We start from the raw sequence: 461,373 nt of genomic DNA on the forward strand, positions 1-461,373 counted from the left end.
TACACTCAACATTGGACTATAAAACAATAGAGGAATTTGAAAACGAAATGTATGACCAAAAAACAGCGGCTTGAATCTTATCTAATTGTCCATTTTTTTGTTGCAAGTCCAAATGGCTATATAGTCATATAGTCGGATATGATACCTTCTTCTGGAAGAACCACACCATTAAAAACGGGCACTAAATGAAAAATGGGCGCTCTTTGTCATTATTTAAAATAATATAGGCACAAGTTATATTAAATATTAGTGCGGTACAATAAAAATAAGCGCAAACATAATGATTGGGTAAAGAGTGGGCCCAGGGACAAAGATGTTTGAACCTAGGTCATTTGTTTATGAGTTGAATAGCAGGGACCACGGAAATGGAAAATTTGAACCATCTAGCATTTGGATGTAATAATTGGAAAGTCAGATAGTTGTCCTGTGTTGAGGAATGTTTTATATAAGCAGACCATTGCGTTAAAATTGGAATGATTATCCGTATTTTACATAACGTAGATATTGTTTTTAAAATATTTGGTACTTTTTACAGAGTTTTGATTATTTTTATTTTCTGGGGACATTTACTAATTCTCAATCTGTACAGAAACGTGCAATAAGGTGTGCAGGATTTAAAATATCAGTGTTAGTTATTGATTTTCAGTAACATACAATCATATGGATGGTTCAGTCATCCCGACTTACCTTATTTAAGTAAAATCAAAACACTGTTAATCTTATGATTTTCAGTGTTTTGTGTTTTTAGGCATATCTTCAATAACTGAAGTGTTGTTTTCTATTGATTTTCACATGCCACGATTAATAATAGTTGGTTGTTAAGATAAGTCTCGCTGCAGATCATTCAGGGACAAGGATTCTCCTCGTAGAATTCGAAAATAACCCCTAGATGACTTTAAAATGTTATTGGTGGCAGGTAATTTTATTCAAATTGCTATCTTTAAAAACAACTTTAACACAACAATTAGGTACTTAAATGCAGAACAAAAACCCCATAAAATATTTACTTCTTTTATTTTTTTTACCCATACTTCTTTTAGGGCAAAATTTAGCTGTGACTAAAAAAATAAAGCCAGCTTTTAAGGAATACTTTGGACAGCCAAGAGCGTCTATTTTCTTACATACAAATAAAAGTGCATACGTAAATGGGGAGCATATTTGGTTTAAAGGATATCTATACAATAGACTTAAGGGAGTTCCTCTGAAAGAACCTGTGAACTTGTATGTTGGGGTATACGACAACAATGGAGATCAGCTTGCAAAACATCTCTTCATTTGTAAAGAAGGTTATGCAGAAGGGCAAATAGAAATAGATTCTACTTTTAAGCATGGCCAATACTACATGAAGGCCACTACCAGTTGGATGCGGAATTTTGAGGAAGATGATTCTTTTGTACAGCAATTCGCTGTAGTGGGGGAAGAGATTTTGTCTTCTAAAAAAAATGAAAGAATAGGATTTGATGTTCAATTTTTTCCCGAGGGAGGCCATTGGGTAAGCGATGTTCAGAGTGTATTAGGAATAAAGGCATTGGATGAACAAGGAAAATCTGTCGCTGGCCTCAAGGGGGTTATTAGGAATCAAAAGGGCGAAGAAATAACCAGCTTTAGAACTAATCGATTTGGCTTATCTAAGGTTACCATGGTTCCATCTGCTGGAGAAAAATATTCGGCCTTTATTAATTTGAAAAATGGAGAAGTCAAGAGGTTTTCTTTACCGTTGGCCGATAAGTTAGGTTTCACACTTTCCGTAAGAAGTTTAAAAAGTGGCAGGGCAATGATTTTAATAGGCACCAATGCCGAAACAAAAAAACAGATTGGAAGTAAACCCTATAGTATTCTAATCCATAGAGATGGTCTATTGAAGAGTTTGAATGTGGTTTTCGAAAAGGAGGAATTATATGTGTCGCACATACTCGACAAAAGTGAATTTCATGATGGAATGAACATAGTGACTTTAATAGATGATCAGGGAGAACCCATTGCCGAACGACTTCATTTTAATGAAAATGGAACTAAGAAAGTGGAATTGACCGCTTTTGTCGAAAAAGTAGAAAAGGATTCCTTGGTAATTTCAATTTCTGGGTTTGAGAAAGAAAAATCATCCTCTATAAGTGTATCTGTTTTACCAAAAGAAACCAAAGCATATAAGCAAAACGCCAATATTCAAAGCTCTTTTCTACTTAGGCCTTATGTTCGAGGTTTTGTGGAGAATTCGCGTTACTACTTCGACGATGCTATTAAGACACGAAAAACGGATTTGGATTTGTTATTATTAACACAAGGCTGGTCAAAGTACAGTTGGGAAAATATATTCAAGAAACCGCCCCAAAAAAAATATGATTTTAGGACAGGAGTTGATTTATTCGGACAGATAAATTCGGAAATCCCAAAAAATACTGATTTACTTTTCTATGCTGGCAAAAATACTGATCCTACCCTCATCTATCTAAATGAAGAATCTACGAGTTTTAAACTCAAAAATTACTTAATTAATAAGGGAGAAGAACTTAAACTTACTTTATTGAACAAGCGTGGTATTTTGTCTAGACCAAATCTTTTTATAAGGGTAAATACGGGAGAAACCGAGGACAAGGTATATAATCTTGAACCATTTAACATTGTTGAAGAATTAACCAATTTAGGACCAATCCAAGAAAATGATCTACGGGATTTTGTGTTTCCCGAAAATATTGTAAACCTGGATGAAGTGGTGGTAAGTGAAAATCGAAGCGGTAAAAGAATTACTACCCCATTTGTATCTGAAGGTAATCTAAGGGTTGTGACTGAGGAGACAGAGGGACTCTATCCAAGACTGCTAGATATCATCCGCTCCAACGGTTACAATGTTTGGGAGATGCCAAATACGGGTTATGATAGGATACGGATCACAACGAAAAGGGTTGTGTCATTTTCTGCCGTACAACCCTCTCCGATTCTATATATTGATGATGTCCGTTATGCAGATTTCAATGTTTTGATAGATTTCCCCACAACCCGGGTGAAAAGTTATTATATAGATCGCTCTGGGTTCATGGAAGCTGGGGGAGCCGGCGGTGTCATCAGGGTTTATACCAGAAAAGAAGGGGATGTTGGAGCTGCAAGTCCAAACATGAGTAAACCTGACGATAAGTTCTTTACTCATGTCTTGAAAAGAGGATTTACTCCAAAAAAGCAGTATTATACACCCAAATATAAAAGTATGATGAATGATTCTTTTCGTCATTTTGGGACTATACATTGGTCGCCTAATCTATCAATAAATAAAAATGGTGTAGGTAAATTGAAAATATTGGATACTGGACTCAAGGAAATTTCATTGTTCATCGAGGGTATATCTGAAAATGGTTATTTATACTCCGCGAAAACGACTGTTCAGGTATCGGCCAACCAATAAAATTGATCAAGTCTTTGATGCTTTGAGTGAAAGATTCAATATAAAAACATCATTAATTTTTATTCTTAAATGTACTGATTTGTAAGAGGTGTAGAAATTAGAAAATCAGTTCGAAAAACATTATAAAATACTGATATATAATATATTTAGGTGGTTTCTTTCATTCAGTTGTCATAATAAATCATGCTTTTTATTCCCACTTTTGAGCGCACAATTAGGTCTTTCGATAAGTGTCTCATAACAAGGAGGCTTAGATGTGTAATTTATGTTTTACACTAGGGCTTCCTCATAGTAGTTGTTCTATTGTTAATTCTTTCGAATTATTGCTGCTAAAATCTTGGCGTAAATAACAAAACGTGTTTTCCATGTCAGGAATTCCTCAAAATCAATACTAAGGGTATAGGGTAAAAAATTATACCCAATAAAATACCAAGAATGAAAAAGCAGAAAGACATTTTCACCTCTGACATTGCCTTCACTTCCACTATTAAAGCCTTGCAAGAACATTATGATTCAAGAAAGGCATATGCTCGAATGGAAAGTAAAAGAGGGTGGGCAAACGAGCTTTCGCCTCCCATAATCGATTTTGTAGAAAAGCGGGATTCCCTTTATATGGGTACCTCAAATCAAGAGGGACAGCCCTACATCCAACATCGGGGTGGGGCACCGGGCTTTTTGAAGGTCATGGACCCAAAAACATTGGCTTTTGCGGATTTTTCCGGAAACCAACAATATATAAGTGTCGGTAACCTTTCCGAAAACCCACGGTCATTTATGTTCTTGATGGACTACCCCTCAAGGACCCGGGTAAAGATATGGGGCGAGGCCCATGTAGAATTCAAGGATAAAGCACTGATGGAATCCTTGGCAGTGGACGGCTACTCCGCCAATGTAGAGCGTGCCATCATATTCAAAATCAAGGCCGTTGATGTAAACTGCCCACAGCATATCGTCCAGCGATACACCTCGGAGGAGATAGACCAAATGATGACCCCCTTGAAAGAACGTATAACAGAATTGGAAAACGAATTAAATAAATTAAAATGAAAAGAATAGCAATAAACGGGATGGGACGAATTGGTCGGGCATCCCTTAAAGTAATCCTAGAATCCGAGGAATTGTCCCTTGTGGCCATTAATGATATTTTACCCATTGAAAACTTGGCCTACCTCCTTAAGTACGATAGCACTTATGGACCATACCATCGTAATGTCTCGGTCTCAGGGGACACTTTATTGGTGGACGGTATGGAGATTCCCTATTTTCAACAAAGGAACCCTGAGGACCTTCCATGGAAAGATCTTGATGTTGACGTCGTCATTGAAAGTACAGGTATATTTACCCAAAGTGAAGATGCCGCCAAGCATTTGAATGCTGGGGCAAAGACGGTCGTAATTTCCGCCCCGACCAAAAGTCAGGACGTCCCAACCGTGGTTCATGGTGTGAGTTCTTCGTTAGGTGAAACCTCGATTTTTTCATGTGCCAGTTGCACTACGAACAACATTAGCCCCATTGTTGAAATCCTCAGTCGTAGGGTTGGAATCCATAAAGCAATCATGACCACCGTTCATGCCTATACGGCATCCCAAAGTTTAATGGATGGAGCTTCTCCAAAAAACTACCGAATGGGTAGAGCTGCAGCAGACAACTTAGTTCCCACCAGTACTGGGGCGGCAATTGCCACTACCAAGGCATTACCGGAATTTGTGGATAAATTCGATGGTGTGGCCATACGTGTTCCTGCAAAAGTAGGTTCCATATCGGATATGACCTTTGTTACAAAGCGCAAAGTAACTCCAGAGGAAATCAATGAAATTTTAGAAACTGAAGCTTCCACAGAGCGATATCGCGAAGTGCTATCCACGACCCGGGAGCAGTTGGTTTCTTCAGATATTGTCGGAAGTCCCTATGCGTCCATAGCAGACCTGAGTATGACCAGGGTTGTTGATGGCGACCTATTAAAAGTAATGGCCTGGTACGATAATGAATGGGGATTTACCCATCAAATGGTCCGCCTTATCCAAAATTTATAATGTAAAGAGGTCATCGCATTAACCATGAAGTGTACTTACTAATAATTTATACAAGGTAAAATGAAAGTTTTTGAAGCAACAACATTAGCGGAACTTGAATTAAAGAACAGAATCGTAATGGCCCCCATGACAAGGAGCAGGGCCATTGACAACGTCCCCAACAATCTGATGAAGGAATACTATGCACAGCGTTCGGGAGCAGGGCTTATTTTGTCCGAGGCAACCGCTATATCGCCAAATGGTACAGGATATCCTCGAATTCCAGGTGCCTACACGGATGAACAGCTAGAAGGATGGAAAAATATTGTGGAAGGTATACATGCAAAGGGGGGTAAATTTTTCGTCCAGCTTTTCCATACGGGCCGAGTTTCCGCATTATTGAATCTTCCCAAGGGTGCTGAAACCATAGCTCCATCGGTTGTGCCCTTGAGGGAAATGGAGATGTATACAGATGAAGAGGGAATGCAGCCTCATGATATCCCTAGGGAAATGACCACCGATGACATTAAACAAGTACAACAGGAGTATGTTACGGCTTCCATTAAACTAATAGAAGCTGGGATTGACGGGATTGAGGTGCACGGCGCCAATGGCTATCTATTGGAACAATTTTTGGATCCAAAAACAAATCTAAGAAGTGATCAATATGGTGGTGACTATAAAAACAGGGCCCGATTTGTTCTGGAAACCACACAAAAAGTGGTCCAGGCCATAGGTTCGAACAAAGTGGGCATACGTTTCTCCCCTTACGGCGTAGTCAATGGTATGACTGGTGATTACGAGGATATTGTTGAGCTATTTACTTATTTGGCCCAAGAGTTGTCCAAACTTAACATCGCCTATATCCATATTGCCGATCAGCGCACTGCAATGGCAGCTCCGGAATTTGCCACTCAAATTTGGAAGACCATAGGTGAAAATTTTAATGGTTTAATGTTGGGGGGAGGTGATGTAAACACTGCAGAAAAAGCTGAAGAACTTTTGAATGACGGGTATGATCTGGTTTATATTGGAAGACCGTTCATTGCCAATCCAAACTTGATCGAAAAATTAAAGAATAAGGAAGAACTTACTCAGTTGGATCCAGATTTACTTTATTCGCCTGGACCCAAGGGATATACTGACTGGGAATTTTAACAGGAAAGAGAGAATTTCTGTAATCCCCAAAAGCGTTGTGGGATATAAGTATAGATTCCAACAAACCATAAATTATTACTAGCATCTAAGGACAAACCTGTGGACACCCAACTGTGCTCCGCAGGTTATCCATTTCCAAAAATCGCAAATATCATGGCATTAGCACAATCCAACATGATGGAATTAGGGACCAAAGCTCCCGATTTCACACTTTTTGATACCATATCACAAAAACCATTATCGCTATCACAACTGAAGTCAAACGTAGCTACTGTGGTTGTTTTTATATGCAACCACTGTCCTTTTGTTCACCATATCAACCATAAATTAGTAGAAGTAGCCAATGAGTATCAGGTCCAGGGAATCCAGTTTATTGCCATTAGTAGCAACGATGTGGAGTACTTTCCAGAAGATGGGCCAGAACTAATGACTCGTGTCGCCAAGAGCTTGAGCTATTCGTTCCCTTATCTATACGATGAAACCCAAACAGTAGCGAAGGCCTATAAAGCAGAATGTACCCCTGATTTCTTTGTATTTGATAAAGATTTGAAACTGGCCTATAGAGGTCGTTTTGATGAATCGAGGCCAAATATGGGAGTTGCTTCCGGAAGAGAACTAACCAATGCATTGGATGCACTGTTGGACAACAAAGAGGTTGCCAAGGTTCAATATCCAAGTGTTGGATGCAGTATTAAATGGAAGTAAATACAAGGTTTCTTGATTTATACGGTCTGGGTCGACTAGTAAATACTTTAAAGGGTTTATCTTATATAGGTAGGTGTTGTATTCCCCAATCTGAAGTTCTTGCAAGGTCAAAACAAGGCTATTGGTCTTTTTGGCTTATAATGAAAACTAGGAATCATACATAAAAACCGCTATAGCCGACCTGTGGTAGAGGAGTATGGAATGTCGGTATAGCGGTTTTCTTAGTAAATCAAACTAAAATGAGAATCATTAGGGGGTGAAGGTCATGAACTTTTTCATAGTTTGCCAGTTCTTGTTGGCCTGGGCAATATGCTTACTCTTGCCCTCTTTTTCCCATACTTTAACAAAATCACCCTCGGGGTTTACCGTAAACAGATAAAGTTTTCCATCAACAATCCGAAAACTTTCGGGATTCGGACGATATTTACCTCCTAGGGAAACAGCGAAGGCACACCACCCACCATATTGCGGTTGGTACTTCTTGGGATTGTTTTGGAACAGTTTCAACTGTTTTTGATTTACAAAATAATAGCTCAACCCATCATAACTTGCTTTATAAGCCTTTTTACCCGGTTCAGCTTTTCCTTTATCAACATAGGACACGGCACTATACCCCTCCAGGGCAATCATACTATCGTCCGTACTGTAACTATGTGATTGCGCCAACATTGTGCCCATTCCAAATAATAGGACACAGATGGAACCTAATAGACATTTTCGAACTTTGATTGAAATCGTTGTTTTCATAATAAATAGTTTTAATATATTTTAATTTTTGATCAAATTAAGATTCCCGCAAGAGGCAAACTGTGGTAAGTTTGTGGTACTATCTGAAAATTGCTTTTAATTAAAAAAACAAATTGCAGATAAGGGAATTCTGTTTTACATATTGCTATTACTATAAATAGCGTTCGTGTTCGTTAATTTTATAATCATTGATACTCGCATATCTTTTTTGCATAAGCCCGTGTTCGTTAAACTCCCAATTCTCGTTTCCATAGGCTCTATACCACTGCCCCGATCTATTGCGATACTCATACTCGAACCTAACGGCAATTCTGTTATCAGAGTGGGCCCAATATTCTTTCTTAAGTTTATAATCCAGTTCGTTTTCCCATTTGTTTTTGAGGAACTTTTGGATTTCTTCACGTCCATTGATAAAAGTGGAACGATTGCGCCATTCGCTATTCAATGAATATGCCATGGAAATTTTTTGTGGATCTTGGCTGTTCCAAGCATCCTCGGCAAGTTGTATTTTCTCTTTTGCGGTCTCCTCGGTAAAAGGAGGCAACGGTGTTTTTTTTTCAGTCATCATATTAAGATTTATGTTCCTTTTGTTTAGGATATCTGTATTTATAGTATATGGTTAAGCACGCTATACCAAAGCGGCAGAGAACCAATTGTAGATTGAACCAAAAGTTTTGCATTATACATCGTTGTTTAATTCAACCAATGATCATTCAAATAGTGTTTTATCTTTTTGCGTGCTCGGCTCAATGCCACCCAGGTATTCACTTCGTTAATTTCCAGCGTGTCACAGATAGCTTCGGTACTATATCCCTTAATCTTTAGACGCAACACCTGCTCTTCTCTATGACCCAATAGTTCAAGGCCGGAGTTCAATACCTTGTATAGGTCATCAGCATTCTGGAATTCTGTTATTTCGGCATTATCAGGCTTGTTGTTTAGGTTTTCCCAATCATGCCAAGTTGGATAATCGGAGACGCGGAGTGCATTGTGCATCACCTTGCCTTGTCGAGAATAGGCCTTGCGATAATAATCCATGATTTTATGGTTCAAGATCGAAGTAAGCCAAGAGCGTTCGGTGGAATCACCACGGAATCGGGGTGCCGAACGCAAAGCGGCCAAATAGGTCTCTTGTAAAATATCTTCTACCACATCTTCCGGAAGTTTTTTTATGGCCATTGCAAAAAGATAGCTCTTGTAGCGATCGGACCATAATTCGGGATGGAGTTGCACTTTATTTTTAATTGTAGTTTTCATAGTATCAGTTATTGGTTTAATTATGATTTTTTGATATGTGTATTAGACTTTATGACCTTTAATCGATTCAATTTCTGAGGCAATCAATTTTTGGTACTCAGGTCGTTTTTTAAGAAACTTTATTATCTGCGGGTTAGCTGGGATGATTTTAAAATCCCCTCGAAGAGAATATTCCATCACTCGCTCTATCAGCGCATTTCCAACCTCTATCCGGTTAAGGTATTTGCTTATCTCCAGACGCTTTAGGTTTATACAGTGGTCCTTAACCATATCATACTCCAGAGATGCCAATTGGCCATTGATATGGAATTGGAAATAGTTTTTGCCCTCATTGCTTTTAAAGACCAATGGCAATCGATTTATATTGGTATTGTAAAACATAATATTGTTGGTATTTAACTCGTGGTAGAAAATCTAAGATTGGTATTCACCTTAATATCAATTGGTTTAAGGATAGGAGATACGAGATGTACCTCCTATCCATTTCAACTAAACAAACACTAACCAGAACTTATCTTAAAGTTTATATGTCCTTTTTAATTCCAATGGCAGCCCACTATTCTTCTGCAAGAATCTTTCGCGATTCCAGCACTTCTTCCAATTGGCTTGTAGTGTAGACCACACTTGCCATCATTACATAATTTGTTTGCGCTGCCTGATCCCCGTCAAGATGGGGTAGTTTGGCCGAAGCCGTTGCATCTCCTATTACGGCAATCTCAAAACCACATTCCAACAGCTCCCTCATATGTGACTCTACACATAGATTACCGGACATTCCACCGAGGATGACTTTATCAATTTTTTGTTTCCTAAGCTGGAGTACTAAATCGTTGTTCTCCGGACCAAACACCTTATGTGGGCCACAAATGGTTACTTTTTCCTCATCCATGATATATGGCTTATAAGCGGGTAGCCAATCGGCACCAGATCCTTCAAAACCATCAACATTCAGTTGATCACCTCTATCGAACATATTTATGTTGTGCATCAATTTTTCCAAGGTCCCCTCAAACTGCCATCCATGATCATGTTTGTAATAGTAGTGAGGTGAAATAAAGACATGAATACCATTTTCGGCCCCAAGACGAAATAGCGATTCTATATTGTCTACAGTATTATTTTCCATAACACTTTGCCCCACTGCTCCCCAAGCTACTCCATCTGGACTCAAAAAATCATTTTGGGGATCTACGATAACAATTGCTGTGTGTCGATCTATTTCAAAACCGGATATGGGGAGTTGCGCCTCTTTTTTACCTTGATTGGCTTTTTCGGTAGAATTCATAGTTTCCATGTTACTTTTGTTTAAATGTTGATTTACTGCTTAATAACATTGTAAAACTCACAATAAGCACGGACCCATTTTATCTGAAATTTGCCAAAATGTTTTCATTTTGCTGTTTTCTGCCACGACCAAATTGAAAGATTGTAGATTATCCTAAATCAATTTGGTCAACTGAAAACAATTCATGGGGTAGTGTGTAGAAAACTTGGTAAGATTTATTTCGGGAGATTCACTCCAATGAACCAGTTAAATGTGATGGAAAAGATACTGATGTTAAGAGTAGCTGGATATACTAAATAGGTATACCGTTAAAATTGTTGAATATCGATTGATAGCTGTTTTTGGGGGTATCCAAGAATAATTATAAAGACCAATTAATACGTTCTATTTTTTCGTGGTTGGGTCACTTGAAAATTGAAGATATGGCGCGCCTTGCACCTTTCGATTTGGAAAACGAGCTTGAACTTCATCTTGTGGCATCTTTGGATCTACAATAATATCGTCTTTAGGTTTCCAGTTTGCCGGTGTGAGTACTTGATGATCTGCATGCATTTGAAGTGCATCTATTGCCCTTAATATTTCATCAAAATTACGTCCTATGGACATGGGATAGGTAAGATGCAGTTGTATGTATTTATTAGGATCGATTATAAATACTGAACGAACCGTTTTTTTGTCGGAAGCTCCCTTTTGGATCATACCGTATTGTTGAGCTATCGCACCTGTCTCATCTGCGATAATCGGGAAGCGTACGGTCACATTCATGGATTTTTCAATATCTGATTTCCAATCCATATGGGACTCCAAACTATCTATGCTCAACGCAATGGCTTTCATGTTGCGTTCTATAAATTCCTTTTCCAATTGGGCTACCATGCCCAGTTCGGTGGTACAAACTGGAGTGTAATCCTCTGGGTGGGAAAAAAGTAAGCCCCATGAGTCTCCGAGCCAATCATGAAATCCGATTTTACCCTCAGTTGTAGCGGCCTTAAAATCGGGAGCCAAACTTCCAATCCCTAAAATCATTTGCAAACACTTGATTATAAAGGCAAAATAGAAATAATTATTCAAATTACTCTATATTTAAAGGGTTAATTCTAACATTGCCCATCATGACCCGCCAGATCCGTTCGATAATTGTGGATGACGAACAGCGACATCACGATATTCTTGGAAAAATGCTTGAAACATTTTGTCCCAATATTGAGCTTGTTGGGGATGCTTTCTCCGTGGATGAAGCCGTTGCCCTGATTCAATCTGAGCAACCAGAACTGGTGTTTTTGGATATTGAAATGCCTGAGGGTAATGGGTTTACACTCTTTGACCATTTTGAGGAACCTGCTTTTGAAGTGATTTTTACTACAGCACATGACCTTTATGCAATCAATGCCATAAAATATGCTGCTTTGGATTATCTGTTAAAACCCATCAACATTCAAGAACTTAAAAATGCCGTAGCACGTGCCGGAAAAATATTGGCGAAGTTGGCACCGTCAAGAGAGGAAGAATATCAAGTTTTACGAGAGAACACCAAATTACAAGATCGAAATTATACCAAAATTGCATTAAGGTCTTCGGAAGGAATCGATTTTGTGGAAGCCAATCGTCTGCTCCGGGTAGAAGCCAATCATGTGTATTCCAACTTTTACCTTGATAATGGCAAAATGATTATGGTATCAAAACCTTTGGGCGACTTTGAACCCTTATTGGAATCGTTCAATTTTTTCCGGGTACACAAATCACACATGGTGAACCTCGATCATGTTGAAAAATATGTCAAGGGCAAAGGTGGATATCTAGTACTTAAGGATGGATCGCATGTGGATGTATCCGTCAGAAAAAAAGAAGCGCTATTAAAAAAGTTAGTGTAAATCGTTGGGAAAGCAAAGAGTTACCTGCGTGCCAGCAGGTTCATTTTCTTCCTCCAAATCCTCAATGGCAACACTGAACACATCCACTCCGAACTCCATGTTCAATAACTCAAGTCGTGCTTCAATATTTGACATAGCGATAGAATGGTGGTGATTCTCAGAAATAGCAGATGCAAGTGCCCTTCCAATACCATTGTCCTTTATAGAACAAAAAATGGATTTCTCTGTTTCCCAGACCTTTAATACAAGTCGACCCGGCCTAGTAGACTTTCGAAGACCATGAATAATGGCGTTTTCCAAATATGGCTGCATGAGCATCGGCGGAATCATTATATTTTCAGGAGTATCTATATCGACGTCAACTTCATAGTCGAACACATTGTTAAAACGTGTTCTTTCAAGTTTTAAATAGGTATCCAAAAACTGGAGTTCTTTGGATAGGGTAATATGGGGAAGCATTGAATTCTCTAAATTCTGTCTCATAAGGCCGGCAAATTCCGAAAGGTAATTCAGTACTTTTTCTGTTTCGTTTGCCAAAACAAATTCCTGTATGGATGAAAGGGAATTGAAAATAAAGTGAGGGTTCATTTGTGAAGACAACATTTTCATCCGAGCTCTTAGGGCTTCTTGTTTTTGCTGATGTATTTCATTTTGGTGAAATCGAGAAGCGGATATCACTGACTGGACCCTGGCCTTTAAGATTTCATGATGTATCGGTTTTTTAATATAATCGCTCGCACCAAGATCAAAACATTTCGCTAGGGTTTCATCCTCTTCCTCTGCACTAATTATAATCACTGGAAGAGCTTTATAAGTAGGGTCGGATTTTATTTGTTTGAGCAATTCAAAGCCGCTTATTCCGGGAAGGTTGATATCCAATAGGACTAAATCAAATTTTTGACTTGACAATCGTCGGAACAGAAACTGACCTTTTGGAATAAATGAAATATGATAACCGACTTGGGCCAAAACATGGTTGACCAGTTCCAGGACCTGTCGATTGTCATCTACGACGAGGATAGACGTGTCTTTATACATTCAATGTGTCCGTTAAAAATTCTTGCAAAGCCACTTCATCACCTGTATAAATGGCATCCTCCAATTTATTTAAAGCAGCAGAAGGTAATATTTCACTCAGCGTTGCTGCAACCTCGGCCAATTTCTCTGTTTCAAAAATTGGTAGTTTTTGAATGGCCTCAAGAGCACGTGCTCTTTGATGTAATTGCTGATCATCAAGAGTGTTTCCTGTTTTTATCATTTGTACGGATGCATCGGGAAGGAACTGTTTCAATAGCCCAACTAGCCTTGGTACATGGACCGGTTTTGTGAGATATGCTGAAAACCCTGCTTTTATTGCGGCTTCTTGGTGCTCCTTGAAGGCATCTGCCGATAACCCTATAACCGGTACTTCTAAATTAAACTTTTGAATCAATTTAAGTGTTTCGAAACCATCTATCTCTGGCATATGAATGTCCATAAAGATGATGTCGGGGTTGTAACGCTTAGCTAAAGAAACACCTTCCCTACCATTACTTGCCAATAGGATTTCGGCGCCCAATTCTGAAAATAAGGCCCTAATCATTTCTTGGTTCATTGGATGGTCTTCAACCACCAAGATTTTACTGTTCTTAGGTATTCGATAGTTGGCCAACAAAGCTTCTGGATTGTCCGATTGCAAAGGAGCGGCCGATTCGTAAGGTATTTGTATGGTAAAACATGTTCCTTTACCTTCCTTGCTTTCAACTGTTAGCTTTCCTTTTAGGATATCCACCAAACTTTTGGTAATTGCCAATCCAAGACCAGTTCCTCCATATTTTCTGTCCATTCCTGCATCTGACTGTGTAAAGGGCTCAAAAATTCGTTCTAAATCAGCAGTTGGGATTCCGATTCCTTCATCTGTAACCTTAAAAATCAAAAAGCCATCTTTTGCACTTAAATCCAATAGTACATTATGTGATGCGGGTGTAAATTTTACAGCATTTCCAACAATATTCATTAGAATCTGTTTGATTTTACCTCTGTCCGAACGAACATATCTTGGTGTGCCCTGGGATAGGCCATATATTACTTTTACTTCTTTGGATTTTGCAAGGCTATTCTGAATCCGGTAAACTGAAAAGAACAATTGTCTCAGATCCATATCTTCGACCACAAGCGCCGTTTTTCCGGCTTCTATCTTGGACAAGTCTAAAATATCCCTGATAATTTCAGAAAGGGATTCCGCACTTTGATAGATGTTGTTCAAATATCTACGGAAGGAGTTTGTGAGATTCAGCGCTTTACTTTGGTTGGTAAGAATCTGTGAAAAACCAACTATAGCATTTAGAGGGGTACGAATTTCATGACTCATATTTGCCAAAAATTGGGATTTTGCCTTATTGGCGTTATCCGCATCATTTTTGGCAAAGATCAGGTCTCTTTCCGCTTCTTTTCTCATCTCAATTTCATGTCGCAGGTGTTGTGTTCGGTTCTTGATTTTTTCTTCCAGCGCTTGGTTAAGTTTTGCAAGTTCTTTTTGAGAGGTGGCCAGCTCATTGTTCAAAGTGATTGCTTGTTCGTAAAGCGTTGAATTTGCAATGGAAATGGCTGCTTGGGAAGCAATTATACGAAACACCTCCAATCCACCTTCTGTGAACATTCCTGTCATTTGGCTGTTGGCAACATATAAAACTCCAACAAGATCGCGCTGTTTGATAAGAGGAAGTAACAGTAATGAACCTGAAGTATCGGATAATGAATCTTCTACATTGGCGAAATATTCCGTTAAATTATCGATGCATAATTCCTTTTTACTTACGGCCACATGTTCAATAAGGTTTATAGGCAATGTGGAGCATTCATCCAACTTACACTCTGTAAATTGCTCTTTAGAAGGATTGGTCAAATCAATTAACGCTGTCACGTTCAACTCCGAATCATTCAATAAAATAAGTGCCCCTTTATCAGCTCCAGCATTCTCCATTACAATCTGCAACAAGTTTTCGACGAGACGGTCCCGATTAACTTCGGCAGATATGGTTTGTGTTGCCTTTATCAGGCTTTGGAAGTCAAAACCTTTAAACTTGTTGGCATAGCTTCCGGAGGCATCTTCAAATTTCACATTCGAGACTTTACCATCGCTATTCACGCCCCATGTTGCATAGGTTTTGTTAGCTTCATGTTTAAGTGCCTGTTTTAAAAATCCAAAACTTTCTTGTGGCAAAGTTTTTTGCAGTAAATCAGCAACCATAGCCCTAACGGCTACTAGCTTTCCTTTTTCTGTCCATCCAAGAATTTTTTCAACCTTATCCGCAACATTTTCAAAATTTTGTGATTTACAAGCCAGTAATAATTCCACCATTTCATATTCTGCCCTGAAATTTTGAGGTGCAGTTTCTGCCCAATCCTTCAAATATTCCTGTCTGGCGATTACGCGTTCGAAAACCTCATTTTGAGGATTCTCCTGAACCATGAGATCACAAACGGACTGTATGATTTGATACCTAAAATATTGTGGTTCTGAATTTGAATATTGCAGATCACTTTGATGTTGTTTGAAGTATTTCAATGCCTTTGCATAATTTCCTTGAATACAATAGACCCACCCTGAAAATATGTGATAGCTTGCTTTCGAAGCTTTACAATTATTTTCCTCCAATAGCTGCAAAGCCAGTTGGTCATTCTGATTTATTTCTTCAGCATTGTCACCGGACAATCTGCGGGCAATAGATCTCATTAAATTCAATTGAGCTTCAAATACGCTATTATTATGGATATTGCCTGACTCCAAGGTTTCATTACAAAATCTAAGAAGGCCCAACAACTCCTCTCCTGAAAGTAATTGATTTCTAATCTTGGCATATAATAAATTACTGGTTCCCAAGGCGTCACCTCTGTCGATACAATATTCAATTCCTTGCTCCAATTGGTTTTCCAGTGTTTCATAGGTTTCCTTGAATGGGCCCATTGAAATGTGGTAAACGGACAATGTTTTGGAGTAATATTTGTCCGATTCATTGGATTCCAACAATTCCAATCCCAAAGAGGCCAATTCGATCCCTGTTCCAAAGGCATTAAATCTATTGCATAAAACTGAACCTAAATGGACAAGGACAAATGGAGATGATTCGGTAAAGCCCGATTGAAACATTAGACGCCCCAATCTTAGAAGTATATAGGTATACAGGTTCTGATTTGTGCGATGAGCAGAGGTGCACATGTTTACCATAACGTCCATCGTATACTCGTTTGTTTCCGAAGGAGCAGTTTTCTTTGTTGTAACTTTTTCTAAGTTAGCCGGTAAGGATTTACAGAACTTCTCATATTTCCGGTCGATTTTCTCCGTGGTCGATGAAAATTCCAAAGGGACTCCCAATTCGGTCAGAGCCCTCATCCCTTCATTGGTGTTTTCTTCATAAAGCGAATACGCCTCAAAGAATTTTAGGTTCAGAAGGTAAACTTCACAACGTTCCTTTAGGTTGGAGGCGTTTTTTAAAGCCTTTTCAGCAAATGACTTACCTTCATCTATGTTTCTCAAAAGGTAAGCCGCCTTGGCCAAATCAAAAAGCACTTCGTATTTAAAGGTTTTCAAATTAAACCTTTCCTGTAATTTCATTGCGAAACTTAAGTACTGATGAGCTGTGGAGGGGGAGTTTGAATTGTTTGCCAGTTGACCTGCTTGTAAGACATGAACAAGGGCTTTGGCGACCGTTTTCCCATCAATGAGTTCATAAGAACTAATTAGATGGGCTACAAATTGATTTAACTCTATAGAGCTATGGATCTTGCCGCTTTTCAAATGAAACTGTGCTATTTTATAATGTAGCATTTCAGGAGAGACTTCAAACCCTGGAATATTAAGTTTCAAAGCGGCCTGTTTTATTTGGTTGTGATTAAATACATAGGAAGCAAGGGTTGAATCTAATTTGGATATTTGACCAGCTTCGCTCAATAACTCCAAAAGAAGAACTACAATTTTTTCCGGAAACCCACAGACAGAGGCCAATAGTGGTATATTGAAATTGCCATTATCATAGGCCGCTACCTTAAGCAGCACTTGTGCTTGATAGGATTGTAGCAAGAGTTTTCTTTCGTAAATGGCCAGTACATTTTCTGCCACTTCCTGTCGTTTTACCCGTTCAAGGCTAAATTGCCACTTGTGGGCACTACTATCATAGGTAAGTACCTTATCTTCTTGCATAGCATGAAGAAAATGCCCAATATAATAAGGGTTACCATTTGTTTTTTTGTGGACCAGACCAGCCAAATCACGAATTTTATTTCTTTCTTCGGACAAGGCATCTGACACCATCTGTTCTGTGGCACCTTCGCTCAAGGGTTGTAGACGTATAATCGGAGCATTCTTTTTGGCCTTCCGCAAGGAGCGTTGGAACTGACGTAGGGGATGTTCTTCCGACATACCATCTGGATTATAGGACAAAACAAACATCACTCTTGATATGGGCGCATGAACCAAATGTTCAATTACTTTCAAGGACGAAATATCGCACCATTGCACATCGTCGATAAACAAAACCCTTTTCAATCCAATACTATCAAGCGTACGACAGTATCGGGCAAAAAGGTTTACAAAACGATCTCCTGTCTCCAAAGGATCCAAAGTCTCAGGTTCGGGAAGATTTCCAGTGAGTTCCTTTAAATCCGGGACTACCTTAAAAAGTGCTGAGAAATCAGCCCCTAACCCAGATTCGAAAATATTCCTGATTTCTGCATGACTTTTACCAGATTTCAGTAAAATCCGCTGAGCTATATTTTTAAAGGCTTTTTGGAACGCCCTGTAGGGAGTAGGTTGCGATTTCTCAAAAGCCCCTGTGGAGAAAAGAACATCCGGTTCAGAAATACCAGACTCAAAGGTCTTGCCCAAGGAGGTTTTGCCTATGCCACCTGTTCCTTCTACAAATGCAACTACAAATGCTCCTTCACGTATGTCGTGGTAAATATCCATTAATTTTTTTAGGGCCTCCTCCCTTTCAAGTAGGGCATCGGGTATATTGATTACACCAGGAGTATAATCAACGCTCTTTAAAGAAAACTCGCTAAAATTTCCAAGGCTGAACTGTGATTTCAAATCCTTTAAATCTTTCAAAACACCATGTATGGATTGGTATCGATTTTCTGGCTTTTTCTCGAGAAGGGCGTTGATTATTTGGTGAATGCCTGTATGTTTCCAAAGGGAGTTTATGGTATCTTCATTATACGGCTCTGTTAAATGTTTATGGAGCACTTCTTGTTTGTCTGTTGCTTTTATGAAATGTTCTCCGTAGAGCCAATAGTGTAATAACGCTCCAAGACCGTAAATATCTGCACGTTGATCGGGTTTTTGGTTACTTCGCTTACTAAATTCGGGTGCAATAAAATAGAAATCGTTGTCCTGGTAATGGGCCAAGTCGCTTTTAGCATACTCTTTTTGAAATAAACCAAGCCCCGTAATAATCAAACGTCCATCGGCATCCACCATGAAACGTTTGCTTTGCAACACACCAAAACAATGATTGGCTTCGTGTACCTCCAAAATAGCTTTGGTCAATACAATGGAACGGTTCAAAAAACCAATAAATTCGGTTTCTGTCTTTGGTGTTACTGGAAAACTTTTGCTTGGAACAGGTATTTGATATACGACTCGCTTTGTATTTAAGGATTGTATTTCCTTAATAGAAATGTTTTTATAAAAGTTTGTCTTGGACAGCCTCTGCAACAATGAAGCCTTTACTTCGGTGGAGTTGCTCTCTTCAATGAGACGACCCATATCTGGGTGTAAACTCAACTCAATGTCTACATCTTTAATTCTTATCCGATTCATTGGGTACGTATTGGACTACAATTTACTCATTTCTATGAGATTAACTGAAACGATAAGAAGGTGAACTGTCACGTTAAGAAGAATAACTCTATTGGAGGAAGTGATAATAGGAACTTATATCCATAAAAATGGCCAAAACGGGTGCACTGGTAAGAAAACTGTCACCACTTAGAAACTCTCACTAGCAATGTGAAAAGTCCGTCATTACTTTTGGCTTGTAACTGATGGACGATCCTGCAGGTCTTTAAATCATCAAAAACGAACCTAGTAATTCAAATTAGAGGTTTATCCAAGCGTTTTGCACAATCGCCTTGAAAAAAACCTGATAACAAACCCTTAAAAAAAAAGCCATGAGATATATACACCAGATTAACCAATCCCATTTAGATAGAGAACATGTTAAAGAAGCCGGACGCAAATCTCAAATCATTTTATTTCTGATAAGAGATAAGGATAGTTTAATGGAAAAAACAACATCGGAAGATAAGTATGAGTTTATTTATTCCCTTAACCCGACTCCCGACTTTAATCCTTCAACGCCTTTGGTAATAGGTATGTACAATGGAGCTTTTGGCACCATGGATTTGAACATGCAAACTGATGGGTTTGTTCAAAAATCCATCCTCGAAACACCACTTAGCAATCAACTTGCACTTTATCTTATTCAAGAACTGTTGATCAGCCAAAAGGGAGAACAGTATCATTTGGAAAATATGATCATCACCTTGGGGGACTATTTAGTGAAGCGCGAAAATATGCAATCGGAATTGAACTGTAAATTGAAAATGGGCTTGACCCCCTTTCAAATCCATAAAATACATCGTTATGTAAAAAAACATATCGATCGTCCAGTCCTCACCTCCGAACTGGCCAAAGTAGTTGAATTGAGCATACACTACTTTATCAGAGTATTTAAAAGAACTATGGGTGAAACACCTCATCAATTTGTAATGAGACTGAAATTGGAGGAAGCTAAAAAACTGCTTATTTCCACCGATGAAAGTGTTATTCAGGTTGGTTTGGGCGTAGGGTGTGAAAACCCCAGTCACTTTTCCCAACTTTTCAAATCCAATTTTGGTATTCCCCCCTTAAAATTTCGAAAGACATTTCAGAACGGTATGATCAGCCTTAATTAAAACTGGGGCAACCAACCATCACAATGAAAAGTCCAATAAGAGTAACCGAAATCTTAAAACTGATTGCTTTCGTCCCGCAAAAAGCCAGTAAAGAAGCTAAACTAGGTTTTGTCAAAAAGAAAGTCAATTCTGATAAAGTACCTGAGCATTTGGATTTTAGCAGCGATGATAGGGGCCTGTTTATTTAGTAAAGACTAAAACCTTTTTTATAAAAGGTCATTGTTACCAATCAAATTAATTCTAAAGACTCACAATTCAATAGTATTCTAATCACTTAATTTTTTAAATCATGAAATCAATTTTATTCAATTCAACCATCTTAATGGTATTGCTTACTGCATGTTCACCAAGTTTATATGCTCAAATACCGGATCCCGGTTTTACCGTGGATAATTCGACCGCAATAGTCATTACAGATCCACAAAACGATTTTTTAAGTCCCGATGGTGTCACCTGGGGAGTTATTGGCGAAAGTGTCATCAAGAACAAAACCGTCGAAAACCTTGAAACATTATTTAAATTAGCAGAGGCCAAAGGCATAAAGGTGTTTATTTCTCCTCACTACTATTATGAGCACGATCATAAATGGAAGTTTGAGGGTGCCTTGGAAAAACTGATGCATAATATCGGAATGTTTGACCGTGGGGATCAATTGAACAAAGAAGGATTCGAGGGGTCAGGAGCCGATTGGTTACCTAGGTACAAAAAGTACATCGAAAAGGATTTTGTAACCGTGGTAGGGCCCCACAAGATTTATGGTCCGGAACAGAACGATCTGAGTCTTCAATTGCGAAAACAAAAGATTGACAAGATTGTTTTGGCCGGAATGTCCGGAAACCTCTGTGTGGAGTCTCACCTCAGGGAACTTCTTGAAGATGGTTTCGAGGTCGCCGTAGTGGTCGATGCCACAGCTTCGGCAGTAGCACCGGGATACGATGGCAACGTGGCCGCAGAAATCAATTATCGTTTTGTGGCAAGCCATGTGTATACCACAGAGGAGTTTAAACAATCCTTGAAATAATACATCACATTAAAGCAATCATAATGTGATCTATCTGATGAATAGCAGAGTATTGTACTCTGCTATTTTTTTTGGCTTTAAACCACTTCTTTGCTTTTGATATGGAGTCTCACTAAAACATGCGCCGAAATGCTGGGTTTCCTTTATTCTCAAGGGCTCAAAACAATGGTAGGTTTATATTTGGATAGGTTTAAACAAGATCTTTGATATTTTTTCTGCTTTTGTGATTGCCAATATGTTGATAAAAAGATGTTATCTTAATGCACTACAATCTTATTGATACTATGTTTTTAAGATACTCACTTTATTTCTTCCTTTTACTATCACAATGGATTATCTGCCAGGAGCTGCCACCAATCCAAAATTATACTCCGACCGATTACCAAGCCGAAAATCAGAATTGGGCTATTTCCCAAGATGATGATAAGGTGGTTTATGTGGCTAACAACAAAGGCTTACTAAGGTTCAATGGTGCAAACTGGAGGCTGTTTCCTTCCCCAAACGAATCTATTATGCGATCTGCAAAGGTCGTTGGTAATAGAATTTATACTGGCTGTTACATGGAATTTGGTTATTGGGTCGAGGATGGATATGGGGAGCTGCGCTACACTTCTTTGTCTTCGAATATGGAAGAATCATTGTTGGAGGATGAGGAGTTTTGGGGAATATCAAATCTTGATGATTGGATGGTGTTCCAATCCTTGAAGCGCATCTATATTTATAATATAAAAACAGGCGCAATTAATATCATTGATGCCGAGAATACCCTGTTTAGAATGTTCCAAGTAGACAAGGAAATCTATTTTCAGGAAAGCGGTAAGGGAATATTTAAAATTGACAACGGGGAGGCGGAGATTGTTTATGAAGATGAAGTTGTCTTAAATGATGAGGTCATAAATATATTTCAGCAAGGAGGCATAATTGTTCTGGTTACCAAGCACAATGGTTTTTTTAGGGCCAATGATGGATTCCTTACCAAATTTAGCACTGGTTTAGACTTATTGGTTAACAAGATAAGTGTTTACAGCGCCATTAAGTTAAAGGATGGTAAATATGCATTGGGTACTATTTCGAATGGGTTAGTACTTTTGGACCAGAATGGAGTATTACTGGACCATATAGATCAAATCAAGGGCCTACGAAACAACACAATCCTTTCCTTGATGGAGGATATTGACAGCAATATATGGCTAGGACTCGATAATGGGATAAGTTATTTGAATGTAAAGTCTCCCGTAAAGGTTTACCACGACAATAAGGGTGTTGTGGGAAGCACATACGCTGCAGCCATCAAAGATAATATCTTGTATTTGGGCACTAATCAAGGTTTGTTTTACAAAAACATGGAAGGTGATTCCGACTTTAAATTGGTCAAGGGAACCCAAGGTCAGGTATGGTCCCTTCAAGAAATTGGAGGAACCCTTTTTTGCTGTCACCACTCAGGAACGTTCATAGTAGAGGGAGATAGTGCAAAACAAATAACGAGCTTGGAAGGGGCTTGGAAAATAAATCCTTTATCCGGTAATCCAGACCTTTTGTTACAGGGTAATTATGATGGTCTTTATGTTCTTGAAAAAGAGAGGGACAATTGGAAGCTTAGAAACAAGATAGAAGGTTTTGAACACTCATCACGCTATTTTGAGATACTCGGAAACAAGGTTTTTGTAAACCATGAGTACAAAGGCATTTTTAAATTGGATGTAGATAGTTCGTTTCATCATGTCCAAAGCATAGCAATGGATACTTTGATAAAAGGATCGGAATCGGGTATTGTGAAATATCGTGATCAATTGTTTTATGCATACAAAGAGGGTGTGTTCAAGTACCAACCGGATTCAGATTCCTTTGTGCAGGATACTTTGTTGAGCAGTATATATAACCAAGATGATTATGTGTCCGGAAAAATGGTTTTAGATCAAAATGAAGACAATCTCTGGATATTTACAAACTCCAATATTAGTCTTTTATCGGATGGTTCATTGGCCGATACCTTGCTCGTAAAACCCATTCCATTGGCGGAAAATGTTAGAAATGGCATTGTAGGATATGAAAATATTGTCAATTTAGGGGAGGAAGGGAAGTATCTTTTGGGTACCACTTCGGGTTATATAACACTGGATGTCAATGCTTTTCAAGAGCCGGATTTAGTTGTTAAGATTGGAAGGGTTCAAAAGTCCAGTAAAGACAGTCAGAGTTGGACATTGATAGAGAAGGATTTAGAAGTAAATCTAAAAAGTAGCGAAAACCATCTTCGTTTTTCCTTTTTTACAGCTGAGTACAACAAATACTTCCAGCCAAAATATCAGTTTCAATTACAAGGTATTTATGACAATTGGAGCGATTGGTCGGAAAACTATTCCACAACCTTTGAAAACTTGCCTTATGGTGATTATACTTTTCGGGTAAGGGCCAAGATCGGGGATAAGGTTTCGAGTAACATTGCTACCTATTCTTTTAGAATAGAAAGGCCATGGTATATTTCCAACTTGATGCTGGTCATTTACATTTTGACCTTTGCCATTGGCTCATTTCTTATTCATCAGGCTTATAAACGCTATTACCATAAACGACAACAAAAACTTATAGAAAAGAATAAGAGGGAAATGGAGCTGGCCAAAGCACAGAACGAAAAAGAAATAATAAAGATCAAGAACGAACAGCTTCAGGAAGAGTTTCGCAGTAAGAGCAACGAACTCGCAGCTTCCACTCTTAGTATTATTCGAAAGAACGAACTTTTATCAAAAGTAAAGGATCAGCTATTGTCCAGTGTAGAGGACAAGGGCTCCATTAAGCCCATTATCAATGTAATCGATAAAAACATAACTCAAAATGATGATTGGGAACTATTCAAGGAAGCTTTCAACAATGCCGATAGAAAGTTTCTGAAAAAATTGAAAAAAGCACACCCGAATCTTTCTCCAAACGATGTTCGTCTGTGCGCTTATCTTCGCTTAAACTTATCATCAAAAGAAATAGCCCCCTTATTCAATATTTCTGTAAGAAGCGTTGAAATTAAACGCTATCGACTTCGTAAAAAGATGGATTTGTCCCATGATGACAATCTTGTTGACTACATTTTGAAACTCTAATACTATACGAGTTATCACATTTACCTCAACAATACCTCAACAAATGTTTATTTAGGGTTTTTTGGGTAGCTCAATGTTTTCCGTCTAAGCCCACATTTTCATTGCTTGTTATGTATATATGTCAAAAAAACTCAACCTTTTTTGAATTGTATATTTTTTGTTGAGGTCTTTTTTGTGGAATTCATATTCTGTTAAGTTAAGTTTAACCTTCTGCAAATTGAATGTATTGTTTTCGTGCGATAAAGGTGTACCTAAACGAAAATGATATCGTGTGATGTAGTCGCATTTATTCAATGCAGAACTCAACTAAAACTAAACATAACTATGAAAAACTATCTGCACGTACTGTTCCTTTTGTGTTTTGTTGTGGGTTCTTATGCTCAAACAGATAATGTAACCGTCGAAAGCACTGAGGCGGGTATGAAATTGGTCGTGAACGGAGAAGACTTCATGATTAATGGTATGAACTGGGATTACATACCAATTGGGACCAATACAGTAAATGCGAGATTCTGGGAAAAATCCGATGATATTATCAAGGCAGGTCTCGACACTGAGATGTCTTTGTTAAAAAACATGGGGGTCAATGTTATTCGCCAATACACAGGAGTTCCGGCAAAATGGATTCGATATATCTATGAAAACTACGGTATATATACCATGTTGAACCATTCATTTGGACGTTATGGCTTAACTCTCGATGGGGTTTGGACGCCAGTGACCATATATGATGATCCCAAAACACAACAATTTTTAATGTCCGAGGTAGAAAGTTTGGTTGATGAATATAAAGATACTCCAGGACTACTACTTTATTTATTGGGTAACGAAAACAACTATGGATTGTTTTGGGCAGGTGCAGAAACGGAAGACTTTCCTGATGACGAGGAACGTATAAATTTTATTGGTGAAAGTAGGGGAAGACCCATGTACCGTTTAATGAACGAGGCGGCTAAAAAAATGAAAGCTATGGATGCATCGCATCCGGTGGCCATTTGTAACGGGGATGTGCTTTTCATCGATATAGTTGCCGAAGAGTGCACCGATGTTGATATCTACGGAACCAATACATACCGTGGAGTTTCTTTCGGAGACATGTTTCAGGTAGTAGAGGACAAACTTAACAAACCCGTAATGTTTACAGAGTTTGGTGCAGACGCATTCAACGCTATGGAAAATAAGGAAGATCAGTATTCCCAAGCCTATTACATGGTCGGCAATTGGAAGGAAATTTATGAAAATGCAGCAGGTTTGGGGAAAACAGGAAATTCAATCGGGGGATTTACCTTTCAATTCAGTGATGGCTGGTGGAAGTATGGTTTTGATGACCGGGAAAACGCCGATGTACATGATACTAATGCCTCCTGGTCCAACGGAGGATATTCAAGAGATTTGGCATCACCTGGTGCAAACAATATGAACGAGGAATGGTTTGGTATTTGCGCCAAAGGAGCCACAAATCCTAGAGGTCTTTATGAGCTTTATCCTAGAGCCGCCTATTACGCTTTGCAGGAAGCACACCAACTGGACCCCTATGCCGATGGTGTGGACTTAAGCTTTGTGCAAAATCATTTCAATAATATACGGTTAATGGATGCCGTCCTCAAGGCAAGGGGAGATAAGGCTGCTTTACAGGGCGAACAGAGCAATTTGTTGCGCATAAGCAATTTAAGGGCAAAGTTTTCCACATTCAGCACCGGAGGTAGTTTAATTACAACACCCGAGAATGCTGACCCGGATGACCCTAATACCTTTCCGAACCAATTAGGGTTTGATCATATGCAGTCCTATTTTGTTGGAGTAGAAGGTAATCCCGCTTCCAACATGCGCGCAGAGGTTAACTTTAATGTAGTGGGAAATGTGGCACAAAACCCTATAAACGAGATTTTTTATGAGAATAATTCCCGTCCTATCGAGGTCAACACCGATCAAGGCAATGTGTTGGTTCAAGATGTCAATAGGATACGCGTTTATCAAGCTGAGTTCGAATGGAAAGCAAAAGAGTTCGATTTGAGGGGATTCTATAGGACAGGACATTACCATTGGGGTTATGAAGGTGATTTCTTCGGTTTTTATCCCGAAGCCAATTATGGTCCTAACCTAGATATCTATAACGGAGAAATATTAGGGGCCGAACTTGATGGTAAGGGAATATTAAAAGGTTTAAAAGTTGCAGTAGGGCCTCAACTTTGGTGGGGAGCAAACCCTACAATGCTTTTTAAGTATAGAAGGAATATAGGCAAGTTTGATGTTACCGGAATTTACCATCGAGATTTTGAAACAGACATAGTTCTAGATGAAAACGGGCGTCGAATTTTGGATATCAACCAAGTACGAAGTGGTGTAATTCCGCCATGGCCTACAGAAAGAGCTGCCATTGCCGTAGAAAGGGAATTTGGGAAATTTGGCTTTGAATTGGGCGGTGTCTGGTCAGGAAGCCCATTGAATGGAATCTCCTTTCAAGATGTAAGGGGAACTCCCAGCAATTATGTGGTTTATGAAGATAGAATCCAAGACAGTGATAACTGGGGAGGAAAATTTAAAGTCACCTACGAAGGAGGAAAATTCAATTGGTATGGTCAAACCGCTGCAATGGGTCTAATTGCCAATGGCGGCGCCGATCAAACACTCACCTTCACCGGCTGGAAATTAAAAGATACTGGCAGTGGTAATCAGGTAAATGTATTGTCCGGGTTTACTTATGCTCTCGGTAATTTTCAGATTGCCCCCAATTTTATGTGGCAAGAGCCTTTGATAGGCGCCATGCCTAATGATGTGCAAGGCCCTGGACGTTTACGAAATATTATTGACGACCCATTTGCTGTGAGGGCAAACAGGAAGACTACCGCAGGTGAAATTCTATTTACTTATGACCCTACACCTGGCACATGGATGTATGAATGGGATAATGATAGGGCAGAAGACGCCAAATTCGCAATGAATTTAGGATTTGTTTACCGCCATCTTCCCACACGGATGGATGCACACATCGGTTTCAATGCCAATAGGGAATTCTTCGCATTTCCTAACTCGGCACCAGCAGAAGATTTATGGGAAGTACATTCCAGAATGGTTTCCAAACTTGGACCAGATTTGGGCATTATCGGTAATTTCTACTATGGAAATGGACAAGGTAATGGTGATTCCGACCGTTTGATCAAACGTTTTGGTGGTGATGTACGGATGCTTTACAAGAATTTTAAGGTACAATACACGCAAAAAATCAATGATTGGGGTCCATACGACTATCATAGGGATTTCAACTTAACGTACCCTGTTCAATTGATGTTGGATATTTCCACCACCCTTGGCAAACCAGATTGGTTTATTCTACCAAGTACCCAGGTAGGAATTAGGGGCATATGGAGATCCCTGAACGAATTTTCACCTCGATACTCGCCTAATCTAGCCGAGGAATTTGCTACGCAGCCCATTATTAGTCCAGTAGGCTTTGATAATGGTAATGAGTGGGAAATTATGACATATGTGCACATTAATATCGGGAAATAAAAAAACTGAAAAATGAAAAATATTAAATATATCAACTTCCGTTTTATACTTCTTTTTAGCTTGGGATCAATAGTTGTTACAAGTTGTGAAAGAGAACTCTCTGATGATGTTGAATTTGCTACATTCCCGCCTGACGGAGATGTTTTTATCGATGCTTTTTCCTCGGGTTTGGATTATTTCCCTTTTGTTGATGCCGGAGCTGATCCTGAAGCATTTAGCGTAGATACCGAGGAAGTATATGCGGGAGATGCTTCCATGAGGTTCGATGTGCCCGCATTCGGAAATGGATTTGTGGGAGCAACATTCAATACTACAGCGAATCGAGATCTTTCTGGTTTTGATGCCCTTACTTTTTATGCCAAGGCTTCCAAAGCAGCAAGTATTAATGCAATCGGATACGGTATTTCTGGGGAAACCAATAATAAATTTCAGGTTACAGCCAATAATTTGGCAGTGAGTACCCGTTGGGAAAAGTATGTTATACCCATTCCAGATGCCTCAAAGCTTATTAGTGAAACGGGACTGTTCTGGCTAGCTGAAGGTGCCTCTTTTGAAGGAGATGAGGGTGGTTACGTTCTGTGGTTCGATGAGATAAAGTTTGAAAAACTGGGCACTGTTGCACAGCCTAAGCCTGCCATATTTGCGGGAGAAGATCTTACCGTACAGGCATTTACAGGTTCCACACTTAACGTAGTTGGACTTACACAAACTTTTAACTTGGCAGATGGTACAAACCAGGCCATAAGTGTTGCACCTTCCTATTTTAATTTTCAGTCATCGGACACCGGAGTGGCAACCGTAAATGAGCTTGGCCAAATAACTGTGCTGGGAACAGGTTCGGTTGATGTCACCGCTATTTTGGCAGGTGTTAGGGCAGATGGATCTTTGGAAATAACCTCAAACGGTGCTTTACCAGCCGCACCAACTCCAATGCGGGCACAAGCCAACGTAAACTCAATATTTAGTGATGCTTACCAAAATAGCACAGAAAGTAATTTTTTACCTGGTTTTGGCGGATCTACAACAGAAACAGCAATTATAAACACTAGCGACGGCGTAGTCCTATCCTATGCCAATAATAATTTCACTGGAATTATTTTTAATAATACTGTTGATGCATCTGGTTTAACCTTTATGCATATCGATGTGTATGTACAGGAAGCTGGTACCGAGGTTGGACTTCAAATTAGGGATGTTGGAGCCAACCAAACCATAGATACCGATGTAAATACAGGGTTACCTATTGGAGATGATAAGGATCTTAGAGTAGACCTCACTGGTCTAACTGTTGGGCAATGGACATCATTTGATATACCACTGGATGGTGATTTGACCACACAAAGGAACAATTTGGGAGCTCTAATATTAGTAGGTGGCCCCAACTTTATATTGGACAATATTTACTTCTATACAGAGTAATGCCGTCCAATCGTACCAACTTAAAAAAAGAAAATGAATATGAAATATAATCACCTTAAACCAATCAGCATGGTGTTTTTTAAATACGCATTAATGCTTTCGATTATCGCTTTATTGAGCTGCGAAACCGACGACCAGCAAACCGTGGCCCGGTTCACCGAGTTAACGCTTTCCGAAGAGTTTGATACAAATGGACAACCCAATGCTTCCATTTGGGGATATGACATTGGTACAGGAGAAAATGGTTGGGGAAATCAAGAATTACAATACTACACCGATAGACCAGAAAATGTGAATGTACAGAATGGAGTATTGCTGATAACGGCTAGGGAAGAATCGTTTGAAGGCTCTTCATACACCTCCGCCAGGTTAGTGACCAAGGATAAGTTTGAGCAGCGTTACGGTCGTTTTGAAGCACGTATTCGATTGCCTTATGGACAGGGGATATGGCCTGCATTTTGGATGCTGGGAGCTGATATTGATGAAAATCCATGGCCAGGTGCAGGAGAAATCGATATCATGGAATATCGAGGACAAAATCCAACTTTACTTATAGGAAGTGTGCATGGACCGGGATATTCTGGTGGCGAAGCCATTTCCAAAGAATATAGCCTCGTTAATGATCGCTTCGATACCGGTTTCCACATTTTTGGAATCGAGTGGGGTCCGGAATATGTGAATTTCTATGTGGACGATGTGCTATATAATCAAATTACTCCGGAAGATGTGACGGGCACGTGGGTGTTCAACAAGCCATTTTACATTTTGATGAACTTGGCGGTGGGAGGAACCTTTGTAGGCTCACCTAATGAAGAAACTGAATTTCCTCAAACTATGTTGGTGGATTATGTCAGAGTGTATAAAGAATTAAAAATAAACTAAACTAACTATTAATTATGAAGCAGTTAATAACCAAATTCAAGCTGGCATCGGTATTTATACTGGTCCTGTTACTCGGTTGCGAAACAGATGACAATGTACTCTTGCCACAGATATTATCAAGCTTTACGTATACGCTTGATGAGGATACCGGAACGGTGGAGTTTATAAATATCTCCGAAAAGGCGACCTCCTATCAATGGGATTTTGGTGATGGGGAAAAATCAACCGAAATCAATCCAATAAAGACCTATATGGCCAGTGGCACGTATACCATTACGTTGACTGCGGCCAATACTTCGGGTGCAACTTCAACTTTTGAGGATGAGATTACAATAGTGATTAAAGACCCTATTACATTGCCTATCACTTTCGATGAAACCAATGTAAACTATGCTTTGGGCGTAAGCACATTCAGTGGAGCTACTTTTGAAATTATAGATAACCCCGATGAATCTGGTACAAAAACAAATAACAGTTCAAAAGTTGGTGCTATAACGAATAGTGGAGCAGCGTTTGAAGGTATTTACTTTGATTTGGGAACGCCGATTGATTTGTCTGAGGGTCAAACAATAAAAGCACATTTTTGGTCCGAAGAGCCAATTGATATATTAATGAAATTAGAGCTCGGAACAGGAAGTGATACCGAAGTAACGGCAAGTCACGGTGGAACAGGTTGGGAAATAGTTTCTTTCGATTTTGCTTCTACAGATAGCTTCTCAAGGATAACATTGTTCGTCGATGGGCCTGGAACTACTTCAGGAGATTTCTTTATTGATGATGTGGAACAAGCTGAAACTGTTACAACGCCTACAGGTTGTGCGGATACACCAGTGGCCGCTGCATCTGTTCCTGTAGATTTTGAAGGTTGTGAAACGTTCCTATCTTCAGAAAATTTTGGTGACGGCATTACTTCAGGCCTCGCCCAAAACCCAGATAAAACAGGTATCAATACCTCGGATTTTGTTTTGCAAGTGGACAAACCTTCCGGTTCCAGTTTCTTTGCAGGAATTCAAAATACATTTGAAAATAATTTTGATCTTACCACTACAAATGTCTTTAGGCTAAAAGTATATTCTACCAAGGCAAATGTTGTGTTCCGATTTGAACTTGCTTTGAATCCGCAAACCGACCCAGTTACAGGAAATCCTGCACCGGTCTTTGTGACAATACCCAATGCCAACGAATGGACCGAAGTAGAGGTTAATTTCACTGGTTTGCCCGGTGGGCCAACAGCATATAATCAATTGGTGATAAAACCGGACAACGATATGACGGATAGTCCAATCGATGAAGACGGGACATACTATATTGATGACATTACTTTGAGTGACTCAGGTGGTGGAAGTAGTGGTTTCGATGATGGATTGTTGACCAATGGAGATTTTGAAAATGGTGGTGATTCTTGGATTGGTAATGCACTTGATGTGAGGACCGAAGGAGATAATAGTTATAATTTCGCAAACGTAACCACGGCACTCCCCTCAGAGCCATTTCAAGTAAACTTAAGTCAAGTTGTGGAACTGACCCAAGATGAGAATTATATTTTGACTTTTGATGCATCATCCGATCGAAACCGAACAATTATCGCCGGAATTGGATTAAATGTGGCTCCTTTTACCAATACAACCCAAACGATTAATTTGACAGCGGATACCCAAACATTTACATTAAATCTTACAGCTACAGGTTTTGGTGGAGCGGACAGTAGAGTGTTGTTTGATATGGCTGCTGAAGTTGGTGTTGTAGTTTTAGATAATGTTTCATTAGTAGTAGATGAATCGGGAGGGGGAGATACAACTCCACCTGTAATTACTTTGAACGGAGATGCCACGGTAGATTTAAATGTAGGGGATACTTATACGGATGCGGGCGCCACTGCTAGCGATGACACAGATGGTGATATCTCAGGAAATATTGTGGTAGGCGGTGATACTGTGGATACCAATACCGCAGGAACCTATGTGATTACTTACAATGTAAGTGATGCTGCCGGAAACGCTGCTACCGAAGTGACCAGAACTGTGAATGTTCAAGAACCTTTTGATAGCGGACTGTTGATCAATGGCGACTTTGAAAATGGCAGTGACCCATGGATTTTGGGTGTTGATGATGGTGCAGCAGCGCCAGTTACCACCGAGAATGGTAATTCCTTCTATTCCGTAAATGTTACAACACCAGACCCAGGTCAACCTTTCTTGGTCAACTTGAGTCAGAAATTGGAGATTATACAGGATGAAACTTATACACTGACATTTGACGCCTGGTCAGATACTGACCGCCCAATTATTGCCGGAATCGGATTGAGTGGTGGGAGTTTTGCAAACACTACTGAAACTGTGAATATCAATACAACAAGACAAACATATTCGGTGGTGCTTACCGCAGCAGGTTTTGGAGCTACCGATGCAAGAGTGCTTTTTGATCTTAACGGAGCAGCAGGTTTGGTAAATATTGATGATGTTTCTCTGGTTGTAGGGGGAACTGGTGGAGGAGATACAACTCCACCTGTCATTACCTTGAATGGAGATGCCACGGTAGATTTGAATGTTGGTGACCCTTATACAGATGCTGGGGCTACAGCCAATGATGATACGGATGGAGATATATCCGGAAATATTGTGGTTGGCGGTGATACCGTTGATACCAGCGTGGCAGGCACCTATGTTATCACCTATGATGTAAGTGATGCTGCAGGAAACGCCGCAACTCAGGTTACACGGACAGTAAATGTGACCCCCTTTGATGATGGATTGTTGACCAATGGAGATTTTGAGAATGGCAGTAACCCATGGATTTTGGGTGTGGATGACGCGGCTGCGGCTCCAGTTACCACAGAGAATGGTAATTCCTTTTACTCTGTTAATATAACCACCCCAGACCCTGGTCAACCATTTTTGGTGAATTTGAGCCAGAAACTGGAGATAGTCCAAGATGCTTCTTATACCTTAACTTTCGATGCTTGGTCAGACACCGATCGCCCAATCATTGCCGGAATCGGTTTAAGTGGAGGAAGTTTTGCAAACACTACCGAAACTGTTAATATCAATACCACAAGGACGACTTACACAGTTTCATTGACGGCTACAGGATTTGGAGCCGTTGATGCGCGTGTACTATTCGATTTGAATGGAGCGGCCGGTTTGGTTAATATTGATAATGTTTCCTTAGTTCAAGACAGTGGTGGCTCTGGCGGTGGTAGCGGACCAACTGCATTATCTTCTCTACCGGCAGATTTTGAAAGTGGGGAAGAATTCAGTGCTGTTTTTGAACCCGCTAGCGTTGATGGCTCCATTACTGCCAATACAGTATCTGGAGGAATCAACACTTCTGCAAATATTTATACATTCAACAAGCCTGCTGGAACCGAATTTTATGGAGGTATGGAAAATGTTTTTGCCACCCCATTGGATTTGACTACGACCAGAATATTTAAGGTAAAAGTTTATTCTACGAAGCCAAACGCTGTATTTCAATTTGAACTGCAGTCTAGACCTAATGATGGTAGTATCCCAAATTATAGCATTCAACAAACGGTCACAAACGCAAACGAATGGGTGGAATTGACTTTTGATTTTGGAGCAATAGTACCTGGAGATTTTAATCCAAGTATCTATAATGCTATTGTTATAATCCCGGATTTTGATCCAGGGAACAATCCAACTGCTACATCAGAGACCTATTATATTGATGATTTGATCTTGGAATAGAAAGCTGATATTATAATAAAAACGGGCGGGTACGGAAATCTTATTCTTATTCGCCCTTTCAATCAAACCAATAAAAAGCATAAATTGGTATATGGCTCAAAAAGAGATTTATCTAGCAGCATCAAAATTGAATCAGGTTCCAAAGGAGGTAAAGGGAGAATCAGTGGTATTCGAAAATGATTCGTACTACAAGATTTCCAACAGTGATGGAATGAGGCCTTTTTTTATGAGTATCGTAAGCCACTCAGACCATTGGATGTTTATTTCTAGCAATGGAGCGCTAACAGCAGGAAGAAAAAACTCCGAGTCTGCCCTATTTCCCTATTACACAGATGATAAGATAACGGAATCTGCCAATATTACAGGAAGTAAAACAATTATACAGGCCAATGTTGGTTCAAAAAGATATTTGTGGGAACCTTTTTTAAATTGCTATACAGGGGTATACGATATCCAAAGAAATATCTATAAAAGCAATCATGGGAACAAAATTGTTTTTGAAGAAATCAACCAAGATTTAGGGCTTACCTTTAGGTATCAATGGAATTTTAGTGAAGCCTATGGTTTTGTGAAGAAGTCCGATCTAATCAACCATGGTGACCAAATGGTCGAATGTACTTTGCTGGATGGCATCCAGAATGTTTTGCCTTACGGAGTCCCCTCTGCCACCCAAAATAGTAGCAGCAACTTGGTAGATGCCTATAAACGAAATCAATTGGAGTCAGATGTTGGTTTGGGAATCTTCGCATTAAGTGCCATTATTGTCGACAAGGCCGAACCTAGTGAAGCCTTAAAGGCCACTACGGTATGGTCTCATGGACTAAAAAAACCAAAATACTTGGTGTCATCCCTTCAACTTGACGCATTTAGAAAAGGCATTTCTCTGGAACAGGAAACCGATGTAAAAGCTGAAAAAGGAGCGTACTTCGTAAACGCGGAAATTCAGTTGGAGCCAAAGGATGAAAAAAAATGGATGTTGATTGCAGAGGTCAACCAATCCAGAGTAGATGTTAGTACCATCAAACACAAAATAAAACAAGGAGAAAATCTGTTCGAATCAATCGATACGGATATTGAAAAAGGGACAAAGCAACTGGTGCAATTGGCTGGAGCCTCGGATGCCATACAGTGTACTTCTGATAGCATGCGGGATGCCAGACACTTTTCCAACACCTTGTTCAATATTATGCGTGGCGGTATCTTTGATAATGGATACCAAATTGAAAGTGAAGACTTTTCGTCATATATAAAAAAGGCGAACAAACCACTTTTCAACCATAAAAGGACTTTGCTGGATGAACTTCCCGATAAATTTTCATTGGAATTTTTACGCAATAAAATCAATGAAGATGATAATCAGGATTTTAAACGATTGGCCTTGGAATACCTCCCCCTTAAATTTAGTAGACGACACGGGGACCCAAGCAGACCATGGAACAAATTTTCCATAAATACCCGTACGGACGATGGTCGAAAAGTGCTGGATTATGAAGGGAACTGGAGGGATATTTTCCAAAATTGGGAGGCCTTATCTCTTTCCTATCCTGGTTTTCTGGAAAGTATGATTTATAAGTTTCTCAACGCCTCCACTTTTGATGGCTATAATCCCTATCGGGTCACCAAGGATGGATTTGATTGGGAGGTCATAGAACCGGATGACCCTTGGTCTTACATTGGCTACTGGGGCGATCACCAGATTATTTACCTCCTTAAACTATTGGAGTTGATGGAAAGCCATTATCCAAATGAACTGGGTAAATCGTTCTTTGAAAAAATCTTTGTTTACGCCAATGTACCCTATAAAATAAAGCCCTATGAAAAGATTCTTGAAAATCCAAAGGATACTATTCTTTTTGATGAGGATTTAGACCGGAACATCAACAACCAGCGAGAAAAAATAGGAGCAGATGCGGCTTTACTAGCAGCAAACGATTCCTCGATTTATCATGTTACCTTATTGGAAAAATTATTGGCTACGGTTCTTTCCAAAATGTCAAATTTTATCCCAGAAGGCGGTATTTGGATGAACACCCAACGCCCAGAATGGAACGATGCCAATAATGCATTGGTGGGTAACGGTGTTTCTATGGTCACCTTATATTATTTGAGACGTTTCTTGAGCTTTTTCCAAGATTTGACCAAAAATATGGAGCAAGAGGAATTTACCATTTCTAAAGAAATGGCAACATTTTTCAATGCCATACTACAAACCTTAGAGGAAAACCAAGGAAAGCTTTCCGGTAGGATTTCGGATTCGGACAGAAAAACAATCATGGATGAGCTCGGCATGGCGGGTAGCGAATTCCGGAATAAAATATATGACCAAGGATTTCAAAATAAGGTCCAAAGCATTAGCAAAAAGAATCTACAACAGTTTATTATTGTGTCTTTGGATTATCTGGAACATAGCATAGATGCCAATCAGCGCAAGGATAAATTGTACCACGCCTATAATTTAATGACAGTTGAAAGCGATACAGAAGTTTCCATTTCTTACTTGTCCGAAATGTTGGAAGGACAGGTGGCCGTATTAAGTTCCGGGTATCTTGGTGGTAAAGAGTCACTGCAAGTACTTGATGCTCTCAAGTCCAGCGCATTGTTTAGGGAAGATCAATACAGCTACTTACTCTATCCGAACAAGGAACTTACTCGTTTTTGTGAAAAGAATGTAATTCCTCCCAACAGGGTAAAGGAATCCGAGTTGCTTCAAAAAATGTTGCAGGAAGGTGATACCTCAATAGTTGAAAAAAGTGTCGAAGGCACGTATCACTTTAATGGTTCTTTCAATAATGCAGATAGTCTTAAAGCCGCATTTTTATTGCTTCCAGAGGAAACTTATGGGAAGTTGGTGGAAAAGGACAAGAAATTATTATTGAACATTTTCGAGGAGATATTCGATCATAAATCCTTTACAGGAAGATCGGGAACATTTTATGGATATGAAGGTTTGGGTTCCATTTATTGGCATATGGTCTCCAAATTGCTGTTAAGTGTTGAGGAAACCTGTTTGTCGGCAATTGAGAATAATGAAAACGATGTTGTCATTGGGAGATTGCTGGAACATTATTATGAAATCAATGAAGGAATAGGCGTTCACAAGCCTCCAAAACTTTATGGAGCATTTCCAACCGACCCTTATTCGCATACTCCGGCAGGTAAAGGTGCACAACAACCCGGAATGACCGGTCAGGTAAAAGAGGATATTTTAAGCCGTTTTGGTGAACTTGGAGTTTTTGTGTCCGACGGAAAACTATTTTTCAATCCCTGCATGCTAAGAAAGGGAGAGTTCTTGAAGAAATCCACAGCATTCAACTACGTGGATTTGGATGGGGAGACCAAAAACATGAATCTCGAAAAAGATTCATTGGGCTTTACCTATTGTCAGGTACCCATTCAATATTTCTTAGCTCAAAAGGAACATATAGAAGTGTTGTTCAAAGATGGCTCTCAAAAAGATTTTGATGGCTTGGATTTGGATGAAACCATCAGTGCTATGTTATTTGGGAGAACGGACAAAATAGAGACTATCAAGGTATGGATAGATGAAAAACGATTGAAGTAAAAATTACATATTCCATCAAAAATTAATTAGTAAATACATGAGAGGACAATTGAAAACAATCAGTATTTTTTTGGTGGTTTTTTTGTGCTTCGCATGTAAAAACCAAACCAAACCAGAAGACAAAATCAACACAGTGAATCAAGAGTTGAATATTACTGCTAAGGATATTTTGGGGAATCCAGACTATTTGGCCATTTCTTACGGAGGATACCGGAAAAAAACAAGGGAACAACAACCTACGCTGGCAGAGTTAAAAGAGGATATGAGGATTCTATCCGCAATGGGTGTTAGAATTCTTCGCACCTATAATGTACAGCTTCCACATGCCTCCAATGTCCTAAAAGCTATTCGGGAACTTAAAAAAGAAGATCTCAATTTTCAAATGTTTGTAATGTTGGGAGCTTGGATAGACTGTAAAAATGCTTGGACCGGTCATGAACCTGATCATAATGTGGAAAGTGAGGCCAATGCAGCCGAAATTGAGCGTGCTGTGAATTTGGCAAATGAATACCCCGATATTGTAAAGGTTGTCGCCGTGGGCAACGAAGCTATGGTAAAATGGGCCGCTAGCTATTATGTGCAACCCAATGTGATTTTAAAATGGGTAAATCACTTGCAGAATTTAAAAGTAGAAGGGAAACTTCCTAAAGAACTTTGGATTACCAGTTCGGATGATTTCGCATCCTGGGGAGGTGGTGATGCCGAATATCATACACCAGATTTGGAGGCATTGATCAAGGCGGTCGATTATATTTCCATGCATACCTATCCCTACCATAACACACATTATAATCCAGAATTTTGGACACAGCCTGATCAGGAAGTAGACCTTTCAGACAAGGAAAAGGTAGATAAAGCGATGCAGCGGGCACTTCTTTTTGCCCAAAAACAATACGACAGCGTAACCAACTACATGAAGAGTTTAGGTGTAAACAAGCCCATACACATTGGGGAAACTGGGTGGGCAAGTGTATCCAATGGATTCTATGGACCCGATGGTTCTAAGGCGACCGATGAGTATAAACAATCCATGTATTACAAATTAATCCGGGATTGGACCGAAGCAGCCGGGATTTCCTGTTTTTACTTTGAGGCGTTTAACGAGCCTTGGAAAGATTCTCATAATCCAAAAGGTTCAGAAAACCATTTCGGACTTTTTACCGTTGATGGAAAAGCAAAATATGCCCTTTGGGAGATGGTAAACCAAGGAGTTTTTAAGGGATTGACCAGAAATGGAAATACAATTACCAAAACATACAATGGAGACTTGAATGCATTGATGGATAAGGTTTTTGTTCCGCCGACCCATGAAGAAATGAAACCTCATTAAACCGATGTCATGAAATTAAGAAAACACTATTTATGGACAGTTATGGTATTACTAATGATAAGTTGCGGAGAGGAAAAATTGCCATTAGAGGTCGAAGTTTTTGAAACCGCCGCCAATGGTAATAAGGTAAAACCCATTGCCTTGGTCAATTCTAACGAAGCAAGTAGTGAAATAAGGATACTGCCTGAAGAAAAATACCAAACTATTACAGGTTTTGGAGGGTCTTTTACAGAGGCCTCGGCCCATTTGCTGAACCAGATGGGGAAGGAAAACAGAAAGAAAATTTTAGAAGCTTATTTCGGTGAAAACGGAGCGCAATATTCGTTGACCCGAACGCACATCAACTCATGCGATTTTTCACTTGGAAATTACTCCTACGCTAATATTGCAAACGATGTAAACCTAGAGCATTTTTCTATCGAAGAGGATAAGGATGACCTTATTCCTATGATCAAGGAGGCGATGGCCATCTCCAAAGATGGATTTAAGATTATTGCTTCCCCTTGGACGGCCCCACCATGGATGAAAGACAACAATGATTGGCGCGGTGGAAAATTACGCCCAGAGTTTCGAAATACTTGGGCTCTATTTTTTTCAAAATATGTGGAAGCCTACTCTATGGAAGGCATCCCAATTTGGGGTATTACCGTGGAGAATGAGCCTTTGGGAAATGACAACAATTGGGAAAGTATGCACTTTAGTCCCGATGAGATGACAGATTTTGTGCAGAACTATCTAGGTCCGCAGTTGGAAAATGATGGACATCAGGTGAAAATATTAGGTTATGATCAAAACAGGGAACATTTGGATGAATGGGTGGATAGCATGTTCAAAAATGAGTCTACTTCCAAATACTTTGACGGTACTGCAATACATTGGTATGCGAGCACTTACGAAGTATTTCCCGATGCCCTACAATATGCCCATCAAAAAGCACCAAATAAATATCTGATTCAAACCGAGGCTTGTGTTGATGCCGAGGTGCCAAAATGGAAAGATGACCAATGGTACTGGAGCAAGGAAGCAACCGATTGGGGTTGGGATTGGGCCCCGGAAAGTGATAAGCATTTGCACCCTAAATATGTCCCAGTGTTTCGATATGCAAGGGATATTATAGGGTGTCTCAACAATTGGGTCGATGGTTGGGTTGATTGGAATATGGTGTTGGATAGGCAAGGAGGCCCGAACTGGTTCAAAAATTGGTGTGTAGCCCCAGTTATTGTTGACCCAGATAAAGATGAGGTATACTTCACCCCATTATATTACACATTAAAACACTTTAGCAAGTTTATAAGACCAGGTGCGTTTCGCATAGGTTTCAATAATACCGATGATTCCCTATTGGTAACTGCAGCCCAAAATCCTGATGGATCTATCGTGGTTGTGGTTTTAAACCAAAATCTGGAAGAAAAGAATGTAACATTGTCTTTGGGTGAGGCATCCAATAACATGCAAATTGCCCCCCATGCTTTGCAAACTATGGTTATCACCAATCCAACCCAGATAGTCACTAACGCCAACTAAACAAAAAACTATGAGTAACGCCAAACTTTTAAAAGATAAAGTCCCCGTAGGGCAAAAAGCTGCATTTGGAGCCGGTCATTTTATCCTAAATATTTTACCAGGAACATTAGGAGTCTTCATACAGTTTTTCTTATTGACCGCATGGGGTGTAGACCCCTTATGGGCCGGACTTTTGGGTGGACTTCCGAGGATTTTTGATGCCATTACCGATCCTATAATGGGGTTCATTTCGGATAACACAAAATCCAAGTATGGACGAAGAAGGCCTTATATCTTTTGGGGAGCCATTATCAGTGGGGTTCTGTTCTTTTTGATGTGGCAACTAGATGACAATGCCTCCCAAACTTATATCATTTGGCATGTGATGGTGCTTCAAATATTGTTTTTGGTCGGAAATACGATGTTTGCCACTCCTTTGGTTGGGCTCGGTTATGAAATGACTTCCGATTATAACGAGCGTACAAGACTAATGAGTTTTGCCAATAGTATGGGGCAAATCGCTTGGATGATCGTACCATGGCTTTATGTAATAATTCCAGACTCAAACACTTTTAATACCCAAACAGAAGGTGTCCGAACCATGGCATTGATTGTCGGGGCAATGTGTGTGGTTTTTGGAATACTGCCAGCCTTATTCTGTAAGGGAATAGATTCGGCCCATATGGGAAATCGAAAGGAAATCACTTGGAAAACACTATGGTCCAATTTGAAAGATTTGTTTGTTGGAATAAAACAAGTGTCCAAAAACAAACCATTTATGAAATTATGCGGCGCTACCTTTTTGGTTTTTAATGGATTCCAGCTTGTGGCTGCTTTTGGTGTTTTTATTATCGTTTTTTACATGTATAGCGGCAGTTATGAAATGGCAGGTACTTGGCCTGCATGGTTCAATACCATAAATGCCATGATAACTGCATTTTTGGTAATACCGATTATCTCAAAAATGTCGGACAGATGGGGAAAGAAGAAAGCATTTATTATCTCCACCGCATTATCAATAGTCGGGTATCTTCTAAAATGGTGGGGGTTTGATAAGGAATTGAACAGTAAGTTCAGCGAGACTGGTTTTGGAAAGAGTTTGAATTCTGGCGTAGGATCACTTTTCGAATATCTTAATCCGATATTAGATGATGTGGGAATGTCCTGGTTTTCCATAGACCCAGGTAGCAATATACCTTGGCTCATCTTTGTGCCAATCCCATTATTTGCCTTTGGAATGGGAGGGTTGTTCACTTTAATGATGTCCATGACAGCCGATGTTTGCGATTTGGATGAACTGGAAAATGGGATGCCCAGAAAAGAAGGAACGTTTGGCGCTATTTACTGGTGGATGGTGAAATTAGGACAGGCAATTGCTCTTGTTTTGGGTGGAGTAATTCTGAAAATCGTCGGCTTTGACCCCAATGTTACGGAACAGACTTTAGATACCATGAACAGACTAAGGATAGCAGATATAACCATCCCTTCCTTGACCGCCGCTTTGGCTATTTGGGTTATGTGGAAGTATAGCCTATCAGAGGAAAGAGCAAAAGAAATTAAAGAAAAACTTGTAGCACGTAGGGGTGAACTATAAAACAAAATAAAAATATGTCTTACAGAAAAGACCACCAATTCTCATTGTCCAAAGCTGGATATACGGAGCACTTAGGGATAGATTTTGATAAAATATCTAAAGATGAATTGAACCAACTTTGGTTGGAAACCGTTCAGAATGGCATGCACGGCCTTTGCTTCAGTATTTATGAAGATGGACAAAGTCCAGGCGATGTTATTACCAAAGAACAGGTGAAAAGAAGAATGCAAATCATCAAACCTTATACGGATTGGGTTCGTTCCTTTTCTTGTATTGAAGGTAATGAGCACGTTCCAGTAGTAGCTAAGGAGCTTGGTATTAAAACCTTGGTAGGTGCTTGGTTGGGTTCCGATATGGATTTGAATAAAAAGGAAATCGATGGGCTCATTAAATTGGCCCAAGATGGATATGTGGATATTGCCGCTGTGGGTAATGAAGTAATGTACCGAGGTGATTTGACCGAGGAACAGCTATTGGAGTACATCCATACTGTTAAAGAAGCATTACCAAATATTACCGTTGGCTATGTAGATGCGTATTATGAATTTTCGCAACGACCAAAAATAACCGAGGCTTGTGATGTGATTTTATCCAATTGTTACCCTTATTGGGAAGGTTGTCCCATAGAATATTCCTTGAACCATATGCAGCAAATGTTTGGTCAGGCAACCGACGCGGGTCAGGGAAAAAAGGTTATTATAACCGAGACAGGTTGGCCCAGTCAAGGAGCGGGGCTCAATGCGGCACAACCGTCCGCCAAAAATGCCATGAAGTATTTTATTGATACACAAGCTTGGTCTAGAAAAAATGATATCGAGGTTTTCTATTTTTCTTCATTTGATGAATCATGGAAAGTAGGCGACGAAGGGGATGTTGGAGCGTATTGGGGACTATGGGATAAAGATGAAAAATTAAAGTTTTAGACCCATCAATAAGCAAACGTTACATCAATGAGGTTTGAAATTCCATAATTAATCAACTTTTTATTCGAAAAGATTGTAATTCAGCCTAAGACCATTTCAGATTGGCTATGTATTTAGTAGATTTGGGAAGTAACCAAACTATCCAACTGACTCATGACCCTGAAACAACGCTCGTTTTATTTTCTGTTTACTTTTTTATTGACTTGTGCAACCTTTGCGCAAGATTTTGAAGCACTGCAATACCGAACCATAGGACCATCTAGAGGTGGTCGGGTAACCACAGTGACAGGAACATCCATGCTCCCGGGAACCTTTTATTTTGGCGCCTCTGGTGCTGGTGTCTGGAAAACAGATGACTACGGAACTTCTTGGAACAACGTTTCCGATGGTTTTTTTAAAACACCTTCCATAGGAGCCATTGAAATAGCAGCCAACGACCCCAACATTGTTTATGTGGGCACAGGTTCCGATGGAATCCGAAGTAACATTATAGAAGGTAAAGGGATGTACAAATCCATAGATGCCGGAAAAACTTGGGAACACATTGGATTGGAAAATGTAGGTCAAATAGGGGCAGTAGAAATTGACCCCACCAATAGTAATATCGTTTGGGTCGCTGCCATAGGAAATGCTTTCAAATCCAATGAGGAACGAGGCATATTTAAAACAACGGACGGAGGTAAAACCTGGGATAAAGTATTGTTTGTTTCGGAGGAAACCGGTTTCGCAGATTTGGAATTGTTACCTGGCAACCCAAATGTGGTATATGCTGCTGCATGGAAAGCACGTCGTACACCTTGGACCATTGATTCAGGTGGCAAAAACAGCGAAGGCGGTATTTACAAATCTGTTAATGGAGGAAAAGACTGGGAAAAATTGGAAGAAGGCCTTCCCGAAGGACTTATCGGTAAAATTGATTTGGCGGTGTCCCAAGTAGATTCTAGAATTTTGTATGCCGTTATTGAGGCTCCAACTGAAGATAGAGGATTGTATAAATCCATAGATCAAGGAAAATCATTTACTCATGTTTCTGATGACATTAGATTGGTAAACAGGCCTTTTTATTACACCAATATTGAATTGGACCCGACCAACCCCGATATTGTGTACTCCAATGCCAACCCATTGATTAAATCCACGGATGGTGGAAAAACATGGAAGCGTATGAGCGTGCCCCACGGGGACAACCATGATATTTGGTTGAACCCTAACAATCCTGATTTGTTGATACAATGTAATGATGGTGGTGCCAATATTTCCCATAATGGTGGAAAAACTTGGTCTACCCAATACAATCAACCTACAGCGGAAATCTATCAAGTTGCGGTGGACGACCAATATCCATATTGGGTATATGGAGCTCAGCAAGATAATACCACTATTGCTATTCCAAGTATGGCGCCCAAAGCATCATCTCCTGCAAATGGAAGTGTAATGATAAGTGTTGGAGGCTGCGAAACGGGACCAGTAATCCCAATGCCGGGCAACCATTATATTGTTTACAACAACTGTAAGGGACGCTTTAGCGTGTACAGTAAAAAAACAGGACAAAGCCGTGAGTATTCCATTGGCGCATCCAACATTTACGGACACAATCCAAAGGATTTAAAATATAGATTCCAGCGTGTAGCACCTATTCATGTTTCGCCATATGACCCAGAAGTGGTATATATGGGCTCTCAGTTCTTGCACAAAACCAGCAATGGTGGTAAAAACTGGGAAATTATTTCTCCAGATCTAACGGCCAATGAACCCGACAAGCAGGTCATTTCAGGTAACCCAATTACTCGCGATATAACAGGGGAAGAATATTACAGCACGCTGTATTCCATCAGGGAATCAAAAATTAGTAAAGGCTTGATATGGACGGGCTCCAATGATGGTATTATTTCTGTTACCAATGATGGTGGCAAAACTTGGAGTAATGTTACACCTAAAAAGTTGCCAAAAGGGGGTAGGGTAGAATCCATTGAACCATCACAATATGATCCAGCCAAGGCCTATATTGCCGTGGATCGTCATTTATTAGGGGATACTACCCCATATCTCTACAAAACAGATGATTATGGTAAGAGCTGGGAATTGATCAGTACGGATTCCAATGGAATCCCATCAGATTATACTACTAGGGTTTTACGAGAAGACTCTGTTCGTGAAGGCTTGTTGTATGCTGGCACCGAGTTTGGAATGTTCGTATCGTTTGATGATGGCGGTACTTGGAAAGAGTTTCAACAAAATCTTCCCGTGACTCCAATTACAGATATTACCTTATTCCGAGGTGATTTAGTATTAAGTACTATGGGGCGCGGATTCTGGATTTTGGATAAGGTGACCACGCTTCAGGATGAAAGTATTACCCAACTGGGTGATACTCCAGTTTTGTTCAAACCTGATAATACGTACAGATATCAAACGCCATGGGGTGGTGGAGATTTCCCTGAATACCCGTCAACCAGCGTGATTATTGATTATTACTTGCCATCCGATATAAAAGATGGGGTTAGTCTTCAAATTATGGATGCTCAAGGTAAAGAGGTCGCAACTATTGTCAGTGATTCCACAAAATTGAAATCCACCACCGAAAAGATAGAGGATATGAGCCTTAGCATGACCTTTGTTTACATGGACGAAAAATTGGAGACCAAAAAAGGCTTGAATCGATTTGAATGGAACCTTGAGCAAAAAGGTGCTTGGGCAAAGAACGAGAGTAGAAGGTATAAAAATGGGCCAATGGTTTTACCAGGTAAATACAACGCTAAACTAACCGTCGGGGATAAATCTTTCGAGAAATCTTTTGAAGTCCTTATGGACCCGAAACTCGAAGATGATGGTGTTTCTTTGGCTGATATGAAAGCGCAACAGGCACTTCAGTTTAAAGTAATTGATTTATTGTCCGAGGCACGAATGCTTCAGGATAAGGTTGAAGACAAAATAAAGGAGCTTGAAAAAAACAAAGCGAGCGAAGCTACCTTAAAGCAATATAAGGATGCCTTAAAACAGCTCAAAAATGATGAAGGAGCCTACCCAGAAGTGGTGATGGTAGCTCAAATATCATATCTCTATTATATTTTAAGCAGTGCCGACAAACAACCGGGACAAGAGGAAAAAGATAGCTATCAGGAGCTGTTGACCCAATTCAATCAGCTTAAGCAGGGGCTTAGCTTTTAAAAATATAAGACTGAACAAAAGTTGAACATGTCAGTTCGAGCGCAATCGAGAACCAAACTATGAGGGTTTCGACTGCGCTCAACCTGACAGACAGTTCTTTTCTTCTACATAGAGAAAGTATTTAGTGCAGCTCTTCGCAATGGAAACCTTGGTTTTTCAATAACGAAGAAATCATGGGGGCAATCAAGCTTTGAGTTTCAACACGGAGAATATTATCGCAATCCTCCAAGTCAAAATTCCAACAACCATTATTGTCGACCAACTTGTTCAAAGAGGGCTGAAGTTTTTTCACCTCGTCTTTTCGCTTCACGGATGTTTTAAATACTAGGACTGTCATCATCCTTTAGCTTCGGTCATAAAAAAATGGTGGCTCAATATCCAAAGCGCGTAAATACACATAACCTTGACCTCGATGGTGAATTTCGTTATCCACAAAATATTGAATATTGGATAGTACGGAACCTTCATATTGGCCAAAAAGTTTAACATGCTCTTGAAATCGTTCTATACTAAGTTGTTTCCATAGTTTATTGATTTGCTCCGTGTCTTGGTCCCATTTTTTCAAAAATTCGGCTTTTGTGTTGCCATAGTCTCGGTTTTCATCAAATTCACCGGTTTTACCAGATACGATTTCTGTAAGTCCGGGAACGGCAATCGCTAAAAGCTCCTTTGCCATCTCGGAAAAAGGTCGCATACCTCCAATACTGTAATTAAAGAATTCTTTTTCTGGGAATGCCTCGATAATCTTTCTGGTAAGCCTTCTGTGCCCTTGGTAATGTTCTAAAAACTGTGCTGGTGTCATCACTTGTGTTGTTGTCTGTTCATTAATGGTGTTTTCCATGAAATTGTGGTTTAAAGGTTTATTGTTTCTGGAATCAAAATTATGAGGGAGGTGTGACAGCCCTGTGTCAGTAGTGAAAATTGAAATAAAAAAAAGTTATTGACAAGCTGTTGTCATAAGGCAAGCATAGCTTTGTACATGAATAAATGATTAAACATGAGCTATAAAAGACCTCTCATCCTTGGATTGAAATCCTATCTTTGGGAGATAGCTCACGCAATTATGGGAATGGATACCGTAAAACGTTTTGATAGGATAGTTGCTATTTTAATACAGCTACAAACCAAGCGAATTGTAAAGGCACAAGAACTTGCAGACCGATTTGAGGTGAGCTTGCGAACTATTTATAGAGACATTAGAACCTTGGAAGCCTCAGGGGTGCCCATTGTGAGCGAAGCCGGTGTGGGCTATTCCATTATGGAAGGCTATCGATTGCCTCCTGTGATGTTTACCCGTGAAGAAGCCGGAAGTTTTGTCGCGGCAGAAAAACTCATGCAAAGATTCACCGATAAATCCCTTGGAGCTTATTACGAATCGGCTATGTTTAAGTTAAAATCAGTGCTACGCGGAAGCGATAAAGATTGGGTGGAAGCTTTGGAATCCCAAGTATCCATAGTACCTGGTCAAGTTTTGTTCAATGCAGAAGTGCCCAATGCCCTTGAGATAATATTTGAAAGCATCGCGGAACGTAAACAAGTATTTTTGCGATATGAATCATTACGAGAAGAGACCCCATCAGAACGACGAATAGAACCCGTTGGTCTCTTTCATGAGAACGGATTTTGGTACATTTTAGGGTATTGCCATCTAAGGGCAGATTACAGGCATTTTAGAACAGATAGAATCCACCGAATTGCAAGAACATCGCTTGATTTTTTGCTGGAACACGGCACCATTGATGAACATCGGAAGAAAAGGGAAGAAGTCAGTAAAACCAAAGTGAAGATTTTAGTAGAAAAGTCTGTGGCCAAATATATTCGCGGTCAGAGCAAGTATTACGGATTAATTTCTGAAGAAGTGAAAGGAAGGGAAGTAGAAATGACCTTTATGACAACCGATTGGAAAAATGGTTTTGCCCGATGGTATTTAATGTTTGGAGATTACGCTAAAATTATTGAACCCGACACCTTAAAAGAGCGTGTGCTGGAAATTTTGACCAAAACCCGGGAAATGTTGTCCAACTAGAATTTTGAATAGAAAATGGATTTGTTCACAAGCCAAATAGACCCAAAGCAGAATTTATTGCCCAAGGATGGGACCGTAAATTATTTGGGGCCCATTTTGGACATGTCTAGAGCAGACCATTATTTTCAACAACTTTGGAATACGATACCTTGGGAAAATGATATAATCCATATGTTTGGTAAACGCATCGAAACCAAACGCAAGGTGGCTTGGTATGGAGACAAGCCTTTTGAATACACCTATTCCCACAGTACCAAAAAGGCTTTGCCTTGGACACAAGAGCTGTTGGAGTTAAAAAAGCTCACCGAAACTCTTACTGGAGAAACCTATAATTCGTGTTTGCTCAACCTGTACCATTCTGGTGAGGAAGGGATGGGTTGGCACTGTGATGATGAAAAAGAACTCAAACCAAATGGAGCCATTGCTTCTTTGAGTTTTGGAGCGGAGCGAAAGTTTGTCTTTAAGCACAAAGAATCCAAAGAAAAAGTTGAATTGGTACTGGACCACGGCAGCCTTTTAGTGATGAAAGGTGCAACCCAATCGTTTTGGTTGCACCGTTTACCGCCTACAAAAAAGGTTGGAACGCCTAGAATTAACCTTACTTTCAGGAAAATTGTAAAGTAGGTTTTTCCTATTGGTCTGCCCCATCTGCTTTTGCCCTATCAATAGTGTATTGCGCGACTTCTCGTCCTTGGTCTGTTCCCACGGTTGCATCAAAACTCCAATGAATGCCGCCGTAAACTCTCGAAACTGCAGCTTCTTCGGCCCAAGCCCTTAGTGTAGGGGCTTTTTCTGGAAATATATAGGACAGTACCTCTGATGCTGCTGCAGAGAAGACACTGTGCCCCGAGGTGTAACTAGGGAAATTGGGTGTTCCTGCAATGGTTTCAAACCCTTCTATCAATTGAATAGGCCTAGGGTAATGGTAATAATATTTTGCATCCCAACAACTAATGCCTGAGTCCATAATGGCCATGTTCATATAGGCCAAAGTTCGTGTAGTCTGCAGTGGGTTTAATTTTTCCTCCACAATTATTTCATTGGCAATACGATTCCAATGGCCAGGTGGGGTATAGGTACCAAGGCCATCTTGCCAAAAATTGGCAATTCTTCGTTTTTCGTCCGTCATGTTACGCGCATAGTCCTTCAATAGTTCCACATCGTTCAAAAATTCTTGTGAATCCAATTGTGGAGGGGCAATTGGCCGTACACTTTCAACATCATCTATACTCCACATGTTGACTTTGCTAAAAAAAGGAGTCAAACCAACGGGACGTTCCGGAATTTCCAAATTGTCCCAAGCCCAGCCAAACCTTTCATATGCAGCTTGCTTAATCGAATCTGATACGGCTTTTGGTGTCTGTGCATTTTTCATTCCATCGTTGGAGGCTCTGGTCAATGCGGTTTCGGACACGGCATTTCCAATTTCCAGCCCTGCTGTAATGTCACTCATGACATTGCCCCCGGATAATAGTAAGCTTTCCAAATGTTCCTCTTCCACTTGTTGAAGGTATTCTTCTTCCAAAGGAAACATGGCCGTAAGAATGTTCTTGGATGCCCTGGCAATTACTGCACCATCCGAAGGGTAGGAAGGTATTTGATTTTCTTCATAGGCATAATCAATATCTTCATCTTGTTGAAAAGGAGCAGGCCGGTTATACTCATATTTGTAATGCCAAGCCGAAATAAGTCCATCAAACTGTGCAACGGACATATAGGCCAATGCTCTACATGCATAAGGAGGATGTGCGAATGGAAATGCCGGTGGACCTTCTGGGTTTGCAGGGTTAGGTAATGTATAGGATCCATCTGCGTTGGGTCCAGGTATTAGGTTATATTTTGCAATGAGTTCCAAAGCAATTTCATTCCAACGAATAGCTGGATTATTGGTCCAGTATCTAATAGCCTTCTTTTGATCAGAAGTTATGTCTGCCATGGCTTCTTTTACATCCTCGAGTTCGTTAAGATAGTCTTGGGAATTGGTTGACGAAGGGACTGGAACATCAATGGAAGATCCTGAATCTTGGAGTACAGGTACCCAATCGCCACCATTGGTATTAAGCTCGGAGTAGGTATACCCTTCATAAGGAAGGTATTGCGGTGTATCTTTTTCACAGGATATTGTGGTCATGGCCAATACGACCAAAAGCGTAAAGTATATATTATTGCGCATTTTCTTCATCAGTTTGTTTTTTGATTACGTTGAACTGGTAGGTTAATCCAAACCCGGTGTTACTCATTTTAGGTGTGTTTCTGCCATTAACCACCCGATTGTGATAGGCCACAACACCCAAACCTTTGATAGATTTGAAATAATACTGTGCCGAAAATCCTAATCGGTCAACCTCAACTTTATTGGTGGGTTGTGCGGCATTATAGGCCCTAATATCATCACCGCTAGTGGAGGTAAGGCTAGAGTAGCTCAGTTCCAGTTTTAGGGAAGTGTTAAAAAGCCATTTCCCGAGAATTGCCTCATAGGTCCATGCATTGGGGACATCCATCCAAGCTGTATAATAACTACCATTGTTATAGTAATAGTCGCGTTCCGCCTCGGTATAGCCTCTCCAAAGATGTGCCGCCGATGCACGAAAATAGAGTTGGCTGTTCAATTCATATTGACCAATGGCACGTAGAGAAAATTCTGGAGCCCCGGAACCAATACTGTAAGGTCTATAATCGGAAAGATAATTGGTGAACGGAGTTGAAAACCCAGCCGTTCCTAAAAAGGATATCCGACCTGGACCTAGTTCTGTTCGAATAGATCTATATTTTAAAGCAAAGCCAATATCTTGAAACCCTCTTGCCCCAGTAAATTTACCACCATTGGGTTCCGAGGATTCCGTGCTTATGTAGGGCAAGCTTACATAAAAATTAAGGTTGTCCAAAATACCAATTGCCGCCATGGGCAGTACCATGTTTCGGTCAACCGTGGCAATAGTTTCATTGGACCTTAGATACGAACCCTCCCAATATCTGTCAAAAGTTCCCATATCATAAGAAAACAGAACACAAATGTTCTTGGACGGCATCATAAGGGCATCCGATGGTGTTTGAGCTTTTAAGGGCTCCATGGGGTATAACAATGCCAACATCCCAAGGAGTGACATAATCCGACCAACCTTTCTTATATGGAACAGGTGCGGAGGGTAAAGAAGTTTTTTTATTGTCATAAGATAAATTTGGATGGATTGCTCAAGAAGTAATTATGGTTTTGATTTATATTAGTCTGTTTGTGAAAACTTTGCGGGCTAAAATAGAGTTATGGTGCAAGGCTTTGGATTAAGGAAACCCCAAAAAACATTATGAAAAAGGTAATAGGATTGTATAAAGGTTAATTTGGGTTAATGAATTCCAAACCCAGTTCAATTTTTATGAGAGGTGTCATGTTTTTCGCCATTTCACATCAATGGGAAGAATAGAAGATTGCAAGAATATAAAGATATCGTAACCTTGGTACCCTAAAAAATGAATAGTTTGCATAGTCATTTTTAAAACTTTAAAACCAGAGGGGACACGCAACCAATGAGAAGCTTAATACCATTTTTATTTCTAGTGGGCACAATACTAAGTGTTCATGCCCAAACTATTGATGTTATTTCTTATAATATTCGATATGACAACCCAGATGATGCTCCAAACAATTGGGACAATCGAAAGGAGTTTCTAATCTCCCAACTCAATTTTTATAATCCCGATGTATTTGGAGTTCAGGAAGGATTAATTCATCAAGTGAAAGAGATAGACCAAGGATTGGAAGACTACGCTTATTTTGGTGTGGGACGTGATTACGGTGATGAAAGAGGAGAGCATACGGCTGTGCTTTATAATAAGCAACGGTTAAAACTTCTTAATCAATCTACGTTTTGGTTGTCCCTTACCCCAGACAAACCATCCAAAGGATGGGATGCCGCCCTGCCAAGGACTTGCACATACGGTGTTTTCGAAAGCAAAAATGATGGGACCAAGTTTATGGTCTTCAATACGCACTTTGATCATGTAGGGGTAAAGGCACGGGAAGAAAGCTCCAAGCTTATTCTGGAGAAAATTAAGGAATTGAACACCGAAAACTATCCAGTGGTTTTAACGGGCGATTTCAATTTAGAAAGCAATAGCCCAGGGATGCAGGTGATTTTGGGTGATATGAAGGATACCCATATTGCTGCCGGTAAAAATGCCTTTGGCCCTAAGGGAACATTTAACGGTTTTGAATTCACTAAACCCGTGGAGCGAAGAATCGATTATATTTTTGTTTCCGATAAGTTTCAGGTGCTAAAAAGTGCTATTTTGAGTGACTCTAAAGATTGCAAATATCCTTCGGATCACCTTCCTGTTTTTGCCCGACTGAAATACTGATTAGGTTGGGTTTAAACCCTATGGATTTACTTTCTTTCAGGCCATTTATTTATACTGATTTTAAGTAGTCTCAAAAAAACTAAAAACAATGTTAATTTTATTGTGATGTTTGGAGTTACGGCGCTATATGTTGTAAGAAATCTTTAACTTCAAAGGGAATTAATCAACATTATGGCAACATTTAAACTAAACATCAACGGAAAAGAACAAGAGGTTGACGTGGATCCGTCCACTCCTGTCCTCTGGGTTCTGCGGGATCACTTAAATTTAGTAGGGACAAAATATGGATGCGGGATTGCACAATGCGGTGCCTGTACCATTCATTTGGACGGAACAGCGACAAGGGCTTGCATGCTAACTGTCTCATCCGTAGGGAACTCTGAAATTACAACGATTGAAGGATTATCTGAAGAAGGTGACCACCCAGTGCAAAAAGCTTGGTTAGAGGTGGATGTACCCCAGTGTGGGTATTGTCAAGCCGGTCAGATTATGACCGCTTCAGCACTTTTGGAAAAAAATCCAAACCCATCAGACGAAGAAATTGAAATGGCCATGAACGGCAACATCTGTCGTTGTGGGACCTATACCAGAATTAAAAAGGCCGTGAAACTAGCGGCTAAATCATAACCCATAAAACTAGTATAATGACACTTGTAAAGACAAAAATAGGACGACGTGCCTTTATTAGGAATACAGGATTGGCTAGTGGTGGACTTGTTATCGGGTTTAGCTGGTTAGCTTCTTGTAAAATGACTCCAGAGCAGGTAAATAGCCTGCCAGATGAGTGGTTTGATCTCAACGGTTTCCTTAAAGTTGGGGATAATGGCATGGTAACCATCATGTCACCAAACCCTGAAATTGGTCAAAACGTAAAAACATCCATGCCTATGATCGTAGCTGAAGAGCTTGACGTAGCATGGAAAAATGTGTTAGTGGAACAGGCTCCGTTGAACACTGATATTTTCACAAGACAATTGGCAGGAGGTAGCCAGTCCATTCGACAAGGATGGGAAAGTTTACGAATGGCAGGAGCCACCGCACGGCATATGTTGAAAGAAGCTGCGGCGCAAGCTTGGGGCGTTTCAGCAGATGAAATTACCACAAAGGATGGTGTACTCACCCATGAAGGAAGCGGAAATTCGGCAGGCTATGGAGAAATGGCCTCTGCTGCAACAGCTATTGAAGTGCCCGAAGAAGTCCAGTTGAAAGATAACGGGGACTTCTCTATTATTGGTACAGACAAGAAAAACGTGGATGGTAAAAAAATAGTTACCGGTAAGCCATTGTATGGATTAGACGTTTATAAAGAAGGGATGCTGACAGCCATGATTGTTCATCCACCAGCTTTTGGTATGAAATTCAAGAGCATGAATGCAGAATCGGTAAAGTCGATGCCCGGAATAAAAGATGTCTTCCATTTTGAGGCATACCCTGAAGATGTTGAAAAACAATGGTCCGATGGAGGTGCTATACCAGAATTGGTTGCCATTGTGGGGGATAGCACATGGGAGTGCATGCAGGCAAAAAAAGCATTGGATGTGGAATGGGAAGAAGTATCCAAATTGGAAAGTACTTCTTACCATGATGAAGCTCTTGTATCACTTTTGGATAAAGCCCAAGAAGAGCCGGCAAGAAAGGATGGAGATGTGGAAGCAGCTTTCAAAAAAGCTGCAAAAATTGTGGAAAGTACCTATTCAGCACCCTATTTGGCCCATAACACTATGGAACCAATGAACTTTTTTGCACATGTCACGCCAGAAAAAGCTGAATTACTTGGTCCAATACAAACTCCGGAATTTTTAGAGCAAACACTGGTGTCCAGATTGGGTATGCCAGTAGAAAAGATAGATATAATGATGACCCGTATGGGTGGAGGTTTTGGCCGTCGCTTGTATGGAACTTTTGCTGTAGAAGCAGCCGCAATTTCCCAAAAAATGAATGCTCCAGTTAAATTGGTGTATTCCAGGGAAGATGATATGACCCAAGGTACTTATCGTCCATCTTACAAAGTAAAATACAAAGCTGGAATAGATGAAAATGGAAATCTTATCGCTTGGCATGTGCGTGGAGCAGGTACCAACGATGATTTGATTTTCGAAAATCGTTTCCCAGCAGGGGCTGTGGACAATTATCTTGCAGAAAAGCATAGTTTACAAACCAATGTGACCACTGGAGCATGGCGGGCACCAAGGTCTAACTTTATCGCAGGTGCAGAACAAGCATTCATGGATGAGGTGGCAGAAGCTGCCGGAAAAGATCCATTGGAGTTCCGTTTGGAGCTATTTGATAGAGCTATCAACAATCCTGTAGGCGACCCGGAAAAGAACGATTACGACCCAGAACGATATGCCGGAGTATTGAAACTTGTTAAGGAAAAAGCCAATTGGGGCTCCGAAACAGGTAAAGCGCGAGGTGTTGCAGCATACTACTGCCACAATTCCTATGTGGCTCAGGTGTTGGAACTAGAAGACGGTGGCGATATGCCAAGGGTTGATAAAATAACCTGTGCGGTGGATTGCGGTATCGTAATTAATCCATTGGCCGCCAAAAACCAGATTGAAGGAGGTATGATCGATGGTATTGGCCATTCAACCTTTAGCGCCATGACCTTTGAAGATGGTAGACCAGAGCAGTCCAATTTTGATAAATATCGTCTCATGCGTCATTCCGAAGCACCCAAAAATATAGAAGTGCATTTTGTGGATAATGGTATAGATCCAACAGGTTTGGGAGAGCCTTCTTTACCGCCAGCTATTGGAGCATTATCCAATGCTTTATACAATGCAACGGGAAGACGTTATTACAAACAACCATTCATAAATGATAAGCCGCCATTGGTGGGTTAAATCATATCGTTTTAAAAATGTAAATAGTAACTGGTCAGTAGATGTTTTCTACTGGCCAGTTTTTATATGTGATAATCTTATTTTTGATTTATTGAATGTAACTGAGTGTTATTCAGTTTATTACGCTTTATGAATTTTTTCATAAAAAAAGTTGTCATATCATTTTTTTATCTATGTTTGCTCCATAAATGAGTCCATTGTTTTTGGACGCATTGCCTATAAGCTTTGAATACTTTTTTCATGTTCGGGCTTTTGGGGATAAGAAAGTCTACCCAAAAAGCCGTCTTAAGATTAAGACACCGAATACACGGGCTGACTTTCGAAGAACTACATCATTTTAACCGTGATTTTTCGCGGACGCCTTACTTTGTACCCTATACCGTATTTGAATTTCGTATCTGAGAACTACCCATTTTCAGACTGATTTTTTCCATTTTATTATTACATCATTACGAAATTTAAATGAAAACGAAATACATCGATTTAATCGAGCAAACTTATGATTTCCCACAAGAGGAATTTCAATTACAGGACAACAAATTACAGTTTCACGGAATTGACCTCTATGAGTTGGTGCAGCGTTATGGAGCACCATTAAAGTTTACCTATTTGCCCAAAATATCGGATAATATCCAAAGGGCGAAGGGTTGGTTCAACTCAGCCATTAAAAAGCATAAGTATGCCGGTAAATACAACTACTGCTATTGTACTAAAAGCTCCCATTTTGAGCATGTTTTGAATGAAGCCCTTAAAAATGATATTCATATCGAAACTTCGTCGGCCATTGATATCAATATTGTAGAGTATTTGAAGAATGCAGGTAAAATCACAAAAGACACTTATGTAATCTGTAATGGCTTTAAGCGTGATCAATACATTCAAAATATTGCTGGACTGATTAACCGGGGGCATCGTAACTGTATCCCTATAATTGATAACTACGAGGAGATAAACTTGTTGGGAGAAGCTATCGAAGGAAAATTCCAAATCGGCATCCGAATTGCATCAGAAGAAGAACCCAAGTTTGAGTTTTATACGTCTAGATTGGGTATCGGTTATAAGAACATTGTGCCTTTCTTCAATCAATCTATAAAACCCAACGATCAAGTCGAATTGAAGATGCTTCATTTCTTTATCAATACGGGTATTAGAGACACGGCCTATTATTGGAACGAACTTTTAAAGTGTTTGAAGGTATACATCGACCTGAAAAAGGTGTGCCCAACTTTGGATAGCCTTAACATCGGTGGTGGGTTCCCTATCAAAAACTCCTTGGTGTTCGATTATGATTATGCGTATATGGTGGATGAAATTATTCATCAAATAGGCCAAGCGTGTGATGAGGCAGGAGTGGAGGTACCGAATATTTTTACCGAGTTCGGAAGCTTTACCGTTGGAGAAAGTAGTGGAAACATTTATGAGGTTCTCTATCAAAAACAGCAGAACGACCGTGAAAAATGGAATATGATCAATTCATCTTTCATTACCACCATGCCCGATTCCTGGGCGATCAGTAAAAGGTTCATTATGCTGGCCATCAACCGTTGGAACGAGGAATATGAGCGTGTACTTTTAGGTGGACTTACCTGTGATAGCGACGATTACTACAACTCGGAGCAGCACATGAACGCCATTTATTTGCCCAAATACAAAAAGGATAAGCCGCTTTACATTGGATTCTTTAATACAGGGGCGTACCAAGAAACCATTGGAGGCTTTGGCGGGTTACAGCATTGTTTGATTCCCACCCCAAAACATATTCTCATTGACAAAGACGAGGAAGGGAATATAAAAACATCGGTATTTGCCGAGCAGCAAACCGCTGGCGAGTTTCTTTCGATTTTGGGATACGGAAGCAAAAAGCCTGTAGAGGTGCCGGTAGAGGCCAATGAATTGCCAGTGCCCAGCAATAATTAAAAAAGGAATTATCATAAAAGATGAAAACAGAAAAAACATATGCTGGTATTCCAAAGGAATACGGCATGTCAGAAAAGACCAAAGTAGTACTCTTGCCAGTTCCTTATGATGGCACCAGTACTTGGGGAAAAGGCGCAGACAAAGGTCCAGAAGCCTTTTTGGAAGCCTCGGAAAACATGGAGGTATACGATATTGAAACAGATAGTGAAGTATACAAGCAAGGCATTTACTTAGCAGAAGCCATTGAAGATTTTGAAACTCCGGACACCATGGTTGAAGCAGTGCGCAAAACCGTAAAGGAGTACATCAATCGCAACAAACTGGTAACGATGGTGGGAGGGGAGCATTCCATTTCCATAGGGGCGATAAGAGCTTTTAATGAATGTTTTGAAGACCTTACCGTACTTCAGATTGATGCGCATGCCGATTTGCGCAAAGAGTACGAAGGCACAAAATACAATCACGCCTGTGCATTGTACGAGGCCAACGAAACTACAAATTTGGTGCAAGTGGGCATTCGCAGCATGGATCATGCCGAAACCTTGGTAATGGATCGCGATAGAGTGTTTTTTGCCCACGAGATGGTTTCCGATGATTTTTGGATGGATTCCGCTTTAGACCTAATGACGGACAATGTCTACATCACTTTTGATTTGGATGCATTTGATCCATCCATTATGCCATCAACTGGAACGCCAGAGCCAGGCGGACTGCTGTGGTACGAAACCCTTGACTTTTTACTTCGGGTTTTTAAAGAAAAGAATGTAGTTGGTTTTGATATTGTGGAACTCTGTCCAAATGATATCGATAAATCATCGGATTTCTTGGCGGCAAAGCTCTATTATAAAATGTTGAGCTATAAATTTTCAGATAACAACGAATTCACGGAGTAAACCTTTGAAGCAAATACACATACTTCAAAAATTCCAAAAACATAATAATTACAATGAGTAATAAAGGAGAAATATCACAATTCATACAAAAATACTTTTTGCACTTTAACTCCGCCGCTTTGGTGGATGCTGCCAAAGGTTACGAAGACCAGTTGAACAAGGGGGGCAAAATGTTGGTTTCCTTGGCAGGGGCAATGAGTACTGCCGAACTCGGCAAAATATTTGCGGAAATTATCCGTACTGATAAAGTTCATATTGTATCCTGCACGGGAGCGAACCTCGAGGAGGATTTAATGAACTTGGTGGCACATTCCCACTATAAAAGAGTGCCCAACTACAGGGATTTGACTCCCCAAGAAGAGTGGGATCTTTTGGAGAAAGGCCTTAACCGAGTCACAGATACCTGCATTCCCGAAGAAGAAGCCTTTAGAAGGTTGCAGAAGCACATTTACGACATCTGGAAAGAGGCCGAAGTCAATGGAGAGCGCTACTTCCCGCATGAGTATATGTACAAACTATTGCTTTCCGGTGTATTGGAGCAATATTACGAAATAGACATTAAGGATTCCTGGATGTACGCAGCCGCTGAGAAAAACTTGCCTATTGTGGTCCCAGGTTGGGAAGACAGTACTATGGGCAACATTTTTGCCAGCTACGTGATCAAAGGAGAGCTAAAAGCGAGCACCGTGAAATCAGGTATTGAATACATGACCTTTTTGGCCGATTGGTATATGAAAAACTCGGAGAATGGCATTGGATTCTTCCAGATTGGTGGAGGTATTGCAGGGGATTTTCCTATATGCGTAGTACCAATGCTCTATCAAGATTTGGAACAAACAGAAACTCCGTTTTGGAGCTATTTCTGCCAAATCAGTGATTCCACCACAAGCTACGGGTCTTATTCCGGAGCAGTGCCCAATGAAAAAATCACTTGGGGCAAATTGGATATCGACACCCCAAAATTCATTGTAGAATCGGACGCGACCATCGTGGCGCCTTTGATTTTTGCTTACCTATTAGACATGTAACCATGAGAAAAACACAAACAACTGTTTTAAAAAGAGTAATTGTCGATTATAAAAAGTTGGACAATACCATGTTGAATCTTCTTGTGGAAAAGTTTCCTGATGGGTACGATGATGATGACATTGTTACCTATAGAAACGCTAGTAAGGAAGTAGTGGAATGCGTTGAGGTTCGCACCGAAGACACTGCTTACTTAATCAAAGTAAGTAAGCGTTTGGTAATGGCCATGGAGGATTACGAAGAGTCTGAAAACGATGATGATGAGCCATCTTTGGATGCTGAAGAACTAGAGGCTTCGGAAGAAGAATGATATCAATTTTCACATAAAATAATTTACCAAAATGGTATCAAAAGCAATGGCCCTGCACTTGGCGGCGAGTATCAATATTCCTGCATGCAGGACAGCTTTGAACAAAGAATTGGTTTATGGTGATAGGGATGAACTTTTTTATTCCGATGCATCACGTTACCTTTATGTCTTCAGATATGGTGTGGTTTCGTTTTTTGGGTATACCGAAGGAGAAATATCACAACTTTTAATGGAAATCAAACCGTTTTGCGAGGAATGGAGGCAATCCGATATCACCGAAACCATGGAAATGGAATTGGTGTCCAACCGCGAAAGGGCAGTGATAAATAATGACAAGTTGATATTGCCAAAATCCAATGTAGAAGGTATCCGTTTGGCATTGTTGCATTTGTCGCAATCCGTAGCATTGGATCATTACGCAGGGCTCTCGGAACAGGCGATGAAGGAAACCCGACAGCACACCACCTATCTGGAACAAAAGGGAAAGTTGGATATAGGCGGAAAGAAATTAAAAAGGCATATTGCCAAGGTATTGAACATTAACAACCAAATTTCTGAAAACCTCTATATTTTTGACTCCCATGAAGTAGTTTGGGAAGATTTGGAGCTCGACAGGTTGGACAAAGGTTTAAAGCAAATCTTTGATTTAAAGGAGCGGTATAGAAATATAAAAGAACAAGGTGTAGTGATCAAGGAAAACCTAAGTTTGTTCATGAACATTATGGATCATAGGGAAAGCAGTAGGCTCGAGTGGATCATAATAATTCTGATTTTGGTCGAGGTCGTGGACTTGTTCATTATGCGATTAATCAATTAAATACATATTAGTTTTGAGCGATTTTAAAATATTGGGTAGCGAAGAATGGTGCCAGTTTGATGATTTGAGAATTCCGGCCATAAAGGCCAGAGTGGATTCCGGAGCAAAAACATCATCCATACAAGCCAGTAAAATCAAAATTTTTAATAAAGGACTGGAAGAGTGGGTACGGTTCGAGGTAAGCCCCGTTCAAGACAATAGGAGTATTTCTATCTTATGTGAGGCCAAGTTGGTCGATGTACGGAATGTAAAAAGTTCACAAGGTATTGCGGAAGAGCGTCCTGTAATAAAGACTAAAGTAAATATTGATGGGGATGCTTTTGAAATTGAATTGACATTGGCCAATAGGGATACCATGGAGTATCGCATGCTATTGGGGCGTGAAGCCATTAATGGAAGGTATTTGGTAGACCCGTCCCAAAGTTTTATTCAAGGAGATATTACCGAGGAGCAATTGCAAGAGAAGTATAAACCTTTTACAACGGAGAAGAAGGGACTTCGCTTGGGACTTTTGGCAAGTAATCCAAACTTGTACAGCAATAAAAGAATTATTGAGGCAGGCGAAATGCGGGGCCACAAAGTGGTTTTTCTGAATGTGGAACACGTTTATATGAAATTAGATGCCGCAACTCCTGAAATTAGGTACCGTGGCGGAAACATTTTGGATAAGTTCGATGCCGTGATTCCAAGAATAAAACCAGCTGTTACTTTTTACGGTTGTGCTTTGCTACGACAGTTTGATACCCTGGGTGTCTATTGTTTAAACTCTGCCGATTCCATTGGTAGGTCAAGGGATAAACTTTTTGCCTCGCAATTATTTTCCAAAAACGATATTCACATACCCACTACGGGCTTTGCCAAGTCCCCGATGGATACCAAAGACCTTATCCGTATGGTGAGTGGGGCTCCATTGATTATTAAATTGCTGGAAAGTACCCAAGGAAAAGGAGTAGTACTTGCCGAAACCAATAAGGCTGCCGAGAGTGTAATCAATGCCTTTAAAAGTGTGCAGACCAATATTTTGGTACAAGAATTCATTAAAGAAGCCAACGGGCACGATATCCGTTGTTTTGTGGTGAACGGAAAAGTAGTAGCCTCCATGCAGCGTACTGCCCAAAAAGGTGAGTTTAGGGCAAATATTCATCAAGGTGGTGCCGCATCTAAAGTTAAAATAACTCCCGAGGAACGAAAGTTGGCCATTAAATCTGCAAAAGTGTTCAATTTGGATGTTGCAGGGGTAGATCTTATCCGTTCGAACAAAGGGCCTTTGTTGTTGGAAGTAAACTCTTCACCAGGACTTCAAGGAATAGAAAATACCACAGGGAAGGATATTGCCAACGTAATGATTGAGACCATCGAGAAAAAATTGAAATATAAGCAATGAGCCTATCTTAAATATTCAATGATTTGATATTCAATTGATTATTCAATTGATTATTCAATTTTAGATGTGTTTTCCTACGCAAGCCTCTCAAAATCCAAATATAAATTGAAAACGGGCATTCGTTAACGGAGAAGCCCCATTTGTTAATTACACCCTTTCCGAATCAAGGGACAATGGTATGTTTGTATCAGTTAACGCAAAGCTTTACAGCTTAAGTTAAAACCTTTAATAGGATGGGGTGATTATAGGGTACTTAGTGTTCTTTGCCTAATGTCTTATTTCTAATAAGGTTTACGTTGCTCCAAGGGGTTTTTGAGGTTGAGCCCCTTGGTTGTAACGGTTTTATTAAGATCAAATATATGTTCCCATAAATTTGACCTACTTTTTCGAAAAAGAGCCGTTTTTTACGGCTCTTTTTTATTTGGAGAAGCTTCAAATAGTACCAAAAGGTAATATCATTCACAATTGTTCACATCTTTTAAGAAAACCAAAAAAATCTTGGGTGTAAGTTTTTGGACAAAAAACCTACTTTTGTAAAGTAACATTTCAGGAAGAAGATTTATGTCAGAACAAGTGGAAAGAATCAAAACATTGATTATAGGATCAGGGCCAGCAGGTTATACTGCGGCAATTTATGCCTCCAGGGCAGATTTAAAACCAGTATTATATACCGGTATGGAACCTGGCGGTCAGTTGACCACGACTACAGAGGTGGACAACTTTCCGGGCTATCCAGAGGGAATTGATGGACCAGCCATGATGATGCAGTTGCAGCAGCAAGCCGAAAGGTTTGGTACCGAAGTAAGAATCGGTATGGTGACCGCAGTAGAATTAAGCGATGAGATAGGAGGTATTCATAAAATTACAGTAGATGACTCTACGCAATTGGAAGCAGAAACCGTTATTATCTCAACTGGAGCTTCTGCCAAATACTTGAATATACCAAGTGAGCAGCGATTGAGAGGTGGTGGTGTATCTGCCTGTGCCGTTTGTGATGGGTTTTTCTATAAAGGTCAGGATGTGGCCATTGTAGGTGCCGGAGATACCGCTGCTGAAGAAGCATCTTACTTGGCGAATATCTGTACAAAGGTTACCATGTTGGTTCGTAAAGACCATATGCGAGCATCAAAAGCTATGCAGCATAGAGTAAACAGTATGGATAATATTGAAATCCGATACAATACCGAAGTAGATGAGGTATTGGGTGATCAGGTGGTTGAAGGTATTAGGGTGGTGAACAATCAAACTGGGGACAAAGAAGAGATTCCTGTTACCGGATTGTTCATTGCTATTGGACATAAACCCAATACAGACATATTTAAAGGACAATTGGATATGGATGAAACAGGTTACATTATAACCCAGCCCAAATCCACTAAAACGAACAAGCCTGGTGTTTTTGCAAGTGGCGATGCACAGGATAAAATATACCGACAGGCAGTTACTGCTGCAGGTACAGGTTGTATGGCGGCATTGGATGCAGAAAGATACTTGGCAGCTGTTGAGAGCAAGGAAATGTTGGCATCTTAAAAGTCAATTCATTAGAAAATAAAAAAAGGCACTGAATTTTCAGTGCCTTTTTTGTTGATTGTAACTCAATCAATCCGCTTGTAATTCTCTGAAAAAGTTCTGTTGCCATCCGAGTCAACCGTAATTTGACTGAATGTATCTTCTTTTAGAATAAGTTCGAAAGTAAAGTTTCGCATGGTATCCAATGCTTTCATCATATCGTCGTCACCATATTCAATCACCTCAATTAAAGAGTTGCCCGCTACCCTGTAAGAACCATACCCAAATCTTCCATTGGGTTCATCTGGCACATATCGGGTCCACATAATTTTCTCTTTGGAATACATTTTTACTTGTCTGTATCCATCCGATTTTTTAATGGTATCTATAACGTTTTCTCCGTCATAGTTGTAAAAACTTTGTAACTCCCATGTACCTTCGATACTTGGTTTGGTTGTTTCGTGTCCTTTAAAGCTTCCCGCGATTAAGAAAATAAAAACGAGAGTAAAAAGTAAAACTGATTTTTTCATAATGCCCTACTTTTAAAAGTGTTAGAATATCTAAAAGGTAAGAATAAATATTAATAATATTAAATTTAAGAGCTGTAAAAATGAATCTAATTCATATTTCTCCCTTTATTTTTGATAAATTCATAATGTAGGATTTTTTGGTTGATTGAGAATCGTTTACCAATAGGTGATTATATCCATCTTGTTATTTTAAATGCCTTTTAAGATTGTAAATCAATCTTCGGATATCATCTTTTGTATGATATGCACTCAAAACAATACGACTGACGATTGGCCCGTTTTCATCAGGGTAATTAAAATTGGTGAAAATAAATCCATCCTTGTTTAGGGCAGATGCCACTTCGGTATTCTCAAACTCGAAGGTTGGATGGCCTTCCATATGGTTGAAAAATGATGGATTTTTTAATTGTGATTTAAAATAAAGGTAGTTGGTTTTGAGCGTTTTCAATCGTTCGGAAAACAATTCTTTGGCATTCAATAGTGTTCCCATAAATGAAGGTGAAGCCGGACTTGCGCCACCATAAAACGATGTAGATTCCAAAAATTGAATATCTTCTTTGTCTCCAAAAACGGCCCCTGCTTGCATGCCCAAAGCCTTGCCGAGTGAACAACAAACCAAAAGTTTGGCTGACTTTAGTACTTTGAGCATACTAAAACAACCATTGCCATGATCACCAACAATGCCAATACCATGGGAATCATCACCGATTAAAATCACTTTATCCAAGGGGAGCTTGGTAAGACTTTTAAAGTCGGGATATTGCTGACCTGAAAAATCAATAGTATCAAAAAGAACAACAGGCAACAGTTTGTTCTTATCAACCTCTTTCGATACAAGCTGGCCCAATTCATCAATACTTGATGTTGTCTTTATACCGTTTATTAGAAGTGCGGTATGGGCGTGTGGTGCGGCAAATACCGTGTGCCCTTTTTCCAATAGGGTCTGAACCACCAATTGTGCCGCCAAATAACCAGAGGACATCGTAAGACAATCTTCACTGCCCACCCATTCTGCCAAATAGTTTTCGGCCTTGCTATATATTTCTAGTGATACATTTGATTTTCGTGATGCGCCATAGTGCATACCATAGTTCAGTACGTTCTGAAGATATACATCTTTGAAGGGCTCATAGTTTTGAAGCCCTAAATAAGAGGTGCCGCCAAAATATAAATGGGGTTTGCCATCAATGATGATTTGTCTGTCAGGAATGCGATCTATTGAATGGGCCATTACAGCAATTCTATTCCGCTACCATTTAACTTTGGAAAAATAACTTTTCCATTTCCCAAAATTTCTACTCCTGTGGCAATGTCTCCTTTTAATAGCATAGCGCCATCCATATCCACATAATCTAGTTGTGGCAACAATTGTGCTATGGCAGAAATACCTACAGTGGATTCTGTCATGCAACCCACCATCAACTGTAGCCCTAATTCCCTGCCTCTTTTAATCATGCGCCTAGCTGGAGTTAGCCCTCCACATTTGGTCAATTTAATGTTGATGCCATGGAAATAGGGTCCGCATTGCTCCACATCACTTTCTATAATGCAGCTTTCATCAGCAATAACGGGTAGCACGGATTGTTCCTTAACCAAGGCCATACCTTCCCAATCATCAGCTTTAAGGGGTTGTTCCAAAAACTCTACGCCAAGCTCTTTTAATAAAGGGGCATTCTTGATAGTTTCCTCTGCGGTCCATGCGGTGTTGGCGTCAATTCGGAAAATACTATCTGTATGTTTTCTGAGTTCCCTTATAATGGCAACATCGTCGGGGGTCCCCAATTTAATTTTATACAGGGGCCAAGGTTTTTCTTGAAGTTTGGCCACCATTTTTTCTATAGTGTCAATACCGATGGTGTAATTCGTAATGGGATATTTATCAGTATTGGTGCCCCAGATTTCGTAGAGCGGTTTGCCTTTGAGTTTGCCATACAGGTCGTTTGCGGCCAAATCTAGGGCACAAAGGGTAAATTTATGGAGGTTCAGGGACTCTAAATGCTCATAAAAGTTTTCAGGAGTATCAAAGTCATATGCTTCAATTTGGTCTCTGACGGCTTCTATTTCTGCCATCATTCCTTCGATGGTAATTTTATAGTAGGGATTAGAGGTGGCCTCGCCATAACCTGTTTTACCATCAAGGGATAAACAAACAACCAAAGTGTCTTGCTCATCTCGGGATTCTCTAGAAATGGTAAAAGTGTGTGCTAGTTGAAGCGTATATTTCTTGAGTGCTGTCTGCATAGTTAGTTGGGAATTGAGTCCTGCTAAGATAGGGCTTCGGATAAACATAATAAAAACAAAAGCCCACTGAAAAATCAGCAGGCCTTTGCATATTTAAAGGGAATTGGATTAATATTTACGAACGCTGCCCGAAACGGATTTTTTGGTGTTTACACTGGCCTCTCCAGTATATTTAATGTCCGCTCCACTGCTGGCATCGGCCACCAAAGACTCCGAAACATTCACGGAGATGTCTGCACCGCTACTGGCATCAGCGTTACATCTTTTAACCATCAGGTCTTTCGCTTTAATGTCCGAACCACTGCTGGCATCGGCATAAAGAACGTCTGCTTGACCAGAAACCTTGATGTCTGCACCGCTGCTTGCATCGGCAGATACTTCGCCTGCTACAACTTCTACGTGCAGGTCGGCACCGCTGCTGGAATCTAGTTCAATGTTTTCTGCTTTGATTACATTTTGTGCGATAAGGTCGGCACCGCTAGAACTTTCCAATGCTGTAACCTTAGGTAGGGTCACATAGACATTTTTTGTAGCTCTGCCAATGTTCTCTATGGCATGGATTTTAAGTCTTCCATCCTTAATATCGGTTCCGATAAGATCAATGATGTTTTCATCAGCTTCTACCGAAATGTTGAAATCGGATCCTTGGGTTACGAATACATCGATACCTTCGGAAGCTGATACGACATCAAAATCCTCTTTTACATCGCGGCTTTCCTCAACGATTTCGCCGTTACCTGTTTTTCCGTTGCCGAAGTTCATATCTATCATGCATGAGGATGCAAATAACGATAGGAGCGCGGCGATTGCTAATCTTGCTAGTGTTGTCATGATTGTTGTTTTTTTATGCTCAGCTCGACTGGGCATCTATTGATTGATTTTGAAAACTGATTTGTTAACTACTGAATTAATTTCAGTGTAAATGTCTGTTTAAATGTGTGTATTTTGAATTAAGATTTACTCAATTGACGAATTAGGGGGCTCAATTGTTACTTTTTTCCCCAGCTTTAACTTTTATCCCATCTTCGTTGATTTTCATTTCAAACGAATCTTGGTTGTCTTTGATGTCGATATCGATACCATCTTCATTGATTATGATTTTGCCATTGCCTTCGGAATCATCGTCATTGTCTTCTGGACAATCCAAGCACTGCAGCTCTCCGTCGTCACCCATCAACCAGTGTTGACCTGCCATGCCACTTCTATAAAAACCTTGGTCGTTGTCGATTCCTCGACCAATATAGCGGTTGGTTGAATTATCAAAATAAACGGTCTTCCCTTCTGGAACATAAATGGTTATGGTTACTTCTTGGTTTCTCGCTTTGTTTGATGTTTCCGTGGTCAAATATTTGTCCAGCATAATTTCATTGCCATCAACCGTATAGGTATATGTAATGCTCCTAGCGCGATCTCGGGCAGCTGGGGTAGAGCTTCCATCAGCATCTTTCCTAATGTTTATACTGATGGAGTCCGTATCCGACTTTCTTATTTTGATATCCACATCGTCAGACATCAAAATGCGGTTGTCATTTTCGTCATAACCAAAGGTCATCCTTCCAAAATGAACGTCGTCTCGGTTGTAATCCCTGTGCGCATCATCCTTCATGGTGATCATCAGCGTGTCGGACGGAATTTCTAGCGAAAGTTCTGTCCTATCATTAACACTTCCTGTGTATGAGAATTCTGCAGCCTGACGGATTCCTAGCACAATTAGGGTACCCACGGATATCAACCAAAGCCCCAAAAGAGCGAACTTGGCAATGTTACCGATAGATTTTAGGTTGGTAACCAAGATCTTCAGTCCTAAATAAAGGAGGAAGAAGAACGGGATACCCACAGCAAAGAACAATAAGATGGATACAACCCATACCGGTGCCCCGGAGGTGTTCACAATCTCGTAAAAATCGATACCCGGTACATGTACCGCATCGAACATACCTACCGTAAACAGACCGAAGAACAGTCCTACCAAGGTAGATGCCCCGATGATAATCAATAGAATACCTATGAACTTACCGAACACTTTAAAAAGGAACAGAATAATGTCCCCTATGGTATCGAAAAAGGTCTTGGAGCTGCTTTTGACCTTGTCGCCTACTTTATCGTAGTCAACGCTTTTTACTTTTTCGGCAACATCATCAAACCCCTCTTTAACTTTGCGTTCTATATTGCTGATGTTGACGGGCTCCCCCCGCATATCTAACTTTTGCGAGGTGGTAGCGGCTTCGGGAACCAAAATCCAAAGCAGGATATAGGCGATTAGACCAAAACCACTGGTGAAAATGGCCAAAAGGATAAATATGAGCCTTATCCAAAGGGAATCAATGCCCAAATAATGTTCCAGACCGGCACAAACACCACCGATATATTTATGGTCTACGTCCCTATATAGCTTTTTGGCCCTACCGGTAGGTTCTGCATGGGATCTTTTGGGTTCGTCCTCAAAAATATCCTCATCCACCATGTAATCTTCGGGTTGCCCCATTACTTCGATTACTTGGTCCACCTCTTTATGGGTGATTACCTGTCGCTCGTTTTCCATTTTCTCCAAAAAGAGTTCGGCAATCCTTGCCTCGATATCGGCAATGATCTCGTCGCTTCCCTTGGTACCTGAAAATGATCGTCTTATGGACTCCAGATACCGTCTCAGCTTGTTATACGCGTCGTCGTCTATATGGAAGAGCGTATTTGCTAAATTTATATTTACTGTCTTGTTCATTTTTTGATTCTATTTTGTGTTGGTTACCAGATTGACTGCATTTCTTAGTTCATCCCAGGTACCATTGAGTTCGTTAAGGAACAACTGGCCTGTTTCTGTAAGGGCGTAATATTTGCGAGGTGGTCCCGATGTGGATTCTTCCCAACGATAGTTGAGCAATCCGGCATTCTTTAGCCTTGTGAGCAAAGGATATATGGTACCTTCCACTACTAACATCTTTGCGTCCTTTAAGGCTCCCAGAATTTCTGAGGCATACTTGTCGTCATCCCTTAGGATGGACAGGATGCAATACTCTAGAACCCCCTTGCGCATCTGTGCTTTTGTGTTTTCTATGTTCATAATTTCATGGTTCTATTAAATTAACTGTTCGTTTTTGTTCTGCCAAACTTTGTTTGGTAACGTTTCCACTCCATTCCCCTGAATTGGGCAGGGGAGTGGAAACGGTTCTTTGATTGATGATTTGATGTTTTTTCGTTTTTTGATTGATGGTTAAACTCCGTTTTACTTTGATTGATGATGATTGCTGTGGAGGTGATTAAGCTCCTTTATATATATATATATATATATATTACTTGATGAATTTAATGGTAAAGGGATATTTAAAATATTCCCCTTCGTTGGTTCTGATTGTGGCCAAAATGGTAAACACAATGTTTACGATACCGAGGGACACCTGTAAAAATCCAGATATGCCCACAGGCCAAATCAGTCGTCCTAACCTAAAATCGTCACTATCTATATGAATGTTTAGGTTGTTCAAATCGCTGAGGTCGTGAAACCCGAAAAAATTCCAATCGAACAGGTCTGGCCAAAATCCAATAAAAAAAGGAATGGTGATCAAACCTGCCACGATGGAATAAAGCAACATACTAATTTGAAAGTTTAATGCCTGTTTACCATTATAATCCACAAACTCATGCTGCTTCTTATTGGCCGTCCATAGTATCAACGGGAGTATAAAATTCCCGAAAGGAATAAAGTACTTCGAGAACATGGACGCATGGATGATTGCGGATAAATTTCGTTCGTGTTTGGTGATTGTAGTTGCCATTTTTGATTGATGTTTTTTGATTGTAAAGGGGTTAACCTATTAGCTTACCATGCAAATATATATCCAAAAGACAGTACTATGCAAAACAAAGTACTATAATTTAACATAAAATTAACAATTATAAGTATCATCTTTTTGCCTATTTTTAAGCCAAACAAACCTAAGTTATGGCATTGACACCCAGTAAAATCAACACATTCACGTTTTTAAAGCTCCCTTCGGCCTGGTGGTGCGGGGTACGGCTCAAGTATATTGATGAAAAAAAAGCAATTACCACGGTAAAGCATAAATGGATGAATCAAAATCCGTTTAAATCCATGTTTTGGGCCGTTCAGGGGATGGCCGCCGAGCTCAGTACTGGAGCTTTAGTGATGAATGAAATCCAGAAGTGCGGTAAAAAAGTATCCATGCTCGTGGCGAACAACAAAGCTACCTTTACCAAAAAAGCTACGGGGAGAATCAACTTTACTTGTGAGGATGGTGAATTGATTGCTGATGCCATTAAAAAAACCGTAGAAACAGGCGAAGGACAAACTTGCTGGATGAAATCGGTAGGGGTAAACCAAGATGGGGTAGAAGTATCCACTTTTCATTTTGAGTGGACGGTGAAGGTGAAGGGATAGTTATGGTTAAAGGCTAAGGTAAAAAGTTGGAGTACATCGGATTTCCTTAAACTGTAACAAAACAACCATTTTCCCAACATATAAACAGAAATCAAAAAAACTTAAAAACAATCAAATAATGAACGCACACGAAATCGACTACCACATTTACGGCGAAGAAATGCAATATGTGGAAATAGAACTGGACCCACAAGAAGCTGTCGTTGCCGAAGCAGGTACTTTTATGATGATGGATTCCGATATTAAAATGGATACCATCTTTGGCGACGGTTCCAACCAGGACAACAGTGTGTTGGGCAAGATGTTTTCTGCGGGTAAACGTCTCCTCACGGGCGAGAGCCTTTTTATGACGGCCTTCTTGAATATTGGACAAGGTAAAAAGCAAGTAAGCTTTGCTTCGCCTTATCCAGGTAAAATTGTTCCCATAGACCTTTCCGAAAAAGGAGGGAAGTTTATTTGTCAGAAAGATGCATTCCTATGCGCCGCTAAAGGCGTTTCCGTTGGGATTGAGTTCTCCAAACGCTTGGGACGTGGTTTTTTTGGTGGTGAGGGTTTTATTATGCAAAAATTGGAGGGTGATGGTATGGCCTTTGTTCATGCAGGTGGAACCATGGCCAAAAAAACATTGGCACCTGGAGAGACTTTAAAAGTAGATACGGGCTGTATTGTTGGTTTTTCCCAAACTGTGGATTACGATATTGAATTCATTGGAGGTATCCGAAACTCCGTATTCGGTGGAGAAGGACTTTTCTTTGCTACGCTTCGTGGTCCGGGAACCGTTTATGTCCAATCCTTGCCATTTAGTAGATTGGCCAGTCGTGTTTGGGCTGCTGCACCCCGTGGCGGCGGAAAAGATAAAGGTGAAGGAAGTATCTTGGGCGGTCTTGGCGATTTGTTGGATGGGGATAATAGATTCTAGATTTTTAGAAGTCAGAAGTCAGAAGTCAGAAGTCAGAAGTCAGAAGTCAGAAGTCAGAATCTGATATCTGAAGGCTGATGCCTTATATCTGAAAAAAATTAGTTCTTTTGTGGATATGAATTTCAACGATCTGTTCCACTTTCTGGAAGAACTTCAACAAAACAACAATAAAGAATGGATGGATGCCAATCGCAAATGGTACAAATCTCTTCGGAACGACTTTATCGCTTGGTTGGATGATTTGGATATGACCATGGCCCAGCTCCATGACGATTATTACCCAACTTCGGGTAAAAAAGGCATCAATAGAATCAATAATAATTTGATGTTCCACCCGAACAAACCCATTTACAAAGATCATTTTGGGGCGGGTTTGGACAAGGCTCCCAATTCGGCCGATTTTTATATCGAAATTGGACTAAAACATTGCTTGCTGGCAGGTGGTCGTTGGCGACCCGATTCCACAACACTACGAAGTATCCGCGATGCAATAGATTATAATGGCGAGGAGCTGCAACAGATATTGGATAAGCCATCTTTCAAAAAAATGTTTAGAGGTCTGTACGAGGACGAGAAACTTGTTTCATCACCCAAAGGATTTTCCAAAAATCATCCGCATATAGAACTCCTGCGCAACAAAACCTTTGCCGTAGAACTTGAGTTGTCCAAAGAAGAAGTCCTTGGTAATGATTTCAAAGAAAAAATAGTCCAAGTCTATAAGGAAATGCTTCCTTTTCGCCAATATTTAAACCAAGCAGTAACCGTTTAAACCTGACCATGAAATACGGAAATGTAAGAAATATCAAAAAAGAGATTTTATCCGACAATTGGTATACTTTGAACAAAGTAACTTTCGAGTATCAAAAAGAAGATGGAGAATGGGAAAAACAAATACGTGAAGCTTACGACCGTGGCAACGGGGCCGCCATACTTCTTTACAATGTTGAAAAAGGAAAGTTGGTATTGACCAAGCAGTTTAGAATGCCCACTTATTTAAATGGCAACAAAGATGGAATGATGGTAGAAGCTTGTGCTGGACTGTTGGAGAAAGGCAATGCAGAGGAGACCATTAAAATGGAAGTGGAGGAAGAGACCGGGTATGAAATCGATAAGGTGGAAAAGGTTTTTGAAGCTTACATGTCACCTGGTTCGGTGACAGAGATACTATACTTTTTTATTGGTGAATACAATGATGCCATGAAAGTAAGCGAAGGGGGTGGCGCTGAGGATGAAACAGAGAACATTGAAGTGTTGGAGCTCGATTTTAAAAAAGCACTGGAAATGATGAAAACGGGCGAGATTAAAGATGCCAAGACCATTATGCTTCTACAATATGCTCAGATTCAAGGGATTTTCGATCAGTAGTTTTCGTAGAGACCTTTTAGGGTATTGTACATCGTTTTTCTTATTTCTGAAGATGGGACCCTAAAATGATTATTCATAAAACTAAAGATGAGCAGTTGGCCCGATTTTGTCTTCACATACCCACTTAAATTATAATTGTTGCCTACAGATCCCGATTTGGCAAAAAGGAACGGTTCTGTAGTCGGGTCTTCCCATGTTTCAACCGTGCTATCTGGTCCCCACAATGGAAATATCCCAAAAAGGCGTTCCTCGGGAACTTCATTATAAAGTTTCTGAAGGATTTGTACAAAGGAACGCGGGGTAAACAAATTATATCGTGAAAGTCCTGAACCATCTACCCACCGAGGTTGATGTTCTAAATCTTTCAAATGATGCTCCAACATAAAATTAATAGCGCTTTTTGTACTCAATGTATCGGAAACATTGGCCGAAGCTGCCAATAGTAATTGTTCGGCCAAGAAGTTATCACTCTTAAAAAGCATTCTCTTGAAAATAGAATCATTCTCTATCCCATAGACCGTATGTTTAACACCCTCCGGGAAATGATGTGATAAAATAATTTTTTTGTCGAGGGCAGATTCCAATAATTGTTGGGTTAAACTGTCACTGGTCACAAAAGGTACTTCCAAAGTGTCTTTCTGAGTCGGAGAAACATAAAACCGATTGTATAACTCCTCTCGTTTCAAGGTAGTATCCTTCACTGATGTTTTATTAAAGAAAGTATTGGGAGAAACCTCCAATCCTTCAACATTGGAAATGGTTGCCACATTGCCATATAGGGGCATGGCGGATTTCTCAGGCGAAAAAGAGGTGTCATAATCTTCCCAGGCCCAACCCGGTCCGTAACGATTCTCATTATGGTTTTTGGTATAAAGTGCAATGGTTTCCTGATTTCTTAACCAATGTATCGCTGTACTGTCCTTAAAATAGGGGTGAAGCCAAGATGGGTCGCCTGTACCTTCAATAAACAAGGTATCGTTGGCCACGGCGTATTTTAGTGTAGGAATGTTTTTGGGAAGAAGTTTCAATCCCGTATAAAGGGTTACAATCTTTGTATTACTGGCAGGGGTGAAGTATTTGTCACCATTACGGTTATAAATTTCTTTTCGGGTATTGGCATCGATTATTACCACGCCATGAAATGAATTTCCCAAATGATTATTTTTCAATTGGGAGTTGACCATCTTTTTGGTAGAATTACATCCAATCGAAAGGAATAAAATAGATAATAAATTAAAAATCAATAAGTTATGTAAACTCTTGTTTAATGCGTACATATGTGCAGTTCATCGATTTTAACAACAGGTTGTTCAATTTTTAACTGGAAATTGAGCTTTATAAACAGCTTTTTTAGTAATTTTAAGGACAACCTAATACGCAATTTAATCAATTTAATATGCCTAGAGCTATGTTTGATTACACCAAAACTGTCCTTCAGAAGGTGAGTTTTGATGTTAAACTTTTCATGAGGGAGCTTCGGAAAGCTATTTCGAGACTATTGCCAAGTGAAGTAGAAGAACTTAGAATCTGGTTGCAATTTTATATTGTGGACAAACCAGAGTTACATTCAACATTAATCTTATTAAAAACATAAAAGAAGAGCCGCTAAAAAGCGGCTCTTTTAATTTTTACCCAAAGGGCTGATTATTTTTACGTCCTGAAAAGCAATGGCTCCACGTACAATGCTGGAAATGACCTCTCGTAACGCATCGGTAATCTGTATTTTTAGCTCACTTTTATGATAAATTAGACTTATTTCCCTTGCCGGGGTAGGCTTTTGGAAGGACTTAAGATTAATCTTTTTATTTTCTTCCAAATGCAAAGTGTTCAAGTAGGGCAATAAGGTCATGCCCATTCCCTCATCGGCTAAGCTTACCAAAGTTTCAAAACTTCCGCTTTCTATTTTAAAATGTTCCCCACGAAGGTTTTGTGATGCTTTACAAAGGTTGATGACGCCTTCGCGGAAACAATGTCCGTCCTGTAATAAAAGAATATCACTGACATCTAGATGATCTGTGCTCAAAAGTTCCTCCGAAGCCAATCGATGGTTCTTGGGAACGTAACCAACAAAAGGTTCATAATACAATGGACGTTCTTTTATAAATTCTATCTCCAAAGGGGTTGCTGCAATTCCCGCATCTAAATGACCATCCATAACGTTCTTGATCATTGTTTTGGTAGATTGTTCTTTTATAATCAGATTTACCTTGGGATATTTCTTTATAAAAGCATTTAGGAACATCGGAAGCAGTGTCGGCATTACTGTAGGTATGATTCCCAAGGTGTAGTCTCCTCCGATATATCCTTTGTCTTGATCTACAATATCTTTGATTCGTTCTGCTTCGGCAACAATGTTCTTTGCCTGATCAACTATTTTTTTGCCAACCTCTGTTATGGTAATAGGTTTTTTGCTCCTGTCAAAAATGAGCACATCAAGTTCATCTTCTAATTTCTGAACCTGCATGCTCAAGGTAGGTTGTGTAACAAAACTCTTTTCTGCGGCTAGGGTAAAGTTTTTGTGCTCTGCTACGGCCAATACATATTGTAGCTGGGTAATAGTCATTCAAGTATAAGTTTAGGGCATAAATGTATAAAAAACTATCAGGTAAATCTATAGAAAGAACAGAATCCTCGGAGTATAGCTCGTATAAAAATAAATAGCCTGCATTGAGCAGGCTATTTGATGATTGATGATATTTTTTGATTAAAACCTTATGGTAAATTCTAAATCTTCCTCGTTCACTTGAAATTGGGCACTGTCAAAACTAGGAGGTCCCATTGTCATGTCGTTTCCGGACATTCCATAACTCTCTTTGGGCATACCATTGGACTGATAATCCATTCGGTTGTTCTCATTGGCGTCGTGCATGGCCATAACGGCATAGTTGCCCGGTGCAACATCTGTAAATGTCAGCGTCACTTTTCCATCTTCAATGGTACTTTGAAGATTTTGAACGCCAGGTCCTTTCATAAAAGTTTCTGCGGTGTGAAGTCCTGCGAGTACTTTTCCTTCATTACTGGTTATGTTGTCGATAGTAATAGTGATGTCCACCCCCGACTTTTTTTGGGCCATTGCTATTAGACTCACAAAGAAGAAACTTAAAGCTAGTGTAACAGTTTTCATAATGTTTGTTTTTGATGTTTTGTATGACTCAAAACTGAGAAAGAAGCTTCTTCTATAAAATTCCAAGCTACTGAAATGTTGATTTTTGGGTGTGAATTGTAATAGTGAAAATGGGTTTTCAATTCATCTTTAAAAAACTACAATTGGGTATTTCCTTTTCGTTTGGCAAGGTTGCCGAGAGCAATTTTGTAGCATCAATCAAAACGAGCAGTCATGAAAATCATCATCAATCTAGTCACCTTTTTATTATGTACGGGAGCTATTTTTTCCCAGCAGACCATCACAGGAAAAGTAACGGACGCTAAAAATAATCCAATTGAAGGCGCCAACATTTATTTGGAAGGCACTTACGACGGCGCATCGTCAGATGAGAATGGAAACTTTAGTTTTGAGACTACCGAGGAGGGCTTGCAAACGCTTATCGTCTCCATGTTATCCTATGAGTCGCATTATGAAGCTGGCGATGTTTCCTATTTCAAGGATTTGCATATAAAGCTATTGGAATCGGTCAACTCGTTAACAGGGGTTACTTTAACCGCAGGAACTTTTGAGGCTGGCGATAACTCCAAAGTATCGGTGCTAAAACCTTTGGATATTGTTACCACGGCCGGTGCTGCGGGTGATTTTGTGGCGGCCCTGCAAACGTTGCCGGGAACTACAACCGTAAACGAGGATGGACGGTTATTTGTACGAGGTGGTACGGCAGGTGAAACACAGGTTTTTATTGACGGGCTACGAGTTTTTCAGCCTTTTAATGCCACTGCCAACAATACGCCGACACGTGGAAGGTTTTCACCATTTCTTTTCAAGGGTATTTCCTTTAGTACGGGAGGGTATTCGGCGGAATACGGCCAAGCGCTGTCCAGCGTACTTTTATTGAACACAACCGATGTGCCCCTACAGGAGAAAACCGATATTTCCATTATGAGTGTGGGGGGAGGTATTGGCCACACCGAGATATGGGGCGACCAATCCTTGAGTCTCAATACCAGTTACATGAACTTGGCTCCCTACGAAGCTTTGATTCCGTCGACCCAAGGAGTGCGTTGGAAAAGTCCGTACGAATCCCTTTCGGGCGAAGCTGTTTTTAGGAGTAAAGGCGAAAAGAGCATGTTTAAACTTTACACGGGTTTTAACCATGCCAATTTGGATATTGAGCAAGAGGACATCAATTTTGATGATTATGTCCGATTCCGTTTGAAAAACAATAATCTGTACTTCAACTCATCGTACAAGTACTATTTTGAAAATGATTGGAGTCTTACCTCGGGGGCTTCTATTGCTTGGGATACCAATGATATAGATATTCAAGAAAATAGGGTGGATGCCAATGAAACATCATCACATATTAAGGTAAAGGCAAGAAAAAACTTTAGTAATCGATTGGACTTAAGCTTTGGTGCCGAATATTTTAATACCAAGTATGATGAAACCTATACGGATTTGAATAATGAATTTTACAATGGATATAATGATGGTTTGTGGGCCGCTTTTGCGGAATCTGATATTTTCTTGAGCAATAAGTTTGCGATGAAGTTGGGTGTTCGGGGAACCCAAAGTAGCCTTTTGGATGAATTTAAGGTATCGCCAAGGGTGTCATTGGCCTATAAACCAGGAGAGGAAGGGCAGTTTTCATTGGCATATGGAGATTTTTTTCAGCGACCACTAACCGAAGTGGTTAAGTTCAGTCAAGACTTACAAATGGAAAAAGCATCGCACTACATTCTCAATTATCAATACATCAACAATGGGAAAACCTTTAGGACAGAGCTTTATTATAAGAATTATGACCGATTGGTAAAGTATGATACGGATATGCCACAGTTTAATTCAAACTTCACCAATTTAGGAAGCGGGTATGCAAAGGGTATCGACATATTTTGGAGAGATAGCAAAAGCATTGAGAACCTTGATTACTGGGCATCCTATTCCTATTTGGATACAGAGAGGAATTACCAAAATTTCAGCGGAAAGGCGGCCCCAAATTTTGCGCCAAAGCATAATTTGTCGGTGGTCACCAAATATTGGGTGAATAAGTTGAGGTCTCAAGTTGGTTTCTCCTATTCCTACGGTTCTGGTAGACCTTACAACAACCCCAATAGCTCCGGTTTTATGCAGGAAAGAACAAAATCTTACAACAACCTTAGTTTTAACTGGGCCTACCTTATCGACCAACAAAAAATTTTATATTTCTCTGTTAGCAATCTTCTGGGTATCAATAATGTGAGTGATTATCAATATGCAAATACTCCAAATGGAGACGGGATATATGATAGACGGGCCATTACGCCACCAGCGGATAGTTTTTTCTTTGTTGGATTTTTCTGGACGATTAGCTCTGATGGGAAAAGTAATCAATTGGATAATCTATAATCTATTGCTGCATTTTGAGATAGTAATCCACGGAGTGTTTGCCAGAGCCGTAAATAATAAAAAAGAGGCATAAAATTAAAACAACGATGGCCAAAATTAGGTTGTTGGTGTTCATGTCCCCTAAAAAATTAGTGAGTATTGCTCCAAAAAGAATGGGTAGTTGGGCAATGGCAGCCCACCTAGTAAGAAGACCTACCACTATTAAAATACCTCCAACAAAATGTGCGGGAACAATATAATGTAGAATGAGCATACCTCCAGGTATGTTTTTGAACGGACGTGCCATTTTCTCCATTTCCATGAAATTGGACATGAACTCAATTCCTTTGACAAAAAGCACGACCCCAAGCATAATTCGTATCAAATCCAAAAAAAGATAGGTATGGGCGTTGGCCCATTTATTGAGATTTTTAATCGAACCCATGGCGATGAAGTTTAAGGTTTTGTACATAAGATACTCATTTTTAGTTTCTTATAAAATAAAAGTGTTGTTAAACCTATAAAAACCGTAGGGTTGGTATAAAATTATGTATAAACGAACCTTAAGAGTCGGTGAGAGTCAACTCCATTTGAATGTCACTGCGTGCATAAGGAGAAGCAATTTTGGTTATTTCCTTAAATCCCAGGTTTTTGTACAAGGATAGGGCGGGAGCTAACTTTCTGTTACTTTCCAAAAAGATTTTCTTTGCACCCAACTGCTTTGCTTGCTCAATAATGTGTTGCCCCAACAATTTGCCAACACCTTTCCCCTGTGCTTTGGGAGATACTCCCATTTTTGAAAGTTCAAAATCAAAACCATCATACTGGCAAGGAATAAGAGCGCATACACCTACCGGATTTCTATCAAGCAGTGCAACGGCTATATAACCTCCTTTATCCAAAATGTATTCTTTAGGATGATGGAGCGTAATGCGATCCATTTCTTCCATTTTGAAATATTTGGTAATCCATTCCTCGTTCAGCGTCCTAAATGCATCTTTAAAAGCTTCAGAATAAGGGACAATGGTAAATGGTATGTTCATTCAGGGTAATTTTCAAGGTTTCATTGTTAAAAATAAATCGAATTCTGTAACATTGTATAAGCTGAAACCCAATTTCTATGGATTGTAACTACTTATCCATCAATTCGCAGAACCGTTCAACGAAAAAATTACCAGTTGGGCGATTAAATATGTAGATTTACATTATAATTAGTCATAAAATTCTTACAAGTTCCCAAATCTTGCTGATGAGACTATTAAAAACATATGAACCTGACCCAATCAGGAATATTAACCTACAAATCCCAATCGGCTATGGAGATAAAACTACCCCCGTTTTTTCAAACCACATTTCCGTCCCAATTTGAGCGTTACCTTTTTGCGCTATTGATTGTTTTATTTCTAGGTCTGCCTTTGCAGGCCCAAGAAGAAAATAATCCCTATGTAAGTTACGATGTCCCATTTCAAAATTTGTTGAAATTCAACAGGTTTTTGATCAATCCAACATTTTCTTCCATTCGAGAGGATAAATCCTATGTAAACTTTTTCCATAGAAGTCAAAGTGCTGATTTCGATAATAATCGGCAAAACTACTTTTTGAGCTATAGCGGTAGACTTAACGATAAAGTAGGACTTGGCTTTAGCTTATACAACCAACAAGCAGGAGTAATCTCCAATTTAGGGGTAATGGCCAACTATTCCCATGGCATCCAATTGGGGGAGGAGAGCAGCCTAACTTTTGGTGTAAACATTCCTTATTATGTAAGCAGCTTTGATCCAAGTAGAGCAATAACACAGAATCAAGACCCCTCTTTGGGAGAATTGGAGGAAAGTTCCGTGATTTCGTTTCAACCTGGACTTAATTTAAGTATTGGAAAGTTCGATTTTGGTGTCTTCGCTCAAAATTTGGTGGATTATAATATAAAATCAGGAAAATCCTTGACCAATCTTAACCAAAAGACTTTTTCTGGTCACATTCAGTTTGCACACGAGTTCGAAAATGGAAGAGGAATTTTTGAAGATGGTAGGTTGATGCCTTTGGCACGCGCTCGTTTTGAAGGAAATGAAGACCCTGTTTTTGGAGGAGGTATCATTTTGGATCTTCCTAAATTGGGTTGGATCCAAGGTGGCTACGACCAATTTTATGGAGCATCTGCCGGTACTGGGTTTAACTTGAACCAAAGGCTGTCCTTTGGATATAATTTTGAAAAAAGTTTGACCAATAGTATTGCCAATCTAGGGGTTACACACGAAATATCCATTGCCTATTCTTTTGTTCCCAATCTTTCCAAAAACACATTCGTTTCTAATGAAGAGGAAGAGAAAAAGAAGATTGAAAATTCAGCTGTAGCTGATGCAAGTGATGAAGCTGAGAAAACGAAGCAACAAAGTAAGTTGGATGTAGAAACCACATTGCGACCATACAACAAGGAGGATAGGGCCTATTGGGAGGAGCGTATAGCGCAATTACAGGAGCAACAAGAGGACAGTTACGCTGTAATTGATGATCTGCTTTACAAAATGGATTCCATGAAGCAAAGTAGAGAGCAGGAAATGGAAAAACGCTTTGAGATGGTTATGCGAATCGTTAAAAGGCACAACGGAAATGAGATTCCTGATATTGAGAAGAATGCCCAAAAATTGTACTTGGCGGACAATCAGGATTTGGACTCTGTTTATAATGCAATTGAGGTTTCAACCACTGCAGCTTTAGCCCAAAACACTACACCGGTCACTAAACAAACGAAAACGAAAAGTGAGGGAACGTTTAATGGTGGCGATTTCAAACCTATAGAAAAGTTTATCAATCTAGAAGGTGTTGGACAAGGACACTATATTGTGGCCAATGTGTTCAAAAATGAGATTTACCTTAAAAACTTTATGCAGGAGCTAAAAAGTCAAGGGTTGGAAGCACAATATTTCAAGAATCCGGATAATGGCCTCAACTATGTTTATTTGGCCAAATATGAAGAGAATGAAAAGGCATATGCTGCCTATAAATCTCAAATGAAGGGAAAATACCAAGATGAAATTTGGATTATGCATGTTGAAAATCCAAGGTACTCCAATTGGGCAGATGCCATTTTCCAAGATATTGAATAGTTAGGACTTTAGTTTTTCATATGCTTTGCAATACTTTGACTTCCAGAATCTTGACGTTCTTCAAGCTCTGAAATTATTTTATGGTGGTCATCCGCCCGCGTTTGAGATAATTTATAAGTAGCCTGTATATCCGATACTTGTACTTGAAATCCTACTACACCTTTTACCTGACGAAGCGTCTTTGGAGACAGATTTTTAAGGGAAATCGGATTTTTAGAGGCTTTTTCATATTTATCCACCAATCGGAGCATGGAGGCCATGGTTTCTTCTTCCGTCAATACCTTTAGGGTTCCATACACATGCACAGCAATATAGTTCCAGGTGGGCACTTCCTCCTCTTTGTACCAGGAAGAGGATACATAGGCATGAGGTCCGTTAAAAATACAGAGGACTTCAGCTTCATCAGTAAAATTTTTCCATTGCGGGTTAGCCTTGGCAATATGTCCCACTAAAATATCCTTACCATTCTCATCGGTTTCTAATTCCAAAGGTATATGGGTGCCCCATGGTTTATGGTCCACAATGTTAATCAGGATACCAAAACTGTTTTGCCTTAAAAAGTCCCTGACTTCGTCAATATCTGGGTTGTTATAATGCGGTGGAATGTACATGATAATGAAAATGGTTGTCCTTAAGAATAGAAAAAGCCTAAAAATAATAAATATGATTCCATATAACCTTAATAGTTATCGAGCAAAAACACCTCGAACATAAAAAAGGCCCAGATTAGGGCCCATTTTAGTGATTGAAAGTTTTATAAGGATAAACTCATTCCATTGGTTTCATTTCTTCTTCGGCCATTTTGGCTTCCGCTTCAATTTTTTGAAGCTCCATTACAATTTCCGATGGGTCCCAATAACCGTGTTCCCTAACGATTTTCCCATCTACAAATTGATAGGTCAGATGCACAGGAATATCCACTGCTTTATTGTTGGCCGCCAAAGTGCCTTTCCAATCCAGCCAACAGTTAACCCAAGTTTCGCCATCATCGGTAACTACCATTTCAAATTCTTGGTTTTCATTTTGAAAACCTCTGGAGGCATAGTTTGCATCTGTTTGTTTGTGATATTCCATTGTTTCGCTAGCAGATAAAGCATTTTTGTTAGTGTTGTAATAAATTTTAGAAGTATCGGCATACATACTTGTATCGAATGATTTACTGTTGTAATTCGAAATCAATTTTTTAACCGTATCGATTTCTGGTGAGTCCTGCGTATACCTTACAGGACTTTGTTGGCAAGCACTTAATGCAAGTACAGCCATGGTACATAGGAGAATGATGTTTTTCATTGTTTCTTGGATTATGGTTAATTATTTATAATGAAAACCTCGATCAATGAATGACCGGAATTTATCCGCAGGGATACTTAAATTCAAGGCAATAGGTACCTAGAATGATGATTACGATAGTTGGCTTAAAAAAATGTCGGGTAATTTGGGAATACAACTTGCTCTATTTGGTCCTCAAATACAAAATTCAGTTGCAAGTAAAGGTCTATTTTATATGGGATACAGTCTGTAATATATGAGTGATTATATTTTATAACATCATTTATATAAATATAATAAAAATCTGTAAATGAGTGACTTAAAAATAGATGTTATTTGTGGAAAGAGCACGAATCTAGATGATTTTCTTACAGAATCATGTCTTGTACTTCCATTGTTGTAATAGTAAGATTGCGGTAATGAGATTTACATAAATCTTCTGGTTGATATTTGCTGGGAAATATATATTCATAGCAATCTTCAATCAAGTTTTCTTCTTACCTATTTTAAGGGTGTTCTGGATGCGAACTACAATCCATCCCCAAATATTTACAGTTGGGTAATCCTTCTTTTTAAAAACACGGTTCCCTATTCACCTTTGTGGCATCAATAATCATAAAACGACAGTCATGAATAAACTGATTTTATCGATCGTACTATTGGGAACTACATTTGTCAATGCTCAAGACCGTTACTCAAAAGGAATGGAAAAGGCTTTTGAGTTATGGCAGAACCAAAAAACGACGGAGGCATCCAATATGTTTGAACGTATAGCTACAGCGGAACCCGATAAATGGTTGCCCTATTATTATGTTTCTCAAATAAACACGGTGATTTCTTTCGGGGAAAAAGATGAGGATAAACTGAGCAAACAACTGGAAAGGGCCAAAGAATTTTTGGATGTGGCCAAGGCTATCTCTCCGGACAACCCTGAGCTCCTAATTCAAGAGGCGCTCATCAACACGGCTTGGATTGCCTTCGATGGGGCTACCTACGGAATGACATTATCCCAAAAAAATGCCCAGCTTTACCAAAAGGCAATGGAGTTGGCGCCAAACAATCCTCGTGTAGTATTCTCAAAGGCAGAATGGGATATGGGGTCAGCGCGTTACTTTGGCAAGGATACCACGCCATATTGTAAGGATGTGGAAAGAGCCTTGGAACTTTTTGCTACCTTTAAATCTGAAACTCCTTTTTACCCTTCTTGGGGCAAGGAAAGAGCAGAACAAGTTTTGGCAAACTGTGGGAAATAGAAAAAGATGAAACTTTTAATAAAAGAAATTCTAAAGGCATTGTTGATTGGGGTGGCTATTTTTATTGTGTCACTTATTATCTACTTTGTTAATGGTTGGGAATTCACCTTTAAGGAATTGTCCAAAGATTTTTGGGAGACCATAGTATTTTCCATAATCATCTACCTCTGCAATGCTGCTTCTTTTATTATGCTTATGCGGAAGTATGACAAAGAGCTGTTTACCCGTAAATACATTGGTTATGGAATCATAGGCAATATTGTTGCATCCATTATCGGTATTTTTTTGGCCCGTTTGGTTTTAAAGGTCTTGATCTATAAGGTTAGCCTTGGTGTTTTTCTTTCAGAGGAAACTCCACGGGAGTATTACATCTCTTTTTTAATTGCGATGGTTGTGGCTCTTGTTTTTTATGCCGCTTATTATTACAAGTACAACAAGGAAAAGCAAGTCAAGGAACAAAAGATAATTGCAGGTTCGGCATCGGCCAGGTTCGATGCGCTAAAAAACCAGTTAGACCCCCACTTTTTGTTCAATAGCCTTAATGTATTAACTAGTTTGATAGATGAGGACCCACATCAGGCCCAAAACTTTACGACATCCTTGTCCAAAGTATATCGTTATGTACTGGAGCAGAAAAATAAGGATTTGGTTACGGTGGATGAAGAGTTGAAGTTCGCTAGAACCTATGTGAGACTTCTAAAAATGCGTTTCGAGGATAGTATCATTTTCGATATTCCGGATAACTGCTCTCAACCTGAAGCCAAAATAGTACCGCTGTCCCTTCAACTATTATTGGAAAATGCGGTAAAACATAATGTGGTCACTTCATCACGACCATTGCATATTAAGGTTTTCGAAGAAGGCTCCAATTTAGTGGTGAGCAACAATCTACAAGAAAAGCAAGTGGTTAAAAAGAGTAGTGGCGTAGGGCTGCAGAACATAAAACAGCGGTATAATATTTTAACGGACCGTGAAATGATTATCGAAAAGACCGAAAAGAATTTTAGTGTCTTCCTCCCTATGCTTACCCAAAAATATACCGTTTTGGAAACTCAAGAGAGTTATATCGAGGAGAAACGATATGCAAATGCTAAAGAGCGGGTAAAAAACATTAAAGATTTTTATAGTAACCTAATGGCCTATTGCATTGTAATACCTTTTCTGTGGTGGCTTAACTTCCGCACCACGGATTTTTTATGGGCTTTCTTCCCAACCCTTGGCTGGGGATTTGGTTTAACCGCTCACGGAATGGCTGCTTTTGGTTACAATCCATTATGGGGCAAAAGTTGGGAAGAACGCAAGATTAGGGAACTTATGGAAAAGGACGACTTTTAGATATAAGATGCCAGATATCAGAAGTCAGATGTGGGAAGTAAGATGTCAGAGGTCTTCAATTGTTAATTGGTCATTGTAAATCGATAATTAAACTTTCCTCTTCACCCTTAATCCTTTCACCTCTATCAACCACAATTCATCCTTCTAAAATTACAGTTCAGGAAATCACTTTTCTTTTTGTAGTTAGGTATGCCGAATTTTACCCTGTAATCAAAAAATAAAACCGAACAATCATGGAAAATTCAAACGAACATCGCTACGCCAGAGCAAAAGAAAGAGTAGAGAATATTAAATCGTTCTACCATAATCTAATCGCTTATTGTATAGTAATACCTCTTCTGGTATACCTCAATTTTAGAACAACCGAGTTCCCGTGGGCCATATTTCCAGCCATTGGATGGGGGCTTGGTTTGGTGGGCCACTGGATGACGGCCTACGGACAAAACCCATTTTTTGGAAAAGAGTGGGAAGAACGTAAGATTCAGGAATTTATGAACGACAAAGAATTTTAAGAATGAGTATTTTTAGCTATAACATCACATCAAATAACAATACAATGGAAACTTCAGATAAAGAAAATAAATATATACGGGCAAGGGAACGCGTGGAAGAACTCAAAAAGTTTTATGGTAACCTGACTTCTTATGTCCTGGTAATTTCAGGATTGGCCCTGATCAACTACTTTACAAATCACTTTGCTTACGCTTGGTTTTTGTGGGCCGCTTTTGGTTGGGGTATTGGAATTGTTTTTCATGCTATTAAAACATTTGACCTGAACCCGTTTTTTGGTAAGCAATGGGAAAAACGCAAATTGGAGGAGTTTATGAGGGATGATGAACAAAACAATAAATGGAAATAATCATGGAAAATTTTAATAAAGAAAAGTATAACAGGGCCAAAAAAAGGGTGGACGAGCTCAAGGGTTTTTATATTCACTTGGCCATTTATGTAGTCATAAACACCTTTATTTTGATTAATATCTACCTTAGGTCAGAGAGTTTTTGGCAGTGGGAGCATTTTATCACATTAGTAGCCTGGGGAATCGGATTGTTTTTCCATGCTTCCAAAACCTTTGGGTTTAACCCGCTATTGGGAAAAGGCTGGGAAGAACGCCAAATCCAGAAATATATGGACGAGGACAAAGAGGAAATGAACAAGTACAAATAAGATGATGATAGATAAAAATATTGCCAAGGAAACCGCTAAAAAGCGAGTTAAAGAACTCAAAGGGTACTACAGTCATATTACCATTTTTGTCATCGTAAACGGCATCCTGTATCTTCTAAAGACAGGTGTTTTGACTTCCTTGTTGCCCGAAGCATTCCCAAAAGAATCTTATTACTACGATTGGATAAACGCTAATGTCATAATTTGGGGGCTTATTTTAGGGGTACACACACTGATCTTATTCCGAGATAAATTTACTTTTATTAAAAAGTGGGAGCAACGCCAAATCCAAAAATACATGGATGAGGATGGAGGCGAAACACATAAATAAGCATCGATACCATAACCAAAACACCAAACCATAATAACATGAATGTCCTAATTATTGAAGATGAAAAACCGGCAGCAAGACGGTTGTCCAGATTGCTCTCAGAATTGGAAATTGAGGTATCCACCATGTTGCATTCCGTAGAAGAAGCCATTATATGGTTTCAAGAAAATTCACACCCAGATTTAATCTTTTTGGACATCCAATTATCGGACGGTCTTTCCTTCGAAATTTTTGATGTTATTGAAGTGAAAAGCGCCATCATTTTCACCACTGCTTACGATGAATATGCACTCCAAGCTTTCAAGTTAAATAGCATTGATTATTTATTAAAACCAATAGATGAAGAAGAGTTGGAAAGTGCCGTAAAAAAGTACCGGAATTTTAAGCCGGAAAATCAAAAAATACCCATTGATTTTGAGGACATAAAAAAGCTTTTGGTAAACCCCTTGGAAAGGGAATTTAAAAAACGATTTACAGCTAGGGTAGGGCAACATTTAAAAATTATAAATGCCGACGAGGTGGAATGTTTTTATAGTGAAAACAAAGGGACCTATGCTGCAACTTCGGACGGAAGAAATTATTTGTTGGACACTACTTTGGAGCAGTTGGAGGAGGAGTTGGAACCACAAGCTTTTTTTAGGGTAAGCCGAAAATTCTACGTGAACATCAATCATATAAAAGACATCATTTCATACACAAATTCAAGGCTTAATATCAAATTAAATCATTTTGATGAGCACGAAGTGATAGTAAGTAGAGAACGTGTAAGAGACTTCAAGTTGTGGTTGGAGTAAATAATTTTAAAAATCTGAATATCAAAATATAATAATATTAAAAAACTAATTATAAGTTTTTCTTATAGTGGGTTTTATGCATTAAAATCACTGGTTTTCCTCAATACGATTATCATCAAAAGCAGAGGGTAGTAATTTAGGTATCAATTTAATGAAAATTGGGAGAAGTACCGCTCCACCGGGCAACATAAAAATGGCCAAAGAAGGAATGCTCTTAAAAATATCCAGCAACTGATTTTGTACTTTTTTCTTTTCTTCCGCACTTAAATCCTTAACAGTTGACTTGGATAAAAGGGCTACCAACTCCCTACTTTCGGTAAGCTCTTTTTTTAATCTTTTGCTATTTCTAAGAATCAGTTTACTCACATTTTTGGACATCCCATCATAGAATTGAACAGCCAAATTTTTGTTGCTTAGATAGGCAATTTTTTCTTTGTTCTCTTCAAAGAAATTTTCCACAAATTCCAACTCTAATTCCACCTCTTTTTTGGGCTTGTCAAGATCCTTTCCCAAACCAAAAATATAGTCGGTTTCGGTGTAGTCCAAAGTCTTATCTTCCCATATGGTCAAGCAGGCCATATCCAAAAAATAATCCCTTTCATTTCCAGTGAAATTTTGATTCAATAGGTCGGAAAAATTACCATCATATTTTGCTTTATCAAGATCAACATAAGTTAAAGATGACCCCAACAATTGAATCAATTTTGCATCTGAATCATGGGTCTCTTTGGAGTTGAGTGCATGGTACACAATGTTGATAGTAACATACTCCAAAAGTTGGGCGTGTTCCATCATGTTTTTTTTACCCCTGAGATAAATTATGAAGATGAGTATATCAACATATAGGAGTGAATTGGTCAAACTATTACCAAGGGCCCTACTAAAAGTATTGTCGCTCAAATAGATTCTGGAGTCGATTAATTTTTCCAATTGCGATTCTGTTTTGGACCCCGTCAATATCTTGTTCAAAAATGAAATTCGACTAACATCCAAAGATTGGTAATACTCAAATACTTTATTGACGAAATCTTCAAAATCAGTCTTTCCTACTTCAAAAGTATAGGTAAAGTACAGAGCGGTCAGTAAATTGATTTTAGCGATTTCATCCTCACTCAAGGTATGCTCCACCTCAATAAAGGAAGGTATGTTTAAATGAACGCCGTAAACGAACCCACTTTTTTTGAGTTCCCCATACAGACTATTGAAATCTTCAAATTTTGAAGATTCTTGTTCTACGAGATGACCAAACTTATTGATCCAGCCGGAGGCAGAAGGGTTCATTTAAATGTATTAGCACGTCAAAGTAAAACAATTTCTCTGACTTTGATTTACCCAATGTGACTCACTTCGATAAAATAACGTTAAGACAATTTTAACATTTAAAAACAAAACCCCTCTTCAAAAGGTTCCGTAGGTAGGGGTGTACAAAACTTAAAAAACAAGTAACATGAAAAAAACAACGAAATATCTATTAGGCTTGGGCGCCTTAGTAATTGGAGCTACCGTATTGGTTTCGGCAGACCATATAGATGCGCCTTCTTCGGCTGGAACCACTGCGGACATCGCCGATTTTTATGCTTTTGAACCAAGCGAAGGTTCGGACAACATTGTTTTTGTAGTAGACCTACAATCCAATGTGTTGCCAGAATTGGCTTATGGAACCTTTGACGAGGATGTACTTACCGAAATCAATATTGATTTGGATGGTGATTTGGTAGAAGACCAAGTGATTCAGGCTATCGCAAGAGATGGCAGAATGTACTTTTTTGGACCAATCGCTCCTTCACAAACAGGATTGAGCAGTGAAGTAAACACGGATGCTGCTTTGGGCGATGTGGAAATTTCAGGAGCTACGGCCATTGTGGAGACCACTTCAGACGGAGTATCCTTATTTGCTGGACCGAGACAAGATCCATTCTTTTTTGACTTTTTCCAGTTCAACGCGGTGATTTCCCCGGAAACGGATTCTGCTCCCAGTGGATTTTTACCACCAGAAGAAGCTGCTGACACTTTTGATGGTGCCAATACACTATCAATAGTAGTTGAGATTCCAAATAGTATGTTGGGAGTTCCAACAGCTACAAACGCCCTTGGACTTTCCGTCTACAAAACTTGGGTGACTACAAACAGAAAACAATAAGAAACTTTTAAATCGATATTATGAAACTAAGACAATCAATATATATAACAGCCCTTGTGCTGAGCTTTGGCCTGGTAGTTGGCTGTAGCAGCGACGACAACGGAACTTACATGGACGACGACATGATGATGGATGATGACATGATGATGGACGACGATGATATGATGGGCGTTGATTTTACAGGAACATTTGCACAGGTAGACCATTTGGGTCGTCCAGGTATCAATACCACTTTGAGTTTTGATATGGAAGGTGAAGCAAGTGTTAAAGATGCACACAACACCACAATTCCTTCGGAAATGGGTGCAACTTTCCAGGCGGGATTCCAAGCAAGATTAGAGCAATACCACGATGTATATGCTCTTAAATTGGGATTGGACCCTGCAGATGTGAATTACGAAAACAACATCTTAGGATTGGATGCGGCAACACTGACTTCAATTTTGGCTGCTGATGTTTTGGAAGTAGCTCCAGATTTACCAACAACTTACTTTAATCCAGGTACAGACCTTGATAACGATGGTAGTGTATTGGTGCCAGACGGAGATGAGGTGGCCCTAACAGGAAGACACCCGAACGATGATATTATTGATGTATCTCTGATCTTATTCTTTGGAGGTATGGAAGGAGACCGATTTAGCGGTCAAGACCTTGATGATGATGGAATGGCCGATTTGCCAAGACTAACATCTGACGGTGTTGGGCTAACGGCCAATATTTCAACTACGTTTCCATATTTGGGAGCTCCTGAGTAATTGTTATGAAAAGGATGGGGGAAGGAAACTTTCCTTCCCCCTTATTTAATTTAAAAACAACAACAAGATGAAAACTACAATACAATATATCTTTCTGCCACTGGTCCTATTGTTTTTGGCATCGTGTCAGCAAGAAGAAGCAACGTTTAAAACAGACAGCAAGGATTACGATCAATTTTTGGCATCCGAACCCGTAAAGCCTACATCTGAATATTTCAAACTTTGGGATAACAAAATAAAACGGGATAGCATGCAGTTGCTTAGTTTGGGCAAGGTAGCTGGAGAGTACAGCCGTTTTTTTAAAGGAACGGGTGATATAAAATATCTAAAAGATGCCGAGCAATCCCTTAAAAAAGCAATGGAGATTGCCGCTGTGGGCAAATCGGGATACTTAAGGGCTTTGGCCAGAAATTACATTTCGCAGCACCGTTTTAAAGAGGCTTTGGTTTTGGCGAAAAAAGCAAGAAAATTGGGAAGTGGCATCAACGAAACACAAAGTTTGTTTTTTGACCTGCACATGGAGTTGGGCAACTACGACCGGGCAAACCAATATTTGGACAGCATCCATAACATGTCCGATTTTGGATATTTGATTCGTGTGGCAAAATGGAACGACCATAAAGGCGATTTGGATACGGCCATTGAATTTATGGAAAAGGCTATGGCCAAGGCAGAGTCGTCTAAAAATAGAGGGCTATTACTTTGGTCCTACACCAATCTTGCTGATTTTTATGGGCACGCCGGACGTATCGAAGACTCCTATAACCTATACCTCAAAGCACTTCAAATAGACCCTCAAAATGCCTATGCGAAAAAAGGAATTGCCTGGATAGTCTATTCCCATGAAAGAAATGGGACTGAAGCCCTTCGGATTTTGGATTCCATCATGAAAAAGAATAAATCACCGGAATACTATCTGCTAAAAGCTGAAGTTGCTGCTTATCTAAAAGATGATATGCTTAGGGTGCAAGCTTTGGATGATTATTACAAGACTGTAGAAAACAACAAAGATTACGGAGATATGTACAATGCATACAACGTTGATTTCCTGTTGAGTATGGATGTGCAGCAAAGAGCCTTTGAGTTGGCACAAGCAGAGGTGAGCAATAGACCTACACCTGAATCTTATGGATGGTTTGCGTACAGTTTACTTCACTTAGGGGAAAAACAAAAAGCTTTAGAAGTAATAGAACGGCATGTCATAGGAGCCACATACGAACCCGCGATACTTCATCAAGCTGCTGAAATCTATAAGGCCAATGGTGAAAAAGAAAAAGTTAGCGAGTTAAAACAAGAGTTAATGGGGGCAGCATACGAGCTTGGTCCAGTAAAAGAGGCACAAATAGCGAGTCTTTAATTTCCCCATCAAAAAACCTAGGTTGGAGATCATAGCGATCTTAGCTTGGTTGTTGTTTTTAGGTACGCCATGGTTTTTACACCATGGCGTTTTTTTATTCGTTGGAAATTACTTCCTCAGCATCTGTTTTTTTCTCTTTTAAAATTTCTATTCCTTTTTGAATGACCAAATTGGTGGGTATGGTTATCTGCTTGCCATCATCTGTTCGCATAAAAAGATAAAAACCGCTTATATCCTCAACTTTGCCCGTCCAATCAAAATCTTTGTCCATAACTCGTATTCTATCGCCCAAACGGAGAGGATGATTGAAAAAAAGAATCACACTGGCCGTTAAATTGGACAAAATCGACCATTGGGCCACAAAACCAACACCCAATATGGCCAAAATGGAGGATACGAACACCGAAAAATCTTTCCAATTCACACCCCATATTAACGAAATGCCCATGAATGCTACCAAATAGAACAGTAAGTTGATCAAATAAAAAATAATTTTTCTACTGTTCATGTCAATGGCGCTTGTTTTGCCAAATTGTCTAATGGCTCTTTTGCTCAAAGAATTCAGGGCTATAATTATAACCAAAAGAACAATGGTAAATAAAATCTCGGATTTGAAGGACATTGGATCAATCATGGTAGTTCTTAGTAAATTTGGTTTAACTTATCAATCTAAACTACGAATAAACCCTTTTACTTTCTAAACCATGAAAACAGATTTCGAAGAAAATTCATGGGTGATAAATTACTCACCGGACAATTATTATAACCGAAAATTCTCATTACAGGAAGACTTGCAGTTGTCCAAAGGAGATAAATCCATCACTTGGGTAAATACTTACGGTTTGGAATATATGGAGGAGTTCAGACGAATGGTAGATGGTAATGATCTGGATGATTTTTTACTTCGATTATTATTGAATCAAAAATCGGGCAACAAGGTAATCGTATTGGAGGACCAGCTATTTATAGCCGCCCGAATCTTAAAAACTGAGCATCATAGTATGGAATCCGAACAAATGTATTTTGTGATATCCAAAGACTTTAATTGGTGCATACAAGAAAAGAGGGGTGACCATTTTGATTGGATTCGGCAGCGAATATTCGAAAACAAGGGCATTATAAGGAAAAAGCGGGCAGATTATCTCCTGTTCTTTATCTTGGAAACCCTGATAACCAATTACAAGGACAAATATGAGGAGAGTGTGGTGATGGAGAACGCATTGGACGCTATTGTAAAACGGGAGCCTACACCAGAGTTTATGTTCGAGGTGGAACAGAAAAAAGCAATTATTCAAGATTTCAAAAAGGCTTCACACGGGCTAAGGGATATCATTATAAAGTTAGAAAGGGTAGAGGTAAAGGGATTTCAGGCCAAATACTTTAGTGAGCTCAGGGAACAGATAAATGGCTTGATCGCGGACATCGATTCCGATATTATGGAATTGGAAAGCCAAATAAACCTGTTTTTTAGTGTACAAGGCCATCGATTGAACGAAGTAATGAAGACCCTGACCATTTTCTCGGTGGTGTTTATCCCACTCACATTTATGGCAGGTATTTATGGTATGAACTTCGAAAACATGCCGGAATTAAAATGGCCCTACGGATATTTTATCCTTTTGGGGGTTATGTTGGTTGTTACCGTGATTTCTATCCTCATTTTTAAGCGAAAAAAATGGTTTTAGCAATCAATATTTCTCTATAAATAGATTGGGTAGGGTATTACCCGTTCTTATCCAATGATAAACATCATATTCTTGGCAATTGTCGCTCGGTAGATTTGTGTCATCATTTTAAAATTAACACATGATGAGAAAAAAAATAATAGTAGCAGTAATGGCTTTAATGGGGTTGTCCAATTTGGCAATAGCACAAGATACCCCAGCTGATAATGGAAGCAAGTGGCAATTTAGGTTGAGAGGAATTGTGGTTTCTCCTGACGAAAGTGCCGATATCGAAGCCATTGGCGGAGATGTTGATATTTCCACTTCCGTTGTTCCTGAGTTCGACATTACCTACTTTTTTGATGATAATTGGTCTTTGGAGCTAATCTTGGCGACCACTAAACACGATGTTGAGGCTGTGGGTACTGCTGCAGGTGATATTGATTTGGGAAATGTATGGTTATTGCCCCCTACGCTTACGGCCCAGTACCATTTTACAGGAGGTGATTTTGTTCCTTATTTGGGTGCTGGTCCCAATCTAACCCTGTTTTATGGGGTTGATGAAGGACCAACCGCCGACGATGTTGAGTACGATACAGCTGTTGGCTTTGCATTACAAGGAGGGTTTGACTTTATGCTAAACGATAAATGGTTCTTGAATTTGGACATTAAAAAGTTGTTCTTGAACACTACCGCCACTGTTGATGCAACCACTGCGTTAGGAGCTACTGTGGACGCTGATGTGGACATCAACCCATGGGTATTTGGTGTTGGTGTAGGTATTAAACTTTAATATTCGATTGTTTTTTTAGGTAATTTAAGTTTTGAAGGCAGTTTGGTTTATCCGGCTGCCTTCTTTTTTTTGCCTAAAGTTAAGAACCTACCGCACCCAAGGTGTACAATTGTTCCAAGGTTGGGGTTTTGCTACCTCCCTCAGGTTCCAACGTAATACCAAAAGCTTCCGATTCGTTTGCGTTTTCCAAAGTAAAGAGCCTGGTGTCCTGCGACGCAAAATCATCCAACAATCCGATACTGGTAGGGGTAAGCGGGTCCAATTTTAATGACCATACTTGATAAGTGAATCCATCAGGTGGTTCGGGAAGTCCCTGTGCATCAATGATTACTTTGCTTTCCTCCTTGTTCCAATACGCTTTTGCGTAAGATGAAGGGGACACCGTTTGTCCGCCAAGAGCGATCACGGTTACATTTTTATCCCTTATTTGTTGTAATAAAGTTTCTTTACTGGTTATTTCTTCTTGTGTATCGGTTAGGATATCTTCCAAGCTTTGCTTTTCTTGATTGGTAAGTTCAATTTCCGATTTAAGTTTGGAGTTTTCAGTGTACATCCAGAACAAGCCTATTGCCAATAAAACAGATGCTGCCCATCCTAAGTAACTGCCCCATGGAGTTCCCTTGCCAGAAGAGGCTTCGGGCGTGAACGGAATTACATCTCCTAATTCTGCTTTTACCTTGGCAAACCCATCTTGTGGCATTTTTGGCGAAGCTGCCTCTGTAAGCTCGAGAATGGCCTTCTCAATTTCCTCAATTTCTTTTTTAATTTCCGGATACTGTATGGCATAGTGCTGTACCTCAAGATTTTCTTCAGGGGACAGTTCTCCAGCAACGTAGAGTTCCAATATTCCAGACGCTATGTACTCTTTCACATCCATGCTCATGCCATATTTTTTCTAATGTTGGAAATACAGCTTCTAATCCTTGTTTTTATCGTGCCAATGGGAGTGTTTAGCTCTTTGGCAGCTTCCTTTTGTGTATATCCCTTAAAGTAAAGCATATCTATTAGTAAAATGCATTTTTCTTTTAGCCCTTTTAATAAGGACTGAAGACCAATGGTGTCCATTTTACTGTTTAAATCCTCACCGCTTTCAAAAATACCTACGAGAGAATCTACAGGAAGGTTCTTTTTTTTGTTTTTATGGGTTTTAGAACGCACTTCATCGATAGCGGCGTTCCTGGCAATATTCAATATCCAAGTAAAGAAACGACCCTTAGAGGTGTCATATTGGTTCGATTTTTCCCAAATTTTCACAAAAACATCTTGACAAATCTCTTGGGAACGCTCCGAATCTTTGACAATTACATTGATTGCCCCACAAATATTTTCAGCATACATGTTGTACAAGGTCTCAAAAGCGACCGTATCCTTTTTTTGAAATTGTTGTATGAGGTTGTCCAGATCCATTGAAGTTGGCTAAATATATAAAAAAAGAGCTGCTCCTAGCAGCCCTCTTCATAAATCTTTATTGAAAAGCTATTGCTTATTTCTGCTCCAATAAAATAGAACCTTCAATGGCAACATCTTCCCAAGTTTTGCTAACACCATCGGAACCAGTGTGTAATATCTTGCATGCTTCGTTCAAGGAAGCCAAGGCGTCTAAAGCATTCCATTGCTTCAAGTCCATAACTCCTGAGAAATTTACATGGTTGTCATCTGTGATTTCATATTCCATAGGAAGTTCGGTAGACATTCCGTTCATACTCAACTGTACAGCACAACTTTTGTCATCCTTAAAAGTAAAGGTACCTGTAATCGACTGTGTCTCTGCCATTTTATCAAAAAAGAATTCAATGATTTTTGGGTCCCTTGTCTTTGTTGGGTCATTGGTAAAAAGACTGCTCACAGGGATGGAGAACTCAAGGCCATCCAATGTTTCCATTGGAGTTTCACCAGCGGTGTATGTTAATTCAACTTCTTGAAAGGTTCCGCCAACGGGAACTTTGTCCGTAGTTTTATAGGCGGTAAACTGTACATCGGTAGAATCCTCTACAATACTATAGGTTGCAACCGCTTCTTCTGTCTTTTCTTCTTCCTTTTTTGTTTGCTTGCAGCTGAAAGCGGCTACTAGTAATAGTCCCAATGCAGCAATTTGAATTTTTTTCATTTCGGATGTTTTAAATTTAGGTCTAAGTTAGTCATTATTCAAAGGGCTGTCAATAAAAAAGCCGCCCGAAAGGACAGCTTTTTACTTTGGTGTTTTTCAAATATTATTGAATGATTCCTGTACAAGCAATTCGTGTACCAGCAGCACCCGAAGGTTGTGATGTGTAATCATCCGTTCCTTGATGGACAATTACCGCTTTTCCTAAAATATCTTTTTTCTCATCACCACAGCCAATACACCATTCGTCCGTGGAAAATTCTACAGTGGCGTTCCCATCTGCGTTTGCTGTGAAATTACCAATGTCACCTTTGTGATATCCATCTTCGGAGCCCCATTTTCCATGTGGTTCATGAGTGGGGTTCCAATGTCCTCCGGTAGATTTTCCATCGGGTGAAGAACAGTCGGCTTTTTCGTGTAGGTGAATCGCATGTTCACCTTCATCGAGTCCTAAAAAGGTAGCTCTCATGATTACTTCTCCTTCATTTTGGGTAAAAACAACTTCACCGCTTACATTACTATCGCTTTTGGGTTCCATTGTAAATGTAATGACTTCAGGGTCAATTTTTCCTGCAACTTGTTCAACCGTCTCCTCAACCTCTTCGGTTGTCTCTTCGGCTTCTTTTTTTGCCTGTTTACAGCTAAAAGCTGTTATAAATAGTAGCGCTAAGGCTGTTATTTGTACTTTTTTCATTAAAATGAATTTTTTATGATTAGCTTATAATTTAGGCATTATATGTACCCAAGTCAAGTTGCAGGCCATTGAATTTTTATGGTTTTTTCTTGTTGAACAATCCTCTTAAATCAGGATTGTAGAAAACCGCGAACTGTAATCGATCATAAACAGCATTGGCAAACTGATTTCTTAAGTACCCCAATTGCACACTACTGTTTTCAGTAATGTTCACACCAACAGCTCCGTACAATCTATTCTGTCCAAATAAATCATCTTGAAGGTTGATGAATAGTTCATCGTAAAAATTCAAAAAGAAAGTATTTGTAAGGGGCAGGGTCATCTGTATGCGATAGCGAGCTCGATGTTGTGTGTCGGTTGTTTCGCCAAAATCCAAGAAACGCTGTTCCAAACGGTAACGATGCTCAAACAAGAATTCCCATACCTTATTCTTTAGAATAAACTGCTCAAAAATCCGGTGCTCCTTGGAATCTACCTCTCCTTCAAACTCATAAAATGTATTATCGGTTTCAATAAATGCATATCCTCCGGTTGCCATAGCATTTGGGTTGATGTGATAATTGAGACCTGTTCGCAGTAACATCTGATTAAAGTTGCTGGTAGTTTCGTAAAATCGAAACTGGGCCTCGGTGTGAATACTGAAACGTTCCGAAACCTTGTTGGCCCCAAAATACATATACCAAGCACCCATTTCATCCTCGCCGGGTCTTTGTGCATTCGCGGTCAATAATCCAAATAGGATAAATAGGGCTGCTAATTTTTTGATCATTTATTCTCTTCTTTAATTGGGGTACTTTTTTCTTCTTTTAAGTACTCGTCCAAAAATTCTAAAATTTTACTGTATGCCGTAATTTGATTTTCTTTCTTCACAAAACCGTGCCCTTCATCTTCAAAAAGCACATATTCTACGGGAACTCCATTTTTACGAACTCCTGCCACAATTTCATCGGATTCTGCTTGTAATACTCTTGGATCTTGTGAACCTTGAAGTACAATCAATGGTTTAGTGACCTTATCTGTATGGAAAAGAGGGGAAATCTGCTTTAACCGAACAGAATCCGCGCTATAAGGGTCTCCTAACTCTTTGTAAAGGGCATCTTTAAAGGATTCCCACCATGGTGGGATGCTTTTTAGCGTTCTCATCCAATTAGTGACCCCAAACAGGTTCACACCTACATCAAATTCTTCGGGAGTGTAGGTCAAAGCGGCCATCGTCATATAACCACCGTAGGATCCTCCTATGATTCCAATTTTTTCACCATCAATTTCGGGCTGTTGAGCCAACCAATTTTTACCTTCTACACAATCCTTAAGGTCTTTGTCACCATGGTTTAAATCGTCCATTTGGTAAAAAGTCTTCCCATATCCGCTGCTTCCTCGGTTGTTTACTGCTAAAACTGCATAGCCGTGGTTTACCAAATATTGGATGAAGGAGCTAAAGTTTTGGCGGGATTGACCACCTGGGCCTCCGTGCACCCAAACCAAGGCAGGAACCGGATTTTCTGCGGTTGCCTGATGAGGCGTATAGTAAATGGCAGGAATTTCCAGTCCATCAAAAGATTTGTAACGTACCACTTCTGCTTTTACCAAGTCCTGACCCTGAACTTCGGGATTCAATACATCGGTCAACTTTTTCTGTTCCTTGGTTTCCAGATTGTATACGTAAAGATTAGAAGGCGTATGAGAACCTCCTGCGTAAAAACGCATCATAGTTTCGTCATTGGAAAAACTAACACTTGTAACCTCCATGTTTTCCACAGTGGGCAAGTCGATATTCTCCCCAGTAGCCACGTCCATTACTTCAATGGTGTTTTTGGCATCTTCGTTAATGTAAGTAACCTGATAGGTTCCTTGATCGGTAAAGTAGCTCCCGGAAATATCCCAATCACGCTCCATGGCCCTTTCGTAGGATTCATCGGCAATGGTATATTTCATCAAATAGGAAAACTCGCTACCATCGTCCGTGGTGTAATAAAGGGCAGAACCATCAGGAGAAAAATCCTGAGGAGCGTTTCCACTTTGGTTTTTATTGATTTTCATCAATTCATCAGACTCCAAGTTGTATAAAAACAAATCACTGTCGTTCGTGTTGATGGACTTACTTAATGCCACATATTTTTCATTAGGTGAAACTACACCAACATCATACCCGTCATCATTTTGATACACCAATTCCGAAGTCAAGGTCTCTAAATCCATCTTGTACAAATCCATAAACCGACTTTCCCTTTTATTGGAACCGTAAAAGAATGCGGTTTTGTCTTCGGACCACTGATAAAAAAGAGATCGTGCTCCTTCTTCTGGCGTCAGGTCTTTATGACTGCCATCAGTATCTCGAACAAAAATGTGATAGATTTCATCGCCATTATTATCCATGCGGAACAGCATTCGTTCGTCTTTTGGAAAATAGGAGATGGCGAAGACAGAAGAACTGTCCGATTGTGTAACAGGCATCATGTCACCACCCGAAGTTGGAATGGTGTACATATTGTATATGCCCGAACGGTTACTCGAAACCAACAGTTTGGATTTGTCCGGTGAAAAACTGCCTCCACCAATGGATTCGTTGTCCATCATTTGTGAGATAGTGTAGGTCTTCATCGTGTCGGCGATGGAAAGTTCCTTTTTCTCTTCTTTGCAAGCCCAAATACTTGTAATTAGGGCAATGGCCAATATTTTTTTCATGTTTTTTTACTTTAGGTTAAAGCTTTCTGTCTCTTTAAAAGGAGAAAGGTCCAATGATTCAATGGAAGTTCGGTACGATTTCCATTTTTCATTAAAGAATGCATTGGTTTGGTCCAATGCAGCCTTTAGCTCTTCTTCGGCGAACTGAATCATTCTTCTTTCAGTTGCCGTAATCCCGGATTTTCTAGAACCTACATAGTAGGATGCATTGCCCAATCTAGACATTACATTAGGTTCGGGATTTCTAACAATACCCTGGCGTTTATCATCTTTGCCCAGATAGAGTGCTACAACGGAATCAATCTGTTTTACGATTTCTTCCGAGGCTTTAATTTGTTCTTTGAACTTATCCTTGTCCAATTCTTTAAGTTCTTTTTTGAACTTGTTTGCCAAACCCTTGCTCTCCACCAATTGTTTTACGGCATCTGCAGCGGTTTGTGTGTAGCCTTCCAGCTTTTTGCTGGTTTCGTACACTTCGTTGATGGAGGCCATGTTAACATCCAACCTTGGATCTGTTTTCACGGTTACCGATGTGGAATCAGATGTTTCGCCATAGCTAACTTTTACTTTGTAAGTGCCTGGTTTTACATCTACACCACCACGTTCACGGTTGTTTTTTCTGATGGTTCTTGATGGTCTGTCCGGCCCTTTTTCATCCAAGTTCCAATAAATTCTGTGGAAACCTGCTTTTTCAGGAGTTTTGTATTTCAAAGTCCTGATGAGTCTATCACCATCATAAAACTCGAAGAAGATGGAATCCTTGGTTTTTTCTTTGGACTTTTCTTCCTCAGCTTCTTTTTCATCGTCTTCCTTTTCATCCTTTTTCTCTTCTTTCTTTTTCTCTTCTTTCTTTTTACTTCCTTCTTTAAGGTAGTAGGTAATCATGGCGCCAGATTCTCTGTTTTCTCCACTGTAAATGGCATCACCACCAAAACGGCCTCCGGTAGGTTGTTGATAAGCCGCTAGGTAAGCGTCTGGGCTATCGAACAAACTAACTTCTTTCTGTAAGATGGAAGTGTTGCCGGCCAATTTTCTCAAAGGACGGATATCGTCCAATACCCAAGCGGCCCTTCCAAAAGTTCCTATCACTAAATCCTGCTCTCTTGGGTGAATTGCTAAATCTTTAGTGGAAACTGTTGGGAAACCTTTATTCCATTTTTTCCAATTACTTCCTGCATTTAAAGAAATATAAAGGCCATCATCCGTGCCTAAGAACATGAGGTTTGGATTTTCTGGGTCTTCAATTATGGAAAGCGTGTAGCTTTCAACATCATTTTCATCTACAATCCGAGTCCAAGTTTTACCATAATCTTTGGTTCGATATGCATAAGGCGTATAGTTAAACCTTCTATAGTCATTGGCAACCAAAAGGGCTTCACCTTTGTTATTGTTTGAGGCTTTGATTTGTGGAATCCAGCTTCCTGCTGGTAGCCCTTTGATGTTTTTGGTTACATCTATCCAAGTTTGTCCTCCGTTAAGGGTGTAATGCACGCGGCCATCATCCGTTCCCACCCAAAGCATATCTTGTTCTACGGTTGATGGTTCAATTACTATAATGGTACAATGGTTTTCGGCCCCTGTGGCATCCATGGTCAATCCGCCACTTTCGCTCTGTTTTTGTTTCTCTTTATCGTTGGTGGTCAAATCTGGGGAAATCACTTCCCAGGTCAATCCTTTATCTGTGGATTTGTGTACAAACTGACTTCCAAAATATACGGTGCTATTATCAAAAGGGTCTTGGCCAATGGCAGCATTCCAGTTAAATCGAAGCATGGTGTCAGCATCGGGTGGGGTAGGGCGTACAATATAACCATCCCCCGTCTTCCAATCGTAACGGCTCACATACCCTTGCTGGCTCATGGCGTAGCCATATTGGCTATCATCCCTGTCCGGAACCACGTCGAACCCATCGCCAAAGGCGATTTCTTGCCAATAACTGTTTCTAATCCCCTGAGCTTTCCAAACATAAGCAGGTCCTCTCCAAGAACCGTTGTCCTGCATGCCCCCGTATACATTATAAGGATATTCGTTGTCCGTACTGATGTGGTAGAATTGCGCAGCAGGTAAATTGCCTATAAAACGCCATGTTTTACCTCCATTTTTTGTGATATTGAGTCCGCCATCGTTACCATCCATCATAAACTGGCCATTTTTCGGATGAATCCACCACGCATGGTGGTCAGGGTGAACCCCATTGTCAACACCATAAGCAGGCATTAATTGGGTGAAATTTTTTCCACCATCTTCAGAAACATTGATGTACGTAAATACAGAATAGACTCGATTTTCATTTTGAGGGTCTACATAAATTTCTGAATAGTAGAACGGGCGATTACCAATATCGCTCTTATCATTGATTTTTTTCCATTTAAAGCCACCATCAGTGGACTTGTATAAGGCATTCTTTTTGGCTTCCACCAAGGCATAAATAATATTGGGTTTGTTACTAGCGATGGCCACACCAATTCTTCCCAAATTTCCTTTGGGCAGGCCATCATCGGCGGTAACTTTTTTCCAAGTTTCGCCTCCGTCATGCGTAATGTGCAATCCACTGCCTTCACCTCCTGAGTTAAAGAACCATGGTTCTCTTTTGTGTTCCCACATGGCAGCAATCAGTTTGTTTGGGTTTTTTGGGTCCATTACCAAATCTGCAACACCTGTTTTGTTGTTTACAAACAATACTTTTTCCCAAGTTTCGCCACCATCGGTAGTTTTAAAAACACCTCGTTCCGGGTGTTCGCCCCAAGGGGAACCAATAGCCCCGACATACACTATATCTGGGTCTGTTGGGTCGATAATAACTCTGTGGATGTGCCGTGTTTTCTCTAGCCCCATGGATTTCCACGTTTTGCCTCCATCCAAAGATTTGTAGATACCGTATCCACCATTTAAGCTGTTTCTTGGGTTTCCTTCTCCAGTTCCTACCCAAATTACGGACGGATTGGATTGTTGAATGGCCACAGCACCTATTGAAGCTGTTACTTGATTATCGAATACAGGCTCCCATTTAATGCCTCCAGAAGTAGATTTCCATAACCCACCCGAAGCGGTTCCAACGAACATGACATCTGGATTGGAATGGACAACATCTATCGAAGTCACACGACCGCTCATTCCGGCGGGTCCAATGTTTCTTGGTTTCATATCCTGAACCAAGTCCATGTTAAATTCTTGTGCTGTAATACTTGCTGCAATTAGCAAGAAAAAGAAGAAAATTGATTTTTTCATTAGTTGAGTTTGTTGTTTTTTGAGTTTAGTCAGTATCTGAAAAAGCCGATAAGCCGTGGACATATGGTCTTTTTTTAGTCGCCTAAAGATACCAAAAACCCGTGCCTCAATTCTTAAAATGATGTTAATGAAGCCTGGTTGAGATATAGAGGTTTATTCGTTTTTATAGACAATACCATCTTTCATCACAAATCCAACATTTTTCATTTGCGAGATATCTTCTAAGGGATTGCCTTTTACTGCAATAATATCGGCTAAATATCCATTTTGAATACTCCCCAATCCATCAAAATGTAGAATTCTTGCATTCACAGAGGTCGCTGATTGTAAGGCTTTAATGGGCTCCATTCCATATTCGACCATAAGTTCCAGTTCCCTGTAGTTTTCGCCATGGGTAAATACACCAACATCTCCTCCGAAAACAATATCGACTCCCGACTCCAAAGCCAATTGATATGATTTTTTCTTTTTGGCTATGCGTTCTGGGTCGGCTTGGGCACCTTTTCTCCAACCTTTGTATTGCTCAATGGCGTCCCCTGCAGCGAGAGTAGGGCAAAGGGCTATGTTGCGCTCTTTCATCAATTTTAATACTTCCATGGTTGCTCCATCTCCGTGCTCTATCGTCTCCACGCCAGCCAATATCGCTCTCTTCATACCTTCGGGGGTACTTGCATGTGCCACAACATAACGTCCCGCAGTAGTGGCCGCCGAAACCATGGCAGTTATCTCTTCTTGTAAAAATGTAGGTTGTGAAGGCTCGCCTGAACCCCAACGATAATCTGCATAAATTTTAATAAAATTGGCACCGTTGCCCAATTGGGTTCGGACCTCTTTGATTGCTTCGCTACTGCCACTCACGGGATTTGCTCCCAAAGGCACTTTGACCCCATCATGGAATCCTTTTGGGCCATAAGCACCTGTTGCTACAATGGCAGGCCCAGCCATTAAAGTACGTGGGCCGGGAACAATACCATCATCTATAGTTTTTTTAAGATAGACGTCGGTGTATGCTGCTCCTTCGGAACCTAGGTCTCGCATGGAGGTTACTCCTGCCATTAAAGATTTTTTAGCATGAACTACGCCTCTAATGGCTCTTTCCGTGGGAGATTCCTTCAATACTTGGTCGTTCCATTCGGTTTCGTTGTACGGATGCAACAATAAATGTGAGTGTCCCTCAATAATACCAGGCATTAAGGTCATGCCCTTTAATTCTTGTTTGGTGTAAGAGCTAGCTTTTTTTAATCCATTCATTGGGCCAGCGTAGGTAATTCGGTTTTCATTTACAGCTACGACCCAATCCTCATGCATTCGTTCACCATCAAAAACGCGTTCAGGAATTAATAGGGTTTGTGAATGCAAACTGTTCAAACACAAAAATAGAAGTAAGAAAAAATAATGTTTTGGTTGCATGTTCGGGTTGTTTGGAATTAATCTATCACGGAGTTGTTCAATAACTCTTGCAGTTGTCTTTTAGAAAACACTTGGGTTCCTTTAATCACGGAAAAAATCTTTTCGGTGTTTTCGATGTTTTTCAAAGGGTTCTCATCTAAAATGACCAAATCTGAAACTTTTCCTTTGGAAACAGCTCCATAATTATTGGTTTGGTTCAAAAATTTGGCTCCATTTACTGTTGATGTACGAAGTGCATCCAGTGGTGATATACCGTTTTCCACCATAACTTGTAATTCTTTGTGCAACGATATACCAGGGTAGGTGTAGGAGTTGAACGCTCCGCTGTCCGACCCCGCCAAAAGTTGTACTCCTGCGGAATTAAGTGAATTGGCCAATTCACCAAAAAAAGTATCCAATTGTTTTCTGTTTTCTCGGGCTTCTTCCGTGGAATTTAATGCGGATTTTATCCTACCTTGATAGGTTTTTATAATTCCGTTCCCCATATATTTTAAATAAGGATCTTTGGAATGGTCCACTTCATCCAAGTAACTCAATGTTTTTCCAATATGAAGTGTCGGGACCACAAAAACATCGCTCTCTTTTAACTTGTTAAAGGTATTTTGGGCCGTACTATCCGAATAGGCACCCATGAGTGCGGGCATGGCACCCCAAAAACCCATTTCGCCCCTGTTTAATTTATCCGTAACCTCAATTTCGTTGCTCGCACACCCTTTCATAATGTAGTACAAATGCTCAATACCGTCCATGCCGGCATCAACGGTTTCACCCAAAGTGACCGTAAACGGCATATGTCCCGATACGGTGAATCCTCTTTTTTTGGTTTCTTGGATAGTTCTTAGGTAGTTTTCAGGTGAAATCCTACTATCATAAATCTTTACAAAGTCGACGTTCAAGGCTTCCAAAGAATCCAACGCTTCTGTAATATCTTCTTCGGTTTCCACCTCTAAAGAGCCTGCCCAAGTGGCGCTAGGACCATCAATTTTTGGACCCGCCGTGAAAATGGTAGGGCCAATGAGGTCTTCCTCAGCAATTTGATGTTTCCATTCCATCACAGCATGGGTAAGGTCGCCACCTGCATCACGCACCGTGGTTATTCCATTGGCTATAAAAAGCTTTAAAAAGTTCTTGTTGTTGGCAATTAATGAATCACCGCCTCTTAAGTGAATGTGGTTGTCCCAAAAACCGGGCAATACATATTTCCCGGTGGCATCAATAGTGGAATCAGCTTCGATATTAGCCACGGAATCTATCGCGGTAACTACTTGGATTCTCCCATTGGAAATGTAAATGTTTTGTTGTTCAACATTTCCTGTTTCCAGATGAATGACATTTGCATTGGTAATTGCCAATTCGTAGTTATTGGTAATTTCTTTTTTGCAACTGGAGATAATAAGTAGCAGTGATAAAAAGAGTAGTCGATTCATTCAAGGTTGTTTTATGATGCTTTAAAGATACCTGAATTTTTATTTTGCCAGCGTTTGGGTTATTCCACTTTTTTTAGTGATTTTTAACCAAATCCAAATTTTGAAGGAAACTAAGCCAAGTTGGTTCTATTTACTATTGTTGATTCTATCGGGTGAGGCCATCTTTATCCTTCCTTTTGTATTACCGCGTGTTTTTAGACCAACCGTACTGGATGTTTTGGAGTTGGACAATGTCCAACTAGGACTGTGCTTTTCGGTATACGGATTGGTCGCTATGATCTCCTATGTTTTTGGTGGACCTTTGGCCGACAAATATCAACCTCGAAAATTGATTGCCATTGCTTTATGGATGACCGCATTGGGAGGATTTTTGTTTGCTCAATACCCTGCTTTATGGGTGCTTCAGGTATTGTACGGTTGGTGGGGCTTTACCACAATTTTCCTCTTTTGGGCTCCCATGATCAAAGCAACAAGGATTTGGGGTGGCGCCGATTCACAGGGAAAAGCGTTCGGTTTTCTCGATGGCGGTCGCGGACTAACTGGTGCCTTGTTCGGTTTGATGGGGGTTGTAGTCTTCTCCTTTTTTTTATTGGAATCTCCTGAAATAGCTACTCTTCAAGACAGAAAGGATGCGTTTACGTATGTGCTGTATTTCTCATCCGCAATTATCATCTTGGTAGGCGTTTTAGTGTGGTTTTTTATGAAAACTAGTGATAACGATGAAAAGCTGATTCGTAATCGTATTTCCTGGGCAGATATTAAACAAGTCTTAAAACTACCTTCGGTTTGGCTGTTGATGGTAATTATTCTCTGTGGTTACGTAGGATATAAGATTACTGATATTATTTCGCAATATGCAGAAGAGGTCATGTTGTATAATCAAGTGGATTCGGCCAAAGTTGGAACCTTACTACAATTTCTCCGTCCTACAACAGGTATTCTATTTGGTTTGATTGCAGATAGGCTCAAAATCACTTGGTTGTTGGTGCTGAGCTTTATTTTGACACTAATCGGAGGCTTGCTATTTGCCAGTGGGGCAATAGCTCCGACAACCACACTTTTGTTCTTTATGTCCGTTGTTGTAATTGCTGCTGGGGTTTATGCCACACGGGCCTTGTATTTTGGAGTAATGCACGTTGGTAAAATTCCGTTGACCTTAACGGGAACAGCTGTTGGACTCATTTCGTTGATTGGCTATACGCCCGATGTATTTGCTGGTCCGGCCTACGGAATGCTTTTGGATGCACACCCGGGTGAGGAACTGGGGCATCAAAATGTGTTTTGGATGCTGAGTGTGTTTGCCCTTATTGGAGGAGTAGCTGCGTTTATCTACCACAGAAAATATGGTAAGGAGTGACCTTATTGGTTTCTGTATTTGATGTTATTTTCTGAAAGGGATACAATTTCCATGATTCTTTTTTTTCGGGTTTCTTCCCGCTTGGCCTGTTTTAACCAATAGAGATAGCTTTTTCTTTGGCTGTTGGTAAAACTTTTGAAGTTTTTATAAGCGGTTTGGTGATTGTCAAAAACTTTTTGCAAATCTTCCGGAACCACACCATTTTCCACATCGTCCAGTTCGGTCCAAGAACCATTTTTCTTGGCCACTTCAATGGCTTTTAAACCACTTTTGTGAATCAATCCATCGGTCTTTAACTCTTTTATATAATTCTTGTTCAATTTACTCCAAGTGCTTTTGGGTTTTCTGGGGCAGAAGTATTGTTTGCGTTTTCCATTGCCGAGACTTCTCACGGTACTATCTATCCATCCATAACAAAGGGCAACTTTTACGGCTTCTTCCCATCGCATACTTTCTTTATGGTGTTCCACCTTGTAAAAAATCAAGTGGACACCAATTTGCGTTTCATGATTTTCATGAAGCCATTCGCGCCACTCTTCATCATTTTTAAAATAATGCTCAGGATGCTTTTTCAAACTATATTTTTTGGGTCTCTATGTAGAAGTTTTTGTCAAAATCAACTTGGGCTCCATCTAATTTCTCCGCTTTCCATTCAGCAGAAGGGAAGAGCCATTTTTCCAAACCCTCCACAAAGATTCTAATAGGCATATCAAAATCCTTCACAATATTATCATACCGGTAAGTAATAGAACCATCTTCCATTTTGTATTCCAATTTAGGAATCATGGTTGTACGCAAGTATTGATTAAAGAAAGCTGATAAATCCTTCCCGGACATCTCACTTAAATAGTTTTCGATTTGCGCGGAAGTAACCGTTTGATGGTAGAATTCTTTGTTGAGGCCTCGTAACATTTGACGCCATTTATCATCGTCTTCCACCAATTGGCGAAGGGTGTGCAACATGTTGGCCCCTTTGTAGTACATATCGCCAGAACCTTCTTTGTTTACCCCATAAGGACCAATAATAGGTTTGTCGTTTTGAATGTTGGCTCGAGTTCCAATAACATATTCAGCTGATGCTTTTTTGCCAAAATGATAATCAAGATACAGGTTTTCCGAGTAAGCGGTAAACCCTTCGTGTACCCACATATCGGCAATATCTTTGTAGGTTATGTTGTTGGCAAACCATTCGTGGCCTGCCTCGTGAATAATAATAAAATCAAACTGTAGACCCCAACCGGTGCCTGATAGATCTCGTCCCAAATAGCCGTTTTGATATTTGTTTCCATAGGTGACAGAACTTTGGTGCTCCATCCCCAAATACGGTACTTCCACTAATTTAAAGCCATCTTCGTAAAAAGGGTAGGGGCCAAACCAATGTTCAAAGGCCCGCATCATCATAGGGGTTTGAGCAAATTGTTTTTTGGCTTTTTCCAAATTTTCGGGCAAAACGTAATAATCCAACTTTAAGGGACCATTCTCCCCTTCATAAATTTCACCAAATTGTGTATAATTTCCAATGTTTACATTAACACCGTAGTTATTGATGGGGTTTTTAACTGCCCAATTGTAGGTTTTGAAATCGCCTTTATCCTCAACACTTTCCAATTGTCCGTTCGAAACATCCATCAGGTCTTTGGGAACAGTCACGCTAATGCGCATACTGTCCACCTCGTCGTACATGTGGTCTTTATTGGGCCACCAAACACTTGCTCCCAAACCTTGGCAAGAGGTGGCAACAAATGGATTTCCGTTTTCGTCTTCTTTCCAAGAAAAACCGCCATCCCATGGAGCTCTAACAGCTTCACGTGGATACCCAGAGTATGTTATTTTAAGTTGATTAAATTCTCCAGGTATTTGTTTTTTCTTCAGTTTGATAAAATGCGCGTTTCCTTCAGATATAAACTTTAGTTTTCTGCCATCTTGAACTATGGATTCGATTTTCATGGGTGCTTGGAGGTCAATTTGAAGCGTTTTTGCCTGCTCTAGCACCTTATACCGAACAATATTATAACCTGAAATAAACTTTTTGAAGGGTTCCACTTTTACATTTAGATCGTAATAGTTCAAGTCCCACCATTCCCTTTCTGGTGTTATGCTGCCCCTTAGGGTATCCTGTCTGGTGAAATTTTGTGCATTGATGGCCCAAGCCCCCAATAATAGGGCAATAAGAAAGAAACTTTGTTTCATATGTAAACTTGTAATTATCTAAAAACCTTGTTTGGGAAAGCCACAGGGCTTTCGTGCCCATCTTTTCCAACGGCAGCTACACCAAAAAAGAAATTGTCAATAACAATACCTTCTAGGGTATGTTCGCTGACATCGCCTACATACTTGTAATTGTCCCAAGTAGGGGAGGTGGTATCTCTCCAATAAATTTTATAGCCTACTGCACCTTCTACCTTACTCCATCTTAGTTTTGCATTAGGTTCTACGATTCCACCAATTTCTACAGTTTCTGGAGCTGGAGGGCCCCAGGCAATAGATGCCAAGTTTATGGCGTTTACTGAGGTCAGTTTTTTAGCATACCCAAAATTGACATGTTCCAACACATCACCATAGGCGATACCATCTTCTACACGAATATCTTGGTGTTGTTGGGTGTAATTTTCATGCGCCTCCATAATTCGAATACCTGCAAAGCCGGCATCGTTAAATGGTCTGTGGTGCCCACCACGGCCAAATCTATCCAAACGGTAAATCATCATGGGGTTCATTTCTGGCATATAGGTTTTGGTAGTTTTGTACACGTACCTTGCCAACTGACGGGAAATCCCATCCACTTCGCCACCGTAAAAACGTCTTGCTCTACGTTGTTGTTCGGTTTCTGTTGGAGGAACGGGCTCTGAAAAGATTCGGAAATCCCTATTGCTTACTACACCATCAACACCTGTGATGTTTCCAATCATATCATTATTGAGGATACCTACTATGTCCCATCCTTTCTCCTTGGCATAAGCGGCCATTCCTTTTCCACCATAAAGTCCTTGCTCTTCGCCGGAAAGACCCAGATAAATAATGCTGCTTTCAAACTTGTACTTGGAAAGTACTCGCGATGCTTCAATTGTCCCAGCCATTCCGCTGGCATTATCGTTGGCTCCGGGTGAATCTGAAGTATAGTTGGTTGGGTCGCTCACACGGGAGTCGATATCTCCACTCATAATAATGAAGCGGTTCGGGAATTTGGTTCCCCTTTGAATGGCTACTACGTTTACCACTTCAACATCTTTTACAATTCGGGCGTTATCTCCTTTTTCAATCAGGTTTTTTTGATAGAAGACTTCCAAACAATCTCCGCAGCTTGATGATATTTTTTCAAATTCTGACTTAATCCATCTTCGAGCGGCACCTATCCCCCGAGTTTGGGAAACAGTATCGCTTAACGTGTGTCGTGTTCCGAAGTTTACAAGCGTTGTAACATCGCTCTCGATGCGTTCGGCTGATACATCATTGATGATATCGTAAATACGTGTGTCCGTTTGAGCTTGTGAAAGTGATAGGATAAAAAAAGCAAAAATTAGGGGGAGGTAGTTTTTCATAATTAGTTTGAGTTGAGTTTTTCCTTGAAAATTTGAACCATAAAAATAGCGAAAACTACTCAAAGCAGTTTTATGTTAGAACTTGAAAGATTGTTAAAAAACGAAATGTCTAATTTTGGATAAAGGTCACCTTCGCAATTTGGCCATTTTCCACTTCGTAGATGGCAATGGCTTTCAAAATTTCTCCATTGATGGTGACCGATTCTTCGTCAATCACCTTGTTTCCGATAACAATTCTGTTTTTTATTTCACAATGTAAATCAGGGGTGTTTTCAAAAAATGCACCGTATTGCTGAACAAGTTTGGGTTTACCTTTGGATTGGAATGTTTTTGGAAATTGGTAAAGTTCAACATCATCTGCGTAAGTGTCTGCAAAGGCCTTAATATCTCGATTATTGTATGCTTCCAGTTGTTCTTGTACAATTTTTTCCGCATCGGTTAATGGTCCGTCGGGAAAGACAAATGTCATAGATGAAATAAACCCGTTTTGCACTTGGTAAATGGCAACCTGGCGCCCATCTCGGCTATCAACTTTGGTGATTTCCTCATCGATTATGGTGTTTCCGAGTACAATTCGATTAATTACCTCTACACTTGAGTTCTTGACGTTTTCAAAAAAGCGACTATAGTTTTCGTGCACTTTGTCATTACCTTGATACATTTTTTCATTGGGAAAACGACTTACCAGAACATCATCTGAAAAACAACCCACAAAAGCATCCAAATCCCTATTATTAAATGCCGTTACTTGATTTTGAATAATTTTTGCTGGTGATTCCTCGGCGACAAAAGCCAATCTTTTTGAGTTAGGGCTAATGGCAATACGACTTATATTGTTGATTTCTTCTTGGTCAAATTCAATAATGGTTTCCCAATTAGAACCTTTGGAGTTTACATCTAACGCTAAAAGTTTTTTCCCTGCTCCGGTAACAATGGTGTTTTCATCCAACCAACAAAGGTCTTCCTCAAGGTCATAAGTGTTCGTTATTTTTTTTGACTCACCAGTTATCGGGTCTAAGGACAAAATTTGCCATGTATTACTCTTTTTGGCAATAAAACTGACTAAATCGGTATTGGGTATGTTATGTAGCGACCGTCCTACGTTTTGGTAAACTGTTTTTTGGGTGCCTTCTTCTAGGTTGATAATTTTTAGGTCCATTCGATTTTCCACCAAAACGGTTGCAACCAGAATATGGTCGTTGAACCAAACATGGTATCCAATTTTCAAATCTGTGATTGGGGTAGATTCACTCGTTTTAAAATTGTATTCATACAAGCGTTGTAAACCATCCATATCCAATCGAATAGCAGAAATGGCATTTTTATTGTGAATGCGCAAGGGTGAATATTCACTACCTGCCGTGGTGTAGGTCAACCATGTTGAGGTACTGCCCTTGTTCACATTAAACTGAAGGATGTCGGTTTGGTTTTCCCGTGTGGATGCAAACAAAACGGTTTCATCATCCCAAAATGAAGGTTGGTTGTCGTAACCCGGGTTATTGGAAATATTTTTGGGATTGGTAAGAACCGGTTTTCCATTGTTTACTTCTAGGTCAAAAAGATACACCTCTGTTTCTGTCTGGGCCCATCCATGGCCATTAACCAATAAAAAGCAAATAATGAAAACTGTTCGTATCATGGTTTTGTAAAACGTTTTAAAAGTTGCCTTACCCTTGCAGTATTTTCCACATGGTATTTGGCCTGTGTTTTTTTGAGTCCAACTTTAACTGTAATGGCCGAGTCGGGCAGTTCTTGGAACATAAATTCATCTGTCCAGTCATCACCAATGGCAAAAACAAAGTCGTAATCGTCTTCACTTAACATACGAGTAGCAGCCCTACCTTTGTTCACGTTGCTGCTTTTTATTTCCATTACCTTGTTTCCATTTAATACACTAATGTCGTCATTACCGATTAAACTTCGTAATACGGTGTTGAGCTCAGTAGCTCTTTTTGTTCCAAAATCAGGATCTGTGTTTCTGTAATGCCAGGCCAAAGAATAATTCTTTTCTTCAATAAAAGAGCCCGGAGTTCTATCCACAAAGGATTCCAAAACAGGTCTAATTTTACCCATCCATTCTCCTTTTACTTGTTCCAACATTTTAAATTCATCACCATTTCTAGAAATCCAGACACCATGTTCCACAATCATGTTATATTTTTTGGGCAAGAACCAGCGTCCAAAGGTTTGTTTGTCCCTTCCACTTATTAAAAACACAGTAGTATCTTTTTGTTGGTGTAATTCGTCCAAAAGCTCATATAGCTCCTCATCGGGAGAAGCTTTTTGAGGGTCTTTGTGGAATCCAGCCAAGGTTCCATCATAATCAAGGAACAACAATCGTTTTTTCGATTTTGAATATTCCGCTTCAATGGACAACAATATTTCGGATGACATTTTTTCGGAAATAAAAGCTTTACCCAAATCCCTGTTTTCTTTCAGGGCATTCATGAATTCATTGGCCCAAACTTCAACATTGTAGCGTTCCAACCTTTTTTGTAAAAAAGAGTTTCGAGATACCTGCTCTTCCAAGGGCATATTTAGGGCTAGCTTCAGGGTGTCTGCCTGCTGCTCAAAGTTGTTTGGGTTTATTAAAAGTGCTTCGTTCATTTCGTAAGCAGATCCGGCCATTTCACTCAAAATAAGCACTCCGGATTTATCTGTTCGTGTGGCGATGTATTCCTTGGCCACCAAATTCATCCCATCTCGTAGTGGTGTAAGCCATGCAATATCGCTAGAAGTGTAAAGGTCTATCAAACTTTCGAAGGGCAAAGAGCGGTAGAAGTACCAAATAGGCGTCCAATTTACCGTCGACAGCTCACCATTGATCCTCCCCACCAATTCATCAACTTCTCTTTTCAACAATTGATATTGGGGTACATTGGAGCGGGAGGGTACCGCCAAAATGATTAATCTCACCTTTTCCTTGTATTCTGGGTATTTCTGAAGGAAGTATTCAAAGGCATTGATACGTTTTGCAATGCCCTTACTGTAATCTAAACGGTCAATGGAAAGGATGAGTTTGGTATCGGGTGCAGATGCTTTGTGATTATCCAAACGGAGTTGTAGGTCACTGCGTCCCTCTTTGCTTTTGGAATCGTGCAATACGGCGGCATCCCTAAACTTTTTGTAATCGATTCCCATAGGGAAGGAATCTACTTTTATAACTCTGTTGTCCAAATAAATCTCGTTAAAGCTTACGTCGAGGCCAATAAGTCTTCTCACAGAACTCAAAAAGTGTCTTTCATAGTCGTACGTATGGAAACCGATAAGGTCCGAGCCCAACAATCCTTCTAAAATTTCTTCACGCCATGGCAATGTTCGGAATATCTCAAAAGAAGGAAAGGGAATATGTAAGAAGAAGCCGATGGTGGTATCGGGACGTTTTTCTCGTACCATTTGAGGTACGAGCATCAGTTGGTAATCATGCACCCAAATAGTATCGTCTTCAGTTGAATTTTCTATGATGGCATCAGCAAACTTCTGGTTCACCGCTTTGTAGGTGTCCCAATAATTCAGTTCAAACTCGGAATATTTCAAAAAATAATGGAATAGGGGCCAAATGGTCCTGTTGCTGAACCCGTAGTAAAAACCATCAATTTCATCGGAATTCAACTTTACTTTGGCACAGCCATGTTCTTCCAGGGCTTTGTCAATATCATCTTCAAGTGCTTCAGGGATATCCTCATCGGTTAACCCTGACCAACCTATCCATAAACTTTCACCTCCGCTATGAACAGATTTCATTCCTGTTGCCAATCCTCCAACACTTGGTATCGCATTAAGAGTTCCATTGCTAATTTGTAATTGAACGGGTAGTCGATTTGAGATTATGATAGTTTTGCCCATAAAAGGATGATTTTTGACCTATTTTAATTTTTTGTTTCTTTAAAAATCGGGAAATTCGAGCGCAAAACCAATTCATTCTAACCCTTTTGATAATTTTTGATCTATGGACAACTTGAATTACGGAATTATAGGAAATTGCAGGAGTGCGGCGTTGATTTCCAAAGAAGGCTCCATAGACTGGTGCTGTTTACCGCAATTTGACTCAACTTCAATATTTGCAAAATTATTGGACGAGAAAAAAGGAGGCAGTTTTGAAGTACTTCCCAAAGGGAGTTATACCATTGAGCAAGAATATTATCGTAACACCGCAATCTTGATTACTCGGTACTCCGAAGGGGACAATGTTTTTGAGGTGCATGACTTTATGCCCCGTCACCACAAAATGAATGGAAAGTACAAAGCCCAGCCAGAGATTATTCGATACGTGAAATATGTTTCGGGTGCGCCAAAATTTACGGTAAAATATGATCCTAAATTGGAATATGGGTTAGGGGCCACCAAGCATTTTGTTAAGGAAGATTTTATTGCCAGCCTTACCCATAAGTTAAAATATGATACGCTTTTTATGTATACTTCTTTTGATAAAGAACGTATTTTGGAAGGGGATGAGATAACCTTGGTGGAAGACGGATATTTTTTGATTTGTTACAACGAAAAAATATTGATGCCGACTACCGATACAATGGGGTTGGAACTGGAACGTACCAGGGTGTACTGGTTGGATTGGTCCGCTAAAACCCCAAACTACCAAAAGTTTAAAGATGATATAATCAGAAGTGCCATAACCTTAAAAATGTTGACTTATGACAAAACAGGTGCTGTTTTGGCCGCTGCTACCACATCTCTCCCAGAGACCATTGGTGAAGTAAGGAACTGGGATTACCGTTTTTGTTGGATTAGAGATGCATCCATGGTGATCAAAGTGGTTTCCGAGTTAGGGCATAAGAACTCCGCGAAGCGTTATCTTCAGTTTATTATTGATTTAATGCCTGATAAGGATGAAAAACTCCAAATTATGTACGGTATCAATAAGGAAAAAACATTGACCGAAAGGACTTTGAGCCATTTTGATGGTTACAAAGATTCCAAGCCTGTTCGTGTAGGGAATGCTGCATATAAACAACGTCAAAACGATATTTATGGAATTTTGATGGATGTGATTTACGAGCAGTTGAAAAACTTTAGCAACGATATTGAGAATGTTGAGGAACTATGGAGCATTACCAAAGGTATTGTATGGATCGTTGGAAAACACTGGGAGGAACCAGATAAGGGTATTTGGGAATTTCGTGGGGAAGACAAACATTTTACTTTCTCCAAGGTTTTGTGTTGGGTAGCCTTGGACCGTGCCATAAAGGTGGCGAATATGTTTGGAAAAACGAGAAAGTTGGAACGTTGGACTGCACTTGAGCAAAAAATTAAGGATGACATCCATGAAAATGCCTGGAATAGTGATATCAACGCATTTGTACAGAGCTATGGATCCCGCCATTTGGATGCTTCCGTATTGTTGATGGAACCCTATGGTTTTATTCACGCCCGTGATCCAAAATATGTAAGCACCGTAAAGGCAATTGAAGAAGGGCTTAGCAATGATGGGCTTTTGTACCGCTATAAAAATGAAGATGATTTTGGACTTCCATCTTCATCATTCACTATTTGTACGTTTTGGTTTATCAATGCCTTGTTCAAAATTGGAGAGGAGGAAAAGGCTTTGGAGCGTTTTGAACGATTATTGAGCTATAGTAATCATTTAGGGCTATTTAGTGAGGATATTGATTTTAAAACGAAACGATTGCTGGGGAACTTCCCACAGGCGTATTCACATTTAGCCCTTATAGAATGTGCTATAAACTTCTCCAAAAAGCAAGGGGAGGAGAAAATATTGGAATCCATAAGTTGACAAATAAAAAAACGCCCCAATTTGGGGCGTTTTCAAATCCTACTGGGTTTTCATCCCAACAAATATTTGAATTAGTCAAAGGTATACCCATTATCTGCGGCAACTTTATCGGCAATTTGCGTTCTAAGTTTCACAACATTGGGTTGGTTTGTATACTTGGTAAAGCGTTTAAGTCCCATTAGCATCATACGCTGTTCATCACCTTCCGCAAAAGAAACTATAGCTTCCTTTCCTTTTTGTTGAACAATGTCGACCGCCCTGTACAAATACAACTTGGACATGGCTATTTGTGCTGCCTGGGCTTCTTCACCAAAACGTTTTGCATTTTTCTCAGTTCTTAAAATAGCAGATTCTGCCATATAGGTTTGAATCAGGATATCGGATGCAGCCATCAACAACATCTGATGTTTTTCCAAATCCGGTCCAAATTTTTGAACGGCACTTCCTGCAATCATCAAGAATACTTTTTTCAATCGGACAATCAAGTCTTTTTCTTCTGATAACACTTCAGAGAAATCAGGTGTTTCAAACGATGGGATACCCATCAATTCTTCACCCACAGCCGTAGCTGGACCTAGTAAGTCAACATGACCTTTCATGGCCTTTTTTACCAACATTCCTACGGAAAGCATACGGTTTATTTCGTTGGTACCTTCATAAATTCTAGAAATACGGGCATCTCTCCACGCAGATTCCATTGGAGTGTCGGCGCTAAAGCCCATTCCTCCGAATACTTGGATACCTTCATCTGTGGTATGCTGAACGTGTTCAGAAACGGCCACTTTTAAAATGGAACATTCAATAGCGTATTCCTCTACACCTTTAAGCTCTGCTTCTTGGTGGGAGTTTCCACTTGCTTCGCGAATAGCAATTCTGTCCTCGATATTTTTTGCGGCGCGATAGCAGGCAGCTTCATCCACATAAACGTTGGTGGCCATGTCTGCAATTTTTGCTTTGATGGCACCAAAGTTTATGATTGGTGTTTTAAATTGAATACGTTCGTTGGCATATTTGATAGCCTCACCAATAACTCTTCTTTGAGCTTCCAAACATGCGGCTGCCAATTTAATCCTACCCACATTTAGTGCGTTCATGGCAATCTTGAATCCATTTCCTCTTTCAGACAACATATTTTCAACGGGAACTTTGGTTTCATTGAAAAATACCTGACGGGTAGAAGAGGAGTGGATTCCCAACTTCTTTTCTTCTTCACCAAAGGAAATTCCATTTTCCGAGTCGTTTTCCACGATAAACCCAGTAATGTTTTTATCATCTTCGATTCTGGCAAAAACAATAAATAGGTTGCAGAAACCAGCGTTGGATATCCACATTTTTTGCCCCGTAATGCTATAATACTTCCCATCGTCGGAGAGCACTGCTTTGGTTTTACCTGAGTTTGCATCTGACCCAGCTCCCGGCTCTGTCAAACAATACGCGCCAAACCATTCACCAGTGGCAAGTTTTGGCACGTATTTTTGTTTTTGCTCTTCGGTTCCATACAAGGTAATTGGCAAGGTTCCAATTCCAGTATGTGCTCCAAAAGCAGTACTGAAGGATCCCGTGGCACCTGAAATATAATCACAGACCAGCATGGTGGAAACAAATCCCATTCCCATACCTCCATAGGCTTCGGGAACAGCTACACTCAAAAGACCAAGCTCACCTGCTTTTCTCATACATTCTTCCGTGTAGGCGTAATCTTTTTTTTCGAAACGCTCCCAATGTGCCCATAGTTCTCTGTCTACAAACTCCTTAGTGCTTTCGCGCATCATTTTTTGTTCTTCGTTGAGGTCCTCAAGGGTGAATACGTCCTCACATTTGGTCTCCTTGACCAAAAATTGACCTCCTCTCAGTATGTCTTTTTCTTTTGTATCGCTCATGATTTATTGTGTTTAGTAATTTTAATTTAGGAACTCGAATATACCGGCAGCACCTTGTCCAGTACCTACACACATGGTGACCATACCGTATTTACCTTTCATCTCCCGTTTTCTCATCTCATCAAAAAGCTGGACCGAAAGTTTAGCTCCTGTGCATCCCAATGGGTGGCCCAATGCGATGGCTCCTCCATTTACATTAACAATATCTTGGTTTAGTCCAAGCTCTCGGATAACGGCCAATGATTGTGATGCAAATGCTTCGTTCAATTCAATAAGGTCTATTTGGTCCTGCTTCATTCCAGCTTGTTTTAAAGCTTTTGGAATGGCTTTCACAGGTCCTATCCCCATGATTCTTGGCTCTACACCTGCTGCAGCATAGTTTACCAAGCGGGCAATGGGTTCTAAGTTCAATTCTTTCACCATGTCTTCACTCATTACCATTACAAAGGCAGCTCCGTCACTCATTTGTGAGGAATTACCAGCGGTAACACTTCCTCCTGCAGCAAACACAGGTCTTAGTTTGTTCAAGGTAGGTATGTTGGTCCCTTTTCGTGGCCCTTCATCTTTATTGACCGTGTAATTCTTGGTTTCCTTTTTCCCTGATTCGTTCACAAAGGTGTGTTCCACCTCAATGGGTACAATTTGGTCTTGGAAACGATCTTCTGCTTGAGCTTTCAAGGCTTTCATATGTGAATTGAAGGCAAATTCATCTTGGTCCTCACGAGAAACCTTGAACTGTTTTGCAACGGCCTCTGCGGTTAGGCCCATGCCCCAATAATAGTCTTCGTGACCTTCTTTAGCTGTTGCGTAATCGGGAGTTGGTTTATAACCTCCCATGGGGATGTAGCTCATGCTTTCTGCCCCTCCTGCGATGATACAATCTGCCATTCCCGATTGGATTTTGGCTGTAGCAATCCCTATGGTTTCCAACCCTGACGCGCAATAACGGTTCACGGTTACACCTGGTACATCCTCAATGTCAAGTCCCATAAGCGAAATAAGCCTTCCCATATTTAAGCCTTGCTCGGCTTCGGGCATGGCGTTCCCAACGATAACGTCATCAATACGTTTTTTGTCCAATTGAGGAAGCTCTTTCATCATATGTTCAATGGTTTCTGCAGCCAGTTCGTCTGGTCGCTTAAACCTGAACAGACCTTTAGGGGCTTTGCCAACGGCTGTTCTATATCCTTTTACTATATATGCTGTTTTCATTTTTTCTTTGGATTCTTTGATTTATGGATAATTCGATTAATCCAATTCATCTAATTTCTAAGTGGTTTTCCTGTTTTCAACATGTGCTGAATACGTTCCAAGGTCTTTCTTTCCGTACAAAGGGACAAGAATGCTTCTCGTTCCAAATCCAAAAGATATTGTTCGGTTACCATAGTAGCTTCTGAAAGGTCACCACCAGCCATAACATAGGCCAATTTATCGGCAATCTTTTTGTCGTGCTCTGAAATGTAATGTCCAGCTTCCATGGAATCTGTTCCTACCAAGAACATACCGAGAGCCTGCTTTCCAAGCACTTTTACATCTTTGCGTTTCACAGGTTTGGTGTAACCTGCATCTGCCATTATTTTAGCATGTGCTTTGGCAGTCGCAATCTGACGGTCTTTATTAACCACCACTACATCTTTTCCTTTTTGCAAGATGCCCAAATCAAAGGCTTCATAAGCTGATGTTGATACCTTGGCCATTCCGATGGTCAAGAAATATTCCTGCAATACATTCAACTCTACATCATTTTTTCTAAAAGTATCAGCAGCGCGAAGGGCCATTTCCTTGGAGCCACCTCCGCCAGGAATTACACCTACACCAAATTCCACCAAACCAATATAGGTTTCGGCCGCAGCTACCACTTTATCGGCATGCATTGAGAGTTCGCAACCACCACCTAATGCCATGCCGTGTGGAGCAGAAACTGTGGGAATTGAAGAATATCTCATCCGCATCATGGTGTCTTGGAACATTTTGATAGCCATATTCAGCTCATCATATTCTTGTTCCACGGCCATCATAAAAATCATTCCGATATTTGCTCCTACAGAGAAATTGGCCGCTTGGTTACCGATAACCAATCCTGCAAAATCTTTTTCAGCAAGGTCCACTGCTTTATTCAAACCAGCGAGTACGTCACCGCCAATGGTATTCATTTTAGATTGGAATTCACAGTTCAGGATTCCATCGCCCAAATCTTCGATAACAACACCGCTATTTTTGAAGACTTCTTTTGTTTTTCTGATATTGTCCAAAATGATGAATGCATCCTGACCCGGAACTTTCTCCATGGTCTTTTTAGGAATATCGTAGAAGTAGGTGTTGCCCTCCTTTACGGTGTAGAAGGAATCAATTCCTGCCTCTTTCATTTCGGAAACCCATGAAGCGGCTTCCAAACCTTCTGCTTTGATCAGTTCAAGACCTTTGTCCAGACCCACGGCATCCCAAATTTGGAAAGGTCCGTGTTCCCAGCCAAAACCTGCCTTCATGGCATCATCTATCTTGTATAGTTCGTCCGTTATTTCAGGAATACGATGGGTGACGTAGGCGAAGAGGGCACCAAAACTCTTTCTGTAAAATCCACCTGCCTTGTCTTTTCCTCCAACTAAAATGGGGAAACGGTCAATAACCTTATCAATGGTCTTGGTGAGTTCCAAAGTGGCAAATTTTGCACTCTTTTTGGAACGGTAGTCCATGGAGTCCAAATCCAAAGTGAGGATTTCACTCTTGCCATTGTCTCCTTTAATCTTTTTATAAAAACCTTGTCCAGATTTGCTGCCCAACCATTTGTTATCCATCATGGTTTGAATGAAATCGGGCAATTGGAACAGTTCGTGACGTTCGTCGTCCTTACAGTTCTCACTGATTCCGTTAGCTACGTGCACGAGGGTGTCCAAACCAACCACATCAACCGTACGGAAAGTAGCAGATTTCGGTCTTCCGATTACTGGGCCTGTCAGCTTATCGACTTCCTCTACCGTCATCCCCAAATCCTTCACGGCGTGGAAAAGACTTTGAATACTGAAGATTCCAATTCTGTTACCGATAAAGGCGGGTGTGTCTTTGGCAACAACCGATGTTTTTCCCAAGAACTGCTCTCCGTATCCGTTTAGGAATTCCAAAACGTCCTGTGAAGTTTTTGGACCCGGAATTATTTCGAAAAGTTTCAGATACCGAGCGGGATTAAAAAAGTGGGTCCCACAGAAATGCTTCTGGAAATCATCACTTCTTCCATCACTCATAAACTTAATGGGAATGCCAGAAGTGTTGGAAGTTATCAAGGTACCCGGTGTGCGGTGTTTGTCCAGATTCTCGAACACCTGTTTTTTGATGTCCAACCGTTCCACTACCACTTCAATGATCCAATCCACATCGGCCACTTTGGAAATGTCATCTTCCATATTCCCAGTTGTAATTCGGTCTGCAAATTTTTGATGGTAAATAGGGGAAGGCTTTGATTTTAGTGAAGCAGCCAATGAATCGTTTACTAAACGATTACGTACCACTTTATCTTCCAAAGTAAGTCCTTTGGCTTTTTCCTTGTCGTTAAGTTCGCGTGGAACTATATCCAACAACAACACCTCGACCCCAATGTTCGCAAAGTGACAGGCAATGCCACTTCCCATAATTCCGGAACCGATTACGGCAACTTTGTTTATATGCCTTTTCATGTGCGAGTTTGTAATTTAATTATTAGTTGTTTTTATATAGATTTTTTTGTCTGTAATAAGTTTGTTAATGGTTTCAATGACGCTAAAAAAACCAGTTAAATCTTCTTGGGTAGTATGCTCTTTGACCACTTGATTGAAACGCAATACTACTTCTTTGGATTCTTCCCGCTTTTCTAAACCCAATGGGGTGAGGAATATCAAGACTCCGCGTCCATCTTTGGGGTTACGTTTGCGTTGTATGTATCCTTTTTGCTCAATACTTTTTAAAATCCTTGATAAACTAGTTGCCTCCATTCCCATTTTGGGACCCAATGTAGTGCTTGGTGTACCTCCTTTGGGGTCAATACTCAATAACGTAAATCCAATAGCCATTGTAACCCCATAACTTTTCGCCTCTTCATTGTACATTTTGCTAACCGCCTGCCAGGTAGCCCTAAGGGCGTGATCAATGGTCAAATCTTTCATAGAACTGGTTTGGTGTTCTCAAATATATGAAAATTTATTATGCATGCATAATAAATTGGATTAAGTGTGTAGATTTTTTTCAACTAAAATTAACTAAATTCACTTTTGCTGTTTTATTTGGACATTTGGCTAAGAGGGAAGAAGGTTTATCGCTTTTAAATTTTTCTAGTAGGGTAGCCTTCTTTTAAACAGAATGAATTCTTCGCTTTTCTGGGAATCACAAATACTTCTTTTTTTGAAAAACAGTGTGTTCTCGACTGCTCCTTTGACTGCGCTCAGGATGACAGCCTAAAATGATAGCTGATTAATGGTCATTGCTAATTGAACATTGTAAATTGCTCAATGTTCATAGATATCATTATACAAATCGATGAACTTTGCTTTGATGATCTTTCGTTTTAGCTTGAGTGTAGGGGTGAGGAGACCTTCTTCTACTGTCCAAACATCCGGAGTAAGTCTAAACTGTTTCACTTTTTCCCATTTGGCAAATTCTTGGTTGGCCCAATCCACTTCTTCTTGCATTCGTTCGATTACCTTTCCGTTTTTGGCAATCTCTGCATTTGAATCCAATTTCAAGTCATGGCGTTTGGCCCATTCCTTCACAAATTCAAAGTTAGGTTGAATCAATGCGGCGGGCATTTTTTCACCTTCGCCAACAACCATAATCTGTTCTATGAAGCGGGATTGTTTAAAGCGGTTTTCCAATAACTGCGGTGCTACATATTTTCCTCCCGAAGTCTTGAACATTTCTTTTTTACGGTCAGTGATGCGCAAAAAACCTTCCGCATCTACTTCACCTATATCCCCTGTATGAAAATAATCGCCAGTCATTACTTGTACGGTTTTTTCCGCATCTTTATAGTAGCCCATCATCACATTGGGTCCTTTGCATAGGATTTCCCCATCTTCTGCAATCTTTACTTCGACCCGATCTATAATCTTTCCAACCGTACCAATTTTCCATCCCTTGTTACGTTGATCGTTAACGGCTATTACTGGGGAAGTTTCAGTAAGACCATATCCCTCCATAACAGGCATGTCCGCTGCACCGAAAATACGAGCGAGTCTAGGTTGAAGAGCAGCACTACCGGATACCATAACAGATAAGTTTCCGCCAAGCCCTTCTTTCCATTTACTAAAAATCAATTTTCTGGCAAGTCCCAATTTTTTTCCGTACCACCAACCTTTTGCTCCGTACGGCTCAAATTTTAAGCCTACTTCAACAGCCCAGAAGAACAGTTTCTTTTTGATACCAGTAAGTGCAGCACCCTTCGCAATAATGGAATCGTAAACTTTCTCCAACAGTCGGGGCACCACCGTCATCACATTGGGTTTAACCTCTTTTATGTTTTCACTGATTTTATCAAGGCCTTCAGCAAAATGGATTTCGACCCCACAATATTGGTATAAGTAGAGAATCATACGTTCAAAAATGTGGCAAACAGGTAAAAAACTGAGCGCAACGCCACCGGATTCGAAAGGAACCCTTTCTTGACTGGATATAACATTGGAAACAATATTGTCATGCGAAAGCATAACACCTTTAGGTTTACCAGTGGTTCCTGAGGTATAAATCAGGGTGGCCAAGTCTTCTGGTTTTACCGTTTCCTTTAATTTATCAACTTCCTCTTGATTGGATGCATCAGTGCCTAATTCCAATACATCTTTCCAGTTCTTGCAATTATTAAGCTCGTCAAAGGAATATACTTCTTCGAGTTTTTTAATATTAGAACTGATGGCAAGAACTTTTTCCAAAACCTCTTCACATGAAACAAAGCAATACTTGGCTTCGGAGTGGTTTAGGATGTATTCATAATCTTCCTCCGAAATGGTAGGGTAGATAGGAACGGTCTGCGCCCCAATCTGTAGGACACCAATATCCATTATGTTCCACTCCGTTCGGTTGGTCATGGAAATAATGGCAATCTTATCGTTCGGCTTAACGCCCATCAGAAGCAAAGCTCTACTTATAGCATTTGCTTTGTCTATGTATTCTTTGGTGGACGTAGTTATCCATTTACCGTCACTTTTAGTGACCAATGATTTTTCTAATGGGTATTTTTCAAGTTGATAGTATGGGAAATCAAATAATCGGGTAACAGTTTGCATAGTAAGTTTTAAGTAAAGCGATTGCAAATTAGCAAATCAGACCTTAACAATGAAACAGATTTAACAATTACCTAAGGTGAATTTTGAAAAATTCCCAATTTTTCACCCTTAATGGAGGTGAATTATACTAATTCTCCAAGTTTTCCAACCACTCCCTTGCATTTACAAAAGCTTGTAGCCAAGGAGATATTTCATCGACTCTATCCTTTGGATAATGAGCCCAGTTCCAAGGGAAAGTTGAACGCTCAATGTGAGGCATGGTTACTAAATGTCGGCCTGTCTTATCACAAAGCATAGCAGTGTTGTAATCACTTCCGTTTGGATTTGCAGGATAGCCTTTGTAACCGTACTTGGCCACGATGTGGTATTGGTCTTCGGTATGGGGTAAACTAAATTTACCCTCTCCATGACTTATCCAAACCCCAAGCGTAGTGCCTGCCATGTTGGAAAGCATCACAGAGTTGTTCTTTTGGATTTTTACCGAGGTAAAATTGCTCTCGTGTTTATGTGAGTCATTGTAGGTCATTCTACCATGAGTATCATGCTCTGGGTTGATGAGGTCCAACTCCATAAACAATTGGCAACCATTACAAATCCCAACGGATAGTGTATCGGGTCTGGCGAAGAAATCTTTTAGTGCTTTATTGGCCTTTTCGTTGTATTTAAAGGCGCCTGCCCAACCTTTGGCACTTCCCAATACATCGGAGTTGGAAAAACCACCCACTGCACCAATAAATTGGATGTCTTCCAAAGTCTCCCTACCTGTAATAAGGTCGGTCATGTGCACATCTTTTACATCAAAACCGGCCAAATACATCGCGTTTGCCATTTCACGCTCGGAATTGCTTCCTTTTTCGCGAAGGATGGCTGCTTTGGGGCGATTGCTAAGTGGAGTCGAAGCCACTGGGAGTTTTCCATCAAAATTTTCTGGAAAAGTATAGTGTAAAGGCTGTTCCTTGTAATTGTCGAAACGATTTTTGGCCAAACCATTTGCGGTCTGTTTGTTGTCCAGTAAATAGGATGTTTTAAACCAAGTATCACGCAGGGAAGCAATGTTCAATCCTATTTCAACACCATTATTTTTGATTTCCAAGGTACTTTCAGAAGTTGGAGTACCGATTTTGGTAAATTCCACACCAGCTGCCTCCAAAACTTTTTCCACAGAGACATCTTTCGCTTGGAATACCACCCCAATATTTTCAGAAAACAATAGTTTGATGATATCTTGTTCTCCAATGCTGGATAAATCCAATTTGGCACCCAAATCGTTATCAGCAAAACAAAGTTCCAAGAGCGTAGTGATTAAACCACCTGAAGCCACATCGTGCCCAGCTAAAACTTGACCTTCTTTGATGAGTTTCTGCAAGGTGTTGAAAACAGTTTTTAGATAATCAGCCCGCAAAACAGAAGGAGCTTCATCACCAATACCGTTCAAAATTTGTGCAAAGGAAGAACCGCCCAATTTGTGGCTGTCCTTGGATATGTTGATGTAGTAAATATCCCCGCCATCTTTTTGCAAAACAGGTTCCACCACTTGGGTTATGTTATTGCAATTCGCACCAGCAGAAATGATTACCGTTCCTGGAGATAAGACTTCACCGTCCTTGTACTTTTGCTTCATGGATAATGAATCCTTTCCGGTTGGAACATTGATCCCTAAAGCTATTGCAAACTCAGACAGCGATTCCACTGCCGAATACAAACGCGCATCTTCACCTTCATTTCTGCAGGGCCACATCCAATTGGCAGAGAGCGATACGGATTTTAAACCATCTTTTAACGGAGCCCAAACAATGTTGGTCAAGGATTCCGCAACGCTATTTCGACTTCCTGCTACGGGGTCTATCAAAGCTGAGATAGGGGAGTGGCCAATGCTAGTGGCAATCCCTTCTTTTCCTTTAAAATCCAATGCCATTACACCACAGTTGTTCAAAGGCAATTGTAATGGTCCGGCGCATTGTTGCTTTGCAACACGTCCACCTACACAACGGTCCACTTTATTGGTCAGCCAATCTTTACAACCTACCGCTTCCAATTGCAGCACTTGCTCTAAATAATCGTGAAAGTGCTCCAAAGAATAGGCGAGTGCAGGGTATTTTTGTTGAGCCGTTTTATCCGCCATAATGGTTTTGGGAGAACTTCCGAACATATCGGAAAGTTCCAAGTTCATAGGAGTCTCGCCAGTTTTACCTGATGTGAATTTAAACGCATGATCGCCCGTAACCTCACCAACGTTGTACATCGGGGAGCGTTCACGTGCAGAAACACGGTTTAACAAATCCAAATCTTTTTCACCAATCACCAATCCCATGCGTTCTTGGGATTCATTACCGATTAATTCCTTTTTGGAAAGGGTTGGGTCACCAACAGGTAATTTGTCCGTGTCGATGGTGCCACCTGTTTCCTCCACCAATTCAGACAGACAATTCAAATGTCCACCAGCTCCGTGATCGTGAATGGAAACAATGGGGTTGTCGTGACTTTCAAACAATCCGCGAACGGCGTTTGAAGCTCTTTTTTGCATTTCGGGGTTAGAACGTTGTACCGCATTTAATTCAATGGCAGAACTGAATTCTCCAGTATCTGCACTGGATACAGCAGCTCCGCCCATCCCGATGCGGTAGTTGTCACCACCTAGAACGACTATTCTGTCTCCCTTACTTGGAGTGTCTTTTAGAGCTTGGTCGGTTTTTCCATAACCGATACCTCCGGCCATCATAATTACTTTGTCGAAGCCTAATTTCCTAGCTTCTTCCTGATGTTCAAAAGTGAGTACAGAACCTGCGATTAAAGGTTGTCCAAATTTGTTTCCGAAGTCGGAAGCTCCATTGGACGCCTTAATCAAGATATCCATTGGGGTCTGGTACAGCCAATCCCGTTCTTTCATGCCATTTTCCCATGGACGATTTTCTTCCAAACGGGAATAAGAAGTCATATAAACGGCAGTTCCAGCCAAAGGCAACGAACCTTTTCCACCTGCCAAACGGTCCCTGATTTCTCCGCCGGAACCCGTGGCAGCACCATTAAATGGTTCCACGGTGGTCGGGAAGTTATGGGTCTCCGCTTTTAGCGAAAGCACGGAATCAAATTCTTTTTCTTCGTAAAAATCAGGTTGGTCCGCACTTTTTGGTGCAAATTGGATAGCTTTTGGACCTTTTATAAAGGCGACGTTGTCTTTGTAGGCGGAAACAATATCGTTAGGGTGGGCTTCTGAAGTCTTTTTAATCAATTTAAATAGAGAAGAAGGTTTTTCTTCTCCATCGATTACAAAAGTTCCATTAAAAATTTTGTGTCTGCAGTGTTCAGAATTCACTTGACTAAAGCCAAATACTTCTGAATCCGTCAACTTACGGTCTAATTTTTTTGCGAGGCCTTCGAGATACTCAACTTCTTCATCACTGAGAGCCAATCCTTCTTTTTCGTTGTAGGAGGAGATATCATCAATTTCCATAATAGGTTCGGGAACAATATTGATGGTAAATATATCCTGCCCCAACACATTATATTTCTGGGAAAGCATCGGGTCAAAGTCGATAAAGCCCTCTGTTACCGTATGGAATTCTTCAATACGAATAATCCCAGTGACACCCATATTTTGAGTAATCTCGGTGGCGTTGGTACTCCAAGGTGTCACCATGGCAGCACGTGGCCCAACAAAAAAGGCGTCGAGTGACGCCGCTTCAATTTTGGGTTGGTTGCCAAACAACCAAGTCAGTTTATTAATATCTTCCTGAGCGATTTCCTGAGCGGTTTGGACGGCAAAAACCTTGGTCGCCTTGTCCCCAAAAAAATGGATCATACAATCTTTGCGTTGAACGGTTTAAGAAAGTGCAAATTTACGATTTTGGAACGTAATATATCTAACTGTAAAGGTGTTTTGTTAACTAAACAATGTTGATAGTATGTGTGGTTGAAAAAATAGAGGTATTTATTTTATTAATTATCTAAAAGTTGACAACGTCAAAAGTTTAAACTTAGCAGATTAAAGTTGTTTTCCTATCTTAGAAGAATTATAGCTAACTCAAAACCAACCTTATGAAAACAAGCAAAATCCTGTTATCCGGGATATTACTTTTTGCTGGTCTTACGGCCGCAACCGCACAAAAAAAGTACTCAAAAAGCCAAGTCAAAAAATTTAAAGCCGAAGTAGAAGCCATTGTAGAAGCCAATAAAAAGCAGACACAGGTAATGGTGGACAAAATTTTCAGTTTTGCAGAGCTCGGATTCCAAGAAGAAGAGAGCTCAAAATACCTAACTGGAATTTTGGAGGAGAATGGATTTACCATTGAACATTCCATTTCCAATATTCCGACCGCTTGGTTTGCTACTTGGAGCAATGGAGAAGGGCCCGTTATTGCTTTGGGAAGTGATGTGGATTGTATCCCAAAAGCATCACAATACCCAGGAGTGGCCTATCACAAACCTATTGTTGAAGGAGCACCGGGGCATGGCGAGGGGCATAACTCGGGTATTCCATTGAATATTACATCTGCATTGGCTGTAAAACAGGTAATGGAGAAAGAAGGCATTGGAGGAACATTGATTCTTTGGCCAGGTATTGCCGAGGAATTGGTAGCCGCTAAAGCCTGGTATGTACGCGATGGTCTTTTTGATGATATTGATATGTGTATTTTCACGCACGTAAGCAGCAACTTGAGTGTTTCTTGGGGTCCAACTCGAGGAACCGGATTGATTTCTGTTGAATATATGTTTGAGGGGGAATCGGCACACTCTGCTGGAGCACCGTGGAGAGGTCGCAGTGCACTTGATGCTGCCGAACTCATGAATGTTGGGTGGAATTACAAAAGGGAGCACTTGCACCCACTAAAACGTTCGCACTCCATTTTTACCGATGCTGGCGATCAGCCCAATGTAGTACCATCCAAAGCCGGAATTTGGTACTATTTTAGGGATATTACGTACGAAGGAATCATGGAAATGTATGCCGAAGCCAATGATATTGCAAAGGGTGCGGCTTTAATGACTGGAACTACAATGACATCGCGTGTGTTGGGTACGGCATGGCCAAGACACTATAATAAGGTAATTGCCGAAACCATGTATGAAAACATCAAGGAAGTTGGTCTTCCTGAGTGGACGGATGCTGATCAAGAGCTTGCTAAAGCAGTACAGACCCAAGTGGAGTCCAGAAAAATTGAAGGTTTGCCCACCGAACTCTCTGAAATAGGACTTCCAGTGGTGGAGCCCGTTAGTGGAGGTTCTGATGATATCGGCGATATTTCTTGGAAAATACCAACGGTAACCATGCGTTTCCCATCCAATATTCCCGGGTTGCCAGGTCACCACTGGGCCAATGCCATTGCTATGGCGACCCCAATTGCACACAAAGGGGCTACGGCGGGTGCCAAAGCAGAGGCTATGACGATTATGGATTTCTTGTTAAAGCCTGAATTATTGACCCAAGCTTGGGATTATTTTAATAACGAGCAGACCAAGGAGACCAAATACGAGCCAATGATTTCTGCTGATGATATGCCTCCAACATTTTTGAACAAGGATAAGCAGGATATGTTTAGACCGGCCTTGGAGGAATTCTACTATGATGAAACCAAGTACGATACCTATTTGGAGCAGTTGGGTGTTGAGTATCCCACGGTAAAGGAATAATTAATTAATATGTCAGTTTGAGCGGAGTCGAGAACTTAAGCACATCTCGACTGCGCTCGATGTGGCATACGCTAAGAAAAGTATAGATTCTTCAGTCGTTGCACCCCTTCAGAATGACAGTTTGAGGGATGTTAATTGATTTTATTCCTCCGAAAGTAGGAACTCATCGTTTGTTTGATACGAATGGCACAAATTTTATCGAAGCCAAGTCATTCTAAGCAACTCAATAACTAGCGAGACGAAGAATCTCTAAAAGTCTAAATATCTATTTATCCAAGAATCCGAATTATGTTAGGATTTCTTCTTCAACAAGGCCATATAAAATCCATCAAAACCTGTTTCCGAAGCAAAAACATTTCGTTCCTTAACAAATTCAAAGTCTTTACCGTTTTCGGACTCCAAGAATTTTTTGACTTGCTCTGAATTTTCTTGAGGCAGAATGGAACAGGTGGCATACACCATTTGCCCCCCTTTTTTTACCATTTTACTGTAGTTCTGAAGAATATCTTGCTGCACACCCATAATGCGGTCCACAAACTCGGGTTCCAGCTTCCATTTGGAATCGGGGTTTCTTTTAATTACACCTAATCCAGAACAGGGAGCATCTAGTAATAAACGGTCGGCGCTATTGTGCAGTTTTTTAATGACTTTGGTAGAATCAATCACTCGGGTTTCCACATTGTGAACGCCATTTCGTCGAGCTCTTTTCTTTAGTTTTTTCAATTTACTCTCATAAATATCCAAAGCAATCAATTGTCCTTTGTTTTGCATTTGGGAGGCTAAATGAAGTGTTTTGCCTCCAGCACCGGCACAGGCGTCAATAACCCTTTGTCCGGGTTCCACTTCTAAAAATGGAGCAACCAATTGGGAAGATGCATCCTGCACTTCAAAAAGTCCATCTTTAAAGGCTTGGGTCACAAAAACATTCTTGCGCTCTACAAGCTTTAAGGCGTCGGGATAACCTTCTATAGGCTCTGCCGCAATATCTTCCTTGGCTAAAAAAGCCCTCAGTTGCGTTTTTGGAACTTTGAGCGTATTGGTTCGCAAAATAACGTCTGCTTGCTGGTTTTGTGCTGCAATTTCTTTGGTCCAAAGCTCGTTGCCCAAGGATTTCTCTCCTAATTCGTCCATCCAATCAGGAATGGATTCCCTGTATTTTCTGATTTTGGAAAGTTCATCAAATCTACCTTTTATGCGACGTTCCGGGGTACCTTCCAGTTGTTTCCAATCAGGAATACGAATTCCACGTAGTACACACCAAACGCCGAACAATCGGAACAAATGGGTTTTACTGTATGGGTCGTGTACTTCGGCAATTTCAGAATACAGGCGTTTCCATCGAACAATATCGTAGGTGGTCTCTGCGATAAAGCCTCGGTCCCGTGCGCCCCAGCGTTTATCATACCGCAGCACTTTTTCAATCACTTTATCGGCATATTCCCCTTCATTAAAAATCATGTGAAGGGCATCAATTACGGCAAATACTAGGTTTCTGTGTAAACGCATCATATAAAATAAGGTTGCAAAGGTATGATTTCTCCTTACTTTTGAGGAAAATAAATACAATGAGGTCAATCATTTCCATTTTTGCTGTCCTAGTTTTAATTTCCTGTGCCGAAGAGTCAAAAAAACAACCTTTTCAATCGGTAGATATAACCCAGGTCTTTGAAGACTCTGTTAGCATACGGGCGATTACTTTTTTGGATAATAGGACCTTGGCTTTCGCAGGGAGCAATGGTGTTTATGGCACCGTAGATGTAAATTCACATCAAGTAAGGGCTAATATTCAAACCTATGATTCCTTAACACCAAGTTTTAGGGCTGTTGGAGGAACAACAGAGGATTTTTTCATGCTTTCTGTTGAGAGCCCTGCTTTGCTATATAAAACTGGAGACCAAGGAAAAATGGAGTTGGTATATACGGAGGAGGGTGAGGGTGTTTTTTATGATAGTCTTACTTTTTGGAATGATAAAAAAGGTATTGCTGTAGGGGATACCGTGGATGGATGTATTTCTATAATCATAACTAGGGACGGGGGGAATTCTTGGACTAAAACTCCATGTTCGGATTTGCCTGAAGGTATTGAAGGAGAAGGGGCCTTTGCCGCTAGTAACAGCAATATTGCCGTGCAAGGGAATAAAGTTTGGATTGGAACCACCGAAGGAAGGGTTTATTTTTCTGGTGACAAGGGGGTTACTTGGGAAATACAGGAAACCCCGATTGTTTCTGATGAATCTACGCAAGGTATTTATTCAATGGATTTTTTTGATGAAAATATGGGTTTTGCTATCGGAGGGGATTACACCCAGCCAGAATCCAATAATGCCAACAAAATAAAAACGGTTGATGGGGGTCAAACATGGCAATTGATTGCACAGGGGCAGGAACCCGGGTATAAAAGCTGTGTACAGTTTGTTCCCAACTCAAATGGAGAAGCTTTGGTTGCATTAGGATTTACAGGAATTTCTTATTCTTCTGATGGTGGCGCGACTTGGAAACAGATAAGTGAGGAGTCGTTTTACACACTACGATTTTTAAATGATTCGACTGCCTTTGCTGCAGGGAAGAATAGGATTGCACAATTGGTATTCAAATAAAAGAGCGACGATTGTATCGCCGCTCTCCACTAACTAAAAACAAATCAATCAAAAACTATATGTTTACAACGACATAATGTCGTCCTCTCTTTTTGTACCAAACACCTCTATATTGATGTAGCCTTCTACCATTCCTGTATACCACTTTGCTTCCTCTGGGCAGGGTTTTTACTTTAATTCCCCTTGGTGCCGCCGTAACTACATATTTTCGTCCCTTGATTTTGTAACATACGCCATCGGCATAGTAGTAATTCGTTTTTTTGTGCACTATCACTCTTGGGTTTGTTATCGTTCTAACAATGGTTCCGTGATTTGGGTAAACCCTTACCAATGTTCTTGTTTGTGCCTGAGTTGTTATTACGATTCCTAAAAATGCAGTGATAACCAAAAATATTCTCATTCGCTTCATAACATTGGATTTTAATGGTTTCTGTATATACGACTCTGGATTATGTAAAAGGTTTAATAAAAAAAGGAGCTCGCAGGCTCCTTGTATATTTCTTGTTGATTTAAAGTCATTTACCCTCTGCCGCGCCGTTTTCGGAATTGTTGAATCATTTGTCTTTTGAAATCTTCTTCGGCCTTGACCAATAATAGTACTTTTTTGGCTGGAATTACCGTTTTTAATTTTGATAAAAAATCACGTTCCGCTTTTTGTTTTTCAAATTGGAGTGTAAGAAGATTGTCCAAAAGCTTTTCGGATTCGTTCATGGAAAGTTCTTGAACCCTTGAAATGTTGGCGTGCAGCTCCATGCGTTCCTTTCTGCGCATATTCTCCAAGGTTTTTTCGTGTTCGTTGTAAATGGGCCAGAATTGTTGGGCTTCTTCACTAGTTAAACCTACCCGTTCCGTGATAAAGGCAACCTTAAGCGATTTGATGCGCTCTCTTCCCGGACCTTGTGCGTGCATCAAAAAGGTTCCGAACAAAAGGAAACATAGTATAAGTACTCTCTTATTCATAATCGGTGTCATCTAAATTTAATTCTTTAATGTCTTCGACATTTTCATCCAAATACTCCATAATGATGTCGTCTTCAAAATCATCACCCAAAATATTGGTTAACTCCATTTCCTCCAAAGAAACTACTTCAGCTATTTCATAAGAAGTCATCTCAAAATCGGTATTTTCCAAATAGGACTCTATCTCGGCGTTCGCCAAATCATCAAAAGTGATGGATTCGGAGGTTGAATTCCAGGTAAAGCTGAAAATCAATATAAAAATAGCGGCTACGGCGGCAACACCATAATAGAAATTCCGATTGGGTTTAAATTGAATGACCTTGGTTTCTTTTGCAACGGTTTTGGAAAGTACAGTTGGTGTTACTTCATCAAAATAGCCATCCGGAACTGCAAAACCATCACTTTTTGGAATCAAGGATGTTGCTTCTCCCGCTTCTTCTTTTTTGATTCTGTCCATAAGACGGTCATTGAAGTTATCGAAGTAACCTTCCGGGGTATTGAAACTGTTTTTTTTGTCCTTTTTCATCTTGTTATTATGACTGCTATTTTCGCCAAAGGTTTAATTCTCTTTAAGATACGCTTCTATTTTTTTAACGGCCAAATGGTAGGAGGTCTTTAAAGCTCCTACAGAGGTGTCCAATGCTTCGGAAATGTCCTTGTATTTCATTTCCTGAAAATACTTCATGGTGAACACCAATTTTTGTTTATCTGGAAGCGTGGCCAAGGCCTTCTGTAATTTAAGTTGAATCTCGTCTCCTTCAAAATATACATCTGCCTGAAGATTTTCTATCATTCTATCTTTCAGTTCTTGGTCGCTGACCCCCATTTTTTTTGATTTCTGTTTTAGGAACGTCAACGACTCGTTGGTGGCAATTCGGTACATCCAGGAATAGAGCTTACTGTCACCTTTAAACTTTTCGATATTCCTGTAGACCTTGATGAATGTGTTTTGAAGCACATCGTCTGTATCATCGTGATTGAGGACAATCCTCCGAATATGCCAATACAAGCGTTCTTTGTAAGTGTTCACTAACACCTCAAAGGCCTTTGAACGGCTTTCTTCTTGTTTCAGTTCCTGGACTAAGGTTTCCTCAGCAATCAATTTACTTGTTGTTTGATGCTTTGACTAAGGTAAGGGGAAAAGGTTTAATTTATTAATAAGCAATAGGTTTAAAGGTAAAAGGTAAAGGAGGGAACTTTTATTCTGAATGTTGTGAAGAATCTTGCTTACTAGGATTTAGGAGCGGATAACTTGGAAACAACAAACCCCATAATCTAATTATCCAATTGTCCAACAATCTTTTTACGAAGTAAAAGACTGCATCTCCACTAGTTTTTTGTAACCCTTGGCGGACTTCATCAATTCTTCGTGTGTGCCTTGCTCTACAATTTCGCCTTTGCTCATCACAACAATGGCATCTGCGTTTTTGATGGTGGACAATCGATGCGCAATAACAATAGATGTTCGGTTTTGCATCATTTTCTCTAAAGCATCTTGTACCAATCGCTCACTTTCAGTGTCCAAAGCGGAAGTAGCTTCGTCCAAAATCATGATGGGTGGGTTCTTAAGCACGGCCCTGGCTATGGACAATCTTTGTTTTTGACCACCACTTAGCTTATTTCCGCTATCACCGATGTTGGTGTCGTAACCGTGGGGCAATTCCATGATAAAATCGTGTGCATTGGCTACTTTAGCTGCCTCGATGATTTCTTCCATTGTGGCATTTTCCTTGCCCAGTGCGATATTGTTTTTCACGGAATCATTGAAGAGAATAGAGTCTTGTGTCACTAACCCCATAAGGCCGCGTAGCGACTTTTTGGTTATGTTTTTGATGTTGGTGCCATCAATCAAAATTCCACCTTTGTTGACATCGTAAAAGCGGGTCACCAAATTGGCCACCGTGCTTTTACCACTGCCGGATTGACCTACCAAGGCTATTGTTTTGCCTTTATCAACCTTTAAGTTGAAGCCTTTTAGGACATAATCGTCTTCATATTTAAAGCCAACTTCTTTCAGTTCTATACCAGCGGTAAAATCAGTTTTATCATGCGCCCCTTCAATATCAGTAATGGGGTTTTCGGATTCGAGTATCTCCAATACACGTTCTGCTGCCGAATTTCCTTTTTTAACGGCATATGAGGCCTTGCTAATGGCTTTGGCGGGTGTCAAAATATTGAATGCCAATCCCATATAGGAAATAAAAGAGGCGGCATCAAGAGTTCCTTCCAATAATACCATTCGTCCTCCGAACCATAGTAGCACCCCAAAAACAACAATTCCAAGGAATTCACTGGTTGGGGATGATAGGTTTTGACGGTTCAACAAGGAATTGGAGAAATGGAAGAAACGCGTTGTTGAATGCTTGAAGGTTTGATAGAACCTGGATTCCGAATTAAAAGCTTTGATGACACGGAGTCCGCCCAAGGTTTCTTCCACAATGGAAAGAAACTCTCCCTGTTCTTTTTGGACTCGGTCCGATTTCTTTTTTAATGATTTTCCAATTCGCGAAATAATCATCCCTGCAATGGGGATAAAAATGAACACAAAAATGGTCAGCTTAACACTGATGATGAACATTACAATAATCGTGAACAGAATGGTCAATGGTTCGCGCACAATCAGCTCCAAAATGGAGAGAAACGAGTGCTGAATTTCCAGAACATCAGAGGTTATCCTGGCAATAACGTCACCTTTTTTCTTTTCGGAAAAATAGGAGATGGGCAGGTCTACGATTTTCCGGTACATTTTGTTACGAATATCCTTGAGCACACCATTGCGCAAAAAGGTAATGAAGTACATCGCCAAATAATTAAAGATATTTTTGAAGAGGAACAAAAATAGTATCAGACCCACTGCCAACAATAGCCCCTTCATGGGGTCATCCCCAGAATATTGCGTTACTTGGTAGTTCATGTAGTCCATGAAATAATCCTTCAATTTACCGATACCTTCATAGGTTGGCGGCTCGTTGATTTGCTTGGTTTTGTCAAAGAGCACGTTTAGCATTGGAATGAGTGCAGCGTAGGACAGTGCACTGAACAATGCATAAAGGATATTGAAGAAAATATTAAGAATACCGTATTTGCGGTAAGGTGCCGCAAACCGTAGAATCTTTTTAAAGTAGTTCATTCACTTATAAATTCAGCTCAGAAAGGATACCTTCTATTTTGGTTTCCAACTGCGAATTTACGGATTTATAATCCTCTGCCTTGTCCAATTTTGCATTTGTGCTGATGTAGAACTTTACTTTGGGTTCTGTTCCACTTGGTCGAGCTGCAATTCGAGTACCATCTTCCGTTTCGTAAATCAATACATTTGACTTTGGTAAGTGAAGGGTAAACTCTTCCCCTGTCTGTACATTTTTAACAATTGAGGTGTTGTAGTCCTCAATGTAGAGCAATTTTGAGCCTTGTACGGTGTCCACAGGATTTTCCTTGAAATCCTTCAACATTTGTTTTATCTCTTCTGCACCAGTCATTCCTTTTTTGGTAATGGAAATCAATTTTTCCTTGTAGAAACCAAACTCCACGTAGGCATCTATTAAATCTTTATAGAAAGAACTGCCGTTGGCTTTAGCATTGGCTGCAATCTCACAGGCCAATAGGGTGGAGGTTACAGCATCTTTATCGCGGACAAAATCACCGACCATATAACCAAAACTTTCTTCACCTCCGCCAATAAACTGAGAGCTTGGGAAGTCCTTGATCATTTTACCGATCCATTTAAAACCCGTCAACGCGGTTTTGAACTCCACACCGTAGGATTTGGCCATTTGTTCCATCATTGGGGTAGAGACAATGGTCGATGCGATAAACTCGTTGCCTTTAAATCCTTTTTTCTTGTATTGGTCCAAAAGGAATTTGGTCATCAAAACCATGGTTTGGTTTCCGTTGAGCAATTCCATTTTACCATCCAGGTTACGCACGGCAATACCCAAACGGTCACTATCAGGGTCTGTACCGACCACCATATCGGCCCCAATTTCTTCAGCTTTTTTAATTGCTATGGACAAAGCTTCAGGCTCTTCTGGATTGGGTGATTCCACAGTAGGGAAGTCTCCGTCGGGTTTTGCTTGTTCTTCTATTATGGTGACATTGTTGTAACCGGCACGCTTCAAAACTTCAGGAATAGCAGTGATGGATGTTCCGTGTAACGAAGTGAAAACAATTTTAAAATCATCTTTCCCTTCGGCATCAAAACTTCCATTCTTCACTGATGCTTCAAAAAAGGCTTCGTCCATCTCTTCATCAATTAGGTGAATGAGATTATCATCCTTATCAAATTTGATATCCTCAAAAGAAAGCGCATTAATTTCAGCTATAATTTCTCCGTCTTGTGGAGGTACAATCTGACCACCATCGGCCCAATATACTTTGTATCCATTGTATTCTGGTGGGTTGTGGGAGGCAGTCAACACAATTCCTGCATGGCAACCCAAATACTTTACGGCAAAGGAAAGCTCTGGGGTTGTTCTCAAATCAGAAAAGAGGTGTACTCGAATCCCGTTGGCGGAGAAAACATCGGCCACAGTTTTGGCCAAGGATTTTGAATTATGCCTGCAATCGTAAGCAATCACCACTTGAAGATCATTGTCAGTGTAACTCTTTTTCAGGTAATTGCTGAGGCCTTGGGTATTTTTTCCCAAGGTGTATTTGTTGATTCTATTGGTGCCAACACCCATTATACCGCGCATTCCACCAGTACCAAACTCTAAATTTTTATAAAAACGCTCCTTGAGTTCCTCAGAGTCGTTTTCCATAAGATGTTTGATTTCCTTCTTGGTGTCTTCGTCAAAAAAATCGGTCAACCACGTTTTCGCCGTATCGGTAATGGAATCCATAGTGTTTATAGTTGTTTAGATGTTTAAAAATACAAAGTTTGTAGGGTTTGAGAATGGCCTAAAGGTTAATTTTATCCGAGATATTGTATCGGGTGTCGTTTTTTCGGGACCGCACCATAATTTCTCCGATGAAACCTGCTAAAAATAATTGGGTACCAATGATCATTGCCGTCAATGCAATATAGAATTGGGGTTTTTGTGTAATAAGGCGCCCCGTGGGATTAATGAAGAGCTTGTCAATCCCCAAATAAAGGGAAAAGCCAAATCCTACAATGAACATGAGTACGCCCCATGCCCCAAAAAGGTGCATTGGTCTTCGGCCAAACTTGGAAACGAACCAAATGGTGATTAAATCCAAGAAACCGTTGATAAATCGCTCTGCCCCGAATTTTGTAGAGCCATATTTTCTGGCTTGGTGCTGCACCACTTTTTCAGAAATATCGGAAAATCCGGCATTTTTGGCCAAAACGGGTATGTATCGGTGCATTTCCCCAGACACCTCGATGGTTTTCACCACTTTTTGGTTGAAAGCTTTGAGGCCACAATTGAAATCGTGCAGTTTTACACCAGAAGTCTTTCGTGCAGCCCAATTGAACAGTTTGGAGGGGATATTTTTGGTGATAACGGAATCGTACCGTTTCTTTTTCCAACCCGATACCACATGATGGCCTTCTTGGACAATCATCTGGTACATCTCTGGGATTTCCTCTGGATTGTCCTGAAGATCGGCATCCATAGTAATGACAACTTTGCCTTCAGCAGCTTTAAAACCAGCGTGCAGCGCTTGGGATTTACCAAAGTTTTTCAAGAACCGAATGCCTTTTACATTGGCATTGGCTTTGGAAAGCTCGGAGATGGTTTCCCACGACCTGTCGGTACTACCATCATCTATAAAGATAATCTCATAAGAAAAATGATTGGATTGCATTACCTGTACAATCCAATCATGTAGTTCTTTAAGCGATTCTTGCTCGTTAAGTAAAGGAATTACAATGGAAATCTGCATTGTTTGATTCTGGAATTCCTTTCAAAAGTAGTATTTTTTGTTTTAGTATTCCGCTTTGGACTTTTTCAATATTAGGCCGGAAATAAGACCTAAGATCAAACCGAGCACACAGTTCATGATCAAAAGAACGGGATATTGGATCCAAGCAAAGCTTTTCTGCATTTCCACACCTTGTTCCCATTGCTCCTCGGTCATGTTAGGGTTTTGTGCCATAGCCTTTGGCTTCGCAATTTCCATGGCCTTGTCCATAAAGTCAGGTTCAATAAAGTTGGTCAGCACAAATTGATATACCAAAGAAATTATTGCTCCCACCAAGGCGACACCAACGGCCACTTTTAGAGCTTCGGCAATGGTTAAATAGCCACCATTCGCCTTTTTAAAAGCGTTGATTGCTAAAAAAATAATTGCCGCCAAGATCACGATAGAGATCACGATTACTGCCGTACTTGTCTCATAGTGCATTTTCTGGGTGTAGAGCATAACGCCGAACACCAAAGAAATCAGCCCCATTAAAAGGCCATAGTTCAGTGCAAATTTTCCAGTTTTTGGTTGTTGTTCATCCATGATTTTTAAAATTAGTGTTGCTTATAGAAGGTTAGTGATAGATTACTTACTTTTGTTACATATAAATTTAACTTTATTTTTTTAGTGATTTTAAGTTGGAGGTGTCAAAGAAATCATTAAATTTGCACCCTGAAAATTCTGAGATTAAGCATTTAAGACGATGAGAAAAGATATACACCCAGAAAACTATAGATTGGTTGCTTTTAAAGACATGTCCAACGAAGATGTGTTTATTACAAAGTCCACTGCTGAAGCGAAAGAGACCATCACTGTTGATGGTGTTGAATATCCTTTGGTAAAATTGGAAATTTCAAGAACTTCTCACCCTTACTACACAGGTAAGACTAAATTGGTTGATACCGCTGGTAGAATTGATAAGTTCAAGAACAAGTACAAAAAATTCAAGAAAGAAGAGAAGGAGACCGAGTAGGTCATACTTTTCAACGAAATATATAGACGCTCTCGATGGTATTCGAGGGCGTTTTTTATTTTTACAGTATTCAAAGCTGCGCTATGAACTATATCCTTTCCGACGGTAATCACCGTGAAGACCTTTTTCCTTTTACCTTCACACGTCCTGTATCTGAGATTCGTATAGGTATTATGACCATTAACGAGAAATGGGAAAAATGGTTAAATGCTCCGGTGAGTTTTCAAACCGAAGAGTACTTGTCCGAAAAGTTTTCGTTGACGGTTACTACTGAAAATACGGTTATCAATGGTAGTTATTTGCCAAATAAAGGCTTGGTGGAGGCCATTCAAAACTTGAAAAAGGGCGAAGCCTTGATGGATGGAGAAGATTACGTTGCGTATACCACGGATAACCCACATAGCAAATTTTCCAGTGAAGAATATGTAGCGGTTCATTTTAAAGGTGACTGTATTACAATCAAAAACACATGGGACATTTTTTCCAAAAATGCGGAAGCTCTTCAAGCCGATTTTGATGTATTGACCCAAGGAAGAAAAAGCCAACCCATATCCGATACCAATAAAGTAAAGAATCCTGAAAATATTTTTATTGAGGAAGGGGCTTCTGTGGAGTTCTGTATTTTGAATGCGTCCACAGGCCCAATCTATATTGGTAAAAATGCTTTGATGATGGAAGGTTGTATGGTTCGTGGTGGATTGGCACTTTGTGAGAACGCTATTTTAAAAATGGGCGCTAAAATTTATGGTGCCGTAACCGCTGGGCCGGGCTGTAAATTAGGTGGAGAAGTTAATAATGCGGTTTTGTTCGCCAATTCCAATAAGGGACACGATGGTTTCCTTGGAAACTCTGTGATAGGGGAATGGTGCAACATAGGGGCCGATACGAACACTTCCAACCTAAAAAATAATTACGCTCCCGTTCGCCTATGGAATTATCAAACCGAAGGTTTTGCCAAAACAGGTCTTCAATTTTGTGGATTGATGATGGGCGACCATAGTAAATGTGGTATCAATGTAATGTTCAACACAGGAACCGTTATTGGGGTGAGTGCCAATATTTTTGGTAGTGGTTTCCCCCGAAATTTTATCCCTAGTTTTAGTTGGGGTGGGCCAACGGCAGGGTATACAACGTTTAGGACCAACAAAGCTTTTGAAGTGGCCGAGGCCATGATGAAACGCCGAAATATGGAGTTCAATGATACGGAAGCCAAAATTTTGGAACACGTTTTTGAGTTGACCCAAAAGTGGCGGAACTACTAAGTCTATTCAATTTTCCCGATCAGTCCCCAACCATTGGCTTTGTCTATCACTACACAATGCAAAGTATTGAATCCCTTTTTAAGTTGTAGTGGCAGTTTGTTGGCAGTCAATCCCAAATGACCCTGAAACTGATTGTTTTTGGACCGAAAGGCATTGTTACCGTAGAAAATCGGCTCTCCGTTTAAGTACACAACGATTTTATCGCTATAATCGAACAAAAAGAACCTGGTTTGGGCCTGATCAACGGCTATAGTTGTAGATGCCACCGTGAATGCTTCTTGGTTGCGTTCAAAGTTGCCCGAAGTTGGCTTTGCCAGATATCTGGAAATGGGCAGCAAGCCTGATTCCTCTGTGTTGACAGTAATTGTCTGTTCCTTTTCAAAATCTTTGAAGTCTATCTGACCTTCTACATAGGGTTGGGCCTCGGTGATATCCCATTCGCCTATAATACCTTTCTCAGGAGTAACAATAGGGTAGGGTTCTTTAGCCACAGCTTCCCCGGTTTTGGTAACTTTTAGGTTGGCGAACCGATTCCCAAACAGGGCAAAAAGTCCAATTCCCCCATTAAGGTTGCCCGATCTTAAACAATCTATCTGCATCACCTCTTTACCATTAATAAACAAGGTAGCGGTTAAATCTTCTACCTCTATGCGGAAAAGGTTCCACCCCTCTGTCCTAAAGGCGACATTTGCCTGAAATTCAGGATATAACTGCCAGTTGCTCTCGTTGTTGTAAGTGGGGGTATATTGTACCGCATCCACTTGTCTCGATTTGTGGATGCGCATGTACACCTCTTCAAAATTTCCATCATGTTTACGGAAAACTACGCCGGCAAAGCTGCGTTTTTGGTTGCCGTACACCTCCATTTCCAGTACACCCTTGGAAAATTCGAACCCATTGGCAAAAGCAGTGCCGTTCACTACGATGGTTTCTTTCCCATCAAAACTTTCGAAATTGACCGAGCTACCTTCGGCTGGGGTCCAATAGTCGACTTGTAAAGGGATGGTTTGTGTAGTTTGACCATTGATGAACTGGGTCAATAAAAGTATGCTGATGAGCAAGGGTACTCGAAAAAAAATCATGTGTTCGTTTTTTGATTGATGGGTTATAATTTCTTCGTCGGGCTTAAATCGATTTCCTATCAAGATAAAAGGGAAACAAATATCTATATAAATGATGTAAGATGATTTGTCTCAGATGAAATTGGAATTATTCGAGTCCATAACTTCTATTTTTTTACGCCCAACCCAAGTTTTATGCGTTCATGTACTTTCCCTTTTCGGGATAGGATGTTTTTCATTGCTTTGTACCAGTGATTCATAGTAGTTATGATCACAACCATAATTATTCATCAATCAAAAAACAACAGTAATGACAAAACAAGCAATATTTTACTTCGCACTGCTACTCATCTTTAGTAATTGTGCATCTACAAAAACCGACGAACCAACTTTAAAGGATTATACCATTGGAGAAAAATGGACTTGGAAATGGGAACGTGCAGTAGAAGGAGAGGTTCGTGCACAGGGTGAAGACATCCAGGAAGTAGTAAACCACAATGGAACTTTAGGACTTTGGAATGGGGTTGATACCGTTCAAATTTCGAAAACTACAAATCAAAAGCAGGGCAACACCCCGTTTCGTAATTGGCCTTTGCAGGTAGGAAAAAAATGGAAATACGAGTCAGAATGGGAAAATAATGAAGGTACTACGGGAAAAACCAGTCAAGATGCTGAAATTGTTTCATTTGAAGAGTTAAATGTGGTAGCTGGAAAATTCAAGGCATATAAAATAGAATACAAAGGAATTGTAACCAATTCTAGAGGTTTTAAGGGGGAAATGACGGATATTTGGTGGTATTCCCCAGATTTAAAAACATATATCAAGCACGTTAATAAGGATGGTTATGGGGTGTATGTAAATGAGTTGACCAGTTATTCAAAACCCGAGTAGCAATAACCATAAACAACAAGAGGCCCTAAAAATGAATTGTTCAATGCCCAACAAAACGATAAATACAAGACTATCCCTCTATTGGAAATGCCAATTCATTGGCTGGGGCGTTGTTTCCCTTTTGTGGCTATATATTGCTCTGGTACGGGATCAATTTACCATTACTCAAGCTTTAATCAATTATATCTTGGATGTTGCCATTTGTATTGGCCTCACCCATGCTTATAGGAGCATAGCTTTAAAAGCTAATTGGAACCAGTTGGGGATAAAGGGGTTGATCAAGAGGGTTGTTCCCTCTATTTTGGTGTTGGCCGTACTGTTCATGTTGATTATGAATTTAAAAACATCGGCTTACATTTATTTGGTCAATGACGCCAATACATTTCTGGAGAATTTGTCAGTGTGGAATCCGGTTCTGATTACGGGATTGAGGCATATGGCTATTTGGGTACTCGCTTATCATGCCTATCACTTCTATATTAAAGAGGTGCATACGGCTAAAACAAACGCCCAACTTTCGGTAATTGCAAAGCAAAGTCAGTTGGACAATCTAGCTGCACAGTTGAATCCGCATTTTTTGTTCAATTCCTTAAATTCCATCAAGGCCTTGGTTTTTGAAAACCCAAAAAGTGCACGAAGGGCCATCGACTTGTTATCCGACCTATTGCGTTCATCATTGTATGAAAAAGAGCATGCCACCATATCCATTGCAGAAGAAATGGCATTGGTAAAAGATTATGTAGAGTTGGAAAAACTTCGATTTGAGGAACGCCTGAATATTACATTTAATATTGACAACACCCTTGAAAACTTTAAAATCCCACCATTGAGTATTCAACTTTTGGTAGAAAATGCCATTAAGCACGGTATTGATAAACAATTGGAAGGGGGCACTGTGGAAATTTCGGTTCAAAAGAAGTATGACCATCTAGTGATAAGCGTTAAAAATCCTGGAAATCTTTCCAAAGGAAAGCATAAGGGGGTAGGACTGAAAAATCTTAATGAACGCCTTTTGTTGCAATATGAGGGCAGGGCTGAGTTTAAGGTTGATACCCCTTCGGAAAATAAGGTGGTTGCCACATTAATGATTCCAATCGAAAACTAATGAGTACGTATACAACTTTGATCATAGATGATGAGCGCTTGGCTCGAGAAGAGGTTCGGAGAGCCCTTGAAGGCTATCCAGAATTTAAAATCGTGGGCGAAGCGAACAATGTGGAAGTTGCTATTGGTCTGATAGAAAAAGAACAACCGGATATCATCTTTTTGGACATTCATATGCCGGAGAAATCAGGATTTGATTTGTTGGAGGAGTTGGGAACCGTTCCTGAAGTGGTGTTCACAACGGCCTATGATCAATATGCGGTTCAGGCCTTTGAAGTAAATGCTTTGGATTATTTGGTAAAACCGCTAAGGGAAGAGCGGTTTGCCAAAACCATCGAAAAGGTAAAGTTGGAACTGCAAAAGAAAGAGGAAGAGCAAAAAACACCCTTGGCAAGCCATCAAAAAATATTTATCAAGGATGGCGAAAAGGTATACTTTATTGCATTGGCCGAGATAATTTTAATCGAGTCCATGGATAATTATGCACGCCTGTATTTTGGCGACAAAAAAGCCATGATCAAACGCTCCCTGAACCAACTGGAAGAAAAATTGGATCCCAACACCTTTTTTAGGGCCAATCGAAGTCAAATCATCAATACGGAATACATTAAAGAAATCCACCCGTATTTCAACAACAAACTGCAGTTGGTATTGATCACTGGAGAAAAGATAGAGCTCTCGAGCAGGCAATCGGTAAAGTTCAAAAAACGGAACAGTTTGTAGCGGTTTCACATACAATCAAATCAAAATAACGAACAGCAAAAACATATTGCTTTAGGACGGTTATGTCCTGAACTAAAAATCAATCAAAATGAAAAATTCAATCAACAAAGCATTTATTCTTGTAGTGGTAGCCCTCTGTTTTGTAGCCTCGTGCAAGGAACAATCCACCGTTCAAACCCCAAGAGCGATCATGGAAGACGGCAAAACATACCTGGTTCAGGACAGTATATTGATTTCAACAGGTGATGGAGCAAAGATCCATGCGATCGTAGTTCGAAATGCCGAGACTTCGGAACCAAGTCCGGCCGTATTGTTTCATACCATTTACGCACGTAAAAGCGACCTAAAAAGAGCCAAAATGGCTGCGGACCATGGGTATGTGGGGGTAGTTTCGTACACTCGTGGCAAGGGCTTGAGCCCTGATTCGATAGTTCCCTATAAATATGAGGCAACCGACACCTACGAGGTAATCGATTGGATCAGTAAACAAGATTGGAGCAACCAAAAAGTGGCGATGTATGGTGGTAGTTACGTCGGCTTCACCCAATGGGCTGCGGTAAAGCACAAGGTGCATCCTGCCTTAAAAACCATTGTTCCTTCGGTCTCCGCAGCGCCGGGTATTGCGGAACCCATGGAAAATGGGGTATATTTTAACTTCCATTTTCCTTGGCACCATTATGTATCGAACAATAAGTATTTGGACACTACTTTGTACTATAATGGTCAAAGGTGGCGAGGCCTTAACATGAAATGGTTTGAAAAAGGTGTGGCCTACAATGCCATGGATAGCTTGGACGGATTACCCAACCCACAATTTCGAGAGCGATTATTGCACCCAATGTATGATGCTTATTGGCAAAACATGATGCCATACCAAGAGGAGTTTGAACATATTGACATTCCTGTTTTGGCAACGACCGGCTATTTTGACGGAGGGCAAGTCGGAACGCAGTATTATTTAAATGAGCATACCAAATACAACAAAAATGCGGAGCATTATTTGGTTATAGGACCATATACCCATTTTGGAGCCCAGGAAAAACCCAGTGCCCATATTTTTGGGTACGATATAGACCCCGTGGCCCAAATTGATATCACGGAATTGATCTTTGATTGGTTTGATTATATCTTAAAGGGTGAGGCTAAACCAGAATTATTACAGGACAAAATCAACTATCAGGTTATGGGAGCCAATACATGGGGGCATGCTCCCTCGCTACAGGAAATGGCGAATGACACGCTCAAGTATTATTTGAGCAACGAGCGTTCGGGAGTGGCTTTTGCATCGCTGTTTGATACCGGAAATAATGGGAAGGATATCCATTTCACCCTTGCGGAGCAGCCTGTAGACGCTAATGAATATTTGGAACAGACCATTGATTTTACCGACCGAAGCAACTTTACCTGGAATTCAAGTGGCTGGAGGAACATTGTTGAGGACAGTTTAATGGTTGGACATGGTTTTTCCTTTGCGACCCAACCTTTTGACTCCGATTTTGAACTGAACGGTTCTTTTGGAGGAGAGATTTCGGTATCCATCAATAAAAAGGATTTTAATTATAAAGTTGTGTTGTTCGAGCAGACCCCTGATGGTAAATTCTTTGCGCTGACCTTGCCCTATGTGGGCAGGGCGAGTTATGTGCGAGATTGGGAGAGCCGACAATTGTTGACACCCCATGAAAAGGTGAAACTCCCATTTGGAATCGTACGGATGACAAGTAAGAAAATCAGTAAAGGCAGTCGGTTGGTGGTCGTTGTCAACGGAATCAAAGATCCCTTTTCTGAAATTAATTATGGAACGGGTAAAGATGTCAGTGAAGAAACCATCAAAGATGCCAAAGAACCTTTGATCATTAAATGGTATGGGGAGAGTTATTTGGAGATTCCAGTGATGAAAAAATAATTGGACCTTGGATTTCCCTTAATGTGCCAAAAAAGAAAAAGGGGCGATGTTTCCAACGCCCCTTTAACAACAAAACCAGGGTTTTTACAAAGTAATGCTTAAAAACCCATCTTTTTGTAGATTAAAATCATACAGAATCCCATTGGCTACCACACCCATCTCCTTGGGTAATTTTGTGGCTACCACCCCGAATTTTTTAAGGGAAAAACCACAGGCCAGCAGTTTTATTTTTTCACTTTTGGCCAAATCCAGAAACGGTTGCATTTGTGCTATATCGGTAAGTCCTTTTACAGTCTCTCCGCAGATAACTACATGGAACTCCCCGAACTTGGCACCATCATCGGTAGCCAGTTCATCAGCTGCCAATAGGATGGCCTTTAATTGTGGAATTTTGCGGGTAAGCACAATGTAGTTGTTCTGATCTTTATTGTAGGTGCTTTGTGCACTGACTTGACTAAGCCCGGTCAAAAAGGTGATGGCCACCAAGGCCACCATGAATAATTTTTTCATGTTTATTGTTTTTTAAGTTTTGGATTCAATGCAAAAAAGAGGAGTCCGCCCAGAATGGCAATATTCTTGAACAACGGCCCTACCGTCGCTATTTGACCTACTTGAATGGTCAAAGTGATGGGAATCAGCATAACGATCAGTAGTAAGGCCGACCATTTGGTCTTGAACCCGACAGCTAAGGCAATACCGGCAAGCAGCATCACCACTCCAGAGGCAATTACTGAAATTTCTGGAGGCCCCAACAAATGACCCAAAGCTCCAAACTTGGCATTTTCGATGCGTGCTACGGCCTTATCGGTATTGATCAAATGGTTTAAACTGGCCACAATGAATATCAAACTTACCATGACCCGTAACACGGCTATCGAGCTCCGGCCAACTTCAACTTTATTGTTTTGCATAGCCCTGCTTTAATGGAATTGATAATCCGTTCCCGGTAATTGCGATAATACATTGGGACCTAAATCCAAGGCCTTGGCACGACCGTCCAAAGTTGGGGCAATGGTGCCCTTTTCTTTGAGGTATTCCTCGATCACATCGTGGATGGTGTAGTCCATCACCTCGGTTTCCACCGTGTTGGGCATACGGCAGAGGGTAGGTAGGGGTTCTCCTTCCCTGCGACAGGCGGACATGGAGTACAGTTGATCTTCTACCATGGGTTTGCCACCGATCATAATGGAAGCCACACGCTCGCCCATGGGCTTGTTGGCATAAAAGGTAAGTTCCATGCCCGAAAAGCGCACCAACCAGCCCCCAAATCGTTCCGTAGGGTCTACAGCAAACACATTGTTCAGTTCTTTTTCCAGCCAGTTCTTGATTTGTTTACCGGTAGCCTTTCCAATCTTCACTTTTTCGTTTACGGGGAGCATGCTCCACAAATCGGCCTTGGTGATAGGGGATTTACCGCCTTCTTCCACCGAAATCGGGGTACTGAATCGGAATCCATTGGAAATGGAAATGTCCACTCCTGTTTTCCATCGGGCCGCATCGGTAATAAAGTCGTCCATGGGATTTTCTACCACAAAATAGCGGTACAATGGGGTGCTGGTGTACCCCAATACTTGGTCTATTTCTTCTTTGTACGGTGCGGTTTCTTTTTCAATGACCTCAGCCACTTTTTCATCGGCAGGGTATTTCTCGGGATCTACCTCCAAAAGGTCGTAGTTATCGTTCACGATCTTGCCATCTTTTACGGTCAGGGTCAATTTACCCACAAAAGATGCAAAGGCTCCGGGTTCGGTTACTTTGGTGTATTCGGTCTCCAAAGGTTTGCGGATTCGTTCGTGGGTATCGTTGCCCAGCACGTAATCCACGTGCTCCAAGGCGGGGTTGTTGGCCAGATTGTATTGCTTACTGATACCAATGTGCGTCACCACAAAAAGGATGTCTACCCCTTGGTTATCCTTCAGTTCGTTGATGAGCGCTTCCAGGTTTTCCTCAATAGGGTCAAAGTGGATGCCCTTGCTGAAAGATGGGTTCTGGCGCACTGGAATTTCGGGGTCGTTGTACGAGATAAACCCGAGTTTTACGCCTTTCAATTCTTTTACAAAATACTGCGGAAACAAAGATTCTCCATTGGCTTCATGGTACATATTGGCCGAAATCACCGGGGTATCATACTGGGTGAGCACGTCCATCATGGTTTTCTTGCCATATACCACTTCCCAGTTTCCGGGAATCAAAAAGTCGTAGCCCATGGTTTTGATGATCGGGGCAAAGGCCTTACCATTTGACAATGCAGCCACTGCACTTCCTTGGATCATGTCGCCACCATCCAAGATCAAGGTGCCTTCGGGGTTTTTGCTACGCTCTTCCTCAAAAAGGGTCTTTACATGGGCGAGCCCTCCCAGTTTTCTAAACGTAATTTGTTCGTTTTCCCAAAAAAGCTCGTCGTGGGGGAACAGCTGCCCGTGAATGTCGGCGGTCTGTAATATGGTGATGGTCTGTTCGGTGTCTTGCGCAGAGGTTTTGGCATCCTTGCAAGCGGATAGGGTTCCGAAGAGCAGGGCTATAAGGCCCAAATATTTTATAGTTTGCATGTTGTTGTTTTATAATTAGTCAAAAGATAAGGGGGGGGTAGGCAATGCCTGATGTAGAAAGGACTACTTACGAATAGATTTTGAACTGCCGATATAAAATGTAGAGGGGAACTACCGAAGCAAAGCTTTGCTTTTCGGCAGCGTAAAGGTTCTTTCCGCTGTTGGAAGCGGTAAAATAGCTAGGGGTTGCCACGGCTGGTAATAGGGCAGTGGCTATGTCCAATTGGTGCGATGTGGTACTCTCGCTATGCTGCACGGCCTCGTAGGAAGCGCACGAAGTGGATACCGTGGTTTTTATTTTATTGGAAACCTCGGATTTTTCCAAGCCCAAGGCATGTTCCAAGGAGTTACGGACTTTGCAGGGCGCCACCAAAAGCAATCCTGCCAACAAAGCAATAAACAGGATGCGGATGTCGAATGTGGATTTGTGGATTCCCGGCATATTCCAAAGTAAGTATTAATTAGCCAAAAAAGATGTAACTAAAGTTACATAGGTGTTTGGGGACGTTTCGTTATCGGCTTGTGTATGGCTCGTTGCGGAAAATCATAACTGATTTTCCGCCGTAACCGAAAGATAGCAAATTGCGGCTGAATTCCTAATCGGAATTCAGCCGCAATGAGTTATACACGTCTTAAGTTTGATTCTCTTTAAATTCAGTACAAATCAGTCTATAAGCTGTATAATACTCAATATCATTATAGATATTTGATTCCATATGATTTAGTTCGCTAATCACTAATTCGTTGTCAGCACATTTTCTTTTCAAGCAACCTCCAAAAAAATCAAAATCCATTGGATTGCGTTTTGTAGCAATTTTTCCAAGCTCAAAGTGATAGGTCACTGGTCTTTACTCTTCAGTTAGTTCTATTTTGCTAGCATCGATAAATTTTATCGAATCGAAAATAGGTTTTTCAATGTTGTTTTTCTTGATTTCTTTTCTAGGTTCAAAAAGTTCAATTACATATTCTTTTTTCTCTTTTAAACTGCTTTTCAAATCGTAGTAGAATTTATCAATCAAATTTTGGTATCTTCTATGTTCGTCTTTTCGTGCATAAACTTTTTTTAACGATTCTTTGTTGTAAATGAAATCATATTCAAAAATAGATTCATAAAATATAGACGAAATTTTTAGAATTTCCTCAAAGCTTTTTTTGTCTGTAAGATTCTCTATATTTTCAATTTCTTTGACAAATTCAATAATATTTGTTTTAACTTATTGAGAATTTCGTCGAAATATTTGTTCAAAAAATCCTTGTGTCTTTCAATAATTTCTGACACAGGATATTCCATTGATTCAAATTTATAATTATTGTCTTTATGATATCGTAAATAGACAATTTTATCACTTCCTCCATTGTAGCCAAATAGGAAAGAAGAAATGAATTGTCCGTTGTGTTTTCTGATTGGGTGACCAACTAATTCATTCCTTATCTCTCGATTTATAGAATAGTTAAAATCTTTTTTTAAATCGCCTTTTTCAATTCCGCATTTAAAAATTAGCAATAATTCTTCTATAAAATCCTGCTGTACGTAAATACTTTGTAAAAGGCTGATTTGATTTGAAAATCTACCTGAATATGAATTTGATTCTCCATCGCTGAATATAATGTCAAAAGTATCTTGAAAATAACCTAAAATATCTCCAAAATAGTTAGTCCTTACTTCAGGGGTGAATTTTATTTTTCTTTTGAAAAAGTCATATTCCCAAATGAAGTGATTCCAAATGTCCGCTATGCGGTCAAGTTTATATCTTACTTCTTCTTTCAAATTCGGGCTGTTTTTTCAGCTTGCACATAACGTTAAAAGATATGAATCGTTTCAATACTTCGACTTCGCTCAGCACAAAGTGATTTATATCAACCGATACTGAATCAAGTTCAGCAGAAGTAAAGAAGTTAACAGAAAAAACTTACAAGTATTTGCGGTTTTCCGTAAGTACTCAACACTTTTATCAACAGTACTGCATTGGTATAGGGGCGGTAGGTATTAATCAGACGTTTTTATACATCCGGCTTGTTTGGCTCAAAGGCCACATCCAATCGCTGTACTTTTGGGTGTTTTTCCGGCGTTAGCGTAAAAAAGATGTTCACTTTCCCGTTTTTGGCCTGTAGGGTATAGCGTCCCCGTAGCTGGTTTATGGGGTGCAGGTCACCAACCGCTTCAATGGCCCCGGCTTTTTCTAAAACCTTTTGGATCGCTGCCCTTCTTTTTTCTCGCGATCGGTCCAAATAAAAATTCTCGGCCAAGATCTGCTCCTCCAAAGCGGGTTCCCATTGCTGGATCAGTTGGGTAATCTGTTCTTGTCGTTCCAATAGCACATCGGAGGCTGGTAATTTCCGTGGCTGTAGATCGGCCGTCTCGAACAATAATGTACTAAGCTCATTTAACGACCAAGGCGAGGTATAGGTAAGGTTGCAAAAGGCCATAATGCCCACGCCATACTCGGGGTAAAAGGTATAGTTGCTGCCAAAGCCGGGCAACGCGCCACCATGCGAGACCCTTTTAAGCCCATTGCAGTATTCCGTAATGCCCAATCCAAAGCCGTAGCCGGCCAAAATAGCACAGTCGTCACCCTTATAATCTTTTGCATTGGCGTACAACCTTGGGAACTGTGGCGTCTGCATTTCGCGCAACGAACTTCGTTTTATGGGGCCGTTGTCATCATCGTTCCGTGGAGGCCATGCCGAAAGGTGAAAACTCACATATTTACTAAAATCGGCTATAGAGGAAATGAGTCCTCCCATGGCACCAAAAGAGCCGTCGTGGAGCATGGGTTCCAGTTTCCATTGTTCATCTTCCCAGCGATACCCGATGGCCAGTTGTTCTTCGGGAATGCCTTCGTATTCCCAATAGGTGTGATTCATGCCCAAGGGCTTAAAAATATTTTGGGTGATATAGTCCTGAAAGGGCATCCCAGAAACCTTGGAAACAATATGCCCTAAAAGGGCATACCCGGTATTGCTGTATTCGTACTCGTAGGAAGGAACATTGGAAAAGGAGATGCCTTCATCCACAAGATCGATCAACATGTGATCGGGTTCGTCCAACTGGCGGTCGCCCCAAGGATTGTCCTCGGGAAACCCGGCCGTCATGGTCAACAGGTTTTCAATGGCTATGGTCGGTGCATCCTTGGTCAGGAAGGTGAGCTTCGACATTTCGGGAACGTACTTGCTAACAGGATCGTTCAGCGATAGTTTTCCTTCATCCCTAAGCTTTATAATGGCCATTGCGGTAAAACTTTTGGTCATGGAGGCTATTCGGAAAGCGGATGAGGGCGAAGCGGGAATCTCCTTCTCAAGGTTCAGGTATCCGGTGGCAGCGGTAAACACCAATTCATTGTCCACTACAATGCCGAAGGCAACACCCGGTAAATGCTCGGCCTTGGCATGCTCCTCGATGGATTGCTGTAGCTCGGGTGCAATTTGTTTGATTTTTTCTATCCGATCATCGGGGACAAAAATCGGAGCTTTGTACGATTCGGAATAGGCATGGGCCGGACTTTCGACTATTGTTTCGGGGGTTTGTTTTGTATTGCAGGAGAAAAGGCTGATTACCAAACAGACGGCGGCAATTGGAGAGAGTAAGTGTTTCATTCTTTTAGTGTTAATGATGCATGTTGTTAAAGATAGGATTCATTTTATAATGAATGGGAGGATTTAATATCGCCAAAGGTTACCATTTGGATGTTGTTCTTTTGGAGGGTTGCTTTGGTATTATCGCTGGTAAAAAAATCAAAGTCCTGTTGTCGCCACTCCGAACCAAAATTGGGATGGTTGATAGTTATGCCCTGCATTTCGTGCTCGTCAAAGGCGGGATGGATCAAAATAAGATTGAGGCCTGGGCCAAGATTTTCCAAAACGGATTGGTAGTAGGCGGCCAACCCATCATTTTCAAAATACTGGAACTCGCCCACATAGGTATGGCCAATTACAAAGTCATTTTTTTTAATGTGGGTTTTGGGATTCAGACCTACCATTTGCATCACTTGCTCATTCACCAAAACGGAAAGATTGTAATGCTCGCCCAAACGTTTATAGATTTTTAAATACTCTGCATGGGCACCCACACTGTACATATGGGAATCGATATGGGTAGGGGCGAGGCCATAATTCAGGGCTTTTTCTATCTGTGCCCGAAGTTCTTTTTCCACATCTTCGGGAGTTGCATTTTCGCGCAATTGTTCTCTTTTTTTAAAGAAATGTCCGTGCTCGTCCACCAAACTGGGCACTTCGGAAACGGGCAATACGGGCCCAAAACGGTAATTTTCCCATTCGCAGGTAAGGGTCAGGTGAATCCCGAGGTCGTATTGCGTGTTGTTTTTGGCAAACCTGGCCATTTCAAGAAACCACGGACAGGGGACCATAATGCTATAGGAATTCACGATACCTTTTTCCAACGCTTGAATAGTAGCTTGATTTTCGGAATGCGAAAGGCCGGCATCGTCTGCGTGGATAATCAATAATTTGGTGTTCTTGTCAAATCCCAATCGTTGTGCTGTATTCATTCCTAGTGCTGTAAATGTTTATTCTTTTGAAAGGTACTGTACCGAAAAATACCGAATTCTTTCGGAATTGACCATAAAAAAAGCCGGTAGCAATGTGCCACTGGCTTCCTTAAAATTATTTTTTAATCGGTTTTAAATCAAGGCTTACTCTTTCAACTGTAAAAACCGTTGGGCGTTGTCGTGAAAAATTTTTCGCTTGTCGCTTTCGGTCAAAAAATCGTAGCTGTTCAATTGGTCGATACTTTTTTTAATGGCATGGGGCCACACCATTTGGTCGGAGCCGTACATAACTTTGTCGATAAGACCATATTTTTTGGCTTTTCGCAAAAATTGCTCTGCATAATACTTAGGTTGCTCGTCCACCCACAATATCACTCCCAAATCTGAATATAGTTGGGAATACTGGAGCATTAGGCGTAGGGCGTTTTCATAAAATACCTCCCCTGCGTGCATCAGATAGATTTGCAGTTTTGGGTGTTTGGCCAGCACATCTTCTAAAGTAAGGGGGTCTCCTAGTCTTAATCTAAAATTGGGGCAACATCGGGTCGTAATATCGGAAGGGCCGCCACCGGTATGTACCGCAACAGGAATGTTATAGCGCTCGCAGATGTCTAAATAAGGTTCAAATTCGGGGTCGGACAGGGTGTAACCATCATACACGGCTCCGATTTCCCCGAAAATTTTGAGTTTCCCCGATGTGATCAATGCTTTAAAGGCCACGGTATCTTTTGGAGGGGAGTTGGTGTAATATCCGGGAATTAAAATGCCTTCGTCGTCCAAGGTGTAGTTTCCGCCAATGGTGCTCACTACTGCTTTGGTAATGTTGTTTTCTTTGAGCGCTTTAAAGAGTTCTATTTTGTAGGTTTCATAATCTTTGGGCGAAAAAACACCATCCGGGGCGGGAGCCACGTAATAGGTTTGTTCGGTATAATCGTGTAGGTGCATATCAATAATGGGTGGACCATAGGTTTGGGAGTAACTTAGAACGGGTAGCAGCAATGCCAATACGATTTTTTTCATTTTGAGTTTGATTTATGGCACAGTAACCGGGCAACGGATTTTGTACAGTGCCTTTTACTTAGGGGGAAGTTGTTGTAAGTAACAAAAAATAAATGAAAATTATACCTATTCAGGGTGTTAGGTGCTCTCTTCACTTGAGCCAAAGAAAAAAGCCAGTAGCAACATGCTACTGGCTTTTCATAATATATTTTATTAGGTTCTCTATTCCTTAACCTCAGGCTTTTCGGTAAACGGGGTTATTCCAAAAGCCGGGTACACTTCGGAGGGGTAGTAAAAGGTTCCGCCGCGCGATACCATGGCAATGGTTTTAATGGCTTTAATATCCTCCACCGGGTTGCCGGGCACCAAGAAGAAATCTGCCAATTTTCCAGGTTCTATGCTTCCCAAACTTTCGTGCCCTAAGTATTGCGCCATATCGTAGCTGGCCAATTTTAATACTTCGGCAGGGGTATAGCCCAATTGTTGGTTGTAAAGCTCCAGTTCGCGGTGCAGGTTAAAGGCGCCGCCCAAATCGGTTCCGGCGACAATTAAAATGCCTTTGTCCTTCATCATTTTCAAAGTCTCTACAATTTTATCGTAGGCTTCGCGGTAGGCTTTGTCCTCTTCATCGTCTGCAATCTGTGCCAAGGCCACTTTTAGGCTACGTTGCTCGTTGGGAGGCATGTGGTCCACATAATCCAAGGCACCCGGTGTTACCTCTCCGTTGCGGGAGAGCATCAAACGCTCGTGAATGGCCAGGGTAGGGTCCATCGCCGTTTCGTTGGCCACAAACAAATCCATGGTCTCTTGTACTTTGTCGCTGTTCAAATCCAATCCAGGAAAACGTTTCATGGCGGTCAAACGTAAAAGCGTACGGGTATCTTCCTCGGGTTCCAACACCCAGCCCAACATGGTCTGGTTAATGTGCGTCATTTCATCATAACCGGCGCGTAGCATGGCATTGGCGTTGGAGAAAGCTGGCACGTGACCGGTAACGACCAAGCCTTGGTCGTGCGCTTTTTTCACAATGGCAGGGGCCCAGTCGCCGTTCATGCTATTGTACAGTTTTACGCCGTAAAAGCCGAGGCTGTCATACGCATCCACAGCGGCCAAAGCCTCTTCTTGGCTTTCCACCAAAATTCCGTTGTTGCTGTTGTAAGGGCTTTTCCCTTCAATAAACCCAAGGCGTGTAACGCGGGGTCCGGCCAATACACCGGAGTTGATTTTTTCAATGAGGTTACTGAGTACTTCGGTGTTGTTTCCCATATCGCGGAAAGAGGTCACTCCCGCCAAAATGTTCAACAAGGCACCGTTGTCGCCTGTGTGGGCATGCATTTCGTACAGTCCGGGAACTAAAGTCCCCCCGTTGCCCTCGATGACTACTTCGCCCTCGCCAGTGGCATCGGCTGCTTCAATAGCTGATATTTTTTCACCTTCTACCATTACAGAAACCGGGTCGGTCAAGGATAAGGTCTTAGGGTCAAATACTTTTACGTTTTTGACACGCACTTTTTTGTCGTAGTTGTTGGCGTATTCTTTTTGAAGTTTTTCATAACGTTCGGCGGAATAGTTTTCGGCCAATTCGCGCAAGCCTTTTTCTTCTGCTTCGTAACCATCCCGAATCACAATGTATCTCGGAGAGATTGCTGCAAAGAACGCTTTGTTTGCATCCATGATAAAATAAGAGGGATTCATTTCGGCACCGGAAAGGGCATAGGTGGTCAAGGCCAATTCGCCTTCACCTGATGCATTTGGAACGGTCAAATCTTCCATTTTGGTCAGGGTCAAATTCCCAGCAGGAAGTACGGGCAAAGTGTTCTCGGGGGCATCCAAAAGCAAGCGTGCCGCCAAAACTGCCGTGTAAGGGCTTCCAAATTGGTTTACGTAAATCTGTGGGGCATCCACAGAGGCACTTCCAGAACCTGTGGCATCCGCCCAAGAGGCTTCTCCACTCTCGAGGGAGAACTGCTCGTTAACGGCATTACCAAAGGTGGTGTTTCCGCTTACTTCCCAGTTTACAGGATAGCCTTCGGCATTCAGCACGATGGTTTCTTTCATGGTCGGGCCACGACCGTTGTTTTTGTAATCGTAATCGATATTAATGGTATCACCAGAAGTGTTGGCTTTTAAATAGCCTACTTTGGTCTCGCTGATGATCACGGAGTAGTTTTCCTCTCCTTGATGGTCTACCAAGGACGATTTGGGTTCTGTTTTACAGGAATAGCCGGCCATTAAGACTAGACCGACAAGGAATAATTTAAGTTTCATAGGGATGGTTTAAGTTAGAGGTTGAAGGTAGCGAATTTTGGTAGTTATTTTGGGTGCTACTGGCTATTTCAAGCTCACTTCGAGCACAAAATCCGCTTGGTCGTAATCACGATTTTCGGGAAGCGCTACCAAGGTGCCGTAGGAATCGGTGCTGTGTTTCAGTTTTTTCTTCGATTGAAAATCAATCACGCTTTTAACATTGCCAGCTATGGTCGGAAAAAAGAAATTATCGGTTTTCCAATCCATAATATGGATATAGATTTTATCGTCTTTATGGGTTGATACCCCCCAACTTTGCGGTGGAATAGGTCCGCCTCGGGTTCCGTAGATGGTTTCGCCATAGGTCGAGGTCCAATCACCAATAACTTTTAGAGTATCTATAAATTCGGGTTGAATTTTTCCGTTGGGCATGGGGCCGACATTTAAAAGAAAGTTGGAATTGTAGCCTGCTGCTTTCACCAAATATTGAATTAGCTCCTTGGAGGATTTATAGGCTTTGTCTTGCAGGGAAAAACCCCACCGTTGTGCCATGGTCTCGGCAGTTTCGAGGGGTAGGTTGCCCACCTCGGAATCGCCACTGAAACCTCTTTTGTTTTCGCCGGGCAGGTCTTTTTCAAACATTTGAAAGTCTTCACCCGGGTTGGGTGCTTGATGGTGGTTACTTCCTATCATGGCTTGCGGCTGTAACTCATGGATGAGGTCGTAAGTTTTCCGAAGTTGCCAGTTGGCTTCCTTTTTATCCCACCAGCCATCAAACCAAATACCTCCAATCTCTGCATAATTGGTCAGCAATTCGGTGAGTTGACCGTTCATATAATCTAGATAGTTTTCCCAATTGCCATTATTGGGTCTTCCAGCTTTCTGTCCCGTACCCCCTCTGGGGTAATAGTCGTTATGGTACCAATCCAATTGCGAATAATAGAAAAACAGTTTTAGGCCATGTTTTTTGCAGGCTTCGGCCATTTGTTTGATGACATCTTTTTGGTAAACCGTTCTATCCATAATATCCCAGTCAGATATCTTACTATCAAACATGGCAAAACCATCGTGGTGTTTGGTGGTTATGGTAATGTATTTCATGCCTGCCGATTTGGCCATCAATACCCATTCTTCAGCGTCAAATTCGGTAGGGTTAAAAAACGCAGGTATTTTTTCATAAGTCTTTTTGTCTATGGATTGCGTTTCCATCATCCATTCGTGCACACCCAGAACGGAATACACGCCCCAATGGATAAACATCCCGAATTTGGCATCTTGGAACCATTCCCTGTTCTCTAAATTTTCAGGGGCAGGATTGTATTCTTGAGCGGAGGAGAAATTGGTGCAAACCAATAAAATCAATGCGGGGATTATACATTTTTTCATACGGTTGGTATTTTGGTTGGTATGGGCAAACAAGTTACTTAAAAGATGATAGAAATTTGATGGATTGTAATATGTAGTTTGTTTACGATGAGCAATGAGCAATACTCTGTACCCTTCGACTCCGCTCAGGGTCCATGTTTAAAATGAGCAATCATCCAAGAATCCATCAACCATCAACCCTTTGCGATAACTCCCAACAAATCACTATCTTTGCGCCCCTAAAACGCAAGGCTGGCATATGAACAAAAAGGTTGCATTTTACACTCTGGGCTGTAAGCTTAATTTCTCCGAAACCTCTACGATTGCGCGAGGTTTTGAAAAGGAGGAGTTTGAGCGTGTGGACTTTTCCGAAAAAGCGGATGTGTATGTAATCAATACCTGTTCTGTGACCGAAAATGCGGATAAGCGTTTTAAAACTATTGTAAAGCAAGCCCAAAAAGCCAATCCAGAAGCTTTTGTGGCTGCGGTGGGCTGCTATGCCCAGCTCAAACCCGAAGAATTAGCTGCTGTGGATGGTGTGGATTTGGTACTTGGGGCCACAGAAAAATTCAAGATTACCGATTACCTAAACGACCTTGCCAAAAATGATAGGGGGGAGGTACATTCCTGTGAGATAGAAGAAGCCGATTTTTATGTGGGCAGTTATGCCATTGGTGACCGTACCCGTGCCTTTTTGAAGGTTCAGGATGGTTGTGATTATAAATGCACGTATTGTACCATTCCGTTGGCGCGAGGGATTTCACGTAGCGATTCTTTGGACAATGTGCTGAACAATGCCAAAGAAATTGCATCAAAAGACATCAAAGAAATCGTTTTAACAGGCGTGAACATTGGAGACTACGGAAAAGGGGAGTTCGGCAATAAAAAGCACGAACATACTTTTTTGGATTTGGTAAAGGCCTTGGATACCATTGATGGTATTCACCGCCTTCGTATCTCTTCCATTGAGCCGAATTTGCTAAAGAACGAGACGATAGATTTTGTGGTTCAGAGTAATTCCTTTGTGCCTCATTTTCACGTACCGTTGCAGAGTGGGAGCGATGATATCTTAAAAAAGATGCGCCGCCGTTATTTATCCAATTTATATGTGGATAGGGTAAAGCGTATTAAAACCGCGATGCCACATGCCTGCATTGGGGTGGATGTAATTGTTGGCTTCCCAGGAGAAACCGACGAACATTTCTTGGAGACTTATCATTTCTTGAACGAATTGGATATTTCTTACCTACACGTTTTTACGTATTCCGAAAGGGATAATACCGTGGCTGCCGAAATGGACGAAGTGGTTCCTAAAAAAGTACGTAGCAAGCGCAGTAAGATGCTCCGCGGACTATCAGCTAAAAAACGAAGGGCTTTTTATGAGAGTCAGTTGGGGAGTATACGGACCGTTTTGTTCGAAGGGGAAAACAAAAAAGGCTACATCCATGGGTTCACAGAAAACTATGTAAAGGTGAAAGCTCCTTGGAATCCTACTTTGGTGAACACCTTGCACCAAGTGGAACTTACCGATATTGACGATGATGGCTTGGTTCGGTTTGAGTTTGTTACCAACGAAGTATTGGCATAAAAAAACCTCCTAATTTAGGAGGATTTAAATACTTTACTAATGGTTAGCAGTATCAGATACGGATACCAACTGGTAACATTTCTTTGTATTGCCTATTTTTTCTTAAAAAACCTGCAATTTGAGGGCTGGTAGGTACGACTCTAAGGTCGTTTTCCTGAATTTCGTTTAAAACGGCTTTGATAAATTCCTCTTTAAAACCCTCTTTTGTAATTTCTTCCGGAATAACCAGTTTGGTTAAAAATACTTTGCGCTCCTGTGAAGAGTACTCAATTTTGGCTAAATGCCCATTGACCTTAGTTTCAAATTGACGTAAGAAACTATTGTCAGTGATTTCCAATGTTGTCATATAGTACTTGTTTTTTTAATGACTCTGTGGAAGTACCCTGAAGGGTAATTCCGTAATCCCCTGATTAAAAAAATGTGTTCATTTGGCGGGGTAAGCTGCAAAAGGGATACAAAAGTAGTCAAAATATTGCTAATTTCCTAGTCCTTGTCGATATTTGGTGCGATATGTCCGACAATAAAATCCATGTTTACCTAATGCCGGGAATGGCTGCCAATTCTTCTATTTTTGAAGACATCAAACTTCCCGAAAATCAATTTGAAATCCATACTTTGGACTGGTTTGTCCCTGAAAAGGGGATGGGTCTAACCGATTATGCGCAAAAGATGTGCGAAAACATACCCGAATCTGACCCTGTTTTGGTAGGGGTATCGTTTGGTGGCATGTTGGTGCAGGAGATGGCCAAAATCATCCCGACCCGAAAAGTTATTGTGGTATCCTCGGTGAAAAGCAAGCACGAGCTTCCCAAGAGAATGATTTTCGCCAAGTACACCAAGGTTCATAAATTGTTGCCCACGGGCTTAGTGAACAATGTGGAATTGTTGGCCAAATACGCTTTTGGTGAAACAGTGACCAAACGCCTGCACTTGTACGAGAAGTATTTATCGATACGCGACAAATATTATATCGATTGGTCCATTGATCAGATTGTGAATTGGAGTCAAGAGACTCCGTCCAAAAACGTAGTTCACATTCAAGGAGACCGGGATGCCGTTTTCCCAATAAGCAACATCAAGGATTGTATTCCGGTAAAAAATGGCACGCATACCATGATCATTCATCGGTATAGATGGTTTAATGAGCACCTCCCCACAATTATTTTGAAATAATTTCGTCTATATAATAGTATCTTTACATTATAACAAAAAAGGGAAGCGATGAAACAGATGAAGAACATTTTGGCTTTTATTGGATTGATTGCCGTTGTGAGCACGTTAATTTTTGCCGTGCAGTCGAATGAAGTAGAAGAAAAACCAGAGGTAAAGGAAAAGGAAACTACAGATAAAAATGTTGCGGATACTTACCAGATAAGTGCGATAGAAATTCCGGAAGATCTAAATTTTGCAGGAGAAACTGTGCCGCAAGAAGACCCTGAGATTATGGAGCGTGTGGATCGTGAGTTTTTGGTGAACACCTATTGGCAGTCGAATGCACTGTTATTGATGAAAAGGGCCAATAAATACTTCCCGATTATTGAGCCTATTCTTAAAAAGAATGGTATCCCTGATGATTTTAAATATTTGGCCGTTGCTGAGAGCGGTCTGCAAAATGTGGTCTCTCCTGCGGGCGCTACGGGTTTTTGGCAAATTATGAGGGGAACCGGGAGAGAATATGGTCTTGAAGTGAACGATAATGTAGATGAGCGTTACCATGTGGAAAAAGCGACCCAAGTAGCTTGTGATTATTTAAACAAATGGAAAGACCGTTTTGGTAGTTGGACTTTAACTGCTGCTGCATACAACGCGGGACCTGCTGGAGTACAAAAATATATGGATATTCAGCAAGTGGATGATTATTATGATTTGCTGTTAGGGCAAGAGACGGGACGCTACGTGTTTCGTATTTTGGCCATTAAAGAAATTATCTCCAACCGTGACAAGTACGGTTTTCAGCTAGATGAGGAGGATATGTATGCAAAGGTCCCCACATTTAAGGTAGAAGTGGATACGGCTGTGACCAGCTGGGCCGATTTCGCATCTCTTTACGAAATCAACTACAAAGTATTGAAACGCCACAACCCTTGGTTGCGCGAACCATACTTGAACAATTCCTCAAGAAAAAAGTACACTATCGAAATTCCGGACAAAGGGTATTACCGAGTGGGGAGTACTGGGAAGTAGGTTTTTAGTTTCCATTTTCCCGTAATATTCTTTTTAATATTTGAACAGAAAGTAAGGCGAAGGGAAATACTTTTCCACTTTTGGCAGTAATTCTGGCGAGATGTATCCCCAATCGATATAACCATCGTCGATAGCTTCTTGCGTAAGAATTTGCAAGTGCACATGGCAAAACCAACCGCCGCTGTCACTTTCTTCTCCAATATGGGCGAATTTTTGACCAGCCTTGATGTGGTCACCAGCATTTACCAAGTGCGGAGTTTTTAAGTGCCCATAGAAAGAATAAAAAACGACCCCGTTAATATCATGTTTTAGTACGATGTATCCTCCATAATTACCAACCGTAGTTTCTTTTCCTGTCTTATAGACCTCGGCATCCATCGGAGAATACATTGGAGTATTAAAAGGCACAATAATATCCAGACCTAAATGATAATACCGTTGTTCTTCAATAATATTTGGGTATGCTCTTAGGAGATTTTTCCGTTCTTCTAAATATTTGCCAATTCCCCATTGGAGGGAAGAGGCGTCCAATTCTTCAAAAACCATGGTGTTAAACTGCTTGAAATCAAAGAGGGGATATTCCAGCGTTTTTGGATTGTTGGATGAAAAATCAAAGATATATGGCCTTCCTTTTAAGAAATTACCAAATAATGGATAGATATTGACGCCATTAAGGCATAGTGGATAGTACATAGGTAAGTTTCGCAAAAATATAAACCTTCACAAATGTAGCTATAGAACGATTAGCTGAACATGAATTCGATGATTTTTAGTGAACGAGACAGAACTATAGTTATTGCTCCGTTGAGAATTCATAGAAATAGACGTAAAAATTTTACCATTGAAGCATTAAATCTCTTTGAATTAATATCGCCTAGGGTAATTTTATGATTTTTTTAAGAAAAGTAGTATACTTATGCACTTGAAATTTTTGGGAACATAAATTATGAAGAAAAGAATTATTGCCATTTGTCTTATTGCAGGGCTGCTTTTGGCTGGTTTTCAGATGGTCAACGACCAATTACACTTGCTACAATCCCCCGGCGTGGTGATTTCGGATTATGTAGAACCGGATTATGAACTTGGTCCAAGTCATGTTGATTCTCTATTGCCATTTCCTGATGTAAAAAAAGGAGAGCGTACTCCATTTGATCTTTGGCGATATGGGGGAAAGGGAAAAACATCGTTCACAACCCCTGATTTGCGCATGTCGTGGGAAGAGTGGTTGGCCTTTAATAAAAAGCAGAAGCCGGAACTTATGGTAGATGTGAGAGAATATATGGACTCACGTTACGATTTCAACGGTGAGGTATATGAAGGGAAATTCATGTCTGGAGGAAGAAATCCAATCATGAAAGGTCCGATTGCTAGATTGCCTAAAGGTGTTAAGTCCTTTGAGGAATTGTCCGAGCTTACGGCATTTGAGATCAGGGAAAGGGATTTGTTCCCTTTTAAACCTTTGGCTCATCCGTTGGCATCAACCGCTCATATGGTGTTTCCGGACAATTGGAACGAAGCCCATCCAGAGCATGTCAGAATCGATATGGATCATGACTTTCCAGTGGAATACCTACCCGAGTTCCCACCCCCGATGTTTTTGACAACACATAAGGAGTTGGGCGATGTAACCAAAGGCAGGGAGGTGACAATTGCCAATTACTACGAGATTTTCAACGGTCTTCTTACTCCAGAACAAATGGAGGGCTTAAAGGAACTGTTGCGTCCATCTCCAACCACATGGTTCAATCATACCACCCATAGGGTGACCGAGGCTCCCAGTGCCGGGGTATCCTGTTTTTCATGTCACGTAAACGGGCATACCAATGGTGCCTTTGAGCTTGGTCCGGATAGTCGTCCCAACTTAGCAAGGTTAAGAGTGGGAACACCGACCATGCGCGGAAATTATAATTTGATGCTGTTGTCCTCTAAAAGATCTATACGCAGTATGGACCACTTTGCAGAGGTTGAGGAATATTTTGATGGTGATCCGGGCATGCAACAACACATTGGTCCGCGTAGCCAAAAGAGAGAAGTAACTAATCGTATGGGAGACTTTAATTCCATCCTTGATTTTCCACCAGCACCTAAACTCGACGGTATGGGTAACTTGATTCCCGAAAAATCCACTAAGCAAGAATTGTTGGGACAGGAATTGTTCCGCGGGAAGGCCAAATGTGCTCAATGTCATTATGGTCCCGCTTTTGTAGATGATTATATGCACGATTTAAAAATAGAGCGTTTTTATAAAGGTAGGCCAGAGGGACCGATTAAAACTTTTCCTTTGAGAGGTATTAAAGATTCACCACCTTATCTTCACGATGATAGATTGCCTACTTTGGCTGATGCCACCGAGTTTTTTAATATCGTTCTAGAGTTAGATTTGACCAAAGAGGAGAAAGATGCCATTACTGCTTATATGATGTGTTTATAAGAACAATTGGGGCTATAGAAAGTATTATTTCTAAATAACAAAGAAGAATCATTTTTGTTTTATATAAGCTGTTTTTTAGATAAACATCTTTTCAAGGATTTTTTTACAAGGGCTATTCCTCTAATTCTTTATGTAATGCTGTCTTAAGAACTTGAATGTCCTGAATCAGTTCTTTGTTTCGGTCCATGCCGTTTTTTAAGAGTTGTGATTGCTCATATAAAATTGCTTCTAACTCAAGTAGGCTTTTGAGTGCAATCTTGTCGTCGCCAAAATATGCCAAAATTTTGGGCTGATTACCAATTCGGGTGGGCATGTCGGAACCTCCATAAAGTTTTTGGGTAATTATGCTCGCATTTGAAATAACAAGGTTTTGTGATTTGGTATAATCAATTAATCCAGATTGCTTGTATTTAAAATCAAGGATTTTATTTCGTATTTCAGTGGGAAATAATTTAATATCGCCTGTATTTATTAAAGTTGTGATGGTATTGGTGTTGGTCTCAAAATTCCAACCGTGCGCATTTTCGGTGGAAAACACCTTGCCAATCTCTGTTGATGCCTCCCAAAGGGAAAGTTCATTCTCTCTAAAGTTTTTCTGATAAGCTGCCAATCGAACAAAAAAGGAATCGATCAGCACATTTCCTTTATTCATTAGGAGCTCGTCTTTCTCAAGATCCTGCAATATCTGAACGTAATAGGATTTTTTAATTTCTTCGTTTTTTCTCTCGGTATTCCAATTGTTGATTTGCAAAGCAATCAAAATTCCTATGACAACAAGTATAATTTCTCCAATTGCGTATAGTAAATATTTCCTGATTTTGTTTTCAGAAAGTAATTGACGCCTGATTTTTCGATAGAATTTTATCATGACACTTAGATTGGTCATAGTGTAACATAACTATAAAGTAATAGAATGCTTTAATTAGCAATGACCTCTGAGTGAAGTTCGATAAATATTTTGGTAAAATCAAGCACAAAATGGAACAGGCCAATATTGTTGCAACTAGTGGCTACAAGTACTTTACCCATTTATTTAATGTAAAAATGGTTTAAAGCGGAAGAAGGTTACTAAATCTTCTTCATCTGCTGCTGCATCATCTTGATCTGGTCGGTAAGCATGTTGTTTTTATCCAGCTTCTTGGCCTCTTTTAACAATTGGGTGGCCTCACGTTTTCTACGTTTTTGCATGGCGATGCCCGCCAAGCTCAATTTGGCCATAGCTACATCATAATCCATGGTCAAACCAAATTTCAAAGCCTTTTTAAAGTACTTTTCGGCCTGCGTCAGGTTTTTTTGTGAGTAGATGATTCCGTGCAAGTAGTTAAAGTACCCTTGCTGTTTTTTGATTAGGGCAGCCTCCGGGTTCTTTATTTTATCAAGCCACCGTTGCACGCCATCCAAATCCTGCTTTCTCATTTTAAGAAAGGCCAAAAGGATAAACTCATTTCTAAAGTAAAGAAAAATGAATACGAGCGATAGCAAGATCAATGCAATTCCATTACCAATATTACCTTCCACAAACTGGTACACGGCATAAGCAATGATAAGAACGGCAATAACGAGCTTAATATTTTTATTGAACATATTGTCTAGTGATTTTTACCTAATGTTAAGCGCTGGCAAAAGTACTAAAAAGTTAATTAAATATTTTAAGTTTGGGCTTGCCAAAGTAAAAAGTCTTTGTATATTTGCGCCCAGAATTTTTTAGGGAAAACAAGTTTCCCGACATCAAAATCAATAAAACAGTTCGGAAATGAAAAGAACGTATCAACCATCCAAAAGAAAGAGAAGAAACAAGCATGGTTTTAGGGAGCGCATGGCGACTGCCAATGGTAGAAAAGTTCTTGCGAGAAGAAGAGCCAAGGGAAGAAAGAGATTGACTGTTTCCTCTGAGCCAAGACATAAAAAATAATGATAGTATTTATTATTTAATTTAAAGGTGTTACTTTTCCAGTAACACCTTTTTTTTGACATATAAGCAGATAACGAGAAACCCCTAAAGAAAATGCCCAAAAGAAAAGCTTTAAATTCCATTTTGATTATTGGTTCTGGCCCAATCATTATAGGTCAGGCATGTGAGTTCGATTATTCAGGTTCCCAAGCACTTAGGTCGCTTCGGGAGGATGGTATTGAAACTATTTTAATAAACAGTAACCCCGCCACTATTATGACGGACCCGACCATGGCGGACCACGTTTATCTAAAACCGTTGAATACCAAATCAATAGTCGAAATACTTAAAAATCATCCAAATATTGATGCTGTATTGCCTACTATGGGTGGACAAACAGCTTTGAACCTTTGTATTGAGGCCGATGAAAAAGGAATTTGGGAAGATTTTGGAGTAGAAATCATTGGGGTTGATATTGATGCCATTAATATTACCGAAGACCGAGAGAAGTTTAGGGAGTTGATGCTCAAGATAGGTGTGGGCATGCCGCCACAGGCTTCCGCAACATCGTTCCTGAAAGGAAAGGAAATCGCGCAAGAATTTGGTTTCCCATTGGTGATTAGGGCTTCTTTTACCCTTGGAGGTGCCGGTGCAGGTATCGTATATGACCCAGAACATTTTGATGATATGTTGAGCCATGGACTGGAAGTCTCTCCGATCCATGAGGTAATGATTGATAAAGCCTTGATGGGCTGGAAAGAATATGAGTTGGAGTTGCTACGTGACAAAAATGACAACGTAGTGATTATCTGTACCATCGAAAATATGGACCCCATGGGTATCCACACAGGGGATTCCATTACAGTAGCACCTGCCATGACCTTATCCGACAGAACGTTCCAACGCATGAGGGATATGGCCATCCACATGATGCGCAGTATAGGTGATTTCGCAGGAGGGTGTAACGTACAGTTTGCCGTCAGTCCGGATGAGAAAGAAGATATTATTGCAATCGAGATTAACCCAAGGGTATCCAGATCGTCTGCTTTGGCTTCCAAGGCAACAGGGTATCCGATTGCAAAAATCGCTGCTAAATTGGCTATTGGCTACACATTGGATGAGTTGGACAACCAAATCACCAAATCCACATCAGCTTTGTTTGAGCCAACTTTAGACTATGTAATCGTAAAAATACCACGTTGGAATTTTGATAAGTTTGAAGGTTCTGACAGAACTCTAGGTCTTCAGATGAAGTCCGTAGGAGAGGTGATGGGTATCGGACGATCGTTCCAGGAAGCCTTGCACAAAGCTACACAATCCCTCGAGATCAAACGAAATGGATTGGGCGCCGATGGGAAGGGGTACAAGGATTACGAAACCATTATTGAGAAATTAAGAGTGCCGAGTTGGGACAGGGTATTTGTGATTTACGATGCCATTCAACTCGGAATACCTTTAAAACGTATCCATGAAATCACCAAGATAGATATGTGGTTCCTAAAACAATACGAGGAATTGCATTTCTTGGAAATGGAAATATCAAAATACACCATAGAAAGCTTGCCCAAGGCGTTGTTATTGGAAGCAAAGCAGAAAGGTTTTGCCGATAGACAAATTGCCCACATGTTGGATTGCTACGAAAGCGAGGTACATAGCAAAAGAACCGACCTGAATATCAATCGTGTGTATAAATTGGTGGATACCTGTGCTGCTGAGTTCAAAGCGGTGACTCCATACTATTATTCTACTTTCGAAGAAGAAATAGAGACGGCCGACGGTACCAAATACGTGGCTAACGATAGTGTAGTTACCGATAAGAAAAAAGTGGTTGTACTAGGTTCGGGACCTAACCGGATCGGTCAGGGAATCGAGTTTGATTACTGTTGTGTGCACGGTGTTTTGGCGGCAGCCGAGTGTGGTTACGAAACCATCATGATCAACTGTAACCCAGAAACCGTTTCCACAGATTTTGACACGGCAGACAAATTATATTTTGAGCCCGTATTCTGGGAACACATCTACGATATTATCCTTCACGAAAAACCAGAAGGTGTAATTGTTCAGTTAGGAGGCCAAACCGCTTTAAAGCTTGCTGAAAAACTGGATAAATACGGAATCAACATCATTGGAACTAGCTTCCAATCTTTGGATTTGGCCGAAGATAGGGGAAGTTTCTCTACACTATTGAAAGAAAATGACATTCCTTATCCTAGATTTGGGGTGGCCGAAACTGCGGATGAAGCCTTGGACTTGGCCGAAGAGCTAAACTTTCCTTTGTTGGTAAGACCCTCCTACGTTCTTGGTGGACAAGGCATGAAAATCGTAATCAACAAAGAGGAGTTGGAAGCCCATGTGGTTGATTTGTTGAGAAAGATACCAAACAATAAATTGTTGTTGGACCACTACTTGGATGGCGCCATTGAAGCAGAGGCAGATGCCATTTGTGACGGTGAAGATGTCTACATCATTGGGATAATGGAACATATTGAACCGTGTGGAATCCATTCAGGTGATTCCAACGCCACATTACCACCGTTTAACTTAGGTGAGTTTGTATTACAACAAATTAAAGACCATACCAAAAAGATTGCTTTGGCATTGAATACGGTCGGATTAATCAATATTCAGTTTGCGGTCAAGGATGATACTGTGTACATTATCGAGGCCAACCCAAGGGCGTCTCGTACGGTTCCGTTTATTGCAAAAGCATACAAGGAACCATATGTGAACTACGCAACCAAAGTAATGTTGGGCGATAAGAAGATTAAGGACTTTGACTTTAAACCACATTTAGAAGGTTATGCGATAAAACAACCAGTATTCTCTTTTAACAAGTTCCCTAACGTGAACAAAAACTTGGGGCCTGAGATGAAGAGTACAGGGGAGAGCATCCTATTCATTGATAGCTTAAAAGATGATGAGTTTTACAACTTGTATGCGAGAAGAAAAATGTACTTGAGCAAGTAAATTTATTAACTAGTATAAAAACCTTTAAGGCGGTTTCCTAATCAATTAGTTCAAAAGATTCGGCAATCGTTTTAAAGGTTTTTTCATGTTCCATCTTTTTGTCTTTCAGGGTCCAAGCCATAATCATATATACCCTGTCGCCACCCTCAACAAAGGTCAAAAAATAGGAAATTTCGTTGGCAACACCTTCGATAGTGGCATCCAGTTCCATGGCTTCAGCATCCAATCCGTTTATTTTGATGGGCTTTGGATTGGATTTACTGTTGATTTCAGAACTGCGGGAGAGCAGTTGTAGTCTTGCCACCCTGTAGTTCTGTATAATGGAAAGTTCATTATCATATTGGTTCAAGTCTCGATATACTTCCTCAAAACCAGCTTTAGGTTCATCAATCACAAGAAGATATGCCTCTTTGAGCAGACTTTGATATTGCAAGGAAGCTTCTTCGTTCAATCCCGTGGTTCCTGTCATGAATTTAGGGATACTCATCCTATAATTCCCATCAATGGAAACAGTATGGAAAGTCTCAGTCCCCAAAACAGAATCATCTTTTTTGTTTTTTGAGTCAATACATGATGTTATGGGAAGAAAAATAACCGAAATGATGACGAAAAGGCGAATTTTCATATAGAAATTATTGTATTTCAAGTATAACGAAGATAAAATTTTAATGGTTGTGAATGTGCTAGACTGTTCAGTTTTCTATTAGACGTCACTTTTTTGAGACAAAACTCATTATTTCCTGAAATTTAATTTTACGGTAAATGGATTTTTCACCCCTCGCTACAAAATTTTCATCAAGAATAATAGCCAACAAATAAAATTTAACCAATATTAACAAGTACTATTTGTGTGAATAGTTTGGGTAAGCTAGTTTTGTTCCCCAAATGAAAAAGGCATTTGCAAAATATTTGTTTCCTCTATTCATCCTGTTATTGGGAGGATTCATTAATTTATATGCAGATTCGCAAGAAACTTCCTTAGCGGAAAATGCCTGTTATCTACAAAATTTAGAAAATCAGCATTCCTACGCTTCGTTCAATAGGATGCAATTGGGCCTAGAGAAAAGGCATTGCGCAGAAATTGACATTGAAGAACAAGAAGAACGTGAGGAAGAAGTAGCATCACATAGTTTTTCTTTAAAGTATGGCAGTTTTTTAACTGCCAATTTTTTTGACCCTTCTTGGGGCCAATTGTTTTTGGAATCTAACACCAATTGTGGGTTGTCACAACCCAAGTCCGCTTCATCCTTAAAGAAGCACGTTAGATTTCAGGTATTCCGAATTTAGAATTTTACTTTTTGTGAACTGAGCTTTGGGCTCTTTCGCAAACTTATACAACCCTTTGGGTAACAATCAATAACCAAGGGTAGGTCCCTTTATGCGGATTCGGACTTCCCTTGACCATTTCTAAACATTTTTTAAACCAATAAAACTATGAGGAGATTTTCCATCTTCATCGGCTTGTTTGTGGCATTGAGCTATACAAGTTGCGAATCCAAAAAACACGAAAACAAGGAAGAAACCAAGTATCTCGTATCAAGTCCTATTCAAAAGGACACTTCAATTACTAAAGATTATGTATGTCAAATCCATTCCATTAGACACATTGAACTTAGAGCTTTGGAAAAAGGATACCTACAGCATATTTATGTGGATGAAGGGCAACATGTAAAAAAAGGACAGCAAATGTTCCACATAATGCCCAATGTGTACGAGGCCGATCTGCAAAAAGCCAAAGCAGAGGCAGAGGTTGCTGAAATTGAATACAAGAACACCAAACTCTTGGCAGATGGCGATGTGGTATCTGCGAACGAACTGGCCATGGCCAAAGCAGAATACGATAGGGCCAAAGCAGAGGTTCGTTTGGCAGAAACCCATTTGGGGTTTACAGATATCCGGGCTCCGTTTGATGGAATAATGGATCATTTGGAAGTCAGAGAGGGAAGCCTTTTGGATGAGGGGGAATTATTGACCAACCTTTCCGACAACTCTAAAATGTGGGTCTACTTTAATGTTCCCGAGTCCGAGTATCTGGATTATATCATTAGTACTAAAAAGGATGAAAAACAAGAGGTAGAGCTTTTGATGGCAAACAACAAAAAATTCAACCAGCCCGGTGTCGTTGAGACCATTGAAGGTGAATTCAACCACGAAACAGGGAACATTGCCTTTAGGGCAACCTTTTCCAACCCTGATGGTATTTTAAGGCATGGTGAAACGGGAAGCATCTTAATGAGGGTGCCGTTGGACAAAGCCATGCTTATTCCACAAAAGGCAACTTTTGAAGTACTGGACAAAAAATATGTGTTTGTTATTGATGAGAACGATACGGTACAGCAGCGTGAAATTGAAGTAGGTGCCGAACTTCCACATCTATTTGTTGTGGAAAAAGGACTCTCTTTAAATGACAAAGTGCTCTTGGAAGGTATCCGAATGGTTAAAAGTGGAGAGAAAATTCACTACGATTTTGAGAAACCGGAATCCATACTGTCCAATCTTGAGCTGTACACTGAGTAACAATCCCATAATCTTTAGTTATTATGTTTAAAAAATTTATACACAGACCCGTATTGGCCATTGTGATTTCGGTCATAATTGTGTTTACGGGACTGTTGGCCATAAAGCAACTGCCCATATCGCAGTTCCCCCAAATTGCGCCTACAACGGTAAATATATTTATAGCCTATCCAGGTTCTAGTGCCGATGTATTGGTAAAATCCACCCTAATTCCGTTAGAAACCTCGATTAATGGGGTGCAAGGTATGCGGTATATCGCTTCCGATGCAACCAGTGCAGGGGAAGGTACCTTAAGGGTAATCTTTGAACCGGGAACGGACCCTAATCAAGCTGTGGTTCGGGTAAAGACCCGGGTAGACCAGGTAATGCCGTTATTACCAGAGCTGGTGCAACGGGAAGGAGTGGTTATTACTCCTGTGCAGCCCAGTATGTTGATGTACGTTAACTTGTATAGTGATTCCAAGAACAATGATGAAAAGTTCCTATACAACTATGCATACACCAAAATGATTCCTGAAATCCAGAGGATAAATGGTATAGCAAGTGCCAAGATTCTGGGTAGTCGTAAGTTCGCTATGCGGGTTTGGCTTAAACCAGACCGAATGCGAGCCTATAATGTTTCTGCAGAAGAAATTCTGGAGGCCATGGAAGAGCAAAGTATCCTGGCCAGGCCCGGACGTTTAGGTAGAAGTTCTGGTAAAAAAGCACAATCGTTGGAATATGTTTTGGTTTATCAGAACAGGTATAATGAACCGCAGCAATACAAGGATATCATTATTAAAGCCAACGAAGAAGGGGAGATTTTAAAATTAGGAGACGTCGCCGATGTGGAACTCGGAAGTGAGTTCTTTGATATTTATTCCAACTTGGATGGAAAACCATCGGCATCCATAGTATTAAAGCAGACCTTTGGCAGTAACGGTAGCGATGTTATCAAATCCGTTAAAGAAAAATTGGATGAACTTGAGGCCGATATGCCACCGGGAATCGATTATAAGATTAGTTATGATGTATCCAATTTCTTGGATGCTTCAATTGATCAAGTACTGCATACCCTTCGTGATGCCTTTATCCTTGTGGCCATTGTGGTATTCCTGTTCTTGGGTGATTGGCGCTCTACGTTAATCCCAATTATTGCCGTACCCGTCTCCCTTATTGGAGCATTCTTTGTGATGCAGCTTTTTGGATTGTCCATCAACCTGATTACACTGTTTGCTCTGGTATTAGCCATCGGTATTGTGGTGGATAACGCTATTGTGGTGGTAGAGGCCGTCCACGTAAAAATGGAGGAGGAGAATCTTACGCCTTATAAAGCATCCTATGAAGTTTTGGGTGAAATTGGTGGTGCTATTGTAGCCATTACCTTGGTAATGACCTCGGTGTTTATCCCTATTTCCTTTATGACAGGACCAGTCGGGGTTTTCTATAGGCAGTTTTCCATCACCATGGCAGGTTCCATTGTAATCTCGGCTATAGTAGCTCTCACATTGACTCCAGTGCTCTGTGCCATGATGTTGAAGAACACCCATGGCAAACCAAAACGGAAATCTCCCGTAAACCGATTTATTGATTGGTTCAATGGCAGGTTCGAGAAACTTACGGGACGCTATGTCGGAGTATTGAACAAAATCGTAAATCGAAGAGTGGTCACTTTTGGACTACTGCTGGCATTTTGCGCCGGTATTTTCTTCACAAACCAAGTATTGCCCGCCGGATTTATACCCAATGAGGATCAAGGTATGATCTATGCCATCATCCAGACCCCTCCGGGTGCTACTTTGGAACGAACCAATGAGGTGGCCAGAAAACTCCAAGCTATTTGTGAGGAGACCGAAGGAGTGGAATCTGTTTCCTCCTTAGCAGGGTATGAAATCATGACAGAGGGTCGTGGTTCCAATGCAGGTACTTGTCTCATCAACCTTAAACCATGGTCGGAACGGGAGCATTCCGTCCACGAGATTATGGAAGAGTTGGAAGAAGAGACCAAGGACCTTGGTGCGGTAATCGAATACTTTGAGCCGCCAGCTGTTCCTGGTTTTGGTTCCTCTGGTGGTTTTGCCATGCGTTTGTTGGACAAGACCAATGGTACCGATTATCATGAGTTTGAGCGAATCAACAACGATTTTATGGATGCCTTGCGAGAACGTAAGGAATTGGCAGGTTTGTTTACGTTCTATGCCGCCAATTATCCACAATATGAGCTGAAAATCAATAATAAAGCGGCCATGCAGAAGGGAGTTTCCATAGGAAAAGCGATGGAAAATTTGAACATTCTTATCGGTAGTACCTATGAGCAAGGGTTTATCCGTTTTGGTCGATTCTTTAAGGTATATACCCAAGCGGCACCGGAATATCGTGGATTGCCTTCCGATTTGGAAAAACTCTTTGTGAAGAACGAAGAAGGCGAAATGGTTCCCTATTCTGCGTTTATGACAATGGAGAAAAAATTGGGCCCCAACGAGGTGACTCGATATAACCTTTATAATTCTGCGGCCATACGGGGATTACCAGCAGCAGGGTATACCAGTGGTGATGCCATTGGAGCCATAAAAGAAGTGGCGGAGCAAACCTTGCCTCGAGGTTACGATATTGCTTGGGAAGGTCTTTCCTATGATGAGGCGCAACGCGGAAATGAATCCATCTACATATTTATTGTGGTGCTCATATTCGTGTATTTGGTGTTGGCCGCCCAGTACGAAAGCTTCTTGTTACCATTGGCAGTAATCCTTTCACTCCCTGTTGGGGTATTTGGTTCTTTTATGTTGTTGAAGTTTATGGGATTGTCCAACGATGTATATGCCCAGATTGGTATGATCATGCTGGTAGGACTTTTAGGTAAAAATGCCGTATTGATCGTGGAGTTTGCCGTTCAGAAACATCGGGAAGGCATGCCCATACTGGAAGCAGCCATTGAAGGTTCCAAACAACGTTTTAGGCCTATTTTAATGACATCTTTTGCATTTATCGCCGGTTTGATCCCCTTGGTAGTCGCTTCAGGTGCAGGAGCCATTGGTAACCGTACCATTGGTGGTTCTGCCTTGGGAGGTATGCTCATCGGAACCATTTTCGGTGTGTTATTGATACCAGGATTGTACTATGTATTTGCAAAAATGGCCGAAGGCAAGAGTCTTATTAAAGATGAACACGATGAGCCGATCTCGGAGGAGTTCTTCAAAAATAATGACACTGAAAGCAAATTGCGCGCTCGTTTGCGTGAGGTGAACAAACTTTTGAAAAAAATGACCACAAGAAATGGAAAGAAAAAGAAAAAAGGTGACCAAGATGAAGCATAGAAAATCACTTTTAATTGGAATGATAGCGTTGGTGGCCTTTTATTCTTGTGTGCCAACCCGTGAAATCAGAGACGAGAATGTAGCTGTTCCCGAAAATTATCAAAACCAGTCAACGGATACAGTGAATACTGCATTGGTGGAATGGAAGGAGTTTTTTAAGGACCCTAATCTCATTGCTCTTATTGATACCGCTCTGGTTAAGAACCAAGAGCTCAATATTATGTTGCAACAGGTGGATATGGCCAAGAATGTAATTCAGGCCAAAAAGGGTGAGTATTTGCCCTTTGTGAACCTTCAAGCCGGTGCCGAAATTGAAAAAGTGGGTGAATATACCCGCAATGGCGCTGTGGAGAAGAATCTGGAAGTTAAGGAAGGCGAAGAGTTCCCAGAGCCCCTGACCAATTATATGGTTGGGGCCTATGCAACATGGGAACTGGATGTTTGGAAGAAACTGCGCAATGAGAAAAAGGCTGCGGTTTTCGAATATTTATCCAGTGTAGAAGGCAAGAACTTTATGGTGACCAATTTAGTGGCGGAAATTGCTGATTCCTATTATGAGTTGATGGCTTTGGACAATCAAATGGCAATAATTAACCAAAACTTGGAGATTCAGCAGAATGCATTGCGCATGGTTAAGTTGCAAAAGCAAGCTGCACGGGCCACAGAATTGGCGGTTAAGCGTTTTCAGGCCGAGGTGATGAAAAACCGAAGCCATAAATATGAAATCCGACAGGAAATAGTGGAAGCAGAGAACCGATTGAACTTTTTGATCGGTCGTTCACCGCAGCATATTCAGCGGGAGTCCGATAACTTTATCGATACGCCTATTGATACAGTATATGCGGGCATACCTTCGCAATTGTTGCAGAACCGCCCCGATGTGCGTAGTGCCGAGTTTGAATTGGCAGCGGCCAAATTGGATACCAAAGCGGCTAAAGCCAGTTTTTATCCACAGTTCACGATTAAGGCAGGTTTAGGTCTGGAGGCTTTTGATACTAAATACCTCACCACTACGCCAGAATCTGTTTTGTATTCTGCGATTGGAGATATGGTAGCTCCTTTGATCAATAGAAATGCAATAAAGGCGCAATACAAAAATGCTACAGCTCGACAGTTGCAAGCGGTGTACGAATACGAAAAGGCCATTTTGAATGCCTATATAGAAGTGGCGAACCAGTTATCCAACATCGATAATCTTAAAAAGAGCTATGAATTGAAAGATGGTCAAGTACAGGCCCTAACGGAATCCATAGACCTGTCCACACGTTTGTTCCAGTCCGCACGGGTGGAATACATTGAGGTGCTTTTGGCGCAACGTGAGGCTTTGGAGTCCCGAATGGAACTGGTAGAGACCAAAAAAGACCAGATGCTGGCCCAGGTAAATATGTACCGCGCCTTGGGCGGTGGCTGGAATTAAATGTCCCAAATCGATAGTTTTACCTACTGTCTTGGCTATTGATTTACCCAAAATGAAGCCCGATTTACAATTGTAAATCGGGCTTCTGATTTTATCGCATTTCAAAATTTACAGTTTTAATAGTTGCTATAAAATGTGGGCAGTTATAATTTTCATTCGGGTTTATGTACCTCTAATTCAATTTCGATCATAAATTCCGGAAGCGCCAATTCTTTTACCCCAAGCCATGAGCCCGCTGGAAAATTCTTGGTATAAATGGATTCTCTATAGGCTGCATTTTCAATGAATGATGCCATATCTGTAGTGAATATATTTTCCACCACAACATCATCAAAAGTGCAACCGAAGTGATTTAATACTTTTTCCAGATCGGCGTAGCAATTCTTCATTTGCTGCCCTAAATCGGCAATTGCAGTTGGATTACCTTCATTATCCATACTGACAGCTCCCGAAATCTTTATATCGTTCCCAATTTTAACGGCATGAGAATACCCATAAGCCTGCTCAATATCCGGCCGAAGTTGAAAATATTCTGGTGCTACGGATTCGACAACTGTAACTTCCTCTTCAATTTCTTTGGTTGACTCCTTTTCTTTTTGCTCACAACTCTGAAAGGGCAGCATTGTAGAGCAAAACATTAAAACTAAGATGAATCGGTGGTTGAGTTTGTTTGGTTTTTTCATTGTCATGTTTATTTAGTGCCTACTTTGGTCGGTTTTCAGCTATCCCGTTTTTTATTAAGATTCAACGTTTCATTTCTCCTCCAAAGTCACAAAAAGCTGGGATTTTATTTTCCACTTACCAGATGCTTTGGTCCACATGGCGGAATAGTTGCCACCAACAATTGCATTGTTGCCTTTTTCAGGATTGTATCCTTTCCAAACCCCATTTTCCCAGGCTAAGCCTCTTTTTTCGTTTACCATAATTTCCTTTGCTGTCCGTACCCAATACATTTTACTTTCTCCGCCTTCTAAAATATATTGTTTCAAAGCTTTTTTACTTGATAATAAAGTTCCCTTCCCCGTTGTAGTTAAAACATCATTGGTTAAATAGGAAAGTACTTGTGTGTTGTCATAAGCTTTAAGAGCTTGGTTGGAAGCATTTCTGATCGCTAATATTTCCTCTTTGTTAGTTTGTGAATAAATTTCAGGGGTGTGCAACAAAAAACTAAGGACTATAAATAGTAAATGTATTGTAAATTTCATTTTGGAGGTTTTTGGACAATCAAGATAAGGAAACTATTACCATGGTATCCTTAACCTATGAGGTAAGGTTAATTTTCTGAAAAATTACGTACATTCAAAAAAAATTGGGTGAATGATAGAATGTCCTTGATTTCCAACCTAAAACCAACCAACCTCACACTAATGAAAAAAGCAATATTCACTTTATTTGCCGGTATATTCACGACAGTCGGCTTTGCCCAATCCAATGATTTTGACGACACCTTAACAAAAATCACACAAGAAAAGGATAGTACGCTCGCAGCTATGTTTCGTGCAGACTCGATAAAGGTGGACAATCAGTTCAAAAGAAAACTGATGATAGCAGAATTCAAAGATGTAGCCACGTATCCTGTAATCGATGCCGGCACTTTTTCCGGAGTAGTTCCCGTTGAAGATATTACCGAAATCCCCGACCCAAATCTGGAATACAAATTGATGTTCGAATTGGTGAATTTTGATAGTGATACCCCCTCCAAATTGGATGCAAGTATTGTTGAGGTGGCACGTATAATCAATTTGCATGTGGCTTCCGGTATTCCTTTAGAAAATATTTCTCCTGTGATTGTGGTTCATGCGGGTTCGCTCAATGCTTTTACTACAAATGAATTTTACAATGGAAAATTTAAGATGGACAACCCGAATATGAAACTCATTGGGGAATTGGAAAAATTAGGAGCCAAATTTATTTCCTGCGCACAGGCCATGTTTTTCTTTGAAGTGGATAAGGAAGCCCTTTTGCCAATGTTCAAGGTATCGTTAACGGCGCAGACTATTTTAAGTTCTTACCAAATGAAGGGTTATGTGAAGTATCGTATCAATAGATAGAGAATACTTGAAATTCAATCCAAGGATTTGGGGTCGGAGAGTTGAATTATCAGGTCCATGGTTTTTGTGATATGATTTAGTTCTCCTGTCCCCGTGGCACTATTGATAATGTTGTTGAGGTCGTTATGTCTGTCGAGCACATAATTGTCAAAAGCAAGGGTTTCTAAAAATGTCAAATCAATTCTCGGATCTGACAACACCTCTTTATAGTCCAAACTGTATTTAAAATGTTCTTTTTCGAAAGGTTTTAAATGGTTGAGGTAATTTTCGCTGGCCCGTATTTCTTCTTCCTGATAATCGGACAATATATCCTTCCAACCAATAAGTAATTGTCGAAGCTCATTATTGGAAATAATTTCAATCGTTGAATTGTTGAGCAAACTATTAATGATTCCCGTGGAAGGGTTGTACGTATAGGCAAAACTGACCGTAAACAAGTGATATGACAATGAGTCCAGGTTGTCAATACGATTAACATCGATTGGCAACCGCGATTTTAAGTATTCAGCAGACTTAATGGTTCGTTTATGATAGGTCATAATAGAATCCAAAAGCTTTTTATTGAAAACAAATTCTTGGTGAAGATCTCTTAATATAAATTCCTCCTTTTGTTTTTGCTTTCGCAGATCATTCCAATTATTTATTTGTAGCGCGAGTAAAATCCCTATGACTACAAGAAAAATTTCTCCAATGGCGTACAGCAAGTATTTTGTGAACTTATTTTCATTAAGCAATCGTTGCCGAATTTTTCGGAAGAATTGTATCATTAGATTGTAATTATAAAAGGCGAATAGTATTTTTTATGGCTATGGCATAGTCTTATAATTTGCTATTTTCTTGATAAAAATTCCCTGACATCCTGGGCTAATTTTATTAAATCGGGCTGGTGAGTATACATCATGTGGCCAGCTTCGTAATAGACCATTTTAATTTTTTCTCTCTCGATGCCATTTCTGGAAAATGTATACTCGGCGTCAAAGAATGGACAGATTAAATCGTAATAGCCACTTGCCACCATCACCTTCATTCCAGTGTTTCTTCGCATGGTCTCACTTAATTTCCGGGTAACATTAACGTATGAAGGTTCCCATCCGCTTTCTTTGGCGACAGGTTTCCAGTTCCATTTACCATAGATTTCCCCATTGGAGTTTAGGTAAGGTCTATCCATTTTTACACCTAGCTCGGATGCATAAAAATGATTCAGTGATGCAGTATAAGCAGAACTAATCTGATAACTGGATGGATCTCCAAGATGTGGGCCATCGGTCAATTTATCCACTTCATCACCCATATATCGTCCATCTAACCTGCCAATGGCAAGTCCTTCCTCTTCAAGGAGTTGTTTTTGAAAACGAGGCATCAGTATCCGCAAGTTCGATTTCAGAATATACTTCTTGTCCAGTCCAATAAAATAACTGAGCTTTTCTGCAACCTCATTTTTTTCGGCATCCGTCAAAAGAGAACCTTTATATAGTGCCGGTGCATAGAAGTTATAAGTGTAATTCCTGCATTCTTCAACGAAAGATTCAAGTGATTTGCCTTGGCCAGCTTTTTTATGGTACCAAGCTGTGGCGGCCATACTGGGCAGGTAGGTCAAATAGGAGGTAATGTTATCATGAACAGATGTGGAACCTGCATAATCCAATGCTTGGGAAATGAGTATTAAGCCGTTTAAAGCCATATTCTGACCGTTCCCTTCCAGTGCGTTGGCCACTCCAGCGGCCCTTGTTGTTCCAAAGCTTTCGCCAATGATATATTTCGGGGAAAGCCAGCGATTATTTTTCGTAACCCATTGTCGCATAAACTGTGCAACTGAATTTGCATCCTCAGTTAGTCCCCAAAAGTCTTCAACTTTTCCTTTTCCGATAACTTTACTAAATCCCGTGCCCACAGGGTCTATAAAGACCAAATCTGTTAAATCCAGTATGCCGTTTGTGTTTTCTACTAAGGTGTATGGTGCCGCGCCATCATCTTTAGCAGCATCGGAGTCCACTTTTACCAATTGAGGGCCGAACATGCCCATCTGCAACCAAACGGATGCAGAGCCAGGACCACCGTTAAAAACGAAGGTTACGGGGCGTTTGCTTGGGTCTTCCGTACTATTTTGTATATAAGCAACCGACCATATGGAAGCTACCGGCTCTCCGGATTTATTTTTAAGATAAGTTTCAGAAGCAATCGCCTTGTACTTGATAAGTTTTCCACCGTTGGTTATTTGATGGTTGCTAATGAATGACTTCGGTTCTGGAACAGAAAGTGAATCAATGTCCGTTTGTTGGGCAGAAATGGTCAATGAAAAGAGTATGCATGTAAATAGCGTGTATAATTTCCCCATGGTCTTTTTTGATTTCTATAAATATAGTGAAAGGAACGGATGGTTCGAGGAGTATTTTAAGGTTGCTTGGAACTAAGGCGTGTACCTTTAAAAGTCTGCTTTAATGTTTAAAAAACTGTCCATTGGGCCAATCAAACTTATTGGCAAGTGTAGCGAGTATTTCCAGATAAAGTTTTTCTCCGTTTGCGCTGTTGGCTGAAATAACGGCCCCTTTCCCTATCGAAGGAAATCCCATTACAATGCAAACTGAACCGGGAGAATTGTAGCCACTGTGAATAAAAGCCAAATTTTCGTTTTCACCAATTAGCAAAACACCAAGTCCCATAAAGGCTTTTTGATTATAAAATCTAAAAGGAAGTTCCAATTCGTTTTGAAGCAACCGTTGAACGGTTTTCTTCGAAAATGTTTTAGAATTGTTTTCATACCCCTTCATTATTTCCGTGGTTAACTTGGCCAAATCTGCTGGTGTTGTCATCAAACCACCTTGGGCTTTAGCAGGTAATTCCAGTTGGGAAGGTTGTTCCTTTCCAAATTTATCATGGGGTTTGGCCTCATTATTTTCGAAATTAGGAGGCAAGGGGTATTGAAATGTACTAGAATTCAGTTGCAAAGGAATAAATAGGGTTTCTTTTGCAATTTGTTGGAAGGATTTATCTGTAATATCTTCTAAAATTTGTTGGATAAGTGCATATCCAATATTTGAATAGGACCATCTACTCCCAGGAATTGCATTGGGAATGGCAGGTTCATTGATCGCAGGCGAATCAGCATTCAGAATTTGAACAAGTGTTGGAACACCTTGGTTTTTGTCAAAATCAAAATTAGTGCTGGGAAGTCCCGATTGGTGCGATAATAAAAGCCTTAGCGTGACTGGAGTATCTTGGGTGAAATCATTTTTTGGAACCTTCCATGATTTTAAATATTGATTGACATCTGTATCCAAATCCAATAATCCTTGTGAGATAAATTGATGTACAATGATGGCAGTAACATACTTGGAAACTGATGCAGCTTGAAATATTGTATTACTGTTGACAAAGTTTAAACTATCTCTATTTCCAAATGTAATTAAGTCATGAATTCTGTAATCATCTATTACCGCAACACTTACCCCTGGAACATCTAACTCCTTTAATCTTTTTGCAACAGGATGCATTCTTTGGGTTTGGATTTTGCCCGAATCTGATTCTATTATCTCATAAATCCCCTTATTCAACACATTTTTCTCCTTGCAACCAAGAAGTAATATTGAAAGAAATGTCAATACTCCAATATAGGAGAGTGGTCTACTCATAATAGTTTATGTTTCGCATTGAGAAATACTGGATATAAAGTTAATTCTTATAAAGTTTATAGTATTTGTGCGCTAAAGAAGAAAATCATCACTTTTTTATATATTCATTTCGTTTACTTCTTATCTATAGTTTTATTTCTTTTAAGCGCCCAAAGCATAATAAACAACATTGCATTTGCTGGCCAAACAAACATTAATGGCATTTCCAACACCCTAGGATTTATTATAGCTAAAACAATAAAAGCAATCAATGCAACGATGCCCCCGATTAATTCCCATTTCCAAGCAAGACCAAGCCCTACTAGACCAACTGCTGCTATTGATAATTGCAAAATAGCATTGCTTGTTAATGGTCCGCCGGTGCTTTCTTCAAAAAAGGTTTCACCGATAAACATTAGCAAAGAAAATGCTATTAAGAGTCCACTCAACCCTCGTATTGCCCACCGTAATTTCTTATATGTTTTAGTGCTCATGGTTATCTTTTAAAGTTTAATCCTATTGTAGATGTTTCCATTTTCTTAGTGTGACTTCCAAGCTCCATAATATTGATATGGGCAGGGGGCAGCGATAGTTTTCGTAGACCAACTCTTTCAATTAGTTGGCTGTACAGCATTATTAAAACAGTTATTCTGTATTCTTAATCCAATCATCCAAGCCATAATAAATATCTCCTCGAGTATGGTCCACAACATAACCTTGGGTAAAACGAAGATTATTTTTGGGTTGCACAAAGTCATTGAATATGGCCATATGTACAGAACACACTTCAGCATCACTATATCGGACTCTTAGTCCATCGATTATCTGTTGTCCAAAAGCAAATGGTACCATTTTATGATTGGGAAATCTTTCTCGTATACTATTCTCCAGTATCAAAAAGTCTTTTTTGAGCTCCTTATAAGGGGAGCCTGTAATTACATTGGCAGCACGATAGCCTGATGAGGAATCTTTTTCGTCTAAAATTCGAGTTGAGTCCAAACCGTAAATTGAAAAAAAATTTCCAACCAAACTTAACGAAAAATGGAGCTCTTTTAGATGGCTACAGTTCCCCATAACATTTCGTTCAACAATTACCGAGGAACTAAAGCTAGGGGCTTGTCCGTAGGTAGTCCCTATAATTTCCTTATTTAATTTTTTCTCCAATTCATGCATGTAACTAGTCCATCTGCTATTAAAGTTTTTTTCATCATGAACATTATCCATGACTAATTTTTCCAATTTTTTTACTCCAGCATATTCAAAAAAAATTCCTCTCCCGTTCTCTCCTCTAGGCACACCAATCGGATAATAGTTCTTTATGGATTCATATATTTCCCATAGGTTGAAACGGTGTGAGTTGAAGCTAAATTTATTTGAAATCATATTTTTTGATTATTCCTAACTTCTGCAGCGAAGAAAGTAGGGCAGGTTCAATTAAACTCCAATTTAATAAATCAATTTGTCTAAAACCACATTTCCAATTTTTTCTATCTTGGTTTTATGTTTAGCTACGATTTGTTGACATATTTGGAAGGTTACCTCACCGAAGGGCGAAAACAACGTTTTTTGGAAGTACTTCAAAAGAGAACCAAGCATATTACGGTTGCCGTGGAAGATGTATACCAATTACACAACACAAGTGCCATTATTCGTAGTTGTGATGTCTTCGGAATACACGACCTTCATGTAATAGAAGACCGTTTTGGTAAGCGTTTGGATAAAAACATTGCCATGGGGGCCGAACAATGGGTAGATGTGCACCGCTACCAAACCACCACTGATTGTATCTCAAAATTAAAGGACGATGGCTACCAAATCATTGCCACTACACCGCATAACGATTCCAACTTACTTCACGATTTTTTCCCTGCGGAGAAATCGGCCATCTTTTTTGGAACTGAAAAAGAAGGACTGTCCGAAGAGGTAATGCAACAGGCAGATGGATTCCTTAAAATTCCAATGGTCGGTTTTTCGGAGAGCTTGAATGTTTCCGTATCCGCAGCTATTATTATCCAACAATTGGCACAAAAAGTGAGAAGTTCCGATATAAACTGGCAATTATCTGATTTTGAGACTCTTGAAAAGAGGTTGGATTGGACCAAAAAATCCATAAAAGATGTTGATGGTATCATCAAAAGATACCTGTTGGAGTAAATAATTTTTGTACTTTTAACTGTTAATCAATCAATTACAGTTATGATGGTGCTTTATATTGTGTTGGCCATAGTGGTGCTTATTCTTTTTCTGGCAGCCATTGCCCCAAAAAACTACGATGTTTCCCGTTCTATTGAAATCAACCGACCCAGTAGTGTTGTTTTCGATTATCTCAAATCTTTGAAGAGCCAAGATGAATGGTCGCCATGGGGAAAACGTGACCCTAATATGGAAAAGAAGTTTACAGGTAACGATGGAGAGGTAGGTGCCATTAGCTATTGGAAAGGCAACAAAGAGGTTGGAGAAGGGGAGCAGGAAATCACCAATATTGTGGAAGGCGAACGAATTGAATCCGAACTTCGATTTTTAAAACCATTTAAGTCCACTTCGCATGCGTATATAGCAACCAAAGAGGTGGAAAAAGAAATGACCAAAGTGATTTGGGGCTTTTCGGGGAAAAACAAATTCCCAATGAGCATTATGATGCTGTTTATGAATATGGACAAAGCGATAGGCAAGGATTTTGAAGAAGGATTGGCCAATTTGAAGCAAATTTTAGAAAATCAATAAATATTATGGAAGGAAACATGGTAGGCTGGTTTGAGATTCCGGTCACAGATATAAGCCGAGCAAAAACATTTTACGAATCGGTTTTTCAAATAGAAATGCAACTTCATGATTTGGGCGGAACCAAAATGGCATGGTTTCCTTGGGCACAAGATAAATCGGGTGCTCCTGGCGGACTTATAGAAAATAAAGACCACTATCAACCAAGTGAATCAGCAGGTGTACTTATTTATTTTTCAAGTCCGGATGTGGATAACGAACTTGGACGGATTGAAGCTGCTGGAGGTAAAATAACACAGCCCAAAACACAGATTAGCCCCGAAATTGGTTACATGGCTTTGTTCTTGGATTCCGAAGGCAACCGCATTGCACTGCATTCCAGAGCTTAAGGTTATTCAACTAATTCCAAAAGTGCAATATCAAAATCATTGTCCAAAATAACTTTTCCGTTGGCCACAGTAACCTCAGTTTCCGAGTAAGTGTCATATAATTTGGTGCCGTTGCCAAAAAAACCTTTTACCCAAAGTGACTTTTTACCTTTTGGTAAATCCAGTCCAACGACAACTTTGTCCCGATACTCCCCTTTATCATAGGTTCTGGAGAATACATAGGGTGATTTGGCCAATCTTTTATGTTTTCCAGCACCGATGGCAGGGTGATTGGCCCTGAATTGACCCAGTTTTTGCCAATGCTTGTGTATTTTCTGTACTTCGGGAACACTATCCAAATCCTCCCAATTCATAAACGAACGCAGGGTGGCATCACCTTCAGTACCTTCGATAATTAAGCTTCTTGAGGTTTCATCTCCATAATATACTTGAGAGGTCCCTGGTGTCAACAAAAGTACATTGGCAGCACGATATGGCTTTGTCCGGTCCTTGTCGTAAGGGGAACCATCATCATGGGAGGTTAAATAATTTAGTACACTTTTGTCCTTCAGTTTGGTGTGGAGTAGCTTGCTATACTTTTTAAATATGGTCTCATAGTTTTTGTCTGCGTCGCTTTTGAGTTCAAAGTTGATAAGACTTTTAAATCCATAATCAAAGAAATCTACTTTCTTATCACCAAAATCAAATTCACGACCTCCAGAAATGCCATAGTTGTAGACTTCGCCGACCATATAAAATGGATTGTCGTCCAGAATTTTATCCTGATGCTTTTTCTTCCATGTTTCAAAGGCATATTCCGCTTCCTTGTGCAAGTCCGCCCAAGCGTTTTCATTTACATGCTTCACCGTATCCACACGGAAACCATCCACCCCTAAATCGTTGATATAATCTGTAAGCCATTTGATGATATAATAGCGGGGTGCCCGTGGATATCCGGTGCGTTCAAAAAATAGTTGTAGCTCGTCAAGCTCCTTGCTCAATCGTCCTTCATCTTTCCATTTGGCCAAAAGGGCATCGGGCAATTCCACTGCTTCATCGGATTCGGTGAGGATGTCCGGCAAATTTTCCACTAGTGTACAAGCGGTGGTGTTCTCGTAGGTGGTGAACTCACATTTTGGCCCAGTTCTTACCCAATCGTCCGGCCAAACGGGGTCTTTCTCTGTAACGGGCCCGGTATGGTTCAATACCACGTCCAACAGAATACGAATTCCTTTGCTATGAGCTGTTTTTACTAATTCTTCTAAGTCTTTTCGTGTTCCAAAGTTTGGGTCAACTGAAGTCCAATCCTTTGCCCAATACCCATGATAACCATAGGTTTTACCAGTGCCCTCGTCGGTTGCCCCATGGATTTGCTCCACTACGGGTGTAAACCAAATGGCATTGATTCCCAAATTGGTAAAGTAGCCTTCTTCAATTTTTTGGGTAATCCCTTGAATGTCACCTCCTTCAAAACCTCTTAAAACGCCTGTTTCTTCCGTTCTTTCAAAATTCAAATCATTATTTGGATTTCCATTGTTGAAACGATCGGTAAGCAGAAAGTATATGTTGGCACCTTCCCAAACAAAAGGCACCTCCTTTTTCGGTGTTTCAACTTCAACTACCTGCGTTTTTGGTTGCTTTTTTTCAACTTTTTTGCAGCCAATAAATAGGGGGAATAATGACAAGACAACAAGCAGTTTTTTCATGTATTGGGATTTTGTTTAAAGCTATAAAATGAATACGTAAATATAAAATTTATTTATAGCCAGATAGGTCTATCCCAATACAATGGTTTAAAAGATATGGTTAGTTTCGGTTAAGTACTTTATATTCTTCATAGCAGCTGGAGATAGCGTCCAAAATTTGAAGGTCGTTGGCTGTTTTGATAAAGGATTTGGAATAGTTGCAGTTATTGAGGATGTCCTCGATATCCACTTTTTCAAGTTGCAGCAATTCAGTAAGGGTCTCCCTGTCAAATTTTGATGCCAAAAGGTCTCTGATATTGTCATCTTCCTTGATTTGTCGCAACTTACGCATTTGCCTAGGTTTTTTTCCGAAGAGATTCCGTAAGAGGTCGGCAGGGTTTAGAATTGCTCCCAGTACCTTGGTCACTGCACTTGGGCTTTTATTTCCGGCCTCATAACTGGTATTAAGGCCGGATATACTGTATTGATAAGCATTGTTTATAGGAAGGTTTTTCACATCAATCTCCAAATACCCTGTAAGCTGATAAGGCCTTACGACCACTTCTTCCAAGGCATATGCCAGCTCTGTGAGGGCAATCTCGGTGTTTCCAAACCTTAACATATCGTTGGTTACTCTTACTTTTTGAGTTTTAAAACCCAAGTAAGAGAGATAAAGGGTATCATTCACGGCAGCAGGAATGGAAAACTTACCATTCTGGTTTGTAATGGTACCTTTAACTTGGTTTAAATTCACTACATGCACACTTTCCAAAGGAAATTCTGTTTGGGCATTGATTACCGTTGCGGTAAAATCTTTTACCTCTTGGTTCTCATCGTCTTCTTCTTGGGAAAAACCAAGTAGTGGGATTAGGGTCAGTAGTATAAGTAGTAATCTTCTCATGCAATCTTTGTAGCTATAAAAGTACTAAACAAAGAAAAATAAATAGGAGAGGCTTACCATTTAATATAGAATTAACTAATAAAAGCCTTGCTTTTTCTTACCTCCTTTTTTCCCGTAACCTCCTTTTTTTCCACCACCTTTATAGGATTTATTTCCTCCGCGGTATCCACCACCTTTTTTACCTCGACGTTTTTTACCTCCTCTTCCGCCGCCACTGCCACCAGGGTTCTTGGAAACTTCAACATTTATAAAACGACCATCTACCTTAAACTCGGTAAAGGTTTGAAGAATGAATTCGGTCAGTTGCGCATCGGAATTAAAAAATGAGAAGGTGTCCTTAGTGTCTACATTGTAGATATCCTCCTTTTCCAATTTAAGCGTATCTCGAAGGAAATCTTTTAGTGACATCCAATCGTAACCGTCGCGTTCTCCTACATTAATAAAGTAGCGGACAGAACCTTCTGATGGAATATCTCCTTTGGAAGTTCCTCTCTCTTTACCTGAATCTTGGCTGTTGAGGTCTTTGGATTTACTGTAGTAGTTATAAAACTGGGTAAACTCTACGGAAACAATCTTTTTGATAAGTTCGTCACGGTCAATACCTTCCAAAACATCGTTAATAGCGGGTAGGTAACTGTCAATCTCTTTATTGATTTTGGTTTCCTTGATCTTATTGGCCAAATGATACAACTGAATCTCGCAGATTTCAATACCATCTGGAATCTGTTTGGATAAGAAATCCTGCTGAATCTTTTTTTCGATGGCTTTAATTTTCCTAAGCTCAGAGCGAGTGATGATAACCATGGAAATACCAGATTTACCTGCACGTCCGGTACGGCCACTTCGGTGAGTGTACGTTTCAATCTCATCGGGCAATTGGTAGTTGATTACGTGTGTAATATCGTCCACATCAATACCGCGGGCGGCAACGTCGGTAGCCACCAACATTTGCACCTGTTTTTTTCTGAACGAGTTCATCACCAAATCCCTTTGGTTCTGGCTTAAATCACCGTGCAAAGCACCAGCGTTATAGCCATCCTCAATCAATTTTTCTGCAACACGTTGGGTATCCCTTTTGGTTCTACAGAACACGACGGAAAAAATTCCTGGGTTGGCATCTGCCAAACGCTTAAGTGCAGCGTACCGGTCGCGCCCACCTACTACATAATACTCATGCTGTACAGTAGAGGCGCCTGCATTTTTAGATCCAACAGTAATCTCAACGGGATTGTGCATGAATTTTTTTGCAATCGTAGCCACTTCCTTGGGCATGGTTGCGGAAAAAAGCCATGTCAACTTTTCTTTGGGTGTGTTGGATAAAATGTCTTTAATGTCTTCAAAGAAGCCCATGTTCAACATTTCATCGGCTTCATCCAAAACACAATAATCAATTTTGGAAATATCGACCATTCTTCGGCCGATCATATCCTTCATACGACCTGGAGTAGCAACAACAATTTGCGCCCCTCTTTTTATTTGTCGTGCTTGTTCCGTAATGCTGGCACCACCATAAATGGCGACAACATTAAGTCCTTTTACGTATTTGGAATAGAGTTTTAACTCATTTGTAATCTGCAAACATAGCTCTCTTGTAGGGGAGAGGATCAATCCTTGGGTGGTTCTGCTTTCCTCTTGGATTTTTTGAATCATAGGAAATCCAAACGCAGCAGTTTTACCTGTTCCTGTTTGTGCCAAGGCCACCAAATCGGTTTCCTTTTCCAATAAAATTGGGATTGATTTTTCTTGTACTTCTGATGGGGATTCAAATCCGAGGTCGGAAATAGCATCCAATAGGGGTTTGTCCAACCCCAAGGCTTCAAATTTTGTCATAGCGGTGTAATACCTTAAATCGCAAATATGTTTGTGTTGTATAGAGCGATTCTTGTATAACCCATTTAAGCCCATCACAACACCTTGCCCATACCGGCGGCGTTAATAAAGCGGCAAAGGTACGTTAATTTTATTCCGTGGGAGTCAAGACCCCTTGTTTTTTAAGAATTCCACCAATTTTTGAATGGCTCTACCTCTATGGCTAATGGCATTTTTGGTCTCGGAGGGCAGTTCACCAAAGGTTTTGTTGTATCCGTCGGGTTTAAAAATAGGATCGTAACCAAAACCACCGGCACCATGTTCATTTTTGGTAATGACACCTTCTACAATGCCTTCAAAGGTGTAATTGTTGCCCTGCAGATTCAAATGGACTGCTGTTTTAAAGTGGGCATTCCGGTTTGATATCCCCTTCAGTTCCAATAACAGTTTTGTCATGTTGTCCTTAGCGTTCTTATTTCCTCCCGCGTATCTGGCAGAATACACTCCAGGTTGTCCATCCAAAGCATCTACAAGTAAACCCGTATCGTCCGAAAAACAATCCAAACCATAGGTTTGAGTTACGTAATCCGCTTTTGTTTTGGCGTTTTCTTCTAGAGTGGCTCCGGTCTCGGGAATTTCATCAAAACACTCAATATCTTTTAATGATAAGATTTCAAAACCTTCAGGCAGTAACTGCTGAACTTCTTTGAGCTTATGGTCGTTATGGGTGGCAAAAACTAGTTTCAAATCAAAAAGGGTTCTATTTTGAGATTCAAAAGTAGTAATTTCGGACTTTAACCGATTTGTATGAAAATGAAAGTGCCGCCAGCATTGGTAATGCTTGTTTTTGGAGGATTAATGTATGTTTTGGATATGTTTTTACCTTTTGGCGATTTTGAGTTTTTTGGTAAACAGGAACTGGCAATGTTTCTTTTTGGATTAGGAATTTTGGTGATTTTGATATCGGTAATCCAATTTTTTATGACAAGAACTACGGTGGACCCTTTGAATCCCAAGAAAACATCCAATTTAGTAACCAATGGCGTCTATAAATTCACCCGCAACCCTATGTATTTAGGGATGCTTCTTTTTTTGCTGGCCTTTGGTCTTAAGCTTGGTAATGCATTCAACACACTCGTAGCAGCTGGTTTTGTATCGTACTTGAATCGATTTCAGATTAAACCTGAAGAAGAGGCGCTCAAAGAAATGTTCGGTAAGGAATATAGTATCTATTGTAAGTTGACAAGACGGTGGTTTTAAAAATCCGAGGTTGAAAAATGTACCTTTTTGGGTGCCATTTGAAACAAATCGTAATGGATTTTTGATTTATCCGCAAAAGTGTAAGGTTTTTGACAAGTTCCGATTCTAAGGATAGAATTAATGTTTAATTTTATGCCTTAATTTTTTTTGAAGCGACTCATGGTAGAAACAGGACGCAAATATGTGTTCGATTTTGATAGCACGCTCACAAGAGTGGAGGCTTTGGACGTTTTGGCAGAAATGACCCTGCAAAACAATCCGAAAAGGGACGAGATTGTGTCGGAAATCCAAAAAATCACCAATTTGGGGATTGATGGGGATATTTCTTTCACCGAATCCTTGGAACGAAGAATCCGTTTGTTGAGTGCCAACAAAAATGATTTAGAAGATTTGGTAGTGGAACTGCGTCAAAAGATTTCTAAATCAATTGCGGCCAATAAAGATTTTTTTCATGAATTCTCGGAACATATCTATGTGATTTCCTGCGGTTTCAAGGAATTTATCGATCCCATTGTTGAGGAATACAATATTCCGTCCGAGCGTGTTTACGCCAATACCTTCAAGTTTGATGATGAGGGCAATATCATTGGCTTTGACGAAACCAATGTGTTGGCTGCACATAACGGAAAAATAGAATGTTTAAAAAACTTGGATTTGGAAGGCGAAGTTCAAGTTATTGGCGATGGCTACAGCGATTATGTAATGCGCGAGGCAGGTATTGCCCATAAATTTTTTGCCTATACTGAAAATGTGCACCGTGAAAAGGCAGCAGATAATGCCGACCACGTGACACCTAACCTAGATGAATTTTTATTTGTGAACGATTTGCCAAGAAACTTATCATACCCAAAGAACAGAATCAAGATCCTTTTACTGGAAAATGTACACCCAGCAGCTTTTGAAAATCTATCCGAAGAAGGTTTTTCGGTGGAGTTGATCAAAACCAGCCTTTCGGAAGAGGAACTTGTAGAGCGTATTAAAGGAGTGCACGTTTTGGGAATTAGGTCCAAGACACAAGTGACCCAAAAAGTGTTGGATGCCGCTGATAAATTATTGGTAGTAGGTGCGTTCTGTATCGGTACTACCCAGATAGACCTCGATTACAGTAAAAAGAAAGGTGTAGTGGTATTCAATGCACCTTATAGCAACACGCGTTCAGTGGTGGAGCTTGCCATTGGGCAAACCATTATGTTAATGCGTAGCATTTTTCCACGCAGCACGGAGATTCACAACGGTGAATGGAACAAAACAGCCATTGGATCACAAGAAGTACGCGGTAAAAACTTAGGTATCGTAGGTTACGGGAACATTGGTAAACAAATGTCCGTTTTGGCCGAAGCCATGGGCATGAAGGTATATTATTATGATGTAAACGACCAATTGGCCCTAGGTAATGCGGTAAAATGTGATACTTTGGAGGATTTACTTAATGTTTCTGACGTTGTAACTCTTCACGTGGATGATAATAAAGCCAACAAAAATTTTATTGGGGAACGCGAGATCAACCAAATGAAAGATGGCGCAAAACTCATCAACCTATCCAGAGGGTTTGTGGTTGATATAAATGCATTGGCCAACGCCCTTGAAAGTGGAAAACTAGGTGGTGCAGCCATAGATGTATATCCTTCCGAACCAAGAAGCAATGGTGAATTTGAAACACCATTACAAGGATTGTCCAATGTGATTCTTACCCCTCATATTGGAGGTAGTACAGAGGAAGCGCAACGAGACATCGCCGATTTCGTCCCTAATAAGATTATGGATTACATCAATTCAGGAAATACAGTAGATGCCGTGAACTTTCCGAATATTAGATTGCCTAAGCAGAACAAAGCGCATCGATTCTTGCATATTCACCGAAATGTTCCAGGTATTATGGCTAAAATTAATGAAGTGTTGGCGCAATACGGACTTAACATTTCAGGACAATTCCTCTCTACAGATAGCGAAGTAGGTTATGTAATCACTGATTTGGATAAGGAATATAACAAGGATGTGATCAAGGCCCTCAAGAAAATTGAGAATACCATCAAGTTTAGGGTCCTTTATTAATCATTGATGATGATAGGGTTCGTTCCTGAGAATGGTGAACCCTCTATATATCTGTTCCACAATAAATAGTCGCACCATTTGGTGGGAAAATGTCATTTTGGATAAACTTATCCTTCCAGAGCTTTTAGCATACACAGCATCACTAAAACCATAGGGACCGCCAATGACAAGAACAAGGTTTTTGATGCCACTGTTCATCTTTTTTTGAAGGAACTGGGCAAAATCCGTCGAAGTATATTGTTTTCCCTTTTCATCAAGTAAAACAAGGGTGTCCGTGGGTTGCAGTTGCGCCAAGATAAGTTCACCCTCTTTCTCCTTTTGTTGGGCTTCGGAAAGATTTTTTCTATTTTTTATGTCGGGAATGACGACCATTTGAAACTTGATATAATGCTTCAGCCGTTTCTCGTATATGGAGATAAGTTCTTCAAGTTCAGACTTGTCGGTTTTTCCAATGGCAATCAAAGTAATCTGCATGCCCAAAAATAAATGATTCTGTTTAAATTAAGCATGCCTATCACTTCGACATGGAACAATGTTTTTACTATTTTCGTTAAAAGCCCAACTGGATGATTTCCGAAGAACAATTTCAAAATGAACTGGATTTGATTATTGCCAACGCAGTTAGAGAGGATGTTGGTGATGGAGACCACAGTTCCTTGGCATGCATTCCTTCATCTGCACAAGGAAAAGCAAAACTTCTTGTAAAAGGCGAAGGCACGCTTGCCGGAGTCGATTTTGCAAAAAAGGTGTTCAACTATGTCGACCCCAATTTGGAGATAGAAATATTAATAGAAGATGGCGTCGCTGTTAAATATGGCGACATCGCTTTTTACGTTGAAGGAAGCTCCCAAAGTATTTTAAAGGCAGAGCGCTTGGTGCTCAATGCTATGCAACGGATGAGTGCCATTGCCACTAAAACACAAAATTTTGTTACCATTTTGGAAGGTACAAGCACTAAAATATTGGATACCAGAAAGACCACCCCTGGAATTAGGGCTCTTGAAAAATGGGCCGTAAAAATTGGAGGCGGAGAAAACCATAGGTTTGCTTTATATGATATGATTATGTTAAAAGACAATCATATCGATTTTGCTGGCGGAATCACCAAAGCCATCCGGAAAACACAGGATTACCTTAAAGAAAAGGGAAAGAACCTTAAGATTATTGTTGAAGCCAGGGACTTGGATGAGGTTGACGAAATATTGAAATCCGAAGGTGTGTACCGCATCCTTTTGGATAATTTTGATTATGATGATACCCGCGAAGCAGTCAAAAGAATAGGAGATAAGTGCCTTACCGAATCTTCTGGTGGAATTACAGAGGATACCATAAGAAAATATGCCGAATGCGGTGTGGATTATATTTCATCGGGAGCATTGACGCACTCTGTTTATAATATGGACCTAAGTTTAAAAGCCGTTTAAATGTCTGCAGCCATAGAAGAGCAGTTAGAGAAAATACCCGTGATCAATTGGATAGTCCGGTTATTGAAAAAGATAAAGCTAAAAGCTTTTGAGGGGCTCTCTTTTTATGATTTGATTGAAATGTATTTGGTTGGAATTGTTAAGGGCACGCTATCTTCTAGGGCCAGTTCCATTGCCTTCAGTATTTTTTTGGCGTTGTTTCCCCTCCTCATTTTTCTGATCACTATGATTCCTTTTATTATTCCATATGTAAGTGTGGGCAACGAGAATTTCGATGCGCAATTTTTGGATTTTTTGGAATCCTTCCTTCCTTCGGCAACGAGTGATTATTTTGGAGAAATCTATCAGCAGATCAAAGATCAAAAACAAGGAGGTTTATTGTCTTCTGCATTTATCTTGTCCATCTTTTTGATGGCCAATGGTGTTAACGCCATTTTTGGTGGATTTGAAAACTCCTATCACGTGGAGTTGACGCGTAATTTTTTCCGTCAATACGCCTATGCCCTCATGGTTGGATTGATTCTTTCCGTTTTATTGATTGTTGGTGCTGTTGCCTTTGTTTATTTTGAATTTTACATTGTGGAATACACTAGCGAATATTTGGGAAAAACGCTGGGCTATGATGTAGAAAAAGGTGACACCATTGGAATACAGGTAGCTAAAGTTTTGTTTTTCCTTTGTCTTTCTTATTTCACAACGGCCATACTTTACTATTTTGGAACAGCGGAAGGGAGACAGGTTCGGTTTTTTTCTGCAGGAGCACTAATGACAACCCTTTTGTTTTTATTGACCTCTTATCTTTTTGGAATTTATGTTGAGAAATTTGCTCGTTACAACGAACTTTACGGAGCTTTGGGAGGATTATTGATTTTAATGGTGTTTATATGGCTAAATTCTAATATATTATTGTTAGGTTTTGAATTGAACGCCACACTTAATTCATTAAAAAAAAGACATGAAAAGCAGCAAAATTCGCAATAAATGGATATATATGATATGTTTTCTGCTTTGTCAGGTAACATGGTCGCAATCCGTTTTCGGGAAGTGGAAAACAATTGATGACCGGAATGGTATTACTAAGGCCATCATCGAAATTTACAAGGAAGATGGATTAATGCACGCTAAGGTCGTGAAGATTTTGGAAAAAGGAAAAAAAGGCGCTTTGTGCACCAAATGTGAAGGAGATAAAAAGGATAAGCCCATTGTTGGAATGAAAATCATGGAAAATTTTGAGAAGAACAAAAAGGGTATTTATAAGGGGGACAAGCTGTTCGACCCGGAGCAAGCAATGACTTTTAAAGGTAGGGTATGGCTGGATGAAGACAATAAAAACCGGTTGAAAGTGCGGGGCTATTTGGCATTTTTATACAGGACCCAAACATGGCATAGGGTACTAGAGAATTGATCTATGGATTATTTTTTGGATGTTGTTCTTCCCATTCCTTTGGAAAAACTCTTCACCTATAAAATCTCGGAAGCAGAGGCTGATTTTATTAAGGAAGGTATGCGCGTAGCCGTGCCTTTTGGCAAATCCAAGATATATACGGCATTGGCCTACCGTATCCATCAAAATGCACCTGAAGCCTACGAACCCAAAGAAATTTATCAAATTCTGGACGAACACCCTGTAGTGACTCAGGTGCAATTAAAACATTGGGCGTGGGTAGCCAAATATTACATGTGTACCTTGGGGGAGGTTATCAGAAGTGCGTTACCCAGCGCATTTATGCTAGAAAGCGAAACACTCATTTTACCCAATAAAAATGCTGAGGTGGATGAAAAAGAACTCACCGATGATGAGTTTTTGGTTTTTGAGGCACTTCAACATCAAACCGCATTAAAAATATCGGAGGTCAGTGATATTGTGGACAAAAAAAATGTGTTGAAGTTGATAAACACCTTGGTTCACAAAGGCGTGGTGCTTCAAAAAGAAGAATTATACGAGCAATACAAGCCTAAATTGGTCCGCTATGTAAAACTCTCCGAGCAATATGAAGATGAAGAACAGCTGGCAGAATTGTTGAATGAGCTTACACGAGCGCCCAAGCAAAGTCAAGTAGTGCTGTCCTTATTTCAGTTGAAAGCCAAAAGCACTAAACCTATACCCATTGCAGAATTGGAAAAGGAGAGTGGTAGTTCCCGAGCAGTGATCAAGGCACTCATCGACAAAAATATTCTGGAGGAATATCATATTCGGAAAGATAGAGTGCAGTTTGATGAGCGCTCGGATGAATCTAAACACATTACCCTGAATGAATATCAGGAAAAAGCATTGGAGGATATCAATCATGGTTTTGATGAGGGAAAACCTGTGCTGCTGCATGGGGTTACTTCTTCTGGGAAAACGGAAGTTTATGTAAAATTGATTCAAAGATGTCTTGATGAAGGCAAACAAGCGTTATATCTGCTCCCGGAAATTGCCCTAACCTCCCAATTGATCAATCGCTTGCGACGTTATTTTGGGCATCAAGTTTCCGTGTACCATTCAAAATACAGCATCCATGAGCGCGTAGAGGTTTGGAACAATGTGCTGAAGAATACAGAAAAAGCAAAAATTGTGATTGGTGCCCGTTCCGCTCTATTTCTCCCATTCACTAATTTGGGGTTGGTGGTGGTGGATGAGGAGCACGAAAGCTCCTTTAAACAATTCGACCCAGCTCCCAGGTATCATGCCAGGGATGCTGCGGTGGTCTTGGCAGCGCTTCACAAAGCAAAGATAGTTTTGGGGTCTGCTACCCCAAGCATTGAAAGTATGTATAACGCCAGAACAAAAAAGTATGGCTACGCGGCTATTGTAAACCGGTTTGGTGATGTGTTGATGCCAGAAATTAATTTAGTGGACATAAAAGAGGCTACCCGTAAACGCCGGATGAAAGGGCATTTTTCGGAAATACTTATTAAGGCCATTACCGAAGCGCTGGAGGAAGGAGAACAGATAATTCTGTTTCAAAATAGAAGGGGTTTTGCTCCTGTAGTGGAGTGCACTACCTGCGGGCACGTGGCCCAATGCCCCAATTGCGATGTGAGTTTGACCTATCATCAGCATAGAAATCAATTGCGTTGCCATTATTGTGGTTATCATATGGCGTTGCAACAGGCTTGTTTGGCCTGTGGCAGTCATACTTTGGATAATAAAGGTTTTGGAACGGAACAGATTCAGCAAGAGTTGGAGCAATTGTTTCCAGATGTTTCTGTTGGTCGGATGGATTTGGATACTACGCGAGGAAAATATGCGTACGAGAAAATCATATCATCGTTTGAAAATCAGGAGATGGATATTTTAGTGGGAACCCAAATGGTGACCAAGGGGCTCGATTTTAGAAACGTGAGCTTGGTGGGTATCATGAATGCCGATTCCATGCTTAATTTTCCCGATTTCCGTGCCCATGAACGTAGTTTTCAAATGTTGACCCAAGTTGCGGGTAGGGCAGGGCGTACCCAAAAAAGAGGCAAGGTACTCATTCAGACGTATAATCCGTACCATCAAATTTTACAGCAAGTCACTACGAATAATTACGATAAAATGTTCGAGGAGCAGTTCTATGAAAGGGAACAGTTTAAATACCCACCTTTGGTGAGGCTTATCAAAATAACCTTAAAGGATAAGGATTTCAATAAATTGAACGAAGCTTCGGAATGGTTGGCAAGTTCATTGCGAAATGTGTTGGCCGCGCAAATTCTTGGTCCTGAATACCCGCCAGTGGCAAGAATTCGAAGGGACTATCTAAAAAATATAATGATTAAGATCCCAAGGAAACAAGCCTTGGCACAAACAAAAAATAGCATTAAAAGAATTGAAAAATCTTTTAATGCTATTTCCAAGTATAAAAGTGTACGACTGGTCTACAATGTGGACCACATATAACTATACATTGGCCAGCGCTTCCGCTAGTTCTGTCTTTTTGTTTCTACTTAATGGAATCTGTCTTCCCCCTACTTCAACATTTTTACTGTTGAATTTTTCAATCTTCTCCAGATTCACAATATAAGATTTATGGATACGTAGAAATTTTTCGGCGGGCAATTGCTTTTCGAAAGATTTCATGGTGGAAAGAATTACAATATTGGCTTCATCTGTCACCAATTTAATGTAATCTCCCAATGCCTCTATCCATTTAATGTCGTTTAGGATAACCTTACGCTTTTTAAGGTTACTCTTTACAAAGATGTGTTCTTCATCTTCATCAACCCTGTTCATTTGCTCGTATTTAGCAACAGCTCTTTTTACAGAAGCTTCAAAACGTGCCAAAGTGATGGGTTTATGAAGGTAATCGGTTACGTCGTAGTCAAATGCTTTAAGTGCATAATCAGGTTTTCCCGTAATCAAAATAACCTGTGGTGGGTTCTCTAGGGCCTCTAAAAGGTCAAAACCACTTATAATCGGCATTTCGACATCTAAAAAGATAAGGTCGATTTCGTGGTTTTTCAGGCCATTTTTGGCTTCAATCGCATTGCTGTACTCAGCAACCAAAGCTAAGTGCGGATGATTGTTGACCAACTTTGCAACGGCCATGCGCTGCATCGAAGAATCGTCTACAATTATACTTTTTAATTTCATAGAATGGGGTGATTTGTAGGGTTTTAAATCATCGGCAAATTACATAAAAAAGACGTTTGGGAGCAACAAAAGATGTAAACATGGTCTATTTTGTTGTGTAAATTGCCATATGTGTTATTTAGGTTTATTGGGTTCGGCGTTGTTGATAACTCTTGTACTTAAACGAAGTTTTTTTAGTTTTCTTGCAGGGTCTAAGAAATATTGTTAATTTTGCGCTCCTTTAAAAATATATTATAATGAACCATTACGAAACTGTTTTCATTTTGAATCCCGTTCTGTCTGAAACACAGATAGAGGAAACAGTCAAGAAATTTGAAGATTTCTTGATTAAGAATGGTGCCAAAATGGTCTCCAAAGAAGATTGGGGACTCAAAAAATTGGCCTATCCCATTCAGCACAAGAAAAGTGGATTTTACCACTTGTTCGAATTCCAGGCTCCAGGTGAGGCCATTGGCCCGTACGAGTTGGAATTTAGAAGAGATGAGCGCATTATGCGTTTTTTGACCGTTAAATTGGACAAGCATGCAATTGCTTGGGCGGAAAAAAGAAGAGATAAACTAAAAGCAAAGGCATAAGGGCATGGCATCTATTGAACAACAAGCAAAATCGAAAAAAGACGGGGAAATCAGATATTTGACCCCGCTTAATATTGAGACCAGCAAGCAAAAGAAGTATTGTAGGTTCAAAAAATCTGGAATCAAGTACATTGATTACAAAGACCCGGATTTTTTGATGAAGTTGGTGAACGAGCAAGGTAAATTGCTTCCAAGAAGACTTACAGGTACTTCCTTGAAATACCAAAGAAAAGTGGCGCAGGCCGTAAAACGTGCCCGTCACCTAGCGTTAATGCCGTATGTAGGCGATATGTTGAAATAAAAAACACCAGAGAATGGAACTTATTCTAAAAGAAGATGTACAGGATTTGGGATTTAAGGATGATATCGTTTCCGTAAAAAACGGTTACGGCAGAAACTTCCTTATCCCACAAGGTTTGGCCGATTTGGCTACTCCTTCTGCCAAAAAAGTTTTGGCGGAGAACCTTAAGCAAAGAGCTCACAAGGAGAAAAAGGTTATTGATGAGGCTACTAAGATTGCCGATGCGTTAAAGCAGTTGGAAATCCGCATTGCCGCTAAAGTTGGTGCAGGTGACAAATTGTTTGGATCCGTTACCAATATCGACCTTGCTAGTGCTTTGGACAAAGAAGGTCACCAAATCGATAGAAAATTCATCAACATTAAAGGTGGAGCTATCAAAAGAGTTGGTCCTTACGAAGCAGTAATCAGATTACACAGGGAAGTTATTGTTGAATTCCCATTTGAAGTAGTTGCAGAAGCAAAATAAACTTCAAACTATATAATATAAAAAAGCCCGAGCAATTTGCACGGGCTTTTTTGTTTTCAATATAAAATTGATTTTTCTATTGTGGCTGTTCTGCCAGCATAGTCCTTAAACGACCTTGAAGCTCTGTATCGCTTTGCAAAGCCATCGCTATAGTTTGGTAACGTTCTATGCTCATACCTTCGTTACTGATAATCTCTTCAATTTTTTCAGTAAAACCAGCTTGCATTTGTTGAATTTCGTTCATTACTTTTCCGAAGCGTTCTTTTTCCTCGTCGCTGGCGTTAGCAGTTTTTTCCGGAGATGCGGAGGCTTGATATAATTCGTTGAACCTATTGGCGTCAAAGCCACTTTCCTCAACTTTTTTTATAACTTGTTGCTGTGCTTCCATGTTTACTTTTTGTATGCCTTGGAACGCGGAGGCAATTTTATTTAGTTCTGCATCGGTGACCTCTACTTGCTCTTGTGCGTTAACTTGCGAGAGAGAACTAGCACCAATGGCCGCAATGCAAACCACTAAAGTTTTAAATGATCTTAAAAATCTCATTCTGTACGTGTTTTATTAATAATGTTAGTTTCCGAAACTACAATAAATAAAAAGGCTTGCCAAAAAAACGTAGGGACTCTGTGTGTTAATCTAAGCTTAAATAAACAGGGATAAATTCTGGGTTTTGAGACTTTTATTGACTCCAAAGTATAGTTGTTCTCCAAAGCCTTTTATATTTTTGCAGCATGAAGTACAGACGATTGACCAAGGAGCAATTGGAAGAGCTCCACCCGGAATTTATCAACTTTTTGGCAACCCAATCCATCACGGCTGAGGAGTGGGATACTTTAAAAAAAGAGAAGCCCGAAGTTGCTGAGGAAGAGATAGATGTATTTAGTGATTTGATATGGGAAGGCGTATTGAACAAAGTGGAGTATTTGGAGAACATCTCCGAACGCCACATGCATTTGTTTCATCTGACGGATAAAGAGATGAAGCTCCTTTCCGTTAAGATTATGAATCCGGAAATAGACTTAAGGACTGAGGTCGGTTTTGGTTGGTTTAAACGTAATTTTCAATCCGATTTCGTGGAATATCTTACCGCCTCCAAGGCTTATGGTGAGGATAAGAACGTAGATAAGTTTGAAATCATCAAGCAAGGCGGCGTAATCACCAAAGGGGAACTATATCGATGGTTTGAGCAGATTGTGGAACACTGATTCGAGATAGAAAAATTAGGAACCAAGACATAAGACCATCTGTCATTCTGAAGGAGCGAAGCGATTGAAGAATCCCTATACCCTTTACCCTTTTTCTTTCATCAAATAAACACTGACCAAAAACGTATATTTGCACGAGAATTTAACACTACATGGCAAAGAAACCATCCATACCTAAAGGAACCCGTGATTTTTCACCTGCAGAGGTGGCCAAGCGCAACTATATCATCCAAACCATAAAAAAGCATTTCGAAACCTATGGTTTTCAGCCGATAGAAACCCCATCTTTCGAAAATTCAGAAACTTTGATGGGAAAATATGGTGATGAGGGGGACCGTTTGATTTTCAAAATTTTGAATTCGGGTGATTTTATTTCCAAAGTGGACGATGTAACCTATAGTTCCAAGGATTCAGCTTCTTTGACGCCAAAGATTTCAGAAAAAGCCCTTCGCTACGATCTTACCGTACCTTTTGCGAGATATGTGGTAATGCACCAGAACGAGATTGATTTCCCATTCAAACGATATCAAATTCAGCCTGTGTGGCGTGCCGACCGTCCACAAAAAGGACGTTTCCGTGAGTTTTACCAATGTGATGCCGATGTAGTCGGTGCCAATTCGCTGCTTCAAGAAGTAGAATTTGTACAGTTGTACGATGCTGTTTTTACCGATTTGGGACTGAAAGGAGCAATCATCAAAATCAACAATCGTAAAATACTTTCTGGAATTGCCGAAGTCATCGGTGCTAAGGATTTGTTAGTAGATTTTACCGTGGCCTTAGATAAGTTGGACAAGATAGGCGAGGAGAAGGTGAAAACCGAAATGATGGAAAAAGGCATCTCTGAGGACGCCATCGCCAAAGCACAACCTTTATTTGATATGAGGGGGACCGCTTCGGAACAATTGGAAAAACTGAAAACCATCCTCGCAGATTCCGAAGTTGGAATGTTGGGTATTTCAGAATTGGAAGAGATTATTTCAACCGTGGATATGGTTGGTTTGCAATCGGCAAGCTTGCAGTTGGATGTAACCCTTGCCCGTGGCCTCAACTATTATACAGGTGCTATTTTTGAAGTAGCCGCACCAGAAGGCGTGAAAATGGGTTCCATTGGTGGTGGAGGCCGTTATGATGACCTTACCGGTATTTTTGGACTCAAAGATGTGAGCGGAGTGGGTATTTCTTTCGGGTTGGACCGTATCTACTTGGTTTTGGAAGAATTGAACCTTTTTCCTGATAGCTTGGATTCTTCGTTGGACGTACTTTGCCTCAATTTTGGAAAGAAAGAGGGAATGGCGGCCTTAAAATTGGTTTTTGGGTTACGTAAACATGGCCTCAGAGCCGATTTATACCCTACAGACACCAAAGTACAAAAGCAGTTCAAATATGCTGATAAAAGGGGAGTGCCTTATGTGATTCTTTTGGGAGAACAAGAGTTGACCAATGATAAGTTTGTGGCCAAGAATATGAAAACGGGCGACCAAAAGGATTACCCATTGGATTCACTTGAAGAATTTGCGGAAAAAGTTAAGTCCGACTTTTAATCGCTTTAATGATGGTTTTGTAATACGTAGGTCCATGCGGTACATATTTGCCCATGCTAGCCAAGCCCCATGTTTCTTCAGCAAATTTGAAAAGGGGCACCAAGGCTAAATCTTCAACTTCACTTTCTTGTATGGTAAGTTGATTCAAGGGTACACTTAGTTGACACAGATAAATGTGATGCAGCTCCGCGTCTATAAAATCTTCCGAAATTTTATGAACAGCTTTAAAAGTCCCTAAAGATTCCAAATCGATTTCCGATATGGTAAGGCCAATTTCTTCTTCAACTTCTCTACTGGCAGCAGTAACTATTTTTTCCCCTGCAGCAACATGTCCAGCAACCGAAACATCCCAAAGTAGGGGGTGAGTAGCTTTGTTTTTGCCACGCTGCTGAATCAATACTCGACCCTCTGGGGTATAGAACCAAATATGAACGGTTGGATGCAGCAAACCTTTGCGGTGCGCTTCCGATTTTAAACAGGATTCCCCTGTAGGTTCGCCATTCTTATCCAATATGTCAACTTGCTCATCCATATTACATAAAGATAAAAAAAAGTCACCCCGAAGATGTTTCAGGATGACATAATTTTAATATCTGAAAAGGAGGAATCTAACTCAGTTAATCAAAATAACTGAAAGTTTCTCCCTCTTTTATGTTCAACAATGTTTCGTAAATCAAACGGATAACGTTTTCCACATCATCTTTGTGAACTGTTTCTACCGTTGTGTGCATATAACGCAAAGGCAACGAAATCAAAGCAGATGCAACTCCACCATTACTGTAAGCGAAAGCATCGGTATCCGTACCTGTGTATCGAGAAGATGCATTACGCTGGAACGGAATCTTTTTGGATTCTGCGGTTTCCAAAATACGCTCACGTAATTTGTTTTGTACCGCTGGTGCGTAAGAAATCACAGGACCGTCACCGATTTTGGTTTCTCCCTCTGTCTTTTTATTGATCATTGGGGTAGTAGTATCGTGACAAACATCCGTTACAATCGCAACATTGGGTTTAATAGTCTGAGTAATCATTTCAGCACCGCGTAGTCCAATCTCTTCTTGGACCGAATTGGTGAGATACAATCCAAAAGGAAGTTCTTTCTTGTTCTCTTTGAGCAAACGAGCTACTTCGGCAATCATAAAACCACCCATACGGTTATCCAAAGCTCTACAGACAAACTTGTCTTTATTCAAAATTTGGAATTGGTCAGGGTAAGTGATCACGCAACCTACGTGCACGCCCATTTTTTCCACTTCCTTCTTGTCCTTGGCACCTATGTCGATAAAGATGTTGTCCAATTTTGGTGGTTCTTCCTTGGCTTTGTCCCTAGTGTGGATAGCAGGCCATCCAAATACACCTTTTACAATACCTTTTTTGGTATGGATGTTCACCCATTTTGATGGTGCAATTTGGTGATCGCTTCCTCCGTTTCGGATAACGTAAAGCAAACCTTCATCCGTGATATAATTAACGTACCAAGAAATTTCATCGGAATGCCCTTCGATAACAACCTTGTATTTTGCTTTTGGATTGACAACCCCTACGGCAGTACCATAGGTGTCCGTAATAAATTCGTCTACATGAGGTTTCACATAGTCCATCCAAATTTTTTGCCCTTCCCACTCGTAACCTGTCGGAGATGGGTTGTTCAAGTATTTCTCTAGAAATTCAAGGGATTTTTTGTTGATGATTTTCTCTTTTGACATGAATTTAATTTAGTACACAAACATAAGAATATTCACTTTTATTTAATAACCAAATCATACCTTTATGCTTACTTTTGGCAAGACTATTGAGAAAGAAATGTTATGCTACGTAACTGTTTTCTTGTTGTTTTACTGGCAATTAACGCCTTAGGGTCTGCTCAGGAACCAAAAAATGATTCCATTGTAAGCCACCATAGGGACTCTATTGGCAACAGTTCCATTGAGGATTATTATGTTCGGTTTGAAGGGGACTCCATTTTGATGAGTTCCATTGAACTGGACGAAGTATTTCTTTTTGGGAAATTGGAGTTCGCGAACCGTAACGATAAATTACGTTATTACATTCTCCGACGAAAAACCTTGAAGGTTTACCCTTATGCCAAGTTAGCTGCAGAACGATTGGTGGAACTGAATGATAGTCTTCAACATATTAAAAAGCGAAGGCACCAAAGGCGCTATACCAGAAAGGTGCAAAAATATATTGAAGGTGAATTCTCCGAAGAATTGAAAAAACTCACCCGTACCGAGGGACAGATTTTGGTCAAATTGATACACCGACAAACTGGTACTACGGCATTTTATTTAGTAAAGAACCTGCGCAGTGGATGGCGTGCGTTTTGGTACAACACTACCGCAAGTTTGTTTAAAATAAGTTTAAAGGAAGAGTTTCTTCCTGAAGAAGTACATGAAGATTACTTGATTGAGGATATTTTGCAACGTGCTTTTGCTGCCAGTAGGTTGGAGCGACAAAAATCGGTCTTGGATTATGATTACGCCCAACTTTCCAACAAATGGAAAAGCAATCCTTCTCAGCCTAAAGATTAATCTTTATTTTTCTTTCCAAAAACAGCTTCCATTACAATACTTACCGATCTAAACCCTAAATAGACGGCTAAAATAGCACTGATAATACCTAAAATCAATACGGGCCAGTAAAAGGGGTGTCCCTCATTTTTGAAGGCTTCGTAGATCAAAAATGGTCCCATAAACATGGCAAGCACGGTAAATCCAAAAGATTTTATTCCTTTTGCCAGAAGTTCCTTGTTAGTTCGCCTCATAAGACCAAAGTAGGAATATTAGCTTATATTTAGGGGATATTGCACTAAAAATTAACCATGGAAATACTAGTTCTTGGGGTCGTCGTCCTCTTCATTATTATTGCTACTGTAAAATTTAAGATGCATCCCATTTTCTCACTAACAATTGCCGCTGTAGCTTCTGGATTTTTATTGGGAATAACGCCTCAGGATATTATGTCCACCATGGCTGAAGGCTTTGGAAAAACATTATCCGGTATTGGATTGGTAATTGCTTTCGGAACCGTTATCGGTATTTATCTCGAAAAGACGGGAAGCACCCAGGTATTGGCCAATAGTATTTTAAAAGTAATTGGCCTAAAACGCTCTCCACTAGCAATGAATTTAGCTGGATTTGTAATTTCCATTCCGGTTTATTGTGACTCGGGATACATTATACTTTCATCACTAAACAAGGCCATTAGTAAAAAAACAGGTATCCCGACATTGGTTTTTGCCATTGCATTGGCCACAGGGTTGTATTCGGCCCATGTATTTGTACCACCGACTCCTGGACCTTTGGCCGCCGCGGCTATTTTGGACGCTGATCTAGGATTGGTATTGATTTTGGGACTTTTGGTTGCTATTCCCGTTTCTATTTCGGGTTATTTTTGGGCACGGTTTATTGGCAAATCCCTTAAAGAGGATGAAACAGCTGATGTACGGGAAGAAAAAGAAGTGGTTAAATCCACGGTAAAACCTTACCAGGCTTTTTTGCCGTTGCTTGTGCCCATTGTACTGATAGCAATAAATTCTGTTGTTAATTACCCCACACATCCGTTTGGAGAAGGTTGGTTGTTCAGCATATTGGATTTTTTGGGAAGCCCTGTAATTGCACTTTTGATCGGTGTTTTCTTTGCTTTTGCCTTGGGTAGAAAGGTTCCTGCTAAAGAAAAAGAAGGATGGGTACCTGAAGCATTTAGACAGGCTGGCTCTATTGTTTTGATTACCGGTGCTGGGGGAGCATTCGGGGCTATTTTAAGGACCATGGATATTGCTTCCATCATCAACTTGGAATCCAGTACAGGTATTGGAGGACTTTTGATTGCTTTTGTAATTTCGACAGTGCTTAAAACGGCTCAAGGTTCTTCAACAGTAGCTATTATTACCACTTCGGCTATTATTGCACCGTTATTAGAAACTTTTGGTTTGATTTCCATAACCGATAAAGCATTGGCAGTTCTTGCTATTGGAGCTGGGGCCATGACAGTTTCCCATATTAATGATAGTTACTTTTGGGTGGTTTCTCAATTTTCGAACATGAATGTTAAAACTGCCTTGAGGGGGCACACTTTGGGTACCTTGATACAAGGAACGGTAGGAATCTTGATGGTTTTATTACTCTATGCAATTGTCTAGTAATTAACTATTCAATAGTAATGGTCCGGCTGTATTCTTGAACCATGGCAAAATAGCCTAAAGCGTAATCATTGGGGCGTTCTACATTGTCAAATATGTCGATGTTGTCCAAACCCGTGATGTCAAAAACATTACCTCGCACTGTGGCGACTGGAGTTTGGAAGACTCCATTGTTGTTTTCCGTCTGTTCTAGAACCAAATCCATGTAATTGTAGAATTCCTCGGTCGCTCCCAAAATACTCACTGTCACATCTTGGCCCGCACTTAACTTTTGATCATAGAAATAGGAGAATTCAAATTGTTGACCTTGGAAGAATTCATCCTCCACTGTTTGAAATTCACTGTTCATAAAATCAAATACGTAGAAATTATCTTGATCTGGATTATCGGTAAAGGTGACAATAATCTCAGTTTCTTCATCATCAAAAAGTGTATCATCACCTTGTTCCAAATTATCTATGGGAACAGCAGGGACATATTCGGTTTGGGCATAGTACCTGTTCTCTTTTTGGGTTATTTGCAAGATAAAGACAACCCCTGGTTCTACATTAGCAGTGTATATATTATCCTGTTCTAGATTTGGGACATATACTCCGGTACCAGCATCCTTTTCAACAAGGTATGAAAAGGATAGGTCTTCAAAAAGACCACCGCCCGTTGGTCTTCCGTAGTAAATCAATACACTTTCGGCTTGTGTCGGTTGGTTTTCTTCAAAAAAGTTACTGGATTCTTTTAGTTTAATTTTTACGTCCACCAGTTCCTGGCTTTTGTCAACGCGTACGAGTCCGTCCACAACTAGTCTTGTTTCCGCCTCTGGTAAATCAATATCGAATACATCCTCACAGGAAAAAAATAGTAAAGTCCCGAATAATATGGTAATTCCCTTCTTCATTGTTCTAGTTAGAATATACGGCCTTCCCTGAGAAAATTATATTTATCCATTCCATGATAAATGTTGTGTCAATTAAGTTGACTACAATACCGTATGGATTGATTCAGAGAACTGTACTGATTTTTTTTACAAGTTGTTTTTTCTCAAAGAAAAACTAATCAGTAATGGTTAAAGTTCTAGAAAACTCCTGAACTACGGCAAAATACCCTAGTGCATAATCGTTGGGGCTCTCGACATTATCTAAAACAGTAATATTATCAAGATCTGTAACATCAAAAACATTGCCACGGACAGTTGCAACTGGTGTTTGGAAAACCCCACCGTTGTTTTGAGTTTGTTCCAATACCAAATCCATATAATTATAGAAATCCTCATCAGCTCCCAAGATACTTACAGTGACATCTTGCCCAATCTCCAATTTGTCATCATAGAAATAGGAAAACTCAAATTGTTGTCCTTGAAAAAATTCATCTTCTACGGTTTGAAACTCACTGTTCATAAAATCAAACACGTAAAAATTGTCTTGCTCTCCATCATCTGTAAATGTTACGATAATTTCTGTTTCCTCTTCATCAAAAAGGGTACCGTCTCCTTGTTCCAAATTATCTAAAGGAACTGTTGGCGCATATTCGGTTTGGGCAAAGTATCGTTTTTCTTTATGGGTAGCCTGTAAAACAAAAACGACACCAGGTTCTACTGCAGAAGTACGTATTCGTTGGTCCGAAGAAAAATTTGGATCAGGGACATAAACTCCAGTTCCCGGTGCTTCCTCGACAAGATGTGAGAAGGACAGACTTTCAAATAATCCACTATCATTAAGTACACCATAATTAATCACGGCATTTTCGACTTGAGTGGGTTGGTTTTCATCAAAAAATACGCTTGTTTCTCGCATGGTAATCCTAACACCCACAAACTCCTCGCTTTTATCCACCCGTAAGAGCCCGTCCACAACCAATCTAGTTTCTACTTCGGGTAGATTCACGTCAACTACATCTTCACAAGAAGTAATTACGGTAAAAGTCAATATGTAAATCAGTAGTTTTTTCATGCCACTAAAACTTAAAGTTGTAGGTTACGGATGGGATTATTCCAAATATGGAGGTGCGAATCGCTTCGTTTCTTCCCGTGTCCTCATTTTCCCTAAAATTAATAGATGCCGCATTTTTACGGCTATAAAGGTTGTAAATACTAAATACCCATTCTGATTGTATTTTTTTGCGACGATTTCTTTTGGGAGTCAATATAGCAGAGATATCCAACCGATGGTAATCTGGCAACCGTTCCTTGTTTCGTAATCCGTAATAAGGGACGTTGACACCTTCGAATTCAAACTGTCCAACAGGGTAATTGGTAGGTTGCCCCGTTTGATAAATGAAATTTGCATTGAAATTCCATTTATCATTAAGATCAAAACTACCATATAAAGAAAGGTCGTGAGTTTTATCGTAAGGCGTGCTGTACCAATCCCCTAGATTTATACCTGTTTCTAGGTTTGATCGCCCGGAATCAATATTTAGATCCCTTCCAGGTGTTCTTTGTTCCGATCTTGATAGCGTGTACGCCAGCCAACCTTTAAAGCGACCCGTATTTTTTCTAATCAAAAATTCCAATCCATAGGCCCTTGCTTGACCATTTAATATGACCCTTTCAATGGCATTATTGGCAATGAGGTTGGCGCCGTCGATATAATCTATTCTATTTTGAATGTCTTTGTAAAAGGCTTCGGTTTCTAAGCTATATGCCCCATCTTTTATGTTTCTAAAATATCCTATGGCAAACTGATCTAATAATTGAGGTTCTACAAAAGGTCCGCTAGGTGTCCATACGTCCAAGGGAGTAGGGGAGCTGGTGTTGGATAGCAAGTGTAGGTATTGCGCTAATCGGGTGTAACTTGCTTTGATGGAATTATTCTCTTTAAAATTGTATGACACGGAAATCCTAGGTTCTAAATTAACGAAGGATTTGAGGGTTTCACTTCTACTAGAGCTTATGGAATCTATGGGTTCCGCTTCGCGATAGACCAAGGTGAACGGGTCAAATTCAACTGGGTTATTGTTTTCGTAAACATAGAGTTCATCTTGCCCGAAACGATTAAATTGACTCACTCTTAGACCGTATTCAATACTTAGGTTTTCGGATATCTGGTGTTCAACGTCAACATAAGCGGCATTTTCGTTAGCATATTTTTTGGTGAGTTGTTCCTCTACAATGCCAGAATCGGAACTGTTGGGAACTATTTTACCGGGATTGAACACATAATAGATGCTGTTTATCCCGTAATTCAACTGAAACTTATCGTTTAGGTAATGTTTTAAATCGTATTTAAGGTTAAAGTTCTGTATTCCCGAATTCCACTCAAATCCTACAAAATCGAGTTCTAAACCGTAGTAGTAATCCGAATAGATAAGGGAAAGGTTGGAAAAAAGTTTGTCCGAAAAAAGATGGTTCCATCTAAAATTTCCTACCGCATTGCCATAAACATTCACAAACCTATCGCTAACATTAAAGAGGTCTCTTCCAAAATAGCCAGATAGAAAGATACTATTGTTTTCGTTGATTTTATGGTTGATTTTGGTGTTTAAATCATAGAAGTAGGCTTTATTGTTCACATCGAACAGTGGTAAAAACAAATGAGCATAGGAGGCTCTTCCACCTATTAAGAATGCGGTTCTATCTTTCTGGATTGGTCCTTCAACAAGTAACCTGCTGGCAACGGCTCCAATACCTCCACTTACCTTTACGTCTTTGCTGTTACCCTCTTTTTGAAAGATTTCAAGTACAGAGGAAACTCTTCCACCATATCTCGCAGGAATACCGCCTTTAAATAGTTTGACATCTTTTATGGCATCGGGATTAAAAACCGAAAAGAAACCGAATAGGTGAGAGGAGTTAAATACAGTGGCCTCATCCAAAAGAATTAGATTCTGGTCTGCTGCTCCGCCCCTCACATTGAATCCAGAGGATGCCTCTCCTGCACTGGTAACTCCAGGTAACAGAATAAGAGATTTTATAACATCCGCTTCCCCGAGTACCACAGGAATTTGTTTGATGGTTTTTGCGGCTAGAGAGGTCACACTCATTTGGGGTTTTCGAATATCCAAACGTTCTACATCTTCTGTTACAACCACTTCTTGGAGCTCTTCTGCCTGCTCAATAAGATTAAAATCTTGCTTAAGATTTTTGTTCAGGTTGATTGTTCTTACTACTTCTTGAAAACCTAAATAGGTCACAACCACTTGATATTGACCTTCGGGCAGTGTGATGGAATAAAATCCATATTCGTTTGTAGTGGTCCCCGTTTTAAGCTCCGATATGGCAATGGTAACACCAATTAGAGATTCATTACTGGTTGCCTCTGAGACAGTACCGCTCAAAGTAAACTTTTGCTGGGCATGAAGCATAAAAAAATGCCCAAACAGGGCGAGCAGTATTGCAAGATAATGTCTGGACATTTGACTGGTTTTTTTAAAAATACGCATTTATGGACAACGGAAAAAATGAAAAGCGGATGCTAGTTTGAATTTTAACAATTGAATCTAAAAAAACAAAAGGCGGTCAAATCAACGACCGCCTTTTATTAAGTTATTTATGTTTGTTATTGATTATCCAATGGAACTCAAAATGTTATTCAAAGTTTCACTGGGTCGCATGGCTTTGGAAGCCATCTCTGGATTTGGAAGATAGTAACCCCCAATATCAACAGGTGAACCCTGGGCGTCAATTAGTTCTTGTGCAATTTTCTCTTCGTTTGAGGAAAGTTCTTTGTGCACTTTACTAAAAATTGATTTCAACTCTTCATCCTTTTCTTGTTTAGCCAATTGCTCCGCCCAGTAAAGCGATAAGTAGAAGTGACTGCCTCTTGTATCTAGTTCGTTAACTTTTCTAGATGGGGACCTATCCTGATTCAAGAACTCTTCGGTTGCTTTGTCCAACGCATCGGCAAGCACTTGGGCTTTCGCGTTTTTATTCTTTTCTCCGAAGAATTCCAAGGAAACTGCCAATGCCAAGAATTCACCAAGGGAATCCCATCTTAAGTGACCTTCTTCCAAAAATTGCTCAACGTGTTTTGGAGCAGAACCTCCAGCACCAGTCTCGAACAACCCTCCACCGTTCATCAATGGAACAATGGATAGCATTTTGGCACTGGTACCGACTTCCAGAATAGGGAAGAGGTCGGTCAAGTAGTCTCTTAATACGTTACCCGATACGGAAATGGTATCTTTTCCTTCCTTCATTCGCTTTAAAGTGAACTTTGTAGCTTCCGTAGGAGAAAGGATTCTAATATCCAATCCGTCGGTATTGTGATCTTTTAGATAAAGATTTACTTTTTTGATCAATTCAGCATCATGCGCTCTTTCTTCGTCCAACCAGAAAACAGCAGGGGTACCTGTAGCCCTGGCACGTGATACGGCCAATTTTACCCAATCCTGAACGGGAGCATCCTTTACTTGGCACATTCTCCAGATATCGCCTTCTTCTACAGCGTGCTCGATTAAAGTTTCACCTGAAGCATTGACTACTTTTACTGTTCCTGCTTTCTCAATTTCGAATGTTTTGTCATGAGAACCATATTCTTCGGCCTTTTGTGCCATCAAACCTACATTGGGAACTGTTCCCATGGTTTTTGGATCAAAAGCCCCGTTTTCTTTACAAAAATCAATGGTCGCCTGATATACTCCGGCATAACTACTGTCAGGAATAATGGCCTTGGTATCTTGAAGCTCTCCATTCTTGTCCCACATTTTACCAGAATTTCTGATCATGGCAGGCATGGAAGCATCGATAATTACGTCACTGGGCACATGAAGGTTGGTAATTCCCTTGTCGGAGTTTACCATGGCCAAATCGGGTCCATTTTCGATACTTGCCTTTATGGCTCCTACAATTTCTTTATGTTGATCTTCGGGTAGTTCCCCGATTTTGTCCAATAATGTTTCGAGACCATTGTTTGGGTTGATTCCCAACTTTTCAAAAGTATCTCCGTAGTTTTTAAACAATTCTGAGAAATAAACTTCCAATGCATGCCCAAAAATGATAGGGTCGGAAACCTTCATCATGGTAGCCTTAAAGTGCAATGAAAGCAATATGTTGTTCTCTCTGGCATCGGCGATTTCCTTGGTCAAGAAATCAACCAAAGCTTTTTTGCTCATCACCGTAGCATCGATTACCTCTCCTTTTAAAAGAGAGAGTTTATCTTTTAACACGGTTGTACTTCCATCTGCGCCTACCAACTCAATTCGAATCTCCTCCGCATTGGGCATGGTAATAGATTGTTCGTTGGCCTTGAAGTCTCCGTGTGACATGGTGGCCACATGGGTTTTGGAGTCCGAAGACCATTCGCCCATGGTATGTGGGTGTGCTTTAGCGTAATTTTTAACGGCTTTTGGAGCACGTCTGTCGGAATTTCCTTCTCGGAGTACTGGGTTTACGGCACTTCCTTTTATTTTGTCGTATTTGGCCTTAATGACTTTTTCTTCATCTGTTTTTGGCTCATCCGGGTAATCGGGAAGGTTATATCCTTTTTTTTGTAATTCCTCAATGGCTTCTTTTAACTGTGGAATGGAAGCACTGATATTTGGAAGTTTTATAATGTTAGCCTCGGGAGTTTTTGCCAATTCGCCTAAAATGGACAGGTCGTCCGGAACTTGCTGCTCTTTGGTCAATAATTCCGGAAACACGGCTGCAATTCTACCGGCCAAAGAAATGTCCTTGGTCTCTACGGTAATATTGGCGGTTTCGGTAAATGATTTAACAATGGGTAAGAAGGATAAGGTTGCTAAGGCAGGAGCCTCATCTGTTTTGGTATAATAAAGTTTAGCCATTTATATGTATTTGTTTGAGCGGTAGCAAATATACGATTTATGGACGGTGAAGGACGAATGGAAGTTGCTAAAAGTGTAGGCTTTTAATGAGAATTTGTTAAAAAACAAAAGCCATATCCTCGATTTAACGAAGGATATGGCTTTCAGATAGGACTTAAGACTTGCTCTGTTTTACCAAAACTGCAACCTATTCGATTGCGCCTCATGTCCCTTCGACGTTTGCTCTGCTATGTTCTTAATTTTTCAACTAAACTACATTATGCAAAGTGTACTGTTGTATTCCTAAACTTTATCAAAATGAAAAATTGCTCTTTCATTCGCACATAAAATTTATTATTTCTCTTTAGGTCTTGCCTAAGCTCCTCCCAAATTGAAATTCCTTTTGTGATCAGTAGTGTTACCAATTAAAAGGGAATCCACAGTTTTAAAGAACGTCAACTTTAAATCGATATAACCGTGATGGTATCACTATCATATCTTTTACAAAAGTAGACTGAAAAACTAAGTTTTACAACTTTTTAAGGCATTAAGAATCAACATGATATGAACCGAGGTTATTAACAATTGTTCATAAAAAAAGCACCCATATTAGGTGCTTTTTCTCGTTGTATGGAATATTAATTATCCCTTAACTTCTTTAATACGGGCCTTTTTACCGGTAAGACCTCTAAAGTAGAAGATTCTAGATCTACGTACTTTACCTTTTTTGTTTACTTCAACTCTTTGCAAAGCTGGCATGTTTACTGGGAAAATTCTTTCCACACCTACAGTACCTGACATCTTGCGAATGGTAAAAGTTTCTGTTGCACCGCTACCTCTACGCTGTATCACTACACCTTTAAAGAACTGGGTACGTGTTTTTTCACCTTCCTTAATTTCGTAATAAACAGTGATGGTATCACCAGCTGAAAATTTTGGAAATTCTTTTTTTGGAACAAATTCGTCTTCAACAAATTTTATTAAGGATTCCATTTGTGTTTTTTTTAATGTTTTTTCAAGACCAACTTTCACGGATTTCGTCAGAGGTTGATTTTGAGATTGCAAAAGTAATGCAATATTTAGAAATAGCAAGTGGTTTTTTACGTTTTTGAATTTTGTTTCGCTTTATTCTTCAAGAAGATCTGGTCTTCTCTGCTTAGTTCGCTCCAAAGCTTTTTGTTCCCGCCATTTTTCAATTTCCGGAAAGTTGCCGCTCAGCAAGATTTTGGGCACTTCCATTCCCTTGTATTCTGAAGGACGGGTATACACGGGCGGAGCCAATAAATTATCCTGAAACGTATCGGTCAGGGCGGAGGTCTCATCATTTAAGACTCCCGGCAACAAACGAATTACGGCATCACACAAAATGGCTGCTGCCAATTCGCCGCCTGACAATACATAATCACCGATGGAAATCTCACGAGTAATGAACATATCCCTTACTCGTTGGTCCACACCCTTATAATGGCCACATAACACAATGATATTCTTTTTCATGGAAATCTCATTGGCCATTCCCTGATTCAGTGTGTTGCCATCTGGGGTCATGTAGATTACTTCGTCGTACTCCCGTTCCGATTTGAGTTGGGAGATGCATTTATCAATGGGCTCTACCATCATAACCATGCCGGCACCACCTCCAAATTGATAATCATCCACTTGTTTGTAGTTTCCTATGGAATAATCCCTCAAATTGTGAAGATGTACCTCGACCAACCCTTTCTCTATAGCTCTTTTTAAAATCGAGGCTTCAAAAGGACTTTTTAAAAGTTCGGGAAGTACCGTAATAATGTCAATCCGCATGGACATTGTTGCTTGAAATTAATTCGCAGCAAAAGTAATGAAAGCTATCAATAACTAAGACATAAAAAAAGGCTTCCTAAAAGGAAGCCTTGATTCTTATTTTTTCTGTTTGTTCAACTCGTCCTGAAGTTGGCGACTAATCTTCTGCTCGCGCTCCAAAGCACGTCGCCTGTGGTTTTGATATTCTTCCTCTAAATCAGCAAGTGCAGATTTAGCTTGTTGCGTCAAGAAATTACTGTTTCTAAATCGGTATATAAAGAATAGTAATAACAACAATAACCCAAATATGATGGACCACAAGATAAAATTGTACGTCCCTTTACTGATCAATGCTCCAAAAAACGAAATACTGTCCTTTTCTTCTGTAACAGCGTTCAGGTTATTGGTGGTTTCCTGTAACTTGTTATTAAGATCTTCTATTTCGGCATTATTGGCAGAAATGGTCGAAGTAAGGTCTTTGATATTTTTATTGGCCGTATCAAGGGAATCAAAGATGTTGTTTTTGGTTTCATACAAATCCGATAACTTGATTACCTCATAACGGATACCATTGGCACGATAGTTCCCCGACTTTCTCTCCAATTCTTCAAATTGCCCCCTTAGGGTATTGTCCTCCTCATTGGCGGACTCATCTTCTTGAGCATGGATTAAGAAGGTTGGGATAAGTAAGGCTAAGGCGAATAAAATGCGTAAATGCTTCATGTTCAATAATGTTCTCGTATTAAATTTAGATTAAGGGCGGGACGAAATTACATCAATATACCCAATTTCAAAAAAAGAAATGGGGTCTTTGAACAAATTGCCATCCTCTAATAATACGTATAACGCCTAACTTTTGCGATATATTTCGCCAAACGGATAACTTGATGGGAATACCCATACTCGTTATCATACCAAATATAAAGCACTACATTTTTACCGCCGGGGGCAACTATGGTTGCTTTACTGTCATAAATAGATGGTGCTGTTGTCCCTACAATATCCGAAGAAACCAGTTCATTGCTCAAAGCATATTTGATTTGTTCCACCAAATCACCTTCCAATGCATATTTCTTAATTATGGTGTCAATACTTTCTTTTGATGTCTTGTTCTTCACTTCTAAATTAAGGATGGCCAAAGACCCATTGGGCACGGGCACCCGAATCGCATTTGAGGTCAATTTACCCTTTAAAGATGGAAGTGCCTTGGCAACGGCAGAACCGGCCCCTGTTTCGGTAATTACCATATTGAGTGCCGCAGCACGGCCGCGGCGATACTTTTTGTGCATGTTGTCCACCAAATTTTGGTCATTGGTATATGCATGTATGGTTTCCAAATGTCCTTTTTTGATTCCCAAGGAATCTTCGATTACCTTTAAAATTGGAGTAATGGCATTGGTAGTGCACGAAGCCGCAGAATAAATATTGGTTTTATCTGGGTCAAAGTCAGTGTGATTTACCCCGTGTACAATGTTTGGCACTTCTTTACCGGGTGCGGTCAGCAATACCTTGCTCGCTCCTTTGGATTTTAAATGTCTGGATAATGCTGTATTGTCTCTATAAGCTCCAGTGTTATCAATGATCAAGGCGTTCTGAATACCGTGTTTGGTATAATCGATATCCTCCGGTTGGTTTGCACTGACAAACTTTACAGTGGTTCCATTGATTACAAGCGCATTTTTTGATTCATCAACATCTACAGTTCCTGTAAAAGGCCCGTGTACGGAATCGGTTTTCAGGAGTGCAGCTCTTTTTTCGAGGACTTCCCGGTTCAATTCACCACGGATTACAATTGCCCGCAATCGTAGCTGACTGCCACGACCTGTTTTTGCCATAAGTTCACGGGCTACCAAACGACCAATACGGCCAAAACCGTAAAGCACTACATCTTTTGGTTTTATGGGTTTGGATGATTGGGCATCCTTTAGCTTGTCGATAACAAAAGCTTTTACATTAAGGTGGGAGTTCTGACTGGAATTATATTCGTAGGTCAATTTGCCTATGTCCAGCTTGGCGGGAGGGAGGTTGATATCGTTAATGGCCCTTAAAATCTCAACAGAATCAAAAATGGACATGGGTTTTTGTACAAATTCTCCTGCGTACTCGTGCAGGTTAATGATATCGCTTACATTTTTATCGATTATTTGGTTTTTGAACAAGACAACTTCAATGGCTTTGTCGTACCAAAGGTCACTAATGATTTTTATGAATTCTGTGGTTGCTTTTCGTCTGTCTGCCTGAAAGGCAAGCTCTTTTTCGTAAGATGAAATGTCACTCATGGGCTATGGTTGCGATTGTATAGTTTATTTTTGCGGCTAAATTATATATTTCAAACGTTTTCGTAAAACTTATTGGCAATAAAAAAAGCGTCTTATAACAGACGCTTTTTAAGTGTTTTTTCAGCACCTTACTGAAGTATCATATGTTCTTTTTCACCATTTTCATTGATCATGGTGAAGCTGGTTCTACCATATCTAGAGATTTCAGCAAAATATTTTTTGGCATCATTGATATTACCAATTTCATTCCCATCAACTTCAATAATAACTTTATTTTTTAAGTCATACCTTCCATATCCTTGGGGAACATCAGTGATTTTAACCCCTTTGGAAACTCCAAACTTCTTAATATCTTCTTTCGTTAAGTTTTTTACCCTAAAAGATGTTGCAGGAAGAATAACACTGTTTTGTTTTTTCAAGGTTACATTTTTCACCAAGCTTTTTCCATCTCGATCCAAGGTTAACTCCACAACATCACCTGGTCTTTTTGCGGAAAGATAGCCTGTTAGTTCGGAGAATTTTTGAATATCGATGTTATCTATTTTTTTGATTACATCGCCTTCCATCAAACCAGCATCGTCAGCACCGGACTCTTCTTCTACACCAGCAATGTATACCCCTTCGAGCTGGTCCAAGCCCATTTCAATAGCGGCTTGGGATTTGGTGTTGGCCGCAGAAATACCTAAAAGTCCTTTTTGAACGTTGCCAAACTCCATAATATCTTCCACTACTTTTTTGGCAATATTGCTGGGCACTGCAAAGGCGTAACCTACATACGAACCAGTTTGCGAAGTAATGGCAGTATTGATACCGATAAGGTCACCATTCGTATTCACCAAAGCACCACCACTGTTACCGGGGTTTACAGCGGCATCTGTTTGTATAAAGGATTGTGTTCTTCTTGGAGAAAGTGATCTTGCTTTGGCACTCACAATACCTGCGGTTACGGTAGAAGTTAGGTTGAACGGATTCCCAACGGCGAGTACCCATTCACCAATTTTTGTATTATCGGAATCACCGAAAGCCAAGTAGGGCAGGGCATCGTCAGCATCGATCTTTAATAGCGCAATGTCGGTATCGGCATCGGTGCCAATAACCTCCGCTTCATACGTTTTGTTATTATTTAGGGTTACTTCCAATTGACTTGAATTGGCTATTACGTGATTGTTGGTCACAATATATCCGTCAGGGGAAATAATAACTCCAGATCCAGTTCCCACCTGCGGGGTTTGTTGGCGTTCATAACCATAAAAGAATTCAGCTATGCTGGATGGACCTCCTTTGCTGATGGTCATATTTTTTACGTGCACCACAGAATTCACCGTTTTTTCAGCTGCAAGCGTGAAATCAACTTCATTGATTCCGGCACCTCTGGCCGAAGTGTCCAAATTACTAGTGGTTATAAAGGGTGTTTCTTGTTCTGAAGTGACCCATTTATTGTTTTCTTTTTCAAAAAATAGTTTATAGGAACCTAGAGTAATGGCTCCAGCAAACAAGGCTACTATAAATAAATTGGCTATTTTCTTCATAATTCAATAATTATTTAACAATAAGCTATACCAAAATTAAAATATTTCAATTTTTGATCAGGTGGGTTTAACGCTGTTTTAACTCCAAAAAAAACCTTAAAGATTCCCATATATTTGTTCCTTTGTAGATAATTATGGAACTACAGTTTTTTAAATATCAAGGAACGGGAAACGATTTTGTAATTATTGACAATCGTCAGGATATATTTCCCAAAAATAATACCAAGCTTGTTGCAGAACTCTGCGATAGAAGATTTGGCATAGGTGCGGATGGATTGATACTTCTTGAAAATGACAATATGTCGGATTTCAAGATGGTATACTACAACGCTGACGGAGCTGAAAGCAGTATGTGTGGTAATGGAGGTCGTTGTTTGGTCGCTTTTGCCCATTATTTGGGTGTTGTGGAAAAAGAGACCATATTTAATGCGGTTGATGGTTTGCATTATGCCACGGTTGAAGAGAATATCGTTAATTTAAAGATGATTGATGTGGACAAAATCCACGAAAAGCAGAACCATAGCTTTTTGGATACGGGTTCGCCACATCATGTTCAGTTGGTAAAGGAACTGGAAAAGTTTGATGTACAAAAAGAAGGAAAGAAACTCCGCTACGGAATTTATGGTGAGTCTGGAAGCAATATCAATTTTGTAGAACAGACAAAGGACAATGCTTTCGATGTAAGAACCTACGAAAGGGGAGTGGAAGGAGAGACTTTCTCTTGTGGTACAGGTGTTACCGCGGTGGCTTTGGCCATGCACGAATCCGGTAAAACATCAGCCAACGAAGTACATATCCATACTATCGGGGGTGATTTGACCATTTCTTTTGAGAAAAAAGATGGAAAATACAGCAATATCTTTTTAAAAGGCCCAGCTATACAAGTATTTAAAGGAACAATAGAATGCTCAATCTAAAAGGAGAAAAAGTTTATCTGCGTGCCTTGGAACCCACCGATTTGGATTTTCTGTACAAATTGGAAAATGACACATCGGTTTGGGAAATAAGTGGTACGTTGAAACCCTACTCTAAAAAAGTATTACGGTTGTATTTGGATAATGCCCATAGGGATATATATGATGTAAAACAGTTGCGGCTTTGTATCAGTGATCATCAGCATAATTGTATAGGTTTGATAGATTTGTTCGATTTTGATCCCAAACACCGCAGGGCGGGCATCGGAGTCGTGATTGTTGAACCTGGGGATAGAAACAAAGGCGTCGGAGCAGAAGCTTTGTCACTTTTATGTGATTATGCTTTTTCCACCTTGGACCTGCATCAGTTATACGCCAATATTTTAGAAGATAATGAAGCGAGTATCCATTTGTTCCAAAAAATGGGTTTTGAGGAAATTGGTGTCAAAAAAGAATGGATAAGAACCAGTCAAGGGTTCAAGAACGAAATAATGTTTCAAAAGATCAACTCAAATGAATCTTAAAAAAATACTTTGGGCAACGGCCATTCTTGGGCTAGTGATTTGCGGTTTTATTGCCTATCAAATTTATAGTGCCATTTTCAGCCCCAATACACAGTTCAATAATGATGAAGCATTCGTATACATAGAATCGGATGCTACCTTTTCTGATGTTACAACTTCTTTGGAGCCGCTATTGAAAAATCTATCCACTTTTGAGGCGGTTGCCAAACGCAAAGGATACATTGCTAATATTAAAGCCGGAAAATACGCCTTAAAAAAGGGGATGAACAACAACGAGATTATCAATACGCTACGCAGTGCCAATATTCCCGTTCAGGTCTCATTTAACAATCAAGAATCTTTGGCCTTGCTGGCCGGTAGAATTGCCGAGCAGATTGAGGCCGATAGTCTATCCTTGCTTCAAACCTTTAATGATCCTAGCTTTTTGGAAGAAACCAAGTTTGATGATGACACTAAGTTGGCCATGTACATTCCCAACACCTATGAGTTCTTTTGGAATACCGATGCGGAGAGCTTTAGAGATAGGATGCGGACGGAATACGACCGTTTCTGGAACGATGAACGCATCCAAAAAGCCGAAAACCTGGGTCTTAGTCCAAACGAAGTCATTTCCTTGGCGGCAGTTGTTCAAAAAGAAACAGCCAAAGTAGATGAGCGTCCAAGAGTAGCTGGAGTCTATCTTAATAGAATTAGGAGGGGTATGTTGCTACAAGCCGACCCTACCGTGATTTATGCCATCAAAAAGGAAACAGGAAATTACGATACAATTATTAAAAGAGTCCTCTTCCGGGATTTGGAAATGGATTCCCCATACAACACCTATAAATATACAGGTGTTCCTCCAGGTCCGATTACGATGCCGGATATCTCATCCATTGATGCGGTTTTGAACCCAGAAAAACACGATTATTTATATTTCGTAGCTGATGTTTCCAACTTTGGATATCACATTTTTGCGAAGTCTTTAGCGCAACATAACCGAAATAAAGTGCAATATACCCGTTGGTTAAACCAACAAAAAGTCCTTCGATAAGGTTCTTTGTCGTTGATTTTCATCACTTTAACGGATTTTAAGGCTCATTTAAGAAATCTTTAAGAGCTTTAGGGTACCCATTAACTTATCTCCACCTATATTTGCCGGCCAATTTGATTTTTGATACGTATATGTATTGAGATCACAAATATGAACATTATGAAAAGATGGATAGGTTTTATACTGCATCTTGCCATGATTGTAGTTTTGACAAGTTTTGGTTCTTATACCGTAATGAAAAATGGGGATGTTGAAATTCCTGAATCATTGAAGGTAACAACCAATTTGGAATTCTTTGTACCGCAAGATTCCATCGCACTTCTTGACGAGGACGAGGTAACACCTCCTTTTCTGGGTAAAGCCTTTAATGGCTTTAAGGAAGCACTCGCTTTTAAAGAGTCCCAGGGTAAATATCATAGAGTAAACACATTGGGTTATTTGGGTAAATACCAGTTTGGTAGTAGTACCTTGCACCTTATGGGAGTTTACGACATGGATGATTTTTTGGAAAATCCAGAACTTCAGGAAAAGGCTTTTGAAGCCAATATTGCCCGTAATAAATGGATTTTAAGGAGAGATATAAAACGCTTCAACGGAAAAACTATTGGTGGTATTAAGGTAACGGAATCCGGTATTCTTGCTGCGGCTCATTTAGCTGGGGCTGGAAACGTAAAGAAGTATCTACGATCGTATGGACAAAACGATGTAACGGACGCTTATGGAAGTAGTATCTCATATTATATGAGTAAATTTTCGGGATACGATATTTCCAACATCGAACAGAAGAAAAATGCCAAAGTATAATTGGTAGGAGATTGTAAAAAAAGCCCCTAGAATTGGGGCTTTTTTTGTGCGTGAATAATATATATTGTGGGTCTTTTGTCCAAATCTATTTCAATTTCGCCCCACTCGTGAACACTTTTGGTTGAGATAAACTCGGTGGGTAAGGTAATATCGCAAGCGATACATAAGCGGGTCGACTTTTGTAGTGTTTTTAAAAGCTCTTTTACCAACTTGTTATTCCGATATGGTGTTTCCATAAAAATCTGGGATTGCCCTTTGTCGCGGGATAATCGCTCCAGAGCTTTTATCATTTTTTTTCGTTCGGAATTGTCTATGGGCAAGTAGCCATTGAAAGCAAAATTCTGACCATTCATGCCACTGCTCATCATGGCCATCAAAATAGAGGAGGGACCTACTAATGGAACCACTTGAATTCTTTTTTCATGGGCCACACGAACAACATCTGCTCCGGGGTCCGCAATTCCTGGGCAGCCTGCCTCAGACAACACACCAATATCAAATCCATGAATGCAAGGGTCTAAAAAAGAAGGTATTTCTTCTAGGTTGGTATATTTGTTCAAGGACTGTAAATGGAGCTCTGGCTGAGATTTGCTGGGACTCACTCGTTTAATAAAGCGTCTGGCCGTCTTCTCATTTTCTACAATGTAATGGTCGATTCGCTCTATGGTTCCCTTAACCGAAATAGGCAGCACCTCCAAAGGAGCATTGTCTCCCAAAGTTGTGGGAATCAGGTATATTTTGCCTACGACTAAACCAGGTTTTTCCTCTTCCATGGCCTTAATTTAGCTTTTTCGCAATTGCCCCACAAGCACTATCAATCATTTGATACACATTTTCAAAACCATCATTACCACCGTAATAGGGATCAGGTACTTCTCGGATGCCCAATTCAACCTCACTCAACAACAATTTAACTTTGCTAGCTTCCTCTTTGGTTTCCGCAAGACTCGCGATATCAGAAAAATTACTACGGTCCATTACATAAATATGATCAGACTCGGAAAAATCTTCCTTTGAAAACTTTCTGCACTTTTGATTTTCAATGCTTAGGCCATATTTACGGGCTACCGAAATAGAGCGTTTGTCGGGCGGATTGCCAATATGGTATCCAGCTGTACCAGCGGAATCCACAAAAACAGCATCGGAATTAACCTTGGATTGCAAAATGCCTTCGGCCAATGGTGATCTGCAAATGTTACCCAAGCAGACCATCAAAACTTTGGTTTTCATAAATGCTTTTGTGAAGTGTTAGGAGAACTTCTTGCTCAAATCCTCAATGTATTTTCTAAATTGCTTGTCTGTTTCAGCAAGGTTATCCACAGTTTTACAGGCATGAAGCACGGTAGCATGATCACGCTTGCCAATTTGAGACCCAATACTTGCAAGGGACGCCTTGGTGAATTTTTTTGCAAAGAACATGGCCAATTGTCTTGCTTGTACAATATGGCGTTTTCTTGTTTTGGATTGAAGCGTGGCCACATCCATCTCGAAGTAGTCGGAAACCACTTTTTGAATGTAATCGATGGATACTTCTCGCTTGGTATTTTTTACAAACTTTTCCACCACTTGTTGGGCCAACTCCAAAGTAACTTCGCGTTTATTGAAAGAGGATTGTGCTATCAATGAAATGATGGCGCCTTCCAATTCACGAATGTTGGTTTTAATATTTTTGGCTACGTGATCTATGATATCTTCTGGCATCTCAACCCCGTCGCGGTACAACTTATTCTTTAAGATGGATACACGAGTCTCATAATCTGGATTTTGCAATTCGGCCGATAGCCCCCATTTAAAACGGGATAGCAGACGTTGTTCAATGTCTTGCATATCCACAGGAGCCTTGTCCGATGTCAAAATTACTTGCTTGCCGTTTTGGTGCAAGTGGTTGAATATATGGAAGAATACATCTTGTGTTCCAGATTTACCCGATAGGAATTGTACATCGTCAATAATAAGTACATCTATCAATTGGTAAAAATGGATAAAATCGTTTCGGGTATTCTTTTTAACCGACTCAATATATTGTTGGGTAAATTTTTCCGCAGAAATATAGAGAACTGTTTTTTCCGGATACTTGTCTTTAATTTCAACTCCAATGGCATGGGCCAAGTGTGTTTTTCCTAAACCAACTCCACCAAAAACCAATAAAGGGTTAAAGGATGTTCCTCCTGGTTTGTTGGCTACGGCCATACCTGCCGACCTTGCCAATCGGTTGGAATCTCCTTCCAAGAAATTGTCAAAGTTATAGTTTGGATTTAACTGGGATTCGATTTTTATGTTTCGAATACCAGGAATCACAAATGGATTTTTTAGTTCGGGACTTTTGGAGGTAATCGGCACATCCAATTCCTGAGGTCCAACAGCAGTACGGTTGGAACTTGGAATTTGTTCCGTAAAAGGTTCCTTGTTTCCGTACTTGTTTTCCATTTTTATAACGTAGATAAGCTTTGCATTGCTACCCAACTCACGTGTCATGGCAACTTTTAAAAGCTTTACATAATGTTCTTCGAGCCATTCGTAGAAAAACTTGCTGGGTACTTGTATACTGAGTGCCTTATCAGTTAGTTTTATAGGTTTGATAGGTTCAAACCAGGTTTTGAATGCCTGCGGTTGGATGTTATCTTGGATAAAAGCCAAACAGTTGTTCCATACGGAATTAGCAGTAGCACTCATAGAAGTTTTTCCTTGTTTTAATGGTTAGCTTTAATATTTAAGAGTAAACATCTAAAGGGTTATAAGATGCTTATTGGATGCGACAAATATGTGAACAAATCTTTTAAAAAAAAAATCAATTTGTCATTGAAAGTTTTGTTTTTTTTTCGCATGTTACCCTCAAAATAAGCAAGCCTCTAAATATATAATTTTTCAGTTAAAAATGGGTCTAAATTCATATTCTTTTCGGGTTCGGTATGCAGAAACCGACCAAATGGGGGTTGTTTACCACGGAAACTATGCACAGTATTTTGAGTTGGGCAGAGTTGAGTGGTTAAGAGCCATGGGAATCACTTACAAAAGCATGGAAGATAACGGCATAATATTACCCGTAATTTCCTTACACATTAATTATAAAAAGTCTGCGTTGTATGATGATTTACTCACGGTACGTACCCGATTGAAATCTAAACCGATGGTGAAAATTGAATTCGACTACGAGCTGTTGAACGAGTCAGGGGAATTATTGGCCACAGCAAATACCGTTTTGGCTTTTATGGATAAAAAAACAGGTAGGCCCATTAAATGTCCCGATTATATTTTGGAAAAATTGGAGGATTAATCCAATTGTGTGATTTTTATGTGTTGCATTTCATCGAAAAGTTGAAACACTTCCTCCGATTCACTTAATCGAACCGAAATAACAAGCGCACAATCCAACTCCATTTTTTGGGAAACAATGTTCAGATTTTTCTGTTTGATGATTCGCATCACTATATCCATTTCTGGGTAACCAAATTGTAATCGAAACTGCGCCTTAATGGTTTTCTTTACAATCTTGGCATTTTCCAGGGCCATTTGAGCAGCGGTTTTGTATGCCTGAATCAAGCCACCAACCCCAAGTTTGGTGCCGCCGAAGATTCTGGTCACTGTAATCAATACATTGGTAACATCAAAAGATTGGATTTGTCCGTAAATAGGCATTCCCGCTGAATTATTGGGTTCCCCATCATCGTTGGCCCTGTATGTTGGGCTTTCGACTCCTAGTTGCCAAGCGTAGCAAACATGGTTGGCCGTATGATATTTTTTTCGAAGTTCCTCTACAATAGGTTTTACATCATCTTCCGAAGTAATAGGGTAGACTGCAGCATAAAATTTGCTTTTTCGGTCTTTATATAAAATCTCGGGCGAAGGTTTGTTGACGGTCTTGTAAACATCTTCTTTTTTCTCCATCAGAACAAAGCTACCAATATTATGCTCAAAATGGCCAAAGCAACACCTCCCCAGTTTTTAAGACTCAACTTTTCCTTAAAGAGTAAGATTCCGAATATAGTAGAGAACATTACAATGGCGACATTATTTAAAGTAAAGATAGCAGCACTGCTCAAAATGTCCGAGCGTAGTGCGCGAATCAAAAAATAGATGGAGAAATAGTTTGGTACACCAAGGGCGATTCCTCCCACAATATTTTTAAGGTTGATTTTTAACGGAGTTTTTACCGCCTTCATTCCTATGAAAATGAAACCGGTCAAAGCTGCAAAACCAAAGATCATGGAAGAGAATACGGGAATTTCCTGATCGGTCAAATGGATTTCCTCAAAATACTGAATGCTGGTATCGATAACACCGGAACCCAAAAACACCAATAAAGGAAGTATCAGCGCCTTTCTATTTATTCTGATACTCTTCTCCTTGATTGAGGCCAAGTACACGGCAACCAATGCCAATAGAATCCCTATAATCTGAAGCGGGCTCAAATGTTCGCCATAAAGTACAACACCCATTACTACGGGAATCGCCAACGACATTTTGGTAGCCACCGAGGCCACAGAAACTCCAGAGACTTGGGCAGTTTTGGCCATTAGATTAAAAATCACAATAAATAGAATACCCAATAAGATAGGCCCCACAAACCAAGGTTTGTTGGTTAAATCACTGACCCCAACAGGACCATCATATAAAAAGAATCCAACCAAGCAAGCAACCACATAATTGGTGATGATGGCGTATAGTGTCTGAATTTTATAAACATCAAATAATTTAAAGACCACAAAAATCAACGTGGAACTAAGAACACTCAGGGCAAGATATATCATTTACAATTTTGATTTTAGTTGGGCGATGTCTTCTTTGCCTACCTGAAGGTTCCAGACTTTAATGCCCAATTGTAGCGCAGAATCGGTATTTTCTTTTACATCATCCACAAAGAAAGTTTCGTCGGCTGCAAGATTGTTTTCTTGCAATACGAAATCAAAAATTTCCGAATCTGGTTTGCGCATCCCAATTTCATAGCTTAAATAAAACTTGTCAAAAGCGTTTTTGAATCGATTGAACCGATGTATTCCCATTTGTTCCTTCACACATTCTATATGCAGGTCGTTGGTGTTGCTCAACAAAATCATTTTGTATTGATTTTCCTTGGCAAGATCTTCAATAAACTGTAATCGTTCTTCCGGAAAATCCAATAAAATAGAGTTCCAGGCTTGCGTTAAATATTCCCTGCTGGCTTTGGGAAAACGAGTTGAAACTTCATCCAAAAAATCCGAAGAAGAAATTAGTCCTTTCTCATAATTTTGAAACAAACCCTCCAAATTTGGGGTCACTTCGGTAAATCCGTGCTGCACCATTGCCTTTGCCGTGGCAGGCTTGTCCAAATTGATGAGCACATCGCCAAAATCTAGGATAATGTTCTTAATCATTTATATATAAGGATAAGGTGTCAGTTAAAATCTGTTGCCGCTGCGATAGGGTTCCTTTTAATTTTGGGGCAGGCAACCCTTTTTTAAAACAAACGGAACCTTTAAAAATGCGAGCCTCGTCCCACAGGTTTTTACCTATAAAAGTTTGAAGCGTTTTTGCCCCTCCTTCAACAATTAAGCTGGTAATATTGTTTTGATGAAGTACATCACAGATTTGTTGGGCCAAGGGTTTTGAAAAATCTAGTACAGCATAATCTATACCTTTAATATATAATGATTGATCCCTTACCGTTGTCAAAACAATAGTTAGGACAGATGCATCCAAAACGTGAAAGCTCGAATCAATTTTCAAATCCTTGTCCAAAACAACACGAATGGGGTCCTTGCCCGCCCAATTACGAGTGGTCAATTTGGGGTTGTCCTCCAAAACAGTTCGGGTTCCTACCAGAATGGCCTGTTCTTGGCTTCGCCATTGGTGCACCAATTGCTTGGAATGGGCGTTGGTAATCCAAAAAGGTTCAGGGTTCTCTTTTCGTAAAGATGCATCGGGCGCTATAAAGCCATCATCTGACTCCGCCCATTTTAATATAATGTAGGGGCGATTCTTTTCCTGAAAGGTCAAAAAACGTTTGTGGTGTTCCCTGCATTCATCTTCCAGAATGCCCACTGTGACTTTGCAACCCGCATCCTCCAATTTTTTGATGCCTTTGCCTGCAACCTTATCGTGAGGGTCCTTTAATCCGATAAAAACCTCTTTGAGTTTGTGCTTAGCAATCAAATCTGCGCAAGGAGGTGTTTTTCCGTAATGGGAGCAGGGCTCTAACGTAACATATAATGATGATTCCTGAAGTAAATGCTTGTCCTTCACGGAATTTATGGCATTCACTTCGGCATGTGGACCTCCGTAGGGACTGGTAAAACCTTCGCCGATAATTTTTCCGTCATGCACAATTACACATCCCACCATAGGATTGGGTGCAGTGGTTCCCAGCCCTTTTTTGCCCAATTCTATGCATCGGAGGATGTATTTTTGATGTATATTCACCCCGCAAAAATAGAACAATAAAAATACAATATGGGAGATACGGTGATTCGTGAAATAACCCCCGAAGACAACGCACAGGTGGCCCAAGTAATACGAAAGGTTTTTGAGGATATGGGTGTGCCCAAAGTGGGAACCGCCTATGCAGATAAGGCGTTGGACGATATGTACTCCAATTACAATGTGCCAAAGGCAGCCTACTTTGTAGTGGAGCATCAGGGGCGGATTATTGGTTGTGCAGGTGTGGCACAATTGGACAATTACGATGGAAATGTATGTGAACTTCAAAAAATGTACTTTTTGGAAGAGGCTAGGGGCAAGGGACTTGGTGCCAAAATGATAACGGCCTGTTTAGAAAAAGCCAAGGAATTTGGTTTTGAAGCATGTTATTTGGAGACCATGCCTTATATGGAAGCCGCTCAAAAATTGTACAAAAAGAACGGTTTTGATTATATAGATGCCCCAATGGGAAACACAGGGCACTATTCCTGTCCGGTTTGGATGCTTAAAAAGTTGTAATGCTCCTCAAAGAAATCAAAGATATTTTCCACAAAGAATTGGATGAACTCTATCCGAAGGAAGAAATAGATTCCTTCTTTTATAGCTGCATAGAGCATTATTTAAAATTGGAACGCTTCATATTGGCAATTCAACCAGGTTTAACATTGACCAAAGAAGAAGAGCAGCCTCTTTTTGAGGCGCTCGCCCATTTGAAGTTGGAAAAGCCACTACAGTATATTTTGGGTACGACTCATTTTATGGACTTGGAACTTCAGGTGAACGAAAATGTCCTTATCCCACGGCCCGAAACCGAGGAGTTGGTCCAATGGATTTTGGACGATATCAGCAGTGAGAAGTCAGATATCAGACATCAGAAAACGGAAGTAAGAAATCAGCCTAATGAAAAGGATACTGAAAACCTTATCCCTCCACCTTTGACCATTTTAGATATAGGCACAGGTAGCGGTTGCATTGCCATTGCTTTAGCAAAGAATCTACCCGACGCAAAGGTTTATGCCTTGGATGTTTCTGAAGAAGCACTGGAGGTTGCTCAAAAAAATGCAGAATCAAATGGAGTGGATATTGGGTTTATGCATCAGGACATTTTTAATCCTGAACTTGAACTTGAGTCTGAACTTCATTTTGACATTATCGTGTCCAATCCTCCCTATGTCAGAGAATTGGAAAAGAAAGAAATCAACAAAAACGTAAAAGATTTTGAGCCGGACACCGCGCTTTTTGTGTCTGACGAAGACCCTTTGGTGTTTTACAAAGCCATCATGGGTTTTTCGGAAAACAACCTTAACGAAAATGGAAGTCTTTACTTCGAAATCAACCAATATTTAGGGGAGGAAACCAAAGCACTTTTCAATACCCGTAATTTTTCGGAAATTGAACTGCGAAAAGACATTTTTGGCAACGATAGAATGCTAAAAGCAAAGAGAACATGAACATCCAAGAAAAAATTAATTCCCTCCGCGATGAGTTGAGGGATCACAATTATAAATATTACGTGCTCGATGAGCCTTCCATTTCCGATTACGAATTTGACATGAAGCTGAAGGAGCTTCAAAAATTGGAAGCTGAACATCCGGAATTTCAAGACTCGACATCACCGACATTACGAGTTGGTGGAATGGTCACCAAAAATTTCGAGACCGTTCCCCACGAGCATCGAATGTATTCTTTGGACAATTCCTATTCCAAGGAAGATTTGGAGGATTGGGAGAAACGTATTCAGCGTATTTTAGGTGATGTCGAAGTCGAGTTTACCTGTGAGTTAAAGTATGACGGGGCCTCCATAAGCCTAACCTATGAAAATGGACAATTGGTGAAGGCCGTTACCCGTGGTGATGGTTTTCAAGGTGATGATGTGACCAACAACATTAAGACCATAAAATCGGTTCCCTTACAGTTGAAGGAGGACTATCCACAAAAATTTGATATTCGAGGTGAAATTATTTTGACGCTCGAAGGCTTTGCAAAAATGAACGCAGAGCGTGTTGAAGCTGGTGAAGACCCGTATATGAATCCAAGGAACACGGCATCGGGCAGTTTAAAGCTTCAAGATAGTGCCTTGGTGGCTCAACGCCCGTTGGAATGTCTGTTGTATAGTGTAGCCGGTCAAAATCTTGGAGTTACATCTCAATTTGAGGTTCTTGAAAAAGCTAGGTCATGGGGATTTAAGGTGCCAAACGTGGCCAAGCTTTGTAAATCCACAACGGAAGTGATGCGGTTTGCCGATTACTGGGAAGTAAACCGTCACAATCTACCATACGAAACAGATGGGGTAGTGGTTAAGGTGAATAGTATCCAACATCAAGACGAACTTGGGTACACTGCCAAATCGCCAAGATGGGCAATGGCCTACAAGTTCAAGGCAGAACAAGCAACAACAATCTTAAATAAAATCACCTATCAAGTTGGGCGTACGGGTGCGATTACCCCTGTTGCCAATCTAGAGCCTGTTTTATTGGCGGGAACTACGGTAAAACGTGCCTCCTTGCACAATGCCGACCAAATAGCCAAGCTCGATGTCCGCGAAGGAGATACTGTTTTTGTGGAGAAAGGAGGGGAAATCATCCCAAAAATTGTAAAGGTTGATTTTACTAAGCGAGATGCTGATTCCAAACCCACTGAGTACATTACCCACTGTCCCGAATGTGGTACCGAACTAATTCGTAAGGAAGGGGAGGCGCAGCATTTCTGTCCTAACGATATTGGTTGTCCAACACAGATAACTGGTAGAATTCAGCATTTTATTTCTCGAAAAGCCATGGATATTGAAGGCTTGGGGGCAGAAACGGTAGAACTACTTTTCAATGAAGGATTAATTGACGATTACGCTGACCTTTACACCTTGACCAAAGAACAAATTTTGCCTTTGGAACGTATGGCTGAAAAATCCGCTGAAAACTTGGTAAATGGGGTTCAAGCATCCGTTAAAATCCCATTTGAACGGGTCCTTTTTGCTTTGGGAATTCGCTATGTGGGGGAAACGGTAGCCAAAAAACTGGCAAAGGCTTTCAAAAATATTGATGCGTTAATGACTGCTTCACAAGAACAACTGGTTGCTGTAGACGAAATTGGGGAGCGAATTGCGGAAAGCGTAGTCAATTTTTTCTCGGAGCCCGCCAATATGGAGATTATTGACCGATTAAAATCCTATGGATTGCAATTTTCATTGTCAGAGGAACAATTAGAGAATCAAACTGAACTACTCAAAGGACAAACTTTCGTTGTTTCTGGGGTTTTTGAAAATATCAGTAGAAACGAATTAAAAAAGATGATAGAGGACAATGGGGGTAAGGTGTCTTCGTCCATTTCTTCAAAAACCAGCTTTTTAGTAGCTGGTGACAAAATGGGGCCAAGTAAAAAAACAAAAGCGGAAAACTTGGGAGTTCCTATGATATCTGAACAAGAATTTTTACAAAAGTTGGAGGCATGACACCCAAAACCTTCGAAGAATTTGAATCAACCTTAGGGCAGAGGGAGCCGCCAAAAGAATGGACAGATGCTTTGCAATCCCTTTGGTTTGATGCAAAAGATGATTGGGAATCTTCTCATAACATTGCCCAAGATATCCATTCTCCAATGGGCAGTTGGATTCACGCTTACCTGCACCGAAAAGAAGGTGATAAGTGGAATGCAGGCTACTGGTACAATCGTGCGGATAAGCCTTTTCCTGATTACAGTTTGGATAAGGAGTTGAAAGTTTTGGTGGAGGCAAATTTATAGGAATAATTGCCTTCCATTCTTTGATATCGGTTCTCGTTCCAACAAAGTTTTTCTACTGTCTATATATTCTGGATTTTCTTGACTCATTTAAGATTTTCGTAATTGAAAAATAGAGAGGGGATTGGTTTTAGCCTTCAAAATCTTTGATTCGTCAATTCAAATAGGGCATAGGTCAATTGTAGTTGAAATCTTTATCGGTTATTCCACATCTTGCTTCCTATAATCATTATTGTTATAAACTATGAAAAGAAGTAAAATGTGGGGTATTCCCTTTGTTATTATCGGTATTTTGTGGTCCTGCGACCCAAATCGACCAGATTCTATTTATGTGAACACGGCACCTAAAGTCAACAACCAAAGCTTTTCTGTTTTGGAGGATATTTCAGATAAAGAAATTATCGGACAGGTAATAGCTTCGGATGTTGACGAAGATAAATTAACATATACCATTGAACAAGATGACAGCGGTTTGTTTGCTATATCAAAAAGTGGAGCAATACGATTGGCAACTGATAAATCCTTGGATTATGGTATAGCCGATGAACATATCTTGTCAATTAAAGTTCATGACGGTATTGTGGGTAGAATAGCCACGATAACCATTCAGGTGGGAAATGTAAACATGGGGCCACCTGTAGTTGTAGATCAATTTTTTGAGGTGGCAGAGGATATTTCAGACATTCATATTATTGGAAGCATTCAAGCGGATGACGCCGATGGAGACGTTCTGGTCTATAGTATTGTTCAAAATGACAACGACCTTTTTGAACTTACCGAAAACGGGGAATTGAGCCTGAAAGATGGGGAACGATTGGATGATTAAACCACAGAAAAGCATGAGATCCAAATAAGTGTTACAGATGGTGAGGAAGTGGCGACAGCGCTTGTTCAGGTGATCGTACCAAATGTAATAGAAATGCATGAGGAGCCGGAATCCTTTGTCACTAAATGGGAAATACCTTCAGATAGTTTTGAAGAGTTAATAGGGACAAATGTAAATTACGCCTACGATTTTGTTATAGATTGGGGCGATGGGACGATTGAGGAATATAATTTTGAAAATACTAAGTTCATTGCCCATACTTTTGAAAAGGCTGGCACATATACCGTTGCAATACAAAGTAATTTTCCTGCATTTGTAGCGAAATTAGGAGAGGATATTGCGTTATTAACTTTAGTGAGTATTGAACAATGGGGCAGTATTCCTTGGAAATCTTTTCATAGGGCCTTTGCCTTTTGTCCCAACCTGGGTTACAATGCCCAGGATGCTCCAGATTTGAGCAATGTAACGGATATGAGCAGAATGTTTACGCAATCTTCTTTTGATGGTGATATCAGTGGATGGGATACATCAAATGTCCAAAATATGGGTCATATGTTCTTCTATGCAAAAAATTTCAATGGTGCTATTGGTAATTGGGATGTAGGTAATGTAACCAGCATGAACAATATGTTTTATGAAGCCCATTCTTTTGATCAAAATCTAGGAGGATGGAATATTGGAAATATTGCCGATATGTCAGCTATGTTTCATAATTGTGGCATGTCCCCAAGTAACATGAATTCCATATTAATCGGTTGGGCCGATTTTGTGAACCAAAATGGCGGCCCTGCAAATATTACCTGTGGAATGGGCGGAATTACTGTTTGCGGACCTGAAGTGGATATGGCAGGCATGATCTTGGTAAATGATAATGGATGGGATTTCCCGGGCATTACCAACCTTTTCAACTGTCCATAAGCAGTTCTTAATATCAACTCTCTTGAAACCGCTGAAAGATGATCATTTGTTTTTAGTGGTTTTTTTATTTGCTGCGATGCCAAGAATCAATCTGACCACCCAACATTTTCAATGGCTAATCGCACATTTTTTGGTCTACCGCCAAAAACGCATCAACCCAAAAAAGGGATATATAAATTCAAAGTGGGTGTCCATAAGATTAGGCCAATAAAATTAAAGCAAACTCTTCATCTTGCACCTTAATCAAAAAACCTAATTATGTACAATGTACTAAACAAATTAGCAACAATGCTAATAGCGGCGACTCTGCTTTGGTCCTGCGTTAAGGATGACGGTCCCACAGCATTCGCCAATCATGCTCCAGTTATATACGAGCAAGCTTTTAACTTATCGGGAACGATTACTGATGTCCAAATGATAGGCATGGTTGAGGCCTTTGATTCTAAAATGGGGACCAAACTTATCTTTAGCGTTACCACCAATTATAATGACTTGTTCGAAATAGACAAGACAACCGGATCACTAAGCTTAAAAGCAGGTAAGGAACTTGATCTTTAACTTTAAACCGTTATACTTATACCTTTTGCCGAAGCATTTTTATCGGCATCAAAATAAAAGTCGATTCTGCCTAAATTGATTCCGTAGCACCCAACTTGATTCACCAATACCGAGTTGCCATTTTGATTGGTTCTTACATCAGGTTTGTCCAAAAAGGTGTGGGTGTGGCCCCCAATAATCAAATCGGTATGGAAAGTGCGTTGTGCTAATCGGGTATCGCAGGGTCTATCTGGATTTTTGTAATCATATCCCAAGTGCGAAAGACAAACAATCAAATCACATTGTTCTTCTTCCTTGAGTTTCTTTTCCATATCCAAAGCAATCTCGTAAGGATTCAAATACTGTGTTTCTTTGTATAGTTTTTTGGTCACCAATCCATCCAACTCAATGCCAATGCCATACACTCCGATTTTAACACCATCAACTACGTAGGTTTTATATGGTTTTACGTAGCCATTCATCACAGTATTGGAAAAATCGTAGTTGGCAGAAATCATTTCAAAGGTGGCATGGGGCATCTGTGCCAATAAACCCTCAATACCATTGTCAAAATCGTGGTTTCCAATAGTCGAGGCATCATACTTGAGCTTGCTCATCAATTTAAACTCTAATTCACCGCCATAAAAATTGAAATAGGGCGTTCCCTGAAAAATATCACCTGCATCAAAAAGGAGGGTGTTCGGATTCTCGTTTCGAATCTGTTCTACCAAAGTGGCCCTTCGGGAAACTCCACCCAAATTAGGGTACCTGGAGTGGGAGGAAGGGAAGGTGTCGATATGACTGTGCACATCGTTGGTGTGCAGAATGGTTATTTGTTTTTTACCTAGATTGGAACACGAACTTAAACTCAGCCCTCCCAAACCGATTAAAGTTGATGCCGCGGTGGTATTGGTAATAAAATCCCTTCTTTTCATCTAGTTCAATTGTTTTATACGATCATCTGCTACTGCTTTTAAGGTATCCACTTTTTTAAAGTAGTCGATAATAGCATTTCTTATAAGGTAATCGGTTTCTGTTATTGAAATAATTTCATCAAAAAAACCAACGCTTGGACCGCCATTCACCAGATAGTCGGAAGTGGCCACATAATAATTTCGATTTTCGTCAAAAGGTTGCCCCTGTATGTTTACGGATTCTAGCGAGCGGTTTTTGTCCGTAACAATCCGTATGCCCGATACTGGGTGCCTTCGCGAGGATTTAGCTACAAAATCAATGAGCTGTCTTGCGGCCGAACCACTAAGTTCAACTACTTCGATATAATTTTCAAAGGGCATCACCTCGTAAGCATTTCGTGCACTTACATTTCCTTCAGAAATTATGGACCGTACACCACCAGCATTTAGCACTACAAAATCCAAATCTTTACCCGACCTAGAATTAAAAATGGGAGCGGCCTGTTCAAAAACAATGTCGGCCATTAGGTTGCCCATGGACGAGGTGCGTTCACCATCTTTTAACAATAGAGGGTTGGGAGCGTAAGCCAAAGTGCTGTCCAATACCTCGTTAATTCTATTTCTGTAAGGTTCCACAAAAGTGGCAATGGAATCTGTTTCTGCCAGGGTAGAATCAATGGGAATTTGCCTGCCGTTAATTTCTGTAAGCTTTCCAGTGTCAGTTTTACAGGACATCAAAAAACAAAAAGTTGTAAATACAACAAATTGTTTGAATTTTAAATTGTTCACGTAAGTATATTTGTTAACTCGTCTTGGTAGATTATTTACCTTTGTAAAAATCATCAAAAATATGTTTTTGAAAGGACTCCAAGACAAATTTAAGGTTAAATCCGGGCTAAAATATTTAAGGGAGGAAATGGAGAAGCCTCCAAAGTCCGTGGGCAGGGAAAAAGGGATTACCAGCATTGGCTGCATTGTGGATGTTGATAATTTCCAGAAAGCAGATGCCTTTTACGAACTTATTGATGAGTTTGAGCTACGGCCCAACGCCATAAAAATTATTGGCTATAAACGGGAATATGATAAAAATTCACCCTATGCCATCCAAATGTTTTCCGATAGGGATTTGGGATGGAAAGGTCAGATAGAAAATGGCTATGTTCTGGAATTTTTAGGTAGGGAATACGATATGTTGATCAATTATTATGAAGATGATAATTTAATGATGAAATTATTATCGGTAAAAACCCCCGCCCGCATTAAAGTAGGTTTAGGGGCCCAGGACCCGAAGGTCAACGATTTGATTTTAAATACTCCCATGAACGATTTTAAGTTGTTCAAGAGTGAATTGAAAAAGTATTTAAAGGTCTTAAAAGAAATTTGAACAAATGGAACAATTGATCGGAACAGGAGTAGCATTGATAACTCCTTTCAGAGAAAATTTATCGATAGATGCAGAAGCATTGGAAAGAGTGGTTGAATACAACATTCAAGAAGGTGTTGACTATTTGGTGGTCTTGGGAACAACTGCTGAATCTGCAACACTTTCACAAGCCGAAAAACAATTGGTGGTCGATGTTGTGGTACGTTCCAATGCCGGAAGACTGCCTTTGGTACTCGGTGTTGGAGGAAACAACACCATGTCAGTAACCAATGAGTTGAAAACATTGGATTTGTCCGATTTTGATGCCATTCTATCTGTTTCACCTTACTACAACAAACCTACACAAGAAGGAATATATCAACATTTTAAGATGATTTCGGAAGCATCGCCCATTCCTATTGTCCTTTATAATGTACCATCAAGAACAGGAAGCAATATGTTGCCCGAAACAACATTAAAACTGGCCCATAATTTTTCCAACATTGTGGCAATAAAAGAAGCTTGTGGAGATTCGATTCAAATCGATAAAATAATCAAGGGCAAACCTGAAAGCTTTTTGGTGATTTCCGGGGATGATGCAACTGCTTTGCCCACTGTTTTGGCAGGTGGAGCAGGAGTCATTTCAGTTTTGGGCCAAGGATTACCTGCACTATTCTCTGAGATGATCAAGTTTGGTCTGGAAGGAAATCCAAAAAGTGCTTACGCCATCCATCATAAACTATTTGACCTAATGTCCCTTATTTTTGAAGAAGGTAACCCAGCGGGCATCAAAAGTATTTTTGAATGCAAGGGTATTTCTAGAGCCACCGTTAGGTTGCCATTGGTAGAAGCAACCCCTGTTTTAAAAGAGAAAATTGCCAGCTCTTTGAAGACACTGGACAAAGCACATGTTTAAAATACGTTAAATGTTGCCCAAATTATTGGGTATTGGCTGCTTTACCCTTTACATTTGAGAGGTGAAAATTCTTTTTTTATATCCGTTCAATATCACTAATTTTGCAAAATGTTTTTGAAAATAAGGTCAATACTCCTTTTTTGTTGTGCAGCAGCACTTCTTGTATCCTGTAGTGAGTACCAAAAGGTGCTTAAGGAAACCGATGTGAAGGCTAAATACGATATGGCCGAAAAACTCTATAACGAAGGAGATTACAAAAGAGCAGTTCGTTTGTTCGAACAAATTGCGCCAAAATATGTGGGCAAGCCTCAAGGTGAACGGGTGATGTTCTTCTTTGCGGATAGTTATTTCAAAAATGATGATTATTATTTATCAGGATATCAGTTTGAGCGTTTTATAAAGTCTTATCCTCGGAGTGATAAAATACAAGAAGCGAGCTTTTTGGGAGCTAAAAGTTATTATATGCTCTCACCAAAATATTCTTTGGACCAAACGGAAACTGACAAAGCCTTGTTGAAGTTGCAAACATTTATCAATAATTATTCCGAGTCGGAATATTTTGAGGAAGCCAACAATATGGCCAAAGAATTGACCGCCAAAAAAGAAAAGAAACAAATTGAGATTGCGAAGCAATTCAATAAGCTAGGAAAGTTTAATTTACCAGTATTGATATCAGCCATTACGGCGTTTGATAACTTCATTACCGATAATCCAGGTTCAGTGTATAGGGAAGAAGCGCTTTATTATCGGATTGAAGCAACAACGGAATTGGCAATAAACAGTACAGAGGATAAGAAGAAAGAGCGATTGGAAGATGCTCTTGACTCATATAATAATTTATTACGTTATTTTCCCGACACAGAATTCAAAAAAGAAGCGGATAAGCTAGCTGAAACAGTTCAAAAAGAATTGAGCACTTATTCCGACACAACATTATCCAAATAAAAAAAGTTTTTAAACCACTGCATATGCAAGATTTGAAAAACACCAAGGCACCGGTTTCCACAGTTACACTCAATAGAAACGAGTTCGATGAAAAAACCGGCAACATTTATGAAGCCATTTCAATTGTAGCAAAGAGAGCTATCCAAATCAATTCTGAAATAAAAAAGGAATTGTTGGAGAAGCTTGAGGAGTTCGCAACATACAGCGATAGCTTGGAAGAGGTGTTCGAGAACAAAGAACAAATAGAGGTTTCCAAGTTCTACGAAAAATTACCAAAACCACATGCTTTGGCAGTACAGGAGTGGTTGGAAGATAAAATTTACTACAGGAATACAGAGAAAGACGCATAAGAAATGCTAAGCGGTAAAAATATCCTTTTGGGAATTTCCGGGGGAATTGCCGCGTACAAGACTACATTTCTTGTTCGTTTACTGATTAAAGTTGGTGCCCAGGTCAAAATTGTAATGACCCAGAGCGCCAGCTCTTTTGTTTCTCCCCTTACCTTGTCCACGCTCTCTAAAAATTCGGTTTTGTTGGATTTTGTAAATGAGGAAGATGGAAGCCTATCTTGGAACAATCATGTTGAGCTAGGACTTTGGGGCGATGTGATGTTGATTGCACCTGCCACGGCAAATACATTGTCCAAAATGGCCAACGGAACATGTGATAATCTACTTTTGGCCACCTATTTATCTGCAAAGTGTCCCGTTTATTTTGCCCCGGCAATGGATTTGGATATGTACAAACACCCATCTACGAAAAACTCTTTGGAAAAACTGGAATCTTTCGGCAATACCATAATTCCTGCCGAGTCTGGAGAATTGGCTAGCGGTTTGCACGGAGAAGGGCGTATGGCAGAGCCTGAAAATATTGTTTCATTTATCGAGGATGATCTGGCCAAAGGATTGCCGTTGTCAGGAAAAAAAGTATTGATCACTGCAGGACCGACTCATGAAGCCATTGATCCCGTTCGTTTTTTAGGAAACCGTTCCACTGGTACCATGGGGTTTGAGTTGGCAAAAAAAGCAGCAAATCTAGGGGCAAAGGTAGTACTGGTTTCAGGTCCCACCCACCTGAATACGAACCATAGTTCTATTCAGCTAATTCGGGTGACTTCTGCACAAGAAATGTATGAAGCCTGTCATGAACATTATGCTGATATGGATATTGCGATATGCGCAGCTGCCGTAGCGGATTATCGACCTAAAACTATCGCAACTGAAAAAGTGAAGAAGAAGGAAGGTGATATGAACATTGCATTGGAACGCACCCCGGATATTTTGATGTCGCTTGGTGAGATTAAGAAAAATCAATTCTTGGTCGGATTTGCTCTGGAAACCCAAAAAGAGCTCGAAAATGCGAAAAGCAAGCTTAAAAGAAAACATTTGGATGGCATCGTTCTTAACTCTTTGAAAGATGATGGCGCAGGGTTTGGAGGAACTACCAATAAAATCACCTTCATAGATAAGAATTCGGAGATAAAAACGTTTGATTTGAAGACGAAGTCCGAAGTGGCTTCCGATATTTGGGAAGAAATTATCTCCAGAATCCATGCGTAACATACTTTTTTCTGTTTTTTTATTGTTTATTGTCCTCGGGGCATCTGCACAGGAACTTAATTGTGCGATAACCGTAAACTCCGATCAAGTTGGACAGACCAATCAGCAGATCTTTAGAACTCTGGAGCGTTCACTGAATGATTTTGTGAACAAAACTAAATGGACCAACAGGACTTATCGTGAAAATGAGCGAGTCAATTCAAGGATGTTCATCACAGTAACCCAATACGAATCGGATCGTTTTGAAGCGAATATCCAGATTCAGTCCACACGACCTGTTTTTAATACCACTTACGAAAGCCCGGTTTTTAACTACAAGGACAACGCTTTCAATTTTCAATACCAAGAATTTCAACCATTGGTTTACAATCCCAATAATTTTGATTCGAATTTGCTAGGGGTTATCTCGTACTACGTTTACATGATTTTGGGATTGGATGCAGATACTTTTTCTTTGGAAGGTGGCAACGATTTCTACCGACAGGCACAAAATATTGTAACCCAGGCACAAAGTTCCAGTTATAGCGGCTGGAGCCAGGAAACAGGTGATCGAAGCCGTTTTGAATTGGTGGACAATCTTTTGAGCAACTCTTTTAGGGAATATCGCATCGCCATGTACAATTACCATAGAAAAGGCCTTGATATTCTTGCTGACAACAATAGTACTGGAAAACAAATCATTGCCGGCAGCCTTCGTTTGTTTGAAACCTTAATAAGCCGCAGGCCCAATGCCTTTTTGATTCAGACCTTTTTTGATGCCAAGTCAGAAGAAATACAAAATATCTTCTCCGATGGCCCCAAGGTGGACATTGTAAAACTTAAGGAAACCCTTAATAAAGTGGCTCCATTTTATTCCGGCACATGGAATGAAATAAATTACTAGTGCAGTTCTCTAAAGAGGTTTATCTTTACGGGTAAAATCTTCAATATTGCTAGTAAATCTATCCATCCAAAATTATGCACTGATTGATGATGTAAGTGTGTCGTTTTCTAACGGATTCACTACTATAACTGGTGAAACTGGGGCAGGGAAATCGATACTGTTGGGAGGTCTGTCTATGGTATTGGGCAAGCGTGCCGATTTATCATCATTAAAAAATACGACTCAAAAATGCGTGATAGAGGCAGAGTTCGATGTTTCTAAATATGAACTCCAATCGTTTTTTGAGGAAAATGACTTGGATTATGAGAATACGACGATTCTTCGTCGTGAAATATTGCCTAGCGGAAAATCAAGGGCCTTTGTCAACGATTCTCCAGTTACTTTGGATGTGTTGCGGGCATTGGGGGATCAGTTGGTGGATGTCCACTCACAGCACCAAACTATGCGTCTTACTGACAATGATTTTCAAATGAAAGTGCTCGATGCTTTGGCAGATAACACGGATAATCTTTCTGCATACACCACGGAGCTTGAGAAGTTGCGAACTGCATCCAAAGAGCTTCAAGAATTAGAAGATTTTCAGGCTGATGCGGATAAAGAGCAAGATTACAATAGTTTTTTATTAAAGGAACTGGAAGATGCAAAGCTCAAAGAAGGTATGCAAGAGGAGTTGGAAGAGGAATATGAGCAGTTGAGCAATGTGGAGCAGATTATGGAGCAGTTGTCTGCAGGTCATCAGTTGCTGAACGACGAACAATTGGGCATTGTGGGCCGGCTTACCGACCTAAAAAGGGCATTCCAAAACCTAACGGATTTTGGGTCAGACTATAAATCGTTATATGATAGGATTCAATCCGTGTTGATTGAGACGGACGACATCGCCTCCGAATTGGAGCAGTTGGAGGGCGGCGTGGAGGCCAACCCTGAACGGTTGGAAGTAGTGAATGGGCAATTACAACAATTGTACGACCTGCAAAAAAAGCACCATACCGATTCGGTATCAGAGTTGATTGCCATTCGAGAGGATTTGGCTCAAAAAGTGGACGCTGTGGCCAATATTGAGTCCAAAATCAAGGAAAAACAAGAAGAAGTCGATGCGATTACAAAAAAAGTAGATGCATGGGCCAAAAAAATAAGCGATGGTAGAAAGGCTGTTATTCCTAAATTAAACGAAAGGCTTCAAGAGAACTTGGCATCTTTGGGTATGCCATCAGCTACTTTTAATATTGAGGTAAATCCATCCAATTCATTCAAAACCAATGGAAAGGATGATTTAACATTCTTGTTCTCTGCGAACAAGGGCTCTAATTATGGTGAACTTAAAAAAGTGGCATCGGGAGGGGAACTTTCCCGTATAATGCTGACCATAAAATCAATTTTAGCGGAATACGAAAACCTACCGACCATGATGTTCGATGAGATTGACACGGGAGTATCAGGTGAAATATCGAACCGTATGGGGGAGATTATGCAACAAATGAGCAGTACTATGCAGGTATTCTCAATCACGCATCTACCTCAGGTCGCATCAAAAGGGCGCTATCAATTTAAGGTATATAAGGAAGAGGGCGCGGAAGGAACAAGTACACATATAAAACAGTTAAGCGCGGATGAACGCATACAGGAGCTGGCCGAAATGTTGGGTGGTAAGTCCTTGTCCGAATCTGCTTTGGCCCACGCGAGAGAGTTGTTGCAATAAAACAGCAAAAGTGAATCCCAAACTTCAATTAGTTTAAATATCTTTGTCACACAATCAACAATTGTAAAAAATTATGGCATACAATCTTTTAAAAGGTAAGAAAGGAATCATTTTTGGTGCTTTGGATGCAAATTCCATTGCTTGGAAAACCGCAGAACGTGTTCATGAAGAAGGAGGTACGTTTGTACTTACCAATGCACCCATCGCAATGCGTATGGGTCAAATCAACGAACTTGCGGAAAAAACCAATTCAGAAATCATTCCCGCAGATGCCACTAACGAAGAAGATCTTAAAAATTTGGTGGAGAAGTCCATGGAGATATTGGGTGGAAAATTGGATTTTGTGCTTCATTCCATTGGAATGTCCGTCAACGTTAGAAAAGGAAGAGCATACACCGACGAGAACTACAGTTTTACTGAGAAAGGTTGGGATGTTTCAGCATTATCCTTCCACAAGGTAATGCAGTCGCTTTATAAGGCAGAAGCCATGAACCAGTGGGGTAGCATTGTGGCTTTAACGTATATGGCAGCGCAAAGAACCTTTCCGGACTATAACGATATGGCAGACAACAAAGCGTACTTGGAATCAGTTGCCAGAAGCTTTGGTTATTTCTTCGGAAAAGAACATAAAGTAAGGGTAAACACCATTTCCCAGTCTCCAACCCCAACTACAGCAGGGCAGGGCGTAAAAGGTTTTGATGGGTTTATCAATTACGCAGAAAAAATGTCCCCATTAGGTAATGCTACGGCAGATGATTGCGCGAACTATACGGTTTCACTTTTTTCAGATTTAACCAAAAAGGTGACCATGCAGAACCTCTTTCATGATGGAGGATTCTCCAATACAGGTGTGAGCCAAGAAGTAATCGATGAATTTTCGGAATAAACCTTAAAAAATATATGGGAAGCCATCCTTTTTTGGGATGGCTTTTCTGTTTCAAATGAACACGTTTTTCTCCATAGTGGTTCCAGTCTACAATAGGCCAGAAGAAGTTCGGGAACTATTGGAAAGTCTTCAAAAGCAAGATTTTTCAAAAGATTTTGAAGTGGTTATTGTTGAAGATGGTTCTTCGGAAAGTTCGGAGGATATTGTAAAATTGTTTCAAGATAACCTGCAAATCTCATACTACTACAAAGAAAATTCAGGTCCAGGGGATTCCAGGAACTTTGGAATGCAAAAAGCCAAAGGGAATTATTTTATCATTTTGGACTCGGATTGTATTCTTCCAAAGCAGTATTTGTCGGAAGTTGACAAGGAACTAAAGAAAGAGTTCGTGCATTGTTTTGGAGGACCCGATGCTGCTGATGCTTCTTTTACCAACGTACAAAAGGCCATTAATTACGTAATGACCTCTTTTTTGACAACTGGAGGAATAAGGGGCGGTGAAAAGGCCGTCGGCAAGTTTCAGCCGCGTAGTTTCAATATGGGAATTTCCAAGGATGCGTTTGAAAGAGCAGGAGGTTTCGGCCGGATACACCCTGGCGAGGACCCAGACCTTACGTTTCGAATTTGGAAGGCAGGATTCAACACTAGATTATTTCCCAAGGCTTTTGTGTATCATAAGAGGCGAATCGACTGGAATAAATTTTATATTCAGGTCAATAAGTTTGGCATGGTACGCCCTATACTTAATAAATGGCATCCAGGAACGGCCAAGCCGACATACTGGTTCCCCACTTTGTTTATGCTGGGGTTATTTGTTGCTATAATCTTGGCTATAATAGGGCTTTGGTTGCCGTTACTATTATATGCATTCTATTTTTCTATACTATTTTTGGATGCATTGATAAAGAATAAGAACGCAAAGGTGGCGGTTTTGGCCATTTATGCTACTTTGACCCAGTTTACTGGATATGGAATTGGTTTTTTCAAGTCCACAATGTTGCTTAACTTTAATAATAAGGAAGCAGAAGAGCTATTCCCAAAACTATTTTTCAAGAAAAAGTAAAAAGTGTTCAAAAAGGTATTGCATGGCCTAAATAAGAAGAAAGTGAAAGTGTTTTCACTGTTCTTGTTATGCTCTTTTTTGGCGTGGTTTATTAGTAACCTTTCCGATACATATGAGTCGAGGGCATATTTTACACTTAACTATCGAAACCTCCCAGATTCGTTGTTGTTGGGCAAGAATTCGGATCATCTAATCGAGGCCAAGCTAAGAACCAGTGGCTTTCAATTTTTGTATTATAAAATTTTTAAAAGTCGCATCGATATTGATGTTTCAGAAGTTGAGTTTCAAAATGGGGGTTATGTACTGAGTGAGGAAATCTTGAAACGACAGATGGATCAACAACTATCACAGAATATTTCACTACTGGATTTGGACCGAAATAGGTTAGAAGTAGACCTTTACCAAGTTGATTCTAAAAAAATACCAATTAAAGCAAAGCTGGGCTTACAACTTGAACAGAATTATATTTTGGACGGGAAAATCAAAATAACTCCAGACTCCATAGAGGTAAAGGGGCCAAGCAATGAAATTGACACCATAAAATTTGTTGAAACATCACTTATACAGTTAAACAATGTCAATGCAGATTTTTCCAATGAAGTTGGACTGTTATTTCCAAAAGGATTGGATAACAGTATTTTTTCTATTGGGCGTGTGACGGTTTCCGGGAAGGTTTCTAAATTTTCAGAAAAAGTCTTCGAGGTGCCTATTCAAGTTATTAATATTCCACAAGGTTACCAGATAAAAACATTTCCAGACGTAGTTACCGTATTGTGCAAGGCTACGATAGAAAGATTAAAGGAACTATCCGCTTCCGATTTTGAAATTGTGGCAGATTATAGTCAATTGATGGGGTCTGAAAGCAGTACTTTATTTTTGGAGATTAAGGAAAGTCCCGAAAAAGTATATGATGTAAAGTTGGAAAGTAATACCGTAAATTTTGTTTTGGAACAACAATGATGATAGTTGGACTCACCGGAGGTATTGGTAGTGGAAAAAGTACTGTGGCCAAAATGTTCGTTGAACTGGGCATACCGGTTTATGATTCGGATATGGAGGCCAAAGAGTTGATGGTTGGCTCAAGTGAAGTTAAAAACGCCATCACTGAATTATTGGGTGAAGAAGCTTATGACAATCAAGGCCTAAACAGGCCTTATATAGCGGATAAAGTCTTTAAAGACCCGGAATTACTGGAAAAACTCAATGCAATTGTACACCCTGCTGTCAGAAAACATTTTTTGGATTGGGTGGAAAGACAAGAATCACCATATGTAATTCAGGAAACAGCGTTGATTTTTGAAAATGATGCCCAGGACAAATATGATTATACTATCTTAGTGACAGCGCCTGTCGAAACACGTATTCAAAGAGTAATAGATAGGGATAATGTTGAAGGACAAGCTGTTGTTGACCGGATGAAAAACCAATTGGATGATGAACAAAAGGTCGATTTAGCTAATTTTTCACTAAAAAACCTTGAATTGAACAAAACCAGGAGAAAGGTTAAAGAACTACACCTCAAACTTTTAGCATTATCATCTAAATTTTAACATTTATGTTAAGTTTTGGTTAAACGCTAAAATTACTAAATGTTAAATTTTTAATTTTACCACAATGAACAAGAAGCTATTCGTTCTTCTGGTTGTTCTTATGAGCTTATCCCTTTTAGGGATAATTTTTGTGCAAGTTTATTGGATTCGAACATCCATAAACGATAAGGAAGAACAATTCTCAAGAACAGTTACGGACATTCTGGATAAAGTAGCGAGTAGGGTTGAGAAGCGCGAGATGAAGGAATACTCGGACCGTTTGGCCTCTCTTGCGGATAGCATTGGTGAACCCAAGAGCACACAGTACAAGAATTTTTTGTTCGTTGATCGTGATTTGAACTCAGATGAGATTCTTTTTTATTCACACGGAATTCTCGAAGAAGATTACAATATAACCTCCGCGTTCTTTGATATAAATAATGGTGATAATGAAGACACTACTACCATCAAAAACTTTACTAGTAAGCGAACCAAAGCTGTTTTTAAGGAAGAGTATGGTCTAGATGGGAAGAGTTATAGCCTGACTCCGATACAACGGGCCGAAAAAATTGGTGGATTGAGCAGTATTGATAAAGCTGCTTGGGAAGATGTTTTTATGGAGGCGGCCAAAACGCGCCCGATTCATAAAAGGGTTTCCAAACAAGAATTGGAGTTGCTACTTAGTCAAGAATTGAGCAATAGAAACATAGAAACAGATTATGAGTACGGGGTCTATAGTCAAGGATACCCTACTAAAGTAAGATCTAAGAAATTTAAGTTTTCCGGTTCCAAAATGTACAAGGCGCCAATTTTCAAGGATAGTGAAGGAGTGTCGAACTTTTCATTATTGTTGACATTCCCAAGTATGAAGAAGTACATATTTAGTTCGGTGATGGGAATGGCCATAATGTCCTTAGTGTTTACGTTGATAATTATGTTGGCTTATTCCAGTGCCATATACCAGTTGATCAAACAAAAGCGTATTTCTGAAATCAAATCGGATTTTATCAACAATATGACGCATGAGTTCAAAACCCCCATTGCAACCATAAACCTGGCAGTGGAAGCGATACGAAACCCAAAGTCCTTTGAGGACAAAGAAAAAGTATTGCGCTATTTGGGTATGATTCGTGATGAGAATAAACGTATGCATGCTCAGGTGGAAAACGTATTGAGAATATCGAAACTGGAAAAGAATCAGTTGGACATCAGTAAGGATAGGGTGAATATACATGACTTAATAGTTGATGCCATTGCACATATTGAATTGATTGTTCAAGATAGGGGAGGGTATGTAAACGCTCACCTTGATGCAGAGCGGGCAGACGTATTGGCCAATGAGATGCACATGACCAATGTTATCGTGAACATTTTGGACAATGCGGTCAAGTATTCGCCAGAAACCCCCAAGATCGATGTGTACACGGAGGTGGTTAAAAACAGCATCATTATAAAAGTACAGGATCAAGGAGCGGGAATGAGCAAGGCTGTACTTAAAAAAGTATTTGAGAAATTTTACCGGGAACATACCGGCGACATACATAACGTTAAAGGTCACGGATTAGGATTGGCCTACGTAAAACGAATTATAGATGATCATCAGGGCGAGGTTTATGCAGAAAGTGAAAAAGGAAAAGGAAGTGCTTTCTTCATAAAACTCCCTTTAATTTAAAAAGCGAACTATGGATACAGAGAAAAAGAAGATACTATTAGTGGAGGATGACCCAAATTTTGGGATTGTCCTAAAAGATTACTTGACTATGAACGATTTTGATGTTGTTCTGGCCAAAAATGGAATGGAAGGTTTTGAAAAGTTTAAAAAGGACAACTACGATGTGTGCATTTTGGATGTAATGATGCCTTACAAAGATGGATTTACCCTGGCAAAGGAAATCCGTGAAAAGAATGAAAACATTCCGATTATATTTTTGACCGCTAAGACCATGAAAGAAGATGTTCTTAAAGGATATAAGGCCGGGGCTGATGATTATCTGAACAAGCCTTTCGATTCTGAGGTTTTGCTTATGAAACTTAAGGCAATCCTTCAAAGGAAAGCTTCTAGTTCTTTGGCCGATAGTAAACAATTTGAATTTGAAATTGGAAACTTCCATTTGAATTCAAAACTACGTTTCTTGAAATATAAAGAAGAAGAGCCCATCAAACTTTCACCAAAAGAAAACGAGTTGTTGCGTTTGTTGGCCCTTCATGAAAATGATTTGATGCCAAGAGAATTGGCATTGACCAAAATTTGGAGAGACGACAACTACTTTACTTCTAGAAGTATGGACGTATATATTGCCAAGTTGAGAAAGTACCTTAAAAAAGATGATTTGGTGGAAATACTGAACATTCACGGAGAAGGATTTCGACTTGTTGTAAAAGCTGAAAACGAACAATAGCAAATCTCTTATAAAAAATAAAAAAAGCCGCCAATTAAGGTGGCTTTTTTTCTGCCGAAAATCGAGGGAATTTTTAATTGTAAAGTTCTTTCTTTATTTTTTTTATAATTGCGGCAGGCCTTTCTTCAATGGAAACTGTAATTTCTTTGGAAGGGGGCTCTAAGCTCTCAAATTGTGACTTTAAAAGGTCTATAGGCATAAAATGTCCTTTTCTTTTTTCTAATCGCGATTTTATCAATTCAAACGAGCCGTTCAAATACACGAATGTCATGTAATTGCCCATTCCAGCACGTAAGATGCTCCGGTAGTTTTTTTTTAGGGCAGAACATGCGATAATCGCACCCGAATGTCTATGTTTTAAGGCTAGTTTATTCAGTTGAATGAGCCAATCCTTACGATCTTCATCGTTTAAGGGATTTCCCAAACTCATTTTTTTAATGTTCGCTTCGGGGTGAAAGTCATCACCATCATAAAAGGGTCGGGACAGTTCTTCTGAAAGCAGTTTTCCGATTTCTGTTTTACCGGAACCACTGACTCCCATAACCACGATCACAGTTTTACCGTTAGGCATATTGGTTGGTTTTTATTCGGTCTGTAACCATTTGCAGCACCTTTTCTTGTTCAGTGTTGTAAGGGACCCACAAAATGGTTTCGTTCTTTCGCAGCCATGTAAGTTGCCGTTTTGCAAATCTTCTTGTATTTTTTTTAATCTCTGAAACAGCAAAATCCAAGGTGCATTTCCCGTCAATATATTCAAAAAGTTCTTTGTAGCCAACTGTTTGCAGGGCATTCAGTTCTTTGTAGGGGTAAAGTTTTTTGGCTTCCTCCAATAGTTTAGCTTCCATCATCAGTTCTACTCGAGAATTAATTCGTTGATATACAACCTCTCTAGGGGCATCTATGCCTATATAAAGCGATTTAAATAGCCTCTCTGGTTTTTGTTGATTCAAGAAGGATGAGTAAGGTTTATTTGCAGCTCTGCACACTTCCAAGGCCCGAATTAATCGATGTGGGTTTTCCAAATCAACCGTTTTATAATATTCTGGGTCACGCTGCTTTAATTCTTTCTGAAGACTTTCCAATCCATTATCCTCCAGTTCTTTATTTAGCGTTTCCCGTATTTGGGGGTCAACCTTTGGAAATTCATCCAAACCTGATATAACAGCATCTACATAAAGTCCACTGCCTCCTACCATGATAGCAATATCCTTTTTTTGATACAGATTATCTAAAAGAGCAATGGCGTCTTTCTCAAAGTCACCTACTGAGTATGGTTCAAAAATACTTTTGTGCTGTATAAAATGATGAGGTGCTTGGTTTAACTCCTCGCCAGATGGAACGGCGGTTCCTATTTTCATTTCCTTGAAAAATTGTCTGGAGTCGGCCGAAATTATTTCTGTATCAAAATGTTTTGCCAATTGAATACCTAAAGCGGTTTTTCCAATGGCTGTGGGCCCAACAACTGCTAGTAAAACTTTTGTGTTCATAAAGGATGTCCACAATTAAAACAATGGGTGGCATCGTCCCTATGGCCTTCTATTCCACAACTGGGACAGGCTTGGGTGTTAACGTGAACCAAATACCCTTCGTCATCATCTTCACTATTTTTATCTTTTTTGTTTCGGGTAAATTCAGCAGTAACAATTCCTGTGGGCACTGCTATAATGCCATAACCTAAGATCATAATCGCTGTTGCAATAAACTGTCCCAAGTTGGTAACCGGTGCGATATCGCCATATCCTACTGTAGTAAGTGTCACAATCGTCCAATAAATACTCCGAGGTATGCTTGTAAACCCAGCTTCATCACCTTCCACAATGTACATTAGGGTGCCCAAAATCACTGATACAATTAAAACTACGTAGATAAAAACAGCAATTTTGGCCCTGCTTGCCCTAAGAGCTGATTGTAGTTGGGAAGCTTCACCAATAAACTTCACCAATTTTAATATCCTGAATATCCTTAGCAAACGGAACGCCCTTACGGCCAATAAAACTTGCGAGCCGGCTAAAAGATAGGAGAGGTATAAAGGGATTGTGGACAAAAAATCAATAATGCCATAAAAACTAAAAACATACCTCAAGGGTTTTTTGATGCTAATCAAACGTGCAATATACTCCAACGTAAAAAAAATGGTGACTACCCACTCCAAGGTCAAGAGTGTACCGTGATAGTGCTCATCAAAATCGTCAATACTTTCCAGCATCACCAAAATGACACTGAAAATAATCAGGATAAAAAGAACAATGTCAAAAAACTTGCCCGATGGAGTATCCGCTTCATAAATAACTTCATGAAGTTTGTTTTTCCATCCGGGAAGTGGTTTGTTATCTTTCAATGATTAAGAAGTTAACGGTATGGTTTTAATCCGGTTATTTTTTCTTAAATAGGTTTCAACTATAAAAGTGGTATTCTCATCACCCCTTATAGGGGTCATTATCGATTCTAAGATAGGGATATTATTGATTTGATGGTTGAGTTCTACATAGCCAAACCCTTGAATCCTACCATTTTTAATTAAAATAAAACTACGCTCCCCGGTTTCTCTTCCACGGTCGGTCAATGCAATGCTCTTCTCTTGGATGCTGTATTTTTCAAAAGCAGAAAGCACTTTTTGATTGCAATCTGATGCGGTAAGTTCAGTTTCTCGGTGTATGCACACTTCATCTTCCCGCAATGAGCAAGGGCAAAGTTCAAACTCATCGAATAGTTTGTTTATAAAGCTTTTGGCTGCATTCGTTCCGTTGAAAGCTATTTTTTTATACTCGAGTGCTCTGTTTTTTTCGACGTCCAAAACAATATGTTCAGTTCCATTTTGGCTAAAATCCACGGTGTGGGTAAATAGTTTTTTATTAGAAACGTGATTGTATCGTGGTCTGTTTTTTTGCTGTTCCAAATAAGCCTTTAAAATGGCAATTAGCTCACTACCAGTGGTTTCGTAAGTGACCATCTTTGTTTCTTTTTGAAGTTTCCTTGCCAATTTACCTACATTGGTAAAATGCTGATTTACTCTTTTTTTGATATCCTTGGTCTTGCCTAAAAAGATGATTTCCCCGTCTTTGTCGTGCATATAGTATACGCCTGTTTTAGACGGTAAGCTGAAAACCATATCCAATTGATTTGGCGAAAGTTCCCCATGCGTTTCCTCGCGAATAACCTCGGTGATGATTCTTTTGTCCGAATCTTTGTCCAACAGCAACTTGAAGAGTTTCAAAGTAGCTAGGGCGTCTCCGTTGGCACGGTGTCTGTCGCTCATCGGGATTCCGAGAGAACGTGCCAATTTTCCCAAACTATGGGATTCAGCCTCTGGAATTAGTTGTTTGGACAGGTCTACTGTACAAAGCGTCTTCCGTTGAAAATCGTATCCCAGTCGCCTGAACTCTGTACGAAGAATGCGATAATCAAATTGTGCATTGTGTGCTACCAAAACCGTCCCTTCGGTGATTTCTACGATTCGCTTGGCCACTTCATGAAACTTAGGTGCCGAACGCAACATTTTATTGTTGATGCCCGTTAGCTTCGCCACAAAAGGCTGTATTTCTCTTTCTGGATTTACCAGACAAATGAATTTATCAACTACCTGATGCCCATCAAATCTGTGGATGGCGATTTCAGTAATGCCTTCCTCATTGTATTTTCCTCCCGTGCTTTCAATGTCGAGTATAGAGTACATGGAAAATGAATGGTTTATAAATAGTTTCTAGCCCCAAATATACTGCTTCCAATCCGTACCATGGTGCTACCTTCCTCAATGGCAATGTTATAATCACCGCTCATACCCATAGAAAGAATAGAGATATAGGAAAGTTTCGTTTTTAGCGCATCGAACATGGATTTAAGTTGGGCAAACTCTCTCCTCACTTGTTTTTCGTCTTTGGTAAAGGTGGCCATGCCCATCAAACCAACGATTTTGATGTTCTCCATAGCCTTAAATACATCAGAGTTGATAAGCTCATTCAATTCTTTTTCATCCAGGCCAAATTTGGTGTCTTCTTCAGCAATGTGGATTTGGAGCAAGCAGGGAATCACGCGGTCATGCTTTTTCGCATGTTTATTAATTTCCTTCAATAATCGTGGACTGTCCACACCATGAATCAAGGAAACAAACTCCGCCATATACTTGACCTTGTTTCGCTGCAGGTGGCCAATCATGTGCCATTCGATGTCCTTGGGTAAATCTTCCCATTTTTGGACCATCTCCTGCACTTTGTTTTCCCCGAACACCCGTTGCCCTGCTTCGTAGGCTTCCAAAATATCTTCGTTGGGCTTGGTTTTGGAAACGGCCACCAAGGTGACTCCTTCGGGAAGTTCGGATTTTATTTTATTGAGATTATCTTTTACGGACATAATTTAAAGTTCATAAATAGCCAGCCCACTGCGGAGCTTAGGCTCAATATACGTGCTTTTTGGGGGCATTACCAAACCAGCATCGGCAATTGCCTTGATTTCTTCAATGGTGGTGGGAACCATGCTGAAACCGACCGCGTAGTCGCCGGAGTCCACAGAATCCTTCATTTGGATGAGGTTGTTTTTACCGTAGCCGTAGCAAATCCGTTTATCGTTCCTAAGGTCGGTAATCCCTAAAATGGGCTCTAAAATGGTCTTATACAGAATTTGAGTATCCAATTTACTCAACGCATCGGTGAACTCGTGATTTGTTTTTCTAAAATGTAGCGTATAGAACTCACCCTCCAAATACATGCTGAATTCGTGCTTTTTGGATGGTTTGGACAGTCCGTCTTCTCTTTTCTCGATTCTGAAATGCGCGTCCAACTGAATCAAGAACTCTTTTTTGGAAAATCCGTTCAAATCTTTCACCATCCGATTGAACTCAAAAACCCTCATCTGCGATTCAGGAATAAGATAGGCCATAAAATAGTTGTAGGCTTCCTCACCCGTATGATTGTCGTTTTCTGACTTTTTAAGGTCAGCCAACAAACTTGACGAAGCACTACGGTGATGTCCATCGGCAATATACAGGGCATTGAGGTTACCAAAAGCCTGCTCCAATTTTTCGATGCCCTCTGGATACGAAATCTTCCAGAGCTTGTGGTTTACCCTATCGGTTGTGGTGAAATCGTACTCGGATTTCCGTTCTATTTTACGTTGAAAGATTTCATCCACAAGCTCATTATCCTCATAGGTCATTAAAACGGGCTCTGCATTAAAACCTACGGTATGGAGGTAATCGGCAAAAAGCTCCTCCCGGTCTTGAATGGTATCTTCGTGTTTTTTAATGACGTTATTCCTGTAATCATCAACACTGCAGGCACAAAAGAACCCCAAGCTTTTAAAATCATCCTTTTCAATCTGATACAGGTAAAAACTGGGCTCGTCATCTTTTTGAAAGATATTTTCTTCTAAGAATTCTAAATACCGATTATGCACGAGGCCAAACCGTTCTTTGCCTTTAATGTTCTTTTCAAACTTGAATCCCGGGTTGATGATATGCAAAAAGGAGAAAGGATTGTACTGAAGTACAGCCTTCAACTCCTCTTTGGAATACTCTTCGTAGGAGCGCGATGCAACAAAAAAAGCTTTGTCCTTTGTAGGGCGAATGGCCTTAAAAGGCTTTACAATAGCCATGAATTTTTATTTGAATTGTGCAGAAACTTTTTCAGCTTTTCTGGATTCGGAATAGTCATAAAAACCTTCACCTGATTTTACACCAAGCTTACCTGCCATCACCATATTGACGAGTAGGGGGCACGGGGCGTATTTCGGGTTTTTAAATCCATCGTACATCACGTTCAAAATGGAAAGGCATACATCCAAACCAATAAAATCCGCTAATTGAAGTGGTCCCATAGGGTGGGCCATGCCCAACTTCATTACGGTATCAATTTCTTCAACCCCAGCTACGCCATTGTAAAGTGTCTCTATGGATTCGTTGATCATGGGCATTAAAATGCGGTTGGCTACAAATCCAGGGTAATCGTTCACCTCGGTTGGGGTTTTACCCAATTTTTTGGATAAATCCATTATGGTATCGGTTACCTCATCTGATGTACTGTATCCACGAATGATTTCTACCAACTTCATAATCGGCACGGGATTCATAAAGTGCATCCCAATCACCTTTTCGGGGCGATTGGTGGCTGCGCCAATCTGTGTAATGGAAATGGATGAGGTGTTGGTGGCTAAAATGGTTTCTGCTTTGCAGATTGCATCCAAATCTTCAAAAATATTCAATTTGATGTCCAACTTCTCCGTTGCCGCTTCAACAACCAAATCGGTGTTGGAAACACCATCTTTTAAATCGGTATATGTTGTAATGTTTGCAAGGGTTGCATCTTTTTTAGCTTCATCGATTACCTCTTTGGCAATCATTCGGTCTAAATTTTTGATGATGGTGGCCAAGCCTTTGTCCAAAGATGCCTGTGCAATGTCAACCAGATTAACCTTATATCCGTTTTGTGCGAAAACGTGGGCAATTCCATTTCCCATGGTTCCAGCACCGATTACTGCTATTTTTTCCATAGTATATTGTTTATAATTGTTGTCAATTCGAGCGTAGTCGAGAGTGACGGCTTATTAATTTTTAAAGGAATCGATTATCTGAAGGGCTACACGGAGTGCATTGGTGCCTTGCTCCAAACTCACGATTGGGGTAGTATTATTGTTTATGGCATCGGCAAAAGTTTCCAACTCGTCCAAAATGGCGTTGTTGACATCTATTTCAGGGTTTTCAAAATAGATTTGCTTCTTTTCTCCTTCGGCATTCTGAAGAATCATATCAAAATCTCCAGGGTTTTCTGGAGCGTCCTTCATTTTTACGACTTCCACTTTTTTCTCCAAGAAATCAACGGAAATATAGGCATCACGCTGAAAGAAACGTGACTTACGCATATTTTTCAAAGAAATACGACTGGAGGTAAGGTTAGCTACACAACCGTTTTTAAATTCGATACGTGCGTTGGCAATGTCGGGTGACTTACTGATTACCGAAACGCCACTCGCATTGATTTTTTCCACTTCGGAAGGCACAACGCTCAAAATCGCATCAATATCATGAATCATTAAGTCCAATACTACGGGAACATCCGTGCCTCTTGGATTGAATTCCGCCAGTCGGTGCGTTTCGATGAACATGGGGTTCTCGATTTTGTCCTTTACCGCCAAAAATGCAGGGTTAAAACGTTCCACATGGCCAACTTGGCCCTTTACAGCATGTTTTTCGGATAATTGTAATAATTCCTCTGCTTCTTCAAGTGTATTGGTAATAGGCTTTTCTATAAAGATGTGCCTCCCTTTTTCAATGGCTTTTTTGGCACAATCAAAATGTGACAATGTTGGGGTAACAATATCAACTACATCTACAGCATCTATCAAATTGTTGATGTTTTCGAAATAGGAATAACCAAATTCGGCGGCTACTTTTTTAGCATTGATCTCATCAGGATCATAAAATCCAACGAGTTCATATTTGTCCGATTGGTTTAAGAGCCTTAGGTGAATTTTCCCTAAATGTCCTGCTCCCAGGACACCAACTTTTAGCATATTACCTGTTTTTGTCAAAAATACGGATATGATGTCAGTTTCCATAAAAATTTGAACGGAACTACGGGGATATTTGGGGGAACTTTATAAATTCGTGCCACCAGACCACAGACCATGAAGGATACGCACAAGCATAGGGGAATGCGAAATAATTTGGCCGAAATTGTTGCCGCCAAGGGAGTTACGGATAAAAAAGTATTGGAAGCCATAAAAACCATTCCAAGACACTTGTTTTTGGATAGTAGCTTTGAAGACCATGCTTATCAGGACAAGGCGTTTCCCATTGGAGCGGACCAGACCATTTCACAGCCTTATACCGTTGCTTTTCAGACAGAGTTATTGGAGGTTGAGCCCAATGCCAAAATATTGGAAATTGGCACGGGAAGTGGATATCAAACAGCAGTGTTGTTGCATTTAAGAGCGAAGGTTTACACCATTGAGCGTCAGTTGGAATTGTTCAAGACGACCCGATTGTTCTTCAATAAAATGCATTACCGTCCCAAAAAAATGATTTTTGGCGATGGGTATAAAGGATTGCCAGAAGAGGCTCCTTTTGATGGAATTATTGTAACCGCAGGCGCACCCGAAGTACCAAGACCGCTTTTGTCCCAGTTAAAAGTAGGGGGTAGGTTGGTAATTCCTGTTGGAGTGGATGAGCAAATTATGACCTTGTTCGTCCGAAAATCTGAAAAAGAATTTGAAAAAAAGGAGTTCGGCTCTTTTCGATTTGTTCCTTTGTTGGAAGACAAAAACTAGTTGTTAAAGCTCTTTTTGATTCGTGATAGGTTCCGCTTGTTATCCCTGTCTTTAATAGTTTCTCGCTTGTCGTAGAGCTTTTTACCCTTGGCCAGACCAATATTCATCTTGGCCAAACCTCTATCATTGATAAAAACCTTGAGCGGAACAATGGTGAGGCCTGTAGTGGCAACCTCTTTTTGAAGCTTTTTTAGTTCACGTTTGTTAAGCAACAATTTACGTACAGCCTTTGGGGCATGGTTAAAATGACTTGCATGGCTGTATTCGTCAATCTGCATGTTGACCACAAAAAGTTCACCTTTGTCATTGAACTCACAAAAACTCTGGGAAATGGAGGCTTTGCCCAATCGGAGCGATTTTATTTCGGTACCACCCAAAACAATACCTGCCGTGTAGGTATCCAAAATCTCGTAATCAAATCGAGCTCTTTTATTTTTTATGTTGATATTTTGCTGCATTGTGGACAAAAATATGAACTCTTTGCCAAGAAAATTGTAATGTTATGCTAGATTTTACGAATAAGTACAAAAACCAACTCATGAAAAGACTTTTAGTAGCCTTAACCTTGGTGTTTGCCATTGGTTGTAAACAAGAATCGAAGAAAACAATTACTGTCCAAGAAATCGTAGATCAATCTATCTCCGATAGTGGAGGAAAGGGTTTTAATAACCATAAAGTTTCTTTTGATTTTAGGGATAAGCATTATGTTTCTGAAAACATTGATGGTCAGCGTGTTTTTAAACGAATATCCGATTTGGACTCCACAACCATTACCGATGTGAAGCGGGGAGATGATTTTGAGCGATACATTAACGATTCCCTTACGATGGTTCCGGATACTATGGCTGTGAAATATGCCAACTCTATAAATTCCGTTCACTACTTTGTACGCTTACCCTATGGGTTAAACGACGGAGCTGTAAACAAAAAGTTTTTAGGCAAGGAGACTATAGCGGGTAAAGAATATTACAAAGTAAAGGTAACTTTTGATCAACAAGGAGGAGGTGACGATTTTGACGATACTTATCTATATTGGTTTGATGTAGAATCCTTTAAACCGGATTACTTAGCGTATGACTTCCATGTGAATGGAGGCGGGCAACGCTTTCGAAAAGCATATAACGAACGCTACGTAAACGGTATCCGATTTGTGGATTACGAGAATTACAAGCCCAAAGAAGGAGATTCAGATATTTTAGAAATTGGACAATTGTACGATAAAGATGGTTTGGAGCTATTGAGCAAAATTGAACTCGAAAATATCGCTGTAGAAAAATATTAGTCCATTTTTAAGCGGATATCTGTTGGTACCCCATCAATTATCCGAACAATAAAAAGACTACTGTTATCCGTATCGTCCATTTGGTCGTACTTTTCCATTCCAATTACTTTATTTACCATCACAGGGGTAGTATTACTATGCCCTACTACCAATACATTTTTACCTTCGTTTACTAGTTTAAACTCTTCCATATCTATGGCACGTGGGTCGTAGTACTCGATATCGATGTCTTTTTTTATTGATATGGGGGCTGCCGTCATCGAAGTACGCTCATAATTGGTGGAGTAAACCTTGTCCAAAGGAATTGGGTCGAACACTTCGGCCCACCGAATGGCCCTATCCAATCCATTTTGGTTGAGTTCAGGATCTCGGTTTTCTGGGTCGGTCCTATCCTTTTCGGCATGTCTAATAAAATAGAAGGTGGAAATGATAGGGTCTTCTGCAATTTTCGTATCTTTTTTGCAGCCGATACTTCCAACGAGTATAATTGCAAGGGCAATTAATGGTTTAATGGTTCGTATAGTTCTTTTCAAAGTTCCCGTGTATTTAATATATCAGCTTAAAAGTAACATTTAATTTTTATTTTCTCGTATGCGTAAGTTTCTGGTTTGTTTATTCGCTTTGGTAATTTGTTCGCTGAGTTGGGGGCAGGAACTTGTTTTGCCATCTGATTTTAGGCAACATTCATTGACTCAGTTTAATGCCAGCTTGTTGAATCCGACCTATGCTTTGGATTGGAACAATCCTAACTCTCTCTCGGTTTGGACCCGCTGGCAATGGCAAACCATAGATGGCGACCCCACGTCCATTTTTGCCAATTATACGCATCAACTTAATGAAGCTTCAGTGGCATCTGCAGGCTTTTTACAGCACAATACAGGAATATTTCTCTATACGGGTGGAAATTTAACCTTTGCTCAAACTTTTCAATTGGATGAAGGTATTCACCTAATGGCAGGACTCAACACGTTTGCATTTCAACAAACCGTTGCCGATGAGCAGTATATACAAGGAGATGGGATTGACCCTGCTGCATTGGAGGATTTTGAAGGTTTTAAGGTTCAGTTTTCCCCAGGTTTACGTTTACTCGTCAACCGTTTTAGCGCTGGTTTAGCATTTGAGAATGCCATAGGTTTTAATGTTTCTGGGAACAATGGGGAAAGCATGGAAAACTTTCAGAGTGTTTTAGGAACCTTAAGTAATGATTTTCCTGTAATAATTTCAGATGGGTTGGGTGATAGCTACGTGCGCCCCGTGTTATATGTTAAATCAATTCCCAATGGAGATACTCAATTTGGATTGAACGGATTGTTTTCCACATCAAAATTTTGGATTCAAGGGGGGTATAATAGTTTTTATGGAGTTTCCGGAGGGTTGGGAGTTACGGTATCCAATACATTTTCTATAGGTGGACTTATGGAGTTTGGAACGGATACGTTATTGAGTGAAGTAGACCCCACAATAGAGATTATTGCTTCGTATCACTTTGGAAAAACAAAATTGAAGGAGAAAGAAATATTGCCCGAAGAACCAGAAACTTTGTTGCCTGAAAAAGAAGTTGAAGAAGAAGAGCCGAATAGACTGGAAGAAGAAATTGAACAGCAAAGAATAGAGCAGGAGCAAAGAGAACTTGAAGCGAGAAGACTGTTGGAGCACGAAAAGGATTCTTTGGCCGAAGTGCAAAGAATTAGAGAGCAATTGGAACTTCAGCGAAAAAAGGATAGCATTGAACGTCTTCAAAATCAAAAAGTGGAAGTGAGGCCCAATGAACGATATGAGGAGGTTGAAAATGAGGAAGGACTGGAACCTGGATTCTATTTGATTGCCAATGTGTACGGTACCAAAAAGTACTTCGATAATTTTATGAAGACACTTAGGGAAAAAGGTTTGGAGCCCAAATCATTCTACAGAAGTTTCAACAAGTACAATTATGTGTATTTGGAGCGCTACAATACCATGGACGAAGCCAGAAAGGCTCGAGACAGCAAGTTTTTTGGAAAATACGCGGACAAGACCTGGATATTTAGGGTAAAAGGGAATTGATTTACTTTTTAAGCTCCTGTTTCACCAAATGTTCCAGATATGCAACGGTATTCATCAAATATTTTCGGTCTTGGGTCATGGTGCTCATGGCAACGGCTCCCTGAATCATAGTAAATAATTGCTTTGCAAATTGTAGTGGAGGAACAGGAAGGCGAATCTCTTCTTTATTGGCGCCATTTTCCAAAACGAGAGCTATTTTCCCCTCAATTTCCTTGATGGTTTCCTTGACGGCAGCGGCTAATAATTTATTATTGGCATGTGCATCTACACCAACATTTAATATAGGGCATCCACCTAATGGAAGTGTGAAAATATCATACTGTTTATAAAAACTCAATAGGGAAAACAATTTATCGAGTGCTTCAATGCCAATTTCCAATTTATTGTCGATGGCTTCGAGCAATAAGTTCCTATTGTACTCAAAAGCAGAAAGCGCCAAAGCTTCTTTATTTTCAAAATTACCGTAGATGGCACCTTTCGTGAGGCCTGTGGCTTCGGTAAGGTCGCTCATACTGGTACCCACATAGCCATGTTTATTGAAAATAGGGGCTACAGTCTCAATGATATAAGCTGTGGTCCTTTCTGCTTTTTTGGTCATTGTAGTAAAAGGTTGGTATTGGTGGAAACTAAGATATAAAAAAACAAATACCCTTTGGTATTAAAATAAGCAAAAGGCTCTATTTTAACAGGTTTCTTATGTTTTGAAATAAAAAAAAACACTATTGGCAAAGCTATTTTTCAAGCGGTAAAATGGTTGAAAAACAAATTCATTCCTTAATTACGACCAAACTTTTCTCAGGAAGTTAATGAAGTTTTGATTCATTATTTTTTCAATATCGGAACTACTATACCCTCTTTTCTCCAATAAATTTGGAATTTTTTGAAGGTCGGCAATGGTCTCTAGGTCTGCTGGACTCTGTTCTTTTCCAAAAGCGCCGTCAAGATCGGTTCCGATGCCTACATGGTCGCAGTTTCCTGCCAATTGACAAATGTGATCAATGTTATCGACTGCAATTTCCAGGGTCACATTCATTCCTTCTGGTGTTGATTTTCCTCGAACCCAATTGGGAACCATCATCCAGGCATCCAAAGCCACACCGATTACAGCATCCCTGCGGATAAGTTCCTTGATTTGCTCATCGGAAAACTGACGGTTATGATTTACAAGCACTCTACAATTGTTGTGGCTGGCCCAAACGGGACCGTTGTAGACCTTCATGGTTTCCCAAAAGCTTTTGTCGCACAGGTGGGTTGCGTCCAATATAAGATTGAGTTCCTCCACTTTTTTGAGCAATTCACGACCCTTCTGGCCAATCCCACCTACGGAATCCGTTCCGTGCGCGTAAACACCGGGTCCATAATGTGCTGGACCAATTGCTCTTAGCCCTGATTCATGAGATTTTTCCAAGTAGCTTATGTCCACAATGGAGTCGGCACCTTCTAAACTTAAAATATATCCAATGGGCTTCTTGGGCTCATTGCTTTTCCAAAGTTCGATATGATTTTCCAAACTTTCAATGTCCTTAATTTGAACCATTTCGCCAGCATCTTCCATAGTTTTGTACCACGCCAATTGACCTTGGGTCTGTGCCCAAGCTTGATGCTGGGAATTCCAACCAGGTATTGGACTGCCTTGTTTTACGAAACGAGCAATTTGTGTGGCCATGCACAATCCAATATTGCCTTTTCGCATGGCTTGTAAGGAAACAGTATTCTTCGCACGGTCAGGTTTGTCGGTCATTCCCTCCTCACGTTCCCTTATTTCGGACACGGGCAGGGTAAGGTCGCGATTCCATTCCAAGGCATTCATAGCCAAGTCTAAATGCGCATCAAATATGAACATATGCTTTTTTAGGGGTGAAGTTCAAAAATGGCTTCAATTTCAACAGTAATATTGTTGGGAAGCATCATACCTACGGCACTCCGTGCTCCGATACCATGTTCTTTTCCAAAGACATCCGCCATCAATTCACTAAAACCATTGATTACATAGGGATGTTGCCCAAAATCTGGAGTACAATTTACCATTCCCAATACTTTGACTATTCTTTTGATTTTGTCCAAATTCCCAAAATGGGTGGTAATGGTAGATAGCATCGTTAATCCAACTTGTCTAGCCGCTAATTTAGCTTGTTCTTCATCGAGGTCATCGCCAGCTCTTCCCTTAATTAATGAGCCATCGGGATTAACAGGGCCTTGACCTGATACGTACAAAAAGTTATCGACCACTAAAATAGGTCGGTAAACGCCCGCAGGTGGCGGAGCAGGGGGTGGTTGAAGGTTTAAGTCCTTCATTCGTTGGGATGGTGATTTATCCATAGGTTTATATTCTTAAATTATGCTATTGATTACCAAGACTCCGATAAGGCCCATAACACCTACCAAAGTTTCCATTACGGTCCATGTGGAAAGCGTTTCCTTAACTGACAAGTTGAAATATTCCTTGAACATCCAAAAACCTGTATCGTTGACGTGGGAGAGCATTAAACTTCCGGAACCGATGGCCAATACCATCAATTCTGGGCTTGTACCCGTGCCCGAGGCCAACGGGAGTACAATTCCGGCTGCGGTTAGTCCGGCTACGGTAGCTGATCCCACACTTACACGTATGGCGGTGGCTATGAGCCAAGCCAATATCAAAGGTGACACGCTTGAGCCTTTAAGGCTATCGGCGATATAATTACTTACTTGACTATCGATCAAGACTTCTTTTAAAGCTCCAGCTCCTGCAATAATCAAAAGAATCATCGTAATACTGGAAACCGAAGCGGAAAGCGAATTCATTAAATCTCCCATTTCCTTGCCTTTGGCCAATCCTAAGGAATAAATAGCAATGAGCACGGATATCAGCAATGCAATAACAGGATTACCGATAAAGGTTAGTATGTTTTGTAGTAGTCCTTCTTCCAAGAATTGTTCTGCTCCAATTCCAATTCCAATAAAGATTATAGGAGAAAGTGCAGTTAAAATACTAACTGCTGTCGAAGGCAATTCCTCTTCGGGTATCGGTTCGGCATTATAAAATTCTTTTAAAGGTTTGGCCTCAATTTTTTTAATGGTACGGGCAAACAATGGACCTGCCACTATGATGGCAGGAACAGCTACAATAAGTCCGTACAATAATGTTTTTCCAATATCAGCATTGAACATCGCAGCAATGGCCGTTGGAGCAGGGTGGGGCGGAAGGTATCCGTGTGTAACCGATAAAGAGGTGAGCATTGGTAATCCTACATATAGCAAAGGTAGTCCTGTCGAAAATGCTATGGTAAAAACCAAGGGAATCAAAATAACGAAGCCTACGGAGTAGAACATCGGTATTCCCACGATAAAACCAGTGACCACCATTGCCCATTGGACATGTTTAATCCCAAATTTGGCTACCAATTGCGTGGTAATTTGTTGCGCAGCCCCGCTATCGGCAACTAATTTTCCCAACATAGCTCCAAGTCCCAAAATCAGAACCAGAAAACCTAAAGTGTTTCCGATGCCCCGTTGAATGGATTGTACTAAACTTTCCAGTTCCATTCCTTGAAAAATACCTACAAAGAGGCATACAATAATGAAGGACAGGAAGGCATTGAGTTTGAATTTGGCAATAAGCAAGAAGAGCAGTAAAATACCTAGAACGGCAATGATTAGCGGCATATTTAGAGTTTGGTTTTGAAGCTAAAATAAGGATTTAAATATAATAGGCATTCATTGTTGCGAATTTCTAAGGATATGGTTTAAGATTGTGAAAGAAATAAAAAACCTCTCCCAAAAAGTTATGGGAGAGGTTTTCCTGACTGAAATTTATTTTGACAACCTATTCTACCAATTCATCTTGATTTCTGAACACTAATTCATCATGAAAGGAATCCAAGAGTACAATACTGTCGGAAGTAATTCTTCCTGATAGTAACTCTTTCGACAAGTTGTTCAAAACCTCTTTTTGAATCAATCTTTTTACTGGTCTTGCACCATATTGTGGGTCGTACCCTTTTGCTGCTAGATAGGCAATTGCCTCCTCGGTCGCATCTAAGGTGATGTTCTGTTTGGACAACATTTTTTTCAAGTTGTCCAATTGAAGCCCTACGATATCCTTAATGTCCGATTTACTCAACGGAGTGAACATGATAATATCATCTATCCGGTTTAAAAACTCAGGCCTAATCGTTTTGCGTAGCAATCCCAATACCTCTACTCGAGCTGCTTCGGACGCACTTTCCACATCTATGGCATCTTCAAACTTCTCTTGGATGATATGGCTACCCATGTTACTGGTCATGATAATGATGGAGTTCTTGAAATCCGCCAAGCGACCTTTGTTGTCTGTCAATCTACCTTCATCCAACACTTGCAAAAGAATGTTGAAGGTGTCTGGGTGTGCTTTTTCAATTTCATCCAATAATATCACGGAATAGGGTTTCCTTCTCACAGCTTCGGTCAATTGTCCGCCTTCATCATAACCCACATATCCTGGAGGTGCACCTACCAATCGGCTCACAGAGTGACGTTCTTGGTATTCACTCATATCAATCCGTGTGATGGCATTTTCATCATCGAATAGATAGGCGGCCAAAGTTTTGGCCAACTCGGTTTTACCAACCCCTGTAGTTCCTAGGAACAAGAATGAACCAATAGGTTTTTTTGCATCCTGTAATCCGGCGCGACTTCTTCTAATGGCATCCGATACCGCCACGATAGCCTCATCTTGACCTACGACACGTTTATGTAGTACATCTTCCAGTTTCAATAGCTTTTCCCTTTCGCTCTGGAGCATCTTATTTACAGGAATACCGGTCCATTTGGCAACAACCTCGGCAATATCCTCATAGGTCACTTCTTCTTTGATTAGAGTGCCTGCGGATTGTTGTTCCGCTAGTTCATCCTGAAGTTCTTCCAGTTTCTCCTGTGCTTCCTTGATTTTGCCGTAACGCAATTCGGCTACTTTTCCGTAATCACCATTTCGCTCTGCACGTTCTGCTTCAAGCTTGTAGTTTTCAATATCCTCTTTTGTCTTTTGAATATTGTCCACAACAGTCTTTTCGCTTTCCCATTTGGCAAATATTTCGTTTCGTTCTTCCTTAAGGTTGGCCAAATCCAAGTTCAAGGTTTTTAATTTGGCCTTGTCATTTTCCCTTTTAATGGCCTCTATCTCAATTTCCAGCTGCATTATTTTTCTGTCCATTACATCCAACTCTTCGGGTTTGGAGTTGATTTCCATACGAAGTTTGGAAGCGGCCTCGTCCATTAGGTCGATGGCCTTGTCGGGCAAAAACCTATTGGTAATGTAACGTTGTGAAAGCTCCACGGCGCCGATTACTGCCTCATCTTTGATGCGTACTTTATGGTGTGCCTCATATTTTTCCTTGATACCCCTAAGGATAGAAATGGCGCTTTCGGTATCGGGTTCATCCACAATAACTTTTTGGAACCTACGCTCCAGAGCCTTGTCTTTTTCAAAATATTTTTGGTATTCGTCCAAGGTTGTGGCACCAATTGCTCTAAGTTCACCTCTAGCCAATGCAGGTTTTAAGATATTGGCCGCATCCATTGCTCCTTGTCCACCCCCGGCTCCAACCAAGGTGTGGATTTCATCAATAAAAAGTACAATGTCACCATCGGATGAGGTAACCTCTTTGATAACGGACTTTAGGCGTTCTTCAAACTCGCCTTTGTATTTTGCGCCAGCGATCAACGCTCCCATATCCAAAGAATAAATCACTTTATCCCTAAGGTTTTCTGGGATGTCACCTTGCACAATTCTGTGGGCCAAACCTTCGGCAATGGCTGTTTTACCAACCCCGGGCTCACCTACCAACATAGGATTGTTTTTGGTACGTCTCGAAAGAATCTGTAAAATCCTTCGAATTTCTTCATCCCGACCGATTACAGGGTCCAATTTGCCACTATCGGCCAATTCGTTTAGGTTTTTGGCGTATTTGTTCAAAGCATTATAGATGTCTTCAGCACTTTGGGAAGTTACCTTACCACCTTTGCGAAGTTCTTGTATAGCTGCTTTCAGGTCTTTTTCTGTTACTCCTTGATCCTTGAGAATCTGTGCAATCTTACTTTTGGATTTAAAAATTGCAAGCAATAGATGCTCTACGGAAACGTATTCGTCATCCATGTTTTTGGCAACAATACCGGCTTCGTTCAAGGTTTTTCCAGCTTCTCTGGAAAGCATAATATCCCCACCCGAAACTTTGGAAAAGCTTTGGAGTTCCTTGTCCAAAATTTGATCTAGAAGCGTTGTGTTGACGTTTAATTTCTTTAAAATGAACGGCAAAACATTTTCATCCACTTCTGCAATGGCTTTGAACAGGTGTTCGTTTTCAATTTGTTGATGCCCCAATTCTTGGGCCATTTGTTGAGCCCTTTGAACGGCTTCCTGCGATTTTATGGTAAAATTATTAAAGTTCATAGTCTTCGTTTTTCTGTAATAAGTCAACAACCTTACCATTGCACATACACCGTCAAAATGTCTGATAAATCCAGTAAATACAGGACATTTAGTCAGTTGTAAGCTTTTTGCTCACTTACGACTTATCCCATAAATTTGCAATATGGGAATATTTGACAGTGTCTTCGGAAAGAATGAAAAAACCGTTAAGAAAAAGAATGGATTGCCTTGGATTCAATTGGAATCCATTAACCAGTTGGAAGCAATTGCTGAAAACTCAAAAAACAAAACACAAGTTATATACAAGCACTCCAGTACTTGCGGAATTAGTAGGATGGTATTGGGCATGTTTACGGATAGGTATGATACAGATTTAAACATTGACCTGTATTTTCTGACGATTCAGAACCATAGAGATGTGTCCAACGCAATAGAAGATAAATTTGCAGTTCGGCACGAATCACCGCAATTGTTGGTCGTTAAAAATGAGGCAGTAGTTTTTCACACTTCTCATGGCGCCATTGCGGACACCGATTTTACAAAGTATCTGTAAGAGAATTGAAGAATTTTATGTCAGTTCGAGCACAGTCGAGAATTTAAAGCATCTCGACTGTACTCGTGTGACACTATTTTTAATTGAACTGATATTGGGAGACAATGCTCTTAAGACGTGCCTTGAGGTCTTCTCCTGCATCGTACACCATTTGTTCATTGGAAGGAAAGGCGACTTCCCTAGCATTTAAGTATAACATTAAATCATCTTCCAGTGCTCTTTTATCACCTTGGTAATTAGCGAAAATGTGTTCAAATATAAATTCACTCGATAGGGGATAGGAGTTGATTTCCTGTCCATTTCTCAAGTCAGTGAAACTAATTTTAGCGCCAATTTGTGCACTTTTAGTCTGGGTAAATTGGAACAATTTACAAGTAACCGTTCTCATCTTATCCACTTTTATTTTGTTGCCCAAGCTATCTTTTACAACATTTCCATCATTATCCAACAGATATTGCCATCCATCTTTAATTTGCCTTTCCTTTATTACTTGGGTCTCATTAATACGTTCTGGTGATACATTGATTTCCATAAAATCAAGATTCATCGCGTAATCGTATTTAACGTTTTTCAATGGATTGGTATGGTATTGCAACCAGAAGTTATCAATGCCAAAGGCATTAAAATCCAACAACTCAGTTTCCAAGCGCTCTGGGATTATTTGTTGTGTTTGGTTTGCGATATCAACTCTTACAAACTCCAATCCCTTGTTATAGGCTTCATCCATTTTTGCCACAGTTTCCCTGTAGCCCGGATTTATTTCCTGTAAATACTTTAAATCTTCGTAGGCATTTCTATAATCCGCTTTGTACTTAGCAGAAGCCAGTAAATTCAAAGCATTTTGGTACAAGTGCTCGGAAAGATCGTCCTTGGTGTTCAATATTTTGTTATCGTAGTTCACAAAATTGAACTTGGCCGTTCTGCCTTCTTCATTGATGTACAAAGGCAACAATGGTCTAATGCGCTGTTGAATCTGCTTTAGATGCAAGTATTTATTATAAATGGTTTCCAAGTTGGCTGGATTTCCATCGTTCTGTAGAAAGGAAATTTCTTGTTGCTCTCTTGCAGTATTCTTTGCAAATGCTTCTTCCAGCAAAATAATGTATTCTTGATGCCCTTTTTTGGTCTTGTTGTCGGCCAAGTTTTTAATGGCCTTGTTCATTGCTGCCGAATAATTCCCTGTGTTCAGGGCTTCTTGAGTTTTCTTTACACCACTACAGGCGCTAAACACTATAATTGCGGTTAAGAGTATAATTTTTTTCATACTGGTCAACTTTATTGGTTGTGATTGGGAATTCAATAGCTGTGCCAAAAATCCTCAAACTATAAACGCAAAAGGATGAACGGTAGTATATTTTGGATAAAAAGCTTAAAAATAGTAGCCTCTGGGGTTTATTTCCTTTTTTTAAAATTGTTAATTGCCGTTTGATAAAATTACGCTCCAATTATTTTTTTATGAATGAAAATCCCCTTTCAATTCGTAATTTTAGCCCCTTAATTAAACAAAGGGCAAATGCAACGAGACCATAAGATTTTTGAACTGATAGCGCAAGAGAAAGACAGACAGTTGGAAGGTATTGAATTGATAGCTTCTGAAAACTTTGTAAGTCCACAGGTAATGGAAGCGGCAGGCTCCGTACTTACAAACAAATATGCAGAAGGGTATCCAGGAAAACGTTATTATGGTGGTTGCGAAGTGGTTGACCAAGTGGAGCAGTTGGCCATTGACCGCGCCAAGGAATTATTTGGTGCTGTTTACGCCAACGTTCAGCCACACTCAGGCTCACAGGCCAATGCATCGGTTTACCATGCTTGCCTAAACCCTGGCGATACTATTTTAGGTTTCGATTTGTCCCATGGTGGTCACTTGACCCATGGTTCGCCGGTTAACTTCTCCGGAAAATTATACAACCCTGTTTTCTACGGAGTGGATGAAGAAACAGGAATGCTGAATTATGATAAAATCCAGGAAGTCGCTGATAAGGAAAAGCCCAAATTGATTATTGCCGGTGCATCTGCCTATTCCAGAGATATTGATTTTAAACGTTTCAGGGAAATCGCGGATAGTGTTGGAGCCTTGTTGTTGGCCGATATTTCGCATCCTGCTGGTTTGATAGCCAAAGGAATTTTAAACGACCCAATCCCACATTGCCATATTGTTACCACTACAACCCATAAAACATTGCGCGGACCTCGCGGTGGTCTTATTTTGATGGGTGAAAACTTCGAAAATCCATTTGGTATTAAGCTGAAGAACGGAAATTTAAGAAAAATGTCAGGTCTGTTGGATTTGGCAGTATTCCCAGGTAATCAAGGAGGACCGTTGGAGCATATTATCGCTGCCAAAGCCATTGCTTTTGGAGAAGCTCTTTCCGATGAGTTCTTGCATTATATGGTACAGGTAAAGAAAAATGCCGCTGCCATGGCCAAAGCCTTTATGGACAAAGAGTACAAAGTAATTTCTGGTGGCACGGACAATCATATGATGTTGATTGACCTTAGAAACAAGGATATTTCAGGCAAGGAAGCCGAACAAGTTTTGGTTAAGGCGGATATTACTGCCAATAAAAATATGGTTCCTTTTGATGATAAATCACCGTTTATTACTTCGGGAATTCGTTTTGGAACATCGGCAATTACAACAAGAGGTCTCAAAGAAGCCGATATGGAAACCATTGTTAGTTTTATTGATGAGATCATCACTGATGCCGAGAACGATAAAAAAGTCGCTGAAATAAAACAAAAGGTCAACGATTTAATGAAATCGCGACCTTTGTTCAGTGCTTAGTATTTGCTTGTGGAATTTTATTCAAAGAGGAAAATGCTCTCATCATATAATTTCTTTTTGTGAAGAGAGTAAATCAAAGCTTCATGCTCCTGTCTTTTGTCAAAATATAGGCCCCAGTAGTCGAAATATCCACATTTGGTGTTCATTTCAGATGTATTTGAGGGAACGGAAGTATCTTCAAAAACAGGAACAAAAATTTCATGGGGCATTTCAGTCAGTCCTTTGGTAAAATAAATAAAATGCTTACCGATTGCGGTTAGAATTTTACTTGCTTGTTCGGCGATACCGTTCTTGTATAATTTGGCTATAATAATTGAGGTGTCCTTAAAATGTAGTGAGAGTTCCAAAATGTCAGTGGGATACGAACTTTTTTTATTAAGGGTTTCCAGAGCTTTCTTCAAAGATTTTGAGATGTTGGAACGACTTTCTTCTGCAAAATTATAATTACCCCAATCACCATTGTTGAAATGGCGAATGCATTCCCCAATTCCAAAATTGTGGTAAAGATCTATTACCAAACCTGTCCTGTTGTTTTGAGAATCGTGCTTGAATTGGACCTTGGCAGTGGCAAAAAAGTATTTTTCAAGGACAAGGAGAAAGTCATCAAGTCCATCTGTAGCCTCGTAGGTTTTTGGACCGTTGTTTTTGTGATTACTATTAGGTTTATTTGATGATGACATGTGGTGTTGATTGAATTTTAATATTCCTTCAACATAAAATTAGGATGAATCTTTCGCACTGGATTAAAGATTATCCTTAAAAATTCTGGGGTTTTTCCCTTGTTTGTAAGATTTTTATGGGTTTTTGGCTTTAAACCAACCACAAAATGTCTAACGAGATGAGTTTTTGGCTTTCAGGCTTAAATAAACCCTCTATTTTTTGCAGCCAAAATAAGGGCTAAATCATTTTCATTTTCCGTCCCAAACAATGTTTTCAAATGTCTTTTTCGATTTTCAATGGAGGAGGGGGAAAGCCTAATAAATTTTTCTAGGTCCTTGTTCTTTGTACCCTTGGAAAGATGGTAAAGTATCTGTTTGTCCTTTTCGTCTATTTCAATGTCATTGGCCATCTTTTTCCTGATGGCGCCCAGCGCTTTGGAAGAATAATAGGGAGGGTCGAGCATTATAGTCTTTACCGCATCTTCCAATGTTTTGGGGTCAATATCAGTTTTAACCAAATATCCATCTGGGTCAACAGATTTTAGAATGCTGTTAATCCTAAAATTATCACTGAAGGATGACATGAAAACAATTTTACTTTCAGGGACAATCTTACGGGCCAAAATTCCCAAGTCCTCACCTGTGTAGGGCTGGTCTTCATTAGGAGCAAACAATTGAACATCCAGAAATAATATGTCGTATTTAAAAGTATTTACAGAATCCTCAATAAGTTTTTTACCGGTGTGATAGGAGGTAGCGGTATCTACTATAATATTGTATCCATCAAACTCAATGCCCTCGAGTATAAACTTGTACCCGAGCATTGTCATTTCATGATCGTCTATTGCTAGTATTCTCAGTGTTTTCATGGTAGGTTTCCTTCTTAAATTTGGGGGATTTATACGTTTATTGCTTCTGTTTTGTCCGAAATTTCAAATTCAACGTATTTGGCCGGAATCATAACCTTTATAGTGGTTCCTTTTTCGGGTTTACTGTCGATATCCAAAACTCCTTTAATCTTTTTGACTCTTGAAATAATGTTTCTAAGGCCAATTCCTTTCTTTTTTCTTTTGGGGTCAAAACCAACACCATCATCTGTAATGGTAAGCTTTAGATTATCGTCCATGGATTGAAAGGAAATGGACACGTTTTTACTTTTTGCGTGTTTAACACAATTTTTCAGGGATTCTTGAACTATCCTGTAAGCATTTATTTTGATGTCTCCCAGTAAACTGTCCCAATGTACCTTCTTGTCGTAAACGAAGGAACATGAAATACCGGATGATTTTTGTATGCCATCAATCATGTCTTCTAGCGACACGATAAAATTATGAAATTTTTCGTACGAAGCGTGATTCAATTCATGGGAAATTGTACGTATTTCCTCTTCTAGTTCCCGTAGTTTCTCAATAAGGGCGGCCCGTTGTTCAATTGATGCCTGATCTTCGCGATTGTTCAAACCGCTTAATATTAGTCGTATGCCTAGCATTTCGCCCAAAATACCGTCGTGCAGCTCTTCAGAAATACGTTTCTGCTCCAATTGTTTCCCCTCCTCAAACTTTCCTTGTTGGGAAAGCATTAAATTATAGATTTCTTGGTTGCTTTCCTGCTGTTTTTGTCTAAACTTAAGTTGGTTGTTGCTTACATAAAGGGAAACAATGGCCATAAACCCAATTCCAAAAATGATAAGGAGCATTGCGGCATATACCCATACCTGCTTTTCCTTTGCCAAGATTTGATTTTCTTCGATAATATCGTCCGTCTCCATACGGATTCGGGCAAATTTATCTCTTTTGGTACGTTCTTCCTCACTTATGGCCTCGTCCAGTAGGTAGTATTCTTCAAAATAGGATTGTGAATTAACGGGGTCTAGCCTATTCAATAATCTTAAAGCATCCAAGGAACGGTCGTTGTTGTAGGTTTCCTTGGCAATAGCATATGCTTCTTTGGCTTCATCTATTGCTTCTTCGGTATTTCCTTTTGCAGCTGATAGTTCAGCATTATAATAATGCAGTCGAGCCCTATCGTATTTATCACCAGATTCGACATTGAACATAAATGCTTCGTGAAGGAGCTCATTGGCCTTTTCTGTGTCGTTGTCCGCTTTTAGGATGGAATAAGACAGGCTACCCAATGCTTTTTCATAGGTTTCTGGCTTTTCCTCTTTTAAATTTGGGCTGGAAAGTAGTTGTTGATAAACTTGCTTAGCCCTACCAAAATTTTCGGTGTTCAAGTAAACACTGGCAATATTATTTTGGTTTTGCAGGATTAAATCGACTTTGTTATTTCTTGTAGATTTATCCAAATACTCTCGCGCTTTTTCGTAAGATTTTAGCGCTTTGTCGCTATCACCTATACCATTTGCTAACATTCCAAGGGCCGAATAACTATTATAAAGCCTGTAATTATCTTCTAGCTCATCAAATATTTTAATAGCTGTTGTAGCACTGATTTCCCCTCCCAAATAGTCTTTATAGGAATCTTGTAGTCGTGCCATATTATAATACATTCGGGCTCTTAGCGATTTTGATGTGGAATCTGCCGGTAATTGCTCAAAACTTTTCAACGCTTTTTTATAATGGTAAAAGGAACTGTCCGTAACCCCATGGGAATTGAAAAAGGACGCTAAATCCCAATGTGAATATCCTAGAACGGTATTTTCGTTCAAGTTTTGCGACATTTTCAACAATAATGTATTGGTTCTCCTAAACTCCAAGGAATCTTCTAATTTTTTATAGGCAAGTGAAATTTCTGAAAGTTGTTTTAACTGAACTGTATCCTGCGATAATTCAGTAGTCAGTTTTTCGGCATCTGTTAAGTATGCTTTTTTGTCTTGTAACGGCAGCTCCTTGGCTGTTTTGGCAATATTCACCAATTCTTTTATGGAATCTACCTTAGGATTGGAAATAGGTTCTTTTTGAGGGGTCTGCCTTTCACATCCCCAAAAAACAATTAGCAAAATTATGTAGGTTCTGTTTTTCAAGTTGAATATGTTATTTAACAAATCCAAGGTAACAAAAAAGCCCCAAATCGTTTAAGGTTTGGGGCTGTAATCAAAATATATGTTTAATTATAGTTGACGTTCATCGTTCAAACTATTTGCTAAACGCCTTCGACTTTTATTTTCGATTCCAATACGTACTTGATGGATTAAAATATTCTTTTTGGAAATAGTGGATAACCTTTCTTCTTTTTTTTTGATATAATGATTCTCAGCTGCTTTTTCATCATTTATGTTCAGAAACATAAAACATAAAATGATTAGGTAAAAAGCTATCTTTAGCGTTGTTTTCATTAATCCAAAGGAAAGTAGATTGTTATGAATCACGGTCATCAGGGTCTAAATCCTCCCCATCAGTAGCATTCTGATCTATTTGTAATTGTTGGAACATTGCTTCTGTTTCCTGTACATCGGTTTCGGTTTCACAAGAGTAGAATCCAACCGTTAATAGAGCCAGTGCCAAAATGCTAAATACTTTTTTCATAATGTTTGTTTTTAGGTATAAATATTAGGTATATACCCGCTAAAGTATGTGGCATTTTAGGTAGTAAAGGTATTTATAGCAAGGGAGTAGCATATGTGGGTAATCTGCTAGAATTTTACTACAATCTGCAAGAATTTTGCTAATTAAGGGCTTTTGTTGCTGTTTTGGAGAGGGTTTCCTTTAAGCTATCAATTTTGTCCTTATAGGTTTTGGAAAAGGGAAGTTCTTCCTCTTTTCCGCAGTTTAAACTGCAAATGGATTTACCATAATTGATGCGGGAGACATAGATACTATTGAGTATATAGCTCTGATGTACGCGTATAAAATTCTTTGGAAGCTTTTTCTCAAAAGATTTTAAGGTTTTAAAAGCACTAATGACACTGCCATCCTTCATGTAGAAATCCGTGGTGTTGTTGTCAGATTTTAGGTAAAGGATGTTCATGGTATCCAAATACCTATAATCTTTATATGATTTTAGGCATATCGTGGAAAGAGTACCTTGCTTTGGATGTACTTTTCTTAGACGTAGTATGGTTTTTCGGATATCAAACTCGTTGTGAGGCAAAATCCAATAATCAAAAAATCCACTTTTGATGGCATTGTACGCGTATTTTTTTGATTTTGCATAACCTATTATAATAGGAAGAGTTTGCATGTATTGGTTCAGTTCCGTTACCATTTGGAAGTAATCCATACCATCTACACCAAGATTGATTAGTACAAGGTCGGGATTGTATTTTAAGATGGAATTAAGTCCGTTGGAAGCATTGGTATCTACCCCGGCACAAACCAAATCTTCGTATTCCTCCAAATAAAGCTGTAACTGAAGCTTTGAAGAGGCATCTGAGTCTATAATGTTGTAGGTGTATTCCATGTGCAAAATGCTGATTGCAAGTTACTAACGCATGCAAAAAACTCGTTGCAGTTTTCCCTTAAAAAAACTAGGGGTTTTATACTAATACGAGCTATTTTCCTACAGTTTTCCATAAAAAATCGTTAAAATGGAATTAACTGTAATGAGTCCCATCATTTTTCAGTCCAAAGGAATGTCATATTTCACCTTTAAAAATGGACTCTTTTTAGGGAGCTGAATTTTGGAAAATTTGGAATGTGGATTTGGTAAAGATTGCGCTTAGCTGGTTCAACAAATAGGTTTAGTTTATGTTTGGTTCACTACTATATTACAATTTGTTGTATGGCCATCAAAATTTTGAATGAGGGTATTTCAAAATTTGGCCTATAAATTCGATGAAATACATTGGTTTGCTACTGAAAACAAGATAAATAGTTGATTAAACCTCAATTTTCTATTATAATCAAAACCTTGATAAGGGTTGTTTATAGAAAAAGGGCTTGTATTTCTGCGGGCACCCTTTTGGGACGAAAGGTTGTAGCATCCAACAGGCACCACTCGGTAACAGATTTGACCAAAAGCTCATCGGTTTCTTTGTTTTTGATTTCTACCACCCGGGTAGAAATGGGTCCTTTATTACTTTTAATATAGGTGTTTATTAGAATGGTATTTCCCAATACAGCAGATTTGTGGTAGGTGATATTATGGTTCCGAACCACCCAAATCATAGATTTTTTAATGTCTTCGGAGGTAACATGTGTCCAATGCTTTTTAGATATATCCTGAATCCATTCTACATATCTAATATTATTTACATGGTTTAGGTCATCCAAATCATCGGGGGCAACATCAAAAACTTCCGAGTAGGTTTTCATTAGTCCTTTTTTAGGATTTTCACTTCAAAGAGTTTGTCCCAGTTTTTACCGGTGACAAAAAAGGTTTCTCTTTCTGGATGATAGGCTACTCCATTAAGCACAGAATTGCTCTCGTCCCATTCAGTACCTTTTTTTATTTTGCTTTTTAATCCCCCAAAGTTGATGACCCCCTCAATTGCCCCCGAAGTTGCATCAATGATCATCATACTTTCTTTTTGGTATACGTTGGCATAGATTTTTCCCCTCACATATTCCAATTCATTCGCATTATTAAAGATGGATTTGTTCGTGGCGATTTCAATATGACCTTGCTCTTCCAAAGTCTCTGGATTTAGGAACCATATTTTTTCGGTACCATCACTCTTGAATATTTTTTCACCGTCATTGCAGAGCCCCCAGCCTTCTCGGCTTTCACCATAGGTAAAGTTTTTGATTTTTTCCAAATTGGAAATATTATAAACATAGCCCATATCGCTTTGCCAGGTAAGCTGATAGAGTTTATCGTTCATAATAGTGATGCCTTCACCGAACACAGAATCGTCCATGGCAATTTGTTGAAGGACTTCACCGGTCTCAAAATTCACCTTTCGTACCGTTGAAGCGCCCCGCTTTCCGGTGCTCTCATAAAGTATCCCACCGTGGAACTCCAATCCTTGTGTGTAAGAACCCGTATCGTGCGGATAACTGTTAATAATCTCGTAGGTGTACACTTCTGGCGCAGAAGCAGCCAAAACACGTACTTTTTTCTCAATTTCCACAGCTTGGTCTTCAATATTGAACTTGGCCACCAAGGTTTTGTTTCCCAACGTGGGCACATCCATGGTAATTTTTCCATTTTCCACGGGCAATTCCTTTCCATCCAAATAATAATGAAGGTCCGAAATTTCAATGTCTTTTTTGTTTTTCAGTGCTACACCTACTTGTTGGTTTTGTTGTATGGCTTTGTTTTCCAATTGAATGGAAAAATGCTTGGCTGGGTCGGCACTTCCCCCGCAGCCCAAAAAGAAGAGCAATGCCCCGGTTATAGAAAAAAGTTTGCCCATTGTTCTTATTGCTTGTATCATAAATTGTTAATCCTAAAACACCGAAATTAAGAATGAATTGGGATTGCCACAAATTTAAAAGGTCGTATATTTGCAGTCGGCAAGTCCTACACGACCAGCTCCTGCAGAATCCCCCAGGGCGGGAACGCAGCAAGGGTATGTGGTCGTAGCGGTGCGATGTAGGTAGCTTGCCTTTTTTTGTACCCAAAAATCAGATGATCATGGATAAAAAAATTGTACTGATCACAGGTGGTTCTTCAGGTATTGGTAAATCCATCGGAACGTATTTGACCACAAAAGGATTTACCGTCTACGGTACTACAAGAAACCCAAAAAACTATCTCGATTTCGACAACTTTGAACTTGTTCAATTGGATGTAAAGGATGTAGAAAGTATTCAGAATGCTGTATCTCAAGTAATTGCCCAAGAGGGAAGATTGGATGTGTTGATCAACAACGCTGGAGTTGGAATTACCGGCCCGATTGAGGAAACACCACACGAAGAAATCCTCCATGTGTTCGATACCAATTTCCATGGCCCCATACATGTAATGAAGGCGGTTTTGCCCCAAATGCGGAAGCAGGGCGGGGGAGCCATAATCAATGTTACGTCCATTGCAGGGTATATGGGATTGCCATACCGCGGTTTTTATTCGGCCACTAAAGGTGCTTTGGGGCTCATTACCGAGGCCTTGCGTATGGAAACCAAGGATTTTGGCATTACCATAACCAATGTAGCCCCGGGAGATTTTGCCACCAACATAGCTTCGGGAAGGTATCATTCGCCTGTAATAGAAGGTTCTGCGTACAAAGAAAAGTATGCTCAGACCTTAAGAGCCATTAATGATGATGTGGATAGTGGGGGTGATCCTATTCAAGTTGCGGAGGCCGTTCATAAAATCATCAACCAGAAAAAACCAAAAGTGCATAACCCAGTGGGAGCATTTTTACAAAAGTTTTCCCTTAGGTTAAAGAAGGTTTTACCCGACAAAGTCTACGAAAAATTACTCCTCAACCATTATAAGTTGTAATTTTACACTTCTTACGAACCAATTATAAATACTTAGAAATGAAGTTTTTTATTGATACTGCCAATCTTGACCAAATTAAGGAAGCCCAAGAATTGGGAGTGTTGGATGGTGTGACCACCAACCCTTCACTAATGGCTAAAGAAGGCATTACCGGAAAGGATAATATCTTAAAACACTATGTGGACATCTGTAACATTGTTGATGGAGATGTGTCTGCAGAAGTTGTAGCTACTGATTTTGCAGGAATGGTTAAAGAAGGTGAGGAGTTGGCCGAACTGCATGATCAAATCGTAGTTAAAGTCCCTATGATTAAGGATGGTGTAAAAGCATTGAAATATTTCTCGGATAAGGGTATCCGTACCAACTGTACTTTGGTGTTCTCGCCTGGGCAGGCACTTTTGGCAGCAAAGGCTGGTGCTACCTATGTTTCCCCTTTCTTGGGAAGATTGGACGATATTTCCACTGATGGTCTTAACCTTATCGCGGAAATCCGTTTGATTTATGACAACTACGGATTTGAAACAGAAATATTGGCTGCATCCATTCGCCACACCATGCACGTAATTGATTGTGCCAAGCTTGGTGCCGATGTGATGACAGGTCCTTTGTCTTCCATTGATGGACTTTTGAAACACCCATTAACGGACATTGGTCTTGCTAAATTCTTGGAGGATTATAAAAAAGGAAATTCTTAAAGAGAAAGAATAGATATAATTATAAAAAGGCCCTGAATGAAAATTCGGGGCTTTTTATTTATAAGGATGTGTAAAGATTGGCAAAACCATCAACTACGATGGTGTCTTTTGCGATAACACACTTGTTGAGCCCATCAATGATCATGGCCATTTGTAGCTCTTTAAAGTTTTCTCCGAAAAACTGCTTGTTCTTGTCCAATTTGTACTCATTCATTAGTTGCTTCCATTGCGTAAAATTGGTCCTCAAATTGATACCTACAAAGTTGTAGTGTGGATATCTTTCTTCTAGTGAGGTAATGTGTTTGTTAACGTTGATAAAATGTCTCTTTTGATCAGCAGTCCAAAAATAAAACACGGTATTTTTTTTGTTATTGGCAAGTTCTTTTAAAGAAACCTCTTCATCAGCAAAATTCTTTACTGCAATATTAGGAACTGTGGTATTTGGCTGTAGGTTTTTTATGCCGCTATATAAAAGGTCGATCTCCTCTTGGTGCTCCTTGCTAGTGGATAGTGATTTAAACTTATCAATAAAAACAGAAGCCTCTTCACTTGGGTTATGTTCCCTTAGTAAATAATCCATGGCTACGTTTCTAAAAAGTATGTCCCTAAGCTCTGTTTGTTTCACTATACTGTCCACAAGAGCGAGTTTATGCTTGTTAAAATGCAATCGGTCAGTTACCGGTTTCTTATCGTTGGAGCAATTTTCCAAACAGGTCATATAAGACATGTTCCCAAAGTGCCACTTCATGAAATCGAAGTATGGCCTAAAATAAGTTAGATCTTTATTGTCAAGGTCTATGTTTTTACGATAACCATAAAAATCCTCTCCAAGTTTATGAATGGTTTCTTCGCCTGTTTGCTTCTTGTGATAAAACGGATATTTTTCTTTATTGATGTATGTGTTGTAATCTATAGAAGCTTCCGCCATGGCCAATGCCCTAGGTGAAAAGACATTGTCCATTGCCAGTTCTTCAAGGTTTTCAACTTTTAGAGCGTGTAAAGAGTCTATTTTCTTTCCAAAATCTTCAGGAGGAAGTTCGTAATAGTCATCAATAATGGCCTCTTCTTTTTCATTCGCCAAGAAAACCTCCATTAAAAAATTATTGATTTCACTTCCTTTTCCCGAATAAACCAAAGATTCATCAAATTCAACTGTATTCAGGCGCACCAATAGGCTATCACCTTGGCTCAAGTATACATATTGAAGTTCAGGAGTGTGATCAAAGTGATAAAGACCATCTTGAATATCATCAAGTTGAAAAGAAAAACGGTTTTTATCGTTAAGTTGTACAGAGTCAACATAAGAATCATTGTGGTAAAGCACCACATAATCGCTAGTCGGATTTACAATTTCACCACCAAAAAAAACTGAAGAACCGTTTTCTGAAGAATCAGAGCACGATACAAGAGTTGACAATAAGGTGAGGCCGAGTAAAAATCTTACCATATAAAGGGAACGATTCATTTGTCTACCAAAAATAAGCAACCCCTAAAGCTAAACTTGTTAAGGTGTAGTTAAATGTTGTTAAACGGTGTTTTTACATCGTTTAAATATGAGCTATTAAATTAGAATTACGAATCGTATTTAGCTATTTTTGCAAAAAAATAAACATAGTTGCATGTTATCAGTATCGAATTTATCCGTACAGTTTGGCAAAAGAGTTTTGTTCGATGAGGTTAACGTAACCTTTGCTCAAGGGAATTGTTACGGCATCATTGGCGCCAATGGCGCTGGTAAATCTACGTTTCTTAAAATATTATCTGGACAGATTGATCCTACTTCGGGCCATGTACATTTGGAGCCAGGGAAAAGAATGTCCATTTTGGAACAGAACCATAATGCTTACGATGAGTATCCTGTTTTGGAAACCGTTGTGATGGGGAACAAGCCTTTGTTTGAAATAAAAAAGGAGATTGATGCCCTGTATGCCGACTATACTGATGAAAATGCTGAGAAAATAGGTGAACTACAGGTGAAATTCGAAGAAATGAACGGTTGGAATGCAGATAGTGATGCTGCAGCGATGTTGTCCAATCTTGGAATTACAGAAGACCTTCACTATACCAATATGGCGGATTTGGATTCCAAACTAAAGGTTCGGGTACTTTTGGCCCAAGCCTTGTTCGGTAGCCCCGATGTATTGATTATGGATGAGCCTACCAACGATTTGGATTACGATACCATCAACTGGTTGGAAAATTTCTTGGCCAACTACGATAATACGGTAATTGTGGTTTCTCACGATAGGCACTTTTTGGATGCCGTTTGTACCACTATTGCAGATATCGACTTTGGAAAAATCAACTTATTTTCTGGAAACTATACATTTTGGTACGAGAGCAGCCAATTGGCTGCCCGTCAAAGGGCCCAGCAGAACAAAAAGGCCGAAGAAAAGGCCAAAGAACTTAATGAATTTATCCAACGATTTAGCGCGAACGTTGCAAAAAGCAAGCAGGCCACTTCCCGTAAAAAGATGTTGGACAAATTAAAAATCGAGGATATAAAACCTTCAAGTAGAAGATATCCGGCGATTATTTTTGACCGGGAGCGCGAAGCTGGGGATCAAATTTTGAATGTTGAAAAACTGTCAGCAACTTCGGAAGATGGTGATTTGTTGTTCAAGGATGTGAATATCAACTTGGCCAAAGGTGATAAAGTGGCCATCCTTTCGAAAGACTCTCGAGCCACAACCGCTTTTTACGATATTATTGCCGATAAAGTTAAACCCGATAGCGGCAAGTTTCAATGGGGAGTAACCACCACACAATCTTATTTGCCTGCGGATAATTCGGAATTTTTTAAAGACGACATTAATCTAGTGGATTGGTTGCGTCAATGGGCCAAAACTGAAGAGGAAAGAGAAGAGGTTTACATTAGAGGTTTCTTGGGAAAAATGCTTTTTAGTGGCGAAGAAGCTCTTAAAAAATGTACCGTGCTTTCCGGAGGAGAAAAAGTACGTTGTATGCTCAGTCGTATGATGATGCTCCGAGCCAATGTTTTAATGTTGGATGAACCTACCAACCACTTGGATTTGGAAAGTATTACGGCTTTCAATAATTCATTGAAAAACTTTAAGGGTACCATTCTACTAACTACACACGATCATGAATTTGTGAACACAGTCGCAAATAGAATTATCGAATTAACGCCTAACGGTGCCATTGATCGTTACTTGAGCTTTGATGAATATATGTCCGATAAGTCCATTAAAGAGCAGCGCGAAAAAATGTACGCGGTAACTGCTTAAGCGTTAAAGTATTTGCTTTTCCAGATGGCCGGGTTAAAGTTTTTGCCCAGTGCAAATCCGTAGAAAATCACTATGGATGCAATGCATTTGAACATAAAAAAGTAGATGATCCAAAACTCTGCCGTGGTGTTCTTTTTGGAGAACAAGCCTTCAGGAACCATTAGTGTTACAAAGTAACTGATCAAAAGTACCAGAAGAACTAGGTTCACAATATTTTTAAAGGGCCAGGCAAACGCTTTTCGCAACGGGTGCAGGTCGTTGCCCCATTTGTGGATTAAATAGTAATAATCGTTTCCGATAGGGGCAAAGAGCAAGGGGTCGTCCTTATCTTCCAACTTAAATAGTTTTGAAGGAGCCATAATCTTAAAACCTTTAAGTTCCGTATCGTGGGCAGTTTCTAAATGTTTGATTTTGAAAATAGCTTCCTGAGGAATTTCACCTTTAAAGTAAGAGCTGTTTAAAAAGCGCAAGCGATAATCAATACAGATTTCTTTTATTTGGTCAATATGAAAGATTTTGTCCGTTTCCAGCAGATCAAATTCAAAATTATTTTTCCGAGCATTGTTTTTTGAACCTAGCGTATCGGTAATTTTCGTTTCCTTTAACGAATCTTCACTCAAAATTTGCTGAACTTCAACTAAAATTTGCTCGCTATCACTACTCTTATTTCTAATGTTTTGAAGTTTGTGTTCAATGTTTGTTCCTTTCAAAATCATGCTATTTTTTAGTAATCTTCTCAAATTTAAGGATTTGAATTTTCGATACTGACATTTGTCATAAAAACACAATGTTAAGTTTGTGTTAAATAGATTCTCATGATGTAAAAAACGAGAGCGTGTCAGCAAAAAAGATGTATCTTATCGACGTTTTTGGTAGTTAATCGTGTAATCAAAATAAAAAAGAACAAGCCTAAAACTTGCCTAGCCTCATGAACACCCCCGCAACCAAATTTTTACTAGGCCTTTGTATGGCTTTTTCCATTTGTTCTACTGCCCAAAATACTTCCGATAATTCATTGTCATATCCGGTCGATAAATTGGACAACCATCAAATTTTATTAAGTGCGGTAAATGCAACTGAATTGGGTGCTTTGCTTGAAAAATCTGGGCCTTTTACCATTTTTGCCCCCTCTGATGCTGCTTTTGCCAAGTTTTCGAACAATAAAATAAATGAGTTGATCAATGCCAAGGACAAGAGTGCCCTAAAATCCTTATTGTCCTATCATATTGTGGCGGGCCAATTAACAGCCTCCAGAATATTGCGAGCGATGTCCAGAGGTAATGGAACGGCGAGTTTTACAACCGTTCAAGGGAAGAAATTACAAGCTCACTTAGATGGTTACGATATCGTACTTACCGACCCTGTAGGTAATACAGCAAGAATCACAACTGCAGACCTTAACTTGGAAAATAATGGTGTGGTTCACGAAATAGACAGTGTTATTTTACCTGCCCAAATGTAATTAGCGAAGTTCCGCTCCCAATTCCTTCTGATACTGTGACAATAATTTGCCCATTATCTTGTCGATTTGCTTATCGGTCAGCGTTTTCTTTTCATCCATTAATGTAAAGCTGACCGCATAGGATTTTTTGCCTTCCGGAAGGTTTTCACCCGTATACACATCGAACAAGTTGACCTTTTTGAGTAACTTTTTCTCTGTCTTCCAAGCAATGTCATACACTTTTTGGAACGAAACAGAATCATCCAATAACAATGCAAAATCTCTGGTAACCTCTGGGAATTTTGGGATTTCTTGAAAAACCATATTCTTGGTGCTAACAGAAGCCAAAATGGTATCCCAGTCCAAATCGGCATAAAACACCTCTTGTTTGATGTCAAAACGCTTTAAAGCAGCTTTGCTGACCAAACCTAGCGATACAAGGACCTTATTGTTCTTTGTATAGGAAATTCCTTCGGCATAATCCGAATCCGATAATGGATTTGTGTCGATGTCCCGGAGACCCAAACGTTCAAAAACGTTTTCCACAATTCCTTTCAGATAGAAAAACTCAGATTTTTTGGAGGCAACTGCCCAGCTATTTTGCGTTCGGTTCCCAGATATTAAAATCGCCAAATGCTGCTTTTCCTGATGTTGGCCATCCACTGTGTGGTAGGTTTTGCCAAATTCGAAGAGCTTCAGGTCTGTTTTTTGCCTATTGTGGTTGTAGCTTACGGTCTGTAACCCAGAATGAAGCATGGAAGTCCGTAGCACCGATAAATCGGAACTTAATGGATTCAGCATTTCAACAGCGCTTTCATCACCAGACGTAATATCCGATGAAACCAAGCTGTTGGTCATAATTTCATAGAAACCTTTGGAGGCCAACATACTTCCGACCACATCTTGGATTCTGTAGTTCTCAAACCTCGATGTTTTGGCAATGGATGCGTTCAATTTTTCTTTGAAATCAATATTGTTATAGCCGAACACTCGTAAAATCTCCTCAATAACGTCAACCTCTCTGGTAACATCCACTCGATAAGTAGGAATGGTAAGTCCTAAACCTGATTCTGTAACGTTATTGATTTTAATTTCCAAGGAGGAAAGAATGGATTTAATGGTATCCCTTGGAATTTCCTGACCAATCAATGAATTGATTTTGTTGAATGTCAAGAATACTTGTCTCTCCTGTGGCTTTTTAGGGAACAAATCGGCAATCTCGGATGTAATATACCCTCCTGCAATCTCCCTGATCAATAGTGCTGCCCTTTTAAGGGCATATTTTGTCAAATTAATATCGATACCCCTTTCAAACCTAAAAGAAGCGTCGGTATTCAATCCATGTCTTTTGGCCGTCTTTCTTATAGAAACTGGGTCAAAATAGGCACTTTCTAAAAATATGGAAGTTGTATGTTCCGTAACACCGGAATGAAGACCACCAAAAACCCCTGCAATACACATGGGTTTTTCTTCGTCACAAATCATAAGGTCATCTTCGTGCAACTCTCGCTCCACCTCGTCCAAAGTTGTAAATTTGGTTCCGGCGGATAAAGTTTTTACCTCAACCTTGTTACCTTTTATTTTGGATGCATCAAAAGCATGCAAGGGCTGACCCAATTCGTGAAGTACATAATTGGTAACATCTACAATATTGTTTATCGGGGCCAAACCAATGGCTTTCAATCTGTTTTTTAACCAATCTGGAGAATCTTGAACCACTAGATTGCTGATGGTGACGCCACAATATCTTGGAGCAAGGTCGCTTTCTAGAACTTCAATGTCAACTTTCAACGAGCGATTGTCAATGGAAAAATTACTGGTAGAAGGAGTGACAAGTTCTTTTTGAATTTCTTTTTGTTCCAAACCAGCTTTTAGGTCACGTGCCACACCAAAATGGCTCATGGCATCAGCACGGTTAGGGGTAAGGCCTATTTCAAAGACTTCATCATTTTCTATTTCGAATACTTGGGAACAGGGGGTTCCTGGCACCAGTTCTTCATTCAATACCATAATTCCGGCATGGCTTTCACCAACGCCAATTTCATCCTCGGCACAGATCATACCTTGACTGGCCTCTCCACGAATTTTCCCCTTCTTTATTACCCAGGCTTCTCCTTCTTTGGTGTAAAGAGTAGTTCCAATAGTGGCTACCGGTACTTTTTGTCCTGCGGCTACATTAGGTGCCCCACATACAATTTGCAGTGGTGCTTCCTGTCCAACATCAACAGTGGTTAATTTAAGTCTATCGGCATTTTGATGTTTTTCACAAGTGAGCACATGTCCAACCACGATACCCTTTAATCCGCCCTTAACTGATTCAAATTGTGATATACCCTCAACTTCCAGACCTAAATCCGTTAAAAGTTTGCCTGTTTTTTGAGCGTCCCAATCAATTTGCACAAATTGCTTCAACCAGTTGTAAGAAATCTTCATACCCCATTTTTAGAGGGGACAAATATATAACAATAGGGGAACAGATTCAACGATAATAATGACCTTAGAGCGTAAGGGATGTTTTGTTTTAAATTGTATTTACTTATTTTAGGAAAAAACTTTCACTAAATGAATAGGATAGGGATAGTTATAGTAGGGCTTATAGTCGTGTTGACCTCTTGTGAAAAAGAAGAAAAAATCGAATTGACAACCGGCGATTGGCTGGCCAAAATCGAAGTTTCCGAATCGCAAAAGTTGCCTTTTGAGTTTACACTTTCCAAAAATGATGAGGGAGAGTACCAGATGAACGTATTTAATGCAGAAGAAGTTGTCACTATAGATGAATTCACTTTTAAAGGGGATTCCATACATATTCGAATGCCCGTTTTTGAAGGACATATATCCGGCACTTATACACCTGATCAAATTACAGGTGAGTTTATTGAAGAGAGCAAGGAGCGAAGGGTTCCATTTACTGCTACCCATGGCACAAATGAACGTTTTAAGGTGGAAGCAGATGCAGCTGTAAACATTTCGGGTGTTTGGGAAACTTATTTCAATGTAAATACTGAAGATGAGTATCCGGCAAAGGGTATTTTTATGCAAAGTGGAAATAAAGTAAAAGGGACGTTTAGGACCAAGACTGGAGATTACCGTTACTTGGATGGAGTTGTTACAGGCGATAGTATGAAGCTTTCTGCATTTGATGGTTCCCATGTGTTCTTGTTTTTGGCCCAAGTGACCGATAGTACTTTAAATGGAAAATTTTATTCGGGTAAACACACGGTTCAGGAATTTATGGGAGCTAGGAACGAAGCGTTTAAACTTCCAGATTCCAATGAACTTACCTTTTTGCGAGAGGGATACGACAGGTTTGATTTTTCGTTTCCAAATACAGATGGAAAAATGGTGGATTTGCAAGACCCAATATTTGAAGATAAAGCTGTGCTTGTGCAGATTATGGGTACTTGGTGCACAAATTGTTTGGATGAAACCCGATTTTATGTGGATTTCATCAAAAACAACCCAGATTTGGATTTAGCTTTTGTGGGCTTGGCTTTTGAGTATGCGAAAACAGAAGAGAAGGCTTTCGAAGGAATAAATCGACTTAAGGAACGCGAGGAAGTACCTTACCCAATTTTATTGGCTCAATATGGAACTTCAAACAAACAGAAGGCCAACGAAAAGCTTCCTATGTTGAATCACATTCTTTCTTACCCGACTACAATTTATATTGATAAAACCGGGGAAGTACGGAAGATTCATACAGGTTTTAATGGGCCGGCGACAGGTGAAAAGTTTGTTGAATTCAAAGAAGAATTCAATAATACCATTAAAGAGTTGACATCAGAAGAAATTGAAAGTGAAAGCTAGTTTAAATAATTGTTGATTTTCCCAAGTCAATGTTTTCATCGTTCATTCTAAAATCATCTTCAATATCTACGATGTTATGAGCTATAAAATCACCTACTTGATTGGTGCCGTATTGACTGTTCTCATTTAAATCTGGGGTGACAATGCCTTTTTTAAGGGATTTGTCAACTGCTTTTTTTACGGCCCAAGCCTCTTCAGCTAGTCCAAAATGCTCCAAAAGCATGGCTACGGAGAGTATAGAAGCAATCGGGTTGGCAATATCTTTTCCTTTGGCTTGTGGATACGAACCATGGATAGGCTCAAAGAGTGCATTTTCCTCGCCTACGGAAGCCGATGCCAACAGCCCAATTGAACCACCGATAACACTACCTTCATCCGAAATAATATCACCAAACATATTTTCTGTCAAAATAACATCAAACTGTTTTGGGTTTAGGATGATTTGCATGGCAGCATTGTCCACAAATAAAAAGTCCAACGCTACTTCGGGATAACTCTCCCCAATTTTAGTTACGACCTTGCGCCAAAGTCTGGAAGATTCCAAAACGTTGGCCTTATCCACCAAAGTGAGTTTCTTTTTTCGACCTTTAGCCGCTTTGAATGCCAAATGGGCAATCCGGCTTATTTCATTTTCGGAGTATTCGCAAAGGTCGGAAGCTACCGTACCTTCTGGATTCAATTTTTTCTCTCCAAAATAAATTCCCCCCGTTAGTTCACGGTAGATTACAAAATCCGTTCCGTTGATCACTTTCTTTTTCAAAGGAGATTTATCCAATAAAGTTGGATGAGATAAAACAGGTCTAATGTTCGCAAATAACCCAAGCTCTTTTCGCAATTGAAGCAATCCTTGTTCAGGTCGCACCTTTGCATCTGGGTCGTTGTCGTATTTTGGGTCACCAATGGCTCCAAAAAGCACGGCATCAGATTCTTTGCATAACGTTAAAGTTGCATCGGGTAGGGGAGTCCCAGTTTTTTCTATGGCGATGGCGCCAACGGGAGCTTCTTTAAAAATAAAATGCTGGTTAAAGGTTTCTTCAACGGCCTTTAAACATTTTACTGCCTGGGCCAACACTTCGGGTCCAACTCCATCTCCAGGAAGCAATGCTATTTTTAATGTCATACAGTTGTTTTGATTTAAGCCAAGTTTTTCATGCCAATATTGCTGGTTTCAACAATCTCGTGGATGTCCTCATCCAAAATTTCTTTTTTAACATCAGCATACTTCAAGAAGTTTTGATATACCGTATCCAATTGAAGCTTTGTAAGTTCATAGCCTACGTTTTTGGCGCGGTAAGCCAATGCTGCACGTCCACTTCGAGCCGTCAAAACAATGGAAGATTCACTTACCCCAACATCTTTAGGGTCGATAATTTCGTAGGTTTCTCTTTGTTTGATCACCCCATCTTGGTGAATACCTGAACTGTGTGCGAAGGCATTGGAACCTACAATAGCTTTGTTAGGCTGCACCGGCATTCCCATTTTTTGTGAAACCATGGTACTGGTATCCCAAAGCAATTTGCTATTAATATCAGTGTCCAAGTTTAAATAAGGATGCTGTCTCATAATCATCACCACCTCTTCCAAAGAAGTGTTGCCCGCTCTTTCGCCAATACCGTTAATGGTACACTCAATTTGTCTGGCTCCGTTGACTACACCTGCAATGGAGTTCGCTGTGGCCAAACCTAAATCGTTGTGGCAGTGACAAGAAAGAATAGCTTTATCTATCCCCTTTACATTTTCTCTTAGGTACTTCATTTTTGCACCGTACTCTTCCGGTAGGCAATATCCCGTAGTATCCGGAATGTTAAGTACGGTTGCTCCAGCTTTAATGGCCGCTTCACAGATGCGAGCCAAATACTCGTTGTCTGTTCGTCCGGCATCTTCCGCATAGAACTCAACATCTTCCACGAAAGTTTTGGCATATGCTACTGCCTCAACGGCACGCTCGATGATTTTATCTTGGGTAGAGTTGAATTTATATTTAATATGGGATTCGGAAGTTCCGATTCCGGTATGTATTCTTGGCCTTTTGGCATCCTTGATGGCTTCTGCTGCTACTTCGATGTCTTTTTTCACGGCACGCGTCAATCCACAAACCCTGGCATTTTTAACCAACTTGGCAATTTCGTTTACCGATTTGAAATCACCTGGGCTAGATATGGGAAACCCTGCCTCGATTACATCAACTCCCAGTTCATCCAATCGTTCGGCAATGATTAATTTTTGTTCGGTATCCAGTTTACAACCAGGCACCTGTTCTCCATCTCTTAGTGTTGTGTCAAAAATTTCTACCTTATCTTTACCCATTATATCAACCTGTTTTTTTCTATGACTTACGAAAATAGGGAAGGCAGGCTGAAGACGAAAAGCAGCTGAGAGTATGTTACAATGCTTAATTGCTTTCGGTGAAGTTTAAATAACTGAAAAACAATAGTTTAAACAATATTTTTTACGATGACAAATGCCCATAAGGATGCTTTGTTTGTACTGGTAAAATCACTTTCCAAATCAGAAAAACGTCAATTTAAGCTCTATGTTGGCCGATTGGGTGTCAACACGGATGCTAAGTTTTTGGCTCTTTTTAATCTCTTGGATAAGATGCGGAAGTACGATGAGCGGCAGATTTTGGATAGCGGCATTGTCAAAAAATCACAACTTTCCAATCTAAAAGCGCATTTGTATAAGCAAATTTTAGTGAGTTTACGTTTGAACCCGGTGAACCAAAACGTTCGAATTCAGATACGGGAACAACTGGATTTTGCTACCATTCTTTATCAGAAAGGACTGTACAAGCAAAGCTTGAAGATTTTGGAGAAAGCCAAGAGTTTTGCAATCGAGAATGAAGAGAAGAATGTTGCCTACGAAATTGTAGAGTTGGAAAAAGTTATTGAGACTCAATATATCACCCGGAGTATCCCGGATAGAGCAGATGAACTTGCCATTGAGGCAAAAGAGCTTTCCGCACAAAATGTGATGACCAGCAAGCTGTCCAATCTCTCGCTTCAACTTTATGGAATGATGTTGAAAGTGGGTTATGTAAGAAGTGATGAGGACCTTCAAAAAGTAAAAAGTTACTTTGAGGAGCATATGCCCAAATACGACATTGAAAAACTTGGGTTCCGTGAAAAATTATGGCTCTACAAGGCACATTTGTGGTACAGTCTTTTAATTCAAGACTTTTTGTCAGCCTATAAATATGCCAGTAAATGGGTGGACCTATTTTATGAAAATAAGCATATGATTCCACTGAACCCCGTGTTCTTCTTAAAGGGGAACCATTACTTATTGGAGTCACTGTTCTTTGTGAAATATGCATCTCAGTTTAGGGAGACCCTGGAGCGTTTGGAAGAGCAGGTAAAGGATCCCAAGTTTCCAAAGAATGATAATATTAGTTCACTGGCCTTTTTATACATCAACACCAATAAATTAAACCTTCACTTTTTGGAGGGGACTTTTGATAAGGGAATATACTTGGTGAACATTATTGAATACGGCATCAAAAAACACAGACAGCAGATAGATGAACATCACATTATGTTGCTTTATTATAAAATTGCCTGTCTTTACTTCGGTAATGGAGATAATAAAAACTGTATAGCCTATCTCAAAAAGATAATTTCAAATAAGAAGTTAAAGATGCGGGAGGACTTAATGTGCTTTGCCCGAGTGTTAAGCCTGGTGGCGCATTATGAAGCAGGAATGGACTACCACCTGGAAGTACAGCTCAAGAGCACGTACAAGTTCTTGCTGAAAATGAACGATTTACATGAGGTTCAAAAGGAGATGATCAAATTCTTAAGAAACCTTGGTGATATCTACCCAACGGATTTGAAAGGGGAATTCCAGAAGTTGTACAACGAGTTGAAGAAATACGAGAACCATCCATACGAAAAAAGGGCGTTCCTGTATCTGGACATTTTATCGTGGCTGGAAAGTCACTTGCAGAACAAGCCGGTAGGACAAATAATTAGAGAAAAAGCTTTGGCACTTACTCGCTAATACAAGCATTCCAAACAGGGTCTTCTGGTGGAGGAGCCAAAAACGTAATAGGTTCCTTTTTTACTGGGTGCGTAATGGTCAAACTTCTAGCGTGAAGGTGAATGCCACCATCTTTATTGCTTCGATCGGCACCATATTTTAAATCCCCTTTTATGGTACAGCCAATAGCTGCCAATTGCGCCCTAATTTGATGGTGTCTGCCCGTTTTTAAATCAATTTCCAGCAGATAATAGTTATCCAGCTTTTTGAGGATTTTATAATCCAGTTCAGCTTTTTTACTATTTGGAACTTCCTTGGAGTTTGCGTAGGATTTGTTTTGTTTTGGGTTTCGAACTAGCCAATGGGTCAAGGCGCCACTTTCTTGGGAAGGCATATTTTTAACAACGGCCCAATACAATTTTTTGGTTTCTCCTTGCGCGAACATTTTATTGAGACGAGGAAGGGCTTTCGATGTTTTTGCAAAAAGTACAATTCCTGAAGTTGGGCGGTCCAATCGGTGCACCACCCCCAAATAAACGTTACCGGGCTTATTGTATTTCTCCTTCAAATATTGCTTTACGACCTCACTCAAAGGGTCATCCCCTGTTTTATCGCCCTGAACTATATCACCAACTCGCTTATTAATAACAATTAGGTGGTTGTCTTCAAAGAGCACTTGAAGATTGGAGGAGGTGGAGTGTTGGTTATTGTTTATTGACAATTGCTAGCTGTAATTTAATAAGATTCGTCTTCGCTCGGAAAATCCTGACTTTTCACATCCTCCACGTATTGGGAAATAGCGTTACTCATTTCATCATAAAGGTTGAGATATCTTCTCAAAAACCTTGGGTGGAACTCGTGAGTCATTCCCAACATATCGTGAACTACCAAAACTTGGCCATCTACATGTCCTCCTGCGCCGATACCAATTACAGGTATGGAAACACTTTCGGCTACTTCCTTGGCCAGTTTTGCCGGAATTTTCTCCAAAACAATGGCAAAACAGCCCAATTCTTCCAATAACTTGGCATCGGATTTTAGTTTTTCGGCCTCTTCTTCTTCCTTGGCACGAACGGTATAGGTTCCAAATTTATAAATGGATTGTGGGGTAAGCCCTAAATGACCCATCACAGGAATCCCGGCTTCCAAAATTCGGCTAATGGAAATTCTAATCTCCTCTCCACCTTCAACTTTAACGGCATGCGCACCACTTTCTTTCATGATTCTAATAGCTGAACGCAAAGCTTCTTTGGAATCCCCCTGATAGCTTCCAAAAGGAATATCCACTACAACTAAAGCTCTTTTAGCAGCTCTTACCACAGAAGTGGCATGATAAATCATTTGATCGAGAGTAATGGGCAATGTGGTTTCGTGTCCGGCCATCACATTACTGGCGGAATCACCGACCAAAATGGCATCCACATTGGCGCCATCCACAATTTTGGCCATGGAATAGTCGTAGGAAGTGAGCATGCTGATTTTCTCGCCAGTCTTTTTCATATCCACCAACGATTTTACCGTAACTCTCTTATATTCTTTTTTAGCTGTAGACATCTTATTTTATTTGATGGCTAAAAGTAAGCAGATTTGTTTAATTTAGACTCCAATCAAAAAACTAATAAAATGAGAAAACTGTTCAGTTGTATGGTTTTTTTTGCTTTGGGTACTTTAGGATATGCACAGGGCCCAAATCCTTCGAACGAAGAAGTCGAAAATCAAGTTAAGCAGGTTATAGAAACTTTTTTTGATGGGTTTCATAAACAAGATTCAACCATTATCAAAAGCACAGTAGCTGACCAAATTGTGTTGCAAACCACAGGAAGAAACCCCGAAGGTAAAACACTATTTAAAACCGAGGAGTTTTCTAAATTCCTTAAATCAATCGTTAGTATTCCCGATAGTATCAAGTTTCAGGAAAAACTCACTTCCTTTTCTATTTAGGTGGATAGAACCATGGCCAATGCCTGGGTAGGGTACGAGTTTTGGTTGAACGGTGAGTTTAGTCATTGTGGGATTAATTCGTTCCAGCTCATCAATTTTGATGGGGAATGGAAGGTAATTTACCTGATTGATACCAGGGGCAAGGAAGGTTGTATGGACTAACAGTCACTTAAAAATACACCTACGGCCAGTCCACCTTCGGAAGTTTCCTTGTATTTGGAGCTCATGTCTTTGGCAGTTTCCCACATGGTGTTCACTACTTTATCCAAAGGCACTTTGCAATCATTTGGGTCAGTATCCAAAGCCAATTCTGCAGCATTTATCGCCTTAATGGCTCCCATGGCATTTCTTTCAATACAGGGTACTTGTACCAATCCACCTATAGGATCACAGGTGAGGCCAAGATGGTGTTCCATGGCAATCTCGGCGGCAATCAATACTTGTTCCGGTGAGCCACCCATTAGTTCGGTGAGTCCAGCAGCCGCCATAGCCGAGGATACGCCGATTTCAGCTTGGCAACCACCCATCGCTGCGGAAATGGTGGCTCCTTTTTTAAAGATGCTTCCCACTTCGCTGGCCACCAATAAAAACTGTTTTACATCGTCAAAATTGGCGTCATGGTTTTCAATAACCATATAGTACATCAAAACAGATGGGATTACGCCTGCACTTCCGTTGGTGGGAGCGGTTACAACTCGTCCTAAAGAAGCATTGACCTCATTTACACTGAGCGCAAAACAGCTCACCCATTTAATGATCTGACGGAATTTCACCTCCGTATCTCGGATACTTTCCAACCATTCCTGTGGATTGGAATAAGGGACGTTACCTTTTAATTTTTGATGTATCTCGTATGCACGTCTCTTCACATTTAGGCCTCCTGGTAGTTTGCCTTCGGTATGGCAGCCAACATAGATGCTTTCCAGCATTGTATTCCAAATACGGGCAATGCCTTCATCAATTTCCGATGTAGTTCTAAGGGAAAGCTCGTTTTCCATTACAATTTTGGAGATGGATTTGTTCTGGGCATTGCAATGTTGGAGTAACTCATCACCCGTTTTTACGGGATGAGGAAAAGTTTTAAAGGTCTCTTTGTTTTCCTTGGCATGTGTGAGTTCTTCTTTGACCACAAACCCACCACCAATAGAGTAATAAGTTTCGGTAATGAACTCGCCGTTGATCAGTTCTGCTTCAAACTGAATCCCATTGGCGTGAAATGGCAAGAACTCTTTTTTGAATATAATATCATTCTGAAAACTGAAAGGAATCACCCTTTTTCCACCAAAATCCAACTTATTTTCGGTTTTAATCCTGTCAACACTTCCTGAAATGCTGTCAATGTCTACGGTTTCCGGGTCGGTGCCTAACAAACCCATCACCACTGCAATATCTGTTGCGTGTCCCTTTCCCGTAAGGCAAAGTGAGCCATATAGGTATGCTCTAATGTGCTTCACTTGGTTAAAAACCTCTTGCTCTTCAAGCTCAGCTATCCAACGTTCGGCAGCCCGCCAAGGCCCAAGTGTATGGGAGCTGGAAGGCCCCACACCGATCTTAAGCATATCAAACACACTAATGCACTCCATAAAATCAATTTACAGTGTCAAATATAGTAAGCTAAAGGAGATTAAAATGAGAATATTTAAATATCGAAGCTCCTTTTTAAACAATCATTATGACACTTGTAATTATGCGGGGATTTTATGGGGTTTTGACAATTATCTGACACCTTGTCATATTCTAGCTCGTGGCATAATCATTGACATTTTACTGAACGAAACGAAAACGAATTTTTAAACAGATATAACTTTAGATACGATGAGCAAGATTATAGGTATAGACTTAGGTACGACCAACTCCTGCGTCTCTGTAATGGAAGGTAACGAGCCGGTGGTAATTCCAAATGCCGAAGGTAAACGTACTACTCCATCGATGATTGCATTTGTTGAAGGTGGGGAGATTAAGGTCGGTGACCCTGCAAAAAGACAAGCCGTGACCAACCCTCACAAAACGATTTATTCCATTAAGCGATTTATGGGTAACAAATACTCTGAATCCAGTAAGGAAGCAAATAGAGTTCCTTATAAGGTGGTAAAAGGGGACAACGATACCCCACGTGTAGATGTGGACGGTCGTTTGTACACACCACAAGAATTGTCCGCAATGATTCTTCAAAAAATGAAGAAAACTGCTGAGGATTACTTGGGGCAAGATGTAACTAGAGCGGTAATTACCGTTCCTGCATATTTTAACGATTCACAAAGGCAGGCCACTAAAGAAGCTGGTGAAATTGCAGGACTTACTGTGGAACGAATCATTAACGAGCCAACTGCCGCTTCTTTGGCGTATGGTCTTGATAAAAAAGACACCGAGCAAAAAATTGTGGTATTTGACTTTGGTGGCGGTACGCACGATGTTTCCATTCTTGAATTGGGAGATGGTGTTTTTGAAGTATTGGCCACGGATGGTGATACCCACTTGGGTGGTGACGATGTTGACCAAAAAATTATTGATTGGTTGGCCGAAGAGTTCAAGAAAGATGAAGATATGGATCTTCGTGAAGACCCAATGGCGCTTCAACGTTTGAGAGAAGCTGCTGAAAAGGCTAAAATTGAGTTATCATCTTCTGCACAAACAGAGATTAACTTGCCTTACGTTACAGCAACAGCTTCAGGACCAAAACACTTGGTAAGAACATTGTCCAGATCCAAGTTTGAGCAATTGATCGCTGATTTGGTAAAAAGAACAATTGCTCCTTGTGAGACTGCATTGAAATCTGCAGGACTTTCAAAAAGCGATATTGATGAGATTATTTTGGTAGGTGGTTCTACTCGTATCCCTGCGGTACAGGAAGCTGTTGAGAAATTCTTCGGCAAAAAACCATCTAAAGGTGTAAACCCAGATGAGGTTGTGGCCGTAGGTGCAGCTATCCAAGGTGGTGTATTAACCGGAGATGTAAAAGATGTACTCTTGTTGGATGTTACCCCACTTTCATTGGGTATCGAAACTATGGGAAGCGTGTTCACTAAATTAATTGAAGCGAACACTACCATCCCGACCAAGAAATCACAGGTATTCTCTACTGCAGCGGATAATCAACCTTCGGTTGAAATCCATGTGTTGCAAGGGGAAAGACCTATGGCAGCAGACAACAAAACTATCGGTAGATTCCATTTGGACGGTATTCCACCAGCACCAAGAGGTACACCTCAAATTGAAGTGACCTTCGATATTGACGCAAACGGTATTATCAAGGTTTCTGCAACGGACAAAGCTACTGGTAAGTCACAAGACATTCGAATTGAGGCTTCTTCTGGATTGACCGAGGAAGAAATCGAAAAGATGAAAGCAGAAGCAGAAGCTAATGCCGATGCCGATAAAAAAGCCAAGGAAACAGCTGATAAGTTGAACGAGGCCGATGCTATGATCTTCCAAACAGAAAAGCAATTGAGCGAGTTTGGCGATAAATTGTCAGATGACAAGAAAAAGCCAATCGAAGATGCTTTGGAAGAATTGAAAAAAGCCTTTGAAGGCAAAGACCTAGCGGTTATTGAGCCTGCTTTGGAAAAAATCAACGAAGCTTGGAAAGTAGCTTCCGAAGAGATGTACAAGGCACAAGCTGAAGCACAAGGCGGCGCTGCAGGAGCAGGAGCTGCTGGAGGAGACGCAACTGGTGGCGATGGCGCTGGAAATGGAGCCTCTGAAGGAGACAACGTAGAAGATGTTGACTTCGAAGAAGTGAAGTAAACTTAATTAAGTTCTATAATAGAAAAACCCTGACGAAATCGTCAGGGTTTTTTGTTTAGTGGAAGTTTCCGGTTTACGCCGCATTCAACTGTTGCATTTCCATTTCCTTGAGTTTTCGTAAAGCTTCCGATTTTGAGTTTACGTTGAGCTTTACATAAATATTTTGAATGTGAAAATTAACTGCACTTGGGGTAACAAAAAGCTTGTCCGCAATCATTTTATAGGTGAATCCCTGGGTAAGGAGTTCAATGATCTCGTTTTCTTTTTTCGAGAATACATCAAACGATTTTGTCTGGAACGAATCGATGATTTTCTTGGCAACGTCCAATTCCAGGGCAATCCCATGTTGGTTAAGTGCATCCAAAGCACTGAACAATCTATCCTTGGTAATAGGTTTAATAAGATAGCCGCTCGCCCCTTTTTTAAAGGCTTCCTTGATGAGTTTAAAGTCATTTTTATGGCTCATCATCAGTACTTTGAGGTCTTTGTTCTTTCGGTAAAAGTACTCTAGGCCATCAATGCCCGAAATTCCGTTGAGCATGGCCTCGCAGATAATAATATCTGGATGGGAACGACCAAAATCGGATAAGAGCCTATGGACGGAACTATAAACTCCATGTAGTTCGTACTGCTCATTTTCCTGAAAGTATTGCTTGTAAATGCCGCCGATAGCATCATCATTGTCGATGATGGCAATTTTTAAAGTATTTGTTTTCATGATAAGAAAGATTAGGGGGATTAATACTGTTACATATTTTATTTCGTAGGTTAAGTTTTGGGCATAATTGCCCTCTTCCACAATTTTGAAGTTGGGATAAACCAATGAAAATGAATTGAATTGCTACGTGGGACAACCACAATAACAGCTCCATTTCTGGTTTGCTTCAAAATGGGTGTAATCCCTTTAGGGATTAAGCGCTAAATTTTTGTTTAGTTGAGGTTTTACCTCGTCAAAAAAGTAAGGTGAAAAGAGGTTTTGGGACGCCTTTTTTTCGAGTAAAGTAGTTTTTGTTCATGACTTAATAGATTTGGGATTGTATTATTTCAAGAGTTAAATTAGAATTTTTTAACAATTGAGAGGAACTTTTGTAGTTATTTTCGTTCAAATGCACTTTTAGAAAAATCCAACAGCTTAAAATAGAGGAGGGGCGTAGTGATTGTATTTAATGTAAATTATTGTATTTCAAATAATTGCATAAAAAAATAGGATGCCGTCCCATCAGCATCCTATTCTTGGTGTAAATCGGTCAGATTGAAATAATACAACCCGCTTTCTATGATAGTCTTTCAGTTTCCCCCTGTCTTTCTTATCATCCTTATGAGTGTTTCGAGTTTCGGCTATGAAACAACTCCATAAGACACTTCAGGTTTATTGACCGATTCAATAAGTTTTTGGTAATCAGTAGCTCTATTGTTCGTCTTGAAAAGAAGTATCTACATATTCGTAGGCATCTTCATTCATAACGGTTTGGAGTCCTGCATCTCTTTCGGCAACATCGTTATACTGATTCTGCTTACTTGAACGTCCATAAGCTACCGTATATTGTGATATGGTGTTGTTGAATCCTCTATTGGATACTACAAATCCCAATTTTTTTTCTGGACTAAGTTGAATGGCATACTCATCGCTGTTGCTATTGATGTGTCCACCAAGGTTAACAGATGTGGTAAGTGTGTTTTTTACTACTTGGGAGGCATAAAGATCCAATCCGCCAAAACCATCTCTACCTTCTGAGGCAAAGAACAATAAGGTTTCGTTATAAATACTAGGGTAAAGTTCGTCTTCCTTCGTGTTTACTTTGGGACCTAAATTCTTGGATACACCTGGAGTTCCATCTGCAGCAATATCAGCAACATAAATATCATACTTGCCAAAGGTTCCTTTCATGTTGGAGGCAAAGAACAAACGCGACCCATCAGCCGTAACGGTAGGGTGTTTGGCCGAATAGTGTTTTGGACATACGTCCAATTGGGTGATATTGGTCCATTCACCATTTACATTTTCTGCACGGTAAACGTGGTACACCAATTCTTTTTTGGAGAATACACCGTAAAGCGGTTTTTCGTAAGTGCCTTTGCTAAAGTAGGCTGTTTTTCCATCTTTAGTAATCGACATGTTAGGTACGTATCCATCAATAGTGGATACACTTCCTTCCATAGTGTCGTTAATCATTTTTTTGTCCGCCTGTGCAAAAGTAGTTTGACTGGCTAGTATTGTTCCTGAAATAAGGAGGCTGTAAATAATAGATCGTGTCATGATGTATAGATTTGGGGGTTAATACATGACAAAGATCAAAAACAATCGGAGTGAATACTTATGAATTTTTCATAGGTTTTTACTTTTAACGACTAAAAAGTGCATTTTATCGAATATTTTTTAGACAATTAATACTGCTCTATCGATAAAAATGCATTTAAACGTGCATTTTATGTCGTTTAACTGTCTTTTTGTTTAAGTATTAATGAATAGTCTATAATTTCTCTTTTTAGATTAAGAATTAGCTAAAACAAAGATGTTATCGGAATAGAATGCTATTGTTAATGCTTGTTCGGGCGAAAAATTTTATCAAGGACTTTGGGAGGGTCGAATCGATATCCAAAGTAGAGTAGACCATAAAATTGGTCGTTTTCAGTAGTGGAAACATTGTCCTCGTTGTACCAGTCAGCACTAAAACTGATGTTTAGCCCATAAATTATCCTTTTTGAACTATACCCTAAATTAATGCCACCTCCTAAACGTCGAGTAATATAGGTATTGTTTTCAATCTCTAGATTATCTTCCACTCCAGATTCAGTTTTGGAGAAGCGCAATCCTAGGGAAGGGGACAGGTTTGCTGACAAAAACCAATTATCGTGAAGTACAAAGGTATAATAATACGCTGGTGCCAATCGTACGTTAAAAAACTTTTCCCTATTTATGACATCCGCTTCGTTTAAATCAAAAATATTGTAATCATAATATAAAGAACCAATTAAACTTCCGCTACTTATTTTTTGCCACTCATTTTGATAGACAATGTTCCTATAAGAGAAATTTGGATTAAAAACATAGGAGGTAGACATGCCATACACCTTGCTGAATAAGTTGTTGAACTGAATGTAAGGGTTCTAGCCCTCTATCCAGTTATGCGCAAAATCTTTCGTGTTCCTCACGTAATATCCAGAAACTTTGCTGTAGTTTAGTCCTTGTACCCATCTTCCTAAAAAAAACCTGAACTGATAGTCCGTAAAAGAAGATTCCCCTTTTAGGTTTTCATCGCTATTTGCCCCCAGAAACTTTGGCACCAAACCCACACTAACCCCGATAAACTCGTAATCCAAGGATAGAAAAAGTCGATATCTATTATTGGGTTTTAAATGAAGTCGTGTATCCTCCTCTTTATTTCTATAGAAAAATGCATCGGTTTGTGTGTCAATATTGGCTTTGATAATTATTTTGTCCGTGTAGTTGACAATGGCATTGGTATCTTTTTTGCGCATTTACTTTAAAGCAAAAAACAGCAAGGAGAAGCATAACGCTTCTTGTGAGGCGATTTTTAGTAGGTTCAGTAACAGTGTAACATCCCATACCCCTACAAGATACACTGCTTTTGGATTAATCCGGATCTTTGTCTTTTATTTGTTCAAATATGGGATTTGATTTCGGTTTGTCCATGCAAGAATTATGCAAAAAATAAAAGTGATCAGAGCCAAAATGAACAAGGTGCCCCTATCATTTTGTACTACTATACCCAATTTGGTAAGATGAGAGAAGATAGCACCACACATAATGGCAATTCCCATTAAAGCCCCAAGCCAGGTAGTTTTAGGGATAAGAATCAGAATGGCCACGATAAGTTCTATGATTCCCAATCCTATTCGTCCATACGGTTCTAATCCTAAAGTTTCAAAAATATAGACTGATTCCGGAGCTGCAGAAAACTTAAAATAGAGGGTTTGCAACAATATAGCTGCTGGAACAATCCTCAAAGCTAGGTTTAAAATAGATTTTGTTGTCATAATGTTAGTGATTACGTTGAATGATAATTTGGTCGAAATAATTCATCTCAAATAACTGCTTGGCAACAAATAAGTATTCCTAAACCCCATTTTATGGAACAACAAACAAGTATTTCAATCATTTATCTTCCAATGAAATAGTTAATTTTACATGCATGAAATATTGCCTCGCACTCTCGTTATTCACTGTATTATTTTTTCAATCTTGTTCTGAAGAACCGTGGCTATCAGGAAAATTGGATATGTCCGAAAGCGAAGCATGGAAACCGATAGTTTATTTGGTGCAGCCTCAAAAACTTAATGAAGTGGCCCAAAGTTTTGTAGGCTTAGTGTTGGATTCGGCTAAAGTAGGTGCCAATGGCCACTTTCAATTTGATGCTTTACCTGAGTTTCAAGAACCGGTGTTGTTAGAAATTGTGGTGCAGAAGAAGGGTGAAAAATATCCCAATAGGCTGATAAATGAAAACCCTGAAACTGATAATTATTTTCCTTTTGTTTATGGAGAGGGCGCAAATATGGTGGTCAATGCAGAAGTGTCCAATTTCCAAAGTTCTTTAACTATTGAAAAACCGTCCATTGCCAATGAAGCAATGTTGGAATTGAGGGATAAGAGAATGGTTGCTTTTAAAAACTTAAAAAGCCAAACCAAAGAACACGAAAAGGATGAAGATTTATTGGCACTTGAAAAGAGCCTCCATGTTTATCAAGAGCTGCTGATTAACTTTTCAAATTCCACCTCGGAATTGCTTCCTGGGTTGATGGCTCTAAGATGGGCCAGTCCCGAAGGCGATTATGAACGCATTGCGGAACTTGTTCATGCACAATCCACTAAATGGAGTGAACTATATCCTGAACACCTCTGGGTCAAGGAACTGGTTGCTATGGCGGATAAGCGCAACCTTCCCATATTGACAGGGGATGTAATTACCAACTTGCAGTTTCCAATGAAGAGCGGGGGAAAGGTTTCCCTACAAACAATACTTAAAGATAAAAAGTTAGTACTGTTAGATGTTTGGGCATCTTGGTGCGCTCCATGTAGACTTGAGAACAGAAATATTTTGGTGCCTCTTTGGGAAAAATATAATTCCCAGAACTTTCAGATTGTTGCCTATGGTTTGGAAAGTAGTGAAAAAGCTTGGGATAATGCCATTGAAAAAGATGGTGCCTACCGTTGGCTGCATGCCTCACACTTACAGGGTGACCAAAATCCTTTTATGGAAAAACTTCGGTTAAAGACCATTCCAGCTAATTTTCTGCTAAATCAAGAGGGCAGAGTGCTGGCAAAAAACCTCCATGGGCAGGATTTAAGCCACTTTGTTAATGATTATATGAGTAAACAGTAAATCGCTTTTAAATTTTAAAATCTTTAAGGAATAAAAAAAGCCGGGATTTTCCCCGGCTTTTTTAATATACTTACAATAGTTTAATTGCCATCTCCTGTGGTTTCCTCTTCAGTGGCATCTGGGTCCACTTCAAGTACAAAATCCTGTGTAGTAATATTGGCGGCATCAATTTGTATATCTAAGGTGTCGCTAACTAGATAGCCGTCTAATTCTGCTACCACCTCATACATTCCTGCTTCAAGACCTAAAATAGCATAGTTGCCATCTACATCGGAAAAGGATGTGGTGTTTAAGGTATCGGCAGCGAATACAGAAATCTGGGCGCCCTCCAAAGCGATTGCGACTTCTTCCTCAACTGTGCCTACATTACCAGAAAGGGTTCCGGCCGTTGATAAGTTACTTGCTTTGATTACAGGTTTGAAATTGAATCCATTTACTCCAGCGGGAGTGCTAATGTTTCCTTTTGGAACGAAGGAGCGACTCACATCAAAATCCAATAACAAATCGGAAGAAAGACCACTGGTTACCGTTAAGGCCGGGTCAATAAAAACTTTAATGCCAGAAGCATCACCACTTGGAACTTTTAAATCGAATACAGTTCCATCGGTCAATATCACATTTACTCCTTTTACATAAATACGGATTAAATCGTAAGACCCTGCCGGAACATCAATCTCTGCTAATTGTTGTGTTAGACCATTGGTCAGCTCTAATAGATTCACATCCATTTCTTCTTCCATTAAAGTGATGTAAGGATAATTATCATCATTAGAATCATCATCTGAGCTGTCGTCAGTGTCATCACTGGAATCATCGTCGTTTTCAACTTGGCGAGCTTCTACTTTGTATACGGTAACATTGGCTTCGGCCACTAGTTCATAAGGAAAAGGAGCATCTGTCAACTGTACCGATAAAGTTCCAGTACCTTCAGCACTTCCAGACCCTTCACCGTCTGAACAGCTCATTATGATGAGAGCCATTGCCATTAATAAACTGAAAATAAACTTTGTTCTCATAGTATGGGGTTTTAATTTTAGGGCATAGATATCCCTGCTTTGACTTTATGTGTACTCAACAATCAAAGTTTAAAAAACCCTACTTAATTCCTTAAAAAAACCAATTTAATCGATGAAATGCATTTCCATACTCAAAAAAGAAGCCTTTTTCTTACAAAATTAATTCTTAAAGATAAAATTTGGGGCCTGCTGATATTTAAAGGTGTTGTCGGTCAAGATTTCCATTTCCTTGGTTTCCCAATTCATTAGACCTATATGAAACTGCGATTGATTATCATCAAATAATTCAATGGCCAACCATTTGCCATCTGGGCTCCAATCATGCCATCCTTCGTTATCGGTGTTTTCAGTCAGTTTCCATGTTTTGCTGCCATCAAGGCTAACGGCATACAAACTGTATTTGCCATTTTGTTTGCTCTGATAGGTCACAAAATTTTCGGTAGGGTGCAGTTTAGGCGCACCTGCTCGATACCCATATTTTCCAGCGGTAGTGTCCTTTTCAGGATAATGAGTCAACTGTTTTCTGTTTTCCCCATTGGCATCCATAATATAGAGTTCTTCATCAAACCCATCAATATGTTTCCCTGCGGTTTTACCCCCTCGAAACACGACTTGCTTTCCCTCGTTTACAAATAGTGGGTCTGCGGCAAACTGTAATCCTGTTTCTATTCGATTGACAATCTTACCACTTCTATTAAGGATGTAAAATGTGTTTTCAGTAATTAGTTTTGGCTTCACAATAAGTTCATCTCCATCTTTTCTACTGCTCATCCAACTATCCGCCAATTCCAAATCCGTTACTTTCTGTGGGTTCTCTCCTTTAAAATTGCTTTTGTATAAAAAATAACAACGCTTGCAAGCGCCTCTATCAGAAACAAAATACAAAGTGTCCTTGTACGAATAATAAGTCCAATCCACAGGGTACAGGTCTGTGATGTTTTTTTTATCGGAACCGTCGAGATTCATAGAGTAAACCTCGAAATTATCAATGTCGGCATCTCTTAAAACATTGTAAACCAATCCCATTTCGTGTTGGGAAGTGTTCTCTTTTGAATTACAGGATAGCAGTAATGCCAAAAGTCCAAGAATAGTAATTCCTCTTACCATGATGTGTTTAGTTTGTTTTGAAATTTTTGCAAGGTTGAAGTTACTAAACTCTCCGAAATTTTAAAATGAGAGCATGCTTTTTAAGCTTTGGCCTTGGTGTGTGCGTAATATTTCCGTCGTAACCAGAATGAAACTTTGACCAACAAGATGAGTGCGGGAACTTCCACCAAAGGTCCAATAACTCCAGCAAAGGCCTGACCTGAGTTTAAACCGAACACGGCAATGGCCACAGCAATGGCCAGTTCAAAATTATTTCCTGCAGCTGTAAAGGCCACTGAAGCAGTTTTATCATATTCGGCTCCCATAGCTTTGGTAGTGAAAAAACCAATGATGAACATCAACGCAAAATAAATCAATAAAGGCACTGCAATAATCAAAACATCCATAGGTATTTCTACAATCAGTTCTCCTTTTAATGAAAACATAATCATAATGGTGAACAACAGAGCAATCAATGTAATCGGGGAAATAGCGGGAATAAATTTTTCGGTGTACCAAGTTTCACCTTTGATCTTCACAAGGATTTGACGGCTCAAAATGCCCATTAAAAAAGGAATTCCTAAATAAATGGCTACGCTCTCGGCAATAGTACCAATAGAAATGTCTACAATGGCACCTTCGAAACCAAAATAGGGTGGAAGTATGGTTATGAAAATCCAAGCATAAAAACTGTAGGCGAAAACCTGAAAAATACTGTTTAATGCTACCAATCCAGCGCCGTATTCGCTACTGCCTTCGGCCAAATCGTTCCAGACGAGTACCATAGCGATGCACCGAGCCAAACCGATTAAAATAAGTCCAACCATATATTCGGGATAATCCCTAAGAAAAATGATAGCAAGCGCAAACATTAAAATTGGCCCCACAATCCAGTTTAAAAGAAGGGAAATGGATAGGATTTTAGTGTTCTTGAACACTTTTGGTAGCAATGAATACTTTACTTTGGCCAAGGGCGGGTACATCATCAAGATTAACCCGATTGCAATGGGAATATTGGTGGTTCCACTGCTGAATGAATTCACAAAATCGGGAAAACTTGAAAAAAAGTAACCGATTCCAACCCCCAGGGCCATGGCTGCAAAAATCCAAAGGGTCAGATTTTTATCTAAAAAACTTAATTTTTTGGTGGCCATTATTTCTTTATTTGAGAAAAGACATAAAACATTTCAGTGGCAATTTGTTTACTACGCTCGCTGTATTTTCCAGCTTGTTGAGGGGTTTTGTCAAACGCTTTAGGGTCTTCGTAAGTGATTGGAACTCGCTTTTCCGCTCCCGGTACAAACGGACAGCCCTCATCCGCTTGGGAGCAGGTCATTATGGCCGCAAAGTCAGATTTTGGGTTGAAATCATCATCCATTCTTTTAGAAAAGCCAATAACTGGATGCTCGTTTTCTGCGAATTTGATGCTGTAGACTGGATTTTTGCCCTCGGAAAGTGTCTTCACTTCAAAACCAGTGTTGGCCAAAGTGGTCGCCACCATTGGAAATAGGGTAGTAGCCTCGGTTCCACCAGAGTAGCACGTTATGTTTTTTATCTCAAAATGATGCGACATAGTTTGCGCCCAAACTTGCGATAAATGACTTCTTCGGGAATTATGGGTGCAAATAAAATTGAGGCGGATAGGCTTTTTATTATTTACCCTTTCCTGAATGTAATCAACAAGCAATAACAAGGTTTGTTGCCGCTCCGCCACTATGGATTGCGTATCCAAATTGGAGATAAAATCGTTTAATACCGTGTAATGAGACATATTTTCTGTTTTGAATTAGCAGCATCCGCTACCTGCAGTACAGCATTCAGAAGTTTGTACTTCGGATAATTTAACTTTTGGTTTTTCAGCAGGAACACCGCATTTTTCTCTTGCCAAACAATCAGTTTGCTTGGTAGTCAATAAGAAGTTAGTTCCGTCAAAGTCAAGTCCAAATTTTCCGATAGTATCACCTTGATATTCCACTTCTACCTCCAAATCTCCAATGTCCAAAGTTTTTTGGGACAGCTCAATGATATGTGTCAGTTTTTCAGGATGAAGTCTGTGATCATAATCATTTGCATCCCAAAGCTGGAAATTCACCACCTCTTCATTGCGTACGGTACCACCACAATCAATAAAATGCTTGGTTATTTTACCAACTTCGGTAACATGGAAGTGGTTTGGCACTAATTCCCCGTTGGGTAATTGGAAGGCAATGGTTTCTAATTGATTTAAAGCTGATTTTACTTCTTCTAACTTCATAACTATATCTATTTATTGTAATATCACGATTAATGGGTTCAAATTTTTTTAGCAGCAATCTTTTTGATTCAGGTCTTGGTCCAGAAAGGTGGACATCACAGTCTTCATCTTTTTCCAGTTTTCGACATCAATACAATAGCAAACGCTAGTCCCTTCAACATTTCCTTTGATTAATCCTAAATTCTTTAATTCCTTTAAATGCTGAGAGATAGTGGGTTGCGCCAAACCGATTTCATCTACCAAATCTCCACAAACACAGGCATTCAGTTTAAACAAGTACTGTAATATGGCAACACGCGCTGGGTGACCAAACACCTTGGCATACTGCGCAATTTGATTCTGCTTGTCCGTGAATATTTCAGTTTTGGTTAAGCCCATGATTATAATTTATTCATTGCAATATTACGATTAAAGGGTTAATGACCAAAGAATTTTTTGAAAAATATTTCATAATGATTTGAAAAATGTATGCAATTCGCTCTTATTCTTATTAAATTGCGTTATGCATAATAATGCATAACGATGATAATTTGGCTCTAAAGAAAAAAATATATCTGGATTACAATGCGACTACACCGACCGAGCCTCGCGTGGTGGAGGCAATGCTGCCCTATTTTACCGAAAATTTTGGTAATGCCAGTAGTGACCATTCATTTGGGTGGTATGCCAATGAAGCTGTTGAAATTGCGAGGAATCAGGTAGCCAAACTTGTGAATAGCAGACCTGTTGGATTGACCTTTACCTCTGGCGCTACAGAGGCGGCCAATTTAGTGCTGTTTGGGTTCTGTAAAAAGAATAGGAGCAAAGGAAACCATATTATTACTTGCAAAACAGAGCACAAAGCGATTCTTGAAACATTGGAGGCTTTGGAAGCCGATGGATTTGAAGTTACATATTTGGATGTTGACGCAAATGGCAATGTTGATTTGAATGAGTTGGAAGAATCCATAAAATTGTCTACAATTTTGATTTGTCTGATGCTGGCCAACAATGAAACAGGCTTGATTCATCCTATTAAAATTATAACCGAATTAGCGCACTCCAAAGGAGTAGCTGTAATGTCTGATATTACACAAGCTGTTGGTAAAATTCCAGTTGACCTGGAGGATTTGGGAATTGACATAGCTATTTTTTCATCCCACAAAATATATGGTCCCAAAGGAGTTGGTGTCCTTTACTTAAATAAAAAAAATAATATCTCCATCGAAAAACATTTATATGGGGGTAATCACGAAAAAGGAGTTCGCCCAGGGACCTTGAACGTACCGGGAATCGTTGGTGTAGGTGAAGCTTGTAGCATAGCTCAACAAAGCATTGAGGAAAACCGTCAAAAACACTTGAACTTACGAAATAAACTGGAGCATGAACTTTTAACAATAGAGGGGACAGTCATCAATTGTGTAAATGAAACTCGTTTGCCCAATACCACCAACGTTTCCTTCAAGGGAGTGGATGGCACCAAACTACTTCACTATTTGAACATTTTGGCCGTTTCTCGCGGTTCTGCCTGTACCGCGAACCAAGTCAACCCATCCCACGTGTTAAAAGCAATGGGAATTGAAGATGATATTGCTTTAGCCAGTTTACGAATCAGTACAGGGCGAAACACTTCTTCTGAAAATATTGAAAAAGCCGTTTTTGAAATTAAAAAAGCCGTCAACCAACTAAAAACTAGTATTGTATGAGGGAGTTGGATGTCATCACAGCAAAATATCAAGAGTTAAAAGCACAGGATATTCGGTGTGTTTTGGCTACCGTTGTACACGTTGATGGTTCCTCTTATCGCCGAGCAGGCGCAAGAATGTTGGTGGACGAGTATGGAAATATTACAGGAGCCATCAGCGGAGGCTGTTTGGAAGGAGATGCACTCAGAAAGGCACTTTTTGCCTTGGACAGACAGGAAAACAAACTGGTCACTTACGATACCAGCGACGAGGATGATGCGGTAATCGGAGCACAATTGGGCTGTAATGGAATCATTCAGGTGCTTTTTGAACCCATGGATTATACCGATGCCAATAATTCCTGTGAACTTTTAAGAAAGCTTGCAAAAGAAGAAGTTCCAATGACCATTTCAATTGTTTTTGATTTGGATAAAAGCCAGAAACAACTCGGAACCATTTTGATTGCAGATGAAAATCATGCTGTTGCGAGCAAGCAAATACCTGATAATTTGCACAAAGCTTTGCTTTTCAAAAGCAAAGAGGTTATCAATGAGGGTATCTCCTGTTTTGGAGTGCTAGCGATTAATGACAAGGAGCATTATCTATTTATTCAGAAACATCAACCACCAGTAAACCTGGTCTTGGTGGGAGCAGGGAACGATGCACAAATTCTTGCTCAGCAAGCAGAACTCTTGGGCTGGAAGGTCACTGTGACCGACGGTCGACCCACGCACGCGAACAAAGAGCGTTTTGTAGGTTCGTGTCAAGTAATTGTAGCAAAGCCTGAAGAAACCTTGCAAAATATCAAGATAGACAACCGGACTTGTTTTGTGCTGATGAGCCACAATTACAATTATGATTTAGCGGTGCTCAAACTTTTGCTAGGAAGATCTGAGATACCATACATAGGTATATTAGGTCCATTAAAAAAATATAACCGTATGCTCAACGAGCTTGTAGATGATGGAATAGAAGTATCCAAAGGTGATTTAAACAAAATTCACGCACCCGTAGGGCTAGAAATAGGAGCAGAGACACCGGCAGAGATTGGATTGTCCGTTCTCGCAGAAATTCAAAGTGTATTGAAGAATAAAAATGCCCGACCATTAAAGCAGAAAACGGAACCCATTCACGATAAAGAAGTAAATCAATTTCAAAAAATATCCATTTGAGCGCAGAAGAAAACATAGCGGTTGTTGTTTTGGCAGCAGGAGGCTCATCAAGATTGGGTCGACCCAAACAATTGGTGGAATTCAAAGGGAATACCCTCTTGGAACATACCATGGCCAAAGTGGATATGTTGGGATTTCAGACCAAGATTTTGGTGTTGGGTTCCAATCAAGACAAAATTCAGCAAAAGATAAGCTCGGATGGTTTTAAAGTGGTAATCAATTCCAATTGGGAACAAGGTATGGCCTCTAGCATTAAAATTGGACTAGAAGCTGCCCTAGCAGAGGAAAATGGATTGAACCATATACTTTTTTTGGTCTCGGACCAACCCTTTTTGGAACGTGCCAATTTAATCAAGTTGGTGCATACCCAATTGACCAAGAATCCTAAAGCGACATATTCAAAGTATGGTGATAATATTGGAGTGCCGGCCATTTTTGGTAAAGCAGCATTTCCGCTGTTGTTGAAATTGGAAGGAGACGAAGGAGCCAAGAAGCTAATGCACTTGGAAAATTTTAATTTCTGCACGGAAACTTTCAAAAATGGAGGATTTGATGTGGATACTGAAGAAGATGTACAGCAACTAAAGCAAATGGACGTATGAAAGTAACGGTTAAATATTTTGGTTTGGTGGCCGAAGCTGCTGATAAGTCCGAAGAGGTTATGGAATTCAATGGAGAACTTACCGCTTCGGAGCTAAAAGAACAATGCCTATACGGGCTTTCGATTGCAGATAAAGATTCCGTGCAGATTGCGGTAAATCAAAATTTGGATGATAAAACAACCCTAAAAGATGGGGACGAAGTGGCTTTGTTGCCGCCGTTCGCAGGAGGATGAGCAGATACGACAGACAAATAAAACTCACGGAAGTTGGCCTGGAAGGGCAAGAGAAACTTCGCAATGCCAAGGTATTGATTGTTGGTGTAGGTGGATTAGGCTGTCCTGCCGCGATGTATCTGGTCGGCGCAGGAGTGGGTACAATTGGTCTAATGGACCACGACAAAGTCGATAAGTCCAACCTGCACAGACAAGTGTTGTTTCAAGAATCGGACGTGGGAAAACCCAAAGCACTTGTTGCCAAAGAACATTTGGAAAAACAGAACAGCGAGGTACAGTTTGAGGTATACAAGGAACCGTTGACGATTGCAAACGCCGAGAAAATTATCAAACTATACGATATTGTCTTGGACGGTACCGACAACTTTGAAACCAAATATTTGCTCAACGATGCCTGTATTTTAGCTGATAAACCTTGGGTTTTTGCCTCGATTTATAAAAATGAAGGGCAATTGTCAGTCTTTAATTATAAAGATGGACCAACCTATCGCTGCGTTTTCCCAAAAAGTACGCGACAGAACATCAGTTGCGAGGCCACGGGTGTACTGGGCGTGTTGCCAGGTATTCTGGGAACCCTTCAAGCTGCAGAAGTACTCAAAATGATTCTTAGGGTAGGCGAGGTGCTTTCGGGAAAAATAAAGCTCATTAATATGATGCAGGCCAATGAGCAGACCATCAAAATAAATAAGCGCCCTGAAGAAATTGAAAAAATAAGGAAAGAAGGGATAGCCCCAGTTTATATTGATTGCGACTTAAAGAACAAGGAACATTGGTACCTTGATGTTCGCGAAGTATTTGAACAGCCGAAACCAAAAGGACAAAAAGTATTGAGCATTCCTTTTAATGATTTAACATCACGACACAAAGAAATTCCTAACAATCAGGAAGTTTTTGTGTTCTGCCAGTCAGGAAAGCGAAGCAAAAACGCCATAGAGATCCTTAAAAATGAATTTGGCTTTCACAACCTTAAAAATGTGGAAGGCGGAATAGAAACAATTATTGATGGATAAGAAAAAACCAAAAAAAGTATTTGTACAAGGAGCGATTCCACCCGAGAAAATAGCCAATTCGGTGGCCAACCACCAAAGTAAGACCAATATTGGTGCCCACAGTATTTTCTTGGGGCAAATCAGGGCCGACGAAGTGGATGGGAAAACCGTAACCGCTATCGATTACACGGCCTATGAGGAAATGGCGGAAAAAGTGTTTCACGAAATCCGTGAAGCTGCTTTTGCCAAGTTCGATATTACATGTGCCCATATTTATCACAGTTTGGGCAAAATAAAGGTAGGCAAGCTGTGCTTGTTTGTGTTCACATCATCGGCACACCGAAAGATTGCGATAGCGGCCACCAACTTTTTTGTAGAGGAAATCAAGGCGAAAGTGCCCGTATTCGGTAAAGAGATTTTTGAGGACGAAACCCATCAATGGAAAGTAAACAAGTAAATGGTAGACATCACACATAAAGTGACCACTTTGCGGGAAGCAACCGCGGAAGCTATTGTAAAAATGAGCAGTCAAGCTACGATAGAGGCTATCCAAAATAACGAAGTTCCCAAAGGGAATGTGTTTGAAATGGCGAAAGCAGCTGGATTGTTGGGAGTGAAGAAAACACCAGACCTCTTGCCCGATTGTCATCCGTTGCCTATTGAGTACACGGGAATCGACTATGAAATTGATGGGCTGGATATCATCATTTCGATGACGGTAAAAACCATTTATAAAACAGGGGTAGAAGTAGAGGCGATGCACGGAGCGAGCGTTGTTGCGCTTACGATGTACGATATGCTCAAACCGATTGACAAGAATGTTGAAATCGGCACCATTCGACTCAAATCGAAAAAAGGAGGAAAATCCTCATTTAAAATAAATTCAGAAGGGTTGACTGCGGATGTAGTCGTTTGTTCCGATACCATTTCCAAAGGAAAGGGCGAGGACAGGGCAGGAGAGGCCATTGTTGAAAAACTAAAAGCACTGGGAGTGGAATCCCAAAAAAGTATCATCCCAGATGAAGCTGAGGAAATCATCAAAAAAGTAGAGAACACAACTGCTGACTTGTTGATTTTTACGGGAGGAACGGGCGTAGGACCCCGAGATGTCACTCCACAGACCTTGGAACCCTTGTTGGACATCAAACTAAAAGGAGTAGAAGAACAAATGCGAAGCTACGGGCAAAATCGGATGCCGTATGCGATGTTCTCGCGTTCCATCGCGGGCATCAAGGATGGTAAACTCATTCTGGCACTGCCGGGTTCCACCAAAGGAGCAGCAGAATCGATGGATGCGATTTTCCCCCACGTGCTGCACGCATTTAAAGTGATAGAAGGAAAAAGACATGATTGAAAAGAAACCACAAATACTAGACAATTTCGGTAGACCACATACCTATCTTCGCATTTCGTTGACGGACCGATGTAATCTTCGATGCTTTTACTGTATGCCGGAAGAAGGTATTGAGTTGATGGAAAAACCCAGTATTATGACCTTGGAGGAAATCATTGAAATGACAAGAACTTTCAGGGATTTGGGGGTGGATACGGTACGTTTGACTGGCGGTGAACCTTTGGTTCGAAAGAACTTCGGCTATTTGGTCGAAGAGTTGGCCAAATTAGGCGTTACCCTCAAACTGACCACCAATGGAATTGTTCTCGACAAATACCTGGACTTATTCGATAAAATTGGACTGCGTAAAATCAATTTTAGTTTGGATACGCTGGACAAAGCCAAATCCATATTCATCACCAAGCGGGATTATTACGAGCGCATTATGCGCAACTTGGAGATGGCCTTGGATATGGATATGGACATCAAGCTCAACATTGTATTGATCAAGGGTGTGAACGATAACGAAATCAATGACTTTATTGCTTTGACCAAGGATAGAAATATTACTCCAAAGTTTATTGAGTTTATGCCGTTCAAAGGCAATAAATGGGATTGGAGCAAGGGCGTGTCCAAGGACGAAATTTTAAAGACTGTTGGCGACAAGTTCGGGGAAATAGAGACCTTACAAAATCCAAAGCACAGTACTTCCACCAATTTTAAAGTAAAGGGACACAAAGGCAGTTTTGGCATTGTGAGTACGATTACCAATCCTTTTTGTGATGAATGTAACCGTATTCGCCTTACGGCTGATGGCAAGATGAAGAATTGTCTGTTTGCCACGTCCGAAACTGATTTGTTGACCCCGATGCGGAACGGCGAAAAGATAGATAAGACTATTTTGGAAGCCATTAAATCCAAAAAGCATTCTAGAGACGGTATGGATGTAAAGATGGATGCCGAACACTACGAGCAAAACCGTTCAATGATTTCAATAGGAGGCTAATGGTTACGATTGAAGAAGCACTTCACATTATTGAAGACCAAAAAATCATTTTAAAAAGTGAAACAAAGCCGCTTGAAGAGTCTCTTGGCTATGCCCTTGCCACAAATACGGCATCCCCTTTTGATGTGCCCGAGTTTGACAATTCTGCGATGGACGGATATGCCCTTTGTGGACTTTATCAAGGGTATCAACTGGTAGGGGAGGTAGCTGCTGGTGATTCCAAAGAAATTTTAATGAATGATGGCGAAGCGGTTCGGATATTCACAGGTGCCAAAGTGCCTCAAAACACTTCTGCGGTAATGATGCAGGAGAAAACTTCGGTAAAAGAAAACACGCTTTTCTTGGATGAAATGCCCAAAGCTGGTCAAAACATCCGTAAAAAAGGCGGTCAGTTGGAAGAAGGGCAGGAGGTATTTATAGAAGGCCACATTTTAAATCCACCTTCTTTGGCGTTGATGGGAAGCTTGGGATTAGAAAACTTGAAAGTTTTTTCGAAACCTAGAGTGAACATTATCACCACAGGAAATGAATTGGTAAAACCTGGTCAACCCAAGACCGAGGGTCAGATATATGAATCCAACAGCTACGCGATTTCGGGTGCACTACAACAATTTGGCTTTGAACACCATCAAAAAACACAAATACAAGATGATTTTGAGGCCACCAAAGCTGGCATCAAAACTGCTTTGGAATCCTGCGACATACTGATTATTTCTGGAGGAATTTCGGTTGGCGACTATGATTTTGTAAAACAATCCCTCGAAGAAAATGGAGTTAACGAATTGTTTTACAAAGTGTTTCAAAAACCAGGAAAGCCATTATATTTTGGGCGAAAGGGAAATCAGTTCGTGTTTGCCCTGCCTGGCAACCCAGCATCTTCACTTACCTGTTTTTATGTGTACGTCCTTCCGCTGCTTCAAAAATTATCTGGGTATCCGAAAGCTGGTTTAACTACGTATCAATTCCCGATAAAACACGCTTACGAGAATCGTTTTGGACGTCCTTCTTTTCTAAAAGCAGCTGTTTTTGATGGAAAAGTGGAGATTTTGGACGGTCAAGGCTCATCAATGATTCAATCTATGGCCAAAGGAAACGCCCTTGCTTTTATAGATAAAGAGGAAAAGCTTGAAGAAGGAGACCTGATTAAATGTAAACTAATCTCCTAACCAATGAGCGTTGAATATTTGCCCGTTGTCTTTTTTCTGATTGCACTTTTTTATAGCTCGGTCGGATTTGGGGGAGGTTCCAGTTATTTGGCTATTCTAAGCCTTTTCCTAACCGATTTTTACGAGATACGTTCCACGGCACTTATTTTAAATATTTGCGTGGTGACCATCGGAACCATTGTTTTTATCAGGAACCGAGTTTTTGATATGAAGTTGTTTTGGCCTTTTTTAGTGATGAGTATTCCGTTTGCATACCTTGGGGCGCAGGTGCGACTATCGCAAACGATGTTTTTTATGGTGCTGGGAGGAGCCTTGATTTTGGCAGGCGTTTTTATGTTACTTCGTTTTGCCAAGAACCAACTGGATTCGAAACAATTTTCCAATTCCAAAAAAATGTTTCTGGGCGGAGGTATTGGATTACTTTCTGGAATTTCTGGAATAGGCGGAGGTATTTTCCTATCACCGGTTTTGAATCTTTTAAAATGGGCTAATCCAAGGATAGTGGCTTCCTTGGCCTCTATATTCATTTTGGTCAATTCCATTTCTGGTTTAATTGGCCTCAATGTAGCAGGAACCTTCAAACTGAACAGTGAGTTGATGCTAAAACTTGTGGTTGCCGTGGTAATTGGGGGCAGTATCGGGTCTTACCTGTCCAACAAAAAATTCAATCTGAAGTTTTTAGGGGTGCTGACCAGTATTTTGGTGCTTTACGTGGGGTTGCGGTTGATTTTATTGCACGGTTTTGGCATTAAGATTTAAATCAGAGCCAACATCTCATCCGTATGTTGTTGAATGGTTGCGGTAATTTTTTCGTTCATTGAGAGGAAGGTGGAAAGTACTTTTTTTCCGGTTTCCGTTAATTCAGCCCCTCCGCCTTGGGCCCCTCCTTTGTGGAGTTCCACATAAGGTTGCTGTCCTCTTTGATTCATATCTTCCACCATGGACCATGCTTTTCGGTAAGACATACCCATTTCCTTGGCAGCTTTGGACAGCGAACCGTTTTTATCAATCATCATTAAAAGTTGTGCCCGTCCAGGGCCAAAAAACTTTTTTCCGTCAATATCTATCCAGCATCGCGCACGTAACTCTTTTTTTGTTTTCATACGGGTTCAATTCATCGGTCGGTTTTATTTGACGTTCTATGTAAAGGTATCATTTATGATTAGAGGGAATATATTTTTTGGGTTACCCTAAATCATACTTTTATTTAAGGATTAAGTTACTTTTTTTTCGGTTAAGCGATGAAGTGAGCAATTCAGATTGGATTTAGATGTGGTCGAATTAGTAGTAATTGAAGCTATAAATTATTGTACTTGTGAATAATTTTAACTCAACTCAAGATTGTAAATCATCAAAGGAAGTTGGAATCAATACAATCCAAGGCAATTGACAAGGTATTTTCACTTCGGGAGTTCTAATCCAATTGATCAATTTTTTTCATGATTTCTTCAGCCTCGAACACTTTTTCATCACTAAGTTTTCTATTTGTAGTGGAGAGTGCATGTGCTTCTTTTAGGAGTTTGGCGTACTTTTCTTGTAGTTTTTCTTTTTCAGTTTTCTTTTTGAACAATCCGAACATGAGGTATCTTGATTTATGAGCTGAGGTCTTTTGTTATTTAACAGCAATTTCATGAAATATACAAAATGTTTAATTAAATTAGGATGTTGTTAAACAAAATTGAAAAAAGCTTATTATATGAAAATTTCTGCAATGGACTGGCTGGGTTTAACCACCCTTATCTTGGTGACGGTTACCATTTTTGCCGCAATGGACTTGGCCTTTAATTGGATATTTTACCTCACTGTTTTAGGACAGGTTTCTCTCGTTGTTACCGTGTACAAGGTTTTAAGGGATGATTATACTACCGAAAAAACGTTCAAGGATTTTTATGAGGATAAGCCGATGCCTGGGAATTGAGGTTGGAACTTTAAAATAGCATTCAACCAGAGCGTATATAAAAAACCACAACTTTTTACTGTGGGTTTCGTTTGCGGAGGAAGATGGATTACTTTTGGTTTTCCCTATAACCACATTTTGCAAATGCAACTTTGAATTCCTCTGGAATTCACATCTTAAAAAAACAAAATCCCGTTCAAGTAAACTTGACGGGATTTATTTTTTCAAGCTGAACAAAGTTGCGCTTGATCGCGGAGGAAGAGGGATTCGAACCCCCGGAGGTGTGACCCTCAACAGTTTTCAAGACTGCCGCATTCGACCACTCTGCCATTCCTCCTAAGCGGGTGCAAATATATAAAGCTTTTTGTTATCCCAAAAGACCTTTTTGCATTATTGTTACATAAAAATAAAAATCCGATATGCATATGTAAAGCATACCGGATTATCATTAATATATTGATTTGCATCAATCAATTCCAAACTCTAATCCCAGAGAGATAATGTCCCAGCTACCTCCATCAAGGGAAACCCCTCTGTAAGCTAGGACAATGTCTATAGCTTCGCTCACGGAATAAGCCGCTCTTGGCGCGTAATAAAAGCCTCCATCATTACCATCGTTGATTCCAATGGCGTAACCAAGGTCAGCTCCTAGCGAAAATTCATCAGTAATACTGAAACGCCCTGCAGCTGCAATAGGTAAGAATTGAATATCATCGACCTCGAAGGTTCCAAAACCCGTATCTATATCTTCACCAAAAGAATGGGAATAACCTAAAGTGGGACCGGCTTTGAATTCATCAGAAACATCGAACAAATAGCCTAATTCCACGGCAATGGCAAATGTTGCTAAATCTCCGGCATCTCCTATGGGAAGACCTCCATGGATTCCTGCTGTAAAGTCACCTTGGGCTTGACCAAAGGATAAACCGAAAATTACAGCCAATGTAAATAATGCGATTTTTTTCATGATTATGGATTTTATAGTTATTTCTAATGTAACAAATATTAACATATTGACATTTTTTTACCATCAAATATTGAGAAGTATTCAAAATATGAAAGTATAATGATTGTATTTTAAGAATTCTAAACTTTGTAAAAATCAGTATGTACGTTCAAAACAATGGTCATACCTTTGTTTTTATGCTAGAATGGTACCACTATTTGCTTTTGGTCGCTGTAGGTTTTGCAGTAGGTTTTATAAACACAGTAGCAGGAGGTGGTTCCTTGTTGTCCCTTCCTACGCTTATCTTTTTAGGATTACCGCCTGCTGTGGCAAACGGTACCAATCGGGTAGCCATAGTGATTCAAACAGCGATGGCAACCGCTGGTTTTAAGAGCAAGGGCATTTCCACCTACCCTTTCAATATTTATTTAGGGATTTCCGCTTTTTTAGGTTCCATTATTGGTGCTTATATTGCTGTCGACATAGATGGGGAAACCTTTAATCGGATTTTGGCCATTGTGATGATTGCCGTGGTGCTTATCATCATTTTTAAACCCAAAATGCGCGTAGAGGAGATGCAGGAACGACTCACGGGAAAATACCTTTGGGTAGCTATAATTGTTTTTTTCTTTTTTGGCATCTACGGTGGTTTTATTAATGCAGGTCTTGGCTTTTTAATGATGCTGTTCATGCATTTTTATAATCGAATGAATTTGGTTCGGGTAAATGCCACCAAAGTAGCCGTGGTTTTTATTTACATGTTAGCGGCATTGGCGGTTTTCGTATTTAATGATAAAGTTGATTGGAAACTTGGGCTTATTTTGGCTATTGGAAATGGTTCGGGAGCATGGTTCGCCAGTAGGTTCTCTGTTAAAAAAGGGGACGGTTTTATAAAAACATTTTTAGTAATTGCCGTAGTGCTGATGGCTATCAAACTATGGTTCTTTTAAAATAAAATAGTAGTATGCCTGGATTTGAACTTTTTGGGGACAAGGAAAGAAAAGAAGTGCAAGATGTTATGGACTCTGGAGTGTTGATGCGCTACGGGTTTGATGCCATGCGAAATGGACATTGGAAAGCGAAGGAGCTTGAAACTGCTTTAGAGGAAAGAATGCAATCTAAATACGCACATGCCATAAGTAGTGGTACGGCGGCATTGACCGTGGCCTTGGCAAGTGCGGGTATTGGAGCAGGGGATGAAGTAATTATGCCCACTTTTACTTTTGTGGCCAGTTTTGAATCTATTTTGGCATTGGGCGCGGTTCCTGTTTTGGTTGATATTGATGACACCTTGACCTTGAAACCTGAAGCCGTTGAAAAAGCCATTACTTCAAAAACCAAAGTGGTGATGCCCGTACATATGTGTGGTTCCATGGCCAATTTGGATGCCTTGAAAGCTATTTGTGACAACCATGATCTATTGTTGTTGGAAGATGCTTGTCAGGCCATTGGAGGAACCTACGATGGAAAACCTTTGGGGAGTATTGGAGATTTAGGGTGTTTTTCTTTTGATTATGTAAAAACTATCACTTGTGGAGAGGGCGGAGCTGTTATTACCAAGAATGAATCGTATTATCAGAATGCCCATAAATACTCCGATCACGGTCACGACCATATCGGAAACAATAGAGGAGCGGAGGACCATCCGTTTTTGGGATATAATTTCCGTATTTCAGAAATGAATGCCGCAGTCGGTGTGGCACAGTTGTCCCGTTTGGATGAGTTTATAGCTATTCAGAAAAGAAACTACACTATTTTGCGAGAGGCATTGTCCAGCATTCCCGAATTGGTTTTTAGAACTGTACCGGATGGGGGAGAGGAGAACTATTCTTTTCTGAATTTCTTTTTACCTAGCGAAGATATCGCTCAAAAGGCCCATCAAGCTTTGACCGATCATGGAGTGGATGGATGTTTTTACTGGTACAACAACAATTGGCACTATTATAAAAAGTGGGAACATCTAACCGAAATGAAATCATTGGGCAATTTGCCAAAAGATGTAAAAGAGTCGTTACCGGACTACAGCAAAGCTGATTTCTCCGAATCCGATAAATGGATGTCACGAAACATTTCCTGCTTGATTAAACTGGGCTGGTCCGAGGAAGAGGTGACGGTACGCGCGGACAAAATGGTTGAGGCAATTAAAGCATCACTTTAGTAGTTCACATACTCCACAATCTCAAGACCATAGCCTACCATACCTACACGACGGGTTTGCCCTGAATTGGTCAATAAACGAATCTTGGAGATATTAAGGTCGTGTAAAATCTGTGCGCCTATACCAAAGTCTTTATTATCCATCTCAATTTTTGGAGCCTTGGTCACTCCTTCGCCCTGAAGCTTTTTAAACTCGGACAGTCTATTCAACAGATTCATGGATTGGTTACCTTGGTTTATAAAGATCATGGCGCTTTTTTCCTCCGCATTCAAAGCATCGAACATGCGTTGCAAACCTTCATCGGGATTATTGGTCAAGGTGCCCAACATATCGTTGTTTACCAAAGTGGAATTAATACGTGTCAATACAGGTTCACCACTTTTCCAATTTCCTTTGAGCAGAGCAATATGAACTTGATCGTTGGTAGTTTGTTGGTAAGCTCGCAATCTAAATTCCCCGAATCTGGTATTTATGGTAAATGCCTCCTTAAGCTCAATTAGACTATCGTGCTCCATTCGATAAGCGATTAAATCCTCAATGGAAACAATTTTAATGTCAAATTTCTTCGCAACTTCCAACAATTGTGGCAGTCGTGCCATAGAACCATCTTCGTTCATGATTTCCACAATAACTCCCGCTGGTTCCAATCCAGCCAATCGAGCAAAATCAATGGCAGCTTCGGTGTGCCCGGTTCGGCGTAATACACCACCTTCTTTGGCGATCAAAGGAAAAATATGTCCCGGTCTCGCCAGTTCATGGGGTTTGGTTTCTTTATCTGTAAGGGCAAGCACCGTTTTGGCCCTGTCTCCAGCAGAAATTCCTGTGGTTACCCCTTTACCTCTTAAATCCACGGAAACTGTAAAAGCAGTCTCCAATGGGTCTGTATTGTGGCTCACCATTTTGTGAAGCCCCAAATCCTTGCATCGACCTTCTGTAAGGGGGGCGCAGATAAGTCCACGGCCATGTTTGGCCATAAAATTTATGGTCTCCGGTGTAATCAATTCCGCCGCAGCCAAAAAATCACCTTCGTTCTCCCTGTTCTCATCATCCACCACAATTATAACTTTACCTTGCCTGATATCGGCAATGGCTTCTTCAATGGCGTTTAGCTGTATTTTTTTGTCCTTAGTAATCATTGGTCTTCCGCTTCTTTATCTTTCTTTTTAAATAATGATTTAATACGGTCTATAAAGTGACCAAATCCTATTAATCCTTTATCGGCGGTTGCCCTTCTCGTGAGTGAAACGCCCAAAGGCAACATAATCAATGTAGGGAGCCAAGCTCCAATGGCAGGGTGAATATTCCCTTCTTTGGCATAGTTGCCGGCAAATACCCCGATAAAATAATAAGTCAAAAATAAGATAATGGCAACTACCATGGGCAGTCCCAAGCCTCCTTTTCGGATAATGGCTCCTAAGGGTGCTCCTACAAAAAACAAAATAATACACGAAAGTGCAAGCGCATATTTTTGATGGAGCGACAAGATATGACTGTTATAGAACTTGTATCTGCTTTGTAGTTCATCTTTTTTGGACTTAACGGTGTTCAAGATACTGGAAACCTCATTTTGGGCTTTTTTCATTACTTGCATTTGTTCCCATTGCTCCAAACTTTCCATAAAATCATCTACGGTTTTTATAGAGTCCACCTTAATTTCTTTAGCCTTTTTTTTAGGTTTAATGAGCTGTAAGTTTTTTTGAGTACTATCCGTTGGAGTCTGTATGGGAAAAGCACCCATACGGGTAACCACATTCTTGGAAAATGCTTCTACTTTTTCAAGATTGTTTTCACGTAGGGAGTCGATATCCTTGATAAGTCGACCTACATTTTTCATTTTGTTGGTCGTAATATTTTGGTCTTCTTCCAAATCTTGATCGTTGAGCTCTGAAATATCAATATTGATGGTGTACGTCTCAAAGTTTGATTTGGCAAAAGGTTGTTTTCTGCGCTCTTTGGCATCTTTAGGCATCACATCTTCATAGTAGTTGCCATCCTTCAATACTAATTGAATAATATCAGATTCTTCACTACTGATCAATTCGCCAGATTTGGCCTTGATCACCGTATTGTTTATGTTTTGCTTGGTTTTTTTATGGATGATGACATTGTCCAAAAAACGATCTTGCTCCCCATGCTTTCGGTCCACCTTGATATTCATACCCTCGCCGGTCCCTTCAAAATCACTGAAAACCCCTTCGGTGATAGCGGCGGCAGGTTTTACTTTGGCAATATTCCGTCTTAGGTTGAACATTTTTTGTTCAGATTTTGGAATCACATTGTTGGCGAAGAAGAAAGTTACTACACCCAAGAATAGTACAAAAACAATAAGGCTTCGCATACCTCTTTGCAGTGATATCCCTGAAGCTTTCATAGCCGCGAACTCATAATTTTCCGCAAAAGTACCAAAGGTAAGGATGGAGGACAGCAGTACCGTAAGAGGTAACACCTTATCAACAAGGGTCGGGATAAAGTAGAAAATAAACTTGCCAATAATTACCATGCCAAGTCCTTTTCCTGCTAAATCATCGATGAACAGCCATATTCCCTGAAAAATGAATATGACAATCAGAATGAAAAAGGAACTGAAGAAGTTGTAAAGAAATCTTCTTAGTATATACTGATCAAGTATTTTCAATGCCTAGTTTCTTATAATGTAGTACCCTTTGTCCTCGTACTTTTTCTCGTCAAAGGTAAACAGAGTACTCGATATGGGCTGATTGGTTTTGAAAGAATTAACGGTAATGGTGGTTTTGGTACCATTGTTTCCCGTTTGAATCAGTTTGTAGATGTGCTTCGTTTGCGTATCTACTCCCAAAAGCACGGATTTTATTTCAGTATTGGAGTCAATGGGAATCAACTTTACATACTGAATTTTTCTCCCACCTACATTTTGAAGAATGTCCCATTGATAGTTGTGACCTGTTTTATAGAATGTCAACATTTTAGATGGGCTAACGTTGTCATTGTCCTCGTTGACGTCCTCAATGGTTACTTCTTCATTTTCCGGGACTACGGTGTATACTTTTTTGCCATCATACAATTGTGTGGCTCCAAAATAGTTCAATAGATATTTTTCACCATCCAAAGTTACATTACCATTGGTTTCCTGTTTTAGGTTGGCCTCTGTGTTTTCCAAGGTGGACTGGAAATCAATATAAATATTGTCGTAGCTCTGCACCTTGTTATATACTTCATCCAAAAGTGCTTTGGCCTTATCGGAGTTCTGACCGTAGGAAAAAAGTCCAACGGTAAACAATGCTATAAAAAGAATATTTTTCTTGATCATGGTCTTATTTTGCTTCATTTTCTAATAGTTGTTCCAAAGAATACATATCGGGTACAAGAACCTGTCTTGCTTTACTTCCTTCAAATGGTCCTACAATTCCGGCAGCCTCTAATTGATCTATAATTCTACCTGCTCTGTTGTATCCCAGTTTTAATTTTCGTTGTATCAGGGAGGCTGAGCCTTGTTGGGCGGTTACAATTACTTCAGCAGCGTCCCTAAACATGGCATCCCTGTCCGCGATATCATTATCAAGACTTGTGCCAGATTCCTCACCTACATACTCTGGCAGCAGGTGTGCTTCGGGGTAGGCACGTTGCGAACCAATGTAATCAGTTATTTTAGCTACTTCAGGGGTGTCCACAAACGCGCATTGAAGCCTTGTAACATCATTTCCTTGGGTGTAGAGCATATCTCCACGACCTATAAGCTGGTCAGCACCTTGGGCGTCCAAAATAGTTCTGGAATCAATTTTTGAGGTTACCCTAAACGCTATCCTAGCAGGGAAGTTCGCTTTAATGATACCTGTAATTACGTTAACCGATGGTCTTTGCGTGGCGATGATCAAGTGAATACCGATGGCACGGGCCAATTGTGCCAATCTGGCAATCGGGGTTTCCACTTCTTTGCCCGCTGTCATGATCAAGTCGGCAAACTCATCAATCACCAAAACAATGTATGGCAAAAACTTGTGCCCATCATTCGGATTCAATTTTCTGGCTTTAAACTTGGTGTTGTATTCTTTAACGTTCCTCACCATCGCTTTCTTCAACAGCTCGTAGCGGTTGTCCATTTCAATACAAAGGGAATTCAGTGTATTGATTACTTTGGTGTTGTCCGTAATTATAGCTTCTTCAGAATCCGGAAGCTTGGCCAAAAAATGACGTTCAATTTTATTGTAAAGCGTCAATTCCACCTTTTTTGGATCTACCAATATGAATTTAACTTCTGCGGGGTGTTTTTTATAGAGTAGGGAAGTGATGACCGCATTCAGCCCTACTGATTTACCCTGACCCGTGGCACCTGCCATAAGCATGTGGGGCATTTTGGCCAAATCCACTACAAAAGTCTCGTTGCTAATGGTTTTTCCGAAAGCGATGGGCAGTTCCATTTCCGCTTTTTGGAATTTATTCGATGCAATCACCGACCGCATCGAAACAATAGTGGCATTTTTGTTCGGCACCTCTATACCTACCGTTCCTTTTCCAGGAATAGGGGCGATGATACGGATTCCTAAAGCAGCTAATGAAAGTGCAATATCGTCCTCCAGGTTTTTGATTTTGGAAATACGGATTCCCGCTTCGGGTACAATTTCATATAGGGTTACCGTAGGGCCAATAGTCGCTTTGATCTGGGCAATGCCTATTTTATAATTCTTAAGAGTACTTACAATCCGGTTTTTGTTCTCTTCAAGCTCTTCTTGGTTGATGGTAATCCCTCCGGAAGCGCCATGGGCTTCTAAGAGATCTAGAGTGGGGAATTTGTAGTTGCCCAATTCCAGTTTAGGGTCGAACTCACCAAAATCCTCTACCAATTTGGCCGCTTTGGCATCGGTTTCTTCCTCAATAGTGGTTTCTTCGACTTTTAGATCAAGATCGGACTCTTCTTCTTGCGGAAGGTTGACATCAAGCCCCGCTTCCTCGTTTAATGGAGGAATATGTTCTTTGTGTGTATAGGTATCTATTTTTTCGGGAACGGAATCATCAGTGCTTAATGTGATACTTCCTTCTTCATTTTCTATTGAAGTTTCCGTGGTTTGAACCGATGGTTCCTCCCTAAAATCAGATTTAATTTTTTGTTTTTGACGGCGGAAGAAATTGGCAAATCCTTCTGGGGTAAAATTGAAGAGTTGTACCAAAATCACCATCAAAACAAATATCAGAATCAAGAATACGCCGATTTTACCTGTGTAATCTTGAAGGAAATCATTCATTTCATAACCGATAAGTCCTCCCAACAACGGAAAGTCTGCAGCAAAAAAACCTAGAGCAATGGAGCCCCAGATGACTCCGACCATGCCCCAAATCCATTTGGAAATAAGGCGTTTTCCATTTAAACCAAGAAAAAGATAAAGTCCCGTAACAGCCAATAGGAATGGAAAAACGAAGGAAGCAAGTCCAAAACCTTTGTACATAAAAAAGTGACTTACATTTGCGCCAAATTTGTTCAGTAAATTACTGGCTTGGGCATTGCGGTCCGCAAATTGGGAAAGCATACTCTGGTCTTCTTGCCATGTGAAATAAAATGACATAAACGAGAAGAAAAGTGCAATGCTGAGAACTATCAAAAGACTACCAAAAATGATTTTGTTCTGCTTGGAAGGTTTAAAAGACACCTTCTTTTTGGCAGTTGTAGTTTTTTTTGATTTTGATTTTGTTCTTTTTTTGGCCATCAATTCTTTTTAAGCGGGGCTAAGTTACAAATTTACGTTGCTACTCGAGGTCTTGGATTTTACTAAAAGATTTTGGGTACATAGATAATCAAACCAATGATGCTTGCTATGACCGATACTATCATAACGGCTCCTGCAGAAATATCTTTTATCAAACCAATTTTCGGGTCCAATTTGGGCTGAATATAATCGCAGATTTTTTCAATTGCGGTGTTTACACCTTCTACGCCCATTACCAAACCAATGGATAGTAGTTGAAGTATCCACTCAGTACTGGAGATTTTAAAATAAAAACCAAGGGCTGTGACCGCTAATGCTATAACGAACTGAATCTTGATGCTGGGTTCTGTGCGTAGCAATAGAAGCATGCCCTTTAGGGCATATCCCACACTTTTTATCCTGTTCTGAAGAAAAGATTCTTTGGGCATTTATAATGCTTCAAGTATGTTTTGACATAAATACCGGTGTTCCAACAAGGAACTGGTTCGATGTCAAAAATACTTAAAAAAACCTTCCCGAAGTTTGTTACGGGAAGGTTCTTATTTTCAATGTTTATGTCAATGTCCCTTACTTGTCTATGGACCCGAGTACCCTGGTCATAAAGCCGTTCAGGGCTTCTTTTTTTGAAGCTCCATTTTTGATTTCTCCAGATACTTCGAGGGCTCCATAAATATTGGAGATCAACTCACCGATCATATCCAGTTCCTCATCTTTTAAACTGGAAACCTCACAAACGCTTTCAAGCGTATCTGCGGTTTCCTGCAGATAGTCCTCATCGTGCTCTTCGGCAAAATTGACCAATTGTTTAATTATGGGCAACTTCATTGATCAAGTCTTTTAAAACATCATACTTATTGGTCTGCACCTGATTCTTCAAAGATCCATTTGAAAAAGCTGCGAATGTGGGCAAGTTGTCCACGTTGGCCAGTTTTCTGGATTCAGGGAATTTTTCGGCATCGACCATTACAAACTTTATGTTCTCGTTCAAAGAGGCTTCCTTTTTGAACTTTGGCTTCATAATTCTACAGTTTCCGCACCAAGATGCGCTGAACTGCACTACTACGTTGTCATTGTCGGCAATGACCTCGCTTAAGTTGTCTTTGTCCAATTCTACAATCATAGCAATTAGTTTACGTGATTAGCCAAGTAATCGGAAACACCAGCTCTATCAGCATTCATTGCTTCTTTTCCTTCTTCCCAGTTTGCTGGACAAACTTCACCTTTTTCTTGTACGTGGGTGTAGGCATCTACCAAACGCAAAAATTCTTTTACGTTTCTTCCCAATGGCATATGGTTAATGCTCTCGTGGAATACAGTTCCTTCCTCATCGATCAAATATGTAGCTCGGTAGGTTACATTGTCACCTTCAACTACAACAGAATTGGTTTCTTCATTGTAGTCTTCCTTCATAATGTCCAAAATACCCAAGGCAGTCGCTAGGTTTCTATTGCTATCAGAAACGATAGGGTAGGATACACCTTCGATTCCTCCATTGTCTTTTTCGGTGTTCAACCATGCGAAATGTACTTCGGCAGTATCACAAGAAGCTCCTATAACAATGGTATTTCTCTTTTCAAACTCACTTAGGTTTTGTTGAAATGCAAATAGCTCTGTTGGGCAAACAAAAGTGAAATCTTTTGGGTACCAGAAAAGTAAAACTTTCTTGTTTTCGGCTTTCGCTTTCTCTAAAATGTTGATTTTGAATGTGTCGCCTAATTCGTCGATGGCGTTTACTTCAATGTTTGGAAATTTTCTTCCTACTAAAGTCATTTATTGGATTTTTTTAGAATTTCGAATAGCAAAAATAGTGCGGATTTACGGCTTTTTTCAACTTGAAAATTAGTATTTCTTATAGTTTGATAAACCGTGACTATGCATCAAAAAAAGCTTGTGTTTTTTGATGTTAAAGCAAAATTTGTATCCAAATTTTAGTGACTTCTTAATGAAGTTGTTTTTGTTTATAAAGTAAAATGAAAATTTATTCAGCTGTACTTGTTGCAAGCTGCTTGATCTTAATACTGAACGCAGCAAAAAGCAATGTCATAAATGGACTAAGCCAGTTAAAAACGGCATAAAGGGCATATTCACCAACCCCTACACCTAAAACGCTACTGTGATATGCTCCACAGGTGTTCCAAGGTACCAATACTGAAGTTACGGTTCCCGAATCTTCTAGGGACCGACTTAGGTTTTCTGGGGCCAATCCACGTTCCTCGTAGGCTTTGGAAAACATTTTTCCGGGAACTACAATGGCCAGGTATTGGTCGGATGCGGTTACGTTCAATGCCAAACAGCTTCCTACGGTACTGGCGAACAATCCAAAAGTGGTCTTTGCCAATTTTAGGAGAGATTCTGTAATTCTTTCCAAAGCTCCAATGCCATCCATAATACCTCCGAATACCATGGCACAGACAATTAACCAAATGGTTCCCAACATTCCTGACATCCCTCCAGAGGAGAAAAGTTCGTTAAGAGCTGGGTCGTCAGTTGCAATAGATGTATCAATGGTAATGGCATTTAAAATACCTTTATAACCGGATTCAAAATTTAAAGCTGCACCACCGCCCAGGTTTGCAACAATGTCTGGCTGAAAAACAAGTGCAAAAACACCACCTAACAGCGTGCCTATCAAAAGTGCCATTAATGGTGGGGCCTTTTTTACAATCAAACCAATAACCACCAAAGGCACCAAAAACAACCAGCCATTTATATTGAAGGTTGAACTGATATTGTCAAGTAGTGAACTAGTGTCCGCAACACCTGTAGTATCGATCGTAAACCCTAAAATGATAAATACAATCAAGGTCACAATAATTGTAGGAACCGTAGTATAAGTCATGTAGCGAATGTGTGAGAACAAATCTCCGCCAGCCATTGCGGGAGCAAGGTTCGTGGTGTCGCTCAATGGCGACATTTTATCTCCAAAATAAGCGCCGGAAAGCACTGCGCCCGCAGTCATTCCCAACGAAATCCCTAAGGCATCACCAATTCCAATCAATGCAATACCAACAGTTGCAGCCGTAGTCCAGCTACTCCCTGTAGCAATGGAAATAATGGCACAAATAATAACGCTAGCGGCCAAAAATATTGTGGGATTCAAGATTTGAAGCCCGTAATAAATCATAGCAGGAATAATACCACTGACCAACCAAGTGCCCGAAAGTGCACCAACCATCAATAGAATAAGTAAAGCTCCTGTAGTGGACTTGACATTCTCGGCAACTTCAGCAATCATCTGCTTATAAGAAACTTTATTAAAAAACCCGACAATGGCAGCCACTGCACCACCCATTAATAAAATAAATTGGTTGGAACCACTTAGGGCATCATCCCCAAAAACATAAACATTGTAGGCCAACATGGCGACCAATGCAAAAACAGGTATAAGTGCTTCGGCAATAGTTAAGTTTTTATTTTCTACAATGTGTTCATCTTCCCTAAATTTTGGCTTTTCCGCTTTTTTCGGCATTTGGTCTGAGTTTGTTAGAAGGTAATATTACGATTTTGCACTATGTTGTGCAAACAACGTCGGTTTACTTCTTAGGCCAAACTTGCATCGGGAGATAAAATACCTAGCTTGTCCATACACTCACGCATGGTGATGTATGTTTTGTGGATATCGTTGTCCAATCCGATTGAAAAACGGATGAGTCCTTGGGAAAGACCCAGTTCTTTTTGTTCTTCTTCTGGAATTTCGGAAGAAGTTGAAGTTCCCGAAGCACTAAACAAGGTTTTATAGAACCCAAGGCTTACTGCTAAATAGCCCAGTTTTTCTTTTTGCATAAGTTCCATCAAAGCGTTGGCCCTTTCTACGGAACGAACATCTAGAGTGAGCATGCCGCCAAAGCCATATTCGTGGTTCATCTGGGATTTCATCAAATCATGGCCAGAATGACTTTCCAAACCAGGGTATACCACTTTTAAACCGTCTTTCTCAAATTGTTTTGCCAAATAATGGGCGTTTTCACTATGTTTTTTAATACGTATATGCAGTGTTCGCATATTCTTAAGGATTGAAGCAGCCCGCAAACTGTCCAAAGTGCTTCCCAAGAGCATTCCAGCTCCGTTGTTCACATCTTTTAAACTGAGACAAAAATCTGTTGTTCCACAAACGGCTCCCGCCACACAATCACTACTACCGTTGATAAACTTGGTAAGGCTGTGAACCACAATATCGGCTCCCAATTGTGCAGCATTTATTGTCAAAGGAGAAAAGGTGTTATCGACCACCAATGGCATCTCGTTATTTTTGGCGATTTTGGACAGCGAAGGGATATCGGCGATCTCCAATAAAGGGTTGCTCACCGCCTCACAGTATATCATTTTAGTTTTTGGTGTGATGGATTTCTTGACCGTTTCCAAATCAGTAATGTCTATAAAGGAAACTGAGATATTGAATTTCTTCACAAAGTTCTTTAAGAAGGCATAGGTACCCCCATAAATGGTTCTGCTACATACAATATGGTCGCCAGAATCACAGAGTTGAAGGATAACTGCAGTAATGGCACCCATCCCGCTGGCGTATACATTGGCAGCTTCTGTTCCTTCCAGTTGCGCCATGGCTTCACCCAAGTATAAATTGGAAGGGGAGGAATGTCTACTATACAGGTAGCAGCCTTCGGTATTCCCTTCAAAAGTATCGAACATGGTTTTTGCAGAAAGAAAAGTGTAAGTTGATGAATCTGATATAGAAGGGTTTACACCTCCGAATTCACCAAAATATTGTAGGTCTTGTATGTGTTCTGATGCTTTATAGTCCATAATGTTCAGTTTTTGATAAAAGTATAAATTGATAGACCCAAAATCAATAGACATGTTTAAATAAGGAATATTAGTCCTAAATTATAAAACAATTAGGTAATTGTTCATTAAAATTGGAATTTAGCCGTTATAGTTAGAAAAATCGTCGGTATGAAACTGGATAAAGTGGACATTGAGCTATTGAGATTGCTCCAAGAAGATTGCAAAAAGACAACAAAGCAGTATGCAGATGCTTTGCATTTGTCCAAAACTGCGGTCTATGAGAGAATTCGTCGTCTGGAGCGTAATGGGGTGATTACCCAATACGCTGCTTTGGTGGATAAAGAAAAAGTTGGACGCGATTTTATGGTACTCTGTCAAATACGGTTGGTGCAGCATACCAAGGAAAATGTCTTGAAATTTGAACGCGAGGTGCTACAGCTTCAAGAGGTTTCCGAATGCTTTCATGTAGGTGGGGATTACGATTATATTTTGAAAATCTTTGTTGAAGATATGAAGAGTTATCGAGAGTTTATGGTCACTAAACTCACTGCCATCACCAATATTGGGAATACTCAAAGTTCTTTTGTGATCAATGAAGTGAAGAACAGTCCTTCGGTGCATATTTAGAAGGCAGAAGTTGGAAGTACGAATTCAGAACTCAGTTCGCAGGAGGCAATTAACAGTTAACAACGAACAATCCGACTACCTTTTAACCCAATCACCTTTGAGCCCAAAAAATCCAAGAATTCCACAATCCCACCATCTCACTTCTGACATCTTATGCCTTAATTCAGATATTTCATTTCTAACATCAACACTTCGACTATGCTCAGGGTACTTGTTTCCAGAAATCTAACAATCTAATAATCCAACCTTCCAATAATCTCATCGTTCAAATCAAACTTCTAAATCATCTCCCGAATACATTGGTACTGTCCCGAAAAACATTTGTATTTTTACAGTTGTTTTTAAAAAACAAATCTTTTAGCAATTATCCTTACAAATAATATAATATGAATCAATATGATGTAGCTATCATTGGCTCTGGACCTGGAGGCTATGTAGCGGCCATTCGATGTGCCCAATTGGGAATGAAAACGGCAATAATAGAAAAGTATGCAACCCTCGGAGGCACTTGCCTTAACGTAGGTTGCATCCCATCCAAAGCACTTTTGGATTCATCGCACCATTACGAGGATGCCATAAAGCACTTCGAGGAGCACGGTATCGATATTCCGGGGGAAGTAAAAGTGAACTTGGAGCAAATGATTGCCCGTAAACAAGGCGTGGTCGACCAAACCACCAAGGGTATCGAGTTTTTGATGAGCAAAAACAAAATCGATGTCTACCACGGAGTAGGAAGTTTTAAGGATGCTACACATATCAATATTGCAAAAGAGGACGGTGAGGAAACCATAGAAGCTAAGAACATTATCATAGCTACGGGCTCTAAACCTTCATCCTTGCCTTTTATTGAAATTGATAAAGAAAGAGTTATTACCTCCACGGAAGCCTTGAAACTTAAAGAAGTTCCCAAACATTTGATCGTGATCGGTGGTGGGGTCATCGGTTTGGAATTGGGTCAAGTATACAAGCGTTTGGGCGCCGATGTTACTGTAGTGGAGTATATGGACCGAATTATACCAGGAATGGATGGCGCTTTGTCCAAAGAACTTACCAAGGTGATGAAAAAGCAAAAGGTGAAGTTCAACCTATCTCACAAAGTAAAATCTGTGGAGCGAAAAAGTGATGAGGTAATTGTGAAAGCCGATGACAAAAAAGGCAAGGAAGTAACCATTACAGGTGACTACTGCTTGGTAAGTGTTGGCCGTAAACCTTACACTGAAGGATTAAATGCCGAAGCTGCTGGAGTAAAATTAGATGATAGAGGTAGAGTAGAGGTGAACAAGCATTTACAGACCAATGTAGCTAATATTTACGCCATAGGTGATGTAGTAAAAGGTGCTATGTTGGCCCACAAAGCTGAAGAAGAAGGTACTATGGTTGCTGAAATTTTGGCCGGACAAAAACCGCATATCGATTACAACTTGATTCCTGGAGTGGTTTACACTTGGCCAGAAGTTGCTTCTGTTGGAAAAACGGAAGAGCAATTGAAAGAGGAAGGTGTAGAATATAAGTCAGGTCAATTCCCGATGCGTGCCTTAGGTAGAGCCAGAGCTAGTATGGACATTGATGGTTTTGTGAAGATTCTTGCCGATAAGAGCACGGATGAGGTATTGGGAGTACACATGATAGGTGCGAGATGCGCCGATTTAATTGCTGAAGGTGTGACTGCAATGGAATTCAGGGCATCAGCGGAGGATATTTCGCGTATGAGCCATGCTCACCCGACCTTTGCCGAAGCTGTCAAAGAAGCGGCATTGGCTGCCACTGATGATAGAGCCTTGCATGTATAGGTAAAGAAGTTATAATCAAAGATTATGAAGCATCCAATCTTGGGATTGGGTGCTTTTTTAGCTTCTTACTGTACGTAGAACTCTTCGAAGAAATAGTCGAACTCTAATGTAAATCTCTCGTAGTACGGGAATGGAAATTTCTTTCAATTCAATAAACTGGGATTTGGTATAAGAAATACCCAAACCAATTTGCGATTTAATGTTCGCTTCATACTGGTTGTATTTTAAAGCTAAAAAGGAACAGGCAATCATAAAAGCGAGAGCACCTGGAATTACGATTTCAGGAGAAAGCGAGTGGTTAAAGAATCGATACAACCCCAAACCTGTAAAACTACCATAAAGTATGATGAAGTGAATCACATATATGGAAAGTGTACTTGCCCCGATTTTTAAAACGGTTTTGTTCGTCATAAACTGGCGAAGTACCATGAATACAGCAAAAACTACAAATACATTCCCTAATCGGATAAATAAATAGTTGTTGGATAATATTAGGTTGAACAATTCCAGCCCAGTCCATTTATAAAGTCCAGCAAAAGCATTGGATGTTTGATAGATTAATAAATAGCCAACCCCTAAAGCAATGGAAATAGCAGCGGGATACAAATACTTATAGTTCTTGAATCGTGTGAAAAGCACTGAAATAAAGGCACCTAATGTAGCATAACCAAACCAAGGGATAATCGTAAATACTGAACCATTGGCCTTGGTGAAATAGTTGGCTATAAAATTGGGAAGAAAAGCAAAAGACCAATCTTTATAAACTCTTTCAAACAAGAAGAGTAACAAGGTGATGCCCACTAAAACCAGTGGGAATACATATTTTTTTCTCTTGGAGGTAAGCACATAAACACTGATCAATCCTAAAATAGAAAGGCCTATGCAATGAAGTACATCCACCAAATAAAATGCGTTGTAGATTTCGCCTTTTAAGAGTCCACCAAGGTTCAATCGAAGTAAATAACCAATCGCCAATAGTTGTAGTCCGCGTCGGATACCTTTTGCAACTCTTGGGTTATCCATTCCATTTTCCGGAACCCGAATCAACAAGTAAGTGAAAATAAAACCGGAAACAGTAAAAAAGACAGGGGCGGTAATCCCACGAAAGTAAAGCCAAACATTGTAAACAGGGTTGCTGGAATCCCTAAAAACAGGGTCCAACAAACCATCAATGAAGTGTCCTTGCAGCATCATCAAAATGGCCCATGCACGCATGGCGTCAATAAAAAATAACCTATTGCTTTTGGCTGTCATCTGATTCACGTTCAACCTATATACTTGTTTTGCAGGCAGTTTGGATGTTCTTTGCACCAAAAATATGCAAAATAGTCGCATCTCTGCTCCGATTGGGGTATTTTAGCGAAACAATCAATGATTTTATACTATGGCTGCAATTTTGGCATTTGCCGGAAGCAATTCTTCAACTTCTATCAATTTTAAATTGGTAAAACATACGATTTCTTTAGTGCAAAGCCATGATATTCAGATACTCAATATGGCAGAGCATCCATTTCCCATGTATAGTGAAGACTGCGAAAAGGAACATGGCTTTTCGAATGCTTTGGTGAAATTGGAAAATGATATCAAAAAATCAGACGGGATTATCTTATCGGCAAATGAGCATAATGGAAATCCTTCAGCCTACTTTAAAAATGTATTGGATTGGCTCTCGAGACTGGATAGAAATTTCTTGGAAGACACAAAAGTATTACTAATGTCCGCTTCAGGAGGAAGGTTTGGTGGGGCAAGGTCTTTGGGGGTCTTGGAAAATATGTTACCGAAGTTTGGGGGTGAGGTCTTGGCCACATTTTCCCTAAAATCTTTTAATGATAACTTTAGTGATGATGGCATTTTAGACGAAGACCTAAAGAGTGAACATCAAACTGCATTGAACACCTTTTTGGATTCGTTAAAATAGTAGGTATTGCGAAAACACCGTTCATTTAAGATCACCTCTCCTATACAAAGTAAGACTGCGCTGTTTCAATGGTCGAGAGGGCGGCAGGAAGTTGCTTGGTTAGATAGTAATTCACATCGAGACCCATATTCCAGTTTTGAAGCTTGCCTGGCCGTTGGGACTTCTCATGTAGTAACTGGTTTAAATGAGCTCCAAACCTTTATGGAGCATGAAAAGGATTGGCTCTTTGGTTATTTCTCCTATGATTTTAAAAATGAGTTGGAAGAATTGATTTCCAATAACTTTGATGCTCTTGGATTCCCAGTGCTACAGTTTTTTCAGCCCAATAAAATAATAATTGTTGATGAAGGACAGCTTCATTTTAAGTATTTAGAGGCCTTTGCCAACGAAATTGAGTCGGATTATGCCGAAATCACCAAGTATCGGTCAACCGATGCATCCAAAAAGGGAACTGACCCCATCAAAATTAAAATGCGAATCCATAAGGATGCCTATTTCGAAAAAACCAATCAATTTCTGGAGCACATCCACCGAGGAGATATTTACGAAGCCAATTTTTGCCAGGAGTTTTATGCAGAAGACGTTTCTATTGATCCGTGGGAAACCTATGGTAAGCTCAATGCGATATCCGAACCACCTTTTGCTGCATTTGTAAATTTAGATAACAGGTATTTGATGTGTGCTTCACCGGAACGTTATATCAAAAAAATAGGTGAAAAAGTGATTTCCCAACCTATAAAAGGTACTGCGCCAAGAGGAAAGAATGAAGATGAAGACAAAAGAATCAAAATAGCATTGACCAAAGATGAAAAGGAGCGAGCAGAAAATATTATGATTACCGACCTTGTTCGCAACGATTTGTCCAAGAGTGCATTGAAAGGTTCAGTGCAAGTTGAAGAACTATGTAAGGCATACACTTTTAAGCAAGTACATCAATTGATCTCGACCATAGTTTCAACGGTTTCCAAGGATAAGAATCCAGTAGAGCTTATTAAAGAAACCTTTCCCATGGGGAGTATGACGGGAGCTCCGAAAATTTCGGCGATGAAAATTATTGAGGAATTGGAAGAGACTAAACGGGGTTTGTATAGCGGTACAGTGGGGTACTTTGACCCAAACGGTAATTTCGACTTTAATGTTGTGATTCGAAGTATTTTGTACAACGCGACCAAAAAGTATGTGTCCTATTCTGTAGGAGGTGCCATAACTTCAAAATCCAATCCGGAAAATGAATACCAAGAATGTTTGCTAAAAGCTAAAGCTATGCGAACGGTATTGGAAGAAGGCTAAGGGTTAATTTGTAAATTCGCGTCATGTTCCCAAAGTTCAAAGAGCACATTAGCAACAAAATGCCTTTCCTAAAAGGAAAGAAGCTGCTATTGGCCTGCAGCGGAGGTGCGGATAGTGTAGTGTTGGCTCATTTGTGTGTCGCAGCTAACTTAGACATTGCATTGGCCCATTGTAATTTTAATCTTCGAGGCGAAGAGAGCGATGGTGATGAAGATTTTGTACGCGAATTGGAATCTAAAATTGGAGTTGAGGTTTATGTAAAGACTTTCGATACCAAGCAATATGTCGAAACACATCGAGGTTCAGTACAAATGGCAGCAAGGGAACTGCGCTATCAATGGTTTGATGAACTTTTAAAAACCAAAGGTTTTGATTATGTGCTGACCGCCCACCATGCCGATGACAGTTTGGAGACCTTCCTGATTAACTTATCTCGTGGAACGGGCATCGATGGTCTTTCTGGAATCCCCGAAGTGAATGAACAAGTGGTTCGTCCTTTGCTCCCTTTTTCTCAAGAGGAGATTGTTGAGTATGCCACTTCAGAAAGTATTGAATGGCGAGAAGATAGTAGCAATGCGAGTTCCAAATATCTTAGGAACAAGATTCGTCATCAAATTGTACCGATTTTAAAGGAATTGCATCCTACTTTTTTGCAAAACTTCCTGAACACCCAAAATCATTTACAGCAAACCAACGATTTGGTCGTCAATAATTTAAATGAGTTAAAGGCTAAATTGTTTGAGCCGAGGGATGGAGCCATCAAAATAAACATTGCAGAACTGGAACAGTTACAGCCCTTGGAGTCGTACCTGTATGGATTGTTTAAAGATTACGGTTTTACGGAATGGGAAGATGTAAAAGCCCTATTGACCGCAATGAGTGGAAAGCAAGTAGTTTCCAAAACCCATCTATTGCTCAAGGATAGGGATTGCCTTATTCTTTCTGAAATAAAAAATAGGGTAAGCCAAACATACCCTGTCTATATAGATGAAACTGCGTCCGAGTCGCCCATCACACTAAAACTGGAGAACGTTAAAAACCTTGAAAACCAAGATCAAAATGTCGTCTTTTTGGATAAGGAAAAGTTAAACTTTCCGTTAGTGTTAAGGAATTGGGAAAAAGGCGACTATTTTTATCCTTTTGGCATGAAGGGGAAAAAGAAACTATCCAAGTTTTTCAAAGACGAGAAAATGGATGTAATTTCCAAAGAAAAACAATGGTTGCTCTGCTCGGACAATGAAATTGTTTGGGTTGTGGGCAAAAGAGCCGACGAACGATTCAAGGTTGAGGATTCAACCCAACAAATAATAAAGATTACACTGCACACATGAGATCATTAGTACTGTTTTTAGGACTATTCTTCATCAATCTAATCACTTTTGCACAAACGGATGAGAATCCTGCAGTTTGGAGCCACGAAGTACATAAATTATCCGATACGGAATTCGAGTTAGTGTTCAAAGGTAAAATCATGGACGGCTGGCATGTGTATTCACAATACACTGCCGAAGGAGGCTCTCTACCTAGTGAATTTACTTTTGAAAAAGCTGGTGTAGACTACGAACTCATCGGTGAAACTGAAGAAAGTGAAACTATAAAAGAGTATAGCGATATTTTTGAAGTAGAGGAGACGTTCTTTAAGAAAGAGGCCATCTTCACACAGAAAATAAAATTGCTAAATCCTGAAGTCAACCAAATTTCAGTAAACCTGTTTTATCAGATTTGCAAGGAAGTGTGTCTTCCTGTTGATGAATTTTTTCAGATTTCGTTGGATGGAAGTGGGTTTGTGGCAGAAGAAACATCCTTGGACGAACGAAGTGTCGCCCTGGGGGAATCGCTCAAGGTTGATTTAAAAAACAAAACCCTCTTGAATCAATCCGGAGTGACGGATTCCGAAGGAAAATCCAATCTATGGGTGATTTTTGGTCTTGGTTTCATTGGTGGGCTAATTGCATTGTTGACGCCCTGCGTTTTCCCCATGATTCCGTTAACAGTTTCCTTTTTCACCAAACAATCACAGAACAAGTCCAAGGGAATAGCCAATGCGCTGTTATATGGATTCTTCATCGTATTAATTTATTTCTTGTTGAGTTTGCCTTTCCATTTGTTCAATTCGGTAGACTCACAAATATTGAACACCATAGCCACGAATATTTGGCTCAATGTGTTCTTCTTTGTGATTTTTGTATTCTTTGCCTTTTCGTTTTTCGGCTATTACGAATTGACCTTGCCCAGTTCTTGGGCCAATAAAATGGATTCGGCCTCATCCAAAGTAGGAGGGGGATTAGGTATCTTTTTTATGGCGTTGACCTTGGCCATCGTGTCATTCTCATGTACTGGACCAATTTTGGGCGGACTTTTAGGAAGTACAACCCTTGCGGAAGGTAATGTGGCGACTAATTTAACTTCTGGGATGGTTGGCTTTGGTTTGGCCTTGGCTTTGCCATTTGCTCTGTTCGCTATGTTTCCGGCTTGGTTGAACTCCTTGCCAAAATCCGGCGGATGGATGACCACAGTTAAGGTGGTACTTGGCTTTTTGGAGCTGGCTTTGGCCTTTAAATTCTTGTCCAATGCAGATTTGGTTGGTAACTGGGGCATCTTTAAAAGAGAAATATTTATAGGTATCTGGGTGGTACTCTTTATTTTGATGACTTTATATCTTTTCGGAATCTTCAGGTTCCCGCATGATGGACCTAAAAAGAATCTTTCACCTGCCAGAAAATTAACGGGAATAGCAAGTTTGGCTTTTACCGTTTATTTGGTTCTGGGACTTTTCAATATCAGTAACTTGAAACTACTTAGTGGATTTCCACCACCAAGCTTTTACAGTGTTGTGGAAACGGAAAGTGATTGTCCTTTAGGTTTAGATTGCTTTAAGGATTTTGAAGAGGGTGTAGCTTATGCACAAGAAGCAAACAAACCTATTTTACTCGATTTTACGGGATGGGCCTGCGTTAACTGCAGAAAAATGGAAGAAAACGTTTGGAGCGACCCTAGTGTTTATCCAATCCTAAAAGAAGACTACGTGTTGATTTCCCTTTATGTGGATGATAGAAAGGAGCTTCCTGAATCAGAGCAATTCGATTTTAAATTTGATAGCGGTAGAGTAAAAGCCATTGAGACCATAGGTCAAAAATGGGGAACATTCCAAACCGTTAATTTTAATGCAGCATCACAGCCGTATTATGTGTTGCTTTCCCCAAACTTGGAAATTTTGAACGAGGCGGTTCAATATGTTGATGTCGAGACCTATGAAACATGGTTAAAGTCTGGTTTGGAAAAACACCAACTTTCCATGAACAAATAATTGATATTTGTCAATATATTTTTTTAGTCATATAAGAAAATAGTTATACCTTAGGATGGACTAATTGACTTAACCCTTCTTCGTGAAAAAATACAAAAAGGTACTTCTTGTACTCGCAGGACTGCTTCTACTTGTAATTATTGGCATTGCCATATTTGTAAATAGCCTTAAGCCGGATTATGGAGGGGAAAAGTCCCTACCTGGTATTTCCAATGAGGTAACAACTTATTTTGACACCTACGGAATTCCACATATTTATGCGGATAACGAGCCAGATGCAATGAGAGCATTGGGTTATGTACATGCGCAGGACCGCTTGTGGCAAATGGAATTGCTTCGCCGAGTTGCAAAAGGAAGGCTTTCCGAGGTTTTTGGTGAGGATATGATTAAAACAGATAAGTTTTTTCTTACAATGGGTATAGATGACCATACAAAATCAACCGTATCAAATCTCGATAAACAAAGTGAAACCATAGTGCTTGCCCAAGCCTATTTGGATGGCATTAATGAGTTTATTAAAAATGGGCCAACACCCGTCGAATTTTATTTGACCGGTTTGGAAAAGGAACCCTTCACCATTGAAGATGTGTACAATGCTGTGGGATATATGGCCTTCAGTTTTGCAATGGCACACAAAACAGACCCATTGTTGACCAGTATGCGAAACAAATTGGGTGAAGAGTACATGGAGGATTTGGCTATAAACTCGGACACTTCTACCGTTTGGATCAAAAATTACAAAGGTTTCAAAACGGATACTTTGGGAACCAATATCACAGCAAGTGTAACATCGGCTTTGGATAAACTCCCTATTCCACAGTTCGAAGGAAGTAATAGCTGGGTAATCGCTCCACAAAAAACAAAAAATGGCAAGGTTATATTTGCAAACGACCCACATATTGGTTTTGCGCAACCATCTGTTTGGTACGAGGCCCATGTGAGCACTCCAAGGTATGAGAAATATGGATATCATTTAGCCGGTGTACCTTTTCCATTGCTTGGTCACGACCGAAAATTAGCCTATGGCTTAACTATGTTCGAGAATGATGATATCGACTTTTATTACGAAGAATCCAATCCATCGGACAGCACTAAATACAAAACCGCAGAGGGTTGGAAGGACTATGAATTTGTAAACAAAACCATAAAAGTAAAAGATGGGGAGGATGTGGCCTTTACCTATAAAAAAACACATCATGGACCTGTTTTAAACAATATAGCGGATCAAATTTCCGGGGAAAGACCAATCGCCATGTCCTGGATTTATACAAAACCCAAAAACATGGTGATGCATGCACTTTACGGCATTAGCCATGCGGCAAACATGAAAGAGTTTAAAAGCGCTTTACCCAACATCCATGCACCAGGGCTTAATGTAATGTATGGTGATGCAGAGGGCAATGTGGCATGGTGGGCCACGGCAAAACTGTACCAGATGCCGGACAGTGTCTCTACCAAATTTGTTTTGGATGGAGCATCGGGAGAAGAAGAGCCGCTACGTTATTTAGATTTTTCAGAAAATCCAATGGCTGAAAATCCGCCCTGGAACTATGTGTATTCCGCCAACAATCAACCCGATTCTATTGCGGGAATGCTATATCCGGGATATTATCTTCCCGAAAATCGAGCTAAAAGAATAGTACAGTTGTTGGATGCCAAGGATGACTGGGATAAAGAGTCAATATCCGAAATGATATTGGACGTTACCTCCCCGGTAAATACAGAAGTGGTTTCCGAATTAATAAAACTATTTGATGTTACCCACTTGGACAGTGAGCAATTGGTGCTGTTGGATTCGTTAAAGAATTGGAATGGTAAATACTCGTTAAATACAACCAGTCCAGTGATTTACCATAGGACATTATATTATATGGTCAAGAATACCATGGAAGATGAATTGGGCCCCGAAATGTTCAAACAATTCTTATCGACCCATTTATTTAAAAGACAAATTGCTTGGGGGTCTAGCATGCAGAGTGGAGAATGGTGGGACAATGTCAATACTCCAGATGTTGTCGAAACAAGGCAGGATATTGTTATGAAATCTTTTGCCGATGCATGGAATTCCCTTGTAAAGGATTTTGGTGAAGATTCAAGTCAGTGGACTTGGGATAGAGTGCATACTTTGGAGCATCAGCATCCATTCGGGCAAGTGGAATCTTTAAGAAAGTATTTCAATGTGGGTCCGTTCCCTGTTGAAGGTACACGAGAGGTTATCAATAACCTATCATTTCCCTATGATGACACAGGATTTTACAAAGTAAGTTCAGGTCCATCAACTAGGCGTATCATTGATTTTTCCGATGTCGAGAACAGTATTAGCATATTGCCAACCGGGCAATCAGGAAATCCTTTGAGTGAACACTATGAAGATCAAGCTGAAATGTATGTCAATGGAAAATTTCGCAAAATGATGATGAATAAAAAGGAAATAGAAGAAACCGCGGCCTCTATTTTAATCTTCCGTTAACCCAGAAAGGGTTTTCATCAATTCAAATTAGGGTATTCATCAAAAGGAAACTCTTTTTGTAATGAGATTGGTTACTTTTTCAGTCTCATTCAATTAGAAATTCCATATGCTCATCAAAGTTTACGGTAGTGCTGTTTTTGGCATTGAGGCAAGCACTATTGTTGTGGAGGTTAACATAGACAAAGGTATTGGATACCACTTGGTAGGACTGCCAGATAATGCCATTAAGGAAAAGTAATTACCGTATTGCCGCTGCGCTTCAAAACAATGATTATAGAATTCCAGGAAAGAAAATAACCATCAATATGGCGCCCGCCGATTTAAGAAAGGAGGGTTCAGCCTACGATTTGACCTTGGCAATTGGAATATTGGCCGCATCGAATCAAATTCGTTCAGATAGCATTGATAAATACTTGATAATGGGTGAGCTTTCTTTGGATGGAAGTCTACAACCCATAAAAGGAGCTTTGCCCATTGCCATAAAAGCGCGCGAAGAAGGTTTTGAAGGCTTTATTCTGCCCAAAGAAAATGCGAATGAAGCTGCTGTTGTAGACGGCCTTAAGATATATGGAGCCGAAAATATTAAAGAGGTTATTGACTTTTTTGATGTAGATGCCCCTTTGGAGCAAACACATATAGATACAAGAAAAGAATTTCAGGAGCACCTTCATTTACCAGAGTTTGATTTTGCCGATGTAAAAGGCCAGGAAAGTATAAAAAGATGCATGGAAATAGCTGCGGCAGGTGGGCATAATATTATTTTAATTGGTCCGCCGGGTGCAGGAAAGACGATGTTGGCCAAAAGACTACCCTCTATTTTACCGCCCATGACGCTACATGAGGCTTTGGAAACCACCAAAATACATAGTGTTGTGGGTAAGGTCAAGAATAAAGGTTTGATGAGTCGACGACCTTTTAGAAATCCGCATCATACAATAAGTAGTGCCGCTCTAGTAGGGGGAGGGAGTTATCCACAGCCGGGTGAGATTTCGTTGTCGCACAATGGTGTTTTATTTTTAGATGAGCTACCCGAGTTTGAACGTCGGGTACTCGAAGTAATGCGACAACCTATGGAGGATAGGGAAGTAACCATTGCCCGCGCACAATTTACGGTTACTTATCCCAGCAGTTTTATGTTGGTGGCCAGTATGAATCCCAGTCCCGGAGGATACTTTAATGACCCTGATGCCCAGTCACCTCTTCTCCCGCAGAAATGCAACGCTATCTGGGTAAAATTTCAGGTCCATTGTTGGACAGAATCGACATCCATATTGAAGTAACCCCGGTTCCCTTTGATAAATTATCCGAAGAACGAAAAGGGGAAAGCAGCGTTGTAATAAGAAAAAGGGTCGAAGCTGCTCGAGAGTTTCAAACCCAAAGATTTGAGAAGGTTGAAGGCATCCATTACAATGCTCAAATGAGCACCAAACATATTAGGGAATTTTGTAAGCTCAACGAATCCTCCAAAAACCTTTTAAAAGATGCCATGCAACGCTTGAACCTTTCTGCTAGGGCTTATGACCGAATTTTAAAAGTGTCCCGTACCATTGCCGACCTAGAACAATCTGAACAGGTGGTGGAAAACCACATTTCTGAAGCTATCCAATACCGAAGCTTGGATAGGGAAGGTTGGCTGGGCTAACTCTAATTGAACCTTTTGATTAAATTATAAGTGAAGGTTATCATTTCCTTGTAGTTCTCTTTGCCTATTTTTTCATCAATGCCATGGAATCTTGTCATGCTATCCGGTCCTATTCGTAAAGGGTAGAATCGGTACACATCATCTGAAACATCATAAAAATATCGAGCATCTGTTCCACCGCCAATTAAGCCAGGAACTACAACTGCTTCTGGGAATACCGAACGTATTGTTTTTTCAAGATTTTTAAAGGCATCGGAATCTATGCCTGAAACAGGAGAAGGGTTTGTGGAAAAACCGGCAATTTCAACCTTGATTCCATCACCAATGGTTTCTTGGATGTGTTCTTTTACCGATTCAACGGTCTCTCCTGGCAAAATCCTGAAATTGATGGTCGCTTTCCCCACGGTTGGAATTACATTATCCTTAACCCCACCTTCAATTATAGTTGGTGCTGTGGTGGTATGGGCATTAAGTGCTTTTAGTACAGGGGCTTTAAAAAGCCAAGGGTTGGCAAAGGCCATTCTTTTAAAAAAGGGCATTTCTGCACCCATATATTCAAATTGATAATCGATAGGCTTTACCATTTTATAAGGTAGTTGATTGTCTTCAAGGTCCACAATAGCTTGTGCCAACATACCAAGTGTATTGTCTTCCGGAGGGGCAGAACTATGCCCTCCGGTGGTTTCCACAATAAGGTTGAAGGATACATAGCCTTTTTCTGCCAAGTTTATCATGGCAACAGTCTTGTCAAAATCGGGAACCATATTCTGTGCCAAAAAACCACCTTCGTCCAAGGCCATTGCAGCGTGAACCCCTTGTTTTTTTAAATGGGCTGCGATGGCTTTAGCACCATTACTGCCTCCTAATTCTTCATCATGTCCAAATGCCAAATAAATGGTCTGTTTCGGTGTAAACGATTCCTGCAGTAATACTTCTACAGATTCCATAAGTGCCATTAGGGAGCTTTTATCATCCATGGTCCCCCTTCCAATAATGTGCGTATCGGTAATGGCTCCTTCAAACGGGCCTGCCTCCCATGCGTCAAGGGTCGGTTGGTCCACCGGCACTACATCTTGGTGGGAGAGTAGGATTATCGGTTTTTGGGATGAATCGGAACCTTCCCATTTGTACAGCAGACTGTAATCGTTGATTTTTTCCAGCGTCAGTTTTTCGTGTATCAAGGGGTAAGTATCTTTTAAAAATTGATGAAAGCCATTGAATGCTGTAGAATCGGGAATGGCATCCTCGCTAAAGGAAATAGTTTTGAATTGAACGGCTTTGGAAAGGTTTTGGAAAGCCATTTCCGGAAACTTCATTGTTGCCAATGGTTCGGGGTCAACTTGTTTTGACTTTAACGATAATGTATTGAAAACTAATATTCCGCCTAACACAACAATAATGGCAGCAATGGCAATAATTAATTTTTTCATGATTGGTTTTTTAAAAAGATTGGTGTTTAGATGGTTTTTTTGTGCTCATTCTAAAAAATGGCATGCACAAATTATGCAAAAAAACATAGCTAGGTGATTTTATGTTGAAGAATAATGAACGATAAAACCTTCCTATTCCTTAATAAAATTCACATAATGGTCATACCTTTCAAAAATTTGATTCACATAATTGTAAGGTTCAATCCCATTGACATATCCATAGTTGATCGAAGGATGGTTATAGTTTTTAGGATAAGTAAGCTCCAAAAGCATCTCATTTACATTTCCATCCCAAACATTTGGGTTTAATTTATTCAATGCCGCAAGTTTCCGTGCATCTTTAATGTGGTAATAACCGCTGTTATAAGCGCCCATTGTAAATTTGATGCGCTGAACAGTATCGGTAATCTCCTCAAAATTGTCATATATGCTTTTTAAATATTTAGATCCAGCATTGATATTGTCAACAGGGTCCAAGATGTTTTCGACACCCAATTCCTGCGCTGTGTTGGGCATAAGCTGCATTAGGCCTTCTGCACCTGTCCAAGAGTTGGCCTCTTGATCAAATCGTGATTCTTGATAAACCAATGAAGCCAAAAGTCGCCAATCCCATCCCAATTTTTTCGCATTTTCCTTGATTACACTATCATACTTACTGATTTGATAGTTGGTAAGGCTATAAAATTCACTTTTTACGCGACGACTAAAATTTCGTTTGTTTCTAAAATATTTATTGTAAATCACATAATAGTCGTTCCTTTTCTTCTCGTTTTCAATCCACTGGTTGATTTTGGCCAAAAAATCATCAGAATTCTTGTTCACTGCCCAAGCTATACGTTGAGAAAAACTAACGGGTACGGATACATCCAAAATTGGAAAAAAGGATGCATTGATTTGGGCCAAATTTTTATCGGCCAAGGTATATTTAATCTCCCCATCTGCAACCATCTTTATAATTTCTGCTGTAGCCAACTTTCCTTTTAAGGTATCTATAACAATAGTTCCCCCAATTTCTTTAGAAAGATTTTGCAAACGGTCGAAATATGAAGAACTAAACCTAACGGATACAGTGTCATTGATTAACTGAATGGGATCCTGCACTAATCTTTCTTTGATGTTATCCAAGGTTAATTTTCTCCAGTTTTCGGGCTTTCGCTGCACCAGCACTTGATTGGTTAGATATAGGTAATCTGTAAACGCAACCTTTTTTTTACGTTCTGTAGTTATTGCCAAGCCGTAAGCAACTATATCAACTGTACCTTTGTTCAACTCTGATAACAATGAATTTAGGTCTTCTGAAACGATAATTTCCAACTCAAGATCAAAATGTTCGGCAAGTCTTTCCAATAGTTCATATTCGTAACCCATGGGCTTACCTTTGTACAAAAAATAACTTGTACTGCTGTACGCAAGAATGGCTCTTAACTTCCCGTCTTCTTTGATCTCTTGAAAATCTCTGTATATAAGATTTGTATTGTCCTCATTGGAATCATGTTCTTTGTTTTGGGTATTGCAGGTTAAAAAAATTAAACTGAGCAGGCTTAAAATTAAGGTTGTTCTGTTCATATTTTATGGGTGGCTAATTATTTGGTTTTAGTGATTTTTAATATCAAGACCTTTACTCGTATAATTGCTTTTTTAGTTTCTTGTCAAATAATTCAATGTGATTTATGTTCCGATGGCTTATCCTTGACCAATATGTGCATGATGGAAATAATCTGTAAATAGGAATATTCATTTTTTTAGATTGTTCCCTCCAAAAAATAAAAAACTGACAGGTATGATATAGATGAAAAAGGTTAAAAAACCTGTTCTAATTTAAGTTGGACAGCTTCCATTGGCCTCAGCCCGACTCTTTGAAGATAATAAAAAGCATTAAATACCATTTATGTATACCATTTCAGTTTTTTAATCAAGATTACAATACAGGTGAAAATGGGAAAACATATTTTTTTGAATGATTTTTCAAAAAATGTTTTTGTCTGGTTGTTTTTTGATGATTTTTTTCAAAATAAATACCTATTAATTATTTAGAAATTCAACACCACATCATTTTATAGCAAAGAATTGCAAATAAGCAAATTAAGCCTCTCGATTTAATTAAAATGATAATGACATCCAGTGAATTGCCGAGATACTCAATTAATTCGTTAAAGTTGGTTTAAATCGCTGCCTGTTAGTGTTTTAAATTCTAATTTCGCACAGCTATTGAAAAATTAAATAGAATGCAGTTTGTGGAGTTGAACCCAGTGGGCAATTTTGACCCTTGGGAACAGGAGAAGATTGATGAGTTGCTACATCAAGAAATAAAAGGATCGTTAAGTAATAGATTGGTTTTTGAAAATGAGGTGATAAAGCTTTGGGATTTAAGGCTTCTTCCCGGTGAACGGCTAAATTTCAGAAGACATAATACCAATTACGGTTGGGTCTGTACAACAGGAGGTTTAGTGATTACCCGTTATGGAAATGGTAAAATAGATATGGTCAAGCTTAACCCTGGGGATACCGAGTATTTTGAAAATAGGGGCAAAAACTATGTCAACGATTTGGAGAATATCGGAGAAGATACCTTGGTCATCAATATTTTGGAATACAAAGAGTCCAAGACAGAGAACAGGTATCAGTTTTCTACCTAAATTGCCTTAATGTTTGCCCTTAGCCCTGAGATGATACCAAGAATATTTTCCACAGTTTCATCCAAATAGTATTTTATGGCCAAATGTGGAATCCTAATGGTCGTGAAACCATTTTTAAAGGAATGCATGGCGTCTTCTAAGTCATTAATGGCTTGTTCGTGGGTTATCATGTTATAATTTTTGTCAATCTCTATATTGAGTTTGACGCGGGAAATGGCAATATCAACAGATTTTTTACCATCCCACCATTCCAACATGGGGTGAACTCCAGCTTCTTTTAATGCGTAGAATAAATGAATGGCGTCAATCGGGGTGTCGTTATCCAGTATAACTTTTTTGATGAGCCGTGTATGTCGTTCGCAAAGTTCAACGCCTAAAGATTCTTTTGAAGCTTTAAGTTGTTGAGGGCTAATGTCTTTGCCGCAATCCTTACATGCCATAAGTTTTTTTAAGGTTTAAGTCTAAGTATGATTTGGGACTATTATAACTTTGAGTTTTTTAAAATCGTATAAAAATTCGACGTACGACATTCCACTTTTAGACGAAATGCATTTTTTTGGATGAAATGCATGTTTTGTTCAGATATACTTTTAATTTAAACGCACCAAAACCAAAGAATCCATGTTTAAAAAAATAGGACCGGGCGTTCTTGTCGCTGCAGCTTTTGTGGGTCCAGGAACAATCACTATGTGCACCTTGGCCGGAGTACGCTTTGGATATGCTTTGATATGGGCTTTGTTGGTGTCCATTATCGCAACCATCGTTTTGCAAGGAATGGCAGGTAGAATAGGGCTTGTTACGCAAAATGGCCTTGTTGATGTGGTCAGAACAGAACTTAAAACATCCTGGGTCCGAAATGTGGTAATAGCTATAGTTTTGGGGGCTATTTTGGTGGGTAATGCGGCCTACGAAGCCGGTAATGTTGGAGGTGCTACTCTTGGTCTTGAACAATTATTGCCGCAACCTGAATTAAAACCTCTTTTACCAGCAATTATAGGAGTCATCATATTTCTATTGCTTTGGTTCAGTAATTACAAGGTTTTAGAAAAGATATTTGTGGGCTTAGTGGGTATTATGGGAGTGAGCTTTGTGATTTGTGCCATCATCACCCAACCATCAATTTCTGGAATATTAAAAGGAATGTTTGTGCCACAGTTGCCCGAAGACGGATTGCTCACGGTAATAGCCTTGGTAGGTACCACCGTAGTTCCATATAATCTTTTCTTGCATGCTTCATTGGTTAAGGAGAAATGGAATTCCAAAACCGATTTAAAAGCGGTGAATTGGGATACAATCGTATCCATTGGCTTGGGAGGATTGGTCTCCATAGCAATACTTATTACTGCTTCCGCAGCCCCAATTTCAGAAATTAACAACGCTTTGGATATGGCCAAGGCCCTTGAGCCCCTTTTTGGTAAAATGGCGTTCTTATTTATGGCAATCGGGCTATTGGCCGCAGGAATTACTTCGGCCATCACAGCACCTTTGGCCGCAGCTTACGTGGCCAGTAGTTGCTTTGGTTGGGAAGGAGGCATGCAGAACAAAAAATTCAAAATAGTTTGGGCCATAGTGCTTTTGTGCGGTGTGGTGTTTCTTTCTTTTGATATAAAACCCATCGAGGTGATTCAATTTGCACAGGTGGCGAATGGAATCTTGCTTCCTGTAATGGCACTCTTGCTGTTATGGATTGTAAATAAAAAATCTGTGATGGGCGAAAATAAGAATACGGTGTTGCAAAATGCGTTCGGTATTGCCATAGTGGTTTTCGCTATATTTTTAGGGGCAAAGAGTATTTTTAAAGTAGTTGGATTATTGTAGATGGGTCAATTAAAGATAGATATTAATTGTGATGTAGGGGAAGGAGTAGGGAACGAAGCGGATATTTTTCCATTCATAAGCTCCTGCAACATTGCGTGCGGTGGCCATGCAGGTGACAAGGAGACCATGTTAAAGGTTGCTTCCCTCGCCAAGAAACATAACCTTAAAGTCGGTTCGCATCCATCATACCCCGATAAAGCTAATTTTGGCAGGGAGGTGATGGATATCTCAGGCCAAGACCTGATACAAAGTATTAGAAAACAATTGGCGGATTTTGATGAGGTTCTAAAACAGGAACAAATCAGCTTGCATCATATCAAAGCCCACGGAGCACTGTATAATCAAACGGCAAAGGATGAGAGATTGGCAGTGGTTTATTTGGATGCCATTGCCGATTACAAACAGAAAGCCCTGCTGTACGTTCCTTTTGACTCGGTAATAGCGCACAAAGCAAAGGAACAAGGTTTCAATCTCTGGTTTGAGGCCTTCGCGGATAGAAACTATAATGCTGACTTATCCCTAGTCTCCAGAAAAGAAGAAAATGCTTTAATTACAGCACCCGAAGTAGTGTTGAAACATATATTGCCCATCATTAAAAACGGAAAAGTACAGTCCGTGGATGGCGATTTATGTAATATTCAGGCGAATACTCTTTGTATACACGGCGATACGGTTTCTGCCTTAAAAATATTAATGTATCTTTCAAAAGAATTACCCAAGAACCAGGTAGAAATACAAAAGTGAAAAGTTACCCCATTAGCATCAAACCCTTTGGAGAACGAGCCGTTTTAGTGGAGTGGCCCGATGAGGTAAGTGAATCCATTTTGGCAGATATCCTTGATTTTATGGATGCTTTTAAAGAGCTGAAAATACCCGATTGGGAAATGTCCGTTGCCTATAATTCCTTAACTATGGTCTATAACAAAGACCATTTGGATTTTGAAGATACCAAGGAAATGATTCAGGCTTGTCATAAAAAACAGGGCCAGTCAAAAACAGAACGGGTTCAGCATTTATGGACGTTACCCGTATGCTACGACCTTGAATTTGGAATGGACATCGAAGAAGCAGCCAATACTTTAAAAATTTCGGTGGAAGAATTGATTAAACAGCATACCTCACATCAATATGTAGTGTATGGAATCGGTTTTTTGCCCGGTTTTATGTATTTAGGCGGGCTGCCATCATCTTTAGAGATTCCGCGTCGTGCAGAACCAAGATTGAAAGTGCAGAAAGGTTCCGTGGGGTTGGCCAGTAAACAAACCGGTATTTACCCGCAAGATTCCCCGGGCGGTTGGAACATTATTGGTAATTGCCCTGTAACTCTGTTCGATCCCAGTAAAAAAGACCCTTGTTTTGTTAAAGTGGGAGATAAGATACAGTTCGAGAGTATTTCCAAAGCAGAATACGAACTTCATAAAATAGAAGGGGAAGTGGGCATTTACAAACCGGAAAAAGTTGTGTTGAATGCTTAAAGTATTGAAACCAGGCCTTTATTTAACTATCCAAGACCTTGGTAGATTTGGGTACAGAGATATAGGTGTGCCTACTGCCGGAGCAATGGATGTGGAATCCGTTAAAAAAGCCAATCTGTTATTGGAGAATGATGAGAATGATGCTGTTTTGGAAATTACTATGACGGGTCCTACCTTACAGTTTGATGCCGATACGTATATAAGCTTGTCAGGAGCGCATATTGCTGCTACTCTGAACAATGAGCCCATTGATAATTATGCGGTGGTAAAAGTGGAAAAAGGCGATATTTTGTCCTATGGGCGTTTGGAGCAAGGATTCAGGGGATATTTGGCTGTTAAAGGCGGATTTCAATCCGAAAAATTACTCAATAGCCGTTCCCAATTTTACCCTGTTACCAGCAAAGCACGAATAAAGGATGGTGAAGAGATACCTTACAAGGAAACTTTAACGTATAAGCCCAAAATATCCGAAGTAAAGATTGAAGAGCATTTTGAGGAAAACACCTTGAAAGTCTACAAAGGACCGGAGTTTTCATTATTATCCGATGCACAGCTTACCGAAATATTTGCAAAACCTTTTACTGTTTCCAAAGAGAATAATCGAATGGCCTATCAGCTTTCCGAACTGATCACTGGGCATTCCCATTCTATGTTAACCTCTGGAACATTACCGGGAACTATTCAGTTGACTCCAGCAGGTCGCATGATCATTCTAATGAAAGATGGTCAAACCACCGGAGGTTATCCAAGAATCCTGCAGCTTTCCGAAGCATCCATTTCTATTTTGGCTCAGAAAAAGTATGGGGATGAGCTACTGTTTAAACTTGTTTAGAAATAATTCTTTATTTTAATCAAAAACAGAACCGTTATTTTTCGTACCATTGAAATATGAAAACAATTAACACAGTCATTGTCGAGGTCATTATTATCCCAGAAATGGGGTGATACAGAGTTTCTATTGACTGAAAAGGCCTGTATTCCATACGATACAGGCCTTTTTTGTTTGCAATTAAAATTAATTGAATATTGGAATTTTAATCAATCTAAAAAACTGAAATACAGGTATTTATGTTTATTATGTTTCCAGTGGATTTAAACAGCACGGAACTGTTAAAAATCTAGGGCTTTTTAAACATTTATCTTTGAATTACGGTATAAATTCAGAAGAATACTGTATTTGAATGAAATTTGACAATGGAATTGAACAAGTTTAGTAAAAAAGTAACACAAGACCCAACGCTGCCAGCTGCACAAGCCATGTTGCATGCGATTGGACTCACAGATGAAGATTTACAAAAACCTTTAATCGGAATAGCGAGCACAGGGTACGAAGGCAACCCATGCAACATGCATTTAAATGATTTGGCCCTCGATGTAAAAAAGGGAATCGAATCGTCCAATTTGGTGGGACTTATCTTTAATACCATTGGGGTAAGCGACGGAATATCCAACGGAACTCCGGGAATGCGATACTCCTTGCCTTCAAGGGATATCATTGCAGATTCCATTGAAACCGTAATCCACGCGATGAGCTACGACGGATTGGTGACCGTGGTGGGGTGCGATAAAAACATGCCAGGTGCACTAATGGCGCAACTGCGTTTGAACCGCCCATCCATTTTGGTGTATGGGGGAACCATAGCTCCAGGATGTCATAACAATAAAAAACTGGATATCATCTCAGCTTTTGAGGCATACGGACAAAAAGTTGCTGGAGCTATAGATGAGAAAGAATATAAAGAAGTCATTCACAAAGCCTGTCCGGGAGCTGGGGCCTGCGGGGGTATGTACACCGCAAACACTATGGCATCTGCCATTGAGGCCATGGGAATGTCCATGCCGTTCAACTCGTCCATTCCGGCGGTCAACGATAAAAAACAAGCAGATTGCGAAGCATCGGGAGCTGCACTGTACCATTTATTGAAAGAAGACATTAAACCAAGGGATATTGTAACCAAGAAAGCATTGGAAAATGCCTTTAGGCTGGTCACCGTGCTTGGTGGCTCTACCAATGCGGTGCTTCACTTTATGGCCATAGCACACGCCGCAGAGGTAGACTTTACGTTGGAGGACATTACAAGAATTAGTGAATCCACACCGTTATTGGCCGATTTAAAACCTAGCGGAAAATATTTGATGGAAGACCTTCACCATGTGGGGGGCGTTCCAGCAGTATTAAAATATATGTTGAAAGAAGGGATGCTTCACGGTGATTGTATGACGGTTACTGGAAAAACCTTGGCAGAAAACCTATTGGATGCTCCAGATTTGAAAGAAGGTCAAGATATCATCAGAAAGAAAGACCAACCTATTAAAGAAACAGGTCATATTCGTATATTATATGGAAACCTTGCTTCTGAAGGTGCCGTGGCCAAAATCACAGGGAAAGAAGGACTGGAATTCACAGGAACCGCCCGTGTTTTTGATAGCGAGACAGCCGTAAACGAGGGTATTCACACAGGTAAAGTCCAAAAAGGCGATGTAGTGGTCATTCGTTACGAGGGACCAAAAGGAGCACCGGGAATGCCCGAAATGTTGAAGCCTACGTCCGCCATCATGGGAGCTGGACTTGGAAAAGATGTGGCTCTTATCACCGATGGTAGGTTCTCAGGTGGTTCCCACGGATTTGTGGTGGGGCACGTTTCCCCCGAGGCACAAGTAGGTGGTGGAATCGCCTTGGTGAAAAACGGAGATGAAATCACTATTGATGCGGTAAACAACACCATCAACATTAATATTTCGGACGAAGAATTCGAGCAACGTAGAAAAGAATGGAAGCAACCTGAACTGAAAACAAAATCAGGTAGCTTATACAAATATGCCAAAACGGTATCATCGGCAGCAAAAGGCTGTGTTACCGATTTGTTCTAAAAATTATGATAGGGGTATCTCCCTAAATAAAGGCTTATGGAGACATTAAAGGCACAAAAAAAAGATAGTAAAAAACAAAAGGCAATCAGGATAACAGGTGCGGAAGCCATAATTCATTGCTTGCTTGCAGAAGGGGTTGATTTGATTTATGGTTATCCAGGTGGTGCCATTATGCCCGTTTATGATGAGCTGTACAAGTTTCAAGATAAATTAACACATATTCTGACGCGTCATGAGCAAGGTGCCACGCATGCGGCCCAAGGCTACGCAAGAGTTACGGGTAGAGTAGGAGTAGCTATGGCAACTTCAGGACCCGGTGCGACCAACTTGGTAACGGGAATCGCCGATGCGCAGATAGATTCCACACCTATGGTGTGTATCACGGGTCAGGTAACCAGAAGCCTTTTGGGTTCTGATGCGTTTCAGGAAACCGATATCGTGGGTATTTCCACTCCGGTGACCAAATGGAATTATCAGATTACAAAGGTTGAAGAGATTCCAGAGATAATGGCCAAGGCATTCTATATTGCAAGGTCAGGAAGACCTGGGCCTGTATTGGTGGATATCACCAAAAATGCCCAGTTTGATGAATTGGATTTTGTGTATGAAAAATGCACGGCGGTAAGGAGCTACAAGCCTGTTCCAAAACCTGAACCTAGTAGTATTGAAAAGGCGGCGGAGCTTATCAATAGCGCCAAAAAGCCATTTATTGTATTTGGGCAAGGAGTAATCTTGGGGGAGGCCGAGGCCGAACTCAAAGCTTTGGTTGAAAAAGCAGGAATTCCTGCGGCATGGACTATTCTAGGATTATCCGCCATGGATACCGACCATCCGCTGAATGTTGGTATGGTAGGGATGCACGGAAACTACGCTCCCAATATGCTCACCAATGAATGCGATGTGCTCATTGCCATCGGTATGCGCTTTGACGACAGGGTTACCGGAAACTTGGAAACTTATGCCAAACAAGCCAAGGTCATTCATTTTGAAATTGACCCGGCAGAAGTCAACAAAAATGTAAAAGTGGATGTTGCCGTTTTGGGTAATGCCAAAGAAACGTTGAATGCCATTTTGCCTTTATTGGATAAAAAAGAACACAAGGAATGGAAGGCTGAATTTGATAAAATGCATCAGATTGAGTACGATACCCTGATTAAAAATGATATTCACCCCACTAAAGAAGGACTTACGATGGGTGAGGTGATTGAGCAAATTAATGTTGCTTCTGGTCAAAAAGCTGTAATTGTTTCCGATGTGGGACAACACCAAATGATAGCCTGTCGCTATGCCAAGTTTAAGCAGTCCAAAAGCAATATTACTTCTGGAGGTTTGGGTACTATGGGATTTGGGCTTCCAGCGGCTATCGGGGCCAAAATGGGTGCAATGGATCGCGAAGTTGTTGCTATCATCGGTGATGGCGGTTATCAAATGACGATTCAAGAGCTCGGTGTTATTTTTCAGCACAACGTACCCGTCAAAATAGTAGTGCTGAACAACGATCACTTGGGAATGGTTCGTCAATGGCAAGAATTGTTCTTTGATAGACGCTATGCCTCTACGGTAATGACCAACCCGGATTTTGTGAAGATTGCAGAGGGGTACCATATCAAATCAAGAAGAGTGTCCGAGCGAGGCGACCTTCAAGAGGCAGTGCAGGAAATGATGGCCTCCAAAGACCCATACTTTTTGGAAGTAAAAGTGGAGAAAGAGGATAACGTATTCCCAATGATTCCGTCTGGCGCTTCCGTTTCAGATATCAGATTAAAATAAATGGATCAATCCGCAATTTTAGAGAAACCTAAACAGTATAGAAATCTATTGGCCAAGTCAAAAGAAATGGGCTTTACGATGCCTTCCGATATTTATATTGGAACTTTACTGAAGACGTTGACGGCATCCAAGCCTTCCGGAAACTTTCTGGAATTGGGTACAGGAATCGGTTTGTCTCTGTCTTGGTTGATTCAGGGGATGGATGAGAATTCAAAAATTACAAGTATCGATAATGACCCAGCACTAATTGAAGTGGCCAAAATGTTTTTTTATGAAGAGGATAGATTGGAGCTTATTTGTGCGGATGGTGGTGAATGGCTGAATGAATACAAAGGAGGAGATTCTTTCGACTTGATTTTTGCAGATGCTTGGCCAGGGAAATATAGCTATTTGGATACCACATTGGCACTATTAAATAAAGGAGGTTACTATGTAATCGATGATATGCAAAAGCAGTCCAATTTGCCAGAAGGACATGAAGAAAAAGCCAATGCATTGGTGAAAGTGCTTGAAAAAAGGGATGATATTACAATTACAAAGATGAACTGGTCCACAGGACTTATAGTTGCAGTAAAAAAATAGAAGAGAACATGGAAAAACAATGGTATACCATCTCGGTGTATTCCGAAAATCATGTAGGGTTGCTCAATAGAATATCAGGAATATTCTTAAAGCGACACATTAATATTGAAAGCTTAAACGTTTCAAAATCAGAGATAGAAGGTGTTTCCAAATTCACCATTGTGGTTTTTACCACGGAAGATTGGACACGCAAGATTGTTGGCCAAATAGAAAAGCAAATAGAGGTCATCAAGGCATACTATCATACCGATGATGAAACCATTTATCAAGAATCTGCCTTGTTCAAAATTGCGTCGCACCTGTTGTTTGACGAACGTCAGATTCAAAACATCATCAAAGAAAGCAATGCGCAAATCGTAACCGTGAACCGTGAGTTTTTTGCCTTGGCAAAAACAGGACGCAGGCACGAAATAGACGAAATGCACGATGCTCTTTTACCGTACGGCATTATGCAGTTTGTGCGTTCCGGCAGAATTACCGTAACAAAGGCTGCGATGCCGATAAGTGAAATATTACAAGAATTTCAAGAAAACTAAATAGCTAAAAATCAAATATCAAAAATGGCAAATTACTTTAACACACTATCACTTCGTGAACAACTGACCCAGTTGGGAAAATGTAGATTTATGGATTCTAGCGAGTTCGCTGATGGTGTTACCGCACTAAAAGGAAAGAAAATTGTAATTGTTGGGTGTGGCGCCCAAGGGTTGAACCAGGGGCTGAACATGCGTGACTCCGGTTTGGATATCTCCTACGCGCTTCGTCCAGCGGCTATAAAAGAGGAAAGACAATCGTTCAAAAACGCCAAGGAGAACAATTTTGTAGTGGGAACCTATGACGAATTGATTCCAACTGCTGATTTGGTCATCAACCTTACTCCGGACAAGCAGCACACCAATGTGGTAAGAACAGTAATGCCTTTGATGAAGCAAGGTGCAACATTGTCTTACTCCCACGGTTTTAACATCGTGGAAGAAGGAATGCAGGTTCGCGAGGACCTTACCGTGATTATGGTAGCGCCAAAAAGTCCAGGTTCCGAGGTGCGTGAAGAGTACAAAAGAGGTTTTGGTGTACCAACCTTGATTGCCGTTCATCCAGAGAATGATCCAGAAGGAAAAGGATTGGAACAGGCCAAAGCATACGCTGCAGGAACCGGTGGGGACAAGGCAGGAGTTCTTGAGTCATCATTTGTAGCGGAAGTAAAGTCAGATTTGATGGGAGAGCAGACCATTCTTTGTGGTTTGTTGCAAACTGGTTCCATTCTTTCCTTCAACAAAATGGTTGAAAAAGGAGTGGATAAAGCCTACGCCTCTAAATTGATTCAATACGGATGGGAAACCATTACCGAAGGTTTGAAGCAGGGAGGTATTACCAACATGATGGACCGTTTGTCCAATCCAGCTAAAATCAAAGCTTTTGATTTGGCAGAAGAGCTAAAAGTGATTATGCGTCCATTGTTCCAAAAGCATATGGATGATATTATGAGCGGACATTTCTCCAAAACGATGATGGAAGACTGGGACAACGGGGATAAAAACCTATTGGATTGGAGAGCTGCCACAGGAGAGACTGCTTTTGAAAAAACACCGGCAGGAGATATGGAAATCTCTGAGCAGGAATACTACGATAACGGTGTGTTGATGGTTGCTTTTGTGAAGTCTGGTGTGGAATTGGCCTATGAGACTATGACCGAATCTGGAATCATTGGTGAGTCTGCCTATTATGAATCGTTGCACGAGACCCCATTGATTGCCAACACTATTGCAAGAAAGAAATTGTTCGAAATGAACCGTGTGATTTCCGATACGGCTGAGTATGGTTGTTACCTGTTTGATCACGCTTGTAAGCCACTTTTGACCGATTTCATGAAGCAAGTGGATACCGAAATCATTGGAAAACACTTTGGAGAAGGAAAAGACACTGGTGTGGACAATGTAAGGTTGATTGCCGTGAACAAAGCCATCCGTGAGCACGATGTAGAAGTTGTTGGTGCCAGATTGCGTGCATCCATGACTGCCATGAAGCCAATCGGATAACACAAAACCATTGGCCCTATGAGTGAGACTGTGGAAACTTACTTTCCGCAAATAGCGGATATTTATCAAGCAGCAAAGACCATTGCCCAAGTGGCGGAGGAAACTCCTTTGCAGCAAAGTATCCGCTATTCCAAAACTTATGGGGCCAATATTCTTCTAAAAAGAGAAGATCTTCATAGAGTACGTAGTTACAAAATCCGTGGTGCGTACAACAAAATCAGTTCACTCAGCCAAAAGCAATTGGACAGTGGAGTGGTGTGTGCCAGCGCAGGAAATCATGCGCAGGGCGTGGCCTTTGCTTGTAGTCATTTACAGGTAAAAGGAACCATTTATATGCCAGTGGTGACCCCAAAGCAAAAAATAGACCAGACCAAAATGTTTGGAGGGGATTGGGTTGATGTGGTTTTGGAAGGAGATACCTTTGATGACTCCAAAAAAGCTGCTCAAATATTTTGTGCGCAAGAAGGAAAAACCTTTGTTCATCCTTTTGATGATGAAAAAACCATAGAAGGGCAGGCTACCGTTGGTTTAGAGATTTTACAACAATCCAGTGAACCCATTGACTACGTTTTTGTTGCTGTTGGTGGCGGTGGATTGGCATCGGGTCTTTGCGGTACATTTCAAGCATTGTCGCCCAATACTAAAATCATTGGTGTGGAGCCCGAAGGAGCGCCATCCATGCTAAAATCTATTGAGCAAGGCGAAGTAGTAGAGCTGGAGAAGATAGATAAGTTTATTGATGGAGCAGCCGTTCAAAAAGTAGGTTCGTTAACTTTTCAGATTTGCAAGGAGTATTTGCACAAAATGGTGACTGTTCCCGAAGGTAAAGTCTGCCAGACCATCTTAGATCTTTACAATAGGGATGCCATTGTGGTGGAGCCGGCAGGAGCTTTGACCATTGCGGCTTTGGACTATTTCCGGGAGGAAATCAAAGGTAAGAATGTCGTTTGCGTGGTCAGCGGAAGCAATAACGACATTACACGAACAGCCGAAATCAAGGAAAGGGCCTTGCTATATGGCCAATTAAAGCATTATTTCATTGTTAGGTTCCCGCAAAGGCCAGGGGCACTAAAAGAGTTTGTAGCGGATATTTTGGGTCCCAATGATGACATCACCCATTTTGAGTACTCCAAAAAATCGAGCAGGGAAAATGCACCAGCCATTGTAGGGGTTGAGCTTAAATCTCCTGATGATTTGGAACCCTTGATTCAACGTATGAAAGAGAACAACTTCTTTGGGGATTATCTCAACAATAAACCAGATCTCTTTCAGTATTTGGTGTGATACCACCAACATTTTTAGGGATCATTATTATAAACTCGGTTTTCAATCCCTTTTAAGACCAATTGCATGAAAACTAAGCTATTTTCATTTGTTTTTATGCTAGTTTTGTGTGGGAGGATAGACCATTTCAATCAACACTAATCGCTTAAAACAACAACTAATGGCTACAACTAAAACAGCAATACCTGAACAATATCAAATCACTGAAGAAATCCATCAAAAAACCTATTTGGTGCATGGAGAACTGCGTAAATGGAATGGTGATACCGGTCCGGTAGTTTCCACAATTTCGTCAACAAAAGAATATGCTCCCACAAACTTGGGAAGTGTACCCGACATGGGCGAGCCTGAGGCAATGGATGCATTGGATGCCGCTTTAGCTGCTTATGACAAGGGACAAGGACTTTGGCCGACCATGAAGGTGAAGGACCGTATTGACTGTATGGAGTCCTTTGTGGAGAAAATGGAAGAGAAACGTGAAGAGGTGGTGAAGCTTTTGATGTGGGAAATTGGTAAATCCAAACCAGATTCCTATAAAGAATTCGACCGTACCGTTGAGTATATTTACGATACCATTGAGGATTACAAGCAATTAGATCGTGATTCTGCCAAGTTTCAAAAACATGATGGTGTTTATGCCCATATTCGAAGAGGTCCATTGGGTGTCGTGTTGTGTCTTGGACCTTATAACTATCCCTTGAATGAAACTTTTGCTTTGTTGATTCCTGCCATTATAATGGGGAATACAACCATTTTTAAGCCTGCAAAGCATGGAGTTCTGTTGATTACACCGCTTTTAGAGGCTTTTCAGAGTAGTTTCCCAAAGGGAGTGGTAAATATACTTTTTGGTCGCGGAAGAGCTGTAGCGGCGCCTATAATGAAAACAGGAAAGGTTGATGTGTTGGCATTGATTGGAAACAGTAAATCGGCCAACGCCTTGCAAGAACAGCATCCAAAAAGTAACAGACTCCGTTTGGTTTTAGGCTTGGAGGCCAAAAATCCAGCCATCGTATTGCCAGATGCTGAACTGGATTTAACGATCAATGAGTGTATTTCAGGTACCTTGTCCTTTAATGGGCAACGTTGCACCGCATTAAAGGTGGTTTATGTACACGATGAGGTGAAAGATGAATTCCTGAAACGCTTTGCGGAAAAAGTAGATGGACTAAAATTCGGTAACCCTTGGGATGATGGTGTGAATTTGACTCCGCTCCCAGAAGCTGACAAACCAGCTTACATTCAAGAGTTGTTGGACGATGCCTTGGCAAAAGGTGCAAAAATCATCAATAAAAAAGGAGGGAAGCATTTTGATAATTACATATGGCCAGCCGTGTTGTATCCTGTGACCAAAGATATGCGGGTATATCAAGAAGAGCAATTTGGTCCTATAATTCCAGTGCTTTCATTTAAAGAAATTGAAGAGCCTTTGGATGATATGGCAGAATCCAACTACGGACAGCAAGTGAGTTTGTTCGGTAAGGATGTTTATACCTTGTCTCCGCTAATCGACACCTTGGCCAACTTAGTGTGCAGGGTTAACCTGAATAGTTCATGCCAAAGAGGGCCGGATGTCTATCCATTCACGGGCAGAAAAGACTCCGCACAATCCACCTTGAGTGTGCATGATGCTTTGCGGTCTTTCTCTATTAGAACATTTGTTGCTTTTAAAGACAATGACTTAAATACTCAGACTGTGGAGCAATTAATGGAAGCTAAAGTGAGCAATTTCTTGAGCACGGATTATATTTTGTAGAAGTAAAGCTTTTGCAATGGACAATCGTCAATAAACAATAAAAAAGCCCCGAAATTCGGGGCTTTCTTTTTGGTTTTTATGTGGGGTTCGTTAAATGTTCTTCGCCAACCAGTCACCAACTTCGCTGGTTTTGTAGGCTTTCCCACCATCGGCTAAATCTTCGGTAACCACACCTTCGGCCAATGATTTGTTTACCACTTCTCGAATCGCTTCGGCTTCATCTTTAAGACCAAAAGCAGTTTCGAACATCATCGCTGCGGATAAAACCGTCGCTAACGGGTTGGCAATATCTTTTCCTGCTGCTTGCGGGTAAGAACCGTGAATAGGCTCGAACAAAGAAGTTTTTTCTCCAAGGGAAGCAGAAGGCATCAATCCCATGGATCCAGAAATTACGGAGGCTTCATCGGTCAAGATATCTCCGAACAAGTTTTCTGTGATCAACACATCATAAGCACTTGGCCATTGCACCAAACGCATTGCTACGGCATCCACAAATTCATAGGATACCTCCACTTCAGGATAGTCTTTTTCCAGTTTCTGAACGGTTTCTCTCCACAAACGAGAAGTCTCCAAAACGTTGGCCTTGTCCACGCAGCATAGTTTTTTGGAGCGTTGCATCGCCATTTCAAAACCTTTTTTGGCCAAACGCTCCACTTCTGCACGAGTATAGGTGCAAGTATCGTAAGCGGTGTTTTCGTTATCTTCGCGACCTCTCTTTCCAAAATAGATTCCGCCTGTCAGTTCACGAAGAAAAACAAGGTCGGTACCTTCAATTCTTTCTTTTTTCAAAGGTGACTTATCAATCAAAGATGGAAAAGTGAACGTTGGACGTACATTGGCGAACAATCCCAATTTTTGACGCATCTTCAATAAGCCTTGCTCTGGACGCACCTTGGCGGATGGGTCGTTGTCAAAACGTGGATGGCCAATGGCTCCAAAAAGAACGGCATCGGCAGCAACACAGGCTTCGTGGGTTTCGTCCGGGTAAGGTTCGCCTATAGCATCAATAGCGGCGGCACCCGTTAGTGCAGGGGTCCAGTTAATCTCGTGACCGAACTTTGTAGCTACGGCATCAGATACTTTTACGGCTTGATCAATTACTTCTGGGCCAATTCCATCTCCGGCCAAGAGCGCTATGTTTAATTTCATTTCTTTAATTATCAGTTTTCAATAAACAATTATCAATGTGCTATTATACTAGATTGAGCATTTTCTCCGTGGCTTTTATGGCAGATACTGTTTGGTCTGAATCCAGCCCACGAGTTGTAAAATCTTTTTCCTTGGTTTGCCAAGTAATGACAGTTTCGCAAAGTGCGTCGGAGTTACTGCCTGGCGGAATTCTAACGGCATAGTCCACCAATTTCGGCAAATCCCTGCCTTCTTTGTTGTATACCTTTTTCAATGCGTTGATAAAAGCATCAAACTGACCATCCCCTTGTGAGCTTTCCTCATAGGTTTTTCCCTCAATTTCAATGGAAAGGGTAGTGGAGGGCTTCAATCCTTTGGAATGGGTAAGCACGTATGATTTTACAAATACTTTTTGCTGATGCAGATTGCTATCGAGTACATCGGAAATGATGTATGGTAAATCGTCCTTCGTGACACGTTCTTTTTTGTCACCAAGCTCAATGATACGTTCCGTAACCTTTTTCAGTTCGTCATCGTTCAGGGTCAATCCAAGCTCTTGAAGATTCTTCTGAATATTGGCCTTTCCTGATGTTTTACCTAGAGCATATTTGCGTTTTCTTCCAAATCGCTCAGGTAATAAGTCGTTAAAGTAAAGATTCTTTTTACTGTCTCCATCTGCATGTATTCCAGCTGTTTGAGTAAAAACATTATCACCTACAATTGGTTTGTTGTCAGGTATGCTGAAACCTGTAAAAGCAGACACTAATTTACTTACTTTGTAAAGTGATGATTCCTTTACACCAATCTTGATTTCTGGTAAAAAATCGTTGATTACCGCAACGGCACTGGCAAGGGGTGCATTACCCGCACGTTCGCCCATTCCATTTACGGTAAGGTGCAATCCGTGTACACCGGCCTTCAAGGCCTCCATTACGTTTGCCACGCTGAGATCGTAATCATTGTGTCCGTGAAAATCGAAATGGGTATTGGGATATCTTTCAATGATTTCCTTTAGGAAAGCCCCTGTTTCGGTATGTGTAAGTACTCCTAAGGTGTCGGGCAACAAAACTCTTTTGATGGGCTGCTTCGTCAAAAAGTCCAAAAACTGAAAGACATAATCTTTGGAATTACGCATTCCGTTGCTCCAGTCCTCCAAATACACATTGGTATCAATTCCTAGTTTTTGCGCTTCTGAAACAACTTTTTCTATTTCTGCAAAATGCCGTTCTGGAGTTTTTTTAAGTTGATGGGTCAAATGGTTCAATGAACCTTTGGTAAGCAGGTTCTGAACCTTGGCGCCTGCTTCCTGCATCCATTTAAGGGAAACACCATTGTCCACAAAGGTCAATACTTCGACTTTGGATAGGTATCCTTCGGGTTTTGCCCAATCGGCAATGTTCTTCACGGCCTGTAATTCACCCTCTGAAACACGGGCGGAGGCCACCTCAATGCGGTCCACTTGGAGTTCTTCCAATAATAACTTGGCCAAGGTGAGCTTTTCCGATGCGGAAAAAGAAACCCCAGAGGTTTGTTCACCATCCCTAAGGGTGGTGTCCATAATTTCTATGGTACGTGTTTTCATTTTTTGGGCCGTAGTGTTCCGACGAATGGGTTATAGCGGTGTGTTTTCGGCGTATTTCTCAATATCATCTTGGATATTCAACAAGTAGTCAATATCATCAAAACCGTTGAGCATATTATCCTTTTTATAATCGTTGATGTCGAAACTTTCGCTTTCCCCAGTTGCCAAAATGGTAATCTTTTGTTCTGGCAGGTTGATTTCCAACTCAGTTTTTGGGTCAGCTTCAATCGCCTTGAGAATTTTGTCCAAAAACTCAGCGCTCACCTGAACGGGAAGCACACCGATGTTCAAACAGTTGTTTCTAAAAATATCCGCAAAAAAGCTGGATACTACGCAGCGGAATCCGTAATCGTATACCGCCCAAGCGGCGTGTTCCCTGGAAGAACCGGAACCAAAGTTTTTGCCACCCACTAAAATCTTTCCAGAATAGATTGGGTTGTTCAGTACGAATTGCTCTTTTGGAGTTCCGTCTGAATTGTATCTCCAATCGCGAAATAAATTGTCGCCAAATCCTTTACGCTCGGTAGCTTTAAGGAATCTTGCAGGGATTATCTGGTCGGTATCCACATTTTCTATAGGCAATGGTACCGCTGAACTTGTTAGTATGTTGAATTTATCGTAAGCCATTATTTTTCAATTTTCAGTTGTCAATTATCAATTACCAATGGATTGTTTCATTGCTAATTGTTCATTGTTATGCTAATATTTCCTCGTGCATTAATTCCCTTGGATCGGTCACTTTTCCAGTAACAGCAGCTGCAGCTGCCACTAATGGACTAGCGAGAAGCGTACGTGCGCCAGGGCCTTGTCGTCCTTCAAAGTTTCTGTTGGAGGTACTTACCGCATATTTTCCAGCTGGAACTTTGTCGTCATTCATTGCCAAACAAGCGGAACAGCCAGGCTCTCTCAATTCAAAACCAGCTTCGGTCAGGATATCCAAGATACCTTCTTCTTTAATGGCTTCTTCCACTTTGTGGGAGCCAGGAACCAACCAAGCGGTTACATTGTCGGCCTTTTTTCTTCCTTTTATGATGGAGGCAAAGGCTCTAAAATCTTCAATTCTACCATTGGTACAACTTCCAAGGAATACAAAATCGATAGGTTTGCCCACCATTGGCTCTCCTTCGTTATAATCCATGTAATCCAACGATTTCTTATAGGTAGCGGCTGCGCCATCAATGGATTCGGCGAGCGGAATATTATTGCTGATTCCCATTCCCATTCCAGGGTTGGTACCGAAGGTGATCATGGGTTCAATTTCGCTGGCATCAAAAGTCACTTCTTTGTCAAACTCAGCATCATCATCAGATAAAAGGGTTTTCCAATATTCCATGGCAGCATCCCAATCTTGTCCTTCTGGGGTATATTCTCTTCCTTTGATGTAGTCAAACGTCTTCTCATCCGGAGCGATCATACCTCCACGGGCACCCATTTCAATACTAAGGTTACAAACCGTCATACGGCCTTCCATGGACATGTTTTTGAATACATCCCCGGCATATTCAACAAAATATCCAGTTGCACCAGAAGTGGACAACTTGGAAATGATGAAAAGCGCTACATCTTTAGGAGTAACAGCTTCGCTCAATTCTCCGCTTACATTGATGCGCAAACTTTTGGGCTTGGGCTGCATAATACATTGGGTGGAAAGCACCATTTCTACCTCGCTGGTACCAATACCAAAGGCAATCGCACCAAAAGCTCCGTGCGTAGAAGTATGTGAATCTCCACAAACAATAGTGGCTCCAGGTACGGTTATCCCATGTTCTGGGCCAATTACGTGAACAATTCCGTTTTTCTTATGTCCAAGTCCCCAATATGGAATATTGTGTGCGTTCGCATTTTCTTCCAATGCCCTTAATTGATTTGCGGACAATGGGTCTTTTACGGGCAAGTGTTGGTTTCGGGTAGGGGTATTGTGGTCAGCGGTCGCAAAAGTGCGCTCTGGGTACAATACTTTTATTCCTCTGTTCTTTAATCCTAAAAAAGCTACGGGACTTGTTACCTCGTGCACCAAATGCCTGTCGATGAAGAGTACATCCGGACCATTCTCAATATGCTTTACCACATGGGAATCCCAAACTTTATCAAATAGTGTCTTGCTCATTATATCTTCAATAATTTGTAAGCATACAAAGTTAAAATTTGTATGTAAAACTGATTTTCGTTTAGTGTGAAATTACGATGTTCAACGCTCATTTTTAGCAAAATCAAGGAATGTTAACAAATGAATCTTTCCCATATTAATATATCACGAAATGTATCTACTGAACTTGAAGTTCTTGGTATTAACCAATTGAATTTTAATCTATTCTTTGGTTATTTAACATTGTTGTAACGCAGCTTACTCTTGAAGCTGACTATTTTAGGAGTTTAAATTAAAACTTATCCAATAATCAATTAAATCAAAAAACGAACCATGAAAAAATTCTATTCAAACTTTTCGGTCACGACTCTCATCGTTGCCTTTTTTATTACAAGCGCGACTAATGCGCAACTTGATTTTTTACCGCGTGGCAGTCAAAAAGCAAAAGTTTCACAGCGTATTGGAAACACTGATGTAACCATTATTTACTCGAGACCCAGTGTTAATGGACGTGAAGTTTGGGGTACGCTGGTGCCTTATGGTATGAACAATTTAGGATTTGGGACAGCTGCGGAATCACCTTGGAGAGCTGGAGCTAATGAAAACACCATTTTTAAAACCACTCACGACATTAAGATTGGTGGAAAAACACTTTCAGCAGGAAAATATGGTTTACACATGGTTGTAAATGAAGATAACACGGCAACTATTATTTTTTCCACCAACGATGGTGCCTGGGGTAGTTATTTCTATGAACCATCTGAAGATGCACTAAGGGTAGATGTAACTACTCAGGAGAGCCCGCATGTGGAGCAATTAACCTATAGCTTTGATGATGTTACGGCGAATTCAGCCATGGTATCATTGAAATGGGAGAAAAAACAGATTCCTTTTAAAATTGATGTGGATGTTACCCAAAATGTTTTGGCCGAAATCCGACAACAACTTCAAACATCTCCTGGTTTCAACCGTCAGAGTTGGGAACAGGCAGCAAATTTTGCATTGAACAATGGGGGTGATTTGGATGAGGCCTTGGGTTGGATCAATGCAGCTATTGAAGACCAGTTCTTTAGTGAGAAAACCTTTAACAACCTGAGCATTAAATCACAGATACTAGCTAAACAAGGTAAAACGGAAGAGGCAGATGCCATAATGGATGAAGCTTTGCCATTGGCAAACGTTTTACAAGTGCACGGTTACGGAAGACAGTTGATTGCACAGGGTAAGAAAGACAAGGCCTTGGAAGTATTCAAATGGAACGCCAAAAATCATAAGAATACGTGGCCTGTAGATTTTGGTTTGGCCAGAGGATATTCGGCTGTTGGAAATTATAAAACGGCCCTCAAACATCTCAAGATTGCTGCAGACAAGGCTCCAAACCAGCCCAACAAGGATGCAATTGCTGCAGGCATCACCAAACTGCAGGAAGGTAAGGATATCAATTAAAACGATAATTAATAGAAAGCCTGGCGAAAGCCGGGTTTTTTGTTAACTGATATAGTTCCAAATGGTTTTGTTGGCCATCATTTTGGAAAAGGCATTTAGAATAGGGGCATTTTCTGCTTTTTCGAGCCTTGGGTCTTGTTTGAGCAATTGAATGGCGTAATAACGGGCTGTTTTCAGGATTTGATTGTCCTTGACAATATCTGCAATCTTAAGATTCAGCATCCCACTCTGTTGGGTGCCCATCAAATCACCAGGGCCCCTAAGTTTAAGGTCAACCTCTGCAATTTCGAAACCATCATTGGTGCTGACCATGGTTTGTAGACGGGTTTTGGCATCTTCGGATAGTTTATGACTTGTCATCAGAATACAGAAGCTCTGTTCTGCACCTCGTCCTACGCGACCGCGTAGCTGGTGCAGTTGTGACAATCCAAATCGTTCTGCGCTTTCAATGATCATTACGGAGGCATTGGGCACATTCACACCCACCTCAATAACCGTAGTGGCGATCATAATTTGGGTTTCACCTTTTACAAAACGTTCCATTTCGTAATCCTTATCCGCGGGTTTCATTTTACCATGTACAATGGAAATTTGGTATTCGGGTTGCGGAAAATCACGGACAATGCTTTCGTAACCATCCATTAAATCCTTGTAATCGAGCGCTTCTGACTCTTGAATCAGAGGATAGACAATGTAAATCTGTCTGCCTTTTTTGATTTCATCTTTGATGAATCCAAACACCTTCAGTCTATTACTGTCGTATCGGTGAACCGTTTTGATGGGTTTTCTTCCAGGAGGCAGCTCATCAATCACCGAGATGTCCAAATCACCATAAAGGCTCATGGCCAAGGTTCTGGGAATGGGGGTTGCTGTCATCACCAAGATGTGGGGGGGCGTCTGATTTTTATGCCACAACTTCGACCGTTGCGCCACCCCAAAACGATGCTGTTCGTCCACAATGGCCAAACCCAGGTTCCGAAACTGCACTTTATCCTCCAAAACAGCATGTGTGCCCACAAGAATGTTCAAATTACCATTTTCCAATTGATTGTGCAGCAAAGTGCGTTCGGACTTTTTAGTGGAACCGGTCAATAGGGCAATCTTAACGTCCATATGCTCCAACAGTTCCTTGAGTCCGTTGTAATGTTGAGTCGCCAAAATTTCGGTAGGTGCCATCAAACAGGTCTGAAAACCGTTGTCAATGGCCAAAAGCATACACATTAATGCTACAATCGTTTTCCCTGACCCCACATCGCCTTGCAGCAATCGGTTCATTTGGGCATTACTACCCAAATCGTTCCGAATTTCCTTAATTACCCGCTTTTGGGCATTCGTGAGTTCAAAAGGGAGGTGTTTCTTAAAAAACTCGGTAAACTTTTCGCCTACGGCAACAAAGGGCATTCCTTTTATTTTTTGTTTCCGTTGTAAATTTTGGGATATCAATCGCAATTGCACAAAAAACAACTCTTCAAACTTTAATCGAAATTGAGCTTTGGCCAATAATTCTTGATTCTTCGGAAAATGAACATTAAAAAGCGCTGCACTCTTTGATATCAACTTCAATTCTTCCAAAAGGTTTTGGGACAAGGATTCAGGAAATTGGCCCTTGCACTCTACAAACAACTGTTGCATCATTTTACTGATGGCCCGATTGGTGATTCCTTTTTTACTTAATTTTTCCGTAGAAGGGTAGATGGGCTGCATCACCATTTTTAATCCTTGTTGATGCTTTTGCAAAGTTTCCATCTCGGGGTGGGGCATTGAGAAAGTACTTCCGTATTTGTTCACCCTACCAAAAACCACGTAGGGTTCGTTCAGTTTTAAATTTTCCTTGATCCATTTAAGCCCACGGAACCAAACGAGGTCCATTTGTCCTGTTTCATCTACAAAAGAGGCCACCAAACGCTTCCCCCGTTTTTGTTCCACCGTTTTTAGATGGACAATTTTCCCCACCACTTGCACATCGGCACCGCTGGGTTGCAGTTGATTAATTTTATAATAACTCGTCCGGTCCAAATAGCGGTTGGGGAAGAGGTGGAGCAGGTCCCTAAAGGTCTCAATGCCCAATTCGGCCTTTAGTACATCGGCCCTGTTCGGACCAACTCCTTTGAGATATGCTATGGGAGTTTGCAGAAAATTGGGATTCATCGAACTAAAATATGTAATTTGGAAGGACTTTTGATAAGATGATGGTATGAAGCTGAGCCCCATAGTCGTTTTTTTCTTATTTGTACAGTTCTTGTCCGCCCAAGTTCAGGATAAGGTAGACTTTGTCCACGCCAATGTTTCGATTGAACCCACACCATCCGAAAATCGCATAAATGGTAACGTGACTTATCAGTTTGACGTAATTGAAGATGTGAGTTCCTTTTATCTTGATGCTGTAAATCTTGAGTTTTCATCAGTTTTTTTGGATGATGCAAAAATAGACTACGATTACAATGGTCGAAAAATAACCATCAAAAAAATGATGGAGAAAGGCGACACCCATTTGCTGAAGCTGGATTATATTGGCAAACCCAAACAAACGGTATATTTTTTAGGTTGGGACGATGGTGTCAGGAACAATGAACAAGTTTGGACGCAGGGACAGGGGAAATATACCAGTCACTGGTTACCCAGTTTTGATGATATGATGGAAAAGGTAGAGTTTGATCTTGAAATTATCCTGAAGCAAGATTATACCGTAATCGCCAACGGAAAGTTGGTCAAACAAGACACCTTGCCCGATGATAATGGATATTTATGGCAGTTTGATATGGAAGAACCAATGAGTAGTTATCTTGTAGGTTTTGCCATCGGGGATTTTGATAAAAAGGACATTCAATCCAGTTCAGGAATGCCTATTGAACTCTATTATGAACGAAAAGACAGTTTAAAAGCTGAACCTACATATCGGTACACTAAGCATGTTTTTGACTTTTTGGAAAACGAAATCGATGTTGCCTACCCATGGAAGAACTACAAACAAGTTCCCGTTCAGGATTTTCTCTATGCGGGAATGGAGAACACCACTTGCACCATCTTTTCGAATCAATATGTGATAGATTCTACCGCCTTTATGGACAAAAACTACGTGAATGTAAATGCTCACGAGATGGCGCACCATTGGTTTGGCGATTTGGTTACCGAAACCAGCAGCGAACACCATTGGTTGCACGAAGGCTTTGCCACATTTTACGCCTACTTGGCGGAAAAGGACATTTTTGGTGATGATTATTTCTATTGGCATTTATTGGAAACAGCCAAAGCCTTACAGCGTTTTTCTGGTGATGATGGAGGCGAGGCGCTTCGCAATCCGAACGCTGGCAGCCTTACATTTTACGAAAAAGGTGCTTGGTCCTTGGTAATGCTCAGAGATAAAGTAGGAGAGGAAGCTTTTCAGCGAGGCGTGCAGAACTACCTAAACAAATATGCCTTTAAAAACGTGACCATCCCCAATTTTATGGAGGAACTGGAAAAGGTTTCGAACACAGACCTTGAAGATTTTGAGAAGCTGTGGTTGGAGAATCCTGATTTTCCTTATAATCAAGTGATTTCGTTTTTAAAGGAGAAGAATACATCCATCAAAACATATTTTGAGCTGAAAAACAAGATAGCGAAGCAACCTGAAAAGACCGAAACCATTTTAAAACGAGCTTGGAAAAGATTAATATCAAACCAACTAAAAGAAAACCTGGTTTTGGATTATGGTGATAAGCTGTCCGCAGCATTTTTGGGTACCATCATCAAATCTGAAGATTTAAAAGTAAGGCAAGCTGTTATTTTGTCTCAAAATAAAATCCCTGTGGAGCTTCAAACAGCGGTCGAGGGACTTTTAAACGATAAGAGCTACACCACCATAGAAGCTGCTTTGTACCGACTGTGGACTGACTTTCCCCAAAACAGAAGCAAATATCTCAATGAAACTGATGGAATCACAGGGTTTCCGAATAAGAATATCCGATTGTTATGGTTGACCCTCGCCTTGGTGACTCCTGAGTACAATCCAGATTCAAAAGCTTTATATTTTGATGAATTAAGCGGTTATACAGGTTCCGAGCATCATTTTGAAACCCGTTTGATTGCATTCCAATACTTAAAAAGTATTGGTGGTTTTACCGATACCGTACTAAAAAACTTAGTGGAGTCTTGTAGTCACCATGTGTGGCATTTTAAAAAGTCGGCCAGAGAAATATTGAACGCCTTTTTGCAATCTGAGGGGAATACAGCCCGCATTAAAGGGCTTTACCCTTTGTTAAGTCAGCAAGAAAAACAATATTTGGAGAAAACTTTAGGTGAATGAGGGCATTGGTCATTTCGGGAGGAGGTAGTAAGGGTGCCTTTGCTGGTGGTGTTGCCCAATTTTTGATTCAGGAAGCCAAACACGATTACGATTTGTTCGTTGGAACTTCTACGGGTAGTCTATTGATTTCACATTTGGCATTGAATAAATTGGATAAGATTAAAAACATCTATTCAAACGTCAACCAAGACAGTATTTTCAACAATTGCCCTTTCATTATTAAGAAAAAACACGGCGTTGAGACCATTGCCATCAACCATTGGAATGTGATCAAAAACTTTATCAAGGGCAAAAAAACCTTTGGGGAAAGCGAAAACCTACGGAAATTAATTCGAAGATCCATTACGATTGAAGAGTTCAACGAATTGAAGCAAGGTAAAATGGATGTGGTAGTTACGGTGTCCAATCTATCGTTGAACCAAGTGGAATACAAATCCATCAACGATTGCACGTACGATGAGTTCTGTGACTGGATATGGATTTCCTCCAACTACACACCGTTTATGAGTTTGGTCAAAAAGAATGGCTGCGAATATGCAGACGGTGGATTGGGTACCTTGGTGCCCATCGAGGAAGCTTTGCAGCGAGGTGCAACTGAAGTAGATGTGGTGGTTTTGCACACCGAAGTTAACCATTTAAACCGCATGTCATCCAAAAACCCTTTTGATCTCATTACCACCATTTTCGGATTTATGTTGGACCGTATCGAGAATCAGAATATCCGAATCGGTAAGTTAGTGGCGAACCAAAAGGATGCAATCATTAATTTCTACTATACGCCAACAGTTCTCACCACAAACTCATTGGTTTTCAATAAAGAAAGAATGACATTGTGGTGGAAGCGTGGTTATTTATACGCCAAGAACAAGAACGAGGAAACTAGTCCAATAGAACCTGAACGGCAGGAATAGATTATTTCCAAAGGTCAGTTACTTCCTTCTTTACAAAGGCCAAAGCTGCATTGGATGGAGACTCTTTCTCCATGGTCTGGTTGAGAATATCTTCTCGAAGTTTATCCGGCGAATCAGTTTCACTCATCCCAGCAGAACGTATGATTTGAATCGTCGTATTCTTAGCTGTTTTAATGATGTTCCAGCAAGAATCTGACATGTATATCTGCTGTGATAAGTTGTGTTCAAACTCCGTCTCAATCTGTTTGATAAGCAAGTTCTCATAATCACTTTTGTTTTTTCCTTTAGGAGCTACGCGTACAACAAGACTGTTCAATGCGATACGTTCCAAGAAAAGTGCCATGCGTTCGTAGGCCTGTAAACGAATGGGCAAAGTTTCCTTTTGGGAATCTTTGTGCAGTAAAAATCGTCTGCGTCCATCTTCGTTTCGAGTGTGCAATCTAAAGAAATAGAAAGCCACAGCACCGGTAACAACTGCTGGTAACAAATAAGCAAATAACTGAAGGATTTGATCTCCACTCATAAGGTAGTCTGGTTTTTTATTGATTTTACACTACCAAGAACGCATCAAATTTCTAAAAAGTATGTTGGATGAAAGGTTATTGCCCACCTTTGGCACTTTCTTTGGCCTTGGCATAAAAACCTTTGTAATCTGGTTGTAATTTGATATTGATACCTTCTTTGAAATTGCCGTCTTTGGCAGAAATTTTAATGCTTTCCGCAGGAATCTCCAAAACGGTCACCAATTCCGAAGCAACCGATGCTACTTGATTGTAAGTCGGTCCAAATTCGCCAGTAATGTTCAAGCCTTCAACCTCTGCTTTGAAGTTGGGGTTCGATTTGATAACATCGGCAACACCGGCCAGCCATGTTTTGCCCTCTTCGGTCAATTCTGCCGAAGTATCCGAACTAAAAAGAGTATTTAAACTGTTGCTAATAACAACAACGCCCGCCTCTACGCCAACTTTGGCATTTTCGCCCAAGGTCTGTTTTATTCGAGTTAAAGAAACAATGGCAGTGGAATCGTTAGCAGATATCATATCGTTGATACCGCTCAATTGCCTTTCCTTTCTTGCCAAAGCTTCCATCGCGCGGTCTACGTTATCCGAGTTTTGTTTTGACAGTTCCGAGAAGTTGCTCAAGTTGCCCAGCAGGGTGGCATTGGCATCACGCAGGCTTGCATTTTCCGACCTTAAAGCTTCGGCCTCTGCATTGCTGGAGGATATTTCACGTTTTGCCTTGGCCAATTCCTGCTCCACCTCCGAAATTTTGGATTTAAGCGTATCAATTTCAGCAAAAAGCTCACTTTTTCTTTGGGAAAAAGCACTTGTAGTTATTACCAGAAGCAGGATAAGGAGTAAATTTCTTTTCATAAGTAGTACAATTGGTTGTTTAACTATTTGGGTCTAAATTATAATGTTTTTTCCAATGCTGGTTTTCCACCTAGGTGTTTACAATCAAAAAGATGTTGCATGGAATCAAATTCTACATTTTCTTTTTGATATCTATATACCGATTTCAAATCGCTGCTAAGATAATCATCATCTACGTTTACTTGCACATCATCCATCTTAAATTGACAAGGATGCTCGTAGCCCGCAGCATGCGTGATTTCCAAAAGCTCTTTTCTGAATGTTTTGAAGTATTGGGCCAATCTATCTGATTTTAAAGGCACGTTGATACCGTTTTGGCGCCATTTGTTCTGAGTGGCGATACCAGCGGGACATCGGTTGGTATGGCACACTTGAGCCTGGATGCAACCTATACTCATCATCGCTTCTCGGGCTACATTGATGCAATCGGCACCCATGGCGAATGCCATGGCCGCTTTTCCTGGGAAACCAAGCTTTCCGCTACCAATGAACACAATTCGCTCTGTAAGTCCATACTCCATAAACAGACTATAAATTTTGGAAAAACCATAGGTCCAAGGTAATGAAACATGGTCGGCAAAACTTGGAGGAGCGGCACCGGTTCCACCTTCACCACCATCAACAGTAATAAAATCGGGACCTTTTCCTGTCTTCTTCATTAAATCGGCCAATTCTTTCCATTGGTCAATTTTCCCGATAGCTCCTTTAATGCCTACGGGTAATCCAGTCTCTTCTGCAATCGATTCAATAAATTCTAAAAGCTCTGGAATGGTCAAAAAAGCTTTGTGGGTAGGAGGGGAAATAACATCTTCGCCAACCTCAACCCCACGAATCTCCGCAAGTTCTGGGGTAATTTTTGAGCCAGGGAGTACTCCACCTTTTCCTGGTTTAGCTCCTTGGGAGAGTTTTATTTCAATGGCTTTGATGCAAGGGTTTTCATCCACCAAGACCTTTAATTTGTCCATAGAGAATCCACCATCTCTAGATCGAACGCCAAAATAGCCTGTTCCAAAATGGAAAATAACATCCCCGCCCTTTTTATGATAAGGGGATAGTCCACCTTCACCAGTGTTGTGGTACGCGCCACATTTTTCTACACCCTGGTTCAAAGATTCTATGGCAGCAGCGGACAAAGAACCAAAACTCATGGCCGAAACATTGATTATGGATGCAGGACGATAGGGTTTTTTACGTTTGTTGTAAGCTCCCATCACCTTGGCGCAGGGCAAAAAACATGGATGCTCATTGTTTGGGTGATTTTCAGGGGCCTGAAACCCAATCATCGCATTTTTGATGAAGATATGTTGGTGTTTGTAAATATCCCTGTCGGTTCCGAAGCCCTCATAGTTGTTCTCTTTTTTTGCTGATGCATAGATCCAACCTCGTTCAATACGGTTAAAAGGAAGTTCTTCCCGGTTATTGGCCACAAAATACTGGCGCATTTCAGGTCCAATGCTCTCCAACCAATAACGAAGATGACCTACAATGGGGTAATTGTGGCTAATTGTGTGTGCTTTTTGGAAAAAGATATCGCGTATGGCAATCAAGAGCAGGAAAATCAATATCCACACCCACCATTGGATATTGGCCAGAAAATCAAGAAATGCTTCCATTTGTAGAATTTGAAGTAGTAGCTACAAATATCAAGCCCCGATATCCAAATTCCAAATACTGGAGGATATTGGGGCTTAAAATTTTATTTTTATTAAAGTTAGCTTATTTACTTCTGTCCAAGAAATCCAAAGCAATGTTGGTCATGGCTTTTACACCTAACAACATTCCACTGTCATCAATTTTAAAGTCGGGTGTGTGGTGTGGATAATGCTCGTCAGGGCCGGCATTTGGGTTTTTACCTCCCAAGATAAAAAAGAAACCGGGTACCTCTTTTTGATAGAATGAAAAATCCTCTGCGCCAGTAGTGGCATTTACCAAGTGAACATTTTCCTCACCGGCAACTTCTTTAAGGCTTCCTAGTGACGCTTCTGTCAATGCTGGGTCGTTGTATGTTATCAGAGTACCTTTGGCTATGTCCACAGTAGCTTCTGCGCGATATGCCTTGGCAATATCGGCGGCCATTTCCTTCATTCTCGCATTCAATTTTTCCTGCATATCATAGTCCAAAGTACGGATGGTACCCACCAATTCGGCACTCTCTGGTATGATGTTGTTCCGGACACCACCAGTAATTTTACCAACGGTGATCACGGCAGCTTCTTTTGTTAACTCCATTTCACGACTGATGATGGACTGAAAGCCATCGATAATTTTAGCTGCCACGTAAATTGGATCGATTCCTCCCCAGGGTTGGGATCCATGTGTTTGTTTTCCTTTGATATTAACCACAAAACGTTGTGCTGCTGCCATGGCACCACGCGGTTTATAGGCAATTTGACCAACAGGAAGGTAGGAGCCTATATGAAGACCGTAAATAGCATCTACTTTTGGATTGTCCAAAACTCCTTCCTTTACCATCAATGCTGCACCGCCTTCTTCTCCTGGAGGCGCTCCCTCTTCGGCAGGTTGAAAAATGAATTTTACAGTTCCACGAATCTTGTCCTTGTTTTTGGCCAATATTTCTGCGGTCCCCATTAAAATTGCAATGTGTGTGTCATGTCCACAGGCATGCATTACGCCAACCTCTTGTCCCAGATAATCGGATTTTACTTCCGATTTAAAGGGAAGGTCGTTTCTCTCCGTTACGGGTAGGGCATCTATATCCGCTCTAAGGGCAACTACTTTTCCTGGTTTATTTCCTTTTAGAATTCCCACAACTCCTGTATGGGCTACACCTGTCTGTACTTCAATACCCAGTGATTTAAGGTGTTCGGCAATTTTTTCAGCCGTTTTGAACTCTCGGTTGCTCAATTCGGGATTTTGGTGAATATCGTGTCGCCATTCGATTACTTTGGACTCAATGGCGGCAATATCCTTTTCCAACCCGTGTTGGGCGTACATTGATAAACTTGCAGAACAGAGTGCAAGTACTAAAAATTTTTTCATAATGATGTGTTGGTTTATAATTTAATTGGACGGTATCCTTGGTTTTGTAATTGGATGTTGGCTGTCATTGCAGATAGCGCAATCTTAACTCCAGGAATCAAATCTTCTTTTGGAAGGCCCCTTGTTTTTGATGATTGCCCGCACATGATGACTTCCACACCTACATTCAATAAATTTTCAACCAATTCACGGTTTGGGTTGTCCACCTCATATCTTTTTTGAAATGCTTCATCTGACAACAGGTTTCTGGCTGCGCTTCCATGTACAATAAGTGCAACTTTTAATTGGGAGAGTGGAATCCCGTTTTGTGCATGCATATTTAAAAAACGCGCAACCGTGTTCAGGTTTCTATTAATCTCCGTATCGGATTCTGGACCATCCTTGACATCAAAAACTACCTTGAATTCCTGTGAAGTGTCAGTTTTGAAGTCGGGATTGTCTATTTCCCAAACAGCTCCATAGTCTTCTATAATCGGGCCTGATTTGGTTTTTTGGGAAATTCCGGAAAATGTCATAAAAAGTAAAAGAAATAGGGGGAAAGGGTAAAAATTCATCAGCAATATTAATTGAGAGTCTAAATATATTCAAAAAACAACTTAAATCCGACAACAGTGTTTATAAAAAGTGAAAGGTTCATTTTAGCAAAAGGTCAATATTGGCTAATTTCACGCCTACTTTAAAAAAGCTTCGCCCTTGAGTACTTTTATAGATGAATTGAATGATGCGCAGCGTGCTCCGGTACTGCATAAGGATGGACCTTTAATGGTGATTGCAGGTGCAGGCTCCGGGAAAACCCGTGTGCTAACTTACCGTATTGCCCATTTAATGGAACAAGGGGTGGACTCCTTTAATATTTTGGCCCTTACGTTTACCAATAAAGCGGCACGTGAGATGAAGAAAAGAATCGCCACGATTGTTGGGGATTCTGAGGCCAAGAACCTTTGGATGGGTACGTTCCACTCTGTTTTTGCCAAATTGCTTCGTTTTGATGGTGACAAATTGGGGTATCCCAGCAATTTTACCATTTATGATACACAGGATTCCCAGCGTTTGATTGCTTCCATCATTAAAGAGATGGGACTGGACAAGGATATCTATAAATACAAGCAGGTTCAGAACAGGATTTCATCCTATAAAAATAGTTTGATAACCGTCAAGGCTTATTTCCAAAACCCTGAATTGATGGAGGCCGATGCCATGGCCAAACGTCCAAGATTGGGAGAGATTTATCAGAATTATGTGGACCGATGCTTTAAGGCAGGTGCCATGGATTTTGATGACCTTTTATTGCGGACCAATGAGCTGTTGACCCGTTTTCCTGAAGTGTTGATGAAATATCAGGACCGATTTAGATACATTTTGGTGGATGAGTACCAGGATACCAACCATTCGCAATATTTGATTGTAAAGGCACTTTCCGATCGCTATCAAAACATTTGTGTGGTAGGGGATGATGCACAGAGTATTTATTCCTTCCGTGGGGCTAACATTAGTAATATCTTGAATTTTCAAAAGGATTATGACGATGTGGCCATGTACCGTTTGGAGCAGAACTATCGTTCTACCAAAAATATCGTCAATGCTGCCAATTCTATTATAGCCAACAATAAAAACCAGTTGGAGAAAAATGTATGGACATCCAACGATGATGGTGGGCTTATACAAATTCACCGAAGTGTTACCGATGCAGAGGAGGGACGTTATGTGGCAGGTTCTATTTTTGAGAACAAGATGCAACAGCAAATGCAAAATGGTGATTTTGCCGTATTGTATCGGACCAATTCACAATCTCGTGCCATAGAGGATGCGCTTCGTAAACGTGATATCCCTTATCGCATTTATGGTGGACTTTCCTTTTATCAACGAAAAGAAATTAAAGATGTGCTGGCCTATTTACGGCTCATCATCAACACAAAAGATGAAGAAGCGCTAAAGCGGGTCATTAACTTTCCAACTAGGGGAATAGGACAAACTACCGTTGACAAACTTTTGGTGGCAGCAAACCATTACGGTCGTTCCATTTATGAAGTAATGGAGCATTTGGATAAGCTTAATTTGAATATCAATGCGGGAACCAAGCGCAAGTTGACGGATTTTGTCACCATGATCAAGAGTTTCCAAATCATGAATGAAGGTTCTGATGCTTTTACCCTAGCAGAACATGTGGCCAAAAAAACAGGTCTTCTATTGGAGTTTAAAAAGGATGGTACTCCAGAGGGTATCGCCAAGATGGAAAACATTGAAGAGCTTTTGAACGGTATCAAGGATTTTGTGGAGGGACAAAAGGAAATAGCTGATGCCACAGGAAGTTTGACCGAATTTTTAGAAGATGTGGCCCTTGCTACGGATATGGATAAGGATATTGGAGATGACGACCGAGTTGCCCTGATGACCATCCACTTGGCCAAGGGATTGGAGTTTCCATATGTATATATTGTTGGAATGGAAGAGGATTTGTTCCCTTCGGCCATGAGTATGAACACGCGAAGTGAGTTGGAGGAGGAGCGAAGATTATTCTATGTGGCATTAACGCGTGCCGAAAAACAAGCATTCCTCACGTATACCCAGAATAGGTACCGTTGGGGTAAACTTATCGATGCTGAACCCAGTCGATTTCTGGAAGAGATAGAAGAGCAGTATGTGGAGAACTTGACTCCTGTGAACGATGGGTACCGGTACAAGTCCATGATCAACAAAGACATTTTTGGCGAGGTGGACAAAAGTAAGCTTCGACAAATTAAGCCTCAAAATGGAACGCCACCAAGTACACAGAAACCAAACGAAAGCCAACTGCGGAAGTTAAGGAAGCTAAAGCCTGAAATTTCTGCTCCCGCAAAGCCTATGGATTTAGACCCAGGTTTGGTGACAGGGGCACGAGTGAACCATACCCGCTTTGGAAGAGGAAAAATACTTAATATTGAAGGTGTAGGGAACGATAGAAAAGCGGAGATCCATTTTGACCAAGGCGGCATCAAAAAATTATTGCTGCGTTTTGCTAAACTTGAGGTTTTGGATAATACCTAATTTAAATTTTCGCTTTCTGATAATAAACCATCATCGGTTTAGGGATTTTCTAAATAATTTTTGGGAGTCTACATAGGTGGGTAAAAATGCTTAAATTCAGAGCTAAATTTTTGAGCTTTTACACCAAACCAACCAACTTTCCCCTATGAAAAATCTCTTTCTCAAACCTGTGTTTCTTGCAGTATCTATTCTTATTGTTACCCTTTTTGGAGTTGCTGGCTATCATTATGCATTAGGATACCCAGCTTGGGCAACCATGCTGGCCGGAATACTGATAGGTATTGTATTGCTTGTCCTATTGAAAATACTATTGACCTGGCTGGCACCTTTGGTAAAGAAAGTACCGCTAACCTTTGTCACAACTCTATTTGGTGGGTTTTTAACCTTGTACATCTTGCGGATGTATGCTTTTAGATGGCCCTCCGTTTTATTTTATGGTCTTTCATTTTTTGGTTTTATCTGCTTAGTACTGCTCACTTTAGGTCTTCGGCAAATCATTAAAAAGAATAACGCAAAAGCAGGTACTCCACTTGTTGTTTTAAGTGTTGTTTTAGTGGTGTTGGGATTTTATGGATTCAATTCCTTGGATGGTGATCCCTATGAGGATACATCATCAGCAGAAGAAACTGTCGATGTTACCTATTTGAGCGAAATGGGTATTGAAAATCCAGCTACAAAAGGAAACTTTGAGGTAGATGTTTTTACTTACGGAAGTGGAACAGATGAAAAGCGACCTGAATACGCAGAGGGTGTCAAAATGAAAACGCCAACGGTCGATGCTTCTTTATTGCTGCCTGAGTGGAAGGGTAAAAAGAAAAAATGGCGAGAAAAATATTGGGGCTTTGGAGTAGATAGTTTTCCATTGAATGCCCGTGTTTATATGCCGAAAGGCGATGGCCCTTTTCCCATGGTAATGATGGTACATGGTAATCATAGTATGCTCGATTATTCAGATGGCGGGTACGCCTATCTAGGAAAAGTTTTGGCCAGTAGGGGAATCTTAGGGGTCTCTGTGGATGAGAATTTTATCAATGGACATTGGTCCGGTGATTTTATGGGCAAAGAAATGCCTACTCGTGGATGGTTATTGCTCAAACATTTAGAACAATGGAAAAAATGGAATGAAGACAGTAGTTCTGATTTGGCTGGCAAAGTGGACTTGGATAATATTATACTTGTGGGCCATTCCAGGGGAGGGGAAGCGGTATCCATTGCAGCGGCCTTCAACACATTGGATAGGTTCCCTGATAATGGAAATGAAAAGTTCGATTTTGGTTTTGGTATTAAAGGTGTCATTACAATAGCTCCAACGGATTATAGGTACAAACGTGAAATTAGTTTAAAAGACATTAATTATTTATCCATTCAAGGTGCATACGACTCGGACGAGACCAGTTTTTGGGGCATGCGACCTTATCACCGTCTTAAATTTTCGGAAAATTTTGAAGGGTTCAAAGCCGGTTTGTATATGAATCACGCCAATCACGGTCAGTTTAACTCCACATGGGGGCGGTCTGATTTTGGTGCGCCCATGAAATGGTTGCTCAACCTTAAACCTTTGGTTAAGGGAGAAGAACAACGACAGGTTGCCAAAGTTTATGTGAGCGCTTTTGCGGAGGCCGTTCTTAAAGGGAGCAAAGTTTATCAGCCCATGTTCAAAAACGTGGATTTGGTAAGCGATTGGTTGCCCAAGGAAGATTACAGGAGCCAATACAGCGATATTTACAAAAATGTACTGGTAAATTTTGAGGGTGATTTAGATGTAACCAGTTCGCCAAATGGAATAAAACTGTCTGCAGAGAATTTCAAGTTCTGGCGCGAAACGGAATTGGAATCTCGAGATGGTGGAAGTCAACAGAACAATGCCTTAGTTCTTGGCTGGCAGTATGGTGCAAATGCCAGTAAGGATTCTATCCCGATTTACAGCATTGCTTTACCAGATACAATATCTGATTTTGGTATGGTTGATACACTAGCACTATCTATGGCAATGGGAAACATTTCTGAATTAAAAACTAAGGATAAAAAAGGTAAAAATATCGAGGCACCAAAAATCGGTTTTAATTTTAGTGTGGTGCTTAAAGATAGTTTAGGGAATTCCGCTTCGGTAGCGTTGGATAAAGAGAATAGGCTTCCTAGTACCATCAAAACCAAGTTTACCAAGTTTAAATTTTTAGATAAGGATATGATTGGTAAGGACTCGGAGGTACAATTGAAGAGTTGTTATATCCCAATCTCTTCCTTTTTAGAAAAGACTGATAGCCTAAAATTGAATAAACTACAAAGTATCCATTTGGTTTTTGACAAGGACTCTCTTGGTGTAGTTGTCTTGGATGATATTGGATTTTATAAACGAGTGGAACGGGATACCATCCAATAAGGGCTCATTCAGAAAAGCCACAGAATTGCTGTCCTGTTGGCATTATTGTTGGGTATTCTGAACGATATTCCAATATGAAAGTTTGGAAGTATGCTGTTTGATCTCCATAGTTTGCGACACACTTAGGTTTTTCTCCAATATTGTTTTTTTCTATAGGCTGTGCAACCAAAACTGCCTCATCATGGAGTTTTATTCCCGCTTGAGAAATACTGGCGATGTATTCCTGTTTTGTGATATCGTAAACTAATAGGGGGGAGTGGTTTGAAGTTCCAGAAAGTCTCACAAACAAATATTGTTTTTGTTTGGCCAGTAATCTTGCGTAATACGATTTAAAAGGCAGTACTACGGGCGTCTTATCATTTTTTTTCATGATTTTTAACAAGGTAGTTTCTTCGTCTGGATCGTAGTTATGCTCTATTTGGATAGAATCCTTAAAAACAAGTGTAAAGGAAGTTAAATTTTCCTTTTGAGTTGTGTCGATAGGTATTTCCGATCCTTCTAAATAGCCATTGTCATAATTCTTAGGACCATTAAAAGAGTCCGAGTTTACTGGGAAATCTATTTGAGATGTTTGCTGTTGATAGTTTTCTCCATCAAAAGAAAGGACGCTGTAGGTTAATCCCCAATCATTGTATGGATAGGTTTTATTTGGGATAAATATTTTGGAAGCATCATTGCTTACTATAAAATCAATGGGTCTGCCCAAAGTGTAATCGGTGGTGATCGAGCTTTGGTTTTTGGGAAATATGTCAGTTTTTTTCAAACCGTTCTCCACAGTAAAGGCATGAAGCGAGGAATAAAAATCAACACCGGATAATTGACCCAAACCTTTGAACAGATAAACAGGCTGTTTTGTTTCCCGATAAAGATTATAAATATCGGTGCACCTCACGGAAAGCTTATCCAAAGAGAACGATTCAATTTTTTGATTGTTCGTATGCAAGGCAATGGACTTTATTTTAGGGTTGGAACCACCCAATCTAGAATCCCAAGAGAATATGACTATCGATGTATCCTGTGCGATGGCGAGAGTCAAACTTTCATCTAATTTATCAGTTTTTGTAAAGTTTGCAAGAATATCCGGACTGCTTACTTCTTGAAGTATTTCAGTTATATCCCGATTGAATTGGTTGGCTTGTTTTGTAAAATTGGGATTATTGATTTCTAGTTCATCAAGATTGTGAAGAAGGGTGGTGATTGAGTCTACCAGCACTATACAATTACTGAATTTAGAGGTTTCTTGAGCATCCTTCATATCCGCTCTTTTACATTGAAAATGAAATAGAGCAATAACTTGCAGAATTATAAGTGGTTTGCTCAATCTTAAAAGGTTAGTTGTATGTATTGTCGACATATGTTTCTTCTATCGTGGGAATCGATGACTCCACTAGATGTTCATTGGCTATAGTGTATCCATTTATGGCTGGTTCGCGTAAAATCGTTTCTCCACTTAAAATATAGATGGTTTTATTGTTGCTTTTTTTTCTGGAAGCTATTCCCCTGTAAATCATGGATTCACCATATAAGGATGTGGCATGTAACTTATCGTTGGATTTGAAAAGTGCAATGTTCTTGATGCTATGTCCTAAACAATCCATCTTTGTGTTCCAGGAGAACACCCCAATATGCTTGTCTTCAGAAAAGACAAAAGTAATTTGGTACTCATTCTGTTGATAGGCTTTTACCAACTTGTCGAATTCTTCAGTAAATCGAATGTTTTCAACAATTCTTCTCATTTTTTCATTGATGATCACTATTTTATCCAAATTTTTGCAATCAACAGTATCCAAATCTTGAAGTTTCGTCAATAAGGTATCCATTTCTGCCAAAGTAGCAGTCCCATGGAAAGGTGTGTTGTTGGATTTATAAGAGTTGTTGCAACTGGTTAAATATATTTGCGATGCAAAGCATACAACTAGTGAAACGAGTGTCCTTAATTTCATAGGGATGCAAATTTTATATAAAGTTCAGGTATATATATCAACGGCAATGGTCGTAATCAATCAATCACCCATATGGATTGATGAATGGGCTATTTCACTTTATAGAGATTTCAATCTTACAATAAGTACAGTGCATTACTAAATATTTGGCACGGATGTGGGAAGCATTCATTTGGCTGTAATATGTAGTATCTTTGTTGTTGATCCTATAGAAATTAGGACCACATAATTCTACCAATGGCCGAGTTGATAAAACTTTACGAAGAGAACCCGAATCCAAAGCAGGTCCAAAAAGTTGTGGATGTTCTTAGGAAGGGCGGACTTGTTATATATCCTACGGATACGGTTTACGGTCTTGGTTGTGATATTACCAACTCAAAGGCTTTGCAGCGAATTGCAAGAATTAAGGGAGTGAAGCTGGAAAAAGCCAATTGGTCCTTTATTTGTGCAGACTTGAGTAATTTATCGGATTATGTTAGGCAAATTGACAGTTCAACATTTAAAATATTAAAACGAACCCTTCCTGGACCTTATACTTTTATTTTGCCAGGAAACAACAATCTGCCAAAAGATTTTAAGAAAAAGAAAACTGTGGGTATTCGCGTGCCGGATAATGCTATTGCCAGGGCATTGGTATCCGAGTTGGGACATCCTATTGTATCTACATCCATCAGAGACGACGATGATGTTTTGGAGTACACTACGGACCCAGAACTTATTTTTGAGAAATGGCAGAATCTTGTAGATATTGTTATTGATGGGGGCTACGGAGATAATGTGGCATCCACGGTAATAGACCTTTCCGGAGAAGAACCCGAAGTTGTGCGGGAGGGCAAGGGAAGTCTTGAAATTTATTAAATAAAAAAAGCGGCCATTTGGCCGCTTTTCTATTTAAGCTATTACTTGCTTATTTCTTATTTGCCTGTACCACCAATGGCAGGATCTTTCATTCCTTCTTCGATCATGTTATAGAACTGATCGATTTTTGGAAGTACAACAATTCTTGTTCTTCTATTTTTAGCTCTGTTCGCAGATGTGTCGTTGCCAACAAGAGGTACGTAGTAGCTTCGTCCAGCAGCTGTCATTCTAGCAGGGTCTACGCCAAAGTCATTTTGTAGAATTCTAACAACAGATGTTGCTCTCTTTGCACTAAGGTCCCAGTTGTCCAATAGCACACCACTTCTGTAAGGTACGTTGTCGGTGTGGCCTTCTACCATAAATTCAAAATCAGGTTTGTTGTTTACCACTTTAGCTACTTTACCAAGTACTTCTTTGGCAGCACTGGTTACGTTGTAGCTTCCGCTTCTAAACAATAACTTGTCAGAAATGGATACGAAAACGACACCTTTTTCAACACTGATTTCGATGTCTTCATCGTCCAAGTTGCCCAACACACCTTTAAGGCTCTGAACCAAAGCAAGGTTCACAGAGTCTCTACGTGTAACGGCATTTTGTAGTTTTCTAATGGTAAGGTCTTTCTCTTGAAGACTCTCAAGGGATTTCTCAAGGTTTTCAGCACCTTTTGTGGTAAGCGTGGTCAAGTTGCCCATATTGTTGATGAGCTCTTGGTTGTTTGCCTTTAGGAATGCATTTTGGTCTTCAAGTGTTTTCAACCTAGAACTTGCAGTTGCTTTTTCTTCCAAGCAATCGTTGAGCTTAACGGTTGCAGAGTTCAATAGGTCTTGCGTTTCTTTTTGTTTGGCTTCAAGATCTGCATATTTCTTTTGCGATACGCAAGAAGATAATAGAACTGTCATCGCCAATGTTCCTAGAAAAATTTTTTTCATAGTTCAGAGTATAATTTAAGGATTGTTAGATATATCAAATGTTAAAAAACTACACCAAAATTAGATAAAAAGCAAGGCTCCTATATTTCGGCTTCGTTAATCTTTTACTAAAATGTTAAAACTAGCTACTTGATGTACGAAATAGGACCATACTATGGATGTCGTTACATAGTATTTTAATATAAAGTTAGCTTTTTCGCGCTTTCTGTACATTTTTATAAAGTTAGCATAAAAACTGAGATGAGCCTTTAGGATTGCGAAACAGTGATCAAACTTTAATTGAAAAATAAATCGGATTGCAGCAACGGCATCTAGTAGTAAGCGAACAAAAACTATGGGCATGGCTTTTTTTCTGGGAAGGTTCTTGGTAATGGAGTAAAGGGAGTTCCTAAAGTTAAGAAAGGTTTTCTTTGGGTTCATGTTAGACAATGTACTGCCCCCAAAATGATAAACTTCGCTTTGTCCAACATAATAAACCTTATGCCCTGCATTTTTGGCTCTCCAACATAAATCAATTTCTTCTTGATGGGCAAAATAATCCTCATCAAAACCTTCTAGCTCTCGGAACACTTCACTTTTTATAAACATACATGCACCGGTTGCCCAAAATACTTCTTTGATGTCGTTATACTGTCCCTCGTCTTTTTCAATGGTTTGGAAGATTCTTCCCCTACAAAATGGGTACCCAAACATATCCAAAAAACCTCCTGCAGCTCCCGCATATTCAAAATGATCTCTTTGGTTAAGGTCCAATATTTTGGGTTGGATGATGGATGTATTAGGAAGGGATTGAAACGCATCTTTTATAGGCTCCAACCAATTTGGAGTAACCTCGACATCGGAATTTAATAGACAGAAAACATCTGCCTCAATATTCTTAAGCCCATCATTGTATCCTTTGGCAAAACCTCCATTGGATTTATTTTGAACAATACCAACTGTAGGATATTCTCTTTTTAAAAAATCGATTGAACCATCTGTACTTGCGTTGTCTACAACATAAATATCTGCACCTTTGGAATACTCCATAACAGAGGGCAGGAACCTTTCCAGTAAGGTTTCCCCATTCCAATTGAGTATGACTACGGCGATTTTCAAAACGGAGGCAAATTAACGGCTAAAATCAGGAATATCCTCTAAAAACCTATATTTTTCATTGGTGTGGTCCATTTCGCAATAGTAATGTCCCAAACCGTTGGTCACCATAAGGTACTCGGCTTTTAGTTGATAGTTGTACCGTGCTATCTGATCAAAAGTGGACTGTGTGATTTTTACCTCTGGTGCCTTGCACTCGATCAAAAGAAAAATAGAGCCATCCGGATTAAAAACAACAACATCGTAACGTTTCTTTAATTTGTTTACGGTAAGTTGTTTTTCCACATTGATAAGGCTCTTCGGGTAATTTTTTGTGAACACCAAATAACGAAGCACATGCTGGCGCACCCATTCTTCGGGTTGGAGTACCACAAATCTTTTACGTATCCCGTCAAAAATGTACTGTTTATTTTGGCTATTTTTGATTCGAAATGAATAAGGTGGAAAGTTCAAATCTTGCATTCTACAAAACTGGTGATATAATTTGAATGGACAAAGTAAAAGAGATTGTATCAGAAATTAACAATGGAAATCCAAAACCCATCTATTTTTTAATGGGAGAGGAGCCCTATTATATAGACCGAATCTCTCAATACATCGCAAATAATGTGCTTACGGAAGATGAAAAAGGTTTCAATCAGATGGTGCTTTATGGCAAAGATACCTCTGTAGATGAAGTAGTTTCCAATGCCAAGCGGTTTCCTATGATGGCACAATACCAAGTGGTTATTGTCAAAGAGGCGCAGCACCTTTCCAGGACTATAGAAAGTCTTGTTTCATACGCTGAGAATCCCCAGCCAACCACAATTTTGGTACTTTGCTACAAATATAAAAAGTTGGATAAGCGCAAAAAACTCTATAAAACCATTCAAAAGAGTGGAGAGCTTTTTGAAAGTAAAAAACTGTACGAAAATCAAGTAGCGGATTGGGTAAGAAGAACCTTGGCCAGTAAAAAGTACAGGATTTCTCCCAAGTCTTGTGTGATGCTTGTGGAGTTTTTGGGCACAGATTTGAGCAAGATCAGCAATGAATTGGATAAATTGACCTTGATTGTGCCTCCAACAACAGAAATCACTCCTGAACTGATTGAAGAGCATATTGGTATCAGCAAGGACTTCAACAACTTCGAATTAAAGAAGGCAATCGGTGAGCGGAATGTCAAAAAAGCTTCACGGATCATTGATTATTTTGCCCAAAATCCAAAGGATAATCCGTTTGTGGTAACGATTACATTGTTGAACACTTTTTTTACGCAATTGTTACAATACCATGGGCTTAAAGACCATTCTCCGGGCAACGTAGCCAAGGTCTTGGGAGTAAACCCATATTTTGTAAATGAGTACGTAGTAGCGGCAAAGAACTATCCTATGAAAAGGGTAAGCGGTATTATCTCGAGCCTTAGAACCTTGGATTTAAAGGGCAAGGGAGTTGGCGCCAATAATATGGCCCAAGCCGATTTACTTAAGGAACTTCTGTACGAAATAGTTTAATCATTTACTTTTTGTCCACACTGTATTTGCCAGGACCAAGAAGCATTATTGCAATAAAGGTTACTAAATAAAGTAAGGCCTTTTCTTTAACGTTAAAGGGGTCTGCAGAATGAATCATAAAAGCGGCAACGAACATGGTAATGGCAGTAGGTATGGCAGCCCATCTTGTTTTGAAACCAATAATGATTAGAACGGGGCAGATAAACTCGGCTACAACGGCCAAAAAGAGTGAAGGAGCTTGACCAATTCCGAATGGATTGGCAAATTCCGTATTGCCATTGATAAGATTCATAAGTTTTGGATAGCCATGGGTAAGCATAAATACTGAAGGTACAATTCTTAGTAATGCTAACCCTGCGTGTGTGGAAGTGTTATTTTTCATGTGGGGAAATTTAGTCCCCGTGAAAATATAAATTAAGTTTTAAAAAACGTAACAATAATCGACGAAAAGCATTTTTGAATCACCTCCCCTAAAAACTGCTACCTAAGCGCTGGAAATGATTTTGGATCGGATTCGTGCATGATTTGGTATACTTTCTCAAAAATATCCTCAGCATTGGGCTTTGAGAAATAATCCCCATCCGAAGCATATGCAGGACGATGGGCTTTCGCAGATAAAGTCTGTGGTGCACTGTCTAAATACCTGTAACCACCTTGTTTTTCAACCACTTCTTGCATTAAGTATGCAGAACATCCACCGGGAACATCTTCATCAATCACCAAGAACCTATTGGTTTTCTCTAAACTTTTCACCACATCGTGCTCTAAATCAAAGGGGAGCAATGATTGGGCATCTATTATTTCGGCGTCTATCCCGACTTCCAAAAGGTCTTGAGCGACTTGCTGTACAATTCGTAGTGTGGAACCGTAGGATAACAAGGTAATATCCGTTCCTTCTTTGAGTGTTTCCACTTTACCGATTGGCGTGCAGAACTCGCCTAAATTGGTAGGTTTCTTTTCTTTTAAGCGATATCCATTTAGACTTTCAATGATCAAGGCCGGTTCATCACTTTTCATAAGTGTATTGTAAAAGCCAGCAGCCTGAGTCATGTTTCTAGGGGCCAGGACATACATCCCCCGAAGTAAATGAATCAATCCGCCCATGGGTGAGCCTGAGTGCCAGATTCCTTCTAAACGGTGTCCTCGCGTACGTACAATGAGCGGTGCTTTTTGTTTTCCGACAGTTCTGTACATTAAAGTGGATAAATCATCACTCAATGTTTGGATGGCATAAAGAATATAATCCAAATACTGTATTTCGGCTATGGGGCGCAACCCGCGAAGGGCCATGCCAATTCCTTGACCAATTATGGTGGTTTCCCGTATTCCGGTATCAGCTACTCTAAGTTTGCCGAATTTTTTCTGAAGACCTTCGAGTCCTTGATTAACATCTCCTATATTTCCGGTATCCTCACCAAAGACCAAAGCCTCAGGATACTTACTGAACAATTTATCAAAATTGTCCCTCAAGATAACTCTTCCATCTACCTCATCAGTATCATCAGTATAGGAAGGGGGTACAGGCTCAATTTTTGTAGCCTTATTGCCTACTTCGTTGTACAGGTGTGATCCGTATTCATATTCGTGGGTTGTGATGAAGTTATCCACCCATTGTTGAAGCTGTTGTTTTTCTGGGGTGGATTCTCCCAAAAGATAGCGTAACGCTTTTCTTGATTTAGAGGCTAAATCCTTTTTGAGAGGTTCTTCAATAGCAATTAAATCGTTTTTCAGTTTGGTGATGAAAGCTCGATTTGGACTTTGTCCAGCTGCTTTGTCGAGCAATTGCACCAGTAGTTTTTTAGCTTCCAACTGAGGCTTCAAAAACTCTGACCATGCCTCTTTTTTGGCTGCACGTACCTTATGCTTTATTTCTCGTTCAACTTTTTTAAGCTCCTCCTCAGTGCTTATTCCATTGTCGATAATCCATTCCCTGAAACGTTTGTTGCAATCATTTTCGCGCTCCCACTCCAAACGTTCCGTAGACTTATATCTTTCATGAGATCCAGATGTAGAGTGACCCTGGGGCTGCGTGAGCTCTTTAACATGGATGAGTACCGGAACATGACCTTCACGAGCTATGTCCGAAGCATTTTCAAAAGCATGGATTAGGGCCGTATAGTCCCATCCATTTACTTTAAGTATTTCAAAACCTTGATTGTCCTCATCGCGTTGAAGTCCGCTAAGTGCTTCCGAAATGTCACCTTTGGTGGTGTGGTATTTTGAAGGTACGGATATCCCATATTCGTCGTCCCAAATACAGATTACCATGGGAACTTGCATTACTCCTGCGGCATTCAATGTCTCAAAAAAATGTCCCTCACTGGTACTTGCATTTCCTATAGTTCCCCAAGCTACTTCATTTCCGTTTTTGGAGAAGTTGGTCTGATCAATGCCCTCTACATTACGATATATTTTGGATGCTTGTGCTAGACCCAATAATCGAGGCATTTGACCTGCAGTACAGGAAATATCGGCACTACTGTTTTTTTGTTCGGTCAGGTTCTTCCATGAACCATCTTCATTCAAACTATGGGTTACAAAGTGACCACCCATTTGCCTTCCGGCACTCATGGGTTCTTTTTCTAAATCGGTGGTCGCATAAAGTCCATGAAAAAATGCTTTTGGATTTAAATATCCCAGTGCCATCATGAAGGTTTGATCACGATAATAACCGCTTCTAAAATCACCATCCTGAAATGCTCTTGCCATGGCCAACTGTGGTAGCTCCTTGCCATCACCAAAAATTCCAAATTTAGCTTTCCCTGAAAGAACTTCTCTTCGTCCCATTAAGCTACATTCCCTGCTGGTGACAGCAGTCTCATAATCTTGAAGAATTTGAGATTTGAAATCGTCAAAAGAAATATCGTTACTTGTACTTGGGTTGGGTTTCATGGATTGTTGAAGATTTATGCAAAATTACTAAAAATCCATCAAAATTGCAATACGCACATGCGTTAATAAAATGAATTACTTTTAAGAATAATGGATAAATGTTATTTATTTGTCAATTAGAGGGCCTTTATAAAAGCATTTATTATCAATATGATAATTAAAGCCACTTTCGAGTAAATAGCCCAATTAGGGTTCTGGGGCTTATTGTAACTATAAAACGAATCCGTTGTCCATAATCATCTTGGGCAATTTCCCAGCCTCTATTGGAGTATATTGGGAAGTATAATTCAAAATAATCAGTAACCAAATTTAAACGGACTCCAGAGTCATAAACAAAACGTGCATCGTCTCCTTTGTTTTTTAAAAATCCAAGATCTCCGTAGGCTTCTACCCATCTCCAAATGTTGGTGCTTGCATTGGTAGTGGCAATCCAGTCGTTGGCAAATGGGTTTTCGAGTTTTGATTTAAATCCACCTTCAGCAATAATCACTTGTTGACTGTATAGACCAGAATCTTCAGATCTACCCAAATAGGCAAGGTCAAACATATAATCTGTTGGCCTATCCAAGGCAAAGCTAAAAAAGTCTGATTCCGTATTGTTTCGTAAAAACTTACCAGCATAAAAGCGTAGGTTTAATTGTCTATTGCTTTGAAACAGCTTCCTGTATTCCCATTCAAAGGCAAGTTTTGTAAATTCGCTTGAATGCTGCGCATCCACGGACCAAGATGAATAATTGAGAATATTATTGTCCACATCGGTGAACCGTGCATTCATGACCCCATAGTCAGGATCAGTATCCAATTGGCCTTCCAAATTTTCATCAATACTCCTAAGCACACTCCTGTATCTTAGTAAAAGGTATTGTCTGCGATTAGATAGCAAATCATTGGGCCGCCATCCAAAACTAACTGCGGGAGTTAGTGTGCTAAATCTGGAATTTTCCTGAAAATGAGAAGTAGATGCGGAAAACGAATAATTGGATACAAAAAGACCTGTTTTTTTATGATATTTACGATACCTAAAACTGGCTTTACCAACCATTGTATGTTCCAAAAAGGAGTAGGTCGGCGATATATCGTACTGGAATGGCCTTTCCAAAAATGTTTTGTTGTAAAGTCTCAACCCCGGAGTTACCCCATCATATAAATTGAAGTTTACGATAGGCACATAAAACACCTGATTGTAATAAGGGTCTTCCGTATCCTTAAAAAACTGAAATTTCAATTTTTTGTTACTGGAAAAGAATCCATTTAGGGTTTTCCAATTGTCCCTTTGATTGAATTCAGGAATTTTTTGATCGTAGTTCAGTACTAAACGGTCTTCTCCTTTTCGTGGAATTGTTATACTCTTAGTGGTGTCTATGTCAGTGAACCAGTAATGAGAGACCACCGAGTCATTCCCAAGTCCAAAAACCGATATGGGTACATTGGTCCCCCTTTTGTTTTTTAAGACAAAGGTTATGGAATCCTCCGTTTTTTTAACCTTTTTGATTTTAAAGTCAATTTTTTTGTCTGTAGCAACGTAAGTGTCAAAAAACCAGTCAACTTCCTTGTGGGCATATTTTTCTATGGTTTCTCTAAAATCGGCAGCAGTTACTTGTTGCTTCTGTTTATAATTTTTATAAAAATCCAACACGGTACTGTCTATTTTTTTCTCACCTAAGTAGGCGGATAGGTAAGACATTCCAAGACCTGACTTGTATCCGTTGGCAATTTTTTGGTTGAACTTGATAAGGGAGTCATTTGAGGTCGTTAAAGCTTGATCAATATTTTTTCGTGCCGAAAGCATACTGAAAAGGGTATACTGCTCATTAAAATCCATTTGTGCAAAATGGAAATTTTTTACCCCCCAGATTTTGGAGAGTTTTCCTGCTAGTTTTTGATTGGGGTAGTGTTCGTCCACATATTTTATCATTAGATAAAACCCAATAGCATCGTTTACCCATCTCTCTTTTCGCGGGTTTAGATATAAAGACTCTTTGAGGTAATTGCGAATAGCCGTCTTCAAAAACTTCATTTCAAATTGAAATTGTTCCTCATACGGCCGAATAAACGATGGAAGTTGACTTATTCCATATAAAGGAGACCTGGCATAGTCAAATTCACTCACAAGAAGATTACCGTGAGGATAATTCCCCAAGTTTTCGTAAAGAAACTGTGCAATTTTGTTAATGGATATCCCTTGGGCTATTTCCTCGTACTTATTCGATTCTATATCCGTAGTAATTGTAATGTAATCGGTAATGTGTTTCGTGAACCTATCGTCCATGGTAAGAATGATGTCGCAATTTTTTCTTTTGTCCCCAATGAGTTGCGTGTTTTGTCCGCCAGGAAACGCAGAAATATTGGACGTGCGATAGTTTGAGGCTAAAAACAGGTTTTCCGGGAAGGTAAAATTGATTCTTGTATCCGTTACGTCGGTATATAGGTCATCAAGGTTTATATTGTTGTATAAATTCCAATCTCCATCGTATACGGCTGGAGTAAAATACCAATCCTTTAAGAAATAACCACCGTTGTCGGTGTGTCCATAACCGGTAAATTTAGCTTCCGGGAGTCTAATCGTATAGGTGAAAAATAGTTGTATTGACTCTCCTGGTTTCAGAACTTCGTTCAATGTAACCGCTATAATGTCACTGTTTCCGTTTCGTTTCCAATCCAGTCCAGTATAGTTGTTATCAACAATGGTTCTAATGGTAGTTTTTCCCCTTTCCCTATCTTTTGCTAAATGAAGCCCCCGGTTAAATTCTTCCGCAAACCTTTTGGCAAGTGCCGTGTTTTTGTTGGAATATGCATGGTTCCAATCATTAAAATATAATGTAGAAAGCCCTTTGTCCGATTGGTTGATATAGGTAAAATGTTGGCGAATCCGTACTTGGTTGGTAGGTCCATCGAGTGTTGCCACTATCTCATTCTTGTGCTGCCCCCAAACTTTGGGGTGCACCATAATGGTAAGTAGCAAAACGCTAAGTATTACTCGAGGGTTATTCAATGCAAAAAAAGAATTAAAAGTTTGGACTCAATGTTCTGCCTTTGTAGAAGGCATCTATAATTTCAACTACTTCATCTTCTGTATCCACTAATTTAATTAAGTCAAGGTCTTTTTCACTTATGTTACCTGCCTCGACCAAAGTGTTCTTGATCCATTCTATCAATCCTTTCCAGAACTTCGTGCCAACAAGAATAATCGGGAAGGTGTGTATTTTATGCGTTTGAATTAAGGTGAGTGCTTCAAAGAACTCATCCAAAGTTCCAAACCCACCGGGCATTACCACAAATCCTTGGGAGTATTTTACAAACATCACTTTTCGAACAAAAAAGTAATCAAAATCAAGGCTCTTGTCCTCATCAATATAAGGGTTGTCGTGTTGTTCAAAGGGAAGGTCTATGTTGAGTCCTACGGATGTACCCCCAGCTAGATTGGCCCCTTTGTTTCCCGCTTCCATTATACCGGGCCCTCCTCCAGTAATTACACCATAACCGGCTTCGGAAATCCTTTTGGATATTTTTACGGCCAAATCGTAATAGGGATGTCCTTCCCGAACCCTAGCCGAACCAAAAATGGATACACAAGGGCCTATTACGCTCATTTTTTCAAATCCATTGACAAACTCGCCCATAATCTTAAATATGGCCCACGAATCGTTTGTCTTAATTTCATTCCAACCTTTGGAATGTTGTTCTTTACGCATTTGCATAGTTGTAATGTATTTTAAACTGCTCGTGCAATTTTTTGTTTTGTATTGTCCAATTCTTTCTTTAAAAACTTGGCAGTATAGCTTTTCTTGTCCTTGGCCACTTCTTCCGGGGTTCCTTTTGCAACAACCGTACCACCACCTCTTCCACCTTCGTAGCCAATATCAATAATGTAATCCATCATTTTTATCACGTCCATATTGTGCTCTATCACCAAAATGGTGTTGCCTTTATCCACTAAGCGGTCAAGTACTTCCATAAGCACCCTAATATCTTCAAAATGTAGGCCTGTGGTTGGTTCGTCGAGGATGTAAAACGTGTTCCCAGTATCTCTTTTGGAAAGCTCTGTGGCCAACTTTACCCTTTGGGCTTCACCACCAGAAAGGGTAGTGGACTGCTGTCCTAATGATATATAACCTAAACCTACATCCTTTATTGTCTTAAGTTTACGATGAATTTTTGGAATATTCTCAAAGAAATCCACAGCTTCGTTGATGGTCATTTCCAAAACATCAGCAATGGACTTTCCCTTATATCTGATTTCCAAGGTTTCTCGGTTGAACCTTTTTCCGTTACAGGTTTCACATTCTACGTAAACATCGGGTAAAAAATTCATTTCAATGACCTTAAGACCCCCGCCTTGACAAGTTTCACATCTCCCTCCGGCCACATTAAAACTGAAACGCCCAGGTTTGTAACCTCGAATAGTGGCCTCGGTGGTTTTAGAGAACAAGGAACGTATTTCGCTAAAAACTCCAGTATAAGTAGCAGGATTCGAACGCGGTGTACGTCCAATAGGGGATTGGTTGATGTCAATGACCTTGTCAATATGTTCCAGTCCCTTAATTTTTTTATAAGGCATCGGCTTTTTTACCCCGTTAAAGTAATGTGCGTTCATAATGGGGTAAAGGGTTTCATTGACCAAAGTGGACTTGCCACTTCCTGAAACTCCCGTTACTCCGATAAGTTTTCCCAAAGGGAAATCTACGGTCACATTTTTCAGGTTATTGCCTGTGCATCCAGAGAGCGTAATCTTTTTGCCCGTTCCCTTGCGCCGTTTTTCTGGAACAGGGATTTCGACTTCTCCAGTTATATATTGCGCCGTCATGGTATGGTGGTCGATCAATTCTTTTGGACTTCCTTGAGAAATAATTTCCCCTCCGTGTTTCCCGGCTTTTGGACCAATATCAATAACATGGTCTGCGCTTTCAATCATATCGCGATCATGTTCCACCACAATAACGGAGTTCCCGATATCGCGAAGTGCTTCAAGGGATTGAATCAATCGTTCATTGTCGCGTTGGTGCAAACCAATACTAGGTTCATCCAAAATATAGAGCACTCCAACCAATTGTGAGCCTATTTGTGTAGCCAGTCGAATGCGCTGCGCTTCACCACCTGACAAGGATTTGGAGCTGCGGTTCATGGAAAGATAATCGAGCCCCACATCCAATAAAAATCCAACACGTGCTTTGATTTCCTTTATGATTTCCTCCGCAATTTTTTTCTGATTGCCTTCTAGGGTATCCTCCAAATGCTTAAAGAAATTGTCCAGCTCAGCAATGTCCATTTGTGCCAGTTCGGCAATGTTCTTACCGTCTATTTTAAAATAGAGGGATTCCTTTCGTAATCGGGAGCCTTCACAGCTAGGACACTCCACTTGGTCCATATAGTCTTTGGCCCATCGTTTTATGGAAGTGGAATTGGCTTCTTCGTATTGGGTTTTGATAAAATTGGAAATCCCTTCGTAATCAATTTTATATTGCCTTTTTACACCCAAACTTTTCGAATTCACCTCAAAACTTTCCTTGCCACCGTTCAAAATAACGTTCATAGCTTCTTCCGGAATCTTTTCAATGGCATCCGAAAGGTCAAAATTGTAGCGCTGCGCAATGGTTTCCAATTGCTTAAAAGCCCATGAACTCTTGTATTCGCCCAATGGTGCAAGTCCACCAGATTTGATGGACACTTTTTTGTTAGGTATGATTTTATCCTCGTTAACCTGAAAAACATGGCCCAGACCACTGCATTCGGGACACATGCCTTTGGGAGAATTGAAGGAAAACGTGTTAGGCTCAGGATTAGGATAGGAAATACCGGATGATGGGCACATCAAATCCCTACTGAAATATCGGGGTACGGTTTCACCTTCTTCCAAGACCATAAGCACATTGTCTCCACTGTACATGGCCGTATTGATGGTTTCGCTCAAGCGTTTGTGGAAATCCTCACTATCCCCAACCTTCAAGCGATCTATAACAATTTCAATGTCGTGGGTTTTGTAACGATCCACCTTCATCCCTTTGGTGATGTCGGTAATCTCACCATCGACCCTCACCTTTACAAAACCTTGCTTTGCAATCTGCTCAAAAAGTTCACGGTAATGCCCTTTTCTGGACTTGATTACAGGGGCAAGCACATTAATTTTTTTGTCTTTGTACGACTCAATGATCAAATCTTTGATTTGCTCATCACTGTAGCTCACCATTTTTTCGCCAGTATTGTAACTGTAGGCGTCTCCAGCACGGGCAAAGAGCAAACGCAAAAAATCATAAACCTCGGTAATGGTACCCACTGTAGAACGGGGAGATTTTGAGGTGGTTTTTTGTTCAATTGCGATTACAGGAGAAAGCCCATCAATTTTATCCACATCGGGGCGTTCCAATCCGCCCAAAAATTGCCTGGCGTAGGCCGAGAAGGTTTCGATGTATCTGCGCTGCCCTTCCGCATAAATGGTGTCAAAGGCCAAAGAGGATTTTCCACTCCCCGAAAGCCCTGTAATCACCACCAGTTTTTCACGTGGAATGGTAACATCTATATTTTTGAGGTTGTGGACTCGAGCACCCTTAACCTCAATATTTTCTTCGTAATTGATCATAAATCATAGCAAACCTCAAAAGTAGCGATTTGGGATGTAAAAAGGAAGTGACCTGAAGTTTCGTTTTTGTTACTTGTTGCTTTATTTTTGAGTTTGGAAACAGTCATTTCGACCGAATGCGAGAAATCTAAATTTCTCAGTGGCAAAGCTTCTTCGAAATAACATTAATTAAATGATATGAAAATCTTAGGCATAGGCTCCAGAATAAATCACCCAGAATATGGAAAAGGGGTGGTGACTAATGTATCTTCCAAACATTATTGGGTAACCTTTTTAGAAAATGGGTTGGAAACCATTGATTTGGATGCTGAATTTGAAGTGATTGAAGGGGTGGAGGGTGAAGTGGACAGCGTTAGCTTTTTTGATGTGGAACGTTCCTTGGTGAAGATTCTCGAAAAATGGAGTGACACCCACGAGAAAGTAGCTATAGCTGACAAATGGAAAGGCGGAAACTTGGTTTTGGAACCTGGTGACAGCACAGCGAACAAGGAAATGCCTATTGAGACCTTCTTCCATAAAATTGTGATGGTGCGCGATCGCATCCGTGTGATGGAGCAAAAGATAAACAGTAGCAAAAACTTGGATGATCAGGAAAAGGTGGACCTTCAGCAATACATTACCCGTATTTATGGCAGTTTAACCAGTTTTAATGTGCTGTTTAAAACCAAAAATGACCATTTTGTAGGGGAGAGGGGGAAGTGATGATTAAACCGCCTCCTTTTTCTCGCTCAAATACTTCCAATACCGTTTTGGCACATGTTGCGTATGTAATTTAGGGTTAATACGCGATGCAATATTGGTGCTTTTAAAATAATCGTTCCACAGGGTTTGGTACTCGTATTCCTCGCTGGTAAAGGCATTACTTTTCACGGTTTTGTTATGTTGAATATCCTTTAAGTTCAGTGAAACCATTTCCACATGGTCCAAATCGTAATAGATGCCATATTTACGCTTTATGTCATAAATCAACCATTTTTGGTCTGCGTAGCGATCTCGAAAATGTTTGGAGATTAAAGGTAACACATCAAAATCGGGTTCAATGTTGGCAAAGTAAATCTCGTCCTTGGTCAACTGGAACCGAACAAAAGCTTCCATACGATGTTTTTCCCGTCCCACTTTTTTCGCCAATTGGGCAATATATAGCACCGTACTGTCTGAATAGTCCAAACACTTACCGCTTTGCGCCCTCATTAGCTTTTGAATGTAATTGTAAAGCATCAGTTCAACGCCTTCGGTTTCACTCAAAAAAGCAAAATACACATTAGATATGGCATTATAGCTCTTGTTGCGTATGCCGTTCCACACCCGTTTGGCTTTTTCCACGTTGGTAAACACGGTTTCGGTGTCGGAAAATAATCCACTTTGAGATTGATTGTTCTTTTGGATGTCGACCACATTGATTTTTTCATCAAAGGCGACGAAAACGGCCGTTAAAAACCCGTTGAAACTGCCGTCATAAATTAAGGTTGTTGAAGTGTTCATAACGTTTGTGTTTTTGTGTTGCTGTCATTTCGGACCCATGTGAGAAATTTAGATTTCTCAGTCGTAAACTCCTTCGAAATGACTCAATGTTAATCATTGTCCATTGCTAATTGAACAAGGATAATTGTGTACTGTATTGATTCCGAAATTTTCCAGAGGAATTTTGCAGAATCATACCTTTTATTTTTTCCGCATCCAGGTCACGACGTTCCCAGTAACGGGATTCGCAAACCATAAAATATTGGGCACGGTTGAGGGCCACTCCCATTTTTTTGAGATGGTCCCAGTTCAGTTTTCGAAACTTTCTGGCCTTTACAATTTTATCCACCGAACGCATTCCTATCCCTGGAATTCTAGCCAATAGGCGCTTATCTGCAGTATTCACGTTCACGGGAAAATGATGTAGGTTACGTAGAGCCCACGAAAGCTTCGGGTCTACATCCATATCCAGGTTGGGATGTTGGTTGTTCAAGATTTCACCCACGGAAAATCCATAGAATCGCAATAGCCAATCGGTCTGGTACAATCGGTTTTCGCGTAACATGGGTACTTGCGAGCCTATGGCGGGCAAACGGGAATCGTGGGTCACAGGTACGTAACCGGAATAATACACCCGCTTCATGTTGTACGTTTTGTAATAATAGGTGGCAGAATACATGATATCCTTATCCGATTCTCCTGAAGCGCCCACGATCATTTGGGTACTTTGCCCCGCGGGTGCGTATTTTGGGGTGTTTTTAATGATTTTTTGCTCTGATTTATATCGCACGATTTCATTTTTTACCTTTTCCATGGGTTTGGTAAAATCTTCGTGCTTTTTATCCGGAGCCAATAGTTTTAGCCCGGATATTGTGGGAACTTCTATATTCACAGAAAGTCGGTCGGCATAGAGTCCGGCTTCATACATGAGTTCATCGCTTGCGCCCGGGATGGATTTAAGGTGGATATAGCCATTGAAATTTTCCTCTTTCCGTAGTTTTTTGGCCACGGACACTAACCGTTCCATAGTATGATCGGGGCTTTTAAATATTCCAGAACTCAAGAAGAGCCCTTCAATATAATTTCTTCGGTAAAAATTAATGGTCAGGTCAACCACTTCCTGCACCTTGAAGGCTGCTCTTGGCACATCATTGCTTTTTCGGGTAACGCAATAGGCACAATCAAAAATACAATGATTGGTCAATAGAATCTTTAATAAGGATACACAACGACCATCCGCGGTATAACTATGGCAAATGCCCATTTTGGATGCGTTGCCCAGACCTTTGGTTTTGTTCGTTCGGTCACTGCCACTACTGGCACAGGAGACATCATATTTCGCCGCATCGGCAAGAATGTTCAGTTTTTCACGTATCCTATCAAAATTCATAACTTGGAAATATTCCAATCAAAGATATGGATATAATCCAAAAATTGGAAATATTCCATAAAAGTTTTTGGAAATATTCCAAAATAGTTATATTTGAGAATGGATTGTCAACTTGACGTAGTTCAGCTTCGCTCGACTTGACATTATCAATATGATGATGGAAAATGAAATAACCTTAAAAAGATTTACAGATATCCGCAGGGAACTCGGATATACGCAAACGGAGTTCGCTAAATTGCTTGGCGTGAAGAACACCACAGCTGATATTGAGCGGGGGAGGACCAAGCTTTCTGGAAAGGTAGTCGCCGAACTTTTAAAACAGTTCAAGATTAATCCATTGTGGTTATTTGGTGAAAGCGATCAGAAACATTTGGACACTTCCAAAACCAGTGTAATTCCCAAAGTGGTTACCGTTGACAATTCCGAAAATGACAATATGGTGATGGTGAATGCCAAAGCGGCTGCGGGATACCCCCAAAACATAGCGGACACAAGCTGGTATCGTCAATTGCCTGCTTTTGACATGCCCATTCCCGAATTTAGAAATGCTACCTATCGAGGTTTTCAGGTGGAAGGAGACAGTATGTTGCCCAATTTGAGACCCAATGACTGGGTTTTGGCCCGTGCGATTGAGCATATCGACCATGTTAGCCCCAACAAAATGTATGTTGTGGTGCTACAGGATTCGGTTATGGTGAAGAAAATAGAGCGAAAGCCCAATTCCAATAACATCACCTTGGTTTCCTTGAACGAAACTTACCCGCCTTACGAAATTAAGCCGTTTCAAATCCAAGAAATTTGGGAAGTGAGTAGTAAACTTACCTTTAATGTGGATGCCACTACCGAAACAGGGTTGCTGAAACAGCTTCAAGAATCCATGGAGGAACTGAAAAAGCAGATTGCCAAATAAAACCAAGCTTAAAATCCGGTTCCTTTGGTTTTGGTCTGAATTTTCATGAGATAATTGTCCGCGGTCATATAAAGAACTGATCCATCTTCTCCCCAAGCGCAGTTGGCCGTACGTTGTCCGGTTTCTATACGTCCCAATAGTATTCCTTCGGGTGTGATTACCAAAACTCCGCTCGGCCCCGTGGAAAAAATGGTGCCATCTTGCGCAACTTTAATTCCATCCAACGAACCCACGAGCCCTGATTCCAATAAAGAAGTTGCATCAAAAAAGATATGGCCCTTATCCAACGAACCATCATTTTTAATGTTGTATGCCATTATGTACGGAGCGCTAGAATCAGATTGGTTTACATATAGTGTTTTTTCGTCTGGGGATAAGGCCACACCATTCGGTCGTGTAAGATTCTTAATCACCATTTCCACACCTCCATTGGTGTCAATTTTATAGACTCCAAAAGCATCTATTTCCCTTAGGTCAGAATCTTGCTGCCCTGGCAGGCCATAAGGAGGGTCCGTAAAGTAATAAGTGCCATTGGAAGCTTGAACCACATCATTTGGGCTATTAAAACGTTTCCCCATCCATGTATCTGCCAACGTGAACTTTCCACCTCCCACTAAAGGCATTTTGGATATTCTGCGATCTCCGTGTTCGCTCAGTACCAATTCACCATCATTGCTTATGGTGAGTCCGTTACTTCCAGGCTCACGACTGTAAGGGAGAACACCTGTATAGCCTGAAGGTTTTAGAAATTCAGAAAGACCCTCTCCGTCTTTCCATTTAAAAATGGTGTTTTGGGGAACGTCAGAAAACAGAAGAAACCCTTGGTCTTTTATCCAAACCGGACCTTCGGACCAAATAAATCCTTCAGCCAACACTTCTATTTTAGCTTCTTTATCCACATAATTATAAAAAGCATCGTCCTCGGCCACGAGTTTTCCTGTAGTTTTTTGTTGTGCAAAACATCCCAACGTGATTGTCAAAATAAGGAATGGTAAGTTTTTCATTTTGAAATATTTATATAAATATAACGATGCCAATCCATTAAAACCTTAGATGGATTTAGAAAGACAATTATCCTTGATGGCCTTGGCCAAAATATCTGCGGCACTAGGGTTAAGGCGGAACCATAACTCTGGCTCAAAAATTTCCAGTTCGGCCAAGGCCCAGGTACTCTCATTATCCTTAAAAATATCGACTCTAGCGTAAATGGGTAACTTTGGTGCTGCTTCAACAACGCTTTGGGCAAATGCGATTTGTTCTTGATCTGGCACATAGTCGTGAACGGTACCACCAAAATCATCCTGTACCCTAAAATCCCCTGGTTTGGCAATTTTTAAAACGGCATGGGTAAACTCACCATTAAAAACCATCATGGATATTTCTCCTTCCGAAACTATATTTTTTTGAAACTCCTGAAGCATCATAGCTTCTTCGGCCACCAAGTTTTGGAAGATGTCTTCATGACTTTCAATTTCATCGTTGTGGATTTTGTAGGTGTGACGGGCGGCTCCCGAAATGCAAGGTTTTAGAATATACGTGTTGGTTGTAAAGCCGTGTTCTGCTCTTGCCTTAGCAATAGCATTGGGTAGTGTTATTTTTGAGCCTTTTTCCAGAAAAATCGTTCTGGGTATGGTAACTCCAGCGTTGGATAAGTCTTGTAAATAATGTTTGTCAATATTCCAATAGATGAGTTCTTTGGAGTTTATGAATTGTGTTTGCTTCGAGGCTGTCTCCAACCATTTGGAAAACTCCATATAACGGTCAAAATAGTCCCAAGTGGTTCGGAACAGGGCATATTTGGTTGTTGACCAGTCAAAATCAGGGTCGTCCCAAGATTTACGAGCAGCCTTTAGACCTTGCTTTTTTAAAGCTTCTAAAACCAGAAGGTCTTCTTGAAGTACATTTTCAATATAGGGTGTCTTCTTTTCTGGAGCCACGTATCGGTGGTCTGTCAGAACAACAATATCAAACTCCATCCTCAGAAAAATTAATATCCAACTGCAGTATCATCACCACGTTTGTCGGCACCGCCTTCCAATTTTCCATTCTGCAAAACACGAATGGCATCTACTTTGCCAATAATAGGTGTGCGCTCCTCATTTATGATATATCCTTTGGATTTCAAATCTGCCTTGAGCTCTTCAGAGAACCCTTCTGGCTCAAAAATCACCATATCCGGCAACCATTGGTGATGGAAACGGGGGGCGTTGACCGCTTCTTGCATGCTCAAGTTGAACTCGTAAACATTAAGAATAGTTTGTGCTACAGCGGTAATGATGGTAGATCCTCCGGGAGTACCTACAACCATAAAAAGCTTGCCATCCTTTTCCACGATGGTCGGTGTCATACTACTTAACATTCGTTTTTCCGGCGCAATACTGTTGGCTTCGGCACCTATTAACCCAAACATATTCGGTACACCGGGCTTGGAACTAAAATCGTCCATTTCATTATTTAAAAAGAAACCGAGTTCGGCACAATACAGTTTGGAACCATATCCTCCGTTTAGGGTAGATGTGGCAGAAATGGCATTCCCCTCACTATCCACGATGGAGTAGTGGGTGGTTTGCGCACTTTCAATGATTTCCACTTCACCATGGCTCACATCAGAAGACAATGTGGCCTTATCAAAAGAGAAGTTGGCCATTCTTTCTTGCAGGTATTCGTCATCCAACAGCATATCGTAAGGAATGTCCACAAAATCAGGGTCGCCCAAATAGAAGTTTCTGTCTGCATAGGCCCTACGTGATGCTTCGGTAAACAATTGAATGGTTTTAGTAGAATTGTGTCCAAATTTTGACACATTGTATGGCTCCATCATTTTAAACATCTGATTGATGGTAACTCCTCCGCTACTGGGCGGACTCATGGAAATAACCTTGATGTCCTTGTAATCAAAAACTACGGGTTCTCTCCAGACGGCCTCATATTTTTCTAAATCTTCTATTGTAATTAAACCACCATTTTCTTGTACGAAGGCGGCTAGCTTTTGGGCAACTTCTCCTTTATAAAAACCGTCTCGTCCTTCTTCCATGATTTTTTGAAGGGTATTGGCGTAAGCGGGGTATTTTATGGTGTCCCCTGTTACAAAAGGACCGGCAAACTTGGTGCTATCGCCATTAGCTTCAATAAAGCGTTCACGGGTTCTTTCCAATCGATTGGCTTGCTTCTCGGTAACCACGACGCCTTTGTTGGCAAGAGCAATGATGGGTTGTATGATTTCTTTTAAGGGAAGCTTTCCGAATTTTCTATGCACTTCGAGTACCCCAGCGACCGTACCTGGGACTCCTACAGCGGTTCCTCCCGATGTGCTCAAACCTGGAATAACATTACCCAAGGAATCCAAATACATGTCCTTATGGGCTGCCAAGGGAGCTTTTTCTCGATAATCGATACCTCCGACTTCGCCATCGTTTTTACGGTAGACCATAAATCCACCACCGCCAACGCTACCTGCAAACGGATAAGCAACTACCAAGGAAAGTTCTGTGGCAACCATAGCATCAAATGCATTTCCGCCTTTTTTCATGATATCCACCGCAAGTTGCGAGGCTTCTTCACGAGCGGATACCACCATAGCTTTTTCGGCGACCACTCCAGTAGGTATGGCAGGTTGTTGTTTGCAGTTTATAAATAAGATTAGGGGCAAAAGGAGTATCAGTCTTCGCATAGGGAAATAAATTTTTGGTTGGAAAAGGTAATCAATTCTTTAAAAAATGACGTGAATTCATTTTCGAAATCAAAATAGTGTTCTTCAAGGTCCAAAATGGCAAAATTCATTCTGGATTTGTTTTTAGTTCTTCGGTTCATTCCATTAAGTACACGGTCAATTCCAGCTAAATTGGCATAATTGAGTAACCAATTGTCTGCAATCATATAGGGCATCATCCGTTTAGTGGCCATGGGGAGGATATCGTAATTGTCCTCCAACAAATCATAAAAGTCCTCTACATAATCCTCTAGTGGGGTATCAGAATAGTCACTCCAATTTTTGGCCAAAAAATGATCATAATAAATATCCACGATTACTCGGCTGTAATGACTGTAGTTTTTGTGCAATCGCTTACTACTTTGTCTAACAGTGGGATGAGAGTCGGTAAATGTATCGATTTCACGGTGCAGCAGAATGCCTTTTTGGATTCTATCTGGAAGATGTTTGAACTTGTTACCACGAATATGATCGGCAAAGAAATTACCCAAGGTTATTTCTTTATCATCAAATGAAAGATAGATATGCGCTAAGAAGTTCATCGGGGCAAATTCCTTTTCTGTCGAAATTTACAAATTCCAAACATGGAATCGAAAATGCCCAACTATATTTGCAAAAACTTTTTTAACAATTATGACACTGATCAAATCAATTTCGGGAATACGAGGTACCATAGGGGGCAATACTAACGATAACCTAACACCAGTAGATGCTGTTAAATTTGCAGCAGCATATGGCAGTTGGTTAAAAACGTATTCCAAAAAGGAGAAGTTGAAAGTTGTCATTGGTAGGGATGCACGTTTGTCGGGTGAGATGATCCAAAACTTGGTGGTTTCTACCTTGGTAGGACTTGGAATTGATGTCATCGATCTTGGATTGTCGACCACGCCGACGGTAGAGATTGCAGTTCCTTTGGAAAAAGCTGATGGAGGAATCATTTTAACGGCCAGCCATAATCCCAAGCAATGGAACGCCCTTAAATTGTTGAATGAAAAGGGGGAGTTTTTGGATGCGGAGCAAGGCGCAAAGATTTTGGCCTTGGCCGAAAAAGAGGATTTTGAATTTGCGGAGGTCGATGATTTGGGTGAAATCATTAAAAATGATTCATATATCGATATCCATATAGATGAAGTGTTGGAATTATCCTTGGTGGATGCCGATACCATTAAAAAAGCAGGTTTTAAAGTGGTGGTTGATGGTGTAAACTCCACAGGAGGTATTGCGATTCCCAAATTGCTTGAAGAATTGGGGGTGGAAGTGGTAAAGCTATATTGCGACCCAACTGGACACTTTCCGCATAACCCTGAACCATTGAAGGAACATTTAGGGGACATCAGTAAAAAAGTAGTGGAAGAAAAAGCGGACTTTGGAATTGTTGTGGACCCCGACGTAGACCGATTGGCGTTCATAAGCAACGACGGTGAAATGTTTGGTGAGGAATACACCTTGGTCGCCTGCGCCGATTATGTATTGTCAAAAACAAAAGGAAATACGGTTTCCAACCTGTCATCTTCAAGAGCCTTGCGCGATGTTACGGAAAAACATGGTGGCACTTACGAGGCGGCCGCTGTTGGCGAAGTGAACGTGGTGACCAAAATGAAAGCCAACACTGCCATCATTGGTGGTGAAGGGAATGGTGGAATTATTTATCCAGAAAGTCATTATGGGCGTGATGCCCTGGTAGGAACGGCCTTGTTTTTGATGTTGATGGCCGAGAAAGGCGGAACTGTGGCCGAACTGCGTGCCAGTTACCCGAGCTACTTTATGAGCAAAAAGAAAATACAATTAACTCCAGAGCTGGATGTGGATGCATTATTGGATGCCATGCACAACAAATACAAAGAGGAGCAGGTATCAACAATTGATGGGGTAAAAATTGATTTTCCTGAAAACTGGGTGCACCTGAGAAAATCCAATACGGAACCCATTATTCGTATTTATACCGAAGCTAAATCTCAACAAGAGGCAGATGGTTTGGCCGACCGTATTATTGACGAAATCAAAGAGGTAGCGGGACTTTAAGAGTTACCTGCTTTTGCAGGCTCTTTTTGAAACTCTTTTGGAGCTTTGCCCATATGTTTCCAGCGTTTGTGTGTCCAGAAATAATATTCAGGAGCCTCCCGAATGGCTTTTTCTGTTTCACGCATAAAAGCTTCAGAAATCTTATAATTTTCTACCTCGTTGGGATTTTCAGCCAATATTTTAAAAGAAGCCTCGTAAAATCCACGTCCTACTTTATTAACTTTCAAATAAACAGGAATCATATCATGGCTTTTGCAAAGTTCTTCTGCACCAACGTGTATTGGCACCAGAACATCCATAAAATTGGCCCAATGACGGGCTCGTTGCAACATGGGGGATTGATCGCTAATAATCCCCACCGTAATTAATTCGTCCCTTTCTTTGGCATCTGCGATAATTTTTCGGCTCTCAAAGGTTTTAATGAGTGTGGTGCCATATTTGCTGCGTATATCACGAACTAATTTGTCAAAGTATTTGTTCTGAATGGGCTGATAAATGGCATATGCTTTTGATTTTACCATGGAGTTTAATGAAAAAACCCACTCCCAACTTGCATAATGAGGCATTATTATCATGATATTTTTGCCTTCATTTTCCAATTTTTGAAAAACTTCAACATTCGTAAAAACGTATCTTTTTTTCATTTGTTTATTGGTGATTCCCAATGTTTTTGCCATTTCCAAAAACATATCGCATAAATGGTGATAAAACTTTTTCTCAATCAATAAACGTTCACTTTCCGATTTTTCGGGAAAAACAAGCGCCAAGTTGTTGCGTACTACTTTTTTACGGTAGCCAATTATTTTATAAAGGAGTACATAGACACCATCAGAAATAAAATATATGACTTTAAAGGGAAGTCTGGAAATCAACCAGAGCAATGGATAAACAAGGATATAAACTACAAGCTGCATAGACTATTCTTGTGTGCAAATATAGCTATATTTGAACCCAAACCTTTATTTACATGCTCAATTTACATATCGCTACTATTGCTATAATGGCCGCCAATGTTTTGGTCTCTCTACGTGGGTTTAATAACACGGCTTTTTTTGATAGGTACAAGTTTAGTATCAATGCCATACAGGCTGGTCAGAAGGAAAGAATGGCGACTTCTGGCTTTTTGCACGTGGATATTTCCCATTTGTTCCTTAACATGTTCACGCTCTATTTTTTTGCTCCTGTAGTGATTGGTTGGTTCGGTTCCATAAAGTTTTTGATAATTTACTTCGTCAGCCTGATTGCGGGTAGTCTGTTGGCCCTGTTTTTCCATAAAAACGAGCCTTTTTACAGTGCAGTTGGTGCAAGTGGGGCAGTTATGGGAGTTCTTTATGCTGCAATTTTACTAAATCCAGATATGCAATTGGGAATAATGTTTATTCCCATACCGTTGCCAGCTTATGTTTTGGGTATTGCTTATCTGTTGTATTCCATTTGGGGAATGAAGAGCAGAATGGGCAATATTGGACATACCGCTCACTTTGGTGGTGCCATAGGGGGTTATGCAACCACCTTGCTTTTTAAACCAGAACTTTTTGTAACGGATACTTTAATCGTGGTATTGCTGGCCATACCAATCATTATTCTCTTTGTATTGGATAAGATGGGGAAGATTTAAGGGGTGTTGGACTGTTTGATTTTTGGATTGATGGATTATTCGGGTTAAAGGTGATGGGTAATAGTTTAAAATTGTCCATTTATAATTATTGAGACTTGAACTTGAAACCTGTTCATGCTCTTTCCTCAAAATGATTCTTTTTGGAACTTGACCCCAGTCGAAGGACGCTTTTTGATATTGGATTTCTGTTTATGAGTGAAGGGTTAATGGACAGAAAATAGAATAGGAGGACAAGAGCAGCTAATTAAGACTGCCTTCGGAATAATTTATGGGAGTATTCGTTTACTGCGTACTGCCGACTTTTAACTCCAACAAAAAAGGCCTCGAAATTATCAAGGCCTTTTTTTATATTGTTTTGTTCCTGTTTTAACTTTTACCAAGAATTTCAGCTACTTTTTGTTCCAAAGCAGGACCTCTTAAGTCTCTTGCTACGATAACACCTTTTTCATCCAACAAAAATGCTGCTGGAATTGCGTTGATGTTATATAAACGGGCAATAGGATCTTGGAATCGTTGCAAATTGGAGATATGATTCCATTCCAACCCGTCCGATTCAATAGCGTTGGTCCAATGTTCTGCTTTATTGTCCAACGAAACTCCCAATACATCAAAACCTTTTTCGTGATACTTTTTATAGACCGATACAATATTGGGATTTTCCGCACGACAAGGTCTGCACCATGCTGCCCAGAAATCGACCAAAGTTAGTTTGGCGTTGCTTGTAACATCGCTAAGAGCAAGTACATCACCTGTAGGGGTTGGGGCGGAAAAATTAGGTGCTACTGCACCAACTTCAGTAGATTTTAAATTTTCAAGTTGCTCTGCAATTTTCTTTCCGGGTTCTGTAGCTTTCATTTCTGGAGTTAAGCCTTCGAACATGGATTTGATTTCATCAGCAGGAGCTGCTTTGGTTGCCAATAGGTTCCCAATAATCAAAACAGAGACATAAGCGTTTGGGTGCTCCTTGGCATAGGTCATATTAAAGTTCTTTGCATCTTCCTGAAACTCAATAAACTCTTCGCGCAGAGCGGTAACGGTAGCCGTATCTCTCTGTTGTGCAGCCATACGCATATCGTCTTGCATAGACCTTGCACGTTGTGATAGTTTACGTGATTCTGTCAAAAAGCCCATAAACATATCATTCTGTTCAGTTCCCTGAATCTTGGCCTGGTCAATACTATCTTTTTGGAACTCAATTTCAATACTTCCATTCTCCACAATAACTGGGACATTGCCACGAGCTTTGTCCACAAAAATGTAGTGCATTTTTGGTTCGACTTGGTTTCCGCTAAATGTAAATAGGCCATTCTCAACGGTTGCCGTATCAATGTCTATTAATTGGTTAATGGAGTCTGTAGTTTTTAAAAATATCTGGGTGCCATTTTCAGGCTCACCATTTATGGTACCAGTTAAAGTGTATCCTTTAGGGTCGGAATTACAAGATGTCAAAAACAAAACACCTAAGGATAACGCAAATAATTTTTTCATTTCAAAATATTTAGAGTGCTAAGGTATTCAATACTTATGGCATAAAAAAACCCCTGACTCTATATGAGTCAAGGGTTAACTTTTTATTTAGAACTGATTAGAACTGGTATCGGATACCCAGGGCAATATCAAAATCAAAATCATTATCAAAGCCGTCGTAACCAATCAGGCCAATTTCGGGCCTAAAGTCCAATGATAGCAATAATGGAATATCAAAGTCATACTCTATACCAATATCACCAGCTGCGAACACAAACAATCCGTCATTGTCATTATCAAAATTCGGATTAGGCTCAAAATCTACACTTCCTAATCCACCACCAACACCGTAATACCAATTAAAATTGCCATCCAATTGATGTACCCATTGGTATATTCCTGTTAATTTAAAGGCGTCAAAATCCCTACTGTCCCGCCATCCTAGGTCAAACTCGGCTCGGTGATACTGTCCAATGGATTTTTGGTAAGAAATCTCAGCTCCAAAGCCGTCGCTGTCTCCCAATCTAAGCCCCAAGGCATGCTCTGATATGTTTTGTGCACTTAGGCTAGCTGTTGCAAACAAAATAAATACTGAAAATAATGTGGTAATCTTCATGAGGTTCTCGTTAAGTTAAAAATTAGAGATAGTTTTGTGTTAGATTTACGTTTGAAAAACAATTTTAGTTCCCAAAAAGTATTCCAAATTGGATAAAAATTTGTTAAAAAACCTTTCAGATGCATTGAAAGGGGAGTTGTTGTTCGATGAATTGAGCAAAGCAATCTATGCTACAGATGCTTCTGTATATAGAAAGCTACCGACAGCGGTGGCCTACCCTAAAAATGTTGATGATTTAAAAAAATTGGTCGCATTTGCCAACGCAAACAAAGTTGGACTTATTCCTCGAACAGCAGGCACTTCGTTGGCTGGTCAATGTGTGGGAGAAGGTATTGTAGTGGATGTTAGCCGACATTTTACCAAAATTGTTAGTTTGGACAAGGACAAGAAGCAAGTTACTGTGCAGCCAGGCGTGGTTCGTGATGAGCTTAACCAATACTTAAAACCCTTTGGTCTTTTCTTTGGTCCGAATACATCCACATCCAACCGTTGTATGATAGGTGGTATGGTGGGGAACAATTCATCGGGAACTACTTCCATTCAGTATGGTGTTACTAGGGATAAAGTTTTGGCGATGCAGTGCATTTTATCTGATGGAAGTGATGCTTTCTTTTCCAATGTTTCTAAAAAGGAATTCGAAGAAAAGAAGAATGGTGACTCATTGGAAGCCAAAATTTATAACAAGTTATTTGAGGAGCTTTCCAATCCTGAAATCAAGAACAATATCAAAGCAGAGTTCCCAAAACCCAGTATCCACAGACGAAACACAGGGTATGCTGTAGATGAATTACTTAAAAACAACATTTTTGGAGAAGAAAAAGCTGAATTTAATCTCTGTAAGCTATTATCTGGAAGTGAGGGTACGTTGGCATTCACTACCGAGGTAACGCTGCAACTAGATGATTTACCGCCCCCACATGCCGCGATGGTGGCCACCCATTATAAAACTTTGGAAGATTGCTTAAGCGACGTGGCTCCTGTAATGCAGCACAATCTGCATCTGTGCGAGATGATGGATAAGGTGATTTTGGACTGCACCAAGAACAACAGGGTACAATTGGCGAACCGTTTTTTTGTGGAAGGAGACCCTGCAGGCATTTTAATGTTGGAAGTAAAAGCAGATTCTAAAGAAGATTTGGACAAACAACTGGACAAACTTTTAAAAACCATTGAAAAGTCAGGGTTGAGTTATGCCAGTCCTGTTTTGTACGGTAACGATATCAACAAGGCCATTGAACTGCGTAAGGCAGGGCTAGGTCTATTGGGAAATATGGTGGGCGACAGAAAAGCGGTGGCCTGTATTGAAGACACTGCTGTTGCCTTGGAAGACCTCAAGAATTTTATTGGGGAGTTTTCCCAGATTATGAAAGGGTACGATCAAGATGCCGTGTACTATGCCCATGCGGGAGCGGGTGAATTGCATTTACGACCTATTCTCAATTTAAAAAAGTCAGAGGATGTTGTACTGTTCCGGAGTATCACTACCGATGTGGCAAAACTCACTAAAAAATATCATGGAAGTTTTAGTGGTGAGCATGGTGACGGTATTGTGCGTGCTGAGTTTATTCCGTTAATGATCGGCGAAACCAATTATGAGCTTCTGAAACGGGTAAAAGCCCTCTTTGACCCCAATTTGGTGTTCAATCCTGGTAAAATTGTAGACGCTTACCCGATGGATAAATCACTGCGTTACGAAATCGACCGCAAAGAACCAGAGGTCACAACGCTGATGGATTTCTCGGATAGCGAGGGGATTTTAAAAGCGGCCGAAAAATGTAACGGTAGTGGGGATTGCAGAAAGAGCCACCACATGAACGGGGGGATGTGTCCCAGCTATCAAGCTACAAAAGATGAAAAGGACACTACACGTGGTAGAGCAAATGCATTACGCGAGTTTTTGACCAAGTCTGAAAAAACCAATAGGTTCGACCATGAAGAACTCAAGAATGCTTTCGATTTATGTTTGAGTTGTAAGGCTTGTGCCAGTGAATGTCCAAGTAATGTGGATATTGCAGCATTAAAAGCTGAGTTTCTTTATAATTATCAAGAAGCGAACGGATATTCGTTGCGAAGCAAACTATTTGCCTACAATACCCAATTGAACGCTTTGGGAAGCAAAGTCGCCGGTATCACCAATTGGATGTACGAATCCAAAACCCTAGGTGATATGCTAAAAAAGGCGGTTGGCGTGGCACCGGAACGGAATTTGCCCAAAGTAGGCCGGTTCAATTTCAAAAACCATTTAAAGAAATACCGTGTTAAGCGAACTGACCGCTCTAAAAAACAGGTTGTCCTTTACTTGGATGAGTTTGTGAAGTATCTGGATATCCAAGTTGGAAAAGATGCTATTGAACTCCTCTGTAAACTGGGCTACGACGTGGAACTATTCTATGGGGAAAGCGGTAGAACGTACCTTTCCAAAGGGTTCTTGAAACAGGCCAAAAAGTTGGTTGCGAAGAATATGCAAAATTTGAAAGACATCTTGAATGAAGGAACTCCCATTGTTGGTTTGGAGCCTTCGGCAATTTTATCTTTTCGCGATGAATACCAACGTTTGCACAATGATAAGGATCAATTGCAGAAACTGGCATCCAATTCATTTTTAATTGAAGAGTTTTTGGCCGCCGAAATTGCCGAAGGCCATATTTCTTCCGATAGTTTCACCGAAGACGAACGAACCGTTAAAATACACGGACATTGCCATCAAAAAGCGTTGAGCAACCAAAAAGTGACTTTCGATGTGCTGAATTTGCCAAAAAACTACAAAGTGACGATTATACCGTCAGGTTGTTGTGGTATGGCAGGTTCCTTTGGATATGAGGAAGAACACTACGAAACCAGTATGAAGGTAGGAGGGCTAAAGTTGTTCCCAGCGGTGGAGAAAAGCTCGGAAGACACCTTAATTGCAGCAAATGGAACAAGTTGTAGGCATCAAATTAAGGATGGGACAAAAAGGGAGGCGCAACACCCTGTTTCAATCTTGAGACAGGCCTTGGTTATCTAAAAAATCATTGTCCATATTTTCTTCGGTTTCGCTGAAATGTTTCTCAGTAAGGTCTTCTACAATTGCTTCTTTGTCGGTAATGGAAGCAATGAGATCGTTCATGTTCATTTCTTTTAAATCCTCATCCATAAAGAAAGGAGAGAGTTTATCATGGTTATAATGGTAGATTTTCCAGCGCTTGAACGAATATTCCAATGCGGTCAGGTTTTCTACCCAATCTCCAGAGTTTAAGTACGTACAGCTGCCATATTTATTTTCATAAACCTCCTTTTTAGGTTGATGGATATGTCCACAAACCACATAATCATAATGATTTTCTATAGCGAGCTCCGCTGCCGTTTTTTCAAAATTATTGATATACTTCACAGCGCCCTTTACGCTATTTTTTATACGTTTGGACAGCGAATATTTCTCTCGTCCCATCTTGGCCAAGCACCAATTCAGAAAACTGTTGATCAAAATCAAGAGGTCGTAACCGTACCCTCCCAATTTGGCCAACCATTTGGCATTTTGTATCGAAACATCGAAGACATCACCATGAAAAATCCATGCTTTTTTACCATCCAAATTCAGCACCAATTTGTCTACAACTTTAAAATTTCCCATTGAAGTATCACTGAACTTACGGAGCATTTCATCATGATTTCCAGTAATGTAGTAAACTTCAGTGCCTTTGGAAGCCATCCCGATGATTTTTCTCAAAACCTTTAAATGTGATGGCGGAAAATAACGTTTATTAAACTGCCAAATATCAATGATATCCCCATTCAAAATGAGTTTTTTAGGCTGGATGCTGTTGAGGTAAGTAATGAGTTCATCGGCATGACAGCCATAGGTTCCCAAGTGAACATCTGATATAACCGCCAATTCTATCTTCCTTTTTTTCAATTTAATAAGGTTTAGTACAAAATAAAACGGTAGGAATAAAATAGAAATCAAATCGAAGTCATTAATTCATGAGGATATTGTTAAAAAATCATCACCTTGAAACTAAATATGTTACAATAACATTAAGCCAAAACACTGTTTTTGAATTAGATTTGTAACGTCTACCTTTGGGGCAGCATAATTTTATACCGAATGGCAGGAAATTCTTTTGGACAACTTTTTAGGCTCACCACCTTTGGTGAATCTCACGGAAAAGCTTTGGGAGGCATCATTGATGGTTGTCCTGCCGGAATTGAATTGGACTTGGAGCAGATTCAATTGGAACTGAACCGCAGAAAACCAGGGCAATCAGCCATTGTAACCCAACGTAAGGAGCCCGATACGGTTGAAATTTACTCTGGTGTTTTTGAAGGAAAGACTACGGGTACCCCTATTGGTTTTGCGATTCACAATACCAACCAAAAATCCAAAGATTATTCCCATATCAAAGATTCCTACCGACCATCGCATGCGGATTATGTGTACGATCAAAAATATGGTTTCCGTGATTACCGCGGAGGAGGAAGAAGCTCGGCTCGCGAAACGGCTAGTAGGGTAGTGGCAGGCGCCATTGCCAAACAGTTTTTGAGTGAGATCAAAATAAATGCTTTTGTTTCCCAAGTAGGCGAAATGAAATTGGACAAACCCTATCAAGAATTGGATTTTTCCAAGATAGAATCCAATGCAGTTCGCTGTCCCGATACCGAAATGGCCCAAAAAATGGAGGATTACATCAAATCCATTAAAAAAGCAGGGGATACCATTGGTGGTGTTATCACATGTGTCATTGAAAATGTACCGGTTGGTCTTGGCGAACCCGTTTTTGATAAGCTGCATGCCCGTTTGGGAGAAGCCATGCTTTCCATCAATGCCGTTAAAGGTTTTGAGTACGGAAGTGGCTTTGCTGGAGTTGCCATGAAAGGAAGCGAGCATAACGATGCCTTTAATTCTGATGGCACAACAAAAACCAACCGTAGCGGTGGAGTTCAAGGAGGAATAAGCAACGGTATGGATATCTATTTTAGCGTTGCATTTAAACCTGTGGCCACAGTGCTACAGTCCTATGAGACAATCAATAAAGAAGGTGACAAGGTTACTACCCAAGGAAAAGGAAGGCACGACCCTTGTGTTGTTCCAAGAGCGGTTCCTATTGTGGAAGCCATGGCAGCCTTGGTTTTGGCAGATTACTCTCTTTTGGCTAGAACCAACAAAATCTGATTGACCCGTTAGGTGGTTTCCAATCAATAAAGTATCTTACCGACCATAATTTTACTTTATGAAAAAATTGGAATTGCACTGGCAAATCCTAATAGGAATGCTGTTCGGTATTCTTTTTGGATTTGCAATGACCCAGATTGGTTGGGGTAAGGAATTTGTATCGGATTGGATTCAGCCTTTAGGGACCATTTTTGTAAAACTGCTTAAACTTATTGCCATACCCTTGATTGTGGCTTCCTTGGTCAAAGGAATATCTGACCTTAAGGACATCTCAAAATTTAGGAATATTGGTTTAAGGACCATTGCAACGTATATCATCACCACCGTGGTGGCTATTACTATTGGTCTTCTTTTGGTAAATGTGATGAATCCTGGAAGTGGAATTTCAGAAGAAACAGTGACCAAACTTACGGATACCTATGCAGGAGATGCAGGTGTTACTTCTAAATTGGAGGAAGCTTCACGCCAAAAGGATAGTGGACCTCTCCAATTTCTTGTTGATATGGTGCCCGACAATGCTTTGGCTGCCATGACGGATAATGCTTTAATGCTTCAGGTAATATTCTTCACTATTTTCTTAGGTATTTCCATGTTGTTGATTGGTGAGAAAAAAGCGAAACCTTTAAAAGATTTCTTCGACGCTCTTAACGAAGTGGTCCTAAAAATGGTGGATTTAATCATGTTGACCGCTCCCTATGCTGTATTTGCTTTGTTGGCCGGGGTAGTGGTTTCATCCAGTGATCCAGACTTATTATTGGCCTTATTGAAATATGCAGGTGTGGTAGTATTGGGTCTCGCTCTTATGATTGTGTTTTATTCCACAATTGTTGCACTTGTTACCAAAAAGAACCCTTTTTGGTTTTTAAAAGAGATAAGTCCAGCGCAATTGTTGGCATTTTCTACAAGTTCCAGTGCGGCCACCTTACCGGTAACCATGGAAAGGGTGGAGGAGCATATTGGTGTAGACAAAGAAGTATCCAGTTTTGTGCTTCCAGTGGGTGCTACAATCAACATGGATGGTACTAGTTTGTACCAAGGTGTAGCAGCGGTGTTTATTTCACAAGCATTAGGCTTCGATTTAACCTTTGGTGATCAATTGACCATTGTACTGACCGCACTTTTAGCTTCGATTGGTTCCGCAGCGGTTCCAGGAGCAGGAATGGTAATGTTGGTAATAGTATTGGAGTCTATCGGATTTCCACCAGATAAATTGGCCATTGGTCTAGCCTTGATTTTTGCAGTGGACAGACCTTTGGATATGTGCCGAACCGTAGTAAATGTTACGGGTGATGCAACAGTTTCCATGCTAGTGGCCAAATCTGTGGGTAAACTTGGAAAACCACACGTACATGATTGGGACGAGCATTATGATGAAGTGAAATAACTTTTTAAAACTTATATTTAAAAAAGACCTCCAAAATGGAGGTCTTTTTAGTTGTACTATAAGGAGATGTATCTTCCTTTAGGAAATTTCACTTGAAATGAAAAGTCTTCCTTTTGCACAGATTTTGGTTTCAATACCATATTCCAAGTCAACAACCCTTTGACTTCATCATAGGAAGCGTTGTTGGTAATAATGTCATCCACTTTAATTTCTTTATTTTCGGACATGGGAACTCTATCCATAAGCCTTAGGTTAATAGTAGCATTTTTATTGTTTTTAACCTCAAGTACATAACTACGATCCAATATTCGATTGCTGCCCACAAAGGGTTTGCTCTTAAAATTACGTTCCTGTTGTCTTGTAACGGTAATATTGTTTTCAATACCTAGGGATAGAATCAATTCTTTCTTTGTGGTATAAGGGTCTATAACAGTTTTGCCCGCATAGGAACCTTCAAAGTAGATATTGGCTTCACCCGGTAATAGCTGATGTTTCTCCCAATCTTTAAAACTGGCGGTCAGGTATACATTTTCATTCAAAATTGGTGCTGCAAAATATTCGTAGGTAGCCGGAATCTTATATGTATTCACTTCAACCGACGTAATATCGCCATCTGCCAAAACCGTGTACGGTTTTTTAATGGTAAACTCTGTCTTGGTAGCTCCTTCCTGTGTATGACTTTTCTTGGTTGTAATTACCACAACGCCATTATCTCCTCGACTCCCATAAATGGCGGAAGCATTGTTGCCCTTTAGTACTTCAATATCCTGAATTTCGTTTTCATCCAAATCACCTTCAGCAAAATTGTCTACGGGGATTCCATCAATAATGTAAAGTGGTTCACTATAATTCATGGATGAATTTCCTCGAATGGAGATCCCAGCTGCCCTGCCACTCAATACTCGTTCAGGAGAAACAGCACCGGCAGCTGCAGTTCCATATCCCGTGACTACTACCTCTTCTAGCCTTGCTATATCTTCTTCCATACGAACGTTCATAATGGAGGCGTAAATGGGCAACTCTTGCGGAAACATACCAATGTAACTGTAGGCTAGTTCTTGACCCATCGGCACATCCAAAGCATAATTTCCGTCAAAATCGGATGTGGTCCCGGTGGAAGTTCCTTTGATTACAATATTAACTCCTGGTAGTGGAGCACCAGATTCGTCCGTTATAGTTCCAACCACCTTTTTTACATTAGGATTAAAGGCATATCCCTTTTTCTTTGTAGATGGGGTGTACCTTTTTTGGTAAGCGCTTACAAAATTTAAATAATGAGCGTCCATTTTCGGTTTACTAATATTGTAACTAGGGTTACCTGTAGAAAGGGAAATTTTTACATTTTTCCAGTCTTGCCCTGTTTTTTGGTAAACATTCCCCTTATAGGCTAAACTTAGTGGTGCGTTTAGTCCTGTGGATTTGATGTCATAATTGGGCACCCAACCTGCATCTTTTACCAAATAGGATAGGGTAGTATTTAGATTTGTGGAAATTGGAGCATCAAAAGTAATGGTAATCTCTCCTTGTGGTACTTCGGCACTATTGTTTGCCTCGGCCAACTGTTGTTGCAGGTCGTTAACCTCAAGTTTTATTTTATTGATGCTTGCATTGGTCTTGAGAATTTCATTTTTGATTTGGGTAATACGCTCTCTATAATACTGGCCAATTTGTTTGATTCTTTCCAGGTCCAATACTTGGCTATCACCATTTACTATCCGATTGGAAGTAATCACTTTTTCTTCTTCTTCAAGGCCTGCAATGGTATTTTTTAATATTGAGATTTCATTTTGCAGTTCTTCAATTCGACTTTCCCATTCTTTGATTTTGGGATTACTTTCGGATTTCTCCAGATAATTAATATTGTAGGCGATGGATAAAATGGAAACAGCACCAAGACCGGAGACTTGTATACTGCTCTCATCAATTTTGTGGGACAACCCCGTAAATATGACTTCGTTGGAGCCTTCCTGAAGTTGGCAAGAGGCAGTTCTTGTAATTTGTGCCCCGTTGAGATAAACGGTTACTTCTTTGATTTTGGAAGGTGTTTTCAATTCGTTGGAAAATAAAAACACTGGAGCTAACAAAAAAAATAGAATGACTGTATTTTTCATAGTGGTTGGATATTTAATTGTTTATCCAAACCTATGATTCAAATTGCCTAATAAAAACCTATAATAGTGTGAACGGGGCAGTTGGGTTAGGGAAGACCGATTTTCGATGAGTTAATCCAAAAACTTTGCCTTGAGCTCAGGGGTAGGAATCATGCAAGACTCTTTTTTACCAAACCATTTGTAACGATTTTTGGCAACAAAGTCATAAATGCTATTTCGGATGGAAGTAGGAATCCATGTAAAAATGGCCGACAATTTCCATATTCCCCCCAAGTCTTTTGCAATTTCCAGTGCAGCATCAGATTTGGTAAAATAAGCCACGCCGGGCTCAATAAGGATAATGGAATCCACCTTACTGGTATCAATATGGCGTTGGTTCACCAATTGTTGTCCCACTTCACTTTGCAAAGCCGCATAGCGGAATACATCCTTTTTGTCCCGTTTGATCACAAACTGGACCGAGCTGTTGCATAAGTTACAAACCCCATCGAACAAGATAATTTTTTTACTCTTTTCCATATAGCTGTCATTCCTGCGCAGGCAGGAATCCAATTACTTTTTCACAAAGATACGACAGCGTGTTATCAAAGCCTAGCTTGTTGATGAGGCTTACCTTTAGCAGGTTTAATACCCCGCCATCTTATAGATTTCATCGGGAGTATGCTCACTAAGTTCAATAACATCTTTGCCGGATTTGGCCATTGCCTTTCGAATCAGATAGTTCCCGGTTCGGTATCCTACGGCCAGTCTCCCATCAGGGTGCTGGAACATCCAATGTTGATAGTTTGCATTTAAGGGCAATGCTCTGATCTCTTCCACCCATTGCTCGGCAATGGCTGCTTCTGGTGGAGTATCGGCTTCCATGCTTTCACCTGTATATTCTTCGGAGAACACTACAGCAAGCCCTTCGTTGATAGCCGCAATGGATATGCCCGGACCATAAACATTGTCCTGAATGGCCCAACCTCTTGATAAATGGTGGAATTCATGAAAAATAGTGTGCTTAAGTGCCGTTTGGGTCGCCTTGGTTACCCCGCCCGGAAATTTCTCTGAGATTTGAACGAGCACTACGGGAGGGGAATTAGTTTCTGTACGGCCGGTAACGCCTCCAACCACATCAAGGTCCCAATCCACAATTTCCAGGGATACGTTTATGCTGTCCGGCAGGGTAGGCAATAGGCTTCGGATTTCTTTTTCCGATTCCAGGACCACTTCAAGAATCAGTTCTTTTTGTGGAGCTGTAAATGGGGTTGCGTCCTCCTTAAAGGTGATGATAGAACTTGTTGGTTCGCCCTTTTTTGGGGCATTTTTACAATTGTTGATTAGCGTTAGTGCCAAAAAAAGCACTAGAATTTTGATTGATTTCATTGGGTATGCTGTTTTACCTGTAGACTTCCCAAAAACAAATTTGTTACATTGAAACCAAAGAGAAAGATAAAATAATTGTCATTTCGAACCGACCTAAGGGAGTGTGAGAAATCTAAAAACTACATTTTTGGATTTTTCAATCGTCGCCATTGGGCGGTATAAACCAAGTGAGCCACAAGGTACAATCTTGTGGGGGCAAGGAAACAACCAACACTTTAAACAATCCAGAAAAGGTCTCGACTAATTTTTCAAAAGAATTTTATCACTGGTTGGTAAAATAATGAGGAAGCAGGCTTTACTCCTTAAGTTGTTTTAATCGGTCAATTGCATTTGGGTTATGTGAATTTAGTTTTAATGACCTTTCAAAACTTTCTATGGCCTTTTTTTTATTACCCATAAATAGATAAGCTTCCCCTAAGCTATCAAAAAGATTTGCAGAATTTGGATAAAGTTTTGTTGCCAACAAAAAAACATGTATCCCTTGTCCCGATGTATTCGGGTTAAAAACAAGCTGTAGCCCAAGTGTGTTAAGATTACTTTCAGGGATTTCCATCATCGGGTGTGCTTTTTTGGTCGCAACATACAATTCGTAAAGATTATTATAGTCTTGTTGCAAGGCCAATTCATTGAAATCTTTGAAAGTGAAATTTTGACTGTTGGCTTTTTTGGACTGTTTGGTCAAAAGACCTTTTTTAATGCCATTATCTAGCGTATGGTCTTCAATGAATTTTAAGGCACTTTCATCATTTTTTAAATAGGCGTTTAAAAAGTTTAAAGCGTAAACTGAAACCAGTTTATATGATTCCATAATTTCAGAATCATTTTTGTCTTGTCTTTTATCTCTTTGCCCAAAAAGAACACCTAGTGTACTAAAATAAGAATGGGTTAGATTTTCAAACTTTAAACGATATGCATTGCTATTTGTAATACTATCGAATAATTGAAATTTTGAATTTAACTCGGGATCAATATTATCTTCTTTAAGAACTTGTTCGGGGATATCTTTCTGGGCCATATGAATGTATGGAACGTCTACTTTCTCTGGTTCAAAAAAGGGCGATTTTTGTAATAACCCGTATTGATACCTTTCTGTGCCATCAAGACTCACAATTGCCTTTATTTTATCATTTCTAGTTATGGCAAGTATGTTCGCTAAACCTCCAAAGCTGAAACCCATAGTTGTAATTTTATTAGAGTCGGCAATTGGAAACTTTGAAGCCTCTTTTATTAAAAATTCTACATCTCTGGCTTGAGTTTCCATCTCCTTCGCATTATTTCTGCCAAACCAACGCGTTTCAGTTCCTCTGCTTGGGCTGGAGATTACAATATATCCGTGACTGGCTAAATATTCACAAAGTGCAAAATTTTCTATAGAAGATGCCTGATAACTTGGTGTGTAAATTACAACCTGGAATTTATTGTTTCCAAATTCCAATTCTGAGTAGGCTTTTGTTATTTCCGTAAGATGCTCTTGGTTTTCAGGTGTGTTGGCATAGTAAAACCACTTCAGTATTTGTTCATTTGGCAAGTGTTCCCATTCCTCTTCTTCTTTTAAGATTTCCAAATAATCCAAAACCTTCAATTTTTTTTTGCCATTTGTATTTTGGCGTGAAGGATACCAAATACTTATAGGAATCGGTCTAGGAATTTTTTGATTGATAAAATCATAAATCCTACTGTAAGTTCGTGTGCTATCAGAAACGGTATAATGTTTAAATCCAACACTATAATTTCCGAAATCCAAGTCAATTTTGTTTAATGAGGTTTGCCCATTGGATATTGTGGATAGCAGGACAAAGGTTATAAATAGTAGTAATCGCATTATTTTGGAATTAGTGTTCACTATTACATATATAAGGGTTTGATGACCGTTACTGCTGTTTTTTAAATTATCCATCACAATTATGCTGAAAGATTAAGTTGCCATGAAATGCCATACTTGTCTTCGCACCATCCGAATTTTTTACCAAATCCGTAATCCCCTTCACCATGGTAGTTGTCCAGGGGAACCATAACCTGTCCTCCATTTGAAGAAAGTTCTTCGAATAAAGTTTGTATCTCATCTTCAGCGTTGCAGGAAACGAAAAGCGATACCCCGGGGGTAAATGACCAAGCGTGATCATAATTATTTTCGGAAACCATGTACTCCACACCATTTAATATAAACACCCCATGTTTAATAAGCTCCGGTGTTCCTCCAGCCTCACCTGCTGAGTATTTTATTATGCTTTTAATTTCCGAGTTTGGGAAGATAGAAGTGTAGAAATTTATCGCTTCTTCGGCCTTTCCACATTGAGCGCCTACAAAGGTTAGAAATGTTGTTGTTTTCATTTTTTTGAAATATGGTCCAGACAAAATTTGTTGTGCCGAATTACTACCAACTTGTATAATTACCTGTAAAATACACTTTTATACTCCAAAATGGAATAAAATCGATGTCATTTCGAACCGATCGAAGGGAGCGTGAGAAATCAAAAAACTACATTTTTGGATTTCTCAATCGTCGCCGTGCTCCTCATGTCGAAATGACAATGGGCGGTGTAAACCAAGTGAGCCAAAAGGTGCAATCTTGCGGGAGTGGGAGAACGGTGCCATTACTTATGGCCATTGCAGGCAATAGTTATTTTTCAAATACAACTTCACCTTTCTTAATCGTTTTTAAGACTTGAATATCCTTTATATTTTCAGGTTCTATTTTTAATGGATTTTTATCTAAAATCACTAAATCAGCTAATTTACCTTTTTCGAGACTTCCCTTTTTTTCTTCTTCATAATGTTGGTAAGCTGACCATATTGTTATCGCTTGTAATGCTTCATATGGAGTTAATCTTTCGTCAGGACCAATGATTTCCCCCGAGCGAGAAGTCCGCTCTACAGCAGTCCACAAAACACGCATTAAGTTGGGCAAAGCCACTGGTGCATCCGTATGAATAGTAATGTCTATGCCTTTCTTTAGTGCTGTTTTTACGGGACTGATATGTTGAACTAGAGAATCACCAATTAGTTGACTATGCCAATCACCCCAATAAAATGTATGTAATGGAAATAAGGATGCAATCATTTTCATTTCTTTAGCATCGTTAAGCTGGTCTTCACGAATATATTGCCCATGAATTATCACGTCACGTCTCCCTTCATTACCATATTTTTCTTTTAACGGTTTCATTGTTCTTATGAGTTGGTCAACTGCTGCATCGCCATTAGTATGGGATAAAATCTGCCAATTATTTTTGAATCCCTTTTCATATATGGATGACAGAACGCTATCATTTGGAATAGCTGGATACCCACTATAGTTATGAGGCATACCCTCTGGTGGAATAAGATACGGTTCTGTTCTCCATGCAGTTCTACCTTGTGGCGAGCCATCTAAAGTTACTTTCATGCCACCTATTCGATAGTTGTTTGTATAGTTTTTGCTGTTCCACTTACTGTTCATGTATTTATCTACAAACATGTAATCTATATAGCTTACTACATCTATTTTAAACTTGTCCTTTTCTGCCATTGCAGCAAGCATTTCGTGATTCTGCATAGCTCTGCCTTCTTGCGCTGTGGTATAGCCATAGGATAGAGCCATTTCTTGTCCAGATTCAAAAAACTTTATTATAGCTTCTTCTGATTTCGGGGCTATAGCTTGCAGCATATAAGGAATTGCAGCTAATTCTTCAAGAACACCATTTGGTTCAGATGAATTTTTCTCACGCCTGATAATACCACCTTCGGGGTCTTTGCTTTTAGCATTAATCCCCAATAACTCCAATCCTTTAGAGTTTACCACCGCAAAGTGACCCGAAATATGCGTTATCATAATTGGAAATTCGGTACTTACTTTATCTAAGTCGTGCTTAGTTGGAAACCGTTTTTCTGCCAAGACTGAATCATCAAAACCAGTACCAAATATCCATCCTGTAAGAGCCCTATTTTCAGGGGTATTCCATTGTTTTAATACTGAAATTAACATTTCCATATCGTCAACATTGGCATCTGGTGAAGCCAGTAATTGTGCTCCAATAGCTTGTCCTCCAAAATTTGAAAAATGACAGTGACCATCTATAAAGCCCGGAACTAACGTTTTTCCCTCTAGATTAATCATTTCATGACCTTTTCCAGCAATTTTCATTGCCTCTTCACTTGAGCCAGTAAAAATGATTTTCCCACCTTTTTCAACAATTGCCTCAACATAATTGGGTGAATCACCAACCATAGTAATAATGTCACCATTGTAGAACACTGTTGATGGATTTAATTTTTCAGATTCTTCGCAGGAATAAAAAAGAGTTATTCCAAAGATTAGAAGCAAGATTTTTTTTATCATGGTTATTTGGTTTTTAATTATTGCCAACGGTTAAGTATTAGAGCATCGTGGATTTCAAAACCATTAGTTTTTAACGTAACAAAAAGATTTAGCAAATGCTGTGACCATATTTTCACTGCTTCATCTGCTATTGCACTTATTCAATGTTGGCAACAGGTTATTTAATTTGAAAAAATATTGAAAAAATGTTCAACATCTTTAATGTCTTGTAATCCTAAAATCCAACAAACTTCAGAAAGGTCAGAAAAATCTAACCCTCCCGCCAAAATAGCCTCATTATTATAGCGACCATCTTTTCCGTTATATTTGTTCGCTAAATCAACTGCAAGCTGCCATATTTCAGTCAATTCAGGATTATTAATCTTATCATCCCAATTAGTGAATTCAGGGGTGCGAAATCCCGGTGTTCCATTTCCAATGCCATTACCATCCGGTATTTTTATATAGTCTGTATTTCGTTTCACGAAATCTAGCTTTTCAGGTGTTGTTACCTCTTCATTCCATTCGGCATGTTGAACTATATGTATTCTTTTTGTAGTTTCTATTTTAGGCAAATCCTTTTTTATAGCATTTACAAGCTCAGCAGAAAAATCAGATTGTCCCGCATCGGCAATCCACAAATCCCCTCCCTGTACTAGCGTTTTTATGACCAGTGATTTTACTTTTTCAACAGCCGCTTTTGTGTTATTATGAGCATCGGTCCAGTTATCTCCAAAAGCGAGTTGAAATAGATCATTGGGTGGGACATACAATCCTCCCTGAGTGCCATAAGTGCCAGCGACGGCATGATAATTTACTTTTAAATAACGTTGGTTGGACACTAATGTAGCAAAAGCTGCAACTGTATGAAGATCATCTACATCCGTTTTACAATCAAATTGCACTAATAATAAATCCTTCTCTATGTTGAAATTTCCTGCTTTGGTGGAGTCATTGTCCAAAATATTAGCTTTTGCAGCTATGGAAGTAATCACTAATAGGATGAAAAGTATGATTTTAGGCTTCATATTAATGTTGTAAAAAGTATTAATTCGTTTAATAACTCCAATCTATCGTTGAGATTCGCTACAAGTTAATCATCTTATTATTAAAATTGTCGCCAACGGTCTCGTATACCAATAGTTGTGTGGTTTAGCACTTAATTTAGCAAGTAAGCACTAAACTGAAAATCCTCGGGGATTTTCAGAAGCCTGCCCAGATCGAAGTCGAAGGATAGGCGAGAACGGCACCATTACGTAGAGCGATTGTTTTATTTGCCTCGCGCTTGGTTTTCCCTCGATGGGCAGCTGGGAGTTGTAATGTTCTCCAACGGTATTGTGTATGATTAGTTGCGGATCTATGACTACTTTTTTGTTTACTAAAAGAATACTTTAATTAAATGAAATAGCGGTTTGAGTTGGTGCCCAAACCGCTATTTCTTATACACGTTGTTGTGTTTAGTACCTATTTGATTTTTTTAAATTTTTAAATTGTTTGACCATTTTTCCAAAATTTTTATCCTTTTTCCGTTTTTCAGCAACAGTCGACTCAAAATGTTCTTTTTCCCGTTCCATCTTTAAGTAGTTTTCATAGGACGATTTGTCTAATTCTCCACTTTTAACTGATTTCAAAACTGCACAATCTACTTCTGTCGTATGTGTGCAATCCTTAAATTTACAATCCTTAGACAATTCAATTATTGCTTCAAATGTAATATCTAATCCATCTGTAGAATTTACAATTCCCACTTCTCTCATTCCTGGATTATCAATTATAATTCCACCATTTTCAAGAACTATTAATTCTCGGTGGCTAGTAACGTGCCGTCCTTTATTTGTACTAGAGCTAATCTCATTTGTTTTCATCAGTTGTTTACCAGAAAGATTATTTAGAAGACTTGATTTTCCTACTCCTGACGAGCCCAACAAACAGTACGTTTTGCCTTTCACTATACTCTTTCTTAGCCTTTCAATTCCTTTTTGGGACTCATTGCTTATAGCAATTACGGGTACTTGCTTCACTCTTTCTTGAACTTTGGACATCAAATCAGTTAAAACGGTATCGTTAATCAAATCAATTTTGTTTAGAATGATAATTGGTTTTACATTGGATGTATTGCAAATTGTCAAGTACCTTTCTATTCTGTTAATGTTAAAATCTCTGTCAACTGCTTGTACTATAAAAGCAAAGTCAATATTTGTCGCAATAATTTGTTTTTCCCCTTGTTTGCCAACGGCATGTCTCTCAATGATGGTTTTTCTAGGAAAAATTGAGTGTATGAGAACTTTATCATCATCATATTCAGAAATTGCAACCCAATCTCCTACAGCAGGAAAATCTTCACGAGTATTTGCAGTATATCTCAAATTTCCTGTAATTTCTGCATCCAATTCCCCCTTTTCTGTTTTAACAATATATCTTTCCTTATGCTCTGAAATAATTCTCCCGACTTCAAAGTCCGTTAGATTTTTTTGAATTCTTAATTTTTCTATTTTGTCGCTATATCCGAAATGTTCTAATTTCATATTCTGTATAATTTAAAATATTGTAAACAATTACGGTATTCATAAATTAATATAAATACAAAAGCGTTCACAATTGATGTGTTTATTTGTAAAATGTGAATAAGTGGAAAGGCTTCAGGTTATTGCCTGAAGTAAAGAAAGGTGATGGTGATAGTCAAAGAAAATTGACTATCTATTTTACAATATCCGAATATGATATTACAGATGTAATAGGCATAAAATTTAATTAGAATACAAAATTAAGGAATTTCTCTTATAAAGTTTAAATAAAGAGAGTGTTTTGGATTAAGCACAACGACCTCGTATAAGAATAGTAGCAGTATTTAAAATGCAATACCTTTTAGAAATTGGAAAGATGTCAAAAAAGCACAAACCCTATGGCTTGCATTAATCCTACTATTTTTTATATGCGTTGTTGATCAACGTTTTTTTGCGCAATTAGATCTTTTTTATCTTTTATGCAATTGTTTTAAAAAGCGTTGTTCTTTAATGGCACTATTAATAATAAGAGCAATAAAAGCAACAAGAGAAATAATACCGGAAATTAGAATATAATTGTAGAATGCTTTGGAAAAGTACCCTTTAAAGTAAGGCAATAGCAAATAGAATCCAAATATGTAAACTGCGATACAGATTGGTGTAATAACATAATTTATCATTAGTCGAGTTTTGTAATACCTTTTCAGATAGGCGTGGTAGGATTTTTGAGCCAATGAAATAAGTTGTTTTTCTTTGCGGTATAACGAATAGAACTCCAAGATAATTCGCAATGTAAGACTAGAAATCATTAGAATTAAACCTAAATTAAATGTATTCCATTGATTAAATGCATAATAAAAAGCATAGATAATTAATATAACCACTGTTATGGACATAATAGTGATACTTATATATTGTCCGTTGCGTTGATTCTTTGCTTTTGTAATTATATCTTTGGGATTAAAGTTTGAGCTGTCATTAGCTTGAATCTCCCACAACTTATTTAAGTTATCATTTTCCATTTTTGATACATTTTAAAAGTGATTTTCGAATACGACTCAAACGTGTTCGCAATGTTCCGTGTGCTAAACCAACGGTATCTGCAATAGTAGCTTGTGGTATGTTTTCTAGTTCTAATAATATCAATGCTCTATTTTGCTCGTTTAGTTTTTCAATACAGTGATACATTTTTTTGATATTTTTTTCATCATTGTCATTGTTATCATCAATGATACTATTTGACAATACCTCTTCATTTATAGTGATACTTTTTCTGGATTTACGTAAATCCCCTAAACATACATTTACTGCAATTCTATAAATCCAGGTGTCAATAGAAGACTTGCCTTTGAATGAATTTCTATGTTTCCAAACCTTTACAAAAGTTTCTTGAAGCCATTCATTGGCAAGTTCATTATTGCCTGATGCATAACCCAAGCATAACCTATGGACTTTAGAAGCGTATGAATTATAGATAGTAGTAAATTCCTGTTCTGTAATCATTCTTTAGATGATAAAATCATTTGCATTTGTTCTAAAAACCAACTGGGTTTGTCAAGCATTATAAAATGGGCACTGTCTTCCGCCATAATAAAATTGTAGTCTGTTAAATTTGCATATTGATTTTTATACGTTTGTTTGACCATTTCTTCACCATAGGGCTGTGATGCTGCAATTATGGTGACTGGAATCGAAATGCTTTTTAAATCTTCTCTCAGGTCTAATTTAAGGTAATCGGTATATCCATAAACATAGGTTTTTCGGTCAGATTCCAGTATCCAGTTTTTAATTTTTTCTTGTGCTGATTCTTTTACGCTCATCCCTTTTGACATCGCTGCGGCAGTTTGCTCAAAGGCTGCATCATCCATTGCTAATTGTTGATTGTTATATGGACTTTCATAAGCCAAGTTTTCAGGGTTAAAATTAGGAATCATCAAGGCCCCAGAAGCAGGAAGCGCATCAATTAAAATGATTTTAGAGAGTTTTAAATCCTTTTGTGTAGCAAGCCAAGTGGCAATTGTGCCACCCAAACTATGTCCGATTATGGTAGCATTTTGTAATTCGTTTTTTAAGATATAGTTTTTTAGGGACTCGTTGACTTTGGGCAACCAAGGAAATTCTATGGGTTCTTTTCCTCCAAAACCAGCTAAAGTGACTATGTGGCATTCGTAATTCTTTTCTAGCTTTTTTACTAGTGGATCCCAAATGTCTCCAGGAACTGTAAAACCAGGGATTAATACAATAGGTTTACCTTTTCCTGTAACTTCTACATGGACAGGTTGACTCTCATTCTTTGCGTAAATTGATAAAGAAAATACAAATGAGACTAATAATAAAATAACACTTTTCATTGTTTTAAGTTTTGATTTCCCTTTAGATGCGGAAATCAAAAAATGTTACATCTTGTTTTTGCAGTGATATAAAAATCAGTCAATTTATTTTCAGAGAATGGTTGTCAAAATGGCATACAACGGTCTCGACCATGAGTAGTTGAGTTAGTTAACATATAACTTTGCAAGTACACACCAAACTGAAAATCCACGAGGATTTTCAGAAGCCTGCCCAGAGCGTAGTCGAAGGGTAGGCGAGAACAGTGCCATTACTTATAGTCCTTGTTGTACATAGTGTTTTAATAGGCTATCGTTCAAAATCAATCTTTTATATCAAATTTTTTCCTTCGATTTCTACCATACTCAATAAATGAACCATCAAAAAATTTGCTAAAAGGATGATTTAACAATGCACCAAATCCAGCAGAAAGTACAACACCATCAACTAGTGCTTTTCTAGATTTCCAATTTTTAGCACTTAACATTTTGTTTTCGTTTTGTAAAAACAAATTTTCAACGTGCCGAACTTCCGCACCAAACAAGTAAAAACCGTGATTTTGTTCCTCTTCAGTTAAGGAGTCTGGATTATCTCTAAATGCTGTGATTATTCTTGCTAATTCTTTAGAATTACCAAAATTGAGAAGTATGTTAATATCCAAAGCTGCAATTTCGTGAAAAGTGGATGCTTGTGTTGCTTTTGTATTGGCTTTGATTTGAACTCCAACAAATACCAAAGATATAATGATGGCAATCGCTGATATTATTTCAGCAATCAATGCATATTCTTCTAATGTTTCTAACATGTCCTTATTTGTTTTCTTAAAAATAGGGAATTTAGTTTAGGGGAGGAGGAGAGCGATGGGTTAAAACCATTGTTGCGCTTTCATACTATTTTTTACTAATCCAAAGGTCCATACACAATAGCTTCATCTCCAATGTTGATAAGTTTGCAACTTTTAGAGAAGCTACTGTTATCCGTTTTAATTTGGAATCTTAACTTTTTGTCCTTCCCATTGGAATCTATCGGAAGCCAGCGATATGGTAAATCTAGCGTTGATTCTTTCGGGTTCATAAGTTCTAGAATAGCATGTTCACCGTGCAGATTTTCAAAAGAGGCTGGTTTGGCAAAGGACAATTCCAGTATATTGTCATCTATTGTTTTGCGTTCCAATAACTGAACCACCCTGTCATCAAAATACTTTTCATCATCACATTCCGACCAAATTTTGTCCTGGCTCATTTGCAATGCAGCCAAGAAACCTCCCTGAATTGACCCTTCAAAACCACCTCCTGGGAAAGCCCATGCCGATGCAAAGTATACATTGGGAATCAAGAAATTGTTTCTAAATCGCTTACTGGCTATCTGGTCTTTAGTTTGGGCATAGCCATAAACCGAACCACTTGGGTTCAGCGTATAGCGTTCAATGGTCTTGGATGTGGATACTTCGTAGTACGCTATACTATTTCGAATCCCTGGATATTGGTTTTCCAAACGTTGCAATAAAATTTGGGCTACTTCTTCTTTTTTGGCATCGTACTCTTCTTTGCTTAAAGTTTCCCAGTCTTCAATATAGTCCACAGTACAAATTACACCTTCAGATTTGTTAGGTGGTGCCAAACCAGCGTCTACTTTATTATAATCAACAAAAATGAACCTACGTTTAGACCAATCACCATGATGGTTATTTTTTATATCCTTTAAGGCCATTACACCATCTCCTTGAAAAACGTTCGAATAGTATTTTACACCAAACTTTTTCACATCAGTATTGAACCCCAGATACATGCATAACAGCGAACATGAATTCGTTTTTGAACTTATTTTTTGTTGAAGCTGAGTCGAATATGGCTCATCCAACATCGATGGTACCAAAGGAATGGCACAATTGGCTATCACATTGTTACATAAAATAGTAATCGGTTCTGAATTCTTATTAAAACTATCACGGAACATAACTCCGGTTACCTTACCGTTTTCCGTGATGATTTTTTCCGCCTTTTTACCCAATAGCACGGTACCGCCGTTATTTTCTATATAAGAAGCAAGGTAATTGGAAAGCTGTTGTGACCCACCTTTTATAAAGTGGCCACCATTTTCAATGAAGCCTGAAAATGGTATGGCAAAGTAGAACATGGATAATGTGTAAGGATCATCTCCCCAATACACAATATGAGCTATGAGATCTAGTTTTGCATCTTCATTGGTAATGTACTTATCTAACCAAGACCCAACGGTATGTTTAGTTGCCTCTACAAGATTCGGGTAAAGCAATGGCATCAATGGATAAATCAGTTTTTGTACCAAAGGGGAACGTGGAAGACTGGTAGCATCCTTTCGGGTTCCTGCTATCAACTTCATAAAACGTTTGATGCCTTTTTCTTCTTCAGGGTATTTATCGATCAACGCCTTGGTAGCTGCATCATATCCATGTGGCATCACAAAATCTTCTTTATCTGAAACCACCCCATAAAACTCAGGTACTTTTTCGAAATCCACATGTTTTTGTACGTCGAGCATTTTAAATATTCGCGTTATTGAACCATTTTCGGTTAGTCCACTCATTTCGTGTAAACCAACTTCTATAATAAAATCTCCTCGCTTAAATGTGGTTGCGCAGCCACCAGGCTTATGATGCTGCTCCAATAAAAGAACTTTTTTGCCAAATTTTGAAAGCGTTGCTCCAGCGGTTAATCCTGCCAGTCCGCCTCCTATAATAATGGTATTGTATTTCATGACTGAAAAGAATTTGTAATTGATTGATAGTTAAATATTTAATAACCTTTAAAGCTATCTATTCAAACCCGTTTTAGCAATGACGATCGTCAGTTCCCTCTCTTTTTTAAAAGCAGGGAATTTAGTTTAAGGAAGGAGGAAACAATGCATTATAGCCATTGTTTCAGCACACTTTTATTAATGGTTAAATTAAGGCAAACCGTCCAGGAAAGTATCAGTAAAAAAGCGGTTTTCTGAACTATAGGAGAATATTGAGTTAGATTTTCATTGTAGTAAAAGAAGTTGTTTAACCCAACAATAATCATACAAAACACACCCATTACCATTAAAACGGTTAATTGGTTTTTGTGAAGTGCTCGTAACATTCCAATGATCACCAAGGTGCCAAATACACTTAAGATAGTTGTCATAATATCGTGGTATTTGGTAAAAATGAAACTTGCTGATAACATTCCTACAGTCCCCGAAATTCTAATTATTATTTTCCAATTTCTGCTTTTTTCAAAGTGATCTGCAAACTGAAAGAAAAAGATGATCATACTACCGCAAAGGATAGTTATACCTGCAATGGCAACGGGTCTTGCTTGATTTTGAACCCCATTCAAGCCGTTTTCACGCATTAAGTTGCACCAATGATTGTTGAGCCAATCAAAACCTGCTGAATTTATATCTGCCAGCGAACCGCCAGGGTATAGTTTGGAAGCATAAATGTAAATACCGATGAACACCAGTATTCCTATGGTAGGAAGAAATTTTAATAAGCCTTTTGGGTTTAGCATATCCCTCAGTTTTTACAAACATGCTATCATGTTCTTGGCTATGATTGTTTGTTGTCTTAAAAGTAGGGAATTTAGTTTAGGATGGGAGGGTAACAATGAATCAAAGCCATTGTTGTGCTATCATTATTTATCAATTTCATTATTTACCTGATGTAATAGAGCATCTATCTTTGGGGTGAATTTTTCGATGGTATTTTTCGCACTGGATGCTCTCCATTCAATATCTGCAAGAAGCCAAATAAATTCTGGTTTTTGTAAGATATCGTTAGGAATACGGTTAACTATCCAATTGTTATTTTCATCAAGATATGGAAACTCACGAAGTGAGAGCAATTGTTCTACATTGGACCTATATCGTCTTGTTGCATGGTCAATTTGAGTTTTAAACAATATCAACTCGAAATCAAAGAAATTTATTAAGTGATTTCGTAGACTATCATTGGAAACACGATCTATTCCAGAAGTTTTTAATGCTTCATAGGGGCCAGTATTGAACTGATAATATCTTCCAATATTTAAATTCCATAATTCGGACTGCAAAGAATCATGAAAAGTAACCCTATTTTGAGTCAAGCTTGTAAAATGATCTACCGTATTCTTTAGAGCTTCATAAGCCTGAATTTGCTCTTGTAAGTTAATTTGGTCTCCCTTCAACCCTCTTTTGATTTCTGATAACATTTTCACTTCATAGGCTCGGTCCTTTTTGGCTTCATTCCAATTATTAATCTGTAAAGCAATCAAAATTCCAATAACCACTAGCACGATTTCTCCAATGGCATAGGTCAGGTATTTTCCAAACTTGTTTTCAGAGAGTAGTTGTTGACGGATTTTCCTAAAGAATTTAATCACAAGCGGTTGGTTTCTCTAAAGATAGGATTTTTAATGAATTGGATACTTGTCATTTCGAACCGACCGAAGGGAGTGTGAGAAATCTGAATGGTTACAGGAGATTTCTCAATCGTCGCCGTGCTCCTCATGTCGAAATGACAATGGGCGGTGTAAACGAAGTGCCCCACAATATACAATCTTGCGGTAGCGGGGAATTTAGTTTAAGGGAGTGTGGAGCAATGCATTACAGCCTTTTTTTGCAATAGGCTTCTGTTCTTTTTGTAATTCGTTTGTGCTTTTTTCTTATGATTTTATTGCTCTTTAGGCCATTTCCAAGCATACCAAACAATTAAGGCAGTTACCATACTTTCTAAAAAGGCCAAAAACACATAAAATAAATACCATTCATGGGTTGAATAAATTCCTATAACCACCATCATTAGGGTAAATAAGGAACCAAATATGATATTAAGAATTCGGTTTATTTTGGGTTTGAGAATAACCGATGCTGCAACCATCAGTGAAGAGATTGCCAAAATTATGGATGCTATCAGTAGTTTGATGGGACTGTCCAGATTATTTTCGCCTGAAATTAAGCTATTGACTTTACCTGGCGTATACAGCTCAAAGTAATCTCCATATAAATAGCATAAGGTAACAGAGGTCCATAATGCAGCTAGTTTTATTTTGATGTTCACTTTTGGGTTTTCCAGCATCGTCTTCGATTTTTTAACATTCAGTTATTTAGGTCTCTACTACTAAAGACGTGAAATTTTTTAAAAGAGTTGCCCGAATTTTAAAATTTGATTAGAAACTTAGCTTTTACCAATGGTTGGTATATGAAACGTAGTGCGGAAGATAGTCCTTTGTTTATAGGTGATACGTAGTTAAATTTAAAATGTTTTGCTTTTGTTTTCTCGTAAACGCAAGTTTTATATTTAGCGGACTTTTTAAATAAGAAAGGCGTTTGAGTTAGCACACAAACGCCCTATGTTTTATATAAACTGTTATAGGTAGTATTTTTTTGATTCTATTGTAGAGTGGAGATATAAGAATTACTCAATGTAGAAGCTAGTTCTTTAGCTTTAGTGTGCGCGTTTTGAACGGATTCCTTATGTCTATCATCGTTAAATTCTTGGTATTCGGCATTTATCTCATAAAAGGTATCTATTCCTAAATAATGGCTCATTGTCTCTATATGTGTTCCGAGATGGTTCTTTTTTTCATTAATACCGCCTGGACCAAAACCAAATTCGCCACAAGATGTTGCCAACACCATTGTTTTTCCTGACATTATTGGCTCTAACGGATGATCTCCGCGAGTTAAATCAAAACTAAATGTTTTGTTTATTCGAATCACTTGATCAAACCAAGCTTTTAATGCTGCGGGTAAACCATAATTATACATAGGTGAAGACATCACAATAATATCAGCTTGTTCTAATTCATTTATTAAAGTATCTGATAATGATAACAGTGCTCTTTGCTCTTTAGTTTTTACTTCATCCGGAGTAAAAACAGCCGCGATCCAGTCTTGTGTAATAAAATTAGGTGGATTAACCCCAACATCTCTATGGATAATTTTATCTGTTGGGTTATTTTCCTTCCATTTGTTGATGAAGGATGCTGCGATTGATTTTGATATGGAGTTGTATTCTTCTACTGAATTTGTGGTTAATCTGGCACTCGCGTCAATATGTAAAATGGTTTTCATTGTTATTAATTTTAAGTTACTATTGTATTCTCTGAATGGCATTATTGGATACTGCTACGGCTTCAATTTCTATCAGAGCATCTGCTGAATATAATGAGCTTATTTCCACTATTGAATCTGCTGGGTAAGGTGATGTAAAATGCTCGTGACGTAAGGCTACAATTTTATTAAAGTTGCTCATATCTTTTAAAAAAATGGTTACTTTAATAACATTTTCTATGCTCGAACCTCCTGCTACCAAAACTCTTTTTAAGTTTTTAAAGGTTTGTGCTGCTTGAATGTCAAAATTATTTATCCCTACTAATTTGCCATCATCCCCATAAGCCGTTTGACCAGAAATGTATAGCATATTACCTACTTTATAACCTTGTGCTAAATGATATGACTTATATGGGTCGGGAGTGGTTTTAATATACTCTACAGTTGTTTTCATATCATTGGCTTTATTCGATTAAATGCAAAACTGATCTTAGATGTTACTTTATAATGGACCATTTTCAACACTTATCTCTTTAAAAAATTCATTAGGTAAGGTAAATGCACCTTGAGGGGCATTCCAGCTACTAGTTAAAATGTATTGCTTGCCATGTAATAAACCACCTGTCCCGTAGTTGATTTCTGGATTTTTTAAGTCTACCGTCTCTTGTCCACAAGCCATTACCGTAACCAGCCGTTAAAACCTCATCTAAATACTTTTTAAAATTAAAGGGTATAGAAAACCACCAAATAGGTGTATGGTAAATAACAATATCTGACCAAATAAACTTCTCTATCTCTTCTAAGACATTATATCTGTTCTTCACTTGTGTCGTTTTCACATTAAATACCTTTCATTTTGTCACAAAGCAACAAACGAAACTACAGTCTGAAATTGAACAAATGGAGAATTTGATAAAGACATTGTTAAAGGATAAAGGTCTACTCGAATAGGCTGAATCTCTTTGGTATTGATTTTACTTCTTAATAAATTTCCTGAAAACTTAGTATTAAATACTCTCTGAAAAATAGAGTTGAGGTTTTGTGAGGTGTTACCTATAACGTATTTGTATAAGATTAGTTACGTTGTTTAAGCGCCTAATTTAGCAAGTACAAACCGAATAGAAAATCCGCTAGGTTTTTCGTAAGTAGGCTTTTACTAGCAATTAATTTTATTCAGTGTTGGGCAGTCGTTTTTCTTAATACCATTATCTTTTTTACTTGAATTTAATTAAAACGGACAAAATGTAACTAGAACAGATTGTATAATGAAGAGCAAAATGAAGGGTAACACTAAATACCCCATAATATCTCGAGCTTGTATTTTAATACCTGCCGCCATAATAGGGAATACCAGTAACAAGTAAAAAGGTTGAAGCATATTGCTTAAACTTTCTCCATATGCTACAGATAAAGAGGCTCTTGCAATCATTTCTGTTACTACTTCCGTCGGCAACCCTGTGCCTATTTCTTTTACAGCATTGATTATACTTGGACCTACAACTGCAAATTCACCTCCAGCCGATGGTATTGCAAAATTGACAAACGCTCCGGTTAAGTAGGCAAAAAATGGGTAAGAGTGTATACTAGCTTGTGATGCTAATATTTGCCCAAGTTTTTCACCTAATCCGGTAAACAACATTATTCCCATTATACCAGCGTAAAAAGGATATTGAAATAAAATTCCAGAAATATTACTACTTGCTTTTTTCATTGAAATAACATAACGCATCGGTGTTTTGTGTAGTAATAAACCAAAAATTAAAAATATAAAAATCATTATGTTGAAATTCAAATCAATCCCTTTTGTAATAAAATGGCGTATGATATAAACAAGCCCCATTATTACAATAATCATCTGAAGGATAAAACTATTGTTTAGCTTATCAGAATATGATTTAAATGGAAGTTTTTGACTTAATGCTTCTTCTTCAATTGTTTGTCTTTTTGAATTTTCATCTACGATCATTAAATCTGTAATCTCTTTATTTTTCGGTGTTTTGGGACTTAGTATAAGTAGAATTAAAGGAGCAGCAATAAGTGAGGTGATAATCATTGAGATATTTAGGATGGAACCGAGGGTATAAGAGGTAGGGATAACTTCGGTCAATACACCAGAATTAATTAAAAAATTATTTTCTGTATTTAATAGCAAAGGAATTGTACTTGATAATCCCGAAACCCAGCTAGACATAGAAAGGTAAACACAGCCAATCAAAAAAGGATAGTTAACGCCCTTCACACGTAACGCCAATTCTCTTGCTAAAACACAAGTGATAACTATCCATCCAAAACTTACTAGAGTTAATAATAAACCTAAGAAAACAACTAAAAAATATACCTGTCTTGGGGAATTAATATGTCGAGCAAGGGAATCTATTCCTCTTTTTATTATAGGGGACAAGGCAATGCTGAAACCGGTAATAATAATTAAAACAATTTGCATCGCAAACCCTAATAAATCAAAAAAACCATCATACCAAGAAGTTATGATTTTCATGGGTGTCACGTCCAACCAAAGATAAGTTCCAATAGCGGTTATGAAAGTTAAGAGTATTGCAAAAACAAATGCATTTGGCATAAATTTTAAAAATAGGTACGTTATTTTTTCTCCAAGTTTTTCAATCATATTTCACTTTTAAATGTTGCCCAACGGTCTCGACTATGATTTCGTTGTGGCTGGCGGCTGGTGAGCTACGGCGCGGGCCGGTGCGATTTTCCAGCGGGCCAAGGCCACAGGACGAAACTATTCCCCCTTCGTTATTAGTTTTCTTAAAAGTAGGGAATTTAGTTTAGGATGGGAGGTGGGAATGAGCCATGGGCAGTATTGTGTGACGGTTTACTCCGTTATTTCGATCCATTTTCCTTCTGGGTCGGCAATAACACTTTCATAATATCCATCTCCAGTTGTTCTAGGTTCTCCGATGACCTTGAATCCGTTTTTCCGTATTTTTTCCGTAAGAGTATCTACTTTTTTCTTTGAACCGACGGATATGGCAAAATGGGTCAGGCCAAGTTTGGTGTCCCTATTATCCATAAATTCAGAAATATCGGGTCTGTGCATTAATTCGATTCGTGCTCCTTTTTCAAATGACAAGAAATAGGAACTGAATTCTTTCTTTGGATTGTAATATTTTTCATTGGATTCCAATTCGAAAAAACGCAGATAAAAATCTCTCATTTTTTCTAAATCCGAGGTCCATATGGCAATGTGTTCGATCTTCATTACACTTCTTTTCTTAAAAGTAGGGAATTTAGTTTAGGGGAGGAGGGAACAATGAAATATGGTGATTGGTTGTAACCCTCCCTAAATGGAATAAAATCGTCGTCATTTCGAACCGACCGAAGGGAGTGTGAGAAACCGGAATGGTTACAGGAGATTTCTCAATCGTCGCCGTGCTCCTCATGTCGAAATGACAATGGAAGGTGTAAACCAGGCGCCCCACAAGATAGAATTATTAACGTAGTAGATGCCTTTAATTTGTTTGTCTTACAGTCAAGTAATAAGAATTATTCGCTATTGGGATATGTGAATTTTTGGTTTGATTCAATCTTGTTTAGCACTTCGACTACTTCTGAATTGATTTCAGACTTTTTAATATTGCGACTTATTTTGAATGAGTTGAGGGAAACACCATAATTTTTATGTGTCCATTTACTAAGTTTTTTAATTGTTTTCTTCCCTGGAATTAAACATAATTTCTTTTCCCCCCAGCTTCCAGAAACTATTTCTCTTGCTTTTGAATTAACAGTTTTAATTGATAAACTTCTGTCTCTTTGTGAAATCTCTGTTGCGTAGTTATCGGTTACTTCTTCTTTAAAACTATCGGCTATGTTATCAATTTTATCTTCTATTTCTTGCTTAGTTATTTGGGTCTTTTTATCATTATCTTGGATAATTCTTAGTATGGCATCTGGTATAAGTAAATAGTTTTCTATTTCTTTTCTTTGCCATATGTGCAAATTTATATCATGTTTTTGGGCCTCTTGGTATCTTTTAATTTTGTCTTCATCTACGTGATAATCGGAATCCAGTATACAATATGTTTTAATGTCTATTTTACTGTCTTTAAAAACTTTATTTGAGCCAATTACTCGTTGCCAACCTCCCCAACCCTCAACAAAAGTTTTGGGAATTGTATCAATTGGATCATTGGTATTCTCATACAGGACATCTCTAAGGATTCCTAATATTTTTGTATCATCGTTATCTCCTTCAACGATTAAAAACTTCTTATGGGAAAACATTCTGGCGATTTCCAAATTATGCACACTACCGATATTTTCGATTATTTGTTGGACCACAGGTGAATCAATTGCATAATCCAATCGTTTTTTTGATGAATCAACTGGCAATATGTTATCCGGCTCTACTTCCGACATTATTTCAACAGAGTGAGTGGCAATTATTATCTGCTTATATTTTCCCTTTAATAACCGTATCAGCTTTCTTTGCAAATCAGCATGCATATAAACATCAGGTTCATCTAAAATTACGGTTGAATTATCGCTACTTTTGCTTAGAAACCACATGGTTTGGAGCCACATTTGAAGCCCATGTCCCATCCAACCAATTTCGGCTGAAAAGTTACTATCTGTAATAATTAAACTAAGAGGTCTGCCTTCGAAGGCAGTTCTCCCATTTAAATCTCGTACACCTAAACCTTTCCAAGTTGATTCTGCTAATTCTTTGAATTTTGGAAAGAACTCATAATTATATTTGATTTGATTTCTAAAGTGTCTTGAACTAAGATATGTATCTATTCCTGACTGTACTGTTTTATACTTTAAGACAGTTTCAGACTCTTGTAATGGTGAAATTTGAGGCAGAATATTAACTTCCCGAATATTAATTCTTCTTGCTTGTGATTTTGATGATACAATGTTGCCTTTTTGATCATATATTACTGCAAAAACATCTGCTTCCTCACCTACATAAATTTCAAACTTTGATTTATTACTGAAATTTATGGTTAAAATTGCAGGTGAATCACCATACATATGAAACAAGTTTTTTGTAGAAATGTTTAATTGAGCAATCGAAGGGGAGACCCCAACATATTTAGGGTTTAAGTCTAGCCAATCCGGTGAAACTTTATAATTTAAATTTGTGCATCTTGAAGCAATAATTGCAATTATCCTAAGAACTTCAATTAAGGTTGACTTGCCAGCATTATTCTTGCCAACAAGAATTGAAATATCTTCAAAATCAACTATTGTCAATTCGAAACATCTATAATTTTCTATTTTAAGTCTTCTCAACATTTTTTATGCAATCCATTTTATGATATGACCCATTAAGTCGACGTATACCGAAAAGGTTTTGTCAAGCTACTAAATTTCACCGAAAATTCCTTCAAAAACAATATGCTAACCAAAGGAGTTGTAAGAAGTTATCAACGAACCCCTATTTCTTGTTTCCGGATAAAATGTATATTTGGAGTGCGAAACGTATTTATTTTATTGCCCTCCAACCTCTACATGTCTTAAATAGAAGATAAAGGATAGGCAAACGGGTGCAAGTCCCGAAGACCACTCAGGGCATAGCTTTGATACGTTTCGCGGTGACCTATCCTCATTTGTTTAACTTTTTTAATCACTCTATTATGCGAAACGGAGAAGGTCAAGAAAAAAACTGCCCCCAAGGCAGTAGCGCACATGCGCAAAGCGTTCCCAAAATTTCCCACATGCTCAGCCCGGCCCAAGTACAATTGCTAGACTACGCCGATGCGCTGGATGGTCCCCATCTGGTAAAATCCCTAAAACTGCTGCACGATATTGCCGTGTACCACTCTACCGAACCTATTGATGAGGAAGAAAAGGACGCACTCTACCTTATAAAAGGGCTGTGGGAGTGTGTTGAGGGTATTGTTGGCGAAGGGTGAAGGGTGGGAGGGCCTTTGCGCCCTCTTTCCTGTTGTTTTTATTCTGTAATGATCTTTAAATGGTCCTTGGAGCCCGTCATTTGCCAATGGCCCAACGAAATAGGGATGTTGCCGATACTGTTCAGGGTATCAAAAAAGTCTTTCGGGGCAAAGGGTTCGCCCTGTAGCTCTTTTTGTCGGGCATAATCGGCCAAGGCAGCTTCCAACAAATATTTACCGGTTATGTAACTGGAGCCATACCCGGGTTGGCGCAAATAGAGGTGTTGCTCAAAAATGAGCAGTTCCTTTTCGGTTTTCATCCACCCGCGCGGCGTGTATTCACTGTGAATCCCTCCGGCTTCTTCCATGGTCATTTCGTTGGCGTGGGCATATAACGATCCCAAACCTCTGGCCGCACGCTGCGCAATCATAATATAAACGATTTCTTTGGTTCGTGGGCTATCGTCGTACAGACCCGCTTGCATAAACATTTCTTCCACGGCGGTGGCGGTTCCCTCGTTTCTCGAATCCCAAATATTATATAATAAAGGGCCTTTTCGTATCTCACTTTTATGGGGTTCAATATCCATGCGGGCGAGTTCAAACCAATGGTAAAAATGGGAGTATAGCGGTCTGGCATCATAATGCTCGCCAATGGAGAAGAAATTACGGGTCTCCTTGGGTATAAATTCCCCCAAATGTTCGCGCAGGGCAGGGTCAAAATAGGGTTTTACGGTAACAATGTCCTGTTGTTCCAGAAAATTGATCAAACTTTTGGCAGAGGCATCCGCCATTTTATCATAAGCTTCTGGGGAGTCTGCAGCAACCAACTCAGGTAGGTTTCTGTTTCTGTGCTCTTCCAATTTTAACGAAGCCCAAGCACGGGCCAGCTCACGTTTTAGGATCATTACTTCGTCCTCCCAAGTGAGGGGCACCAAGTGTACATTTTGTAAATACCAGGTGTAATTGTCCTTGCCAATGCCCGAAGGACCGGTTTTGGATTCAGATTCGGCCTGTAGCCAAGAAACAAGGTCGTTGGTGGACGCTATGGCATCATCGATAACGGCAACCAGTTCGGCATCGTTTGTAACCGCATCCTTCTTTTTTAACTCGGTGAGCACCACACTCTGGTTTTGGATGTCCCGAATACCGGTTACCCATAAATCCCGGGCATTTCCCGTCAAGTTTTTCTTTGCTTGGGTATTGAGAGGTGTAATTTTATTTAGGTCGCTCAGGAGTCTAGATCGTTCTTCAGTGGATAAGGGAAAGTCATAGGTCCACAGTTCCGTTGTGCCATGGTTGGTCGGCCCCTCATGGGCGGGCACATCGCTTTTGGCGGTCCAAACCGCTTTGTAAAAAGCGGGGTCGCGCACCCAAGGTTTTAAGATTCGATGGTTAAAATCGTAGCCGTTCATTTCGGCCCAAACAATCATCCAATCCACTTGGTTTTCCACGGACCAGTTGGTGGTGTCGATTGCTTGTAAGCTTGCCTGCAATTCTTTGAACCTTGGCCAGCGTTTGTCAAAGGTCTCCGAGGTATAATCGGGCGCACCGTCCAAAAGTGGAGGATTTTCAAATGTTCTCCATTCTTTGAACAGGGAAACCAAGTCTTGATACTCGTTGGAAGTGAAATTTTCAGTTTTGGTCGAGGTTTCTGTGGTGCTTTCTTTCTTTTCGGTTTGACAGCTCATCAGGAGCATTGCTACAAAAGATAGGAGGGTGGTGGTTGTTTTCAAGTGGTTGAGTTTTTATTGGATTTCAAGTTCGGCGAAATATCCTATAAAAACAAAAGTTCGTTTAAATGGTTATGGGTTTTTTAATATAGGAACGCTTATTCACAAACCTCGTTCAGTTCTTGGTATTCGGATAAGGACACCGTAGGTATTTCCTGCCCGCCCTGTATTTTAATACAGCTCAAATCCAGATTTCTATCTACTCGTAAATCGATAAGTGATGTATTCTGGCTCACATCCAAACTGGTCAGTGCATTGGAAGAGGCATAAAAATACATCAAGTTAGGATTGTTTTCGAGATTGATATGATCTAAGCTATTATTGGAAATCACTACAGTTTCCAAGAACGGATTGGAGCTTAAATCCACCGTGCTCAGTTGATTGGTCGTCAACAAAATACTTTTTAGGTTGGGTGCTCCGGTGGAATCGAAGGATGTTAATTGGTTATCGCTCATCAGCAAATGTTCAATGGATGCATTGGTCATACTAAAATCCTCAAAGTAGTTATAGGATACGTTCAGCTTTTTAAGTTGACTTGCATGTTCCAATCCAGTGATGGTATGCAGTTCGTTTACCAATACTTCGATTACTATCAAATTTACATTGTTGCTGATATCCATAGTGGTCAAGTAATTGTTCTGAAGGTACAAGGTGTCCAATTTTGTATTGGAACTTAAGTCGATGTCTTCAATATTTTGTCCAGCTGCAGATAAAAAAGTAATGTTTGTGAACCCTTCGATACCCGTAAGGTTTTCGATTTCGCCAAAGTGACTGTTAAGGTTTAAATCCAATCGCTGCACTTGCTCGGCATCTTCTCGCAACATTTGCCCGTTAACGGTACCATCGGTATCCACGCCTTGATCAATGAGTATTTGCTCAAAATGATTGTCTGGAATTAAAAGGTATTGATCGTTTACCAAACTATCGCTCGAATTATCGTCGGAACACGAGCCAATGAGAAAAAGGGTAGAAATAAAAATTAGGGCAAAGCATGCATTTGCCATTTTAGAGGTTAGCATTCTGATTGTTTTTTGATGATGAGTACATATGACTCAGAAACATCAAAAATGTTACATTAATTTTTAAATGGCGTTCAAGAAATCATTGAGGTCGGTTGCTTTGTCCAGTCCTAATTTCTTCTTTAAACGGTATTTGGATTTCAGGATACTATCTGGCAATACATTGAGGGTAGCGGCAATTTCTTTGGTAGTGAGATTCATGCGTAAAAAAGCCGCCAAGCGGATTTCCTTTTCGGAGATGTCCGGGTAAATGGTTTTTAACTTTTGGTCAAAGTCGTTATGGACCTCGGAAAAATAGGTTTTAAAGACTTCCCAATCCTTATCGGAGGCATTTTCTTTTTTGAGCAACATTACCATACGCCTAAACTCCATTTTAAACTTTTCGGGGGAATTTTTGATGTTCTCCAAGTTCTCCATCAACTCTTGGATAAAGGTGTTCTTTTGCACTAAGTGCAGGGTCTGGCTGGTGAGTTCCTTCTTCTTGTGGGCGATTTCCTGTTTGTAGATTTCTTCCTGCTTTTCCCTGGCAATCTTGTTTTTCTTTATACGTTGTCGGTAACCAAATACCAATAATCCGGATAGGGCTAGGGCAGAGGCCATGCCTCCTGCGTAGAGTCCTTTGGTGAGTTTGTCTACTTTGGCTTTTGCGTTCAAGGTGTTGATTTCCTCTACTTGCAAAGCGATTTCGGCTTCTTTTCTTTCAGTCTGAAATATAATCCGCAGCTCTTCAATTTCCTTTATTTTTTCCAGATTCAATAGGGAATCACTCAGTTCTAAATACTGTTTGTGTGACTTTAGGGATAAAGGAAAATTGCCCAAAGCCTCATTTGCTTGACTTTCTAGCTTCAAGGCATTTTTTAAAATGGACATATTGTCCGTATCAAGAGCATATTTTTTCACTTCTGCTAGAAGGTTTTTTGCCTGTTTGGGTTTTCCGAGAGAAATATAGGCCTCAGCCAGTTTGTTTCTCGCTATCGCTATTCGTCTATTGGCATTGATGGTCGATGCAATTTCAATGGATTGGTTTAAGTGTTCAATGGCATTTTGGTATTCATTCATTTGAATATATGTGGACCCCATATTAGTTAAAGCGGCAGCTTCCAATGCAGAAACTTTGGCAACTTTGGATTTAACGATACTTTTTTCAAAATAACTCAAGGCCGCTTTTTCATTTTTCAGAGACTTATACATCACACCGATATCGTTTAGAGCTTGCGCTTGGTAATACGTATCATTATAATCCTCATAAATGGCAAGGGCCTTTTTGTTGTAATCGATGGCCATCTGATGATTTTTTAAATTGTGCTCCAAGGTGGCCAAATGATTGTAAGAATCTGCAATTCTGATGGAATCCTGTAATTTTTCGAAAAGCTTTAGCCCTTTTAAAACGTTTGCTAAGGCAATGGAATAATAACCTTTGTTCTGATTGATTGTGCCCTTGAAATCATATGCCAAAGCAGTGCCCATAGTGTCTTTTTGCTTAATTGTAAAGTCGAGATCAATATTATTTATACTATCGGCCTTATTTAAATTACCTTGACTAAATTCAAGAATGGCCAAACCTCTACGGGCCTGTGAAATGTGTACTTTGTTTTCTATTCTTTCTGCAATGTCCAAACTCGAATTGTAGTAATACCTCGCCGAGTCCAATTTATCTAAGTTGTTGTATACAATTCCCAACTGGTAATAGGCAAGTGAAACTCCTTCATCATAGTTCAACTCTGTGGATAATTGAAGCTCCATACGGGCAAACTCCTTCGCTTTGTCGGGATTTCGATACATATAATAGTTGACGATATTGTTGGCCGTTTTAACCTTTATAGTATCGAGTGGTTGAATGTTCAACACCGATAGTAAACTGTCAATATTCATTTTATTTTGACCTGTGGCCCAGCAAAAAGGAAGTAAAAAAAACAGAATCGAGGTTGTTATTGTTTTCATATCATATTGGTTGAGGTTCAGAAAGATACCTATTATATCCATTGTATAGTAGGATCCCTTGTATGTTAAAAATGACTTTGTCCATACAAAATCCATGTTTTTCCTACCTCAAACTCTGGTAAAAACTTCTGTAAAGGATTGATATTATTGATGCTAATCGATAAAAGGCGTGATTTGAAAAAATGGGTTGTCCATAGCTGTTTTGGATGTTGTCCTCCTATCCTGTCCATACTTTGTCCATACTCAAAAATAGGTTTGAGGGATGTATGACTCTAATTTCGAGCCTGTTGAACCTCAAAAACCAAATAATTATGAAAACAACACAATCACATTTTAAAGCCGGTATGTATATATTGGTTTTCAGTTTAGCTCTTATCATTGTTGCTAGCTGTAGCAAAGAAAGTACCGAACCTGGCCCAGAGCAAGGTGAAGAACAAGAGGAATCCGAAGACATTAAAACTTACCTCAACAATCTAAGTTATAATCCGGATGAAATGTTGAACGTACAATCCGATACCGGAACTAGCTCGGAAAACTTGGACAGTTCTGCCGGAACAGCGGCTGGTATAACTGTAAATTGTAGTACGGATTCTTACAATATTCGTTCAAATTTTGAAAACGTTGCCATTTTTGACCCCGGATTGGGTGTGATTTATCCAGGAGCTTTGGTAAAAGGTAACTCGGGAATGCTGGATGGTGTCCCGGAACCGTTACAAGTGCCTCGTGCACCTGCCAAGTTAAGGGTGCTCTTACCTGGAATTGGCTCAGGCGGGAATGTCACCGTAGATAATCCGAGTTTCACCAATGTGGATGCCAGTATTGATGAAGTATTGGAATACTGGAACAGTGAAATTGCAACTCAGGGCTATGAAATTGACTCGGATGCGTATTTTGAATCAACCACAGCCTATTCTTCACAACAATTCAGTCTCGACTTGGGGGTAAGTGCCGAATGGTCCAAAGGTTCATCATTCGAGGGACAATTTCAGTACGGTACCTCAACAACCAGTAATACAGCGGCCGTTTTGTACCGTCAAGTGTTTTATGACGTAATCATGGAGTCGCCAGCAAGTCCCGCATCCGTATTTGCAGATGATGTTAGTCTAGCGGATATCGAATCTGTAATTAATGCAGGCACACCACCGGCGTATGTAAGTTCTGTTTCTTATGGTCGTATTATTATGATTCGATTGGAGGCCGAAGAAATTATTACCACCGTCAATTTAGCTGCTGCGTTGGAGTATGCTGCGGTTTCAAAAAAAGGTGAGGTCGATGTAAATTCGGATTATGAGGAAGTATTGGAAAAATCTACTATTAGTGTAGTGACCATAGGTGGTAATGCAGAGGTTGCTTCGCAAGTTATTACCGGTACAAGCCTTGAAGAAGGACCGGGAAGCCTCAATGATGTAATCGGTGGTGAAAATGCCCTGTACAGTAGGGACAACCCCGGTGCTCCCATTGCCTACACCATTAAGTATTTAAAGGATGATAAAATTGCCAAAATGGGGTACTCCACGGACTACACCGCTACAACTTGTTCTGCTGAGGACTATTTCCACGACAAAATTAAAGTGATCAATGATTTTGATGTAAAAAATATACGTGTTAAAATCAATTATGACGGAGGAAGTGATTTGCCCGCCGATACTGAATGGCAGAAAGGTGAGTTCATTACCATAAAAGATGAAACTGAAATGGAATTTCAGGTGCCACCCGGGGCATATAATGTAGATGTAACCATTGACTATTATAATTTTGGTTGGAACGACCTCGTTGATGAGGAGTTGGGCTATGTAGGCTCTAAGAAATGTTATAGGGCTTATAACCCTTCAGGTTTTGAAAATTCAGCTTACGACAACAATTGTAAGGACTAAGGAATTGTAATGTGCAGTCGGCCGCTCAAGTGGGGTTCAACCATTTGATGCCGGCTGTTTTTATTCTTGTGAAAGAGGGAATCTACATAAAGATTTCTCGTCGCTACGCTCACTCGAAATGAGATAGAATTTATAAATACCAGAAACAAAAATGGCCACAATACGCGGCCCTTTAAATATTATAAGGATTAATAATCTACATTTCCCAACCTTCACGATAGGTGCGGGTCACAAATTGGTTGGCATCATCAAAATTGGTGATGTTCATGTTCTCACCATCCCAAAGCAGTTTTTTACGACCATAAAACTCCATGTTGCCTTTATCATTTTCTCTACGTAGCATATAACTACGTATGGCCAAGTTACCCATTAACACGGTTTCTGTCATAGGGCCGGCATAATCAAAAGAGGAGGTCAAGCCTTGGTGCTCCTCGCTACCAAACCCTGCTTTACAGGCATCTACCCATTTGCGTTGGTGACCATATTCAGGCTCTAACATTTCCTCTACTTCCGGACCAAACTCGGTAACACCGTTGCTCATATACAATTTTGGGGTCAAAGGTGAACTGTCGTTAATGTTTGTAGAAATTACCCCGTGCTCGCCATGAATCAAAACACCATTATAACTTCCAGGTCCCCCTATATCGCTATCTGCAGGAATAATGTCGGGGTGGGACGGACGTATGCCTCCATCACTCCAGGTCATGGTCAGCGGAGCCGCGGTTTTGTCTGTAGCTTCGTAATTTAAGGTGATGAATGAAGAGGGCGGACAACCTTCTGGATGGTAATCTGGATTCCACATTTGCGAGAATACGGTTCCTACACTACATTCTGCTGCCGTAGGATAACCCAACTTCAGGGTTCGGTATGGAATATCGATCAAGTGACAGCCCACATCACCTAAAGCACCTGTTCCGTAGTCCCACCAGCCTCTCCAATTAAATGGATGAAGATTTGGCGTATAAGGACGAATAGGAGCAGGCCCCAACCATAAATCCCAAAATAAATCATCTGGCTTGCTGGATGGGTCTGCAGCTGGCATTGCATTGCCTTGTGGCCACACCGGGCGGTTGGTCCATATTTCTACTTTGGTGATTCTTCCCAATGCTCCTGAATCCACCCATTTTTGTACCAAGCCTATTAGCGGATTAGATGCTCCTTGGTTGCCCATTTGGGTCACTACTTGTTTGTCCCGGGCCATTTGTGTCAGCATTCTTGCTTCACGGATGTTGTGGGTCATGGGTTTTTGTACATACACATGCTTGCCGCGCTCCATGGCATTGGCAGCAGCAGGTCCATGCACGTGGTCTGGAGTACTTATGGTGACTGCATCAATGTCTTTAACTGTATCTAGCATTTCACGATAATCATTGAACAATTTTGCTTTTGGAAAACGCTCCACGGATTGTTTTGCTGAGCCCGAAAAATCCACATCGCAAAGCGCGACAACATTTTCACGGCCATTCACGGAGGCGTTGGCAATGTCGGATGCCCCTTTACCACCGGCACCAATGGCGGCAATATTTAAACGGTCGCTGGGGGCTAAAAAGCCCGGACCGCCCAACACGTGGCGTGGCACAATAAAAATACTGGAGGCCAGTGCGGTGTTTTTCACAAAGTTTCTTCTACTGGAGGAGGGGGTTGATTTTTTCATGGTTTTGTTTAGGTTGGCTTTATTTTTAATTGCTAAACAAGATAGGAAAAAATGAAGGGAACGGCTGATGTGATTTTGTGATGGGTATAAAATTGGAAGGGTTTCGTTATCGTTAAAAGATATGAATCGTTTTTAATACTTCGACTGCGCTCAGTACAATGTGATTTATATCAACCGATAACGAAGTTCGCAGAAAATTCCTTCAAAAACAATAGGCTAATCCATTGACTGATGCGAATTTGTCAACATTGAATGTAAGCGCGTTTGTCATTTCGAGTGAGCGTAGCGACGAGAAATCTCTTTTAGGGTTAGATTTCTCACTCCCGATGGTTATCGGTACGTTCGAAATGACGGAGACTGCCAAAACTAATGGTTTATCATTCCTGTGAAAACAGGAATCCATCGCTGTAGGATGCAGTATAGTAAACATCGTTGCATACTTCGACTACGCTCAGCATCCAACTAGAATCATAAATAGGATTATTTCTTCGCCTCCACCAATTCCAATTGGTCCACGCTCACATTGGTAGTGAACATCCCGTAATTGACCACGGCCTTACCTTTTTCGAGCGTATCGATACTGCCCACGGCCTTACCGTCCATTAAGCGAACGCGGTCACCGATTTTAAATACAGGTCTGGGTTTGTTCTTTTCGGCCTGGACTTCCTTTTTCTTTTTGATTTTCTTCTCTACCCGAACTTTTTTGATTTTTTGTTCAAGCTCTTCGGCAACCTGTTTTTTCTCCTGTTGTTTCGCCTTTGCTTTTTTGGCAGTGGTCTTTCTACGTTTGCTATTCTCCGTTTCCACAATGCGGAGCATTTCGGATATCAACGGGCGTTTCTTTTTATCAATAAAATATTTCTCCGCGGCAGTGTTCATCTTGTTGCCCAATTGAATCATACGCTGGTTATGGTCGTACATCTCTTGGTAACTCTCCAATTTGGATTTGATTTTTGTATTGAGCTGCTCCAAACGTTCCGATTCTTCACGTGCTTTGGACTCCTCTTCTTTGAGCTTGGAGCCAGTCTCCACCATTTTGTTACGCTCTTTTTGGAGTTTGGCAATGGTAGCATCAAACCGGACCTTTCCTCGTTCAATCTTTTTCTTTGCTTTGTTGATCAAGGAGTAGGGGATACCGTTCTTTTGGGCTACTTCAAACGTAAAGGAACTTCCCGCTTCACCCAAAACCAGTTGAAAGGTTGGCTCTAATGTTTTTGAGTTGAATAGCATATTGGCATTGGTCGCGTGTGGCAATTCGTCTGCCAATGCTTTGAGGTTTGCATAATGAGTGGTGATGACTCCGTAAGCATCACGCTCATAGAAAATCTCTAAAAAAGCTTCCGCCAATGCGCCACCCAATTCAGGGTCACTACCCGTACCAAATTCATCTATTAAGAACAATGTTTTATTGTTGCACTTCTTTAAGAAGTAGTTCATGTTCTTGAGTCGGTAACTATACGTACTTAGATGATTTTCAATAGATTGATTATCTCCAATGTCTGTTAAAATCTTATCGAAAAAGCAAACAGAACTGCGTTCATGTACTGGAATCAGCATTCCACTTTGAAGCATTACCTGAAGCAACCCAATCGTCTTTAAAGTAATACTTTTTCCTCCTGCGTTTGGTCCAGAGATAACGATGATTCGGTTCTCTTTGTGCAGTTTTATGGTTTGTGGCCAGGTTTTTTCGTTCTTTCGTTTGTTGGAAAGGTAAAGCAGTGGGTGGTAGGCATCACGAAGGTACATCTCCCGCTCTTCATTGATTTCCGGCAATAAACCATTCATCTCGTTGGCGTATTTGGCCTTTGCAGCGGTAATGTCTGTATCCGAAAGATACGTTTGGTATTCCCGTAACAATTCCAGATACGGTCGCATCTCGTCCGTGAGCTTGTTGAGAATCCGTTGAATTTCTTCTTTTTCCTCAAACTCCAGATTGCTGAGTTCTCGGGTGTAGGACAGGGTGGCTTCTGGAACAATGTACACAATGCTTCCCGTCTTGGATGTACCCATAACGGTACCCTTTACTTTTTTGCGATGCATGGCCTTAACGGCCAATACCCTCCGGTTTTCCACAACAGATTCGCGGATTTCATCCAAGAAATCGGATGACTGATAACGACCTAGCGCAGTGTTAAAACTTTGGTTGATTTTACTACGAACTTCATTGATTTGACTGCGGATGTATCGAAGTTCATCCGAAGCAGAATCTTTGATTTCACCGAATTTGTCGATTACATCATCAATGGCTGCTGGAATTTCGGGATGCAACTCCAAAGCATTCACTTTATCAAAAAGCAATGGGTAGTATTCCTTGAACTTTTTAAAGAATTTCTGATGAATCGCTAGGGTTTTGCAGATGCCCCCGATTTTTCGGAAACCGGCTATTTCCAGGGTGCTATTGTCAATCTTTAACAACCCCAGTTCGTTATTGATTTGGTCGAAACCATGATTGGGAATACGGTTGTCGTTGGAAAAAGAGGCCAAATACTCGGAAGTTTGCCCTAAAACCTTCATAAGTTCCTCTTTGTGTTGGAACGGTTTTATGGTCAAGGCATCTTCTTTGCCCAACTCCGTATTGCATCGCGCTGCGATTTGTGTCAATACCGTTGGGAACTCGAGATCTTGAAGTGTTTTGGAGTGAATGTTTTGCATCTTTTTCTACTAGCAGCGCAAAGATAGGATTTTGATGTGTTTTTGAAGTGTACCGCTCTGGCAAAAACAATTTGCAATGCGTACTTTTGACACATACCTGATTTATTCCTTTAAATAGATATCCTATGAGGAGCGACAATACCGTAATTTATATTATCGCCGGCGTTATATTACTGCATTTTGTTGTAGGCATTGGGTACTTGATCTATAAATTGACAAAAAAGAAGTAAAGTCAGCACATGGAAGTGAATATTGAGCCGAGTTGGAAAACCCAGTTGAACGATGAGTTTGAAAAGCCCTACTTTCAAGAGTTGACTTCCTTTGTGAAGCAGGAATATCAACAAAATACCTGCTACCCAAAGGGTAAGGATATTTTTTCCGCTTTTGACCATTGCCCGTTCCAAGAAATTAAAGTGGTAATCATTGGGCAAGACCCGTACCACGGACCTAATCAGGCAAACGGACTTTGTTTTTCCGTAAAAGATGGGATTCCACACCCGCCATCTTTGGTGAATATTTTTAAAGAAATTAAAGTGGATATGGGAAAAACCTATCCCGAAAGTGGAAACTTGGAGCACTGGGCGGACCAGGGCATACTCTTGTTGAACGCCACCTTAACGGTTCGTGCACATCAAGCAGGCAGCCACCAAAAAAAGGGTTGGGAACAATTCACCGATGAAGTAATCAAGACGGTTTCCAAAGAATTGGAGGGGGTTGTTTTTTTGCTTTGGGGTGGATTTGCCAAGAAGAAATCAACTTTGATAGATAAGAGTAAACATCACATTCTTACCTCTGGACATCCTTCGCCCTTGAGTGCCAATCGTGGGCTGTGGTTCGGTAATCAGCATTTTAGCAAAACAAATAAGTTATTGGAGCAGATGGGCAAGGCGCCTATTGATTGGTAAACTCATCAGGATTTTTGGATTGATGGATTTCATAATTAGCTCTTATTATATAAACCTTAACCATAGCACCTTTAACCCTTCACCCAATAAGACATCTATTTCCAGAGAAAATGCGAAGCTTCCTTGATTTCCTCGATCAAATTAAGGTCATGTAGCCTTGATTGTACTTCGTTGACGGTTGCTTCCGAAAGTTGCTCCCGCCCCCAAGTAGTTTTGGATAGCCATTCCTTAATATCCTCTAATTTCTGCTCGTATCGGTTGGAAAGCGTTCGATCAATACTCGGGATTTGCTTGAATTCCGAGGTGTAGGTATTTATTACTTCTAAAATGTGTTTAAGGACACCTTCGTTTTCTTTTAGAAATGCATTTGAAGCGGCAATCACAAAACAAGGCCAAGGGGTAGGGCAGTCCCCCAACCGTTTAAAAGTTCCGTTGTCTACAAGCGGTTTGGTGGTGAAGTGTTCCCACATAAAATAAGCGTTGGAGCCACTTGATAGATTTTCAACGGCACCATCCAGGTTATTTATGATTTCAAATTCAAGATTTTCAGTGTTCCAACCTTGGTTCTGCGCATTGATGTAGGCCATTAAATGACTTCCGCTACCCATACGGCTGATGGCCACTTTATCATCTTTTAAAGACTTGATGGAATTTCTTTCGCTATTTGCATCTACATGGATGCCCCAAAAAAGGGGAGAGGAGACATATTCTTGAACAATTTTGCTGAGGTTACCCTGTGAAATGCTTTTGATAATGCCTTCGGTAAGGATAATACCCATGTCGGCTTCTCCATCCTGCAGCATTTCAGTCATTTTTCCCGTTCCCTCGGGAATATCTGTCCATTCCAATTGAATGCCCCTATCCTCAAATGCATTGTCTTCCATGGCCAAGTGCCAAGGAAGGTTAAAATGTTCGGGGACCCCAATTATTTTTACCGTTTTCATACGTCTCGATTCTTTGTGGGTTAAAATTATGATTCCGTGCGGTATCTTTCAAAAAAATGGGCGCAGAAAATTATACCAATTGACTTTTGGCGATTTGTTCCAAGGTGTACTGTATCAACCTATCTATGGTCTTGTGTCCTTGTTTGGAGAATTCACCTGTAGCCCTATTGGCCAAAATTGCATTGAGCGAAACAGCTCGATGTCCATGCAGTTTTGCAATGCCATACATAGCGGCTGTCTCCATTTCAAGATTGGTTACCCTAAAATTCCCGAATGAAAAATCGGCTAGCTTTTCATTGAAATCAGGAATGGCTAGCTTTAACCGAAGCGACCTGCCTTGTGGTCCGTAAAAGCCTGAATTGGTACCTGTTACGCCAAATCGTATACGATTTGAAGCAAAAACAGCACCCAACTCCTTATCAAAATCAACAACATAAGGGTGAATGTTGTATTTCTCCCATCCCAAGTATTCTGTCAGCGCTTGTTCCAGTTCCCTGTTTTTGATGTGTCCACAGTCATAAAAGTGCATAAGGTTGTCGAACCCAATGCCGGCGGAACTGATTAAGAAAGTGTCAACCGGGATGTCCGGTTGAAGAGAACCGGATGTACCGACCCGTATAAAATTGAGTTTCGTCTTTTGGGATTTAATTTGCCTAGAAGTGAAATCGATGTTTGCAAGCGCGTCCAATTCATTAAAAACAATGTCGATATTGTCGGTTCCAATACCTGTTGAGATTACAGTAATTCGTTTTCCTGAATAGTGCCCTGTGTGGGTAACAAACTCACGTTTGCTTTTGTTCACTTCGATAGAGTCAAAGTATTTGGAAACTTCATGCACGCGATTTTGATCACCTACTGTTATAATGGTGGTCGCAATATCTTCAGGAAGAAGGTTGAGATGGTAAATGCTCCCATCAGGATTCAGAATAAGCTCTGAACTGCCCAGTGATGAGCCCATTTGCTATAATTTAAGGATTCGGTCCGTTTCTGTATTGTATAGGAAGTTATACTTTAAGGAACCGCCCAGATACATTTGATTGTCACGTAGTTCCGAATAGTAATTTGCCTCTAGTTTTAAAACATCCAACCCTTTTTTGGTTAATTTGACAGGGTCAAACGAACTAAAAAGTGGTTTTAAAGAAGAAATCATTCGGTCGTATTGTGTATCTCCGAAACCGTAGAAACCTTGGTTTGTCAATAATTCCTTCATTAACTCTTTTCTGGACTCAGGCTTTACCTGCTTGGCCACCTCCAAAATGTGGTTCTCCAAATCGTTAAGTCCGTTTTTAATGGTAGGAAATCGTTTTAGATGTGTTTTTAAGGCGTCAGATAGGTATTCGAATTGAAAATCATTGTTGGCAATCTGGTTTTCCAATCGAATTGGGTTATCACTGCAATACAGTTGCCAGATATAATCTGCGTATTCTATATCGTCCTGTGAAAGTACTTTTTTGTTTTCGTAGAGCTCAAGCAGTTTGTCATCGTTGAGTTCATTAAGACCATAAAGTTTATCGGAACCCTCTACTTTACCGCTGCATACCAATGAAATTTCAGCATGCCTTCTGTGAGTTTTCAGCCAACTGATCACAGCTAGCATATTGATTTGGCAAAAAAGATCATATTCGAACCAAAGAACAATTTGGTCTTGTTGTTTGTGATTACAAAGAGACCGATATTCCTTAAGGGTTTTCTCGATAAACCAAGATTTGGAAACTTTGTAGTTTTTATTGAGGAACTCAAATCTTGTTTTCCAAAAAGATTCACTTCCTACAGTGGAGAGGGTCTTGCCTTCGCAAAGCATTTCCCTCCAGGTAATTACATCTCCATTGAATTGCAAAGATTGTAATCTAGACGTGAAACTGTCCCCGTTGGTTATGTGCAACAGTGATTTCATTTTCAGCTCAGTTTTCGTTGGTTAGGAATAATAAAAGTAAGCTATAAAGCAGGAACACAAAAATTTTTTCACAAAACATTGGTATTTGCGACTACTTTTTAACATGTAGAAAAAACCATAATGGTTTATTACTAAATTATCAGTTATCCGCCAACACGCTTTACGGAAAATCCATTTTCCTTTAGGAAATCCATGATTTTGTCCCGGTAATCCCCTTGAATGATAATAGCCTCATTCTTAAAGCTTCCGCCGACTCCCAAAAGTGTTTTTAGGTCTTTCGTCAATTTTTTAAAATCGCTATCGGCGCCATTGTATCCTTCAAGTATGGTGACGGGTTTGCCTTTGCGTTTTTCATATTTGCAGATAATAGGGTCGTCCTGTATCCAATAAGCAGGTTTTTCATTATTGTTTTCAGGTTCTTCTGAAGGAACGTGATCTGGAAATAAGTTTTTAAGCTGGTCTCCTAAGTCCATGGCTATTTTTTTATCAATCCTAAATCAATCAATCTTTCATGAAGATATTCCCCGGCAGTAATATCCTTAAAAGCTTTGGGATGTTCTTCATCAATACAGTTTTCTAAGCAATTCAAAGGCATGTCGCTTACAGGATGCATAAAAAACGGAATGGAGTACCTTGAGGTTCCCCATAACTCTTTGGGTGGATTTACTACTTGGTGGATAGTTGACTTCAATTTATTGTTAGATAGTCTGGAGAGCATATCCCCAACATTGATCATCAACTGGTCGGGTTTTGCGATGGCATCCACCCAATTCCCTTCATGGTCTTTTACCTGAAGCCCTTTCCCATGAGCTCCCATTAATAAGGTAATAAGGTTAATGTCACCATGAGCGGCCGCTCGCACTGCATTTTTGGGTTCTTCGGTAATGGGCGGATAGTGGATGGGTCTTAAAATGGAGTTGCCATTTTTAATGTGGTCATCAAAATAGGTTTCTTCCAAACCTAGGTGCAAAGCCAACGCTCGAAGCACATATTTTGCGGTTTTTTCCAGCATTTTATAGGTCTCCTTACCCACCTCATTAAAATCAGGGAGCTCCTCTACGGTCACATTGTCGGGGTATTCGGCTTCAAGCTTTGCATTGTCCTCTACATATTGTCCAAAATGCCAAAATTCTTTAAGGTCACCTTCTTTTTTGCCTTTGGCGTGTTCTTTTCCAAAAGAGGTGTATCCTCGTTGACCGCCAATGCCTTCTATTTCATATCTATCTTTCACTTCTTGCGGAAGATTAAAGAACTTTTTTATTTCGGCATATAGGTTTTCCACCAATTCATCAGATAAAAAATGTCCGCTTAGCGCTACAAAGCCGATATCCTCGAAAGCAGCACCGATTTCTTCAACAAATTTTTCTTTTCTTTTTGGGTCGCCCGAAACAAAATCTTTCAGGTCTACACTTGGGATAGCACTCATATCGTCATCTTTGATGTTAGATCAAAAATAGGGAATATTGCTGAAGGTTTTGGAATTTTAAGGTGTTTTGAAGGGCTTTTTACTACATTTATCCAACAGAATTTAATTGTATGAGGTATCATGTTGGCAGCTTGGAACAACAAAAGTTGCTGGATTTGTACAAAGGCATGCTGAAGCCGAGAATGATAGAGGAAAAAATGCTGATTCTTCTACGGCAGGGCAAAATTTCCAAATGGTTTAGTGGTATAGGGCAAGAGGCTATTTCCGTGGGTGTCACCAAGGCGCTCAAGGAAAATGAGTATATCCTTCCCATGCACCGAAACTTGGGCGTTTTTACTTCCAGAAACATCCCTTTAAATCGACTTTTTTCCCAGTGGCAGGGAAAACAAAGCGGGTTTACCCAGGGTAGGGACCGTAGTTTTCATTTTGGCACGCAGGAATACAAAATTGTTGGGATGATTTCCCATCTAGGCCCTCAACTTGGGGTTGCGGATGGTATCGCTTTGGCAGATATGTTGCGAAGAAAGAAGCGGGTGACTGCTGTTTTTACTGGGGAAGGGGCAACCAGTGAAGGTGATTTTCATGAAGCGTTGAATGTTGCTTCAGTTTGGAATTTGCCCGTTCTGTTCTGCATTGAAAACAATGGGTATGGCCTATCCACTCCAACAAACGAGCAATACAATTGCGAGCATTTGGCGGATAGGGCCAAAGGGTATGGAATTGAGTCCAGAATTATTGATGGAAACAATATATTGGAGGTATATGCCAAGGTCGATGAACTGTGCAAGGCAATTCGCAGAAGACCACGTCCAGTACTTTTGGAGTTCAAAACGTTTCGGATGCGTGGGCACGAAGAGGCAAGCGGCACGAAGTATGTCCCTGATAAATTGATGAAGGAGTGGGGAAAGAGAGACCCTATTTCTAACTATGAAAGTTTTCTGTTGGAGGAAGGAGTGCTTACAGAAGCAATGATTGAGGACATCAAAGCAGGTTTTACCGAGGAAATCAACTCGAACTTACAGCTCGCTTTTGATGAACCAGATGTATCTTCCAATGAAAGTAAAGAATTAATAGAGGTTTATCAAGATTTTGAATATCAAAATATTGAACCTGAATCAAACTCAAGTGAGAATATACGGTTTGTTGATGCCATATCTCAAGGATTGGAACAATCCATGTACCGTCACAACGAACTGATAATCATGGGGCAAGATGTTGCTGATTATGGTGGTGTTTTTAAAATTACGGAAGGTTTTGTACCAAAATTTGGGAGGAGCCGGGTAAGAAACACGCCCATTTGTGAGTCAGCGATTGTTTCCACGGCCATGGGATTGTCCATCAACGGAATGAAAGCTGTTATGGAGATGCAGTTTGCCGATTTTGTGAGTTCCGGGTTCAATCCGATTGTCAACTATTTGGCTAAAGTGCATTACCGCTGGAACGAAAAAGCGGATGTGGTAATCCGAATGCCTTGCGGAGGTGGTGTAGGGGCGGGGCCCTTTCATTCACAGACCAATGAGGCCTGGTTTACCAAAACTCCTGGGCTCAAAGTCGTATATCCAGCATTTCCATATGATGCCAAAGGATTGTTGAACACGGCTATAAACGACCCAAATCCCGTCCTCTTTTTTGAACATAAAGGATTGTATAGAAGCATTAGAGGTGATGTTCCCACCGATTATTATACACTGCCATTGGGTAAGGCCAGCCTTTTAAGGGAAGGGAATTCCATATCGGTGGTCACTTATGGTGCAGGAGTGCATTGGGCTATGGAAACGCTTGATAAGCATCCAGAAATTGATGCAGACCTAGTAGATTTAAGAACACTTCAACCTTTGGATATGGAAACCATTTTTGCTTCGGTAAAAAAGACAGGGAAATTGATTGTGCTTCAAGAAGACACTTTGTTCGGCGGAATAGCCAGCGACATTTCGGCCATGGTGATGGA

The 461,373-nt window shown here is 40.0% G+C and carries 407 protein-coding genes, 1 tRNA gene, 1 other RNA gene and 3 pseudogenes (1 of these 412 only partly in view); 180 read left to right on the forward strand and 232 right to left on the reverse strand.

Features of this window, described 5'->3' with window-relative positions; translation table 11 throughout:
• Nucleotides 1-1,054: 1,054 nt before the first annotated feature.
• The 5 genes from D2V08_RS09880 to D2V08_RS09900 all read left to right on the forward strand — a co-directional run bounded on the left by D2V08_RS09880 (nucleotide 1,055) and on the right by D2V08_RS09900 (nucleotide 7,269).
• Complete coding sequence (locus D2V08_RS09880) at nucleotides 1,055-3,394, forward strand: hypothetical protein (RefSeq protein WP_147374086.1); 2,340 nt, start codon at nucleotides 1,055-1,057, stop codon at nucleotides 3,392-3,394.
• Nucleotides 3,395-3,829: 435 nt separating this feature from the next.
• Complete coding sequence (locus D2V08_RS09885) at nucleotides 3,830-4,441, forward strand: pyridoxamine 5'-phosphate oxidase family protein (RefSeq protein ID WP_119607979.1); 612 nt, start codon at nucleotides 3,830-3,832, stop codon at nucleotides 4,439-4,441.
• Nucleotides 4,438-5,427, forward strand: a complete 990-nt coding sequence (gene gap / locus D2V08_RS09890; RefSeq protein ID WP_119607981.1) for a type I glyceraldehyde-3-phosphate dehydrogenase — start codon at nucleotides 4,438-4,440, stop codon at nucleotides 5,425-5,427. The genes D2V08_RS09885 and gap overlap by 4 nt, the downstream gene beginning before the upstream one ends.
• 60 nt (nucleotides 5,428-5,487) lie before the next feature.
• Nucleotides 5,488-6,564 (forward strand): alkene reductase, encoded by a 1,077-nt coding sequence (locus tag D2V08_RS09895; protein WP_119607983.1) that lies wholly within the window; start codon nucleotides 5,488-5,490, stop codon nucleotides 6,562-6,564.
• Nucleotides 6,565-6,717: 153 nt separating this feature from the next.
• Nucleotides 6,718-7,269 carry a thioredoxin family protein gene (locus tag D2V08_RS09900; protein ID WP_119607985.1) on the forward strand — a complete coding sequence of 184 codons (552 nt, stop codon included), beginning with the start codon at nucleotides 6,718-6,720 and terminating at the stop codon, nucleotides 7,267-7,269.
• A 249-nt stretch (nucleotides 7,270-7,518) separates the two neighbouring features.
• On the opposite strand, the gene D2V08_RS09905 is transcribed toward D2V08_RS09900, so the two are convergent.
• The 6 genes from D2V08_RS09905 to D2V08_RS09930 all read right to left on the reverse strand — a co-directional run bounded on the left by D2V08_RS09905 (nucleotide 7,519) and on the right by D2V08_RS09930 (nucleotide 11,584).
• Nucleotides 7,519-8,016 (reverse strand): YHS domain-containing (seleno)protein, encoded by a 498-nt coding sequence (locus D2V08_RS09905; RefSeq protein ID WP_147374087.1) that lies wholly within the window; start codon nucleotides 8,014-8,016, stop codon nucleotides 7,519-7,521.
• A 151-nt stretch (nucleotides 8,017-8,167) separates the two neighbouring features.
• Nucleotides 8,168-8,581: a nuclear transport factor 2 family protein gene (locus D2V08_RS09910; protein WP_119607988.1), complete on the reverse strand. Its 414-nt coding sequence runs from the start codon at nucleotides 8,579-8,581 to the stop codon at nucleotides 8,168-8,170.
• Between the two features lie 128 nt (nucleotides 8,582-8,709).
• Nucleotides 8,710-9,273: an RNA polymerase sigma factor gene (locus D2V08_RS09915; protein ID WP_119607990.1), complete on the reverse strand. Its 564-nt coding sequence runs from the start codon at nucleotides 9,271-9,273 to the stop codon at nucleotides 8,710-8,712.
• A 42-nt stretch (nucleotides 9,274-9,315) separates the two neighbouring features.
• On the reverse strand, nucleotides 9,316-9,654 hold the full coding sequence (locus tag D2V08_RS09920) for a GNAT family N-acetyltransferase (RefSeq protein ID WP_119607992.1): 339 nt from the start codon (nucleotides 9,652-9,654) through the stop codon (nucleotides 9,316-9,318).
• Nucleotides 9,655-9,829: 175 nt separating this feature from the next.
• The gene (locus D2V08_RS09925) at nucleotides 9,830-10,567 is read right to left on the reverse strand and encodes a cysteine hydrolase family protein (protein WP_313790103.1); all 738 of its coding nucleotides are present in this window, start codon (nucleotides 10,565-10,567) and stop codon (nucleotides 9,830-9,832) included.
• 375 nt (nucleotides 10,568-10,942) lie between these two features.
• Nucleotides 10,943-11,584, reverse strand: coding sequence for a peroxiredoxin (locus D2V08_RS09930; protein ID WP_119607996.1), 642 nt, complete (start codon nucleotides 11,582-11,584; stop codon nucleotides 10,943-10,945).
• 86 nt (nucleotides 11,585-11,670) lie between these two features.
• Between D2V08_RS09930 and D2V08_RS09935 the strand changes: the two genes are divergently transcribed.
• Nucleotides 11,671-12,429, forward strand: a complete 759-nt coding sequence (locus D2V08_RS09935; RefSeq protein ID WP_119607998.1) for a LytR/AlgR family response regulator transcription factor — start codon at nucleotides 11,671-11,673, stop codon at nucleotides 12,427-12,429.
• Here D2V08_RS09935 and D2V08_RS09940 read toward each other — a convergent pair.
• Nucleotides 12,421-13,467, reverse strand: coding sequence for a response regulator (locus tag D2V08_RS09940; protein ID WP_119607999.1), 1,047 nt, complete (start codon nucleotides 13,465-13,467; stop codon nucleotides 12,421-12,423). The genes D2V08_RS09935 and D2V08_RS09940 overlap by 9 nt on opposite strands.
• Nucleotides 13,460-19,228, reverse strand: coding sequence for an ATP-binding protein (locus D2V08_RS09945; protein ID WP_119608001.1), 5,769 nt, complete (start codon nucleotides 19,226-19,228; stop codon nucleotides 13,460-13,462). The genes D2V08_RS09940 and D2V08_RS09945 overlap by 8 nt, the downstream gene beginning before the upstream one ends.
• A gap of 350 nt (nucleotides 19,229-19,578) precedes the next feature.
• Between D2V08_RS09945 and D2V08_RS09950 the strand changes: the two genes are divergently transcribed.
• The 14 genes from D2V08_RS09950 (at nucleotide 19,579) to D2V08_RS10010 (ending at nucleotide 46,072) form a co-directional block, all read left to right on the forward strand.
• Complete coding sequence (locus tag D2V08_RS09950; RefSeq protein ID WP_119608003.1) at nucleotides 19,579-20,364, forward strand: helix-turn-helix domain-containing protein; 786 nt, start codon at nucleotides 19,579-19,581, stop codon at nucleotides 20,362-20,364.
• Nucleotides 20,365-20,387: 23 nt separating this feature from the next.
• Nucleotides 20,388-20,552, forward strand: a complete 165-nt coding sequence (locus tag D2V08_RS17335) for a hypothetical protein (protein ID WP_182835518.1) — start codon at nucleotides 20,388-20,390, stop codon at nucleotides 20,550-20,552.
• A 101-nt stretch (nucleotides 20,553-20,653) separates the two neighbouring features.
• Nucleotides 20,654-21,385: a cysteine hydrolase family protein gene (locus D2V08_RS09955; RefSeq protein ID WP_119608005.1), complete on the forward strand. Its 732-nt coding sequence runs from the start codon at nucleotides 20,654-20,656 to the stop codon at nucleotides 21,383-21,385.
• A gap of 260 nt (nucleotides 21,386-21,645) precedes the next feature.
• A complete protein-coding gene (locus tag D2V08_RS09960; RefSeq protein ID WP_119608007.1) occupies nucleotides 21,646-24,474 on the forward strand; it encodes a triple tyrosine motif-containing protein in 2,829 nt (942 codons plus the stop codon).
• A 324-nt stretch (nucleotides 24,475-24,798) separates the two neighbouring features.
• Nucleotides 24,799-27,984: a glycoside hydrolase family 2 TIM barrel-domain containing protein gene (locus D2V08_RS09965; RefSeq protein WP_119608009.1), complete on the forward strand. Its 3,186-nt coding sequence runs from the start codon at nucleotides 24,799-24,801 to the stop codon at nucleotides 27,982-27,984.
• Nucleotides 27,985-27,996: 12 nt separating this feature from the next.
• Nucleotides 27,997-29,403, forward strand: a complete 1,407-nt coding sequence (locus tag D2V08_RS09970; RefSeq protein WP_119608010.1) for a glycosyl hydrolase family 16 — start codon at nucleotides 27,997-27,999, stop codon at nucleotides 29,401-29,403.
• A 39-nt stretch (nucleotides 29,404-29,442) separates the two neighbouring features.
• Nucleotides 29,443-30,285, forward strand: a complete 843-nt coding sequence (locus D2V08_RS09975; RefSeq protein WP_119608366.1) for a glycoside hydrolase family 16 protein — start codon at nucleotides 29,443-29,445, stop codon at nucleotides 30,283-30,285.
• A 14-nt stretch (nucleotides 30,286-30,299) separates the two neighbouring features.
• The gene (locus D2V08_RS09980) at nucleotides 30,300-33,992 is read left to right on the forward strand and encodes an immunoglobulin-like domain-containing protein (protein WP_119608012.1); all 3,693 of its coding nucleotides are present in this window, start codon (nucleotides 30,300-30,302) and stop codon (nucleotides 33,990-33,992) included.
• Between the two features lie 91 nt (nucleotides 33,993-34,083).
• Complete coding sequence (locus tag D2V08_RS09985; RefSeq protein WP_119608014.1) at nucleotides 34,084-37,554, forward strand: 1,3-beta-D-glucan phosphorylase, GH149 family; 3,471 nt, start codon at nucleotides 34,084-34,086, stop codon at nucleotides 37,552-37,554.
• A gap of 37 nt (nucleotides 37,555-37,591) precedes the next feature.
• Nucleotides 37,592-38,884, forward strand: coding sequence for a glycosyl hydrolase family 17 protein (locus D2V08_RS09990; RefSeq protein ID WP_119608016.1), 1,293 nt, complete (start codon nucleotides 37,592-37,594; stop codon nucleotides 38,882-38,884).
• A gap of 9 nt (nucleotides 38,885-38,893) precedes the next feature.
• Nucleotides 38,894-40,408, forward strand: coding sequence for a glycoside hydrolase family 30 protein (locus D2V08_RS09995; RefSeq protein WP_119608018.1), 1,515 nt, complete (start codon nucleotides 38,894-38,896; stop codon nucleotides 40,406-40,408).
• Nucleotides 40,409-40,418: 10 nt separating this feature from the next.
• Nucleotides 40,419-41,981 (forward strand): MFS transporter, encoded by a 1,563-nt coding sequence (locus D2V08_RS10000; RefSeq protein WP_119608020.1) that lies wholly within the window; start codon nucleotides 40,419-40,421, stop codon nucleotides 41,979-41,981.
• 14 nt (nucleotides 41,982-41,995) lie between these two features.
• Nucleotides 41,996-42,904: a glycoside hydrolase family 17 protein gene (locus tag D2V08_RS10005; protein ID WP_119608021.1), complete on the forward strand. Its 909-nt coding sequence runs from the start codon at nucleotides 41,996-41,998 to the stop codon at nucleotides 42,902-42,904.
• A 153-nt stretch (nucleotides 42,905-43,057) separates the two neighbouring features.
• A complete protein-coding gene (locus D2V08_RS10010; protein WP_119608023.1) occupies nucleotides 43,058-46,072 on the forward strand; it encodes a WD40/YVTN/BNR-like repeat-containing protein in 3,015 nt (1,004 codons plus the stop codon).
• A gap of 121 nt (nucleotides 46,073-46,193) precedes the next feature.
• Here the strand turns inward: D2V08_RS10010 and D2V08_RS10015 are convergent, their stop codons facing one another.
• A complete protein-coding gene (locus tag D2V08_RS10015) occupies nucleotides 46,194-46,412 on the reverse strand; it encodes a hypothetical protein (RefSeq protein ID WP_119608025.1) in 219 nt (72 codons plus the stop codon).
• Nucleotides 46,413-46,415: 3 nt separating this feature from the next.
• Nucleotides 46,416-46,913 (reverse strand): DinB family protein, encoded by a 498-nt coding sequence (locus tag D2V08_RS10020; RefSeq protein ID WP_119608027.1) that lies wholly within the window; start codon nucleotides 46,911-46,913, stop codon nucleotides 46,416-46,418.
• 222 nt (nucleotides 46,914-47,135) lie between these two features.
• On the opposite strand from D2V08_RS10020, the gene D2V08_RS10025 reads away from it, so the two are divergent.
• Nucleotides 47,136-48,098 (forward strand): helix-turn-helix transcriptional regulator, encoded by a 963-nt coding sequence (locus D2V08_RS10025; protein ID WP_182835531.1) that lies wholly within the window; start codon nucleotides 47,136-47,138, stop codon nucleotides 48,096-48,098.
• 15 nt (nucleotides 48,099-48,113) lie between these two features.
• Nucleotides 48,114-48,722, forward strand: coding sequence for an alpha-ketoglutarate-dependent dioxygenase AlkB family protein (locus D2V08_RS10030; protein WP_119608030.1), 609 nt, complete (start codon nucleotides 48,114-48,116; stop codon nucleotides 48,720-48,722).
• Nucleotides 48,723-48,729: 7 nt separating this feature from the next.
• Here the strand turns inward: D2V08_RS10030 and D2V08_RS10035 are convergent, their stop codons facing one another.
• Nucleotides 48,730-50,271, reverse strand: coding sequence for a vanadium-dependent haloperoxidase (locus D2V08_RS10035; protein ID WP_119608367.1), 1,542 nt, complete (start codon nucleotides 50,269-50,271; stop codon nucleotides 48,730-48,732).
• A complete protein-coding gene (locus tag D2V08_RS10040; protein ID WP_220473401.1) occupies nucleotides 50,261-51,268 on the reverse strand; it encodes a transporter family protein in 1,008 nt (335 codons plus the stop codon). Before D2V08_RS10040 ends, D2V08_RS10035 begins: the two co-directional genes overlap by 11 nt.
• A gap of 352 nt (nucleotides 51,269-51,620) precedes the next feature.
• Here D2V08_RS10040 and D2V08_RS10045 point away from each other — a divergent pair, with 352 nt between their 5' ends.
• The 10 genes from D2V08_RS10045 (at nucleotide 51,621) to trxB (ending at nucleotide 63,174) form a co-directional block, all read left to right on the forward strand.
• Nucleotides 51,621-52,451, forward strand: a complete 831-nt coding sequence (locus D2V08_RS10045) for an endonuclease/exonuclease/phosphatase family protein (protein ID WP_119608032.1) — start codon at nucleotides 51,621-51,623, stop codon at nucleotides 52,449-52,451.
• 171 nt (nucleotides 52,452-52,622) lie between these two features.
• A complete protein-coding gene (locus D2V08_RS10050) occupies nucleotides 52,623-53,078 on the forward strand; it encodes a (2Fe-2S)-binding protein (protein WP_119608034.1) in 456 nt (151 codons plus the stop codon).
• A gap of 17 nt (nucleotides 53,079-53,095) precedes the next feature.
• The gene (locus D2V08_RS10055; RefSeq protein ID WP_119608036.1) at nucleotides 53,096-55,297 is read left to right on the forward strand and encodes a xanthine dehydrogenase family protein molybdopterin-binding subunit; all 2,202 of its coding nucleotides are present in this window, start codon (nucleotides 53,096-53,098) and stop codon (nucleotides 55,295-55,297) included.
• Nucleotides 55,298-55,759: 462 nt separating this feature from the next.
• Nucleotides 55,760-57,214 (forward strand): arginine decarboxylase, encoded by a 1,455-nt coding sequence (locus D2V08_RS10060; RefSeq protein WP_119608037.1) that lies wholly within the window; start codon nucleotides 55,760-55,762, stop codon nucleotides 57,212-57,214.
• Nucleotides 57,215-57,234: 20 nt separating this feature from the next.
• Complete coding sequence (gene speB / locus D2V08_RS10065) at nucleotides 57,235-58,107, forward strand: agmatinase (protein WP_119608039.1); 873 nt, start codon at nucleotides 57,235-57,237, stop codon at nucleotides 58,105-58,107.
• A gap of 53 nt (nucleotides 58,108-58,160) precedes the next feature.
• Nucleotides 58,161-59,135 carry a deoxyhypusine synthase family protein gene (locus D2V08_RS10070; protein WP_119608040.1) on the forward strand — a complete coding sequence of 325 codons (975 nt, stop codon included), beginning with the start codon at nucleotides 58,161-58,163 and terminating at the stop codon, nucleotides 59,133-59,135.
• A 2-nt stretch (nucleotides 59,136-59,137) separates the two neighbouring features.
• Nucleotides 59,138-59,443, forward strand: a complete 306-nt coding sequence (locus D2V08_RS10075; RefSeq protein WP_119608041.1) for a hypothetical protein — start codon at nucleotides 59,138-59,140, stop codon at nucleotides 59,441-59,443.
• A 31-nt stretch (nucleotides 59,444-59,474) separates the two neighbouring features.
• A complete protein-coding gene (locus D2V08_RS10080) occupies nucleotides 59,475-60,260 on the forward strand; it encodes an RMD1 family protein (RefSeq protein ID WP_119608042.1) in 786 nt (261 codons plus the stop codon).
• Between the two features lie 13 nt (nucleotides 60,261-60,273).
• Nucleotides 60,274-61,644, forward strand: coding sequence for a 30S ribosomal protein S6--L-glutamate ligase (gene rimK, locus D2V08_RS10085; protein WP_119608043.1), 1,371 nt, complete (start codon nucleotides 60,274-60,276; stop codon nucleotides 61,642-61,644).
• A gap of 561 nt (nucleotides 61,645-62,205) precedes the next feature.
• The gene (gene trxB / locus D2V08_RS10090) at nucleotides 62,206-63,174 is read left to right on the forward strand and encodes a thioredoxin-disulfide reductase (protein ID WP_119608044.1); all 969 of its coding nucleotides are present in this window, start codon (nucleotides 62,206-62,208) and stop codon (nucleotides 63,172-63,174) included.
• Nucleotides 63,175-63,239: 65 nt separating this feature from the next.
• On the opposite strand, the gene D2V08_RS10095 is transcribed toward trxB, so the two are convergent.
• The 7 genes from D2V08_RS10095 to D2V08_RS10125 form a co-directional block, all read right to left on the reverse strand.
• The gene (locus D2V08_RS10095; RefSeq protein WP_119608045.1) at nucleotides 63,240-63,683 is read right to left on the reverse strand and encodes a hypothetical protein; all 444 of its coding nucleotides are present in this window, start codon (nucleotides 63,681-63,683) and stop codon (nucleotides 63,240-63,242) included.
• Nucleotides 63,684-63,867: 184 nt separating this feature from the next.
• Nucleotides 63,868-64,914, reverse strand: coding sequence for an aminotransferase class I/II-fold pyridoxal phosphate-dependent enzyme (locus D2V08_RS10100; RefSeq protein ID WP_119608046.1), 1,047 nt, complete (start codon nucleotides 64,912-64,914; stop codon nucleotides 63,868-63,870).
• The gene (locus D2V08_RS10105) at nucleotides 64,914-65,924 is read right to left on the reverse strand and encodes a dipeptide epimerase (protein ID WP_119608369.1); all 1,011 of its coding nucleotides are present in this window, start codon (nucleotides 65,922-65,924) and stop codon (nucleotides 64,914-64,916) included. Before D2V08_RS10105 ends, D2V08_RS10100 begins: the two co-directional genes overlap by 1 nt.
• 108 nt (nucleotides 65,925-66,032) lie before the next feature.
• Nucleotides 66,033-66,755 (reverse strand): head GIN domain-containing protein, encoded by a 723-nt coding sequence (locus tag D2V08_RS10110; protein WP_119608370.1) that lies wholly within the window; start codon nucleotides 66,753-66,755, stop codon nucleotides 66,033-66,035.
• Between the two features lie 151 nt (nucleotides 66,756-66,906).
• Entirely contained in the window at nucleotides 66,907-68,643 is a 1,737-nt protein-coding gene (locus D2V08_RS10115; protein WP_119608047.1) for a PspC domain-containing protein, read from the reverse strand.
• A 9-nt stretch (nucleotides 68,644-68,652) separates the two neighbouring features.
• A complete protein-coding gene (locus D2V08_RS10120; protein ID WP_119608048.1) occupies nucleotides 68,653-68,982 on the reverse strand; it encodes a PadR family transcriptional regulator in 330 nt (109 codons plus the stop codon).
• Nucleotides 68,983-69,211: 229 nt separating this feature from the next.
• Nucleotides 69,212-69,694, reverse strand: coding sequence for a DUF4870 domain-containing protein (locus tag D2V08_RS10125; RefSeq protein WP_119608049.1), 483 nt, complete (start codon nucleotides 69,692-69,694; stop codon nucleotides 69,212-69,214).
• A 167-nt stretch (nucleotides 69,695-69,861) separates the two neighbouring features.
• On the opposite strand from D2V08_RS10125, the gene D2V08_RS10130 reads away from it, so the two are divergent.
• The 4 genes from D2V08_RS10130 (at nucleotide 69,862) to nudK (ending at nucleotide 72,601) form a co-directional block, all read left to right on the forward strand.
• The gene (locus D2V08_RS10130) at nucleotides 69,862-70,317 is read left to right on the forward strand and encodes a DUF4442 domain-containing protein (protein WP_119608050.1); all 456 of its coding nucleotides are present in this window, start codon (nucleotides 69,862-69,864) and stop codon (nucleotides 70,315-70,317) included.
• A 118-nt stretch (nucleotides 70,318-70,435) separates the two neighbouring features.
• Nucleotides 70,436-71,236 carry a TIGR00266 family protein gene (locus D2V08_RS10135; RefSeq protein WP_119608051.1) on the forward strand — a complete coding sequence of 267 codons (801 nt, stop codon included), beginning with the start codon at nucleotides 70,436-70,438 and terminating at the stop codon, nucleotides 71,234-71,236.
• A 115-nt stretch (nucleotides 71,237-71,351) separates the two neighbouring features.
• Nucleotides 71,352-72,005: a DUF2461 domain-containing protein gene (locus D2V08_RS10140; protein WP_119608052.1), complete on the forward strand. Its 654-nt coding sequence runs from the start codon at nucleotides 71,352-71,354 to the stop codon at nucleotides 72,003-72,005.
• Nucleotides 72,006-72,013: 8 nt separating this feature from the next.
• Complete coding sequence (gene nudK, locus D2V08_RS10145) at nucleotides 72,014-72,601, forward strand: GDP-mannose pyrophosphatase NudK (RefSeq protein ID WP_119608053.1); 588 nt, start codon at nucleotides 72,014-72,016, stop codon at nucleotides 72,599-72,601.
• Here the strand turns inward: nudK and D2V08_RS10150 are convergent.
• Nucleotides 72,595-73,878, reverse strand: coding sequence for a D-alanyl-D-alanine carboxypeptidase (locus D2V08_RS10150; protein ID WP_119608054.1), 1,284 nt, complete (start codon nucleotides 73,876-73,878; stop codon nucleotides 72,595-72,597). The two genes, nudK and D2V08_RS10150, sit on opposite strands and share 7 nt — an antisense overlap.
• A gap of 119 nt (nucleotides 73,879-73,997) precedes the next feature.
• Between D2V08_RS10150 and D2V08_RS17575 the strand changes: the two genes are divergently transcribed.
• The gene (locus D2V08_RS17575; protein WP_119608055.1) at nucleotides 73,998-74,195 is read left to right on the forward strand and encodes a hypothetical protein; all 198 of its coding nucleotides are present in this window, start codon (nucleotides 73,998-74,000) and stop codon (nucleotides 74,193-74,195) included.
• 27 nt (nucleotides 74,196-74,222) lie between these two features.
• On the opposite strand, the gene D2V08_RS10160 is transcribed toward D2V08_RS17575, so the two are convergent.
• Both D2V08_RS10160 and D2V08_RS10165 read right to left on the reverse strand, forming a co-directional pair.
• Complete coding sequence (locus D2V08_RS10160; protein ID WP_119608056.1) at nucleotides 74,223-75,164, reverse strand: LysR substrate-binding domain-containing protein; 942 nt, start codon at nucleotides 75,162-75,164, stop codon at nucleotides 74,223-74,225.
• A gap of 141 nt (nucleotides 75,165-75,305) precedes the next feature.
• A complete protein-coding gene (locus D2V08_RS10165) occupies nucleotides 75,306-75,725 on the reverse strand; it encodes a DUF2141 domain-containing protein (RefSeq protein WP_119608057.1) in 420 nt (139 codons plus the stop codon).
• A 213-nt stretch (nucleotides 75,726-75,938) separates the two neighbouring features.
• On the opposite strand from D2V08_RS10165, the gene D2V08_RS10170 reads away from it, so the two are divergent.
• A complete protein-coding gene (locus tag D2V08_RS10170; RefSeq protein ID WP_119608058.1) occupies nucleotides 75,939-78,098 on the forward strand; it encodes a TonB-dependent receptor in 2,160 nt (719 codons plus the stop codon).
• 1 nt (nucleotide 78,099) lies between these two features.
• Here D2V08_RS10170 and D2V08_RS10175 read toward each other — a convergent pair whose 3' ends face one another.
• A complete protein-coding gene (locus D2V08_RS10175) occupies nucleotides 78,100-78,522 on the reverse strand; it encodes a DoxX family protein (RefSeq protein ID WP_119608371.1) in 423 nt (140 codons plus the stop codon).
• Nucleotides 78,523-78,640: 118 nt separating this feature from the next.
• Nucleotides 78,641-79,120 (reverse strand): GNAT family N-acetyltransferase, encoded by a 480-nt coding sequence (locus D2V08_RS10180; RefSeq protein ID WP_119608059.1) that lies wholly within the window; start codon nucleotides 79,118-79,120, stop codon nucleotides 78,641-78,643.
• Between the two features lie 225 nt (nucleotides 79,121-79,345).
• On the opposite strand from D2V08_RS10180, the gene D2V08_RS10185 reads away from it, so the two are divergent.
• Complete coding sequence (locus tag D2V08_RS10185) at nucleotides 79,346-81,181, forward strand: PorP/SprF family type IX secretion system membrane protein (protein WP_119608060.1); 1,836 nt, start codon at nucleotides 79,346-79,348, stop codon at nucleotides 81,179-81,181.
• 8 nt (nucleotides 81,182-81,189) lie between these two features.
• Here D2V08_RS10185 and D2V08_RS10190 read toward each other — a convergent pair whose 3' ends face one another.
• Both D2V08_RS10190 and D2V08_RS10195 read right to left on the reverse strand, forming a co-directional pair.
• Nucleotides 81,190-81,792: an FMN-binding negative transcriptional regulator gene (locus D2V08_RS10190; protein ID WP_119608061.1), complete on the reverse strand. Its 603-nt coding sequence runs from the start codon at nucleotides 81,790-81,792 to the stop codon at nucleotides 81,190-81,192.
• A gap of 157 nt (nucleotides 81,793-81,949) precedes the next feature.
• Nucleotides 81,950-82,471 (reverse strand): nuclear transport factor 2 family protein, encoded by a 522-nt coding sequence (locus D2V08_RS10195; RefSeq protein ID WP_119608062.1) that lies wholly within the window; start codon nucleotides 82,469-82,471, stop codon nucleotides 81,950-81,952.
• Between the two features lie 608 nt (nucleotides 82,472-83,079).
• Between D2V08_RS10195 and D2V08_RS10200 the strand changes: the two genes are divergently transcribed.
• From D2V08_RS10200 to D2V08_RS10230, 7 genes are all read left to right on the forward strand, one after another.
• The gene (locus D2V08_RS10200; RefSeq protein ID WP_119608063.1) at nucleotides 83,080-83,703 is read left to right on the forward strand and encodes a tetratricopeptide repeat protein; all 624 of its coding nucleotides are present in this window, start codon (nucleotides 83,080-83,082) and stop codon (nucleotides 83,701-83,703) included.
• A 6-nt stretch (nucleotides 83,704-83,709) separates the two neighbouring features.
• A complete protein-coding gene (locus D2V08_RS10205; RefSeq protein WP_119608064.1) occupies nucleotides 83,710-85,038 on the forward strand; it encodes a 2TM domain-containing protein in 1,329 nt (442 codons plus the stop codon).
• A 233-nt stretch (nucleotides 85,039-85,271) separates the two neighbouring features.
• Nucleotides 85,272-85,550, forward strand: a complete 279-nt coding sequence (locus D2V08_RS10210) for a 2TM domain-containing protein (RefSeq protein ID WP_119608065.1) — start codon at nucleotides 85,272-85,274, stop codon at nucleotides 85,548-85,550.
• Nucleotides 85,551-85,594: 44 nt separating this feature from the next.
• Nucleotides 85,595-85,897 carry a 2TM domain-containing protein gene (locus D2V08_RS10215; RefSeq protein ID WP_245980563.1) on the forward strand — a complete coding sequence of 101 codons (303 nt, stop codon included), beginning with the start codon at nucleotides 85,595-85,597 and terminating at the stop codon, nucleotides 85,895-85,897.
• Nucleotides 85,898-85,899: 2 nt separating this feature from the next.
• Nucleotides 85,900-86,205, forward strand: a complete 306-nt coding sequence (locus tag D2V08_RS10220; RefSeq protein WP_119608372.1) for a 2TM domain-containing protein — start codon at nucleotides 85,900-85,902, stop codon at nucleotides 86,203-86,205.
• Nucleotide 86,206: 1 nt separating this feature from the next.
• Nucleotides 86,207-86,536 (forward strand): 2TM domain-containing protein, encoded by a 330-nt coding sequence (locus D2V08_RS10225; protein WP_119608067.1) that lies wholly within the window; start codon nucleotides 86,207-86,209, stop codon nucleotides 86,534-86,536.
• Between the two features lie 38 nt (nucleotides 86,537-86,574).
• A complete protein-coding gene (locus D2V08_RS10230; RefSeq protein ID WP_119608068.1) occupies nucleotides 86,575-87,330 on the forward strand; it encodes a LytR/AlgR family response regulator transcription factor in 756 nt (251 codons plus the stop codon).
• A gap of 87 nt (nucleotides 87,331-87,417) precedes the next feature.
• On the opposite strand, the gene D2V08_RS10235 is transcribed toward D2V08_RS10230, so the two are convergent.
• A complete protein-coding gene (locus tag D2V08_RS10235; protein WP_119608069.1) occupies nucleotides 87,418-88,611 on the reverse strand; it encodes an LETM1-related biofilm-associated protein in 1,194 nt (397 codons plus the stop codon).
• A 166-nt stretch (nucleotides 88,612-88,777) separates the two neighbouring features.
• Here D2V08_RS10235 and D2V08_RS10240 point away from each other — a divergent pair, with 166 nt between their 5' ends.
• The 3 genes from D2V08_RS10240 to D2V08_RS10250 all read left to right on the forward strand — a co-directional run bounded on the left by D2V08_RS10240 (nucleotide 88,778) and on the right by D2V08_RS10250 (nucleotide 91,582).
• A complete protein-coding gene (locus D2V08_RS10240) occupies nucleotides 88,778-89,470 on the forward strand; it encodes a DUF4331 family protein (protein ID WP_119608070.1) in 693 nt (230 codons plus the stop codon).
• Between the two features lie 20 nt (nucleotides 89,471-89,490).
• On the forward strand, nucleotides 89,491-90,225 hold the full coding sequence (locus tag D2V08_RS10245) for a DUF4331 family protein (RefSeq protein ID WP_119608071.1): 735 nt from the start codon (nucleotides 89,491-89,493) through the stop codon (nucleotides 90,223-90,225).
• 67 nt (nucleotides 90,226-90,292) lie between these two features.
• Nucleotides 90,293-91,582, forward strand: coding sequence for a tetratricopeptide repeat protein (locus D2V08_RS10250; RefSeq protein ID WP_119608072.1), 1,290 nt, complete (start codon nucleotides 90,293-90,295; stop codon nucleotides 91,580-91,582).
• Between the two features lie 94 nt (nucleotides 91,583-91,676).
• Here D2V08_RS10250 and D2V08_RS10255 read toward each other — a convergent pair whose 3' ends face one another.
• The gene (locus D2V08_RS10255; RefSeq protein WP_119608073.1) at nucleotides 91,677-92,216 is read right to left on the reverse strand and encodes a mechanosensitive ion channel family protein; all 540 of its coding nucleotides are present in this window, start codon (nucleotides 92,214-92,216) and stop codon (nucleotides 91,677-91,679) included.
• 70 nt (nucleotides 92,217-92,286) lie between these two features.
• On the opposite strand from D2V08_RS10255, the gene D2V08_RS10260 reads away from it, so the two are divergent.
• Nucleotides 92,287-93,267, forward strand: a complete 981-nt coding sequence (locus D2V08_RS10260) for a CorA family divalent cation transporter (RefSeq protein ID WP_119608074.1) — start codon at nucleotides 92,287-92,289, stop codon at nucleotides 93,265-93,267.
• A gap of 121 nt (nucleotides 93,268-93,388) precedes the next feature.
• Nucleotides 93,389-94,039: an OmpW/AlkL family protein gene (locus tag D2V08_RS10265; RefSeq protein WP_313790104.1), complete on the forward strand. Its 651-nt coding sequence runs from the start codon at nucleotides 93,389-93,391 to the stop codon at nucleotides 94,037-94,039.
• A 79-nt stretch (nucleotides 94,040-94,118) separates the two neighbouring features.
• Here the strand turns inward: D2V08_RS10265 and D2V08_RS10270 are convergent, their stop codons facing one another.
• The 9 genes from D2V08_RS10270 to D2V08_RS10310 all read right to left on the reverse strand — a co-directional run bounded on the left by D2V08_RS10270 (nucleotide 94,119) and on the right by D2V08_RS10310 (nucleotide 105,587).
• The gene (locus tag D2V08_RS10270; protein ID WP_119608373.1) at nucleotides 94,119-94,916 is read right to left on the reverse strand and encodes an anti-sigma factor; all 798 of its coding nucleotides are present in this window, start codon (nucleotides 94,914-94,916) and stop codon (nucleotides 94,119-94,121) included.
• Between the two features lie 2 nt (nucleotides 94,917-94,918).
• A complete protein-coding gene (locus D2V08_RS10275) occupies nucleotides 94,919-95,446 on the reverse strand; it encodes an RNA polymerase sigma factor (RefSeq protein WP_119608076.1) in 528 nt (175 codons plus the stop codon).
• A gap of 76 nt (nucleotides 95,447-95,522) precedes the next feature.
• Entirely contained in the window at nucleotides 95,523-96,146 is a 624-nt protein-coding gene (locus tag D2V08_RS10280; RefSeq protein ID WP_119608077.1) for a hypothetical protein, read from the reverse strand.
• 103 nt (nucleotides 96,147-96,249) lie between these two features.
• Nucleotides 96,250-96,837 (reverse strand): superoxide dismutase family protein, encoded by a 588-nt coding sequence (locus D2V08_RS10285; protein ID WP_119608078.1) that lies wholly within the window; start codon nucleotides 96,835-96,837, stop codon nucleotides 96,250-96,252.
• Between the two features lie 76 nt (nucleotides 96,838-96,913).
• The gene (locus D2V08_RS10290; protein ID WP_119608079.1) at nucleotides 96,914-97,606 is read right to left on the reverse strand and encodes a DUF2490 domain-containing protein; all 693 of its coding nucleotides are present in this window, start codon (nucleotides 97,604-97,606) and stop codon (nucleotides 96,914-96,916) included.
• Nucleotides 97,603-99,522: a S9 family peptidase gene (locus D2V08_RS10295; protein ID WP_119608080.1), complete on the reverse strand. Its 1,920-nt coding sequence runs from the start codon at nucleotides 99,520-99,522 to the stop codon at nucleotides 97,603-97,605. Before D2V08_RS10295 ends, D2V08_RS10290 begins: the two co-directional genes overlap by 4 nt.
• A 6-nt stretch (nucleotides 99,523-99,528) precedes the next feature.
• The gene (locus D2V08_RS10300; protein ID WP_119608374.1) at nucleotides 99,529-102,750 is read right to left on the reverse strand and encodes a WD40/YVTN/BNR-like repeat-containing protein; all 3,222 of its coding nucleotides are present in this window, start codon (nucleotides 102,748-102,750) and stop codon (nucleotides 99,529-99,531) included.
• Nucleotides 102,751-102,903: 153 nt separating this feature from the next.
• Nucleotides 102,904-104,160 carry a metal-dependent hydrolase family protein gene (locus tag D2V08_RS10305; protein WP_182835521.1) on the reverse strand — a complete coding sequence of 419 codons (1,257 nt, stop codon included), beginning with the start codon at nucleotides 104,158-104,160 and terminating at the stop codon, nucleotides 102,904-102,906.
• A gap of 17 nt (nucleotides 104,161-104,177) precedes the next feature.
• Nucleotides 104,178-105,587 (reverse strand): amidohydrolase family protein, encoded by a 1,410-nt coding sequence (locus tag D2V08_RS10310; RefSeq protein ID WP_119608081.1) that lies wholly within the window; start codon nucleotides 105,585-105,587, stop codon nucleotides 104,178-104,180.
• A gap of 100 nt (nucleotides 105,588-105,687) precedes the next feature.
• Here D2V08_RS10310 and D2V08_RS10315 point away from each other — a divergent pair, with 100 nt between their 5' ends.
• Nucleotides 105,688-106,944, forward strand: a complete 1,257-nt coding sequence (locus D2V08_RS10315) for an MFS transporter (protein ID WP_119608376.1) — start codon at nucleotides 105,688-105,690, stop codon at nucleotides 106,942-106,944.
• A gap of 2 nt (nucleotides 106,945-106,946) precedes the next feature.
• Here the strand turns inward: D2V08_RS10315 and D2V08_RS10320 are convergent, their stop codons facing one another.
• The 5 genes from D2V08_RS10320 to D2V08_RS10340 all read right to left on the reverse strand — a co-directional run bounded on the left by D2V08_RS10320 (nucleotide 106,947) and on the right by D2V08_RS10340 (nucleotide 114,329).
• Nucleotides 106,947-107,519: a YdeI/OmpD-associated family protein gene (locus tag D2V08_RS10320; RefSeq protein WP_119608082.1), complete on the reverse strand. Its 573-nt coding sequence runs from the start codon at nucleotides 107,517-107,519 to the stop codon at nucleotides 106,947-106,949.
• Nucleotide 107,520: 1 nt separating this feature from the next.
• Entirely contained in the window at nucleotides 107,521-109,134 is a 1,614-nt protein-coding gene (locus tag D2V08_RS10325; protein WP_119608083.1) for a M1 family metallopeptidase, read from the reverse strand.
• A gap of 14 nt (nucleotides 109,135-109,148) precedes the next feature.
• Nucleotides 109,149-110,483 carry a M28 family metallopeptidase gene (locus tag D2V08_RS10330; protein WP_119608084.1) on the reverse strand — a complete coding sequence of 445 codons (1,335 nt, stop codon included), beginning with the start codon at nucleotides 110,481-110,483 and terminating at the stop codon, nucleotides 109,149-109,151.
• 109 nt (nucleotides 110,484-110,592) lie between these two features.
• The gene (locus tag D2V08_RS10335; RefSeq protein WP_119608085.1) at nucleotides 110,593-112,122 is read right to left on the reverse strand and encodes a nuclear transport factor 2 family protein; all 1,530 of its coding nucleotides are present in this window, start codon (nucleotides 112,120-112,122) and stop codon (nucleotides 110,593-110,595) included.
• The gene (locus tag D2V08_RS10340; RefSeq protein ID WP_119608086.1) at nucleotides 112,119-114,329 is read right to left on the reverse strand and encodes a bifunctional alpha,alpha-trehalose-phosphate synthase (UDP-forming)/trehalose-phosphatase; all 2,211 of its coding nucleotides are present in this window, start codon (nucleotides 114,327-114,329) and stop codon (nucleotides 112,119-112,121) included. The genes D2V08_RS10335 and D2V08_RS10340 overlap by 4 nt, the downstream gene beginning before the upstream one ends.
• Before the next feature lie 103 nt (nucleotides 114,330-114,432).
• Here D2V08_RS10340 and D2V08_RS10345 point away from each other — a divergent pair, with 103 nt between their 5' ends.
• Nucleotides 114,433-116,232 carry a glycoside hydrolase family 15 protein gene (locus D2V08_RS10345; RefSeq protein ID WP_119608087.1) on the forward strand — a complete coding sequence of 600 codons (1,800 nt, stop codon included), beginning with the start codon at nucleotides 114,433-114,435 and terminating at the stop codon, nucleotides 116,230-116,232.
• Between the two features lie 71 nt (nucleotides 116,233-116,303).
• Here the strand turns inward: D2V08_RS10345 and D2V08_RS10350 are convergent, their stop codons facing one another.
• The 6 genes from D2V08_RS10350 to purL all read right to left on the reverse strand — a co-directional run bounded on the left by D2V08_RS10350 (nucleotide 116,304) and on the right by purL (nucleotide 128,153).
• A complete protein-coding gene (locus D2V08_RS10350; RefSeq protein WP_182835522.1) occupies nucleotides 116,304-118,112 on the reverse strand; it encodes an acyl-CoA dehydrogenase FadE in 1,809 nt (602 codons plus the stop codon).
• Nucleotides 118,113-118,133: 21 nt separating this feature from the next.
• The gene (locus tag D2V08_RS10355) at nucleotides 118,134-119,324 is read right to left on the reverse strand and encodes an acetyl-CoA C-acyltransferase (protein ID WP_119608089.1); all 1,191 of its coding nucleotides are present in this window, start codon (nucleotides 119,322-119,324) and stop codon (nucleotides 118,134-118,136) included.
• 50 nt (nucleotides 119,325-119,374) lie between these two features.
• Complete coding sequence (locus D2V08_RS10360; protein ID WP_119608090.1) at nucleotides 119,375-121,780, reverse strand: 3-hydroxyacyl-CoA dehydrogenase/enoyl-CoA hydratase family protein; 2,406 nt, start codon at nucleotides 121,778-121,780, stop codon at nucleotides 119,375-119,377.
• Nucleotides 121,781-121,795: 15 nt separating this feature from the next.
• Nucleotides 121,796-122,245 carry a MarR family winged helix-turn-helix transcriptional regulator gene (locus tag D2V08_RS10365; RefSeq protein WP_119608091.1) on the reverse strand — a complete coding sequence of 150 codons (450 nt, stop codon included), beginning with the start codon at nucleotides 122,243-122,245 and terminating at the stop codon, nucleotides 121,796-121,798.
• Nucleotides 122,246-122,584: 339 nt separating this feature from the next.
• Nucleotides 122,585-124,354, reverse strand: coding sequence for an AMP-dependent synthetase/ligase (locus D2V08_RS10370; protein ID WP_119608092.1), 1,770 nt, complete (start codon nucleotides 124,352-124,354; stop codon nucleotides 122,585-122,587).
• A 127-nt stretch (nucleotides 124,355-124,481) separates the two neighbouring features.
• The gene (purL, locus tag D2V08_RS10375) at nucleotides 124,482-128,153 is read right to left on the reverse strand and encodes a phosphoribosylformylglycinamidine synthase (protein ID WP_119608093.1); all 3,672 of its coding nucleotides are present in this window, start codon (nucleotides 128,151-128,153) and stop codon (nucleotides 124,482-124,484) included.
• 236 nt (nucleotides 128,154-128,389) lie between these two features.
• On the opposite strand from purL, the gene D2V08_RS10380 reads away from it, so the two are divergent.
• The gene (locus D2V08_RS10380; RefSeq protein ID WP_119608094.1) at nucleotides 128,390-129,982 is read left to right on the forward strand and encodes an amidohydrolase; all 1,593 of its coding nucleotides are present in this window, start codon (nucleotides 128,390-128,392) and stop codon (nucleotides 129,980-129,982) included.
• Between the two features lie 291 nt (nucleotides 129,983-130,273).
• Here the strand turns inward: D2V08_RS10380 and D2V08_RS10385 are convergent, their stop codons facing one another.
• Nucleotides 130,274-131,488, reverse strand: a complete 1,215-nt coding sequence (locus tag D2V08_RS10385; RefSeq protein ID WP_119608095.1) for an RsmB/NOP family class I SAM-dependent RNA methyltransferase — start codon at nucleotides 131,486-131,488, stop codon at nucleotides 130,274-130,276.
• A 59-nt stretch (nucleotides 131,489-131,547) separates the two neighbouring features.
• Here D2V08_RS10385 and D2V08_RS10390 point away from each other — a divergent pair, with 59 nt between their 5' ends.
• The gene (locus tag D2V08_RS10390) at nucleotides 131,548-132,579 is read left to right on the forward strand and encodes a WD40/YVTN/BNR-like repeat-containing protein (protein ID WP_119608096.1); all 1,032 of its coding nucleotides are present in this window, start codon (nucleotides 131,548-131,550) and stop codon (nucleotides 132,577-132,579) included.
• 55 nt (nucleotides 132,580-132,634) lie between these two features.
• Here the strand turns inward: D2V08_RS10390 and D2V08_RS10395 are convergent, their stop codons facing one another.
• The 8 genes from D2V08_RS10395 to D2V08_RS10430 all read right to left on the reverse strand — a co-directional run bounded on the left by D2V08_RS10395 (nucleotide 132,635) and on the right by D2V08_RS10430 (nucleotide 139,950).
• Nucleotides 132,635-132,988 carry a DUF6515 family protein gene (locus tag D2V08_RS10395; RefSeq protein WP_147374088.1) on the reverse strand — a complete coding sequence of 118 codons (354 nt, stop codon included), beginning with the start codon at nucleotides 132,986-132,988 and terminating at the stop codon, nucleotides 132,635-132,637.
• A gap of 110 nt (nucleotides 132,989-133,098) precedes the next feature.
• On the reverse strand, nucleotides 133,099-133,539 hold the full coding sequence (locus D2V08_RS10400; RefSeq protein WP_119608098.1) for a hypothetical protein: 441 nt from the start codon (nucleotides 133,537-133,539) through the stop codon (nucleotides 133,099-133,101).
• Nucleotides 133,532-134,065 (reverse strand): hypothetical protein, encoded by a 534-nt coding sequence (locus D2V08_RS10405; protein WP_119608099.1) that lies wholly within the window; start codon nucleotides 134,063-134,065, stop codon nucleotides 133,532-133,534. Before D2V08_RS10405 ends, D2V08_RS10400 begins: the two co-directional genes overlap by 8 nt.
• 33 nt (nucleotides 134,066-134,098) lie before the next feature.
• A complete protein-coding gene (locus D2V08_RS10410) occupies nucleotides 134,099-134,641 on the reverse strand; it encodes an RNA polymerase sigma factor (protein ID WP_119608100.1) in 543 nt (180 codons plus the stop codon).
• 201 nt (nucleotides 134,642-134,842) lie between these two features.
• Nucleotides 134,843-136,669 (reverse strand): ABC transporter ATP-binding protein, encoded by a 1,827-nt coding sequence (locus D2V08_RS10415; RefSeq protein WP_119608101.1) that lies wholly within the window; start codon nucleotides 136,667-136,669, stop codon nucleotides 134,843-134,845.
• A gap of 4 nt (nucleotides 136,670-136,673) precedes the next feature.
• Nucleotides 136,674-138,380: a phospho-sugar mutase gene (locus D2V08_RS10420; RefSeq protein ID WP_119608102.1), complete on the reverse strand. Its 1,707-nt coding sequence runs from the start codon at nucleotides 138,378-138,380 to the stop codon at nucleotides 136,674-136,676.
• 58 nt (nucleotides 138,381-138,438) lie between these two features.
• Nucleotides 138,439-139,386, reverse strand: coding sequence for a glycosyltransferase family 2 protein (locus D2V08_RS10425; RefSeq protein ID WP_119608103.1), 948 nt, complete (start codon nucleotides 139,384-139,386; stop codon nucleotides 138,439-138,441).
• A 42-nt stretch (nucleotides 139,387-139,428) separates the two neighbouring features.
• Nucleotides 139,429-139,950 carry a DUF4199 domain-containing protein gene (locus D2V08_RS10430; RefSeq protein WP_119608104.1) on the reverse strand — a complete coding sequence of 174 codons (522 nt, stop codon included), beginning with the start codon at nucleotides 139,948-139,950 and terminating at the stop codon, nucleotides 139,429-139,431.
• A 160-nt stretch (nucleotides 139,951-140,110) separates the two neighbouring features.
• On the opposite strand from D2V08_RS10430, the gene D2V08_RS10435 reads away from it, so the two are divergent.
• Nucleotides 140,111-140,380: a type B 50S ribosomal protein L31 gene (locus D2V08_RS10435; RefSeq protein WP_119608105.1), complete on the forward strand. Its 270-nt coding sequence runs from the start codon at nucleotides 140,111-140,113 to the stop codon at nucleotides 140,378-140,380.
• Between the two features lie 83 nt (nucleotides 140,381-140,463).
• Entirely contained in the window at nucleotides 140,464-141,642 is a 1,179-nt protein-coding gene (locus D2V08_RS10440) for a GlmU family protein (RefSeq protein ID WP_119608377.1), read from the forward strand.
• 2 nt (nucleotides 141,643-141,644) lie between these two features.
• Here the strand turns inward: D2V08_RS10440 and D2V08_RS10445 are convergent, their stop codons facing one another.
• Nucleotides 141,645-142,724 carry a 3-keto-alpha-glucoside-1,2-lyase-like domain-containing protein gene (locus D2V08_RS10445; RefSeq protein ID WP_147374089.1) on the reverse strand — a complete coding sequence of 360 codons (1,080 nt, stop codon included), beginning with the start codon at nucleotides 142,722-142,724 and terminating at the stop codon, nucleotides 141,645-141,647.
• Between the two features lie 289 nt (nucleotides 142,725-143,013).
• On the opposite strand from D2V08_RS10445, the gene D2V08_RS10450 reads away from it, so the two are divergent.
• The 4 genes from D2V08_RS10450 (at nucleotide 143,014) to D2V08_RS10465 (ending at nucleotide 147,325) form a co-directional block, all read left to right on the forward strand.
• Nucleotides 143,014-143,595 carry a hypothetical protein gene (locus tag D2V08_RS10450; RefSeq protein WP_119608107.1) on the forward strand — a complete coding sequence of 194 codons (582 nt, stop codon included), beginning with the start codon at nucleotides 143,014-143,016 and terminating at the stop codon, nucleotides 143,593-143,595.
• Between the two features lie 43 nt (nucleotides 143,596-143,638).
• Nucleotides 143,639-144,700, forward strand: a complete 1,062-nt coding sequence (locus tag D2V08_RS10455) for a sensor histidine kinase (protein ID WP_119608108.1) — start codon at nucleotides 143,639-143,641, stop codon at nucleotides 144,698-144,700.
• Nucleotides 144,700-145,422, forward strand: a complete 723-nt coding sequence (locus D2V08_RS10460) for a LytR/AlgR family response regulator transcription factor (RefSeq protein ID WP_119608109.1) — start codon at nucleotides 144,700-144,702, stop codon at nucleotides 145,420-145,422. Before D2V08_RS10455 ends, D2V08_RS10460 begins: the two co-directional genes overlap by 1 nt.
• An 88-nt stretch (nucleotides 145,423-145,510) precedes the next feature.
• Complete coding sequence (locus D2V08_RS10465) at nucleotides 145,511-147,325, forward strand: CocE/NonD family hydrolase (protein WP_119608110.1); 1,815 nt, start codon at nucleotides 145,511-145,513, stop codon at nucleotides 147,323-147,325.
• Between the two features lie 84 nt (nucleotides 147,326-147,409).
• On the opposite strand, the gene D2V08_RS10470 is transcribed toward D2V08_RS10465, so the two are convergent.
• The 11 genes from D2V08_RS10470 to D2V08_RS10515 form a co-directional block, all read right to left on the reverse strand.
• Nucleotides 147,410-147,835 carry a sulfur reduction protein DsrE gene (locus tag D2V08_RS10470; RefSeq protein WP_119608111.1) on the reverse strand — a complete coding sequence of 142 codons (426 nt, stop codon included), beginning with the start codon at nucleotides 147,833-147,835 and terminating at the stop codon, nucleotides 147,410-147,412.
• A gap of 2 nt (nucleotides 147,836-147,837) precedes the next feature.
• A complete protein-coding gene (locus tag D2V08_RS10475; RefSeq protein WP_119608112.1) occupies nucleotides 147,838-148,236 on the reverse strand; it encodes a DoxX family protein in 399 nt (132 codons plus the stop codon).
• Nucleotides 148,237-148,245: 9 nt separating this feature from the next.
• A complete protein-coding gene (locus D2V08_RS10480; RefSeq protein ID WP_119608113.1) occupies nucleotides 148,246-149,874 on the reverse strand; it encodes a bifunctional metallophosphatase/5'-nucleotidase in 1,629 nt (542 codons plus the stop codon).
• A 67-nt stretch (nucleotides 149,875-149,941) separates the two neighbouring features.
• Nucleotides 149,942-150,316, reverse strand: a complete 375-nt coding sequence (locus D2V08_RS10485; RefSeq protein WP_119608114.1) for a hypothetical protein — start codon at nucleotides 150,314-150,316, stop codon at nucleotides 149,942-149,944.
• Between the two features lie 406 nt (nucleotides 150,317-150,722).
• Nucleotides 150,723-150,893, reverse strand: a complete 171-nt coding sequence (locus D2V08_RS17340) for a hypothetical protein (RefSeq protein ID WP_182835523.1) — start codon at nucleotides 150,891-150,893, stop codon at nucleotides 150,723-150,725.
• 149 nt (nucleotides 150,894-151,042) lie between these two features.
• Nucleotides 151,043-151,642 carry a hypothetical protein gene (locus tag D2V08_RS10490; RefSeq protein ID WP_119608115.1) on the reverse strand — a complete coding sequence of 200 codons (600 nt, stop codon included), beginning with the start codon at nucleotides 151,640-151,642 and terminating at the stop codon, nucleotides 151,043-151,045.
• A gap of 233 nt (nucleotides 151,643-151,875) precedes the next feature.
• Nucleotides 151,876-153,468: a serine hydrolase domain-containing protein gene (locus D2V08_RS10495; RefSeq protein WP_119608116.1), complete on the reverse strand. Its 1,593-nt coding sequence runs from the start codon at nucleotides 153,466-153,468 to the stop codon at nucleotides 151,876-151,878.
• A 44-nt stretch (nucleotides 153,469-153,512) separates the two neighbouring features.
• The gene (locus D2V08_RS10500) at nucleotides 153,513-154,379 is read right to left on the reverse strand and encodes a polysaccharide deacetylase family protein (protein ID WP_119608117.1); all 867 of its coding nucleotides are present in this window, start codon (nucleotides 154,377-154,379) and stop codon (nucleotides 153,513-153,515) included.
• Between the two features lie 144 nt (nucleotides 154,380-154,523).
• A complete protein-coding gene (locus tag D2V08_RS10505) occupies nucleotides 154,524-155,399 on the reverse strand; it encodes an amidohydrolase family protein (RefSeq protein WP_119608118.1) in 876 nt (291 codons plus the stop codon).
• A gap of 201 nt (nucleotides 155,400-155,600) precedes the next feature.
• Nucleotides 155,601-157,646, reverse strand: coding sequence for an amidohydrolase family protein (locus D2V08_RS10510; protein WP_119608119.1), 2,046 nt, complete (start codon nucleotides 157,644-157,646; stop codon nucleotides 155,601-155,603).
• Between the two features lie 63 nt (nucleotides 157,647-157,709).
• A complete protein-coding gene (locus D2V08_RS10515; protein WP_119608378.1) occupies nucleotides 157,710-159,011 on the reverse strand; it encodes an alpha-L-fucosidase in 1,302 nt (433 codons plus the stop codon).
• A gap of 238 nt (nucleotides 159,012-159,249) precedes the next feature.
• On the opposite strand from D2V08_RS10515, the gene mtaB reads away from it, so the two are divergent.
• Complete coding sequence (gene mtaB, locus D2V08_RS10520) at nucleotides 159,250-160,578, forward strand: tRNA (N(6)-L-threonylcarbamoyladenosine(37)-C(2))-methylthiotransferase MtaB (protein WP_119608120.1); 1,329 nt, start codon at nucleotides 159,250-159,252, stop codon at nucleotides 160,576-160,578.
• Between the two features lie 52 nt (nucleotides 160,579-160,630).
• Here the strand turns inward: mtaB and D2V08_RS10525 are convergent, their stop codons facing one another.
• Entirely contained in the window at nucleotides 160,631-160,924 is a 294-nt protein-coding gene (locus D2V08_RS10525; protein WP_119608121.1) for a GNAT family N-acetyltransferase, read from the reverse strand.
• A gap of 164 nt (nucleotides 160,925-161,088) precedes the next feature.
• On the opposite strand from D2V08_RS10525, the gene D2V08_RS10530 reads away from it, so the two are divergent.
• Together D2V08_RS10530 and D2V08_RS10535 are read left to right on the forward strand one after the other, a co-directional pair.
• Nucleotides 161,089-161,751 (forward strand): alpha/beta hydrolase family protein, encoded by a 663-nt coding sequence (locus D2V08_RS10530; RefSeq protein ID WP_119608122.1) that lies wholly within the window; start codon nucleotides 161,089-161,091, stop codon nucleotides 161,749-161,751.
• A gap of 48 nt (nucleotides 161,752-161,799) precedes the next feature.
• Complete coding sequence (locus tag D2V08_RS10535) at nucleotides 161,800-162,762, forward strand: lytic transglycosylase domain-containing protein (protein ID WP_119608123.1); 963 nt, start codon at nucleotides 161,800-161,802, stop codon at nucleotides 162,760-162,762.
• 33 nt (nucleotides 162,763-162,795) lie between these two features.
• Here D2V08_RS10535 and D2V08_RS10540 read toward each other — a convergent pair whose 3' ends face one another.
• Entirely contained in the window at nucleotides 162,796-163,455 is a 660-nt protein-coding gene (locus D2V08_RS10540; protein ID WP_119608124.1) for a peptidoglycan DD-metalloendopeptidase family protein, read from the reverse strand.
• A 253-nt stretch (nucleotides 163,456-163,708) separates the two neighbouring features.
• Between D2V08_RS10540 and D2V08_RS10545 the strand changes: the two genes are divergently transcribed.
• Nucleotides 163,709-165,193 carry a cytochrome C gene (locus tag D2V08_RS10545; RefSeq protein WP_245980564.1) on the forward strand — a complete coding sequence of 495 codons (1,485 nt, stop codon included), beginning with the start codon at nucleotides 163,709-163,711 and terminating at the stop codon, nucleotides 165,191-165,193.
• A 112-nt stretch (nucleotides 165,194-165,305) separates the two neighbouring features.
• Here the strand turns inward: D2V08_RS10545 and D2V08_RS10550 are convergent, their stop codons facing one another.
• The gene (locus tag D2V08_RS10550; protein WP_119608126.1) at nucleotides 165,306-166,061 is read right to left on the reverse strand and encodes a DUF6090 family protein; all 756 of its coding nucleotides are present in this window, start codon (nucleotides 166,059-166,061) and stop codon (nucleotides 165,306-165,308) included.
• Nucleotides 166,062-166,261: 200 nt separating this feature from the next.
• A complete protein-coding gene (locus tag D2V08_RS10555) occupies nucleotides 166,262-166,777 on the reverse strand; it encodes a DUF2892 domain-containing protein (RefSeq protein WP_119608127.1) in 516 nt (171 codons plus the stop codon).
• A gap of 169 nt (nucleotides 166,778-166,946) precedes the next feature.
• Here D2V08_RS10555 and rpmH point away from each other — a divergent pair, with 169 nt between their 5' ends.
• Complete coding sequence (gene rpmH, locus D2V08_RS10560) at nucleotides 166,947-167,105, forward strand: 50S ribosomal protein L34 (RefSeq protein ID WP_072882462.1); 159 nt, start codon at nucleotides 166,947-166,949, stop codon at nucleotides 167,103-167,105.
• 93 nt (nucleotides 167,106-167,198) lie between these two features.
• A complete protein-coding gene (carB, locus tag D2V08_RS10565; RefSeq protein ID WP_119608128.1) occupies nucleotides 167,199-170,051 on the forward strand; it encodes a carbamoyl-phosphate synthase large subunit in 2,853 nt (950 codons plus the stop codon).
• 37 nt (nucleotides 170,052-170,088) lie between these two features.
• Here the strand turns inward: carB and D2V08_RS10570 are convergent, their stop codons facing one another.
• Nucleotides 170,089-170,676 (reverse strand): hypothetical protein, encoded by a 588-nt coding sequence (locus tag D2V08_RS10570; RefSeq protein WP_119608129.1) that lies wholly within the window; start codon nucleotides 170,674-170,676, stop codon nucleotides 170,089-170,091.
• A 260-nt stretch (nucleotides 170,677-170,936) separates the two neighbouring features.
• Here D2V08_RS10570 and D2V08_RS10575 point away from each other — a divergent pair, with 260 nt between their 5' ends.
• The 4 genes from D2V08_RS10575 (at nucleotide 170,937) to D2V08_RS10590 (ending at nucleotide 177,278) form a co-directional block, all read left to right on the forward strand.
• Nucleotides 170,937-171,338 carry a hypothetical protein gene (locus D2V08_RS10575; RefSeq protein WP_119608130.1) on the forward strand — a complete coding sequence of 134 codons (402 nt, stop codon included), beginning with the start codon at nucleotides 170,937-170,939 and terminating at the stop codon, nucleotides 171,336-171,338.
• Nucleotides 171,339-171,485: 147 nt separating this feature from the next.
• A complete protein-coding gene (locus D2V08_RS10580) occupies nucleotides 171,486-172,568 on the forward strand; it encodes an efflux RND transporter periplasmic adaptor subunit (protein WP_119608131.1) in 1,083 nt (360 codons plus the stop codon).
• A 23-nt stretch (nucleotides 172,569-172,591) separates the two neighbouring features.
• A complete protein-coding gene (locus tag D2V08_RS10585; protein WP_119608132.1) occupies nucleotides 172,592-175,861 on the forward strand; it encodes an efflux RND transporter permease subunit in 3,270 nt (1,089 codons plus the stop codon).
• Nucleotides 175,821-177,278: a TolC family protein gene (locus tag D2V08_RS10590; RefSeq protein WP_119608133.1), complete on the forward strand. Its 1,458-nt coding sequence runs from the start codon at nucleotides 175,821-175,823 to the stop codon at nucleotides 177,276-177,278. The genes D2V08_RS10585 and D2V08_RS10590 overlap by 41 nt, the downstream gene beginning before the upstream one ends.
• A 152-nt stretch (nucleotides 177,279-177,430) precedes the next feature.
• Here the strand turns inward: D2V08_RS10590 and D2V08_RS10595 are convergent, their stop codons facing one another.
• Complete coding sequence (locus D2V08_RS10595; RefSeq protein ID WP_119608134.1) at nucleotides 177,431-177,961, reverse strand: RidA family protein; 531 nt, start codon at nucleotides 177,959-177,961, stop codon at nucleotides 177,431-177,433.
• Nucleotides 177,962-178,030: 69 nt separating this feature from the next.
• Nucleotides 178,031-178,483 (reverse strand): nuclear transport factor 2 family protein, encoded by a 453-nt coding sequence (locus tag D2V08_RS10600; protein WP_119608135.1) that lies wholly within the window; start codon nucleotides 178,481-178,483, stop codon nucleotides 178,031-178,033.
• A gap of 162 nt (nucleotides 178,484-178,645) precedes the next feature.
• Here D2V08_RS10600 and D2V08_RS10605 point away from each other — a divergent pair, with 162 nt between their 5' ends.
• Nucleotides 178,646-179,329 (forward strand): DsrE family protein, encoded by a 684-nt coding sequence (locus D2V08_RS10605; RefSeq protein ID WP_147374090.1) that lies wholly within the window; start codon nucleotides 178,646-178,648, stop codon nucleotides 179,327-179,329.
• A gap of 14 nt (nucleotides 179,330-179,343) precedes the next feature.
• Here the strand turns inward: D2V08_RS10605 and D2V08_RS10610 are convergent, their stop codons facing one another.
• The 5 genes from D2V08_RS10610 to D2V08_RS10630 form a co-directional block, all read right to left on the reverse strand.
• On the reverse strand, nucleotides 179,344-180,096 hold the full coding sequence (locus tag D2V08_RS10610) for a DUF6090 family protein (RefSeq protein ID WP_119608137.1): 753 nt from the start codon (nucleotides 180,094-180,096) through the stop codon (nucleotides 179,344-179,346).
• A 62-nt stretch (nucleotides 180,097-180,158) separates the two neighbouring features.
• A complete protein-coding gene (locus D2V08_RS10615; protein ID WP_119608138.1) occupies nucleotides 180,159-181,664 on the reverse strand; it encodes a S10 family peptidase in 1,506 nt (501 codons plus the stop codon).
• Nucleotides 181,665-181,764: 100 nt separating this feature from the next.
• Nucleotides 181,765-182,958, reverse strand: coding sequence for a serine hydrolase domain-containing protein (locus D2V08_RS10620; RefSeq protein WP_119608139.1), 1,194 nt, complete (start codon nucleotides 182,956-182,958; stop codon nucleotides 181,765-181,767).
• Nucleotides 182,959-183,071: 113 nt separating this feature from the next.
• Complete coding sequence (locus D2V08_RS10625; protein WP_119608140.1) at nucleotides 183,072-183,431, reverse strand: DUF7670 domain-containing protein; 360 nt, start codon at nucleotides 183,429-183,431, stop codon at nucleotides 183,072-183,074.
• Between the two features lie 151 nt (nucleotides 183,432-183,582).
• On the reverse strand, nucleotides 183,583-184,320 hold the full coding sequence (locus D2V08_RS10630; protein ID WP_119608141.1) for a hypothetical protein: 738 nt from the start codon (nucleotides 184,318-184,320) through the stop codon (nucleotides 183,583-183,585).
• A gap of 117 nt (nucleotides 184,321-184,437) precedes the next feature.
• Here D2V08_RS10630 and D2V08_RS10635 point away from each other — a divergent pair, with 117 nt between their 5' ends.
• The 3 genes from D2V08_RS10635 to D2V08_RS10645 are packed head-to-tail and all read left to right on the forward strand — an operon-like array spanning nucleotide 184,438 to nucleotide 186,047.
• Nucleotides 184,438-185,091, forward strand: coding sequence for a TrmH family RNA methyltransferase (locus D2V08_RS10635; RefSeq protein WP_119608142.1), 654 nt, complete (start codon nucleotides 184,438-184,440; stop codon nucleotides 185,089-185,091).
• A gap of 42 nt (nucleotides 185,092-185,133) precedes the next feature.
• On the forward strand, nucleotides 185,134-185,661 hold the full coding sequence (locus tag D2V08_RS10640; RefSeq protein WP_119608143.1) for an SRPBCC family protein: 528 nt from the start codon (nucleotides 185,134-185,136) through the stop codon (nucleotides 185,659-185,661).
• A gap of 5 nt (nucleotides 185,662-185,666) precedes the next feature.
• Nucleotides 185,667-186,047, forward strand: a complete 381-nt coding sequence (locus D2V08_RS10645) for a VOC family protein (RefSeq protein WP_119608144.1) — start codon at nucleotides 185,667-185,669, stop codon at nucleotides 186,045-186,047.
• 2 nt (nucleotides 186,048-186,049) lie between these two features.
• Here the strand turns inward: D2V08_RS10645 and D2V08_RS10650 are convergent, their stop codons facing one another.
• The 4 genes from D2V08_RS10650 to D2V08_RS10665 all read right to left on the reverse strand — a co-directional run bounded on the left by D2V08_RS10650 (nucleotide 186,050) and on the right by D2V08_RS10665 (nucleotide 191,168).
• Nucleotides 186,050-187,732 (reverse strand): alpha-amylase family glycosyl hydrolase, encoded by a 1,683-nt coding sequence (locus tag D2V08_RS10650; protein ID WP_119608145.1) that lies wholly within the window; start codon nucleotides 187,730-187,732, stop codon nucleotides 186,050-186,052.
• Between the two features lie 100 nt (nucleotides 187,733-187,832).
• Nucleotides 187,833-188,612, reverse strand: coding sequence for a carboxypeptidase-like regulatory domain-containing protein (locus D2V08_RS10655; protein ID WP_119608146.1), 780 nt, complete (start codon nucleotides 188,610-188,612; stop codon nucleotides 187,833-187,835).
• A 75-nt stretch (nucleotides 188,613-188,687) separates the two neighbouring features.
• The gene (locus tag D2V08_RS10660; protein ID WP_119608147.1) at nucleotides 188,688-190,442 is read right to left on the reverse strand and encodes a DEAD/DEAH box helicase; all 1,755 of its coding nucleotides are present in this window, start codon (nucleotides 190,440-190,442) and stop codon (nucleotides 188,688-188,690) included.
• A 144-nt stretch (nucleotides 190,443-190,586) separates the two neighbouring features.
• The gene (locus D2V08_RS10665; protein WP_119608148.1) at nucleotides 190,587-191,168 is read right to left on the reverse strand and encodes a non-canonical purine NTP diphosphatase; all 582 of its coding nucleotides are present in this window, start codon (nucleotides 191,166-191,168) and stop codon (nucleotides 190,587-190,589) included.
• Nucleotides 191,169-191,228: 60 nt separating this feature from the next.
• Between D2V08_RS10665 and D2V08_RS10670 the strand changes: the two genes are divergently transcribed.
• Both D2V08_RS10670 and serA read left to right on the forward strand, forming a co-directional pair.
• On the forward strand, nucleotides 191,229-191,681 hold the full coding sequence (locus tag D2V08_RS10670) for a methyltransferase family protein (protein ID WP_119608149.1): 453 nt from the start codon (nucleotides 191,229-191,231) through the stop codon (nucleotides 191,679-191,681).
• Nucleotides 191,682-191,840: 159 nt separating this feature from the next.
• Nucleotides 191,841-193,733 (forward strand): phosphoglycerate dehydrogenase, encoded by a 1,893-nt coding sequence (gene serA, locus D2V08_RS10675; protein WP_119608150.1) that lies wholly within the window; start codon nucleotides 191,841-191,843, stop codon nucleotides 193,731-193,733.
• On the opposite strand, the gene rlmH is transcribed toward serA, so the two are convergent.
• Nucleotides 193,734-194,207, reverse strand: coding sequence for a 23S rRNA (pseudouridine(1915)-N(3))-methyltransferase RlmH (gene rlmH, locus D2V08_RS10680; RefSeq protein WP_119608151.1), 474 nt, complete (start codon nucleotides 194,205-194,207; stop codon nucleotides 193,734-193,736).
• Nucleotides 194,208-194,299: 92 nt separating this feature from the next.
• On the opposite strand from rlmH, the gene nadC reads away from it, so the two are divergent.
• Genes nadC through priA form a run of 4 tightly spaced genes read left to right on the forward strand, consistent with a single transcriptional unit; the run spans nucleotide 194,300 to nucleotide 199,022 of the window.
• Nucleotides 194,300-195,157, forward strand: a complete 858-nt coding sequence (gene nadC / locus D2V08_RS10685) for a carboxylating nicotinate-nucleotide diphosphorylase (protein ID WP_119608152.1) — start codon at nucleotides 194,300-194,302, stop codon at nucleotides 195,155-195,157.
• A complete protein-coding gene (locus D2V08_RS10690) occupies nucleotides 195,158-196,138 on the forward strand; it encodes a YihY/virulence factor BrkB family protein (protein WP_119608153.1) in 981 nt (326 codons plus the stop codon).
• A complete protein-coding gene (locus D2V08_RS10695; RefSeq protein ID WP_119608154.1) occupies nucleotides 196,113-196,562 on the forward strand; it encodes a DUF2147 domain-containing protein in 450 nt (149 codons plus the stop codon). Before D2V08_RS10690 ends, D2V08_RS10695 begins: the two co-directional genes overlap by 26 nt.
• A 3-nt stretch (nucleotides 196,563-196,565) precedes the next feature.
• Nucleotides 196,566-199,022: a replication restart helicase PriA gene (gene priA, locus D2V08_RS10700; protein WP_119608155.1), complete on the forward strand. Its 2,457-nt coding sequence runs from the start codon at nucleotides 196,566-196,568 to the stop codon at nucleotides 199,020-199,022.
• On the opposite strand, the gene D2V08_RS10705 is transcribed toward priA, so the two are convergent.
• Nucleotides 199,023-199,715 (reverse strand): LytR/AlgR family response regulator transcription factor, encoded by a 693-nt coding sequence (locus D2V08_RS10705; protein ID WP_100818563.1) that lies wholly within the window; start codon nucleotides 199,713-199,715, stop codon nucleotides 199,023-199,025.
• A gap of 236 nt (nucleotides 199,716-199,951) precedes the next feature.
• Here D2V08_RS10705 and rpsF point away from each other — a divergent pair, with 236 nt between their 5' ends.
• Genes rpsF through rplI form a run of 3 tightly spaced genes read left to right on the forward strand, consistent with a single transcriptional unit; the run spans nucleotide 199,952 to nucleotide 201,057 of the window.
• Nucleotides 199,952-200,290, forward strand: coding sequence for a 30S ribosomal protein S6 (gene rpsF / locus D2V08_RS10710; RefSeq protein ID WP_119608156.1), 339 nt, complete (start codon nucleotides 199,952-199,954; stop codon nucleotides 200,288-200,290).
• 4 nt (nucleotides 200,291-200,294) lie between these two features.
• Complete coding sequence (gene rpsR / locus D2V08_RS10715) at nucleotides 200,295-200,591, forward strand: 30S ribosomal protein S18 (protein WP_014031368.1); 297 nt, start codon at nucleotides 200,295-200,297, stop codon at nucleotides 200,589-200,591.
• 13 nt (nucleotides 200,592-200,604) lie between these two features.
• Nucleotides 200,605-201,057 (forward strand): 50S ribosomal protein L9, encoded by a 453-nt coding sequence (rplI, locus tag D2V08_RS10720; protein WP_119608157.1) that lies wholly within the window; start codon nucleotides 200,605-200,607, stop codon nucleotides 201,055-201,057.
• 76 nt (nucleotides 201,058-201,133) lie between these two features.
• On the opposite strand, the gene D2V08_RS10725 is transcribed toward rplI, so the two are convergent.
• Nucleotides 201,134-201,601: a DUF4168 domain-containing protein gene (locus D2V08_RS10725; protein WP_119608158.1), complete on the reverse strand. Its 468-nt coding sequence runs from the start codon at nucleotides 201,599-201,601 to the stop codon at nucleotides 201,134-201,136.
• A 185-nt stretch (nucleotides 201,602-201,786) separates the two neighbouring features.
• On the opposite strand from D2V08_RS10725, the gene D2V08_RS10730 reads away from it, so the two are divergent.
• Nucleotides 201,787-202,260 carry a DUF6495 family protein gene (locus D2V08_RS10730; RefSeq protein ID WP_119608159.1) on the forward strand — a complete coding sequence of 158 codons (474 nt, stop codon included), beginning with the start codon at nucleotides 201,787-201,789 and terminating at the stop codon, nucleotides 202,258-202,260.
• 152 nt (nucleotides 202,261-202,412) lie between these two features.
• Nucleotides 202,413-203,801, forward strand: a complete 1,389-nt coding sequence (gene hisS / locus D2V08_RS10735) for a histidine--tRNA ligase (protein ID WP_119608160.1) — start codon at nucleotides 202,413-202,415, stop codon at nucleotides 203,799-203,801.
• On the opposite strand, the gene D2V08_RS10740 is transcribed toward hisS, so the two are convergent.
• Together D2V08_RS10740 and D2V08_RS10745 are read right to left on the reverse strand one after the other, a co-directional pair.
• The gene (locus D2V08_RS10740; protein ID WP_119608161.1) at nucleotides 203,785-204,333 is read right to left on the reverse strand and encodes an NUDIX hydrolase; all 549 of its coding nucleotides are present in this window, start codon (nucleotides 204,331-204,333) and stop codon (nucleotides 203,785-203,787) included. The two genes, hisS and D2V08_RS10740, sit on opposite strands and share 17 nt — an antisense overlap.
• A gap of 85 nt (nucleotides 204,334-204,418) precedes the next feature.
• Nucleotides 204,419-205,507, reverse strand: a complete 1,089-nt coding sequence (locus tag D2V08_RS10745) for a M42 family metallopeptidase (RefSeq protein WP_119608162.1) — start codon at nucleotides 205,505-205,507, stop codon at nucleotides 204,419-204,421.
• A 102-nt stretch (nucleotides 205,508-205,609) separates the two neighbouring features.
• Between D2V08_RS10745 and D2V08_RS10750 the strand changes: the two genes are divergently transcribed.
• The gene (locus D2V08_RS10750) at nucleotides 205,610-206,332 is read left to right on the forward strand and encodes a DUF4294 domain-containing protein (protein WP_119608163.1); all 723 of its coding nucleotides are present in this window, start codon (nucleotides 205,610-205,612) and stop codon (nucleotides 206,330-206,332) included.
• On the opposite strand, the gene D2V08_RS10755 is transcribed toward D2V08_RS10750, so the two are convergent.
• On the reverse strand, nucleotides 206,329-206,565 hold the full coding sequence (locus tag D2V08_RS10755) for a DUF6095 family protein (protein ID WP_119608164.1): 237 nt from the start codon (nucleotides 206,563-206,565) through the stop codon (nucleotides 206,329-206,331). The genes D2V08_RS10750 and D2V08_RS10755 overlap by 4 nt on opposite strands.
• A 57-nt stretch (nucleotides 206,566-206,622) precedes the next feature.
• Between D2V08_RS10755 and D2V08_RS10760 the strand changes: the two genes are divergently transcribed.
• A complete protein-coding gene (locus D2V08_RS10760; protein ID WP_119608165.1) occupies nucleotides 206,623-207,942 on the forward strand; it encodes a GntP family permease in 1,320 nt (439 codons plus the stop codon).
• Between the two features lie 7 nt (nucleotides 207,943-207,949).
• On the opposite strand, the gene D2V08_RS10765 is transcribed toward D2V08_RS10760, so the two are convergent.
• The 9 genes from D2V08_RS10765 to D2V08_RS10805 form a co-directional block, all read right to left on the reverse strand.
• Nucleotides 207,950-208,834, reverse strand: coding sequence for a DUF4249 family protein (locus tag D2V08_RS10765; RefSeq protein WP_119608166.1), 885 nt, complete (start codon nucleotides 208,832-208,834; stop codon nucleotides 207,950-207,952).
• A gap of 154 nt (nucleotides 208,835-208,988) precedes the next feature.
• Nucleotides 208,989-209,885 (reverse strand): DUF4249 family protein, encoded by an 897-nt coding sequence (locus D2V08_RS10770; RefSeq protein WP_119608167.1) that lies wholly within the window; start codon nucleotides 209,883-209,885, stop codon nucleotides 208,989-208,991.
• 4 nt (nucleotides 209,886-209,889) lie between these two features.
• Nucleotides 209,890-212,289, reverse strand: a complete 2,400-nt coding sequence (locus D2V08_RS10775; protein WP_119608379.1) for a TonB-dependent receptor — start codon at nucleotides 212,287-212,289, stop codon at nucleotides 209,890-209,892.
• Nucleotides 212,290-212,439: 150 nt separating this feature from the next.
• The gene (locus D2V08_RS10780) at nucleotides 212,440-214,659 is read right to left on the reverse strand and encodes an NADP-dependent isocitrate dehydrogenase (RefSeq protein ID WP_119608168.1); all 2,220 of its coding nucleotides are present in this window, start codon (nucleotides 214,657-214,659) and stop codon (nucleotides 212,440-212,442) included.
• Nucleotides 214,660-215,280: 621 nt separating this feature from the next.
• On the reverse strand, nucleotides 215,281-215,631 hold the full coding sequence (gene rplS / locus D2V08_RS10785; protein ID WP_014031354.1) for a 50S ribosomal protein L19: 351 nt from the start codon (nucleotides 215,629-215,631) through the stop codon (nucleotides 215,281-215,283).
• Nucleotides 215,632-215,763: 132 nt separating this feature from the next.
• Nucleotides 215,764-216,441, reverse strand: a complete 678-nt coding sequence (trmD, locus tag D2V08_RS10790) for a tRNA (guanosine(37)-N1)-methyltransferase TrmD (protein ID WP_119608380.1) — start codon at nucleotides 216,439-216,441, stop codon at nucleotides 215,764-215,766.
• Between the two features lie 96 nt (nucleotides 216,442-216,537).
• Complete coding sequence (locus tag D2V08_RS10795) at nucleotides 216,538-217,143, reverse strand: tRNA (guanine-N1)-methyltransferase (RefSeq protein ID WP_119608169.1); 606 nt, start codon at nucleotides 217,141-217,143, stop codon at nucleotides 216,538-216,540.
• A gap of 107 nt (nucleotides 217,144-217,250) precedes the next feature.
• Nucleotides 217,251-218,699: a glyceraldehyde-3-phosphate dehydrogenase gene (locus D2V08_RS10800; RefSeq protein WP_119608170.1), complete on the reverse strand. Its 1,449-nt coding sequence runs from the start codon at nucleotides 218,697-218,699 to the stop codon at nucleotides 217,251-217,253.
• 128 nt (nucleotides 218,700-218,827) lie between these two features.
• Entirely contained in the window at nucleotides 218,828-220,228 is a 1,401-nt protein-coding gene (locus D2V08_RS10805) for a S1C family serine protease (protein ID WP_119608171.1), read from the reverse strand.
• Nucleotides 220,229-220,362: 134 nt separating this feature from the next.
• On the opposite strand from D2V08_RS10805, the gene dapF reads away from it, so the two are divergent.
• The 4 genes from dapF to D2V08_RS10825 all read left to right on the forward strand — a co-directional run bounded on the left by dapF (nucleotide 220,363) and on the right by D2V08_RS10825 (nucleotide 223,503).
• Nucleotides 220,363-221,145: a diaminopimelate epimerase gene (gene dapF / locus D2V08_RS10810; RefSeq protein WP_119608172.1), complete on the forward strand. Its 783-nt coding sequence runs from the start codon at nucleotides 220,363-220,365 to the stop codon at nucleotides 221,143-221,145.
• Nucleotides 221,133-221,666, forward strand: coding sequence for a GNAT family N-acetyltransferase (locus tag D2V08_RS10815; protein ID WP_119608173.1), 534 nt, complete (start codon nucleotides 221,133-221,135; stop codon nucleotides 221,664-221,666). The genes dapF and D2V08_RS10815 overlap by 13 nt, the downstream gene beginning before the upstream one ends.
• Nucleotides 221,656-222,699, forward strand: coding sequence for an endolytic transglycosylase MltG (gene mltG, locus D2V08_RS10820; protein WP_119608174.1), 1,044 nt, complete (start codon nucleotides 221,656-221,658; stop codon nucleotides 222,697-222,699). Before D2V08_RS10815 ends, mltG begins: the two co-directional genes overlap by 11 nt.
• Nucleotides 222,700-222,858: 159 nt before the next feature.
• Nucleotides 222,859-223,503, forward strand: coding sequence for a hypothetical protein (locus D2V08_RS10825; RefSeq protein ID WP_119608381.1), 645 nt, complete (start codon nucleotides 222,859-222,861; stop codon nucleotides 223,501-223,503).
• Between the two features lie 26 nt (nucleotides 223,504-223,529).
• Here the strand turns inward: D2V08_RS10825 and D2V08_RS10830 are convergent, their stop codons facing one another.
• From D2V08_RS10830 to dnaA, 3 genes are read right to left on the reverse strand one after another with little or no spacing between them, the layout of a single operon-like run.
• The gene (locus D2V08_RS10830; RefSeq protein WP_119608175.1) at nucleotides 223,530-224,276 is read right to left on the reverse strand and encodes an SAM-dependent methyltransferase; all 747 of its coding nucleotides are present in this window, start codon (nucleotides 224,274-224,276) and stop codon (nucleotides 223,530-223,532) included.
• 4 nt (nucleotides 224,277-224,280) lie between these two features.
• A complete protein-coding gene (locus tag D2V08_RS10835; protein ID WP_119608176.1) occupies nucleotides 224,281-224,733 on the reverse strand; it encodes a low molecular weight protein-tyrosine-phosphatase in 453 nt (150 codons plus the stop codon).
• An 18-nt stretch (nucleotides 224,734-224,751) separates the two neighbouring features.
• A complete protein-coding gene (dnaA, locus tag D2V08_RS10840) occupies nucleotides 224,752-226,176 on the reverse strand; it encodes a chromosomal replication initiator protein DnaA (protein WP_100818540.1) in 1,425 nt (474 codons plus the stop codon).
• A 202-nt stretch (nucleotides 226,177-226,378) separates the two neighbouring features.
• Between dnaA and D2V08_RS10845 the strand changes: the two genes are divergently transcribed.
• Complete coding sequence (locus D2V08_RS10845) at nucleotides 226,379-226,777, forward strand: acyl-CoA thioesterase (protein ID WP_119608177.1); 399 nt, start codon at nucleotides 226,379-226,381, stop codon at nucleotides 226,775-226,777.
• On the opposite strand, the gene D2V08_RS10850 is transcribed toward D2V08_RS10845, so the two are convergent.
• Genes D2V08_RS10850 through ribD form a run of 4 tightly spaced genes read right to left on the reverse strand, consistent with a single transcriptional unit; the run spans nucleotide 226,774 to nucleotide 229,899 of the window.
• Nucleotides 226,774-227,388 (reverse strand): IMPACT family protein, encoded by a 615-nt coding sequence (locus D2V08_RS10850; RefSeq protein ID WP_119608178.1) that lies wholly within the window; start codon nucleotides 227,386-227,388, stop codon nucleotides 226,774-226,776. The two genes, D2V08_RS10845 and D2V08_RS10850, sit on opposite strands and share 4 nt — an antisense overlap.
• Complete coding sequence (locus D2V08_RS10855; RefSeq protein ID WP_119608179.1) at nucleotides 227,388-228,251, reverse strand: EamA family transporter; 864 nt, start codon at nucleotides 228,249-228,251, stop codon at nucleotides 227,388-227,390. Before D2V08_RS10855 ends, D2V08_RS10850 begins: the two co-directional genes overlap by 1 nt.
• Complete coding sequence (locus D2V08_RS10860) at nucleotides 228,252-228,854, reverse strand: HAD family hydrolase (protein ID WP_119608180.1); 603 nt, start codon at nucleotides 228,852-228,854, stop codon at nucleotides 228,252-228,254.
• The gene (gene ribD, locus D2V08_RS10865; protein ID WP_182835524.1) at nucleotides 228,847-229,899 is read right to left on the reverse strand and encodes a bifunctional diaminohydroxyphosphoribosylaminopyrimidine deaminase/5-amino-6-(5-phosphoribosylamino)uracil reductase RibD; all 1,053 of its coding nucleotides are present in this window, start codon (nucleotides 229,897-229,899) and stop codon (nucleotides 228,847-228,849) included. The genes D2V08_RS10860 and ribD overlap by 8 nt, the downstream gene beginning before the upstream one ends.
• A 30-nt stretch (nucleotides 229,900-229,929) precedes the next feature.
• Here ribD and D2V08_RS10870 point away from each other — a divergent pair, with 30 nt between their 5' ends.
• From D2V08_RS10870 to D2V08_RS10900, 7 genes are all read left to right on the forward strand, one after another.
• Complete coding sequence (locus D2V08_RS10870) at nucleotides 229,930-230,415, forward strand: GNAT family N-acetyltransferase (protein WP_119608182.1); 486 nt, start codon at nucleotides 229,930-229,932, stop codon at nucleotides 230,413-230,415.
• Complete coding sequence (gene prmC, locus D2V08_RS10875; protein WP_119608183.1) at nucleotides 230,415-231,347, forward strand: peptide chain release factor N(5)-glutamine methyltransferase; 933 nt, start codon at nucleotides 230,415-230,417, stop codon at nucleotides 231,345-231,347. Before D2V08_RS10870 ends, prmC begins: the two co-directional genes overlap by 1 nt.
• Nucleotides 231,344-233,344 carry an NAD-dependent DNA ligase LigA gene (gene ligA, locus D2V08_RS10880; protein ID WP_119608184.1) on the forward strand — a complete coding sequence of 667 codons (2,001 nt, stop codon included), beginning with the start codon at nucleotides 231,344-231,346 and terminating at the stop codon, nucleotides 233,342-233,344. Before prmC ends, ligA begins: the two co-directional genes overlap by 4 nt.
• Entirely contained in the window at nucleotides 233,341-233,634 is a 294-nt protein-coding gene (locus D2V08_RS10885) for a hypothetical protein (RefSeq protein ID WP_119608185.1), read from the forward strand. The genes ligA and D2V08_RS10885 overlap by 4 nt, the downstream gene beginning before the upstream one ends.
• A gap of 241 nt (nucleotides 233,635-233,875) precedes the next feature.
• Nucleotides 233,876-234,457: a cadherin repeat domain-containing protein gene (locus D2V08_RS10890; RefSeq protein WP_147374091.1), complete on the forward strand. Its 582-nt coding sequence runs from the start codon at nucleotides 233,876-233,878 to the stop codon at nucleotides 234,455-234,457.
• 48 nt (nucleotides 234,458-234,505) lie between these two features.
• Nucleotides 234,506-235,375 (forward strand): BspA family leucine-rich repeat surface protein, encoded by an 870-nt coding sequence (locus tag D2V08_RS10895; protein ID WP_147374092.1) that lies wholly within the window; start codon nucleotides 234,506-234,508, stop codon nucleotides 235,373-235,375.
• Between the two features lie 288 nt (nucleotides 235,376-235,663).
• Nucleotides 235,664-235,933 carry a cadherin repeat domain-containing protein gene (locus D2V08_RS10900; protein WP_147374094.1) on the forward strand — a complete coding sequence of 90 codons (270 nt, stop codon included), beginning with the start codon at nucleotides 235,664-235,666 and terminating at the stop codon, nucleotides 235,931-235,933.
• A 2-nt stretch (nucleotides 235,934-235,935) separates the two neighbouring features.
• Here D2V08_RS10900 and D2V08_RS10905 read toward each other — a convergent pair whose 3' ends face one another.
• Both D2V08_RS10905 and D2V08_RS10910 read right to left on the reverse strand, forming a co-directional pair.
• Complete coding sequence (locus D2V08_RS10905) at nucleotides 235,936-236,847, reverse strand: metallophosphatase (RefSeq protein WP_119608189.1); 912 nt, start codon at nucleotides 236,845-236,847, stop codon at nucleotides 235,936-235,938.
• The gene (locus tag D2V08_RS10910) at nucleotides 236,848-237,561 is read right to left on the reverse strand and encodes a 5'-nucleotidase C-terminal domain-containing protein (protein ID WP_245980566.1); all 714 of its coding nucleotides are present in this window, start codon (nucleotides 237,559-237,561) and stop codon (nucleotides 236,848-236,850) included.
• A gap of 115 nt (nucleotides 237,562-237,676) precedes the next feature.
• Between D2V08_RS10910 and D2V08_RS10915 the strand changes: the two genes are divergently transcribed.
• The 13 genes from D2V08_RS10915 to D2V08_RS10975 all read left to right on the forward strand — a co-directional run bounded on the left by D2V08_RS10915 (nucleotide 237,677) and on the right by D2V08_RS10975 (nucleotide 250,068).
• Nucleotides 237,677-238,210 carry a DUF6913 domain-containing protein gene (locus tag D2V08_RS10915; RefSeq protein WP_119608191.1) on the forward strand — a complete coding sequence of 178 codons (534 nt, stop codon included), beginning with the start codon at nucleotides 237,677-237,679 and terminating at the stop codon, nucleotides 238,208-238,210.
• Between the two features lie 4 nt (nucleotides 238,211-238,214).
• Nucleotides 238,215-239,105: a 4-hydroxy-tetrahydrodipicolinate synthase gene (gene dapA, locus D2V08_RS10920; RefSeq protein WP_119608192.1), complete on the forward strand. Its 891-nt coding sequence runs from the start codon at nucleotides 238,215-238,217 to the stop codon at nucleotides 239,103-239,105.
• Nucleotides 239,106-239,213: 108 nt separating this feature from the next.
• Nucleotides 239,214-240,050, forward strand: coding sequence for an outer membrane protein assembly factor BamD (locus D2V08_RS10925; RefSeq protein ID WP_119608193.1), 837 nt, complete (start codon nucleotides 239,214-239,216; stop codon nucleotides 240,048-240,050).
• Nucleotides 240,051-240,073: 23 nt separating this feature from the next.
• Nucleotides 240,074-240,400: a DNA-directed RNA polymerase subunit omega gene (locus D2V08_RS10930; RefSeq protein WP_119608194.1), complete on the forward strand. Its 327-nt coding sequence runs from the start codon at nucleotides 240,074-240,076 to the stop codon at nucleotides 240,398-240,400.
• Nucleotides 240,401-240,403: 3 nt separating this feature from the next.
• Nucleotides 240,404-241,609, forward strand: coding sequence for a bifunctional phosphopantothenoylcysteine decarboxylase/phosphopantothenate--cysteine ligase CoaBC (coaBC, locus tag D2V08_RS10935; protein ID WP_119608195.1), 1,206 nt, complete (start codon nucleotides 240,404-240,406; stop codon nucleotides 241,607-241,609).
• Nucleotides 241,602-242,492, forward strand: coding sequence for a type IX secretion system protein PorD (gene porD / locus D2V08_RS10940; protein WP_119608196.1), 891 nt, complete (start codon nucleotides 241,602-241,604; stop codon nucleotides 242,490-242,492). Before coaBC ends, porD begins: the two co-directional genes overlap by 8 nt.
• A gap of 46 nt (nucleotides 242,493-242,538) precedes the next feature.
• Complete coding sequence (gene recN, locus D2V08_RS10945; protein ID WP_119608197.1) at nucleotides 242,539-244,191, forward strand: DNA repair protein RecN; 1,653 nt, start codon at nucleotides 242,539-242,541, stop codon at nucleotides 244,189-244,191.
• A 73-nt stretch (nucleotides 244,192-244,264) separates the two neighbouring features.
• Nucleotides 244,265-245,077: an enoyl-ACP reductase FabI gene (locus D2V08_RS10950; protein WP_119608198.1), complete on the forward strand. Its 813-nt coding sequence runs from the start codon at nucleotides 244,265-244,267 to the stop codon at nucleotides 245,075-245,077.
• Nucleotides 245,078-245,132: 55 nt separating this feature from the next.
• Nucleotides 245,133-246,140, forward strand: coding sequence for a glycosyltransferase family 2 protein (locus D2V08_RS10955; RefSeq protein WP_119608382.1), 1,008 nt, complete (start codon nucleotides 245,133-245,135; stop codon nucleotides 246,138-246,140).
• A 3-nt stretch (nucleotides 246,141-246,143) separates the two neighbouring features.
• Nucleotides 246,144-247,100, forward strand: a complete 957-nt coding sequence (locus tag D2V08_RS10960) for a CdaR family protein (protein ID WP_119608199.1) — start codon at nucleotides 246,144-246,146, stop codon at nucleotides 247,098-247,100.
• Nucleotides 247,097-247,690 (forward strand): dephospho-CoA kinase, encoded by a 594-nt coding sequence (coaE, locus tag D2V08_RS10965; protein WP_119608200.1) that lies wholly within the window; start codon nucleotides 247,097-247,099, stop codon nucleotides 247,688-247,690. The genes D2V08_RS10960 and coaE overlap by 4 nt, the downstream gene beginning before the upstream one ends.
• A 64-nt stretch (nucleotides 247,691-247,754) precedes the next feature.
• Nucleotides 247,755-249,341, forward strand: a complete 1,587-nt coding sequence (locus D2V08_RS10970; RefSeq protein WP_119608201.1) for a sensor histidine kinase — start codon at nucleotides 247,755-247,757, stop codon at nucleotides 249,339-249,341.
• A 10-nt stretch (nucleotides 249,342-249,351) separates the two neighbouring features.
• Entirely contained in the window at nucleotides 249,352-250,068 is a 717-nt protein-coding gene (locus D2V08_RS10975; RefSeq protein ID WP_119608202.1) for a response regulator transcription factor, read from the forward strand.
• 73 nt (nucleotides 250,069-250,141) lie between these two features.
• Here the strand turns inward: D2V08_RS10975 and D2V08_RS10980 are convergent, their stop codons facing one another.
• From D2V08_RS10980 to D2V08_RS11015, 8 genes are read right to left on the reverse strand one after another with little or no spacing between them, the layout of a single operon-like run.
• The gene (locus D2V08_RS10980; protein ID WP_119608203.1) at nucleotides 250,142-250,639 is read right to left on the reverse strand and encodes a gluconokinase; all 498 of its coding nucleotides are present in this window, start codon (nucleotides 250,637-250,639) and stop codon (nucleotides 250,142-250,144) included.
• A complete protein-coding gene (gene miaA / locus D2V08_RS10985; protein ID WP_119608204.1) occupies nucleotides 250,632-251,555 on the reverse strand; it encodes a tRNA (adenosine(37)-N6)-dimethylallyltransferase MiaA in 924 nt (307 codons plus the stop codon). Before miaA ends, D2V08_RS10980 begins: the two co-directional genes overlap by 8 nt.
• Complete coding sequence (locus tag D2V08_RS10990) at nucleotides 251,552-252,406, reverse strand: ion transporter (protein WP_119608205.1); 855 nt, start codon at nucleotides 252,404-252,406, stop codon at nucleotides 251,552-251,554. Before D2V08_RS10990 ends, miaA begins: the two co-directional genes overlap by 4 nt.
• A 3-nt stretch (nucleotides 252,407-252,409) precedes the next feature.
• Nucleotides 252,410-253,741 carry an exonuclease domain-containing protein gene (locus D2V08_RS10995; RefSeq protein ID WP_119608206.1) on the reverse strand — a complete coding sequence of 444 codons (1,332 nt, stop codon included), beginning with the start codon at nucleotides 253,739-253,741 and terminating at the stop codon, nucleotides 252,410-252,412.
• A gap of 14 nt (nucleotides 253,742-253,755) precedes the next feature.
• On the reverse strand, nucleotides 253,756-254,415 hold the full coding sequence (locus D2V08_RS11000) for a YggS family pyridoxal phosphate-dependent enzyme (RefSeq protein WP_119608207.1): 660 nt from the start codon (nucleotides 254,413-254,415) through the stop codon (nucleotides 253,756-253,758).
• 3 nt (nucleotides 254,416-254,418) lie between these two features.
• Nucleotides 254,419-255,654, reverse strand: a complete 1,236-nt coding sequence (locus tag D2V08_RS11005; RefSeq protein ID WP_119608208.1) for a DUF1015 domain-containing protein — start codon at nucleotides 255,652-255,654, stop codon at nucleotides 254,419-254,421.
• Nucleotides 255,655-255,660: 6 nt separating this feature from the next.
• The gene (locus tag D2V08_RS11010) at nucleotides 255,661-256,548 is read right to left on the reverse strand and encodes a 3-hydroxyacyl-CoA dehydrogenase family protein (protein WP_119608209.1); all 888 of its coding nucleotides are present in this window, start codon (nucleotides 256,546-256,548) and stop codon (nucleotides 255,661-255,663) included.
• A gap of 54 nt (nucleotides 256,549-256,602) precedes the next feature.
• A complete protein-coding gene (locus D2V08_RS11015; protein WP_119608383.1) occupies nucleotides 256,603-257,568 on the reverse strand; it encodes a Gfo/Idh/MocA family protein in 966 nt (321 codons plus the stop codon).
• 114 nt (nucleotides 257,569-257,682) lie between these two features.
• Between D2V08_RS11015 and D2V08_RS11020 the strand changes: the two genes are divergently transcribed.
• Complete coding sequence (locus D2V08_RS11020) at nucleotides 257,683-258,324, forward strand: protein-L-isoaspartate(D-aspartate) O-methyltransferase (RefSeq protein WP_119608210.1); 642 nt, start codon at nucleotides 257,683-257,685, stop codon at nucleotides 258,322-258,324.
• Here D2V08_RS11020 and smpB read toward each other — a convergent pair.
• Nucleotides 258,321-258,782 carry an SsrA-binding protein SmpB gene (smpB, locus tag D2V08_RS11025; RefSeq protein ID WP_119608211.1) on the reverse strand — a complete coding sequence of 154 codons (462 nt, stop codon included), beginning with the start codon at nucleotides 258,780-258,782 and terminating at the stop codon, nucleotides 258,321-258,323. The genes D2V08_RS11020 and smpB overlap by 4 nt on opposite strands.
• Before the next feature lie 80 nt (nucleotides 258,783-258,862).
• Here smpB and D2V08_RS11030 point away from each other — a divergent pair, with 80 nt between their 5' ends.
• A complete protein-coding gene (locus D2V08_RS11030; RefSeq protein WP_245980567.1) occupies nucleotides 258,863-259,606 on the forward strand; it encodes a DUF6503 family protein in 744 nt (247 codons plus the stop codon).
• On the opposite strand, the gene D2V08_RS11035 is transcribed toward D2V08_RS11030, so the two are convergent.
• Nucleotides 259,603-260,139, reverse strand: coding sequence for a SixA phosphatase family protein (locus tag D2V08_RS11035; RefSeq protein ID WP_245980568.1), 537 nt, complete (start codon nucleotides 260,137-260,139; stop codon nucleotides 259,603-259,605). The two genes, D2V08_RS11030 and D2V08_RS11035, sit on opposite strands and share 4 nt — an antisense overlap.
• Nucleotides 260,140-260,197: 58 nt before the next feature.
• Between D2V08_RS11035 and D2V08_RS11040 the strand changes: the two genes are divergently transcribed.
• Nucleotides 260,198-261,649 (forward strand): PorP/SprF family type IX secretion system membrane protein, encoded by a 1,452-nt coding sequence (locus D2V08_RS11040; RefSeq protein ID WP_119608213.1) that lies wholly within the window; start codon nucleotides 260,198-260,200, stop codon nucleotides 261,647-261,649.
• A gap of 1 nt (nucleotide 261,650) precedes the next feature.
• On the opposite strand, the gene D2V08_RS11045 is transcribed toward D2V08_RS11040, so the two are convergent.
• The 5 genes from D2V08_RS11045 to clpB all read right to left on the reverse strand — a co-directional run bounded on the left by D2V08_RS11045 (nucleotide 261,651) and on the right by clpB (nucleotide 268,055).
• Nucleotides 261,651-262,247 (reverse strand): TetR/AcrR family transcriptional regulator, encoded by a 597-nt coding sequence (locus tag D2V08_RS11045; RefSeq protein ID WP_119608214.1) that lies wholly within the window; start codon nucleotides 262,245-262,247, stop codon nucleotides 261,651-261,653.
• Nucleotides 262,248-262,427: 180 nt separating this feature from the next.
• On the reverse strand, nucleotides 262,428-263,492 hold the full coding sequence (locus D2V08_RS11050) for a dipeptidase (protein WP_119608215.1): 1,065 nt from the start codon (nucleotides 263,490-263,492) through the stop codon (nucleotides 262,428-262,430).
• A gap of 8 nt (nucleotides 263,493-263,500) precedes the next feature.
• Entirely contained in the window at nucleotides 263,501-263,968 is a 468-nt protein-coding gene (locus tag D2V08_RS11055; protein ID WP_119608216.1) for a RidA family protein, read from the reverse strand.
• Nucleotides 263,969-263,980: 12 nt separating this feature from the next.
• Nucleotides 263,981-265,294, reverse strand: coding sequence for a gluconate:H+ symporter (locus tag D2V08_RS11060; protein ID WP_119608217.1), 1,314 nt, complete (start codon nucleotides 265,292-265,294; stop codon nucleotides 263,981-263,983).
• Between the two features lie 160 nt (nucleotides 265,295-265,454).
• The gene (clpB, locus tag D2V08_RS11065; protein ID WP_119608385.1) at nucleotides 265,455-268,055 is read right to left on the reverse strand and encodes an ATP-dependent chaperone ClpB; all 2,601 of its coding nucleotides are present in this window, start codon (nucleotides 268,053-268,055) and stop codon (nucleotides 265,455-265,457) included.
• Nucleotides 268,056-268,197: 142 nt separating this feature from the next.
• Between clpB and ytxJ the strand changes: the two genes are divergently transcribed.
• The gene (ytxJ, locus tag D2V08_RS11070; protein ID WP_119608218.1) at nucleotides 268,198-268,587 is read left to right on the forward strand and encodes a bacillithiol system redox-active protein YtxJ; all 390 of its coding nucleotides are present in this window, start codon (nucleotides 268,198-268,200) and stop codon (nucleotides 268,585-268,587) included.
• Between the two features lie 79 nt (nucleotides 268,588-268,666).
• On the opposite strand, the gene D2V08_RS11075 is transcribed toward ytxJ, so the two are convergent.
• Entirely contained in the window at nucleotides 268,667-269,851 is a 1,185-nt protein-coding gene (locus D2V08_RS11075) for a hypothetical protein (protein ID WP_119608386.1), read from the reverse strand.
• Between the two features lie 249 nt (nucleotides 269,852-270,100).
• On the opposite strand from D2V08_RS11075, the gene glyA reads away from it, so the two are divergent.
• Nucleotides 270,101-271,375 (forward strand): serine hydroxymethyltransferase, encoded by a 1,275-nt coding sequence (glyA, locus tag D2V08_RS11080; protein WP_119608219.1) that lies wholly within the window; start codon nucleotides 270,101-270,103, stop codon nucleotides 271,373-271,375.
• 17 nt (nucleotides 271,376-271,392) lie between these two features.
• Here the strand turns inward: glyA and D2V08_RS11085 are convergent, their stop codons facing one another.
• From D2V08_RS11085 to D2V08_RS11110, 8 genes are all read right to left on the reverse strand, one after another.
• Nucleotides 271,393-272,055, reverse strand: coding sequence for a hypothetical protein (locus D2V08_RS11085; RefSeq protein WP_119608220.1), 663 nt, complete (start codon nucleotides 272,053-272,055; stop codon nucleotides 271,393-271,395).
• 179 nt (nucleotides 272,056-272,234) lie between these two features.
• Nucleotides 272,235-272,903: a response regulator gene (locus tag D2V08_RS11090; protein ID WP_119608221.1), complete on the reverse strand. Its 669-nt coding sequence runs from the start codon at nucleotides 272,901-272,903 to the stop codon at nucleotides 272,235-272,237.
• Nucleotides 272,904-272,932: 29 nt separating this feature from the next.
• Nucleotides 272,933-275,017: a tetratricopeptide repeat-containing sensor histidine kinase gene (locus tag D2V08_RS11095; protein ID WP_147374096.1), complete on the reverse strand. Its 2,085-nt coding sequence runs from the start codon at nucleotides 275,015-275,017 to the stop codon at nucleotides 272,933-272,935.
• Between the two features lie 87 nt (nucleotides 275,018-275,104).
• On the reverse strand, nucleotides 275,105-275,281 hold the full coding sequence (locus tag D2V08_RS17345) for a hypothetical protein (protein ID WP_182835525.1): 177 nt from the start codon (nucleotides 275,279-275,281) through the stop codon (nucleotides 275,105-275,107).
• 70 nt (nucleotides 275,282-275,351) lie between these two features.
• Nucleotides 275,352-275,519, reverse strand: coding sequence for a hypothetical protein (locus D2V08_RS17350; RefSeq protein WP_182835526.1), 168 nt, complete (start codon nucleotides 275,517-275,519; stop codon nucleotides 275,352-275,354).
• A gap of 139 nt (nucleotides 275,520-275,658) precedes the next feature.
• Nucleotides 275,659-276,393 carry a LytR/AlgR family response regulator transcription factor gene (locus D2V08_RS11100; protein WP_119608223.1) on the reverse strand — a complete coding sequence of 245 codons (735 nt, stop codon included), beginning with the start codon at nucleotides 276,391-276,393 and terminating at the stop codon, nucleotides 275,659-275,661.
• Nucleotides 276,394-276,857: 464 nt separating this feature from the next.
• Nucleotides 276,858-277,247: an acyl-CoA thioesterase gene (locus tag D2V08_RS11105; RefSeq protein WP_119608224.1), complete on the reverse strand. Its 390-nt coding sequence runs from the start codon at nucleotides 277,245-277,247 to the stop codon at nucleotides 276,858-276,860.
• Nucleotides 277,247-278,290, reverse strand: coding sequence for a glutaminyl-peptide cyclotransferase (locus tag D2V08_RS11110; RefSeq protein ID WP_119608225.1), 1,044 nt, complete (start codon nucleotides 278,288-278,290; stop codon nucleotides 277,247-277,249). Before D2V08_RS11110 ends, D2V08_RS11105 begins: the two co-directional genes overlap by 1 nt.
• Nucleotides 278,291-278,388: 98 nt before the next feature.
• Between D2V08_RS11110 and ffs the strand changes: the two genes are divergently transcribed.
• The 3 genes from ffs to fsa all read left to right on the forward strand — a co-directional run bounded on the left by ffs (nucleotide 278,389) and on the right by fsa (nucleotide 280,016).
• An RNA gene (gene ffs / locus D2V08_RS11115) (signal recognition particle sRNA small type) lies at nucleotides 278,389-278,487 on the forward strand.
• Nucleotides 278,488-278,511: 24 nt separating this feature from the next.
• Nucleotides 278,512-279,321 (forward strand): SDR family oxidoreductase, encoded by an 810-nt coding sequence (locus tag D2V08_RS11120; RefSeq protein WP_119608387.1) that lies wholly within the window; start codon nucleotides 278,512-278,514, stop codon nucleotides 279,319-279,321.
• Nucleotides 279,322-279,359: 38 nt separating this feature from the next.
• Nucleotides 279,360-280,016, forward strand: coding sequence for a fructose-6-phosphate aldolase (fsa, locus tag D2V08_RS11125; protein ID WP_100818495.1), 657 nt, complete (start codon nucleotides 279,360-279,362; stop codon nucleotides 280,014-280,016).
• 58 nt (nucleotides 280,017-280,074) lie between these two features.
• Here the strand turns inward: fsa and D2V08_RS11130 are convergent, their stop codons facing one another.
• Nucleotides 280,075-281,463 (reverse strand): TlpA family protein disulfide reductase, encoded by a 1,389-nt coding sequence (locus tag D2V08_RS11130; protein ID WP_245980570.1) that lies wholly within the window; start codon nucleotides 281,461-281,463, stop codon nucleotides 280,075-280,077.
• Between the two features lie 172 nt (nucleotides 281,464-281,635).
• Between D2V08_RS11130 and D2V08_RS11135 the strand changes: the two genes are divergently transcribed.
• Nucleotides 281,636-283,264, forward strand: coding sequence for an ABC-F family ATP-binding cassette domain-containing protein (locus D2V08_RS11135; RefSeq protein ID WP_119608227.1), 1,629 nt, complete (start codon nucleotides 281,636-281,638; stop codon nucleotides 283,262-283,264).
• On the opposite strand, the gene D2V08_RS11140 is transcribed toward D2V08_RS11135, so the two are convergent.
• The gene (locus D2V08_RS11140) at nucleotides 283,261-283,980 is read right to left on the reverse strand and encodes a hypothetical protein (RefSeq protein ID WP_182835532.1); all 720 of its coding nucleotides are present in this window, start codon (nucleotides 283,978-283,980) and stop codon (nucleotides 283,261-283,263) included. The genes D2V08_RS11135 and D2V08_RS11140 overlap by 4 nt on opposite strands.
• Before the next feature lie 212 nt (nucleotides 283,981-284,192).
• Here D2V08_RS11140 and D2V08_RS11145 point away from each other — a divergent pair, with 212 nt between their 5' ends.
• On the forward strand, nucleotides 284,193-284,726 hold the full coding sequence (locus D2V08_RS11145; RefSeq protein WP_119608228.1) for a fasciclin domain-containing protein: 534 nt from the start codon (nucleotides 284,193-284,195) through the stop codon (nucleotides 284,724-284,726).
• On the opposite strand, the gene pheT is transcribed toward D2V08_RS11145, so the two are convergent.
• The gene (gene pheT / locus D2V08_RS11150; RefSeq protein WP_119608229.1) at nucleotides 284,727-287,138 is read right to left on the reverse strand and encodes a phenylalanine--tRNA ligase subunit beta; all 2,412 of its coding nucleotides are present in this window, start codon (nucleotides 287,136-287,138) and stop codon (nucleotides 284,727-284,729) included. It lies immediately after the preceding gene.
• Nucleotides 287,139-287,267: 129 nt separating this feature from the next.
• Between pheT and D2V08_RS11155 the strand changes: the two genes are divergently transcribed.
• On the forward strand, nucleotides 287,268-288,512 hold the full coding sequence (locus tag D2V08_RS11155; protein WP_119608230.1) for a peroxiredoxin family protein: 1,245 nt from the start codon (nucleotides 287,268-287,270) through the stop codon (nucleotides 288,510-288,512).
• A 1-nt stretch (nucleotide 288,513) separates the two neighbouring features.
• Here D2V08_RS11155 and leuB (D2V08_RS11160) read toward each other — a convergent pair whose 3' ends face one another.
• Together leuB (D2V08_RS11160) and D2V08_RS11165 are read right to left on the reverse strand one after the other, a co-directional pair.
• Nucleotides 288,514-289,632, reverse strand: coding sequence for a 3-isopropylmalate dehydrogenase (gene leuB / locus D2V08_RS11160; RefSeq protein WP_119608231.1), 1,119 nt, complete (start codon nucleotides 289,630-289,632; stop codon nucleotides 288,514-288,516).
• A gap of 14 nt (nucleotides 289,633-289,646) precedes the next feature.
• On the reverse strand, nucleotides 289,647-290,819 hold the full coding sequence (locus D2V08_RS11165; RefSeq protein ID WP_119608232.1) for a 2-isopropylmalate synthase: 1,173 nt from the start codon (nucleotides 290,817-290,819) through the stop codon (nucleotides 289,647-289,649).
• A 147-nt stretch (nucleotides 290,820-290,966) separates the two neighbouring features.
• On the opposite strand from D2V08_RS11165, the gene D2V08_RS11170 reads away from it, so the two are divergent.
• Nucleotides 290,967-292,511, forward strand: a complete 1,545-nt coding sequence (locus D2V08_RS11170; RefSeq protein ID WP_119608233.1) for a hypothetical protein — start codon at nucleotides 290,967-290,969, stop codon at nucleotides 292,509-292,511.
• Here the strand turns inward: D2V08_RS11170 and D2V08_RS11175 are convergent.
• Together D2V08_RS11175 and panB are read right to left on the reverse strand one after the other, a co-directional pair.
• Nucleotides 292,501-293,205, reverse strand: coding sequence for an RluA family pseudouridine synthase (locus D2V08_RS11175; RefSeq protein ID WP_119608389.1), 705 nt, complete (start codon nucleotides 293,203-293,205; stop codon nucleotides 292,501-292,503). The two genes, D2V08_RS11170 and D2V08_RS11175, sit on opposite strands and share 11 nt — an antisense overlap.
• 20 nt (nucleotides 293,206-293,225) lie before the next feature.
• Entirely contained in the window at nucleotides 293,226-294,044 is an 819-nt protein-coding gene (panB, locus tag D2V08_RS11180) for a 3-methyl-2-oxobutanoate hydroxymethyltransferase (RefSeq protein WP_119608234.1), read from the reverse strand.
• Nucleotides 294,045-294,113: 69 nt separating this feature from the next.
• On the opposite strand from panB, the gene D2V08_RS11185 reads away from it, so the two are divergent.
• Nucleotides 294,114-294,431: a hypothetical protein gene (locus D2V08_RS11185; RefSeq protein WP_245980571.1), complete on the forward strand. Its 318-nt coding sequence runs from the start codon at nucleotides 294,114-294,116 to the stop codon at nucleotides 294,429-294,431.
• Nucleotides 294,432-294,443: 12 nt separating this feature from the next.
• Nucleotides 294,444-294,593 (forward strand): hypothetical protein, encoded by a 150-nt coding sequence (locus D2V08_RS17580; protein ID WP_245980574.1) that lies wholly within the window; start codon nucleotides 294,444-294,446, stop codon nucleotides 294,591-294,593.
• On the opposite strand, the gene D2V08_RS11190 is transcribed toward D2V08_RS17580, so the two are convergent.
• Nucleotides 294,590-296,014, reverse strand: a complete 1,425-nt coding sequence (locus D2V08_RS11190) for an L-serine ammonia-lyase (RefSeq protein ID WP_119608235.1) — start codon at nucleotides 296,012-296,014, stop codon at nucleotides 294,590-294,592. The two genes, D2V08_RS17580 and D2V08_RS11190, sit on opposite strands and share 4 nt — an antisense overlap.
• 232 nt (nucleotides 296,015-296,246) lie before the next feature.
• Here D2V08_RS11190 and dnaK point away from each other — a divergent pair, with 232 nt between their 5' ends.
• Nucleotides 296,247-298,175, forward strand: a complete 1,929-nt coding sequence (gene dnaK, locus D2V08_RS11195) for a molecular chaperone DnaK (RefSeq protein WP_119608236.1) — start codon at nucleotides 296,247-296,249, stop codon at nucleotides 298,173-298,175.
• A gap of 73 nt (nucleotides 298,176-298,248) precedes the next feature.
• On the opposite strand, the gene D2V08_RS11200 is transcribed toward dnaK, so the two are convergent.
• The 4 genes and pseudogenes from D2V08_RS11200 to D2V08_RS11220 form a co-directional block, all read right to left on the reverse strand.
• Nucleotides 298,249-298,893 (reverse strand): response regulator transcription factor, encoded by a 645-nt coding sequence (locus D2V08_RS11200; protein WP_119608390.1) that lies wholly within the window; start codon nucleotides 298,891-298,893, stop codon nucleotides 298,249-298,251.
• A gap of 690 nt (nucleotides 298,894-299,583) precedes the next feature.
• Nucleotides 299,584-300,432: a TolB-like translocation protein gene (locus D2V08_RS11205; RefSeq protein WP_119608237.1), complete on the reverse strand. Its 849-nt coding sequence runs from the start codon at nucleotides 300,430-300,432 to the stop codon at nucleotides 299,584-299,586.
• 281 nt (nucleotides 300,433-300,713) lie between these two features.
• Nucleotides 300,714-301,655 (reverse strand): annotated as a pseudogene (locus tag D2V08_RS17585) (DUF4421 family protein).
• A gap of 135 nt (nucleotides 301,656-301,790) precedes the next feature.
• Nucleotides 301,791-302,174 carry a DoxX family protein gene (locus D2V08_RS11220; protein WP_119608240.1) on the reverse strand — a complete coding sequence of 128 codons (384 nt, stop codon included), beginning with the start codon at nucleotides 302,172-302,174 and terminating at the stop codon, nucleotides 301,791-301,793.
• Between the two features lie 155 nt (nucleotides 302,175-302,329).
• On the opposite strand from D2V08_RS11220, the gene D2V08_RS11225 reads away from it, so the two are divergent.
• Nucleotides 302,330-303,517 carry a TlpA family protein disulfide reductase gene (locus tag D2V08_RS11225; RefSeq protein WP_119608241.1) on the forward strand — a complete coding sequence of 396 codons (1,188 nt, stop codon included), beginning with the start codon at nucleotides 302,330-302,332 and terminating at the stop codon, nucleotides 303,515-303,517.
• A gap of 80 nt (nucleotides 303,518-303,597) precedes the next feature.
• On the opposite strand, the gene D2V08_RS11230 is transcribed toward D2V08_RS11225, so the two are convergent.
• From D2V08_RS11230 to D2V08_RS11255, 6 genes are all read right to left on the reverse strand, one after another.
• Nucleotides 303,598-304,533: a DUF4382 domain-containing protein gene (locus D2V08_RS11230; protein WP_119608242.1), complete on the reverse strand. Its 936-nt coding sequence runs from the start codon at nucleotides 304,531-304,533 to the stop codon at nucleotides 303,598-303,600.
• A 159-nt stretch (nucleotides 304,534-304,692) separates the two neighbouring features.
• A complete protein-coding gene (locus tag D2V08_RS11235) occupies nucleotides 304,693-305,640 on the reverse strand; it encodes a TolB-like translocation protein (protein ID WP_119608243.1) in 948 nt (315 codons plus the stop codon).
• 80 nt (nucleotides 305,641-305,720) lie between these two features.
• Complete coding sequence (gene arsB, locus D2V08_RS11240) at nucleotides 305,721-306,773, reverse strand: ACR3 family arsenite efflux transporter (protein ID WP_119608244.1); 1,053 nt, start codon at nucleotides 306,771-306,773, stop codon at nucleotides 305,721-305,723.
• Nucleotides 306,773-307,390: an arsenate-mycothiol transferase ArsC gene (locus tag D2V08_RS11245; protein ID WP_119608245.1), complete on the reverse strand. Its 618-nt coding sequence runs from the start codon at nucleotides 307,388-307,390 to the stop codon at nucleotides 306,773-306,775. The genes arsB and D2V08_RS11245 overlap by 1 nt, the downstream gene beginning before the upstream one ends.
• 15 nt (nucleotides 307,391-307,405) lie before the next feature.
• Nucleotides 307,406-307,873, reverse strand: coding sequence for a DUF6428 family protein (locus D2V08_RS11250; RefSeq protein WP_119608246.1), 468 nt, complete (start codon nucleotides 307,871-307,873; stop codon nucleotides 307,406-307,408).
• A 48-nt stretch (nucleotides 307,874-307,921) separates the two neighbouring features.
• Nucleotides 307,922-308,251 (reverse strand): ArsR/SmtB family transcription factor, encoded by a 330-nt coding sequence (locus D2V08_RS11255; protein WP_119608247.1) that lies wholly within the window; start codon nucleotides 308,249-308,251, stop codon nucleotides 307,922-307,924.
• Nucleotides 308,252-308,385: 134 nt separating this feature from the next.
• Between D2V08_RS11255 and D2V08_RS11260 the strand changes: the two genes are divergently transcribed.
• From D2V08_RS11260 to D2V08_RS11305, 10 genes are read left to right on the forward strand one after another with little or no spacing between them, the layout of a single operon-like run.
• A complete protein-coding gene (locus tag D2V08_RS11260) occupies nucleotides 308,386-309,558 on the forward strand; it encodes a cysteine desulfurase family protein (RefSeq protein ID WP_245980575.1) in 1,173 nt (390 codons plus the stop codon).
• Complete coding sequence (locus D2V08_RS11265) at nucleotides 309,555-310,709, forward strand: XdhC family protein (protein WP_119608248.1); 1,155 nt, start codon at nucleotides 309,555-309,557, stop codon at nucleotides 310,707-310,709. The genes D2V08_RS11260 and D2V08_RS11265 overlap by 4 nt, the downstream gene beginning before the upstream one ends.
• On the forward strand, nucleotides 310,706-311,311 hold the full coding sequence (locus tag D2V08_RS11270) for a nucleotidyltransferase family protein (protein ID WP_119608249.1): 606 nt from the start codon (nucleotides 310,706-310,708) through the stop codon (nucleotides 311,309-311,311). Before D2V08_RS11265 ends, D2V08_RS11270 begins: the two co-directional genes overlap by 4 nt.
• On the forward strand, nucleotides 311,308-311,544 hold the full coding sequence (locus tag D2V08_RS11275; protein WP_100818470.1) for a MoaD/ThiS family protein: 237 nt from the start codon (nucleotides 311,308-311,310) through the stop codon (nucleotides 311,542-311,544). Before D2V08_RS11270 ends, D2V08_RS11275 begins: the two co-directional genes overlap by 4 nt.
• Complete coding sequence (locus tag D2V08_RS11280; protein ID WP_119608250.1) at nucleotides 311,541-312,554, forward strand: HesA/MoeB/ThiF family protein; 1,014 nt, start codon at nucleotides 311,541-311,543, stop codon at nucleotides 312,552-312,554. The genes D2V08_RS11275 and D2V08_RS11280 overlap by 4 nt, the downstream gene beginning before the upstream one ends.
• Entirely contained in the window at nucleotides 312,547-312,990 is a 444-nt protein-coding gene (locus D2V08_RS11285) for a molybdenum cofactor biosynthesis protein MoaE (RefSeq protein ID WP_119608251.1), read from the forward strand. The genes D2V08_RS11280 and D2V08_RS11285 overlap by 8 nt, the downstream gene beginning before the upstream one ends.
• Nucleotides 312,991-313,887: a bifunctional molybdenum cofactor biosynthesis protein MoaC/MoaB gene (gene moaCB, locus D2V08_RS11290; RefSeq protein WP_119608252.1), complete on the forward strand. Its 897-nt coding sequence runs from the start codon at nucleotides 312,991-312,993 to the stop codon at nucleotides 313,885-313,887.
• Entirely contained in the window at nucleotides 313,880-314,872 is a 993-nt protein-coding gene (gene moaA / locus D2V08_RS11295; protein ID WP_119608253.1) for a GTP 3',8-cyclase MoaA, read from the forward strand. The genes moaCB and moaA overlap by 8 nt, the downstream gene beginning before the upstream one ends.
• Nucleotides 314,872-316,038, forward strand: coding sequence for a molybdopterin molybdotransferase MoeA (locus D2V08_RS11300; RefSeq protein ID WP_119608254.1), 1,167 nt, complete (start codon nucleotides 314,872-314,874; stop codon nucleotides 316,036-316,038). The genes moaA and D2V08_RS11300 overlap by 1 nt, the downstream gene beginning before the upstream one ends.
• A 3-nt stretch (nucleotides 316,039-316,041) precedes the next feature.
• Nucleotides 316,042-316,797 carry a sulfite exporter TauE/SafE family protein gene (locus tag D2V08_RS11305; protein ID WP_119608255.1) on the forward strand — a complete coding sequence of 252 codons (756 nt, stop codon included), beginning with the start codon at nucleotides 316,042-316,044 and terminating at the stop codon, nucleotides 316,795-316,797.
• Here D2V08_RS11305 and D2V08_RS11310 read toward each other — a convergent pair.
• Nucleotides 316,794-317,141 (reverse strand): winged helix-turn-helix domain-containing protein, encoded by a 348-nt coding sequence (locus tag D2V08_RS11310; protein WP_119608256.1) that lies wholly within the window; start codon nucleotides 317,139-317,141, stop codon nucleotides 316,794-316,796. The two genes, D2V08_RS11305 and D2V08_RS11310, sit on opposite strands and share 4 nt — an antisense overlap.
• Before the next feature lie 311 nt (nucleotides 317,142-317,452).
• Entirely contained in the window at nucleotides 317,453-317,617 is a 165-nt protein-coding gene (locus tag D2V08_RS11315; RefSeq protein WP_119608257.1) for a Lacal_2735 family protein, read from the reverse strand.
• 117 nt (nucleotides 317,618-317,734) lie between these two features.
• Here D2V08_RS11315 and D2V08_RS11320 point away from each other — a divergent pair, with 117 nt between their 5' ends.
• Entirely contained in the window at nucleotides 317,735-317,956 is a 222-nt protein-coding gene (locus tag D2V08_RS11320; RefSeq protein ID WP_119608258.1) for a hypothetical protein, read from the forward strand.
• Nucleotides 317,957-318,187: 231 nt separating this feature from the next.
• On the opposite strand, the gene D2V08_RS11325 is transcribed toward D2V08_RS11320, so the two are convergent.
• A tRNA-Ser gene (locus tag D2V08_RS11325) sits at nucleotides 318,188-318,272 on the reverse strand.
• A gap of 129 nt (nucleotides 318,273-318,401) precedes the next feature.
• Nucleotides 318,402-318,902, reverse strand: a complete 501-nt coding sequence (locus tag D2V08_RS11330) for an outer membrane beta-barrel protein (RefSeq protein WP_182835528.1) — start codon at nucleotides 318,900-318,902, stop codon at nucleotides 318,402-318,404.
• 176 nt (nucleotides 318,903-319,078) lie between these two features.
• On the opposite strand from D2V08_RS11330, the gene D2V08_RS11335 reads away from it, so the two are divergent.
• Nucleotides 319,079-319,831, forward strand: coding sequence for a sulfite exporter TauE/SafE family protein (locus tag D2V08_RS11335; RefSeq protein ID WP_119608392.1), 753 nt, complete (start codon nucleotides 319,079-319,081; stop codon nucleotides 319,829-319,831).
• A gap of 14 nt (nucleotides 319,832-319,845) precedes the next feature.
• Nucleotides 319,846-321,039: a DegT/DnrJ/EryC1/StrS family aminotransferase gene (locus D2V08_RS11340; RefSeq protein ID WP_119608259.1), complete on the forward strand. Its 1,194-nt coding sequence runs from the start codon at nucleotides 319,846-319,848 to the stop codon at nucleotides 321,037-321,039.
• On the opposite strand, the gene ribB is transcribed toward D2V08_RS11340, so the two are convergent.
• The 10 genes from ribB to D2V08_RS11390 all read right to left on the reverse strand — a co-directional run bounded on the left by ribB (nucleotide 321,036) and on the right by D2V08_RS11390 (nucleotide 331,475).
• Nucleotides 321,036-322,175, reverse strand: coding sequence for a 3,4-dihydroxy-2-butanone-4-phosphate synthase (gene ribB, locus D2V08_RS11345; protein WP_119608260.1), 1,140 nt, complete (start codon nucleotides 322,173-322,175; stop codon nucleotides 321,036-321,038). The two genes, D2V08_RS11340 and ribB, sit on opposite strands and share 4 nt — an antisense overlap.
• Nucleotides 322,172-323,674: an LptF/LptG family permease gene (locus D2V08_RS11350; protein WP_119608261.1), complete on the reverse strand. Its 1,503-nt coding sequence runs from the start codon at nucleotides 323,672-323,674 to the stop codon at nucleotides 322,172-322,174. Before D2V08_RS11350 ends, ribB begins: the two co-directional genes overlap by 4 nt.
• 3 nt (nucleotides 323,675-323,677) lie before the next feature.
• On the reverse strand, nucleotides 323,678-324,325 hold the full coding sequence (gene lolA1 / locus D2V08_RS11355; RefSeq protein ID WP_119608393.1) for an outer membrane lipoprotein periplasmic chaperone LolA1: 648 nt from the start codon (nucleotides 324,323-324,325) through the stop codon (nucleotides 323,678-323,680).
• A 4-nt stretch (nucleotides 324,326-324,329) separates the two neighbouring features.
• A complete protein-coding gene (locus D2V08_RS11360) occupies nucleotides 324,330-326,714 on the reverse strand; it encodes a DNA translocase FtsK (protein WP_119608262.1) in 2,385 nt (794 codons plus the stop codon).
• A gap of 62 nt (nucleotides 326,715-326,776) precedes the next feature.
• Nucleotides 326,777-327,142 (reverse strand): diacylglycerol kinase family protein, encoded by a 366-nt coding sequence (locus D2V08_RS11365; protein ID WP_119608263.1) that lies wholly within the window; start codon nucleotides 327,140-327,142, stop codon nucleotides 326,777-326,779.
• 139 nt (nucleotides 327,143-327,281) lie between these two features.
• Entirely contained in the window at nucleotides 327,282-327,539 is a 258-nt protein-coding gene (locus D2V08_RS11370) for a DUF6952 family protein (RefSeq protein ID WP_119608264.1), read from the reverse strand.
• Nucleotides 327,520-327,834, reverse strand: a complete 315-nt coding sequence (locus D2V08_RS11375; protein ID WP_119608265.1) for a thioredoxin family protein — start codon at nucleotides 327,832-327,834, stop codon at nucleotides 327,520-327,522. Before D2V08_RS11375 ends, D2V08_RS11370 begins: the two co-directional genes overlap by 20 nt.
• A gap of 5 nt (nucleotides 327,835-327,839) precedes the next feature.
• Complete coding sequence (locus D2V08_RS11380; protein ID WP_119608266.1) at nucleotides 327,840-328,484, reverse strand: peroxiredoxin; 645 nt, start codon at nucleotides 328,482-328,484, stop codon at nucleotides 327,840-327,842.
• A 208-nt stretch (nucleotides 328,485-328,692) separates the two neighbouring features.
• Nucleotides 328,693-330,183: a Na+/H+ antiporter NhaC gene (nhaC, locus tag D2V08_RS11385; protein WP_119608267.1), complete on the reverse strand. Its 1,491-nt coding sequence runs from the start codon at nucleotides 330,181-330,183 to the stop codon at nucleotides 328,693-328,695.
• Between the two features lie 71 nt (nucleotides 330,184-330,254).
• A complete protein-coding gene (locus tag D2V08_RS11390; protein WP_119608394.1) occupies nucleotides 330,255-331,475 on the reverse strand; it encodes an aminotransferase class I/II-fold pyridoxal phosphate-dependent enzyme in 1,221 nt (406 codons plus the stop codon).
• A gap of 150 nt (nucleotides 331,476-331,625) precedes the next feature.
• Between D2V08_RS11390 and D2V08_RS11395 the strand changes: the two genes are divergently transcribed.
• Both D2V08_RS11395 and lpdA read left to right on the forward strand, forming a co-directional pair.
• A complete protein-coding gene (locus tag D2V08_RS11395) occupies nucleotides 331,626-332,084 on the forward strand; it encodes an Lrp/AsnC family transcriptional regulator (protein ID WP_119608268.1) in 459 nt (152 codons plus the stop codon).
• Between the two features lie 386 nt (nucleotides 332,085-332,470).
• On the forward strand, nucleotides 332,471-333,874 hold the full coding sequence (gene lpdA, locus D2V08_RS11400) for a dihydrolipoyl dehydrogenase (RefSeq protein WP_119608269.1): 1,404 nt from the start codon (nucleotides 332,471-332,473) through the stop codon (nucleotides 333,872-333,874).
• A 57-nt stretch (nucleotides 333,875-333,931) separates the two neighbouring features.
• On the opposite strand, the gene D2V08_RS11405 is transcribed toward lpdA, so the two are convergent.
• Nucleotides 333,932-335,128: a heparan-alpha-glucosaminide N-acetyltransferase domain-containing protein gene (locus D2V08_RS11405; RefSeq protein ID WP_119608395.1), complete on the reverse strand. Its 1,197-nt coding sequence runs from the start codon at nucleotides 335,126-335,128 to the stop codon at nucleotides 333,932-333,934.
• A 130-nt stretch (nucleotides 335,129-335,258) separates the two neighbouring features.
• Between D2V08_RS11405 and D2V08_RS11410 the strand changes: the two genes are divergently transcribed.
• The 6 genes and pseudogenes from D2V08_RS11410 to D2V08_RS11435 all read left to right on the forward strand — a co-directional run bounded on the left by D2V08_RS11410 (nucleotide 335,259) and on the right by D2V08_RS11435 (nucleotide 344,501).
• Complete coding sequence (locus D2V08_RS11410; protein ID WP_119608270.1) at nucleotides 335,259-335,792, forward strand: NADPH-dependent FMN reductase; 534 nt, start codon at nucleotides 335,259-335,261, stop codon at nucleotides 335,790-335,792.
• A 6-nt stretch (nucleotides 335,793-335,798) separates the two neighbouring features.
• The gene (locus D2V08_RS11415; RefSeq protein WP_119608271.1) at nucleotides 335,799-337,082 is read left to right on the forward strand and encodes an anthranilate synthase component I family protein; all 1,284 of its coding nucleotides are present in this window, start codon (nucleotides 335,799-335,801) and stop codon (nucleotides 337,080-337,082) included.
• 23 nt (nucleotides 337,083-337,105) lie between these two features.
• Complete coding sequence (gene tilS / locus D2V08_RS11420) at nucleotides 337,106-338,413, forward strand: tRNA lysidine(34) synthetase TilS (protein ID WP_119608272.1); 1,308 nt, start codon at nucleotides 337,106-337,108, stop codon at nucleotides 338,411-338,413.
• A complete protein-coding gene (locus D2V08_RS11425; RefSeq protein ID WP_119608273.1) occupies nucleotides 338,410-340,389 on the forward strand; it encodes a protein-disulfide reductase DsbD family protein in 1,980 nt (659 codons plus the stop codon). The genes tilS and D2V08_RS11425 overlap by 4 nt, the downstream gene beginning before the upstream one ends.
• 82 nt (nucleotides 340,390-340,471) lie before the next feature.
• Nucleotides 340,472-342,859 (forward strand): penicillin acylase family protein, encoded by a 2,388-nt coding sequence (locus tag D2V08_RS11430; RefSeq protein ID WP_119608274.1) that lies wholly within the window; start codon nucleotides 340,472-340,474, stop codon nucleotides 342,857-342,859.
• A 106-nt stretch (nucleotides 342,860-342,965) separates the two neighbouring features.
• Nucleotides 342,966-344,501, forward strand: a pseudogene (locus D2V08_RS11435) (YifB family Mg chelatase-like AAA ATPase).
• Nucleotides 344,502-344,503: 2 nt separating this feature from the next.
• On the opposite strand, the gene D2V08_RS11440 reads toward D2V08_RS11435, so the two are convergent.
• Together D2V08_RS11440 and D2V08_RS11445 are read right to left on the reverse strand one after the other, a co-directional pair.
• Nucleotides 344,504-345,931 carry a M20 family peptidase gene (locus tag D2V08_RS11440; protein WP_119608275.1) on the reverse strand — a complete coding sequence of 476 codons (1,428 nt, stop codon included), beginning with the start codon at nucleotides 345,929-345,931 and terminating at the stop codon, nucleotides 344,504-344,506.
• Between the two features lie 132 nt (nucleotides 345,932-346,063).
• A complete protein-coding gene (locus tag D2V08_RS11445) occupies nucleotides 346,064-347,497 on the reverse strand; it encodes an MltF family protein (protein ID WP_119608276.1) in 1,434 nt (477 codons plus the stop codon).
• 659 nt (nucleotides 347,498-348,156) lie between these two features.
• Here D2V08_RS11445 and D2V08_RS11450 point away from each other — a divergent pair.
• Nucleotides 348,157-348,567, forward strand: coding sequence for a hypothetical protein (locus D2V08_RS11450; protein ID WP_119608277.1), 411 nt, complete (start codon nucleotides 348,157-348,159; stop codon nucleotides 348,565-348,567).
• Here D2V08_RS11450 and D2V08_RS11455 read toward each other — a convergent pair.
• The gene (locus tag D2V08_RS11455; RefSeq protein WP_119608278.1) at nucleotides 348,564-349,007 is read right to left on the reverse strand and encodes a hypothetical protein; all 444 of its coding nucleotides are present in this window, start codon (nucleotides 349,005-349,007) and stop codon (nucleotides 348,564-348,566) included. The two genes, D2V08_RS11450 and D2V08_RS11455, sit on opposite strands and share 4 nt — an antisense overlap.
• Nucleotides 349,008-349,188: 181 nt before the next feature.
• Here D2V08_RS11455 and D2V08_RS11460 point away from each other — a divergent pair, with 181 nt between their 5' ends.
• The 11 genes from D2V08_RS11460 (at nucleotide 349,189) to D2V08_RS11510 (ending at nucleotide 362,156) form a co-directional block, all read left to right on the forward strand.
• Nucleotides 349,189-350,385: an Nramp family divalent metal transporter gene (locus D2V08_RS11460; protein ID WP_119608279.1), complete on the forward strand. Its 1,197-nt coding sequence runs from the start codon at nucleotides 349,189-349,191 to the stop codon at nucleotides 350,383-350,385.
• Entirely contained in the window at nucleotides 350,386-351,129 is a 744-nt protein-coding gene (gene pxpA, locus D2V08_RS11465; RefSeq protein ID WP_119608280.1) for a 5-oxoprolinase subunit PxpA, read from the forward strand.
• On the forward strand, nucleotides 351,126-351,860 hold the full coding sequence (gene pxpB / locus D2V08_RS11470) for a 5-oxoprolinase subunit PxpB (RefSeq protein WP_119608281.1): 735 nt from the start codon (nucleotides 351,126-351,128) through the stop codon (nucleotides 351,858-351,860). Before pxpA ends, pxpB begins: the two co-directional genes overlap by 4 nt.
• On the forward strand, nucleotides 351,853-352,692 hold the full coding sequence (locus D2V08_RS11475; RefSeq protein ID WP_119608282.1) for a 5-oxoprolinase subunit C family protein: 840 nt from the start codon (nucleotides 351,853-351,855) through the stop codon (nucleotides 352,690-352,692). Before pxpB ends, D2V08_RS11475 begins: the two co-directional genes overlap by 8 nt.
• 362 nt (nucleotides 352,693-353,054) lie before the next feature.
• On the forward strand, nucleotides 353,055-354,731 hold the full coding sequence (ilvD, locus tag D2V08_RS11480) for a dihydroxy-acid dehydratase (protein ID WP_119608283.1): 1,677 nt from the start codon (nucleotides 353,055-353,057) through the stop codon (nucleotides 354,729-354,731).
• 36 nt (nucleotides 354,732-354,767) lie between these two features.
• The gene (ilvB, locus tag D2V08_RS11485) at nucleotides 354,768-356,501 is read left to right on the forward strand and encodes a biosynthetic-type acetolactate synthase large subunit (protein WP_119608284.1); all 1,734 of its coding nucleotides are present in this window, start codon (nucleotides 354,768-354,770) and stop codon (nucleotides 356,499-356,501) included.
• Nucleotides 356,502-357,083: an O-methyltransferase gene (locus D2V08_RS11490; RefSeq protein ID WP_119608285.1), complete on the forward strand. Its 582-nt coding sequence runs from the start codon at nucleotides 356,502-356,504 to the stop codon at nucleotides 357,081-357,083.
• Between the two features lie 8 nt (nucleotides 357,084-357,091).
• Entirely contained in the window at nucleotides 357,092-357,619 is a 528-nt protein-coding gene (gene ilvN, locus D2V08_RS11495) for an acetolactate synthase small subunit (protein WP_014034547.1), read from the forward strand.
• Nucleotides 357,620-357,643: 24 nt separating this feature from the next.
• Nucleotides 357,644-359,119, forward strand: coding sequence for a ketol-acid reductoisomerase (ilvC, locus tag D2V08_RS11500; RefSeq protein ID WP_119608286.1), 1,476 nt, complete (start codon nucleotides 357,644-357,646; stop codon nucleotides 359,117-359,119).
• An 18-nt stretch (nucleotides 359,120-359,137) separates the two neighbouring features.
• Nucleotides 359,138-360,403, forward strand: a complete 1,266-nt coding sequence (gene ilvA, locus D2V08_RS11505; protein WP_119608287.1) for a threonine ammonia-lyase — start codon at nucleotides 359,138-359,140, stop codon at nucleotides 360,401-360,403.
• Between the two features lie 160 nt (nucleotides 360,404-360,563).
• Nucleotides 360,564-362,156, forward strand: a complete 1,593-nt coding sequence (locus D2V08_RS11510) for an NADP-dependent glyceraldehyde-3-phosphate dehydrogenase (protein ID WP_119608288.1) — start codon at nucleotides 360,564-360,566, stop codon at nucleotides 362,154-362,156.
• Between the two features lie 90 nt (nucleotides 362,157-362,246).
• Here D2V08_RS11510 and leuB (D2V08_RS11515) read toward each other — a convergent pair whose 3' ends face one another.
• From leuB (D2V08_RS11515) to leuC, 4 genes are all read right to left on the reverse strand, one after another.
• Nucleotides 362,247-363,305 (reverse strand): 3-isopropylmalate dehydrogenase, encoded by a 1,059-nt coding sequence (gene leuB / locus D2V08_RS11515; RefSeq protein WP_119608289.1) that lies wholly within the window; start codon nucleotides 363,303-363,305, stop codon nucleotides 362,247-362,249.
• Between the two features lie 43 nt (nucleotides 363,306-363,348).
• On the reverse strand, nucleotides 363,349-364,866 hold the full coding sequence (locus D2V08_RS11520; protein WP_119608290.1) for a hydroxymethylglutaryl-CoA lyase-like TIM-barrel protein: 1,518 nt from the start codon (nucleotides 364,864-364,866) through the stop codon (nucleotides 363,349-363,351).
• A 30-nt stretch (nucleotides 364,867-364,896) separates the two neighbouring features.
• Nucleotides 364,897-365,493, reverse strand: coding sequence for a 3-isopropylmalate dehydratase small subunit (gene leuD, locus D2V08_RS11525; protein ID WP_100818410.1), 597 nt, complete (start codon nucleotides 365,491-365,493; stop codon nucleotides 364,897-364,899).
• A gap of 67 nt (nucleotides 365,494-365,560) precedes the next feature.
• Nucleotides 365,561-366,973 (reverse strand): 3-isopropylmalate dehydratase large subunit, encoded by a 1,413-nt coding sequence (leuC, locus tag D2V08_RS11530; protein ID WP_119608291.1) that lies wholly within the window; start codon nucleotides 366,971-366,973, stop codon nucleotides 365,561-365,563.
• 312 nt (nucleotides 366,974-367,285) lie between these two features.
• Between leuC and D2V08_RS11535 the strand changes: the two genes are divergently transcribed.
• Nucleotides 367,286-368,398, forward strand: a complete 1,113-nt coding sequence (locus D2V08_RS11535; RefSeq protein ID WP_119608292.1) for a DUF2911 domain-containing protein — start codon at nucleotides 367,286-367,288, stop codon at nucleotides 368,396-368,398.
• 42 nt (nucleotides 368,399-368,440) lie between these two features.
• Here D2V08_RS11535 and recG read toward each other — a convergent pair whose 3' ends face one another.
• Entirely contained in the window at nucleotides 368,441-370,546 is a 2,106-nt protein-coding gene (gene recG, locus D2V08_RS11540; protein WP_119608293.1) for an ATP-dependent DNA helicase RecG, read from the reverse strand.
• Nucleotides 370,547-370,592: 46 nt separating this feature from the next.
• Here recG and D2V08_RS11545 point away from each other — a divergent pair, with 46 nt between their 5' ends.
• Nucleotides 370,593-372,683, forward strand: coding sequence for a M1 family metallopeptidase (locus D2V08_RS11545; RefSeq protein ID WP_119608294.1), 2,091 nt, complete (start codon nucleotides 370,593-370,595; stop codon nucleotides 372,681-372,683).
• Entirely contained in the window at nucleotides 372,680-373,594 is a 915-nt protein-coding gene (locus tag D2V08_RS11550; RefSeq protein ID WP_119608295.1) for a patatin-like phospholipase family protein, read from the forward strand. Before D2V08_RS11545 ends, D2V08_RS11550 begins: the two co-directional genes overlap by 4 nt.
• Nucleotide 373,595: 1 nt before the next feature.
• On the opposite strand, the gene D2V08_RS11555 is transcribed toward D2V08_RS11550, so the two are convergent.
• The 5 genes from D2V08_RS11555 to D2V08_RS11575 all read right to left on the reverse strand — a co-directional run bounded on the left by D2V08_RS11555 (nucleotide 373,596) and on the right by D2V08_RS11575 (nucleotide 378,521).
• Nucleotides 373,596-374,117, reverse strand: a complete 522-nt coding sequence (locus D2V08_RS11555; protein WP_119608296.1) for a DUF7935 family protein — start codon at nucleotides 374,115-374,117, stop codon at nucleotides 373,596-373,598.
• Nucleotides 374,118-374,193: 76 nt separating this feature from the next.
• Nucleotides 374,194-374,967 carry a coiled-coil domain-containing protein gene (locus D2V08_RS11560; protein WP_119608297.1) on the reverse strand — a complete coding sequence of 258 codons (774 nt, stop codon included), beginning with the start codon at nucleotides 374,965-374,967 and terminating at the stop codon, nucleotides 374,194-374,196.
• Between the two features lie 38 nt (nucleotides 374,968-375,005).
• Nucleotides 375,006-376,580 (reverse strand): FMN-binding glutamate synthase family protein, encoded by a 1,575-nt coding sequence (locus tag D2V08_RS11565; RefSeq protein ID WP_119608298.1) that lies wholly within the window; start codon nucleotides 376,578-376,580, stop codon nucleotides 375,006-375,008.
• A gap of 103 nt (nucleotides 376,581-376,683) precedes the next feature.
• Complete coding sequence (locus tag D2V08_RS11570; RefSeq protein WP_119608299.1) at nucleotides 376,684-377,967, reverse strand: amidohydrolase; 1,284 nt, start codon at nucleotides 377,965-377,967, stop codon at nucleotides 376,684-376,686.
• Between the two features lie 14 nt (nucleotides 377,968-377,981).
• Nucleotides 377,982-378,521 carry a DsrE family protein gene (locus D2V08_RS11575; protein WP_119608300.1) on the reverse strand — a complete coding sequence of 180 codons (540 nt, stop codon included), beginning with the start codon at nucleotides 378,519-378,521 and terminating at the stop codon, nucleotides 377,982-377,984.
• A gap of 139 nt (nucleotides 378,522-378,660) precedes the next feature.
• Between D2V08_RS11575 and D2V08_RS11580 the strand changes: the two genes are divergently transcribed.
• Together D2V08_RS11580 and D2V08_RS11585 are read left to right on the forward strand one after the other, a co-directional pair.
• On the forward strand, nucleotides 378,661-380,991 hold the full coding sequence (locus D2V08_RS11580) for an ATP-dependent helicase (RefSeq protein WP_119608301.1): 2,331 nt from the start codon (nucleotides 378,661-378,663) through the stop codon (nucleotides 380,989-380,991).
• Nucleotides 380,992-381,136: 145 nt separating this feature from the next.
• Entirely contained in the window at nucleotides 381,137-383,371 is a 2,235-nt protein-coding gene (locus tag D2V08_RS11585; protein WP_119608302.1) for an alpha/beta hydrolase, read from the forward strand.
• Between the two features lie 4 nt (nucleotides 383,372-383,375).
• Here D2V08_RS11585 and D2V08_RS11590 read toward each other — a convergent pair whose 3' ends face one another.
• Both D2V08_RS11590 and D2V08_RS11595 read right to left on the reverse strand, forming a co-directional pair.
• Nucleotides 383,376-384,692: a hypothetical protein gene (locus tag D2V08_RS11590; protein ID WP_147374098.1), complete on the reverse strand. Its 1,317-nt coding sequence runs from the start codon at nucleotides 384,690-384,692 to the stop codon at nucleotides 383,376-383,378.
• Between the two features lie 10 nt (nucleotides 384,693-384,702).
• Nucleotides 384,703-385,314: a hypothetical protein gene (locus D2V08_RS11595; RefSeq protein ID WP_119608304.1), complete on the reverse strand. Its 612-nt coding sequence runs from the start codon at nucleotides 385,312-385,314 to the stop codon at nucleotides 384,703-384,705.
• A 237-nt stretch (nucleotides 385,315-385,551) separates the two neighbouring features.
• On the opposite strand from D2V08_RS11595, the gene D2V08_RS11600 reads away from it, so the two are divergent.
• Nucleotides 385,552-386,172 carry an L-threonylcarbamoyladenylate synthase gene (locus D2V08_RS11600; RefSeq protein ID WP_119608305.1) on the forward strand — a complete coding sequence of 207 codons (621 nt, stop codon included), beginning with the start codon at nucleotides 385,552-385,554 and terminating at the stop codon, nucleotides 386,170-386,172.
• Between the two features lie 56 nt (nucleotides 386,173-386,228).
• On the opposite strand, the gene D2V08_RS11605 is transcribed toward D2V08_RS11600, so the two are convergent.
• The 3 genes from D2V08_RS11605 to D2V08_RS11615 form a co-directional block, all read right to left on the reverse strand.
• Entirely contained in the window at nucleotides 386,229-387,101 is an 873-nt protein-coding gene (locus D2V08_RS11605) for an OmpA/MotB family protein (RefSeq protein WP_119608306.1), read from the reverse strand.
• Between the two features lie 96 nt (nucleotides 387,102-387,197).
• Nucleotides 387,198-388,199, reverse strand: coding sequence for a glycosyltransferase family 2 protein (locus tag D2V08_RS11610; protein ID WP_119608307.1), 1,002 nt, complete (start codon nucleotides 388,197-388,199; stop codon nucleotides 387,198-387,200).
• A gap of 12 nt (nucleotides 388,200-388,211) precedes the next feature.
• Nucleotides 388,212-388,658, reverse strand: a complete 447-nt coding sequence (locus tag D2V08_RS11615; protein ID WP_119608308.1) for a type I restriction enzyme HsdR N-terminal domain-containing protein — start codon at nucleotides 388,656-388,658, stop codon at nucleotides 388,212-388,214.
• A 26-nt stretch (nucleotides 388,659-388,684) separates the two neighbouring features.
• Here D2V08_RS11615 and holA point away from each other — a divergent pair, with 26 nt between their 5' ends.
• Nucleotides 388,685-389,686 carry a DNA polymerase III subunit delta gene (holA, locus tag D2V08_RS11620; RefSeq protein ID WP_119608309.1) on the forward strand — a complete coding sequence of 334 codons (1,002 nt, stop codon included), beginning with the start codon at nucleotides 388,685-388,687 and terminating at the stop codon, nucleotides 389,684-389,686.
• Nucleotides 389,687-389,690: 4 nt separating this feature from the next.
• Here the strand turns inward: holA and D2V08_RS11625 are convergent, their stop codons facing one another.
• The 5 genes from D2V08_RS11625 to uvrA form a co-directional block, all read right to left on the reverse strand.
• Nucleotides 389,691-390,068, reverse strand: a complete 378-nt coding sequence (locus tag D2V08_RS11625; RefSeq protein WP_119608310.1) for a DoxX family protein — start codon at nucleotides 390,066-390,068, stop codon at nucleotides 389,691-389,693.
• Between the two features lie 98 nt (nucleotides 390,069-390,166).
• The gene (locus tag D2V08_RS11630) at nucleotides 390,167-392,578 is read right to left on the reverse strand and encodes an alpha-ketoacid dehydrogenase subunit alpha/beta (protein WP_119608311.1); all 2,412 of its coding nucleotides are present in this window, start codon (nucleotides 392,576-392,578) and stop codon (nucleotides 390,167-390,169) included.
• A 157-nt stretch (nucleotides 392,579-392,735) separates the two neighbouring features.
• Entirely contained in the window at nucleotides 392,736-395,540 is a 2,805-nt protein-coding gene (locus tag D2V08_RS11635) for a gluzincin family metallopeptidase (RefSeq protein WP_313790106.1), read from the reverse strand.
• Between the two features lie 43 nt (nucleotides 395,541-395,583).
• Complete coding sequence (locus D2V08_RS11640; RefSeq protein ID WP_119608396.1) at nucleotides 395,584-396,270, reverse strand: LOG family protein; 687 nt, start codon at nucleotides 396,268-396,270, stop codon at nucleotides 395,584-395,586.
• A gap of 20 nt (nucleotides 396,271-396,290) precedes the next feature.
• The gene (uvrA, locus tag D2V08_RS11645; RefSeq protein WP_119608313.1) at nucleotides 396,291-399,152 is read right to left on the reverse strand and encodes an excinuclease ABC subunit UvrA; all 2,862 of its coding nucleotides are present in this window, start codon (nucleotides 399,150-399,152) and stop codon (nucleotides 396,291-396,293) included.
• A gap of 177 nt (nucleotides 399,153-399,329) precedes the next feature.
• On the opposite strand from uvrA, the gene D2V08_RS11650 reads away from it, so the two are divergent.
• The gene (locus D2V08_RS11650; protein ID WP_119608314.1) at nucleotides 399,330-399,854 is read left to right on the forward strand and encodes a DUF8685 domain-containing protein; all 525 of its coding nucleotides are present in this window, start codon (nucleotides 399,330-399,332) and stop codon (nucleotides 399,852-399,854) included.
• Nucleotides 399,855-399,857: 3 nt separating this feature from the next.
• Here the strand turns inward: D2V08_RS11650 and D2V08_RS11655 are convergent, their stop codons facing one another.
• Both D2V08_RS11655 and D2V08_RS11660 read right to left on the reverse strand, forming a co-directional pair.
• Nucleotides 399,858-400,634, reverse strand: coding sequence for a TIGR03915 family putative DNA repair protein (locus D2V08_RS11655; protein WP_119608315.1), 777 nt, complete (start codon nucleotides 400,632-400,634; stop codon nucleotides 399,858-399,860).
• Between the two features lie 106 nt (nucleotides 400,635-400,740).
• Entirely contained in the window at nucleotides 400,741-402,003 is a 1,263-nt protein-coding gene (locus D2V08_RS11660; protein ID WP_119608316.1) for a putative DNA modification/repair radical SAM protein, read from the reverse strand.
• 157 nt (nucleotides 402,004-402,160) lie between these two features.
• On the opposite strand from D2V08_RS11660, the gene D2V08_RS11665 reads away from it, so the two are divergent.
• Nucleotides 402,161-402,913, forward strand: a complete 753-nt coding sequence (locus D2V08_RS11665) for an XRE family transcriptional regulator (RefSeq protein ID WP_119608397.1) — start codon at nucleotides 402,161-402,163, stop codon at nucleotides 402,911-402,913.
• Nucleotides 402,914-402,921: 8 nt separating this feature from the next.
• Here D2V08_RS11665 and D2V08_RS11670 read toward each other — a convergent pair whose 3' ends face one another.
• From D2V08_RS11670 to D2V08_RS11685, 4 genes are read right to left on the reverse strand one after another with little or no spacing between them, the layout of a single operon-like run.
• Nucleotides 402,922-403,917, reverse strand: a complete 996-nt coding sequence (locus D2V08_RS11670; RefSeq protein ID WP_119608317.1) for an SMP-30/gluconolactonase/LRE family protein — start codon at nucleotides 403,915-403,917, stop codon at nucleotides 402,922-402,924.
• A gap of 45 nt (nucleotides 403,918-403,962) precedes the next feature.
• Nucleotides 403,963-404,889: an ATP-grasp domain-containing protein gene (locus D2V08_RS11675; RefSeq protein ID WP_119608318.1), complete on the reverse strand. Its 927-nt coding sequence runs from the start codon at nucleotides 404,887-404,889 to the stop codon at nucleotides 403,963-403,965.
• Between the two features lie 11 nt (nucleotides 404,890-404,900).
• The gene (gene ggt / locus D2V08_RS11680; RefSeq protein ID WP_119608319.1) at nucleotides 404,901-406,583 is read right to left on the reverse strand and encodes a gamma-glutamyltransferase; all 1,683 of its coding nucleotides are present in this window, start codon (nucleotides 406,581-406,583) and stop codon (nucleotides 404,901-404,903) included.
• A complete protein-coding gene (locus D2V08_RS11685) occupies nucleotides 406,571-407,164 on the reverse strand; it encodes an acyl carrier protein phosphodiesterase (RefSeq protein WP_119608320.1) in 594 nt (197 codons plus the stop codon). The genes ggt and D2V08_RS11685 overlap by 13 nt, the downstream gene beginning before the upstream one ends.
• Before the next feature lie 91 nt (nucleotides 407,165-407,255).
• Here D2V08_RS11685 and glmM point away from each other — a divergent pair, with 91 nt between their 5' ends.
• Nucleotides 407,256-408,644, forward strand: coding sequence for a phosphoglucosamine mutase (gene glmM / locus D2V08_RS11690; protein WP_119608321.1), 1,389 nt, complete (start codon nucleotides 407,256-407,258; stop codon nucleotides 408,642-408,644).
• Here the strand turns inward: glmM and D2V08_RS11695 are convergent.
• Nucleotides 408,641-409,558 (reverse strand): lysophospholipid acyltransferase family protein, encoded by a 918-nt coding sequence (locus D2V08_RS11695; RefSeq protein ID WP_119608322.1) that lies wholly within the window; start codon nucleotides 409,556-409,558, stop codon nucleotides 408,641-408,643. The genes glmM and D2V08_RS11695 overlap by 4 nt on opposite strands.
• A gap of 53 nt (nucleotides 409,559-409,611) precedes the next feature.
• Between D2V08_RS11695 and D2V08_RS11700 the strand changes: the two genes are divergently transcribed.
• Nucleotides 409,612-410,262, forward strand: coding sequence for a rhomboid family intramembrane serine protease (locus D2V08_RS11700; protein WP_119608323.1), 651 nt, complete (start codon nucleotides 409,612-409,614; stop codon nucleotides 410,260-410,262).
• 366 nt (nucleotides 410,263-410,628) lie between these two features.
• Here the strand turns inward: D2V08_RS11700 and D2V08_RS11705 are convergent, their stop codons facing one another.
• A complete protein-coding gene (locus D2V08_RS11705; RefSeq protein ID WP_119608324.1) occupies nucleotides 410,629-411,750 on the reverse strand; it encodes a TlpA disulfide reductase family protein in 1,122 nt (373 codons plus the stop codon).
• A 97-nt stretch (nucleotides 411,751-411,847) separates the two neighbouring features.
• Entirely contained in the window at nucleotides 411,848-412,345 is a 498-nt protein-coding gene (locus D2V08_RS11710) for a hypothetical protein (protein ID WP_119608325.1), read from the reverse strand.
• An 88-nt stretch (nucleotides 412,346-412,433) separates the two neighbouring features.
• On the opposite strand from D2V08_RS11710, the gene D2V08_RS11715 reads away from it, so the two are divergent.
• Complete coding sequence (locus tag D2V08_RS11715) at nucleotides 412,434-415,349, forward strand: FAD-binding and (Fe-S)-binding domain-containing protein (protein WP_119608326.1); 2,916 nt, start codon at nucleotides 412,434-412,436, stop codon at nucleotides 415,347-415,349.
• Here D2V08_RS11715 and D2V08_RS11720 read toward each other — a convergent pair.
• Nucleotides 415,320-416,237, reverse strand: a complete 918-nt coding sequence (locus D2V08_RS11720; protein WP_119608398.1) for a UDP-2,3-diacylglucosamine diphosphatase — start codon at nucleotides 416,235-416,237, stop codon at nucleotides 415,320-415,322. The two genes, D2V08_RS11715 and D2V08_RS11720, sit on opposite strands and share 30 nt — an antisense overlap.
• A gap of 192 nt (nucleotides 416,238-416,429) precedes the next feature.
• Here D2V08_RS11720 and aroC point away from each other — a divergent pair, with 192 nt between their 5' ends.
• Entirely contained in the window at nucleotides 416,430-417,494 is a 1,065-nt protein-coding gene (gene aroC / locus D2V08_RS11725) for a chorismate synthase (RefSeq protein WP_119608327.1), read from the forward strand.
• 58 nt (nucleotides 417,495-417,552) lie between these two features.
• On the forward strand, nucleotides 417,553-418,878 hold the full coding sequence (locus D2V08_RS11730) for a dicarboxylate/amino acid:cation symporter (RefSeq protein ID WP_119608328.1): 1,326 nt from the start codon (nucleotides 417,553-417,555) through the stop codon (nucleotides 418,876-418,878).
• Nucleotides 418,879-418,934: 56 nt separating this feature from the next.
• On the opposite strand, the gene D2V08_RS11735 is transcribed toward D2V08_RS11730, so the two are convergent.
• The 23 genes and pseudogenes from D2V08_RS11735 to D2V08_RS11840 all read right to left on the reverse strand — a co-directional run bounded on the left by D2V08_RS11735 (nucleotide 418,935) and on the right by D2V08_RS11840 (nucleotide 442,784).
• Nucleotides 418,935-420,989, reverse strand: a complete 2,055-nt coding sequence (locus tag D2V08_RS11735) for a mucoidy inhibitor MuiA family protein (protein ID WP_119608329.1) — start codon at nucleotides 420,987-420,989, stop codon at nucleotides 418,935-418,937.
• Between the two features lie 111 nt (nucleotides 420,990-421,100).
• Nucleotides 421,101-421,508 (reverse strand): thiol-disulfide oxidoreductase DCC family protein, encoded by a 408-nt coding sequence (locus D2V08_RS11740; RefSeq protein WP_119608330.1) that lies wholly within the window; start codon nucleotides 421,506-421,508, stop codon nucleotides 421,101-421,103.
• A gap of 105 nt (nucleotides 421,509-421,613) precedes the next feature.
• Nucleotides 421,614-422,357, reverse strand: coding sequence for a DUF2268 domain-containing putative Zn-dependent protease (locus D2V08_RS11745; protein ID WP_119608331.1), 744 nt, complete (start codon nucleotides 422,355-422,357; stop codon nucleotides 421,614-421,616).
• Nucleotides 422,358-422,652: 295 nt separating this feature from the next.
• Nucleotides 422,653-424,101, reverse strand: a complete 1,449-nt coding sequence (locus D2V08_RS11750) for a tetratricopeptide repeat protein (RefSeq protein WP_245980576.1) — start codon at nucleotides 424,099-424,101, stop codon at nucleotides 422,653-422,655.
• A 158-nt stretch (nucleotides 424,102-424,259) separates the two neighbouring features.
• Nucleotides 424,260-424,688, reverse strand: a complete 429-nt coding sequence (locus tag D2V08_RS11755; RefSeq protein ID WP_119608332.1) for a VOC family protein — start codon at nucleotides 424,686-424,688, stop codon at nucleotides 424,260-424,262.
• Nucleotides 424,689-424,977: 289 nt separating this feature from the next.
• A complete protein-coding gene (locus D2V08_RS11760) occupies nucleotides 424,978-426,675 on the reverse strand; it encodes an amidohydrolase (RefSeq protein WP_119608400.1) in 1,698 nt (565 codons plus the stop codon).
• Between the two features lie 161 nt (nucleotides 426,676-426,836).
• A complete protein-coding gene (locus D2V08_RS11765) occupies nucleotides 426,837-427,682 on the reverse strand; it encodes a hypothetical protein (RefSeq protein WP_119608333.1) in 846 nt (281 codons plus the stop codon).
• A 429-nt stretch (nucleotides 427,683-428,111) separates the two neighbouring features.
• Entirely contained in the window at nucleotides 428,112-429,179 is a 1,068-nt protein-coding gene (rsgA, locus tag D2V08_RS11770; RefSeq protein WP_119608334.1) for a ribosome small subunit-dependent GTPase A, read from the reverse strand.
• A 449-nt stretch (nucleotides 429,180-429,628) separates the two neighbouring features.
• Complete coding sequence (locus D2V08_RS11775; protein ID WP_119608335.1) at nucleotides 429,629-430,180, reverse strand: hypothetical protein; 552 nt, start codon at nucleotides 430,178-430,180, stop codon at nucleotides 429,629-429,631.
• A complete protein-coding gene (locus tag D2V08_RS11780) occupies nucleotides 430,170-430,661 on the reverse strand; it encodes an RNA polymerase sigma factor (protein ID WP_119608336.1) in 492 nt (163 codons plus the stop codon). Before D2V08_RS11780 ends, D2V08_RS11775 begins: the two co-directional genes overlap by 11 nt.
• Nucleotides 430,658-431,509, reverse strand: a complete 852-nt coding sequence (locus tag D2V08_RS11785) for an alpha/beta fold hydrolase (protein WP_119608401.1) — start codon at nucleotides 431,507-431,509, stop codon at nucleotides 430,658-430,660. The genes D2V08_RS11780 and D2V08_RS11785 overlap by 4 nt, the downstream gene beginning before the upstream one ends.
• Before the next feature lie 299 nt (nucleotides 431,510-431,808).
• Nucleotides 431,809-432,291, reverse strand: a complete 483-nt coding sequence (locus D2V08_RS11790) for a PDDEXK family nuclease (protein ID WP_119608337.1) — start codon at nucleotides 432,289-432,291, stop codon at nucleotides 431,809-431,811.
• 95 nt (nucleotides 432,292-432,386) lie between these two features.
• Nucleotides 432,387-434,222 carry a phytoene desaturase family protein gene (locus tag D2V08_RS11795; RefSeq protein ID WP_119608338.1) on the reverse strand — a complete coding sequence of 612 codons (1,836 nt, stop codon included), beginning with the start codon at nucleotides 434,220-434,222 and terminating at the stop codon, nucleotides 432,387-432,389.
• A 149-nt stretch (nucleotides 434,223-434,371) separates the two neighbouring features.
• Nucleotides 434,372-435,001, reverse strand: a complete 630-nt coding sequence (locus D2V08_RS11800; protein WP_119608339.1) for a hypothetical protein — start codon at nucleotides 434,999-435,001, stop codon at nucleotides 434,372-434,374.
• A gap of 123 nt (nucleotides 435,002-435,124) precedes the next feature.
• Complete coding sequence (locus D2V08_RS11805; protein WP_119608340.1) at nucleotides 435,125-435,850, reverse strand: DUF6090 family protein; 726 nt, start codon at nucleotides 435,848-435,850, stop codon at nucleotides 435,125-435,127.
• A gap of 290 nt (nucleotides 435,851-436,140) precedes the next feature.
• Nucleotides 436,141-436,545 (reverse strand): DUF6326 family protein, encoded by a 405-nt coding sequence (locus D2V08_RS11810; protein WP_119608341.1) that lies wholly within the window; start codon nucleotides 436,543-436,545, stop codon nucleotides 436,141-436,143.
• Between the two features lie 314 nt (nucleotides 436,546-436,859).
• Nucleotides 436,860-437,543 (reverse strand): FMN-dependent NADH-azoreductase, encoded by a 684-nt coding sequence (locus D2V08_RS11815; protein ID WP_119608402.1) that lies wholly within the window; start codon nucleotides 437,541-437,543, stop codon nucleotides 436,860-436,862.
• A gap of 19 nt (nucleotides 437,544-437,562) precedes the next feature.
• Nucleotides 437,563-437,976, reverse strand: coding sequence for a RidA family protein (locus tag D2V08_RS11820; protein ID WP_119608342.1), 414 nt, complete (start codon nucleotides 437,974-437,976; stop codon nucleotides 437,563-437,565).
• Nucleotides 437,977-438,024: 48 nt separating this feature from the next.
• Entirely contained in the window at nucleotides 438,025-438,201 is a 177-nt protein-coding gene (locus D2V08_RS17590; protein ID WP_245980577.1) for a hypothetical protein, read from the reverse strand.
• Nucleotides 438,202-438,238: 37 nt separating this feature from the next.
• Nucleotides 438,239-438,361, reverse strand: a pseudogene (locus tag D2V08_RS17595) (NAD(P)H-dependent oxidoreductase); the annotation flags it as partial.
• Between the two features lie 389 nt (nucleotides 438,362-438,750).
• Nucleotides 438,751-440,148: a short-chain fatty acid transporter gene (locus D2V08_RS11830; RefSeq protein ID WP_119608343.1), complete on the reverse strand. Its 1,398-nt coding sequence runs from the start codon at nucleotides 440,146-440,148 to the stop codon at nucleotides 438,751-438,753.
• A 210-nt stretch (nucleotides 440,149-440,358) separates the two neighbouring features.
• Nucleotides 440,359-440,745 carry a VOC family protein gene (locus tag D2V08_RS11835; protein WP_119608344.1) on the reverse strand — a complete coding sequence of 129 codons (387 nt, stop codon included), beginning with the start codon at nucleotides 440,743-440,745 and terminating at the stop codon, nucleotides 440,359-440,361.
• A 284-nt stretch (nucleotides 440,746-441,029) separates the two neighbouring features.
• Nucleotides 441,030-442,784, reverse strand: coding sequence for an ATP-dependent nuclease (locus D2V08_RS11840; protein WP_119608345.1), 1,755 nt, complete (start codon nucleotides 442,782-442,784; stop codon nucleotides 441,030-441,032).
• Between the two features lie 341 nt (nucleotides 442,785-443,125).
• Between D2V08_RS11840 and D2V08_RS11845 the strand changes: the two genes are divergently transcribed.
• A complete protein-coding gene (locus D2V08_RS11845; protein WP_119608346.1) occupies nucleotides 443,126-443,404 on the forward strand; it encodes a hypothetical protein in 279 nt (92 codons plus the stop codon).
• Nucleotides 443,405-443,442: 38 nt separating this feature from the next.
• Here the strand turns inward: D2V08_RS11845 and D2V08_RS11850 are convergent, their stop codons facing one another.
• The 3 genes from D2V08_RS11850 to D2V08_RS11860 form a co-directional block, all read right to left on the reverse strand.
• Nucleotides 443,443-445,119, reverse strand: a complete 1,677-nt coding sequence (locus D2V08_RS11850) for a hypothetical protein (RefSeq protein WP_119608347.1) — start codon at nucleotides 445,117-445,119, stop codon at nucleotides 443,443-443,445.
• Between the two features lie 95 nt (nucleotides 445,120-445,214).
• Nucleotides 445,215-446,135, reverse strand: coding sequence for a leucine-rich repeat domain-containing protein (locus D2V08_RS11855; protein WP_220473402.1), 921 nt, complete (start codon nucleotides 446,133-446,135; stop codon nucleotides 445,215-445,217).
• Nucleotides 446,136-446,198: 63 nt separating this feature from the next.
• Nucleotides 446,199-448,076 (reverse strand): tetratricopeptide repeat protein, encoded by a 1,878-nt coding sequence (locus D2V08_RS11860; protein WP_182835529.1) that lies wholly within the window; start codon nucleotides 448,074-448,076, stop codon nucleotides 446,199-446,201.
• 311 nt (nucleotides 448,077-448,387) lie between these two features.
• Between D2V08_RS11860 and D2V08_RS11865 the strand changes: the two genes are divergently transcribed.
• A complete protein-coding gene (locus tag D2V08_RS11865) occupies nucleotides 448,388-449,950 on the forward strand; it encodes a thiol-activated cytolysin family protein (RefSeq protein ID WP_182835530.1) in 1,563 nt (520 codons plus the stop codon).
• Between the two features lie 196 nt (nucleotides 449,951-450,146).
• Here the strand turns inward: D2V08_RS11865 and D2V08_RS11870 are convergent, their stop codons facing one another.
• Together D2V08_RS11870 and D2V08_RS11875 are read right to left on the reverse strand one after the other, a co-directional pair.
• Nucleotides 450,147-451,604 (reverse strand): Gfo/Idh/MocA family protein, encoded by a 1,458-nt coding sequence (locus D2V08_RS11870; protein WP_119608350.1) that lies wholly within the window; start codon nucleotides 451,602-451,604, stop codon nucleotides 450,147-450,149.
• 480 nt (nucleotides 451,605-452,084) lie between these two features.
• On the reverse strand, nucleotides 452,085-454,256 hold the full coding sequence (locus tag D2V08_RS11875) for an endonuclease MutS2 (RefSeq protein WP_119608351.1): 2,172 nt from the start codon (nucleotides 454,254-454,256) through the stop codon (nucleotides 452,085-452,087).
• 239 nt (nucleotides 454,257-454,495) lie between these two features.
• Between D2V08_RS11875 and ung the strand changes: the two genes are divergently transcribed.
• The gene (gene ung, locus D2V08_RS11880; protein WP_119608352.1) at nucleotides 454,496-455,161 is read left to right on the forward strand and encodes a uracil-DNA glycosylase; all 666 of its coding nucleotides are present in this window, start codon (nucleotides 454,496-454,498) and stop codon (nucleotides 455,159-455,161) included.
• Nucleotides 455,162-455,256: 95 nt separating this feature from the next.
• Here the strand turns inward: ung and D2V08_RS11885 are convergent, their stop codons facing one another.
• The 5 genes from D2V08_RS11885 to D2V08_RS11905 all read right to left on the reverse strand — a co-directional run bounded on the left by D2V08_RS11885 (nucleotide 455,257) and on the right by D2V08_RS11905 (nucleotide 459,425).
• Complete coding sequence (locus D2V08_RS11885; RefSeq protein ID WP_119608353.1) at nucleotides 455,257-456,105, reverse strand: substrate-binding domain-containing protein; 849 nt, start codon at nucleotides 456,103-456,105, stop codon at nucleotides 455,257-455,259.
• Nucleotides 456,106-456,175: 70 nt separating this feature from the next.
• Complete coding sequence (locus tag D2V08_RS11890) at nucleotides 456,176-457,063, reverse strand: nucleoside phosphorylase (RefSeq protein WP_119608354.1); 888 nt, start codon at nucleotides 457,061-457,063, stop codon at nucleotides 456,176-456,178.
• 3 nt (nucleotides 457,064-457,066) lie between these two features.
• Complete coding sequence (locus D2V08_RS11895) at nucleotides 457,067-457,999, reverse strand: DUF1835 domain-containing protein (protein WP_119608355.1); 933 nt, start codon at nucleotides 457,997-457,999, stop codon at nucleotides 457,067-457,069.
• A gap of 143 nt (nucleotides 458,000-458,142) precedes the next feature.
• Complete coding sequence (locus D2V08_RS11900) at nucleotides 458,143-458,472, reverse strand: translation initiation factor (RefSeq protein WP_119608356.1); 330 nt, start codon at nucleotides 458,470-458,472, stop codon at nucleotides 458,143-458,145.
• A gap of 2 nt (nucleotides 458,473-458,474) precedes the next feature.
• Nucleotides 458,475-459,425, reverse strand: coding sequence for an isopenicillin N synthase family dioxygenase (locus D2V08_RS11905; protein ID WP_119608357.1), 951 nt, complete (start codon nucleotides 459,423-459,425; stop codon nucleotides 458,475-458,477).
• Between the two features lie 110 nt (nucleotides 459,426-459,535).
• Here D2V08_RS11905 and D2V08_RS11910 point away from each other — a divergent pair, with 110 nt between their 5' ends.
• Nucleotides 459,536-461,373, forward strand: the 5' portion of a protein-coding gene (locus D2V08_RS11910; RefSeq protein WP_119608358.1) for an alpha-ketoacid dehydrogenase subunit alpha/beta. It continues 142 nt past the right edge of the window; the window shows 1,838 of its 1,980 coding nt (coding positions 1-1,838); the start codon lies at nucleotides 459,536-459,538; its stop codon lies beyond the right edge, outside the window.

Source organism: Flagellimonas lutimaris, from assembly GCF_003581615.1.
Lineage (GTDB): Bacteria > Bacteroidota > Bacteroidia > Flavobacteriales > Flavobacteriaceae > Flagellimonas > Flagellimonas lutimaris.

Excerpts from the sequence above, each read along its gene's own strand:
- serA (WP_119608150.1), top strand. The coding sequence starts at position 191,841 with ATGGTAGAAACAGGACGCAAATATGTGTTCGATTTTGATAGCACGCTC.
- glyA (WP_119608219.1), top strand. The coding sequence starts at position 270,101 with ATGCAACGAGACCATAAGATTTTTGAACTGATAGCGCAAGAGAAAGAC.
- ribB (WP_119608260.1), bottom strand. The coding sequence starts at position 322,175 with ATGATTACTAAGGACAAAAAAATACAGCTAAACGCCATTGAAGAAGCC.
- coaBC (WP_119608195.1), top strand. The coding sequence starts at position 240,404 with ATGCTAAGCGGTAAAAATATCCTTTTGGGAATTTCCGGGGGAATTGCC.
- D2V08_RS11055 (WP_119608216.1), bottom strand. The coding sequence starts at position 263,968 with ATGGATAAATCACCATCCCAACGAATGAAGGACTTAAACCTTCAACCA.
- D2V08_RS10500 (WP_119608117.1), bottom strand. The coding sequence starts at position 154,379 with ATGAATACAGCACAACGATTGGGATTTGACAAGAACACCAAATTATTG.
- D2V08_RS10040 (WP_220473401.1), bottom strand. The coding sequence starts at position 51,268 with ATGACAATAAAAAAACTTCTTTACCCTCCGCACCTGTTCCATATAAGA.
- D2V08_RS11550 (WP_119608295.1), top strand. The coding sequence starts at position 372,680 with ATGAGGGCATTGGTCATTTCGGGAGGAGGTAGTAAGGGTGCCTTTGCT.
- D2V08_RS10245 (WP_119608071.1), top strand. The coding sequence starts at position 89,491 with ATGAAACTAAGACAATCAATATATATAACAGCCCTTGTGCTGAGCTTT.
- D2V08_RS11260 (WP_245980575.1), top strand. The coding sequence starts at position 308,386 with ATGCATAACGATGATAATTTGGCTCTAAAGAAAAAAATATATCTGGAT.
- D2V08_RS11455 (WP_119608278.1), bottom strand. The coding sequence starts at position 349,007 with ATGGCATGTAAGGATTGCGGCAAAGACATTAGCCCTCAACAACTTAAA.
- D2V08_RS09895 (WP_119607983.1), top strand. The coding sequence starts at position 5,488 with ATGAAAGTTTTTGAAGCAACAACATTAGCGGAACTTGAATTAAAGAAC.
- D2V08_RS11320 (WP_119608258.1), top strand. The coding sequence starts at position 317,735 with ATGAAAATTTCTGCAATGGACTGGCTGGGTTTAACCACCCTTATCTTG.
- tilS (WP_119608272.1), top strand. The coding sequence starts at position 337,106 with ATGTTCCCAAAGTTCAAAGAGCACATTAGCAACAAAATGCCTTTCCTA.
- D2V08_RS11790 (WP_119608337.1), bottom strand. The coding sequence starts at position 432,291 with ATGTTAGAAACATTAGAAGAATATGCATTGATTGCTGAAATAATATCA.
- D2V08_RS11140 (WP_182835532.1), bottom strand. The coding sequence starts at position 283,980 with ATGATTTTGAAAGGAACAAACATTGAACACAAACTTCAAAACATTAGA.
- D2V08_RS11120 (WP_119608387.1), top strand. The coding sequence starts at position 278,512 with ATGGATAAAAAAATTGTACTGATCACAGGTGGTTCTTCAGGTATTGGT.
- D2V08_RS10340 (WP_119608086.1), bottom strand. The coding sequence starts at position 114,329 with ATGGGCAAAACTATCATAATCTCAAATCGACTACCCGTTCAATTACAA.
- holA (WP_119608309.1), top strand. The coding sequence starts at position 388,685 with ATGGACAAAGTAAAAGAGATTGTATCAGAAATTAACAATGGAAATCCA.
- ilvB (WP_119608284.1), top strand. The coding sequence starts at position 354,768 with ATGGAGACATTAAAGGCACAAAAAAAAGATAGTAAAAAACAAAAGGCA.
- D2V08_RS11800 (WP_119608339.1), bottom strand. The coding sequence starts at position 435,001 with ATGCTAAACCCAAAAGGCTTATTAAAATTTCTTCCTACCATAGGAATA.
- D2V08_RS11820 (WP_119608342.1), bottom strand. The coding sequence starts at position 437,976 with ATGAAAACAACTGTAGAGTATATTAAAACCACTCCCGACCCATATAAG.
- rpsF (WP_119608156.1), top strand. The coding sequence starts at position 199,952 with ATGAACCATTACGAAACTGTTTTCATTTTGAATCCCGTTCTGTCTGAA.
- D2V08_RS10870 (WP_119608182.1), top strand. The coding sequence starts at position 229,930 with ATGGGAGATACGGTGATTCGTGAAATAACCCCCGAAGACAACGCACAG.
- D2V08_RS09955 (WP_119608005.1), top strand. The coding sequence starts at position 20,654 with ATGAAATCAATTTTATTCAATTCAACCATCTTAATGGTATTGCTTACT.
- D2V08_RS11315 (WP_119608257.1), bottom strand. The coding sequence starts at position 317,617 with ATGTTCGGATTGTTCAAAAAGAAAACTGAAAAAGAAAAACTACAAGAA.
- D2V08_RS11255 (WP_119608247.1), bottom strand. The coding sequence starts at position 308,251 with ATGGGCTTAACCAAAACTGAAATATTCACGGACAAGCAGAATCAAATT.
- speB (WP_119608039.1), top strand. The coding sequence starts at position 57,235 with ATGAAAACAGAAAAAACATATGCTGGTATTCCAAAGGAATACGGCATG.
- D2V08_RS11370 (WP_119608264.1), bottom strand. The coding sequence starts at position 327,539 with ATGAAGTTGCCCATAATTAAACAATTGGTCAATTTTGCCGAAGAGCAC.
- D2V08_RS10185 (WP_119608060.1), top strand. The coding sequence starts at position 79,346 with ATGAACCTGACCCAATCAGGAATATTAACCTACAAATCCCAATCGGCT.
- D2V08_RS10550 (WP_119608126.1), bottom strand. The coding sequence starts at position 166,061 with ATGATAAAATTCTATCGAAAAATCAGGCGTCAATTACTTTCTGAAAAC.
- D2V08_RS11205 (WP_119608237.1), bottom strand. The coding sequence starts at position 300,432 with ATGACACGATCTATTATTTACAGCCTCCTTATTTCAGGAACAATACTA.
- clpB (WP_119608385.1), bottom strand. The coding sequence starts at position 268,055 with ATGAACTTTAATAATTTTACCATAAAATCGCAGGAAGCCGTTCAAAGG.
- D2V08_RS11700 (WP_119608323.1), top strand. The coding sequence starts at position 409,612 with ATGCTCAATTTACATATCGCTACTATTGCTATAATGGCCGCCAATGTT.
- aroC (WP_119608327.1), top strand. The coding sequence starts at position 416,430 with ATGGCAGGAAATTCTTTTGGACAACTTTTTAGGCTCACCACCTTTGGT.
- D2V08_RS10050 (WP_119608034.1), top strand. The coding sequence starts at position 52,623 with ATGGCAACATTTAAACTAAACATCAACGGAAAAGAACAAGAGGTTGAC.
- D2V08_RS10900 (WP_147374094.1), top strand. The coding sequence starts at position 235,664 with ATGCTAATAGCGGCGACTCTGCTTTGGTCCTGCGTTAAGGATGACGGT.
- carB (WP_119608128.1), top strand. The coding sequence starts at position 167,199 with ATGCCCAAAAGAAAAGCTTTAAATTCCATTTTGATTATTGGTTCTGGC.
- D2V08_RS10355 (WP_119608089.1), bottom strand. The coding sequence starts at position 119,324 with ATGAAAACAGCATATATAGTAAAAGGATATAGAACAGCCGTTGGCAAA.
- D2V08_RS11685 (WP_119608320.1), bottom strand. The coding sequence starts at position 407,164 with ATGAACTTCTTAGCGCATATCTATCTTTCATTTGATGATAAAGAAATA.
- D2V08_RS10825 (WP_119608381.1), top strand. The coding sequence starts at position 222,859 with ATGAAAAGATGGATAGGTTTTATACTGCATCTTGCCATGATTGTAGTT.
- D2V08_RS10190 (WP_119608061.1), bottom strand. The coding sequence starts at position 81,792 with ATGTACATTCCACCGCATTATAACAACCCAGATATTGACGAAGTCAGG.
- D2V08_RS11760 (WP_119608400.1), bottom strand. The coding sequence starts at position 426,675 with ATGATAAAAAAAATCTTGCTTCTAATCTTTGGAATAACTCTTTTTTAT.
- D2V08_RS10365 (WP_119608091.1), bottom strand. The coding sequence starts at position 122,245 with ATGAAAGATTTGACCATTGATCACGCCCTTAGGGCTACCTGGCAGGCG.
- D2V08_RS10950 (WP_119608198.1), top strand. The coding sequence starts at position 244,265 with ATGGCATACAATCTTTTAAAAGGTAAGAAAGGAATCATTTTTGGTGCT.
- rlmH (WP_119608151.1), bottom strand. The coding sequence starts at position 194,207 with ATGCAGATTACTTTGATTGCCATTGGAAAAACCGACAAGTCTGAACTT.
- D2V08_RS10590 (WP_119608133.1), top strand. The coding sequence starts at position 175,821 with ATGGAAAGAAAAAGAAAAAAGGTGACCAAGATGAAGCATAGAAAATCA.
- D2V08_RS10230 (WP_119608068.1), top strand. The coding sequence starts at position 86,575 with ATGAATGTCCTAATTATTGAAGATGAAAAACCGGCAGCAAGACGGTTG.
- D2V08_RS10110 (WP_119608370.1), bottom strand. The coding sequence starts at position 66,755 with ATGACAACACTAGCAAGATTAGCAATCGCCGCGCTCCTATCGTTATTT.
- ggt (WP_119608319.1), bottom strand. The coding sequence starts at position 406,583 with ATGCGAAGACTGATACTCCTTTTGCCCCTAATCTTATTTATAAACTGC.
- D2V08_RS10800 (WP_119608170.1), bottom strand. The coding sequence starts at position 218,699 with ATGAGTGACATTTCATCTTACGAAAAAGAGCTTGCCTTTCAGGCAGAC.
- D2V08_RS11360 (WP_119608262.1), bottom strand. The coding sequence starts at position 326,714 with ATGGCCAAAAAAAGAACAAAATCAAAATCAAAAAAAACTACAACTGCC.
- D2V08_RS10860 (WP_119608180.1), bottom strand. The coding sequence starts at position 228,854 with ATGATTAAGAACATTATCCTAGATTTTGGCGATGTGCTCATCAATTTG.
- D2V08_RS10455 (WP_119608108.1), top strand. The coding sequence starts at position 143,639 with ATGCCCAACAAAACGATAAATACAAGACTATCCCTCTATTGGAAATGC.
- D2V08_RS11655 (WP_119608315.1), bottom strand. The coding sequence starts at position 400,634 with ATGAACACTTCAACAACCTTAATTTATGACGGCAGTTTCAACGGGTTT.
- D2V08_RS11520 (WP_119608290.1), bottom strand. The coding sequence starts at position 364,866 with ATGAAAACACGTACCATAGAAATTATGGACACCACCCTTAGGGATGGT.
- D2V08_RS10010 (WP_119608023.1), top strand. The coding sequence starts at position 43,058 with ATGACCCTGAAACAACGCTCGTTTTATTTTCTGTTTACTTTTTTATTG.
- D2V08_RS11030 (WP_245980567.1), top strand. The coding sequence starts at position 258,863 with ATGAAAAGACTTTTAGTAGCCTTAACCTTGGTGTTTGCCATTGGTTGT.
- D2V08_RS11490 (WP_119608285.1), top strand. The coding sequence starts at position 356,502 with ATGGATCAATCCGCAATTTTAGAGAAACCTAAACAGTATAGAAATCTA.
- D2V08_RS09925 (WP_313790103.1), bottom strand. The coding sequence starts at position 10,567 with ATGGAAACTATGAATTCTACCGAAAAAGCCAATCAAGGTAAAAAAGAG.
- D2V08_RS09900 (WP_119607985.1), top strand. The coding sequence starts at position 6,718 with ATGGCATTAGCACAATCCAACATGATGGAATTAGGGACCAAAGCTCCC.
- D2V08_RS10225 (WP_119608067.1), top strand. The coding sequence starts at position 86,207 with ATGATGATAGATAAAAATATTGCCAAGGAAACCGCTAAAAAGCGAGTT.
- D2V08_RS10600 (WP_119608135.1), bottom strand. The coding sequence starts at position 178,483 with ATGAAATTTACAATACATTTACTATTTATAGTCCTTAGTTTTTTGTTG.
- D2V08_RS10000 (WP_119608020.1), top strand. The coding sequence starts at position 40,419 with ATGAGTAACGCCAAACTTTTAAAAGATAAAGTCCCCGTAGGGCAAAAA.
- D2V08_RS11570 (WP_119608299.1), bottom strand. The coding sequence starts at position 377,967 with ATGAAAAAATTTTTAGTACTTGCACTCTGTTCTGCAAGTTTATCAATG.
- D2V08_RS10730 (WP_119608159.1), top strand. The coding sequence starts at position 201,787 with ATGAAGTACAGACGATTGACCAAGGAGCAATTGGAAGAGCTCCACCCG.
- dapA (WP_119608192.1), top strand. The coding sequence starts at position 238,215 with ATGGAACAATTGATCGGAACAGGAGTAGCATTGATAACTCCTTTCAGA.
- D2V08_RS10645 (WP_119608144.1), top strand. The coding sequence starts at position 185,667 with ATGGAAGGAAACATGGTAGGCTGGTTTGAGATTCCGGTCACAGATATA.
- D2V08_RS11730 (WP_119608328.1), top strand. The coding sequence starts at position 417,553 with ATGAAAAAATTGGAATTGCACTGGCAAATCCTAATAGGAATGCTGTTC.
- rpmH (WP_072882462.1), top strand. The coding sequence starts at position 166,947 with ATGAAAAGAACGTATCAACCATCCAAAAGAAAGAGAAGAAACAAGCAT.
- D2V08_RS10045 (WP_119608032.1), top strand. The coding sequence starts at position 51,621 with ATGAGAAGCTTAATACCATTTTTATTTCTAGTGGGCACAATACTAAGT.
- D2V08_RS11670 (WP_119608317.1), bottom strand. The coding sequence starts at position 403,917 with ATGAAAAACTTACCATTCCTTATTTTGACAATCACGTTGGGATGTTTT.
- D2V08_RS10855 (WP_119608179.1), bottom strand. The coding sequence starts at position 228,251 with ATGATATATCTTGCCCTGAGTGTTCTTAGTTCCACGTTGATTTTTGTG.
- D2V08_RS10440 (WP_119608377.1), top strand. The coding sequence starts at position 140,464 with ATGAACTATATCCTTTCCGACGGTAATCACCGTGAAGACCTTTTTCCT.
- D2V08_RS10525 (WP_119608121.1), bottom strand. The coding sequence starts at position 160,924 with ATGACAACATTGGAAATCACTGACAATAGTTTCTTACGTCAATTTGAA.
- D2V08_RS10510 (WP_119608119.1), bottom strand. The coding sequence starts at position 157,646 with ATGAAACTTAAATTATTCCTTGTCGGTCTAGTCTTAATGGCCGGCTAT.
- glmM (WP_119608321.1), top strand. The coding sequence starts at position 407,256 with ATGACACTGATCAAATCAATTTCGGGAATACGAGGTACCATAGGGGGC.
- ilvD (WP_119608283.1), top strand. The coding sequence starts at position 353,055 with ATGGAATTGAACAAGTTTAGTAAAAAAGTAACACAAGACCCAACGCTG.
- D2V08_RS10280 (WP_119608077.1), bottom strand. The coding sequence starts at position 96,146 with ATGAAAAAAATTCAAATTGCTGCATTGGGACTATTACTAGTAGCCGCT.
- D2V08_RS11510 (WP_119608288.1), top strand. The coding sequence starts at position 360,564 with ATGGCTACAACTAAAACAGCAATACCTGAACAATATCAAATCACTGAA.
- D2V08_RS10930 (WP_119608194.1), top strand. The coding sequence starts at position 240,074 with ATGCAAGATTTGAAAAACACCAAGGCACCGGTTTCCACAGTTACACTC.
- D2V08_RS10285 (WP_119608078.1), bottom strand. The coding sequence starts at position 96,837 with ATGAAAAAAGTACAAATAACAGCCTTAGCGCTACTATTTATAACAGCT.
- D2V08_RS10975 (WP_119608202.1), top strand. The coding sequence starts at position 249,352 with ATGGATACAGAGAAAAAGAAGATACTATTAGTGGAGGATGACCCAAAT.
- D2V08_RS10475 (WP_119608112.1), bottom strand. The coding sequence starts at position 148,236 with ATGCAAAACAATAAAGTTGAAGTTGGCCGGAGCTCGATAGCCGTGTTA.
- D2V08_RS09905 (WP_147374087.1), bottom strand. The coding sequence starts at position 8,016 with ATGAAAACAACGATTTCAATCAAAGTTCGAAAATGTCTATTAGGTTCC.
- D2V08_RS10235 (WP_119608069.1), bottom strand. The coding sequence starts at position 88,611 with ATGAACCCTTCTGCCTCCGGCTGGATCAATAAGTTTGGTCATCTCGTA.
- D2V08_RS10695 (WP_119608154.1), top strand. The coding sequence starts at position 196,113 with ATGAAAAGCAGCAAAATTCGCAATAAATGGATATATATGATATGTTTT.
- nudK (WP_119608053.1), top strand. The coding sequence starts at position 72,014 with ATGAAATACGGAAATGTAAGAAATATCAAAAAAGAGATTTTATCCGAC.
- D2V08_RS10605 (WP_147374090.1), top strand. The coding sequence starts at position 178,646 with ATGAAAAAAGCAATATTCACTTTATTTGCCGGTATATTCACGACAGTC.
- D2V08_RS11445 (WP_119608276.1), bottom strand. The coding sequence starts at position 347,497 with ATGAACAGAACAACCTTAATTTTAAGCCTGCTCAGTTTAATTTTTTTA.
- pheT (WP_119608229.1), bottom strand. The coding sequence starts at position 287,138 with ATGAAGATTTCTTACAACTGGTTGAAGCAATTTGTGCAAATTGATTGG.
- D2V08_RS10805 (WP_119608171.1), bottom strand. The coding sequence starts at position 220,228 with ATGAAGAAAATAGCCAATTTATTTATAGTAGCCTTGTTTGCTGGAGCC.
- D2V08_RS11135 (WP_119608227.1), top strand. The coding sequence starts at position 281,636 with ATGTTATCAGTATCGAATTTATCCGTACAGTTTGGCAAAAGAGTTTTG.
- trxB (WP_119608044.1), top strand. The coding sequence starts at position 62,206 with ATGTCAGAACAAGTGGAAAGAATCAAAACATTGATTATAGGATCAGGG.
- D2V08_RS10495 (WP_119608116.1), bottom strand. The coding sequence starts at position 153,468 with ATGAAACACTTACTCTCTCCAATTGCCGCCGTCTGTTTGGTAATCAGC.
- D2V08_RS11200 (WP_119608390.1), bottom strand. The coding sequence starts at position 298,893 with ATGAAAACAAATACTTTAAAAATTGCCATCATCGACAATGATGATGCT.
- D2V08_RS10420 (WP_119608102.1), bottom strand. The coding sequence starts at position 138,380 with ATGGATTCCATTACCGATACGGCGAAAACGTGGTTGACCGATTTTTTT.
- D2V08_RS10505 (WP_119608118.1), bottom strand. The coding sequence starts at position 155,399 with ATGAAAAAAATCGTATTGGCATTGCTGCTACCCGTTCTAAGTTACTCC.
- D2V08_RS11230 (WP_119608242.1), bottom strand. The coding sequence starts at position 304,533 with ATGAGAACAAAGTTTATTTTCAGTTTATTAATGGCAATGGCTCTCATC.
- D2V08_RS17575 (WP_119608055.1), top strand. The coding sequence starts at position 73,998 with ATGCCTAGAGCTATGTTTGATTACACCAAAACTGTCCTTCAGAAGGTG.
- D2V08_RS10370 (WP_119608092.1), bottom strand. The coding sequence starts at position 124,354 with ATGCAAACTGTTACCCGATTATTTGATTTCCCATACTATCAACTTGAA.
- D2V08_RS09975 (WP_119608366.1), top strand. The coding sequence starts at position 29,443 with ATGAAATATAATCACCTTAAACCAATCAGCATGGTGTTTTTTAAATAC.
- D2V08_RS11780 (WP_119608336.1), bottom strand. The coding sequence starts at position 430,661 with ATGATTACAGAACAGGAATTTACTACTATCTATAATTCATACGCTTCT.
- D2V08_RS11085 (WP_119608220.1), bottom strand. The coding sequence starts at position 272,055 with ATGTCATCATCAAATAAACCTAATAGTAATCACAAAAACAACGGTCCA.
- D2V08_RS11050 (WP_119608215.1), bottom strand. The coding sequence starts at position 263,492 with ATGTTCATATTTGATGCGCATTTAGACTTGGCTATGAATGCCTTGGAA.
- nadC (WP_119608152.1), top strand. The coding sequence starts at position 194,300 with ATGATTTCCGAAGAACAATTTCAAAATGAACTGGATTTGATTATTGCC.
- D2V08_RS10435 (WP_119608105.1), top strand. The coding sequence starts at position 140,111 with ATGAGAAAAGATATACACCCAGAAAACTATAGATTGGTTGCTTTTAAA.
- D2V08_RS17335 (WP_182835518.1), top strand. The coding sequence starts at position 20,388 with ATGAAAAGTCCAATAAGAGTAACCGAAATCTTAAAACTGATTGCTTTC.
- D2V08_RS10750 (WP_119608163.1), top strand. The coding sequence starts at position 205,610 with ATGCTACGTAACTGTTTTCTTGTTGTTTTACTGGCAATTAACGCCTTA.
- D2V08_RS10530 (WP_119608122.1), top strand. The coding sequence starts at position 161,089 with ATGTCCGACAATAAAATCCATGTTTACCTAATGCCGGGAATGGCTGCC.
- D2V08_RS10970 (WP_119608201.1), top strand. The coding sequence starts at position 247,755 with ATGAACAAGAAGCTATTCGTTCTTCTGGTTGTTCTTATGAGCTTATCC.
- D2V08_RS11735 (WP_119608329.1), bottom strand. The coding sequence starts at position 420,989 with ATGAAAAATACAGTCATTCTATTTTTTTTGTTAGCTCCAGTGTTTTTA.
- D2V08_RS10300 (WP_119608374.1), bottom strand. The coding sequence starts at position 102,750 with ATGAAAAAATCAATTTTCTTCTTTTTCTTGCTAATTGCAGCAAGTATT.
- dnaA (WP_100818540.1), bottom strand. The coding sequence starts at position 226,176 with ATGAGTGCTACTGCTAATTCCGTATGGAACAACTGTTTGGCTTTTATC.
- D2V08_RS10430 (WP_119608104.1), bottom strand. The coding sequence starts at position 139,950 with ATGGATGAACAACAACCAAAAACTGGAAAATTTGCACTGAACTATGGC.
- D2V08_RS10725 (WP_119608158.1), bottom strand. The coding sequence starts at position 201,601 with ATGAGATTTTTAAGATCATTTAAAACTTTAGTGGTTTGCATTGCGGCC.
- D2V08_RS10740 (WP_119608161.1), bottom strand. The coding sequence starts at position 204,333 with ATGGATGAGCAAGTTGACATATTGGATAAGAATGGCGAACCTACAGGG.
- D2V08_RS11375 (WP_119608265.1), bottom strand. The coding sequence starts at position 327,834 with ATGATTGTAGAATTGGACAAAGACAACTTAAGCGAGGTCATTGCCGAC.
- D2V08_RS10025 (WP_182835531.1), top strand. The coding sequence starts at position 47,136 with ATGGGAATGGATACCGTAAAACGTTTTGATAGGATAGTTGCTATTTTA.
- D2V08_RS11785 (WP_119608401.1), bottom strand. The coding sequence starts at position 431,509 with ATGAAAAGTGTTATTTTATTATTAGTCTCATTTGTATTTTCTTTATCA.
- D2V08_RS11100 (WP_119608223.1), bottom strand. The coding sequence starts at position 276,393 with ATGGAATACACCTACAACATTATAGACTCAGATGCCTCTTCAAAGCTT.
- D2V08_RS11705 (WP_119608324.1), bottom strand. The coding sequence starts at position 411,750 with ATGAAAAAATTATTTGCGTTATCCTTAGGTGTTTTGTTTTTGACATCT.
- leuB (WP_119608289.1), bottom strand. The coding sequence starts at position 363,305 with ATGAAATTAAACATAGCGCTCTTGGCCGGAGATGGAATTGGCCCAGAA.
- D2V08_RS10405 (WP_119608099.1), bottom strand. The coding sequence starts at position 134,065 with ATGAAAAAGGACAAAAAAAACAGTTTCAATACCCCGGAAGGTTACTTC.
- D2V08_RS10460 (WP_119608109.1), top strand. The coding sequence starts at position 144,700 with ATGAGTACGTATACAACTTTGATCATAGATGATGAGCGCTTGGCTCGA.
- D2V08_RS10760 (WP_119608165.1), top strand. The coding sequence starts at position 206,623 with ATGGAAATACTAGTTCTTGGGGTCGTCGTCCTCTTCATTATTATTGCT.
- D2V08_RS10890 (WP_147374091.1), top strand. The coding sequence starts at position 233,876 with ATGAAAAGAAGTAAAATGTGGGGTATTCCCTTTGTTATTATCGGTATT.
- miaA (WP_119608204.1), bottom strand. The coding sequence starts at position 251,555 with ATGAACACAAAAGTTTTACTAGCAGTTGTTGGGCCCACAGCCATTGGA.
- D2V08_RS11650 (WP_119608314.1), top strand. The coding sequence starts at position 399,330 with ATGAAAATCTTAGGCATAGGCTCCAGAATAAATCACCCAGAATATGGA.
- D2V08_RS10625 (WP_119608140.1), bottom strand. The coding sequence starts at position 183,431 with ATGAGCACTAAAACATATAAGAAATTACGGTGGGCAATACGAGGGTTG.
- D2V08_RS10275 (WP_119608076.1), bottom strand. The coding sequence starts at position 95,446 with ATGGATCTGGACAACCTCATACAACAATTTCAAAAAAAGGATACGGTC.
- recG (WP_119608293.1), bottom strand. The coding sequence starts at position 370,546 with ATGAATCCCAATTTTCTGCAAACTCCCATAGCATATCTCAAAGGAGTT.
- D2V08_RS10165 (WP_119608057.1), bottom strand. The coding sequence starts at position 75,725 with ATGAAAACTGTTACACTAGCTTTAAGTTTCTTCTTTGTGAGTCTAATA.
- D2V08_RS11310 (WP_119608256.1), bottom strand. The coding sequence starts at position 317,141 with ATGAAAACAAAAAAAGAGTTACGTGCGCGATGCTGGATAGATATTGAC.
- dapF (WP_119608172.1), top strand. The coding sequence starts at position 220,363 with ATGGAACTACAGTTTTTTAAATATCAAGGAACGGGAAACGATTTTGTA.
- D2V08_RS11830 (WP_119608343.1), bottom strand. The coding sequence starts at position 440,148 with ATGATTGAAAAACTTGGAGAAAAAATAACGTACCTATTTTTAAAATTT.
- D2V08_RS11170 (WP_119608233.1), top strand. The coding sequence starts at position 290,967 with ATGACAAATGCCCATAAGGATGCTTTGTTTGTACTGGTAAAATCACTT.
- D2V08_RS10095 (WP_119608045.1), bottom strand. The coding sequence starts at position 63,683 with ATGAAAAAATCAGTTTTACTTTTTACTCTCGTTTTTATTTTCTTAATC.
- D2V08_RS11745 (WP_119608331.1), bottom strand. The coding sequence starts at position 422,357 with ATGAAATCAATCAAAATTCTAGTGCTTTTTTTGGCACTAACGCTAATC.
- ligA (WP_119608184.1), top strand. The coding sequence starts at position 231,344 with ATGAACATCCAAGAAAAAATTAATTCCCTCCGCGATGAGTTGAGGGAT.
- D2V08_RS11795 (WP_119608338.1), bottom strand. The coding sequence starts at position 434,222 with ATGAAATACAATACCATTATTATAGGAGGCGGACTGGCAGGATTAACC.
- D2V08_RS11860 (WP_182835529.1), bottom strand. The coding sequence starts at position 448,076 with ATGAAAACAATAACAACCTCGATTCTGTTTTTTTTACTTCCTTTTTGC.
- D2V08_RS10070 (WP_119608040.1), top strand. The coding sequence starts at position 58,161 with ATGAGTAATAAAGGAGAAATATCACAATTCATACAAAAATACTTTTTG.
- D2V08_RS11545 (WP_119608294.1), top strand. The coding sequence starts at position 370,593 with ATGAAGCTGAGCCCCATAGTCGTTTTTTTCTTATTTGTACAGTTCTTG.
- hisS (WP_119608160.1), top strand. The coding sequence starts at position 202,413 with ATGGCAAAGAAACCATCCATACCTAAAGGAACCCGTGATTTTTCACCT.
- D2V08_RS11835 (WP_119608344.1), bottom strand. The coding sequence starts at position 440,745 with ATGAAGATCGAACACATTGCCATATGGACCTCGGATTTAGAAAAAATG.
- D2V08_RS10020 (WP_119608027.1), bottom strand. The coding sequence starts at position 46,913 with ATGGAAAACACCATTAATGAACAGACAACAACACAAGTGATGACACCA.
- D2V08_RS10845 (WP_119608177.1), top strand. The coding sequence starts at position 226,379 with ATGGGTCTAAATTCATATTCTTTTCGGGTTCGGTATGCAGAAACCGAC.
- panB (WP_119608234.1), bottom strand. The coding sequence starts at position 294,044 with ATGTCTACAGCTAAAAAAGAATATAAGAGAGTTACGGTAAAATCGTTG.
- D2V08_RS11410 (WP_119608270.1), top strand. The coding sequence starts at position 335,259 with ATGGCTGCAATTTTGGCATTTGCCGGAAGCAATTCTTCAACTTCTATC.
- D2V08_RS11075 (WP_119608386.1), bottom strand. The coding sequence starts at position 269,851 with ATGAAAAAAATTATACTCTTAACCGCAATTATAGTGTTTAGCGCCTGT.
- D2V08_RS11380 (WP_119608266.1), bottom strand. The coding sequence starts at position 328,484 with ATGACTTTAGTAGGAAGAAAATTTCCAAACATTGAAGTAAACGCCATC.
- D2V08_RS10345 (WP_119608087.1), top strand. The coding sequence starts at position 114,433 with ATGGACAACTTGAATTACGGAATTATAGGAAATTGCAGGAGTGCGGCG.
- D2V08_RS11900 (WP_119608356.1), bottom strand. The coding sequence starts at position 458,472 with ATGGACTTAGGAGACCAGCTTAAAAACTTATTTCCAGATCACGTTCCT.
- D2V08_RS09935 (WP_119607998.1), top strand. The coding sequence starts at position 11,671 with ATGACCCGCCAGATCCGTTCGATAATTGTGGATGACGAACAGCGACAT.
- D2V08_RS10955 (WP_119608382.1), top strand. The coding sequence starts at position 245,133 with ATGAACACGTTTTTCTCCATAGTGGTTCCAGTCTACAATAGGCCAGAA.
- D2V08_RS10445 (WP_147374089.1), bottom strand. The coding sequence starts at position 142,724 with ATGATTTTTTTTCGAGTACCCTTGCTCATCAGCATACTTTTATTGACC.
- D2V08_RS11865 (WP_182835530.1), top strand. The coding sequence starts at position 448,388 with ATGAAAACAACACAATCACATTTTAAAGCCGGTATGTATATATTGGTT.
- D2V08_RS10035 (WP_119608367.1), bottom strand. The coding sequence starts at position 50,271 with ATGCGCAATAATATATACTTTACGCTTTTGGTCGTATTGGCCATGACC.
- D2V08_RS17580 (WP_245980574.1), top strand. The coding sequence starts at position 294,444 with ATGGCCAATGCCTGGGTAGGGTACGAGTTTTGGTTGAACGGTGAGTTT.
- D2V08_RS11155 (WP_119608230.1), top strand. The coding sequence starts at position 287,268 with ATGAATAGGATAGGGATAGTTATAGTAGGGCTTATAGTCGTGTTGACC.
- D2V08_RS10905 (WP_119608189.1), bottom strand. The coding sequence starts at position 236,847 with ATGAAAAGAAGGGATTTTATTACCAATACCACCGCGGCATCAACTTTA.
- D2V08_RS11675 (WP_119608318.1), bottom strand. The coding sequence starts at position 404,889 with ATGGAGTTTGATATTGTTGTTCTGACAGACCACCGATACGTGGCTCCA.
- D2V08_RS10175 (WP_119608371.1), bottom strand. The coding sequence starts at position 78,522 with ATGGGTTCGATTAAAAATCTCAATAAATGGGCCAACGCCCATACCTAT.
- D2V08_RS09915 (WP_119607990.1), bottom strand. The coding sequence starts at position 9,273 with ATGAAAACTACAATTAAAAATAAAGTGCAACTCCATCCCGAATTATGG.
- D2V08_RS11615 (WP_119608308.1), bottom strand. The coding sequence starts at position 388,658 with ATGCAAGATTTGAACTTTCCACCTTATTCATTTCGAATCAAAAATAGC.
- D2V08_RS10295 (WP_119608080.1), bottom strand. The coding sequence starts at position 99,522 with ATGAAAAAAATATTGGCCATTGCCCTAATTACAAGTATTTGGGCTTGC.
- D2V08_RS10780 (WP_119608168.1), bottom strand. The coding sequence starts at position 214,659 with ATGGCTAAACTTTATTATACCAAAACAGATGAGGCTCCTGCCTTAGCA.
- D2V08_RS10690 (WP_119608153.1), top strand. The coding sequence starts at position 195,158 with ATGTCTGCAGCCATAGAAGAGCAGTTAGAGAAAATACCCGTGATCAAT.
- D2V08_RS09985 (WP_119608014.1), top strand. The coding sequence starts at position 34,084 with ATGGCTCAAAAAGAGATTTATCTAGCAGCATCAAAATTGAATCAGGTT.
- rplS (WP_014031354.1), bottom strand. The coding sequence starts at position 215,631 with ATGGAATCCTTAATAAAATTTGTTGAAGACGAATTTGTTCCAAAAAAA.
- D2V08_RS10385 (WP_119608095.1), bottom strand. The coding sequence starts at position 131,488 with ATGCGTTTACACAGAAACCTAGTATTTGCCGTAATTGATGCCCTTCAC.
- D2V08_RS11710 (WP_119608325.1), bottom strand. The coding sequence starts at position 412,345 with ATGAAGATTACCACATTATTTTCAGTATTTATTTTGTTTGCAACAGCT.
- D2V08_RS10770 (WP_119608167.1), bottom strand. The coding sequence starts at position 209,885 with ATGAAAAAACTACTGATTTACATATTGACTTTTACCGTAATTACTTCT.
- D2V08_RS10005 (WP_119608021.1), top strand. The coding sequence starts at position 41,996 with ATGTCTTACAGAAAAGACCACCAATTCTCATTGTCCAAAGCTGGATAT.
- D2V08_RS11555 (WP_119608296.1), bottom strand. The coding sequence starts at position 374,117 with ATGAGTGGAGATCAAATCCTTCAGTTATTTGCTTATTTGTTACCAGCA.
- D2V08_RS11895 (WP_119608355.1), bottom strand. The coding sequence starts at position 457,999 with ATGAAATCACTGTTGCACATAACCAACGGGGACAGTTTCACGTCTAGA.
- D2V08_RS10575 (WP_119608130.1), top strand. The coding sequence starts at position 170,937 with ATGAAAAAGGCATTTGCAAAATATTTGTTTCCTCTATTCATCCTGTTA.
- D2V08_RS10330 (WP_119608084.1), bottom strand. The coding sequence starts at position 110,483 with ATGAAAAACTACCTCCCCCTAATTTTTGCTTTTTTTATCCTATCACTT.
- D2V08_RS11330 (WP_182835528.1), bottom strand. The coding sequence starts at position 318,902 with ATGAAAAAAATCGCATTATTTACATTGGCTGTAATTTTCGGTTTATCC.
- D2V08_RS10195 (WP_119608062.1), bottom strand. The coding sequence starts at position 82,471 with ATGAAAAACATCATTCTCCTATGTACCATGGCTGTACTTGCATTAAGT.
- D2V08_RS10015 (WP_119608025.1), bottom strand. The coding sequence starts at position 46,412 with ATGATGACAGTCCTAGTATTTAAAACATCCGTGAAGCGAAAAGACGAG.
- D2V08_RS11575 (WP_119608300.1), bottom strand. The coding sequence starts at position 378,521 with ATGAATTTTTACCCTTTCCCCCTATTTCTTTTACTTTTTATGACATTT.
- D2V08_RS09920 (WP_119607992.1), bottom strand. The coding sequence starts at position 9,654 with ATGTTTTACAATACCAATATAAATCGATTGCCATTGGTCTTTAAAAGC.
- D2V08_RS10615 (WP_119608138.1), bottom strand. The coding sequence starts at position 181,664 with ATGGGGAAATTATACACGCTATTTACATGCATACTCTTTTCATTGACC.
- D2V08_RS11105 (WP_119608224.1), bottom strand. The coding sequence starts at position 277,247 with ATGAAAACCTACTCGGAAGTTTTTGATGTTGCCCCCGATGATTTGGAT.
- D2V08_RS10380 (WP_119608094.1), top strand. The coding sequence starts at position 128,390 with ATGAAAACAAGCAAAATCCTGTTATCCGGGATATTACTTTTTGCTGGT.
- D2V08_RS10480 (WP_119608113.1), bottom strand. The coding sequence starts at position 149,874 with ATGCAAACTATAAAATATTTGGGCCTTATAGCCCTGCTCTTCGGAACC.
- leuB (WP_119608231.1), bottom strand. The coding sequence starts at position 289,632 with ATGACATTAAAAATAGCATTGCTTCCTGGAGATGGAGTTGGACCCGAA.
- D2V08_RS10570 (WP_119608129.1), bottom strand. The coding sequence starts at position 170,676 with ATGAAAATTCGCCTTTTCGTCATCATTTCGGTTATTTTTCTTCCCATA.
- D2V08_RS11695 (WP_119608322.1), bottom strand. The coding sequence starts at position 409,558 with ATGCAGCTTGTAGTTTATATCCTTGTTTATCCATTGCTCTGGTTGATT.
- D2V08_RS10325 (WP_119608083.1), bottom strand. The coding sequence starts at position 109,134 with ATGAAACAAAGTTTCTTTCTTATTGCCCTATTATTGGGGGCTTGGGCC.
- D2V08_RS10210 (WP_119608065.1), top strand. The coding sequence starts at position 85,272 with ATGGAAAATTCAAACGAACATCGCTACGCCAGAGCAAAAGAAAGAGTA.
- D2V08_RS11225 (WP_119608241.1), top strand. The coding sequence starts at position 302,330 with ATGAAATATTGCCTCGCACTCTCGTTATTCACTGTATTATTTTTTCAA.
- D2V08_RS10060 (WP_119608037.1), top strand. The coding sequence starts at position 55,760 with ATGAAAACGAAATACATCGATTTAATCGAGCAAACTTATGATTTCCCA.
- D2V08_RS11245 (WP_119608245.1), bottom strand. The coding sequence starts at position 307,390 with ATGTCTCATTACACGGTATTAAACGATTTTATCTCCAATTTGGATACG.
- D2V08_RS11425 (WP_119608273.1), top strand. The coding sequence starts at position 338,410 with ATGAGATCATTAGTACTGTTTTTAGGACTATTCTTCATCAATCTAATC.
- D2V08_RS10030 (WP_119608030.1), top strand. The coding sequence starts at position 48,114 with ATGGATTTGTTCACAAGCCAAATAGACCCAAAGCAGAATTTATTGCCC.
- D2V08_RS11000 (WP_119608207.1), bottom strand. The coding sequence starts at position 254,415 with ATGTCCGTAAAAGATAATCTCAATAAAATAAAATCCGAACTTCCCGAA.
- D2V08_RS10545 (WP_245980564.1), top strand. The coding sequence starts at position 163,709 with ATGAAGAAAAGAATTATTGCCATTTGTCTTATTGCAGGGCTGCTTTTG.
- rpsR (WP_014031368.1), top strand. The coding sequence starts at position 200,295 with ATGGCATCTATTGAACAACAAGCAAAATCGAAAAAAGACGGGGAAATC.
- D2V08_RS10335 (WP_119608085.1), bottom strand. The coding sequence starts at position 112,122 with ATGATACGAACAGTTTTCATTATTTGCTTTTTATTGGTTAATGGCCAT.
- D2V08_RS10670 (WP_119608149.1), top strand. The coding sequence starts at position 191,229 with ATGAAAATGAAAGTGCCGCCAGCATTGGTAATGCTTGTTTTTGGAGGA.
- smpB (WP_119608211.1), bottom strand. The coding sequence starts at position 258,782 with ATGCAGCAAAATATCAACATAAAAAATAAAAGAGCTCGATTTGATTAC.
- D2V08_RS10535 (WP_119608123.1), top strand. The coding sequence starts at position 161,800 with ATGAAACAGATGAAGAACATTTTGGCTTTTATTGGATTGATTGCCGTT.
- D2V08_RS11755 (WP_119608332.1), bottom strand. The coding sequence starts at position 424,688 with ATGAAAACAACAACATTTCTAACCTTTGTAGGCGCTCAATGTGGAAAG.
- rplI (WP_119608157.1), top strand. The coding sequence starts at position 200,605 with ATGGAACTTATTCTAAAAGAAGATGTACAGGATTTGGGATTTAAGGAT.
- D2V08_RS09970 (WP_119608010.1), top strand. The coding sequence starts at position 27,997 with ATGAAAAATATTAAATATATCAACTTCCGTTTTATACTTCTTTTTAGC.
- moaCB (WP_119608252.1), top strand. The coding sequence starts at position 312,991 with ATGGTAGACATCACACATAAAGTGACCACTTTGCGGGAAGCAACCGCG.
- D2V08_RS09930 (WP_119607996.1), bottom strand. The coding sequence starts at position 11,584 with ATGATTTTAGGGATTGGAAGTTTGGCTCCCGATTTTAAGGCCGCTACA.
- D2V08_RS10655 (WP_119608146.1), bottom strand. The coding sequence starts at position 188,612 with ATGAGAAGATTACTACTTATACTACTGACCCTAATCCCACTACTTGGT.
- fsa (WP_100818495.1), top strand. The coding sequence starts at position 279,360 with ATGAAGTTTTTTATTGATACTGCCAATCTTGACCAAATTAAGGAAGCC.
- D2V08_RS17590 (WP_245980577.1), bottom strand. The coding sequence starts at position 438,201 with ATGGCTTGTGGACAAGAGACGGTAGACTTAAAAAATCCAGAAATCAAC.
- D2V08_RS11775 (WP_119608335.1), bottom strand. The coding sequence starts at position 430,180 with ATGGAAAATGATAACTTAAATAAGTTGTGGGAGATTCAAGCTAATGAC.
- D2V08_RS10310 (WP_119608081.1), bottom strand. The coding sequence starts at position 105,587 with ATGAATCGACTACTCTTTTTATCACTGCTACTTATTATCTCCAGTTGC.
- D2V08_RS10115 (WP_119608047.1), bottom strand. The coding sequence starts at position 68,643 with ATGAACAAGACAGTAAATATAAATTTAGCAAATACGCTCTTCCATATA.
- D2V08_RS10450 (WP_119608107.1), top strand. The coding sequence starts at position 143,014 with ATGACAAAACAAGCAATATTTTACTTCGCACTGCTACTCATCTTTAGT.
- D2V08_RS11340 (WP_119608259.1), top strand. The coding sequence starts at position 319,846 with ATGCCTGGATTTGAACTTTTTGGGGACAAGGAAAGAAAAGAAGTGCAA.
- D2V08_RS09945 (WP_119608001.1), bottom strand. The coding sequence starts at position 19,228 with ATGAATCGGATAAGAATTAAAGATGTAGACATTGAGTTGAGTTTACAC.
- D2V08_RS09960 (WP_119608007.1), top strand. The coding sequence starts at position 21,646 with ATGCACTACAATCTTATTGATACTATGTTTTTAAGATACTCACTTTAT.
- D2V08_RS10555 (WP_119608127.1), bottom strand. The coding sequence starts at position 166,777 with ATGTTCAATAAAAATATTAAGCTCGTTATTGCCGTTCTTATCATTGCT.
- D2V08_RS11460 (WP_119608279.1), top strand. The coding sequence starts at position 349,189 with ATGTTTAAAAAAATAGGACCGGGCGTTCTTGTCGCTGCAGCTTTTGTG.
- D2V08_RS11365 (WP_119608263.1), bottom strand. The coding sequence starts at position 327,142 with ATGCCCAAAGAATCTTTTCTTCAGAACAGGATAAAAAGTGTGGGATAT.
- D2V08_RS11090 (WP_119608221.1), bottom strand. The coding sequence starts at position 272,903 with ATGAAAACACTGAGAATACTAGCAATAGACGATCATGAAATGACAATG.
- D2V08_RS10290 (WP_119608079.1), bottom strand. The coding sequence starts at position 97,606 with ATGATCAAAAAATTAGCAGCCCTATTTATCCTATTTGGATTATTGACC.
- D2V08_RS11190 (WP_119608235.1), bottom strand. The coding sequence starts at position 296,014 with ATGGAGTGCATTAGTGTGTTTGATATGCTTAAGATCGGTGTGGGGCCT.
- D2V08_RS10105 (WP_119608369.1), bottom strand. The coding sequence starts at position 65,924 with ATGCAGACAGCACTCAAGAAATATACGCTTCAACTAGCACACACTTTT.
- D2V08_RS11280 (WP_119608250.1), top strand. The coding sequence starts at position 311,541 with ATGAGCAGATACGACAGACAAATAAAACTCACGGAAGTTGGCCTGGAA.
- D2V08_RS10815 (WP_119608173.1), top strand. The coding sequence starts at position 221,133 with ATGCTCAATCTAAAAGGAGAAAAAGTTTATCTGCGTGCCTTGGAACCC.
- ilvC (WP_119608286.1), top strand. The coding sequence starts at position 357,644 with ATGGCAAATTACTTTAACACACTATCACTTCGTGAACAACTGACCCAG.
- D2V08_RS10395 (WP_147374088.1), bottom strand. The coding sequence starts at position 132,988 with ATGAAGCGAATGAGAATATTTTTGGTTATCACTGCATTTTTAGGAATC.
- D2V08_RS10885 (WP_119608185.1), top strand. The coding sequence starts at position 233,341 with ATGACACCCAAAACCTTCGAAGAATTTGAATCAACCTTAGGGCAGAGG.
- D2V08_RS10425 (WP_119608103.1), bottom strand. The coding sequence starts at position 139,386 with ATGCAGATTTCCATTGTAATTCCTTTACTTAACGAGCAAGAATCGCTT.
- rsgA (WP_119608334.1), bottom strand. The coding sequence starts at position 429,179 with ATGAAATTAGAACATTTCGGATATAGCGACAAAATAGAAAAATTAAGA.
- D2V08_RS09885 (WP_119607979.1), top strand. The coding sequence starts at position 3,830 with ATGAAAAAGCAGAAAGACATTTTCACCTCTGACATTGCCTTCACTTCC.
- uvrA (WP_119608313.1), bottom strand. The coding sequence starts at position 399,152 with ATGATCAATTACGAAGAAAATATTGAGGTTAAGGGTGCTCGAGTCCAC.
- D2V08_RS09990 (WP_119608016.1), top strand. The coding sequence starts at position 37,592 with ATGAGAGGACAATTGAAAACAATCAGTATTTTTTTGGTGGTTTTTTTG.
- D2V08_RS10755 (WP_119608164.1), bottom strand. The coding sequence starts at position 206,565 with ATGAGGCGAACTAACAAGGAACTTCTGGCAAAAGGAATAAAATCTTTT.
- coaE (WP_119608200.1), top strand. The coding sequence starts at position 247,097 with ATGATGATAGTTGGACTCACCGGAGGTATTGGTAGTGGAAAAAGTACT.
- D2V08_RS11845 (WP_119608346.1), top strand. The coding sequence starts at position 443,126 with ATGCGAAACGGAGAAGGTCAAGAAAAAAACTGCCCCCAAGGCAGTAGC.
- D2V08_RS10635 (WP_119608142.1), top strand. The coding sequence starts at position 184,438 with ATGTTTAGCTACGATTTGTTGACATATTTGGAAGGTTACCTCACCGAA.
- D2V08_RS10265 (WP_313790104.1), top strand. The coding sequence starts at position 93,389 with ATGATGAGAAAAAAAATAATAGTAGCAGTAATGGCTTTAATGGGGTTG.
- lolA1 (WP_119608393.1), bottom strand. The coding sequence starts at position 324,325 with ATGATCAAGAAAAATATTCTTTTTATAGCATTGTTTACCGTTGGACTT.
- D2V08_RS10150 (WP_119608054.1), bottom strand. The coding sequence starts at position 73,878 with ATGTACGCATTAAACAAGAGTTTACATAACTTATTGATTTTTAATTTA.
- D2V08_RS10540 (WP_119608124.1), bottom strand. The coding sequence starts at position 163,455 with ATGTACTATCCACTATGCCTTAATGGCGTCAATATCTATCCATTATTT.
- D2V08_RS11335 (WP_119608392.1), top strand. The coding sequence starts at position 319,079 with ATGCTAGAATGGTACCACTATTTGCTTTTGGTCGCTGTAGGTTTTGCA.
- D2V08_RS11810 (WP_119608341.1), bottom strand. The coding sequence starts at position 436,545 with ATGCTGGAAAACCCAAAAGTGAACATCAAAATAAAACTAGCTGCATTA.
- D2V08_RS10130 (WP_119608050.1), top strand. The coding sequence starts at position 69,862 with ATGGCATTGACACCCAGTAAAATCAACACATTCACGTTTTTAAAGCTC.
- D2V08_RS10995 (WP_119608206.1), bottom strand. The coding sequence starts at position 253,741 with ATGTACTCTATACTCGACATTGAAAGCACGGGAGGAAAATACAATGAG.
- D2V08_RS10705 (WP_100818563.1), bottom strand. The coding sequence starts at position 199,715 with ATGAAATTAAAAAGTATAATTGTAGACGATTCTTCGATGCAGCGCATG.
- D2V08_RS10360 (WP_119608090.1), bottom strand. The coding sequence starts at position 121,780 with ATGAAAAGGCATATAAACAAAGTTGCCGTAATCGGTTCCGGAATTATG.
- D2V08_RS10415 (WP_119608101.1), bottom strand. The coding sequence starts at position 136,669 with ATGAACTACTTTAAAAAGATTCTACGGTTTGCGGCACCTTACCGCAAA.
- D2V08_RS11390 (WP_119608394.1), bottom strand. The coding sequence starts at position 331,475 with ATGGACTATAAAGCATCAGAACACATACAAGACCTACAATATTTTGGT.
- D2V08_RS10610 (WP_119608137.1), bottom strand. The coding sequence starts at position 180,096 with ATGATACAATTCTTCCGAAAAATTCGGCAACGATTGCTTAATGAAAAT.
- D2V08_RS11250 (WP_119608246.1), bottom strand. The coding sequence starts at position 307,873 with ATGAAGTTAGAAGAAGTAAAATCAGCTTTAAATCAATTAGAAACCATT.
- D2V08_RS11660 (WP_119608316.1), bottom strand. The coding sequence starts at position 402,003 with ATGAATTTTGATAGGATACGTGAAAAACTGAACATTCTTGCCGATGCG.
- D2V08_RS11740 (WP_119608330.1), bottom strand. The coding sequence starts at position 421,508 with ATGGAAAAGAGTAAAAAAATTATCTTGTTCGATGGGGTTTGTAACTTA.
- lpdA (WP_119608269.1), top strand. The coding sequence starts at position 332,471 with ATGAATCAATATGATGTAGCTATCATTGGCTCTGGACCTGGAGGCTAT.
- leuC (WP_119608291.1), bottom strand. The coding sequence starts at position 366,973 with ATGAGCAAGACACTATTTGATAAAGTTTGGGATTCCCATGTGGTAAAG.
- D2V08_RS11605 (WP_119608306.1), bottom strand. The coding sequence starts at position 387,101 with ATGAAAAAAATTTTTCTAGGAACATTGGCGATGACAGTTCTATTATCT.
- D2V08_RS11535 (WP_119608292.1), top strand. The coding sequence starts at position 367,286 with ATGAAAAAATTCTATTCAAACTTTTCGGTCACGACTCTCATCGTTGCC.
- D2V08_RS10650 (WP_119608145.1), bottom strand. The coding sequence starts at position 187,732 with ATGAAAAAACTGCTTGTTGTCTTGTCATTATTCCCCCTATTTATTGGC.
- D2V08_RS11855 (WP_220473402.1), bottom strand. The coding sequence starts at position 446,135 with ATGCTAACCTCTAAAATGGCAAATGCATGCTTTGCCCTAATTTTTATT.
- D2V08_RS11405 (WP_119608395.1), bottom strand. The coding sequence starts at position 335,128 with ATGACAGCCAAAAGCAATAGGTTATTTTTTATTGACGCCATGCGTGCA.
- D2V08_RS11265 (WP_119608248.1), top strand. The coding sequence starts at position 309,555 with ATGAGGGAGTTGGATGTCATCACAGCAAAATATCAAGAGTTAAAAGCA.
- D2V08_RS11165 (WP_119608232.1), bottom strand. The coding sequence starts at position 290,819 with ATGGGTAAAGATAAGGTAGAAATTTTTGACACAACACTAAGAGATGGA.
- D2V08_RS11885 (WP_119608353.1), bottom strand. The coding sequence starts at position 456,105 with ATGAAAACGGTAAAAATAATTGGGGTCCCCGAACATTTTAACCTTCCT.
- D2V08_RS10240 (WP_119608070.1), top strand. The coding sequence starts at position 88,778 with ATGAAAAAAACAACGAAATATCTATTAGGCTTGGGCGCCTTAGTAATT.
- D2V08_RS11285 (WP_119608251.1), top strand. The coding sequence starts at position 312,547 with ATGGATAAGAAAAAACCAAAAAAAGTATTTGTACAAGGAGCGATTCCA.
- D2V08_RS09980 (WP_119608012.1), top strand. The coding sequence starts at position 30,300 with ATGAAGCAGTTAATAACCAAATTCAAGCTGGCATCGGTATTTATACTG.
- leuD (WP_100818410.1), bottom strand. The coding sequence starts at position 365,493 with ATGGCTTACGATAAATTCAACATACTAACAAGTTCAGCGGTACCATTG.
- trmD (WP_119608380.1), bottom strand. The coding sequence starts at position 216,441 with ATGCGGATTGACATTATTACGGTACTTCCCGAACTTTTAAAAAGTCCT.
- D2V08_RS10925 (WP_119608193.1), top strand. The coding sequence starts at position 239,214 with ATGTTTTTGAAAATAAGGTCAATACTCCTTTTTTGTTGTGCAGCAGCA.
- D2V08_RS11765 (WP_119608333.1), bottom strand. The coding sequence starts at position 427,682 with ATGAAGCCTAAAATCATACTTTTCATCCTATTAGTGATTACTTCCATA.
- D2V08_RS10200 (WP_119608063.1), top strand. The coding sequence starts at position 83,080 with ATGAATAAACTGATTTTATCGATCGTACTATTGGGAACTACATTTGTC.
- D2V08_RS10465 (WP_119608110.1), top strand. The coding sequence starts at position 145,511 with ATGAAAAATTCAATCAACAAAGCATTTATTCTTGTAGTGGTAGCCCTC.
- D2V08_RS10255 (WP_119608073.1), bottom strand. The coding sequence starts at position 92,216 with ATGATTGATCCAATGTCCTTCAAATCCGAGATTTTATTTACCATTGTT.
- D2V08_RS09940 (WP_119607999.1), bottom strand. The coding sequence starts at position 13,467 with ATGTATAAAGACACGTCTATCCTCGTCGTAGATGACAATCGACAGGTC.
- D2V08_RS10620 (WP_119608139.1), bottom strand. The coding sequence starts at position 182,958 with ATGAGTAGACCACTCTCCTATATTGGAGTATTGACATTTCTTTCAATA.
- ilvA (WP_119608287.1), top strand. The coding sequence starts at position 359,138 with ATGAGTGAGACTGTGGAAACTTACTTTCCGCAAATAGCGGATATTTAT.
- D2V08_RS10250 (WP_119608072.1), top strand. The coding sequence starts at position 90,293 with ATGAAAACTACAATACAATATATCTTTCTGCCACTGGTCCTATTGTTT.
- nhaC (WP_119608267.1), bottom strand. The coding sequence starts at position 330,183 with ATGCCGAAAAAAGCGGAAAAGCCAAAATTTAGGGAAGATGAACACATT.
- D2V08_RS11585 (WP_119608302.1), top strand. The coding sequence starts at position 381,137 with ATGAAAAATCTCTTTCTCAAACCTGTGTTTCTTGCAGTATCTATTCTT.
- D2V08_RS10485 (WP_119608114.1), bottom strand. The coding sequence starts at position 150,316 with ATGCCGGGAATCCACAAATCCACATTCGACATCCGCATCCTGTTTATT.
- D2V08_RS10080 (WP_119608042.1), top strand. The coding sequence starts at position 59,475 with ATGGTATCAAAAGCAATGGCCCTGCACTTGGCGGCGAGTATCAATATT.
- purL (WP_119608093.1), bottom strand. The coding sequence starts at position 128,153 with ATGATCCATTTTTTTGGGGACAAGGCGACCAAGGTTTTTGCCGTCCAA.
- gap (WP_119607981.1), top strand. The coding sequence starts at position 4,438 with ATGAAAAGAATAGCAATAAACGGGATGGGACGAATTGGTCGGGCATCC.
- D2V08_RS11630 (WP_119608311.1), bottom strand. The coding sequence starts at position 392,578 with ATGAAACCCAACCCAAGTACAAGTAACGATATTTCTTTTGACGATTTC.
- D2V08_RS10135 (WP_119608051.1), top strand. The coding sequence starts at position 70,436 with ATGAACGCACACGAAATCGACTACCACATTTACGGCGAAGAAATGCAA.
- D2V08_RS11145 (WP_119608228.1), top strand. The coding sequence starts at position 284,193 with ATGAACACCCCCGCAACCAAATTTTTACTAGGCCTTTGTATGGCTTTT.
- D2V08_RS11640 (WP_119608396.1), bottom strand. The coding sequence starts at position 396,270 with ATGCGTAAAGAACAACATTCCAAAGGTTGGAATGAAATTAAGACAAAC.
- D2V08_RS17350 (WP_182835526.1), bottom strand. The coding sequence starts at position 275,519 with ATGAAAAAAGTATTTAGCATTTTGGCACTGGCTCTATTAACGGTTGGA.
- priA (WP_119608155.1), top strand. The coding sequence starts at position 196,566 with ATGGATTATTTTTTGGATGTTGTTCTTCCCATTCCTTTGGAAAAACTC.
- D2V08_RS10630 (WP_119608141.1), bottom strand. The coding sequence starts at position 184,320 with ATGATTTCAAATAAATTTAGCTTCAACTCACACCGTTTCAACCTATGG.
- D2V08_RS11015 (WP_119608383.1), bottom strand. The coding sequence starts at position 257,568 with ATGCTAAAAGTTGGTGTCCTGGGAGCAGGACATTTAGGGAAAATTCAC.
- D2V08_RS11905 (WP_119608357.1), bottom strand. The coding sequence starts at position 459,425 with ATGAGTGCTATCCCAAGTGTAGACCTGAAAGATTTTGTTTCGGGCGAC.
- D2V08_RS10580 (WP_119608131.1), top strand. The coding sequence starts at position 171,486 with ATGAGGAGATTTTCCATCTTCATCGGCTTGTTTGTGGCATTGAGCTAT.
- D2V08_RS11625 (WP_119608310.1), bottom strand. The coding sequence starts at position 390,068 with ATGAAAAATAACACTTCCACACACGCAGGGTTAGCATTACTAAGAATT.
- D2V08_RS10100 (WP_119608046.1), bottom strand. The coding sequence starts at position 64,914 with ATGGCCCATTCAATAGATCGCATTCCTGACAGACAAATCATCATTGAT.
- D2V08_RS11275 (WP_100818470.1), top strand. The coding sequence starts at position 311,308 with ATGAAAGTAACGGTTAAATATTTTGGTTTGGTGGCCGAAGCTGCTGAT.
- D2V08_RS10390 (WP_119608096.1), top strand. The coding sequence starts at position 131,548 with ATGAGGTCAATCATTTCCATTTTTGCTGTCCTAGTTTTAATTTCCTGT.
- ung (WP_119608352.1), top strand. The coding sequence starts at position 454,496 with ATGGAAGTGAATATTGAGCCGAGTTGGAAAACCCAGTTGAACGATGAG.
- D2V08_RS10215 (WP_245980563.1), top strand. The coding sequence starts at position 85,595 with ATGGAAACTTCAGATAAAGAAAATAAATATATACGGGCAAGGGAACGC.
- D2V08_RS09995 (WP_119608018.1), top strand. The coding sequence starts at position 38,894 with ATGAAATTAAGAAAACACTATTTATGGACAGTTATGGTATTACTAATG.
- D2V08_RS11010 (WP_119608209.1), bottom strand. The coding sequence starts at position 256,548 with ATGGAAAAAATAGCAGTAATCGGTGCTGGAACCATGGGAAATGGAATT.
- D2V08_RS10125 (WP_119608049.1), bottom strand. The coding sequence starts at position 69,694 with ATGGCAACTACAATCACCAAACACGAACGAAATTTATCCGCAATCATC.
- D2V08_RS10140 (WP_119608052.1), top strand. The coding sequence starts at position 71,352 with ATGAATTTCAACGATCTGTTCCACTTTCTGGAAGAACTTCAACAAAAC.
- D2V08_RS10305 (WP_182835521.1), bottom strand. The coding sequence starts at position 104,160 with ATGCAACCAAAACATTATTTTTTCTTACTTCTATTTTTGTGTTTGAAC.
- D2V08_RS11440 (WP_119608275.1), bottom strand. The coding sequence starts at position 345,931 with ATGAAAAAATTAATTATTGCCATTGCTGCCATTATTGTTGTGTTAGGC.
- D2V08_RS11475 (WP_119608282.1), top strand. The coding sequence starts at position 351,853 with ATGCTTAAAGTATTGAAACCAGGCCTTTATTTAACTATCCAAGACCTT.
- D2V08_RS11020 (WP_119608210.1), top strand. The coding sequence starts at position 257,683 with ATGAAGGATACGCACAAGCATAGGGGAATGCGAAATAATTTGGCCGAA.
- D2V08_RS10830 (WP_119608175.1), bottom strand. The coding sequence starts at position 224,276 with ATGGAAGAGGAAAAACCTGGTTTAGTCGTAGGCAAAATATACCTGATT.
- D2V08_RS09950 (WP_119608003.1), top strand. The coding sequence starts at position 19,579 with ATGAGATATATACACCAGATTAACCAATCCCATTTAGATAGAGAACAT.
- D2V08_RS11840 (WP_119608345.1), bottom strand. The coding sequence starts at position 442,784 with ATGTTGAGAAGACTTAAAATAGAAAATTATAGATGTTTCGAATTGACA.
- D2V08_RS11185 (WP_245980571.1), top strand. The coding sequence starts at position 294,114 with ATGAGAAAACTGTTCAGTTGTATGGTTTTTTTTGCTTTGGGTACTTTA.
- D2V08_RS11875 (WP_119608351.1), bottom strand. The coding sequence starts at position 454,256 with ATGCAAAACATTCACTCCAAAACACTTCAAGATCTCGAGTTCCCAACG.
- D2V08_RS10835 (WP_119608176.1), bottom strand. The coding sequence starts at position 224,733 with ATGAAAACCAAAGTTTTGATGGTCTGCTTGGGTAACATTTGCAGATCA.
- ilvN (WP_014034547.1), top strand. The coding sequence starts at position 357,092 with ATGGAAAAACAATGGTATACCATCTCGGTGTATTCCGAAAATCATGTA.
- D2V08_RS11565 (WP_119608298.1), bottom strand. The coding sequence starts at position 376,580 with ATGGAAGCATTTCTTGATTTTCTGGCCAATATCCAATGGTGGGTGTGG.
- D2V08_RS10515 (WP_119608378.1), bottom strand. The coding sequence starts at position 159,011 with ATGAAAAAATGTATAATCCCCGCATTGATTTTATTGGTTTGCACCAAT.
- D2V08_RS10400 (WP_119608098.1), bottom strand. The coding sequence starts at position 133,539 with ATGAATAAGAGAGTACTTATACTATGTTTCCTTTTGTTCGGAACCTTT.
- D2V08_RS10850 (WP_119608178.1), bottom strand. The coding sequence starts at position 227,388 with ATGGAGAAAAAAGAAGATGTTTACAAGACCGTCAACAAACCTTCGCCC.
- moaA (WP_119608253.1), top strand. The coding sequence starts at position 313,880 with ATGATTGAAAAGAAACCACAAATACTAGACAATTTCGGTAGACCACAT.
- arsB (WP_119608244.1), bottom strand. The coding sequence starts at position 306,773 with ATGGCCACCAAAAAATTAAGTTTTTTAGATAAAAATCTGACCCTTTGG.
- D2V08_RS11235 (WP_119608243.1), bottom strand. The coding sequence starts at position 305,640 with ATGGTAAGAGGAATTACTATTCTTGGACTTTTGGCATTACTGCTATCC.
- D2V08_RS11560 (WP_119608297.1), bottom strand. The coding sequence starts at position 374,967 with ATGAAAAGAAATTTACTCCTTATCCTGCTTCTGGTAATAACTACAAGT.
- D2V08_RS10075 (WP_119608041.1), top strand. The coding sequence starts at position 59,138 with ATGAGAAAAACACAAACAACTGTTTTAAAAAGAGTAATTGTCGATTAT.
- pxpA (WP_119608280.1), top strand. The coding sequence starts at position 350,386 with ATGGGTCAATTAAAGATAGATATTAATTGTGATGTAGGGGAAGGAGTA.
- D2V08_RS10220 (WP_119608372.1), top strand. The coding sequence starts at position 85,900 with ATGGAAAATTTTAATAAAGAAAAGTATAACAGGGCCAAAAAAAGGGTG.
- D2V08_RS11110 (WP_119608225.1), bottom strand. The coding sequence starts at position 278,290 with ATGGGCAAACTTTTTTCTATAACCGGGGCATTGCTCTTCTTTTTGGGC.
- D2V08_RS11395 (WP_119608268.1), top strand. The coding sequence starts at position 331,626 with ATGAAACTGGATAAAGTGGACATTGAGCTATTGAGATTGCTCCAAGAA.
- prmC (WP_119608183.1), top strand. The coding sequence starts at position 230,415 with ATGCTCCTCAAAGAAATCAAAGATATTTTCCACAAAGAATTGGATGAA.
- D2V08_RS10350 (WP_182835522.1), bottom strand. The coding sequence starts at position 118,112 with ATGAGCGATACAAAAGAAAAAGACATACTGAGAGGAGGTCAATTTTTG.
- D2V08_RS10270 (WP_119608373.1), bottom strand. The coding sequence starts at position 94,916 with ATGGATGTGAAAGAGTACATAGCGTCTGGAATATTGGAACTCTACGTT.
- D2V08_RS11815 (WP_119608402.1), bottom strand. The coding sequence starts at position 437,543 with ATGAAAACCATTTTACATATTGACGCGAGTGCCAGATTAACCACAAAT.
- D2V08_RS10585 (WP_119608132.1), top strand. The coding sequence starts at position 172,592 with ATGTTTAAAAAATTTATACACAGACCCGTATTGGCCATTGTGATTTCG.
- D2V08_RS11870 (WP_119608350.1), bottom strand. The coding sequence starts at position 451,604 with ATGAAAAAATCAACCCCCTCCTCCAGTAGAAGAAACTTTGTGAAAAAC.
- D2V08_RS11005 (WP_119608208.1), bottom strand. The coding sequence starts at position 255,654 with ATGGCTATTGTAAAGCCTTTTAAGGCCATTCGCCCTACAAAGGACAAA.
- D2V08_RS10660 (WP_119608147.1), bottom strand. The coding sequence starts at position 190,442 with ATGACAAAATTTGAAGCCTTGGGGTTGGACAAACCCCTATTGGATGCT.
- D2V08_RS10910 (WP_245980566.1), bottom strand. The coding sequence starts at position 237,561 with ATGTCCTGTAAAACTGACACTGGAAAGCTTACAGAAATTAACGGCAGG.
- D2V08_RS10205 (WP_119608064.1), top strand. The coding sequence starts at position 83,710 with ATGAAACTTTTAATAAAAGAAATTCTAAAGGCATTGTTGATTGGGGTG.
- D2V08_RS10980 (WP_119608203.1), bottom strand. The coding sequence starts at position 250,639 with ATGCCTAACGGTAAAACTGTGATCGTGGTTATGGGAGTCAGTGGTTCC.
- D2V08_RS10170 (WP_119608058.1), top strand. The coding sequence starts at position 75,939 with ATGAAAATCATCATCAATCTAGTCACCTTTTTATTATGTACGGGAGCT.
- D2V08_RS10765 (WP_119608166.1), bottom strand. The coding sequence starts at position 208,834 with ATGAAGAAGGGAATTACCATATTATTCGGGACTTTACTATTTTTTTCC.
- D2V08_RS09965 (WP_119608009.1), top strand. The coding sequence starts at position 24,799 with ATGAAAAACTATCTGCACGTACTGTTCCTTTTGTGTTTTGTTGTGGGT.
- D2V08_RS10120 (WP_119608048.1), bottom strand. The coding sequence starts at position 68,982 with ATGAACATAGAAAACACAAAAGCACAGATGCGCAAGGGGGTTCTAGAG.
- D2V08_RS09910 (WP_119607988.1), bottom strand. The coding sequence starts at position 8,581 with ATGACTGAAAAAAAAACACCGTTGCCTCCTTTTACCGAGGAGACCGCA.
- D2V08_RS10055 (WP_119608036.1), top strand. The coding sequence starts at position 53,096 with ATGACACTTGTAAAGACAAAAATAGGACGACGTGCCTTTATTAGGAAT.
- mltG (WP_119608174.1), top strand. The coding sequence starts at position 221,656 with ATGAATCTTAAAAAAATACTTTGGGCAACGGCCATTCTTGGGCTAGTG.
- D2V08_RS11060 (WP_119608217.1), bottom strand. The coding sequence starts at position 265,294 with ATGCCGCTAATCATTGCCGTTCTAGGTATTTTACTGCTCTTCTTGCTT.
- D2V08_RS11300 (WP_119608254.1), top strand. The coding sequence starts at position 314,872 with ATGGTTACGATTGAAGAAGCACTTCACATTATTGAAGACCAAAAAATC.
- mtaB (WP_119608120.1), top strand. The coding sequence starts at position 159,250 with ATGAACAAAAAGGTTGCATTTTACACTCTGGGCTGTAAGCTTAATTTC.
- D2V08_RS10260 (WP_119608074.1), top strand. The coding sequence starts at position 92,287 with ATGAAAACAGATTTCGAAGAAAATTCATGGGTGATAAATTACTCACCG.
- D2V08_RS11600 (WP_119608305.1), top strand. The coding sequence starts at position 385,552 with ATGGCCGAGTTGATAAAACTTTACGAAGAGAACCCGAATCCAAAGCAG.
- D2V08_RS11665 (WP_119608397.1), top strand. The coding sequence starts at position 402,161 with ATGGAAAATGAAATAACCTTAAAAAGATTTACAGATATCCGCAGGGAA.
- D2V08_RS10180 (WP_119608059.1), bottom strand. The coding sequence starts at position 79,120 with ATGAACATACCATTTACCATTGTCCCTTATTCTGAAGCTTTTAAAGAT.
- D2V08_RS11220 (WP_119608240.1), bottom strand. The coding sequence starts at position 302,174 with ATGACAACAAAATCTATTTTAAACCTAGCTTTGAGGATTGTTCCAGCA.
- D2V08_RS10915 (WP_119608191.1), top strand. The coding sequence starts at position 237,677 with ATGTTTTTGAAAGGACTCCAAGACAAATTTAAGGTTAAATCCGGGCTA.
- D2V08_RS10160 (WP_119608056.1), bottom strand. The coding sequence starts at position 75,164 with ATGACTATTACCCAGCTACAATATGTATTGGCCGTAGCAGAGCACAAA.
- D2V08_RS10745 (WP_119608162.1), bottom strand. The coding sequence starts at position 205,507 with ATGTCAAAAGAGAAAATCATCAACAAAAAATCCCTTGAATTTCTAGAG.
- D2V08_RS11890 (WP_119608354.1), bottom strand. The coding sequence starts at position 457,063 with ATGGGCTCATCACTGGGCAGTTCAGAGCTTATTCTGAATCCTGATGGG.
- D2V08_RS17345 (WP_182835525.1), bottom strand. The coding sequence starts at position 275,281 with ATGTTTCTGAACATAAATGATGAAAAAGCAGCTGAGAATCATTATATC.
- D2V08_RS11040 (WP_119608213.1), top strand. The coding sequence starts at position 260,198 with ATGCGTAAGTTTCTGGTTTGTTTATTCGCTTTGGTAATTTGTTCGCTG.
- D2V08_RS10640 (WP_119608143.1), top strand. The coding sequence starts at position 185,134 with ATGATGGTGCTTTATATTGTGTTGGCCATAGTGGTGCTTATTCTTTTT.
- D2V08_RS11045 (WP_119608214.1), bottom strand. The coding sequence starts at position 262,247 with ATGACCAAAAAAGCAGAAAGGACCACAGCTTATATCATTGAGACTGTA.
- D2V08_RS11305 (WP_119608255.1), top strand. The coding sequence starts at position 316,042 with ATGAGCGTTGAATATTTGCCCGTTGTCTTTTTTCTGATTGCACTTTTT.
- dnaK (WP_119608236.1), top strand. The coding sequence starts at position 296,247 with ATGAGCAAGATTATAGGTATAGACTTAGGTACGACCAACTCCTGCGTC.
- porD (WP_119608196.1), top strand. The coding sequence starts at position 241,602 with ATGCGTAACATACTTTTTTCTGTTTTTTTATTGTTTATTGTCCTCGGG.
- D2V08_RS11595 (WP_119608304.1), bottom strand. The coding sequence starts at position 385,314 with ATGAAATTAAGGACACTCGTTTCACTAGTTGTATGCTTTGCATCGCAA.
- D2V08_RS11450 (WP_119608277.1), top strand. The coding sequence starts at position 348,157 with ATGCAGTTTGTGGAGTTGAACCCAGTGGGCAATTTTGACCCTTGGGAA.
- ytxJ (WP_119608218.1), top strand. The coding sequence starts at position 268,198 with ATGGGAATATTTGACAGTGTCTTCGGAAAGAATGAAAAAACCGTTAAG.
- D2V08_RS10595 (WP_119608134.1), bottom strand. The coding sequence starts at position 177,961 with ATGAAAAAACCAAACAAACTCAACCACCGATTCATCTTAGTTTTAATG.
- D2V08_RS10795 (WP_119608169.1), bottom strand. The coding sequence starts at position 217,143 with ATGAAGCATTTACGCATTTTATTCGCCTTAGCCTTACTTATCCCAACC.
- D2V08_RS11130 (WP_245980570.1), bottom strand. The coding sequence starts at position 281,463 with ATGGTAAGATTTTTACTCGGCCTCACCTTATTGTCAACTCTTGTATCG.
- D2V08_RS10775 (WP_119608379.1), bottom strand. The coding sequence starts at position 212,289 with ATGTCCAGACATTATCTTGCAATACTGCTCGCCCTGTTTGGGCATTTT.
- D2V08_RS10470 (WP_119608111.1), bottom strand. The coding sequence starts at position 147,835 with ATGAAAAAATTATTCATGGTGGCCTTGGTGGCCATCACCTTTTTGACC.